This window comes from Sheuella amnicola (assembly GCF_010499255.1).
In the GTDB taxonomy this organism is placed as follows: domain Bacteria; phylum Pseudomonadota; class Gammaproteobacteria; order Burkholderiales; family Burkholderiaceae_B; genus Zwartia; species Zwartia amnicola.
The window spans coordinates 1-461,373 of record NZ_JAAGRN010000002.1; the positions used below are offsets into that span (position 1 = coordinate 1).

A 461,373-nucleotide genomic window follows, 5' to 3' on the forward strand; every position below is an offset into this window, starting at 1 on the left:
ATATCTTTCGCTAATTCAGCTGCAAGTGCCTGTAGTTTGGTACGATCCATTGTGGTGTTCAACATGTCATTTCCTCTGAGAGAGGTTAATAGACCGTCGGTACTTACACAAATTTATTTACAGGCTCTAATCCCACTTTAATTTTAAGCACCAGCATTCGACCACTCAATACGATTCCGACCGTTTTGTTTAGCGCGATACATAGCTAAATCGGCAGATCGAAGCAAAGCATCTCTGTCCATTCCATCTTCAGGAAAACAGGAAATGCCAATTGATGCGGTAGTTACAGGCAGTTGCTCACCTCTGTATGTAATCTTCATCTTCTCGATGTTGTGTTTTAAAGTGTTCATGCGATCTGAAAGATTTTGTGGCGACATGTCCGGAAGAATCAAAACAAATTCTTCGCCACCAAAACGGCACACGATATCACTACCACTTCTGAAATCTTTCATCAAATCTGCGACGTGCTTTAATACGATATCGCCTGCTTCATGACCATACTGATCGTTAATTTTTTTAAAATGATCAACATCCAATAGCACAACAGCAATACTTCGTCCGATTCGCCGAGCACGATCAATTTCGCGCTCTAATCCTTCCTCCATGTAACGTCGATTGTAAAGTCCGGTTAACGGATCACGTATCGAGAGGTCTTTCAACGAATCTTTCAAGCGCAAATTGGAAACAGTCAAACTAATTGTGTCGGCGACGGAAGTTAAAAGTTTCGTGTAGTGTTTAATCAAAGACTCCGAAAAATCTTCCTCACTAGCAGCCTCCAGATAAATACTTCCGATTCCTTGACCTCTATTGAGCAAGGGCATGCATATGTAGCTTTTTTGTGAACTGGCCGCATGATCACATCTAGCGTCAGACTTTGAAGAATGGCTTACACAACGCATTTGACATTCTTGTATAGCAAAACAAGAATGGGATTTAAACATTCCAGGTATTGAAAGTGGGCTGCCCCAGACGCCCATGCAGCTCAATTCAGTGCCTTGAGTGTTAAGCATGTAAAAGCCGCCATTTGTGCCGGGAAATAATTCTCCCATTATTTTTCTCAACAGCGTAAATATTTGCTTTTCCTCGTTGCAACCTTGTAATTGCTGCATAAGAGATGCAATGAGTCCAATTTCGCGGTTAGCATTTTCAAGTTCTTGCTTAGCTTTATGTTCGCGTCTACGGTATCTAGAATCAATAACAAATGCCATAAACAATAAGCATTCCATACCAACAACTGCCGAGTAACGAATCAGCTGATCATTCAAACGTTCTTTCAAATTTAGATTCGGACCACTCCAAAACCGCGCGGTCCATTCCGTACCACCGATTAAGACAGGTAAATCTATTTTGAAAATGGCCTGGCTATTTAGTGGTGCGGTTTCATATAGTAGATTTTCTTTTTGAGGCGATCCGGCAAACAACTGAAGCTCAAAAAGCCGGTTCGTATCTTGGAATAGCTTTCCCATCATGTCCCACGCACGAAAAGGGCTGTAGACATATCCGATCAATGCAGCTTCTCTTTCCTTGGTAGTAAGGATTGGTTTTTGATTTTCATAAATTGGTACATAGACCAAAAAGCCAGGTTGAGAATTTTTAACATCATCTTCCTGAACCAGTGTGACCTTACTCGTCCAGGCGGGTTTTCCAGTCGCCGCAGCGCGCCGCATAGCCGCTCTGCGTATAGGTTCAGAGTACATGTCATAACCAAATGCGCGAATATTTCGACCGCTAAATGGTTCAAGATATATGATGCTGCTGTAGATCTCCCTTTGACCGTCCGGTGTGATCTTGTATTCTGGGTAGCCCTCCTGCCGGATACTCTGCTCATGAGATTTCTTATCTTCTGGCAGAATCATTTTCGTAAATCCCACCCCTTGTATGCCCGGCAGGGTTTGATCCAAGTGCAGTGCGTCAATATATTTGCGCCACTCGGCACGACTTACGTGATCACTTGCCGCAAACAATCCCGACGCGCCCAGCAAGACTTGTTCATAGTCTTTCATCCTGTCTATAAGCATTCCGCGCTGGGTAAAAGCCAATTCTTCAAAAGAATTTTTGGTGCTTTCTTCTGTCGACTTTCTAAGATTCAGCCACAATACGACTGTAGTGACAACAATTGCGACAAAGGCCAGGCCAATCAAAATTTCCCGTAAATTTTCCTTTTGATCTTCTGACCTTTTTTTAATGCTCATTGATGGACCACCAATTATTACTAAAATTAAGTTTGGCTAACTCATTCCATCATTGTATTGAAAATACCTATCCGACAGAATCCAGTCAATAGAGTTTAGATATTTCGCCTTATATCCAGGAGCTGGGCGTGACTGGAGGATCAACACGTTCAATCAAAAAAGAAAAACACCCTTCCCACTGGTCTGTTTATCAAACAACTTATATGCCTCATCAGCCTGGTTGATAGACCAACGTTCAGTGAATAAATGATCAACGGCAATGTTGCGATCAGCAATAAAATCGGCGCATTGTTTTTGCCCCACCGTTGAAAACGTCCAAGATCCTATGAGTGTTACCTGTCTGCGCAACATATCGGGGCTGACATCCATGGTCATCTGACCGCCCTCACCCACCAGACAGGCCTTTCCCCATGTGCGTACACTTTGAACACATTGACGCCTTGCCTCTGCTGAAGATGAAGCATCAAGTGAAGCGTGCACACCCAAACCATGTGTCAATTGTTTAATAGCTGCTACTGCATCGGTTTCAGCTGGATTGATCACTACATCTGCGCCGAATTCTTTTGCACGCGCTAATCTTTCGGTACTCACATCCAAAGCGATCACTCGCGCCCCTAATGCCGAGGCAAGTTGAGTAGCCGATAATCCAACCGGCCCCTGCCCGAAAATTGCGATAGTCTGTTCGCCGGCTAATTCAAGTCGTTTCAACGCCCCCCACGCCGTGCCTGTTCCGCACGATATCGCGGCGCCAGTCTCAAAAGAAAGTGAGTCCGGTAAAGTCACCAAAGTATTGGCTGGACATTTCATGTACTGAGCATGTCCACCATGTCCGGTTAAGCCATAAACCTCTTTGACCCCTTCATCGCAAAGTTGTTGCCACCCGGTAAAGCAATGCGGACATGCGCCGCAACCACGATAATGGTGAACCATGACACGTTTGCCTATGTGCGCAACCTTTGGATTGACATTGGCACCAACAGCAACCACGATCCCGCAAGGCTCGTGCCCCGCGATCACAGCTTGGTCGGGTGAAAAGCCTAATGCTCTTAAAGCTTCTCCCTGGGCTGAGCGATATGGTTTGAGATCACTGCCGCACATACCGGACGCTTTAATTTCGAGCACAACCTCTCCAGGTCCAGGCGTGGGATCTTCGAATTCTCTGAGTTCGATTTGTCTATTGCCGGCAAAAACCACACCTTTCATGACTGCCCCTTTTGTCTCTGTTTTTGAAATCTCAGTTTTTAAGCGATGTGCGTATAGCAGAAAGCCTGCCAACTGAATTTTTAATTATTCGCTCAAGAATACAGCAATGCATGATTCAATACCATCGGTATCAGTACAATTACGCGAGGCGATGCAAGCAATTCCGGGAGTGTGTCCATGCCGAATAGAATTAATGAAGCCATCCAGACTCATTACGCGAGTCGGGATATTGGCAGTGTCATTCTGGCAGCGCTGGAACAAGCCGGAAAAGACCTGAATCATCTCACACCTGAAGATTTGGCCCCGATCGACGAGTTTCATATTCGTGGGCGGACGGCAACGCTTGAGCTCGCTCACGTCGCGGATCTAAATGCTCACATGCGGGTTCTCGATGTCGGTAGCGGCATAGGAGGCACTTCAAGATGTCTGGCCAAAGAATTCGGCTGCCGTGTGACCGGCATTGATCTAACGGATGAATATTGTCGCGCCGCAACAACTCTCACTGCGAAGGTTGGGCTTAGTGATCTTGTTGACTATCACCAAGGTGATGCAACAAGTTTGCCATTTAATGATGGGGTGTTTGACACAGTCTGGACAGAACACGTGTCCATGAACATACCGGATAAGCCTCGGCTCTACAAAGAAATGTACAGGGTTCTAAAGCCTGGTGGCACATTGGCTATCTACGACATACTTGCAGGTCCTTTCGGTCCGGTTCTGTTTCCTGTTCCTTGGGCACGCACCCCTGACACTAGTTTTCTTGTAACGCCAAACGAGTTGCGCGATCTGCTCGTCGACGCCGGATTCACAATTTCAAACTGGACTGACACTACTGAGATAGCGCGTACTTGGTTTGTGGCTCTAGCGGAGAAAATCCGTAAAAACGGATTTCCGCCACTTGGATTCCATATTCTGTTAGGCTCAGACTTTCAAGAAATGGCACAAAACCAAGGTCGCAACCTTCAAGAAGGACGAATCATGCTTGGACAAGTTGTCGCGACAAAATAAACATACTCATTTAATCCATCTTTTTATCAGTCTTGATAAATCAACATTATTTTATTCACTAAATGACGTTTATCTCCTTTCTCTTTGCCGCCTGTTTACTTGCCATAACTCCAGGCCCCGGTCTGGCATACGTGGTAGCAAGAACTGTCAATGGCGGTCGTCAGGAAGGATTGGCATCATGCCTTGGGACAAGCCTAGGCGGGATGGTTCATGTTCTTGCTTCATCACTCGGTTTATCTTTGATTATTGCTGAGTCCGCAATGGCATTTAACTTGCTTAAATATATTGGGGCGGCCTATCTTGTTTATTTAGGTATCCGCATATTGCGCAGAGACGAGCAACTTGATGTCACACCAACTAACGGCTCTCAAGGCTGTTCTCGTGCGTTTACTGAAGGAATTGTTGTAGAGAGCTTGAATGTAAAAACCGCCTTGTTTTTTTTGGCTTTTCTACCTCAATTCGTTTCACCCAATGAGCCTCTGATAGCACAACTTGTACTTCTTGGGTGCATTTGTGTCATGCTCAATACGCTTGTTGATATTGCAGCCGTTTTTGCGGCTCATCGTCTGATTAAGTCAGATCTGGCGCGTACCGCACGCGCCAGATTGTTGAATCGCTTGTCGGGTGTCACGATAATTGGCATTGGAACTTTTCTAGCGTTAACCCGACGCGAAACATAGCATTTAAAGACTGCGCTATTGAATTACAAAATACCTTGCGCAAGCATGGCATCAGCGACTTTCACAAAACCGGCAATATTCGCACCGTCAACATAGCTGACCGTTCCATCCGAGCGGGTGCCATATTTAAGGCATGATCTATGTATGTCCTGCATGATTTCCTTGAGGCGTCTATCGACCTCTTCTCTTGACCATGAAAGACGTAATGCATTCTGACTCATCTCTAGTCCCGAAGTGGCTACGCCACCAGCATTGCTTGCCTTGCCAGGCGCATAAAGAACACCGGCATGCTCAAAAGCTTTTACGGCATGAGCGGTTGAGGGCATATTTGCCCCCTCGGACACACACAGCAAGCCATTGCTGATCAAAGTCTTTGCGTCAGTTTCATGAAGTTCATTTTGCGTGGCGCAGGGCATTGCAACATCCGTCGGGATATGCCATGGATTTGCTTTGGGAATAAATTGCGCATCAACCAGCTTTGCGAAATCACAAACACGACCGTAATCGATGTTCTTGATTTTCATTAAGAGATCCAGTGACTCAGGTGTGAAACCTTTTTCAATGAAAACAGTTCCCTCCGAGTCCGAAGCAGTTAAGACTTTTGCACCGTACGCCATTGCTTTTTCAATCGCGTATTGAGCCACATTACCGGATCCGGAAACAGTCACGCGAAGCCCATTAAGGGACCGCCCCGAATGGTTGAGCATTTCCTCTGCAAAATAAACTGTGCCGTAACCGGTGGCCTCAGGACGGATAAGAGACCCTCCGAAAGATAAGCCCTTTCCTGTAAAAACGCAGTCTGATCTATTGGATAGCTTTTTCATCATCCCGGCCATATAGCCAACTTCCCGACCGCCTACGCCCATGTCACCCGCCGGGACATCAGTATCCGAACCAATATGTCGATAAAGTTCTGTGATGAATGCCTGGCAAAAACGCATGACCTCGTTGGAGCTTCGCCCTTTAGGATCAAAATCAGACCCACCTTTGGCGCCACCCATTGGAAGGGTTGTCAATGCATTTTTAAAGGTCTGTTCAAACCCTAAAAATTTCAGTATCGATAAATTGACTGACGGGTGAAATCTTATTCCACCTTTATAAGGGCCAATGGCAGAACTATGCTGAATACGAAAACCACGATTTACTTGAACTTGCCCAAGATCATCAAGCCAAGATACCCGGAACATGATGACCCTTTCAGGTTCAATTAATCGTTCTAGCAAGGATTGTTCACAATACTTAGGATTCGCCTGTATGAAAGGCCACAAGCTTTCCATCACTTCATCGACTGCCTGCAGATACTCGGGCTGACCGTGGTTACGATGCTCGACGTATTTCATGAACTCATTTGGGCTTGTGTATTTCATAATGTGAACTATATTTAGAATGACAATCTTCGATTATGCATTCATGCACATGATTGGTGCAATCTAAATACAAAGTTAAACTTTATAAATTGCCCATTACAGCGCCAATTCAATCCGGCGCAGCATATTTAATTAAACTTATCGGCGTAAGTTTTAAAATCGATGCCGGAGTCCGACTCCAATAACAGTGCTTTGTGCGGACTGAGCGGTAGCGTAATTGTTTGCATAAGACGCGTAGGCATAAAGGTTTGTGCGGCGAGTAAAACTATACAGATATCCAGCACTGTAAATTAACTGAGATCCTGTTACCCAGTCCGGCAATGTCTCACTAGATGACCGCATGCTTTGTAAAGACGCCAAAATGCTTCCTTGCCCGATAGGAACGGTCATCCCTACCAAAAACGAGCTCGTTGCTGCCCCTGTCAAAAATAGTGCTCCCGCTCCAAGCGTGGTGTTTTGAAGCTGACTATTTGGTCCGATCCCTGCGCCTGAAGGTTGACCAGCCCAAGTGCCATTTCTTGTCTGACCATAGACTAGTGATAGCTTGATTGTTCTAAAGTCGTACAGCCCACCTATTAACCAAGCTGTAGGATTTGGTTTAGGTGGTCCGTTCGGTATATTTGCAGGCCCCTGCAATTGATCATATGCCAGGGCTAACAGAAGTGGACCACTAGAGTATTGGGCTCCCAGCGTTAACGCGCGTAGGTTGTTTTCAGGTTGAAATAGATAACCTTCATTAGTAGCTTGGCAAGTACCGTGAATGCATGAGCCATTTAATGCATAGATACCAGAGAGATCAGTTGAAAATGAATAGCCGGCACCGACGGTCAAAGATTCAATAGGTTTAGCCTGAATCATCAACATATTGCTATAGCGAACGGTATTTGTTGAGCCGAATGAAGCACCAATATTTGCCTGTCCGAAGCCTTCGCCAAATGGATCCATTGGCAAAAAATAGTTGCTGGCCAAGTTAATCTGTCGTCCTAAATCAATCTGACCAATACTGTTGTTTTTTATACCGACCGTCGATTGTCGTCCAAATAATCTCCCACCTTGAGCAGCGTCCCCATTACCTGGATTAAATCCATTTTCCAGGGTAAACGTCGCTTGATAGCCATCACTTATGTCACTATTACCACGCATACCCCAGCGCGAACCACTTTGTACGCCGGTGACGAGCCCCAGAAATTGTCTATTGAAATTCGGTCCTTCTTCGCGCTGACTAACATTTGCGTATTGGAGGCCCATATCAATGATTCCATACAAGGTCACACTGTCCTGACTCTGAGCCGCAGTCGAAAGAAAAATCGAGAATAAGAAGATGTAATAATTTTTTTTCATATAAATTGAAAATTTATTCTGTCACGCGTCTAGCGAATTTATGGAATATTGATGACGCGAGGCGCTGCGCCAACATATACTCAAACAGTCAATGAAATCTACTGAAATTAAGAAAATTACTAGAAGCACTGGCATGTATTATCAACTTTTTTCTGACTATTTCAGAGTTTCTAGCCGCTACGACATTCATTGCTTTGAACAACTTCTAACTCAACCAACATGTTCAATTTCTCCAAACTAACTGTTCCATTGATTCAAGCCCCTATGGCCGGTGGAATCAATACCCCAGCACTGGCCTCAGAGGTAGCTAATGTTGGAGGTGTTGGCAGCTTTGGCTTTGCCTACAGCACGCCACAAAAGATCAGTGAAGATCTATTGGCGACCAAGGCGTTAACGAACGGTCCGATTAATGCTAATTTTTTTGTATTTAGTCCCGTCGACTTACCTACAATATCTATTCAAGAGCAAGCGATCACTTCATTGAAAAACTTGCCAATTGATGGTGAACCGTCAATTTCCATACCTCAGGCACCATTTTTTCCTAACATTGAAGATCAACTTCAGCCGATCTGGGAACATCGCCCGGCAATACTGACCTTTCATTTAGGACTTCCACCTCGAAGTGTGATGGAAAAAGCTCGTTCGTTAGGTATTGCCGTAGGTATTACTGCAACTAACCTAGAAGAGGCCATCTCAATTGAAAAGGCGGGTGCTGATTTTGTAATCGCTCAAGGTATAGAGGCTGGTGGACATAGGGGGATTTTTCATCCTGACCAATTTGATGAAAAGTTGACCACAATTGAATTAACAAAACGATTGGTTAAGGGGTGTTCCAGTCCAATTATTTCAGCAGGTGCGATCATGGATGGAGCTGATATTGCTAGGGCTCTTAAAGCCGGTGCCGTCGCAGCTCAATTGGGAACGGCCTTTTTATGTTGTGAAGAGTCCGGCGCATCACGCGCGCACAAAGACTACTTGCTCACCCAACAAAACAGACATTCCGTATTTACAAAAGGATTTTCAGGAAGACCCGCAAGAGGCATTGACAATCAATTTATCCAATTAATGGAAAACAAACCTGTCTTACCTTTTCCAATCCAAAATACGATGACAGCACCTATCCGGCAATTGGCTGGACAAACTAATTATGGAGAATATCAAAGCTTGTGGGCAGGACAAGATTTCAAAAGAGTCCGAAAACTGAAAGCTAAAGATTTAGTACTTGCCTTGAAAGAGGAATTATTAATCGCGCAATCGTAGCGATAAGGATTATCAATGTTCAAATTACTGAAGTCAAAATACAAATAAATGCGCCAGTTGCTCACCCCCGCGATGACGCGACCTAGGGAAAGCGCCACATTAAAGACAATGACATCAATTTATGCAATAGTGCATATGTCTCCTACCGAACTACTATGAAGTAAGCAAAAGAAATGATTGACTGGAAAAAATTTTCAATTGGTTTAGGCTGTGGAGTAAATAATGGAACAACTTATGATGCTCTAGACTATGCATTAAAAAGCGGCATTCGGTTTTTCGACACCTCCACTTACTACTCAAAAGGTGCGTTTAACCAATTTTCAGAATGTTTACAAAAAAACAATATCAATCGCAACGACGTACTTTTGTGTCTTAAGCTTTGGGTCTCTTCACTCGGCAACAACAGGCAATTCGACTACGATCCCATCAATTCGGTCATCGAAGATAACGTCAAAAATTATGTGCAGGAATTAGGGATAGGCTATCTTGATCTGTTAGTCATTCACTGGCCAGTCAAAATCGACTCCGATGGCATTCCCGATGAATTTATCATTGAAGAAATCTGGCCAAGACTTGAATTACTCGTTTCAAGCGGATTGGTCAAAGCGATTGGGGTTTCCAATTTCAATATTATCGAACTTCAGCGACTACTTAGCATTGCAAAAATCAAACCGGCTTGTAATCAAATCGAATTTAATCCTTTTGCATTTGATTTAGCCCTTAAGAATTTTTGCCAAAAAAATGATATTCATGTCGTAGCCCATTCGCCATTTAATTTTGGATGGAAGGGCACTAAATTAGCGATATTGGAGAATGAGCAGATCAAAAATATCGCTGCAAACCACCGGAAGAAACCTGCACAAATCGTATTGGCATGGGGCTGTGCGCATGGAGTGACCCCAATCCCTGGCAGTAACAATTTAGAGCATATTAATGAAATCGCAGAGGCATCATCTATTTTGCTCAGTGATGCTGAAATAATAAAAATCGATCAGTTAAATAAAAATGAATTCTGTTATGCCGATTTTGGTCAATATTTTAGGCAACAGAAATATTTAAGGCACCAAGTCCCAAACTTTGAAGCGAAAATACTAACTGATAACGGCGCATTTAAATCCGTTCATCTATACGACAATACATTTCTACAAGAGATTAAGCATGCCCTAACTGAAGGGCCTGGATTTGTCATTATTCCTGAATTGTTTCGCGATCTCACGGATCGTTTACTTCCCGCGCTTGATGCAAATAAAATGCAAAAAATAGGGCGCTGGGATGGTTTCGGTGCATTCACCAAAGACAGTATTTTCAATACAACACCCGAAATTATCGAGCTGATTGATGATCCTCTTATTTCATTGATTGTTCAATCACTACTTGGTTGGGACTGCAAGTTGGATAATCTTGCAGCAAGTACAAGCCGTATTGCTCCCAACAACAATTCATTGGGACCACATCAAGATTCTCCATTCGAACAGAATCCGGGCTGTCCTCTTCCGCCTGCAGAATACCCGCTTGTTTTACAAACCATCATTGCTTTTGATGCGTTTACTGAAAACAACGGTCCACTGTATGTCGTGCCACACTCACATAAGAAAAGGCAGCGTGTGAACCTACCATGGTCCGGGAATATGCCTGTTGGACCTGTTCCCGATCAAGCTTTGAAAGTTATTGTCCCCAAAGGTTCAGCGATTCTAGCGGTAGGCCATGTCTGGCATGGCGCGTGCTCTAACATGACGAATCAACCGCGTCGCGGATTTCTAGTGGAATTCGTCAGTTCGGTATGTGAGCCTCGGGAACGTTTCACGACCGACAACATAAGCGACGAAGTTCTGCGAAAATTTTCTAGACGATTATTGCGTTTACTCAGCAATGGAAAGCGATTCTTTTATGATCAACCCACGCTGTTGATGCAATATAAGAAGTTACTGAAAGATGAAATTCCAGATTTTTTAAAACCAGTGAAATCTGAAGCCAAACTGGATAATTTAATTTACTCAACAGTTATCCATACGACCGGAGGCGCCCAAGGACAATCCTTCAGTGATGATGGATTATTGAACCTAAAGCTAAGCCTGCCAGAAATCATGGGAGGCAAAAACAACGCGGCCAATCCCGAGCAATTATTTGCCTCGAGCTATTCTGCTTCATTCTTAAGGGCATTAGACTACGTTGCGAATCAGAAACTCGTTGAGATACCCAAGAATGCATCCGTACAAGCAAGAGTGTCTCTAGGATCATCTCAACAGGGGATTGCGATATCAGTGAAGCTGATGATCAATCTGCCTGGGGTGAATCAAACACTTGCCCAAGAACTCATTGATCAGGCAAATAAAGTTTGCCCGTATTCCAATGCGCTCAAGGACAATGTTCAAGTTGAACTAACGCTAGGCTAGCGTCGGCATCACCCATTCAGAATTAGAGATATAGAATTTCTCTGCGTTACTCTGCCCCAAGCGTTCAATCTGTTTGGCAAAATTCTGTATGGGGGTGATACCGCCCTCAGGATGAGGAAAGTCGCTGCTATAGCAATAACACTCACCAAAACCAAGCCGCTCTATCATGTCGCCCACAGGTTCGAAATGATAAGGAGTGATCCTGATGTTTCTGCGCATGTACTCGGAAGGAGTCATGCTCAACACGCCTTTTAATCGATGCCTGAAAATCCTGGCAACATGATCCAAATGCATGCCTAGCGGAGCAAACCAGACTGAACCCAGCTCCACGACAGCGAAACGCAATCGGGGGAATCTTTCAAAAACACCGCCTAGGATAATAGTGGCCAGAAAATTTTGTGGTGAGAAAATGAAGCTCGCCATCATGTAGGTATTGCCTGGCTCACCGTGATGACGGAATGAGGTTTCAAATCCAAGGTGCTCTACATCTTTTGACCAGGCTTCACTGGCAATAAACCCCTGCTCGCCACCTGCGTGCAAAATCGCCGTAGCATTGGCCTCTTGCAGCAATGCCCAAAACGGGTCAAAGTTGGGATGAGCAGGTGATCCGTTACCGGGGGGTACAGAACTAGCAATCACAAATGCGCGAATACCTTCTTTAAGCATGCGCTTGGTCTCGCTGAGGGCTACGTCGATGTTGTGAGTATCGATTAATGCAACAGGTAATAATCTTTTTGGTTCTGTCTTGCTAAATGCAACGGCATAATCGTTCCATCCCCGCATTGCCGAAAAGCCAAGTTCGGTATTTGAAAAGGCTCCCATCATCAAAGCGGGATCGGCAAAAACAAAAGCGCGATTCACGCCCATGTAATCCAAGGCTTTTAATCGTCCGACTGATGTATATGCCCCGGCGGCGCCTGATCCTTTTAAATTCCACACTGTGTGGTCATTAAACTGGCTGGCCTCCGCACCCATAAGTTCTGCAACGGTATCCGATTTGTGCTCGTCGTCAGGCAATCTGTCCAGAGCTTTACGGCACATTTCCGCGTAGAACCTACCTGCCTCTGTACCGGCAACATTTTCGTAAAAATCAGGGGCAGGAGTGATGTGAGTATCCAAATCATTTATCTTGCCTAAAAAAGGTGTCACATCAATCATGCTTAAGCCTCAACAAGTCAGTCAGAAATTTATAGGAATTAAATACGTATAGTTTTTATGTCAACGCAGGCAACACCCAATCGGCATTGGAGACGAAAAAGCTCTCGGCCTGTTTCTGGCCAAGTGGCTTAATCCAGTCTGCAAATTCCTGCACCGGATGAGTACCGCCCTCTGGATGCGGAAAATCACTGCTGTAACAGTAACATTCGGCCAGTCCATAATTTTTAATCATTCTATCGATAGGTTCGAAGCGGTATGGCGTGACGCGCACATTGCGTCTGATGTATTCGGATGGTTTGAGGCTTAACACCGACTTCAATCGATCTTGATAAATGTCAGCCATCTGATCAAGATAAATCGACAACGGTCCAAGCCATTGCGCACCTAATTCAATCGCGCCAAATCGTAATCTTGGAAATTTTTCGAACACTCCACCCAAGATCATTGTTGTCAACAAGTTCATGACCGGATAGTGAATCGTGGCAAGTGAATAGGTGTTGATCTGTTCACCCTCAGAGGCAATATCATCAGGTTGAAAACCCAAATGATCCACACCCGTAGCCCAATTAGGACTTGCCATGAATCCTTGCTCTCCTGCATGAACAAGTACAGTCGAATTGGACTCTTGCATCAACCCCCAGAAAGGGTCCATATTCGCGGACGCAGGAGATTGTTCATCCGGAACAACTGCGCTGGATATCACGAATGTTCTGCCGCCCATTTTCAAGACGCGTTGCGCTTCGGCAACCGCCACATCACGCTTGAACGTATTCAAAATAGCGGCAACACGCAGACGATCCAAATTTTCGCGACCATAATCCAACACAAAATCATTCCAGTGATGCATCGTCGGAATTGCGATTGGATCCGATGATGAAACTGCAATTTGCACGCCCGGATCAGAGAAAATAAATCCTCTTTTGACACCCATTTTGTCAAACACTTTCAAGCGTCCGGCGCTAGTAAATGCGCCAGGTGCCGCAGCACCTTTGATATGCCAAATGGAGTATTCATCAAATACGCTTGATTCATTACCCGTCATGGCTGCAATCTTTGCTGCATCTTCCTTATTTGCCTTCTCCATTGCTTGTCGAAGACCTTCGGAAAAATGTCTACCTAACTCTCCTGCCGCGATCTCGTATGTATCGCGACTTGGGCATAAATGCGTATCTAAATCAAGCATTTGACCATGAAAAACACTGGTATCAACCGTCACGCAAATTCTCCTTTAAAGGGGTGCGGATATGACTATATACTCTCATTTCAACCAATAAGCGAATAAAAATCCACAAAATTTAATTTAGTTTATATGACTTACGTATAAGTTGTAAATTGCCAGTTACAACATATGTAACAATGCTGTTATAAGAAATTATTAGTATTTTATCTGGGTAAACTTAACGTGGGTTTTTAAAACCATTCCATGAGTTCACTGTAATGCGGCATTACGTCAGGGATATGTCAAAGTAAGCCATGATCAAAAATTCTGAAAATCGACCTGAACTACCGCTCCAATCCGATGAAGAGTCAAAACTTAAGCACGCATTGCGTAAAGCAGCCGAGTCGATCAAAGAATTAATCGCCGAAAACGAAGAGCTCAAGCGCAAAAGTTCCATCGCCATTATTGGGATGGCATGCAGATTTCCGGGGGGGGCCAGTACGCCTGATAAATTCTGGAATGTCTTGAGTCAAGGTATAGATGCTGTAATACAGGCTCCAGCATCCCGTTGGAACGCCGAGGACTTTCTGGATAAGGACACCAAAAAGCCCGGAAAGATGTACACCGCTCAAGGCGGTTTTCTACAAGAAGATATCGAAGCATTTGATGCTCAATTTTTCGGCATCACTCCTAATGAAGCTCGATCAATGGATCCGCAGCACAGGCTGCTCCTGGAAGTCAGCTTGGAAGCGTTTGAAAATGCGTATCAGGTACCGGAAAAATTAAAATTCAGCAAAACTGGTGTTTACATTGGTATCTCCGGGGATGATTACGCTTTAAATCATCGCCACTCGGATCATCCTGAAAAAATTGACGCTTACTCGATTACAGGATCGACATTCAGTACCGCAGCGGGGCGCTTATCTTATATTTTTGGCTTGCAAGGTCCGTGCATGGCCCTTGATACCGCCTGCTCTTCCTCTCTGGTCGCTATTCATCAAGCAATTAGAAGCTTACAAACCAAAGAGTCTGATTTAGCGTTAGCCGGCGCAGTCAATTTAATTCTGCATCCTGCCATGCATATTGGATTTTCCAAGCTGCAAGCGATTTCACCAGATGGCCGCTGCAAAACTTTCGATGCATCGGCAAATGGCTATGTTCGCTCAGAAGGTTGCGCAATGGTTGTTTTAAAGCGTCTGGAGGATGCAGAAAGAGATGGTGATCGCATTCTTGGTGTCATAAAGGGATCTGCCATTAATCAGGATGGCAAAACCAATGGATTGGCGGCCCCTAATGGAAATGCACAAAAAGCAGTCATTCAGGAAGCTCTAGCCACTGCGAATTTAAGTGCGAATTCAGTTGACTATGTTGAAACGCACGGCACAGGCACTATTCTGGGTGATCCGATCGAGGTTGAAGCCCTAAGCGCAACCTATGGCAAACATCGTGACAAGCATTTATTACTAGGCTCAGTCAAAACAAACATTGGTCATCTGGAACCTGTCGCGGGAATGGCGGGATTAATCAAAATTCTACTTTCGCTCCAGCACGAACAGATACCAAAAAATTTGCATTTCAATGTTCCCAATCCCCACATTCCCTGGGATGCGTATCCCATTAAGGTCATTAACGAACCCGTTACCTGGAAAAAAGGCAAACAGTTACGCAGTGCTGGTTTGAGTTCATTCGGCTTCAGCGGAACCAATGCTCACTTACTGATTTCAGAATATGTAAAACCTCAAGAAAATTCAGCAAAAGCGATCGATCAATATGAAATGTTGAATATCTCTGCGCAAGATCCAAACGGTCTGCGCGAGTTAGCGCTCAGTTATATCAATCTGCTGAAATCAGAAAATACCTCCCTTCGGGATCTTTGCTATTCAGCTTCAGTTGGCAGACATCATTGGACTTACAGGCTCTCCATTGTTTGTAAAAACAAAGAAGAACTCACGAATGGACTGCAATCTTTTATTGATGGTGAAACCAATCCTAATGTTTTCTCGGGTCAAACTTCCGGCAATGAACCAAATATCGCCTTTCTCTTCACCGGACAAGGCTCTCAGTATTGGTCAATGGGCGCCAACCTATATGCCAGCGAACCTGTATTTCGACAGGCTTTCGACCATTGCGATGAAATCTTTAAAACCCTCAAACAAGTTTCAATCAAGAAAATCATTTTTGAAGATGAGTCCGAAACCATACATGACACCGGTATCACTCAACCTGCGCTTTTCAGCATTGCTTATGCACTGACGCAACTTTGGGCATCCTGGGGTATCAAGCCTAATGCAGTCATGGGCCATAGCGTGGGTGAATATGCTGCAGCATGTGCGGCCGGCATCTTTAGCCCGGAAGATGGCCTGAGGCTCATCACCAAACGCGCCTCTCTCATGCAAAGCCTGCCTGCGGGTGGCGGCATGGCGGCAGTATTCTGCTCAAGCGACACGATTAAGCCCTTCTTGGACAAATATCGTGGCAAGGTTGAATTAGCCGCAATCAATAGTCCAAAGCAGGTTCTGGCTTCAGGAGATAAAGAAACAGTCCTGAAACTGACTCAAGATCTGGCTAACGAAAATATAAGCAGTCATATTCTGAATGTTTCTCATGCATTCCACTCCTATCTCATGGATAGCATTCTGTCGGAATTCAAAGAAGAAGCGGGACGTCTCAATTACACGAAACCACACACCCCGATCATTTTGAATTTATCAGGAAGACAAGCGGACGAGTCAAACGTAACAAGCGATTATTGGATGCACCATATTCGCAAACCTGTCATGTTTGCCGAGGGAATGCAGGCAATTGAAAAAAAATCGATTGATGTCTTTGTTGAAATTGGTCCGGATCCCATCCTGTTAGGACTGGCCAGACAAAATATTGCTCGCGACTGTGTTTGGCTTGCAAGTCTGAAAAAGGCAGTCCCGGATCAAGCTCAAATGTATCGGTCGCTTGCAGGCTTATACATCCTGGGGGCAGAGATAGATTGGAAAAATGTATTCCAATCCAAACAGGGCAAATGGACATCCCTACCCAATTACCCCTTTCAGCGAAAGAAGCATTGGCAATCCATTCCGCGCAATAAAGGATCGATTAAGACTCAGACCGGCAATACCATTAGTCCATTTGGCCTGTCGCTTTCTCAGTCACCTTTACTTGATTGGGATATTGTCAGCTGCAATCTGAATAAAGAAAGTATTCCGATTCTCGATGATCATCATGTGGTTGGTAAAACCATTTTTGCAGCCGCAAGCTATATATCCCTAATTATAGAAAGCGCTAAATTTTTTCAAAATCAACCCGAAGTTCAATACGCATCGGTGGGAATCAATCACCTCTTGTTTGAGCTTCCGCTCGTCATTACCAATTCGGCTACGCAAACCCTACAGCTTGCATTAGAGAAGCAAAACCCGGATTCGAGAAAATTTAAGATCATTAGTCTGGATGGGACTGGGGACTCATCATATTTAACCCATTTGTCAGGCTTGATAAGTTTCCACAGCGACAATCAAATCATTCAATCAACATATTCATTACCTGAATTTGAAAAGAAGTGGTCCGAGCTATCCCATAGTCTGTCCAGATCACAAATTTATGACCGATTGGCCAATAGCCAAATATTGCTAGGTCATACCCATCAATGGCTTCAAGAAGCTCGCCTCGAAAAAAATACTGCATTCGGTAAGCTATTCGTGCCCTTAGGCATTACCAGCGAATCCATGGCGCACGATGGCTTTGTTCTGCACCCGGGACTTCTGGATTCTTGCTTTTGTTTATTCTCGACCCTGATCAACGAAGAGGGGAGAAAAACATATGTACCTTTTTCAATTGAATCATTTCGTTTGATTAAGCGCGTTAATGGCACTGATTTTTTTGCGATTGCAAGACTGCGCGATGAAGAAACGTCTTCGAATAAAAAAATCGGGGATATTGAAATCTTCGACTTTGAAGGCAACTTGATTGGCCAATGCCTAGGCATTGAGGGCCGTGAAGTTTCGCGAGAAAGCATCGAAAAGCTATTGCACAGCAAATCGACTGACTGTCTTTATGGATTACGCTGGCAAACTATCGATCCACCAAAGGATAGTCTGGCATCGCCTCAAAACATAATATTTTTTACGAATGGTCAGGATTTTGATCAACACTTTCACGATTTACTAATCAAAAACGGTCATCACGTCAAAACCATTTCGAAAGCTTTAGCTTTTACAGAAAAAAACAATGCATTCGGAATTGATGCGACATCAAAAGAACAATTTTCGCTGTTAGCGGAGTTATTTGCTAAACAAGCATTCCGAATTGATTCCGTCGTTTACGGCTGGGGTCTCGAAGAATCCAATACGCTGCAAGACTCAGTCAAAGGATCAACCGAACCTCTCATCTATTTATTGCAATCTTTTTTCAATCCGTCTGGCACTTCGAAACCTGCCAAGTTAGTGCTGCTTACTTCAGGGGATCAGTCAGTCAATCTTTCAGAACCTGCAGCACCATTTATTCCCGCCCAATCCATTCTATCGGGGCTTGGAAAAACTATTCCACTCGAATATCCCGAGATTGAGTGCTTAACGATTGATATAGATTCATCAGTCGAAACGCAGGAAAATTGCCTTTCCATCATTAAGTACGTTGAGAACACTTCAAATGCTCCTTCGCGCTTAACAATTCCTGCGTCAGGCAGTTTGGGCGACTTGGCATGGCAAGTCTGTGAGCGAGCCGAACCGCTTGCAGGGGAAGTCGAAATTGAAGTACATGCCACGGGACTGAATTTCAAAGATGTTCTATTAGCGCTACACCGCGTACCATCCCTGGATAAAGGACTTGGTGTCGAGTGCTCAGGTCGGGTTGTTAAATTAGGGCCTGGCGTGACAGAGTTCACCCTGGGGCAAAGGGTGCTAGCCATGGTGCCTGGCAGCCTGAGTCGTTTTATTTGCGCACCGGTTCAAACCACTGTTTCTCTCCCTGATTCTCTGGATGATCGCGCTGCCGCGACAATTCCGATTACCTTCCTGACTGCGGCCTACTCCCTTGAAAGTCTGGCAAATATACGGCCAGGCGAACGCGTTTTGATTCATGCGGCAACCGGCGGTGTCGGACAAGCGGCCATCCAGATTGCTCAGCAAGCAGGAGCCATCGTTTATGCAACAGCTAGCCAAGGTAAGTGGAGCATTCTGAAAGATCTTGGCGTCAAGCATATTTTCGACTCTCGTACCACTGATTTTGAAAAGGCAATAAATTCGATTACGAATGATGAGGGAGTCGATGTCGTTCTGAACAGTTTGCGCGGCGAGTTTACCGATGCCAGCTTAAGACTATTAAAACCGGGAGGCCGATTTCTTGAAATTGGCATTACAGACCTGCGCACTCCGGAGCAAGTTGCTCAATGGGCCAACCAGATTGAGTATTTCCCGATCGATCTGATGGTTTTATATCGCGAACAACGGAGCGTTTTACAGGCTTTACTCAAAAAATTGCTTCAGCGCTTTGCTGCCGGTGAGCTCAAACCACTCCCCTATCAAACCTATCCGGCCCAATCTGTCGAATCTGCATTTAGAACAATGCAACAAGCCAAACATATTGGCAAAGTTGTCATCGACATGCACCGACAAACACTTGTGGAGCAGCGCCAAGACCATAGGATCGTCTTGCGTAACGGAAAAAACTGGGGTCAACGGATATATCCGCTCGCCTCTCGTTCAGACAAACCATTCGAAATTCATCCCAACGGACATTATTTAATCGTTGGCGGACTGGGTGGTTTGGGATTATTGATGACAAAGAATTTGATTGATCGCGGCGCAAGACATCTGACCCTTTGCGGCCGAAGTGCGCCTTCGGTCGAAATAATTTCTCAGATTGAACAGTTGAGAACATCGGACATATCCATCACGGTCTCACAACTGGACATTCTTGATGGCCCATCGACACAAAATTGGATTGAAACAGCGAATCAAAAAGCACCAGTTAAAGGAATCTTATTTCTGGCGGGCCAACTTCACGACGGGCTGCTCGAAAATGTAAATTGGCCTAATTTCGAAAAAGCACTTAGCGCTAAAACCAAAGGACTCAGCAATGTCGACAAATCATCCCGACATTTAAATCTTGATTTTTTCATTGCATTCTCTTCACTGACATCAGTCACGGGCTCACCAGGTCAAGCCAATTATGTTGCAGCTAACAGTTTTGTGGACCAATTGATGATGCAGAGAGCCTCGCAAAGGCTTCCTGGAATCAGCATTAACTGGGGACCTTGGGAGGCGGCAGGAATGGCGCATAAACTCAGTCATGCCCATACGAAACGCCTCCTGGAAATGGGTATTGTGTCACTCACAACCGAAAGCGCGCTCTCTGCTTTCAATCAGGTCGGCAGCTCTACCCCGGCGCAAATTGTGATTGCAGAAATGAACTGGCATCAATTCTTGAGCCATTTTCCGAAAGCTCAACATGAGCCGTTCTATGACTTGATCAGATCCGAGGGATATCAATCTGAAATCAAGGCAACCACTAAAGTCGATTCTAAAAAAACCGACTGGCGTGAAAGATTAAGTAAATTCGAAACGTCCCAGCGTAGCCATCAATTAATCAAACTGCTGGAATCGTCCATCAACAAGGTCATTGGAGCCGACGAAAATGATGTGATCGGCTTGAGAAAACCGCTGTTCGATCTGGGACTGGACTCTCTCACTGCTGTAGAACTTAAAAATCGATTGGAATCAAATCTTTCTTGCAAACTCAACAGCACACTGCTATTTGATTACCCAACGATTGAAGCTTTGAGTGAATACTTGAAAAATTTGATGCCTGATCTTTTCAAGCCTGTTGATCAGCCGATTGAAGAAACGGTCGCCGACACCCTGGATTCGATCAATGATGAACTCGATGATATGTCCCAGGATGATTTAGAAATGCTCCTCGCTTCCAAGCTAAAAAGATAACGATTGCAAATCCACATGACTCAAGGTAACTCATCCAATCAACAAAGCTCTCGTGATCTGATCAAGGGTGCACTCGTTCGGATTAACGAACTGGAATCAGAACTTGAAACCCTCGAGTCGCAAAAAAATGAGCCGATCGCCATTGTGGGAATGGGCTGCAGACTCCCTGGTTCTGTTGTTGATTCAGAGTCTCTATGGAACTTACTGATCCAAGGTACGAGCGGCATTAGTGAAGTACCTGCCGATCGATGGGATATCAATGCACTTTATGATGCGGATATCGATGCTCCCGGAAAAATGAATACGCGTTATGGTGGGTTTGTTAAAAACGTTGCCGATTTTGATCCGGAATTTTTTGGAATATCCCCTCGCGAAGCCGCATCCATGGATCCCCAGCAGCGCCTCTTATTGGAGGTAACCTGGGAGGCGCTTGAAAACGCCAATATTGATCCGCGCAATCTTTATGGCACGTCTGCCGGTGTATTTATCGGAATCATTGCTTATGATTACGGACAAAGATTACTTGGCATTAACGGTTTGGAAAAAATTGATGCATATTCCGGAACCGGATCGTCGCTAGGCGTTGCCGCAGGTCGAATCTCATACACGCTAGGTCTAACAGGACCCAGCCTAAGTCTCGATACCGCTTGTTCTTCCTCTTTAGTTTCCATCCATCTTGCATGTGAAAGCCTGAGGCGACGCGAATGTAACCTTGCGATGGCAGGCGGCGTCAATCTAATGCTCGAACCGGGACTGAGCGTCAATTTTTCTAAGGCCCATATGCTGTCTTCCGACGGCAAATGTAAAACGTTTGATGCGTCGGCTAATGGCTACGTTAGAGGCGAAGGATGCGGAATAGTCGTTCTAAAAAGACTCGGCGATGCTATCAAGAATAATGACCCGATTCTTGCATTGATACGCGGATCAGCAGTCAATCAAGATGGTGCAAGCGGCGGACTCACCGTACCAAGCGGTCCATCCCAATCATCCGTCATCAGACAGGCGTTGAAAAATGCCAAAATCACTCCCAATGATGTCGGCTATATAGAGGCACACGGAACTGGAACATCACTTGGAGACCCGATTGAGTTAGGCTCAATGGCTGATGTATTCAGTCATGGAAGAGACATGACGGATCCGCTTTGGATCGGTTCCATAAAAACAAATATTGGCCATCTTGAGGCGGCAGCTGGCATCGCGGGGATCATGAAACTGATTCTTGCATTAAGAAACGAAAAAATTCCGGCTCATCTAAACTGCGAGACTCCCACTGCGCGATTTGCCTGGAGCGAGAATCCGATACGCGTCGCCCAGACAACAAAGTCATGGCCTCGCTCAGACAAGCCACGAATTGCCGGCATCAGTAGCTTTGGCTTTAGTGGCACAAACGCACATATTTTGCTCGAAGAAGCGCCAGTTTCTAACTCGTTGGACAATACAGGCCATCAATCGGATTCAGGAAATACTCAAATCCTGAATTTCAGCGCACAATCGCAACAAGCTCTGATCACTTTGGCAAAGTCGTATTCATCATTGCTCAAAGCGAATCAAAATCTGGATCTATATCAGTTATGTGCAAACGCATCCCAGAGTCGTGCACACCTTAAATATCGTTTATCGGTCTTGGGCAGTACACCTGGCGAAATTACAGAAAATCTAGATCAATTCACGCTTGGTGAATCTGGTCCGAACATCGTTCAATCTTCAGTCAATGAAGCTTCGATGAGCGATATCGCCTTTCTTTTTACAGGGCAAGGATCGCAATATCCCGGCATGGGAAAGCTGTTGTATGAAACTGAAGATGAATTTAAAAAATGGATCGATGCGTGTGCTTCCATATTGGAACTACATTGCGATATTTCATTAACTGATCTGCTCTTCGAGTCTGATGCGAGTATTCTCAATCAAAGCATCTACACACAACCCGCACTGTTTTGTCTGGAGTATTCACTTGCAAAACTCTGGCATTCATTCAACGTGCAGCCACATGTCTTGGTCGGTCACAGCCTGGGGGAATATGTAGCCGCGTGTATAGCTGGTGTTTTCACGCTTGAAGATGCCATAGGCATGGTCGCCACTCGGGCCAAACTTATGCACGCCTTGCCGAAAGATGGATCCATGGTTGCAGTCTCGATGCCATATGAAAAACTTTCGGTACTTTTACAACCCCATACTAAAGAGGTTGCAATAGCGGCGATCAATGGCAAAGAGCGTTGCGTGATTTCCGGCAAAAAAGATGCTATCGAATTGATTCTCAAGGAACTTCAATCCGAAAATATTGCCGTCAGCACTCTACCCGTATCCCACGCATTTCATTCGCCGTTGATGCAGCCGATGATTGCAGCGTTTGGTGAATACTTAAACAACATCACATTTAACACGCCGCGCATACCGATCATCAGCAACTTGACGGGTCAATATGCGGACGATTCCATCTGCACAAAGGAATATTGGCTGAATCACATACTTGAACCGGTTCAATTTTCCCGGTCGGTAAACTTGTTGAAAGATAAAAAGATTGGGGCCTGCATTGAGATCGGTCCAAGTCCCGTACTCTGCTCTTTGGCAAGAGAGGCTCTGTCAGATACCCTGCTTTTGCCAAGCTTAAAACAGAATCAGTCCGATACGTGGCAAATACTACAGTCCCTTGGCAAGCTTCATACGCATCACTATCCAATTGACTGGCAGCAAATATACCCACGGTCAAAAGTTCATCATTTGGCATTGCCAAATTATCCGTTTCAGCGCGATCGTTACTGGATTGAGCGCAAATCGTCAAACTATAAGAGCGTGCAGCACAGCAGTCGAAATCACCCTCTATTGGGCTCTGTTCTTCGCGTCCCAGGGCTGCCAGGGAATCAAAAAAGATATAGCCAATGTCTGGATCCTGATCTGACATATTTGTCGGAGCATCAAGTCTTTGGGCGTCCTATCCTACCGGCCACGGCTTATATTGAGCTAGCGATTGCCGCCATAATCAAACAGGATGGGCATTACCCCATCGAGATTACGAACTTTGAGCTGACTCAACCCATAGCGATTACGAATGATATGGAAAACCATATTCAAATCGTGATAAATCAAGATTCTGGAAAATCGGAATTCAATATCTACAGCTGCACTCAATCAGCCGGAGAAGAGTCTGTCGACTGGACAAACAATGCTCACGGTCACATCACTCAACACGCTCTAATTACGCCAGAAACATTAAATATTGCACAACTGCGTTCAAAATTAAATGAACCTGTACCTGTTCATGAATTCTATGAACAATGCGAACTTATCGGTATTAAATATGGTCCTTCATACCGACTCGTTCGGAACTTATGGAGATTAAATAATCAAGCTCTCGCCGAAATCGATTTATCGTGCGGACCGATCGTAGCTAATCTCGATCAGTATCATGTTTATCCATGTCAGCTTGATGCATGTTTTCAGATTTTATTTTCAGTTTTACCTTATCAAGAGAAAGATGAAATCTGGCTACCAATTGGCCTTGAAAAACTGACACTGTTCAAAAGCTTTCATTCAAAAGTATTTTGTTTTGTAGAGTTAAAAGGTAATGCTGACGATGCCATTCAGACAGCAGACGTGCAGGTTTTAAATGATACGGGTGAATTACTTTGCTCAATTGAAGGCTTAACAGCCAGAAAGACGTCGCTTTCAGCATGGCGTAAGGGCTCGATTGAACGCAAACAGATTGATTCATTACTTTATGACATTGAATGGCAAGCCAGTCCTTTGCCTGAAGAAATCCAAAATTCACAAGCAGTTCACTCGGCTAAGTCGTGGATCATTTTTGCCGATGAAGCCGGTCTAAGTCCTTATTTTCAAAACCTATGTGATGAAGCTCATATTGATTACCGGATTATTAAAAGAGGCAATCAATTTTCCAGCTCGGATGGGAATACATATACGATTAATCCGTTTAGTTCCGACAATTTTTTAGCACTTTTCAATCAATTATCCGAAATCGAGATTGATCGATGCTTATATTTTTGGACGCTCGATTTGCCAATTGGGTTAAATGCCGAGACCGCAGCGACTGAGCAAATGGAGCTGTCATGGAAATCACCTCTCTTTCTTGTTCAAGCGTTAAAAAAGCACAGACTTTCTAGTGAGTTTTCTCTAGATTTCATTACTCTAAGTTCTCTTCCTGTTACACAACAATCAAGTCTCAATTTACTAACAGCGCCGGTCATCGGTTTTGCTAAAAGCGTTCAGGCCGAAATGCCGGAATGGAAATGTCGTGTCATCGATCTGGAAGCCGAATCTCTCGAAGCTAACTACAAAGTAAACGCGGCTTTGATATTGTCCGAATGCTTGCAATCAAAAGAACGTTCTTTCGAAGACCAAGTTGCCTATCGAAATTTGCAGAGGTATGTATCGCGGCTGAAGAGATGTGCACCGCTAAAACCACTGCCGCAAGCGCCTGCCTATCATCTCACGATTCCTGCTTCTGGCAGCCTGGAGGATCTCGCATGGATACCATGCGAACGAGCAGAGCCTCAAGCCGGCGAGGTAGAAATCGAAGTTCACACTGCGGGGATGAACTTTAAGGATGTTCTCCTTGCCCTTCACCGCGTGCCTGCTATTGACAATGGGCTTGGTGTTGAATGCGCGGGTCGTGTTGTCAAATTGGGGCCCGGCGTCACCGAATTCACCATGGGTCAGCGTGTACTGGCTATGGTGCCCGGCTGTTTAAGTCGCTTTATATGCGCCCCCGCGCAAACCACAGTTGCATTACCTGACTCGCTTGAAGATCACGCAGCAGCGACCATTCCGATTACATTCCTTACTGCTGCCTATTCACTCGAAAATCTGGCCAAAATACGTCCGGGCGAGCGCGTTCTGATACATGCAGCAACTGGTGGAGTCGGTCAGGCGGCCATTCAGATTGCCCGGGCAGCAGGTGCGATCGTTTATGCAACCGCTAGTCGTGGAAAATGGCAAATCCTGAAAGATCTTGGCGTTCAATACATTTTCGACTCCCGAACAACCGAGTTTGAACAATCGATTAGAGAACTTACCAACAATGAAGGAGTTGATGTTGTTCTCAATAGCTTGCGTGGTGAGTTTACAGATGCAAGTCTGAGACTACTTAAATCAGGCGGCAGATTTCTAGAAATCGGCATCACGGATTTGCGTTCATCCGAAGAAATTGCGCGATGGTCCACTCAGATTGAATACTTCCCAATTGATCTGATGGTCATTTACCGTGAAAACCGCGAGATATTACAGACTTTATTACAAAAATTACTCCAGAGGTTTGCCGCTGGAGAGTTCAAGCCATTACCTTATCAGTCCTATCCTGCAAGCACGATAGAAAACGCATTCAGAACGATGCAACAAGCCAAACATGTCGGTAAAGTTGTCATCGACATGCATCAAGACAAATTAATTGATGATGGCGAAAATTCGCAATATATGATTCTTGGCGGTCTTGGCGACTTGGGCTTAAAGCTCACGGATTGGCTCATTGAAAACAATGCAAAAAATATTGTTTTGATCGGAAGAAATGCGCCCTCAATTGAAAAGCATAATCATTTAAATGCTCTGCAAGAATCAGGCATCAATATTGAAATTATCCAAGCCGACATGACATCTTCATCCGATGTCGAACATGCCTTCGAGAAACTACACAGATTCGGCAAGACTCTTAAAGGGATCTTCCACTGCGCCGCGGTATTGGATGATGGAACAATCGAATCTCAAAGCGAGGAGCAGTTCCGGCAAGTATTAAGCGCAAAAATTGATAGTGCCTGGCTCATACACGAGAAAACACAGAATATACCGCTGGATTTTCTTATGCTTTATTCCTCAGCCACTTCCATTCTGGGCGCACCCGGCCAGGCTAACTATGTAGCTGCTAACGCATTTTTTGATGCCTTAGCTCATTATCGTCATGCGATGAACCAAGCAACTTATTCGATTAACTGGGGAGCATGGGCTGAAGTTGGTATGGCGCATCGCATGTCTTCACAAGCTAATTTAGCCAAACAAGGCATTCGGGCGATTTCTCCCGAGCTTGCACTGGCCTCGATGGCGACATCTGTTCAATACCAAAAACCTCAGATCGGTATTTTTGACATTGATTGGCCTACTTATCTGAAAAATAAGAATCAGAGTGCATTCTTGACGGATTTTCAAGATGAGCGCCAGGGTTCGGATCACCAAGTTCGAATCTCTTCATTCTTGGATGATTTTTCCAAGTCTTCCGACAAGGAAAGAGAGGAGCTAATTCATCATTACGTTGAGCGTAATGTTGTCGCCGTTTTGAACTTATCAAAGTCGAAGAAAATTGACCGTACCCAAGGCTTTTTAGACATGGGAATGGATTCACTCACAGCAGTTGAGCTTAGAAATCGACTCACCCAAGAACTGATGGCTACGCTACCGGCAACCCTCATTTTTGACTATCCGAATATAAATAAATTATCAAAGTACATATTGCAGATTTTGAGTGATCGATATCCTCTCTCTGAGATGAGTTCGACAGTCGACACAGATTTGAAACATCAACTGGTGGATCAATTGAGCGAACAGGAAGCAGCTGAAGAACTCTTGAAAACACTAAAAGATATGGGGTTCTCGACATGACAGAAAACAATCTATCTGCAGTAAAACAAGCTTTGCTTGCATTACAAGCAGCGCAGAAAAAAATCGATTCATTAGAGAAACAAAAATCCGAACCAATCGCCATTATCGGCATGGCCTGTCGATTTCCAGGGAATATTCATTCGCCCGATGACTTTTGGAATCTACTGGTATCAGGCAAAGAAACCATTGCTGAAATTCCTGACAGTCGCTGGAATAGTCAGGACTATTACAGTTCGAATTACGATGAAGCCGGAAAAATTATCACCAGGCAAGGCTCTTTCTTTACCAATGTTCAGGAGTCAGATCCGGCCTTTTTTGATATTTCTCCAAAGGAAGCAAAAAGCATGGATCCCCAGCAGCATATGTTGCTGGAAGTATGTTGGGAGTCGCTTGAGCACGCAAATATTGTTCCGCAATCACTATCCGGAAGCAAAACCGGAGTATTCATAGGAATTTGCAATCAGGATTACAGCCATTTATCCATGGCCAGGGATAAGAAATCGATTGATTCCTATATGACAACCGGCATGGCGCATAGTGTTGCATCCGGTCGCTTATCCTACACATTAGGATTAGAAGGACCCTGCATCGCAATCGATACAGCCTGCTCATCCTCTCTGGTCGCGGTCCATCTAGCTTGCCAAAGCCTGAGAAATCAAGAGTGTGACCTTGCGATTACAGGCGGGGTCAATCTCACGCTTAGTCCTGAAACGAGCATAGACTTTTCACGCAACCGAATGCTGTCGCCCGATGGTAAATGTAAAGCTTTCTCCGCCGAAGCCAACGGCTTCGGGCGAGGAGAGGGCTGCGGTTTGATTGTGCTTAAGCGGCTGTCGGATGTCGATGTAGCGCGTGATCAAGTTTTAGCCATTGTTAGAGGCAGTGCAGTGAACCAGGATGGTGCGAGCAGTGGATTGACGGCTCCTAATGGCCCATCCCAACAACGTGTCATCAAAGATGCATTAAAAAATGCGCAATTACAGCCCGATCAAATCGATTATGTCGAGGCGCATGGCACTGGCACGAATCTTGGGGATCCGATTGAAATTGGCGCATTAGCTGAAGTATTTTCAAGAGGACGGTCCGTAGAACGTCCGCTTTATATTGGGTCTGTAAAGACAAATGTAGGCCATATGGAAGGCGCTGCCGGAATCAGCGGCCTGATGAAAGTTGTACTTGCACTCCAGCATAAAGTCTTACCTGCCCATCTCAACTGCCATAACCAGAATCCACAAATACCGTGGGATCAATTACCATTTGAAATTACCCATCAAAAAAAGGAATGGGGCGTTGTCAATAGGTCTCGTATTGCTGGGGTCAGTTCCTTCGGATTCAGCGGCACAAACAGCCATGTCATCCTGGAAGAAGCCCCTTCAGAAATCCACACACCTGAAGCACCCATAACCGGACTAAATCAAAAGTATCATTTGCTGAATATCAGTGCTCGTTCGCCTCAAGCCCTGAAGACTCAAGTCAAGCAATTCATCGAACGTATTGAACAACTCCCTGAGGACAATCTGCCGACCTTTTGTCTGGCAGCCAATGTAAATAGAACGCATTTTGAAAATAGACTATCTATTATCGCCAAGTCAAAGAATGAATTGCTTGAGAAGTTAAAGGCCTGCTTAAATAATCAAACGCCAAATCTAGTATTCGACAATAAGGTCAGCCTGAATACGCAAGCACCAAAAGTTGCATGGTTATTCACAGGACAAGGTTCTCAATATCCAGGGATGGGAAAAGAATTTTTTGATCTTGAGCCTGTATTCAAAGATTCGTTATTGAAGTGCTCGACAATCTTGGATCCGATCATTAAACGCTCACTGGTTGATTTAATTTTCGGAGATCATCCCGATGAGCTCAATCAAACGTTATATACCCAACCAGCCCTCTTCGCCCTAGAGTATTCATTGGCTCAACTATGGTTGTCCTGGGGAATCAAGCCGGATGTTGTTGCAGGCCATAGCGTAGGAGAATACGTAGCAGCTTGCATAGCCGGAGTCTTTTCGGTTGAGGATGGTTTAAAGCTTATTGCGGAACGCGCCCGTTTAATGCACCAGCTTAAAGAAGCTGGTGCAATGGTGGCAATATTTGCATCTGAAACTAAAGTAAGCGATCTTATTAAGGAACAATCTTCTCACGAAGTGCTTGATATCGCGGGCATCAACACATCGAATGAAACAGTGGTTTCCGGAAAACTTGATTCAATCAAAAAACTGATTGCCACACTCGAAACTAACAAGATCAACTACCGTGAACTAACTGTTTCGCATGCCTTTCACTCGGCTCTCATGGAACCCATGCTCGATGAGTTCATGGGTTTTGCTCAAAAAATAAAATTTAACCCACTGAGCATTCCGCTACTTTCGAACCTAAGCGGCGATTTTGCAGGCGAAGAGATACACACCCCCGAGTATTGGCGCAATCATATTCGTCAAGCTGTTCAATTTACAAAAATAACCGAACAGCTCGTGGCTGGTGATTTTGATCTAATCATGGAAATGGGACCTCAACCGATTCTACTGGGCATGATCGGTCAAAATGAACACTTACATCAGATTGGACTATTACCCAGTTTAAGAAAAAATAAAGCTGCAGGAGAAACCACAGTTGAAACTTTGGCAAGGCTTCACCTTGCAGGCGTACCAATTGATTGGAAACATGTCTATCCGTCAATGAGCGCAAAATCAATTGCTTTACCAACCTACCCTTTTCAAAGACAACGCTACTGGATCAACGCTCGTACAACCACAGAATCAGAAGACAATACGAATTCCTTCGCAATGCTTGATTTGATTAAAGAAGGTGATCTTCAAAAGATCAGCTCCCATCTTAAAAGCAAAATCCAGTTCGAAGAAAAGGAAAATGATTTAATCAAAAGAATTTGTCAGGCGCTGGTAGATGAGTACCAGGCAAGTCAACATCAAGATCAGCGGATATTTTATAGTCCTGTGTGGCAGAAAAAACTCATTCCGACAATGGTGACTGATGGCAAAGATCACGCTCATCGCCACCTTATCTTTGCACCAAATATAGATTCGATTCCGGAGCAAGCCTTAAATGGATCGCTATCATCGAACATCTACATTATGCTGGGGCAGAGCTACGACAAAAAATCAGAATCGCTCTGGATTATCAACGAAAACGAGCCAAATGATTATGTAAAAGTGATCAAAGAGCTCAGTCAAACGATCGAATTGGCATCAATATGTTTGTTGTGGTCCGAATGGTGGAATGAAAAGAATTTTAACTCCTCCTTTGGAGAACAGATTCTATTAAATGCGATCAACATCAACAGGGCGCTGACTAATTTACAGTTATCTTTAGCACTTTGGTTCTTAATAAAAACGCCATCATCTTCGGACATGGCAAATGTTGCACTCCCCTTCTCCAGTTTGTTGAACGGATTTTCACGCTCATTATTTTTGGAAAATCCGTCGATAAAAGGTGGAGTCATTGAGTATGACGATGCAGCATCACAATATGTATTTAGTGAAATCGTCAGTCAATCACAAGAAGAACATGTCAGACTAATCGGTGGCAATCGATTTGTCAGTCGCTTGGAGCGAACTGATTTCGTTCAGACCAATAAATTTAAACTGAATGAAAACGCCGCTTATGTCATTACTGGTGGCACGGGCTCGCTGGGGTTACACACTGCACGATTTTTAGCCTCCAAGCATGCAAAAGAGGTCATTCTTCTTGGAAGAAAAGGACCAACCGCAGAAGCACAACGCGCCATTCAAGAAATCGAAGAAATGGGCACGCAGGTGTTATTTATGCCGTGTGATATTGCACAGGCCGCGCAAGTTAAAAAAGTCTTCGATTACCTGTTGAAGAATAAACGTGAGGTAAAGGGAATCTTTCATGCTGCCGGCATTGCAAGCCCGTCACTCTGCAGGGATTTGGATTCGGCAACGCTGCATCAAATGTTCGAATCGAAAGTTCAAGGCACATGGAATTTACACGAGCAAACTAAACATTTAGCTTTGGACTTTTTCGTTCTTTACTCTTCCATTTCAAGCTTGATTGGATCGGTTGAACTGGCGCACTACTCAGCCGCCAATGCTTTTATGGATGGACTTGCAAGCTATCGCCGCTCCTTGGGATTGCCCGCACTGAGCATCAATTGGGGGCCTTGGGATAACGGTGGCATGGTTCAAAATACAGCCGGCTCGAATAAGGTATTTTCAAGTGGATTTACCCCGTTGAAATCGGTTGAAGCGCTGACTGCTTTGGAACAAGCACTGACATCCGATCGTCATCAGTTAGCAATCGTCAAAGTCGATTGGGATAAATTGAATGAGGTTTACTCCGCACGGATGCAACAGCATATATTCGACTTGCTGATTTCAAACCCTTCCGAATCAGAGACGATGGAAGTCCCTGCGCTTTTGCAAAGTCTCCAAGAGATGCCTGCCTGGAATCGTTCTGAGGCGCTAATCGAATTCCTGACACAACAGGTGTGCATGCTGCTTGAAATAGCCGACAGCACACTTGTTGACACTAAAAGAGGATTTTTTGATTATGGAATGGGATCATTGATGGCTGTTGAATTGCGTAGCCGTTTGGAAAAACAGCTTGGCTGCAAACTTCCGCCTTCAACGATTTTTGACTTCCCAACCATCGAACAACTCAGTAAATATTTACTTTCGCTATTGTTTGATGATTCCAAACAAGACAATCAGATGACAACGCGGCAACCTGCATCTGATTCCGGAATTACATCGAAAGAGATTGGCTCAGGCACTGCATTATCTGACAGCGAAATCGCGGCATTACTAGATGGTGAATTGTCATCCCTCATTGCTCCAAAGGATAAAAAATGAGCGACAACGCTTCAACTCCCCTCAGTCCACTACAGAAAGCATTTGCTGCAATTCAACTGCTTAAAAAAGAGCTTGATACTGCAAACAAACAATTGAATGAGCCAATTGCAATTATTGGAATGTCATGCAGAGCCCCTGGAGCGAAAAATTCGGATGAACTCTGGGACTTGATCAGAGCAGGTAAGGACGCCATTTCCGATATACCTTCTTCACGTTGGAATGCACAGGAATACTACGATCCTAGACCAGGCACGCCGGGGAAAGCCTACACATTACGTGGAGGTTTTATTGAAAATGTTGATAAATTTGACGCTAATTTTTTCAATATCTCCGCCAGGGAAGCGGAAGGTATGGATCCTCAGCAAAGGCTTCTGCTTGAAGTCTCGTGGGAATCTCTCGAAAATGCCGGAATCGTGCCTTCCTCCTTAAATGAAACTGCTACCGGTGTTTTTGTCGGAGTGACCTCCAGCGACTATGGCTTACTCCAGGCAGACTCTGATCGCCGCAACGAAAGCAACCCATACTTCAATACCGGGACCCCGCTGAACGCTTGCGCAGGACGCATTTCCTACGTACTAGGTCTTCAAGGACCAAGTATGGCCGTCGATACCGCGTGTTCATCTTCTTTAACTGCTATCCATCTGGCATGCACGTCTCTTCGAGCAAAAGATTGCGATATTGCGCTGACCGGCGGAGTCAATCTAATGCTCTCTCCGTTGCTAAACGTCACACTCTCCGAAGCCGGCATGATGTCACCACAAGGGATGTGTAAAACATTCAGTGAAGACGCGGATGGTTATGTACGCGGTGAGGGTTGTGGCATAGTTGTATTAAAAAGACTGTCGGATGCGATAGCCTGCAAAGACAATATTCTGGCAGTGATTCGTGCGACTGGCGTGAATCAAGACGGAGCAAGCAGCGGATTTACCGTGCCAAACGGCTTGGCGCAGCAAAAACTCATAAACAAAACACTTGAGAAAGCAGGTATCCAACCTCACGAAATTGATTACATTGAAGCCCATGGCACCGGCACGCCACTAGGTGATCCTATCGAGGCTCAATCACTGGGCATCACAATTGGCAAAGCCGATCAACGCGACAGACCGTTATTGGTAGGATCCGTCAAATCAAATATCGGGCACCTCGAATCAGCTGCCGGTGTACTTGGATTAATCAAATTAATCAAGGCACTGGAACATAAGGAGTTGCCTCCCACTCTTCATGTAAGTCACCCAAGCAGCCGCATTCCATGGGCTGATCTTAATTTGCAGCCAAACTCTGAATTGAAACCCTGGCTAAGTCGTAATGGATCAAGACGCGCAGGTTTAAGCGCATTTGGTGCAAGCGGCAGTAACGCGCACTTGATATTGGAAGAAGCGCCTCCACGCGACGAATCAATACAAAAGAATGATTCCGCACGCATACAAGTATTGGCATTATCCGCAAAGAGTGACGCGGCTTTGATTCAGACTGTTTCTGTTTATCGCAACCTCATCGAAAATAATGAGTTCGCGTTAAGCGATATCTGTCTGAGTGCCAATCGTTACAGAGATCACTTTAAACGACGTGCGGCATTCGTTGTTTCTTCCAAAACTCAAGCCCTTGATCTTCTCAGTAAGTTTTCGCCTGATATCACCCTACCCAATTTATTCATCAGTCCAAAGGAACTTAAAAAAACACCTCGTGTCGCCTTTGTATTTAGTGGACAGGGTTCAATTTATTCCGGCATGGCTAAAGAGCTGTATCAGCAACAACCACTGTTTAAAAATTCACTTGATGAATGTTGCAAAGTTCTGGATCCAATTCTAAAACAACCACTACTACAGCTCATTTTTTCCGATCTCCCGGATGAAAGTGCGCTGCTCAATCAGAAAGCACAATATGCGCAGCCTGCATTATTTTGCATTCAATACGCCTTAAGCAAAATGTGGATGGCTTTGGGTGTCACGCCGTGCGCCGTGGCAGGCCATAGCTTGGGGGAATATGCGGCGGCATGTATTGCCGGCGTGATCAGTCTGGATGATGCATTAAATATAGTTGCCGAACGCGGGCGTCTAACCGATCTGTTGGAAAACGACGGCACCATGATGGTGGCCTTTACTTCAACGGAAAAAATCAAGCCATTGATCGAAAACTACACATCGGAAGTCAGTATTGGCGTCATCAATGACAAGAACAATGTTGTATTGTCAGGCAATAAACAGGCTCTGGATAAAATCAGAACGCGTTGTAAAGATTTGGGCATTGATACTCACCCACTGAACGTGACGCATGCATTTCACTCCCCACTGATCGATCCTTTGCTTGATGACTTTGAAACCGTTGCTCGAACCTTGTCATATAAGCAGCCTACCTTGGCATTTTATTCAAGTTTAACGGGACAGATACTTGATCACGATACAAAAATTGACGCCCATTACTGGCGTCGTCACTACCGTGAGCCAGTCCGTTTTTCTGAGGCCTTATCGAGCCTTGAACATTCAAAGCCCGATCTCGTGATAGAGATCAGTCCGAATCCGATTTTAGCGGGCATTGGCAAACATCAGCTTAAATTGCTCGATTGGTTGCCAAGCCTTCAGAGAAATCAGTCGGACAATCTGATTATTGCCTCGACTATTGCAAAACTATATTCACTCGGTCTGTCAATAGATTGGTCAGAATGGAACTTTGATTCAAGCCACCGTATTACAAATCTTCCTACTTATCAATTTCAGCGGCAGCGTTATTGGATCTCATCTAAGGAACAAACAATTATGAATGCGCCAACGACTCAAAATCTTCAGGCACCTGTAACTGTTGCTGATAATTATCAGCCCATTCTGAACAAGCTTTTACAACTGTTTTCCGAATTATTCAGAGTAAGCCCTGAAGAAATTGATATTCACTCACCCTTTGTTGAGTTGGGCGCAGACTCCCTTGTGTTGTTGTCAGGCGCTCGCGTGATTGAGGATAATTTTGGCGTCAAAATAGACATTCGACAATTTTTCGAAGAAATCAGCTCCATTAGTGCGATTGCGCACTATCTGAATTCACATTCGGCGACAAAAGCTGCATCAGCAGTACAAGCCACAGTTTCCAGCGATACTTCAATTCCGACACCTGTCCAGGCTCCTGTCCAAGCTCCTATTCAAACTCCTGTTCAGGCGCTCGTTACACCGATGCCAACGCATCCTCCCGTTTCCATGCAGGCAGCCATCACGATCAATCCAGGCAACAGCACTGCACTTAATCAGTTGATTCTTGCGCAAACACAACTCATGTCGCAACAACTAGCGATTATGCAAGCCATGGGTAATAAACCCATTGTTGCGAAATCAGCCGGAGTTGTTGCGTCAACGACATCTTCAGCTTTGCCTATTCCAGTATCGGCACCGGTGTCTGCACCCGCCCCAATACCAGCATCATCAACCTCTCAGCAAAGCGAGGATAGATCCTCACCCTTACGCGCGCTCAATATACCTATTACTCCCACATCCGGAAATTTGACGGAACAGCAAAGCAACTACCTGAATAACCTCATTGATCGTTATCAAAAGAAAACCCCAAAATCAAAAGCTCTTGTTCAATCAAGTCGCAAGGGTTTGGCAGATAGCAGAGCCAGTATTGGATTTAGATTTTCAACTAAAGAAATCCTCTATCCCATTTCCGGGGTTGATTCCACTGGTTCCAGAATTTGGGATGTTGATGGTAATAACTACATTGATCTCACAATGGGTTTTGGTGTATTGCTTTTTGGCAGTAAACCCGAATTTCTAAATGGCGTCATTGAGCAGGAGTTACAGCATGGATTTCAGCTGGGGCCTCGTTCAATCTATATGCCTGAAATTACCGAACTTTTCACTGAACTGACCGGTCACGATCGCGTCGCATTTACAAATTCAGGGACCGAGGCTGTCATGATTGCCATGCGACTCGCCAGAGCGGGAACGGGTAAAAATAAAATCGTGATTTTCGACGGTGCTTACAACGGTCATTCTGATGGCACTTTGGTGAAGTCGATTGTTGTCAACGGCGAATTGATTTCAGAACCACTTGCACCTGGCGTCCCTCCAAGCATTGCTAAAGATGTATTCGTACTTGAATATGGTACGCAAAAGTCCCTGGAATTCATACGCGAGCATGCACATGAATTAGCCGCAGTCCTTGTCGAACCGGTTCAAAGCAGGCGCCTCGATTTTCAGCCGTTTGATTTCTTAAGACAATTACGGACCTTGACTACCGAAAAGGATGTTGCCCTGATTTTTGACGAAATGGTCAGCGGATTTAGGGTTCACCCTGCAGGCGTTCAGGGATTGCTCGGCATCAAGGCTGATCTTGCCACATACGGAAAAATAATCGGAGGAGGCTTGCCTATTGGCGCCGTGGCAGGATCGTCGCGCTTCATGGATGGAATCGACGGTGGATATTGGGAATATGGCGACTCGTCCTACCCTAAAGCAACCCGCACGTATTTTGGTGGAACATTCTGTCAACACCCACTTTCTATGGCGACATGTCTAGCCACACTCCGGAAGCTGAAGGCCGAAGGACCAGAACTACAAGACAAACTAAATAGCAGAACAACTGAGCTTGCCAACAGATTAAATCAATATTTTGAGTCGGAATCAGTTCCGATTAAAGTTCTCCACTTTGGATCAACATTCCAATTCAAGTTTTCCGGAAATCTCGAATTGTTCTATTACCAGTTACTTGAAAAGGGCGTCTATATATGGGAATGGCGAGCATGCTTCTTGTCAACCGCCCACACGGACCAGGATATTGAAGAATTAATACAGGCGGTTAAAGATTCAGTCGTTGCGCTGAGGGATGGCGGTTATATCAAGAACGTATCAATCTCCACTGTTAACTAAAGTCTGGACATTTAAACGTATGACGCATTTTATTGTCACATCGATCGGTACTTTTGGGGATATATACCCCTATGCCCAAGTTGCGCTGGGTCTAAAAAATCTTGGATATAAAACTACATTTATTACCAATCCATATTTTGAGGAATTCATTGCCCAGTGCGGGTTGGATTTTCATCCGCTCGGCACGAAAAATGAATATCTTGATGTCATTCAAAACGATAAATTATGGGATGACAAAAGCTTTCTTGAAGTTACACTGAATCTCTTTTTACCCAACATTAATGGTATCAGCGACTATATTAGTCAATGTCCAATTGATGAGAAATTCATTATTCTGGCTCATCAAAATTTATTGGTTAATTGCGAAATGGCTCGCATACAACATCAGAATAAAGTCACCGTAATATGTGGTGCACTTTATCCAAGTGTATTCGGTGAAGAAGAGAAATCAGAAAATGTTCAGTTACCGAATCAAAAGAAATTTTCCGACTCTCCATTGATTGCTCCTGTTAATTTTGCCCGTCAGAAAATTGGCCTGACTCCCATCAGTTCGTATAAGAATCTTTTTACTGATATCGCTTCTTTTAATGTTTTATTCTTTAGCGACTGGTTCGGGAACAAGGAGAAGCATTGGCCTGACAACTTGATCAATGGTGAATTTATTTATAACGAAAGTCTTCAACAGGAAGATTTTCCGGATAGTCTCAAACAATTTTTAAAGTCAAATAAGAAACCGATACTGTTTACTTTTGGTACTGGAAACCTTCACTGCCAGGATCAATTCAAGTACGCACAAGAAATCGCTGAAAAATTAAATTACCCTGCGATTTTTATATGTAAAGACAAAAACATTTTCCCCCAAAGTCTGCCTGATTCGGTTTTAACTTTAGAGTATTGCAAAAATTTCCAAGCACTACTTAAAGAATGCTCTCTCATCGTTCATCACGGGGGAATAGGTACATTAGCCGAGGCCGCAAGAGCAGGCACTCCCCAAATCATCATTCCATCTTTGGGTGACCAGTGGGATAACTCAGCACGAGTTGAAAGCCTGCAGTTAGGTCTAAGTATCCCAGGCAATGAATTAAACAGCTCAAAACTATTCGACGCGGTGAATACTATTTTCGAATCTGCAACCATTAGAAACAAATGTGCAGAATTATCCCTGGAAATTACGGAGCGTATCCACGCTGCGGACATTGCCAAGAATATAGTTAAATGTTTGTCCGACGCTAAGGTTCTTGACTAGCCTGTCGAATACGATTCATCAACTTGATGTTTTCAATCATATTATCTTTACCAGGTTGTGAGACGGTACCCGTCGCCACAGCTTGGGCAAAGGCTTCGAACATAATTGAATATGCATCCGTTGTTTCGAATGTAAACGTACATGCTTGCGCACCATGATGATGAATAAATTGAGACTCTCCCATTTCTGGTAGAACCCGCAAATGTGGAATCTCTAATGAACCTTTTTCTCCGACGATAAAAGTCTTGCACATAGACGGCCTACTAATACCGGACATGAAATTACAAATTACGCCGGAAGAAGTCACTAACTCTGCGTAGATATTGGCATCAACATCTCGTCGATTGTGTGAAAACGACTGCAAGTACTTCACATCGTCATTTTTAATATCCATCACGTAATTCAAGAAATCAACGTGATAGCAAAACATGTCGTTTAGCGCTCCACCACCTAACTCAGATTGCCATCTTGAATCCGATTGATCTGAATTGACATATGAGAAACTTGAGCTAATCAACTTGATTTGACCTAGCGCATTAGACAAAATCAGTTGACGTATCGATTCAACAAGTGGATGAAAGCGATACCACCAGGCTTCCATTACAACCAAGTTTTTGGACTTGGCTATAGCCGTCAATTCTTCTGCGTGAGCAACTTCCAGGACTGCTGGCTTCTCGATCAAAACACTCTTGCCTGCTTCTAGCGCTTTTTTGGCCCAAGTGAAATGTAAACCGGCAGGCAAGCATACATAAATAGCATCCAAATCTTTAGATGCTATCAGTTCATCATAACTGTCAAAAATCCTCTTTCCCGGATAGGTCATCGCCGCTTTTTCGGCCGACGATGTTGATCGCGTTCCAATACTTTCAATTTCAATCGAGGAGCTTATATTTGTGTCAGGTATGAATCTTTTTAGGATTCTTGCATTGCCTAAGGCGCCTACCCGAAGTTTGCTCATTGTAAATATCGAAAGCAATACGTCATTAGTACTGTTTGGGGAAAATACTATGGCCCAATATACCTTTGATATACGTTGGAATGAGTTGCAATGCACCCCATTCGGCTTTCAACTTTGATGTTGCACACCAAATATTGACCGAAATAATAGTGCTGTAACTGATAACTTGATGCCACCAATACGGAGGTGCATAAAGAATATTACCCGGATTAATTGTCACGTCATAAAACTTGACTTTGCGGGCCCGTGGAAATTTTTCAAAATCCGGACGAAGCGGGTTGAAGTCAGTGACTCTGGGATAATGAGAAAAAGCCGACCTTGGATAAAGATTCAAGAAACTATCGGGTTCAGACAAAATCCAGCGTTTTTGTCCATATAACTGCATAAAAAAATTATCCATCGTGTCGTAATGCAGTCCGGTCGTATTTCCGCCAGGACCGTACCATAAATACTTAAGCCCCAGTTTTTCGCTCGGCAACATCTGATCGAAATGTATGTCCGACTTTATCTCTGGAAACGACTGGTTGACTCCCTGCGCCCCCATGTACAACCTTCTTCCTGAAGTAGGTGTATCAAGACTAATTTCACGGGCATATTCATCCAACGTCATTTTGATTGGTTGATGATATTCCTGAAACACATCCGTTTTCGAGGTGTTGACCTCAATCACTTTATTACCCGCCTTTTCGCGCAAAAATTCTGGACTCCATTGCGCTAATTCAGGAAAAACTTCATAAACGTTGGTTATGAGTAATGGTTTTTTATTCTTTGAACAAAATTCGTAAATATCAATTTTTTTGTCAACAAATTCCTTTAATTTCATCTGTGGAATTTGATTCGGATACAAATTAATTGCGGCTTCGTTAATCATGTTCTTTAGAATTGAAGTTTTTATAAATATCGTGTGGCAGCCAACGCAAGGATCTTGTTACATAGCTAATATACTCCAAACGTATTATTTTTTTTGATATTTATTTTACTAATATATTCTTTATTTATGCTAAGCGATACATTTCAAAATCATATTAGAAGATTTTGCCTAACTCAGTCTTTTTAATGAATAAATCCCATTATCTCCACCTTTCGTACTACTCTGATTACATCTAATCTTCATTGATAAAAGAAATTGTTAAATGCTTGAAGTAATTAAAAAACTAAATTAAATTTATCAATGCTGGCGCATTAGAACAGTATCACCATTGCCCACAAGACTAGTAGAATCCTGTTACACATTCATCATTGATTTTCTCGCGCCATCCCAGTTGATCCAGTCGTTAAGAGGCAAAAAGCTGCCATCATCTTTTCCGATTTCGCGTTCGATCAAGGCGTTCAGTTTGAGATTCATCGCCCAAATCAAGTCTTTATTCTTTTCGAAATCGAACGCTAGGTTCACCAGCTCTTGCGGATCGGCCACAAGATCGTACAACTCAAGATCATTTTTAGACTTTAGCTCCTCAATCGTTTGAGGAGTATTGAATTCCTTAAACGAAAAATATCGACTGAATTTATAACGTTCGTCGACGACACTGCGAATCGATACGCGTAATGACCAGTCAATCGGAAATGTTTCGATTTTTTTAAACTCGTCCGCCCTTGCGACTTTGCCGCTTTCTATCATCGTGTACAAGGTCTTTGTGAATGCAGGGTCATGCACCATTAACTGGCTATAACAAAATAAAACGCCACCGCGTCGTCTAGTGAAGTCCGGATCGACCGGTTTTTTCAATAAAGGAGTTAGATCTTGGCCCTTCATCAACTTCATCATGTCATTTGCCGGGCTTGTATCTTTTCCGGTCATGGCCACAATAGTTGGCACAAGGTCAATGTGCGAAGTGACTTCTTTACAGCTTTGACCACCTTTTATCGCTGGATGAACAATAAGCATCGGCACATGATTCTGTTGTTTGTAAGTCGTCGTACCCTTGCTGGAAAGTCCACCATGACTACCCAACAAATCACCATGATCCGAGGTGAAAATCACTATCGTGTTTTTAGTTAAATTCAAATCATCTAATTGGTTTAATAAGGCTTCGATCTTTTTATCGACATCTTGAATCGCATTAAAGTAATAATTTTGGCGAGTTCTCAAACGACTTTCTTCATTGGGAATCATGCCTGTCAAATAAGCATTGGCCTCGTGATAAATGCGATGAGCGGGAATACGATCAGGACCATCTAGACTTTGTCTCCAGCTGCTTTGCAATGGGATATGGTCCCACCGCTTTTTGTATTGGACGTCATCCGGCGCAAACGCGATGGCCAGCTTAGCGTCTTTGCCTTGCACGACCGGTCCATCAGGGTGATCGGTATTGACCCACATCACATCGTGAGGATTCACTAGATTGACCGCCAAATACCAAGGCTGTTTTTTAGCGTTCATTGGCTGGCCTTTGGCCTTCAGCCATTGTGTTGCTTGCGCAACCGTGATTTCATCGTACTGGTAACCTCCTAGGGCACCTTCAATAAAATCACCTTCTCCCGTGTAATCATAAAAACCGTAATCTTTATCCATCATGGACTCGAACAGGCTTTTGATTTGATCGGGCTTGTTTTCAGACGCAATCGCACCATTCAAATGGACTTTGCCCTTATAAGCGGGGTAATAGCCGATCTTGCGCAAAATCTTGCCGATAGTGGGCAAACTTGGACTCAAGCTTTTCATGTACGGTATGCCCGCATTGTCGAAGATACCGTTAAGCGGCATATGTAACCCGGTATAAATCACAGCACGCGATGCCGAACACATATCCGCAGCGATTTGATGATTTTCGAAAAAAGTACCGGTCTTGCGTAAACGCTCGTGGCCCGGCAGCGGGATCGGCCAAGACGGTCCCATGTAATGCTCTTGATCGGTCAAGATGAACAGAATGTTGTATCCACCATCAGTGGAGCCTGGTGCGTCTTTAGATGGAAAACTCGATTCACTACCACCCTGAATTCGAGAAACGGCGGAGGACGTCACTGCCGTTTTACCCTGAGTAGCATGGCTGTTAGACGCAAGTATTGATCCGGCAGCAAGTGTCGTACCCGCTTTTAAAAAACTTCTTCTCGATTGATTATTTTTGCCTTCCATGCTCAATCCTATCTAAAAATTAAAGCTGGCACTTGCACCAAACGCCACATCGTTTCCGCTGCTTCGGGTCACTTGGAACTGCGAAAAAAGGGAAAATCTGATTTGAGAGGACCAGTTGTAATGTAGCGTCGCCCCAACTGTGTCCTGTATGACATCAAATCCCGCGATATTGTTCCGGTTAGCTGGATACCAGGTTAAAGCTAAAAAAGAGTATTCCGTAGGCTTGACTACACCAGTTAGCATGGCCCCACTCATGGTCTTGGGCTGATAGTACCCATTTGCCTGCTGGTTGGTCGATTTCCTGAAATTTCCAAACGAAAAACCCGCACTTATAAGGGGGAGATGATCAGACACATGCCAATTGACCTTTGGAGCTATTTGAGTGAATTCTCCAAGTTCGAAATTCTGATACGTCAACCCTGCCTCTATCGAAAGAATATTTTGGTTATTGTGAGTATAAGGAAGCGTGTATTGCGGAGATGCATAAAAACTGTAGCGGTATGTATTTTGCGTATTCGTGCCAACGCCAGTTGTGGCATTGACGCTCCAGTTGCTAGTCGGTTTATAACTGACACCCGCGACAATATTGGCCAGTTCGATATTGCCCTGCTTCTGATAAATTTCGTTGAATACAACTTTGAGCTTATCAGTCACCGGAGCATACCCTTGCGCAATCTGGGTATAAAGATTTGCTAATGGAGGCCCCGTCACCCATTTTTGAACACTACCGGTCACGCCAATCGGTAATGGGCCTTTGGCATTAGCCAAGGAAAACTGCTGATGCATTCCCTGAATATTGATATCTCCGCCAAAGATATGCGCATGACTTAAACCATCATCATTTCTCTGTCCGTTCGCTGATAGAGTTTGAGCATAAGCAGGAAATAAAATCGACGCTATCACGACAAAATGCCATCTCATTTGGACAAATCGCATGAATACTTCCCGATATCAAAAATACAGAACATGAATTATGCATGTCCTGAGAAGGATAAATCCATTTATTTTGCCGTTAAATTTAACTCATTCCATTCATTTAATAATCGTATGCGTTGAGTCTGCGCGCGAACCAGGGCAGCCTGCTTTACATGTCCAAATCCACGAATCTCCTGTGGAACTGAAGCAATTTGCAAAGCTTTGGAGATTGATTGCGGAGATAAATTCTCCAACAAAGATAAGATCGTTTCCCGATACTCGGCAATCAAAGCACGTTCCGTTTTGCGCTCATCTGCGTAACCGAACAGATCAAAGGGTGTTCCTCGCAATCCTTTAAGCTTTGCGAGGATTTTAAAAACCGACAACATATACGGACCCATCCGGGTTTTAATCAAATGCCCTTTTTCATCATGACGTGCGAACATAGGCGGAGCGAGATAGAAATTGATTTTCCACTCCCCTTCGAATTGATCATTCAAGCCATTTAAAAATTCAGGCATGGTATACAAACGCGCAACTTCATACTCGTCTTTGTAAGCCATGAGCTTGAACAAATTTCTAGCGACTTCCATTGCAAGCTTTTGAGATCCGCACTTGCTCATTTCAACTTCGGCAACTTGATTGACGAATGCCACATATCGCTTGGCATACTCTGCATTTTGATAGTCACATAAAAATGCTGCCCGACGATCACGCAAATGATCCAGCTCGGACCCGTTGAGCTTGAACTCAATCCCTTGCGCACAATCCGATTTCGAGGTGTTGAAATTCATTTCAGTGTGACCGGAAACGCCCCTTTCCAACAAAGCAGGATCATGTGCTACCTGACGGCCAATATCGAAGGCTTTCAGGTTATTTTGAACTTGCACGCCATTTAAAACAATCGCCTGCTCAATTGATTGATGATTTAATGGTATCCAACCTTTTTGATATGCAAAGCCCATCAGCAATGGATTGGCATACACCGCATCACTCAAGAATTTAATTGCAAGCTGAACAGCATCCACATTCGCTACGCGTCCTTCTCCACAAGCTTGCTCGATCTCTCTGCGTAAGGCACTTGTCGCCAGTGTCCAATTTGGATTCCCGATAAATGCCGCGGTTGGAGCCACATCCGTATTAAGCAATAGACGAGTGTGACCAGGGCGCATGCGAGCGATCGATTCGGTGCTCGAACCGACCACCAGATCCGCACCCAAAACCAAATCAGCTTGTCCCATCGCGATGCGAGAATTCAAAATTTGAGATGGTTTAGATGCAATGATGGCGTGCGAATAAACTGCGCCTCCTTTTTGCGCGAGCCCTGCCATATCAAGTACAGATCCTGCCTTACCTTCAATATGCGCAGCCATACCCAATAACTGTCCGATCGTAACGACACCGGTCCCACCCACTCCCGCGATAAAAATGCCATAAGAACTGTTGAGTTCTCGTCTGACAGGATCGGGCAAGGACTTCACATTTAATTCTTTCGAGTCGATCAATTCAGGCTTGCGCAATTTCCCGCCCTCAATCGTGACCATACTCGGACAAAATCCTTTCAAACATGAATAGTCTTTGTTGCAGCTCGACTGATTGATTGTTCTTTTGCGTCCAAACTCAGTCTCAATTGGCTCGATCGAAAGACAATTCGATTGAACCGAGCAATCTCCGCAACCTTCGCATACCTGCGAATGAATCACCACTCGACGAGCTGGATCGGGATAAGCGTCACGCTTGCGCCGTCTTCGTTTCTCGGTTGCACATGTCTGGTCATATATCAATGCCGTAGTGCCAGGGCATTCGCGCAACTCTTTTTGCACTTGATCGAGCTCATCGCGATGTGCGACACGTACATCGCCCGGTAAATCGATATGGCTGGCATACTTTTCCGGTTCATCGGTCACGACAATCAGACGCTTAACCCCTTCAGCAAGAACTTGGGCTGCGAGTTGCGGCACAGTCAATTGACCATCAACGGGTTGGCCTCCAGTCATCGCAACAGCATCATTGAACAAAATTTTGTAAGTCACATTAACTTTGGCTGCAACGGCCGCTCGGATCGCCAACAGCCCGGAATGGAAATATGTACCGTCCCCGAGATTAACAAAAACGTGCTTTTCCGAAGTGAACGGAGCTTGTCCAATCCAAGGTGCTCCTTCACCACCCATTTGCGTAAATACGTGGGTGCTGCGATCCATCCAAAGAGCCATGTAATGACAACCGATGCCGGCCATGGCGCGTGAACCTTCCGGCACACGCGTCGATGTATTGTGCGGACAGCCGGAACAAAACCAGGGCTTGCGCTCTTCAATAACACGAGGACGTGCGAGTTCGCGCTCACATGCATCAATGACATCCAATCTTGTCTGTATACCTGCACGCACATCATCCGGTAGATCCATCCGCAACAAGCGAGATGCTATTGCACGGGCCACAATAGAAGGAGAAAACTCATAATGAGCCGGCAACAACCAGGGACTTTGCGGGACGGCCCATTCGCCACCATCCTTATCATCGAACTTGCCGACAACCCGCGGTATTTTCTTACCTCGCCCGATCCAGCCGAACAACTCCTCTTTGACTTGATACTCCAACATTTGCCGCTTTTCTTCAACGACAAGAATTTCATCCAGATTTTCTGAAAACTTAAGCAATCCGGTCGACTCAAGTGGCCATACCATACCCACTTTGAACAAGCGCAAGCCAATTCTTCGGCAAACATCAGGCGTTAAGCCCAAATCGACCAATGCCTGGGTCGTATCGAGAAAGGCTTTTCCAGATGTAATGATGCCAAATCGTGCATCGCAATCAGGTATGGACCAAAGTTCTCGATTCAATCCATTTGCGCGGGCAAACGCCAAAGCGGCATACAGCTTTTGATCCAGCAGGCGAGCCTCCTGAGCCAAAGGTGTATCGTTCAAGCGTATATTCAGCCCACCTGGGGGCAATTCGAAATCCTTAGGGTAATGTACCGTGACGCGGTTCGCATCAACCTCGACTGACGCTGATGCCTCGACAATATCGGTGATGCATTTCATCCCGACCCAAACGCCAGCGTAACGGCTCATCGCCCAACCCAGAATGCCGTAATCAAGTATCTCCTGAACATTTGCCGGAAACAAAACCGGCATGCCGCAGGCCTTCAGAATATGATCGCTTTGGTGAGGCAGGGTCGATGACTTAGCGGGATGATCATCCCCGGCTATCACCAGCACGCCACCGTGAGGCGAGGTTCCAGCCGCATTTGCGTGCTTGAAAACATCTCCGCTACGATCAACGCCAGGCCCTTTGCCGTACCACATTCCGAATACGCCATCGTATTGCGCACCCTGGAAGAGATTAACCTGCTGCGAACCCCAAACCGACGTGGCGGCCAAATCCTCGTTCACGCCCGGCTGAAATACGATATGGTGCTTTTTAAGGTACGCGGCCGCCTTCCATAGATTTTGATCCAGACCTCCAAGCGGCGATCCGCGATAGCCAGAAATAAACCCCGCAGTGTTAAGCCCGGCATTCTGATCACGGATTTGCTGATTCAGGGCGAGCCTAACCAATGCATGGGTTCCACTCATCCACGCATATCCGGTGGCAAGCTTGTATTTATCATCCAGCGTGACGTGATCCTGTTCACGCACATGATCGGCTGAAATAGGGGTATTCATTGTCTCGACTCCTTTTGGGCAGCACGCTCCGGTATTTTGACATTTGCCTTTCTTTTGGATCAGCTAATTCATTTCCGGGTATTCGGATGGCCCGGCAATATAATGACCGGCATAAAGTACTGACCCATTTTTAACAGCATATCGACTCAACGGCAAGCATATGAAGTCTCGCAGATTCATTCAATGTGATGTATTCAGTCCCTTTCCCCTTCAAGGAAACGGATTGGCAGTGGTTGTAGACGCCGATGGCCTTAGCGACGAGCAAATGCAAAGATTTGCGGCATGGACGAATCTGGCTGAAACCACATTTCTGCTCCCGCCTACTGATCCCTGCGCAGATTACAAAGTACGAATTTTTACTCCCGCGCGTGAAATGCTTTTTGCAGGACATCCGACGCTAGGCAGTTGTGTTTCTTGGTTGCATACCGGAGGAATTCCCAAGACTTCTGGCATTGTTCGCCAGGAATGCGGGGTAGGCATTGTTGAAATCGACATTACCCAGGACCCGATTATTTATTTTGCCGCTCCGCAAACTACGATCAAAGAAATGGATCCTAGCCATCGACTTGAAATGATCAATGCTCTTGGCATTTCAAAAGATGCCATCGTTAACACTGCAGAACTCTGCAATGGACCAACTTGGCAGTTTTTCGAATTGAAATCCGTGACCGATGTGTTTGCAGCGGATGCATCGAAAGTAAAGTGGCCGACTTTTAAAGCTATCGGTTTATTTGCAGCCCATGAGCCAAACAGCCCTTGCGACTACGAAGTAAGGATGCTTGCACCGTCAAGCGGAATGAGTGAAGATCCCATTACGGGGTCATTGAATGCGGCCATCGCTAAATGGCTTCTGGCAAATGATCGCTTGCGCGATCCCTACGTTGCTGCTCAAGGAACGAGCATTGGTCGCATCGGGCGGGTTTCGGTTAAGCGAGGCAAGGGTGATGTCGCCTGGATTGGCGGTCAGGTACACATCATCATTGAAGGCAAAATGTCCAACTTTTGACTTCAATGACTGGTTATCACATTCGCAAGATAGGGAAATCAAAATACTAACGATGACTCTTGTAAACCAAGTCCGCGGCAATGAGATCTAGGGATGCGAATCCAACTGACTTGAATACGGTAATCGCCTCTTCGCTTTTTCGCCATGCATGCTGAGGACATTTAGAAATTTCAGAGAGCTGAGCCTCGATAGCTGATGAATGAATCAAGCCCCTTTGTATAGCTTGAAATACCTCGCCGCCTTTTTCCAATATTGCATCACGACTATCGACAAATACTTGCGCGTGAGGCATCAGTTCAGGGTCCGCTTCCGCCATCTGTGCAGTAAAGGCCCCCATGAGTCCTAAATGTGTACCGGGCTTCAACCATTCTCGACGAACAAATGGTGTTGTTGCGGTTGTTGCCACGGCAACAACGTCAGCTGCAGACAAGGTGTCCTTCAAATCGATACCTACCTGCGCAACTATCCCGATGGATGCAAGTCTATCCACAATCGATTGTGATTTTTTGCTATCACGCCCCCAAATCAACACTTTGGAAAACTGCATCACACTTGCATGTGCTTCAGCAAGTGGAAGACTCAGTGATCCCGTACCGAGGATAGCCAATGTTGAGGATGATTTTCTGGAAAGAATTTTCGCAGCCAAAGCTGCAGCCGATGCGGTACGCCGCAAAGTCAACTCCGTTCCGTCCATAACGGCGATTGGATTGCCATTTACGCAAGAAATCAATACGTATGCACCCGATACTGCGGACTGCCCAATCGCATTGTTACCGGGCCAAACGGATACCAATTTAACGCCCATGATTTCACGCACCTTCCAGGCAGGCATAATCAGCACGGTGCTGGCATCATGATTAGGTTCGTAATGACTTCGCAAGGGTGATTCAATCGGTTCTTGCAAACCGGTAGCCAAAGCATCTATCAATACAGGATAAGGTAACGCCTGTGCTACAGAGGATTGATCAAAAAATTGCATGTAGTAATTCCGTTATGAGTATCTACGACCTTTCCTCTGCGATCAATCCGAGCTCTCTTGCCTGAATTTGCAGTGCCAAGTATTTGGAATAAATCCGACACTGCGCAAGGGATCCGGCATGAAACCATAGTCCCTGAACAGGCGTGGGTTTCCACATATTATTTAATTCCTGGGTATCGGGATTCATCCCCCATATCGGGCCGAGTTGAGCAGAAACATCTTTTCCAAGCAGTTTTTCGGCGATCGCGGATTGGCCCAAATATCCTTTTGCCACAACAATCAGATCAGCCGGAACTAGAGATCCATCCTTCATCCTTAAACCGGTCGATTCGAAGTGATCCAAATTTTGCAGTTGAATGATTTTAATTTTTCCCTGACTGATCAACTCAGAACATCCAACATTAAAATAATATCCACCACCGCGAGTAAGATACATCATCTGCCAGCCAATCCCATCCTCGCCTTTGTTGAGTCGGAACCCAGCTTTTTCCAATCCTGTGTGTAAATCTTTATCGATTTCTCTTGCCTCATCATTTGCCCGTCGATTTGCGATTTTGAGCAACGGAAACGGGGTTCCAACTGCCAGCAGATCACAATATTGAAGAGGGTAGCCCTTTTCATAGATCGCATATGGCTTCTGAGCAGTAGGCACGACATTCTGAACCATTGTCGCACCACGCTGCACCATGGTGACATGTGCCCCGTGTTCGCATAAATCCTGTGCGACATCGTGTGCGCTGGTTCCTGTTCCCAAAACAATTACATTCTTACCGATCCATTGTGTGGCATTCTCATAATCTGCGGTATGCATAACTGAGCCGGAAAATTTTTCCAGTCCATCAATTGGACTTCGATCCGGCAACGCGCTGACTCCTGTGGTCATCACCACGTGACGTGGCTTGAGTGTCACGCGCTTTCCTCCTCTTTCCACATTTGCAACCCACTGCTTAGAACTCTTATCGTAGCGAGCATCGACTAGCTTTGCGTCACACCAAACATTCAACTCCATTGCGGTTGCATAATATTCAAGCCAACCAGCCAACATATCCTTGGGAACAAAGATTGGCCAAGTATCGGGAAAAGGCATATACGGCAAATGGTTCGCAAACGTCTGATTATGCAGAACAAGAGCTTTGTATCGCTCACGCCAATTGTCACCGATTCGTTCGTGTTGATCTATCAACAGCGCATTGATCCCTAACTGCTTTAGTCGGGCTGCGATAGTCAAGCCTGCTTGTCCGCCTCCCACAATCAACACAGTCGGATCTTCTCCATCATACTCAGCCTCTCTTGCTCGCTTCTCAAGCCAATTGGGACCAAGAAAACTACGCCCGAATTGAATACGATTTTCCAGAAACTTTTTGTACTTTTCTTCATGACCTTTAATCTCTACAAGAGCGGTCATCAGCACCCAGGCTTTAAGAGCATCGGAGTGGTCAGGATCACGAACCAATCGAAGCACGCCTTCCGCAGGACCGAAAATCGTCTCGAATTCGATTAGACAAACCAATGAGCCATCTTCAGAGTCAATAACTGCTAATTCTTCTAGCACCCCTTTTGAGAGTGACCAATTTCTTGGCCTAGCCTTCTGACTACGTGCCAACAGAGCATGACAGACATTCACTCTTCCTGAAATGGTGTCAATATCCCAATGCAGGCCTAAGACGTCCCTCCAATGACAGTCATCAAGCCACAGCTGTTCAAGCGCCTGTTGGTTGCCGGTAGCTAGCGCTTCTTCAAATGAATCGAGCCATTCTTGAATCCGATTTTCTTCCAAAATACTGGGGTTTATTTTTTTTGTCATATATTTCATTGATACAAGATGATGATCAGATCTTACTCTTTGGAAATTTTTTACGTTACCCGCTTTTTAGTTTTGAATAAATTCGTCGCTTACATGCTACGCTCATCATATTGGTTAGCACAGCAATTTCATGAAGTTTTATCATCACAAAATAATTAGAAGCACACAACTATTAAGTCTTTTGTTATGTTTCGCATGGATCATGCCAACATGGGCGGGTTCATACGATGACATGCTTCGGCAAAGACGTGTCAGGCTCGCGGTTGAATATGATCGAACGCTGTACTTCAGCAATGCGGGTAGGCCTTATGGTTTGGCGATTGAGATTGCCCGGGATTTATCTAAATGGCTCTCGTCTCGTCACGCGGATAAACTCCAACATCAATCTTTGAATGTTCAAATCGTTCCTGTCCCTAAAGGAAACACTCTTCTTGCGCTGTCAAACGATCAGGCTGATATAGCGCTAGGTCAATTCCACATTGAGCATCTTGAAAACGCGCCGACTGACTTAATTATTAAATCTAGCGCCATACTTTTAAAAGAAATTCTCGTTACCGGCAAAGACGATCGATTTACGCATCAAATAAGCAGTCTGGACGGGTTAGAAGTGCGTGCGGCGTACCCCGAAAGTTTTTACTCCGGCCTGAAGCATTGGAACAATCATCTTCTTGCTGAAGGCAAAAGTCCAATAAAACTCTCAACCTGGCCACAAGGCTTAGAAGATGAAGACATGCTGCAGATGGTAAATGCCGGTCTTATAAATGCAATATTCATTTCCGACTGGAAAGCAGTTCTGTGGCAATCAGTTCTACCGAACATCATGGTTCACAGGGATATCACGTTTCAAAATGCCGGCACAATCGGATGGGCTTTAAATAAGAGCAATGCCGATTTAGCCATCGATATCGAGTCATTTGTACAAGAGTGGGTTGCGAATGATGGCATGCGATCCTTTCGCACAGACTCATTCAAAAGCAAGCTGCGTGCATTAAAAAATCCGACAAATGAGCCGGATTGGTCTCGTTTTGAAAAACTTTGGCCTATTTTCGAAAAGTACGGAAAACAATTCAACCTCGATCCATTCATGCTGGCAGCTTTAGGTTATCAAGAGACTGGATTAATCCCCGTACAAACCGGCATGGGCGGCGCTGTGGGTGTGATGCAATTGATGCCTTCAACTGGAAGTTCAATGGGAGTTGGAGACATTCATCAGGTCGATGCAAACATTCACGCCGCGGCAAAACTGATGGACGTTATGTTGAAACAATATTTTTCGGATGCTGATTTCACCACGCAAAACAGAACTCTGTTTGCTATTGCATCATATAACGCAGGTCCAAATGCGATTGCCGGATTGCGTAAGTTTGCAAAAAATCAGGGATTTAATCCCGATGCATGGCTAGGAAACGTCGAAATCGTTGCTGCCGAAAAACTTGGTGTCAACGTGATGACATACGTTAGAAATGTCTTCAAGTATTTTGTCATTTATTCCTATGCGATGAATGATCTTTCAAGGAATAAATGACAAGAAAAGATAAGTGGCAAAAATTATCAAATGAATCAATCCTTGTAAAAGGGTAGTTTTTCCGAGTGCGAGCGTGATGAGCCCGACAAATAAGGTCAGCATGAGTAAAACCATACCAACCGGATGAATTCCTAAACTCAATGGCATATCAAAATATACCGAGATAATGGCCACAGTCGGAATAGTTAGGCCGATACTCGCCAATGCCGAGCCCAAAGCAAGGTTCAAACTTGTCTGCAATCTATTCGCTCTAGCAGCTCGAATTGCGGCGACTCCTTCGGGCATTAGTACCAAGGCTGCGATGACAATACCGACAACAGTTTGCGGGGCGTCCAGATAATTAACGGCCTTTTCGATCGAAGGACTTAAGGCTTTTGCCAACCCGACCACGCAGACTAATGCAATTAATAACAATATTGCGCTGATGATCGTTTTAGTGTTGGTTGGAGGTGTTGCGTGAACCATGTGATTCGTTTTCAATCGATCGATCTGGGGCAAAAAGTAGTCGCGATGCGAAACTGTCTGAAAAAATAAAAACACACCATACAGAACAAGCGATGAGATTCCAGCAAATGCAAGCTGGCTATTCGTAAACGTTGGTCCCGGTGAACTTGTCGCAAAAACAGGTAAAACCAAAGTAAACGTTGCTAATGCGGCCAAAACAGCAATAGCCGAGTTCGGTCCTTCAATACGAAAATCCAGTTCGCGATGGTTTAGCCCGCCGATGAATATGCACAAGCCCACCACCCCATTCATCACAATCATAATTGCGGCAAAAACGGCATCCCTGGCAATATAGGCTGCGCCCTCAGAGTCCGACAACATCATTGCGACAATCAGGGAGACCTCGATGATCGTAACGCTGATCGCCAATACAATTGTGCCGAAAGGCTCTCCAATTTTATGAGCGATGACTTCTGCATAGTGAACCGCAGCAACAACCGCAACAATCAATAGTCCAAGCAATAAATAAATCATGTCACAGTCTCGAGAAGCGGAATCTACAAGAAAAGCTGCTTGCGTACAAAAATCCTATCATATCCGTTGACGATACGCTGATCGAATTCAACATAACCAACATGGGCATACACTGCCTGACTTTCATGCATCAATCTATGTGTTGATAAATAAATTGATGAATACCCCTTTTGTTGCGCAATGATCTCAGAGAATTTCAACAATTTCGATCCAATTCCCTGTCCCTGCGCTTGCGGTGATACTGCGATCGTCTCGATGCAAAATCCTTCATCTGTTTCGAGCAGAACAACTGCACCAACCACCTCTTGCTGAGCGCAGGCTACGTACACTACGCCTTGTTCTACTAGATCCCTGTAATCATCCAGCATAGGACCAGGCTGCTTTCCGATACGGGGGATGTAATGGATAAAGGCCCGACATACACAGTAAGCAACCGAGGCTACATCATCAGATCCTGCAAGGCGAATGCTTATTGGCATGACAAACCTCACTCCATATGAAGACCACCATTAACTTGAATCGTCTCACCATTAACAAAACTTGCCCCATCGCCACACAGGAACTTGATGACTGAAGCAACCTCTTGCGGTTGTCCGACACGCTTCAAAGGTGTTTGCGTAATTGAAGCTTCCCCGCGCTGCCTAATGAGATCCGAGGCCATCGGTGTGTCGATAATACCCGGAGAAACTGCGTTGACTCGTGTTTCCGGACCCAATTCGCGCGCAAGGGACCGAGCCAGACTTAACAAAGCCCCCTTGGTGGCACTGTAATGAGCATTGTAAAACGCCCCTCTATGCGCGGCGAGTGAACTGATAAATACAATCGAACTATTAGGCTTGAGTGCCGAAATCACGCGACGTGTTAGAAAAAACACTCCATCAAGATTAATTGCGATAGTCTGACGCCACTGTTCATCTGTCATTTCCCTGACAGGATGGGCCATATAAATTCCTGCGGAAGGTACAAAAAAGTCGATACCTCCAAAATGCTCTTTTGCCAGCTTCACTGCTTCATCCGCATCAGTCGTGGAATTTGAATCCATCCTCATACAGATTATTTTTCCTGTCCCTTCTTTCAACGTCGCGGCAAACTCCTTAAGACCATCGATATCAAGATCAGTCAACAACAGATGAGCGCCCGCCTTATAAAATTGGCGGGCGACTTCTCGGCCAATTCCACCATTGGCTCCTGTCAACAACAACACTCTGTCTTTAAATTCACTCACGATTATTTGTCCTTGATTAAATCAACATCATGCTAGGTGATTCAATGTAGCGCCTGAATGCGGCCAACCATGTAGCAGCCAATGCACCATCTACGGCACGATGGTCAACGGAAAGTGTACAGCGCATAATCTGGCCGGCCTCAATCACGCCTGAAGAATTGACTACCGGCTGCGCTTTAACTGCGCCTACAGCAAGAATTGCCGCCTGGGGAGGATTAATGATAGCGGCAAACTCATCAACTCCATACATCCCGAGATTACTGATGGAAAAGGATCCACCTTGAAACTCGTCAGGACGCAGTTGTCCCTGTTTTGAGCGATCGGCCAATGCACGTATCTCGAAGCTGATCTGAGACAAACTCTTGCTGTTGACATTGCGCAAGATCGGGGTAATCAGCCCTGCCTGCGTCGAGACTGCAATCGAAATGTCCACTTGGTGATATTCGCGTATCGCCGCTTCGGTCCAAGACACATTCATCTTAGGAACATCTCGCAACGCTCTGGCCGCAGCCAGGACGATAAAATCATTGACTGAAATTTTTACTTGCGCCGTAGTATTGATCTCGGTTCTCAAGGCAATCAGATTGTCCATGCGACATTCGACTGTCAGATAAAAATGGGGCACAGTGGATTTGCTCTCCGACAAACGCCGGGCAATCGTGCGTCTCATATTGGTATGGGGCGTATCCGAAAAAGCCGCTTGAGCTGAATGCTCTAGAGTGTCTGATCCCTTAATTCTGGCAGGTACGGATGAAATGTTGCTTTCCCCGTCATTTTGAATCGCCCGCAACACATCGTATTTGACGATGCGTCCATTAGGCCCGCTGCCAACAATCAAATTCAAGTCGAGTCCGTGCTGTTTGGCTAGTAGCCGGGCAACAGGACTGGAGAAAACTCGCTGACTCGCTTGACTACCACGTGGCTCAGGATCCGAAACTAAAGTCGCAGAAGCGTTTTTCTCCGGTGTGGACTGTAATATCCGATCTGCATCTGCAACAGATTCGCCTGCATCGATTAAAACTGCAATTGGCACGCCAACTGCGACTTCGGTCCCATTGTTAACCAACAATCTTGCAACGGTGCCTTGTGCCTCAACATTGAGCTCAATGATTGCCTTTTCAGTTTCGACATCGGCAATGCTTTCCCCGCTGGAAATTTCATCCCCTTCTTTCTTGCTCCAAGAAACCAGAGTCGCGTGTGTCGCATTGGCCGCGACTTCAGGCATTCGAATAATGGTTGCCATGTTATGTATTCCTTATGCTCGACCTTGCTCGGATTTCACACGCCGTATCCCTTGTACGACCTCTTCTGTCCTTGCACAGGCGGCACGCTCCAACACCTTCGAAATACTTGGCGCTGCCTCTTTGCCGGTTACGCGCTGTACCGGCACGTCCAACCAATCGAAATAGCGACGCTGAATTTCGTCCGAGAGCCAGCCTCCATATGACGTACCCAACGCGCCCTGCTCAACAATCATGACTGCATTGGTCTTACGAATACTCGCTTCAATCGTGCCCCAATCGATCGAGGCGCGATCAAGCCATCGCAAATCAATCACATCGGCACTAGTTCCCGTTTGCTCGATTGCTTCAAGTGAATGGTTCACCATCGACAAATAAGAAATAATCGTCAAGTCGTTACCTTGCGCACGAAGTGCCGCCCTGCCCGGCGGAAATATAAAATCCAAATCCCCGACAGGAGCGGCAGCCGTGCTGTTATACAAATCGACGTGTTCAATAACCAATACAGGATCCTGACAGTGCAGCGCTGCATTCATCAATCCGACATAATCAATCGGACATGAAGGTGCGACAATTCGCCATCCTGGGCAGGTCGCAAAAATTCCCGCCGGATCCATTGAGTGCTGTGAACCGTATCCCGAACCCATTGCGACTTTGGTTCGCAACACAAACGGAACCGGATGGTCTCCCCCAAACATATGACGAGCCTTTCCGATCTGGTTAAAAACCTGATCGCCTGCCACCCACATGAAGTCGGGATACATAAACTCGACAACCGGCTTATAACGACGATCCATCGCCATTCCACCGCCCAAGCCCGCAAAGGCACATTCGCTGATTGGCGTACCTAGCACGCGATCCTGGAAACGATCCTTCAAGCCGCGAGTCGCACCATTTGTTCCGCCCTTGAGACGATGCACATCCTCTCCCATCACAACGATGGTTGGATCAAGCTCCATGCGTCGGTGCATGACATCAGCCACAATATCGATAAATTTGCGTGGTTGACTTGCATTGGCTATGGCTAGCTCATCTGGCTTGGTAAATTCATGGAACTCGGATAGATCGCCTCGTATACCTACGTCACAAAAATCGGGGCTCGGCCAAAGTTCCGGACGGATCCTTCTTTTTCCCGGCTTACCTTCTGGATCATCTTCGATCAAAGCCTGCACCGCTTGCTTCATCAATGCTTGAATTCCGCTTCGTAATGCATCGACTTGTTTTGCGGTGATGAGTTTGCGAGCCTGCATCTTACGCGCAACCAGTTCAAGCGGATCTCGCTTGCGCCATGCTGCCTCTTCTTCTTTCGTCCGATAACCGAATGCACTCCCCGGAAACGGTCCGTTTTGATGAAAGTAGCGATAGACCTGTGCATCGATGATTGTCGGCCCCTTGCCAGACCGCATATGCTCGAGCGCTTGTTGCATCGCCAGATGTACGGCCAAAGGATCCATCCCGTCCACACTCCAACTCGGGATATTGAAAGCTTGCCCGCGAGCGCCAAGTCTTGGCTCGCCTGTTGCCTCATCCACTGTAGTTGAAACTGCATAACCATTGTTTTCTACAAAGAAACACAATGGCAGCTTCCATGCTGATGCCAAATTCATGGTTTCCAGCACAGATCCGATATTGATCGCGCCGTCTCCAAAATACGAAACAGCCACCCCTCCGCTTTCGGATTGCTTGTCTGCCCAAGCAGATCCCGCCGCCAAAGGGACGCCCCCACCTACGATCGCATTCGTTCCTAAGGCTCCGGCTTCAAGCCATTGCAAATGCATCGAGCCTCCTCGTCCCTTGCAGTACCCGGGGGATAGGCCAAGAATTTCGGCCAATGTGCGTTGAAGCATCTCTTGAATCGGCGCGGATAGCGGCTTGAAGGGATCAAGTCCATCCGGAGCCAGATAGGACAAGCATTTCGCAACAAATTGATGATGGCCGCGATGCGAGCCGTTAACCTGATCCCGATCAGTCAATCCGACAATCGATCCGGCGGCGCCACCCTCTTGCCCAATGCTGGAGTGAGCTGGGCCGTGCACCAGGCCTTCGGCGGCCAACTCCAGAACTGTTTCCTCAAACACGCGAATGACATGCATTTGTGTAAGAATCGTACCCAGCAATTTAGGATCCGCTCGTTTCCAATCCTGTTCTGTTGTTGTCAACGCGACCCATTTAGCCGCGGATTTCAATTGCGTGGTTTCAGACATAAACGATCCTGAGTTCTATTTTTATGACGATTTGATTTTGAAGTGATCGATCAGTAGCCGTTGGCGGTCCAACCGCCATCAACCACCATCGCATGGCCGGTCACGAACCTGGCCAAATCTGACGACAAATAAAGTGCCGTCTGAGCAATTTCTTCGGGCGTTCCGAGTCGCCCCAAAGGAGTACGTTGACGAAGGGACTCTTCATCCAGAGCACCCCGATTTAGCAATTCGGCTACAAGGGAAGTCTGTATATAACCGGGACATATCGCATTGACACGAATGTTGTGCTGGGCCCATTCCACAGCAAGTGATTTGCAAAGCGATACGACTCCAGCTTTAGCGGCGCAATATGCAGCTCGGCGAGCCGAGGAAGCAACTCCCCACATCGACGCGGTGGCGAGAATGACACCGCCACCGTTTTTAATCATCTGACGGGCGGCCGACTGGCAACAAAAGAATGTTCCCGATAAATCTATATCGATCGTTCTACGCCATTCATCCGGTGTCACTTCCAATGAAGGTTTATTCATCGAAATGCCCGCATTATTGAGTAACACATCCAGACGTCCGAATCGGGCAACGGCACTCTGAACGGCGTCATCAATCGCGATCGGATCTCTAATTGATCCAACAAATGTATCCACGATGATGCCTGGGTATGCAATTTCAAATTCGGATTTAACGCTTGCCAGCCCTTGAGCATCAAGATCCAGAAGCATCAAGTTCGCCCCCTGGCTGGCAAACGCATGGGCCATCGCCAATCCAATACCACTGGCAGCCCCAGTGTTGAGCACGATTTTTCCGGAAAGTCCCGGAAACTGCGTGAATGCATTACTCATCGTCGCGCATCCTCTTGAATGAAATCGGCACCACGCTCGGCCACCATCATCACTGCAGCCTGAGTATTACCGGAAACCATTGCGGGGATCACCGATGCATCCACAATGCGCAAACCATCTATTCCTTTAAAGCGCAGCTTGACATCAACGACTGCTTCGCTGTCCGACCCCATTCGACAGGTGCCAATTGGGTGATATATGGTCTGACCATTTTCACGGGCGAACTTTAGCCATTCCTCATCGGTATTGACCTGCTCACCCGGACTCATTTCATGTTCGATGTATTGTGCAATTGCAGGGCGACCGGCAATCCGTCTAGCGACCTTCATTGCATCGACCAAGGTCTGTCGATCTTCATGCGTAGCAAGGAAATTGGGGCGTATAGCCGGTCCTTTAAAAGCATCGGCAGATTGGATATGAATGCTGCCCTGTGATGTGGGACGCAAACCGGTGACACCGATCGTCATACCAGGTGCATTATCCAGCTTACGAATCGCGGCATTTGCATAACTGGCGTGCATAAAAAAGTATTGCGCATCCGGAGTGGCGACATGGGGATTTGTTTTAACAAAGCCATGGACAAGCCCGGTGCCCAAGGTCAAGATGCCCTTATGAGTGAGGAAGTATTTCAAAGCGGCAAGTCCAACACGCCAGCCTTGCGCCAACTCGTTGAGCGTTTGGGTATTGCGCACCCTCCAGTTCATTCTGGTGGCGAAGTGGTCTATGTAATTTTCTCCGACACGCGCAGCAGGATGCACAACAGCAATACCATACTCTTGCAGCAACTTCGGGTTGCCTATCCCGGAAAGCTCAAGGATTTGAGGAGTCTGTATGGCCCCAGCCGCCATCACAACTTCACGATTAGCCTGAACTGATACATCCCTTCCATCTTTTCGGTATGTGACGCCCGTGCACTTGCCTTGGTGAACATTCACTTTCAATACATGAGCATTGGTACGAACTGTCAGATTGCGTCTTCCCAATGCCGGTTTAAGGTACCCCTCGTAAACGCTCCAGCGACGACCTTCTTTTTGTGCAACCTGGTAGTAACCAAACCCCTCCTGATCGCCCCCGTTGTAATCCTCGACTATGGGTTGCCCATCCTGTTTCGCCGCTTCAATGAGTGCAGACGCGATAGGGTAACGTTCGGCCACTTGATCAATATTCATTGGCCCCTTTTTGCCGCGCGCATTTCCTCCGGGCAAATATGTTTCCAATTTCTTGAAATATGGTGCGACGTCTTTTCCGGACCAACCGGTCGCACCCATTTGTGCCCATCCATCGTAGTCCTGCATCTGACCATGCACGTAGATCATTCCATTAATCAAACTGGATCCACCCAGGCCTTTGCCTCTTGGAATAGCGATGGTGCGGCCCATTACGCTATCTTCCGGTTTGGTTTCAAAGCGCCAGTTATAAACAGGATCATTCAACAACTTAGTGAATCCTGCTGGGATCGAAATCCACATGCTGCGAGGCTCGCCTCCAGCCTCCAGCATCAACACCGTGCTTCGACCATCTTCACTCAGACGATTGGCAAGAATGCAGGCAGCCGTTCCCCCGCCAACAATCACATAATCAAACTGTTCCATTTCAATTCCCCACTCGCATGAACTCCGCCATCAGATCAATCTGACTCTCGAGCATCGGTAGTCCATACTGAATCCTGCAACCCTTTGCTTGTGCTGCTGCCAAAAGTGGGGTTAATGCCGGGCGCATGATAATTTCGGCAACGATCTGGTCAGCCACTAGATCATCGACATTCAAGGGCAGCGAATCGGTTTCAGCCATACCAAGTGAAGTTGCGTTCACGACCAAGTCGTAACCCTTCGGACTTGCAGTGGCGACAGTCATTTTGATGTTTGGATAAACATTGGATAAGCGTGCGAACATATCCTCAACCTTTGGACTGGTTCGGTTATATACACCCAGTTCGCGAATACCCGCCTCGCACAACGAGAATGCAATTGCATTTGCCGCACCACCTGCACCGGCAAGAAAAACTTTCTTGTCTTTCACTTCTATACCGTGACGCGTAAGACCTGTGACAAATCCCTTCCCGTCAAGTATGTCTCCGTGAAGTTTGCCATCACTTTCTCGACGAATAATATTGACTGCGCCCACCATTTTGGCCGCTTGTGACACCTCGTCGCATAAATGGATGATTGTCGTTTTATGCGGAACCGTCACTACCAGTCCACCAAAGTTAATCATGCCTCGCAACCCCTCTACCAAGGCCTTTAATCCGGAGGCGGAAACATGCATAGGGACAAGAACACCATCTACATCGTGCTTTGAGATCCAGGCATTGATGGCCTGAGGAGTTTTAACTTGCAGAATTGGATCCGCAACAATTGCATAAAGCTTGGTCTTACCTGTGATTTCTTTCATGTCCTTTGTCCGCCTTTTAATTATTTATTTCATTTCTCAAATTGATTTAGGTGGTATTACCAGTATACATAGTGGACTTACCAGTTTAATCAGTATTTTCCCTATTAAGCGCTCAGATCACCATATTTCCGCGACAATTGCTTATCATTGCGTAATATGAATTTTGAATATGCAACGCCGAAGTCATGAGTGAACCAGCTACAGCAGCCCTGCATCTGCCTGATGAAATAGCCCTGCAACTCGGGCAATTGATCGACGCAAAAAAATTCTCTCCCGGCGATCGTTTGCCCAGCGAACGGGATCTCTGCGAACAATTCTCAGTCAGTCGCCCGGTTATTCGTGAAGCAATCTCTAGACTCAAATCGGAAGGCGTCGTGTCGATCAAAAGAGGCGTCGGCGTGTTTGTCACAGAAAGGGATCCGCGTGAAGGATTCAAAATCCAGAAGGTCGACATTGAGGAGAAAGTTGCCGTCACACAAATAATGGAGCTCATCGCAACCGTGGAGGTTTCAGCAACACGCCTTGCGGCGGCACGACGAACGAGTGAAGATCTAAAACAAATACGACGCTGCCTGCTTGGAATGGAGTACGCAATCGCCAGCGATCGCCTAGGCGATGAAGAAGACTTCGAGTTCCACCAGGCAATAGTTGTGGCCACTCACAATCCTTATTTCAAGACATTGAGTCAACATCTGGAGCACACTGCCCGCAAGATGATTCGCAGCTTGCGCAGCAATACTAAAACCAGACACACCAACCTGATTGAAGCCGTTCAAGCCGAGCATCAGGCTATTTACAACGCTATCGTGGCAGGCGATCCCATCGCTGCCGAACTCGCCGCACGCACCCATCTGGAAAATGCGGAAAAGCGATTTGTTAAATACCTCAAGTCCTGACTGTCAGGTCATCAGCCAGCCACCCGCCACATCGACAACCTGGCCTGTCACAAATCGACTCTCGGGCGCAGTTAAAAAACAGGCCATCTCTGCGACATCTTCGGGATCGCCCAATCTTCGCAAAGCGGTCTCCTGAATAATCGCGTCATTAGTCGCTTGGGATGCTGTTCGCATTAATGGCGTGTTGATGCGACCAGGCGCAATCGCATTGACCGTAATTCCATGCGGACCCAATTCGCCGGCCAGATCACGTGTCATGCCAATCAAAGCTGCTTTTGTTGTTCCATAATGCGCCGCAGTGAAAGACACGAAAAATTTGGCGGCAACAGAGGACATATTCACGATGCTGCCAAAACGTTGTTCCACCATTGATGGAGCAACGAGTCTTGACCAATTGAATGCGCCGTGCAGATTGACTCCCACAACCCGCATCCACTCCGAAGGATCCATCTCCCAGAAGTTTGCCGGCTTACCGTTCACCTTAGGAGATATGCCCGCATTGTTGATCAACGTGTCCATATCACTACTCAAAGCGCGACGCAGCTGCTCAAGCGCACTAGCACACTGTCCATAATCCGATACATCCGCTGTCGCCCAGGCCACATCCGCACCCAGTGCGCGCAGTGACTCCGAATGCGCTTCCAAAGCTTCGGCGTTGACATCTACAACCGCAAGTTTTGCGCCTTCCTGAGCATACTGCCGGGAAATACTGGCGCCTATTCCGCTCGCGGCGCCCGTGACAAGAACTGTACGACCCTGATGACGATTTGGCGTCATGTTAAATCCCCAAATAAGCTTTCTTGATGTGCGGATTCTCCAGCAATTCTTTGCCTGTACCGGTCATTGTGATTTCGCCGTTTTCAAGCACATAGCCTCGATCGGCGATTTTCAGCGTATGCACGATATTTTGTTCGACAATCAGCACGGTCATGCCCATATCGACGATACGATCTATCACGTCAAACACCTGCGATACCAGCAATGGAGACAGTCCAAGCGATGGCTCATCGAACATCAACAAAGAGGGATTAGCCATCATGCCGCGCGCAATCGCAACCATTTGCTGCTCTCCACCGGACAAGCTGCCGGCGAATTGACCAAGCCTTTCACGCACACGAGGGAAAATCTCGAGAACTTCTTCCATGCGTTGATCGACCACGCCACGAGCTGATTTTTTAAATGCGCCCATGAGCAAATTATCTTTTACCGATATGAATGGAAAAAGTTGCCGACCTTCCGGGATCATCGTGATTCCGGCATTCACAATCTGATCCGAGCCCAATCCATTGATCTGATGACCTTCGAATTCGATTTTTCCGGATGTGGGTTTGACGATGCCGCATATCGTGCGCAGCGTTGTTGTCTTGCCGGCTCCATTCGCGCCAACGATCGTAACAACCTCGCCCTTGTTCACTTCAAGCGAGATGTTACGAATAATTTCGGTGCCGCCATAACCGGCAGAAACCCCTTGCAACTTAAGCATGTGAATATTCCTTACCAAGATAGGCTTCGATCACTCGAGGATCGCTCACCACATCGCGCGGGGCACCTTCTTTCAATACGCTGCCTGAATTAATCACAACCACGCGATCCGACAACTGCATCACGGCTTGCATGATGTGCTCAATCATCAGGACGGACACTCCGGAATCGCGAACGCGACGGATGATTTCAATCGCTTTGGAAACATCGGCGGGATTTAACCCGGCCAACACTTCATCCAACAATAAAACACGCGGCTTGGTCGCAAGGGCACGTGCCATTTCGAGACGCTTCATGCCACCAACAGTCAGATTTTTGGCGCGAATCTCCAACAGAGGAGTCAGATCAGTCAATTGCGCCACCTGGCGGGCGATTGAGGCCGCCTCGGACGGAGAGCTTGTGTTCATGAACGCGCCCAACATGATATTTTCCATTACCGTCAGATCGGCAAATGGCTGGGCAATCTGGAATGTCCTGCCGATTCCGGCTTTTGCAAACTCCACTGGGTTTGTGGGCGATGTCCATTTGCCGTCCGGCAGACGCACCCTGATATCGCCACTATTGGGACGTAAAAATCCAGACAACTGGTTAAACACTGTCGTCTTACCGGCGCCATTTGGACCAATCACCCCAAGGATTTCCCCCTCATGCAACGACAAGGACACGTTGTTTGTTGCATGGAGACCGCCAAAGTAGAGATTCAGATTATCTGTTACCAGAATCGGTTCGCCAATGGTTTTGGAATCATTCTTTTTAGGCAATGCAAATTCTGTAGTAACCGCCGAAATTTGACGACGTCCTCCTGGTAGTGAGTCGACCCAACGTCCAAATGCCAGGCCAAAACGCCCCACCAAGCCTTTGGGTATTGTCAATACGACAATAACCAAAACAACGCCATACACAAGGCCATGAAAACCATTACCGAAGTCAGCCAACCATCCGCGCGCCAACTCGGCGATCGGCAATACCAGTACGGTACCGACCAAAGGACCAAATACAGTACCCAGTCCTCCAATCAACGCAAACATGGCAACTTGAATCGATAGCTCAAGAGAAAACGCCGATGATGGGTCAATAAAACCAAGATACATGGCATGAAAGCTACCAACCACACTGGTCAATGCGGCCGAGATCATGACAGCGATCAGCTTAACCTTAACCGGGTTAATGCCCACAGCCAATGCAGCATCTTCCCTTTCACGTACGGCGACTAGGTAATAGCCCAGACGCGAATTCTTGATCATCTGGGAGACCAGCATCGTCAGGACAAGAAAGCCGAACCCGATCAGTAAGTACACCCACTTTTCGCGAACCATCATCCATTCGAGTCCTCGCTTAAGAGGTGGCGCCAATCCGGCCGCGCCCCCAGTCAGGTCTTTCTGGTGGATGGCAACAAGTCTGATCACCTCCAGCACTGCGATCGTCGCCAATGCAAAGAATGGTCCCCGCAGGCGGAAGCAAGGGTAACTGATCAAAACAGAAACCACAACGGAAATCAGCGCCCCTAACAACATGCCAATCCATGGCGAAACGCCAAACTGCATCATCAACAATACGGCAGCATACGAACCAATGCCGTAAAAAACCGCATGCCCAAGCGAGAGTTGACCCGCAAACCCTCCGACGATGTTCCATGCTGTTGCAAGTGCCGCAAAAATAAACAGCAGCACAAAGATGTGATAAACGAAGGGTGAATTCGACGCGATTGGCACAACCAACAGCAAAGCCATCGCGATCAAGGTGACATACACCCTGGGATTAAAAATATTCATCACTATTGCACCTTTATTCGGAACCGCGACCCAGGCCAAGCAGGCCAGTGGGACGAATAATCAGGATCCCGATAAAAATCAGGAAGTACACCACTTCTTTCAAATCCGGAGCGATGTAATAACCAGCAAGACTATCGACCAACCCGATAATCATTGAACCAAGGAACGCACCACTCAGGCTACCAAGTCCGCCGAGCACAACCACGACAAACGCGGTCAGCACAAAAAAACTACCCACGGTTGGAAACACCGGATACTGGGGGAGCAATAAGCCCGATGCCAAACCAAGGCAGGCGCAGCCTAAACCGAAAGCGAAGATATAAATTCGTTCAACGTTTACGCCCATCAACTGTGCGGCATAACGATGCTGGGCCGTTGCACGCACCGCCCGACCCAGATATGTCGAGTGCAAGAACCAATGCAACAGGAGCATCAAGACAATCGAAACGCAAAATGTAATCAGCTGACCGGAAACGATCGTCAGCGATCCGAACTTCAGCGTACTGGAGCTCACGTCGTTAAGCTTGACTGAGAATACATCAGCTCCGAACATGAGCAATGCCAGATTCAACAAAGCGGTCGATATGCCGACTGTCGCAAAGATCTGAATATGAGGATCCGCGGAGAGCAAAGGCTGAATAATGAAGCGCTGCATCATCGCGCCACCAACAAACAGGATGACGATTACCGGCACGATTGCCGCGTAGGGATGCAACCCTAATTTTTGATACAACAGATAAACGGCATACATGCCGATCATCAGAAATTCACCGTGCGCGAAATTCACCACGCGAACGATACCGAAAATCAATGTCAACCCGACACTGATAATCGCCAATGTGCCGCCCAGCAGCAATCCATTGACAACAAGCTGAATAAAAATATCCATGACGATCCAATCAATCGGACAAAATAATGGAGGGACATCCGTCCCTCCATTGGTCTAGCAAAGATTACTTACCGACTTGACCGACAACAGGTGCAGCCACTGCAGCCTCTTTCGGGTAAACCGTGGTCAACTTGCCATCCAGCCATTGCATGACCGATGGCAAAGCGCGTGTGTTCTGACCGCTTTTATCAAACTTGGCACCCCAACCGGTCGATGTTTTACCTACCGGGACATCGACTGCCAGCACCGCAGTGCGAATCTTTTCTGGATCCATGGTGCCGGCTTTCTGAATCGCGTCAAAGAAAATCAGTGCGCCAGTGTAGTTTGCCAGGCTGTGACCCGAACGCGGAGGCGTGCCGTATTTTGCTTCATAAGCTTTGACGAATGCGCCCAAACCAGGGGCACCGGCCTCATTGGTCAGGTATTGCGTAAAGTCGATGTCAAATACGCCGTGCATGTTATTGGCACCTGCCGCATTTACGGTATCCTGAGTCGAATATCCGCCGCCAGCACCGATCACCGCGCGAGGCTTGAAGTCTGCTTCCTTCATTTGACGGAAGAACAGCACAGTATCGTTCTGATAAGAAGTCTGTAGAACGACATCAACCTTCGAACCCTTCAAACGCAGTATCATGGACGATAAATCAACTGCCTTAGCCGAGTAAGGCAACACTTCCACTACGTTCAAGCCTGCCTTTTTGGCAGCTTCAGTCTGATACTTGGCAACGGTCGTACCATACAACGCATCTTCATGCACGATCGCGACACGCAAATCTGATGGCTTGACTTTCAATCCTGGAGCAATAATTTCATTGATCACATCAATGGTGCGATCAGCGAAGTTCCTGGATGTCGGATTCGTACGGAATACATACTCGTATCCACGCTCAGTAATAGGATCGGAAATGGCACCCAACTCAAAGTAAGGTACACCCTCTTTTTCGCTTACTTGTGTCGCAGCAAAGGAAATGGGCGAGGCGTAGCTTCCGAAGATGGCCTGAACCTTATCTACCGAAATCAGACGACGAGCAGAGCCGACTGCCTGATTGGCATCCACCGCATCTGATTTGAATACTTGGATCTTTTTACCCAGCAAACCGCCCTCGGCATTACGCTTCTCTACAGCAAGTTCAAAACCACGGAAACTTTCATCACCCAATAAGGCCAGCCCCCCGCTTAGGGGGTACAGGGCTCCGAGGCGAACCGTATTTTGAGCGCTGGCGATACCGGTCACGCCCACAAGCGCAAGCGTCATTGCGCCAAGGATTTTTTTAAGCTTCATTTCGTCTCCAAATAGCATGTGAAGTGGTAAGACCAGTATAAATAGAAGTCTGACCAAAATTTATAGGTAATTACCCTTTACCCGGAAGGAGTTCATTGTTTCGAAACATCAACAGAGGAGAATGAGTCTGTAACGGCAATGAAGGTTAAACTACTCTTTATGTGAAGCAACTTCCGGATACCTCATGAATTCTTCAACTTCTCCAGAATCGAATGTTTCCGGGAATTCCAAACTGTCTCGGTTTTGCAATCTTGATCCCAATAATGCGCAACAACTCAAAATAGCAACACTCGCATACATCGGGTTCAATTTTTTACTGTGGACCGTACTGGCGATTCTTAGTCAAACGGCTCCCCACAAAGATAATGTGGAAGAGCTCTTCTGGATCCAGCACTTCGACTGGGGCTATCCGAAGTTCGGACCGATCTCTACCTGGTGGGTTTATGCCTGGGTGTCTCTTTTAGGAAGATCTTTCTGGGTGACTTATGTCGCGGGTCAGATCAATGTGGCCCTCATGCTACTGGTGGTCTGGCGCATTAGTCTCTTGATCATGAGCCCGGCACGCGCCTTGATGGCGGTTGTCCTGACATCCTTAATCACTTATCACAGCATTAACGGAATACAGGCCAGTTCAAACTTGCTGCAACTGTTTCCGACAGCTCTTTTTCTATGGTCGCTGCTTTTAGCGGTTAGGAACCAAAACTGGTGGCGCTGGGTATTGGTTGGCGTGACTGGCGCAATTTGCCTACTTACCAAATATAGTGCCGGAATCTGGTTTGCCGTCATGGGCATTTGGGTGCTCACCGACTCAAGAATGCATAGCCTGAAAGCAATGAAAGGCGTTTTTATCGCGATTGCCGCCGGGGTGATAGCAACGATCCCACATATTCTCTGGCTAATTCGGGAAAATGCGCCAACTATTCAATATATGCGCTTTCAAGTCAGTGGCGAAATCAACCACATGTCACAAGTCGCCAAATTCATTGCGAGCCAGATGGGAAAGCTTTCCCCCATCATCATTGCCCTTCTTGTCTTGAATTTCACATTCAGAAGGGGACCGCACGACATGATGGCTCCCGATGTGAAAATCGATCAACCCAAAGAAATGCGGTTTATCGCATTTGCAGCTATCGGCCCAATGTTGCTGACCTCGCTATTGGGTACTGCCTTTATCAGTTTGCATGCAAACTGGGCAACATCGTACTTCATCATGCTTGGTGCGTTTGCGTTGCGCTGGGTGCCTTTGGTTAACGAGCGTCGCGCCCTGAAACAGGTTCTGCGGATTGGTTTGGCGCTCAACATCACGATCGCCTGTGGCACTGCTCTTTATTACGGACTGGTCGCTGACTTGATGAGCAAAACCCCAAGGGCGAATTTTCCGGCTAAGCAACTAGGCTCTAAAGTCGACCAAATCTGGAAAGAGCATAGTGAAGGGCCATTCAAAATCGTGATTGGTGAAACCTGGATTGCCGGTGTTGCTTCGGTTATGTCCAAACATCAACCTCTTGTCGTTCCTTATGGCAACTATGCCGAAGCCGCAGCAGTCAATCCTGAGTTGGTCCGAAGATGCGGTGCGATGGTTCTTGTCGATCCAAGCGAAGGTAAACTTAATCCCAACATGCGGGCATTTCTGGAGCGCGCGGCGAAAAATGGATCATTTAATATTCCATGGAATCGCTTTAAACAAAAACCGCTATATGAAGTGAATTGGGCGATTATCGAACCCGAAATAAAAAATGCTTGTCCACAATGAATTTATTTAAAAAATCCGTTATTTCCGAAACACTGAGTCACTTCAGTGTGGTTGTTTCCACGCTGATTGTGATTTGGCTGAGCGTCATCCTTGTGCGCCTGATCGGTGAGGCGGCAGCTGGACGCATCGGGGTGGATATCGTTGTAGGTCTGGCGATTTTTACGACTCTCGCGGCTCTACCGACCATTCTGACCGTGTCGCTTTTCATTGGCGTATTAACGACCATCTCACGCAACTACCGTGAATCGGAAATGGTCGTATGGTTCGCAAGCGGGATGTCATTGCTTAATTTAATCAATCCAGTGCTTCGTGTCGCCGTGCCGATCATGATAGCGATTGCCGGTCTGACCTTATATGTCACGCCATGGGCGAATCGACAGATCGAAGACTATCGCGCGCGCTTTGAGATGCGATCCGATGTTTCAAAAATTACGCCAGGTCAATTTTTTGAAACCGAGGGGGGAAAACGCGTTGTTTTCACTGAAAGCTCTGAAACCGATGACACATCACTTGGTCAGGTTTTCATGCGCATCTTGGATCAACAATGGTTGATTGTTGTTACCGCCACCTCCGCCCATACTGAAATCATGCCCAATGGTGACCGATTTCTCGTGCTGGAAAAAGGGTATCGATATGATTTAAAACCCGGCACGGCGGAAATGAAACTCGCTGAATTCGATGCCTTTGGAGTACGCATCGAACGCAAAGATGGTGAAGAATCCATGAATCAGGCTCGCAACAAGGCCTTAGCAAACCGCCGCGCGAGACCCACCATGCTACTGATTGGAGACAGCGAAAACGGCTCATGGGGACAAATCATGTGGCGTATCGCCATTCCGCTTGCTGCGCTTAACCTTGCCTTGCTGGCAATACCTATCGGCGCTGTAAATCCGCGCATGGGGCGCTCGGGCAATCTGCTGATTGCAGGTCTGGTAGCCATGCTTTATTTAAATTTGATAAACATTTCCCAAGGCTGGATTATTCACGGCAAATTGCCATTTAGCATCGGTGTCTGGCTGGTTCACATACTATTTGCCATTGTGACTGCCATCCTGCTCTGGTGGCGCATGCGTGTGAAAAAACCTAAGCCACCGGTTGTGGACAATTTAAATCTGGTTTAGCGAAAGCGAACTTTTGCAAGAGATAGCCTCTTGTCCATGTTAGATGGGTGCCCTTGTTTTCAGATTTTCCTGGCAGGGCACTCAATAACTGCTGATGCCGATTTTTAAATAAACCTTGCTCACCGAACAGCAGTGCGTGCACATATGTCGCATTTGCGGCCTGAGCTTGAATAAATTCATTTGATTCGATGCCAGGAAACATATCCAATGACAGACTTTGATCAATCAGCATGGCCGCTAATTGAATTGGATTATGTTCGACCATCCAATATCTGGTCGCATGAAAAATGGCATCGGTTCCGACAAAATCTATCTTAATTTCGTCCACTGATGGCATCGGGTCATTCATAACGACATCTTTGATTATCTGTTCATAAATAGCGTGGCAGTCGGAGAAATGATATCTTCCATCCTCAGACAAACGATATTGTCCGACTCCGTCCAAGACATCTCCAAAATCGTTTTCAGCGCGAAATCCTTTGGGGAAACAACATGCCGAAGCCTCTCCAAGCTTTATTCGCATTGCTTTACGTGCATCGTCCTGTCCGAGACCCATATACGACTTGCAATACAGATTAAACGTTCGCCCGTTTATCGTCACAATTTGCACAGATTCTTTATGCGGATAGTCAGTATCAACTGGAAAACTGAGTTGCGCAGATGAGCCACCGACCTCCACAATTCCAAGCGGGCTAGCGTCAGTTCTGAAAACATCCCTTTCCAGATCATTCAAATTAATCCAAGTCCAAACGCCCTCTTCGCGCTGACCGTCAATCGTTCGTACCTCACCTAAAGCAAATCCAGCTTGATTAATTCCATGCCTGATTCGATCATAAAAATGTTCGATAGCTTGAACTCCAAACATTTTCGCTGAATAGCGCATGCCTGCGGTTGCAAAAAGATGGACGCTCACTTGGCTGGGCTCGACACCCAGACTGTACAATTGAGGTCTAATCGAATTCAGAAGTGGCCAGACAATCATTGGAACAACCTGCGCCTCCAGGTTGGGAGCGAGTGGATGCACAAAATTGTTAATGCCGTCTTCACGCTCGCCATTAGGCATCGTTGAATGTTCAACTTCGGCAATTTTTTTAACGATGGGATAGGCTCCAGGCTGAACATCAAATAAAAAAAGGCGCGTCCCGCTGCTACCGGCATCAATGACTGCAGTAATGAACTTCTCCATGCGTTTTTCTCTGAAATTTATCAACCGAATCGTGAACCGCAGTCCCGGCAGAATTTGTCTGTTAACTCATGGCCTTTACTTCCACAGGTCTGACATATACGTGTAGCAGCCTGCGTTCGCGCACGGGCTGCGCTCATTTCCGCCGTAACGATTCCTGTCGGAACAGCCAGAGTGCCCCAGCCCATCAACATCATGATCGATGAAATAAATCGCCCCAAATCGGTCTTGGGGGTCAAGTCGCCAAAGCCCACCGTCGTCATCGTCGTAATGGCCCAGTAAATTCCGACGGGGATACTGGTAAAACCGTGCTCGGCTCCTTCCACGACATACATAAACGTACCCATCACTAATACCACCATCAAAACGACAGACAAAAAGACGAGAATCTTATTGCGACTCGCGGCAAGTGCTCCGGCAAGATGGTTGTACTCGGAAAAGTATTCGGTTAATTTGAAAACCCTGAACACCCTGATGAGTCGCAGCACCCTGACATCAAGCAGTGAATGCAACTCGGGAAACAACCAGGTCAAGTAGGTTGGCGTAATGGCCAACAAATCAATTATTCCAAAAAAACTCAGCACATACGCCAGACGATTTGGAGCACAATACACACGGGCCAAATACTCCGCGGTAAACAAGATGGTCAATATCCACTCGAGCCCGAAGAAAATAGTGTGATATTTTTTTGAGATCGATTCGACGCTATCCAGCATAACAACGAGTAAAGATAGCAAAATAAGAACAATGATCGCTTTATCGAACAACCGTCCCGATTGCGTATCGCTTTCGAAAACGATCGAATGGATTTTTTCTTTTAGTGACGAGTTTTTCGTATTCATAATATGGTTTAAGAACTATTTGCCATATTTTAAATCGACATTTCCGCTCAACCTGTTAAATTTGAACGATTAATTCACAAGGATCAAGCATGTTGAGATGCCCATGGTGCGAAGGCTTTGATCTTTATCGCCACTATCACGATACGGAATGGGGTGTGCCATTACACGACAGTCGTGCTTTATTCGAACTATTAATTCTTGAAGGAGCACAAGCTGGACTATCCTGGTCCACTGTACTGAAAAAACGCGAAAATTACCGTCAAGCTTTTGATCGCTTCGATCCTGAAAAGATTTCACGATACGATGATCAAAAAATATTCGAACTGATGAATAATTCAGGCATTATTCGAAATAAACTCAAAATCGCTGCAACAATCAAAAACGCTAACGCATACCTGAATTTAAAAAATAATGGACATCAATTCAGCGATTTTGTGTGGCAATTCGTCAATCACAAACCGATACAGAATAAACGCTTGAATTTGAATGATGTTCCTGCGCGGACGGCCGAGTCCGACGCCATGAGCAAAGCACTACTGAAAGCGGGATTCAAATTTGTCGGGTCTACGATATGCTATGCCTTCATGCAAGCCTCAGGAATGGTAAATGATCACCTAGTATCATGTCATCGCTATCCGGCGGTGGTAAAAATGAAATAAGGCTTTATCTAAAATTCGATGCTTCAAAATGAATGTGTCATAGGTAATTTTACGAAACGGAGTTTTGCGATGGCGAAAAAAACAGTAACACCCACCAAAGTCGAAATCAGAAAAATTCTTGCAATTAAAGACAGAATTAATATCGATAAAAGCGATCTGGCAAAGTTGCTTGGAGTCAAAAAGATAAAACGTCTAAAGATGCAAGATGATTTTATTTACTGGCTTGAGTCGGCGATTCGCCACAAAGCCATCGTAGATGATGAGGCCGGCGAACACTATAAGTTCTATCTTGTATCCGATGAGGCGGTTTCTGCCAAATTAGCCAAAAAGCACAATGATTTTGGTTTCGCATTAACGTTTGATGAAGAGCTAATCGATGACTTTATCGATGCGGCAGTGATCTTCGACGAAATCATGGAAATCAGGGTTGCCCAGCATGATTGTTTTACAAAACACACTGAATTCATGAATACGCTGCAAGGTTGGGGACTGGATCCCAAAGCGCTCGAAAAATTCGGAACTTCGATGTCCAAAATCAGTCATGAGTATGGACAAAAGCTGATGGAAAAAAGCTATGACATCCTGAATGACGGACTGGTCAGCACATGGTAAACATGGAAAATATCTGGGGATGATATTGAAAAGTCACACTTTTAGTTTTGGCTCAAAAGATGCATTGATTGTGATCGATGTACAAAATGGTTTTCTGCCCGGCGGCAATTTAGCAGTTACTGACGGCGATCAAATTATTCCGATTATCAATCGACTTGCACCCAAATTTTCCAATGTCATACTGACGCAAGACTGGCATCCCGCCGACCATATTTCATTTGCAAATCAACACCCGGGTAAAAATCCATTTGACATGATTGAATTGCCTTATGGACAACAGACCTTATGGCCATCGCATTGTGTTCAGGGCTCGGATGATGCCGCATTTGCAACCGATCTTCACATTCCGCACGCACAGCTCATCATACGTAAAGGTTTTGATCCACAGGTCGACTCTTACTCGGCGTTTATCGAAGCTAATCGATCCACTCGCACCGGACTGGCCGGATACTTGAATGATCGCGGCATCGACACCCTATATTTGTGCGGTTTAGCAACTGACTTTTGCGTTGCTTTTTCGGCGATCGATGCCGTTAATCTTGGTTTCAAAACTACCGTCATTGAAGATGCGTCTAAAGCGATCGATTTAAACGGATCCCTTGCAACCGCCTGGCAAAACATGCACACAGCAGGAGTCCGGCGGATTCAATCGAGTGATCTTTCAACATGAACTTTTCGGGCTTTCAGGGTTCGATTACTTTCATCGGACTGTTGGTCTTATCAAACGTCTTCATGACATTTGCTTGGTATGCACATTTGCGCAATCTGTCTGAAAAGGCCTGGTGGATAGCAGCGTTAGCAAGCTGGGGGATTGCCTTTTTTGAGTATATGTTGCAAGTCCCTGCCAATAGGATTGGGTTTGAGCACTTTTCGCTGGGGCAACTCAAAATTGCTCAAGAAGTAATCACACTGGGCGTGTTCATACCTTTTGCCGTTTTCTATATGGGCGAACCTTTCAAAACCGATTATCTGTGGGCGGGGCTTTGCCTGATGGGCGCGGTTTACTTTATTTTCAGAAATTAAAAGCACAACTCGCCCTAAGTCTGACAGTTTAATCTTCGTCTATCGAATAAACGAGTGCGGCGGACTTAAGCTGCCCACTGAAAGAATAAAATCTTTCATTGTCATCTCTGGTGACAGGCTTGGGCATGTCTTTAGAGCTCAATACGACTTGATCGCCAAAAACTCCATTTAGTCTCACCCAGCAACGGCGGTACAACTCGACGAATGAACCGCCATCGTCAGTCTCGAAATCAAATAAGTCGCGATCCATCACTTTTGTCTTGCGCAGATCTATGCTCAAACTTTTATGAATCTCGACGCGGCTACTGCTGATATTCATTCCGTCTTCGACTGGCAATTTGATTTCAAGCCGATCCAGCCGAATGTGAGAATTCGTGACATCGAATGCATCATCGGCTGAATAATAGCAACGGACTTCGGAAATATTCCATTCATTTTTTCCAACCCCTAACACTGAAAAGCCATCGATATCATCATCGACATCCGCTTCTCCATCATCATTTTGCGTTGCGTCAGCTATTTGTGTCGGATCAAATCGCCCAAGGTAATAGGTCGCAACCATCTTCGCATTAAAACTCGACAATGGGTTCTTTCGGTTGACCTTTACCGATACGCCGTCTTTGCTTGCGTCGTTAAAATTCCCCAAAAACCACAGCCCACCATTATCTGCACACTTGACCGGCTTATATTCCGAATTGCATGCTTTTACATACATGCGCTGTGCAATAAGTGATGATCCTTGCTCAAAAATCAACGCAGACCTCCAGATACTGCTCTTTTTATTCACGCCATTTACGATCAAAATCGTCACTTTGTCTTGTACCGTCAACTTGACACTTTTAGCGACTCTGACTTCGCCTTGAATGACATAGGTCTTACCTGCCTTAAGCGTACGGCTTCTTTTGATGTCTTTATTGATGACTTCGATCAATTTCATGTTGACTCACTCCTATTGGGCGCAAAGCCAAGGATTTTTTCGAAAATGCTTGATTTCAAACTGCTCGACTTGCTGCATATACGATTGCGTCAATTCGATTTCATCGACGCCTTTCAATAAACATTCTCGCCAAAATGGATCGATTGGAAAAGTATGATTCTCCAATGTTCCATTGCCCACCGTCCATGCAACCATCTGATTCTCAAGATCTATTGTCACGCTTAATCCGGCATTCGATCGTTGCGCATTGTCCAACAACCCTGCCACAACATCTTCGGGCAGTTGAATCGGAAGCAAGCCATTCTTCAAACAATTACTAAAAAATATATCTCCAAAACTGGGCGCAATAATGGCCTGAAACCCCCGATCCACAAAGGCATAAACTGCCCCCTCCCTAGAGGATCCGCAGCCGAAATTTTGCTCTGCCACCAATATGGTCGCGGATTGAAAAACCGGCGAATTCAAAACAAAATCGTCACGCAAACAATCATCGTTGAGGTGACTTAAGTCATGAAACAGAAAATGCCCGTACCCACCCGGAGCTTGACGATTCATTTTTAAAAATCGATCTGGAATAATTTGATCAGTATCGATATTTCTTCCCCTCAATGGGGCGGCGATCGAATTAAATGCACGAATTGGCTTCATGACAAAGTAACCTCCACCGGATTCGTTAAGTACCCGGTCAATGCGGATGCTGCCGCAACAGCAGGACTTACCAAATGGGTTCGCACGCTCGGCCCTTGCCTACCAACAAAGTTTCGGTTACTTGTGGAAGCGACTCGTTCACCGGGGTGTGCAACATCTCCGTTAATCGCAACACACATCGAACACCCGGATTCGCGCCACTCCAGTCCGGCACTCATAAAAACCTGATCCAATCCCTCTGCCTCCGCTAGCATTTTGACAAGCGTTGACCCAGGGACAACGATTCCCGGCACTTCCGCACGACGCCCTTTAAGAACTTTTGCCGCTTCCCGTAAATCCGATAAACGAGCGTTCGTACAGGATCCGATAAAAACGCGGTTGATTTTGATCGAATTCATGGGCTGACCCGCAGAGAGCCCCATATAATCCAAAGCCGCAATGGCCGATGCGCGCTTTTGCGGATCAGCCATGATCGCAGGATCGGGAACGCAACCATCAATTGGCGCCGACATATCCGGACTGGTACCCCACGTAACCACGGGCATCATTCCGGAAATATCGATATCAAGCTCGCGATCGAATACAGCTAGCGGATCCGTCTTCAGGGTGCGCCACTCTCCTACCGCTTCATCCCATTGCGATCCCGTGGGACCGAAAGGCTTATTCTTCAGATACTCAAAAACCTTGTCATCTGGAGCGATGATGCCACAACGCCCGCCCGCTTCGATCGCCATATTACATAGCGTCAATCGCTCCTCGACGCTCATGTCGTCAACTACCTGGCCGGCAAACTCAATGGCATGGCCAACTGCCCCATCCGCACCGATTTTTCGAATAATCGCCAATACAATGTCCTTCGCGCTGAACCCAATGGAACGATCGCCGATGACATTGATCCTAAACGTCTTAGGCATGGCTTGCCATAGGGTTTGGGTTGCCATGACATGCGCACTCTCGGATTGACCAATGCCAAACGCAATCGCACCCAGCGCTCCATGCGTGGACGTATGACTGTCTGTGCATACGATCGTCATACCCGGAAGACTTATGCCCTGCTCTGGCCCTACGACATGAACGATCCCCTGGCCCGGATCACTCATCGAAAAATGCCGCACTCCTGCCCATTCCATGTTCCGATCGAATGACTGGAACATTTCTGCAGCCTCGGGGCTTCCCGCATCGCGCGCAAACCTGCTCTTTGTCGGAATATAGTGATCGGCCACGCCAAACACCTGCAAGGGCTTACGAACCGTCAGCCCTTTACTTCGCAATTGCCTGAAGGCATGGACCGAACCATCATGAACAATATGGCGGTCGATATAGATTAATGATGGGCCTTGCTCGCGGTTCAGCACGACGTGCCTTGCCCATATTTTTTCAAACAACGTCTGAGGCCGCGGTGTAGTTTGACTCACTTTTGACTCTGAATCCGAGGAATTGTTGTAAAAATCTTCCATTTATCCGTAAAGATACTGCATTGCGTGCTGATTGATGTGGTTTTTCAGGGATTTGAATTAATCTTTAATCCACATCGTTTAACCCGTTGCCCCCACACTTCAGAGAGACGCAATGTCTAATCGTTTATTCGCCATCATCGCCTTGGGCGTAGGCTTAATGTCCAGTGCGACTCATGGCTGGGCTCAGGAACCTACCGCTCAGGGATCAACGACGATAGAGACGATTAATGCCAATCAAAGGGCGGCACTCACTGTTCTGAAAGCCTATCACGACGCTCAACTCGACTATATCTCGGAAGATTATGACCGGGATGGCACGCTCGAATATGCCCAGAAAATCATCAGCACACCGGGGAAAAAAGACGGACTATATTGGCCGATCGGCCCACTTGATCCGATGAGCCCAATTGGTGAAATATTTTCGGAAGCGAGTGCGACAGGAGCGCTGGAGGGCAAGGGTTACTATGGTTATCACTACCGCATATTGACGGCCCAAGGCATACATGCGCAAGGCGGTTCAATGTCTTACATCGTCAAAGGACACATGACGAAGGGATTTGCATTGATCGCCTGGCCTGTTACATACGGAAAAACCGGAGTGATGACATTTATGATTAGTCAGGCAGGGCAGGCATTTCAAAAAAATTTGGGTCCTGGCACCTCCGCAACCGTTAAGCAAATCCACTCTTACAACCCTGACAAATCCTGGCAAAAAGTGGACTTCCCGGACGACTAGACCAATAGGCCATGTCGTAACATTCGAAACAAGTACCGGTCTCGACATGAAACTGCAATATAGATCAAGCAGAATATCGACATGATGATATTGATCAAGCTCTTCCGACATGTACGTTGTGTCTGCGCTTTTGCAACATTACTGTTAATTACCCTGCCCTCATCCGCAACCCGCTATGCTTGCGATTCCGGATCATCTGCCGATCAGAGTACGATCGAAATTCATTTCAGACATTTTTTCAAGCAGCCTGTCGGTCCGTCCGGCCTTGAATTCACCGACTCCATCCGACAAGCGAATGGAAAGTCTGTTTGCTTAACAGGTTATATGGTCAAACAAGAGACCTCTGTTGCCGGAAGATTTATTCTTGCTCCCCTCCCTATCGAAATGCACGAACACTCGGATGGTGAAGCGGATGACTTACCTGCTTCGGCCATCATCGTTTATTTGGATGAAAGTCAAAAAGATCTAGCGATTCCGCATGAAGCAGGGCTACTCGCTGTCCGAGGTATTCTGGCAGTGGGTCGTCATGAAGACGAAGACGGACGAGTTTCATGGGTACAACTCAAACTGTTTCCTGATCAGATAAAACTTCACGGTGATAAATGAAATCCCTATTTCCGAATCTTTGGCGTGATGTTCCAAACATTGGATTAAGCTTGCTGGCTGCGCTGACAACCTTGAGTGCAGAAGCTCAACCGACAGTATCGCGCCTGACACCTCCAAGCGAACTATTTGCAAATCAACGACCCGTGCCGATCATTGCGCGATTCTTGCCAGATCAACGCTTCGATCTTCAAGCAACTATTCGTCCCGATGACGCCAGCAAAACGATTCGAAGTGCCGTCTTTTCGATTGATGGCAAAACAATTGATGCGACGATTTCGCTGAAAAGCTGTGAAGAAGGCTGCAAGCCCTCAATCCCCAAAAACGCAGCCATTGCGACGATTCGCGCATTCTCTGTCGATAATCCCGGCGCTCACACTTTTAGCGTAACGGCCACGCAAAGTGATGGTCAAACAGTCACTGCAACCGGAAACTTCGAAATTGTGCCGTTCGAGACCGGCGGAAAGAAAATCAAGAATATTATTTTTATGCTGGGCGATGGCATGGGGGCGTCCCACCGCACAGCAGCGCGCATCATGGCGGGCGGTTATGCGCAGGGCAAAGCGATCAATGGTCTTGTTATGGACAGTTTTCCTGTTTCCGGTCAAGTCAAGACGGCATCGTTGAATTCGATCGTGACCGACTCCTCCCCAGGCATGACCGCTTATGTTCTCGGCAATAAAAACGACAATAACGAGCAAGGCGTTTTTCCTGACGACACAATAGCGTTTTTCGACAACCCTCGTATTGAATACCTCAGCGAATATCTTCATCGTAAACAAAACAAAGCTCTTGGAATTGTCACGACAGCCGATGTGTTCGACTCGACTCCGGCCGGCAATGCAGTACACACCAGCAGCCGTTCTGCAGGCACGGGGATTGTCGATCAGTTTCTCGATGATCGGAGCCTGACTGGCCTGACTGTTTTGATGGGTGGCGGACGAAAATGGTTTTTGACTGCAGAGACAGTAGGGTCCGCTCGTAGCGCAAAAAACGACTATGCATTTTCTGAAACTGATCCGCACACTGCCGAAATCATCAAGCGCTGGAAAACATCTCCAGGAAAAATCGACATCAATCGCGACTTGATCGCTGATTTCAAAAATTCGGGTTTTCAGTACGCTTCCGATAAATCATCAATGGATGCTATCGATATTTCGAAAGCTCAAGGCATGCTTGGTCTGTTCGCATTTTCAAACATGAACGTTGCTGTCGATAAAATCGATGGTCGTCGTGGAGTCAAAAACGGCATCACCGGCTCCGTTGTTTCCGATTATGGACTGCCTGATCAACCGATGCTGGATGAAATGGCAGCAAAAGCAATCGCCCTTCTGGATAAAAAGAAGGATGGATTTTTCTTGCTGATCGAAGGGGCATCAATCGACAAACAAGCGCACGAAATGGATTCGGATCGATGGATGGTTGATCTGATTGAATTTGACCGCGCTGTTAAAGTTGCACAGGATTATGCAAAAAGTCGGGACGACACAATTGTCATTGTCACCGCGGATCATGAGTGCTCAGGCGCCGCCGTCGTGGGCGCATCTAAAGTCACCGATAGTCGCTTGCAAGAACTTATTCAACTTGGCGGACAGGAAAATGTTCGTGACAAAGTGGTTGGCATATATGAACAAGCGGGATTTCCAAAATATTCGATCGAAAAAGACGGCTATCCGACAACAACCAATATAGATCGCAGACTGCTCATCACTTATGCTGCAAATGCAGATAGGCATGAAGATTGGCGCGCCAATCCTCTACCGAATCAGGACGTTCAGCAACCATTCGTCAAGTCAGCGCCTCTGAATGCCTACCCAAAAAACTCATTGGCTCGAGACATAGAAGGTAAATTCCTGGTGACCGGGCAAGTGCCCGGTTCACGGGCAGTGCATACAGGAACGGATGTACCATTGTCCGCGTTTGGTCCGGGAGCATGGTCATTTACCGGCGTCATGGATAATACCGATGTTTTTTTCAAGCTAGCCCAGGCTTCGATACGTGGCGTAGTTCAACCCACCTGGGACAAATAAAACCAAGAGGGCAAGGGGAACAAACTTGATTACAACTCGGTGAGATAACGCTTGAGCGTTTCCTCTTCGGTTTCGGACTGAAGTCCGGTTTGTTCTCCAACCATCTGATTCATGGTCGGCAACCTTTTACGATCGATCCGGGCATCAGGATTCCATAAACCGGAACGCATGAATGCTTTTGCGCAATGCAGATAGGCCTCTTGCACTGTAATCTTGATCACTAGCTTGGGACGCCTGACTTCTGTTTGGCATATATCCAGATAGTGGGTATCCATACGCAACTCTGCAGCGCCATTCACCCTTAAAGTTTCATCCACGCCTGGTATCAAAAACAACATTCCAATTCGACCCGTCTCAATGATATTTTCAAGCGTGTCGAGACGATTATTTCCGGGAGAGTCTGGGAGCAGTAGCGTATGCGAGTCAACGATTTTGACAAAACCAGGCGCGCCGCCACGAGGCGATGCGTCAAGTTTTTTGTCCAGCCCGCTGCTTGCCAAAACCACAAAGGGAGACAGTTCAATATATCGTCGACAATGCACATCGAGTTCACTTTGCTGCTTTTTTAATGCTCTTTCTTTGGCCGGACCGTAAAGCGTCCTAAGCTTCTCAAGCGAATCGATATGCATATGCCTTGCCTGATCAGTTCATAGTGACAACGATTTTGCCGAAATGCTGATTCGCTTTCATGCGAGCAAAGGCATCGCCAATTTTGTCGAATGTATAGACGCTATCGATCGGCAAAGACAGTGAGCCCGATTTAAGCGAATCCTTCAGTGCGGCATCGGCCAGTCGAACAATTTCACGCACCTCTTCTACTGAACGCGTACGAAATGTGACTCCCGTGTACTTAATGCGTTTCATCGCATGTAAATCAAAGTCGAACTCAGCAAAGCGTCCTGCAAGCCTGCCTACGTTAACGATTCGACCCAAAACTTTACACGCTTCGAGGTTCTGATTTGCCATCGCACCAGACAGTTGGTCGATGATCAGATCAACCCCGACGCCGCCATTTGCCTCAATCGCCTGCTTGGGCCAGTCCGGATCACTATTGTCCAAAGCAACGTCAGCACCATATTGCTTAAGTTGAGCGCGACGCTCCGGATTGGATGATGTGCCGATGACTTTTTTGGCGCCAAGTGCTTTGGCTATCTGCATCGCCATCAATCCAACCCCTGAGGATGCTCCCTGGATTAAAACCGTTTCACCGGGACGCATTTCACCAACTGTGATTAAGGCGTTGTGCATAGTCTGAATGGCAATCGGTAACGTGACTGCTTGCTCGTACGTCATGGATGCAGAAGGTATGTGCATTGTGCGCCCCCAATCGGACACGGCATATTGCGCATAAGCTCCGGAACCGGAGCACATCACCCGATCACCCACTTTGAAGCCTTTAACATTGGCCCCCACCTCAACCACATCGCCTGCCCATTCCAATCCGGGAATGGTGCCCGCACCTCCTTGACTACCATGCATGCCGCCCGCGATCACTCCAAGATCCGCACGATTCAAACCACATGCTTTAACCTGGACAAGAACCTGATCTGCCGTCGGAACAGGGCGCGCCGCCTCGGTCAAATCATAACCATGGCCATTCAGTACAAGTGCTTTCATTTTTTTCTGTCCTTTTTATATCTGAAGATAATCAACCACATTAGCGGGTAGCCGATGTCAGACCGCCATCCACTACAATAGTTTGACCGGTGATATAGCGACTCTCGTCACTTGCGAGAAACAAAACAGTGTTGGCGACATCCCAAGCTTCGCCCATATGCCCTGCAGGGACCTGTTTATGACGATGAGCCACAAAACCTTCGTAGTCACCCTTGGCATATTTCTGCGCTAGACGTTCAACCAGAGGTGTAAACATCAACCCTGGCGCAACGCAATTCAGTCGAACATGACGATCAGCATAGATGACAGCGGTCGTTTTCGTCAGCTGTTGCATCGCAGCTTTACTAGCGGCATATCCAACTTGCGGCTTCCCTACATAAGCAATGCCAGCGACAGATGAAATGCTGACGATCGATCCACCACCTTGCTTTTCCATGATGGGCAAAACCGCCTTGCAACACAGAAATGCTGATTTGACGTTGACATCCATCTGTTCGTCCCAGGTTTCTTCGCTCATCTCGACCGGACCGCCCGGCTCCGAGCGGCCAACGTTATTGATCAAAATATCAATGCGGCCATACTTTTGCATGCAAGCATCAACCATCTTCTTGACGTCCTCTGCTTTGGTGACGTTCGCCGTCATGACTTCAGCTTGCCCGCCCTCTTCTTCGATGATTCTTTGGGTGTTTTTTGCAATTTCAAGATTTAAATCCACCCCAAACACTTTTGCACCCTGTCGCGCCAGCAACACGGCGATAGCTTTACCATTACCCCAACCATCGCCATGCGTACCGCACCCTGTGACTAATGCAACTTTTCCATCCAGTCTTAACATCCGAATCCCCTTTTTTACTTTTGCTCAACACCGGCCTGCTTAATCAAAGCACCCCAAGTGTTGTAATTTTTAACGATCAACTCCGAAAATTCCTTTGGAGACTGACTCATCACAACCTGCGTACCCAACGCCTCTAATTTTTGGGCGATGTCCGGATCTTTTAAGGCCTTGTTAATTTCATCATGTAATTTCTGCACAATTTCAACCGGGGTGCCCTTAGGTGCGACAAAGCCCAACCAAGCCCCCATATTGAAATCCGGGACACCCATTTCCTGCAAGGTTGGGATTGAGGGATCCAATTTAGCGCGATCGCTTGTACTGACGCCCAAACCATTCAGTCGACCGGATTTAACGTGCGGCAACGTCGTCACCAGCGTGTCGAAAGTCATATCCACATTGCCACCGATCACATCCGCTTGAGACTGGGTGCTTCCGGTATAGGGAACATGAACCATTTTCAGGCCTGTCTTTTCGAGTAGCATCGCCATCAGCAAATGACTGGTTGTCCCCATCCCGATAGATGAGTAGTTCAACTTGTCCGGATTTGCTCGCGCATACGCAACCATTTTTTCGAACGTATCGAGGCCTTTAGTCTTGTTGATAACAAGTAAATAAGGAAGCCACGATGTCTGACCAATCGGTGCGAAGTCATTTAACGCATCGTAATTGATGTTTTTTAGCAAATGCGGATTGATCCCCAGGGGTCCGGAGGCCGTTAAAGCAATCGAATAGCCATCAGGCTTCATCTTGACCAGCTCTCCGACCGCCAAACTGCCGCCAACACCTGGGCGATTTTTAACGATCACCGGTTGTCCCAACTCTTTACTCAGTCGCTCTGCAATTAAGCGCGCGACAGAATCGGTTGAAGTCCCGGGAGGAAATCCAACCAGAATCGAAATCGGCTTATCCGGATAATCTGCCGCGCGGGCGTTGCTCGCCACAATGGACAACATCATGATTAACAACGTCGAGACAAACACAAAGTACGTCCCACCTCTTCTAAAGCATGATTTGAATGCTGCAAACATTAATATCTCCCTCAATATATTTATATGATTTTTTACCATCCCTGAGAGGGATGGGATAGTTGTTCATTTTGCCTGACCGCGCACCAAAAGTGCGAATGCCTTCAGTACTGAAGGGTCGGCAGAATAAAAAACTTGAAGGCCCATGCCCGCACGCACAATTAAACGCGGGGCAATCAACCAGCTTAAATAGGGGACATAAATCAATTTAGCTTGCGTTATGTCCTTGATTTGAACTCGTTTATGCCAAATCCAGGTCTGCTCTATCGTTTCATGACTAATCTGCGTACGGCTTTTCAGCATCCAAAGCCAGACAATGACGGTGATCAATAGCGCCGAGCCGAAAAGAACGGCGGCACCTAGCGAAAAGTCAGCCCAAACGACGTCCCGAAGCGCCCCCGCACCCCAGACAAGCACTGCGACAACCAGCGCCGTTGAAAGTGCTTTGATCAAATGAGGAAATGCCGGGCCTGAAACGCTAGCCGGACCAGGCGACGAGTCTTCCCTTACTGCATCCGCACGCATCTGGATTACTTGCCGCCTTTGGACATATTTTCGATCAGACTATTCATCTGATCATCGTTTTGTTCTTCGCCCTGATTCAGATCGTTAGTAGGCAATTCGATTTTGATCGTATTCACATCAATTTCGACTTTCTTATCCAAGAACACTGTCACGGTTTGGGGGAAGAAAATCACGATCAACACGAGCATTAATTGCAGTATTACCCAAGGGATCGAACCGAGATAAATGTCGCGTGACAATACCTTGGCAGGCAAAGACCCTGCTTTGAACAAAGAGTCTGCGGAGCTGCGCAGATAGAACAAAGCGAATCCAAAAGGAGGATGCATGAAGCTTGTCTGCATATTGACGCACAACAACACGCCAAACCAAATCATGTCGATACCGAGTTTGTTGGCAACCGGCGCGAGCATGGGAAGAATAATGAAGGCGATTTCAAAGAAATCCAAAAAGAATGCCAGAAAGAACACAAATATATTCACGACCAGCAAAAAGCCAATCTGGCCGCCTGGCAACCCGGAAAGCATATGCTCAATCCACAGCGCTCCGTCGACCCCTTGAAACACCAGGGAGAACGTTCTTGAACCAATCAGAATAAAGACAACCATCGCAGTAATGCGCATCGTGCCGGTCATGCCTTCACGAATAATCGCCATATTCAAGCGACCATGAATCGCAGCAAGAATCAGCGCCCCAACCGCCCCCATTGCGCCAGCCTCTGTTGGCGTCGCAATCGCAGTGTTCATGCCGGGCAAACCGCCCATGCTGCCCAATACGGCAAAAATCAGAAATGCGGACGGAATGATTCCACGCAAACATTTTTTCCAGAGTTGCCAGCCTTCGAGGGTGCGCGCTTCGCGCGGCAGTCCGGGCAAATACGATGGGTACAGGCGGGAAAGCAAGAAGGTGTAAATCAGAAAAATCAGAACCTGAAGAATGGACGGCCCCCAGGCCCCTTTATACATATCGCCAACCGAACGTCCAAGCTGATCCGCCATCACCACCAAAACAAGCGAAGGTGGCACCAACTGGGTAATCGTTCCGGATGCGGCCAGAACCCCTGTCGCGTAACGCATGTTGTAGCCATAGCGCATCATCACAGGCAAAGAAATCATCGCCATCGCAATGACTTGTCCGGCTACAGTTCCGGTGATCGCTCCCAGGATGAAACCAACCAGAATGACCGAGTACCCCAATCCACCACGAATTGGACCGAACAACTGTCCCATGGAATCAAGCATATCCTCGGCCAACCCGCATTTTTCCAATACCGCCCCCATCAGCGTGAAGAATGGAATCGCTAGGAGTAGATCATTCGAAAGAATGCTGAAAATATTCAGCGGCAGGTTGTACATGAAACTGACGGGAAACCAGTTCATCTGGATTGCTATGAAACCACACAGCAACCCAAGCGCCGACAAAGAAAATGCGACCGGGAAACCAATCAGCATGATGATGACTAGCCCCACAAACATCAGGGGGGCGAAATTTTCCATACTCATTGCAGCGGCCTCTCGTAATGCAGATCCATCTCATACTGATGAGTCAACCAACCAACGCGCTTGATAATTTCGGATACACCTTGAAGTGACATCAGGGTAAAACCCAGCGGCAACAACATCATGGCGGGCCATCTAATCAGCCCGCCAGTATTGGGAGAACCTTCCTGGGATATATACATTCCGACAAACAAGGGCCAAGACAAGTACAGAAACAACAACATCGCAGGCATCAGAAAAAGGACCAGACCGAACAAATCGATGTATGCACGGCTTCGACTTTTAAGGGTTCCATAAATCACATCCACACGCACGTGCTCATTGACTCGCAAAACCTGAGCCGCGCCCAGCATGACGCAACCTGCAAACAGATACCACTGGATTTCGAGCCAGGCATTAGAGCTGTAATCGAACGCGTACCGCATCACCGCGTTACCGGCGCTAATCAGACTACAAAGCAGTACAGCCCATTTAGCAATGGTTGCGAACACATCCGTCACTCCGTCGACCAGACGGGCGAATGCAAGTAATAATTTCATTTCTTCTCCAGTGTCGGGCCGATGAACAGGACTTATCCGACGTTGCAAGAAAGTGCGCAACGGAGATCATAACGAAAAACGGGGATCTAACCCCGTTTTAACTATGAAGGGGTGGGATTACCCTGACGACTTGAGCCATTTTTCGGTCAAGCGGACAAAATAGCTTGCTCCGACCGGAATAATCGCATCATTGAAATCGTATGAAGCATTGTGAAGAATGCATGCCCCTTCACCGTGGCCCTCGAGTCGATGATGACCGTCGCCGTTACCAATAAAAGCATAGCAACCGGGACGGGCCAATAGCATATGTGAGAAATCCTCTGCGGTCATGACTCCCGGAAACTGGTCATCGACCATTTCCGCTCCAACAATCTCACGCATGACTTCTGCGGCGAAATGGGCTTCCTTCGGGTGATTAATCACCGGGGGAGAGGCTCGCCTGAAGAAGACCTCAGCCTCACACTCATATGAATGGGCTATATGGTTTGCCAGCGTGCGCAAACGAGACTCGATACGATCAAGCGCAGTTACGGAAAAAGTACGCACTGTCCCGCCGAGCCATGCCTCATCCGGAATGATGTTGGGTGCAACCGATCCGCTTAACTGCGTTACCGCAAGCAATGCGCGCTCGGTACTGGGAATAATTTTTGCGACAAGCCCCTGCAACGCGGTTGCCAGCGCCAATACCGGAGCAATCGGATCGATTCCAGTATGCGGCATCGATGCATGAGTGCCTTTGCCTTTGATAGTGATCTTGAAGGTGTTGCTCGAGGCCATAAATGCGCCATCGTTTAATGCAAACCCACCCACGTGACCAAGGGTAAAGTTGTGCAACCCAAACACGGCGTCACAAGGGAATCGATCGAAAAGACCGTCTTCGATCATTTTTTTTGCACCCGCACGACCCATCTCTTCAGCCGGTTGGAAAATGAAATTCACCGTGCCATCGAAAGAGCGGGTCTTTGCCAGGTGCCAGGCCGCAGCGAGAAGCATCGTGGTGTGGCCGTCATGGCCGCAAGCGTGCATTTGTCCATCATGAGTCGATTTATGCGCGAACTGATTCAGTTCCTGCAACGGCAGGCAATCCATATCCGCCCGCAATCCGATCGTGCGCGGACTTGAGCCGGATCTTAAAACACCCACTACACCGGTGCCGGCAATGCCACGATGAACCTCAATGCCCCACGCTTTCAGTTTGTTCGCAACGATTTCAGAAGTGCGGTGTTCATCGAAACCGAGCTCGGGATGAGCGTGGATATCTCTCCTGATCTCCACAAACTGGGAGTAATCGTCAAATGCATCTACAAGCTTCACTTTACTGAACCTTCGCGCCGGATTTCTTGACAACTTCAGCCATCTGGACGTCAGACTGTTTCAAAATATCGGCGAACTGCGCATTGGTCAGAATTTCGCTTTCAATACCCTGCTTGGCCAAACGCTCCTGAACAGCGGGATTTTTCAGAACGGTAGCCATAGCATCCTGGATCGAATCCAATACAGGCTTTGGAGTGCCTGCCGGCGCGAGCAAGCCAAACCAGGATGTGAACTCATATCCGGGTAAGCCCGACTCTGCCACGGTAGGCAGGTCAGGGATGAACTTGGAGCGCTTGGGTGAGGTGACTGCAAGCAGTTTGACGCGCTTGTCATCCTTAAACCCCAATGCCCCAACGTTAGCGGCAATCACGGCCTGCGCCCTTCCGGAAAGCACCTCGGTCACGGCTTCGCCGGTGGACTTGGTCGGAATGTGTTCCATCTCCAGCCCGGCACTGGCGGCGAAATAAGCCATAGAAAGATGGGTCGCGCTACCATTGCCGGCCGAAGCGTAATTGAATTTGCCGGGCGATGCCTTGACCAACTTGATAAAGTCCGCAACACTTGAAACCGGCAAATCACCCGGAACCATCAGAATGTAGCTCGCATTACCCACGTAAGCGGCGGGCGCGAAACTGGTCATCGGGTCATAGGACAAGTTGCCATATAAATACTTGGCAATCAGATGGCTTGCCGCGGCCAAATCCAATACCGAACCATCCGGTGCAGCCTTGGCCACCAGTGCAGTACCGATCGTACCGCCAGCTCCAGCCTTGTTTTCGACAATGACAGTCTGTTTCAATGCCGCGCCCAGTTCGTTATTCAGGCTACGCGCGAGCGTATCCTGAACCGCGCCAGCGGCAAACGGTACAACTATACGAGTCGTCTTATCCTGCGCCTGGGCCATACCGCAAACAAGCAAGGCCCCAAGAGAAATGTTCAGAATTCGGTGGATCAGGCGGTATGCGGACATGGCAACTCTCTAATAATCGATCAAAATAAGATCATATTAGAAATTAACGTTTGCTGCGCCCTTCAAGCCCAAAATCTGGCGAGCCTCGTCCGGAGTGGCGATCTCAAGGTTAAGCGCCTCCAGAACGGTACGAATGCGCGACACCTGCTCCGCATTCGATGCGGCAAGCTTGCCGGGGCCGATCCACAATGAGTCCTCCAGTCCGACTCGCACATGAGATCCCATGGCCGCTCCAATTGAGGCCAAGGGGATTTGATTGCGACCGGCACCAAGAATCGACCACTGATATTGGTCGCCAAACAAACGGTCGGCAGTTCGACGCATGTGCATCAAGTCTTCCGGATGCGGGCCGATTCCTCCCAGAATGCCAAATACCGACTGAATAAAGATCGGTCCCTTCACAAGTCCCTTTTGAACGAAATGCGAAAGGTTGTAGAGATGGCTGATGTCATAGCATTCAAATTCGAAACGCGTACCATTTTCGGCACCACGACGCAAAATGGTTTCGATGTCGTTGTAGGTATTTTTGAAGATCAGATCTCGACTGTTTTCGAGATGTTGGCGCTCCCATTCGTGCTTGAACTCCTTGAAACGATCCAGCATTGGGAACAGGCCAAAGTTCATCGATCCCATATTGAGCGATGCAACTTCCGGCTTAAACGTCATAGCTGGACGCATACGTTCTTCAACAGTCATATGGGGGCTGCCGCCGGTTGTAATGTTGATGACTGCATCGGTTGCCGCGCGGATTTTTTCCAGAAACGGGCGAAATAGCTCGGGATCCTGCGAAGGGCGTCCATCTTTAGGATCGCGCGCATGCAAATGAAGGATCGCGGCGCCGGCTTTAGCAGCATCGATAGCGGACTTGGCGATCTCGTCGGCAGTCACCGGTAAATTGGGGGACATGCTGGGCGTATGAATCGCGCCAGTCGCTGCGCAAGTAATGATGACTTTACGTGTAATGGCCATGATGAATCTCTCGTTTCGTAGCTTGAATGATTTACTTCGTGTTTTTTTCTGCCGCTTTCTTATGCGCAGCCAGTCCCATGAGCCTGCGATCGCGCCAGAGCCTGCGCGCCAACAACTGATCCTTGGGCAGAATCTTACGCCGGGCGGACTCCAACTTCTGAATCACGTCTTCAGACCAATGCGCAGTATCGGTTTGTTCAGTCGAGATCGATTGATACATATTATTGAATCGATGCGCGTAATCAGCCAAACCATCGGGCGCGTTCAAATCTATCGTTTCAAACGGCCCCATGAAAGACCAGCGCAAGCCAAGCCCTTCACGCACGGTCACATCCAGTCCATCTGCATCCACATACCCCTGTTCAACGAGACGGAATGCTTCGCGCAGCAAAGCGCCTTGCAAACGATTCAATATGAATCCTTCAAGTTCTTTGTAAATCTTGACAGGCTTTTGACCAACGCTTTCCATGACATCCCAGGTCTTTTGTACAACCTTTGCATCTGTCCAGGGAGCACCGCAAATCTCGACTACGGGAACAAGATAAGGAGGATTGACAGGATGCGCGATCAGGCAACGCGAACGTCCAGGCAGGTCTTCTGTAAATGCGGAAGCCGGAATGCTGGATGTCGAACTAGCCAAAACGCAATGCGGTGCCGCAATCGCATCCATTCGCGTAAAGATTTCCTTCTTCATTTCGACGCGTTCAGGAAGATTTTCCTGAACATAGTCGGCATCCTTCAGGACTTCTTCAAGCGTTGCGGCGCCACTAATTCTGGCGAGCAACCCCTTGGGGTCGTCGATCAACCCCGCCTCTTTCAAGTCAGCCACCTGGGTAGAAATCAACTTGATGGCAGCAGGCACCGCATCCGGATTACCATCCCAAAGTTTGACCGAATGTCCGCCTCTTGCGAAAACTATTGCCCATGCCTGACCGATTAGACCGGAACCTACAACTGCGATATTCATGCCGTTTCCCCTATCTCGTTTGTTTTAGCTCAATGCTTGTGTATATCCGTCCACAACCAATTCCTGACCGTTAACATGCCTCGCATAATCCCCGCTGGCAAATAACACCATATTGGCGATATCTTCCACTGACACCAAAGAACCCATCGCAGATTGCTTTTCGTAATCGTAAGCCACCTCTTGAACCGGTTTACCGAGGGATGCTGCTTTCGCGGCAATCACGGCGCGGATTCGCGGCCCATCAACCGCTCCCGGCAAAATAGCATTGACGCGAATTCCTTCGGGGCCCAACTCCAGTGCCAGCGATTTCGTGAAACCAACTACCGCCCACTTGGATGCGGCATAAGCCGATCTCCCGGGAAACCCCAGATGCCCCGCGGCGGAAGACAGATTAATCATGCTAGCCTTCGTGCCTTTGCGCAAGCGTGGCACAGCCAAGCGGGCACAAAGAAACTGACCCGTAATATTGACCGCAAGCGTGCGATTCCAGTCAGCCAGACTAAGCTGCTCGACTGTACCCGTCGGCCCGGCGATACCGGCATTGTTAATCATGACGTCTAGTCCGCCGAGCTGAGCATCAACCTGGGCAAACAGTTGTTCGACACTTTGTTCGTCCGCGACATCCGCGACCGTTGTCATGACGCCCGGTAGATCTTGTTGGACACGCTTGAGACTGGCCTCGTCGACATCGCAAATCAGAACCTTCGCACCGGACTGAATGAACCCCCTTGTAATCGCTAATCCGATTCCATTGGCACCTGCGGTAACCAAAACGCGCTTTCCTGCCAGAGAGCTTTCTTTAAGCAACATATTCATACCCATAATTTTTGACGACGAAATTCAAGATCTTTCAATAGTGGCAAAGCTTGGCCCTGATGCGAAATCCGACCGCGATCAAGCACCAAAGCCGTATCGGACAAGGCAAGGGTCAAATCGAGATTGTGATCGACAATCAGAATCGTTACCTTACCCTTCAGCCTCAAAATAGCGTTAAATACTTCCTCGGTCATTGCAGGTGACAGCCCCTCGAAAGGCTCATCCAATAACAGCACGCGGACATGGCCGGCAAGGGCACGTGCAATCGCAACCATTTGCTGCTCTCCGCCGGACAAGAGTTCGGCATTGACATCGTAACGCTCCCGCAACCGCGGAAAAATCGTGAAAATTTGCTCATCCGACCATGCATTTGAGCCAGGTTTGCCGCGTTTGAGTCGACCCAGCATCAGATTGTCGCGTACTGTTAGCCCTGGGAATAAGCGTCGGCCTTGAGGAACAAATGCGATGCCTAGTCGCGCCATTGTCTCCGGAACCGGCGTCGAAATCGTTTGACCATCTATCTGCACCTGACCCGCACCCAATCGAGCCATACCAATCAAGCTTTTCAATAAGGTCGATTTACCGGCGCCGTTACGGCCCAAAACAGCCATCACTTCACCCTCATGGGCTGAAAATGAAATTCCGGAAAGAATATGGCTCTTACCGTAATAGGCCTCTATGCCCTGCACATGCAATGCAACTTTGGAAGACACCTCTGTTGCAATGACAGTCTGAGCCAAGGCTTCAGTACCAGATCCGATGTAAATCTCGCGAACGCGCTCGTCCTTTTGCACCAGTTCGGAATTCCCTTCCACGAGAACCTGCCCCTGATTCATAACGGTGATGCAGTCGGCGATCGCAAAGACCCGGTCCACGTCGTGCTCGACCAGCAGCACACCGATTCGATCTCCCAGCGCGCGGATCAATTTACCGATTCTGTCCCTTTCGGCCACGGCCAATCCAGCAAGCGGCTCATCCAATAAAAGCACTGCAGGCGCAGATCCAAGCGCCAGGCCCATATCGACAAGTCTTTGACCTCCATAAGACAGATCCTCGGCAATGGCGCCCTCCATCCCTTTAACACCAAGAAATGCCGCCAGTTCCTGAGTCTCACTTTGAACTTGCTCGACCTGCTCCACGCTTCTTAGCAGTGAAAACCTTGCAGGGTTTCTGGCCAGTACGGACAACATCAAGTTTTCTCGAACGCTTAGGCCTTTAAACAAGTTCGTAATCTGGAAGGATCTCGAAATCCCCGATGAACAAATAACGTTGGGCGGCTGCCCGGCGAGGTCATGCCCTTTGAATCGAACAGATCCGGAGTCAGGCGCAAACATTCCGGACAATAAATTGAAAAATGACGTCTTGCCCGCCCCATTCGGACCAATCAAAGCGTGGACACCGTGCGCTGAAATATGGGTGCTCACATTCGATACGGCAGCAATACCGCCAAATCGTTTACTGATCCCGACCACCTCAATGGACTCGTTAAGATGCTGCGGTAAAAATGAAGGGAATGCCCCAACTGTTGGCGGAGTATTTCGGGCCGACATCGCTGCTTCTGTTTCCTTGGGTGGACGCAACATATGCCAGACCCGTTGCCCGATGCCTGTCAGCCCCGAAGGCGAAAACAATATGAACAAAATAAAGACAAGACCGAAATACAGGAGCCAGTTCTCGGTAAACATCGAGAGGTATTCCCGGAACAGCACAAAAAACAACGCACCAAAAATCGGGCCCGCATAACTGCGCATACCGCCTATCAATACAATCGCCAACAACTCGCCCGAAAATGCAACCGACAAGCTTTCAGCGGATGCAATACGATGGTTCAACACTGACAATCCACCTGCCAAGCCTGTCACAGTTGCAGATACGACAAAAGCCAACAACTTGTAGGACATGACCGGATAACCCAGAAACCGGGTTCTGACTTCATTCTCGCGAATCGCAACCAGAACGTGCCCAAATGGAGAGTTTTTAAGCCTCAACAAAAAAGCTGCGATTATGAAGGCAATCATGGCAACAAAGGCATAAAACACCAACGGTTGGTCTAGCGATATTCCGGCGATCGATCGTCGTTCGATTCCGCCCAACCCGTTTTCCCCGCCAGTTAGGGCGGTCCACCGAAAAGCAACCGTAAAACACAAAGCACTAAAGGCAAGCGTCAGTAAAGAAAAGTACACGCCGCGTCTACGCAGGACAAGTGCCCCGATTAGGACCGCAGCCAACGCAACGAGCACTACACAAATCAGCAATGGCTCAACAATCGAGTTCGGAAAGAATCTGAGTTGAAAAATGGCTACCGCATAAGCACCAATACCGAACCATGCACCATGGCCGAAGGAAACCAACCCGGTATTTCCCAGCAAGACATTGAGTCCGAGCCCCACTACGGCAAGCAAGACGCACTCGATCGCCGAAGTCACCGTCAAGCCGCCGGCTTGCAGCAAAAACGGCAAAACCACCAAGCCTAGTAAAACAAATGTCAGAGTTTTTATTTCGTGTTTCAACATGATTTATTCAAGCCTTTCCATGCGTTCGCCCATCAAGCCTCGCGGTCGTATCAACAATATGACCAGCATCAGCAAGTAGAGCGAGGCCTCCGAGGCCGGTGGAAAGAAATAGGACGTCAGGCCGCGAATCACGCCAACTAACAGCGCGGCAATCACAACGCCCCAGAAACTACCCAAGCCACCGATTACAACCACGACGAAAGCGGCAGTCAGTATCTCCTGCCCCATCGCGGGATGCACTCCTGTTATAGGTGCGAGCAAGGCTCCGGCCAAGCCAGCCAGACCAATTCCAATTCCGCAAACCGCTGTCAAAACAGGCGCCAGCGAAATCCCGAGCGCACGCACCATGTCAGGGTCGTTAATCCCGGCACGCACAACCTTACCGAACGATGTTTTGCTCAACAGCCACCAAGTCGCTAACAATGCGATAGCGGCAACACTTAGCATACCGATACGGTAATAAGGGTAGATAAAATCGCCAACAATCAACTGTCCGCGACCAAATGAAGGGATTGAAAATTGAACCGGCGAGGCGCCATAAATCATTCGCAAACCCTGCTCGATCACCATGGCGAGTCCGAAGGTGAACAATAGGCTCAAAACGGGATCGGCACGATAAAAACGCCTCAAGAAAAGACGTTCGACGACCATGCCAAGTACTGCAACCAAAATCGGGGACGCGACATAGGACGCGCCATAGCCCAGATGCTGCGTCAACGTCACCATCAAATACGCGCCAATCGCGAAAAAAGCGCCATGCGCCAGATTCACGATTCCACCCAAACTAAAGATGATGGATAGACCGAGTGCGATCAACAGATAATAGAAGCCAAGCAAAAGTCCATTGACTACTTGCTCGGCGATGAAGACAAGCTCCATACCCAAGGGAATCTCCAGGCTTTAACAACAGCCGCGCACACCATGCGCACGGCTGTTCGAACTACGCAGATCAGGCAAACTTACAAGCGTTTTCCTGCTGGCTTGGCGCTAGAACCTCGAGACTTTCCGAAGGTTCGGGTACTGGAGCGCTCGTCTGCATGATGTCCCACTTGCCCGCCTTTTTGTCCGGATTGGGCGAGACGGTGTACATCTCGAACATCAGCTGATGGTCCCATGGTCGGAAATACCCCTCTCTGGCGCGCAGCACATCGAACTTGACTCCACTTTCGAGGTATTGGATGACCTTCATGGTGTCATCTGATTTGATCGCATTCATGGACTGGGCCAGGATCTTGATCGCAAGATAATCAGCCACCCCCTGATTGTCCGGAGGACGGTTAAAGCGCTTGGTGAAGGCTTGGACGAATTTCTGTGCCGAAGGCGCCTTGACCTGATGGGTCCAGATAATTGGCCAAGTGCCACTAAACCCCTCTGCGCCGGCACCCCAAATGCTGACGGAATTCAAGTCGGCCCCGGCAAGCGGGAAGGGAATCTTGAACTCGTTATATTGCTTCATGAAATTGGTCGTCTGGTTACCCGCCAGATTACTCATCACGAGGTCGGGTTTTTGCTGCCGAATCTTCAAGATCATTGCGCTGTATTCGGTCGCATCCGTCGGAATCATGTCGTTCGAGATAAAAATCCCGCCATTGGCATCCATGAACGCCTTGGTCTTTTCGAACAAATCATGTCCAAACGCGTAGTCAGCGGTGAACGCCATCCAACGCTTGCCTTTGACCATGTTTTCGCGCTGCAGGTAGCGACCGATGGTGCGAACATACATCGTGTTATTGGCTTCTGTGTGAAACAGATACCGGCTGCAGTTCTTTCCGCGTAGCTCATCGGAGTTGCAACCGGTTTGGAAAAACATTTTTTGCGCTCTGGTTGCCACCTGTGAAATCGCCAAACCAGACGCCGAGCTGATTTCTCCAACCAGCGCATACACATTGTCACGCTCAACCATGCGCTGCGCCTTGCTGGATGCAGTTTGAGGATTGACACTGTCTTCTGCAAGCAACTCGAAAGGACGTCCCAGCACTCCGCCGGCCGCGTTGACTTCTTCCACCGCCAGGGTCGCCCCCATAACAGCGTACTCACCCATCGGCCCCAAAAATCCCGTTCTGGGAGTCAGATGGCCAATTTTGAAAGAGGCCGGCTGAGCGCGGACGAATGCAGGCGCCACTACCCCCAGAGCCGCAGCCCCGGATGCACCCAATACGATCTGACGGCGGGATTTGGAAATTGGTTGTTGCTTGCTCACGGTTGTCTCCATCGCAAAGTTTATGAACAGGCTGTATTCGCCTGCTTCAAACCAGTATATCTCAAAGAGATGCTGGTAAAACCACGAGTTTCGATTGATCTTGCGGGTGGGCAAGCACGATCATTTCCGTGTCAAAAACTTGCCGTAAATTATCCGGATTCAATACGGCAGCAGGTGAACCTTTGGCGACCACGGCTTGATTGGCAATCAGTAGAATTTCATCGCAGTAGGAAGCCAGGCTCACATCATGCAAAACAATCAAAATGGTGAATTGGCGCTCGCGAGCAAGCTTCTGCAATGTTCGCATTAACCGAGTCTGATGCTTGGGATCCAAGTTGGCCAGAGGCTCGTCCAGAAAAAGGTGGACACGTCCCTCTATTTGTTCCATCGCCAAACATTGTGCAAGCACTCTTGCAAACTGGATGCGCCGTTGCTCCCCTCCGGACAACTGCTGATAAGGACGGTCGATCAGTTGATCGGCATCGACAAACGAAAGGGCTTCAGCGATCCAGGCATCAACCTGTTGCGTGCTCGCCTCCTCGAATGGGTAACCTCCCATAGCGACCACTTCCTTAACATTAAAGGGAAACTGCAACTCCGAATTCTGAAGCAATACTGCCCGGATTCTCGCCTGCCGCTTTACGCTTAAGCTCGTCAAGTCCGACGAATCGAAATGAATAGTCCCATGAGTGGGCTTGATTTCGCCAGCCAACGCACCCACAAGTGAAGATTTTCCAGCGCCATTTGCTCCAAGCACTGCGTATAGGCGCCCATGCTCTAAATCTAGCGATACGTTGTCTAAAACACGACGATTCCCGCGCTGAATACACAGATTTTTAAGTTGCAATGACATGGATTAATTTCGAATATCGAACTCTATCTAATTGATTTGTAAATATATTTTTAAATTCGAATCGTATTGGATATTAACCGTAGAGAGGATATTTTTTGTGCGATAAATCCCATAAATTGGGGGAGTTGACCGTGGCGGATGCCCAAGGAGCGCAACCTTGGCCTCAATCGTACCCAAATTTAAGCTCTTTGTTCCATGACCAATCAATCTTCGTCACGCACCCAGGGTGCCACAGAATTCAAGCAAATTGGCGAGATATTGCTGAAGACTCGAATCGAACGAGGTCTGGATTTACAATCCGTTGCTCGAGCACTGATCATGTCGGTGGCGCAAATCCGGGGCATAGAATCCGCTGAACAGGCAGCATTTCATAATTCTTCGTTCTTCTTGCGCGGGATCGAGAAATACGCTCATTACCTTTCAATTCCCGAAAATAACGAGTGTTGGAGCCTAATTTCGCAGATTCGTGAGGCCCCGATTCATCCCAAAAACGGGCGCGCGCAGCAAAGTGTCAAGGTTCTGGCCAAGTCCGGCTTATTTAAAAACCAAAGCTCGATCCTGACTTACTTCGCCCGACATCCTGTCTTCTGGATCTTGATGATTTCGCTTGCTGCCCTGGGCATTAATCTAAATTCACGTATCGAAACCGAAACCAATCGACAACATGAATTAGTGCGCCAAGAGCTCAGTGCGCAAAAAACAACGACTGAATCAACACTCTCTTTAAGCCCTCCCGATCAGGATAAAGGGGCCGCAAATCAAACGCTATCGGAATCCGTAACCAAAACTGAGGTTTCCGCACTCTCACCCAAAGCACTGTTAGATACACCTCAACCTACCCCAGGGATGGGAGATGAAAATAACCCCGTTCATCAATCTCAATTAACCGACGCTATGCCGGGCCAATCATTGGCGATGTCTTTACCCCTGATTCAAAATTCACAGCCTAACCCGAAAGAGACGAGAAAAATATCCCTCAAATTCAGTGCTCCTTCCTGGGTGAAGTATGTCGTTAAAGACGGCACGACCCAGGAAAAAATATACCAACCCGAAGACGTTCTTGAAATCGACCCCTCTTCGCTCGAGTCCATGACAATCGGCAACACCGGGGCCACCACGCTAAGCGCGGGCGAAACCCCAATCGACCTGAATCTTTACTCAAGTCAAAAAAATGGAGTCGCCCGTCTCAAGCTGGAAGATCTCAACCGACTGGCAAACTGAAACACTCAACCGGTTGTTAACCATTAGCCCGCAGGCATAGTTTTAGCCATCGGAGCAAGCTTGACCACCTCGTCGTACCACGCGGCAAGTTTCGGGTGCCCCGGGCGCCATGGTTCATTGGCAAAGCGGAAATCGAGATAACCCAAAGCGCATGCGACAGTGATATCGCCAATTGTTTTCAATTGACCCAAGCTGGCGATTTCTTTTTCAAGCAGATCGAGCGAGCGGCTGACTTTACCTTTTTGCAACTCGATGTAATCGATACGACCTTGATCCTGAGGTAAGGCGATTTCACGACGGCGGGGTTGACTGGCATCCATAATGCCATCACCCAAAGCCTGCAGGCGTAGCGCTGCCCAGCGTGCGGGACCAGCTGCGGGAAACAAGGGCGCGGCACTGCCGATACTATCCAGATACTCGCAAATGACCGGACTGTCGAACAAGGTCTGGCCCTCATCGGTAATCAATGTCGGAATTTTGGACAAAGGATTGGACAACGCAAGGCTCGCATCGGTCGTCTTGATGTCCCATTTTTCAACTTGACCATCAATACCGCGCGCAATGGCGCAGGCGAAAGCCTTGCGAACATAAGGACTGGCTGAGGAATATGAAAGCTTCACGTAGGTCTCCTTTTGTAAGATCTGAAGTCGTTTTGAAAACTGAATATATGGCTTTTAAATTTACATAGACCGATTCTACCGCCGACCTGCGATAATTTTCCGCTAATCCCCCAATCTGGACTGAAAAACTCATGATGACGACAGATCGCGAAGAAATCCGGCTGCTGGGCCGCATGCTCGGTGATGTGATCCGCGAAACCGAAGGCAAGCAAACGTTCGACATCATAGAGACCCTGCGCCGCACTGCGGTCAGGTATCGCCGACAGGGGCGCAGTCAGGATGGTCGCATATTGCAGGACCGCGTGAAGAAATTGCAACGCGATGATGCAAACCTTGTTGCGCGTGCCTTCAGTTACTTCTTGCATCTAGCCAACATTGCCGAAGACTTCACGCAAAAATCCGAAGCCCGAACCCGCCTGCTGCGCGACAATGAATCTGCTCGCGGCACGTTGTCAAATACACTCAATTTACTGCGTGACCGAGGCGTAACCAGATCACGAATACAAAAACTGCTTGAGCATGCGTGCATCATGCCGGTCTTGACTGCGCACCCGACTGAGGTGCAACGCAAAAGCACGCTTGACTTACATCACCAGATATCACAGGCTCTTTCGGACAGGTTTGGTCGCATTACCGAACAGGAACAACACCATATCGACCTTGAGCTAATCGGTCGCATCAATACACTATGGCAGACACGTATGCTACGTTACACGCGTCTGACTGTGGCCGATGAAATTGAAAATGCACTGTCGTACTATCGCAGCACTTTTTTAATTGCGATTCCCAAGTTGTATGCCGAGCTTTCGATGCAGCTTTCAGGTGGAGAGCCTCGATCTGCATTTAGCGCAATGCCTCCAGCCTTGCCCCCATTCCTACGAATGGGAAGTTGGATCGGCGGCGATCGCGACGGCAATCCAAACGTTGACGCGTCCACACTTGAACGTGCGTTGACTCGCGGCGCCAGTGTTGCATTCGAGTTTTATCTGAATGAAGTCCAATTGCTGGCAGCCGAACTTTCTCTCAGCACGCTATTAACAAGCGTCACTCCCGCACTCCAAAAGCTAGCTGATGAAGGACCGGATCGATCCGCACATCGTCATGACGAACCATATCGTCGCGCATTGATCGGCATTTATGCCCGCTTAGCCGCCACTGCGCGTCAACGCGTTGGTATCGATCTTGCACGCCGCGATACAGTAAGCATGGTTGCCTACGAAGGTCCTGAAGCATTCTGTGAAGATATCCAAATCCTAATTGACTCTCTCGAAAAAGATCGCGCCGCACCGGTCGCGCGCCTGAGACTTCAATCCCTGCGTCAGGCCGTCCTCGTGTTCGGCTTTCATCTCGCCAGCTTGGACCTGCGTCAAAGTTCCGATGTGCACGAGCGCACACTTTCAGAACTTTTCGAAAAAGCAGGCTTACGATTAAACAATGCTCCATTAAATTACGCATCCCTGTCCGAAGAAGACAAGGTTCAACTACTAAGGGCCGAGCTGAACCAAGCGCGCCCGCTTGCTTCACCTTGGATTCAATACTCCGATGAAACACAACGCGAACTGGGAATTCTGCAGGCAACCGCTCGAGGAAGAGCCCATTTCGGTTCATCAGCAGTGCGTCAATACATCGTATCGCACACCGAAACGCTAAGTGATTTGCTTGAGGCGCTTGTCTTGATCAAGGAAGCCGGACTTGCCTCTGCTGCGTATACGCCTTCCAATCAAAAGTTCGAGGCCGTGCGCCATGACGGCTTGATGGTGGTACCACTATTCGAAACGATCCCTGACCTTGAAAATGGCCCTGACATCATGGCCCGATTCATGGATCTACCTGAAGTACGTACGCGCATTATGGCTGAACAGGGTGGAATCCAAGAAGTCATGCTGGGATACTCAGACAGCAACAAGGATGGCGGGTTTCTGACATCAAACTGGTCGCTATTCCAAGCCGAACGAGCCTTGGTCGAAGTGTTTCATCAACGTCATATCGGACTGCGACTATTTCATGGCCGAGGTGGTAGCGTTGGTCGCGGAGGCGGTTCGACCTTCGATGCCATTATGGCCCAACCTTCCAGCTCCGTTGCAGGCCAAATCCGACTGACCGAGCAAGGTGAGGTCATTCAAAGCAAGTACAAGGATGCTGATGTCGGAAAGTGGCATCTAGAAAATCTTGTGTCGGCAACACTCGAAGCCAGCTTGGTCGATGAGCATGCCGCCCGTATGGAAGAAGATCATATCAAGCGCTATGGCGCAATCATGAACTTCCTGTCCGAAACCGCCCAAGCGAGCTATCGCGCACTGGTCTATAAAACACCGGGGTTTGCAAAATATTTTTTCGCCTCCACCCCTATCTCCGAAATCGCAGGACTCAATATCGGATCCAGGCCCTCTTCGCGCAAGGGTGGCGATCGAATTGAAGATTTGCGGGCTATTCCATGGGGGTTTTCATGGGCCCAGTGCCGTCTGATGCTTCCAGGCTGGTACGGGGTTGGGGCTGCACTCACTCGCTACCTGGATGAAGGATTCAAAGGAGCTCCGACCACGCGTCGCGCACGCCTTCAATCACTTCAGGACATGGCGCAGGACTGGCCGTTTTTTAAAACCATGCTGTCAAACATGGAAATGGTTCTGGCAAAAACCGACCTCAAGATTGCTGCACGCTATGCCCAGTTGGTTCCAGGCAAGGTACTACGCGAGAAGGTCTTTAATCAAATCACGGAAGAACACGCCCGCACCCTCGCCGCACTGAAGCTAGTCACTCGACGAGAATTATTATCCGACAACCCAAGGCTTGCTGCATCACTACGTGAACGCTTTGCCTACATTGACCCATTGAATTACCTGCAGATTGAACTATTGCATCGCCATCGCCAATCCAACAAACACAAATCCGCAGCCACCCTGGATGATCGAGTCGAGAGGGCGATTCATTTGACTATCAACGGCGTCGCAGCGGGTTTGCGTAACTCCGGTTGAGTCAGTCGTGCAAACAGTCAATGCAATCTCTCCCAATATCTTTGATGCCCATGCGGATACAAACATATTGTTGCCGCTTGTTCTTGGCAATCTCTTATCGCCCAAGCTCTGGGATTTAAGCGAAAAAATTCATACCAAGCTTATTGCTGCGAAGCAATTAACTACAGCCGACAACCACGAGGACCATAACGATTCGCTTGAGCTGATTCGAACGATACAACACCAGATTGATCGACACTTCAAGCATCTACATCCGGGAGAAGTATCGGCGATCTATGGCGAGCTGAACATCAGCGATGAACGAGCCAGGCTTGGCGCTCAAAGAGTTGATCATTCTCTTGGCTTGATTGAAAACACCTTTAAACAAAGGCTGGCAAATGGGGCCATTCCCGCCGGCGCACTCGATCCGCTTTTTACGCAGATAAAAAGCAATCGTTTTCCGGCTTTTTATTATTCGAATTTCGATATTGTCGTTGCCAATAAGGCGCTAACTGGCCGTCGCTCAAGTGCACCGATGGGGCTGACATCTTGTCTTGATGAAGTGGCGATCTTTGCGGCACTTGCAATGACTATGCCCAAAGATGAAATCACCAACGTTATTGCCTTAACGAGCGCATCGCATTACACCGCATTTGGCTGGATGCGCACAGGCGAACCATGGTGGTTTTACGGCAAAAACAAATTGTTCTCCAAACAGGACTGGACGCAATTTGTGAATGAAAAATTTAATGGCAACGCTCAATCCGCCTTCGATTCCATCTTCAAGGATATGGATCATATTGTTTCAGTAGCCGGCACATGGAACTTATCTGTCTCAACATCTAGTATTGCCGATGATCATGTTGCATCTATCATTGAGAAACTCGATGATTTTTTCGGCTGCCGGCTTGAACAGCTAACGATGGGCATGGCATGCCCCATCAATAGAATGGAGGAATCCCCCCTCGCCCCAGTATTAAGGAATTTACTCGGTTCGCAATCTATAGAGCAAGCTCGGCTAACCCTACGAAATGAAGGCAACCCAGAACTCTCGCAAGTCCTGTATTCATTCCGATCCCTTGATGTAACTAGTCTGACGCCATATCTGGAAGCGGCCAGACATCAACCCATGAGTAAAGCGCTGGGCACAAAATTAAACTCTACCGAAGAGGCGCTCACAATGATTCATGGCATAGCGGGCTGTCAATCCATCTTCAATGATCATAATCGAATCGCCATGCCGGATGAAACACTCAGATTAAAAACAGGTTCAGATCGTGACAAGGCGCTCTTGCTTCATGTATTACTCGAGCATATGTTTAATGCCCAATCATCTTCTGCACACATTTCGACTATTTTCACGTCGACTGATAGTTTTGTTTGCGTAGATGATTTTTGTATTGAGATCAACTCTCTTTCTCAAGTGTCGTGTCCGACTGAGGGCATCATTTGGAAATTACCGAATTAAATAAATTCATGCAAACTACAAAAGTTAGTATTTTTGATCGTGATCTATGGCGTGGTTTCTGGTCTATTGCTTACCCTTACTGGGTTTCTGGAGACAAAACACGAGCGCGTGCCTTATTGGCCGCGCTCACGCTATTACTGCTTGCGACCACTGCGCTCAGTGTCATCATTAGCTATGCGGTTCGGGATTTCATGACTGCTTTATCCGAGAAAGATGTTCAAGCTTTTGGCAACAGTATGCTGATAGGCTTGATTGTTTTCATTATTGCTACTCCGATCAGCACTCTTTTTGAATATACGCGTCGACTACTCGGAGTCTATTGGCGTAAATGGCTTACCGAAAAATTTCTGACTGACTATTTTTCTAATCGCGCGTATTTCAAAATCAGCCATAACGCCGATATTGACAATCCGGATCAACGTATTTCGCAGGACGTTTCGTCGTTCACCTCCACTAGTTTGGACTTTTTGACTGAAATCCTTTCGTCGATTATTCAATTAATCGTTTTTATTGGAGTGCTTTGGAGCATTTCCCGCCTACTCGTCTTTCTGCTTGTATGTTACGCAGTCATTGGTACTATCGTTGTCGTGCTGTTTGGAAAGAAACTGATTAACCTCAATTTTCTTCAGCTTAAACGCGAAGCAGACTTGCGCTACGGACTCGTTCATGTCCGAAACAATGCTGAATCGATCGCTTTTTTTGGCGGTGAAAAGCTTGAAGGCTTGCAAATTCGAAATCGGCTCACGCAAGCGATCGATAACTTTCTCAATCTGATTGCCTGGCAAAGAAATCTTGCATACTTCACCTTTGGCTATCAATATCTGATTCAAATTTTGCCTCTCGTGGTAATGGCGCCGCTATATTTCGAGGATCAAATTAAATTCGGTGTAGTGACTCAAGCAGGCGGTGTTTTCGCAACTGTTTTGGCATCCCTCACATTGATCGTATCCAGAATCGAAAGTTTGAGTCAATTTGCTGCAGGTATAAGTCGTCTGCAAACATTTAAAACCGCATTGAATCAAGATGTCTCTAACGCCACGCACCCTGAAGATATTGGGGCATCGACATCAAGCAATTCCCTGCCCCAAATTACACTTCTCGAGTCGCCTAAATTGGCGCTCGAAAACGTGACGTTATACACACCGAAACGTGAACGCGCATTGCTGGTGGACGCAAGCCTTGAAGTGTCCCCAGGCGGCGGCTTGATCATTCTGGGGCCAAGCGGCTCTGGAAAAAGCTCCATTCTTCGCGCATTTTCGGGCCTTTGGACGACCGGTGAAGGTCGCATCTATCGCCCACCGTTATCTGAGATCATTTTTTTACCTCAGCGCCCCTATATGATTTTGGGAACATTGCGCGATCAACTTCAATATCCAGCATTGGATCGCCAGAATAGTGAAGAAGAACTCCACGCTGTTCTCAAGACAGTAAATCTGGAAAATCTGCCTGATCGAGTAGGCGGGCTCGATACGGTTCGCCCCTGGATTGAATATTTATCTCTTGGTGAGCAGCAACGCCTGGCGTTTGCCAGACTGTTATTGATGAAATCCCGTTTTGCGATGCTGGATGAATCAACAAGTGCATTAGACGATGAGAACGAAGCCCGTCTGTATGAAATACTTAAAAGAACAGGTACAACTTTTGTTAGCGTGGGACACAGGAAGAACTTAATTCAGTACCACGAATCCACTTTGGAGTTGCACGGAGATGGGCATTGGTCACTGAGGGCTACCCAGTAACTACGTTCGCTATCTGATGCTAAATGGTCGGGGCGAGAGGATTCGAACCTCCGACTCCTACGTCCCGAACGTAGTACTCTACCAGGCTGAGCTACGCCCCGACTTGAAACTTAACTTATTGTTTTTATTAATGATTTCAGCACAATTTAAATATTTTTTTGCTTGCAATCTATAAAAAAACTATACCACAAACTGTACTACTTTCGCTCTTCAGATCACTATTTCGGTCGGTACCACTATCCACTTTAAGCTCGGGTATTGAATTATTTCCAATTTAAATTTAATTTTTTATGTCTTGCGGCGCAATCACGCAAGTAGAGATTAATTAAGCTTTGATATGGAATCCCGACATCTTCAGATATTGCCTTGAAATACATAATTGAATCTTCGTCGAGGCGAATCGTGATGGATTTTTTTAATTGCGAAGCGTAGGGATTCTTCTTGGCTTTTGAAAAATCATATTCTTTACGCATAAGTCACCTTTTATATGTCTTTGCCTCTTTGGAAGTGGCTTTTCTGGCTGAAATAATTCGGATGGTATTGCCCTGTGATCGATAGCAATGGCATACCAATACAACTCTTATCGAATGACTAAGCCCTAATAAAATAAATCGATCTTCGGCTTCCGAATGATCAGGATCATTGATCAATAGAGCTTGTTCGTCATAAAAAACCGACTTTGCCTCGTCAAATGATATACCGTGTTTTTTGAGATTAGAAATCGCTTTAGCGACATCCCATTCAAATTTAATTTCTTTCATACGTACATTGTACATATGAAACGATATTTTTGTTTAAATTGAATTTTTGATGTGGATATCTTTCGAGTGAATTTGCGTTCCCGAACGTAGTACTCTACCAGGCTGAGCTACGCCCCGACTTTCCCAGCCATTGCGACTCGGATGCACAACATTCTAGCAAAAAATCCGACTGAATTCTGGGCTGCTGGTTGCGGCTTTCTATACTACTTGTAGTACAGATGGTTTAGTGGAGGGAGGATGGTGATGTGCTGGGAAAAGTTATGGGGCTTAGCAGTGTCGTTTTAAATGACAGTTGATGCGACCGTCTATTTAAGGGATAGGCGTGGCATTCGATGATAAAAATGTCGTAAAGCTGCGCCAGCTAGACGTTTTGCTGGCACTGAGTCACGACATGGCTGACATGCGGCGGTTAAATTATTTAATCACTTGCAAATAAATCACCCACCTATTCCAAAACCTATGGAGTAGGTGGGTGAGAATGGAACAACTGCATTTTTGATTGAAACCAATACAAAACTAGCTTTCTTTTTTAAATAGTTAAATCAACGAAGGTGTTGATTAAGTTCTAAAAAACCACCACCAGCCCATAATATTCCCCTATAGATAGTGAACGTTTATTCTAAGTTCGAATTGACGGCGAAACAACCTGTTAGTTTTAAAGTTTATCAATCCACCAATGCCTGTAACTATCGAATAAACCAGCGCAAGCTCAACTTTTAACGGCTAGCGCCGTTTCACGATACAGCCGATATTGTTTTGAGTAGTTGCTGTTGTGCTTTCTGTACCTTCTGTCGATCACGCTCGGCTTTCAATGCATCTCTTGCGCGATCCACGCCAGTCTTTAGCGCAGTGACATAAGCTTGATCTGGTATCTAGTGGGTTTAATTGTCGCGATTTCAGCAATACGCATAGCCATCTACTTTTTTAGTATTTATTGAGTGACTATGCGGTACAAAACGATGCCAAGATTAACCTTGCTGTATCACCGCAAATACATTCAACACAATATAAATGTTCCAACGTTGTTCTTGCCAATATTGAATGTCATTTAAAGATTAAAAAATATTGATTTGGCAAAAACTCATTCTCTTTAATCAAAGAAAAACCCGCCTGCTTAAACTCTTCCACAACCTGACTTGAAGAAAAACGATCTTTTACTGGAGGTCCAATCGGGCTATCCTGTCTAAAGTCGATAACTGCGATGCGTCCTCCATCGTTCAGCGATGAGCGAACGGCTTTCAAATAGCCAATGCGTTTCTCAATATGATGATAAACATCTACGAACAAAATCAAATCGACCTTCTTAGGTAGTCTTGGTGATTCTGCGGAGCCTTGTATTGAATATAAATTTTTTAAACCTAGCTTCTCAGCTCGCTCTTTTAAAAAATTGACCATTTCGGGCTCAGCATCCACGCCATATATAGCACCCTGGGGCACCATATGCGCGAGACGGGTAGCAAAATAACCTGTGCCAGAACCAATATCCGCGACAATTGAATCTGGTTTAATTTCTAATGCCTGAATAACTTGATGTGGTTGTTGCCACTTATCGCGTTCAGGATCATCAAATACTTGTGCCCATTGGCTGGCATTGGAAAAGCTATGTTGATGCGTATGTGGAGTTTGCGCGCAAACCTTGCCAATGACCAAACTGAGCATTGCTAAGATTATGATGCGACAAAGCATGGTGGTAGTTTTATTAAACATAACTTTTCGCCTTAAGTATCCTAGAAAAATTATAGCGACAGACACTAACCCTGCTGCATTACGGTAAATACACTCCCCGCTCCATACAAGTGCTCCAGCATTGTCCTTGGCTGATAGTATCCCGATGCTTGTACTTGAACGACGTTTGACAACAAGCCCAAGTGATACGGAACTCGTTCTTGGGCTTGTTAGGGATACATAATATTCCCTGATGCTGAAGTGTCATTTAAAACGACACCATGTAAACTAACAGTTTATTTAGAACTGAAACCGCACACCTGCGTTGACCACACCTAGTGTCTGACCGCTACGGACTTCACCTGACAGCCCTATATACGCATAAGCGTTGCCTGCGATCTTCGCTGTACCGTAGAGACCTGCCTGTACAAAGGTTACGCCTGCGTTTGGTGTGGTGATATTTGTGCTCATACCAGCCAAGGAAGCATTCAGCGTTGGATTCAGTACACCCGACGAGTCTGCACCCACGCCCACATACGCACGATAGGTGAATTCTTCAGTCATCGGATTATTCGCTTTCGAGCCTGCTGCCACACCAAGCATACCGCGCACGCCATTACCCGTAAAACCCTTGACGCTCAGGGCTGATGCTGCATCGCCTTCGTTCACGCTTGACTGCGTGACCACCTGCCACGTCACACGGGCAAAGGGGGTGATACGGAAATTATCCACATCCACAGGACGGCTTAAGCCAAGGCTGACCATTGCGTCATTGCCCGTCACGGATTTGTTTCTAAAGCCGCTGCTTAGACCTGTCACATCACTACGCGAGATGTCACTTGAGTTCAAGCCAATGCTGGCCATGCCATCGACAACAAACTCTTGTACAGGCATCTTGCCGTAGGCAAAGATGGAGCCCTGTTGAATTGTGGCTGAGCCATAGGTTGGGTTCAGATTGGTATTGGACAATGCTAAACCGCCACCAACCGTCATGCCGTTCTCAGTGTAGAAATCCGAACCAAATACCAGTTGATACAGATTGCTGTTCCAGCCTCCCGAGTAACTATCGCTTGAGCGATTAGCCTTCTGATAAGCCAAATCACCCCAGACGTTGCCGTTGTTAAACGACTTGGCTTCTGCATTGGGGTTGGTGCTAACAGCGGAGGTAGGTACACCACCTGACATCGCGGCCTGCGTATTGGCCATCAATGCGGTGTTGCCTGTGGGATTAGTCATCAAACTGGGCAAACCGATACCCATCGTGTCGCCCAGACGATTCAAGACCGATTGCTGTACACGCTGCGTGGTTTGTGCGATGGTTGCCACTGATGCCGCATACACCTCACCTGATAAGCCTTGAGCATAGGATGGCAGTGCGGCTGCATTCTGACCTGTCACCGCATATAACAACTGGTCTTGTGCTGCGTTAGATGTTCCAGCTTGTGATGCCACAACCATCTTGTCTAAAGTACCGCCTATCGACTGTGCGTTTTTATTACCTGACAATGTGCCAATTGTTGTGTTGTATGAAGTCGGTATTAAAGCCAAATCAATGCTGTTGCTACCATTCACGTTGTAGAACGTCAGGAACTGCGTTCCAGCTGAGAGTTCTGCGGGCTGTGTCACGTTTGAGAACTTGCCCGAGATACCACCATCTGCGGTGACGATACGGAAGCGGTCACCCAGCACAGGCGTATAAGGGGTGCTGCCGTATCCTGACTCTGATTCGTTGAACAAGTTCGAAAGCGCGGGCTTTAAGGTTGCGCCTGAATTGATAATGAACTGACCACCCGTGATGTTGAGATACGAGTAATAACCTGTTGCACCCACAGGTGACGCCTGACTGGCTTGCGTGGTACCTGCAATATCTTGTTGATACGTTGAACCATTGTTCATCGTGACGTTTGCATTTGTGCCAATGTAACCTGGCGAATTACCTGGCTTAAACAAACCTGCTACCGTAATGGATCCTGCAATGCTGCCTGTACCCATAAGCTGTGCGCCCGATGCAACGTAGACATCGCCCGAACCTAAAGTGCCACCAAGTAATGAAAGCGTGCCAGAATCCACTACCGTGCCACCAGTATAAGTATTGGCACCTGAAAGTACAGTCATGCCACTGCCGCTGAACGTCAATCTGCCTGATCCAGACAACACACCAGAAAGTTGAGCCGCTCCCGTAGTTGGCGCCGCAATGGTCCCACCTGAACTCAGAACGGATAGTGCCTGACTGGAACGCTCACCTTTTGACAGGACGATCGTGCCGCCTGCCAAAACAGGATTAGCTGTCACTCCTATGCTACCTAAACCTACACTTGTGCCACTGGAAATATCAGGAATTGTGGAGGTTGAATTTGTATTGTTGTTACTGCCACTGCCACCGCCACCGCCACCGCCACCACCGCCTGTCACCACCAAATCCCAAATTGTTCCGCTCACATTATTTAGCGTCCAGTTGTAGGCACCATATGTACCTGTTCTGCTGCCTGCAATGTTACTTGTTGTTACACCGCTTAATACCGATGAGTATGTTCCTGATGCCAGCGTAGAGGCTGCAACTCCCGATACACCGCCAGAGTAAATCCCAAATGTTGTAGTGGATGTTAATGGGTTGGTGACAATCAATTGCCCATACTGCGTTGGCGAGGCGACAATGATGTTGTAATTTGTTGGTAATTTACCGTTGTAGGACAACGCTGTAGAAGTTGCTGCTGCACCATTGCCACCTTGACGGTTATTGAGTGTCGTGATCGTGCCATAGGTGCTGCTTACATTCACGCCATAACCACTTGCGCCACCAGTTATTGCTCCACTATTTGTGACTGTCGTTATATAGGCTGTCGATGAAGTGCCCACGCTTACGCCAGAGCCAACGCCATTTCCGCTCACAGTATTTGTGTTGATTAAATTTTCAAGTTCACCGCTTGCATTGTAAATACCATCGCCGTTAAGGTTATTACTTATTTGACCGCTATTGTTGATGGTATTGATCCCTCCCATAATATATATTCCTGCTATTTTCCCTGAAATTATGTTTGTGTTTGTCACTGAAGTGACTTGACCAAGGGAACCCAGTACTCCAACCGCGTACGAACCTGTCGACTGAATGGTCCCATAATTTACAACTGTTGTACCACTGTTGTTCAAATACATGCTCCTGCCTGATGTGGACAGTGACACACCGTTATTAATAGTGATAGCACAATTTAATACTCCCCCATCAGAGATTGCAGTGCTGCTGTTAGCGGCAAGTGTGATAGGACAACTTACTTGTGCTGGCGATTGTGTCGAATAGATCAAGGTACCAATGATCGCTGCGAATAAAACGATATGTTTTTTTAATTTTTTCATTTTGAAGTTTGAATAATGAAGACGTATGTCCCTCATCTATACAGGACATTTATATCGTGGCATACGTGATAAATATTCTGCGCGCCCTAAATTTAGAGGACTCTGAACATCATTTCAATGAACAAAATTAAAATGATTAACGATTTCATAATGAAATCGCTCGCTTAATAACTTCGTCTTTATTGCAGTAAATAATTAAGCATCCCGTAACTAGAGACGTTCGCAATATCAACTGTCGTTTAACACGACACCTTCAAACACTCGCCCTGCGCCTACTTCCTAAAATGGCTAAAAAGGTCAATGGATCTTGGGTATTAAATGACGATCCACCCGAGACATTTCATATTCAGGGGCGGGCAACGTTAATTGCTCCTGATGATAAGTGGATGTATGTTGATGAAAAAAAAGCCATTAATGTCCTCTTTAAAAAGTACCTTAAAACACTCACCCCAAGCCATCAGCTTTTGCTATCTCGATTTAACTTTCAGGATTTGGCCTTTAAAGTCGTAGGCGTCGGCAGCGTCGGCACCAGATGCCTGGCTTTATTAGTTACTGATTCGCTTGATAATCCGCTCTTCATTCAAATAAAGCAGGCTCTCCCATCTGTGCTTTCTCCTTATTTTCCACAAAAAAAGCACGACAAAATTCAACGCGGCCAAAAAATAGTCTATGGACAGCGTTTAATGCAATCGGCAAGCGACAGTTTTCTTGGATGGGCAAAAGGCTCATTGGGTTATGAATATTACTTTCGGCAACTCCGTGACATGAAAGTGGCTGCCCAAATTGAACTATTTAGTGAACTGATGTTTGGGCGTTACGCTTGGCTATGTTGTGACATTCTTTCTCATGCGCACGCAAGGGCTGGTGGCATGGCACCCCAAGTGACAGGCTATCTCGGAAATAATCAAGATTTTGCAGAAGCAGTCGTTCGTTATGCAAACAATTATGCTGATGTTGTGGAGAAGGATTATGAGGCGTTTCGAACCGCCTGTCGTAATGGGACACTGAAGGCACAATCCGACGAAGACTTTAGGGCCGATCTATCGATCTGATGACGCGAATCAAATTTTGTACGTATTCAGATCAATTGTATTTAGTTGCGTAGCTAAACAGAGCGAAAGTAGTTCAACGCCTATGCCCCTGGCGCCGCTGATGCCTTTATAAGAAAAGGCTACTCGAAATTGATTTTATTGAGATTTGCAAAAATTTATTTTGCGTCAGCAGTGACATCGATTGTTTCTAACTTTGTGGTCATCGGAATATGCTTGATAACGTTCCCGGTGAAGTCGATCCGCTTCAAATCGATCTTCTTGATTGCCAACGATCCGTAAGTGCGGAAGTAGGCCTCCTGATTATTCAGATCATAGACGGTAGACCACTGAGAGCGTTCATAAATGAATTCGTTGGGATCTTTAGGGGATCGTTCAGCAACGGTACCTAAAATAATGTCAACTGAGTTAAGAATGTGAAAAGCCAGATTGACCCCCTCATCGGCCGATTTGGGGGGGACGGCAGTATGTGAAAGTGCCACCGCCCGCAAAAAGCGACTTGGCGGAGTGTAGTCACCCGGTAACCCAACCATACCCGTACCCTGACCAATCGCCGGCACAGTAACTTTGCCCAGCTTCAATTCATCGACGTTGATGTTCGTTAAATTCACATGAGACCGCAAGTTAGACATGTGCCATTCAAAGTTCGGCGCGTTAGTCAGAACCCCAATAGGATTGTCATAGACATGTAATTGCCCGTTGATGTATTCGATGACAATGGAGCCCCCCTTGGCGTCATGCACTGCCCAATGTAATGGCTGAGGTCCGGCAGGAGGTAGCGCTAAGTCATAAACCTTGATGGTTTTTAGACTGGCTTTAACTTCATCAACATTGGTAAATTGACTGAGAACCCAGTTTGAAAGTTCTAGATTGGATATGGCTGGACTACCGTCACTTGGAAATGGCTCATATTTGACATAGCCAGGGATATACAAAGTGCCAATAGACAGGCCTTTTTCGTTCATTCCATCAGTAGAAATATCCACACCTAGGGTGTTGATCCCGACAAAACCATACTTAACTTCCCAGCGGGTCCCAGACTTTAGGTCTGGATTTGTTGCTGACATTTGAAACCCGCGCGGCACAATCATTACCTGACTATCAAGCGGCAGGGCCAACTCCATGGCTCGTCCAATAATTTGACCGCCTCCTTCAGTCTCGACGCGGAAGGTTGTACAAGCTGACGCAGTCTGCGCGATAGGCAGGGAAATGGAGAGAAAAACCACTGCCAAAAATCGCGAGATTGCGTAGAAACAGGTGGCTCGGCTAGTCTTTCTTGGCGTCATGGAGTCCCTCCCTCAATCTGTCAAATGGCTTTCATGTCTTTTAAAACGACACAGTGATAACCACGAATGCTTTCGCTTTGATAAAAATCATAACAACACTCGTGATGACACCAACGTGAATCCTAAATTCGTTTACTCGTCATGAGTATTATTTTTTTAACACTAAGTGCAAATGGGGTACAACAAAACAATTCCGGTGGTGTGCGCATTTCGCTAGCGTTTGACTAGAAAATGAAAATTGAGCCAACAAATTTAACAAACAGAAATATCGCAGGCACAATAGTTGGTAATTACGAACAGTTCGGTTCAAAACTTTGATGTTCTCATGTCAGTTGAGTCATCAAGGGCTACGCCTAAGCCTGTCTCAATGTATTAATCTGTCAATTGATTAACAACAGATAAACTATTTAGCTGCACCTAGAACTTGATTTTGAAAGAAGGCCATTATGTCGAATAAGTTTAAATCCAAAGTTTGCAAAGTGATTGAAGCGGTTGGACAACAAACTGGTAAACAAGGACTCAATTATTTCCAGGGTGTTTCGGCAGAAACCGTTGAGTCAAATCAAATTTGTATGCATCTAATTTCAGTTCCAGCCGGCGGGCGCGCCAAAGTTCACAAGCATCAACACCATGAAACGACAATTTATGTTTTAACTGGAGAGGCCTACACTCTATTTGGCGATCAATTGCAGCATGTCGTAAAGTCTGCCGCAGGCGACATGTTGTACATACCGGCGGACGTTCCGCATTTACCAATTAATCTAGGCAGTGAACCCGTCACTGGCGTTGTTGCTCGTACAGATCCTAATGAACAAGAAAGCCTGATTCTCTTACCTGAGCTTGAAGAGGCTGCAAATCTGGCGATTGAAAAATTAAAACAGAATCTTCAGAAATAAATCAGAAGAATGTGATGCATTAGTCATTGGGGCTTTCCGTTAGCGACAGGATTAAGCATGCCAGACGCGTCCTCGCCAATACCAACAATCACCATCGATTCTAATTATTTTGTGGCGATTTGCAGTGCATCCAGTATACGGCGCTCTACTCCGAATATTATTATCAAACTAGCAAATGATAGATAGGTAATAAAAATCACGCCTAGAAATTTTGGCAATCCCAATGCCTTAAATACCAAAAAGCTTTGATATATGTTTGCAAGACAGAGAAACATACCTGTCGCGATTAAAGACCAACCAAATACCAAGTTGATCCATTCGATATTTACAATGGTATCGAAGAGATGAAGCTTTTCAGTGCTGATATACATTACGCCGATTGCCATAAGCGTGGCTGAAGCAATGAAATTTCGCAACACCGTAAAAAAAAATTTGATGTTGACATCCGATGCGTTAATCTCAAAAAAACGACTAGCTCCAGATTGTTTTGGTGCACTTTGCATAAACGACCCTTTGTAAGTAGTAATAATTAAGAAGATATAAATCCTTATTTACTCGGGATATCTTCTGTAGAGCAATTCGAAATTTCGCAACTCTTTATCGACGTTGACTACGCACATCCTCATCGATAGTTCGTACAAGCCCAGGCGGTTGATGCGCCCAGCCATAACCCTTCATGGCCTGATCGTATGCATATTGATATAAAGCGCGCATATATTCTGTATCGAACTCCTCGCGATGCGTGGCTTTAAAATCAGGACCTATGAAAGCAAGATTAAACCCCACTTTATCCATCTGCGTAGTCTGATAAATCCGAAGAATGTCGCCGATCCCCTGCGCCTGAATCAACTGCGAAATCGAGCGGCCGACAATACTCATTGTCTTGCGTTCGATTTCCTGCCAATCATTATCCAATCGTGCGTTACGTATGATGTAGGCTTGCAATATCTTTCGACGCCTTATGCTTTCCTCTTTCATTCTATTGGCTGCTGCAGGCGGATACATAAACGCCTGCATGCTCACTCCGCCATCAACATGCATCTCATGGTAAGTATTGCCATTTAAAATTACATCAAACATAACCGGCGGAAATGCCCCCGGTACAGATGCTGATGCCAATAAAACGCGACGAAATAATTCAAGGGAATCGGGAGTACCAATTGATGCGATTTTTCCCATATTCCAAACTACCGGAACGCCCGCATCAATATTGGTTGTGGCAACGAGAAGCCATCGACCTCGCTGATACTCGTTTGCGACTTCTTTCAAGAAATCGGCATTGATGTATTCCGAAATCAAGTGATAGAGCGGCGTCGAATCTCCGAGGCTATCCTCAAACACAGCCGCCATCAATCCTCGATTTTTATAGATCATTTGTGGCGTAACTTGTGTATACACATACTTTAGAACGTTGTCGTACTTGGAGCCCAAAAATGCGAATGGCGCAATCAGCGCGCCTGTGCTCACTCCAGTCACCAGATTAAATTCGGGTCGGTCACCACGCACCGTCCAACCGGAAAGCAATCCTGCTCCGAAGGCGCCCTTGTCCCCTCCCCCTGATATCAATAAATAATTACCTGTTCCGGTTAAATCACTTGATTTAATGTGCTGTTGATTTTCTTGCAGTTCAGCCATCATGGCCGAAACACCTTCAGGTGAAGAGATCACATATCGCAAGCCCGGTGACACTGCAGCTTGAGCTTGAGTATGCTGGTTTTCAGGAACGGCGCTTTTTCGCAATAAACCACTGCCGCAGCCACTCAAGGAGACCGCCATAATAATTACCATCAACCAATCACTATGCCAGCGATATGTCTGGTTTTTATTCATAATCTCTCAAAAATCAGTAATGCTACTCACCCGCGATCGCGACTCACTAGGCGACCTTACGTTGCTCCAATGCGATTCGAATAGCCAGAGCTGCCAGCACGAATCCCATGACGTAACGCTGGACGGCTAACCATTTTTGATTACCGGCAAACCAGTTGGCTATCGTGGCCGCTGATAATGTAATCAGTAGATTGATCGTAAAGGCCATACAGATTTGCGTCGCTCCAAGCATCAACCCCTGAAGCACAACCGAACCACGCTCAGGCAAGATGAATTGTGGAAAAATCGAGAGATAAAAAATTGCGATTTTAGGGTTCAGTGCACTTGTAAAAAACCCCATGACAAACAATCTACTGGGCGAGTCCTCAGGCAGATCCCGCGCTTCGAACGGGGATCGCGCCCCGGGCTTTACGGCCTGCCATGCCAGATAAAACAAATAGATCGCGCCGGCCCATTTCAATGCCTCATAAGCTAACGGAACCGTAATAAATATTGCGGACAATCCAAGCGAAGCTGCAGTGACATGAAGAAATAACGCGGTCGTCACTCCAAAAAGGGATATGACCCCGGCCTTACGCCCTTGACATATTGAACGCGATATCAAGTAAATCATGTTGGGCCCTGGACTTAACACCAAAACGAGGGCCGCTCCGGCAAATAAGAGCCATTCGTTCCCAGGGATCATGAGACTTATCCTTAAAAATTCTTAACAAACTGCTAGCGATCCCGATTAACTGCAAACGCACAAAACGCCAATAAGGATTCCTTGCTGGCCGAGGCTGGAAAGACATCCAGGGCGCGCGCAGCCATTTCCGCCTCGGCAAGAGCGCTTTGTCGAGCATGATTTAACGCATCCGTATCGTGAATCGCCCGGGCCACCGCATCGAAATCCGCCTCGCCCTGCTCAATCGCCTGACGAATCAAATCCCTTTGGGCGGCGGTACCCACCTCCAATACCCTTATCAGAGGCAATGTCGGCTTACCCTCTCGCAGGTCATCACCGACATTTTTACCTAGCGCGGCTGCGTCTCCGCTGTAATCCAGCACGTCATCGACCAATTGAAACGCCGTGCCGATATGCCGCCCATAGGCCGCCGCGGCTTCCTGTTGAGCCGGATTCGCCGCCGCCAGCACTGCCCCCGCCTCGGCGGCAGCCTCGAACAACTTGGCTGTTTTAAATCGCACGACTTGCAAATATCGCTCTTGCGTGACGTCCGGGTCATGCACATTCAAGAGTTGCAACACCTCACCCTCGGCAATCACTGTGGTCGCACCACACATGATCTGCATAATGCGCATGCTGTCTACATCCACCATCATCTCGAAGGCTCGGGAATATAGATAATCGCCCACCAGCACACTGGCAGCGTTGCCAAAAACCGCATTCGCAGTGCTACGCCCCCGGCGAAGCGAGGATTCATCCACCACATCGTCATGCAGAAGTGTCGCCGTATGGATGAATTCGACCACAGCGGCCATCAAATGCTTATGGCTACCCTTGTAGCCCAAAGCTTGGGCTACAAGCAGCAACATGGCCGGACGCATGCGCTTGCCCCCGGCACCTATGATGTAGTCGCCGATAGTACGGATTAAAACGACATCCGAACTTAATCGGGTACGAATGACATCGTCGACGGCTTGCATGTCCGCAGCGACAGGGGCTAGAAGATCAGAGAGTTTCAGCACAGGACTTTCTTTTGACTTTCAAATAGTTACGAGTTAGAATCCTTGGTTCGGCTTTGGCAAAAAACCAATCCGATGGTATTTATACCCCAAGAAGTACACTCTTAATTGCTCTAAAACACGAGGTTAACCCATGTACGCGGTCGTAAAAACTGGTGGCAAGCAGTATCGCATTGCTTCCGGCGAAAAACTTAAAATAGAACAGATACCGGCAGACATTGGGCAAGAAATTACGCTGGATCAGGTGTTATCCGTCGGCGAAGGCGACCAATTGAAAATTGGTACCCCGCTGGTGGCTGGCGCTGTGGTCAAGGCAACGGTTCTTGCGCAAGGACGCCATGATAAGGTCACGATCTTCAAGATGCGTCGTCGCAAGCACTACCAGAAGCATCAAGGTCACCGTCAAAACTACACCGAGATCCTCATCGGCGATATCAAGGCTTGATTGCCTGTTATCAACGGATCACGGTAAGCACCAGGAGTAAAAAATGGCACAGAAAAAAGGCGGCGGCTCGACTCGCAACGGTCGCGACTCGGAATCGAAACGACTAGGCGTTAAGCGCTATGGCGGTGAATTGATTCCTGCAGGTTCGATCATCGTGCGTCAGCGCGGCACAACCTTCCACCCCGGCACAAACGTAGGTATTGGTAAAGACCACACGTTGTACGCGCTGGTTGACGGTCACGTTAAGTTCGCGGTGAAAGGCAAGCTCAACAAGTCGACCGTTTCGGTCCTCGCAGCTGAGTAATCTGCTCTTCAGCACTAAAAGCCCTGTCGCAAGCGGCAGGGCTTTTTATTTTCACGGTACCATTCGCACATGAAATTCGTCGACGAAGCAACCATAGATGTCATTGCCGGAAAAGGCGGTAACGGCGCGCACAGTTTTCGCCGTGAAAAATTCATCCCAAAGGGTGGACCTGATGGAGGTGATGGCGGCCGTGGCGGATCCGTTTATGCAATTGCGGACCGTAACATCAATACGTTGATCGATTTCCGTTATGCGCGTAAACATGTCGCAAGAAACGGGGAAAACGGCCGTGGCTCGGACATGTACGGCGCAGCAGCAGATGACATTACATTGCGCATGCCTGTGGGCACCATCATTTACGATGCCGATACCGGGGAAGAACTCTTCGATCTGAGCCACCATGGTCAAAAAGTCGTGCTGGCGGCAGGTGGTGAAGGTGGTTTGGGTAATGTCCATTTCAAATCCAGCGTAAACCGGGCTCCAAAACAATGGACTCCAGGCAAAGAGGGCGAAAGCCGTCGCCTACGGCTCGAACTCAAAATATTGGCTGACGTTGGATTGCTGGGCATGCCGAATGCGGGAAAGTCCACACTGATTAGCCGCATTTCCAACGCCCGCCCAAAAATTGCGGATTATCCTTTCACGACCTTGCATCCGAACCTTGGGGTTGTTCGCACGTCCGAATCGCGCAGTTTTGTCGTCGCCGATATCCCCGGCCTGATCGAAGGAGCATCCGAAGGCGCGGGCCTCGGACATTTATTTCTCCGCCACCTGACTCGCACACGAATTCTGCTACATCTGGTCGATGTATCGTCACATGATCCCGAAGAAGACGGCATCGCCCGTGCCGTTGGTGAAGCACAGGCAATCGTCGAGGAACTTCGCTTGTATGACGAAGCGCTCTATAAAAAGCCTCGCTGGCTGGTTTTGAATAAGCTTGATATGGTTGAAAATCCGGAGGCAACCAAAAAAGCCTTCATCAAGGCCTACAAATGGAAGGGCCCGGTATATGCCATATCTGCCTTATCGGGAGATGGCACTCAGCAATTAATCTGGGACTTGCAGGATGCCATCGATGCCTATCGACACGAAGACAACATCGCGGAAGATCGCGCATCCGGAACTCATATCGAAGACCCGCGCTTTGACCAGGCTCGCAACAATATCGATGATGCACCTTCATCCTGAAACATCCGATTAAACATGACAGCTCAATCAACCACCATCTCAGTTCTTGCGCATGCAAAGAAAATCGTAGCAAAAGTCGGCTCATCCCTTGTCACAAATGACGGGCAAGGGATTGATCGCGAAGCAGTTGCTCACTGGGCACAACAGATCGCGGCGTTACGTTCGCAAGATAAGCTGGTGGTGCTGGTTTCAAGCGGCGCAATCGCCGAAGGCATGGCTCGCCTGGGATGGTCCAAGCGCCCAACATCGATGCATGAACTCCAGGCCGCGGCTGCAGTAGGTCAAATGGGTCTCGCGCAAGCATACGAGCAAGCATTTGCTGCCCATCAATTACGTACAGCACAGATTTTGCTGACTCACGAAGATCTGGCAGATCGTCAACGCTACCTGAATGCGCGATCCACGCTACTTGCGTTACTGCGATTAGGCGTTGTGCCGATCGTTAACGAAAACGACACTGTCGCCACCGACGAAATCGCTGTGGGGGATAACGATACGCTTGGCGCACTCGTCACCAATCTGATTGATGCGGATGCATTGGTGATTTTGACCGATCAAAAAGGACTTTACGAAGCCGATCCGCGCAAAGATCCTCAGGCGCGCTTTGTCTCCCACGGTAAAGCCGGTGACCCATCCCTCGAGGTCATGGCGGGCGGCTCGGGCAGCGGCATCGGCAAGGGCGGGATGCTGACCAAGATCCTCGCCGCCAAACGAGCCGCACGCAGTGGGGCACACACCATCATTGCTTCCGGACGCGAAGAAAACGTCATGGTACGCCTCGCATCCGGCGAAAGCATCGGCTCGGAATTACGCGCCGACACACCTGTTTTATCCGCACGCAAACAGTGGATGGCCGATCATTTGCGACTACGCGGCAGACTTGTGCTTGATCCGGGAGCTGTCAACGCACTCAAGGGTGATGGCAAAAGCCTATTGCCAGTCGGCGTTCGTAACATTGAAGGTGAATTCGAGCCGGGTGATGTTGTGGCCTGTGTCGACTCTCAGGGAAAAGAGTGCGCACGCGGCTTGACTAATTACTCATCTGCAGATGCACGACGTATCATGGGTCAGCCGTCAAACAAAATCGAAGAAATTCTGGGACAAATCGGTGAACCGGAACTCATTCACCGCGACAATTTGATCACGCTCTAGAATCAGCCTTGAATCGGTAATTCGATATGAAAGGCTGCACCACCCTGAGGGCGGTTGTACGCATATATCGAACCGCCATGCGCCTGTAGAATTCTGCGGCATATCGCCAGGCCAAGTCCGGTTCCCCCCGAGCCGTCCTTGGTCAGCGAGGACTGTACAAAGGGATCAAAAATCTTTTCTAGTTCATCTTCGGGAATTCCGCATCCATTATCCATCACGGTCAGTCCGATCCGAGCCATATCCAGCAGCTCTAATTTAAGCTCTATTTTCGATCCCTGCGGGGAAAACTTGATTGCGTTGGCAAGAACATTTCGTATCGCCTGATGAAGTCTTTGAACATCGGCATGCACCACCACTGCACGCTCCAACCCTTTGACATCAAACGTCAAATGATTCACTAGCTTTTGCGGCTCCAGCTCTCTCATGACGGTATCAAGCAAATGACGCAAATCAACGTCGCTATATACAACCTGGTGAGTCGAACTTTCGATCTTGGCGATATCCAGCAAATCGTTCACAAGGGTGAGCATTCTCTGCCCGGAGCTGTGGATGTCGTGCAACATTCCGGCCACTTTGTCATTTTCTTTCAGCCGCATCAGACCGAGCTCGGAAAACCCAAGTATGGACTGTAGGGGCGTTCGGAGCTCATGACTCATATTCGAGATAAATTCCGACTTCGAGCGAGAGGCGTTTTCCGCTGCATCGCGAGCCTGCAATGTTGCCCGTTCGGCATCCCTGAATCTGGTCACGTCCATAATGACTGTCAAGACCCCTCTGGGCAATCCATCATCGTTAGAAACAACAACTTTGTTCAACAACACATCTCTTTGCGCGCCATCTGGCATCACGAGGCGACGCTCATAGCTAACGTGACCGCCTTTATTAAGAAGAAGTTGATTGTTCATTTCGAGCGATTGCTGATCAGCTTCGGACAAAAAGTGCGAAGTTGGTTGATTCAACAATTGCTCACGCTTTAACCCTATAAATGATTCAAGTGCTTGATTGACGATCATGATTACGCCTTGCTCATCAACCAGATAAATGGGCAACGGACTGATCTCAAGCAGCTTTTCCGTAAAGGACAACTGTTCGACGAGTCGGCTTTGAGCGCGATCCCTTGCGCGAATGCTTCGCATCGCCAGAATGGCCATAATGAAAATCACCAGGGAGGCGATTCCGGCCACGAGCGCGAACCAGATCAATACGCTCAGCCATTCATCCAGCACTCGAATCATTGGGCGCTCGACAATTGTTGTCACAGGCCAATTACGCGAGCTTCGCAAAGCGATCAACTGACCTTGGGATCCAAACTCAGTTTCAGTATAAGTGTAGGTTCCATACACGCGAGGCTGAGCATTACCTGGCAAGCCCACCCCCAAGTCGAGAGAATCTCCCGGTTTGCCGATACCGTTGTAACTTGCGACGATCTGGCTGGACTTTGTCAGGACAAGATAGGCCGAATAGCCAGTATCTCCCAGAGACAACGCCTGCATATTCGAGAGGTAATCCGGGTTTAGTAGTGTCACAAGATAGTATTGATTACCGGCATAACCTTCGATATATCGAATCATCGGTAATGAATAAACCACAACCTTGTCTTGAGCATGCGGCCAATCAAGCTCACCTAGAAATCGTACGGATAAAATCGGACCCAGCTCGACATAACCGGCTCGGGGCACAGGATCCATTTTTTTAATATCAACCCGTACGCCCTCATCGGGAAGATGGCTCGACAATACGATTCGTCCATCTTTATCAACAATACTCAGACTCCGAACCGCACTAACCGATGCAAGTGCTTTTTGCAGAAACGGCCTAAGCTTATCCAGATTCCCAGGCGCAACTAAGCTCAACTCGTCCACAAGCTCGGATGTAGCTTGTGACGATTGCTCCAGCGTTCTGGAAACCTGATCCTCCAATACGCGCGTAAAAAGTGCAGCCCGATCGCGCTCATTACGAACGATGACATTTTTTTCGTATAAGGCGACCCAGACAACCGTCAAGCAAGCAAGTAGCGCCAGCGCCAACGCGAGCAACCAGACTTTTTGCCTGGGAGACACGATAGCAGATGAAGTGAATCGATGAGGCATGGCGTTGCCCTATTCTTCCAGCATGGAAGTCAATCCATGGCGCTTCGCTGCAGCAGCCAGACGCCCATCCCGGCGAACGGTGTCAATGAACTGATTGACCCATTGCAGCCACTGATCATCATTTGCCTTGACCGCATATCCGAAAGGCAACTTAGGGCCATCAGGTCGCGGGGGCAAGACGCTGACCCAGTCGAACACCTCGACAACGCGCAATCCAAAAATTTGATCCGTCAAAAACAGATCGATGCGACCGGCCTGCAAATCCTTTTCCCGAGCAATCGGGCTACTGACCAAAACAGTCGTTGCCAGCTTGAAATGCTCGCGAATCCAAGATTGCGCAATCGATCTATCCAGAACACCAATCATCACCCCTTTCTGATCAACATCCTTCCAAGTACTGATTAACCGATTACCTTTCATAACTACGGCATAAACACTGCTATACAAATAGGGTCGGCTGTATGCGATTGGCCAGTCAGGTGAAACTGGGCGGATTGTTAGGCCAAACATGGCTATGTCACATCGACTTTGCTCTAGGTCGTCTTGCATTGAAGAGTAGGTCGAATCAATATACTCGACACGGACTCCAAGACTTTTCGCCAGCTCCTGAGAAAGCTCGAAATCCACACCACTTAAAGACTGTGTTCGCCAATCCCGCAGCAAAAGTCCCTTTCGCAAGGGCCAGATGCAAACTTTCAAAGAATGTTCGTCCCGAATACGGTCAAGCACTTCACCTGCGTAAGCACTCATCGAAGCGCAAACCAATACGGCACTGACCACGAGCCTTCGCGACCAGACCGGTACGGTGGCAGATGCACTCATTCGCAACAGGAAATGACAGAAGCTCCGAATGCTCATTCAGCCCTTTAGGGGAATTTTTCGTTAAATTCCGTGAATCTTTCGTTAAAAATTGAAACCTGTCAAAATCAGAATTACTATTTCGGTTACTTTAGTCAATTATTTCATTTTTTGAGTATTTTCGATCGACTTCCCTTTTTCTGCGACCGATGACCTCCTCCCAAGACCCTTCTAATCAAACGCCGGAATACCTCTCCACGATCGAAGTCGCTCAAATGCTCGGACTTGCAGTACGTTCCGTACAACTTATGGTTGATCGAGGCGAGCTGGAAGCTTGGCGCACATCGGGAGGACATCGTCGAATCGTGCATGAGTCAGTCATGCGCTGGTTGGCTTCGCGCCAAAGAGATCCCATGGGTAATAGCAGTCAAACATCCCATACGCATGCAGGCACCAAACCCAAAGAATGCAAGATTTTGCTGATTGAGGATTCTGCCCACTTTCAAAATCTGGTTGCACTGCTGATCAAGCAGCACTTTCCGAATGCCAGCCTGCATCTGGCAAGCGATGGCATATCGGGGCTCACAAAGTTCGGTCAGATTCAGCCTGACTTTCTGCTAGTCGACATTTTGCTTCCCGGCATCGATGGGGCAGCGTTGATTTCCACCCTGAAATCGGACCCCCAATTTGCTCGTTGCAAGCTCATTATCGTTACGGGCCTGAACAAAGGACAACTTCTTCCTTACGAGTTTGCCCTCAAGGGATTACCGGTGATACATAAAACCAATTTGGTCAACGAGTTGGTCCCTCTGCTTAATACCCAGATCGTTCAGCACCTGTCGACATAGGTGACTTGTTTGGCACAGTTGCCTGCTTACAAAATTCTCTTGCTTGAAGATGACCCGCTAATGCAGCGGTTCGTATCACTTGCACTGGATGAGACTGGGCATGAAATTGTCTGCTGTCAAAATGTGAGTCAAGCCTTATCTGCTCTCAAACTAAATCGGTTTGACTTCATCCTGACAGACCTCATGCTTCCGGGAGAGTCTGGATTGAGCTTTATCCGTAAGCTACGTCAAGATGACACCATATCCTATGGGGCTGAAGTGATTGCCCTGAGCGCAGGCATCAACGCAGCAATGATTGAAGAGCTTGAATTTCTTGGGGTAACAAAACGATTACTCAAACCGGTTTCGGTCGGTGATTTACAAGCGATCTTTGTCGAAACTCCACTTCAAGTTACACAACCTTCTCCGAGTGCGCGTGAAGCGATTGATCAATATTTTGGTGGTCAACGTACACTATTCGAGCAATTCAAGTCCCAGTCGCTTACCCTTCTTGCCGCTGATATCGATCTAGGAGATCGCCTGGTGGCGGCTGGAGCATTTCCCTCTCTGCACCAGCTTGCGCACAGCCTGAAATCTGTCCTTTTACTTCTTGGGGAGCAGCGCGCGCATGAGCTGTCACTCGCCCTGGAGCATGACCTTGCCCTCAACAATCCGGTCGCCATCCAAATCGCCCGCCAATGGGACAATCTGCGCGCAGAGCTTAAACAACTGATCGACTCTCGGCAGTAGTTTGAATCGCACTTCGCACGAGGGCCGCAAGATACCCTATACTTAGCAGGTCTTGCGGGGGTACTTGGCGCATAGGTTCTGCCAGGTTGAGAAATACCCTTCGTACCAGTACGGATAATGCCGATGCTGGGAGCGCATTCCGGCATCGCCGGAATCCATCCCGATTCGGCTCCAGCTAATTTGTTTGGAGCGTTTCAATGAATGCCAACCCTAAGTTTCTAGCAGCGACCGCTGAAGTGGATGCAGCAGCCGTCGCGCCACTGCCTCAATCACGCAAAATCTATCAGATCGGCTCTCGTCCCGACATCCGCGTCCCTTTTCGAGAAATTTCTCAAGATGACACGCCTACCTCTTTCGGGGGCGAAAAAAATCCTCCTTTGACGGTTTATGACTGCAGCGGCCCTTACACCGACCCTGCGGTCAAAATCGATATTCGCAAAGGTCTGCCTGAGCTGCGACGCGCATGGATTGAAGAGCGTGGTGACACCGAATTATTGAGCGGCCCGACAAGTGAATATGGCAAACAACGCTTGACCGATCCAAAACTGACTGCAATGCGTTTTGACCTGCGCCGCCATCCCCGGCGCGCGAAAGCCGGCGCAAATGTGTCTCAAATGCATTACGCTCGCCGCGGCATAGTCACGCCCGAGATGGAATTTGTCGCAATCCGCGAAAATCTTCGCCGCGAGCAATATATCGAATCCTTGCGCGCAAGTGGTCCCGAAGGCGAAAAGCTCGCTCGTCGCATGCTGCGTCAACACCCGGGCGAATCCTTCGGCGCTTCGATTCCGGCGTCGATCACACCGGAATTCGTCCGAGACGAGATTGCACGCGGACGTGCCATCATCCCCGCAAACATCAATCACCCTGAAGTTGAGCCCATGGCGATTGGCCGTAATTTCCTGGTCAAGATAAATGCCAACATTGGCAATTCGGCCGTGAGCTCGGGAATTGGTGAAGAAGTCGAGAAGATGACTTGGGCAATTCGCTGGGGTGGTGACACAGTCATGGACTTGTCCACCGGCAAACATATTCACGAAACGCGTGAATGGATCATCCGTAACTCTCCAGTACCGATCGGCACCGTGCCTATCTATCAGGCACTGGAGAAAGTGGATGGCAAGGCCGAAGATTTAACTTGGGAAATTTTCCGCGACACACTAATCGAGCAGGCCGAACAAGGTGTGGATTACTTCACTATCCACGCGGGTGTGCGTCTGCCCTATATTCCGATGACCGCGGATCGCATGACCGGCATAGTGTCTCGCGGTGGTTCCATCATGGCCAAATGGTGTCTGGCCCATCACAAAGAAAGCTTCCTGTATGAGCGTTTCGACGAAATCTGCGAAATCATGAAAGCCTACGATGTCAGCTTCTCATTGGGTGACGGCTTGCGTCCGGGCTCGGGATTTGACGCAAACGACGAAGCACAGTTTGCCGAACTCAAAACACTGGGCGAGTTGACCAAAGTTGCCTGGAAACACGATGTTCAGGTCATGATCGAAGGACCTGGCCATGTGCCGATGCAGATGATCAAAGAAAACATGGACATGCAGCTCAAGCATTGCGATGAAGCGCCTTTCTACACGCTCGGGCCGCTCACAACGGATATCGCTCCCGGCTACGATCACATTACTTCGGGCATTGGCGCGGCACTGATCGGCTGGTATGGATGTGCCATGCTTTGCTATGTCACTCCGAAAGAGCATCTTGGCTTGCCCAATAAAAAGGACGTCAAGGACGGCATCATCACATACAAGATTGCCGCTCACGCGGCCGATCTCGCCAAGGGACACCCGGGTGCGGCAATCCGTGACAATGCCCTATCCAAAGCGCGCTTCGAGTTCCGCTGGGATGATCAGTTCAATCTAGGCCTGGATCCCGATACCGCTAAAGACTTTCACGACGAGACCTTACCAAAAGACTCGATGAAGGTCGCGCACTTTTGCTCCATGTGCGGCCCTCATTTTTGCAGCATGAAGATCACGCAAGATGTACGCGATTATGCGCAAAAACAGGGTCTTGAATCCGGCGAGCAAGCTCTGGCGGCAGGCATGAAAGAAAAATCCATAGAGTTCGTCAAAAAAGGCGCTGAGATTTATCACAAGACTTGATCGACACACTCATCAATCGCCCCGCTAAGAGCGGGGTGTTTTTTTATGACTGATACTAAAAGCATTTACAAAACTAAATCTCGCCTGCCTTTGTTTGACGCGATGAAGGCTCTTGGTTGTCTGGCTATTGTGTTTCATCACTTAGCGATATACGGGCCCATGTCGGATGTTGTGCGCGAAGGTGCTCCCACCCTGATAGATGTTCTGGATATCTATGCGAAGCTGGCCGTGCAAATGTTTTTCGTATTAGCCGGTTTTCTAGTCGCCATGCAACTGACCCCGGATGGTCAAGCAGCGGCCCGATCTACAAAACAAAATCTGTCATTAATCATCAAGCGCTACAAACGCCTGGTGACACCTTTTCTGTTTGCTGTCGCTGTTGCAATTCTCATCACAGCGCTTGTACGTCCATGGTTTATCCATGAGTCGCTTTCGGCGGCACCAACAATACCTCAATTGCTTGCCCATGGCTTGCTTCTACACGACATACTGGGCTACGAAGCGCTTTCGGCTGGCGTTTGGTTTGTTGCCATCGACTTTCAGTTGTTTACCATCACTGTCTTATTGACTGCAGCGATGACGCAGGTCGCCCCTGCATGGAAATCCCTGTTTCCACTTTGCATGATCGGACTGGCCGCGCTGTCGCTATTCCTAATTAACCGATACAGCGAGTATGAAATCTATGCGCCGTATTTTTTTGGAGCTTACGGTTTAGGCATGTTGGCCTACTGGTCCACCCGCCCCAATCTATCTTCCATCGTATTTCCTTCTATGGCCATACTGGGCGCTATAGCGCTATGGATCGAATTTCGAACTCCGGTGGCAGTTGCTCTGGCAACGGCAGCCTTGGTGAGCGCCGCAGGGCAGACAGGCCTTCTTGAACGTTGGCCGCACTCTTCGTTGCTGTCCTGGATTGGTCAACGATCCTATTCGATTTTTGTCATTCACTACGGCATTTGTATTGGCTTTAACGCGCTCTGGAGCGTGTGGTTTCCGACAGGGGTCTGGATCAATGCAATTGGCATGCTTGCAGCGGGTGGCACATCGGTTTTCGCCGGCGCGCTGTTATATCGTCATATTGAAGCCCATGCCGAAGTGATTGGACTCAACCTCAAAACAGGAGTCTTGAGCACCATCATTGCAATTGCGTTGATCATCGAAGCGGTGACCTGGTAAGAGCGATCCGCTGTGAGGCATCACCCCAAGTTTGGTGCAAGTGTACGTTTGACGTCCTCTTCGGTTCGCCCGGATCGCATCGCATAATCTCGCACCTGATCCTCTCCGATTGTGCCGACATTAAAGTACTGCGACTGCGGATGGCTAAAGTAAAAGCCCGAAACACTTGCCGCGGGGTGCATCGCATAACTTTCAGTCAGCATCATTCCAATATCGGCGCCATCCAGAACATCGAACATGTCGCGTTTAACGACATGCTCGGGGCATGCGGGATAGCCCGGAGCCGGACGAATCCCTTGATATTTTTCCTTGATCATGTCTTCGTTCGACAAGTTCTCTTGCGGCGCATAGCCCCACAAATCCTGACGAACCCTGGCATGTAATGCTTCTGCAAACGCCTCGGCCATGCGATCCGCAAGAGATTTGAACATGATCGAGGAATAATCGTCGTTAGCCTTCTGAAACTCTTGTTCTTTTTTCTCGACACCTACGCCGGCCGTCACGGCGAACAAGCCAATGTAGTCAGTCTTGCCCGAAGACTTCGGCGCAATGAAGTCCGCCAGACATTTGTTATCGACGCCTTCGCGTTTGACACCTTGTTGCCGCAGACCACGCCAGGTGAATAACACCTTGTCTCGCGATTCATCCTGATAGACCTCGATATCATCATCATTGATCGTGTTGGCTGGATAAAACGCGACGACACCATTAGCAGTCAACCAGCGACCATCGATGATGCGTTTAAGCATCGCCTGACCATCTTCATACACTTTGCGAGCTTGCTCGCCAACAACCTTGTCATCCAGAATCGCGGGAAACTGTCCGAACAAACTCCATGTCTGGAAAAATGGGGTCCAGTCGACAAAACGGGCCAACTCGGACAGATCAAAATTCTTGAAGGTTCTGCGGCCGATGAACTTTGGACGCGGCGGCGTATAGGATGCCCAGTCGATCGAAGCTTTTGCGGCACGAGCCTGCTCAAGAGTAATCAACGGCGTGGCTTTACGACCGGCGTGACGGCGGCGGACCTCTTCGTAATCCGCTGCGAGCTCCTGAAGATAGGTATTGGCGGTTTCGGACACGAGATTCTGCGCAACCCCTACCGAGCGACTGGCATCGGGAACATAAATCACGGGTCCTTCATAATGCGGTGCAATCTTGACTGCAGTGTGAACGCGGCTTGTCGTTGCACCGCCGATCATCAAAGGCATTTTGCGTGAACGGAAATATTCGTCGCGCTGCATTTCGCTTGCGACATAGGCCATTTCCTCTAGGCTTGGCGTAATCAATCCCGATAATCCGATAATGTCGGCATTTTCGGCTTTGGCACAAGCCAAAATCTCAGATGCGGGCACCATGACGCCCATGTTGACAACTTCGAAGTTGTTGCACTGGAGTACAACAGTCACAATATTTTTGCCGATATCATGCACATCGCCTTTGACTGTCGCCATGACAATCTTGCCCTTGGCGCGCACATCGCCCCCGGCGGCGGCGATCTGTTTCTTTTCTTCCTCGATGAATGGCACAAGATGTCCGACGGCCTGTTTCATCACGCGAGCAGACTTCACAACCTGCGGCAAGAACATCTTGCCTTCGCCAAACAGGTCGCCGACGATATTCATGCCATCCATTAGCGGGCCTTCGATCACCTCGATCGGACGGCCGCCTCGCGATGCAATCTGCTGACGAATTTCTTCCGTATCTTCGATGATGAAATTCGTCAGTCCATGAACCATGGCATGCGCCAATCGTTTTTCAACCGACTGTTGACGCCATGTCAGATCCTCTTCACGCTTAATGCCACTGCCCTTAACTGTGTCTGCGAAAGTCACAAGGCGCTCAGTTGGCGTTCGCGTGTCATCAGGCTCTTTCAAGCCGACCGGCTCGGCACGGTCGAGAACGACATCTTCAACCAGATCCCGCAAAATGGGATCTATATCGGCGTAAACACCAAGCTGCCCTGCATTCACGATCCCCATACTCAGGCCTTCTCGTATCGCGTAATACAGGAAGACTGCGTGAATCGCCTCACGCATAGGTTCGTTGCCTCGGAAAGAAAAACTCACATTCGAAATTCCGCCGGATATGCGGGCGTGAGGCAGATTTTGGCGAATCCAGCGTGTCGAATCGATGAAATCGACGGCATAATGATTGTGCTCATCGATACCCGTGGCGATCGCAAAAACATTCGGATCAAAAATAATATCTTCCGGAGGGAATCCGACAACGTCGACCAACAACCGGTATGCGCGCGCGCAAATTTGCTGTCTGCGCTCATAAGTATCGGCTTGGCCTTTCTCGTCGAAGGCCATCACGACAGCGGCGGCACCGTAACGTCGACAAAGACGTGCTTGCGTCAGGAAGGGCTCTTCTCCCTCCTTCAGGGAGATCGAATTGACGATCGCCTTTCCCTGAACGCATTTCAGTCCGGTTTCGATGACAGACCATTTCGAGCTGTCAATCATGACCGGCACACGTGCGATATCAGGCTCTGACGCGATGAGATTCAAGAACCTGTGCATACACGCCTGCGAATCCAACATGGCTTCATCCATGTTGATATCGATAATCTGGGCTCCATTTTCGACTTGCTGACGAGCGACTGCGAGCGCCTCATCATACTTTTCTTCGCGAATCAGGCGCGCGAACATTTTGCTGCCTGTCACGTTGGTACGTTCGCCAACGTTGATGAAGAGTGACTCTTCATCGAAATTCAAAGCCTCCAAACCTGACAGCCGCGTGCGCACAGGAATGTCCGGCACAACGCGAACAGGCAGGCTCGAAACCTTTTCGGCGATGGCCCGAACATGATCCGGGGTTGTTCCGCAACAACCGCCAGCCATATTGACCAATCCCGATTGGGCAAACTCTTCCAGTAAAGCAGATGTGTCTGCGGGGCTTTCGTCAAAGCCGGTGTCACTCATCGGATTCGGAAGACCCGCATTGGGATAAACGCATACATAGGTATCGCAAATCTTGGAAAGTTCGGCGATGTAGGGGCGCATCAGCGCCGCACCTAACGCGCAGTTCAAACCAATCGTGACAGGACGAGCATGACGAACCGAATTCCAGAACGCCTCTACCGTCTGGCCTGACAGAATACGGCCGGACGCATCGGTCACCGTACCCGAAATCATCACCGGCAGACGCTCACCGCGCTTCTCGAATACCTCTTCAACCGCGAAGATGGCTGCCTTGGCATTCAAGGTATCGAAAATCGTTTCGATCAATACGATATCGATCTGGCCATCCATCAGTCCATTCAATTGCTCCGCGTAAGCGTGGCGCAGCTCGTCAAAAGTGACGTTGCGCGCCCCCGGGTCATTCACATCCGGAGAAATCGAAGCCGTTTTGGGTTGAGGGCCCAACGCTCCCGCAACAAATCGCGGACGATCGGGGGTGCTGAATTTATCGCATGCAGCCCTAGCGATCCGTGCCGACTCAAGATTCAACTCATATGCAAGCTCAGGCAAATCGTAATCGGATTGCGCGATCGACGTGGCACCAAAAGTGTTGGTCTCGATCACATCGGACCCGGCCTGAAGATACTGCTCGTGAATCTCGCGAATCACCTCCGGTCGCGTCAGCGACAAAATCTCGTTGTTTCCCTTGATATCCTTACCATGGTCAACGAAGCGCTCCCCACGAAAATCGGCTTCAGATAACTTGTAGCGCTGAATCATGGTTCCCATCGCACCATCCAGAATCATGATGCGCTTACCCAGCGATCGAGCAAACTCGGAGCCACGGGTAAAACTTTCGATCGGATAAGGCAGTTTAGGGTAGGACATGTCTAGGGGCTTGAAATGTAAAAAGGGCAGCCTGACATCGTACCAAAAATAGTCTTTCAAAGATGGGGATTCCGAGGTTAAGTCCCTGCCCGTGCTACATTGCAGGCAGAATTGGTGCTTTCGGTGCATCAGGTGTCCGGACTATCCGTCCGTTCGCTGCACTGGGAAAGTTAAACGGGAAACAGGGAAAGACATGGTTCATGTCTTGTGCCTGTGCTGCCCCCGCAACGGTCAGCGCCTGCGAATTCATTCGCGATCCACATTGGCGCCAGCCCGATACCGGCCAATTTAAGCGAGTCGGCACGAATTCAACAACCTGCCGACTTATTGAATAACAGTCGTGCGGGGACGCACGACCGCTAAAGGTCTTTAAATGTCCAATCCAATCTTCCGGCTATCGGCCGGCGCTGCCGCATTGGCAGCTTGTGCGCATGTATTTGCGCAAAACACACCCTCCGCCCCTCCCGTGCTTGAATCTGCCCCCCAAGGGCCATCTTCGCAGATGTCTACGATTGTCGTGACGCCAGCACGCACTGCCGAACCGCTATCCGAGACACTTGGCGACAACAGTGTCATTTCACGCGAAACACTTGACACCCTGCCAAACGGCACGCTTGGTGATGTCCTTGAACGCCAGCACGCGATCAGCTCGATCAACTATGGTGGTCCCCAGACCGTGAATACGATCAACATTCGCGGCACTAACAGTAATCAGTCCCTAGTGTTGATCGATGGCATTCGCGTCAACAACGGCACGACCGGCCTGCCATCGCTGAGTGCCATTGCCCTTAATAGTATCGAACGCGTCGAAATCGTTCGAGGCGCGAGTTCGAGTCTGTATGGAGCAGACGCGATTGGCGGTGTCGTGAACATCATTACCCGGGGCGAACAAGATCGTCCGTTTTCAGCGTATGTGAATGCCGGCGTAGGCACGTATGCGACCACGCAATACGACGCAGGTTTCTCAGGCGCTTCAAATGGTTGGGTATACAGCCTGTATGGCGGCTACGGTCAAAGCAGCGGTTTTAATACGACCACACCATCAAACTATTACTTCACTCCCGGAAACGATTCTTATTATCGAAGCAATGCGGGGGGCACGCTCGGCTACACATGGAAAGAGGGCCAAACCCTAACGTTTCAAACGTTCCAGTCGCGCGTCAACGGAGGCTACGACATCGGCCTACCCACTTTCAGCGACCGCAGCATCCAGACGCTGAGCACCAATATTCTGACCAGTCGCAACGTCATCAATGAGATGTGGACGAGCACGCTGAGTGCCGGACTCACCTCGGACAATTATCGAACCTATGGTGCGGCTTCGGACTCTTCTGCATGGGACCCTTCGCAGTACTTCAAGACTAATCAAGGTCAATACACCTGGCAAAACGATCTGAAATTTTCGTCAACGCAACAGTTCTCTCTTGCTTTCGAACGCCTGGATCAAAATGTGGACGGAAAACTTTCCGACGGCAGCTATCCAACTCCGAATATCGTCAATTATCAGCAAACAAGTCGCTACACGAATTCGGTAATGGGTGTTTATCGCGGCTCATGGGGCGATCAATCCGTTCAAGCTAGCGTGCGCGATGACAATAACTCCCAGTACGGCAATTTTGTAACAGGCAGCCTGGCTTATGGCTTGGCTCTGGATAAAGAGTGGAAAGCCACCGTAGGCGCAAATACCGGCTTTCGCGCACCTAACTTCAATGAGCTGTATTGGCCCGTCACCCCTTATTACATGGGAAATGCTCAGTTACAACCCGAAACCTCTCGCAATATTGAAGCGGGCTTAAAGTACGCAACCGAGCAATCACAATTCGGGCTGACAGCCTACCGTAACGAAATCACGAACCTGATCATCAGCCAACCCGTTTCACCTTACGACCCTTTCTCCGTCTACGCGCCTTACAACATCGGCAAAGCCGTTATTCAGGGCGTCACACTGACTGGCTCTCAGCGCTTCGGTAAAAACACAACTGTCCGTGGCAGCGTTGACTTCATGGATCCCCGCAACGCCGACACGGGTAAATTACTACCCCAACGGGCTCAGCAAGTCTTGAAAATGGCCGTCGACCAGTCGATCGGACAATTCAGGGTGACGGGTGAGTGGCTATTGACGAGCTATCGCATGGATTCCATGACAGGTCAGACACTTGGGGGATATGGTTTGCTCAATCTCTATGGCAGCTACCCGATCACCTCTAGTGCGGAAATTCAGGTCCGTTGGAACAATGTGTTGGGCAAGACCTACACTCTGGTGGAGGGATACAACACCCCTGGATCGAATGTGTTTGTCAACGTCGCCTGGCGGATGTAGCATCAAACCCTTCTGTTGAGCCTCTCAGGTCTCGTCATGTCCGCGCCGATGCGTTTTACGTCCCTCAAAAATAGTTTGATTCGTTTATCGCTAGGTGCGGCCGCTTGTTGCTTTCTGATTCCTCAAGCCCTCGCCGCCGACATCGAGATCATTGATGACAATGGCAGGGCTGTCTTGCTGAGCCAGCCTGCCAAGCGCGTCGTGACGCTCACGCCCCATGTGACCGAACTTGTTTTTGAGGCAGGCGCAGGAAGCAAAATAGTCGCAACCGTGAACGCAAGCGACTTTCCTCCCGAGGCTCGCACCCTGCCCCGTATTGGAGATGGTTTGACCCCGGACCCGGAAAAAATCGCCGCGCTCAAACCAGACCTGATCATTGGATGGCTTCCGGATCAAACCATTTCACTGGACTCCCTGAATATTCCTGTTTTCATCAGCTCACCCCAAACGCTTGCCGACATACCCGATAGTGTCGAAACCTTTGGCGTCCTGCTGGGAACATCCGGCACGGCTCGAAATCGGGCAGATGCACTGAGAAAGAAGCTGGATTCTCTCAGCAATCGCGCATCACAGCGCCCGTTGGTTCGGGTCTTTATCCAGGCAGGTGCCGAACCCGAATATTCTCTCGGTGGCGATCACATTCTTTCGGACGTCATTGGGTTGTGTGGTGGGGTCAATGTCTTTGGCGAGTCCTCCGCCCTCGCACCCAAAATCAGTATCGAAAGCGTGATCGCGGCAAAGCCGGACCTGATTCTGGTCGGCAAAGTGGGGGCTCCAGCGGCCCCAGCAGCCGACACGCAGTCTCTGGCATACTGGAAAGTCGCCGGATTGCCTGCTGCTCGACCCGGACATGTTTTCATGATCGATGCAGACGTGCTGTATCGACCGGGCCCTCGCCTGATCGATGCGGCCACCCGTATTTGCGACGTGATCGAACAGGTTCGTAGCAAATAATCGTTTTTAGTTTTTTGAGCAAAACATGACGCAACAAGACCCCCTGATCATTGCCGGCACCCAATACAGTTCAAGACTGTTGGTTGGCACAGGTAAATACAAAGACTTTCAGCAAACGCGCGAGGCGATTGAGCAAAGCGGTGCCGAAATCGTCACCGTGGCGATTCGTCGCACAAACATCGGGCAAAACGCCAATGAGCCGAGCTTGCTCGAGTTTCTGCCGCCGTCAAACTTCACGATGCTCCCAAATACTGCAGGTTGCTACACCGCAGATGACGCTGTGCGCACACTGCGGTTGGCACGTGAACTGCTCGACGGCCACAAACTGGTCAAACTGGAAGTGCTTGGCGACCCCCAAACGCTGTTTCCTAACATGCCCGAAACACTGGCTGCGGCAAAGACGCTTGTCGCCGAAGGCTTTGATGTCATGGTTTATTGCACGGATGATCCAATCCAGTGCCGGATGCTGGAAGATATCGGATGCGTTGCCGTTATGCCGCTTGCCTCGCTGATCGGCTCGGGCATGGGCATACTGAATCCATGGAACCTCAAACTCATCATTGATCAAGCGCGCGTGCCCGTTCTTGTCGATGCCGGAGTCGGCACGGCCTCCGATGCAGCGATAGCCATGGAGCTTGGATGCGACGGGGTGTTAATGAACACTGCGATTGCCGGCGCACAAAATCCTGTTCTGATGGCAAGCGCAATGAAAAAAGCTGTTCAAGCCGGGCGTGAAGCATTCCTTGCCGGACGCGTACCTCGCAAGACATATCAAGGCGCGCCGAGTTCGCCAACGAGTGGCCTGATCACGCCATCCAAACCTGCTTGAATTCCTGTATGACAAGTACCGATACTAAAAAAACTTCCATACCAAACACTCTGACCATCGCCGGCATGGATCCTTCCGGCGGGGCCGGGATTTTGGCGGATGTAAAAACGATGAGTGCGCTCGGTACCTATGCATGCGCGGTGGTCGCTGCACTGACTGCCCAAAATACGGTCGCGGTCACTGATATTGCACCTGTCAACCCTCAATTCGTTCGTCAGCAGATAGATACCCTCTTTGCCGATGTCATGATTGACGCAGTCAAAATCGGCATGCTTGGTCAGACCGGCGTCATTGAAGTCGTTGCTGATCGGCTCGGACACTACGCCCCACGACATATTGTCCTGGACCCGGTTATGGTCGCCAAAAGCGGTGACCTGCTGCTCGAACAGAAGGCAGTCGGCGCACTGCGTGATCAGCTTCTTGCTCAAGCAACATTGCTCACTCCAAACTTGCCTGAAGCCGGTGTCCTACTAGAAATGCGCCAAGTCGAAACAGTCAAGGAAATGCGCCGTGTCGCAGAGCGCCTTCGCGAGATGATGAGCCATCAAGGCCAGCGATGGGTACTGGTCAAAGGCGGCCATCTTCCGGGCAACGAAACTATCGATCTTTTGCACGATGGGGACAGAATGATCGAATTGCCCGGGCATAGAATTCAAACTCGCAATACGCACGGGACCGGCTGTACATTGTCGGCAGCACTTGCTGCCCTGCTGGTGCGCACTTCGGACGTACCTCATGCGGCAAAGTTAGCAAAAGAATATTTAGTCGGTGCTATCGCCCACGCAGATATGCTTGCAGTAGGCCGTGGGCACGGCCCTTTGCACCACTTCTTTCACTTGTGGAAGCAATCCCCCTTACAATAAGGGTTTGCCTCAATCCAAATCTTGTACCGGCTCATGAACGCATCAAACTTGCCCAAAATCGAAATCGCCCGCTTCAACATGATCGAGCAACAAATCCGACCTTGGGATGTTTATGACGCCAGGGTCCTTGAAGCGTTGACGCAAGTTCGTCGCGAACAGTTTGTTCCTTCCGCTTATCGGGCGCTGGCATTTGTAGATATGGAAATTCCGCTGATTGTTCAATCCGCGGACACGAATCAAACAATGCTTTCCCCCAAGATGGAAGCGCGTCTTGCGCAAATGTTGCTTCTCAAGCCTGATGACTGCGTACTGGAAGTTGGAACCGGCTCGGGTTACCAGGCAGCCATGCTTGCCTACCTTGCCCGGGAAGTGACATCAATCGAAATCGATCCCAGGCTGGTTGCCTTTGCTCAACAAAATTTGCATCAAGCACAGATCAAAAATGTACATATCGAGACTGGTGATGCCAGCAATGGTTGGGGCACCACTGAATACGATGCCATTTTGGTAACAGGTTCGGTACCAGCCATTCCTGATACCCTGAAGTATCAATTGCGTGTTGGTGGGCGCATGATCGTCATCGTCGGTCAAGCACCTGCCATGACTGTTTATCGCATTACGCGCACCACGGCAGCCAGCTTTGAAACCACTCCCTTGTTCGAAACGGTGATCAAACCATTAACGGGTCCGATTGTCTCACTCTTCAAGTTCTAAGAGGCTTGCCGGATCTTTGTCACCAATGCAGTCGTAGACCGCGCAAATTCGAACGGTATTGCAACCGCCCGACCGCCCCATGATTCGACAAGTCGCGTCTCGGGTAATTTGGTCATATCGTAATCACCACCCTTAACGATCAAATCGGGACGAAGTTGTGCGATCAACTCGTAGGGTGTGTCCTCTTCAAAAATCGTCACCGCAGTGACACACTCCAAGGCGGCTAGCAACGCGGCCCGATCCTGAGCTTGATTCAGGGGCCGATCAGGACCTTTACCCAGACGTTTTGCAGACGCATCAGAATTAACGGCAACAACCAGTGCACCTCCAAGCTGGGCGGCGCAATCAAGATAGGTCACATGGCCCCGGTGCAAAATGTCGAAAACACCGTTGGTGAAAACAATTGGTCCAGGCCACACTCGTGATGCGATTTTTGTCGCACACTCTTGCGGCGTCAGGATTTTGCTTTCGAATCTGGCTTTCATTTCTTCTTGTTGCCCGTGGAAAATCAGGCGCCAGGGACGATTAATGGACTTGGGGCGAGCACAACTCCGGTTGCAGAGCGAATCAAGTCTTTGCGATAGCGGTTTAGGTCCTGAACCGTTTTGAACGAATGGTCCAGCAATAACGACATATTGTGAAGAATACGCGTTGAAACTTTTCCCTCCCAAACCTTATCGAACAGAATCTGTGTATCCAGCCACCGCTCAAGCCAACCCGGCTCCGGCAATTTCGACTGGACGGTATCTTCTGGAAACATATCTTTGTTGACGTGAAGATTGGTCGGATGAAGGGCTTGCGGGGTGCGATGCGCCGAGGCCATCAACACACCGATTTTGGCGAAAGCGAGCCGGGCCTGCTCGCCAATCGCTTGACCGCGCTGAGTCAGCGCACGTTTCATATATCGTAAATATGCGCCAGCATGGCGCGCTTCGTCTTGAGAAATGATTTTATAAATTGCCTTGATCACCGGCTCGGTATGCCAATCCGCCGCGCAGCGATACCAATGATTCAAACGCACCTCACCACAGAAGTGCAGCATTAATGTTTCTAGTGGAGGGGCAGGATCAAAATCGAAACGCACCTTATGCAACTCTTCTTCCGTTGGCATAAGATCAGGCGCAAACCTTCTAAGGTATTCGATCAAAACAAGCGAGTGTTTTTGCTCTTCAAAAAACCAGACGGACATAAAGGCCGAAAAATCGCTGTCATCACGATTGTCTCGCAGAAACATCTCCGTTGCGGGTAACGCGGCCCATTCGGTGATCGCATTCATCTTAATTGTTTGAGCCTGTTCATCGCTAAGCTTGCTGCGATCGAAATCCTGCCATGGAATATCTGTATCCATATTCCAGCGCACCGACTCCATCGATTTGAACAATTCTGTGTAGAGCATAAATATTGACCTGAGAGATTGAGGCGGATTTAGCGTATCAAAGCCCAAATTGCGACCGCTAACGCTACGGCTGCCACGCCGGTTACTGCCATTAACAAACGATTACCCTGCTCCCGCGCGACACGCATGCGTTGCAGCTCGGAAAGCACTTGTCCTGATACATCGGGACGACTTAACTGCGAATGAATCAGTCTTGGCATCTCGGGCAACCATTGCGCCCATTGCCCGGCTTCTTGAGCAATCTTTTGACGAAGCCCCCTTAAACCTACCCGCTCATGCATCCAGTTTTCGAGGTAAGGCTTCGCAGTTTTCCACAAGTCTAACTGTGGATCAAGTTGCCGTCCTAATCCTTCGACATTCAGAAGGGTCTTTTGAAGCAATACCAATTGAGGCTGAATCTCGACATTAAAACGGCGAGATGTCTGAAACAATCTCAAAAGCACCTGTCCGAGTGAAATTTCTGCCAAAGGACGATCGAAATAGGGCTCACAGACAGATCTGACAGCGCCTTCAAGCTCCTCTTCCCGCGTAGTGGGAGGTACCCAACCGGACTCGATATGCAATCGCGCCACTCGACGATAGTCCCGCTGGAAAAATGCCAGAAAATTTTGTGCCAAGTAATTCTTGTCAAATTCGGACAACGAACCAACTATACCGAAATCAAGGGCGATATAGCGCCCAAGCGTCTGGGGTTGATCGGACACATAGATATTGCCCGGATGCATGTCCGCATGAAAAAACCCGTCAGTAAATACCTGAGTAAAGAAAATCTCGACACCCGTTCGAGCCAGTGTAGGAATGTCGACCCCCGCAGCACGCAAACGATCGATTTGTCCAACCGGGATGCCGTACATCCGCTCCATGGTGAAAACCGTGCGGGCGCAGTAATCCCACATCACTTCAGGAACAGCGAGCAAATGTTCTCGACCACTTGCAGCGTCGAAGTTGCGGCGTAATTGACTGCAATTTGCCGCTTCTCTCAATAAATCCAGTTCATCATGCAGATGCTTGTCGAATTCGCCCACGACTTCCCGCGGCTTAAGACGACGCCCGTCCGGAGCCAGTCGTTCAATGAGTGCCGCAAGCGCACGCATTAACGAAAGGTCCTTATCGATTACCTCCAGAATGGCCGGACGCAATACTTTGACAGCGACATGGCGACCATCATGAAGCACGGCAAAGTGAACCTGAGCGACAGAGGCCGATGCAACCGGCTTTGATTCAAATTCTGCGAACAACTCGGAAGGATGCCGACCGAGTGCCTCCTTTATGCAGGCTGCTGCGATTTCCGAAGGAAAAGGGGCAACGCGGTCCTGTAACAGCGTCAGTTCGTTGGCAATGTCAGGAGGTATGAGATCTCGCCGGGTTGAAAGCACTTGTCCGAACTTGACAAATATCGGCCCCAGGGATTCCAGGGCAAGTCGTAGTCTCTCCCCTCGTGGCGTAACGGGTCGCGAGCCCAAGCGAACCAGCCAGAGCAATCGAAAAGCGATAGGGTGATTGATGCCGGACAGCACAAGTTCATCCAGACGGTATTTCCAGACGACGCGAGCGATACGCCATAAGCGCGGCAGTGAAATCATGCCTTGAACCCCTTGCCCTTGCGTTGATTTAGTCGCTGAATTCTGGCGGCAAGCGTGGCCTGTTTTGCCTCAAGCGCATTGAGCAATTGGCTCATGCGCTCTTGACTCGAAATATGCATCAGCATCGCTGGGCGTCCCAATAAAGCATTGGTTTCCTCGGAAAGGTATTCGGCGGTATTGCGCGCCAGACTCTGAGATCCGCTAGCGAGTGTGCTGAACAATCCCTTTACGCCTCTGACGATGCGTCCTGCCGGCAAGTCACCCACCCAATGTGCGAGGGCATCTTCGGGATCGGGCCGCAAATCACGCGCAAGATCGGACACAACCTGCGCCAGAGCGGCTTGCCCGGAGATATGGACAAGCTCGGCGACATCCTGACGATCATGAGGATCAAACAGCCTTGAAATCGTTATTTTTGAAGGATCAATTTCTAGCACGACATCCGGCACAATGGCATCATCGGATTGCTCCAGTTGACCGTTTGCATCAATTGTCATTGACACTGCGAATCCGCTCAAACTGACTTTGACAGTTTTGCCGGCATGTCGCGCCAATCGCTGAGCCGCCCAAGGCTGCTGTGTTGTGAGCAGATTTAAACTTGCGGCGATCAACCGAACAGGATGTGGCACACCCGATGTCAAGGCTGGAAACTTAAAAGAGCGCACGTGGGAAAATTCGAATCGGAGATTAATAGGGCTAATACGGTAGTTTAACTGCGGAATGTGACGATTTTTAATTAAAACGAACCATCAGACACGGAAACGCCCGCTTTGTGCGGGCGTTTCCATTTGGCCATTAAAAATTATTTAACTAGCGTGTTCCACCGGAATCTGCTGGATACCAGCCAGCAACCATCCACCTTGCTCCGGTTTAAACAGATTCCAAACTTCTTCGAAGCGGAATGCTTCAGCACCAACCTGTTCGCGCAGCATGCCCGAGAATCGTACGCTAGCAAGATGACCATCCGTAACCTTCTCGATTCCCAGCAACTCGGCATTCAGCATCACCACTTCGGTGTGGTTTTCGCCGTTGCGACCCGCCAACTGAGGTTGAAGCTCTTTGGCCAAATCATCGGTCAGGAAGTTACGCAATTGGCTCACATCGCCGCTGTCCCAAATTTTTTGAATGGCAACAAACTGCTGCTTTGCCTCTTGCAGAAAACGCGGCGTATCGAAATCGGAAGGAATAAACCAGCTCGCCTCAGAATGGGCGAATGTGCCTGAACCGATCGGTGCTGCTGCCGACGAGGCCTGAGGCGCTGTGTAAGCAGGTGCTGCGGACTCACGCAACATACCCGTATCCTGAGGAGCGCCGGCTGAACCCGCTGCCTGATAAGCAGGACGCGAAGCACCGCCACGCAACATCCGAATCACGAACATTACGCCGAACACGACAACGGCAGCCAATAATGCCATCACGAGAAAATCGGCTACAGCACCCGACATGCCGAAGTGCGATAACAATGCAGCAATTCCCAAGCCGGCTGCTATACCGGCCAGAGGACCCAGCCAGCGGGAAGCGCCGGAAGGTTTGGGAGTCGCCGCAGCAGGCGCAGCAGCTGCAGGTGCTGCTGCTGGCTTAGCAGGCGTAGCCGTCGAGGTTGTAGCAGGCGCAGTCTTTTTCGTGACATTGGAAGACTGTCGCCCAGAGCTTGAACCACCTCCGACTCGGGCAGCATCGGCATCCAGCGGTATAACCGTCATGGCAGCGCCACCGGTCACTATCAGTGCGGCAACAAGAAAACGGGATAGATAACGAGACATGTCGTGCTCCTAAGCGAAAGTTCGCTTTGTGAATAAGAGGCCAGTACCACTCAATCTGACTGGAAGCTGAATCTTACTGAAAGCTGAACAAGATTGAAAGAAGTAGATTCAACTTATTTCAAATAGTTCAAAAAAACGACAGTCCCTAAAAATAACAGGGCAAATGACTGCTCAAGACAGTTTGACGCCTTCGTGCAGGGCCGTCAGCCCGGCAGAAAGATTGAAATATTGCACACGTTCAAGCCCAGCCTGAGTAAGCATGCCCTTCAAAGTCTCCTGATCCGGATGCATTCGGATGGATTCCGCCAAATATCTGTAGCTGTCGGCATCTCCAGCGACTTTTTTCCCAAGCCAGGGTAATACCTTAAACGAGTACCAGTCATACGCCGGCGCAAGGGGCTTGGCAATTTTGGAAAACTCCAGAACAAGTAATTTTCCGCCCGGCTTAAGGACTCGCGCCATTTCCGCTAGCGCTCGATCTTTATGAGTCATGTTTCTTAAGCCAAAGGCTACGGATACACGATCAAAATAATTGTCAGGAAAGGGCAAAAACTCGGCATCGCACACAGCGGCGGGAGTAAGCACACCTTCGTCCAGAAGGCGATCACGCCCCACGGTCAACATCGAACTATTGATGTCCGTCAGCCAAACCTCGCCCGTGGCGCCTGCCTGGCGGGCAAAAGCGCGCGCCAAATCCCCAGTTCCTCCGGCGATATCCAAAACCTTCATGCCGGGTCGCACAGCGGCACGCCCGATTGTGAAATGTTTCCAAACCCGGTGCAAACCGGCTGACATCAAATCATTCATGACGTCGTAACGTTCAGCCACGGAGTGAAATACCTGGGCCACTTTGCCGGCTTTTTCGGATTCGGCAACAGTCTGGTAGCCAAAATGTGTGTTTTTATCGGACATTGAACTTATCCAGAAACTTAACGTGTGTAATGCCCTCCATTATCGCAGTTAGTTTGCGATGCGGCTTTCAAGACCCTTGGATTTCAGCAAAGTGTCATAAACATGACACATTCGCGCCATATGATTCCTCTATATACACGCTTCCTAATTTCTTTAAGCCTCTCCACGTTCAGGCCATATTCACATGTCAAGCACCATTCTCGTCGTCGAAGATGAACCTGCCATCCAGGAGTTGATCGCGGTCAACTTATCATTTGCGGGTCACAAGGTATTGCGAGCCTTTGATGTTTCGCAGGCCGAGACCTTGATACGAGCGGAACTTCCCGACCTGATTCTGCTGGACTGGATGTTGCCTGGCGCATCTGGTCTGACATTGGCGCGCAAGTTACGCAGCGATGAGCGCACCCGCATGGTTCCGGTCATCATGCTGACAGCCAAGGGAGCCGAACAGGACAAGGTGGACGGATTGGAAGCAGGGGCGGATGACTACATTACCAAGCCCTTTTCGCCCAAGGAGCTCATGGCACGTATCAAGGCAGTGCTGCGCCGTCGCGCGCCCCAGCTGACAGACGATATGATCGAAGTCGAGGGGCTTCGGCTCGACCCCGTAGCGCATCGCCTCACTGGGCGCGGACAGCCTCTTGCCATCGGCCCGACTGAATTTCGCTTACTACATTTTTTTATGACTCATCTTGAGCGCGTTTTTTCACGCGGTCAATTGCTGGATCAAGTTTGGGGTGACCATGTATTCGTCGAAGAGCGCACAGTCGATGTCCACATTCGAAGGTTACGTAAAGCGCTTGAACCAACCGGGCACGATCTCCACGTCGAAACGGTCCGAGGCAGCGGATATCGTTTTACCGCACAAATACCGGCTCGCTGACAACTGATTTGGTTTAACTGAATCAAGTGCGAAAATACACTGCATGAGCTGGCAACGAACTCTTGTCTTCTTTCTGGTTTGCACATTCTGCGCCGTTGGCATCGAGTATGTATTCAATACCTCGATCGGATGGGTGCTGCTGGCCCTTGCCTGCGGAATCATCCTCGTCTACAGACGCCATCAAGCTGTTCGCGTTGGGGCATGGCTTACGAACATTGATCTCGACCCTCCCGCCGATGTGGGACCGTGGGACGATCTGACGGCGGCGCTATATCACCAAAACCGTCAGCAAAAGGCGTTGATTGCCGAACTGCGTCAAACCAATGAGGCATTCATGTCGGCCGCAATGGCATTGCCGATTGGTGCAGTTACCTTGAATAAAGATTTTCAGATTCGATGGTTCAACCCTGCGGCCGAAAGCCAGCTTCACCTCAAAGTTAACCAGGATATCGGTCAGAGTGTTTTGAATCTTTTACGTTCGCCCGAATTCATCGCCTATGCTAACCAGCCTAGCTGGCCGGATCCCATTGTTCTGACGCGGTCGAGTGGTGCCACAGAGCAGCGCATCATGCTTAGACTGATTCCCTACTCAACCGACATGCTTTTGCTGATTACACGCGATCTGACGCAAATCGAAAAGCTTGAGACAACCCGCCGGGACTTTGTCGCCAACGTTTCGCACGAGATGCGCACGCCGTTGACCGTGCTGGGCGGATTTCTGGAAACCTTGATGGATGCGCCTAAAGATGCTTTCACACGGGAACAAATCCATCACTATCTGAATTTGATGCATGAGCAGTCAAATCGCATGCAGGCGCTCGTTGCGGATCTTCTTACCTTGTCGGATTTAGAAACATCGACTAGCCGGGACCAGGAAGAAGTCGACATGCCGCTTTTGATCCAGAACGCGCGCCAGCAAATCGAAGCCCTTTCGGGTGGCAGACATCGCTTCGAGTGGAATATCGCTTCGAACCTGAACCTCTTCGGGCAAAGCACCGAACTCAGCTCCGCGATTACCAATCTGTTGACCAATGCAGTACGTTACACACCGGATGGCGGACTTATCAACGTCAAATGGTCAAGCGATCCTGAAGGAAGGGCAATTTACAGCGTCTCGGACACCGGAATAGGAATTGCATCCGAACACTTGCCCAGATTGAGCGAGCGTTTTTATCGCGTCGACCGTGGTCGTTCACGGGAAGTGGGCGGAACGGGTTTGGGGTTGGCCATCACGAAACATGTGGCCATGCGCCACGACGCAGACCTGAAGATACAAAGCAAGCTGGGACAAGGCAGTACCTTCTCGTTAGTCTTTCCCTCAAAGCGGGTACTGATACCAAATTAGCAACAGTGTGAACAGGGTGGCAAGTCGATACTCGGCCGCATGTGATAAACGTCTGTTTATCCGAAGAGAAAAGGCATACACTTTGGCAACTAAATTCGCTTAATTTTTTATTCTTGTGCCCGCTACGCCTAACTCAAAGAGAATTTCACGCCCACCCTTTAGCATCCGTGCCCAAGGCGATCGCTGCCTAAGCTTGGACTTCGGCGACGAAATCGATCAAAAAATCGGCTTGATATGCTTATCCGCCTCTGCCGCTATTCGAGAAGCGCGCCTACCGGGCGTCACGGATGTCGTTCCGTCCTACACCGCGGTGGCCGTGCATTACCAGCCATCGAGCGATGCGCCTGACTTGAGCTTCGATAGCCTATCTAAAATCATCACCGACTTGATCGACCAAGGCCTACCCGAAGTCAACACATCCAGCCGTGAAGTCGAGGTGCCGGTTTGTTATGGTGGCGAGCATGGGCCGGACCTTGCCGATGTGGCACGCAAAACCGGCCTGACCGAAGCCGAAGTCATTGCGCTGCACACTGCGCCTGGCAGCATGGTTTTCACGCTTGGTTTCGCTCCGGGATTGCCGTATATCGGCGTGCACGATCCTCGGTTTGCCATTCCGAGACGAGATGTTCCGCGCACGGCGGTTCCCCGTGGGTCCGTCGCTATCGCGAATCGACAAACCTCGATTTATCCCAATCTGCTTCCAGGCGGATGGCATATTCTTGGCGCAACCCCGATGCAAATGTTCGATATGCACCGCGACCCGCCAAGCCTGCTGATGCCGGGTGATCGCGTTCGTTTTGTGTCCATATCTAAAGAAGAGTTCGATCGAATCGCCGAGCAACAAGGGACTGCGGCGCACTCGGGATTAAAAGCATGAGCATTCGCGTTATTAAACCCGGCATGCAGTCGAGCTTTCAGGATCTGGGAAGGACCGGTCATCAGCACCTCGGCATGCCTGTAGCAGGAGTGATGGACGCCCGCTCTCATCAGCTGGCCAATATACTAGTCGGCAACGATGCGGACATGGCCAGCCTGGAAATTACATTGACAGGCCCCACTCTGCGATTTGATGAAGCCTGTTGCATCGCACTATGCGGTGCGGATTTAAGCGCCACACTCAATGCCGAGCCCCTTGTCATGAACAGGCCCCTGATCGTACGCCCGGGCGATGAAATCGCCTTCGGAGCGCGTCGATCCGGAACCCGTAGCTATCTCGCTGTGCATGGGGGCTTCGACATTGCGCCGGTACTGGGCTCGCAGAGCACCTTCATCCGTAGCGGCATCGGCGGATTTCAAGGCAGGGCCCTTAAGCGTGATGACGAAATCGATTTGCGGCGACCTTTAGCCAACAAAAATCTTGAAAATCTTGCGATGGACCTGTGGGACATTCGAGTCTATTTGCCTTCACCCGTCGCGCAAACAGTCAGGTCAAGCATTCGCATCATCACGAGCGCGCAATGGTTCGATTTCACACAAGCGAGTCGTGACTCGTTCGTGAATGAAACATTTCGGATCAGTCCCGAATCGGAGCGCATGGGATATCGCTTGCAAGGTCCGCACATATCCCTCACCACGCCGCGCCAGATGATTTCCGAAGCGGCTACATTCGGCACCATTCAAGTTCCTGCCGGAGGCGCACCGATTATCCTGATGGCAGACAGGCAAACAACCGGCGGCTACCCCAAAATCGCATATATTGCGAGCGTAGACCTGCCCTTGCTTGCCCAGATGGGCCCGGGCGACACAATACGATTTGAAATCATTTCTCTCGAGCAGGCACAAGAACTCGATCGCGCACGTGCGCGCGCGTTTGATGACTTGAAAGATACGCTTGCCCCCATCCGATCTCGTCTTCTTGCGCACTGAGGCTACCAATATGAAATTACGTATCGATCTGAACTGCGACATGGGTGAAAGTTTTGGCGCATGGAAAATGGGCAATGACGAAGCGATCATGCCGTATGTCACCTCCGCCAATATCGCTTGCGGATTCCACGCTGGCGACCCTGCGACAATGCGCAAAACCGTTGCGTTAGCGATTAAGCATGGCGTAGCACTGGGTGCGCATCCGGGACTGCCTGATCTGCAGGGGTTTGGCCGTCGCAATATGGCGATCACCGATCAGGAAGCCTATGACATGATGGTCGTACAGATTGGCGCGCTAGCTGGGGTGGCCGCATCGCAAGGCGCCAAGTTGAGGCATGTCAAAGCACATGGCCAGCTTTACAACATGTCGGTCAAAAACGAAGGATTGGCGCGCGCATTGGCTCAAGCAACTTACGATGTCGATCCCAACCTGGTGTTTTTCGGTCTGGCCGCCTCAAAAATGCTCGATATCGCCGCTTCGGTCGGTTGCAAGGTAGCAAGCGAGGTCTTTGGCGATCGCAGTTACATGCCCGATGGCACGTTATGTCCGCGCAACCTGCCGGGCGCCATGATCACGGACGTTGATGTGTCGATCAAACAGGTCCTGCAAATGGTGCAGACGGGAACCTTGACAGCCAATGACGGATCAATCGTCAAGCTACGGGCCGATACCCTTTGCGTTCACGGAGACCAACCGGGTGCAGTCGCCTTCGCCAAGGCAATACGCGAAGCCCTGCAACGCGAGGGAATCGAAGTAGGTGTTTAGGCAAATCGCTGGTTCAACCAGCGATTAAACCAGCACCCTTTCGATTCCGCCCTGATTGGCTTTGGCGACATACTCCTCAAGCCATTGTTCGCCCAGAACCCGGCGCGCCATTTCGACCACGATGTAGTCGGCCTTGGCCCCGGTATCCCCTTCATATCTGGACAAGCCTTGAAGACAAGATGGGCAAGAGGTCAACATCTTGATGTCGCCATTGAACCCATCCGCACGGATTGAGGATGTGTTCTTATCCAGCTCTTCTTCCTTGCGGAATCGGATTTGTGTCGAGATGTCGGGGCGTGTCACAGCTAAGGTACCCGACTCTCCGCAACAGCGATCCGTTTTGATCGTCGCCTCGCCCACCAGAGCGCGCACAGTCTTCATCGGATCCTGAAGCTTCATCGGACTATGACAAGGGTCGTGATACATATAACGCGTCCCTTCGATACCATCCAATGCAAGCCCTTTTTCGAGCAGATATTCGTGAATATCTATCAAGCGACAGCCGGGGAAGATTTTCTCGAACTCATAACCGGCAAGCTGGTCGTAACAAGTACCGCAACTGACCACAACCGTTTTGATATCCAGATAATTAAGCGTGTTGGCAACCCTGTGAAACAGCACGCGATTATCCGTCATGATCTGTTCGGCCTTGTCCTGCATGCCATTGCCGCGCTGGGGATAGCCGCAACACATTGCACCTGGCGGTAAAACAGTCTGCACACCGGCATGCCAGAGCATGGCCTGTGTCGCGAGTCCGACCTGAGAAAACAGTCGTTCCGAACCGCAGCCGGGAAAGTAGAACACCGCCTCGGTTTCGGCCGACATAGCCGGATTACGGATGATCGGCACGTAGTTTGCATCTTCGATATCAAGCAGTTTGCGAGCCGTCTGCTTGGGCAGGCCACCAGGCAATTTCTTGTTGACGAAGTGAACAACCTGCTCTCGAATCTTTGGCTTTCCGACCGTAGCCGGTGGACTTGCGGTCTGCTTGCGCGCGAACTTTGACAGCACGTCATGTGCCGCACGCTGTATCTTGTAGCCAACGCCGATCATTGCGGCTCGTGTCGCATTGATCGTGGCCGGATCCTTTGCGTTCAAAAAGAACATCGCAGCCGTCGTACCGGCGTTGAATGATTTATGTCCCATACGACGCAATAAAGCGCGCATATTCATCGAAACATCGCCAAAATCTATATCAACCGGACATGGGTTGTAGCATTTGTGGCAGACGGTGCAATGATCCGCGACATCCTCGAACTCCTCCCAGTGCTTCAGGCTGATGCCGCGACGGGTTTGCTCTTCGTACAAAAAGGCCTCGATCAGCAGCGAGGTCGCCAGAATCTTGTTACGAGGCGAATACAGAAGATTGGCTCTAGGTACATGTGTCGCGCAAACAGGCTTGCATTTACCGCATCGCAAACAATCCTTGATTGAGTTGCTAATCGCACCGATATCGCTTTGTTGCATGATGATGGACTCATGGCCCATCAGACCGAAACTGGGTGTCCACGCATGACGCAAGTCAGCACCAGGCATCAGCTTGCCGGCGTTGAAATGATCGTTCGGATCGATTTCGCGCTTGTAATTCTGAAAAGGCAATAGCTCGGCTTCAGTCAAAAATTCATACTTCGTCAAACCGATGCCGTGTTCCCCCGAAATGACTCCATCCAGATCGCGTGCGATCTTCATGATGCGCACAACGGCGTCATTCGCCTCCTGAAGCATTTCATAATCGTCGGAGTTGACCGGAATGTTCGTGTGAACATTGCCATCGCCCGCGTGCATATGAAGCGCGACAAAAACCCGGCTCTTGAGCACCTTGTCATGAATAGCTTGCAACTCTGTCAGGACAGGAGAAAAATCATTACCGCCAAACAAACCGTCCAGTTCGCACTTGACTTCCGCTTTCCAGGAAATCCGCAAAGTACGATCTTGAACCACATCAAACAATCGGGCATTTGGCTGAGCAATCAGGCGATCCGTCAAAACCGGCTCAAGAGGCTCGAGTCCGTGACTTATCAGTGCCGGCAGCGCCTCGGCCAACGGCAAATCCAGATGGTCCAGCACCCACTGCCAACGATCGCGCACACGATTCAACAATTCGATCGCATTACGACGTCTTTCATCCAGCGCTTCTTCGAGAGATACGCCCTCTTCGGTGCTGCGATCCAACTTGGCGATCGGCAAATGGCCGGCAAGCATCGTCTGCAGCGCATCAAGCAGCTTAAGCTTGTTGCGCGTCGAAAGTTCGATATTGATTCTCTCGATATGATCGGTATATTCACCCATGCGCCCCAGAGGGATCACTACGTCTTCATTGATCTTGAAGGCATTGGTATGGCGGGCGATTGCGGCGGTTCGCGACCTGTCGAGCCAGAATTTTTTACGGGCTTCAGCGCTGACGGCAATAAAACCCTCTCCATGACGCGTATTAGCCAGGCGCACGACTTCGCTTGTTGCCGCGGCAACAGCTGCCTCATCATCACCGACGATATCGCCGATCAGCACCATTTTGGGCAGGACGCCCCGCTTGCTCTTTGTCGAATAGCCAACCGCTCGCAAGTAACGCTCATCGAGATGCTCAAGTCCTGCAAGCAACGCGCCACGATCCCGGCCAGAAGTATCCAGATAATTCTTGATTTCGACAATCGAGGGAATCGAATCCCGTGCCTGACCAAAAAACTCTAGGCAGACCGTACGCGTATGCGATGGCATCCGATGCAGCACCCATCTCGCGGCTGTGATCAGCCCGTCGCAACCTTCCTTCTGAACACCGGGCAATCCAGCAAGAAATTTATCGGTCACATCCTTGCCAAGACCAACTTTGCGGAAGTGAGCTCCAGCAATCTCGATTGTTTTAGTGCGCAGGACACGTTCCCCGGCGGGGTAAGCGCCATCTGACCAGCTCAACTCGAAGCGAACAAGCTTTGCATCATGAATTTTGCCCAGATTGTGATCAAGACGCGTCACATCCAACCAGTTTCCATCTGGGTCAACCATCCGCCACCAGGCCAGATTGTCTAGCGCAGTACCCCACAAAACAGCCTTTTTACCGCCCGCGTTCATGGCAACGTTGCCACCAACACACGAAGCTTCCGAGGAGGTGGGATCGACGGCAAAAACAAACCCGGCATGCTCCGCCGCCTCGGACACACGCTTGGTCACCACGCCCGCGCCAGCTCGCACCGTTGCGACCTGGGCAGCAACGCCCGGCAACGATCCGATCTCTACCTTACCCAATGTGTCGAGCTTTTCCGTATTGATTACAACCGACTTCCAGGTCAGCGGAATCGCACCACCCGTGTAACCAGTACCGCCACCCCGTGGCACAATGGTCAAACCAAGTTCAATACACCCCCGCACCAGCGCCGCGATTTCTTCCTCGCGATCGGGGGTTAGGACAACAAAGGGATATTCGACACGCCAATCGGTCGCATCGGTTACATGCGAGACGCGCGACAAGCCGTCGAACTTGATATTGTCTTTTGCAGTCAATCGTCCAAGTACTTTGTTCACCTGACGTCGCAACTGCGCCGTGACCTCGAAACTGCTTTCGAATGCGCGTATTGCCGCATGAGCCCGATCAAGCAATCCGGCTACTTTTTCATCGCGACTGCGCTCGTCCTCACTGCGCCCGGTTGACCGTCTCTTGTCGATCTCGCCAAGCCTGTGCTCCAGCGCTTCGACAAGCAATTTGCGGCGCTTGGGATTGTCCAGCAAATCATCCTGCAGATAGGGATTGCGTTTGACAACCCAGATGTCACCCAATACTTCGTAAAGCATCCTGGCCGACCGGCCGGTCCGCCTTTCGCCACGCAAATCCGACAATAACGCCCAGGCATCATCTCCGAGTAGCCGGCAGACGATTTCACGATCCGAAAAGGATGTGTAGTTATATGGGATCTCACGCAAACGTGACTGGGGGTCAGTCGGCAAAGCCGCGCTCAAAAGATGGCTATCAAAGGGGGCATTCATGATTATGCGGTTGGGGTAAGCCCTTAAAGCACCATTTTATGCGATTGGAAAGAAAACCAGGTAATAACCCCATTGCGAACCAGATACGCATCACAAAGCAGGCATCATGGGCAGGATCAGGCCGGTCATCACTGCGTAGCGGGCGAATTTACCAAGGGCAATGAATAAAAGACAAGGCCAAAAGGGTAAGCGCATCCAACCCGCGACTGCACAAAGCGGGTCGCCTATCAACGGCAACCAGGACAGCAACAAGACAGGGGGGCCGTAATGCCTCGTCATGCGTAGCGCCCGGCTGCGCCAGCGATCGGGCTGCTGTGAGTCCGCAAAGCCATGGATTGCGGACTCTGGCGTGGGCGATTCGTGCCGCAGCCGCTCTAAAGCACGGTGAGCGCCAACCCCCATCCAGAATGTAATGACTCCGCCAAGTGTGTTGCCAATCGTTGCGATCACCAATGCCGGCCAGAACATATCGGGCTGAAGCATCAAATACCCCAGAAGAGCCGGCTCAGATCCCATCGGCAGCAAAGTGGCTGCCAACAGGCTAATGGCGAAAATCGCACCAAGCCCCAGATAGGGCAAGGCCAGCATGGCATTAAGGGACTGCAAGATATCTTCCAGATCTAATCCTTTTCATCTCTGATGGGCATGAGCCGACGCATGGGATAATGCCTTTTTCAGCATCAAGTCATTCGCCCGAACACAGGAACAACATGTCGACCGACTATCTAAAGCGTATTCTGACCTCCAAAGTGTATGACGTTGCTGTCGAAACACCACTGGAAATCGCGCCTCAGTTATCTGCACGAACCGGCAATACGATTCTACTCAAGCGTGAAGATACTCAGCCGGTTTTTAGTTTCAAATTACGGGGCGCCTACAACAAAATGGCGCATCTAAGCCCGCAGGCTTTGGCCAGAGGGGTCATAGCCGCGTCAGCAGGCAACCACGCCCAGGGCGTCGCCCTGTCAGCCCGTCGCCTGGGGTGCAAGGCCATGATCGTCATGCCCACCACCACCCCCCAAGTCAAAATCGATGCCGTTCGCGCATTGGGCGGTACCGTTGTGCTACATGGCGAAAGCTTTACAGATGCTTACGAGCATGCAACTGAACTGGAAAAGAAGCACAAACTAACTTTTGTCCACCCCTTTGACGACCCGGATGTCATCGCCGGTCAGGGCACCATAGGCATGGAAATCCTGCGACAGCACGCAGGTCCCATCGATGCTATTTTCGTTGCAATCGGAGGAGGCGGACTCATCAGCGGCATTGCGGCCTATGTCAAGCAATTACGTCCTGAAATCAAGGTCATTGGCGTGCAGACCATCGATTCGGACGCAATGGCGCGTAGCGTCAAATCAGGACGACGCATCACACTGGCCGAGGTCGGACTATTTTCTGACGGCACAGCCGTGAAACAAGTCGGAGTCGAAACATTTCGGCTGGCGCGAGAATACGTCGACGATTACGTTCTAGTGGATACCGACTCAATCTGCGCGGCGCTCAAGGATGTATTCCAGGATACCCGTAGCGTGCTGGAGCCAGCAGGTGCGCTAGCACTGGCCGGTGCCAAACAATACGCACTGGACAACAAACTTAAGGGCAAGACTCTGGTGGCGATCGCCTGCGGCGCAAACATGAACTTTGATCGGCTTAGATTCGTCGCGGAACGCGCCGAGGTCGGCGAAGATCGGGAGGCCGTATTCGCCGTCACCCTTCCCGAACAACGCGGCAGCTTCAAAGCGCTTTGCCAGCTCGTAGGCAACCGCAACGTCACCGAATTCAACTATCGCATTTCAGACTCGGCCCTAGCACACGTTTTTGTCGGAATCCAAGTTCAAAGCCCCTCGGAACAAGACAAAATCGCAGCCAATTTTCGCAAAAATGGTTTCGCCACGCTGGATCTGACTCATGACGAAATGGCCAAGACCCATCTGCGCCACATGGTGGGGGGGCGATCGAGTCTAGCCAACAACGAGCTACTCTATAGATTCGAGTTCCCTGAGCGGCCCGGGGCATTGATGCGCTTTTTGAACTCGATGAAACCGGACTGGAATATCAGCTTGTTTCACTACAGGAACCAGGGTGCCGATTACGGCCAGATCCTGATTGGGATTCAAGTTCCTGCGGGAGACAAAAAAGCATTCAAGGCATTTTTGGATGAACTCGGCTACCCGCATTGGAACGAGACCGACAATCCGGCTTACAAGTTATTTTTGTAAATCTACATTCGACAAATACTGAAAAACGGGGTCTCAGTCTTGGCGATTTCGGCAGAGCCTCCGAGTTCCGGCAAGTCGATAATCGCAGCTGCTTCAATCACGTTTCCGCCGAGTTTTTGAAGCAGCTTGATCGCTGCCAGCATTGTTCCTCCGGTCGCAACCAGATCATCAATAATGAGTACGCGCTGCCCCGGCTTGACCGAGTCGGCATGCAATTCAACTGATGCCTCGCCGTATTCGAGCGAATAGGATTGACCAACAGTTTGAGACGGCAGCTTGCCTTGCTTGCGCACCGGAACAAAGCCCACATTCAAGGCATAGGCGAGCGCGCTTCCGAAAATAAATCCGCGAGCGTCAATTCCCACAATCAGATCAAGACGCCGGCGCATATAACGGTAAACAAATAAATCGATCAGCGCCCTGAAAGCCAGCGGATCTTGAATCAGTGGCGTGATATCGCGAAACAATATGCCGGGCTTAGGCCAGTCGGGCACATCACGGATTAAGCCGCGCACCAAATTCACTGTTTCGATCGAGGGATTTTGTGCATTCATTTGACAATTACACCGGATGAAACACGTTTCGCTTTGGCGCGCGCGGCGTCCACAGAATCCGCGAGCGCCAATCCAACCCCCATACGACGCTTTACAAATGACTCAGGCTTGCCGAACAGACGTAAATCCGTCCCCGGTTCGTACAAAGCCTGCGCAACACCTTCAAATGAAACACTCTTGGCTTCTTTGCCACCATAAATCACGCTGCTTGCGGCAGGAGCGCGTAGCGTCGTATCGACAGGTAATCCCAACAGCGCCCGGGCATGCAGCTCGAATTCGTTTTGGAACTGGGAAATCAGCGTGACCAATCCGGTGTCATGCGGTCGCGGACTCACCTCGGAGAACCAAACATCATCTCCCGCGACGAAAAGCTCGACGCCAAAAACCCCTTGCCCACCCAACTCACCGGTCACTTTCAATGCGATCTCACGCGCCCGCAGAAGAGCCGTGGACGACATCGGCTGGGGTTGCCAACTTTCGACGTAATCGCCATCCACTTGCAAATGACCGATGGGCTCGCAAAATCTGGTTTCAATCCGGCCATCCGCCCCTACGGCACGAACCGTCAGCAGCGTAATTTCGTAATCAAAATCAATAAATCCCTCGACAATAACCTTTCCCGCGCCGACTCTTCCGCCCTCTTGAGCATACTTCCAGGCTTTTTCGATATCTTCCGGTCCGCGAAGCACGGACTGGCCTTTACCTGAAGAAGACATGACAGGCTTGACCAGGCATGGAAATTTCACCACAGCAGTTGCTTGCGCGAGCTCTTCGACAGACTCGGCAAAGCGGTATGGGGATGTAGGCAAGACCAATGTTTCTGCTGCCAGGCGCCGAATGCCCTCGCGGTTCATTGTCAATTGAGCGGCACGCGCAGTGGGGGTCACACGGGCCAATCCTGCGGCTTCGATTTCAGCAAGCACATCCGTTGCAATGGCTTCGATCTCGGGCACAATGATGTGCGGACGCTCTTGAGCGATCAATGCGCGCAACGCATCGCGATCCGTCATGGCAATCACATGTGCCCGATGTGCGACCTGTTGACCCGGAGCATCGGCATATCGATCGACCGCGATCACCTCTACACCCAATCGTTGCAAAGCGATGATGACTTCTTTGCCAAGTTCGCCAGAACCAAGCAGCATGACGCGCAAACCCTTGTCCGACAGGGGCGTACCCAGAGCTGCGACAAAAGGTTGAACGGGGGTAGGCAATACGGAAGTCGAACTTGCTGTCATATACACACGTCCTATGCAGGAACCGGATCAAAATCAAACGCTCAGAGTGCCACACAGGCGAAGCGCGTGCAACTACCCGCACTCCTCGCGAACAGATTAAAATGAACTTATGTCCTCCGCGCAACCTACCCTCAACCCATCTTCCCATCCAGCTCCGTTGGATGCGGATGAGCGTGCTCGAGCCGCCAAATCGGCGATGAATACCTTACAAGTTGAAGCGCAAGCAATCCTTGATCTTCAATTGCGCATAGGGGATGCCTTCGCCGACGCAGTCAATTTCATGCTCGGGTGCAAAGGCCGTGTTGTAGTCTGCGGTCTGGGCAAAACCGGGCATGTCGGCCGTAAAATTGCCGCTACGCTAGCATCCACGGGCACACCATCCTTTTTTCTACATGCCGCCGAAGCCGTTCATGGGGATATCGGCATGATAGGTTCGCAGGATTTACTGATTGCATTGTCTTATTCCGGTGCAGGTCAGGAACTGCTCACCATTCTTCCTGCCGCCCACAGGCTGGGGATTAAAGTCATCTCCATGACCGGCAACCCCCAATCCGAGCTTGCACGCCTATCGGACGTACACATTGATGTCAGTGTCGCGCATGAAGCCTGCCCGCTTAATCTTGCCCCCACTTCAAGCACAACGGCGTGTCTGGCCATGGGAGACGCGCTAGCGGTGGCTTGCTTGCAAGCCCGTGGCTTCGGAGCGGACGATTTCGCCAGATCCCACCCCGGAGGTGCGCTAGGACGCAAGTTGCTGACTCGGGTCTCGGACATCATGCGCCAGGGAGACGCACTGCCTCGCGTCACTGAGGACGCCACTATTTTTAACGCACTCGAAGAAATTTCCCGAAAGGGAATGGGCATGACCGCCGTTGTTGCCCCTTCCGGAAAAGCCGTTGGCATTTTTACCGACGGCGATTTACGCCGTCTGATTGAGCGGTGTGGCGATATTCGCCAGTTATCTATTCGTGATGGCATGCACCCGAACCCGCGACATATTTCCTCTGATGCGCTCGCAGTTGATGCGGCAGTGATCATGGATGAACACCGGTTAAATCAGATGCTGGTCGCCGATGGAGACGGCAGGTTGATTGGCGCTTTGCATATGCATGACCTGATGGCTGCAAAAGTTGTCTGAGTCGATTACGAAATGAACAAAATTCAACCTTTCCCCCACCCTGCCGAAGCGCTTGTTCTGGCGCGCATTGCCGAACCTTTGCGCAAACGCCTTTCGCACCTGCGCATGATGGTGTTCGACGTGGATGGAGTCCTGACCGATGGTAGCCTTTATTACGGTGACCAAGGTGAAGTGTTCAAGCGCTTTCATTCACTCGATGGTCACGGGCTAAAAATGTTGCAGATCAGCGGCATCAAAGTTGCACTCGTCACAGGCCGTGAAGGCCCCATCGTGGACCGACGCGCAGCCGAACTCGGCCTAGGCGATGTCATGCAAAACGTGCGAGACAAAGGGGCAGCACTACTCAGCCTGGCAGCCAAACACCGTATCGAGCTTGAGCACATCGGCTTCATGGGCGACGATCTGATTGACGTACCCGCAATGCAACGCGCCGGGTTTGCCGCTACGGTGCCCGATGCCCCTGCCTACATCGCTCAGGCGGCGCATTGGGTTGCCACCCGCAGCGGTGGCATGGGAGCGGCTCGCGAATGTTGCGACCTGATATTGGCTTCGCAACAAAAGCTCGGCGGTTTTTTTCAACCGGGCCGGCTTGGCACCGGTGCGGTTCAATAACAACGAACAATGAAAGAAAAATTCTCGATCTTCTTTACGTTCGCGATACTGATCATTCTTGTGATGGGAACATGGTGGGCGGCCGAATACGCGGAACGAGCCGTTGAAATCGATCCGCCGAGCAAGAACACACATGAAATGGATAACTGGGCTGTCAATCCCGTTATCCTGCGCACAAACATGCTCGGTCAAGTCATCACCAGACTTGAAGGAGACCGGATGGAGCATTTTCCGGACGATGATTCGTACGATGTAGATGCACCCCGCGCCTTTTCCCTTCGCCCGGAAAACCCCCTGACTGTCGGCACCGCCAAAGCTGCCACGATCTACGATGAAGGCGACAGAATCATCATGAAAGGCGATGCGGTACTGTTGCGACTCGGTGATGTGAATCATCAGCCATTGAATTTTCGTAGCGATATCATCACGATTCTGGTCAAGGAAGATATTAGCTACACCGATCTTCCAGGCATTGCCATCAATGGACGTTCCCGCTTAAACGGAATAGGAATGCTCTACAACAATGCCACCCGCGAGATTGACGTGTTTAAATCGTCAGATATGGATATCGCGCCCAAAGATAGAAAAGACTCTCAAGTAGGCGCTAAACCTGCAGCCGGCAAAACAGGAAAACCATGACCCAATATTTCACGCATCGCACGCTCGGACTTCTTTTCGCGACTGCAATTGCGCTGGGAGCTTTCGAGGCTTACGCTCAAAAAACTGGTTCCAAAACTCCCACAAGCCAGGAAGAGCCTAGTACGCAAATCCTTTCCGACACTTTGCACTATGACGATGTCAAACGTGAAAGCACCTTCACCGGAAATGTCGTCATGACACGAGGGCTGATGACACTAAACTCCGATAAATTGGTTCTGAATGAAGATGCTGAAGGCTTCCAGTTTGGTGTGGCAACCGTTGCTCCCGGCAAACGCGTCTTTATTCGCCAGGATCGCCCTGAAAACTTCGAAGTCATCGAGGGGATTGGGCAGGTAGGCGAATACAACGGCAAGGATGAAACCTTCGATCTCATCGGTCAGGCAGTAGTCACCCGGTTTATCTGCGGAAAAAAATTCGATAACGTGAGCGGGCAGAAAGTTCGGTACTACCAGAAAACGGATACTTATGAAGCCTATTCAGGTCCGGATTCGGTTAATCCCGGAGGTCGTGTCCGTTCCGTTGCACAACCTCGTGCCAGAGCTGAAGCGGCTGTTGCCGAATGCAAAGCCAGACAGGGTACTGCCCCAGCACCTGCCCCCACACGTTAAATCTTCAACCACCGCACAAACACAATACCTTCGCATGCAAACATCCAATTTCGCCGGTTTAACGTCTGATTTGCAAACAGCCTCGGGCAGCCTGGGCGCGACCGGCTTGCGCAAATCCTATGGCGGTCGTATGGTCGTGCAGGATGTCTCGTTATCGGTCAACAGCGGAGAAGTCGTAGGGCTGTTAGGTCCGAATGGTGCTGGTAAAACCACGAGTTTTTATATGATCGTAGGTTTGGTCGCAGCAGATGCCGGACGCATTGAAATCGACGGAGCATCCGTCAGCAGCATGCCGATACACCAACGGGCGCGCAAAGGATTATCTTATTTGCCGCAGGACGCCTCCGTCTTCAGGCGCCTGACGGTTGAAGAAAACATTCGAGCCGTACTTGAACTGCAAACCGATCAAAACGGCCGGAAATTTTCCAAGCCACAAATTGAAGAGCAACTTGATTCTCTGCTGGAAGAACTCCAGATCAATCATATTCGCCGCAATAGCGCTTTATCCCTCTCCGGAGGAGAGCGTCGTCGGGTTGAAATCTCGCGCGCTCTGGCCACACGACCGCGATTCATTCTTTTGGACGAACCGTTTGCAGGCGTCGATCCGATCGCAGTCATTGAAATTCAGCGCATTGTCCGGTTTCTCAAAAGTCGTGGCATTGGAGTATTGATCACGGATCACAATGTGCGCGAAACACTCGGCATATGCGATCGAGCTTATATCATCAGCGAAGGCAAGGTACTCACCTCCGGCCAACCTGATCAAATCGTCGACGATCCCGCCGTACGCAGAGTTTATCTAGGCGAGCATTTCAAAATGTAAACGATTGCCTGACCTCAATCCGAGGTCAGGCGTTTTGCTGCGCCGCACCTAAAGATGCGTCAAGTTTTTTTGTAATAAATCGTTATTTGGATTTATTGCCTCTTGCATTCTGCCAATAAGTCACTACACTTAAATCATGACAACAGAAATTGAGGAGTTTGCCTAACTGTCCGTACCGCGCATCCGCGCACCCCTTTCCTCTTTTATGGAGATTATTCATGAACCTGAGCATTACTGGTCACCATCTTGAGGTCACTCCCGCGATTCGGGAATATATCCAGACAAAAATGGCTCGCGTCCTGCGACATTTTGATCACGTCATCAACACACAGGTCATGCTATCGGTTGAGCCTCTCAAACACCGAGCTGAAATCACGTTACATCTAAGCGGCAAGGACATCCATTGCGAAGCCATGGAAGAAAACCTTTATGCCTCGATTGATCTGCTCGTCGACAAAATCGACCGCAAAGTCATCCAGCATAAAAACCGCACCCAAAACCACGCGCATATCGCCGTGAAACGACAGGTATTTGAGGCAGCCTGATCGTCAAAATCACCCGCCCACCGGCGGGTGTTTCAATTTGAATCCATTAAATTTCCCTGCAGTTCTATTGCGCCGCATCATATAATCGGGACATGAAACTCTTGTCGCGAATTTTGCCGGCGAGCAATATCGTGCTGGATCTATCCGTATCCAGCAAGAAGCGCGCTTTTGAACAAGCCGGTCTGCTCTTCGAAAACAACAACGGTCTTGAACGTGCCGCTGTGTTCGACAGTTTGTTTGCTCGTGAAAAACTCGGCTCAACCGGGTTGGGAGAGGGCGTGGCTGTCCCTCATGGGCGAGTCAAGGGCATTTCCCAAAGCGTGGCCGCATTTGTGCGTCTGGACCGCGCGGTCCCTTTCGACGCGCCCGATGGAAAACCGGTCAATTTGATGCTTTTTTTGATGGCGCCGGAAAACGCAGCGCAACAACATCTGGATATACTTGCCGAATTAGCCGAATTGCTTTCTGATGACGCTTTGCGTGCGCGACTTTTGCTCGAAACCGATCCTTTAGTCGTGCACAAACTCCTTACGAGCAGCCGCCCTTCAAACGACTGACGCGTCACCACCCCACCTTTCACGGAGTCTATATGCTGACGGTGCAGGACCTGGTCGATGACAATACGGACGACATCACCTTCGCATGGATTGCCGGGCAATCCGCGGCCGACCGGCTGATTCCCGACAATGGCATGGCCGCTGCCGATCTGATCGGGCACTTGAACCTGATACACCCCACGCGCATACAAGTCTTCGGTCGCGAGGAAATGGACTACTACACCCGGTTCGATTTGAAACGCCGGGTTAGGCAAGTGGATGAATTGCTAGCGGGCGGCGTACCGGCCATTCTCATTGCGGACGGCTTGCCTGCGACAGAGGATTTGATCGAGCATTGTGAACTCAATCACGTTCCACTACTGAGCACCACAAAGCCAGCTGCCGAATTAATCGACTTGCTTCGAATTTATCTTGGCCGACGGCTTGCGCCAACGACGACCGTGCATGGCGTTTTTATGGATGTTTTGGGATTGGGCGTACTCATCACAGGCGAATCAGGTTTGGGTAAAAGTGAGCTTGCACTCGAACTGATTTCACGCGGACACGGCTTGGTTGCGGACGATGCGGTCGAGCTTTCACGCACATCACCTAATGTCATCGACGGACATTGTCCGCCCTTGTTGCAAAATATGTTGGAAGTTCGCGGTCTGGGCTTACTGAATATCCGAACCATTTTCGGCGAGACATCTGTGCGGCGAAAAATGAAACTAAAACTCATCGTGCACCTAGTTCGCGCGACAGCACAGGACAAATTCGAACGACTGCCTTTACAGGACATGACTCAGGAGATGCTGGGATGTCCGATTCGAAAGGTCATGCTTCAGGTCGCTGCCGGACGCAATTTGGCCGTATTGGTTGAGGCTGCGGTACGCAATACGATTCTCCAACTACGCGGGATCGACACGTTGACTGAATTCATGGAAAGGCAAGCTCAGGCTATCGCGCAGGGGACGACCTGAAATGATCGAGCTCAACGTTGTCTTGTTAACAGGCATTTCGGGTTCCGGAAAATCCGTCGCTTTACGTATGCTTGAAGACTCCGGTTACACATGCGTCGATAATTTGCCGGTCAGGTTTTTGCATGAATTCATCGCATCGATGCGACATGATGGTACCGAGCGTGTGGCAGTTGCTATCGATGCGCGATCGCCCGGCGAACTAAATGAATTGCCTGACGTGCTGACCGCACTGCGCGCAATGGGGACGCATCTGCGGGTTGTATTTTTGGATGCGGACGATGCCACACTTTCGCAACGATACTCCGAATCCCGTCGCCGGCACCCTTTGTCGGACAGACTCAGCGCCTCGGGTACTGTGCCAAGCCTATTAGACTGCATTACTCATGAACGAGAGCTTCTCGACTCCCTGCGTAGCCAGTCTCACGTCGTTGACACATCCGGCTTGATGCCGGGGCAATTACGTGCATGGATTCGCGAACTGGTTCAAGCCGATCGTGGCCCGCTTACTCTGACATTCGAATCTTTCGCCTTTAAAAATGGTGTCCCGCGCGATGCCGATCTTGTGTTCGATGTTCGCTGCCTACCCAATCCTCATTACGACCCAACGCTTCGTCCTTTGACCGGACGCGACAAGCCGGTCGCCGACTGGTTATCAAGCTTTGACGATGTCAATGCCATGATTGATGATATCGAATCGTTTATTCGTAAATGGCTGCCTCGCTACATAGAGGATACGCGCAGCTACTTGACCGTTGCGATCGGCTGCACCGGCGGAAAGCATAGATCTGTTTACATTGTGCAAGCTTTGGGCGAGCGATTTACCGAACACCGCCCACTGCTCGTGCGTCACCGCAATCGACCAGAGTTTGAATGAGACAAGCATCTAACCGTGGATATGGGCGTGCGCTGATCGCTTGCCTGATTCTCGTTTTACTTGCAGCCTGTTCGAGCAAGCGCGGAGGCGGATACTACAAAGACGATGGCCCCGAGGCGAATCCTCCCCCGAATCTGCACCTTGTGCCCGATGCCGTTCCGAAAATAGAACCATTAGCTAGCGGCGCAAACAAACCATACACAGTATTCGGGCGCAGTTACACCCCTGATACCTCCGGCAAGCCCTATCGAGTTCAGGGGCGAGCGTCCTGGTACGGCAAGAAGTTTCACGGCAACTCGACTTCGAACGGGGAACGTTATGACATGTATGCCATGACCGCTGCACACCCCACATTGCCTATTCCCAGCTACGTACGAGTCACTCGTCTCGAGAACAATAAAACAGTTGTTTTACGCGTCAATGATCGCGGACCGTTTCACAGCGATCGGATCATCGACTTATCCTATGTGGCCGCATACAAGCTTGGCATGCTCGGACCGGGCAGCACCGAAGTTTTAGTTGAACGCATCATGCCTGAGCAAATCCGAAACTGGCAACCTGTCCCACCCCGGGATGATGTCGCGGCAACATCTACCACCCCCGTTGCGCTCGCGGCTCCCGTGATGGCTGAACCCATGCCACTTGGTCCGACATCGAATGTTCAACTGAAACCGGATGGATCACCTACGGCCAAGCCACCCGAAGATGTCTTGAAATCAACACCTCCGCCTGCCCCTTTACCCCGCGAGTTACCGCCAATCGCATCCTCACAAAACGCAGTCCCGCGCAACGCTACCGTTGTCGCTCCTAATGCCATGTTTTTACAACTAGGGGCATTTAGCGATCAAGCGAAAGCCCAATCACTCGCAGCGCGCGTTACAGAACAACTGCCTGCGCACGTGGATGCTCCCGTATTAATCGACCGAAGCGCAAACAATCTATACCGGGTACGGATTGGCCCATTCGCCAGTCGTGATGCAGCCATTCAGGCCCTGTCTCCGGTAGGCAATGCGACCGGAACGACACCAAGCCTTTCGCTTCCATAAGATCATTTAGGCTTGCGAGACAAAGCGCGCGCATAAAGTAAATCCCGCGACAAGCCAGTTGCACGCGCCGCGATACGGGCAGCATCACGAACCGAAACTGTTTCAAGCAATGCGTCCAGCCATGAATCGACAGAGGCTGTGTTTGTGGCTTGATCGACCGACTCATCGGACACACCATCACGATCTTGCGCATGCAATATCACCACGTACTCGCCCTGCTCCCGATGGGGGTCGCCCTTAATCCACAGGGGCGCCTGCGCAAGCGGCATGGTTGCCACCTCCTCGAACCTTTTAGTCAATTCTCTTGCGAACGAGACCTTTCGAAGCGGGCCGGCAACCGAAAGCAAATCCTGCAAGCTTGAGGCAATACGATGCGGAGCTTCATAATAAATCATAGCCGCCGGCAACCCCGAAAACTGCTTGAACCAACGCTGTCGCGCCATAGATTTGGTTGGCGCGAACCCGGCAAACAAAAAGCCCGGCATGGCATCCGTCGTGACACCTGTGGCCATTAAAGCCGTGATCACGGCACTAGGGCCAGGCAATGGAACAACTTTGAATCCTGCCTCATGGACAGACTGAACCACCCGTCCCCCAGGGTCGCTCACCGCAGGGGCGCCAGCATCGGACACCAGCGCGACACGCTGCCCTGTCCGAAGCCTCTCGACAATCGCCTGAGCGGCACTGACCTCGTTGTGACGGTGAGCGGACATAAGCGGGGTTGCAATACCCCACGCATCAAGCAACGTGCGTGTCGCGCGCGTATCTTCTGCGGCAATGATATCCGCCCGACTCAACGCTTGCCAGGCTCTTAACGTCAGATCGCCAAGATTGCCGATCGGCGTTGCCACCACGTATAAGGCGTGACTCGGCCAGGATTGCGCATCAACGCGCGACCCCACTCGCGCCCACGCCTCGGGCACATCCTCGGATAGGACATTTTCAGTCATAAGGGAACAATTCAAACCATCGTTATGGCAGTTTAGAGCATGTTTTTCACCAAGCATTCAACAATGACTCATTTTTTGGACCCCGATTTAGCTCTTTTTCATTTGGCACGCCAAGCACAGAGAAACGCAGAAAGATGTCATCGGCGCCGTAAAAATCAAATCCAGCAAAAGTCGGTAGCCTTTGGCGCCTCATCGGATTCGGGACGAAATGCTGTAAAACGATCCGCTCGCCAGGCCCGGGGCGATGAGTACGAGGCAAGAGCAAGCGCATTTTTGAGAAAGGCAAACCTCATCATTCTTGAGCATCAATTGCACAGCCCCTTCGGCGAGATTGATCTGATCGCCCGCGACGAAGTCAATTTAATCTTTATCGAAGTACGGTCGCGGTCAAGCGGACTCTACGGAGGCGCCGCAGCCAGTGTGACTCCGGCCAAACAGAGGAAAATGATTCTCACCGCCCAATGGTGGTTGCCGGCACTGACCAGACGCTACTTCAATGGGATATTGCCACCTTGCAGATTCGACGTAATCGCCTTTGAAGCAACGCGGGTATTCTGGTGTAAAGATGCCGTACGAATCCGGCAAGATAAGTGAGATAATGAAACTAATCTTTTTATACAAAATGCCATGGATCTCACCCCGAAACTCATCGCCCACTTCGAAGACAATATACAAGCCACCCGTCGCAGCATGGATGCCCTGTGCAACCCGCTGCGCCTGGCGATCGACTTGTGTTTTGGATCAGTGACCAATAATGCAAAAATCCTGGCCTGCGGTAATGGTGGATCGGCTGCGGATGCGCAACACTTTATTGCCGAACTTGTCGGTCGATTCGAGAGGGACAGATTGCCGCTTGCCGGTATCGCGCTCAATACCGACACATCAATCATGACTGCTGTCGGAAACGACTACAGCTTCGATCAGATTTTCAGCCGTCAGGTCAGCGCCCTGGGACAGCACGGGGACGTGCTCGTGGCGATTTCGACTAGCGGCAATTCTGCAAACGTCAAATTGGCGATCGAAGCCGCCCATGAGCGAGACATGCACGTAATCGCACTGACGGGAAAAGGCGGAGGAGCCATCGGCGAAATGCTGAATGACGGCGATATCCATTTATGCGTGCCTCACGACAGAACCATGAGAATCCAGGAAGTCCACATTCTCTTGTTGCATTTACTATGCGATGGCATTGACACTCTTTTGCTTGGAGAAGCAAATTGACATTTCTAAAGCGCCTTACCCGCCCGCTGGCTTGTATTGTTTTGCTAAGTGGCGTTGCAGTTTCAATGCAAGGTTGTGTTCCGCTTGTCGTGGGTGGTGCTGCAGCGGCAACTGCCGGAGTTGTCGTTGTCGACCGTAGATCAGCCATGCAACAAGCCGACGACCTCACGATCGAGCTGAAGGTCAACAATGAGATGCGCAACCGATACGGCGATGTGGCGCGCATCAATGCGACCGTATACAACGGTGTTGTTTTGCTTACCGGCGAATCGCTCAATCAGGAAATCAAGACTCAGGCTGCGGAAATCGCAAGCAAAATTGATAAGGTCAAATCTGTTGTCAACCAAATAGTGGTCGTAGAAGAAATCTCGCCCTTCTCGGTCATCACCAACGACACGTGGATCACATCCAAAGTCATCGCCACGCTTGCGACCACCAAGGAAGTCCCTTCGCGCACTATCGTCGTCACTACAGTACGTAGTGTCGTTTACCTGATGGGCATGGTGACGCAGCATGAAGGTGATGTTGCAGCAGCTGCTGCCGCGCAGGTCAGTGGAGTTCGTCGAGTCGAAAAACTATTTCAGATTATCACCCCGGCAGAAGCCAACAGGCTCGATAGCATGACCGGTACCCGCACTACACCGAAAGGTGAAGGCGCACCAATCGGCGAAGGTTCGACGGGAGGTGTTCAACAGGGCGGCGCCATGCAAGATGGCGGCGCAGTTGAAGTGCCCGCCGTACCTAGCGGCACTGTCCAGGCAATACCGATCCAATGAACGACGACCAACTGCTTCGGTACGCCCGGCACATATTGCTGGACGAATTGGGCATAGAGGGGCAAGAGAAACTTCTGGCTGCCAAGGTATTAGTGGTTGGAGCCGGAGGACTCGGATCCCCTACGGCGATGTATCTGGCCTCAGCAGGGATTGGCCATATCATTCTTGCCGATCATGATACTGTCGAGATCAGCAATCTGCAGCGACAGATTTTGCACACAACCGACCGGCTCGGACATTTCAAGGCCGAGTCCGGACGTCAAACCATGTTGGCACTCAATCCGAGCATCAAAGTTGAAACCAGAACTTTGCGTATGGATCAAACATCACTCGATGAAGAAATCCGTTCTGTAGACCTGGTTGTCGACTGTACGGACAACTTTGCGACGCGGCACGCGATCAATCGCAGTTGTGTCATGCATCAAAAGCCTCTTGTTTCCGGTGCGGCGATCCGCTTCGAGGGTCAGATCAGCGTATTCGATCCGCGATTGCCTGATGCGCCGTGTTATCACTGCCTGTTTCCGGAAGCTGAGGACGTAGAACCAGTCAGTTGCGCAACAACTGGAGTCTTTGCGCCATTAGTCGGCATTATCGGTAGCATGCAGGCCGCCGAGGCAATTAAAGTTCTGGCGGGCATCGGCACCCCACTTGCCGGACGCCTACTGATTCTGGACGCATTGGACATGCAGTGGCACAGCGTGCGGATTCGGCGCGATCCAGGATGTGGCGTTTGCCACAAACAAGTTGCCTAGCTTATTTGGTGAATTGATTCAGGCTCCACGAACCGGGCGTCGTTGCAGCAACAGATGTCCGATCGAATTCACGCGTAAATCAACAAAATCGGGGCGACCACTTTTACCGTGTGCAAAAGGTGTGCCGGGATGAAATACGTGAACGGTTCTCATGCCAGCCGCCCGGGCACCGCGAAGGTTTTCAAGCGTATCCTCGACCAAAATAGCCCGACGAGGGGAAACGCCCTCATGCGCAAGGATATAACGCATAATCGAGACGGATGGCTTTGGACGGTAGTGCCCATGCACCAGCATCTCTTCAACACCCCATAGACTATCGAAACAACGCAAAATTCGCAGATGCTTGAGAACAGCACGCGCGTAATGAAGAGGTGCATTGGTCACCAGGACTTTACGCCCGGGCAACCGGCTGAGCTTGGATGCCAATCCTGTTTCAGCACGAATGAGTGGGGCGACATCAAAACTATGACTGCGATGCAAAAATGATCGGGCACTTATTCCATGGTGCTTAACCATCCCGATCATCGTTGCGCCGTAACGTCTCCAATACTTGGTCCTGAGGACGTTAGCTGTTTGCTCATCGACATTCAGGCTTTCCATCACCGCGGCAGTCATGCCGATATTGATTTCCTTGAATATCCTGAATGAAGTGTCGTGAAGGGTGTTATCGAGGTCAAAAAACCAGACCGGCCCCTTGCCCTCGTTCTTAAGATGAACATGCCCTTGGTGCGTCAGGGATGCTGTGCCATGCACCCTCGCGCGCCTAGTGCGCACGGGAGGATGCTGTAATTGACGCCGGATCGTCACCGGCGAATTACTCGGAGGTAATCATTGTGCCCACACCCCGATCAGTCAGGATTTCGAGCAACAAGCAATGAGGAACGCGACCATCCACAACATGAACATATTTAACGCCATTGCGCGCCGCATCTAATGCCGAAGAAATTTTAGGCAGCATTCCACCGGAAATAGTGCCATCGGCAAAAAGTGCATCAATCGTCGTCGCAGACAACGTGCGCAACAAGTTGCCGTCTTTATCCAATACGCCGGGCGTGTTGGTCATCATCAACAACTTTTCGGCACCCAGCACATCGGCAATTTTGCCGGCCACGATATCCGCATTGATGTTGTACGCCAACCCATCCACGCCATATCCGATCGGAGAAATCACGGGAATAAACTGATCGTCTTGCAATGCTTTCACGACCGCAGGGTCAATCGCCTCAATCTCACCAACAAAACCGATATCGATTGGCTTGGACGGATCATCTTTATTAGCCATCATTTTCTTGGCAGCGCGAATCAAGCCGCCATCCTTGCCGGTCAAACCAACCGCCTTGCCGCCTGCCTCGTTGATCATCAACACAATATCCTGCTGCACCTGACCACCAAGCACCCACTCGACGACCTCCATCGTCTCGGCATCTGTAACCCGCATACCCTGAATGAATGTGCCTTGCTTGCCGATACGCTTCAGTGCTTCATCGATTTGCGGTCCTCCGCCATGCACAACGATAGGGTTCAGGCCGATCAACTTCAGCAATACGACATCATGCGCGAAACTGCGTTGCAAAACCTCTTCCGTCATGGCGTTGCCACCGTATTTGATGACGATTGTTTTGCCGTGATATTGCTTGATGTACGGCAAACTTTCGGAAAGCACATTAGCGACAACTGATGCGGGAGTCGTTGAATCGGTTTGACTGGTCATGGCGCAGATGAATGGGTTGGAGATAAATTAATCGGAATGTTTTGAGATCGAATGATTTAATCGGATGTGCATCAGCTCGCCAATGCTTTTTCGAGCGTAGCCCGAAACTCGGCCTTGTCGTAATCACCTACATAACGCTTGATGATCTGACCGTCCTTACCGATCAAAAACGCGGTAGGAGTCAATTTAACGTCTCCAAACGCTTTTGCAACCACACCGCGCGAATCAAGCGCGACGGTGAACGGGATATTGCGCGTTTCCACGAAATTAACCACGTAGTTAGCCGGATCGTATTGCATGGCGACGGCGATGACATCGAATCCCTGATCCTTGTATTTATTGAAGTTTTCGACATTATTCGGCATTTGCGCAACGCAGGTCACACAACTGGTTGCCCAGAACTTGACCAGAACGACCTTGCCGCGCAACTCGGAGGTCGTGATCTGCTTACCAGTAAGCGTCGAAAAGGTTACCTCGGGAGCCTGCTTGACGGGACGCGAAACAAACCAAAATGCTCCGCCACCCAAAGCAATGACAAGCGCCAGAATAAAAAGCTTTTTCATCACTTCTTCTTGCCCGTTTTACTCTCCGTAGCGGCTCCCTCTGCCGATGCGGTCTTAGGGCGCAAAGTCGCCTTCTGTACAGGCTTGCCTTCGAGATAATTCACGGCTTGCTGTAACTGAAAATCTTCAGGTGAACCAAACTGGAAGACTTTGCTTGTATCTGCAAGCTCGGCTTCAGGCGCGGTAGATTTACCCTCAGTTTCGGTTGCCTGACTATTCGTGAGATGCCGTTGTAAATCCGCTTCCCGTGAAGCACGGAACAAATCACCTTCGGCTGTATCGGCCACAACAACATCGGGCACAATTCCAGTAGCCTGAATCGACCGACCGCTAGGTGTGAAGTAACGTGAAGTGGTCAGCTTGATTGCCGTCGAATCCGAAATAGGCAAAACAACCTGCACGGATCCTTTACCGAACGTTCGGTTACCCATAATAGTCGCGCGCTTATGATCCTGCAGAGCGCCGGCAACAATTTCTGAAGCAGAGGCGGATCCAACGTTCACCAGCACAACCATCGGAACGGTTTTGACCCAACCCGGCAATCCGGTTAGATAATCCGAATCCCCTCGCGCATAGTCTGCTGAATTGGCCATGTACTTGTGTTTGGAATCGGGAGCACGACCATCGGTCGACACCACCAACACATCAGGCTTCAAGAAAGCAGCGGACACCCCAATCGCGCTATTGAGCAGACCACCGGGGTCATTGCGCATATCAAGAATAAGTCCGCGAGGCGCACCTTTGGCCCCCAACTCCTTTAGATGACGGACAAGATCGGCTCCGGTTTTTTCCTGAAACTGAGCGATTCTCACATACGCGATATTGTCATCGAGCATTTTGCTTCGAACGCTCCGCACGCGAATCGTATCGCGCACAATCTTGACTACGATAGGTTGGGTTTGGCCTTCGCGCACAATCGTCAAGGTGATAGGTGTCTTGACTTTTCCTCGCATCATTTTGACCGCTTCGGTCAAACTCATACCCTTGGTGGAAGTATTGTCGATCTTGACGATCAAATCACCCGCACGAATACCCGCTCTCGCAGCCGGAGTATCCTCGATCGGTGATATGACCTTGACAACACCATCTTCGGTTCCGACTTCAATTCCCAAGCCGCCGAATTCGCCTTGCGTGGCAGTCTGCATTTCCTTGAAGGCATCAGCATCCAGATAGGCGGAATGGGGATCCAGGTCGGACAACATGCCCGAAATAGCACCATCGATCAACTTCTTGTCGCCGACTGGCTCTACGTAGTTGTTCTTGATTGCGGCAAAAACACTCGAAAACTGCCTGAGTTCATCCAAAGGCAACGTTGAGCCACGTTGCGCAACCGCACTGATCCCCAGACTGAGAAGGATGCCGGCAACCACGCCGGCAGAAACCAGACCGAAACTGCGAAATTTTCTAGTGCCCATGCACGTTCCCGAATAAAACACTCACTATGCTGCCATTGGCAGAGATTTCTTTAGCGCGATAGATATGCTGCAGGATCTACCGGCGCACCACGATGGCGTACCTCGAAGTATAGGGCGGAATCAAGCTGTCCACCTGTATTGCCAACTAAACTGATTGTCTCTCCGGCCTTGACCGAATCCCCGACCTGCTTCAATAAACTTTGGTTATATGCGTAAACCGTAAGAAACTCTTGGCCATGGTCGACGATCATTAAATTACCAAATCCCCTCAACCAAGCCGAATAAACAACCGTACCTGCAGCAACCGAGTGGACTGGCGTACCATCCCCTGCCTTGATCAGAATGCCGCGCCACACTCCGCCCTCCGGACGATCGGTACCGAATCTCGCCATGACCGAACCTGCCACAGGCCAGCGCAATCCCGGCTTTAATCCGGCTCCCGAAGGCAGGGGCGTTGCCGCTGCGGTCTGGGCATCTCGGCTCGTTGTTTCCGCCTCGCGTGCCTGCTTCGCAGCCTCATTAGCCGCGCGTTTAGCTTGCGCGGCCTCCTGTTCTGCTCGCTTGGCACGCGCCTGCGCTAGCTCACGCTCCTCCGCCTCAGCCTGTTTGGCAGCGCGAGCGGTCGCTCGCGCCTCTTCTGCCGCACGGCTCGCCTCTTCCTGACGACGCTTTTCCTCGGCACGCCTTACTTCCGCCGCCTTTCGAGCCTGCTCGGCACGCTTGGCCTCTTCAGCCTTTCGGGCCGCTTCCGCCGCCTGTCGTGCAGCCTGAATCTGCTTGGCCAAATCATCGATCAATGTCGCCAACCGCTTTTCGTCCCGCTCAAGACGAGCCGCCTCGGATCGTTGCGCACTTAACTGCCCCTCGATTCGAGCCAAAATCGTACTGCGTTCGGATCGTTGGACCTGAAGTGCGTTTTTTTGTTCCGTGGTTTCACGCACTAATCGTGCAATTTCCTGTTTTCGGGAATCGGCTTGCGCCTCGAGCTGGGCAAGCGTTTCGATTTCTTTGCGCAGAGCCGTCACGGTTTCAGCCCGGGCACGCGAAACATAATCCAGATAAGCGAGGTTTCTGCCTAACTCATCAGGATTGTCACCGGACAATAGTGCTGACCAGGGGGACAACCCGCTCTGATATTGCTTGCGCAACTGAAGGGACAGCTCCTGACGGCGCAGCTCCATCACGCCTTGCTGACGCTTGATTTTGACCTGCAGTCCATCAAGTTCAGCCTGTGCCTTCACCATCTGAGCGTTCAGATCGGTGATTTTGCGATTAATGACCGAGATAGCGGTTTCGGTCGATTTCAAGGCATCGGCGGCCTCTTTGCGAGCAGCCTCGCGCTCGTCGATTTGCTTTTGCAGTGCTTGAATGCGTTCGCGTAGCGCCGCCTGCTCCTGCTCAGCCTGAGATTGACGAGTCTGATTATCGGGATCTTTTGCCGACGCAAGGGGTATAAGTGCCGGTAATCCCAGCACTATGCACGCCCCGTACGCGACCAAACGCCTCAAAATCAGCTCTTTTTTGCCTTGCCTTGTGCTGCGACCGCGGCCATTGCAGCCTCGATTTCGGCAGCATCGCCCAGATAGTAGTGGCGAATCGGGCGTAAATCGGCATCCAACTCATATACCAGAGGCTGACCTGTCGGAATATTCAAATTGACGATGTCATCATCCGATACGTTGTCCAGATGCTTGATAAGTGCGCGCAAGCTGTTGCCATGCGCAGCGATCAGCACACGACTGCCTGATTTGATGGCTGGCGCGATTGTCTCGTTCCAGTAAGGCAACACGCGCGATACCGTATCTTTCAAGCACTCTGTCGCCGGTAACTGATCGACCGGGATGCCTTGATAACGCGCATCGAACTTCGGGTGACGCTCATCGTCCAGAGCGAGCGGATTAGGCGCAATCGCATATGCGCGACGCCAGATCAGTACTTGCTCATCGCCGTATTGGGCGGCAGTTTCGGCCTTGTTTAGCCCTTGCAACGCACCATAATGGCGCTCATTCAGGCGCCAGCTGTTTTGCACCGGGGTGTACATGCGATCCATCGCATCCAGGGCGATCCAAAGCGTGCGTATGGCGCGCTTGAGTACCGAAGTGCACGCCAAATCAAACTCAAAACCTTTTTCTTTCAAGAGCTCGCCTGCGCGCCTGGCCTGCTCGCGACCGGTATCGGTCAGGTCGACGTCAGTCCACCCGGTAAAACGGTTTTCAAGGTTCCATTGGCTTTCGCCGTGACGCATCAGGACAAGTTTATACATGGCAGACACAGGTTAAAGTGTTGATGAAAACACCATTTTATAATTGTTCTTCATGATGGTAGCGTAAAGGCTGTCAAACGACCTTTTACAGCTTGGCTACGACCGTTTTTTAACCGCAGTTTTAAACAGGGTGCACGCCCTGATGGATATAACGTGGAATTCTTCGCCGACCCCGGAAATCTTCTCTTAATCGTCGTCGCTATCGGATCCGGCCTGATGCTGGCCTGGCCCATGCTTCAACGCGGCGGCGGTAGCGGGGCCGTATCGCCCTCTGCCGCCGTACAAATGATGAATCATCAACACGCCGTTCTGGTGGATATCCGCGGGGCGGATGCATTCAACGCCGGGCATATACCTCAGGCTCGCCACATCCCCCTTGCCGAACTCGACAAAAAAGTTGCAGGCTTGCCCAAAAACAAGCCCGTCATCGTCGTATGCGACCAAGGCCGCAGCGCGGTCGGCGCAGCAAAAAAACTACGTTCGCTCGGCTTGGCAGAAGTTACCGTCCTCGAAGGCGGAATGCGGGCCTGGTCTACCGCCGGCTTGCCTGTCACCGGCAACAAATAACTAGGAGCACAAATTGAATAAAGTCGTCATGTACACAACAGGCTATTGTCCTTATTGCTCACGTGCGGAAATGCTTCTGAATCAGCGCGGAGTGAAAGAAATCGAAAAAATCCGCATCGACGTTGATACTGATCAGCGAGCGATCATGATGGAGCGCACAGGCAGGCGCACAGTCCCTCAAATTTATATCGGCGACACGCATGTAGGTGGTTTCGACGATCTGTCTGCGCTTGATCGTGAAGGCAAACTGTTGCCTTTGCTTGGCCAATAACTCATAGACACCTATTACGACGGCTTGCGAATCAAGCGAGCCACTCTCTTTCTCACCTGAATAATCGGGATTCAAAATGTCAGATCAAAACGAACAAAACAACGCCCCCGCTTTCAACATGCAGCGCGTCTACCTCAAAGACCTCTCACTCGAGATGCCAAACGCGCCGGCCATCTTCCTCGAACAAGAAGCGCCAGGCGTTGACGTCTCCATAAACATCGGGGGCCAGGCCTTGGCCGAAACGGTGTTCGAATCCACGATCACAGTGACAGTCACGACTCGAATCAATGACAAAGTCTTGTATCTGGTCGAAGCCACACAGGCTGGTATTTTCCAGATCGCGAACATCCCCGCCGAACAAATCGATCCGCTGATGGGCATTGTTTGCCCAACTATGCTTTATCCGTATCTGCGCTCGAACATCGCCGATGCCATTACGCGCACATCCCTGCCCCCTATCCATCTGGCTGAAGTCAACTTCCAGGCTCTTTACGAACAGCGACTGGCCGAAGCGCAAGCCTCCGCCGGACAGAATGCAGCACCTGCCGCGTCACACAACGAAGAATCCGGCCTGATTTTGCCCCCCGGCATGACGCGCCAATAATTTTTCGCATGCAACTCAAGCCGGATCCCGTGAGCCCGACAACCCTTCAAATGCGGCACGTTGCCGTGCTGGGGGCGGGAGCATGGGGCAATGCGCTTGCAATTGCAGCCAGCGCCAATTCGTCGACAATGATGTGGGCCCGCAATGCCGGGTTGATTGGCGAAATTCAGAGCACGGGGTTGAACGCGCGCTACCTTCCGGGCATCAAACTTCCCGAATCGTTAGTCTGCACATCCGAGTTTGAGCACGCAATCAACCATGCGACAACCGGCCCTTGTCCCGGACTTTTGATCCTTGGTGTCCCACTAGCTGGCCTGAGACAAATTTGCCTGGAGATTTCGAAATCGCTAAAACAAAGCGGGCGCAAAATTGCAGGCATCATCTGGACCTGCAAAGGGCTGGATGCCGAATCCGGACAGTTACCCAGTGAAATCGCCAGGCAAGCATTGTCGGAGCTACCCGAGATTGCAATTGGCGTGCTGTCGGGACCTTCTTTTGCCCTGGAAGTCGCACAAAACCTACCGGTCGCATTGACTATAGCAAGTACGGACGCGGCCTTGCGCGAAGCTTGCATACAAACTTTTCATGGCGGAACGATCCGGGTCTACGCAAGCAGTGATGTTATCGGCGTGGAAATCGGCGGGGCATTGAAAAACATTATCGCGATTGCCTGCGGCATCAGTGACGGACTGGGTTTAGGCACCAACGCCCGGGCAGCGCTCATCACGCGCGGACTTGCCGAAATCAGACGGTTTGGCGAAGCATTGGGAGCACAAGCCTCCACATTTTTCGGATTGACCGGACTAGGTGATCTCGTCCTGACCGCGACAGGAGATCTGTCGCGTAATCGACAGGTGGGGCTCGCCATAGGCAAAGGCCAGTCTCTTGACGAAGTGCTGGCTCAAGGACTGACGGCCGAAGGTGCCCGCTGCGCCAAGGCGGTTCTGATTCGCGCCAATCAACTAGGCGTTGATCTGCCGATTACGCGCGCGGTATGCGACGTGCTTTATCACCATGTCACTCCTAGGCTAGCAGTCTCCCAATTGCTGGCTCGAGACGCAACATCGGAATAACTCTTTTACTTCAAACCTGATATGCCATTCCTGCATCACAAGAACATTCGCAACAAAATCTTCGCTGTTATCGGTTTGTTATTACTCCCTTTTGTTTCGCTCTTTTCCCCCGTTCAAGCCGCATGGCCCTCAGATCGTCCGATCCACCTGATTGTGCCGTTTCCGGCCGGATCCTCACCCGATCTTCTCGCGCGCGCAATCGCCGAACCACTGGGGAAAAAGCTGGCACAAAGTGTCATTGTCGAAAACAAACCCGGAGCGGGAGGCAATATTGGCACCAGATTTGTCGCCCAAGCTGCCCCTGACGGTTACACACTGCTCTACACCATCAATGGTCCGCTAGTGACAGCGCCGGCTCTCTACAAAAAGTCTCTTGGATACAACCCGCGCACAGATTTGTCACCAGTAACAATCGTTGCCACAAGCCCAAATATTCTTGTTGTCAATGAATCCTTTGCCGGCACGACTAAAGACTTTATCTCGCAAGCCAAAGCCCGTCCCGGAAAACTAAACTATGGTTCGGTCGGACCCGGTAGCGCATCTCAACTTGCGATGGAACTCTTCAAGCGTCAGGCAAATATCGATTTGTTACACATACCCTATCCGGGATTTCCACAGATTACGACCGCGATGCTGGCAGGCGATATTCATGCGGCCTTCATGGTGCCTGCGATTGCCATGCCACAAGTCAAGGAAGGGAAAATCAAAGCTTTGGGTTTGGCAAGTCTGACCACGATCGATACACTTCCCGGAATTCAGCCTTTGGCTGATCAAGGTTGGCCCGGATTCGAAGCCATCTCCTGGAATGCGATTCTGGCCCCGGCAAGCACGCCGAATGCCATCATCCAAACATTGCAAAAAAGTCTTGCCGACATCATTTCAAGCGATGACGTGAAAAAGAAATTGATCGCGCAATACTTCACGCCGATAGGTTCATCATCCGAAGACTTGCGCCAATTAATTGTTGCGGAACAGGCGCGCTGGGAAAAAGTGATCGAACAACTGCAGTTGTCGCTCGATTAGACACCGCCCTCATAACCCTGCTGCCGCCAAGCCTCGAACACAACGACCGCGACCGCATTGGATAAATTCAAGCTTCGCTGCAGCGGTTGCATGGGCAGCCTCAATCGCTGTGATGAGGCAAACAGGTCGATTTGCTCAGCCGTAAGTCCGGCCGTTTCACGACCAAAAACAAACACATCCCCTGGCTGGAATGACATCTCGCCAATCAACCGACTGCCCTTTGTTGTCATGGCAAAACAACGATTCGTCGCGGCACCGGTTGCCTCAAGCGCGAGGGATAATGAATCATGCACCTGCACAGGCTGCCACTCGTGGTAATCGAGTCCTGCACGTTTTAAACGTTTATCATCAATCTCGAAACCCAATGGGCGGACAAGATGCAATTGTGCTCCCGCATTCGCGCACAAGCGAATGACATTACCTGTGTTAGGGGGGATTTCAGGCTGAACCAGTATGACGTGAAACATAGCCGTCATTTTGCCAGACCTGCGGCGTACGCGCCACGACCAGTGCAACAACACCCTGAACACCCGCATCAATCAGTGCTTGTGCACAGGCATTCAAAGTGCTGCCGGTTGTCATGACATCATCCACCAATCCCACCCACACGGGCGGCAATCGTCTGTCGCAACGATAAAGGCCCTCGACACTTTGACGTCTTTGCGCAAGCGTCATGGTCTTTTGCGGCAATGCGTGACGGTCGCGAAACAGCCAGTTCCTCGAAAGCCGAATTCCGGTGAGACTGGCAAGCGCGCGGGCGATCTCTCCCGCAGGGTTGAAACCCCGACGCAACAGTGAACTCACGCCGGCAGGAACTGGAATCAAAAAATCCACATCAAACATTTCCCCGGAACTTTCTTTCATCGACCCGCAGAGCATGCTTGCGAACATCTCGGCATAGGCTAGTTTTCCCTGCTCCTTAAAGCCATTGATCAGCATATCCATAGGAAAACCGTAATCGAAAGCGCAAACCGCCCTGGCGAAAATGGGGGGATTGTCCATACACGTTTGACAGCGCATTGATTTGTCATGCTTCGCTAACCAACTAGCGCATTGCAAGCATCTTTCAATGCCCTTTCGATCTGCTGTGGCATCCGCCAGGCAACCAACGCATAAACGGCCTCCGCGAGCGTCAAGCAGGCACAAGGGGCACTGGGAATGCATGCGGTTTCGAATCGAGTTAAGGATAGAGTACATTGACGAATCTCCTGTCTGTCCATTCTGATGGAGATTCAATTCAAAACGACATGCCATGACTCAATCGTCCGCCCCCGCTCCATTACCAATCAACCCGCTTCACGTACAGCGCCAATTCTCGCGCCGCGGTGATTTATCCGAGGCTCAGTTTCTCTATGGGGAAATTGCCAGGCGCATGGACGAACGCCTTCGCCTCATTCGCTTGCAGCCCTCAAAAATGCTGGATGCCGGGTGTGGGGCAGGTCATCAATTTGCGCTATTACATCAACGTTATCCTCAGGCGACTTACACCGGTCAGGACTTCAACCCGGACCTGCTTGCCAAGGCAAAGAAACTGGTTCAAGCACAACAACCCGGCGGCTTGCGTCAATGGATTGATCGCTTCAAGGGTGATTTACCCAAGGTCGAATGGTTGCAGGCCGATTTAGCCCGCACAACTCTGACTCCCGAATCGCTCGAACTAGTTTGGTCCAACCTCGCATTACATTGGCATCCCTCACCGCATGATGTCCTTGCCGAGTGGGGACGAATACTCAAAATTAATGGCCTTGCTTTTTTTTCATGCTTCGGTCCCGCGACGATGAAAGAGTTACGTCTTGCGCTGGAACAGGCCGATTTAAAAACCGCCACGCCCGCATTTGTAGACATGCATGACTTTGGTGATCTGCTGGTGGAAAAAGGTTTTGCCGACCCGGTCATGGATCAGGAAATACTCACACTAACTTATTCGACGCCCGAAAAATTACTGCAAGACGTGCGGGCACTTGGTGGCAATCCGGCAATTGGTCGTCAAGCTGGACTACGCGGACGGCAATGGCGTCAGCGATTGCTCAATGCACTCGAAACACAGCGTAAATCCGACGGCAAAATCCACTTAACGGTCGAAGTCGCATACGGTCACGCCTGGCGAGCCGCCACGTTACGAACGGCACCCGGTGAAACACGAATTAGCGTCAATGCGATTAAACGAAAAAATTAATCAGCCATTCGAACCGACACTTCCTGGCGTTAGGAAAAGGCTACATAAGCCTTTGTTGCCATGTACGCGGCCAGACCAAACAACAAGAACGCGAAAACCCGCTTGAGCGTTTTAACTGGCAGGCTGTGCGCAACCTTTGCGCCAATAGGTGCGGTAAACACGCTAAACAACACCAATACGAGTAACGCTGGCCAATATACGTACCCGATCATCCCGGCCGGTAAATCCGGTTGCTTCAAGCCGGACCAGATATAGCCGATCGTATTAGCCAACGCGATCGGAAACCCCAGGGCTGCAGAAGTCCCAACGGCCTGGTGCAAAGGTACATTGCACCAAAGCATGAAAGGGACGGAAACAAATCCGCCGCCAGCGCCAACCAATCCTGACAAAAATCCTATCCCGGCGCCTGCTCCCGCCGTACCGACAGCCCCCGGCATCTGACGCGAAGGCTTTGGTTTTTTATCCCTGAGCATTTGATAGCCGGAATATGTGACGAAAATGGCAAAAAACAAGGCAAGCCAACCAGTTTTTAATGCCGCAAAAACTGTTCCGCCAGATAGCAATCCGCCAACAACTATGCCCGGAGTGAATGCCAACACCAGATCCCACCTGACAGCACCTTTTTTCTGATGCGCGCGCACGCTGGAAACAGAAGTGAATAAAATCGAAGCCATTGAGGTCGCAATCGCGGTGTGGACTACGATGTTGACCGGCAACCCTTGCCAAGTCAGCAGATACGTCAGAAAAGGGACCAATATCATCCCGCCACCGATGCCAAGCAGTCCGGCTGCAAAACCGGTGACGCAGCCAAGAATAGCCAAAAGAAAAATAAACAATGGATCCATTTGATTGCGCCCGCTCTGTACGTACGAAAAGTGGGTCAGTATACTGACTGAACAACCCTAGCAACAGAAGTTCAAGTCGAATAAGCAACTAAAGCATGGACTCACTCGATACAGAAGTTTTAAAAACAGCCCTTCATTGGTGTGATGGCGGACATCAAGTCCACTTGGCGACCGTGGTCAAAACTTGGGGATCAGCCCCGCGTCAGGCCGGAGCTATGCTGGCTGTTCGAGCTGATGGTTGCGTCGTGGGCTCGGTTTCGGGAGGCTGCATCGAAGACGATTTGATCGTACGCGCTCAAGAAAACCGTTTACCTTCCAGGCCCGAACTCGTGCTTTACGGGGTATCGCAAGAAGAAGCTGCAAGATTCGGCTTGCCTTGTGGTGGCACATTGAGACTAGTGGTGGAGCCGTTATCGCCTAGCAACTGGCTTGAACAGGTCGTCAAGCAAACTGAACAGCAACAATTAGTGGGACGTTGGCTGGATTTGAAATCCGGCGAATCCAAACTGACGGACGCGCGTCCCGGACAGCTTACTGAAGTCACCGAGGCGGGTTGTCATTTCGTTTACGGCCCACACTGGAGATTGCTCATTATTGGAGCAAATCAAACAGGGCTTGCGCTTGCCCAGATCGCTGCCATGCTCGAGTTTCAGGTAATTGTCTGTGATCCTCGGGAAGAATTCACGGCTGACTGGAATCTGCCGGGCGTCACTTTGCAGCCGGGAATGCCCGATGATGCGATCGAGGCTATCCACACCGACTCGAGAACAGCAGTAGTTGCCATCACGCACGACCCGAAACTGGACGACATGGCCTTGCTTGAAGCGTTGAAGTCAAAGGCTTTTTATGTCGGTGCGCTAGGTTCTGTTCGCAATCAGAGTAAACGTCGCGAACGCTTGTTAAGCTTTGACTTGACAGAGCAAGAGGTTGACAGACTGCATGGGCCGGTCGGTTTGCAAATCGGCAGCCGTACCCCGGCCGAGATAGCCGTTGCCGTGGCCGCCGAACTTGTTCAGATCAGAAGAAAATTCGAAGACGAGCGCATTGGCGGACTCAATCAGCCACCGACCATCAAGCCCTGAGAATAATCGTTAGGCACTTCCGCGCTTGCGGGACTCGATGCCCAGTTGCTTGAGCTTGCGATATAAGTGGGTACGCTCAAGCCCTGTTTTCTCGGACACTCTGGTCATGCTGTGATTTTCACGTGCGAGATGATATTCAAAATACACCCGCTCGAATTCGTCACGAGCCTCGCGCAGTGGCTGATCGAGTGAAATCCCACCGAGCAAGCTGTTATCCACATTTTCTGGAGCAGGAGCTTCCTCGGGTTGACTCGGGGGAGCTTCAACAACGGCCTGAGGCGCAGCGGCAACTGTCCCCGGCGGAATCCCAAGAGAAGATTTGATAATTGGCATGCGCGAGCGGGCCAATCCTGCCTGAACAGTCTTTAACAATCTCTGCAGCGTGATCGGTTTTTCAAGGAAATCGATGGCACCGATCCGAGTGGCTTCAACAGCGGTATCGATTGTTGCATGACCGCTCATCATGATCACCGGCATATCAAGCAACCCTTGCGATCCCCATTCTTTTAGAAGGGTGACGCCATCCGTATCCGGCATCCAGATATCGAGCAGTACCAGATCAGGCCTGATGCGCAATCGAGACGCACGAGCTTGCGAAGCGTTCTCGGCCAGCTCGACAGTATGTCCTTCGTCGTAGAGAATTTCGGATAGCAGTTCGCGTATTCCAATCTCGTCATCGACAACTAAAATTCGTGCCATAAATCACTTTTACCTGTTACACACCTGCATTATGCTCATCTTAGACGGTCTAGTCCACTTCTGTCGCTAGACGCGTCAGCAAAATCGAAATTCTCGCTCCACCATCCCGTCGATTCGACAGATCGATCCGGCCAGCATGCTCCTCAATGATCTTACGTACAATCGCCAGACCCAAACCGGTTCCCTGAGCCTTCGTAGTCACATAGGGTTCGAAAGCTCGTTGCAAAATCTGGGGGGAAAACCCCGGACCATTATCCGAAACAGTAAATCTGACCGCCAGAGGAAGGCCTTCATCCTTGTCCCCGCCTTGGGTTAACTGGGTCGATATCTCAATGACTCCAAGCTCCGGCCCATCCACCAACGCATCGCGTGCATTGGCAAGCAAATTGTGTACGACTTGTCGCAATTGGGTCGGATCACCCATGATCATCGGTAAGTCTTTCTGAAGAGACACTTCAAGCTGCCAGGGGTGTTGCGCATCTTTTACCATCCCCTCCACAGGATCCCAGCCGTAAAGGGTCAACACCTCCGCAACAAGCGCATTGAAATCAACCGGAACCATCACGACCGCCGGTTTACGCGCATATTCGCGGAAATCGTCCACCATGTGCTTCAAGGATCCCACCTGATTCACGATGGTGGTGGTGGCGCGCTCGAGCAATTGAGCATCGACAGGATCAAGCTTATGCGCCAATTTCATTGCCAATCGCTCTGCCGAAAGTTGAATAGGCGTGAGCGGATTCTTGATTTCATGGGCGAGTCTTCGTGCGACTTCACCCCAGGCCACGCTCCGATTGGCCGAAATCACTTCCGTAATGTCGTCGAAAACCACCATATATCCGTTACCGCGGCCGTGGATCCGTAAATGCGATCCTCGCGCCAGCAAAATCAGCGTATGCTCTTGCGCGTCCGGGGAGGCCGACTGCAAAGTGATCTCGAACTGTTGCTGCCAGTGGGTTCTTTCCGACCCGACTGCCGTATGGTCAAAAAATGCCTGCCGAATCATTCTGGCAAAATCCAGCATCCCGTCAATGGTCTCAAGCGGGCGACCGGTGGCCGCACGCAAATCTATCGCCAATATTTTTTGCGCACCCTTGTTAAATGTCGTGATACGGAATTGCTCATCGAAAACCAGCACCCCGGTCGACAGATTGGCCAGAACACTCTCGAGATAGACGTTCGATCGCTCCAATTGCTGCCGATTACTCTCGACCAGACGGCGAGCCTCTTCCAGCTGACGGGTCATCTCGTTGAAAGAACGCGTCAACTGCCCTACTTCATCGTTGGAGTAAGGCTCCGGCAACGCCCGATAATCGCCCACGCTCACAGCTTGAGTTCCGGATGCGAGCGCAAGCAACGGGCTCACCAATTTTTTTGAAATATACAGTGCGACCGTAATGGCGGCGAAAACCGCCAACAACAACGCCAGTGTCAACGTCACTTCAAACAGATGTCGCAGACTTTGCCGCGATTCAGCCAACTCCTGATAGTCCTTGTTGCCTTTTTGAACTTCACTGACATTGCGGGCTATTTTTTCCGATATGGGCTGTATCAACTGCAACCATCTCGATTCCGTATTCACGCCAAGCAGAATTTCGCTTCGCTCCGGAGATCCCAAAGGAACAATGACACGCAACTGCAAGCCGCTGTCGTATAAAGGCGAACTCGGATCATCGCTGTCCACAGCGGCATAGCTACGGGTCAGCCTAAGCTGATTCAAGACAGCATGGGGCGGCAATGCGGGAGAAAGCGAACCCAGTTTGTCGGTTGAAAACGCAATCATTCGACCGCTGCCGCTAAATACCATCGCATCGATCGAAACATTCGACTCCCGCAAACGCGTCAGAACGCTCGTGATATCCGCATCAGGAGTACTGTTTAGCTCGGGCGCCATGACCCTTGCACGTGCCTCAAGCTCGGCAAGTTGCGTGTCGACTGCCGCATGCCCGAGCGCAATTCCGGACTCGAGCGCTGTGTCCACCCTGACGTTGAACCAGGACTCGATCGACCGAGTCATGAATTGAATCGATACCGTATAAATCAATGCTCCGGGCAACACACCGATCAAGGCAAAAGCAAGCGCAAAACGACCGGTGAGTCGCGCGCCGAATTTACCGCGCCAACGTTCACTGATCAGCTTGGACGTCAACGCAACGACCCAGATGAACAAGGCGAGGGCTAACGCGCCGTTCAACCACAACAACAAGGTCTGATAACGGGCGACCCTTGAGGCATTTCCCGTAGACCACGCCAAAAGCACGAACAGACATACGCCGCTGGCCACACCAACGAACAATGCGATGCGCAAGAACCAATTCATTGCTTCACCATGTCCCGAAACGTCCTATCAAGCCGAAGCCGCGCATGGAAAATGTCATAAACAATTCGAAATTTATTACGGTCGGCGAACAAACAAGGCATAAAAGAACCCATCCCGACCCGCGGGATTCGTGTCGTCTGCCTGCATAGGCAACAGTTGTCCAGGCGCGGGCAACCTCTGCGCCTGGGCATGGCGCTGCAAAAACGCCTGCGCCTGCATCTCCCCTTCTTCGGGAAATATGGAACACGTCACAAGCAACAGCTTGCCACCTGGCGCAACGACACTCCACAGCGAATCCAGAATAGAGCGTTGCAGCTTAGCAGTCTGGGCGATATCCTGCGGGCGTCTGAGCCAGCGGATATCGGGATGGCGACGCACGATTCCCGATGCTGTGCACGGCACATCAGCCAACACCGCATCGAAAGCGACACCATCCCACCAAAGATGAGAACGCAGTGCGCTTTCGGCGACCAGGCGCACCCCCGATCTCATCAACTTCAATCGTTCCAGGTTGCTTTGAACCCGTTCAAGGCGTTTTGAATCGACATCAAGAGCGGTCAATTCGACATCAGCCAACTCAAGCATATGTGCCGTCTTGCCACCCGGTGCGGCGCACGCATCCAATACACGCATTCCCGGTTTCAGGCCAAGCAAAGGAGCCGCCAGTTGAGCACCCGCATCCTGCACTGACCACCAACCCTGATCGTAACCGGGCAAGGATGTGATTGGCCTGGGTTCTTGCAGAACCAGGCCTGCGTCACCAAAAGGAGTCGCTAATATACCGGCCTGATTAAATGCATCCTGCACCATTTCACGGGATGTCACGCTCACATTGACGCGAAGAGTCAATGGTGGATGTAAATTGGCTGTCTGTAATAACTGCTGCCACTGATCGGGATAGGCCTTCTGAAGGGCGCGTATCCACCACATCGGGTGATTCCAGCGCGCCTCCGGATCATTGGCAATGGCAGCATGAATTTGCGCACATTCACGCTGGAACCGACGCAATACAGCATTGACCAACCCTTTGTAATTAATCAATGCTCGCTGTAACTGCGTTGCCTGAACGCTCTGGTCTACCAGTGCATGCGGGGTGTAGACCGGCGCCATCGAGTCAAGCTTATTCCGATCCTCCTGCATCGCCACATCGAGCAAAAGCAAAGACAACCCGATCAAAGCCCCCACAACCGGACTAGAGGGCTCACGCTGGACAAGCAATCGGCGTATCGCAATCGCTTCACCCCAATGACGCATGGCATAAAAGGCCAGTGCCTGCGCTGAAGGCCGAAGATCGGCGGGAGTTTCACTCAAAGTCTCGGTCAGCGACTGACCGTTTTCAACAGCGGCAATGGCCCGGGCGGCGGCCAACAGGCTTTGGGATAGGGTAGGCGATACTTGATTCATACCCTGATTGTAGGGTCTTGGCGCTGGACGCGGGAAGGCAAATTGCGGGAATCCGGTTCAATATGGGCTCCAAGCTAAAATAGCGGTCTATTTTTCGCGGGTTTTATCCCCCAGGTGCCATCATGTCCTCCCCAAAAGTCGGTTTTGTCAGTCTCGGATGTCCCAAAGCTCTCGTAGATTCCGAACGCATCCTTACACAGCTACGCACTGAGGGTTACCAAATCGTGCCCGACTACGACAATGCGGACGTCGTTGTTGTCAATACCTGCGGCTTTATCGATAGCGCCAAAGCTGAATCGCTCGACGCAATCGGTGAAGCCATTGCAGAAAACGGCAAGGTCATTGTTACGGGTTGCATGGGCGTGGAAGAGTCCGCCATTCGCAATGTTCATCCGAGTGTACTGGCGGTCACAGGACCTCAACAGTATGAGCAGGTCGTACGCGCCGTCCACGAAGCCGCCCCGCCGAGCAAAGAACATAATCCTTTACTGGACCTGGTTCCTCCGCAAGGAATCAAACTCACTCCACGCCATTACGCCTATCTGAAAATCTCGGAAGGATGTAACCATCGTTGCAGTTTTTGCATTATTCCCTCCCTGCGCGGCGATCTGGTCAGCCGTCCTGTCGGAGATGTTCTTGACGAAGCGCAACGACTGGCGCGTGCCGGCGTCAAGGAATTACTGGTGATTTCGCAAGACACAAGCGCTTATGGCGTAGACGTCAAATTTCGCAGCGGTTTCTGGAACGGTCGCCCGGTCAAAACGCGCATGACCGAACTATGCGACGCATTGTCTGAACTGGGAATCTGGGTTCGTCTGCATTATGTTTATCCTTATCCTCATGTCGACGAAGTCATCCCCATGATGACTGAAGGAAAGATTCTTCCCTACCTGGACATCCCGTTTCAGCACGCCAGCCCCCGCATACTTAAGGCAATGAAACGTCCCGCCTTTGAAGATAAAACACTTGCGCGCATTCAGGCATGGCGTGCGCAGTGCCCGGACTTGACCTTGCGGTCAACTTTCATCGTCGGGTTTCCGGGCGAAACCGAAAGCGACTTTCAATATCTGCTGGACTGGATGACAGAAGCACAGCTTGATCGTGTCGGCTGTTTTCAATATTCCGCCGTCGAGGGCGCTGCGGCCAATGCTCTTGAAGGCGCCGTCCCCGAAGAGGTTAAGCAAGAGCGATGGGATCGCTTCATGGCTCACCAACAAGCCATTTCCACTGCCCGTCTTGCCCGTCGCGTCGGCAAAGAAATCGATGTATTGATCGACGAAGTCAACGAAGATGGCGCCATCGGCAGATCAAGCGCGGATGCCCCGGAAATCGACGGCAATGTTTACGTCGATAGCGAAGACTCGCTCAAGCCCGGCGACATGGTCCGAGTTCGCGTAACCGATTCGGACGAATACGACCTTTGGGCAGACAAAATCTAATTTTTCTATAGGCGCGTCACTTGAACCAGGATGCAACAGCTATGCGGGTCGGGTTTGCCGGCACGCCGGAATTTTCCCGTATTGCCCTGCGGGCGATTATCGATGCGGGCTATCACGTTCCGCTTGTACTGACTCAGCCGGATCGTCCGGCCGGCAGAGGCCTTAAGCTGACGCCAAGCCCCGTAAAACAATTAGCGATTGAACACAAAATACCGATCGCCCAGCCTCGCAGTCTGCGACTGGACGGAAAGTATCCCGAAGAGGCTCACGCGGGTCAGGAAGCACTGAAAATCGCCAATTTGGATGTGCTGGTCGTTGCGGCCTATGGCCTGATTCTGCCTCAATGGGTGCTTGAGACCCCGCGCTATGGTTGCCTGAATATTCATGCCAGCCTTTTGCCGCGTTGGCGAGGTGCGGCCCCGATTCAACGCGCAATCGAAGCCGGCGATGCCGCGACAGGCATCACCATTATGCAGATGGATATCGGCTTGGATACGGGCGACATGCTGCTTGTTGAATCACTGCCGATTACACAGACAGACACCGCTGCTACGCTGCACGACAAACTCGCGGCACAAGGCGCCCGATTGATTGTCGATGCGTTGAAGGCCCTGCCTCGCAACCTTTTGCAGCGGATCCCACAACCCGCAGAAGGCGTCACCTATGCTGCCAAGCTCGACAAAGCTGAGGCCGCGCTTGACTTGCTTCAGCCTGCCTCGATATTGGCCAGACGGATCCGGGCATTCAATCCGGCACCCGGAACAACCATCATGCTGCCCGGCATTGCAGACCCCGTCAAAGTCTGGCGTGCGGAGCTTTTGGATGAGAAGAGCTCGTCCACCGAACCCGGAAAAGTGCTATCGATTTCACAACAAGGAATCGACATCACGTGCAATCCGGGGACGCTTCGCTTGACCGAGCTTCAACGGGCGGGAGGTAAAAGACAATCTGTCGAAATCTTCGTGCAAGGATGGTCGCCTAACACTTGAGGGGAATCGCGCAACTAAATGCCGTCGATATCCTTGATTGTCGGCGGCAGATCACGACGCTCCCGAATCTTCATCAACATGATGATGCCCGACAAAACCACAGTAATGACATTGGCAATCACAACCGGAAACGAGCGGATCAGCAAACCATACGCCAGCCAAAAACAGACTCCCAGCGTAAATAATACGTACATGGCCAATGAAATCGACTGCGTATCGCGAGTCCTGATGACTTTGAAGGTTTGAGGAAAAAAGGCCACGGTCGTTAACGTAGCTCCAACGTAACCCACCACCTCGACAAGCAACGCAAAGTCCTGCTCAGACACGCTCATGCTCACGTTGCTCTTTACGCAACTTCGTTTTCAGGCGCGTCTGTTTCAGCATCGATAAATGCTGAACAAACACCAAACCATTCAGATGATCTATTTCGTGCTGCACGCAAACCGCCAACAGGCCGTCCGCATCGAACTCGAAAGGCTCGCCATCCAGATTCAAGGCGCGCACCCGCACTTCTGAAGGCCGCTTCACCTCATCGTATACGCCAGGGACGGACAAACAACCCTCTTCATAAGTTTTGACATCATCACTAAAGGAAATAATTTCGGGATTGATCAACACCATCAACCCTTCCTTGTCTTCGCTCACGTCAATCACAACGACTCTTTCGTGCACATCGACCTGGGTGGCGGCCAACCCTACGCCCGGAGCGTCGTACATGGTTTCGATCATGTCGGCCACCAATCGGCGGATACGATCATCTACCTTAGCCACGGGCTTGGCAACCTTGTGCAGTCGCTTATCGGGATAGTGAAGAATATTGAGTAATGCCATGAAATGAGTTCGCCAAAACCAAATACCGCACCGAACGCCGGCGCGAATCAAGAATAAATCACAGTTTAATTTAATAGTTCGCTGATTTCTAATCAGATTTTCAATTTGCACGGATTACCTATACTCACTCCCCCGCTCGAATGCGTGGATCGTTTCATCCCGACTCCAATCTTGGGATTGTTGTGCGTGGCACACTTCCGGCATGACAATCACCTCTGTTTACGACTCCATTCATGCCTGGATCCGATTCAATTTCGAGCCCGGCTTGGGACTCTCCAAAAAACACCACATACTGTCGCTATTTCACGATCCCCTTGCGATATATCGGGCAACGCACGACGAACTGCGCGCAAAACTGCCCCTATCGATTGCTGAGCAATTCATGCGACCACCGATGGTCAATCACGCAAAACTGATCCAGAGTGCGTTGCAGTGGGCGACACAATCCGGGCATCAACTTCTCACCCCTGATCACCAAAATTATCCCTGCCTGCTTAAGGAAATGCCTGATGCACCCCTTTTACTGTTCGCCCTGGGGGACCTGAGTCGCCTGGAAACTGACGCGATTGCAATCGTTGGATCGCGCAATGCCACGGTAGATGGCTGTGAAAACGCCAAAGATTTTGCGCGATTCCTTTCGAATCAAGGAATTTGCATCATCAGCGGGCTAGCGTACGGGATCGATGCCGCAGCGCACGAAGGTGCATTAACAGGCCAAATTGATTCAGGCGGGACGATTGCCGTCCTTGGAACAGGAATAGACATTATCTATCCCGCTTCCCACAAGGAGCTTGCCGCCAATATTCTGATGCAAAACGGATTGCTTTTATCCGAACTACCTCCCGGCGCGCCTCCCTTGCCCGCCCACTTTCCGCGCCGCAATCGGATCGTCGCAGGCTTATCAAGAGGCGTTCTTGTTGTCGAAGCCGCGCTAAAAAGCGGATCACTCATTACAGCCCGCCTAGCTAACGAAATGGGGAGGGAAGTTTTTGCCCTCCCCGGCTCGATTCATGCGCCACTCTCGCGCGGTCCACACTCACTCATCCAGCAAGGGGCCAAACTCGTAGAAACTGGTTCGGACATTTTGTCCGAATTCGGATTTACGAACCATACAACCTCGCCTAAAAAGGAAAAAAAACGTCAGCAGTCCGTTCAGCCTCCTTCATCCCCTCTTTGGCAGGCAATCGGCTACGATCCGATCACTGAAGAGACGCTTGCCATGCGTGTCAATATGCTTCCGGGATTGATGCAAACCGAATTGCTTACACTTGAGCTTGGTGGTCATATCATCAGAGGCGCGAACGGGACACTGCAACGTGCCCGAACAAAGGCTTAAGATAGAGATATCTCTAGTGCGTGTTAGTGCGCCATACCGATTTTCTGTGGAGTCTTCATCATGGCATTACCCAGTTTTGTGAAAATTGTCGAAGTTTCACCCCGCGACGGACTTCAAAACGAAAAAGAACTGATCTCGACCGACGTCAAGGTCGAGCTTGTCAACCGCTTGAGTGATGCGGGCTTTCTGAATGTCGAAGCCACTGCCTTTGTTTCGCCCAAATGGACGCCGCAAATGGCTGATGCAGCCGATGTCATGGCTCGCATCCGTCGCAGACCTGGGACGATTTATTCTGTGTTGACTCCGAACATGAAGGGTTTCGAAGCCGCACTCGCCGCTGGCGCAGATGAAGTTGTTATTTTCGGTGCCGCCAGTGAAGCTTTTTCACAGAAGAACATCAACTGCTCAATCGCGGAATCCATCGACCGGTTCGAACCTGTCGCGCAGGCGGCGCGTCAAGCAGGCATTCGATTGCGTGGCGCGCTCAGTTGCACGCTTGGCTGTCCTTATCAGGGCGAGGTGCCGATCTCATCCGTCGTGGACGTAGCCAAACGATTCGCCGCCATGGGGTGCGATGAAATCGACATCGCCGATACGATCGGTGTGGGCACCCCGCAACGCACACGTCAGGTTATGCAAGCCGTCGCCGAAATCATCGATATCAGTAAAATTTCAGGCCATTTCCATGACACATATGGGCAATCCCTCGCCAATATTCTGGCCGCCATGGAAGTCGGAGTCTCGATTTTTCACACATCCGTCGCAGGACTAGGCGGTTGCCCCTACGCAAAAGGCGCTTCGGGCAACGTTGCAACGGAAGATGTCCTGTTCATGCTGCGAGGGATGGGCATTGAAACCGGTATCGATTTCGATGCGGTCGTGGACATTGGACAATGGATCGCAGGCCACCTCAAGCGCCCCGGTGGTAGTCGCGCGGGCAATGCCATCGCCGCAAACAAAGCGAACCGTTAAAAGTGGCTTCGTTTTCATTTAATAGGAAGCAAACTGTGGCGCACCAATTAAAGAAATGGTTATTTGCCACCGGCATTGTTTTGGCCATTTGCGGTCCTACATGCAATGCCCTGGCGGCGGATTGCTTCGCAACAGTCGAAAGCGACGATGCGCTGCGATTCACCCCAAGCCATATTGAGGTGCCGGCAAGTTGTCAGGATTTCACCATCAAACTGACTCACGTCGGTCGGCTACCTAAAGCAGCGATGGGACACAACTGGGTATTAGTCAAATCCAGCGACCTGGAAGGGGTGGCACGAACAGGCATGCTTGCTGGAGCTGCCCATGAATACATCGATCCGACAGATCGTCGCGTCATTGCACATAGCGGACTGATCGGTAGCGGAGGGAGCACCTCAGTCACTTTTGCCGTCAATAAATTGCAGGTTGGTCAAAGCTATGCATTCCTATGCACCTTTGCCGGACACTCGCCAATCATGCAAGGCACCGTCAGCCTGAAACCTTGATTTACTGGAGATTTAGATGAAGCTTATTCGTACTTTCTTGACATCCGCCTTGTTGTTGGGCCTAGGGGCACAACAAGCCTGGTCAGCCGATTTCACGCTTGGTCCGATCGAAATGAATGACCCATGGATCCGGGCATCCGTACCCGGTCAGACGAATGGTGCAGGCTATATACAATTCAAATCTACCGGGGCTGCTGCGGATAAATTGATTTCCGCTCAATCCGAAGCCGCAACAACCGTTGAGCTTCATACGGTCATCACTGAAAATGGCGTTGCAAAAATGCAGCAAGTGCCTGAAATCATCATCCCGTCGAACGGAAGCGTCAATTTGGCACCCGGCGGGTATCACATTATGTTTTTAAAGTTGACGGCGCCCTTCAAGCAGGACAGCACCATTCCTGTCGTTCTTAAATTCGAAAAGGCAGGGGAAATCCGCGTGAACTTCACCGTCAAACCGTCAACCTACAATCCCGGCAAGTCGGGCAATAACGCGGATAGTCATATGGGTCACAGCGGTGGCATGAAGCACTAGCCTTACGATCTCAGGGGTTGGGGCGCGAACCAAAAATAGCCGACCCGACCCTGATTTCCGTCGACCCCTCTTCAATCGCCAGCTCGAAATCCGAACTCATCCCCATCGACAATCGATCAAGAGAAATTCCCTCAATCGCCTCTTCCCTGGCTTTATCCCTCAAGGCTCTAAGCTGAGCGAAACAACTTCTAACGGCGCGAGCATCGGAAGACAAAATTGCCAGTGTCATCAATCCCTGCACTCGCAATGTCTGAAACTGCTTCAATTCGCGTAAAAAAGGAATCAGCTCGGACATTTCCAGGCCGGACTTGGTTTCTTCGGGAGAGGTTTTAACCTGAACCAACACATCAATCGCTCGACCTTCCGACTGAAGCCGACGATCGAGTGCCTGTGCCAATTCCAGACGATCAAGGGACTGCAGTTCATGCGCAAGTCGAGCCACATCTTTCGCCTTATTCGTCTGCACCTGGCCGATCACAACCCATTGCAATCCGCAGTCGACAAGTAAAGGCGCTTTTTGGGCAATTTCCTGCGTGCGATTTTCGCCAAATCGCTTGTAACCTAGCGCAACAGCCTCGCGAATCGAGTGCTCACCAAAAGTCTTACTGACCGGCAATAAGGTCACTTCATCGGGTTGACGGCCAGCACGCACGCAAGCGGCCGCAATGCGGATACGGATGGCGGCAATACGATCTGCCATGGTGTCTTGATTTGAACTCATGCTTCGCTCCGAAAACTTCTCGATCTAACGTGATCTTACATCTTCTATCGGTCGGCGATCTGGCGTCAGGGCTGCATCTCCGCTATGATCGACGCAGTCTAATATTGAGGCATAGTCATGTGGGATGTAATCGTAGTCGGGGGCGGCAATGCGGCCTTGTGTGGCGCACTTATGGCAAGGGAAGCCGGTGCCAGCGTCTTGCTTTTGGAAGCATCGCCGAAGGAGTGGCGCGGCGGCAATTCGCAACACACTCGCAATCTACGATGCATGCACGACGCACCGCAAGATGTTCTGGTTGATGCTTACCCCGAAGAAGAATACTGGCAGGATCTATTGAAGGTCACTGGAGGACAAACCAACGAACAACTCGCACGCATGGTGATCCGCGAATCATCGACATGTCGCGACTGGATGCGCAAGCATGGTGTGCGGTTTCAACCCCCGCTATCGGGAACATTGCACGTGGCGCGTACCAACGCATTTTTCATGGGTGGCGGCAAAGCACTGATAAATGCGTACTATCAGAGCGCCGAGAAACTCGGTGTCGATATTCTTTATGACTCGCCTGTGGACAACCTTGAAATCAAGGATGGTAAGTTTATCGCAGCCCTTGTGGGAGACAAACGATACGCTGGTCGCGCCTGCATTCTAGGGTGTGGTGGTTTCGAATCCAATCGGGATTGGCTCAAAGAAGCATGGGGGCAGAACGAGCGCGGCGAATGGCCGGCTGAAAACTTCCTGATTCGCGGCACCCGTTACAACATGGGAACCGTACTCAAGGTCATGATGCGTGAAGGCGCGGATACCATGGGTGATCAAACCCAAGCACACTGCGTCGCGATCGATGCACGCGCTCCTCTCTATGACGGCGGAATTGCCACCCGCCTGGACTGTGTGTCGCTGGGTGTTGTGGTGAACTGCAACGCTGAGCGATTCTATGACGAAGGCGAAGACTTTTGGCCTAAACGCTACGCTTTGTGGGGTCGTCTGGTCGCACTGCAACCCAAACAAATCGCTTACACAATCATTGATGCCAAGTCGGTCGGACGCTTCATGCCACCCGTATTCAAGGGCGAAAAGGCGCAAACGCTTGAAGAGCTTGCTCGCAAACTCGGACTGGACGAGAACCAATTCGTTAAAACAATTTCCGACTTCAATGCGGCATGTCGCGTGGGCACTTTCGATCATACGATTCAAGACGATTGCCACACGGAAGGAGTCACGCCTGAAAAGACCCACTGGGCTCGTCCGATCGACACCGCGCCATTTTATGGTTATGCGTTGCGACCGGGCATTACCTTCACCTATTTTGGTTTGACGACCGACGAAAAGGCAAGCGTGTTTTTTGGAGGCAAGGCGAGTCCGAATATGTTCGCTGCCGGTGAAATCAGCGCCGGCAATGTCTTAGGAAAGGGATATACCGCCGGAGTCGGAATGTCGATCGGCACTGCTTTCGGTCGCATCGCCGGCACACAAGCCGCACGGGCAGCCAATAAAATCAAACACGAAGGAGCGCAGCATGCAGCCGCTTGAGTCACTCGCGCGTGAGGCGCAAAATCTGGTGGGTGCAACCGAACACTCGATCTCTTGGCATAAAAAAGGCATCACCGCGAACGAAGCAGAGGTAGCGCGTGAGCTTCAAATCTGTAATGCATGTCGATATTGTGAAGGATTTTGCGCAGTATTCCCCGCAATGGCGAGAAGACTTGAATTCGACAATAAGGCCGATCTCAACTATCTGGCTAATCTTTGTCACAACTGCGGCGCCTGTCTGCACGCATGTCAATACGCGCCCCCCCATGAGTTTGCCGTCAATATTCCGCAAGCCATGGCCAAGGTCCGGATGGAAACCTATACCGACTTTGCCTGGCCGGCATCGCTTGGCAAACTGTACAAGAACAATGGCCTGACCCTGTCGCTTGCGACAGCCTTTGGCTTGGTGCTGTTTCTAGTGTTAACGATTTTATCGACTGGCAACCTCTTATCCGAAGGCCAAGCCCAACCTCTGAACGGAAACTTCTACGCCATCTTTCCGCATAACACACTGGCCTTGATGTTTGGCGCAGTATTCGGTTTCGCAATTCTGGCTCTTGGAATCGGCGTGCGAAGATTCTGGAAAGAAATCACCCCCGGAAAAGCCACAGGCGAAACCATGAGTGAAGCTGCGCACGATGCACTCAAGCTCAAATATCTGGATGGTGGTCATGGCGAGGGTTGCAATGACGAAGATGACCGTTTCACGCTGCGTCGCCGTCGCTTTCATCACCTGACCTTCTATGGTTTCATGCTGTGTTTTGCAGCAACATCCGTCGCCACAATCTACCACTATATATTCGATTGGCAAGCGCCTTACGCCTACACAAGCTTGCCTGTCATTCTCGGGACAGTTGGCGGCATTGGCCTGCTGATCGGTCCTGCAGGCTTGCTTTGGTTGAATATGAATCGTGCACCGCTACATGGAGATGCTGCGCAAAAGCCGATGGATCGTGGCTTCATCGCTTTGCTCTTTTTAACTAGCCTGACCGGGTTGATCCTGATGATTTGGCGCTCTACGGGCATCATGCCACTGATGCTCGCCATTCACCTGGGCATCGTCATGGCTTTATTCCTCACGCTACCATACGGTAAGTTTGCGCACGGCATTTATCGTTGTGCCGCACTCTTAAAGTGGTCGATCGAAAAAAGACAGCCTAATAATTTGGGATTGGGTTCGGATTAATTTCACTTGGAGACTCGCATCATGCGTCAGTCATTTATTTGCCGCGTGATGTTCGCCGCGGCTTCGTTTTTCGCTGCAACGGCTCAAGGGCAAGACTTTCCGGCCCGACCAATCACGATCATCGTCCCCCACTCTGCTGGCGGCACTTCGGATATTCTTGCCCGCACCATTGCCGCGGAAGCTTCCAAATCCCTGAAGCAGCAAATCATCGTCGAAAACAAAGGCGGTGCCAACGGAACAATTGCCGCAAAGCAGGTGGTTGCAGCTGCACCGGATGGATACACCCTTTTACTGGCTACGGCGAGTACGCACGGCATTAATCCATCTCTTTACTCCAATCTGCCCTACAACGCCGTCAAGGATTTCAAACCCATCACTTTGCTTGCAACCGTTCCGAATGTGCTGGTTGTGGGTCGGGCACTCAAAGACAAAGTGAACAATCTTCAAGAGCTTTTGACCTACATTCGGTCGCAGGGCGACAAAGCCAACATGAGCTCGTCGGGTGCAGGAACTCCCGGACACCTTGCTGGCGAAATGATGAAATCTGCAACTAAAGTTCAATTTACCCATGTCCCATACAAGGGCGGCAATCCTGCACAAGCAGACTTGGTGGGAGGACAAGTTGATTTCATGTTCGCGACCATTCCCGGAGCAATCGGCTTGATACACGCAGGCACGCTAAAACCCCTTGCAGTGACGTCCCCGCAGCGATCGCCTGCGTTACCTGACGTGCCCACCATGGTGGAGCAAGGCCTACCCGGCTTTCAAGCCTTGTCCTGGCATGGCATTCTTGCGCCGGCAAATACCCCCGATGCCACGGTTGCAATTTTGAACAAAGCTTTTACTGACGCCTTGCAATCGCCAGAAGTTAAAACAAGACTTGCAAAAGAAGGTGCCGCAGCAGCAGATCTGAATACCGAAGCCTTTAGAGACTTCATCGCTAAAGAGGTTTCGAACTGGTCGCAAGCCGTTAAAAATTCCGGAGCGACAGCAAACTGATATTTCTTCAAGTCTTCTTCAGAATAAACAAAATCATAAAATAATCCACACTTAGGCAGCGCATGAAAACCGGACCTCTTACACATATCAAAGTTTTAGATCTAAGTCGCGTATTGGCCGGCCCCTGGGCAGGACAAATATTGGCTGATCTTGGCGCAACCGTGATCAAGGTCGAACGGCCTGGGGCGGGCGATGATACGCGTGTCTGGGGACCTCCGTTTTTAAAAGACGAACAAGGCAATGAAACGCGAGAAGCTTGTTATTTTTTAGCGGCAAATCGAGGAAAAGAATCCATCACCGTCGATATTAGCCAACCGCAAGGACAAGACATCATTCGCAAACTTGCCGCCCAAGCGGACATTGTCCTTGAAAACTATAAGGTCGGAACGCTCGAGCGCTACAACCTTAGTTATGAAGATCTGAAAACGGTGAATCCGGCGCTCATCTATTGTTCCGTTACAGGGTTTGGCCAGTCCGGACCTCTCGCTGAACTACCCGCATATGACTTCATGATTCAGGCGATGGGTGGTTTGATGAGCGTAACGGGCGAGCGGGACGGACAACCCGGAGCCGGCCCCCAAAAGGTTGGCATGCCCATCATGGATCTCATGACCGGCATGTGGGCGGCGGTAGGCGTACTTGCCGCACTTGCTAGACGAAACGAAACTGGTCAAGGTGAATACATCGACCTGGCCATGCTTGACGTCATGGTTGCCACCATTGCCAACCAAGGCATGAACTATCTGGTTTCCGGCAAAACCCCTCAGCGCATGGGCAACAAACATCCGAACATTCAACCTCAGGATGTATTTGACTGCACAGATGGAAAAATGGTGCTTGCAGTCGGTAACGATGGACAATTTGGTGGGTTTTGCAAAGCGATGGGACATCCCGAGGTTGCTCAGGACGAACGATTTGCGACTAATAGGGCCCGCGTAATCAACCTACCGGCACTAATGGAATTCGTATCGGGCGAAATCGGAAAACGCAGCCGCAAAGAGTGCATAGATGCTTTGCGCAGGCATGGCGTGCCTTGTGGTCCAATCAACACCATCCCCGAAATTCTTGCGGATCCGCAAATTGTTCATCGCAAAATGTTGCGCTACTTGCCTCATCCCACTGCGGGCAAGGTTCCGCAAATCGTTAGTCCACTCAACTTTCAGCAAGCGCCCCTTACTTTTGAGCAAGCTCCGCCCCTCTTAGGTGCGAGTACGGAAAAAGTCCTCAAAGAAATCGGCATCACACCACAACAATATGCAGCACTGCTGGCAAGCGGCGTAGTGTAGGCACTTCAATCACGCCCAAACATTCTCTTGACGCCCAGCACCTGCTGGGCGATAAAGCTCTGGCCGTAATCGTGCCCCCCTTTTTCGGGAACCTGATCATGAATCCCGGTTGGCGGATAATCGGTTTCAAACCGCGCTGTCTTGAAGAGAATGTCCCACAGCGGAAATAAAACCGCAAAATTGTGTCCGTGCGCAGGCCCAGCTGTCGATTCATCATAAGCGATCGAATGATGAAATCGATGGAACATGGGGCCAACAAGTAGGCGCGATCCAAGTCTGCCAAAACTGAAGCGAACGTTGGCATGGGAAAAGCTTTCCACTAGCTGAGTAAACAAGACAATCAAAACAAATTGTGCCGGTTGCACGCCAATTAATTGGGAAAGAACAATCAACAAAACATCCCGCAGGAGTCCGTCAAGCAAATGCACCCGACTATCGCTCCACATGGTCATCTGACGCTGACTGTGATGCACCGAATGCAATCCCCAGAACCATTTGTAACGATGCTGAGCGCGGTGGTAGGCATACTCGAACAAATCGAATGCCAAAAGATAAATCACCAGGCTAACCCAGGCAGTATCAGTGACACCCGGCCAAATACCATCCAGTTGAAAAGGCTCAAACCCCCATATTCTGGTCAGCCCGAAAAAACTTTCCAGAATAGGTCTCACCAGAAAGAACAAGGCTATGCGAAAGATTCCGAGTCGATAAATGACGGTATACAGGATATCAATTCGAACTTGGCGCCGATCGACAATCGGCTCAACCGGACGCCATCGTTGCAGGCTACCCACCACCACCACAAGCAGAATGATTTGCAACACACCGATCAAAAACCACATCGTACCCGTATAGGCATCCTCGATCACGCTGCTCAGGCCCGCGTGAAAAAGAAACGGCTGAACAATAGTTTCGAAAAGCCATTGCTGTACATCATCAAAAAGATCGATCAAGCTATTCATCGTTAAGGGTTGGATAGTGGGTTAAATCAGAATCTTGAGGAATCGAGTATTGCACTTGCCCGAAAGGTCTCTCGACAGTCGTCATACGCGCCTGAATCCAGTCGCGATAAGCAGGATGCGCTTCAAGCGTTGCGAAACAGAATCCCTTTTTCTTGAGACCCTCGATCAGCGGTTCGAGCACAGCCGGCGCCCACGGATCTTTGCGCGACCATATGCCCAGATGCGCCATCAAAATATCACCCGGGCGAATATCACGTAATGCTCGCTCCAGCAAAACAGCATTTGGGTAACGATCACTGGATAACTCATCGCCTAAAAAACCTGCAGGTGCCCATGCTGCGTGGGCATAACCGCAACTTGCCGCTGTTTGTAAAAGAGCGGAGGACGTCTTGCCTCCCGGCGCCCTGAATATCGGTAGCATTATGCGACCGGTCATTTCCTGAAATCGATCAGCCACGCGCGCAAGTTCGGCACAATACTCTTGAGATGTCCATTCCCGTACACGCTTGGCATCAGGACCACTCGTCGGTCTCATTTGAAAACGACCATTGCTCGAATCCGAGATCCAGTAAACATGATCATATGTGTGAGAGGCAAAAGCATGACCACCTTGAGCAAGTTCTTTCCACCAAGGTGCCCAAACATCATCCAGACTTGTACCGCCGCTAAGCGTCTGCTCATTGGCCAGAAAAAATGTCGCCGGCACCTGATGACGCATCAGGACTTCGGAAACTAGGGGCGCAACCCCCATGTGGCCGGTATCGAAGGTCAGATAAACAGGTTGAGTGCATTGGGCGAAAACATTTGCCGAAAATGCGGACAAACATGCCGCCCATAAGAATCTACTGGCGGTTCGCATGATCAAGTGACCATACCCCATGCGGCGACTTACCGACATTCACTTTCTTAACCATTTCTTTCGTATTGATGTCGATCGCCACGAGTTTGCCGGCCCAACGCGTAGTCACAAGCAACGTCTTGCCATCATTGAGCATTTCCATGCAATCAGGTCCGGCAAGTGTCTTGTACGTGTCGACGACTTTCATCGTCGTGTAGTCGATACGGCTGATCTTGTTCGAACCGCGATCACTTACGAAAACGTGTTTGCCGTCCCCCTGGGAGCGAAACGCATGCGCACCTGGATTTGTCAGAATGGTTTTGACCAGCTTGCCTTTTTCTCCGGTCACATCGAAAACCTGTACGCCGTTCTCTCCAGTCAGCCCGACAAGCAAATGCTTATCGTCCGGGGTGAGATAAACATCGGCAGGAGTCTTGCCCGTAGGAATCACCCATTTCACTGTCTGCGTCGGCAAATCAATCGCCATCAACTCATCGCTGTCCTGCACCGAGATATAAGCCGTTTTACTTTTAGTATCGATGTTGATATGGCTGGGCGTCTTGCCTGTTTGAATACGCTTGACCAACTTCAGGTCAATATCCATACCTTTACGCTCCCAGCGATAGATATCGACGTGATTCAAGCGGTTTGCCGCCGTCACAAACCATTTCATATCGGGAGAGAAACGCAAATGATAAGGATCGGCGATGTTGGGAATCGTCTTCTGAACCTCAGTTGTGCGAGGGTCGATCAGCGTAATTGAATTACTGGTCGCATTTGCAACCATGACGGATTGACCGTCAGGAGTGAGATACAAGTGATGCGGTTCTTTTCCGACCGGAATCCGCTTGATCTCCTTGAACGTTTTCGGATCAATGACACTGACATCGGCATTCAATGAATTCAAAACAAAAATCGGTGACGCCGCAAAAGCTGTGGTGATCGAGAATAAACCACAGACTGAAAGAATAGCGTGAACAGCGCGTTGGATGAACTGAGTTGATTTCAAGATTGCCTGCCTGAAGATATGAAAGCTGCAGCGAGCTTTTCGCACGCTCTGGAATAAGTCCTTATTTTCGCACAAACCCCTGAAAATTCCTTGATTTCGTGTTATGCGCTAACTTTAAGAGGATCGTTGCATTTTAAGGAGTGAATATCACTAAAATTAGGCAACTAAGCAGTAATTTCTTAGCATTATTCGATTAGGATTTGTCATGCGCACGCTGGACCGTACCGACCTGAAAATTCTTGATGTATTGCAACGAGAGGGTCGGCTATCGATGACGGAACTTGCCGAACGCGTCAATCTTTCTGCGACACCCTGCTCCGAACGCGTTAGACGTATGGAGCGCGAAGGCGTCATCATGGGGTATTACGCGCGCGTCAATCCGGCCGCTCTCGGAAAGAATTTGTTGGTGTTCCTTGAAATCAAACTATCTTCAAAAGATGGCGACGTGTTCGAAAAGGTCAAAAAAGAGCTCGAATATGTTCCTGAAGTGATGGAGTGTCATCTCGTTTCCGGAGATTTTGATTATCTGATCAAGGCTCGTCTGCCCGAAATGAATCGATACCGACAGTTGCTGGGGGAAATCCTCAAGCGCATGCCTGCTTCGGCAGAATCCCGCAGTTATATCGTGATGGAAGAAATCAAGGAAACGCTTTACCTTCCAGTTGACCGTTGATTAATTTCGCAACGTACGGACAAAATCCCATAATCGCGGATTGTCTGAAGTGCCTACATTGAAGCGGAACCAGCTCGACTCTTGATCATTCGGACGGAAGTATGATCCCGGTGCAAGCCAGATTCCGTGATTAAGTGCGCGCGTAGCGACATGAGCGCTCTGACTCGGCTCTATCGGCAGACGCCCCCACAGAAAAAGGCCAGCTCCCGGGGCGTGAAACAATTCGACTCCAGCTTCATGCATACTAGCCGATACACGCTGATGCGCATCAGCTAGCTTGCTTTTCAAAAATGTCGCGTGCTTGTCGTAATGCCCCTCAAGCAAAATATTGGACACGATGCGCTCGGCAACTTCAGAAGAGGTCAATCCAACAGCCATTTTTGTGCGCGCAAGTTCGGCAAGAATAATAGGGTTGGCAGCGATGTAGCCCACACGCAAAGTCGGGGCGATGGATTTTGAAAACCCCGAAATATAAATCACGCGATCAAGACTATCGAGCGAAGCCAGAATGGGGGCGCCTTCAGGAGCAAGCTCGCGATATATATCGTCTTCGATTACCCAGACTCCATATTTATGGGTCATTGAAAGCAATCGAAAAGCTGCTTCATAAGATAGCGAAGTACCGGAGGGATTTTGTAATGCCGTGTTCACAAACATCGCCTTGGGGCGTTCTTGCTTGATCACTTGCTCCAATTGATCAGGATCGTGCCCCTCGAGTGTTCGTGCAATACCGATCACTTTTAGACCCGCCAACCTCAAAATCTGGAGTAGATTACAGTAGCAGGGGTCTTCGACCAGCACAGTATCTCCGGGTCTAAGCAAAGTGCGCACGACCAAATCAAGTGCCTGCGTTGCGCCCTGGGTCAGAAGAATATTCGAATGCTCTGCCGGGATGATATTTCGTCTCAAAATTTGCGCAACTTGGTCGCGCAACGATCCCATTCCGAACGGATGCCCATAGCCTCCAAATCGCGACCCGGGTAAACGTCCAAGCGCACGCATGGCGTGCTTTAAATCGCTTTCATCGATCCATTCGCCCGGGATCCAGCCACAACCCGCTTTGATCGGAACCGAGTGGTCCGCGAAAACATCGGACAGTAGCCAGGCCGCATTCAACGCAGGGGCGATCCACCTGAGTGCCTGATTCGTACTGGCGTATCTGACATCGGCGACGCGGTAGCCAGAACCTGGTCGGGACACAATCCGACCCGAGGCCACAAGTCGCTGATACGCATCAGCCACAGTGTAAGGACTGAGCGCCTTCGCCCGGGCAAGCGCACGAACAGAAGGAAGAGGGTCTCCAGCGCGTAAAACACGATCCCTGATCGCCTGTTCGATTGCATGCATCACCTGCACCACCAAAGGCAGGCTTGCTTGACGATCACATTCGAAAGCCAGACGGGTAAGTGGCATCAAAATTTCCAGCTGCAGTACAGTTAATTAAAAACCCAATACAGTTTGCCACAAAACACCAGTACGGTTAATCATTTTCTAGCAAAACTGTACTGGCACATTCTTTTGGCATAGGGTTACATTGAGGCATCGACCCCTTACATTGGAGCCTCGTCATGAATGCCTTGACCGAAAAAGTCAGCTTGTCCACGGATTTGGACATGAGTAATTACTGGATGCCTTTCACTGCCAATAAACAGTTCAAGGCGGCTCCCCGCCTACTGACAGGGGCAAAGGGCATGTACTACACATCCCACGATAATCGTCAAATCATTGATGGTTGTGCCGGCCTTTGGTGTGTCAACGCCGGACACGGTCGCGAAGAAATTATCGAGGCTGTACACAAGCAAATGACCGAGATGGATTACGCGCCGTCGTTTCAGATGGGTCACCCAATGGCTTTCGAAGCAGCTAGCAAAGTAGCGGCTGTCATGCCTGCCGGTCTGGACCGCATATTCTTTGCGAACTCGGGTTCTGAGGCAGTCGACACGGCGTTAAAGATCGCGCTTGCATATCATCGTGCACGTGGCGAGGGTCAACGCACTCGTCTGATCGGTCGCGAGCGTGGATACAACGGTGTGGGCTTTGGCGGAATCTCAGTGGGGGGTATTTCTCCAAACCGCAAAGCGTTTTCCGGCAATCTGTTATCGAATGTCGACCACCTTCCTCACACTTTCAATCTCGAGCATGCCGCCTACAGCAAAGGTCAACCCGCATGGGGCGAGCATCTGGCCGACGAACTTGAGCGCATCGTCGCATTGCACGATGCTTCGACAATCGCTGCGGTCATTGTTGAACCGGTTGCCGGGTCCACGGGTGTTCTCATTCCTCCAAAAGGATATCTGCAGCGCTTGCGCAATATTTGCACCAAATACGGCATTTTGTTGATTTTTGACGAAGTGATCACTGGCTTCGGACGCTTGGGCAAAGCAACCGCCAGCGAATACTTTGGTGTCACTCCCGACATGATCACCATGGCTAAGGCAATCAACAATGCGGCCATTCCGATGTCGGCTGTTGCCGCCAATCACCAGATTCACGACACGATCATCAATGCCGGCCCCGGCAATGCAATCGAGTTGTTCCACGGCTATACCTACTCTGCACACCCGGCTGCGACCGCTGCTTGCGTTGCGACACAGGACATATACCGCAAGGAAGGTTTGTTCGAGCGCGCCAATAAATTGGCGCCAAAATTCGAGACCGAAATCCACAAATTGCGTGGTGAGCCGCATGTCAAAGATATTCGTAATCTGGGACTGATGGGTGCGGTTGAGTTGAATTCGCGCGATGGTGCACCGGGTGCTCGTGCATACGATGTGTTCGTGAAGTGCTACCAGAAAGGTTTAATGGCGCGCTTTACCGGCGACATTCTTGCTTTCTCGCCCCCATTGATCGTCAGCGAAGGACAAATCGAAGAAATCTTCGGGATCGTCAAGGCGGCCTTGCACGAAACAGCTTAATTGCGGCGTGATGCGTATTCAACGCATCACAAACCAGTTACGAAAGCGGCCCGGGGATTTTTAAATCCCCGGGCTTTTTTAATGATCACTGGATTTGAATGTTGGCATCCTTGATTAGTTTTTTCCACTTGTCCGACTCAGCCTGAATCATGTTTCCGAACGCTTGCGGCGTACTCGAAACAATATCAACACCTTGATCATTCAGCTTTTTTCGAATGACAGGATCCGCGAGTGATTGCTGCATCGCCAAGTTCAATTTTTGAACGATTTCACTGTCCATGCCGGCCGGACCAACAAAGCCGTACCACGTAGACATGTCATAGCCTGGCACACCCGATTCCGCGATAGTAGGAATATTGGGCGCGGCGGCCGAGCGTTTGGCCGTTGTCACACCTAAAGCACGTAATTTCCCGGCTTCGATCATCGGTATCAAACTCGGCAAATTCGGAAACATCAGCGAAACTGCTCCCGATAGCAAATCCGGTAATGCCGCACTGGTTCCTTTGTAGGGAATATGCGTGAACTTAACCCCCGTGTCTTGCATGAAAAGCTCGGCAGACAAATGGACCGAACTACCGAAGCCGGACGAACCCACATTCAATTTTCCTGGATGTGCGCGCGCATACGCAATTAATTCAGCAATCGTTTTGAATGGCGAATTCGGAGGAACCACTAAAACATTCGGAGCACTGAGCACTTGCCCGATTGGTGTGAAATCCCTCACTGGATCATATTTGGCAGACTGATATAAATACGGGTTAACGGCATGTCCGATTGATGTAAAAAAAATCGTATAACCATCAGGCAAGGATCGTGCAACGGATTCGGTTGCCAGGTTGCCATTGGCTCCTGTACGGTTTTCTACTACGATCGTCTGATGCAAGCGCTCTCCCATCGCTTGCGCCATGATGCGTCCCACGGTATCAGCTGTGCCACCTGCAGTAAAGCCGACAACCATTTTGATTGGCTTGTCCGGATAAGCGGCAAGAGCGCCCCGCAACGGCAACCCCGTACATAAAACCGTTAGCATAAGGATGGCCAGGGGTCGTAACAGTCGCGGCAGTGTTGATAGCATGATGGTCTCCGGTTCAAAGTTCATCTAATTCGACGAAATCGCTATTTTTATTGCTGCCGATCTTTACACACCTTCTTTTCCCTTGCAACAACGTCAAGGGATGCACGGATGGCCGCCGAGGTCTATGATAGTGCGTTCACAAATCGTAGGAAATTCCATTCAATGAACTGGCAACTCCCTTATCCTTCCGGCCGTCAACCCGTCTTGGGCCGCAATGTCGTTTCAACATCTCAACCCTTAGCCGCTCAAGCAGGCGCTGCGATCTTCGAGCGCGGCGGCAACGCTATTGACGCAGCGATTGCCACTGCCATCACCTTGACTGTTGTCGAACCCACCATGAACGGCATTGGCGGGGATGGATTTTCTTTGATCTGGGACGGCAAAAAACTGCACGGCTTGAATGCTTGCGGCCGTGCACCCGCTGCATGGTCTCCCGAGCGATTCAAAGGCATGGACAAAATGCCTGGTCGTGGATGGGAATCCGTCACGGTGCCCGGCGCGGTATCGCAGTGGGTGGCCTTATCTAAAAAATTCGGTAAATTACCATTCGCTGAATTGTTTAAAGACGCGATTCGTCATGCGCGCGAAGGCTTTCCGGTCAGCCCCGTCATTGCTCGCCAGTGGGCTAATGCTGCCGCAGAATTGTCTGCATATCCCGGATTTAGCGAGGCGTTTTTACCGAATGGTCGCGCTCCGGCGGTCGGCGAAATTTGGAAATTTCCCGAACAGGCTGACACGCTTGAAGCAATCGCCAATACAAACGGCGAAGCTTTCTATCGGGGCGCCTTAGCCAAAAAAATCGCCGCATTTGCAGCTGAACATGGTGCAGCCATGACAGAAGCGGATCTAGCTGCACATCAAGCCGATTGGGTGGAACCTATATCGACGAATTTCCGCGGTTATGACATTCACGAAATCCCCCCGAACGGTCAAGGCATCACCGCATTGCTCGCATTGAATATCATCAATGCTTTACCTTACGATCAGACCAAACCGGGTTCGGCCGAGCGAATGCATCTCGAGATTGAAGCCATGCGCTGCGCATTCGCAGATTTGTTTGCGCATGTTGCCGACCCTGCACATATGAAAGTCAGTGTTCAAGACATTCTCAGTCCGGCATACGCCAAAGAACGCGCAAAATTGATCAACCCTGCAAAAGCCGGACAGTACGGTCCGGGCCAACCGCCCTCGGGCGGCACAGTCTACTTGTGTGCCGCAGATGCGGAAGGAAACATGATTTCCTTCATTCAATCCAACTACCATGGCTTTGGTTCAGGAGTTGTTGTCCCCGGCACCGGCATTTCATTGCAGAACAGAGGTTCGGGTTTTGTAACGACGCCCGGACATCCCAATCTGGTTGGTGGCGGCAAACGCCCCATGCATACGATCATTCCCGCGTTCATGACACGCAATGGCAAAGCCGAAATGGCATTCGGTGTCATGGGTGGCAATATGCAAGCTCAAGGTCATATGCAAATGGTATTGCGCAATGTCGTCGAGCAGCACAACCCCCAAGCGTGCTCAGACGCACCCCGCTGGCGCGTGAACGACGCAGGAGAGCTGACACTGGAACATGCCGTCGATCAGGAAATCGTCAAGGGCCTGATCGCAATGGGCCACACACCCAAGATCATGCCCCCGGATAGTCTTGACTTTGGCAGCGCACAACTGATTCAACGACTGGATGCACAAGAGGCAAAAATCCCCTCGGCCTATGTTGCGGGATCCGATCATCGCCGCGATGGCAATGCAGTTGTACGCTGAACGTTGAATTTGCCCATGACTACACCATCCAATCCTTTCGCCTCGATGCCCTTAACCGGCCTGAAAGTTGTCGAAATGGGTCAGTTGATCGCCGGCCCTTTCGCTGCAAAAACCTTGGGCGACTTTGGTGCCGACATCATCAAAATCGAACCGCCCGGAGCAGGAGACCCTTTGCGTAAATGGCGCCTGCTTAAAGACGGCACATCGGTTTGGTGGCAAGTTCAGTCGCGCAATAAGCAATCTGTCGCGCTTGATCTGAAAGCCCCCGAAGCCCAGGAAATCGTGCGCAAGTTATGTGCCGAGGCGGATGTTCTGATAGAGAACTTTCGCCCTGGTGCGATGGAAGGCTGGGGGCTTGGGCCTGAGACGCTTCTTAAAATCAATCCAAAGCTGATCATGCTTAGGATTAGCGGATATGGCCAAACCGGACCGTATCGGGACAAGCCCGGTTTTGGAGTGGTGGCTGAAGCCATGGGTGGGTTGCGACATCTCACTGCAGAGCCTGGCCGCACTCCCGTGCGCGTCGGAATCAGTATCGGTGACACGCTAGCCTCTTTGCATGGCGTGATCGGCATCATGCTGGCACTACAGGAAAGGCAACGCAGCGGGCAAGGCCAAGTCATTGATGTTGCGCTACATGAAGCTGTTTTCAATTGCATGGAAAGTCTCTTGCCTGAATACAGCGCGTTTGATGTCGTGCGCGAGCCCGCAGGCAGTGCCCTGCCGGGCATCGCGCCGAGCAATGCCTATCGCTGTAAAGACGGCGCATATGCATTGATCGCCGGCAATGGCGATAGCATCTTCAAACGTCTTTGCAAGGCCATGAATCGGGATGATCTTGGCAATGACCCGACACTTGCGGACAACACGGGCCGTGTCGCACGAATCGAAGAAATCGATTCAGCCATTAACGCATGGACTATCCGACATAGTGTCGATGAAATCATGGCTGCACTCGATGAAGCAAAAGTCCCGGCCGGCAAAATCTACACCATTGCGGACATCGCTAAAGATCCTCATTACTTGGCACGCGATATGATTCAGCACGTCACGATGTCAGATGGCACTAAACTTGCCGTACCGGGAATTGTGCCCAAGCTATCTCGCACACCTGGACAGTTCCGACGCAACGCGCCAACGATCGGTCAGGATACCGATACCGTCTTGCGCGAAGCCGGTTTAACTGAAGAGCAAATCTCTATATTGCGCAGCAAGGGGGTTGTAGCTTAATCGCCTTTCAGAATCATCGCGGCCGCTTTTTCCGCGATCATCATTGTCGAAGCGTTTGTATTAGCCGAAACAATATTGGGCATGATGGATGCGTCAACAACGCGTAGCCCCTGTAACCCATGGACTCGCAGTTGCGCATCCACCACGTTTCGAGAATCGGATGCGGGCCCCATGCGCGCTGATCCATTCAAGTGATACGCCGAAACTCCATATTTTCTGATGTAATCCATCAGTTCATCCTCGCGTTCGACTTGCACGCCAGGCATGGACTCTCCTAGCGAGTATTTTGCAAGAGGTTGGGTTCTGAGTAGCTGTCGCGCCAACCTTACGCCATCAAGCAACACACGGCGATCATTTTCGTGGTCAAGGTAATTCGGTTGAATGATTGGAGCATCAAAAGGATCCCTGGATTGGGCATGAACGTAGCCCATGCTTTCGGGGCGATGCTGCCATACTCCGCAAGTCATTCCAGGATACTTGTCCAGCATGCCGACATAACCCTCACGATAACTGGCTGCAGTAAAGACACCCTGCAAATCCGGACGAGTCAATCCCGCCCTCGATTGCCAGAAAAAATGCACCACGGATGGACTCAACGCAAGAATGCTCGGCTTTTTGAATAACCATCGGCCGATCTGCCCCCAGAGTCTGGGGGCACGGGCCAATTCATTGATCGTAGTGATTCCTTTCACTTTGGCAACAACGCGAAGCGAAAAGTGATCCTTCAGATTGTTTCCGACCCCGGCCATATCTCGAAACACGGGAATGCCTAATTTATTCAAAACAGCAGCGGGTCCGACACCCGATAACTGTAAAAGTTTAGGCGTATTCAATGCGCCAGCCGATAAAATCACTTCGCGTCTTGCGCGAACCACATGAACCGGTCCGCCTCTGCCACCACGAACGTACTGAACACCCACGGCACGCGTGCCTTCAAACAAAATCTGTGAGGCATGCGATTTCGTGAATACGTTCAAATTGGGACGTGAACGCACAGGCTTGAGAAAACTGCGAGCCGCACTCATTCTGTATCCGCGGTAAATGTTTCTCTGAAAATAACCGACACCTGCCTGAGATGCCCCGTTATAGTCGGGATTGCGTGGAATACCCAACTCCTGAGCACCTTCTATGAATGCCTCATTGATCGGATGTATCCAATCCACATTGGTGATCGGCATCGGACCGCTACGTCCCCGATACGCATCGTCACCTTCTCCGATTTTTGTTTCAGTCGCCTTGAAATAAGGAAGCACATCCTTGTAACTCCAGCCGGGATTTCCGGCCGACGCCCAATCATCAAAATCCTCGGCTTGACCACGGTTATAGACCAAGCCGTTAATTGCGGTCGAACCCCCCAGCGTTCGGCCCTGGGGAACCGGAATCCTTCGCCCACCTGTATGTTCAGTGGGTTCTGTCGTAAATGGAAAGGTGAAATTCGGATCAAATACTTTTTTGATGTATCCAGCAGGCATATGCAAAAACGGATGCCAATCAGAAGGGCCAGCTTCAAGAAGACAAACCGTAACTGACGGATCGGCGCTTAATCGATTCGCGAGAATGGAACCCGCGGCGCCACTGCCAACAATTACATAATCAAATTGGCCTTGTTCAATGCCTGCTGCACTACTCATCCGTGATCCCCTAAATAAGCTGCGCGCACTTTTGGATTGCGTCGCAATTCCGAACCTTTACCTTCAAGCGTAATGCGTCCCGTCTCTAGCACGTAAGCACGATCGGATACAGCCAAGGCTTGATTGGCCATTTGCTCCACTAACAAAATTGTGACTCCGCGCTCTTTTAGCATTCTAATGACAGAGAAAATCTCTTTAACAATCAGCGGCGCTAAACCAAGAGATGGCTCGTCAAGCAATAACAAACGTGGCCGCGACATCAATGCCCGCGCAATGGCCAGCATCTGCTGCTCGCCACCCGACATTGTTCCGGCCATTTGATTCTGTCTTTCCCGCAGCCTCGGAAAAATCGTGAACTGTTCTTCAATATCCGAATCAATGTCCGTTTGAGTGTCTTTACGATGATAAGCACCCAGTAACAGGTTATCCAGAACAGATTGATCCGGAAATACCTGTCGCCCCTCCGGCGACTGTGCAATCCCCAAAGGCAAGCGCAAATGCCCGGGCATGGACGTGATGTCCCGCTCGTCGAACATCACGTGGCCGGCCGCTGCGGGCTCCAGGCCCGAGATGGTCTTCATCAATGTGCTTTTGCCGGCGCCATTGCCGCCGATAATCGTAACAATCTCACCCTGATCGACGTGCAACGAAATCCCTTTGATCGCGTCGATGGCACCGTAACGCACCTCCAATCGATCGACCTTCAGCAATGTACGATTACTCATGCTTTGCTCCTGCGCGCGCGGCATCAATTGCTTGTTCATCCATCGCATCAAGATCCGCCATATCTTCATCATCCCCAAGATAAGCGGCAATCACGCGTGGATTGTTCTGAACTTCGGTCGGAGTACCTTCGGCAATTTTTTCACCATAATCCAGAACGATGACATGATCGGAAATCGCCATGACCAGATCCATGTGATGCTCGATCAATAAAATCGTGATGCCTAGATCGCGAATGCGAGAAATCACTTCGATCAGATCCTGCGTTTCCTGAGGATTTAACCCGGCAGCCGGCTCATCAAGCAACAGCAATCGGGGATGTGTCGCAAGCGCACGAGCAATTTCCAGTCTTCGCTGCAGCCCGTAAGCAAGGCTACCAGCCAGTTCGTTCGCCTTTTCGCGCAACCCGACAAAATCCAGCACCTGTAGGGCCTCGGTTGTCGTCAAACGCTCCTCACGACGTGCGGCGGGAGTACCAAGCAGGCAACTTAAAAATCCCGAATCCAATCTGGAATGAAGGCCAACCTGAACGTTCTCAAGAACACTCATATTGCCGAACAGCTTCAGATTCTGAAACGTTCGTGCAAGACCCAAGCTGCAAATTTTATTTGCGGGTAATCCTGAAATTGTTCGCCCATTAAACTCGAACGATCCGCTATCTGGTGCAATGACGCCGGACAAAATATTCAGAAGCGTCGTCTTTCCGGCACCATTGGGTCCGATTAGCGAATGAATATGGCCTGTCTTGATATCAATGCTGACCCGATTTGTTGGAATCACGCCTCCATAGGCTTTATAAAGATTTTCGGCTTTCAACAAAGGGCGGTCAGGTGCCGCGACTTCGTCCGCACGCAAACGCCACGGCTGCGGATTTTGTTCAAACATCCTGGGGGCAAACAGCTTGGGCATGACTCTACGCGCAACTGTACGCAACATACCTGAGAGGCCATCCGGCATCACATACAGCGCAAACAAAAGCAGTGCGCCATAAGTAAAGTGCTGCAAATGCGGCCATCGTGCCAAAAATGCATCAAGCAAAGTCAGCACGATTGCACCCAGGATCGGTCCGTAGATCGAACTTCCTCCAAAAAGCACAATCAACAGAAAGAAAATCGACAAACCGAAGGTGATGAAATCCGAGCTGATATATTGGTTTTGCTGCGCAATCAGCGCACCGGCCAATCCGCACGTTACGGCACTGATAACAAAGGCCAATACTTTAAAGCGGTAAACACTGACGCCCACGCTCTCGGCTGCGACTTCGGCAGTGTTAACCGCCCTGAATGCGCGACCATACTTACCCATGACCAGTGCTCGAATGGATAAATGCGCAAGAATCCCCAACGTCGCGGCAAACCAAACCCATTCTTTCGGACCTAGACGCACCCCACCGAAAAGCATGGGTGGAACCACACCATATATACCGGCTTGTCCGCCAAAAACGTCTTGCCATTCGGATACGATTTTTTCAACCACGATGCCGAAGGCAATCGTCACCATTGCCAACGCGGGTCCTTTAACACGCAGCGCTGGCAAGGCAATCACCACACCAAAAAAACCGGCCACCACGCCACTTGCGATGAAAGCTGCCCATGGATTCCAACCTGCTTTCGTTGTCAGCAAAGCCACCGTATAGGCGCCTACCGCAAACAATCCTGCATGACCAAGAGACTTCTGTCCGGTGAATCCAACCAAAACATTCAATCCCGAAGCGGCAAGATAATTCACTCCGATCAGAAACATCACCTTGAGATAAAAGCCATTCGTCGTGGTCAATGGCAGCAATACAACTGCAGCAATGACGCACAACAGCCCGATGAAATGCGCTTTATTGTTTTTTTCAAGCATCACACTTTCTCCACATGACGCTGTCCCAGCAAGCCTTCCGGCTTTACAACCAACACGATAATGATCAGGATGAAAATGCTGATTTCACGCAACTCTGCCTGCCACAATCCGACAAGCGCCTCGAGAAGTCCAAGCAAAAACCCACCCAGCATGCACCCTCTCGGATTATTCAGTCCGCCGACAATCGCTGCCGAAAACGCCTTGAGTGCGATCGTCAAACCCATGAATACGGATGCAGTCGTGATCGGTGCAACAAGCATGCCGGCCATTCCTGCCAAACTGGAGCTGAGTACGAAAGCGAAAATCACGATCGCCATAACGTTGATCCCCATCAGGGTCGCCGCATTGCGGCTATGTGCAACTGCACGCACCGCCTTGCCCAATTTTGTTTTACGCAAAACAAGATCTAGACAAAACATCGTCAGAATACTTGCGATCAAAACTAGAATTTCCTGTGGGACGATGCCGGCTCCGCCAATGCGGATGACATCATTACCTAATGGTGAAGGCAATACAATCGGCGTAGGTCCCCAGATAGCCAACGCGGTATTTTGAATAATGATGCCAAAACCGATCGTACTCATCACCCACGCCATTCCGACCATGCCTACGAATGGTCGTACTGCAGTGAAATATAGCAACACCCCGAATATTCCCAGAATGACAATACTCGCGATCAATCCAATGCCATAACGCGCCAGGGTCACATCAGTGACACTAAGTGCTTCGGTGATATCCTTACCCGACAACAATAAAACGGCAGACACGCCAATCAGAGTACCAACTGCCAGAAACTCCCCTTGACCGAAATTGAATGTTTTAGTGGTCGTATGGGTAATATTGAATCCCAGCGCGACTAAAGCATAAATTCCACCCAAGGCCAAGCCACTGAAGACGGCCTGCAATATTGCAACCATTTCTTCTTTCCTTACATACAAAAAGCCTTCCTGCGGGCAGAAAGGCTTTTCAGACTTTGATGATTAACGCTTCAAATCAGCTGGCGTGATGGACTTGATGACATCATCCTGGAAACGAACGATCTTGCCGTCCTCTGTCCATTTGGCAAGATAAAAATCGTCCACACTCAAACCTTCATGTTTCTCTTTGGTGAATGGTTTGTTGTAGGTTTTGATGATCCCTTGAACTCCCGACAGATCCTCAAGCGCAGCCGCGACTTTTGCACCATCCGTAGACTTCGCTTTAGTGATGGCCGCCGCCATCAACATGACGGCATCATAGGATTGGGCCGCGCACGCGAACGTTGTCATGGTCGGAAAATTCTTGCGAACGCGTTCACCCAAGGCCTTGGCTCGTTCGTTGCTATCTTCGGTCGTCGAAGCGGCGATAATCAAGTTAGGCGCAAGCTTGGGACCCGTCATACGGTAATACAAAGAGCTCAGGTTGCCCCACGTTCCGAGAGTAATCGGGTTGTAATTAATTTTCTCCATACTCTTGACGACGTTTGCCGCACCATCAGCGATCGCATAAATAATCACAGCATCCGCACCGGCATTTTTAATCTTGGTCAACTGCGATGTGATGTCGGTATCTTTTGGCCCGAATTTTTCAACCAGAACCGGTTTAATACCGTGCAAGGCCAATACCTCGACTGCATCCTTGATTCCTGCCTGACCATAACCGGTCGAGTCGGCGATCACGGCGATCTTTTTATTCTTGGATGCCTTCACAGCATAAGCTGCCAACAAAGCAACCTGCTCCCGATCCACCATCGAAACACGGAACATGTAATTCTGCGGCTCTTTGGCGTAGCGTGTCGTGATCTCCGTCGCTGTCGCGGTTGAACCGATCACCGGGATTTTTGCAGCTTGCGGGATATGCAGCCAAGCCAAAGCATTACCGGAGTTTGCAGGCCCAACCACACCGACCACTTTCTCGTTATCGATTAGTTCGGTCATGTTCTGAATCGACTTGGGCGGCGTACCCAAATCGTCCCGAATAACCGGAACAACTTTACGTCCGAGCAGTCCGCCGTTTTTGTTGATATCCTCGATCGCTGCTTCAAAGCCCCAGCGTGCGGCTTGTCCCAGTTCTGCCACCGCAGTGCCGGACATATCCCCGTTATAAGCAATCTTGATATCCTGAGCCTTGGCGACGCCTGCCGTCAAAGCAGAACCGAGCGCAAGGGCAACGGCCATTCGTTTAAATAATTTCATGTACTTGTCTCCTGAAATGTGGTTTACCCACTGTAAATTTCCGACGGTTTAAACCGTTCTGGTGTATGAAAATATATTTACTTGTCCATCATACAGTTCAAAAATCCGCTTAAACAGATTCTGCAGCCAAAGGCGGGTTTCCCCTGATCATATCGGCCGCTTTTTCAGCAATCATCATCGTAGGCGCACCTGTATTGCCGGATGTCATCAGAGGAATGACAGAAGCATCCACTACACGCAACCCCTCCAATCCGTGAACCCGCAATTGCGCATCGACGACCGCCCCGTGAGCCGGACTTTTGCCCATCCTGCACGTCCCCATGAAATGCCAGGCTGTACCGCCTCGCTGTCGCGCGCAATCAAGCAGCTCTTCATCGCTGACTGCCGATGCCGGCGGAAAATCATCCACCTCGCAATAAGGTGCCAAGGGCGAAGCATGCAGCAATTTTCTAGCCATGCGCAGTCCATCAACGACAACCTGCCGATCAACCGGGTCGGACAAATAATTGGGCTGGATCAATGGCAAGTCGAAGGGATGGCTCGAGCGCAAACGGACATAACCGGAACTTTCAGGGCGCAATTGATAAAACCCTAGCGTCATTCCGGCAAAATCATCCAGCTTTCCAGCAATTCCTGCCGCATAACTTCCGGGTGAAAAGTGAAACTGCAAGTCTGGTCTTGTGATCTCGGGTCGCGAAGATGCAAATGCAAATGAAACAGACGGGCTAATTGCCATCAAGCTCGGCCTGCCTGTTGCCCATTTCAGAATTTGGCCCAGCAGCTTGATACCTCGAGCGGTTTGATTAAGCGTCTCAATCCCCTTAACCTTGACAACCGAGCGCACCATAAAGTGGTCATGAAAATTTTCACCCACGCCGGGTAGTTCGTGAAAAACCGCAATTCCGTTTTCCTTGAGCAAAGCCGACGGCCCGATTCCCGATAACTGAAGGAGTTTTGGCGTATTGGCCGCACCTGCGCAAAGTATCACTTCACGCCTTGCCTTCATGGCATGGATGGGGGAATCCGGAGAAGTCTGAAACCTTAAACCGACAGCTCGCTTGCCATCAAACTCTAGCTTTGTGACGTGCGCATTTGTTCGTATCTCAAGATTATTTATTGATCGAGCCGGCTTCAAAAACGCCTTAGCAGCGCTGTAACGACGACCGCGATAAATCCACCGCTGATAGTATCCAGCGCCATATTGGCTGCCTGCGTTGTAATCGATGTGCGAAGGCAATCCGATCTGCGCAGCGCTCTCGATAAACGCGTCACATAATGGATGTCGCCAATCGCAATCAGTGATAGGTAATAGACCGTCACTACCTCTATATTTGGGATCATGCGTGCCGACTCGCCTTTCTGTTCGCTTGAAGTAAGGCAATATTTCGGCATAAGACCAACCGGGATTGCCCAAAGCAGACCAGTCGTCATAGTCCTGAGCTTGGCCACGGGTATAGTTGAAGCCATTAATTGAACTAGACCCGCCAAGCGTGCGGCCGGTTCGTGTCACCACATTGCGGCCGTTCGTACCTTCACTTGGCTCGGTCTGAAAATCCCATGTATAGGCAGGATCATGCCCAACCTTGATGAACCCCGCGGGAATATGAATAAATGGGTTTCGGTCCGAGGGGCCCGCCTCAAGCAGGCAAACCGACACCTTCGGGTCTTCCGACAACCGATTTGCGAGCAAACAGCCGGCGGCACCTGCGCCGACGATAATATAGTCGTATGTCCCCATCATGCCTTTTATCTGTGTCGACCAGCCAGTTCCAGCTGCACACTTCGCACGTTATTAAAATCTGTTTAATTCAGTTTTTACTTTGAAGATGCCTGTAGCGCAAGAGACTTCAACAACGCATACCGGGAAATGACTCCGAATGGCCAAGAAACCCCATATTAGCGAGACGCCAGCAACAGCCCTACTCAAGGCCAACAAGATTATCTTTACCGAGCACCCCTATGAATATCTTGAGCGCGGGGGTGCACAGCATAGCGCCGAAGTTTTAGGACTCAATCCGTACGCTGTCATTAAGACACTGATAATGCAAGACGAAAAAACCATGCCGCTCATTGTGTTAATGCATGGCAACCGTAGCGTTTCGACCAAAAACCTTGCGCGACAAATTGGCGCAAAAAGTATTGAACCCTGTAAACCCGATGTCGCCAATCGACACAGTGGCTATCTGGTGGGCGGAACATCCCCCTTCGGCACTCGTAAAAAAATGCCCGTTTATATCGAAAGCGATATCCTTACGCTGGAACGGATTTGGATCAATGGCGGACGCAGAGGCTATCTCGTTGGAATTCATCCCGAGGTTTGCGTTCAGCTACTTCAGGCCACACCGGTAAGCTGCGCCCTGCCTCTCTAGTCAAAGCGGAATTTCGCAACTTGTTGAACCCTTGTCTTTACAATATTGCTTCGCATAAACAAAAGTCCTTCGACCTGAAAATTTTCCATGTCCAAATCAAATCTTACCCAATCCAAAATCAATTCAGAAGTGCAACGCTTGCTTGAAAAGTACGATTGCAACTACAAGTTTCATGAAGTCCGCGCGGCATTCATGGGCGCCATTGCCAGCCCATATGTCGTTGATCCGGTTTTCGAGTTGAATGCGCTATGGGACGGCGAATTTCCCGAACTGGACTCGACACAAGCAATCGACGAAGTTCGACAGATTTTTTTAGAAGATTTTTGGAATCTGCTGGCCGAGCACGCCGATGAAGCTGCTGATCGACCTTTTGAATTGACATCGCTTGCAGCCCCTGCAACCTTGACTGAACTCAAGGCTCAAGCTCAATTACGTGGTGAGGAGCTTGACGCATTCATGGATGCTTTTTATCAGGATCAGGAAAACGTCGAACTCAGCGATGAAGTCGCCGAAAGCGTCGACATCATTGAAGAATTGATCGGCATGTGCTCCGAACTCATGAATATGGATCCGGACACCTCCTTATCACCCGACGAACTTAAAGAACTCGCAGGCAACATGAACAAGATGCGTGACATGGCCGAGATTGAATTGAATAATATTATTTTGAGTTGTGCTTGATCTCAGGAGTTAATACCAGTGCTGCGTTTCATGTATTGGGTGCGAGCGCTTTTGTAGTATTGCGTCATGCTAACTAGCACGGATATAGACCAGCCAAAAGCCACCATTCCGCTTAAGGCGATGACTACCATCACCAAATCCCAACTTTGAGGCAAAGGATTGGTGCCAAAACCCACAGTTGTGTAGGCACTACCTGCGAAAACCATCGCATGATGCGAATTGCTGATCAACCCCGTCAGATTTAGTGCAATGCCCCAAATATAAATCTCAAGCAAATGCGAAAGTGTCAAAACAAATGACATGACATAAAACGCCGGGCGAGCCAAGGAAAAGCGACGTGCCTGAACAAGACTATCAATAATTTTTTCATACCAGTTTTCAGTGATGTACATGTAAAGAGCATGAACAACCAAAATCAGGAATAAAACCGCACCCGCGAATACGAGTGCCTCGAGATTAAAGACGGCTTCGGAAGAATTATTCGGCATTGATTTCGCTCGCTATCCAATGATCTACTGCTTGTATGCCGCCCAGGCGTTCACGTCAAACCCGGGTGTTGCGATCCATTGCGCTAACGCCTTGGATGCGAGTGGAAAGGTTAGCGGTGCTGCCAGATCCGCCCGACGACCGCCAATTAGTTTTGTCTGATTCATCCACCAAGCAGGATCACCTAACGTCTTAAAGGACAAAGCCACGATTTCAGGATTATCAACTGACGCGATAGCGGGAGTCTCAACAGCATCGATCGGATTGATCGTGAAAATACCGCTTGAGCCCATGAAGCCATTCCCGACCGGATTTGCAACCACCGTATAAGCTTGCGAGGTCTTAGCCACTGCATACCAGAAAACCATCGTATTAGAAGCGTAAGGATGTTTGAACAAACCAACGGCATCCTGTAATTGACCACCATACTGACCGGACCAACTTGAAGGGATTGCAATGATGTCTGCCCTTCTGACACTTAACACCCCGGAAGCTTCGGGATAACGTACGTCCTCGTTAAGTAGCAATCCGACTTTGCCGATGCCAGTATCGAACACTGGCAAATCATCCCCCGGCGTTAAAAATTCGAGTGTATTTTCATCGAGATGAGTCTGACGGTACTGACCAATCAACTTTCCATCCGGACCGATCAAGGATGCAGTGTGATAGTAATGATCACCGTCCTTTTCGATAAAACTCACCACCACATGGGCGGTCAAACGCCCTGCGAAATCTGTCGCGACTTGAGTGCTTCGGCCAAGCTTGTTTTCAGCAACGGCCTGATAATTTGATTGATCTACCGGTCCGCAAAATGAAAACGCCGGAAACACGACCAGATTCGTTCCTTTGGTGCTTGCCTGCAGGGATTGAACTTGAGTGTTGCTACGAGCCAGATTGCCTTCAAAATCATTTTTTTCGATCTGGTACTGAAGCGCGGCGGCATTCACGGCATGACTGATTTTTGAGGCCGCTCCATCTGTCGGCGCTCGATAAAAAGCCAGATCGCCATAAAGCTCGGGGCGTCGTCTTTGAAAAGTTTTTTTCTGGGCGTTATTGAATTTGGCAGGATCAAGTTCTGCATAAATGATCGCATTGCTGTTACCCATGGTGTAACTGGTATTGGTAGTCGACGCATGGGCAACGCGCTCTCCAGTTGCTTGCCATATCGAAGCCGCTCCGCCATATGTCACCGACACGCCTGTTGTCGGATTCGACTCCGCATTGCTTCTGTCGGCTGCGACCATGGCCAGGCCATTCCAGGCACATTGATGCTGTACCGCGGCGATTGTGGAATGATTTCCTGCCGATTCGGCTAGCTGCGGCAATACACGATCCGATGAACAAATGTAGGCGATGATATCGGCTTGCTTCAATGCCGCTACCCGGGCAGGTTCGTAATATGTATCGTCATAGCAGATAATCATCGTGATATTGCCAAGTTCGGTTTCAAACACCGGATAACCGGTATTGCCTGGAACGAACCACAAAATATCCGATGGATTCAATCCATTCTTGCGATACTTGCCGATGTACCCTTTGGGTCCGATCAGCGCGCCCGTGTTGTATGTCAATTGAGTATCGTGATCGATCTCAGCGATTCCAATGGCGATATAACAATTGAACTTCGCACAAACGTCTTCCAGGGCTGTAGTTGTCTTGCCTGGCACAGTATCCATAAATGGCAAAAACTGGTTGCGATCTTTATAGATGTACCCTGACACGGCAGCTTCGGGCAACACGATCAATTTTGCGCCATTGCTTGCGGCTTCAGTCGCGATCTTTACCGCTCCGACTATATTTTGATCAAGCTCCATGAAAACCGCATTGAATTCAATGGCCGCTACTTTAAAAGGTGTTGTTACACGGGTCATGCCAATCATCCTTAGCTATTTTTGCTTTCATTAGGCCAATAGGGCGAAGGCCAGTCTTTAGTCACGCTTAAAACTCGCAGCGATGTTGTCACGATGATCGACAACACTAAGCCTGCATAAAAATTAATGAATATGCTACCAATCAAATAACATATCGTACCGACTGTTAACGCAGCCCCGAACCAATGTGCTTGCTTACCGACCGTAGTTCGCTCTTGTGCGATCCAATCCGCAATCATGCCGCCAAAAGACGCAGTGACCACACCGCAAAAGAGCGCCGAAATAATTGGAGCATGGAAAACAAGTGCTTTTTGGGCGCCAATTGAAATGAGCAAACCAACGGCAAGTCCATGAAGCAACAAATTCGGAATCTGCTGTTTCACAAGCTTGTAAAAAAATAATGCGCCAATGACCGCCGCAAACAACATCGCCGGAAGGTAGTACCACGTGAATATGGCAACGGGCTTTAGATTAAGCATGATGTCCCGACATAAACCTCCACCAACGCCCACCATAATGCCGGACAGCATTGTTCCGTATATCGGGATGTTTCGCGAGCGTGCAACTGCCGCACCATAAAGCGCAGTTGTCATCATCGCCAACAATTCCAACCATACCGGCAAGGCTTCAGCTTGCGAAACAGCAAGGTTCAGAGAAAAATTCATGGGATATATTTAACTAAGTTTATCTATGTCACACCGATGGTGCTGTTAGCAGCAATGCGTAGTTTAATAGTTTGGCATTCAACTCGGCAAAATACATTATGCGTATTCAACTTCTCTCGGACCTGCACCTTGAGTGCGAGCCAGATCTTATGCCACAAGCAGCCGCCAATATCGATGTGCTGGTTCTCGCAGGCGACATCGGATCATATCAAGCCGGTTCATTGCTGAAAGGTGACGATTTCGGTTTAACAAGGTTTTCACCGCTTCGCTCCGATTCACCCTGGCCCCGTGTTCTTTATCTTCCGGGCAATCATGAATTCGATTCACTGGATTACGAAAAGACCTACGCACACCTTCGCGATACTTGTACTAGATTAGGAATTGATTGGCTTGAAAGCGAAATCATCACAATCGGCCCTATTCGCTTTATCGGCTCAACCTTATGGAGCGACTTCGAGTCGCTTGCCCGACAAGAGTCAACCATGACCCTTCAGATGCGCGCACTCGAAAAAGCCTATCGCGCAGCAAATTTCTATTTGCAAAAACACACAACCTATCGAAATGGCGAACCCATGCTAGCCGAGGACATTCGTCAACTAGGCCTTACGGCTCAGGCATGGCTTAAATCGGCACTGGAAACCCCTTTTAATGGCACAACCATTGCGGTGACTCATTTTGCACCGATCCTCGAAAGCGCCGATCCGCGTTACGGGCTCACTCCAGGTACGGCAGGATTTTGCAATGCACTCGATCATTTGCTACCTTTGGCCAAATTATGGCTGCATGGACATCTGCATTGCACTAATGATTACATCGTAAATGGCCATCATAATGGACGCGATTGGTCTTGTAGAGTGGCAGCAAATCCAAGAGGCTACGCGGACAAGCAGGAACAACGGTCTTTTCAGGAAGCCTTTGTCATAGAAGTGAACTAAGTGAATTTGAATCTGGTGAAACAATCAATTTTATTTTTTGGGTACGCTTTGGAAAATCGCAACGATCAGATCTGCCAATTGTTTTACCGGTTCGCTTAAGTGACGACTTGTACGATGTACCAATCCGACTTCGCGATAAAAAGTGTGCTCGCCTAAATTGATGGCCCGCACAGAAGCCGGCCATCGGCGATATGTTGCAGTTTGCGGCACTAACGCAACGCCGACTCCATTGGCGACCAGTTTCACGATAGCTTCAAGCTCATCGACTTCACACACCTCGTGAAGAGGAAAATGCATATTCCGCAAAAACCGATCAACCAATCGACCGCCAAAAGACGAACGGTCATAGCGGATAAATGGGAGTGTAGACAAGATCTCGGACCAATCATGTCCTTTTGTTTTTCCGGGAACAAGTAATCTGAAGGGTTCTCTTGTCAGAGTTGTCCATCGCAAATCGTTTTGTAAAGAGAATGGCGATCGCAATGTGATCGCAAGATCAAGCTCGCCCGCATCAACCTGATTAATCAAGTCGAGCGAAAGTCCAGGAACAACATGAGTTCGACACTTTGGACTTTGCCGATGAAACTTGGCCAGAGCATCAGGCAATAGCGATCTTTGCGCAGATGCGATGGAGCCGATTTTGACCAGGACAGGGGAAGCGAGATCGACCGATGCCGACCCTAGATTGTTATAAAGACGAATCAAGTCTCGGGCCTGCGCAAGTATCTGACGTCCGGCACTATTGAGTCTGGCGGTCCTGCCTTTGCGCTCGAAAATAACAAATCCGAGCTCTCCTTCAAGTCTTTGCATCTGTGCGCTGACAGCCGCCTGCGTCAAACCAATTTTCGCACCCGCGGCGGCAAACGTACCCTCTTGGGCAACAGCGATCAGCGTTTTAAGCTCGCGGATCATTGATAAATTCCTTTTATTAATATGACAAAAATATATTGATTATATTTTTCAATTGGCTGAGGTACGATAAGTGAACGTTAACTTAGGACACTCGACATGGCACTGCTCGGTCACATTCTTCAAGCTGTAAAACCATCTTCAACTATCGCTGTTACCAAACTAGCTGCAGATATGCGTCGAAACGGCGTGGACGTCATCGGACTCTCGCAAGGCGAACCCGACTTTCCCACCCCTGACCATATCAATGCAGCAGCCAAGGCAGCCATCGATAAGGGTCAAACAAAGTACACCGATGTGGATGGCACGCTCGAACTTAAAGAAGCCATCGTGCGCAAGTTTCAGCGTGAAAACAACCTCACCTACAAGACATCGGAGATCAGCGTAGGCACAGGCGGCAAGCAGGTACTCTTCAATGCATTGCTCGCTACGATGGATCCAGGTGATGAAGTCATTATTCCCGCCCCGTACTGGGTGTCATATCCTGATATGGTGCGCATGGCAGGCGGGACTCCAGTCGAAGTTGTCTGCTCCGAAGAGCAGAACTTTAAGATCACTGCCGAACAACTGAATCGCGCCATCACTCCACGCACAAAATGGCTCATTCTGAATTCACCCAGCAACCCAACAGGCGCGGGCTACACGACCGAAGAATTGCGTCAAATCGGTAACACATTGTTGGCACACCCTCATGTTTACGTCATGACGGACGACATGTATGAACATCTTCGTTACGATGGATGGGAGTTTTCAACAATCGCAGCCGTCGTCCCGGAGCTGAAAGACCGCACCCTGACCGTCAATGGCGTATCAAAAGCCTACTCGATGACAGGATGGCGGATAGGTTACGCCGGCGGCCCACAGCCTCTGATCGCTGCGATGGCGACGATTCAATCGCAAAGCACAAGCAACCCGTGTTCAATTGCCCAGGCCGCCGCGGTTGCCGCTCTGGATGGCCCTTTGGATTTTCTGGCATCACGCAACGAAGTATTCCTGCAACGCCGCAATCTTTGCCTGGAAGCATTCAACAGCACGCCCGGCCTCAAGTGCCAAACGCCTCAGGGCGCGTTTTACTTATTCCCTTCATGCTCGGGACTTTTCGGCAAAAAAACACCTGACGGTAAAACGCTGAACAATGACGCAGATGTTTGCCGCTTCCTGATCGAGCAAGCGCATGTCGCAGTCGTGCCCGGCAGTGCTTTCGGTCTTGAAGGCTATTTCCGCATTTCGTTTGCGACATCGACCGAGCGACTGACCGATGCCTGCCAGCGCATCAAGAAAGCTTGTAGCCAGTTAGTCTAAAGTCGTCTCAACCGATTCGTTTTCCTTGATTACATACGATTCACATTCATCGGAGATTTCACATGAGTTCAGCTCAACAGGACGCCGCAGCGTTCAAGGCTTTGGAAGGCGTCACAACGGCAACTTTGACAACCATTCTTTTGAAAAAGGGGTTACGCAACGTCTGGATTCGAGGTGCCCAGCCTATCACCCCAAGCGCAAACAAGCGCATTGTCGGGCGTGCGTTCACCGCTCGCTTTATTCCTGCGCGTGAAGATCTGGCAACACCGGAATCCTGGAGCTCGCCCAAATCCACGCGTGCCGCGATCGAAGACATGCCTGCCGGATGCATCGCTGTGGTTGATGCCAATGGTGTTAAAGACGCAGGATTCTGGGGCGATATTCTGTGCGCACGCATGGCAAAACGCGGCGTGGCTGCGCTCGTCAGTGATGGCGTCATTCGTGATCGCGCAGGTGTTCTGTCGACGGGATTGGCAATTTGGGCAAGTGGTGCTGCCGCTCCCCCATCCGTTGCCGGTCTGACTTTTGTCGATTGGCAGCAACCGATTGGCTGCGGTGGTGTTGCGATTTTTCCGAATGATGTGATTGTCGCGGATCAAGACGGTGCGGTCGTCATTCCTGCCAACCTGCTCAATGACGTGGTTGAGCTAGCTGTCGAACAAGAGCGCCTTGAAGGCTGGATCATGGACGAAGTGAATGCCGGTGCCGCCTTGCCGGGTCTATACCCTGCCAACGCCGAAAATAAAGCGCGTTATGAAGCTTTCAAGGCCGGTAAATAAATACAGCCTAACCGAAAAGCATCACAATCACTTCAGTGCCAACGCCTCCTGATGAATAATGTTGCCTCATAAGTTCGCATGATTGTCGAGGCGTTGGACACTTTACGTGATATTTCAGTTTACGGCGCAGTGGATGCAAATGACGGTCGCTTGGATAGCTCATCAAACCATTTTGCAAGCTTGGGATGACCGGCACGCCAATCGAAATCAGACAATAGTCCGGCAAATCCCAGCGTGCAAACCATCACGATCTGCACCATATTGAGCGGACCATTAAAAATCGGCTGACCAATCTCCGTTTCCCACAAATCCAGCATTCGTTTTGCGCGATCGGTCTCATGCAAAACAATAGTCGGAGATTGCTCATTAAGAGGCCGTCTTTTTTCGCGCACCAGCACGGCCAAACCATCAAGCATGCTCCTGACAAGCGCCTCTAATCGACGCGCTTCCCACACCTGGTCTGCAGGAAAAGCAAATACAGGATTGTTATCGAGTTGATCAAGGTAGGCACAGATCAGCGCAGAGTCCTCCAGGCCGACGCCATCATCACGAATCAGATAGGGAACCCTGCCTGATGGATTGATGTCGTAATAAGGACTGCCAGTCTGGCGCGTCTTGGCTTGCAGAATCTCAACGCGGTCCGTCAACCCCTTCTCCAATACGACAACTCGTACGATGCGAGCGTAAGGGGATCCTGTGGTTATGTAGAGTTGCATGGCTTGTACTCTTTAACAGTTAGGTTATGAAACAAAAAACCGCTTCTTGAACCACAATGCTACCGACACAAGCCCGACCATAATGGGCACCTCGACAAGAGGGCCGATGACAGCGGCGAAGGCGGCTCCCGAGTTGATACCAAATACACCAATGGCTACTGCAATCGCCAGTTCGAAATTATTGCTCGCAGCCGTGAAGGACAAGGTACAGCATCGCTTGTAATCAATTCCGAGCTTTCCCGTAAAAACAAAAGTAACAAGAAACATCAACAGAAAATAAATCAAAAGCGGGACAGCAATCGTCAACACATCCATGGGGATCGTGACTATCAGCTTCCCCTTCAAGCTGAACATCACCACAATTGTGAATAGCAACGCGATTAACGTGATCTTTCCGATCTTCGGTACAAACTGCTCGTGATACCACTGCTTCGTAACGAATTTGAGCATCACGAATCTTGTCATAAAACCCGCAATACAAGGTATTCCAAGGTAGATGAAAACACTTTGAGCAATCTGACCAATCGTTATTTCGACTGCCGATCCACTCAAGCCGAAATACGGCGGAAGAACCGTCAGGAAGAAATACGCATATATACTGAAAAATAGCACTTGAAATACTGCATTGAAGGCGACCAAACCAGCAGCATATTCTGTCGAGCCCTTCGCTATGTCATTCCAAACTATTACCATTGCGATACATGGCGCCAAGCCGATCAAGATCAGTCCGGCCATGTATTCAGGCTGATTGGGCACAAATATGATCGCAAGAAAGAACATCAAAGTCGGAGCCACGACCCAGTTCATCAGCATAGCCAACACAAAAACTCTCTTGTCCCGAAACACATCCGGAAGATCCTCGTATCTCACCTTGGCAAAAGGCGGATACATCATCAAGATCAAACCCAATGCGATTGGGAGATTCGTCGTTCCTGCCTGAAATGAATTGATGAATGCTTCAGACTCGGGAAGGAAATATCCCAGTCCGACACCCACTGCCATGGCCGAAAAAATCCATAGCGTTAGATATCGATCTAGAAAGGATAGCTTATTTGTTATTGCACTCATACCTTAACCAGTCCCATCACGAAACTACTCCACCGTAACGGAGTGGTCTGGCTGGGGGGTAATTCTGAACCCGTTCATTCTTTCACTCCTCCTCTGATTAGCTACGTCGTAAGGCTTAGACACAAGGGTCTAAGGCTCGGCTCGTACACAGAATACCAGACGACTCTCTCGGACGAAGTAATCAGGCTCAGAGACGTTGAAAAATTGACTTTTAAGGACATAGCTCAGCTCCTTATTTCCGAGGGCTGGAAGAGTCCAAGGGGGTTCTCTCTTGGACCTGAAAGCGTGTTCTCAATTTACAAAAAACGGAAGATCCGAGACGCCCGCCTGTTGTCATTACCAGAGATAGAAATCGCTGAAGTCACCGTCAAAGATAGATGATGACTTCAGTCGACTTGATGCTACGACTGGACTTGACCCAGCGCCAGCCTCACATCTGACGAACAACGATGACGATGTCTTTAGAGTTCGGGACTTGGGAAAACATGAACTCCTTGGACGGAGATTTCCTGATGATGTCCATCACCTTGTCCTTCACCATTCGTAATCCCGATTTCTCCGTTTGCTTCAGGGCTTCTTGACTCATCTTTTTTCTCCTTTTTTTTCTTAACAGGGTGGAGCTCTCTCCACTCCATGAACGACATTAGTTCTGGCTGTTCCATCAGAACATCTCCTTTCTGACACGGGTGAAGTTCTCGGGGTTATTGAAGTGCTCGTTGTAAAAGCGCTTCAGAACGTACCTGATGATCTCGGAACGGTTGTATCCCAAGCGATCACACAGTCCGTCGAACTTGTTGACGAAGTCCTGTGTGGTTCTGATTCCCAGCATTTGGTTACGGTGGGTTCTTGTTGTCATGTGCTCCCTTCGTGGTGGATAAATAAAACGACTCTCGTTTTCTATTTAGTAAACGGTGAAGTTAGTTAACTGGAGAACACGAATGACCAAAGCCCTTTATGTGACGGGAAAAATGTACGAAGCGAACACAGTCAGCATCACAGACTCTGAACTCGCAGCGCTTGTATCGGGTGAACAAAGTGATGATGACTTCTGGGAAAACCTACAGGAGCTACACGATCAACTTATGGGTGATTCCGAAGTGAACGGCTTCCGTGTGACCGATGGACTCCCAAGGTTCCGAGCTTCGGTCGATGACGAGGAGATCGCTTTCGATGACTTGGACGTCGACTACAGTGAATCAAAGAACACCCAAAGAGTGACTCCTAAACTCGGCGCCCATGTTCTGGTGTTTGAAAAGTGGAGCGAACGAGGAACGTTGACCTGTGAACTCAAACATGGGTTGGACAAAAAGAAGCTAGATCTATCAGCTACCGCTTTCACGCTTCCAACGGGTGAAGTCCGATACGTCGTAGAGCCCTACTACGAAGACCACGACTTCGTTTTCGGTGATAGCTGGACGGAAGTGACCCGAACCTACATCGTCACGACCGACAGCTTCATCATCGAGCTCAACCGAGCCTAGACACCGTAGCAAAAGGTCTAAGACCGATTGATGAACACACAAAACACTGTTTTAGGTAGCTATCGTGAAAGTCACGATTTTTTACGTTCGTAATTTTCAGGGCTTACATCAGCTCGCTCATCGTCTTTTCCTTCAACATGTAGTTGAACCAAGCTTCCTTGTGATCCAGTCTTAACGGTTCGATCAAGAACGTGGAAACCTTGGAAAGCGACTTCAAATCCTTCACCAGTCGTGGATCTAGCTCACCAGTTTCAACGTTGTAGAACTTGTGTAAAACCCGATTAGGGATTGGAAGAATTCCGTGAATGTGATGGGGAGACTGGTTGTTGGAGATCTTCTTGAAAAAGCTGGTTTGGTCGTACTCGTAGACGTAGAAGTCCGTGATCGGTAGAACCTTGTCCCAGTAATTAGTCAACCGACAGAGCCTTTTCCTAATCTTGGTCAGAACCTTCTTGTTGTATTCGTACTTGGTAGCCAGCTTCATTCCTTGACCAGTTTCTAGCGGGACTAGGTTCTTAAAGGCTACGGTTATCGTGAATACAGTCCAGTCAGGGTTAGATGTAATCCACTCCAGTTCTTGTAACTTCAGATTTCGATCAGTCGATAGGGACTTTCTAACAATCTCTTGTCCGTACCTTTGGTTATGGAACGTGTCTTTTAGTTGGTTAGTATTTGTAATCATTGTTTACTTTCTTTTAGACGTACTAAGGATTACCGACCTCTCTAAAAGTCGGTATTGAAATAGCGAGTAAGCTATCAACGGCTTTACATTCACCAAGAACGCTCTCGTATAGCGTTCGTAAAACTATTTATAAAAAACAAAAAACCACCCGAAGGTGGTTTGTAAAAACGTCCGTTTTAGGACTTAGAACTTGAATCCCGAAAAGGACGAAATATCAAATGATCTTTTTGTCCCGAATTCCAGATTCTCTAGCTCCAATGGTTCTCTACCCACAAGTTTTTCCAACTCGGTCTGTAACATTTCTCTAGCCAAATCCCTCTTGGTTACTTTCGGTAAAGAACATTGACTCTTGTAATTGCTGGTTGACCAAACGGGACGTGGGATACCTACGGGACAAAGTTCGACTTCAACCCCAAAGCCCACATCCCGATCAATCCATAATCTCAAGCTAGAGTCAGTGGTGACAACCTCCCTCAAATACTCAACAGCATTTTCAAGAATCGATTCAGCCTTGTGAAATGAATTTCTAGCTTTGTAGCCGTCTCCCTTGAGCGATTGCTTATCACCTAAAGCGTAATAAATCAGACCACGTCTAACTCGCTCTGAGTATTCAACAATCTCTTTGGGTTTGTAAGTTCTGGACTTCAGTTCAAGCCCCCACTGCTTATCTAAGCTCCGAATACCTACCTCACCCAATACTCGTGTAAGTGATCCACGGGTTACAGATTGGTTTTTCTCTAGCCGATCAATGAGCGTCTTAATTCGTTTGATTTTCTTCAAGTTGTTCACGCTTAGGCTCCCTATAAAAACCATCCAAGTCAATCCGCTCGCTCTCATTCCAACAGAAGCAGATTTCAAAATTCATGTTGCTAGGCTCTAACTCCAACCCTAAGCTCATAGCCATTACGGGGATCCCTGACGGCTTCATTAGCTCTAGCTGAGATTCAGTGGTTGGAGTCAATCTAAACACTGTCCTTAATTTTTCTTCCGTCATATTTACATCGAACGTACGAGACAATGAGTCGCTCATTTTTTCGAGGATGAAGTCATGGATTGGTATTTCGATATTTCGAGGAAACATGATCTGTTCGAAATAAAAACCTCGTACATCTCGAACCAAAGTCACCTTATAGCCTCGAAGAAAAGACTTCCAAGATTCAGCCTCGGTTTTCATAACCCCGAGATATTGTTTTAATTTGGAAATGATGTATCCGTCACGATACATATAGCCAGCTTCATCAAACTCAACTGGCTGTACGTGGTTCACAAACTGACTAACCAACAGTTTTTGATAATCCTCCAACTTCAGCTCTGACTCGTTGAGTTTTATGTTTAGTTCACGGTAAGCCGAAGTAAAGTTTTTGATTAGACGGTCCGAAGGACTCATGGCTGTTTTTTTCATAATAACTCCTTTAAGTAAATGAAAGATGAACTGTTAAGCAAATTGCTCGTTTTGTTCATGTTTCTATTAGACTCCTTTATCCAATAAACATCTCCACCGAGAATAAATGCGCCATTTGAATTGTTAAGCTATTAACGGGCTTTACGACAAAAATCCGACAAAACCAACAAAACAAACAGTCGAAAATCGTCTATTTCAAGTGTTAAGGAATTGTGTTACATTGAAGACATGAGTCTCACCAAGAATTCACGACCACGACACTTCCCCTACCAACACCCAACTTTTGGTCGTGGGAAGAACGTTAAGGACGAGTCGGCTTGGAAAAAGACGATCTACTACGTCTGGTGGTCGTACCTGAAGCGGAACGAGGACTACTTGAAGACCTGTGAGTCCAGCGGTAAAGGCTCCCTGTCGAAGCTCTACGAAGACTTTGGCGATGTAAGGGCTGACGACTTCAAGGCTTGGTGGACTGAAGACGGTCGTGGGGCTAAGTTGTTTTCGAACCCACCAGCCGAGGAAACGGTAAGACTTCTCTCCAAGAGCGAGGAAGCCCCTACAGACGGTGATCGTCTGTTAGTCAGCGTTCCCCTCAACCTTCCCAAAAAATTCATCCTCCAGCGCTTTAGAAGCCTTCTAGACCAGCATCACAAAGGTCAAAGAGGAAAGCGCTACGCTAAAACGAGTAAAGCCAAGTACCAATTCACGGGTCAACCGAACATCGAAGCTCTTACGACCGCTCTAAACGTGTGGGACAAGCGGATCGAACACCCAAAAATGAAGCTCTGGGAGCTAGGTCAATTCCTCCCTCTCAACAAGCATTTGTACGTTGACTACTTGAAGAGCGGGAAGCCGTTAGACACGGCTAGTAAAAAACTCATGGAAGCGACTGTTAGCCGATACCTAAAGAAAGCACGAGCTTCTGTAACGAACACATCTAAGGGGCTCTTCCCTTAACACCGTAAAAACAGACCAAACAAGATTAAAAATCAACTGAGAACTGACATGACAGCCCATTTCGACAAGCTACAAGCACTTAAAAACAACCCAAAATTACCTGAAGTCGACCGACCAAAGGTAATGGAGACATTTGATCGCTATCAAGACTGGCAAAAGCAAATGAATGAGGCTAGCGGAACGACATTCGAAATAATTTCAACCCTCATTAAAGCAACCAATGAATATAAGAAATTTATTGAAGTTGAATTAATATTTGACTCGAAGGAAGATTTTTTATATCGCCAGAAAGGTCAGTTAAAACTTGACAACACCATTTTAGAAGAGTTTATGCCAAGACTGGTAGATGTAAGATTAGTTCCCGGCTTAGGCTCGGTGGCAAATCTCATTACTGGACCTCAGCAATGTTTTGCTGGTTTTTATGTTGGACCTATAACAAGCCCGCTGAATGACGGCGGCATTTTCGTAAAAACAAAAGATCAAGACTTTACTGTTGGGCGTCAACTCTTTCTTAAGGCGTCCACCTCTGAAAAATATGAATCGAATACATATGAATCCAAACTAAATATTGGATATTTTGTTTCTGAAATCAAGACGAATTTAGATAAAACAATGTTCCAAGAAGCGGCAGCGACTGCTAGAGAGTTGAAGGCAACGGTAAAAGATTCTAGGTACGTTCTTTTGTGTGAGTGGTTGGACATGACTCCGATTGATACAAGAATGACAGATATTGACAATGTAATTCTATTAAGACAAGCCAAAAGACTTGCCTCAAATGTCAGATCTAATTTTTCATCTGTAGAAGGAAGAAAACAGTCAAGGTCAGAGTTCATTGACCATCTCGAGGCAAATCCACTAAGTCTCAAGTCCTTTGAGTTGATTGTTAATCTTTTGAATGAAGCGTTTCCAGTCATTACAGAGCTCAATGAGGACTCAGTTCTCCAGCAGGGCTATTTCTAATCATGTCTTTGTCATTCATTGATTTGTTTGCTGGCTGTGGCGGATTTTCGCTTGGGTTAGAAAAAGCAGGACTAAGAGGGGTTCTTCATCTTGAGTTGGATGAATGGGCTTGTGAAACTCTTACTGCCAACTTTGATAAAGAGACCGTTCTTTGTGCCGACATCCGAAATATTCCAGATTCGTTTATAGAAAAATATAAAGGAGTTGATGTAATTGTTGGCGGTCCACCTTGTCAAGGCTTTTCTGTCGCTGGCGGTAGTCAATTCGGAATACATGACCCAAGAAATGAGTTGGTGTTTTGGTATTTGAAGTGGGTTGAAATCATTCAGCCCAAAGTGGTTGTAATTGAAAACGTTCCGCAAATTTTCACAAAAAAAGATACTAGCGGCAAAACAGTTCTAGATATAGTCAAAGAGAAGTTGGTAAAATTTAACTATACAGTCACGCCTAAACTACTCACAGCTTCAGATTTCGGCGTTCCACAAAATAGGACTCGAGCATTTATATTTTGCTCCAAAGCTAATAGTGCCACGTTGGTTCCAGAGGTAACTCATTCCATTGAGAAGTCTTACAGCCTCTTTGAAGATAGGTCTACTCATCCTTATGTAACAGTTGGGGATGCTTTGCTCGATTTGCCAAATATTGAGTCAGGCATGGGTAGTGATGATTTGATTCCCTATGAAAGCACCCCTGAATCCAATTATCAGAAAAAAATGAGAGAGGGCAGCAAAGGCGTTACCAACCATATCGCTATGAAGCACACGTCAAGGTTAATAGAAAGATTTAAGAATATTAAATCGGAGCAGTCTCTTAAGGATGTTTCATCAGAGTTCGGGCAAGTCAAAAAGAATAGTGGAGAAATCAATGAAAAACCATTTAAGTACAACAACTACCGACTGTCTTTGGAGAAGCCGTCGCTAACCATCCCCGCCTCCTTTCAATCACTCTTTATTCACCCTACATTACACAGAAACTTAACAGCACGTGAAGCTGCTCGTTTGATGTCGTTCCCTGATGCTTATGTATTCAGGGGTAAAAGAACAACGATGAGCTGGGAAAAGAACCTTTCTCAATACAACCAGATCGGCAATGCCGTTTGTCCGTTGGTAGCTGAAGCAATTGGGCGACAAGTTCTATCAGAGGTTAAGCCCTCTAAGAATGGAAAGTTTCCTACAGTATCTGAAGCGCTTGGAGCCGAACTGGTAAGTAAAGGTCAAAAGCCAAGCACTTTTTCCGATGTAAATCGTGAAGTTCTTACCAAGATGAGCAAATCTTTTTCTAAGGCTCATCCCGAATTCGAGTTAAAAAAATTCGAATCCAAATCCATTCCTATCGAGGCAATCCCACTAGCGATATTAATCGCCACCGAAAAGCAATGCTTGATCTGTTCGAGAGTACACCCGCCGTATGGTGTTCATTCAAATGCTATTTCTTTTCTAATTGGAAAGGAAGATACGGAGAGTCTTTTAATCACGGAGAATGATCACGGCTTAGATTATCACTTACGTTCGTTATTGAATATAGAGCATCAAATTGGTCATTTTGTGGGTTCAGTATTGGGAGAGCTTGGGTATGGTGATCTTGGGCTTGTAGTTAATCCAAGAACGGGACGTATGGTTCGAGGCATCAGTAATGTAACTAGTCCCCGTTGGCTTGAAAAATTCAGGAAACAATTAGTTTTTCCCAGAAAATAGGAGTTCAGCCAATTACTTCGAACTACTCGACGGTAACAGCAACTAAACCACGTTACAGCGTGGTTTACGACCACTAAACATTAGCACGTAAAGATTTACTTTAATTCATGTTTCAAAGAGAATAGTTCTAAGAAATGAATGAATTAAGGAGTGTGAAATGGCTGTTTACGGTTACTTGAGGGTCTCGACGCTGACCCAAGCGAAAGAAGGTGAATCGCTCGAAGCCCAGCGCTTACAGGTCACTAGCTACGCTGTTTCTAAAGGGCTCCAGCTCCCCGAGGACAACGTTTACGTCGAAGCGGGTGTTAGCGGTGGCTCTGAGTTTCAAGAGCGTCCAGAGGGCTCTAAGCTCTTCCAAGTCCTAACCGAAGGGGACATGGTCGTGTTCCCTAAATTAGACCGAGCTTTCCGTAACACTCGTAACGCTTTGAACGTTCTTCACGAGTTAAAGGCTAGAGGGGTTTCCGTCCACTTCATCGACCTTGGTGGTGACGTTACGGGTAACGGTGTAGGGGCTATCGTCTTTACTATCTTGTCGGCTTTCGCTACGTTCGAACGGGAGCGTATAGCTGCTCGTATCCGTGAGGTGAAGCAACTCAAGAAGGCTCAAGGGAAGTTCACTGGTGGAAAGCGAGCCTTCGGCTATGACGTTGTAGACGGGATTAAGATCCCCCGAGAAGACGAACAACAGGTGATTCGTGAGATGGTAGCTATGAGAAAAGCGGGAGCTACCTATCGTGGGATCTCTGATTGGATGGCTCTTACCCAAGAGAGAAAAATGACGTTCATGGGGGTGAAGCGTGTGTTGGTTATGGAAGGTATGGCTTGATGGCTAAATCAAAAGCGAAGTCACCAGAGAACACGCTTCACATCTACACAAGGGTTTCCACAGTCACACAAGCTGACAAGGGTACTTCGCTCGATAGCCAACAACAGCTAGGGCTTAAGAAGGCTAAGGAACTCAAGTTTGACCACGAGATATGGAACGAGGGTGGAAAAAGCTCCCATCACGACGACATTCAAGGTCGACCCAAACTCTATGAGCTCTTCCAAGCTATCAAAGCGGGGGATGTAAAACACATTTGGGTTTACGACCAGTCCCGTCTCTCTCGTAACGATCAAGTAGCTTCGATTCTTCGTTACGAATTCAACAAGCAAGGCGTCACGCTCTACACGAAGGACGGAAAGTTTGACCTTTCTAGTCCGTCCGACAAGCTCTTGAAACAGATGTTGGACGCTGTCGCTGAGTTTGAAAACTCCGTGAGAGCCGAGCGATCACGTATCGGTAAGTTGATGAAGGTGAAAGCAGGTTTTTGGCATGGTGGTCCCCCCCCCTTCGGCTATGACCTTATTCACGGAAAGCTCGTCGAGAAGAAAGACGAAAGCAAGTGGGTCAAGCTCATCTTCAAACAAGCTCTAAAAGGTGTCCCTGTAGCCCAAATCAAAAGGGAGCTAGATTCGAACGGTGTACTCGCTAGACGTGGAGGGCTATGGACTCTCGGCTCGATCGAATCACTCATGACGAACACCCACTACCTTGGTAGATACGTTTTTACAGATAGCGTTTCGGGTGAATCTGTTGAGGTTAAGTGTCCCGTGATTGTTGACGAGGTCACGTGGAACTCCATCAACCTAGCCAGAAAGCGTAAAGCGAGCCGTAAAGATCAACAGAACGCTACGGTGAAGAACTTCTACCTCTTACGTGACTTCATGGTCTGTGGTCACTGTGGTCGGAAGATGGCTGGTCGAATCAAGCCCTCCAAGTCCGAGTACATGTACTACTGTCCCAACAAGGAACGGGTTTGGGCTAAAGATGGTGAAAGTAAAACTCACTACCAACGGGGTACTGGCTGTGGCTTCGATCGAGCCATGAACATTCAGATCACCGATAAGCTGGTGTTCGACACGGTTGTTCAACTTCACAAAGACTCAAGCATCCTCAAAGAAGAAGTAAGGAAGCGAATCTTCGCTGAAAAGGGAATCAAACAGATCTCATCCGAAGCCGAAATGAAAGGCTACGAAAAGCAACATCGAATCCTTCAGAGAGAACTATCCAACCTTCAAGAGTCCATTGGTCATCTTGAAGCAAACCGTATCCTGAAGCGAATGGACGACAAAGCGTTCAAGTCGGCTATGGATCGTCTGAACGAACAAGCCGACCTCTACAAAACCGACATCACGAACCTCCGTCTGAAGCTCCGTGGTGAAACAGAGAAGAAGGAATGGGTTGACTGGGTTGGTATGTTCGGTGAAGAGATCAAAGAGAAGGCTAAATTGACCGATGAACAGCGTCAGCTATACCTTCAGGGCTTGATCGAAAAGATCGAGTGTCGGTTCCTTCCTAAAACCCGAGATCACGAGCTAGAAATCCACTTCAAACACCCCATCGTCGGGGACAAGCTCAAGTGGAACGACCCCAAGGTGAAAGCCAAGGGTTACAAGCTCCTAGAAGGCTCTAAAACGACCCAAATACGGGTGGAAAAGAGGGACGGTAGGGGAAAGTAAATTACCCCCTAGCCACCTTACTCAACGGTAACACTCTTGGCCAGATTCCTTGGCTTATCCACATCCGTTCCCCTGGCGCATGCCGTGTGATATGCCAGTAATTGCAATGGCACCGTATGCAAAATGGGAGACAAATATCCGTAATGCTCCGGCATGCGTATGACGTGAACACCTTCGCTGCTGACGATTTTCGTATCGTCATCCGCAAAAACATACAACTCTCCGCCGCGCGCACGCACCTCTTGCATGTTGGACTTCAACTTTTCTAGTAACACGTCATTGGGTGCGATCGTAATGACAGGCATTTCCTCGGTCACAAGCGCCAACGGACCGTGTTTCAATTCGCCTGCAGGATATGCCTCGGCATGGATATAACTAATCTCTTTAAGCTTTAACGCCCCTTCCAGCGCGATCGGATAATGCATGCCACGTCCTAAAAACAAAGCATTCTCTTTAGTCGCAAAGCGATCCGCCCATGCAATGATCTGCGGCTCAAGCGCCAGCACGGCGCTGATAGCAGCAGGCAAATGACGCAGGGCTTTTACCTGCTCAGCTTCCTGCTCATCCGTAATCCTATCGTGTACTTGCGCCAACGCGAGTGTCAACATGTACAAAGCCGTCAGCTGTGTCGTAAAGGCTTTTGTGGATGCCACACCGATTTCAACCCCTGCTCGCGTAATGTATGCAAGCTTGCACTCGCGCACCATCGCACTGGTCGAGACATTGCAAATCGTTAAGGTTTGTTCCATTCCCAGTGAGCGCGCATGCTTTAATGCGGCAAGGGTATCCGCAGTTTCACCCGACTGCGATATCGTAACAACCAACGTATTGGGATTGGGTACGCTGTCGCGATACCTATACTCGCTGGCAATTTCTACCGATACGGGAATTTTCGCAATCGACTCAATCCAGTACTTTGCGGTCAATCCAGCGTAATAACTGGTGCCGCAAGCCAACACCAGCACGCGATCGATTTGCTTGAAGATTTTGTAAGCTGCGTCACCGAACAATTCTGGGGTAACTGACTCGACATCCTCAAGCGTATCCGCAACCGCGCGCGGTTGTTCGAAAATTTCTTTTTGCATGAAGTGACGATACGGACCAAGCTCGGCTGCACCCGTATGCACATGCACCGTATGAATCTGACGCTCGATCCTTTTGCCGCCCGAGTCCATGATCCAGACATTACCAAGCTGCAAATCGGCTACATCGCCATCCTCAAGGTAAATGATCTGATCTGTCGTTCCAGCCAAAGCCAGGGCATCGGATGCCAGAAAGTTTTCATTCTTTCCCCGTCCAATGACGAGTGGCGAACCTTGTCTTGCGGCCACGATGCGATGCGGTTCATCCCGACAAAACACTGCGATCGCATAGGCACCATGCAAGCGCTTGACGGCCTGCTGCACAGCGTCAAGCAAGTCGCCCTGATACAAATGGTGCACAAGATGGGCAATCACCTCTGTATCGGTCTGACTTTCGAATACGTAACCAACCCCCTGCAACTCACGCCGCAATTCTTCGTGATTCTCAATGATTCCATTGTGAACAAGCGCAATTGAAGGCTCGTTTCCGGTCAAGGAAGAAAAGTGAGGGTGTGCATTATGCGTAGCAGGCGCACCATGCGTTGCCCATCTCGTGTGGGCAATGCCCGTAAAGCCGGCAACACTGTCCTTTGCGATATGGTCAGCCAATTCGGCCACGCGCTCAGTGCTTCGCGCGCGACGTAAACTGCCATTGTCGTAGACAGCTACGCCGCATGAATCGTACCCGCGATACTCGAGCCGCTTGAGACCTTCCACGAGAATTGGGGTAATGTCCCGGGACGCCACCGCGCCGACGATGCCACACATAAGCAATCTCCTTATTTAGAAGACTATTTTGCACCGAACATCATGAAATATTATTTCTAGAATATTTAATATATGAAATAAATAATAAATTTATCTATAAAATGAAATAAAATTTCATTTTATTTGAGTTGCATCCATAAGCAATGCGTAGATTTCCATGACAGACAATCAACTAGACGATCTAGATCTGCGAATACTGGATCAACTTCAGATCGACGCCAGCGTGACCAATCAAGCATTGGCCGAACGCGTCCACGCATCGCCCCCTACGTGCATGCGCAGAGTGCGTCGCCTGAAAGCCATGGGCATCATAGAAAAACAGGTCGCCATCATCGCGCCCGCCAAAGTACGCAGTTCACTGACCGCCATCATTGAAGTCACGCTCGACATTCAAAGCGCGGAACAACTCGAACTATTCGAAAAGCGCGTCGATAACGAGTCGGCCGTCTTGCAATGCTATCGCGTATCAACCGGACCGGACTTCGTGCTCATTACTGAAGTCATGGACATGCCCGCTTACCATGCACTCGTTCATCGCGTGCTGACCGCCCAATCCAATGTTCGCAATGTCAGGACGTTTTTTTCGGTTCACCGCAGCAAATTCGAAACTCGCATTGTTCTTTAAATTAATACAGTTAGTCCTGTATGCAAATCATTCAATTTCTTGTGCTTGATAGTCCGGCATACACATCCAGATAGCGTTGTGTCATCCGTCCGACGTCATACTCCTGGATCACGTCCACATAAGCAGCTTCGGCCATCGCCGCGGCGCGAGCAGGCTGGTCCAGCAAGGTAATGATCTGCTCGGCCATCGCTCTGGCATCCCCGACGGGACACATCAATCCGCGATTGTTCGCTATTGTCTCTTTCAATCCACCAGCATCAGTGGCCACGACCGGGACTTTCTGCATCATCGCATCCAGCACGCTTGTTCCCAGCGCTTCAAAGCGGGAGGCCATCACAAACACGGACAAGGCAGGATAAAGCTGCTCGACTCCCGTCTCGAAACCAAGAAGGCGGTAGCGGCCGGCCAAGTTCAAATCACGCAAACACTGTTGCGCGGCTTCTGATGCTTGACCGGATGCACCCCAATGCACGAACACTACATCATCGAATCGCTCACAGACCAAAGAGGCGGCACGAATCAGCGTTACAGGATCTTTTTCGGGCGATAGGGCGGATGCAGTGCCCACGATGCGCACTCCCTGTAGCGATTGTTCTTCGATAAAAGCCTGAACACGCGCGTCATCTCCGACAACAGCGGGAACCGCGCTCGGGATGACCAAAGTATCAATACCCATTGCACGCGGAGCAACCGCAGCGGCCTCGCTGATCGCGACCATTCTATCGACACGAGACCATTTCTGACGGGTCACCCAGGGTTTGGAGCCTGAAGGAAAATTAGTTCTGCGCGTAAACACAACTGGACGGCGATGCGCCCATTTTGTTATGACTGCCCACGTTGCGGCTTGGGCAGTTTGCGCATGCACAATATCGTAATGACGGCCATTACGCGCAAGCCACATTGGAAATCCGGGCGTATTGCCAACGCAATGGACACGCAAACCCTGCTCGCGTGCGCGCACAGCTAATACGCCATCACCATGCAATAACAACTCGACATCGTGACCGGCGTCTCGCATGCCCAATGCTGTCAGCAAAGTCTGCCGTTCGCCGCCACGCCAAGTACGCTCCGTATTGATTTGCAAAACCCGCATGGTGATCAGCCCCCTGTTCTGGACACATCAGTCTGACGATGTCGGATCACATTCACCAACACAGCCAACGAGGCGAACGTCACGCCAACCGACAGGCCGAGCGTCGGCCCTGACGATACGCTCAAACTAAAAGCAGATGCAACCATCGCGGCGCCAAAAGTCTGACCGAATACACGCGTCGTTGCCTGCAACCCCCCCAAAGCGCCCGCCCGATGTTTAGGTGCCGAACCGATAATCACACGATTGTTAGGCGTCTGAAAAAAACCAAATCCCACTCCACCCAATACCATCGCCATCATCAGCCAGATGTCATTAATGCTTGCGGGAGCAAGCACGATCACCAAAAGTCCGATAGCCATTGCGCCGGCCCCTACACCACACAGCGCCGCCACTGGGAACATGTTCGACAATCGACCGGCCACCATGGCAATCAATGCAGCTCCCAATGGCCAGCCAGCCATCAACATACCCACGGACGAAAGCGGACGACTCATCTCTTGTTGCAAATAAAAAGGTAATGACACGAACGTTGCCATCTGGGCGGAAAACGTACACAACGAAGCCGCAATCGCGAATCGCATCGCGGGTATCTGCAGCAGATCAACGGGAACCAACGGCGCAGGCTGTTGGTAACTTCGACGCACCAGCACGATCCCGGTCAAAATGCCAAACACAATTAAACATGCGGACTGCCAGACATAGGTCGATGAATAGTCGATTCCGACAATCAGCAAACCGACTGTCACCATGCTTAACATCGCTGAATTCCAATCGAAACGACCTTTGACAGGACTGACGTCGGGAAGATATTTCACGCCCAACAAAATAATCGCCCCGATCGGCAAGTTGATAAGAAAGATCCAGTGCCAATTGGAAATCGACAAAATAAATGTCCCGATGGTCGGCCCGATAACCGACATCAGGCCAACCATCATGGCATTCATCCCAATGCCGCGCGCCATATGCTTAGGAGGGTAAATATGCCGAACAAGCGCCCCAAACAAGCACATGATCGCCGAGCCGCCCAGCCCTTGCAAAACACGACAGACTAGCAAGACAGGCAAAGAAGGCGCAAAAGAACTGGCCACCGAAGCGCAAATGAATAGGCTCAACCCATATCGGAATAAACGCTTGAAGCCGGTGCGCTCGCCAACCGCCGATAATGGTAACAACGTCATCACAAGCGTCAGGCCGTACGCATTGACGATCCAGACCACCGCTGCGGCGGAAACATCCATATCCTTTGCGATCGCAGGCAACGCAACGTTCGTCATCGACGAGTCCAGCACCGACATGCCGATACCAAAAAGCAATGTCAGCGATGCCCATAAGCGGCGACGCGAGTCCTGCAAACCTTCGGAATGTTCTGCAGATGGTTGATTAGTCTGTTCTGGTTGACTCAAGATTTTTTCACTGGTCGTTTCCAACCGGTAATCGTAATCTGTTTAGTTCTTGAAATTGTCAGTTGATCAGCCGGCGCATCCGCAGTCAAGGTCGTTCCGGCACCAAGCGTCGCACCTCGCCCAACACGCACGGGAGCAACCAACTGGGTATCCGATCCGATGAACGCATCATCTTCAATCACTGTTCTGAATTTATTTACACCATCGTAATTGCAGGTGATCGTACCTGCGCCGATATTCACGCGCGCTCCGACATCCGCATCACCCACATAGGCGAGATGATTGGCTTTACTCCCCTCGCCTAACATCGTGTTTTTCAGTTCAACGAAATTGCCCACATGAGTGCCGTTGCCAAGGCGCGCTCCGGGTCGCAACCGGGCATAAGGTCCAATCCTGGCCTGCTCCCCGACACTGGACTGCTCCAGATGGCTATAGGCCTCCACGTGGGTCCCGGCACCTAGTGTGACGTTTCGCAACACGCAGTGCGGCCCGATGCGCACACCATCGGCCAAAACGACCTTTCCTTCAAAAATGCAACCCACGTCAATCATGACATCCCGACCGCACTCCAATTGACCACGCAAATCGAAGCGAGCCGGATCAACAATTGTGACCCCCGCCTCAAGCTGACGGCGGGCCAGCTCTGCCTGCCACAACCGCTCAAGCTCAGCTTGCTGAGCTCTACTGTTCACACCCAACGTTTCGAATTGGGCGCTCGGGTGCGCGGTATTAACCACCAAGCCATCTGCGACCGCCATCCCAATGATATCCGTCAGATAGTACTCGCCTTGCGCATTATTGTTATCCAATCGAGATAACCAACCTTTTAGCGCAGCTGTAGGCGCCGCGATAATCCCCGTATTCACCTCGTTAATCGAACGTTGCGCTTCGGTGGCATCTTTATGTTCGACAATCGCGCATACCTTGCCTGCAGCGTCGCGAACAATCCGGCCATAGCCGCTTGGATCTGGCAAAAATTCAGTCAATACAGCCAACCCGCCATCTCGTGACAGCAAGAGCTTGCGCAAAGTATCGGGTTGAACCAAAGGTACATCGCCATACAGAACAACCGTCACATCGTCGCGGCCATCTTCCTGCAAGAGCCCAACAGTTTGCTGCACTGCATGTCCCGTGCCAAGTTGCGGCTGCTGTAATGCAAATTTCAAATCTTTTTCCTGTGCATAGGCAGTCTTGACCTGATCCGCACCATGACCCACTACGATGACCACGTTGGCAGCATCCAAAGCGCGCGCACTATCCAGAACATGCGACAGCATCGAACGTCCCGCAATCGGATGAAGCACTTTGGGTAAATTCGACTGCATCCGCTTACCCAACCCGGCGGCCAGAATAACAATGTTCAACATAATTTATTTAATGTAAAAATTCGAGAAATAACTTAGGCACGTGGTTTTTCTAGGTGCTTTTTTTAGACGATCGAGCACGTGGCGACGCGTTACCGGACTTGCCGGAAGTTTTGGCCGGAGTCTGGTCCGACTCGGTAGACACCCCTTTCGATATAGGCGCCATTGATGCCGCGGTTGCCGCCGCCACTTGGTTGAATTGTTGCTGCAACATGTCCCACCATGCTTGCGCAACGGGTGGAACATCTTGCTTGTCTTTTGCATCCGTTGCGCCCGCCACGAACGATTTCAGGGTTTGAATTGTCGCCAACTGAACCTCCATGCCTTGAATCGTACTCGTGAGCATGGAAAGATTAATTTTTAGCCAATTTTCTACCGTTTTGAGCTCCGCAATTCGCTTTTCAAGATCTTCCGGGTTTAAAGTCGGCGCCATCGGCGAGGCTGCGGATGCAGAGGTCCCTCCTGTCATGCCGGAAAAGGCCTGACGCATCATTTCCATGCTCGCAAGCAGGGGGTTCGCCGCCTGTTCGCCCGTCTGGCCAAATCCAGGCAATACAAAGGGATTAGAAGCGGATGTGCTCATAACGGTGGTCCTTTTTGCCAATGTTGCCTATGATATTACTAGGATCGGTGGGACAATACACGCATGCAGACTATTAGCTTAAACGAACTTGAAGCAGCCATTAATTACTGGCGCCAACACAATCCATCTGTCGGAGAGGAAATGCGCCTTTGCAAAGAGGCCTCTTCACTCGCGACACCCTATGCGCGAATGATTATCGAACATCTCACCGAATTACCCCTAAACGAGTTATCCGATCGAGCCCGCGAAGCCTTAAGTGTCTGGCAAAAATCGAGGGGTTAACGCAAGAGTTGCTCGATATCGTTCTTGATTGCCGCCACTCCGGCTTGATTACTCAGTAAGACTCGGGCTTCACCTCGAGTATCCAGCAGATAAAACATCGCGCTATGGTCCATGCTGTAGTCGCCGGATTTGCCTTTGGGAGACTTGGCGAAATAAGCCTTGAATGATGCGGCAGCTTTCTTGACCTGCTCAACTGTACCGGTCAATCCGATAAAACGGGAATCAAATCCGGTTACATAGGCTTTCATGACTTCCTGAGTATCGCGCTCAGGATCAACCGTGACCATAATGATCTGGACTCTATCCGCTTTCTCCCCAAGAAGTCGCATGACTTCCGTTAATTCGGCCAACGCGGAAGGACAAATATCGGGACATTGCGTGTATCCAAAAAAGATCAGCGTGACCTTGCCCTTGAAAATATCCGGGTTATAGGTTTTGCCATCCATGCCGACCAGGGTCCAACCTTGGCCAAGCTTAGTTCCCGTGATGTCGCTTCCTTTGAAATCAAGCTTCGAATCCTTGCACGAAGAAAGAAGCAACGTGACCGCCAGGGCTATACCACCCTTAAAAACCTTACGTCGGGCTAATTGCAATTCAAACATCCTTGTATCGATCAGCGACCAACAATAAGCCAATGATCCAGCAACAAGGCCAGAAACAGAAGCGAGAGATAAAGAATGGAAAAGCGGAATAATTTGCGTGCCAGCTCGTCGCTGTAATCCCTGTACAGTCGCCAAGCGTAGTAAACAAACATAAGTCCAAGCAGCAGTGCAGCCAGCAAATATAGCCAACCACTCATCTGAACGATATAAGGAAAAATCGTGGTGGCAAGCAAAGCAACGCTGTAAAGCAGGATATGCAACCGGGTGAACTGTTGGCCATGTGTGACCGGCAACATGGGTAAGCCAGCTCGCGCATAATCATGGCTACGGTAAAGCGCAAGCGCCCAGAAATGAGGCGGAGTCCAGATAAAAATAATTAACACCAAAAGCCACGCCTCGGCGGGAACGGAATCGGCGATCGCAGCCCAGCCAAGCGCCGGAGGCATCGCACCCGAAAGTCCACCGATCACAATGTTTTGCGGAGTGCGCGGCTTAAGAATCATGGTGTAAATCACGGCATATCCGACAAAAGTCGCAAAGGTCAGCCACATCGTCAGGGCGTTCACCCATCGATAGAGAATAACCATGCCCAATCCACCCAGCAAACCGGAAAGAATCATCACTTGCGCTGTTGAAATCGTGCCTTGCGCTGTTGCACGCCTGGCAGTACGCAACATCCGGGCATCGATCTGCTGTTCGATCAGACAATTCATCGCAAATGCGGCGGCTGCAAGCAACCAGATCCCTATCGTACCGGCCACCACTTTTTGTATGTCCGGCATGCCGGGGGTAGCCAAAAACATGCCGATCACCGCGCAAAACACCGCGAGCTGGGTGACGCGGGGCTTTGTCAGAACGAGATACTGACGAAACAAACCGGGAGTGGTGGATGCAATACTGGACATGGCTTTAATCTTGAAAATCTAACGTGATTGTACCGACAAGCCGGGCAGGGATGCTCGACCAATCCTGACCAGAAGTGTGACCAGCGTCAACACCAATCCGGCAGCTCCCCCGTTGTGCAAAACAGCAATCACTAGTGGCCACTGGAAAAAGATTGTCGTCAGCCCGGTCAACAATTGCGCACCAAGCAAAATAAGCAACAAATTGGATGGCCCCTGCAATCCACTCTGTGAACGCAATCGCACACCAAGGGTTACAAGATATGCGAATACAAGAAACGCGAAATTACGATGCACCCAATGTATCGCCGTCAGGGCTGACTGTGAAATCATTTCACCACCCGGAAGCTCGCCAAGACCCCGTACGATTGAAAATCCGTTCTTCATGTCCATTTCGGGCAGCCATTGTCCGTGGCACGTCGGAAAATCCATGCAAGCCAATGCCGCATAATTGGTACTCACCCAACCACCAAGGGCAATCTGTATAAATAACAAAACGAGCCCGAACGCCACCCATGGCTGCCAGCGTTTAGACACGAGCTGCACCTGTTGATGAACCTTCTCTCGTGCGGCTAGCCACGTCATCAGGCCCAACAGCAACATCCCGCCAAGCAAATGGCCTGTCACGACTGCAGGCATCAATTTATGTGTCACGGTCCAGGCGCCAAACGCACCTTGCACACAGACTGCAATCAGGGCAACAAAGGCCAACACCGGGGACTGGCCAAATTTCTCACGATATCGCCATGCCATCCAACTGATGCAGATAATGAGCAAGCCAAGCAATGCTCCGACATATCGGTGAATCATCTCAATCCATGCCTTAGGCAAAGTGACAGGCCCATCAGGCATCACTTTGACGGCTTCTCTGATATCTTGTAGAGCACCTACTGGCGTAATATTCCCGTAGCATCCCGGCCAATCGGGGCATCCCAGCCCCGAATCCGTCAGGCGCACAAAAGCGCCGAACATGATCAGATCAAGCGTCAAAAACCAGGTCAAGAACAGAATCTTGCGATAGCGCGCACGCACCTTGTCATCCATGGCCATTTACCCGACTCTGGAGTTGTAAACCAGCTTGCTGATATCTTTTCGCACTTTTTCCGGAATGGCATTCGCTGGATAATCCATGATCAAATTGCCAAGCGGATCGATAATCCACATTGGGTCTGCCAACGCTTGCCCTGCCGACACATCAGGTCCGGCATGTGTCGTTAAAAACTTGCGTAGCTGATCCGGATTCACCCGAACCATAACCGTACCTTTATAGGCATCAAGCACTTTTTCGGGGATTTGTGCATCATCGGTAATAAACCAGATCCGCATCAATCGCTCTACATTCTTACCCTGACTTGCATGCGAATTACGCAAAATGAACAATTTTCTCGCGCATGAATCCGGGCAAGCCCCTCCATCCGCGGTTGCAAGCAGCCATTTGCCTTTCAAAGTATTCAGGTCGAATGGTTGTCCATCCAGGGTCGTTAATTTGAGATCGTTGGCAGACGGCATCGGGCGCTGCGGCTCGATAAACTGTCCATAGGCCGCACTTCCGTCCGGTCGCCAATCGGGATTGAAATACATCAATACCGCTCCGATAACAGGCGCCAGACTCATCAGAAAGATCAACACCAGAGGAGTTCTGGATCTTGGTTTGTTGGTCATCTTGGGGTTCTGATTCATGGCAATTATCACTATTCAAACTTCTAAGAAAAATTATTTTGCGGTTTTTAGCTTACGCAAAGTCTTATAGATTAATCCCAGAAGGACCAACCCTGCTATCGCAGCAAAACCAAACCACTGTATTGCGTAACCGATGTTCTTGTCCGAGTCGACAGAAGGGCCGGGCCATACTCGAGTCAGACCATCATCGACCTCATCTAGTTGCATTAAAACTACCGGAAGGAACCTTAATCCGGTTCTATGACTTAATTCGTTCACATCCAGGTTTTGCACTCTGAGCAACGTTTCGGTCGTGGCGGGCGATTTCTCTTCACCGCCTATCGGCCAATTATCCGGCAAACCCTTTTCCGGTCGCGCAATGGGACTCCACAGCTCATAAAGTCTCGGCACCCTCAAAGATATCTCACCACTTACTTTTTGCATCCCGGGAGGTGCTTGAAAATTCTTCATCGGGGTTTGCATATTGCCGGGCAAGGTTGAAAGCGGTCTTGCCAACCAGCCTCGCAGTACGAGCAGCGCCCGACCATCCTCGAGTTTAAGCGGGGTTGCCAGCCATAAGCCGGGCTTACCCTCAAGATTACGGTTATCCAATAACAGACTGTACTTGTTTAACCAAATGCCTTCAGCTTTCGCAGGACGCCATGGCAATAAATCCTTGTCATCAGTAGTGGCATCTAAGTTGACCGCCTCCCGACTTCTTCCTCGTTCGATTGCTTCGGCAATCACACGTCTTTCATCTGCTCTGGATAACTGCCAGTTTCCCAGCGATATAAAGCCCGCTGTCAAAACGGCAAGCAAAATCATCGCAACTACATTGAGCATCTGCGTGTGCGATTTAGCCATGTCTGAGATAATTCCTTTTTTAGGCGGAGGGCCCGATGCGTATCATTGTAGGACTGGCTTTCATCATTATCTTAGGTAGTCTGGCGTCGGCGCTGTTTTATCTCATGCGCGACAAGGGCGCCAGCAATAAAACCGTCAATGCCTTAACAGTCAGGATCGGTTTATCGGTCGTGCTGTTTTTGTTTCTGCTCTTTGCCCATTGGATGGGATGGATCGAAACAACCGGTTTTAAATGATTGATGTTTGTTGCCAATTAAAAGAAAAGGCCGGCATTTGAAGCCGGCCTTTTTTTCTACGGTGCAAGACCGTCCGGCATTAGAACCAATAAACGAAAAGGTACAGTCCGAGCCAGACAACGTCCACAAAGTGCCAGTACCAAGCGGCACCTTCAAAACCAAAGTGGTTATCGGCGGTAAAGTGGCCTTTCATTAGACGGACCAAGATAACGGCCAGCATGGTTGCACCCAGCAACACGTGAAAACCGTGAAAGCCGGTGAGCAAGAAGAATAGCGAACCATATGCTCCTGAGCTGAACTTGAGGTTCAGTGCATGATAAGCATGGTAATACTCATATCCCTGACAAGCGACGAAGATGAAACCCAGAAGTATCGTGGCAAACAACCAGAACTTTGCTTTACCGCGGTGATCTTCACGCAAAGCGTGGTGCGAGATCGTCAGTGTTACGCCAGAGGTCAACAGCAACGCCGTATTGATCGTCGGTAGCCAGAACGGTCCCATCGTTTGAAAAACTTCAACAACGCCGGCAGGACCGGTATTGGGCCAGACGGCAACAAACGTTGGCCATAGCAGTTGCTTGTGATCAAGATCGCCAAGCCAAGGTGTGGTCACAGAACGCGTATACCAAAGCGCACCGAAAAAGGCTGCAAAAAACATCACTTCGGAGAAGATGAACCAACTCATGCTCCAGCGATAAGAGACATCGATGCGCTTGCTGTTCAAGCCCGTCTCTTCTTCATGAATCGCATCACCGAACCAGTGGTACAACACAACAATCAGACCGACCAGACCGGCATAGACCGCCCACTTGGCAGGATCAATACCGTTCACCCAGGCTGATGCGCCAAGCATCACTACCAGGAGCGCAAAACTGGCGCGAACCGGGTGGGCGGAATCATTGGGCACGTAATAGTACGGAGCCTCTTTGCCTTGGATAGAGTGGGATGCACTCATGTCATTCTCCATGCTGCAGATAGTTAATTACCGGTCTTAGCCGAAACTTGAGATCACCGCGCGGACGATCATGACAAGCCCGACCACAAAAATTACACCAAACAATAAGCCGGCAATCACCAGATGTACCGGATTAAGTTTGGACATATCCTCCTGATACCCAGAACCTTTACGCACGCCGAACATGGCCCACGCAATCGCCTTGAGTGTCTGAAAGAAATTCAGCTTTCGCTGACTCAACTCTTTAAGATCCTGACTCATTTTCACATCTAATCAAATGATCGGAACTCAACGTCCAATAAACTGCTTTGCAATGGTCCACCCGAACAACGCAAGAACAATCACCAGAAATACCAAACCTACGCGATTATTCTTACGCTTCTGTTCAGGAGTAGGGGCCATTTGATTACTTTACCTCTGGAGGTGTGACAAACGTGTGGAATGGAGCCGGTGAAGGCACAGTCCACTCCAAACCTTCTGCTCCTTCCCAAGGCTTGGCAGCAGCCGGCTGACCCTTGCCTGCATAACAACGCAACACCGCCGCCAGGAAAATCAACTGGGAGAAACCGAAAACAAAAGCACCAATCGTTGCAATCTGATGATAGTCGGTAAATTGAGCTGCATAGTCAACGTAACGACGTGGCATACCGGCCAGACCCAAAAAGTGCATCGGGAAGAAAGTCACGTTAAACGAAATAATGCTCAGCCAGAAGTGCCATTTGCCGAGTGTTTCGCTGTACATACGCCCAGTCCACTTGGGAAGCCAGTAGTAGGTGCCGGCGAATAAGGCAAACAACGAACCTGCCACAAGCACATAGTGGAAGTGAGCAACAACGTAGTATGTATCGTGAACCTGGATGTCGATCGGAGCCATCGAAAGGATGAGGCCCGTAAAGCCGCCAATCGTGAATACGAAAATAAAGCCGACAGCGAACAGCATGGGGGTTTCGAAAGTCATCGAGCCGCGCCACATCGTTGCAACCCAGTTAAACACCTTGACACCCGTAGGGATCGAAATCAGCATCGTTGCATACATGAAGTAAAGCTGACCGGTTACAGGCATTCCGGTTGCGAACATGTGGTGCGCCCACACGATAAACGACAAGATCGCAATCGAAGCAGTCGCATAGACCATCGAAGCGTAGCCGAACAGTCTTTTACGGGCGAAAGCCGGAACGATGGCTGAAACAATGCCAAACGCCGGCAGAATCATGATGTATACCTCGGGGTGACCGAAGAACCAGAAAATGTGCTGATAAAGGACTGGATCACCACCTGCGGCTGCGTTAAAAAAGCCGGTACCGAAATGACGGTCGGTCAACACCATGGTGATAGCTGCAGCCAAAACGGGCATGACTGCAATAAGCAGATAAGCGGTAATCAACCAGGTCCAGCAGAACAAGGGCATTTTCATCAGAGTCATGCCCGGAGCGCGCATATTCAGGATTGTGACCACGATATTGATCGCGCCCATGATCGAAGAAGCACCCATGATGTGGACAGCAAAAATAGCCAGATCCATGCCGGGACCCATTTGCAGCGTAAGCGGGGCGTAAAGTGTCCAGCCGGCTGCGGTTGCGCCACCGGGAACAAAGAACGAGGCACTAAGCAAAATACCTGCAACGGGCAACAACCAGAAACTGAAGTTGTTCATACGAGCGAAAGCCATATCCGATGCGCCGATTTGCAACGGAATCATCCAGTTAGCAAATCCGACAAAGGCGGGCATGATCGCACCGAAAACCATGATAAGACCATGCATGGTCGTAAACTGGTTAAACAGTTCGGGCCGGAAAAACTGCAAGCCCGGCTGGAACAGCTCGGTACGCAACAGCAATGCCAACACGCCGCCAACGAGCAGCATGACAAACGAAAATATCATGTACATCGTACCGATATCTTTGTGATTGGTTGCGAATAACCACCGGCGCCAACCGTGTAGCTGATGACCATGATCATCATGGTCGTGGTCGTGGCCGTGGCTGTGATCTGCTGTGACGCTACTCATGTTGAACTCCTATCCTGCTTTGGCTGCAATCCCGCGTTTGGCGGGACAGTCAGCGTATCTTTTCGAAAGTGTCGTTGATAGACTGAAGACAAATCAAATTTATCGTGCGGCCTTAACTTCAGCCGGCGTGACGACCGGATCCTTGCCTTTACCCTGATTACCCCAGGATGCGCGCGTGTAATTGATCACGGCGGCAAGTTCCACATCATTCAACTGTCCGGCGAAAGAGGCCATTGCGGTTCCGGGCTTGCCCTTGAGCATGATGTCAATTTGTGCCGCCTTGGGACCCATGACAATCGCACTGCCGTCAAGCGCAGGGAACGAACCAACGATACCCTTACCACTACCCTGGTGGCAGGCCACGCAATTCGCCGCGTAAACCTTTTCGCCGCGAGCAATCAATTCAGCTGCAGGCCATTCCTTGTTTGGATCGTCGTTAGCTGCATCGGCCAGTTTTTTCTGCTCTTCTGACCATTTTGCCCAATCCTGTTCGGAGACAACCTTGACAACGATCGGCATGAAAGCATGATCCTTTCCGCAAAGCTCGGCGCACTGACCACGATATTCACCAACTTTATCGGCACGGAACCAGGAATTACGAATGAAACCGGGAATCGCGTCTTGCTTCACAGCCAGGTCGGGCACCATCCAGGAGTGGATAACGTCACCGGCAGTCACTGCGACACGAATCTTTTTGCCTACCGGAACAACCAGCGGCTTATCGACTTCCATCAGATAAAAAGGACCCTTGGGCTCACGGTTCTCGATTTGCGCGGCGGGTGTAGACAGATTGGACAAGAATTTCACGCCCGCAGCGGGACCGTCTACATATTCGTAGCCCCACTTCCATTGATAGCCGGTCACTTTAACCGTCATGTCCGCACCACTCGTATCCTTCATGGCAACCACGGCGCGCGTTGCAGGCAATGCCATCGCGATCACGATCAGGAAAGGAATCACGGTCCAAGCGATTTCAACGCTAACGCTTTCATGAAATGTTGCAGGCTTGGCGCCACGCGACTTGCGATGCGCCCAGATCGAGTAGAACATCACGCCGAAAACAGCGATGAAAATCACCAGACAGATGATCAGCATCAACCAATGGAGCCAAACCACGTCGCGAGCGATCTGGTTGACACCCTCAGTCAAATTGAGCTGATTGACGCGCGGACCTCCCGGCATATCCACTACTTGTGCACCCACAATGCCGCTAAAAAGCATGGCACAGGCACTCAGTAACCCTCTCAACTTCTTCATGCTGACCTCGAAACACGTTGCAATTAGCGCTTGAATCCGTTGGAAAAAAGCACCGCTTGCAAAAGAAAATTATCGGACGGCTAATGTCAATGACCCAGACAAAACATGGGTTGATTTAGCGCAAATCATTAAGAAACGTGGGGGATTATAGCGGAGCTACGTACGAACTGCTGCTCTACAATCCATTCATTCCATTTTGAGCCTCGCTCCATATGCCCGCTGCGCTCCTGTCCACCGACCAGAATCGACTCCGATTGTTGCTCAATAGCCTCAAAAGCCGGGCTGATGAACCACCGCATGCCGGCTCGCTTCCCCTGTCAATCGCCGCAAAGCGTTGTGGGACGGTGTTTCCCGATGCGATAAAGGCATTGAGCGGACTTTACGGCGTCAAAATAACCCAGGATGCTGTCGATATTGGAAGCAACATGCATCCAGGCCCGGAATTAAACGGTTTGCTCGAAAATGTGGCAAAAACACTACGTTCTGCCGGATGCGCTCCGGGTTGGCGAGATGAATTGCTGGATATCTGGGCTGACCCGGAGTCCAAAGATGAACACTTAGGAGTCATAGAGCGAGGCGTGATGCGCCCCCTCGGTATCGTTACGCGAGCCGTTCACCTGAATGCCCGGTCAAGTCAAGGCAATATCTGGATCGCCAGAAGATCAATGACAAAAAAAACCGATCCGGGGCTATGGGACACATTAGTTGGTGGTCTGGTAGGCAGCCTGGAGCCTGACGACCTGGCTTTGATTCGTGAAACCGAAGAAGAAGCCGGTCTGGATGCCGGTCACATCAAAAGTCGTACACCCTTGCGCACAATTCATCGGATGCGCCGCAAAATTCCTGAAGGCTACCAAAACGAACAGGTACTGACCTGCGAGTGTGTGTTGCCCGATGCCGTGACACCGATAAACCGCGATGGCGAGGTCATGGAAATCCGCTGCCTGGCGCCAGATCAAATTCTGGAAATGATTCTCGCTGACACCGTCACCATAGAAGCATCCATCGTTTTCGTCGAAGATTTATTGCGCAGAACCGCCTGCGCCTGATTGTTGTCCCTGCCAAACCTCGAGCGCGCGCAAGCGTTGTTTCGCAACCAATTCGATACTTTGGCGCAAAGATGCATCCCGCGCCATCAAGTTTTCAAACTCGTTGACCGGCAAACAAAGCAACTTGCTATACCCCAAGGATCGAACCTCGAATCCTCGCAAAAGTTCCTTTTTCAACATATACAACTCGCCGAAAAACTCCCCTGAACCCAATTCGATGTGGGTGGAGTCCGGCAATCGAACCCTAACCGCGCCGGAAGCAACAACATATAGAGCGTATGACGGCATATTATTGGCCGACCAAACCAGTTGATCCGGCAAAAAGAGACGAGGTTTCATCATGCGGGCAACCGAGCGCTGCACTTCCGGAGATAGCCCATTTAACAATGGAACTCTGGCTACGAGCTCTTCGGGCTCCATCTCCATATCAAGCAATGGATCCTTATCGATGAAGCTCCAGCGCTGCCCGACGCGCGTGGACAAGTCTTCATAAACTTCGCCGCTAATCAAAGACTGTTCCAGCATTTCATCGTAACGCTCGCGTTCAATCCGACGAGCAATACGCCCCAGATAACACTCCTGTAGCCAAGTTGAATACTTTGGATACTGCAATTCGAGTGCCTGCAGACCCTGCTCGATCAAATCGAGGCGATTCTGATGTGCCTGCCTAACTTGCTCTGTTGCCTCATCCCCAATAATGTCGCGCAATTTTTGATCGGCAAACGTCAGCAACTGTCTAGAAACGGATCGCATACTCATCAGCGAGACGAACCGCTGACTCAGTTCGTAAGCCAACCAGCGCTGGATACCGAAAACCTCATAAATCCGCAACGCCTGGCGAAACCTGCGCGGATAGCGCAGCGCCCGTTTAGCAACTTTATTAAATCCATCCAGTCCTCCTACCCGGACTGCATCCTCATGCCGTTCAGCCTTACCAATCAAAATTTCGGCCATAGATCGATCGATGATCTGATGCTTCAGAATCTCGAAATAAATTTCAAATTCGCGGCGAGCAAGAATCGATAACCCAAGATCAATCCTATCCTGAACCGAGAACTGTTCAACTTCCGCATCGCTTGGCGCAATCAATAATCCATCGAACACTGAACGCACGCGCTCACGCACATCATCCGGAAGCAACTCCGACTTAGCGATATCATCTGTCTCATGCTGATTCAGAGTGGCCGCCACCACGACAGCCTGATCACGCAAGGCGCGTTGTTTACGTGTCAATTGATTCAAACCCAACAGCCGTATCAATGGCTGCAAGGTCATGCCATTAATAAACAGCGTCGCCAAAATAAAACCCGTCACCGTCACAGCGATAAATTCGCGCACTTCCTGAGGCAATCCGACCCTCTCGGTCACCGCTAAGGCCAGTGCAAAAGACACTGCACCACGAAGCCCACCCCACCAAATCACTGCCTGGAAACGCCTTCCAACCCTTGCCCCGACTCCCAGCTTAGTCAACAAGGGAACCAGCCCATATACGACAATCGCACGCGCCAAAAGTGTCGTCACGAAAACCAGCAGGATGTACAAAGCATGCATCCAGGTTATGTTCGCCATCATCTTGGGAATCAACATGGCCGCCAACAAAAAAACCAGTGAGTTTGCCCAGAACCCAAATTGATGCCATGAATGCGAAAGCGTTTCGAAAGCCGCCGGAGATATACGTGTGCGCCCCGTCGATCCAACCACTAGGCCGGCAACAACCGTTGCCACAACGCCCGACACATGCAAATAATGTTCTGAAATGAAATAAGAAAGATATGCAACGGCAACAGTGAGCGAAACCTCGGCTGCCGGCCAGCCTCGCAGCCACTTGAAGGCAACGCACGTAAATCGGCCGATCATGAACCCGGCTAGCCCTCCTCCCAAAAACAGGAAGAGGAAATCCTTTACGACAATAAATACTTCCCAGTTCCTGTCCTTCGTCAACACACCAAGCAGAACGGAATACAGTGCGATTGCAGCCGCATCGTTCAACAGACTTTCCCCTTCGACCAGAGTCGTCAACCGTTTCGGTGCCCCGACTTCCCTGAAAATACTGACCACTGCAGCAGGATCCGTTGTGGCCACAATCGCTCCAAGCAACAAACATGCAACGAGGCCCATTCCGGAAACGCTCGTCAACACAACACCAACAAGCAATGTACTCACGATCACGGCAACAATCGCCATCATCAAAATGGGACCGATATCGTCCATCAGTCGCCGAACGTTCATCGAAAGTGATGTTTCGAACAAAAGTACAGGCAAGAATACGATCAGGAAGGTTTCGGATGACATGTCAAACGTAGTGACAATATCCAGAAAATCTCCGATCACGGGAGGTGTCCAGTTGTAGGACAAGTACGCGAGCAAAGACCCGCTCAAGGCAAGGAAAACAGAATACGGGATTTTCATGTGTCCGGCCAATGGCGGCATGAAACAGATCAGCGCCAACAAGCCTGCCAAGCCGAACACAACTGAACTTATATCCATCTTCGTGCCTTCAAACAAAATCAAAGGCGCCTCGCAAGGCGCCTTTGATTGGTGTGAAACATACCGTTTCTTAAAACGGACTTACACAGTCAAAGCCTCACGCATTTTCTTCATGGCAGCAACCTCAATTTGACGAATCCGCTCTGCGGATACACCGAATTCATCTGCCAATTCATGTAAAGTCGCACCACCTTCGTCTTGCAACCATCGTGCCTCAACGATCTTGCGCGAACGCGCATCGAGTTTATCCAGGGCTTGCACCAGGCCCTCACCCTGCATCCGATCTACCGCCTGACGCTCAAGCACCTGCATCGGATCCGAGCGCCCTTCATCAGACAAATACGCTATAGGAGCATAAGCGTCCTCATCGTCATCCTGATTTTCAAGCGACATCTCGCGACCCGACATCCGAACTTCCATTTCGCGGACATCTTCGGATCGAACGCTTAATTTACTTGCAATCTCATCCACTTGGACTGGGTCAAGTGTATGTCCGTCCGGCCGCATGCTGCGCAAGTTAAAGAATAACTTACGTTGAGCCTTTGTGGTCGCAACCTTAACCATTCTCCAATTGCGCACAATGTACTCATGGATTTCAGCCTTGATCCAATGCACCGCGAATGAAACCAGGCGCACACCTCGCTCCGGATCGTAGCGCTTGACGGCTTTCATCAATCCGACGTTTCCTTCCTGTATCAGATCGGCGTGGGGCAATCCATATCCCAGATACTGCCTTGCGACTGAAACAACGAGGCGTAAATGAGACAACACCAGCTCTCTGGCTGCGCTGATATCCGCCTCGTCGCGCAGACGGCGGGCGAGAGCGGTTTCCTGCTCAGCGGTCAGCACGGGCAAATGGTTGACCGTAGATATATAGGCGTCGATCGTTCCCAGAGCACCTGGGTTCGAAATGGCCATTGCGAGTTGATTCTGTGGCAATGTCAAAGTAGTTACGCTTGTCATGATATTGTTGCTCCTGAACTCAGGTGCTACGACATGTTTTAATCTTAGCACTCTTGTGTGTCGAGTGCTAATCAGACGCGTTTTTCGCAGATAAGTTCCGCATTTCTTCTGACGGTGTTAATCTCAAGGGGCTCGGCGCAAACGGCATTTTGCCGTTTTTATGTGTCACCCTGGATCCGGGTATGTCCGATTTAGTTAAGTTTCTCTCGAAAATTCTGCTTGCCTGTGTCCTCATCATCATTGTGGGCTGGGCTGTTTACATCGGCGTGCGCTACTACCATGCCGAGCAGGTCGCTTACCGCTGGATATCAGGCCTGGCCGCCAAACAGGCTCAGTGGGAGAACAAAATTTCGGCCGCCGGGGGCAATACATTAACGGGATACGCAACCCCTGATAGCCCAACCACAATCGATGGCATTCAAGGCAGTCTGGTTGGGCTTACGTACGATCCATTACAAAAACGCCTCTGGGCTGTAGCCAACAAACCCGCAACGCTCATTTCGCTCTCTCTCGAGGGACAAGTTATTGGAACTTACCCCTTGAAAGGCATGTCGGAGGTCAACGGTATTGCCTGGATGGGTGGAAACCGAGTTGCGATGGTCAACGGACGAAGAAGTCGCCTGGTGATCACCGAGGTGCCCTCCGAGCCGCAAACGCTTGACGTCACACGCGCTTTCTCGCTTGTTCTGAAATTCGGTGAAAGCGAGGATAGCAATTACGGATTTGACGGTCTTGGTTATGATCTCAAGCGAGACCGTTTGTACATTGCCAAAGAGCACAGTCCCCGCGCCCTTTACAGAATCAGTGGCCTGAATAACCTTCAATCTCCCGATTCACGCGGCATGAGAATCGAAAATGTCAGCTACTGGCTTGATGAAATTCCTTTTGCAACCGATCTTTCATCCGTTGAAGTCGATCCGCTAACTGGTCGTGTCTTTCTCCTGAGCGAAGAGTCTCAGATGATTGTTCAGCTTGATGGTGACAGCGGTACCGGTCGCGGTATGCTCTCACTCAAGCCCAAGGGGGGCAAACCCATGCCACACCCCGACGGGGTCGCAACCGACGAAGCGGGTAACATTTATATCGTCAGTGAACCTAACCTGTTCTATCGTTTGCGCAAGCCTTGAATTGTTTAGCGGAGCTTCTTTATGGCCCGTTTACCTCGACTGTATGCGCCAGGCCTGACTCAGCTGGTTATTGCCGAACTGGTCAAAGATGCAAAAGGCCATGGCCCCGACCTTTCCCCCGCAACGATCAAGGATATGTTGCAATGGATTGGTGAAGCTTCCAGAACCCATCATGTTGCCATCAACGGCTGGGTAATTACTCCCGGATCCATTGCCTTGCTAGCCACGCCTGCCGATTCCCGGGGTATTTCCAAGCTCATCCAGACTATTGGGCGTAACTTGGCGTCCCGTCTAAAAGCCGGATCTGTCTTTTCCGGTCGCTACCATTCGACTTTGCTCGAATCTGCGTCATGGGTATTACCAGCACTCGTTTGGCTCGAATGGCTACCTGTACGAGAGGGCCTGACCCAAGATCCCGAAAACTGGATGTGGTCATCGGCGTGCGCCCACACTGGTTTAGGCGGCTTGAATCATTTTTGGCTCGAACAGCATGTCGATTACTGGGCGCTGGGCAACACCCCATTTGACAGGCAAGCGCGTTATCGTGCCATCCTGCAAGAGGGTAATTCTCTTAACAACGATCAAAAAATTTCATCTAGCCTTCGCGGTCAATGGGCTCTTGGCTCCGACTCTTTCCTTGCTAGCATTTCCGATTTTGCGAGCCGCCGCGTACGACCCGGTTTGCGCGGTCGCCCCAAAAAACTTGTCGAATCAGTGCACTAATGATCTGTCCCCATTAATTTAATTCGATTTGGCGAATTCGAATAAATTGGGGACGTACCCTATTTTAATTTTCTTGCACTGCCGCATTTTCAAGCGTATCGTTCTCACCCTCGCACCGCTTATCAGCCGTGGCGCCTCCGGAGCACGAAATGTCAACACATCCATTAAATTTTTATCCTGCGAAAAAATCTTCGCAGGTCGCCGAACCATCCGTCCCCACCACCGGTTTACCTGTTGCGCAGGGACTTTACTCGCCATCGCATGAACATGACGCATGCGGCGTTGGTTTCGTTGCGCACATCAAAGGCGAAAAAAGCCACGCAATCGTAGAGCAGGGCCTGAAGATTCTTGAAAATCTGGATCATCGGGGCGCAGTCGGCGCCGACAAATTGATGGGTGATGGTGCGGGCATTCTCATCCAGATTCCCGATGCGTTTTATCGCCAGGATATGGCAAAGCAAAATATCGAGCTACCCGCCCCGGGCGAATATGGCGTAGCCATGGTCTTTCTTCCCAAAGAGATCGCTTCGCGCCTTGCTTGCGAACAGGAGCTTGAGCGCGCAGTTCGCGCCGAAGGTCAGGTGGTTTTAGGCTGGCGCGACGTACCGGTCGACACTGAAATGCCCATGTCGCCCGCCGTACGTGCGTGCGAGCCCGTCATTCGCCAGCTATTCATCGGCCGTGGTGCGGATGTGATGGTACCGGATGCGCTTGAGCGAAAGCTTTACGTGATTCGCAAGGCAGCCAGCCACGCCATTCAGGCAATGGGTCTGGCTCACGGCAAAGAATATTTCGTGCCTTCCGCTTCGGTTCGCACCGTGGTCTACAAAGGCTTGCTGCTGGCTGATCAAGTTGGTCGGTACTACAAGGATCTCGCCGATCCACTCACCGTTTCCGCGGTCGCGCTGGTTCACCAGCGTTTCTCGACAAATACATTCCCTGCCTGGCCACTGGCTCACCCCTATCGCATGATTGCGCATAACGGCGAGATCAATACCGTCAAGGGTAACTTCAACTGGTTGCGCGCCCGCGAAGGCATGATGCAATCGGCCGTGCTGGGTGATGACCTCAAAAAGCTATATCCAATTGTTTACGAAGGCCAGTCCGACACGGCTACTTTCGATAATTGTCTGGAATTGCTCGTCATGTCCGGCTACTCGTTGGCACACGCCATGATGATGATGATCCCCGAAGCATGGGAACAGCATACGCATATGGACGCCAGCCGTCGCGCGTTTTATGAATATCATGCCGCGATGATGGAGCCCTGGGATGGCCCGGCAGCCGTTGCATTCACGGATGGTCGCCAGATCGGCGCCACGCTTGACCGAAACGGTTTGCGCCCGGCCCGCTACCTGATTACCGATGATGACATGGTCATCATGGCTTCCGAAGCCGGCACTTTGCCGATTCCCGAAAGCCGGATAGTCAAAAAATGGCGCTTACAGCCCGGCAAAATGTTCCTGATCGACCTCGAACAAGGTCGCATCATTGATGATGCCGAAATCAAGTCACAACTTTCCAACTCGCGTCCTTATCGCCAGTGGATCGACCGCCTGCGCGTCAAGCTCGATTCGCTGCCCGTCCCGCAAGCCAGCGCCGCCGAAAAATCTGCAACCACCTTGCTCGATCGACAACAGGCTTTTGGCTGGACGCAAGAAGACTACAAGTTCGTGCTCGAAATCATGGCAAGCACAGGCGAAGAAGCCATTGGCTCAATGGGCAACGATGCGCCGCTGGCGATTTTGTCGAGTCGCGCCAAACCTTTCTACAATTATTTCCGTCAGCTGTTTGCGCAAGTCACCAATCCTCCGATCGATCCGATCCGCGAACAACTCGTCATGTCGCTGGTGTCATTTATTGGTCCCAAACCAAATCTGCTGGACATCAACAACGTCAACCCGCCACTGCGTCTCGAAATCACTCAACCTGTTCTCGACGTTGAAGAAATGGAACGCATCCGCGGCATCGCCGCATTGACTGGGGACAAGTTCCGTAGCCTGACGCTTAACATCACTTATTCCGCCGCATGGGGACCCGATGGCATCGAAGCCCGCCTAGCCGCACTTTGCGCCAAGGCAGTCGATGCCGTCAGGAGCGGCTACAACGTGCTTATTCTTTCCGATCGTGCGGTCGATAGCCAAAACGTGGCCATTCCGGCGTTACTCGCAACCTCGGCGATTCACCAGCATCTTATTCGCGAAGGTCTGCGCACCAACACTGGTCTTGTAGTTGAAACCGGTTCGGCTCGAGAAGTCCATCACTTCGCATTGTTGGGTGGTTATGGTGCCGAAGCCATCCATCCCTTCCTCGCCCTCGAAAGCCTGGTCGATATGTGCAAGGACCCCGAAAAGGCGGACAAGGCGGTCAAAAACTTCATCAAGGCAATCGGCAAGGGCTTAAACAAAGTCATGTCCAAAATGGGCATTTCGACCTATATGTCCTACTGCGGCGCCCAGATCTTTGAAGCGGTTGGCCTGCGTTCGGCGCTGGTGAATAAATATTTCTCTGGCACTGCAAGCACCATCGAAGGAATCGGTATTTTCGAAGTCGCTGAAGAAGCGTTGCGCACGCATCGTGCCGCTTTCGGCAACGATCCGGTGTTGGCTCATGCGCTCGAAACCGGTGGCGAATACGCTTTCCGCGTTCGCGGCGAAGATCATATGTGGACTCCGGACTCGATCGCCAAACTGCAGCATGCCACGCGCGCCAACAACTATCGCACCTACAAGGAATACGCTCAGCTGATCAACGATCAGAGCAAGCGTCACCTGACGCTTCGCGGCCTGTTCGAATTCAAGATCGACCCTGCCCGAGCTATTTCGCTCGATGAAGTCGAACCGGCAAAAGAAATCGTGAAGCGTTTTGCGACCGGAGCCATGTCGCTCGGTTCGATTTCGACAGAAGCGCATTCAGTACTGGCCGTCGCAATGAACCGAATCGGTGGTAAATCTAATACGGGCGAAGGCGGTGAAGACGAGCTTCGTTATCGCAATGAATTGCGTACCGGTAAAAGCGGGATTCAAGCCGGAGCAACGCTTGCATCCGAACTTGGTGCGGACGTGATCGAAGCCGACATCCCTCTGCAAGCAGGCGACTCGATGCGTTCACGCATCAAGCAAGTTGCCTCTGGCCGGTTTGGAGTCAGTGCCGAATACCTTTCGAGCGCAGATCAGATTCAGATCAAGATGGCTCAAGGCGCCAAGCCTGGTGAGGGCGGTCAGCTACCCGGCCACAAAGTTTCCGAATACATCGCAAAATTGCGCTGCTCGGTTCCGGGTGTCGGACTGATTTCGCCACCACCTCACCACGACATCTACTCTATCGAAGATTTGGCCCAGCTCATTCACGATCTGAAAAACGTGAACGACAAAGCATCGATCTCCGTCAAACTGGTTTCCGAAGTCGGTGTGGGCACCGTGGCGGCGGGTGTTGCCAAGGCCAAGGCAGATCACGTCACGATTTCGGGCCATGATGGCGGTACCGGCGCTTCGCCAGTCTCGTCTATCAAACATGCCGGCACGCCATGGGAACTGGGTCTGGCCGAAACGCAGCAAACACTGGTGCTAAATCAGTTGCGTAGCAGAATTCGCGTTCAGGCTGATGGTCAGATGAAAACGGGTCGTGATGTTGTGATCGGGGCGCTGCTAGGTGCGGATGAATTTGGTTTTGCTACCGCACCCCTAGTAGTCGAGGGTTGCATCATGATGCGCAAATGCCACCTCAACACTTGCCCGGTTGGCGTCGCCACGCAAGATCCGGTTCTACGCAAAAAATTCCAGGGCAAGCCGGAACACGTCGTGAACTACTTCTTCTTCGTTGCGGAAGAAGTACGCGAAATCATGGCGCAACTTGGCGTTCGCACCTTCGACGAGCTTGTCGGCCGAGTCGATCTTGTAGACACCCGCGCAGGAATCGAGCACTGGAAAGCTCAAGGGCTTGACTTCACTCGTGTGTTCTATCAGCCTGCAATCGATGGTCCGCGCCGTCAGACTGAAGTGCAGGATCACGGGCTGGATGTTGCGCTCGATCATGAACTGATCAAGCGCAGCCTGCCTGCTATTGAGCGTGGCGAAAAAGTTTCTTTCATCACGCCTGTGCGCAACCGCAACCGTACGATTGGCACCATGCTATCTGGTCGGGTGGCAACCAAGTATGGTGATCACGGTCTGCCCGACGACACCATTCACATTCAGTGCAATGGCACAGCAGGACAAAGTTTTGGTGCATTCCTGGCTCGCGGCATCACGCTCGACCTGGTTGGCGAAGGCAATGACTATGTCGGCAAGGGATTGTCTGGTGGTCGCATCATCGTTCGCTCACCAAACGACTTCCGTGGCTTTGGTCCAGATCACATCATCATCGGCAACACCGTAATGTACGGAGCCACTGCAGGTGAAGCCTATTTCAACGGAGTGGCGGGCGAGCGTTTTGCCGTGCGCAACTCCGGCGCTGCGGCTGTTGTTGAAGGGACAGGCGATCATGGTTGCGAATACATGACCGGCGGCACCGTTGTAGTTTTGGGTCAAACCGGAAGAAACTTTGCCGCGGGAATGTCGGGTGGCGTAGCTTACGTATTCGATCCGGACAATACCTTCGCCGAAAGATGCAACACATCAATGGTTGCTATCGAACCTGTTCTGTCATCGGCCGAACAAGAAAAAACCCAGGGAATGGACATCTGGCACAGCATGGTTCGCGGTGGCCAGCGAGAAACTGACGAAGCAATCCTGCGTCGCCTGGTCGAAAACCATTTCCGTTACACAGGCAGTTTCCGCGCACGCGATCTGGTCAGCGACTGGGACTCCGCGCGAAGCAAATTCGTCAAAGTCATGCCTGTCGACTACAAGCGCGCGCTGGGCGAAATGTGGCGCGCTGCCAACCCACAGTCAAAAGCTGCTTAAGGAATCATCATGGGAAAAATTACTGGGTTTCTCGAACAAGAGCGCTTGCAGGAAGCTTCTGAAGCTCCCACAGCACGCCTGAAACACTGGCGCGAATTTGTGCTGCACCTCACCGACGAACAAGCGGGTAAGCAAGCATCCCGCTGCATGGACTGTGGCATTCCGTTTTGCAACAACGGATGTCCGGTGAATAACGTCATACCAGACTGGAACGATCTGGTTTATCGTCAGAACTGGCGTGGCGCCCTCGATGTACTGCATTCGACCAACAACTTCCCCGAGTTCACGGGTCGTATTTGTCCCGCTCCATGTGAAGCAGCTTGCACGCTGAACATCAACGATGATGCCGTCGGAATCAAATCGATCGAGCACGCCATCATCGACAAAGGCTGGTCCGAAGGTTGGGTCACGCCAGAATTACCCAGCCGCAAAACAGGCAAAAAAGTTGCCGTTGTCGGATCAGGCCCCGCAGGCTTGGCCGCAGCCCAGCAATTGGCGCGCGCCGGTCACGATGTGACTGTTTTTGAAAAAAATGATCGCATCGGCGGGCTTTTACGTTACGGCATTCCGGACTTCAAGCTCGAGAAGAAACTGATCGATCAGCGCATCCAACAAATGCAAGCCGAAGGTGTGACATTCAAAACCTCCCACTACATTGGCAATGCGACCGATGCGGCAAAAGGCCTCACTGTCATGACACCTGCTGATCTGGATAAAGCTTTTGACGCCATTATCCTGAGCGGCGGTTGCGAAACCCCGCGTGACTTGCCCGTTGAAGGTCGTGAACTTGACGGCGTCATGTATGCAATGGATTTCCTGCGTCCGCAGAACAAAGTTGTTGCCGGCGATAAGCTGACCGATCAGGTTCTGGCAAAAGGCAAGCATGTGGTTGTCATTGGTGGTGGAGACACCGGTTCGGATTGTGTAGGCACAAGCAATCGTCATGGCGCCAAAGCCGTCGTTCAGATCGAACTGATGCCACGCCCCCCGGAAAGCGAAAACAAAGCGTTGACCTGGCCTTATTGGCCGGCCAAGTTGCGCACTTCGTCTTCGCACGAAGAGGGCGCCGAACGTGATTGGGCAATCACGACCAAATCACTTGTCGGTAAAAATGGCAAGGTTGAAAAACTTATCGCCGCACGCGTCGAGTGGGTCAAGGACGAAACCACCGGTCAAATGAAAATGCAGGAAGTCAAAGGTTCCGAATTCGAAATCAAAGCGGATTTGGTTCTGCTTGCCATGGGCTTTGTTGCCCCGGTAAGCAAAGTCCTGACAGCATTTGGCGTAGACATGGATCCTCGCGGCAATGCCCGAGCCAACACAGATGATTATCGAAGCAACGTTGGCAAAGTGTTCGCTGCCGGTGATATGCGGCGCGGTCAATCCCTGGTTGTCTGGGCAATCCGTGAAGGTCGCCAGTGCGCGCGCGCAGTGGATGAATTCCTGATGGGTTCTACTGAACTGCCACGCTAATCGTCATAAGGAAAGCGCCATGAAGTATCTGAATCATCTGGTTAAAGCTGGTTTGGTCACGGTGATGGCGCTACTGTACGCATTGCCTGTTGCCGCTCAAGGACAAACCGCTTCCACTGCGTCGCAGACTTCTGACTGGCCAACCAAAGGCATCACTCTCATCTCTCCATACGCGGCAGGCGGATTCTCGGATACGAGAATGCGTCTGCTCGCTCGTAAGCTTTCAGAAAAACTCGGTCAGCCTGTTGTAGTTGAGAATAAAAGTGGCGCCGGTGGCGTCATCGGCACCGCAGTCATCGCAAAGGCGGCTCCGGACGGGTACACAATTGGATCCGGTAATCTGGCTCCTCTGGCAGTGAATCAATCGTTGATGAAAAAACTGCCTTACGATCCCGCCAAGGATATCGAGCCCGTCATTCTGGTTGAAAACAGTCCGCTCATATTGAGCGTTGCAAATAATCTACCCGTCAAAAACTTAGCCGAACTCATCGCTTTGGCTAAAAAAGAACCCGGCAAGTTAACGTTCGGATCATCCGGGATCGGTGGTGCTCACCATCTTTCTGGAGAGATGTTTCGAGAACTTTCGGGGATACAGATTGTGCATGTTCCATACAAAGGCGGCTCGCCAGCAGCGACCGACTTGATGGCCGGACACCTCAGCATGATGTTTGAAATGGGCTATGCGGCCTTGCCATCGATCCGAGCCGACAGAGTACGTCCTATCGCGGTCTCCTCCAATAAGCGTCTGGCGATTCTGCCCGATGTTCCCACCATGGCCGAAGCGGGTGTTCCCGGATTTGAGTCTTACAACTGGCAAGGGATCATCGTTCCGGCCGGCACACCCGTCGAGATCACGACCAAACTCAACAAGGTCCTAAACGAAGTATTGCTGGATCCTGAAGTCCAACGCGCCATTATCGAAAGTGGGGGTCAACCCGGTAGCGGCTCTGCCGAGGACTTTGGTCGCTTTATCACGGCGGAGCGGGCGAAATGGTCCAAAGTCATTCAGCAAGCTCAAATCAAGGCTGAATAAAACTTGGGCTACCGCTCACTTTTGATGATATTCATCCATTTCAATCAGTTTCCAGTTAATTCAAACTGAAAACTTGTTAGCGATACAATGGTAAACCCGTAAGCGTAAAGTCTTTCATATTGAACGATTCCAGCTTCGACCTAAAGAAAACCATGCCCTCGCGCTCCCTGCATTCGAGTGATCCCGTGATTCGCCTTGATAGCGTGACGCTTGCCTATGGCGACTTCACTGTATTGAGTGACATTTCCCTTGAGGTGGGAAAAGGTCAGGTGGTTGCGATAATGGGCGGATCTGGATCCGGAAAAACGACGCTATTACGCGCTACAACCGGTCAAATGAAGGCTCGATCCGGTAAAGTTGAAGTGTTTGGTCAAAATCTGACGGATATTTCGCGCAAGGATCTCATGACCTTGCGCCAGCGCATGGGAGTGCTTTTTCAGCAGGGCGCTTTATTTACCGATCTGAACGTTTTTGAAAATGTCGCTTTTCCTTTGCGCGAGCACCGACAACTTGCCTCAACCGAAATGTTGTCGCGCGTCCTAACCAAGCTGGATGCTGTCGGCTTAAAAGCCGCCGCGCATCTCAAAGTTTCCGAAATCTCAGGTGGAATGGCGCGGCGGGTCGCGCTTGCCCGAGCAGTGATACTCGAACCTGAGCTTGTTTTATACGATGAGCCCTTCGCAGGCCTGGATCCAATATCAATGGGTATTACCGCCAGGCTGATCAGGGAGTTATCCGACCGTCTCGGTTGCGCTTCGGTCGTGATCACTCACGATATCGCGGAATCATTCGCGATTGCGGATTATGTTTATCTGGTTGGTCAGGGACGACTTAAGGCTCACGGCACACCCGCCACGCTGCGCTCATCCTCCGACCCGTATGTGCAGCAGTTTCTACAGGCCGAGCCCGATGGTCCCGTCCCCTTCGACTATCCTGTCACTCCGGCATTCGAGTCTTGGTTGACTCATCAGAAACGAGTCAGGGGCTGAGAATGAGTGGTTCTCTTCAAAAACTGGGCTATTACACCCGAACCCGCCTTGCCATGCTCGGTTTTTTTGCGCGCTTTTTCACCACGTTATTAGCACGTTCGAGCATAGTGCTGCAAAGACCTCGGCTGGTTTCGCAGCAAATACACTTCATCGGCAACTATTCCCTACTGATCATTACGGTGTCCGGCCTTTTTGTCGGCTTTGTTCTCGGATTACAAGGTTATTACACCCTCAACCGATACGGATCTGAAGAGGCGCTTGGCCTGCTGGTCGCACTATCGCTCACACGCGAACTAGGACCGGTCATCACCGCACTTCTATTCGCCGGGCGAGCCGGCACTTCCCTCACCGCCGAAATCGGACTCATGAAGGCCGGAGAACAGCTTGCAGCCATGGAAGTGATGGCGGTCGACCCTATACGTCGGGTTCTGGTCCCCCGCTTCTGGGGTGGCATCATCGCGATGCCCGTATTAGCTGCGGTATTCTCCATGGTAGGCATATTGGGCGGCTGGGTGGTCGGCGTTTTGTTAATCGGTGTCGATACGGGATCGTTTTGGTCGCAAATGCAAGATGGCGTCGATATCTGGAAAGATGTCGCCAACGGTGTGTTGAAAAGCGTTGTATTCGGCGTAGCAGTCACCCTCATTGCGCTCTATGAAGGCTGGCAATCCCGCCCCACGCCGGAGGGCGTCGCCCGGGCGACCACCCGTACGGTCGTGGCTGGATCGCTATCCGTGCTTGGCCTTGATTTTCTGCTGACAGCGCTAATGTTCAGCAACTGATTTCGGAACCTGAATTATGTCCAATGAAAAAAATGACTTGTGGGTAGGATTATTCGTCCTGTTAGGAGCAATCGCGATTGTCTTTCTGGCATTACGTGCGGCCAATCTCAGTTCACTCTCTTTTACCGCCACCTACCCGGTGATGGCAAAATTCGACAACATCGGCGGACTCAAGATACGCGCCCCAGTCAAAAGCGCAGGCGTCGTAGTGGGTCGCGTGTCCGATATTCGACTGGACTCAAAATCTTTCCAGGCCGTAGTAACCATTCAGATGGAAAAGCCTTTTACGTTTCCGTCCGACTCTTCTGCCAAAATCCTGACCTCAGGATTACTGGGAGAACAGTACATAGGTTTAGTCGCCGGCAACGATGATGACAAGCCGCTGACTGCCGGTTCGACTATCCGCATGACGCAAAGCGCAATCGTTCTAGAAAGTCTGATCAGTCAATTTTTATACAGCAGCGCCGAAAAACAAGGCACTCAATCAACACCGAAACCCTGATCCTGCGCTAGGGTTGACACATATCATGCAAACACCTCGACTTCGCTCTTTACGATTGTTCGCCATTATTATCCTGCTCATCGGGATGGTCGGCTGCGCAACAACCGAGCAGCGCACGGGACCGCTTAACCCCGAAGATCCATGGGAAGATACCAACCGCAATATCTACGCTTTTAATGATGCATTGGATCGCAATGTTTTTATTCCCGTTGCCGAAGCCTATGCCTTTGTTGTCCCTCAGCCCGTTCGCACCTGTATCAACAACATTTTTTTAAATTTGGGCGAAGTCTGGTCCTTTATCAACAGCAATCTGCAAGGTCGCCACGAAGACGCAATCAACACTTTCGGCCGCTTCATGCTTAACACGACCATGGGATTAGGTGGTTGTTTCGATCTGGCAAGTTCAAATGGCGCCCCCCGCATTTCAAATGATTTCGGCACCACGCTGGGTGTATGGGGCGTCGAACCCGGTCCGTTCGTCGTACTCCCCATCATTGGCGCGAGCACTGTGCGCGATACAGGTGGCCGAGTGGTTGATCTATACGTCAACCAAGTCGGATGGGGTCAGCTTGTCACCAATATCGACCTGCGCAATTCAATGTATGGTTTAGAGCTCATTGATCGCCGCGAGTCTTTGCTGGATGTAACAAAAACAATCGACAAGAATGCGATTGACCGATACAGCTTTATCCGGGATGCGTATCTGCAGCGTCGCAAGGCATTGGTGCGAGGCACTCGAGGCGCTCAGGAATTACCTAGCTATGAAGATTTCCAGGATGCGCCCGCAGATGAGAAATCGCTTGGCATACAGAAGGCTAAATAGGATGCGACACAACATGATCGACATTTTCCGGAATTTGAATTATTCACTCGTAAATTCTTTGCGTTTCAAAATATTCGCGTCAATCCTGATCGGATTTTTAACAAGCGCTCAAGCTACTGCCCAACAACCCGATCCGATGGCTGCACCGACTGTGTTTGTTCAACAGGTGGCTGATCAGGTATTGAATGCGCTTAAAAAAGACGGTTCCGTGCGCTCGGGCGACACGGCTCGTGTCAACGAAATCGTCGATGAGCTGATTTTGCCCAACGTGAATCTAGAAAAAACTACGCGCTTGGCCGCAGGCAGATCCTGGAGGGATGCAACGCCCGAACAGCAAGCAGCCCTCGTCAAAGCTTTTCGAGGCACGCTCGGACGCACTTATAGCGGCGCACTCACCAAGATCGATGACGCCACCACGATGAAAGTCCTTCCGTTCAGAGGAGATGCCGAAGCAAACGATGTGGTTGTGCGCTCGCAAGTGACTCAATTCTCGAATAGCTCGCCGATACAGCTCGACTACCGCCTTGAAAAGACGCCTAAAGGGTGGCGAATTTATGACATCAACGTCGAAAACATCTGGCTAATTGAAAACTATCGCAATCAATTCGCTCAACAAATCAATCAGAATGGTATCGACGGACTGATTCAAGCACTGAACAAACCCAAACAATAATCATGTCTGCCATTTCAATCGAACACGTTTCGAAAATATATCCACCAAAATCATCCGGCTGGAAGTCTCTTTTCCAAACTCAAACAAGCCCGGGTTTTCAAGCGCTGGACGATGTTTCCCTCACCATAGAACATGGAGAATTTTTTGCACTGCTGGGTCCGAATGGTGCTGGAAAGACTTCTCTGATTTCGGTGCTGGCCGGTTTGTCGCGCCCAACCAGCGGGCGAGCGAGTGTCTGTGGTTACGATGTCACAACCGAATATCAAATGGCACGCCGCTCGCTTGGCGTGGTACCTCAGGAACTGGTCTACGACCCGTTTTTTACCGTCCGTGAAACCTTGCGGATTCAATCAGGTTATTTCGGTTTCAGGCACAACGATGACTGGATTGACGAGATTCTCGCCAATCTGGGTTTATCGGATAAAGCCGATGCAAATATGCGCGCACTTTCAGGTGGAATGAAGCGACGCGTTCTTGTTGCACAAGCACTCGTGCATCGTCCGCCCGTAATCGTGCTGGATGAGCCGACAGCAGGTGTCGATGTGGATTTGCGCCGTAGCCTGTGGGATTTCATCTCGCGCCTGAATCGAGAAGGGCATACTATTCTGCTCACCACACATTATCTCGAAGAAGCTGAATCTCTCTGCAACCGCATCGCCATGCTCAAGCGCGGACGAATCGTTGCTCTGGACACAACGGCCAATTTGCTGGCACAAGCCGGTGGCAATCTTGAAGACGCTTTCATCAAAATCATGCACAACAATGCCGACACACTGGAGGTCGTAGCATGAGCGCGCCTATTCTTAAGGCGCGTGCGGGCGCCGGTTCAGGTTTTCCTACATTATTGGGCAAAGAGCTGCTGCGCTTCTGGAAGGTCAGCTTTCAAACTATCGCAGCACCGGTCATTACCGCATTGCTTTATCTGATTGTTTTTGCACAAGTCCTGCAAGACCGGGTTCAAGTGTATGGGACGATACCCTACACCGAGTTTCTGATTCCAGGGCTCATGATGATGAGCATGCTCCAAAATGCCTTCGCCAACCCGTCTTCATCCTTAATACAAAGCAGGGTGACGGGCAACTTGGTCTTCATGCTATTGCCCCCTCTGACCCATCGCGAGATATTCAGTGCATACGTCCTTGCTGCGATCATCCGTGGCGCGGCGGTAGGCGGGTGCGTCTGGTTTGTGTCGCTTTATTTTGTAACTTTACCCATCAAAGCCCCAGTCTGGCTGTTTATTTTTACTGTATTGTCCTGTGGAATCATGGCAATCATGGGTTTGATTGCCGGTCTTGCCTCAGAAAAATTTGATCAACTCGCGGCTTTCCAGAATTTTTTGATCATGCCTGCTACATTTCTGTCTGGCGTGTTCTATTCCGTCACCTCTTTGCCCCCGTTTTGGCAACTGGTTACGCACTGGAATCCTCTTTTTTATACGATCGATGGCTTTCGCTATGGATTTTTCGGTGTCGCGGATGTATCGCCCTGGCACAGCCTAGCGGTAGTCGGTGGCGTTTTCGCCGCGTTATCACTTTTCACACTCAGATTGCTCGCTCGCGGCTACAAGCTCAGAACCTGATTTAAAGTCATCAAGGACCCTAAAGAATTATGTTGCCAACTTCCGAAGACATCCGTTCATACATTGCTGCGGGCTTGCCTTGCGAACATATCGTCGTCAACGGTGATGATGGCACGCACTTTGATGCCCTGATCGTCAGTGCCGCATTCGAAGGAAAACGTCCGATCGCACGGCATCAATTGGTTTATGCCGCTTTGGGCGACCGCATGAAACAAGAAATTCATGCGCTATCAATGCGGACGCTGACACCGGCCGAATTCAAGGCGCAAGGCTGATGGATAAGCTTCGCATCACCGGCGGCTCTCCTCTAAATGGCGAGATCAGCATATCGGGCGCAAAAAATGCCGCGCTACCTATCCTGTGCGCAGGGCTGCTGACAGCCGACACCATCTCGTTGTCGAATGTACCGAAACTCAACGACATTGCCACCACCCTCAAACTGTTAAGTCAAATGGGCGTTCGTTGCGATCGCTCCCAAGACAATGCTGTCAGCATTACCGCTGATCAGGTCACGACTCTTGAAGCTCCTTATGAGCTCGTCAAAACCATGCGTGCGTCAATTCTCGTGCTGGGGCCTTTACTTGCGCGCTTTGGGGAGGCGCGGGTCAGCCTACCGGGCGGTTGCGCGATCGGCCAGCGCCCCGTAGATCAACACATCCAGGGCCTGGCTGCGCTGGGCGCCGATATCAAAATCGAACATGGATTCGTCGTCGCACGCGCCAAGCGACTAAAAGGCGCCGTCGTTCGAACCGACATGGTCACGGTCACAGGCACAGAAAACCTCATGATGGCTGCCGTGCTGGCCGAAGGTCAAACTGTGCTCGAAAATGCCGCACGAGAGCCTGAAGTGGTAGATCTTGCTGAGTTGCTCATCAAAATGGGGGCAAAAATCAAAGGTCACGGCACCGATCGGATCGTCATCGAAGGCGTGGATAAACTACATGGCGCATCGCATCGTGTTTGCCCCGACCGAATCGAAGCCGGTAGTTTTTTGTGTGCCGTCGGCGCGGCTGGAGGCAGTATCGTTTTACGCGATGTCGCGCCCGACACTATGGGTGCCACGATTTCAAAATTGCAAGAGGCCGGAATTAAAATCGAATGCGGCTCGGACTGGATCAAAGCGGGCATGACGGGACGTCCTCGCGCCGTTGATGTCCGAACACAGGAATACCCCGGTTTTGCAACCGATATGCAAGCACAACTCATGGCGCTGGATGCGATCGCCGACGGAACCTCAGTTATCGTTGAAACGATTTTCGAAAACCGTTATATGCATGTGCAGGAATTAATTCGTCTTGGCGCAAATATCGACATCGATGGCCATACTGCTGTCGTACGGGGCGTGACCCGCTTATCGGGTGCCACCGTCATGGCCACAGATCTGCGCGCTTCCGCAAGCCTAGTCATCGCAGGCCTTGCCGCTGAAGGCGAAACCATTGTCGAACGCATCTATCATCTTGATCGCGGTTACGAAAAGATGGAGCACAAGCTTCGACTGCTCGGTGCCAACATTGAACGCATAACAAGCTGAAGGATTTTGCATGAGCACAGAAACGGGCGCACGCCCTCTGACCATGGCCTTGTCAAAGGGACGTATCTTCCAGGAAACATTGCCTTTACTGCAAGCTGCAGGCATCACTGTATCCGAAGACCCAGAAAAATCTCGCAAACTGATCATCGGCACCAGCAACCCTGGACTGCGTCTGATCATTGTGCGCGCATCTGACGTACCGACATATGTCGAATACGGGGCTGCAGATCTTGGAATCGCAGGCAAAGATGTATTAATCGAGCATGCGGCAAATCACCCGGGCGGTCTCTATCAACCCATCGATCTCAACATCGCCAAATGCCGATTGGCCGTTGCAGTCAAAAATGGCTTTGACTATGCTGCAGCCGTTCGACAGGGTGCTCGTTTAAGAGTCGCCACAAAGTACACCGCAGCTGCACGCGAACATTTTGCATCCAAAGGTGTATACGTCGATTTGATCAAGCTTTATGGATCAATGGAGCTCGCCCCGTTGGTTGGTCTGGCCGATGCAATTGTCGATTTGGTTTCAACGGGCAACACTTTGAAAGCAAACGATCTGGTTGCGGTAGAGGACATCATGCCGATTTCTTCGCGACTGGTTGTCAACCGCGCCGCGCTTAAAACCCGTCATGCTGATTTACAGCCTCTGCTTGATGCATTTGAGAGCGCCAGCCGCCTGAATGTGGCATGATTCACTAACCCCCGGATATTTCAGCCCTTTCACGAGAAGGGATTACACATCATGGCTATTATTTCCCGGCTGGACGTAACTGATCCGGCATTTGATACCAAACTGGCTGGATTGCTTGCGGTCGACGCTGCACAAGACGAAGCAATCGAGGCGGCAACTGCCCGCATTCTTGCCCATGTCCGGGATACCGGCGATGCCGCTTTGCTGGAATACACCAGACAGTTTGACAAAGTGCAGGCCGACAGTGTTGAAGCACTTGAAATTCCGCGTGGCGAATGGATAGCCGCTCTCGAAAGTTTGCCCGAATCGCAACGCCGAGCACTAGAAACCGCCGCAGAACGCGTGCGCAGTTATCACGCTCGTCAACGCCAGGATAGCTGGTCCTATACCGAGGCGGATGGTACGCGCCTTGGTCAGCAAATCACACCCCTAGATCGAGTGGGCTTGTATGTACCTGGTGGTAAAGCCGCCTATCCGTCATCTGTATTGATGAACGCCATCCCTGCCAAAGTCGCAGGAGTTGCTGAAGTCATCATGGTGACACCAACGCCTAGCGGACTTCGCAACCCAATGGTCCTCGCTGCAGCCGCAATAGCCGGCGTCGATCGGGTTTTTGCGATCGGAGGCGCCCAAGCCGTTGGCGCACTTGCATACGGCACTCATACCATTTCACCAGTAGACAAGATCGTAGGACCGGGCAATGCTTATGTCGCCGCCGCGAAGCGACGCGTCTTTGGCACGGTCGGCATCGACATGATCGCCGGCCCAAGCGAAATATTGATCATTTGCGATGGCAATACCCCGCCTGACTGGATCGCGATGGATCTATTCTCGCAAGCCGAGCATGACGAACTCGCACAGGCGATTCTTTTGTGCCCGAGCAGCGATTTTCTCGACCAAGTTGAAAAGTCGATTAGTAAACTCATGCCAACCATGCCGCGCGCCGAAATCATTGCGACTAGTTTGCGCGACCGTGGCGCTCTGATTCGCGTGGAAAGTCTCGAGCAAGCCTGCGAGATCAGCAATCGCATCGCTCCCGAGCACCTTGAAGTATCGACTGAACAACCTGAACAATTGCTCCCTCTACTTCGTCATGCCGGCGCCATTTTTATGGGACGATTTAGTTCTGAAGCACTTGGAGACTACTGTGCCGGCCCCAACCATGTGCTTCCAACTTCACGCACAGCACGGTTTTCGTCACCCCTGGGGGTGTACGACTTCCAGAAACGCTCGAGCTTGATCCAGGTTTCCGCCGCAGGCGCCCAAACACTGGGCCGCATCGCAGCAGAACTCGCCATTGGCGAAGGGCTGCAGGCTCACGCGTCTAGCGCAAGCTTCAGATTGGACAAATAGAGCCTGGATCGACCTAAAATAACCGCATACAAACTGAGCGCCATTCACATGCGAACCGCTGAAATTACACGCAATACTAACGAAACGCGTATTCGCGTTGCGATCAACCTTGACGGAACAGGCAAGCAAAAGCTTGACACCGGGGTGCCCTTTCTTGATCACATGCTGGATCAGATCGCTCGCCATGGCTTGATTGATCTGGATATCAAAGCCGAAGGCGATACGCATATCGATGCACACCACACTGTCGAAGACGTCGGCATCACGCTTGGAATGGCGATCGCCAAAGCGGTTGGAGACAAAGCAGGTATCCGCCGCTACGGCCATGCCTATGTGCCTCTCGATGAAGCCCTCTCGCGTGTCGTGATCGATTTTTCAGGGCGGCCCGGGCTACAGTTCCATGTCCCCTTCACGCGCGCACGGGTTGGTGATTTCGATGTCGATCTGACTATCGAATTTTTCCAGGGACTGGTCAACCACGCTCTGCTCACCATGCATATCGACAATCTTAGGGGTGTCAATGCGCATCACCAGTGCGAAACCGTTTTCAAAGCTACCGGACGGGCTTTACGCATGGCGCTTGAACCCGATCCTCGCGCAGTTGGAGTCGTACCCTCAACCAAAGGCGTTCTCTAAATCATGATCAAGATCGCCATTGTCGATTACGGCATGGGTAATTACCATTCGGTGCAAAGGGCACTGAGCCACGCAGCGCCCGAGGCAGATGTCCGGCTGTGCAAGCTTGCTTGCGAAATCGATGCCGCCGATCGGGTTGTATTCCCCGGACAAGGTGCCATGGCCGATTGCATCCGTACGCTTGATGAGGCAGGACTGCGCGACGCAGTGCTGCGAGCAGCTAAAAGCAAACCGCTTTTAGGTGTGTGCGTCGGCGAACAAATGCTGTTCGAACACAGTGAAGAAGGCGACACGACCAGCCTTGGAATTTTCAAGGGTGAAGTGGTGCGATTTGCCGGTCCCGCATATGCGGACCAACATGGCCACGGGGACCGCCTGAAGGTTCCGCACATGGGTTGGAATCCGGTCAAACACGTCAAAGACCATCCTCTGTGGACGGGTATTGCTGACAATGCCCCTTTTTATTTCGTACACAGCTACTATGCTGTTCCTGCCGATCCGTCGCTGACGGTCGGCACTAGCGACTACGGATTACCTTTTACCTGCGCCGTTGCTTTTGAAAATATTTTTGCCGTACAGTTTCACCCCGAGAAAAGCGCCGATGCCGGTTTGCGTCTCTGCCGTAATTTTGTAGACTGGAAACCCTGAATTATTAATTTGCCTTTGATCTCTAGATCTCAAACGACATGCTGCTGATCCCCGCTATAGATTTGAAAGATGGACGCTGTGTAAGACTGCGTCAAGGCGACCTCGACGATGCCACCATCTTTTCCGAAGACCCCACATCCGTTGCAACGCACTGGCTGGACCTTGGTGCAAGACGGCTTCATCTGGTTGACTTGAACGGGGCCGTTGCCGGCAAGCCTAAAAACGAAAGCCTGATCAAAGCAATCGTCAACGCAGTCGGTGACGATATACCCGTTCAGATTGGCGGCGGCATTCGGGATCTGGATACGATCGAACGCTATCTGGATTTTGGCATCTCATACGTCATCATCGGCACGGCCGCAGTGAAGGATCCCGGTTTCCTGCATGATGCGTGCGGCGCGTTCCCCGGCAACATCATCGTTGGACTGGATGCGCGTGACGGTAAGGTTGCCACAGACGGTTGGAGCAAACTCACCAAGCACGATGTGATCGATATGGCTAAAAAATTCGAAGACTACGGTTGCGAAGCCATCATTTACACTGATATCGGACGAGATGGCATGCTATCCGGTGTAAATATTGAAGCTACTGTACGCTTAGCCCAACACGTTCGTATCCCGGTCATCGCATCCGGTGGCGTCACCGACCTGCGAGATATCGAGGCTCTTTGCGATGTGGAAGAAGAGGGCGTCGAAGGCGTCATTCTTGGCCGTAGTATTTATGAAGGGACACTCGACTTCGCTGCAGCACAACAACTTGCCGATGATCGTGCCCCTTGAATACTGCAACGAATCCAGCCTTAAGCGGCCTAACCCGACGCATCATTCCCTGTCTGGACGTCACTGCCGGACGGGTCGTTAAGGGCGTGAATTTTGTATCGCTGGTTGATGCCGGCGACCCCGTCGAAATCGCCAGTCGCTACAACGAACAGGGCGCCGACGAACTGACATTTCTGGACATCACTGCAACCAGCGATGGTCGGGATTTGATTTTGCCGATCATCGAACAAGTTGCATCGCAAGTATTTATCCCCTTGACCGTGGGTGGTGGTGTCAGACAAGTCAGCGATGTCCAGCGCTTACTCAATGCAGGGGCGGATAAAATTTCGATGAATAGCGCGGCGGTTGCCAATCCCGAACTGGTTCGCGCTGCATCTGACTACCACGGTTCGCAGTGCATTGTCGTCGCTATCGACGCTCGACGCGTCCAAACGGCAACTGAAGAACCCAGATGGGAGGTATTCACCCATGGCGGTCGCAAAGGAACCGGGATCGATGCGGTTGCCTGGGCAGTCAAAATGGCCCAGTACGGCGCAGGTGAAATTTTACTCACCAGTATGGATCGGGATGGAACTAAATCCGGCTTCGATCTCGAGCTGACCCGACGAGTATCCGATGCCGTGCCGATTCCCGTAATCGCCTCAGGTGGCGTAGGCAATTTGCAACATCTCGCTGATGGGGTCACGCTAGGAGGCGCAAGCGCAGTATTGGCGGCAAGTATTTTTCATTATGGCGAATACACTATTCGCCAGGCCAAGGAATTTATGGCCAAGCAAGGCATCCCCGTCAGGTTGTGAGCCCGGAGACGAAATCGATGATCAATCCGACCACTAACAACGACACCGTCTCGAACCATCCGGCTTGGCTAGCCGAAATCAAGTTTGATGATCAAGGCCTGATTCCGGCAATCTCTCAGGATGCGACAACCAACCAAATTCTGATGGTTGCCTGGATGAACGCCGAATCCCTAATGGAAACAGCACAAACAGGACGCGCGGTATTTTGGTCGCGCTCCCGCAAAAAACTGTGGCGCAAAGGAGAGGAATCCGGGCATGTACAACGCGTGATTGAAATGCGTCTGGATTGTGATGCCGATGTTGTTTTGCTGAAGGTCGAACAAATTGGTGGGATTGCCTGCCACACCGGACGCGCAAGTTGTTTTTACCGCCGTCTTGACCAAACCGGCGGCACAAGCCAGTGGATCGCTACAGATCCTGTGCTCAAAGATCCTGAGTTGATATACAAATGAACACCAACATGACTGATGATGTTTTGGCTCGCGTAGCGAATTTGCTCACAACCCGACTTCCCGCCAATGGGGGTGACCCAACCACCTCTTATGTTGCCAAGCTGTTTTCCAAAGGGCCGGATGCCGCTTTGAAAAAAATCGGCGAAGAAGCCACCGAACTTGTCATGGCGGTCAAGGACAAACAATCAGATCGAATCATCGCAGAAACGGCAGATTTATGGTTTCATTGCCTAGTTGTACTGACGGAGCACGGTTTGAGGCCCGAGCAGGTTTTGGCAGAGCTAGCCAGGCGAGAGGGTGTCTCGGGCCTGCAGGAAAAAGCCGCCCGACCACAATCCTGACTATCCGCCCCGACTATCGGGTAAGCTAAGCATTAATTATCAGACCCAACCGGGATTCAACAGTCATCATGAGCGCCAACTGCATTTTCTGCAAAATCGTCAAAGGCGATATACCTGCAAAAATCGTCCACCAAGACGAAGACTGCATCGTTTTTCAAGACATCAACCCGTCAGCGCCTGTCCATTTGCTCATGATTCCCCGCCATCATGTGGTGTCCATGCAAGAAGTTGGTGCTGAAGATCATGGCTGGTTAGGTAGAATGATGGCAAAGGTACCGGCAATTGCCCTCGAAAACGGGTGCAATCCCGGTCCAAATGGCGGATTCCGGATCGTAACCAACTCGGGACATGATGGCGGTCAGGAAGTACATCATTTACATTTTCATATTCTTGGCGGCAAACGACCCTGGAAGGGTTCGATGGCTGCCATAGCCTAAAACGGAGAAACATCATGGGTCAATGGAGTATTGTTCACTGGTTGGTCGTGCTAGGTATCGTTGTTGTTATTTTCGGTACGAAAAAGTTGCGCAATATCGGCTCGGATCTCGGTGGCGCGATCAAAGGCTTCAAGGAAGGCATCAAAGAGCCGACCAAAGAAGGTGAAGCCGCCGCAACGACGACTAATGCCGAAGCTGCACCCCAGCGAGTCGCCAAGTCTGAAACGATCGATGTGCAGGCAAAAGAGAAATCCAGCACCCTTTAATCATTCGTATCGGTCGTTTCTTTCTGGTCGATCGAAACGATGCGGTTGGATTTCATTGGCAGTCTGATACATGTTCGACGTCAGCTTTACTGAACTACTCGTCATCGGTGTAGTCGCTCTGGTCGTGATCGGCCCCGAGCGATTGCCCAAGGTCGCGCGCACCCTAGGCCATTTGGTCGGGCGCGCGCAGCGCTACGTCAACGATGTCAAATCCGACATCCAGCGCGAGGTGGAGCTTGACGAGCTGCGAAAGCTCAAAGAGACAATGAAGGATGCGGCCAATTCAGTTCAATCAACTCTGCATAATGCGGAGGCCTCATTCAGGCAACCACTGGAATCGATTGAGCACGACACAATGTCCGCACTGAAGTCGGACACAGCTGCCGAAGTCATCGCAACACCTTCCGAATCTGTAGAAAGTAGCCCGCATGCCCAAGTAGCTTCTGAAACAAGTGCAGATTACGCATCAATTGATTCAAAGCCAGCTCCTGAGGTCACTATCAGTGACTCACCATCAGCTCTTGCTCATGTCCAGGCTGCCGAACCGACTATTCAGCCCACTCATTTAGAAATCGAAGGCGTATCAAAGAGCGCCGCTATCGCAACACCAACGCCCGGATCCAAAACTTGAGCACTGACGCACAACAACCCGAAGAAAGCGGCGAAAGCTTCATGTCGCACCTGATTGAGCTCAGGTCGCGTCTACTCAAAGCAGTTGGTACCGTTCTCGTGATTTTCATCATTTTGTTCAGCTGGCCGGGCGCATCATTCATTTACGATTTGCTTGCCGCCCCAATGCTTGCATCCTTGCCTCAAGGCACGCGCATGATCGCAACGGGCGTGGTCACCCCCTTCATGGTGCCTGTCAAGGTCACCATGATGGCAGCCTTTGTTGTGGCCTTGCCTGTCGTCTTGTATCAAATCTGGGCTTTTGTCGCGCCCGGCCTCTACCGCCACGAACAACGACTTGCATTGCCACTGATCATTTCGAGCACACTGCTATTTATCGCCGGAATGGCATTTTGCTACTTTGTCGTGTTTCAAACAGTTTTCAGCTTTATCGCTTCTTTCGCACCTCAATCCATTACACCGGCGCCAGATATCGAAGCCTATCTGGGATTTGTGATGACCATGTTTCTGGCCTTTGGCATCACTTTTGAAATCCCCGTAGCTGTGGTGCTGCTAGTTCGCATGGGAATTGTTTCCGTGGATAAGCTCAAAGAGTCCCGAGGTTACGTTGTTGTAGGCGCCTTCGTCATTGCCGCAGTCGTGACACCGCCCGACGTGGTCAGTCAATTCATGCTGGCCGTTCCGCTTTGCATACTTTACGAAATCGGATTGCTATGCGCCCGCTGGGTCAAGCCACGAGATAGTGATTCCGAAGAAGAGCAACCTGTCGTCTGAGCGAAACATCATGCAGTTATGATTCGCTCGATTCATGAACCAACCTATCATCTCGCAAGGACACTCTGATGACTGTCGAATCTATTCCCACAATTCTAAATTTACCTATTGGTCTTTCCGCTACCGGTTCCAGACAGGAGTTTGACAGCATCGGCAAAGTTGAAGTCCCTGCAAATCATTACTGGGGGGCGCAGACACAGCGCAGCCTGATGCACTTCAACATCGGGCATGACAAAATGCCACTTGAAGTCTATCGCGCTTATGGTTATGTCAAAAAGGCCGCAGCGATCGTCAACACCAAGGCAGGTCGACTGCCGGAATGGAAAGGCAAACTGATCGAACAAGTCGCCGACGAAGTCATTAACGGCAAGCTTGATAGCGAGTTTCCCCTCTACGTCTGGCAAACCGGTTCGGGCACGCAATCGAACATGAATATGAACGAGGTGATCTCCAACCGCTGCATACAGCTTGTTGGCGGCACTCTAGGCTCCCAGGAACCCGTGCATCCGAACGATCACGTCAATATGGGTCAATCCAGTAACGATACTTTTCCGACCGCGATGCATATCGCCGCATACAAAATGGCGGTCGAAAAAACCATTCCCGCGTTGATCAAACTACGCGATGCAATCGACAAGAAGTCGAAACAATGGATGACCATTGTCAAAATCGGACGCACCCATCTTGAGGATGCGACACCTCTTACTGTCGGACAAGAATGGTCGGGCTATGTCGGCGCTCTGGATGATGCAATCAGTGACGTCAAGCAAGCAACCGAAGGATTGCTGCGTGTTGCAATGGGCGGCACGGCCGTTGGCACAGGCCTGAACGCTCCTGTCGGATTCGGGGAAGAGGTTGCCGCCACACTATCCCAGTTGACCGGCTTTCAAATCAAGACAGCCGACAACAAATTTACTGCGCAAGGTACGCTTGATCGGATGGTTCGCGCGCATGCTTCGCTCAAATCGGCCGCCGTATCGTTATTTAAAATCGCTAACGACATGCGTTGGCTAGGTTCGGGTCCAAGAACAGGCTTAATGGAACTGATCTTCCCTTCTAACGAACCCGGTTCTTCAATCATGCCGGGCAAGGTTAATCCGACACAGGCCGAAGCCATGCTGATGGTTTGTATTCAGATCATGGGATCGGATGTCGCTGTTCAAATGGGTGGGGCTGAAGGCAATTTTGAACTCAATGCATTTCGTCCGGTCATCATCAGCAACTACCTGCATTCGGCATTGATCATGGCCGATATGTGCGATCACTTCAGAGAGTTCATGATCGAAGGCGCTGCATTGAACGAAGCCCAGATTAAATCAAATATCGATCGTTCGGTCATGATGGTCACCGCATTGTCGCCCGTTATCGGTTATGACCAGGCATCGGTGATCGCACATTACGCGATCGACAAAAATCTGACACTCAAACAGGCCGCACTGGCCAATGGAGTAACCGAAGAAATGTACGATCGCGTTGTCGTGCCGATCAACATGACGCAGCCAGGTTCTGCAGACATCAAGAATGCTTCCACTAAGTAAATACACTTGAGTCATGAATCAAAACAATACTGTTACCGAAAATGCCAGAGGGCGGGATGCACTGAAACTTGAGGTCGGCAATAGATTTTCAGCCGACTGGCAAAGTAATAACCATCGCGAACGCAGATTAGTTTCCGAATTTATCGGAACTGCCGGATTAACGTTCGTTCTGTCAGCTGGTGCGGCGGTGTTGGCGCGCTACGGTGGCGAGTCATTGCCGCCGTTCGCATATGCATTCATTTTATCGGCTGTCTCCGCATCATGGCTTGTTGCCGCTGTTTATTTTCTGGGCGGAATTTCGTGCCACTTTAATCCCGCAATGACGCTTGCCTTCACAATGCGCGGAGATATGGGTGTCAAGATGGCCTGCGCCTACATTATTGTTCAATACATCGCTGCGGCAGCCGGATCATCGCTTGCATTGTTTCTTGTCGGGATGGGGGGTAACCTCGCAGCCACCATCCCCCAGGAGGGGATGCTTTGGCAAGCGGTCGTATTTGAGGCTGTCCTCACGTTCGGAATGGTTCTATTGGTTTTAAGCATGGCCAACGGGCCAAAACTGACCGGTCCTTTCATACCTATTGCTGTTGGGGCCTATGTGATGGCTGCAGGCACAATGGGCGGACCATTCGAGGGGGCCGCCTTCAATCCCGCCCGTGCTTTTGGTCCCGATTTCGCCCGCAATGATTTCTCAACTTACTGGGTTTACCCATTGGGCTCGTTCATTGGTACGGTTATTGCTGTATTTGTTGCCAGATTTTTACGCGGACCGGCAAAAGCGGATGAGGCACGCGCAGCGATGGGCGAACCTCTCGATCGATAATTATCGATAAAATCCGCCTGCAATCCAATAAATTCGAAAAAATAACTAATTGTTGCGCCTAGTTGGGATCAAATAAGCTCAGTTACCAACATGGTAAGTTAAATTTAATTACAATAAAACCTAAGAAATCTCTTGTTGTCCTGCTACATAAGGTATATCTTTCAGCGACAGAATCACTTTTTTTGATTCTTTGAATTTCGTTCTTCTTTTCGCGCTGTTGTTTAACCAAATTTGGTCACAAGAACCATAAAGGGATCATCGTGCTTGCTCATCGACTCAAACAGGCTCGCTTACGCGCCGGACTATCACAAGAAAAACTCGGCAAACTTGCCGGAATCGATCCAATGTCAGCCAGCGCTCGAATGAATCAGTACGAGCGCGGAAAGCACTCGCCTGACTATTTGCTGATGTGTCGTGTGGCAGAAATTCTAAAGATGCCGGTTAGTTGGTTCTATACCGAAGACGAAGATCACGCACGACTTCAAGAAATTTATCACTTACTGTCGCCAGCGGCTCGGCAGGCGTTAATGACACAGGCGGAAATCGTGCTATCCACAAATCCTCCCGAGGCCAGTGAATCTTCAGCCACTAGCATTTAAAACCTTCGCTATACACGGCTGGCTCCGGTCTGCGACCCTATCTGGGCTGTACCGGACGCTGCCCGGCGGACACAATAAAAACTTGTGTCTTGCCATTGCGATAAACCTCCAGTTTTATTTTTTCTCCAGGCGCCTTCGCCGCAATACGAGCCATCAGTTTCGTTGTGTCATCGACTTTCTGATCATCCATGCTCAGAACAATATCGCCAACCTTCAATCCCGCTTTCGCCGCCGGACCATCACGCAACAGTCCTGCAATAATCACGCCTGTTGATTTATTCAATCCGAAAGCACGCGCAAGATCGGAAGTCATATCTTGCGGTTCAATTCCGAGCCAGCCGCGTTTTACATGGCCATGCTCTTCTATCTGACTCATCACCAATTGAACGGCAGAGGCGGGAATGGCAAATCCAATACCCAATGACCCGCCCGTTTTCGAATAAATAGCTGTATTCAATCCAATCAGTCGTCCTTGCGCATCGATAAGCGCACCGCCGGAGTTACCCGGATTAATTGCGGCATCGGTCTGAATGAAATTTTCGTAAGTGTTAATGCCAAGGCCATCGCGTCCCAAGGCAGAAACTATTCCCATGGTCACTGTTTGACCCACTCCGAATGGATTGCCAATCGCAAGCACCACATCGCCCACTCGTGGTTGTGCGCCGGCAAACAACGGTAGCTCCGGAAGATTCTTCAAATCAATCCGTAAAACTGCGAGATCCGAATCGCGATCCGATCCGAGAATTCTGGCCACAGCTTGCCTACCATCGCGCAAGCCGACCAGAATCTCGTCAGCGCCATCAATCACGTGCAAATTAGTCAATACGAGGCCCTTAGTCGAAACGATGACTCCCGAGCCCAGGCTCGTCGTTTTTTGCGACTGGCTCATTCCGGGAACTTGCTCGAAAAATTGTCGCAACGCCGGATCAACGGGAAAGGGAAAGCGCGAAACATTGACACGCTTGGTGGTATGGATATTGACAACAGCGGGGGCGGCTATCGCGACCGCACCCGCAAAGGATGTCATCTCGAAATTTGATGGGATCTGCGCCGCGTTTTGCGCATGGTTCTCATGCCCTGATGTGTTTTTTGCAAAGGGTCTCAACCATTCCGGGCGCAAAGTCACCAGCACGAATAAAATCGCCAGACAAACTGTCACGGTTTGGGCAAATAACAACCAGATTTTTCGCATTTTTCAACCGGGAAAATCATGAAATCCATTTCAAGGCAAGAGCTTGTATCCTGGCTGGACGCCACGCTGACCCCTGCATCTTTTAACGACTACTGTCCGAATGGCCTGCAAGTCGAGGGTAACCCATCCGTCTCGCATATTATCGCCGGTGTAACGGCTAGTCAGGATCTGATCGATAGAGCCATCTCGCAAGGAGCGGATACGTTGCTGGTGCACCACGGCTGGTTCTGGAAAGGGGAAGACCCTCGGGTGCGCGGAACGCGCAAAAATCGATTAGCCGCACTGCTCAAGCACGACATCAATTTGATCGCCTATCACCTACCTCTGGATGCGCATCCGGTATTGGGAAATAATGCGCAGCTGGCACGTGTACTTGGACTGACCCCCGCTACCCCACCAACACTTGCGCCGACCAGCCTGGTATGGCACGGAACGATGCCCGGGGCAACCACACTTGAACACATCTCTTTACGCACTGAAGAGCGGCTAAAACGCCAGCCACTCATAATCGGTGCGCCGGACATGCATGTTCATCGCATCGCCTGGTGCACGGGTGCTGCGCATAGCATGCTAGCTGAAGCAATTGATGCGGGCGCGCAAGCCTACATTACCGGAGAAATCTCTGAGCCCGCCGTGCATCTGGCGCGCGAAGCGGGCATTGGATTGATTAGCGCCGGCCACCATGCTACCGAACGCTATGGTGCACAAGCCCTTGGTGCCGCCATAGCGGATCGGTTTGGCATCCGAGTCGATTTTGTGGATATCGACAATCCGGTCTGATCGGACACCCCAAAAACAATAAGCTGTTCAGCAATCGCAGCTATTTTTTGAGGGAGTCACGAATTTCCCTTAACAGCAGGATGTCTTCTGGCACGGGGGCAGGTGGCTTTTCGGCTTCGATTTTGGCACGTGCGGTGTTGATCAATTTAACCATCCCGAAAATCACAAAGGCAAGCAATGTGAAATTAATGATGATCGTGAGGAAGTTACCCCATGCAAACAGGGTGGCTCCCGCCTTGGTCATTGCCTCATAAGTTTCAGGTCCGGAATAATTAGCAGGACGCGACAACACAAAGAATTTATTAGTAAAATCTACAGAGCCGCCAACTAAAAAGTTAACCAAAGGCATCGTAATGTCCTTAACAAGCGACTCGACAATCTTGCCGAATGCAGCACCGACAATTACACCGACCGCGAGATCTACAACATTACCCCTGACGGCAAAATCGCGAAATTCCTTTAAAAAACCCTTTGGTTTAATCATTTCAATCTCCCTCTGTTGATGCCTGCTGGCAGGCGCTATAATAAGGGGTTACGGAATCTGTAACAAATGTGTTCCATTAAAGGCACTCGCTTAGGCAATACTTAGGCAATACCTCTGCCGGGGCAACAACAAGGATAGGAAGATGAGTCAGGATTCGATTGTGCATGACGACGAAGGCGCGGTACCTCCCACGCTGCCGTCCGACCCCTCGCGCCGCTTCTGGATTGGCACAAGTTGTGCCATGGGTGGCGCAGTAGGCGTCGCAGCGGCGGTTCCCTTTGTCAGTACGTTTGCGCCATCCGAGCGCGCGCGCGCTGCCGGCGCCCCCGTTGAAGTTGATATCAGCACGATCGCTCCGGGCGAAATGCGTACGATTGAATGGCGTGGCAAGCCTGTCTGGCTGATCCACCGCACGAAAGAACAACTCGCATCCCTTAAGGATGACACGGCTGAACTGGCAGACCCCAACTCAAATCGTCCCGGCTATACGCCCCCATACGCCAAAAACGAATGGCGTTCGCGTAAGCCGGAAATGTTTGTTTGCGTGGGCATTTGCACCCACCTTGGTTGCTCGCCCACACCAAAGTTTCAAACGGGCCCACAGCCCAGCCTGCCCAACAACTGGGAAGGCGGGTTTCTCTGCCCGTGCCATGGTTCGACTTTCGATATGGCTGGACGCGTGTTCAAAAACAAACCCGCACCCGACAATCTCGAGGTCCCTCCATACCAGTATTTAAGCGACACCCGCATCATTGTCGGGGTTGATGAAGACAACAAGGCCTAATAGGCTGTTGACCAACACCGCACCACGCGACACTGAACAAGTTAAAGGAGCCATTTCATGGCTGGCGAGAAAAAAGTCGAAACGACCGGATTGCTTGGCTGGGTAGACCATCGCTTTCCGCTGACTGCGACGCTTAAAGCGCATGTCACCGAGTATTACGCACCAAAAAACTTCAATTTCTGGTACTTCTTTGGCTCACTAGCCACGTTGGTACTGGTTCTTCAAATCGTGACCGGAATTTTTCTGGTCATGCATTACAAACCTGATGCTGCACAGGCTTTTCAGTCCGTCGAATACATCATGCGTGAAGTACCGGGCGGATGGTTCATTCGCTACATGCACTCGACCGGCGCCTCGATGTTTTTTGTCGTGGTTTACCTGCACATGGTTCGCGCCCTGATTTATGGCTCATATCGCAAACCTCGCGAACTCGTCTGGATTTTCGGCGTCGGCATTTTCCTGTGCCTGATGGCCGAGGCGTTCTTTGGCTACCTCCTGCCTTGGGGTCAGATGTCTTTCTGGGGCGCTCAGGTTATCGTCAACCTGTTCTCAGCCATTCCTTTTATCGGTCCTGAACTGTCCATCTGGATTCGCGGTGACTACGTTGTTTCCGATGCCACTCTGAACCGTTTCTTCGCCTTCCACGTGATCGCGATCCCTCTGGTTCTGCTTGGTTTGGTTGCAGCACACTTGGTTGCCTTGCATGAAGTCGGCTCAAATAACCCTGATGGCATTGAAATCAAAGCCAAAAAGGACAAGTATGGTCGCCCCTTGGACGGAATTCCTTTCCATCCGTTCTACACGGTTCATGACATCCTCGGCGTAGCCGGCTTCCTGATCATTTTCATGGCGATTGTTTTCTTCGCGCCTGAAATGGGTGGCTACTTCCTTGAGTTCAACAACTTCATACCGGCCAACCCTCTCGTTACGCCACCGCACATTGCGCCAGTATGGTATTTCACGCCCTTCTACTCGATGCTGCGCGCGACAACCGATGACTTCACCTGGATTCTGGCCGGTGCCGCAGTCCTTGCTGCCATCATCATGTTCCTGCGTCACAAGGGGCTGGTCAAGGTTATCGTTCCCGCCGTTCTCATCGTTGTTGCCGTTCTTCTTCGCGTTATCGACGCCAAGTTTTGGGGCGTGGTTGCGATGGGTGGGGCGGTTGTTCTGCTGTTCTTCCTGCCCTGGCTCGATTACAGCCCGGTCAAGTCGATTCGCTATCGTCCGGGTTGGCACAAAGCGCTTTACGCCATTTTCTTTGTCAACTTCATTGTGTTGGGTTACCTCGGTACCCAGGCGCCAACAGACATCTTCAACCTCATCTCGCAAATCGGAACCTCCATTTATCTGGGCTTCTTTTTCCTGATGCCGGTCTGGAGCCGTCTCGGTACATTCAAACCGGTTCCTGACCGTGTCACGTACCACGCCCATTGAGCCTAACTTTACATACGGAATGAACATGATCAAGAAGCTGCTTTCCGCTCTTGCCCTGATGATCGCCAGCACCGCAGCTGTGGCTGCAGGCGGTGGCTACTCGCTCGACAAGGCTCCGGACCGTTCGACCAATTTGGCTTCACTGCAAAATGGCGCAAAACTGTTCGTTAACTACTGCCTGAACTGTCACGCTGCCGCATCGGTGCGTTACAACACCCTGAAAGAAATTGGCCTGACTGATGCTCAAATCAAAGAAAGCCTTCTTTTCACGGGTGACAAGGTAGGGGATTTGATGGTTGGATCCATCAATGCCAAGGATGGTAAGGCATGGTTTGGCGTACCGCCACCAGACCTTTCGGTTATGGCACGCGCAAAATCCCAAAGTGCCAACGTCACCGGTTCGGATTACATCTACACCTACTTGCGCACGTTCTACCGTGACACGTCCAAGCCAACAGGCTGGGACAACCTCGCATTCCCGAATGCCGGCATGCCGCATGCTCTCTGGGAGCGTCAAGGCCCTCGCTCAATGACCGCCGTTGTCACTCACAAGCATGGTTCAGATTGGGAGCGTGTCACTACGACATATGATCCACAGGGTTATGTATCGAGCAAGACGGAAAAGCTGAAGGATTACAACGGCAAAGCGTCGACCGAGTACACCTTTAAACCTGTTGATGCCGCTCTTGCAGCTGCATATGACGGTGATGCAGCCGACCTGACCGCTTTCATGACCTGGATGTCTGAGCCAATTCAACAAAAGCGCAAGCAAATTGGCGTATGGGTCATGTTATTCCTTGGCCTGTTCCTGATCGTTGCCTGGCGCCTGAACGCTTCGTTCTGGAAGCACGTCAAGTAATTTGGAATTGTGGGCCAGCGTCTGCATTTGCGGACGCTGGCCTTTCGTTTTTTATTCGCGCCACTTATCTGCGCAATTTTTTTAGGACGGAAAATCCATCATGATGGTCCTCTACTCCGGAACCACCTGCCCATTCTCGCATCGCTGCCGTTTTGTGTTGTTTGAAAAAGGCATGGATTTTGAAATCCGCGATATCGATCTATACAACAAACCGGAAGATATCTCGGTGATGAATCCCTACGGACAAGTGCCGATTCTTGTCGAACGCGATCTGATTCTTTACGAGTCGAATATCATCAACGAATACATCGACGAGCGCTTCCCGCACCCCCAGTTGATGCCGGCCGATCCGGTCATGCGCGCGCGCACTCGCCTCTTTTTGTACAACTTCGAAAAAGAACTTTTCATTCATGTCGCCGCGCTTGAAGATCGTACGGCGCGTCATGACGAAAAGCGCTTGGACGCCGCACGAGCAGCTATCCGTGACCGACTGTCACAACTGGCTCCCTTACTGCTTAAAAACAAATACATGCTTGGTGAAGAATTCACCATGCTCGACGTAGCTATGGCTCCACTGCTATGGCGCCTGGATCATTACGGAATCGAACTGCCAAAAACAGCGGCTCCTATCCAGAAATATGCAGAACGGATTTTCTCGCGCCCAGCTTACATCGAAGCGCTAACGCCTTCCGAAAAAGTCATGCGTCGTTAATCGCAAAGCATTCCATTTAAGACTATGGCTGAAACATCAACCAAACCGTACATGATTCGTGCTTTGCACGAATGGTGTACGGATAATGGCTACACACCACACATTGTTGTGCAGGTTGACCAGAACACGATGGTACCGCCCGCTCACATTCGTGACGGGCAAATTACCCTCAATATCGGCTCCTTGGCGACAAACAGGTTGGTGCTGGGCAACGATGCCATTGAGTTTCAGGCACGCTTTAATGGCGTGACAGAAAACCTTTATGTTCCTATAGGTGCGGTGACTGCAATATACGCACGTGAAACCGGCGCCGGCATGGGTTTCGAGGTGGAATCCACAGCATCGCCATCACAAACAGCAGCGGAAAAAACCAGTGCTCAGTCGATGGATGCTCCATCCGAAGACGGTCCCGTCGATCCGACGCCTAAACGGCCGAAACTTGCAATCGTCAAATAAACGACGAATCGCTTCAAGACTCCAGCCAGTTAATGAGTATCTGAAAAAACGCCTCCGTACGCGTAATCGGAAAGAAATGCGCGCCATGACTAAAGAGGTGTATCTCTGCGTGCGGTAATAATTTAGCCAATTGCTCCTGCAAAAACGCTGGCACTAATACATCATCACGCGAACCCAGGATCAACGTTGGCAACTTAATTTGATGCAAATCAGCCCCCCTATCGAAGTCAAGCAGGGCATCGATTCTTTCTTGAACGATGTGCTGCTCTGCCCCCGTTAATGGTGCATTGTCCAGCATGATTTCATATCGAGACCAATTTGCATTAAGCCAGCTCGGTTCAAAGGTTAGAAACGCTGAAGTCGATGCATACGCTCTCGGGTCACTTACCAGCATATTGCGCCGCAATGAAAACAACTCTCGCATGTAGCGGTTTTTCTTTCCCCAGGTGCCACTCAGCACAAGCCTTTTTACACGCTCCGGGGCAATCAACGCTATTTCCTGAGCAATGCAACCACCTGTCGAATGCCCAATCAAAACGGCAGAATCTACACCCCTAGCATCCATGACAGACAAGCAATCGCGAGCCAATTGGGCAATCGTGCATGGCGCTGTGCCGCGGGAACTTGCCGCAATCCCCCTTTGGTCTATACGTAGAACACGGTGGTGCGCTGATAAAACCTCCACACAGGGTTGCCAGAACCCTGCTGTCCCGCCAAGACCACTCATTAAAAAAATTGCCTCGCCTTCACCTTCATCCATTCCGGCAATGCTTGCCCCGTCTTCAAGAGGAGCGATAAAAGATTTATTCATGACCCGCAACCTTTGAAATTACCTATTCTTAAGTAGCATAATGAAATCTCGAAGAACAGAGTAAAAAATAAAATGTTTTTTCAAACTACATTTCAATATGAGCGAAGATAATCAGATCGTTATCCCGCCATCATTTATTGCGTTATTCATAGAGCCGGGACGAATAAAGCCAACCGCCAGCAAAGAACACATTCTCGAGCGTTATGATTTTTGCGAAGATCTGGCCAATATGTTGACGGAAACGGCAGCAACCAAGCTATGGGAGCTGGGCATCACGGAATCGGATGTATTGAACAGAATCCATCAAGGATTGTCGGTTTCGGGTATCGGCATCAGCGAGGACGAGGCCAAATGGGTCATGACCCGGCTGGCCGAGCTGATGGGGTGGCTCAATGCTGATTAATCCGCTCAACAATAAAATTTAGGTTCAGAGCGAATCAATACTATTGCACACGCAAACCACCACCCGCAGAACGCGGTGCGGTGACCGCCCCCGCAGATCCCGAGCCGTAACCGGAGTCGGTCGAGCCATACGCAGTAGAGCCGCTTGTGCCGGATCCGCCATAGCTACCGTACCCACTGTAATTTCCCGAGCCACCATAACTTCCTTGACTGCCGGATGAGCCTCCATAGCTTGCTCCCGACGAACCGCCGTGGCCAGAAGAAGTTGGGGGCGTGCCAGCCGCAGCGCCACCATATGGTGATGAATCAGTGCCGGTATTACCGCCGACTTGCCAGCCAGAACCGAAGCTGCCCTGATTGGTTCTAAGGCCTTGAGCAGATACGGGGGATGTGAACGTAAACGTTGCCACACCAACCAACACCATTACCGACAAAGTGTTTCGCAAAGTTTGTATCACACTGAATCTCCGGAAACCTAGGAATAGACTTATTGGGAATCGGACATTTTAACGATGACCGACTTTCTGTCGACTCAAACGCGTTGCATAAAACATGGTTTATGATGGTTTCAAAATAATTTTTAGGAGATATTGATGGCTTTGATCAATTACATCACGCAAATTCAGTTTGATTTTGGTGCGATCGCTTGCTTACAAGCTGAATGCGAGCGCCTAGGTATCAAGCGCCCAATGATTGTGACTGATGCCGGCGTGCGCGGTGCAGGTCTAGTCGACCGGGTTTTAGGACAGCTCAAAAATCGCGCAGATGTTGCTGTTTTTGATCAAACACCATCTAATCCCACAGAATCTGCCGCACGCGACGCCCTCAAAATATACATGGACGGTAAATATGATGGGCTGATCGCTATCGGCGGAGGTTCGTCTATGGATTTGGCAAAAGCAGTTGCAGTCATGTCCGCACACTCAGGGCCATTGAAGAATTTTGCCGCCGTAGAAGGCGGGGCTGCGCGCATCACCGCGGCAACCGCGCCGGTCATTGCTATTCCGACAACCGCCGGCACAGGCAGCGAAGTCGGTCGTGGCGCCGTTCTGATTCTTGACGATGGTCGCAAACTGGGTATTTTGTCTCCGCATATTGTTCCCAAAGTCGCCATTTGCGATCCTGAACTGACTCTGGATTTGCCTGCGATTTTGACCGCTGCCACCGGTATGGATGCCATTACGCATTGTTTCGAAACTTTCATGGCGCCTTCATATAACTTTCCTGCCGAAGGCATCGCTCTGGATGGATTATGGAGAGGTTGGCGCAATATTGAACAAGCCACCAACAATCCGCATGATCGAGAGGCGCGCTTTCACATGATGAGCGCTTCAACTCAGGGGGCCTTGGCATTTCAGAAAGGTCTTGGCGCAGTCCACAGCCTGAGTCATTCGCTCGGTGGATTAAATCCTCGCCTGCACCACGGCACACTGAATGCCATGTTTCTACCAGCGGTCATCATGTTTAACGCTAGCGCGGAATCGATGCAAAAAGCCAAAAAACTAGAGCGGCTTGCCCAAACGATTGGTGTGACCCATGCAAATGAAGTGGCGCCCGCTGTCAAAGCGTTGAATCAGCGTTTAGGTTTACCCTCCGGACTGGCCGCAATGGGTGTCACCGAGGACATGTTCCAGAAGGTGATCGAGTCCGCCATGGTCGATCATTGCCATTTTACAAACCCGCGCACACCAACCGCGGAGGACTATGTCAATTTATTAAAGCAGTCGATGTAGATCGCTTCGATTACAACCCCAAATAAAAAATCCTGCCTAAGCAGGATTTTTTATTTACTGAAACTGGTGCCCACTGAGAGGATTGAACTCCCGACCTTCGGTTTACAAAACCGCTGCACTACCGCTGTGCTAAGTGGGCAAAACTGCTTGGTTTGCAAACAGAAGCGCTATTGTAAATCAACATCGCTTCTGAACCAAATCGATTTACTTGACCAGCAGGACGGGTTGCTTAGCTGTTGACAGCACCCTCTGGGCAACCGAGCCAACCAGCAGATCAGCCAGAGAAGTACGTCCCTTGGAGCCCAGCACAATCATGTCGTACTTGCTGCCACTGGCCTCTTTAACAATCTCTTCGGCAACGTGACCGGTGCGAATCACCATATCATGCTTGATGCCGCTATCTTTCAGGAATTTGACGGCAGGCTTGAGCTCTTTGTCGCTTAATTCGCGCAGGTAATCAGCCACCGCATCCTTACCCACAAAGGCCTTGGCATGGCGCAAGCCGGCATCATCATGCACGCTGATCACGGTCAATGAAGATGTCTTCGAGTTCAACTGACTAACCAATGCCACTGCATATTTGAGTGCGCGCATCGAATTCTTCGAACCATCGGTAGCAACCAGGACTTTCATTATTCTCTCCAGTGAGAAAGCAAAACCATAAACATCGATCAGGGCTTGACTTACCTACCCAACATACCCCTAGTATAAAGAATTCGTAGCTCAGTCGCCCGCTAAAGGCTGAATATTGTGAATATTCTTTGTTAACATTTCGCTATACCACAATCAACCCCCCTCTTATCCGGAGTTTGCATGAGCCTCAACAAGGTCAGTCCCGGCAAAAATCTGCCCGAAGAATTTAACGTCATCATCGAGATTTCGATGAACGCCGACCCTATCAAATACGAAGTGGATAAAGATTCAGGCGCGATTTTCGTTGATCGCTTCATGGGCACAGCCATGCACTACCCATGCAACTACGGCTACATCCCCCAGACCATCGCAGGCGATGGCGATCCCGTCGATGTTCTAGTCATTACTCCGTTTCCTCTGCTGCCTGGCGTTGTTGTACGTTGCCGTGCCCTTGGCATGCTGAAAATGCAAGACGAAGGCGGTGAAGATGCCAAATTGATCGCCGTGCCTGTGACCAAGATTCTGCCGATCTACAGCGACTGGAAAGATACCAATGACATCAATCCGCTGAGCCTGAACCAGATCAAGCACTTTTTCGAGCACTACAAAGATCTGGAAGCCGGCAAGTGGGTCAAGGTTCAAGGCTGGGGCTCCGTTGCCGACGCCCACAAAGAAATCAGCGATGGTCTCGCAACCTACGCAAAAGAAAATAAAGCTTGAAGCCTTATTTTCTTTCGGCAAACTAAACAAGGTGGCGGTTTCCGGTTGGATTCGTAAATCGATCAGCATCTAAATTTAATTTCGGAGTAACGGATGATTGATAACTTTTCAAATTCGCAAACCGTTCGAAAACAAGTCATTGCGACCAAAGGCGGCGTTGTAGCCGCCCAGCATCGCAGAGCAGCTGAAGTTGGCGCTGCCGTCCTTGAAGCCGGTGGAGATGCTGTCGATGCCGCCATCGCAACCTCGTTTGCGATCGGTGTAGTCGAGCCCTGGATGAGTGGCCCGGCTGCAGGCGGGGCGATGGTCTTATGGCGTGCAGATGAATCGCGCGCCAGCGTCATCAATTTTGGCTGCCGCTCGCCTCGCGAACTAAATCCGGCAGACTATCCATTAAGTGGCGGTCCTAAATCTTCAGATTTATTTCCTTGGCCAGCAGTCGTAGATGATCGCAATGTCATGGGAGCGACAGCGGTTGCTGTGCCCGGCGTTGTGTCAGGTATGGATCTTGCGCACCAGCACTTCGGCAAATTACCCTGGGCCGACCTGGTCACCCCTGCCGCTAATCTGGCCGAGGAGGGATTGATCGTTGACTGGTATACCTCATTATTGATTGGCGCCAACGCCAAAGTGCTTTCCAGGGATCCGGATTGCGCGGCATTGTTTCTTGAAGACGGGCAATGGCCCATCGCCGGCGACTGGACTGCATTGAATGATCGCCATCTGAATCAAAAGACATTCGCTCGCACATTGCAGCGTATCGCAGAGTACGGAGCAAAAGACTTTTATTCCGGCGAAGTTGCGCAGGCATTGGTGCGGGACGTGCGCGCTAAGGGTGGCAGCCTAAGCTTGGCCGACTTGGCCGATTATCGAGCTGAAATGGTTGATCCGTTAACGATCAATTACCGCGGCGGCCGGGTCTTCGCAACACCGGGGCTGACAGGTGGTCCGACTTATGCCAAGGCGCTTGAGCTACTCGCGCGCGAACTTGATCCGAAAAAAGGAAAACCGGGTACCGCAACCTATACCGGTTTCGCGCGGGCGCTTGATGCCGCCTTTCGTCTGAGATTCGAAAACATGGGTGATCACGAGTCGCCCAAGGCTCCTGGCTCAACAACGCATTTCAGCGTGGTCGACCGACACGGCAATATGTGTTCAGTGACGCAAACCCTGTTGTCGATTTTTGGTTCGCGCGTCGTATCACCATCGACCGGCCTACTACTCAACAATGGCATCATGTGGTTTGATCCCGAACCCGGTAAGCCGAATTCGCTTGCGCCCGCAAAGCGATGCCTTGCCAATTACAACCCTGTGATCGGGGAAGACGCAGCCGGGCGTCGCTTTGCGATTGGCGCTTCAGGTGGCCGCAAAATTCTTGGCGCGGTGATGCAACTGAGCTCTTTCATTATGGATCATGGTCAAAGTCTGGAAGACGCGTTCCATCAACCTCGTATTGATGTGAGCGGAGGAAGCAACATCATTGCCGACAGGACCTTGCCTGCCGAAACCAAAGAAGCGCTTGAAGCGGTGATGCCGGTTGTCGAAACGCGCAGAAACGCTTATCCCTATGCGTTTGCCTGCCCGGCAGGCGTCATGCGCGATGGTGAAATGAACATGGGTTGCACTGAAATCATGACGCCATACGGGGATGCGGTGAACGAGAAAATGTAATTCGAATATCGCACGATTCCATCCCAGGCCCGGAATTAACTTCCGGGCTTTTTATTGCAATCGACCGTGGCACGCATCAACAACTTGCCTTTTTTTTCCTCTTCCGGATAAATCGAACTGGTCACAGCACAACCGGAAACAGTTTCGATTGCCTTGATCTGACGGGCTTTTTGTTTTTCGAGCGCAGCTGCGTCCGATCCACCTTGTTTTCCGCCATACGCCTCCCATTGATCTTTGCCGAGGGGCAAGACACTGATTTCCCGCTTGTCGAGCACCACGACATGACGCTGCACATCGCGGTGGTAATACGCGGGGCTACCCTGGCATCCGACCAAAAAAAAGACCGCGGTGGCGATAAACCAAACTTTCATTCGTTGCTCCGTGAGTCACCGCCATCTATGGCGATGGAAACATCAAAAATTCATGGCCGAACAACCTATTATTTTTGACGCTTTACGATACGATTGGATATTAGCGCATCATCAAAGATCTCACTACGCGCAAATTATTCGCATAAACAATCAGATTAATACGGACGGAGCAAAAATCATGGCTGAAGGCGTTCTGAAAATTTCATCCCTTAAAGGCAAAGTATCCGATGCCGAGTGGCAAGCGCGAGTTGATCTGGCGGCTTGCTACCGACTGGTTGAAATCTATGGCATGGCCGATATGATGGCCAACCACATTTCGGCGCGCGTACCTGGAGAAGAGGGAACTTATCTAATCAATCCCTACGGAATGATGTACGAAGAGATGACCGCTTCCTGCCTGCTCAAAGTCGATCATCAAGGCAATATCCTGACCAAGCCCGACTTTGGCGATCTGAACTATGGCATCAACAAGGCGGGTGCGGTTATTCATAGTGCAGTACATCATGCTCGGCCAGATGTGAACTGCGTGATTCATACGCATAGCTGGGCTTCGATGGCCGTATCCTCCCTCGAGTGCGGTTTGTTGCCCTTGACGCAAACCGCCATGCGGTTTCTCAAGATCGGTTATCACGACTATCAGGGCGTTGTTCTCGATGAAGCGGAGCAAGAATCGCTTGTGCGCGACCTGGGTCATGGTGAAGCGATGATTCTGCGCAACCACGGGGCACTGACAGTCGGTCGCAGCGTGGGGGAAGCTTTCAACTGGATGCATCGTCTGGAACTATCCTGCCGTGCCCAATTGGCAACCATGGCCTGCAATAGCCCGACCGCGCACGTATCAAAAGAAATTCTGGAAGAAACATGGAATAACTATCAACCCGGCACACGCCGTCCGTACGGATTGATGGAGTGGCCGGCCTTATTGCGCAAACTCGATCGCACCGACCCATCCTACAAAAATTAAACTCTCGCGCACCCATGAAGACAGATCAAAAATCCGGCATCATCAATGCTTCGCGCCGCCGTCTGACGACCTATGCGTGTTCCGTTTCTGCCTTGAGTCTGACGGGTATGCAATCCGCATTCGCTCAAAAATCCGATGACTATCCGACCAAAGCTGTCAAAGTCATTGTGTCATTTACGGCTGGCGGCACAACCGACGTCATCGCGCGCAGCGTAAGTCAAATTCTTGCCGAAGAATTCAAACAGCCCTTCGTGGTTGAGAACAAGCCTGGATCGGGAGGCAATATCGGCAATGAAATCGCCGCGCGCGCACCTGCAGATGGTTACACGTTAACCGTCGCATCGGTCGGACCGATCGCAATCAATCCCACGCTTTTCAAAAACCTGAAGTACGACCCTCTTACGGATCTTGTGCCGGTGATTTTAATTGCGGATGTACCTAACGTTTTAGTGGTCAATCCCTCGTCGCCGGTCAAAAACTTCGGAGAGTTTGTCGCTTATGTCAAAAGCAAGCCACCCGGTACGTTGAATTACGCCTCGACAGGGACAGGCACGTCAGCGCATCTGTCGAGTTTTATGTTGATGGACAGAATAGGCTGTGAAGCACAACACATCCCTTATAAAGGCGCCGAAGCATTGAATGACTTGCTCGCAGGCAGGATCGACTTCATGTTTGCGACGATTCCGTCGGTTATTGGTCAAATCAAGGGCGGCAAATTACGCGCACTCGCCGTGTCTAGCCCCAAACCCTCTCGTTCATTACCTGGCGTTCCGACCGTTGCGGCAAGCGGTTATCCGGGATTTACCGCCGGATCATGGTTTGGAATGCTTGCTCCTAAAGGAACTCCCGAACAGATCATCACCAAGCTAAACACCGCGGTCGGAAAAGCCATCATCAAACTAGAAGATCGATTTGTCGCCGAAGGTGCGGATCCGGTCGGAGGATCGCCAGAGGACTTTGGAGCGTTTATTCAACAAGAATATCTAAAGTGGAAAAAAGTCGTCATCGACTCAGGAGCAAGTATTAAATGAGCGAAGTTAGAAACGGTTCGACAGCACGCCCGCACTGTCCCCGCATTTTGATGTCCGATTCTACGGCTCAGGAACTGGCCTCGGAAATCCAGGCTATCTTTGGCGATGAAGGGTATAAGCACGTTACAGCGCAGCAAATCCATGACGGCACTGCCGATGCGGATCTCTGTTTCATCTCTCGAGAAATAACAGGCAATTCCACGAAACAAAACATCCTTCCCAACACACAATATTTTTACGATGCCTTGCGCAAATCCAAAACACTCCAATGGATTCAAGTTCATTCGGCAGGCGCAGATCGTCAAATATTTCTGGACCTGGTTGCGCGAGGCGTGACTGTCACGACATCTTCAGGCGCCAGCGCAAGCTTGGTCGCTCAATCTGCTTTAACCGGGTTGCTCTCGCTTGCGCGATATTTTCCTCAATTAGCCATTGCTCAAAAAGAGCATCAATGGGCACCATTTTTCAAAACCGGACTACCTCCCGACCTTGAAGGCCAAACCGCAACCATCGTTGGATGGGGACCGATCGGTCAACGGCTGGGTGCATGGTTAACCATGCTAGGCCTCAAAATCATCGTTGTCAGACAATCCGCTTCATCGACCGTGGAGGGTGCGCGTGTGATCGCGTTCGAGGACTTCACAAAAGTATTGCCTGAAACCGACTGGCTGGTTCTAGCCTGCCCATTAACTGCACAAACCACGAACCTGGTGGATGCGCATGCGCTGTCGGTGATGAAACCAACCGCTCACATCGTGAATGTGTCACGAGGCGCTGTGGTTGATGAGCCGGCCATGATTCATGCCCTTGAAACAAAACGCTTGAAGGGCGCCTATCTGGACGTGTTTGCTGTTGAACCTCTGGCCACCGACTCACCGCTTTGGGACATGCCCAACGTGATTGTTTCCCCGCATACCGCGGGCTTTTCCGACGGCATTCTGAAACGTATGTCACAGATGTTCTTGCAAAATCTGAGAAATTGGCAACGTGGTGAGCCTCTTTTCAATGTTGTGAAAAAAGATTAAGGAAAAAGCATTTCTTGAGATAAATCCTTGAACTGAGCTAAAATAGCGGTACGGCACAACGTTCCAGTCCTCGTGCCTCGCTAAGCCCCGTTTCAGTGGGCGTTCGCCATCAAGGCGTTTTCACTCCCTGTTCGTCTGCCCTGATTGGAGTCTGCTTAATTTGCAGACCGGCATGATGATGGAGCATTTCTCTTGTCTTCTTCGACTACTTTTGCCGACCTCGGGTTGGCCGAACCTCTTATGCGTGCGATTGCCGACTCCGGCTACACCGCACCCACCCCTATTCAAGCTCAAGCGATTCCACGCGTGCTGACAGGTGGCGACCTTCTGGCGGCCGCTCAAACCGGCACTGGAAAAACTGCAGGTTTTACGCTTCCTATTTTGCATATTCTTCTGAATAAACCTGCCGAATTACGCCAACCGGGTCGCCCGCGTGTTCTGATTCTTTCGCCTACACGCGAACTTTCCGCGCAAATTCAAGAGTCCGTCAAAACTTACGGCCAATACACCAAAATTTCATCGATGGTGATGTTTGGCGGCGTCAACATCAACCCTCAGATCAACGCATTACGCAAACCACTGGATATTCTGGTTGCCACGCCCGGTCGTTTACTTGATCACTGTCAACAAAAAACCGTAAACCTGTCCGGCGTTGAAATTCTGGTGCTCGATGAGGCCGATCGCATGCTGGACATGGGGTTCATTCGCGATATCCGCAAAATTCTGGCTCTTTTGCCACGTCAGCGTCAAAACTTGTTGTTCTCGGCGACTTTTTCAGACGAAATCCGCGAGCTTTCGAAAGGCGTTCTTCACAACGCCAGTGAGGTATCCGTGGCGGCGCGCAACACCACTGCGGAGCGCGTCGATCAGACGGTGCATATTGTTGATCAGGCGCACAAGCGTGACATCCTGAGCCATATCATCCGCGAAAGCGGGTGGCATCAAGTACTGGTGTTCACACGCACTAAACACGGTGCAAACCGCTTGGCTGAAAAACTGGTCAAGGACGGCCTGTCTGCCGCTGCAATCCATGGCAATAAGAGTCAGGCTGCCCGCACCAGAGCCCTTGAGGAGTTTAAAAACGGCAAAGTCGCTGTCTTAGTTGCGACTGATATCGCAGCGCGCGGCCTGGATATTGATCAGTTGCCACAAGTCGTGAACTTTGAGCTGCCAAACGTTCCGGAAGATTATGTTCATCGCATCGGCCGCACAGGCAGGGCAGGGGCGGCGGGTTCGGCTGTTTCCTTGGTTGATTCTTCCGAAATCAAATACCTCAAAGCGATTGAGCGATTAATTAAAAAACAGATCCCTCAGTTACCCGCCCCAACCGGCTGGACCCCTTCGCCGAACTCTTCACATGGCGCGGCGGATGATGCTCGTGCTGCCGGCCAGCGTAACGGACAACGCAGACATGGTGCATCGCGGTCAAGCAGTGGACGCACGCCCGGGTCAGCCAGTCCCGGATCAAGTCAGGCACGATCCCCCCGCTCAGGCCATCAGCACAGTGCCGGTCGCCCAAGTCAAGGGTCAGCCAGTCAAAATCAGGAAAAGCGAGCACACCCTCAGAGGCAAGGCGTACGCTCGGCAGATAACACCGGCAATGCGAGTCGCAATCGCCGCCCCGCACTTTTATCCAGGTAATTTTTGCTCACACAGGCTGGGTCATCCAGCCTGTAAAATTCGCCACCATGAGTATTTCAACCGAAGTCGCACGTCGAAGAACGTTCGCAATTATTTCCCACCCTGATGCGGGTAAAACCACATTGACGGAAAAGCTTTTGCTTTTCGCGGGTGCGATTCAAATCGCCGGTAGCGTTAAGGCTCGCAAGGCATCCCGTCACGCATCCTCCGACTGGATGGAAATCGAAAAGCAACGCGGCATTTCCGTTGCGTCTTCGGTTATGCAGATGGAATACCGTGACTGTGTCATCAACCTGCTTGATACCCCCGGTCACCAGGACTTTTCCGAAGATACCTACCGCGTACTGACCGCCGTAGATGCCGCGTTGATGGTGATCGACGCAGCAAACGGTGTCGAGCCGCAAACAATTCGACTTCTGCAGGTCTGCCGCGCGCGCAACACACCCATCATTACGTTCATCAACAAGATGGACAGAGAGGTTCGCGAGCCCCTCGAACTATTATCCGAGATCGAATCGCATATCGGAATGGATGCCGTCCCCTTCTCATGGCCAGTTGGAATGGGTAAGGCGTTTGGGGGGGTATTCGATATTCGTCGCGACAGAATGCGCCTGTTCCGTCCGGGTCAGGAGCGCAGGGATGACAGCAAAGACGACTTTATCGATGGACTGGGTAATCCTGAAATCGCCAAAAGATTTCCGGATGCGTTCAAACAGGCCAAAGGCGAAATCGAACTGATTCAAGCGGCCTCGCCCGAGTTCGATCGCGATCAATTCCTTGCCGGTAAACAAACGCCCGTCTTTTTTGGATCCGCCATTAATAACTTTGGCGTCCAGGAAGTACTGGATGCGCTCGTTGATCAGGCTCCGCCGCCTGGTTCGCGTCAAGCTCTGGAGCGCACCGTCAATCCCGAAGAACCTAAATTCACCGGCGTTGTGTTCAAGGTTCAGGCCAACATGGATCCGGCCCACCGTGACCGTGTTGCGTTTGTAAGAGTGAGCTCGGGACGATTCGAACGCGGCATGCGTCTGAAAGTATCGCGCAACGGAAAAGAGATTCGCCCCAACAACGTCGTTTCGTTCTTGTCCCAGCGGCGTGAACTCGTAGACGAGGCCTTTGCAGGCGATGTGATTGGCATTCCAAATCACGGTATTTTGCATCTTGGCGATGTGCTCACAGAAGGTGAAACACTTCACTTCACAGGTCTTCCCTTTTTTGCTCCGGAGCTGTTTCAGGCTGTGGAGGTTAAAGATCCTCTTCGCACAAAACAATTGCGCACCGGATTAATGCAACTTGGTGAGGAAGGTGCGATTCAGGTTTTCAGGCCAATCGCTGCGGGAGGCTCGCTTCTGCTTGGAGCCGTTGGTCAGCTTCAATTCGAAGTCGTCGCCCATCGCCTTCAGGCGGAATATGGAGCCGAAGCCCGTCTTATGCCATCCCGCTACAACATGGCACGCTGGATTACATCCGACGATCCGAAAGAATTAAGTAAATTCATTGATGCCAATGCTGCTCATATCGCCTATGATGTCGTCGAAGCACCTGCATTTCTGGTGACCTCGACCGCACAGTTGCGCGTAGCCGAAGAACGGTATCCTGCCATTCGGTTCCACGCGATGCGCGAGCATGGTGGTCAGGTATTTGCCGACAAAGTTTAAGTTTCCGTTATAGATCCTTTATGTCCTGGCGTGTTCTGATTATCTTTCTGTTGATTGCCGCCTTTGCTTCCTGGCAAGGCGGAATTCAGCTGGGCGAATGGCTTGTGTCACGCGCGCCCGAAACGGTTGCATCAACATCCAGACCAAAAGACAGCAACGAGCAAATGCTCGATGCGAATGGCAAACCCTTCACCGCACAACCTCCTCAGCCACGTATTGACGGCACCCTCGGCACTCCGCGCGAACGAACCTTGATCGATTGGCAAGTCACTAATACTCTCGCAACACAATTCAATGAAGATCCCGAGTCAATGAAAATTGACATCGATGGTCAATTGATCGGGTATGCAGGCGAGGGAGGCTACGAAAGAAGGGATCACGAACTCTCAGCCGGAGGCAAAGGATTGCCCCAGGGCCAAGACGACATCACAACCCTGGATGTCACAAGTACTCGCCAGAATGCAGACGCGAGCTCGACAAGATCAACTCCTGTTACAAACACAGCACCTGCTCGATCCACTCAGCCAGTTCAGCTAACTTGGCAGCAAAAGCTCAAAACTGATTTGGATCAATGTGCTACGCAGGGTTTTTTCCAGCGTCCAACTTGCATACAGAACGCACGCAATAGATACTGTGCTCCTAATAATGCCTGGGGTAAGCACCCTGACTGTCCGTCCCGAACACCCGATACCATTGTTGGCGGCTAATTCAAGCCGCTCCCGATTGCGATTTTCTTAAGGGTGCAGTAGGTATTCTCATTAAATCACGGTACTTGGCAACAGTTCTTCGGGCAATCGTAATTCCCTCCTTCTCAAGCAAAGTCACAAGCTGACTGTCCGACAATGGCCTGGTTCGATCTTCCGAACCAATCAGAGATTCGATCCGCTTTTGCACCGCCGTCGTTGAAGTCGCTTCGCCTCGCTCCGATGAAAGACCGGTACTGAAAAATCGCTTCATCTCCAATGTTCCGAAAGGAGTCAGCATGAATTTCTGCGTTGTGGCTCGGGAAATCGTAGATTCGTGCAGATCAAGTTCGACAGCTATATCCTTCAATGTCAACGGTCGGATCGCCTCCCAACCTTTAGAGAAAAAAAGCTGTTGATGCTTAACGATCGCTTGAGCAACACGCAAAATCGTATCGAATCGTTGTGCGACATTTCTAATCATCCAGCGGGCATCCTGTAGTTGCGCATGCAACGCAGCGTGCGAGCCCGACCTTGAACGACCTAACGCCTCTGCGTACATCGTATTGATGCGCAACCTCGGCACGATTGCTTCATTTAGCACCGCCTCCCATCCATGCCTGACTTTACGGACCAGAACATCAGGCACGGCAAAGTCCGCAGCAGGTTTGCTCCAAGCACTGCCCGGTCTGGGATTTAAACGCATCACCAATGCGTGTGCACGTCGCAGCATTTCGTTATCGCAACCGATCGCCTCACGAACACGATTCATATTACCTGTGGCAAGCAGGTTTAGATGGTGAAGACACAATGCGCGCGCCACCTTAAGCAGTGCAGGATCTTTCGTTTCCGGATATCGCATGGGATCGGCAAATTGCAATTGCAAATCAAGGCATTCAGCCAAATCGCGTGCACCGACGCCGGGTGGATCAAAAGATTGCAACAGTCTCAATGCCGCCTTGAAATCATCGGCCTCCAGACCTAACTCCGGATTCATCCAGCCAGCGATTTCTTCCAGGGAAGAGGCCAGAAAGCCATCCTCATTCAATTCTTCAATCAAGAGTTCAATCAGTGCGGCATCGCGAGGCGTGGCTCTGGTTGTTCCAAGCTGCTCAAATAAGTATTCATGCAAACTACTCTGACGCGCCGGCTCTTCCCGATCATCAAAATCATCTTCAGGGGTCGCACGCCTCAGATCGGCCGTGAACTCCTGATGATCATTTTGAAAATCATCGCCCGATACCTCATGATCAATACCTGAGTCAGGATTTTGAGCATCGAAGGATTCCGTTTTTTTATCTGGCGCATCCTGCTCTATGTCGCTTGTTCGAGACTCTATTACGGAATGCTCGCTTTCGGTATGCGAGTCGACTTCCTCCACCTCTTGTTCAAGCAATGGATTTTCAGTCAGGGCATTGGCAATCTCGAGCTCAAACTCGAGCGTCGACAACTGCAATAATCGTATTGATTGTTGCAGCGCAGGGGTCAGTGTCAAATGCTGACCATGCCGGAGTTCGAGATTATGACGACTCATGAGTACAATCGATTCATCTTGAAAAAAGTGGGCGCCTCTATCGTGAAAGAAGATACTCGTTTACTCGGAAACACCATTCTGCGACTGGCTCTGCCCCGCATCGCGATGAGGCTATCCATCATCGTGACTGCCGTACTGCTCTGGTATTGGCTGATCGGTCTAGTCTATCGTAGCGGTATGTCACTAAACTACAAATCCTATAAAGAGCTTGAGGCCTTTGGGCCCCATGCGGTCGAATTACTCACCAGTATGAACAAATACATCTGGATCACAGCCAATGTTGTGATCACATTGATAGCACTGTCCATGCTTAGAGGTTGGTTTGTCAAAAGTCTGGCGCGTGGAAAGTCATCGATCGTTCCTCTTCGTACTTTCCGTTCACTATGCTCTTCTCTCCATCCTGAAGCGCTAGAGGTTTTGCGTTGGGTCTGGAAGGACCCTCAAACTCCCGTCACCATCGGCATTCTGCAAACAACGCTCAAACAGATACTGAGCGGCCGGGTCCGAAAAATGGCACTTGCAAAGGCCCAGCGTGAAGAGCTTGAACAATCGATCAAACCACCAGCTAATCCCGGAGTAGTGCACCCCGATTCATCCGGATTTCGCGAACCAACCTTGATGGCATAAGTAATTTTAGCCTTTCGGTCTACATCCAAAGCGCACCACAACGGTGCGCTTTGTTTTTGTAATGCCAACAATTTTTGAATATTTTTAAAGATTTCCTTGTTTTTATGAGATGGGGACTTGCGATGTCATGATTTTTGTGTTTAATTAATGGCTTATGACTTCATTATCCGCAGCTGGCGCCAGCAACTCGATGGACATCACGATCTCTCAGGTTCGTGGCTTTGTCTCGTCCGGTGCTTCTGCTTCAAAACTGGATACGCTATCGCTACTACTAGCGATCGGTTGCCGGGCCTAGCGCCCCGTGGCAGTCCGGCAGCCATCCGCCACTAGTTTCATCCCTGAATTCCAAATAATTTAACCGGCTATGGGCCGACAGTCGGCAAAAAACCGACAAAAGACTCCGGATGCGTATTTTTCGTTCCGCTGTCACAGAAATTGACTCGAGGTAAATGATGCTTAAGAATCCCGCTACAAAATACGTTCCATTCAAACCCTTCGAACGTGATTTTTCCGAACGAACATGGCCAAGCAAGCGGATTACCCATCCGCCCATTTGGATGAGCACCGATCTGCGTGACGGCAATCAGTCCTTGATCGAACCCATGAGCGTGGAGCGCAAACTTCGCTTCTTTGACATGCTGATCAAAATCGGCTTTAAGGAAATCGAAGTGGGATTTCCGTCAGCTTCTCAAACCGATTACGACTTTGTTCGGGCATTGGTAGACGAAAAGCGCATACCCGATGATGTCACCATCATCGCCCTGACACAGGCTCGTCCTGAACTGATCGAACGTACAGTTGAAGCAGCGGCCGGTGCCAAACAGGCCATGATCCACTTGTACAACGCCTGTGCGCCCGGATTTCGTCGCATCGTTTTCAACATGAATCGCGAAGAAGTCAAACAAGTTGCGATCGAAGGTACCAAGTGCGTCATGGCGTGCATGGCAAAACATCCTGAAACCAATTGGTTTTACGAATACTCGCCTGAAGTCTTCAGCACCACGGAGCCCGACTTCGCGCTTGAAGTTTGCAATGCCGTGACCGAAGTCTGGAAACCAACTCCACAGAAAAAAATTATCTATAACTTGCCCGCCACGATCGAGGCGACGACTCCAAACATGTATGCCGATCAGATTGAATATATGCACAACAATCTGAACAAGCGCGACAGCATCATCATTAGCCTTCATCCGCACAACGATCGCGGTACTGCCGTTGCGGCGGCGGAACTGGGCATCATGGCCGGCGGTGACCGCGTTGAAGGCTGTCTCTTCGGTAATGGTGAACGCACCGGCAACGTCGATCTGGTCACATTGGCATTGAATCTCTACACGCAAGGCATTCACCCCGGCCTCGACTTCTCGGATATCGATGAAGTGCGCCGCTGCGTTGAAGACTGTAACCAACTGCCCGTCCATCCTCGTCATCCCTACGCGGGCGATCTGGTATTCACGGCGTTTTCCGGTTCACATCAGGACGCTATCAAAAAGGGCTTCGCCGTTCAGAAAGCAGATGCAATCTGGGAAGTTCCCTACCTGCCCATCGATCCGGCCGATCTCGGTCGCAGTTACGATGCTGTGATCCGGGTCAATAGCCAATCGGGCAAAGGTGGAGTGTCCTATCTGCTTGAACAGGAGCACGGTTTGGTCTTGCCTCGCCGCCTGCAAATCGAATTCAGTCGCGCCATACAACGCGTCACCGATGAGACAGGTCGCGAAGTCACGTCTGGCGATGTGTACGATATTTTCAGCAAAGAATACTTGTTGCAGACAACACCATGGAAGCTGATCAAACATCGCATTACCGGTGATCCGACCGCCGCTGAAGGACAACACTTCACTATCGAAGCAGAGTTCGAAGTGGACGGTAAGCGTCGCACGCTGTCAGGATCCGGAGACGGTGCGATTTCGGCATTCGTCGACTGCCTGGGTATTTCGGCACGCATCATGGATTATCATGAGCACGCAATCGGAACCGGCACCGATACGCGCGCCGCCTGCTACACGGAAGTCAGGATCGCGGATGCTCCAACCGGATTTGGTGTCGGTATCGATCGCGATATCGTAACTGCATCATTTAAAGCGGTTCTCAGCGCGTTCAACCGTCACATCGCGGCGAATGGCGCAGCTTCTGTCGTCAGCAAGCAATCGGCCGAGTCCGTTTCAGCCTAAGCCTGACGATCTACGATCGAAAACGCCCTTCGGGGCGTTTTTTTCTACCACTGTCCGTAAAATACTCCGGCCCGTTTATGGCCATTCGTTGCCCGCTCAACAGCATCATCGGTCATCGTTACGCGATGCTTACGCCTGGCCAACCAATCCAGTAATTGTGTTCGGAACTCTTCACGCAAAGTCAGATGTAAACCATCCTTGCCAAGATCATTCAGCTCCTCCGGGTCCGCCTGCAGATCAAACAATTGCTCAGGTTCATCCAACCAGTAAACATAACGCCAGCGATCTGTACGCATCGAATACGCACGACATTGATGCAACTCTTTACCTAATAAAACTCGCGCTTGTCGATAGCTGTAATCCAGCTCGGAAAATACCGCATGCCGCCAAGGGAGCGACAGATCGGCGGATCGAAGCAGCGGCAACAGACTACGTCCTTCGACACGCTCGGTGGCTATGGGCACATTAAGCGCATCCAGAAACGTAGGAACCATATCAACGGACTCGACAAAGCGGTCATCAATCATCCCTCGCGTCGCATCTGCCGCCGGATCGGGATCATAAATAATGCAGGGCACTTTCTGAACAGCGTCGTAAAACAACTCTTTTTCGCCGAGCCAATGATCACCCAACAAATCACCGTGATCGGATGTAAACACAATCATGGTGTTACGCATCAGGCCTGCACGCTCCATGTAGTCGAATACGCGTCCAAGATGATCATCGAGTTGGTGAATCAATCCCTGATACGCCGGCCGAACTAGTCTGACGCATTCGTCGCGACTAAAGTTCTGACTTTCCTCATGCTGTCGATAGGCGGCTACAACGGGATGTGCGTGTTGACGCTCCGCTTCGCTTCGATTGACAGGCAAGCACTGGTCCGCAGAATACATATTGTGATATGGCGCCGGTGCCATATATGGCCAATGCGGTTTAACGTAACTTAAATGCAGCACCCAGGGTCGCGAACCCATCTTCTTCATGAACCCAAGCGCCTGATCTGTCATGTACGCAGTTTCGGAATGTTGTTCGGCCACACGCGCGGGCAGATGCACATTACGCATATGCCATCCACTGACGATTTCGCCATTTGGAGCTTGCGCGGCAATGACGTAATCGGTCCAGGGATCGTCTGACACATAACCGTGACGCTTCAGATATGCGGGATATCCACTTTCGTCACCAGGTGAGTGATGTCCATCATAACGATCCAGCTCCTTGAAATACCCACGCCGAAGCAGATATGTCAACTCCGAATCACCCTCCATTCCCAAACGCTTTAAATTCATCAGATCTGAATTGACATGCGTTTTACCAGCAAGGACAAGCTCCCGACCGGCATGTTTCAGATACTCGCCAAAAGTGATTTCGCCAATCGATAAAGGCACGCGGTTCCATGTCGCTCCATGGCTCGATGGATAGCGGCCGGTGTAGTAACTCATTCTCGATGGACCGCAAATCCCGGAATTGACGAAAGCGCGACTGAAGGTCACGCCGCGCCTGGCAAGCGCGTCAAGATTGGCTGTTTTCAAGTACGGGTGACCGGCCATTCCAAGATGATCGAATCGCAACTGATCCGCCATGATGAACAGGATATTCTGCGTGTTGGACATATCTTTATTTATCGAGCCTGATAAGGCTGACCCAATTTAACGAGTTCATCTTCTCCGAATCCGGCCGCTCGACGCGCGTCAAGATTGAAAGGGCCTTTTAACACCGGGGCACGATACTTGATGGCTAACTCGGTGAATGTTTCCACGGGGTCGAGACTACGCTCGACGCACAACCATCTGTACCATTCATTGCCAAGCGCGACATGCCCGATTTCATCGCGCAAAATAATATCGATAATCGCGGCGCCTTTTGGATCTCCACCACTGGCTAGCTTATGCCGTACAGCAGGCGATGCATCCAGGCCGCGCGCCTCGAGCGTGCGCGGAACAAGGGCGATTCTTGCCAACACATCTTCCTGAGTGCGTTCGGACATTTCCCATAATCCATCATGCGCCGGAAAATCACCATATCGATAGCCGAGAGACAACAAATGTTGATTCAACAGTTCGAAATGAAACGCCTCTTCTTTGGCGACCTCAAACCACTGGCGATAAAACGATTCCGGCATGCCTGCAAACCGCCACACAATATCCAACGCCAGATTGATCGCATTAAACTCAATATGCGCCAGCGCATGGATCAAAACCGCACGACCTTCAACCGTATGAACACTGCGTTGTCGCAATTGTGCGGGTGGCACCAACTCAATATCAGGCCTACCGGGAATTCCAATCACTGTCGGAATAATACGAACCGTATCAACTGGCGCTGCTGTATCGACAAGGCGCATCAACCGGTTTTTTTCTTCCCAACCGGTGAGGCAAAGAGCAGTCTGCGCGGCAAGTCTCAGATCCATTCGAGTCGCCAAAAGACTTATTCGATTTTTTCGGATTTCTTTTCTTTTTTGTCTTTCTTTTTTGGCTTGGACTTTTTATCAGGCAAGGCAAGCATGGTGCCGCGACAAGTCGGCGCTCCACATCGGCACTGATATTGGAGCTTGAGTTTTTTGGTCGGTTTTTCGTCGTCGATCACCAGGCCATAATCGTAATTCAACTCTTCCCCGCGCTTGATATCGCGTTTAGCCATAATGTAAACACGCTTGCCACCCCTGCCTTCGGAGCTTTCGCAGTTTGGTTCGCAAGCATGATTAATCCACCGCGCATCATTACCGTGATCGTCCCCATCAATCACTTTGCCGGAGCTAAGAGAAAAGAAAAATGTATGAAACGGATCATCGGGATTGGTTGGGTGGCGACGATCGGCCTCTTTGGCGCTAATCGTTGTGCCTGCATACTCGATGATTTTGGTCCCGGCCGGTATTGCACGAGCGGCAAACACTCCGTTGCCATGTATTTTGGATGTTTTAACGATATGCCAAGGCTTTTCGGAGTTTGTCATCAGAATCGATCAAAAATTTAGCTGCGTTTTACGGCAAAACAATGCTGGGGTTCAGGGAATTTCGATGCACGCACTTCGTCTGCATAGCGCTGAACTGCACTTCGCATGGACTCTTCAAGATTTGCGTATCGTTTGACGAATTTCGGAACACGCTCGCCACTCAAGCCCAACATGTCTTCGGTGACAAGAATCTGTCCATCACATGAAACCGAAGCGCCAATGCCAATCGTAGGTATCGATAATTGTTCGGTGATTTCAGTACCTAACGCTTCGGCCACGCCCTCGAGCACAACGCCAAAGGCGCCAGCCTGTTCATGGGCCTTGGCATCACCCAAAATACGCGCAGCGGCATCCGGGGTTTTACCCTGCGCAAGATAGCCACCCATCGTATTCACATATTGAGGCATCAGGCCCACGTGGGCAAGCACGGGGATTCCGCGAGCGACCAGAAACTCGATCGTTGGGGCCATCACCGCTCCACCTTCAAGCTTGACGGCATCAGCTCCGTGACTGACCAGATAAGCCGCATTTCGGAATGCCTGTTCAAGCGACTCCTGATACGTGCCAAACGGCATATCGGCAACGATGCACGCATGCTTGGTTGCGCGAACTACTGCCGCCGTATGTTGTGCAATTTGCTCAAGCGTAATTGACAGAGTGTTCGGCAACCCATACGCCACCATCGCTGTTGAATCTCCGATCAAGATGAAGTCGAGATATTCGTCGATGATTCGAGCAGTAGAAAAATTATGCGCTGTCAGCGCTGCAATCTTGCGTTGACCTTTGCACGCGCGCAATTGCGGCACCGTCACTCTTTTTATTTCTGCATGGGTACTCATATCATCCCCCGACGATGCTTTTCGTTACTAGACTGCATCGGAATCATCCGTCTTCCTGGCGGTCTTTTTAACCGTCTTCTTTACTGCCGTTTTGGTTGCTCGCTTAGCGGCAGTCTTCGTAGCTGTCTTCGTCGCTTTCTTAACAGCAGTTTTCGAAGGCGTTTTCGCAGCGGTCTTAGTCGCAGCCTTGCTTGCCCTGGCAGTCGTTTTTCCACCCGGCTTTTCAGGGCGAGGTTCGAACTCGAATCCAACCTTTCCATCAGCTCCGCGCGACAAAAATGCCTTGAACTTGCGATTGGTCCGGCTTGAAACAAAACCTTCAAGCAAATCCGTTTTGCCTTGCGTAAGCAGTTTTGTCATTTGCTCGGCGCTGATCTCCTGTTGCAAGATCACTTTGCCCGAACGGAAGTCGCAGCTTCTTTCCGGTCCAACCGATTTCTCGCAAATGTAACTCATGCCATGTTCGAAAACCTGTCCCCCACACTTGGGGCAGGCACCTAAAGACACGTGACCAGAAAAATCGACGGGCTCGCTAGACTCTTCATCGCGCTGACCGAAATCGAATTCGAGCTTGCTGTCCTGATCCAATTTGAGAATCGCGGCAAACGGGCGTCCCATTTTGCTGATAAAGCCCTGCAACGGTCCGATTTGACGATCCGCCAGCAACTGCTCGACTTCAGATTGTTCAAACGTTCTGCCGCCAGGATGTTTGCCGATAGAAAAGTCACAACTGGTACAAGCATAGCGACGATAGTTTTCCTTCACCACGCTGCCGCATTTGGGACAAGGGGTCGTCAACGTCACATAGTCGCCGGGAACAGTATCGCGATCGTATTCTTTCGCGCGCTTTACGATGACCTGCGTCATCTGGGCAATTTCGCGCATGAAGGCGGTTCGCTCCAATCCTCCCTGTTCGATCTGCTTAAGCTTATGTTCCCACTCTCCCGTCAGTTCGGGCGATGTCAACTCTTTGACGTCCAGCCCGTTGAGCAAGGTCATCAATTGACGCGCTTTGGCTGTCGGAACCAAATCCCGCCCTTCACGGCGCAAATAGCTTTCGTTCAACAATCCTTCGATAATCGATGCGCGCGTTGCAGGCGTACCCAGTCCATTTTGCGACATAGCCTGACGCAACTCATCATCCTCGACGAGCTTGCCCGCACCTTCCATTGCTGATAGCAAGGTTGCCTCGTTATATCGGGCAGGCGGTCTGGTGGCCAAGCCTACCGTTTCAATATCTTCTGTGCGCACCTTTTCGTTCGGCTCGACCGGGACCAGCGTTGCATCTTCGCCCTGAGCCTCCCGGCCGTATACCGCAAGCCATCCCGGCGAAACCAGAACCTTGCCTTCCGTTTTGAACGTGTGCGATTGCACCGTTGTCGTGCGCGTCGTCATGCGATATTCGGCGGACGGAAAAAAGATCGCCAGAAAGCGCTTAACGACCAGATCGTATATTTTGGCTTCTGCCTCGCCAAGTTCTTTCGGCACCTGCAACGTCGGAATGATCGCGAAGTGGTCAGACACTTTCTTATCATCGAAAATCCGCTTATTAGGCTTGATCCATCCATTCTTCGTAATGGTGGCGGCATGAGTGGCCACGCCCTTCGATACACCCTGTCCCTCTGCCAATCCGGCAACCGTTTCTTTCACGGTGTTCAGATAGTCCTCGGGCAAATAACGTGAATCTGTTCGCGGATAGGTAAGTGCCTTGTAGCGCTCATACAAGCTTTGTGCCAAAGCAAGCGTAGTTTTGGCAGAAAATCCAAAACGTCCGTTTGCCTCGCGCTGCAAAGAAGTCAGATCGAACAATCCCGGCGATGCCTCTGTCTTGGGTTTCGATTCTTCCTTGACGGTACCGGGTTGATCGCGACAGGCGGCAACAATACTCTTGGCAGCCGCTTCAGACCACAGTCTGTTATCTTTCTGCTCCGCATCGGTGGGATGTTTGACAAACTTTTCATCAAACCACCGGCCTTCATAAATGCCCGCTGCAGCGACAAACGTTGCCCGCACTTCCCAATAATCACGAGGCTTGAAGTTGCGGATTTTCTCTTCACGCTCGGCAACAATTGCCAGTGTCGGTGTCTGCACACGACCTACTGGCGTTTTGAAAAATCCACCATCCTTACTGTTGAACGCCGTCATGGCACGCGTGCCATTAATACCCACCAACCAATCCGCTTCTGCACGCGATCTGGCCGCAGCTTCCAGCGGCTTCATTGAGTCATCCGATCTCAGATTCGCAAACGCCTGACGAATCGCATCCTGAGTCATGGATTGCAACCATAACCGTTGCACTGGTTTACTCTGTCCGGCGTACTGCTGGATGTATCTGAAAATCAATTCCCCTTCGCGACCCGCGTCGCATGCGTTGATCAACGCACTGACATCTTTGCGCTTGATTAGTCGCACCAACATCTTTAGACGCTCGGCGGCTTTTTTGTCGGAAGGATTGATCTCGAACGCGGGAGGAATCACCGGCAAATGGGTAAAGCTCCACTTGCCCTTCACAGGATCGTTCGGTGCGATCAAACTCAGCAAATGGCCGACACTGGATGAAAGTACGTATTTTTCGCTTTCAAAGTAGTCGCCTTCGCGCGTAAACCCACCCAATGCACGCGAGATATCGAGTGCAACCGAGGGTTTCTCAGCAATGATCAATGTCTTAGTCATTCTTTTCCAGGGATGGCTTTTATTCTTGCCAATATCAATAATCTGAACTCTTCAATGTCAGATCAGTCTAGCGGATAGGATCATAAAAGCACTAATTGATGACGTGCAAGTTAGCACGACTCAGCCGTTGCACCCAAACGCGGGTCGCTTCGACCCAAAAATCCTGAGTATTTTTAACATTCGGCTTTTCAAAACCCAATGCAACCCAGGCGTTTTGCAACGTTTCCAAAGGACGAGTCAAATCAACGGGATTCGCATGGTTTTGTTTGGAAAGTTTCAGCCCATTTGCATCCATCACCAAGGGAACATGCAAAACTTCAGGGACCTCGTACCCAAGCAAAGTCGCCAATTGTTGCTGCCGCGCCGTGCTGGACAACAAATCCTGCCCCCGGACAATATGCGTCACCCCTTGTGCCGCATCGTCCACCACGACCGCCAATTGGTACGCCCAGATCCCGTCGGCACGCTTCAGAACAAAATCACCTACCGCCCGTGCGACATCCTGCTCCATTGGACCTAACCAACGATCGCGAAAGCGCCAGATGCCCTCCGGTACCCGGAGGCGCCATGAAAGCGCCTGACGCCCCTCTGGCAGGCCCTGTCGGCATGTTCCGGGGTAGGGTCGTTCTCCTTCAGGAAGACTTCCCTGAAGTCTCAGCGCGGAGTCCGCGATTTCTCTTCGGGTACATCCGCACGGATAGACTGCATTTAGCGACAAAAGACGATCAAATGCCGACTGATAATGACATAATCGTTCAGATTGATACAAAATAGGATCTTGCGTTCGCATTCCGAGCGAATCAAGCTGGTTCAGTATGAACTCGGCGGCCCCTGGCATCATTCTGGGCGTATCGAGATCCTCCATCCGTATCAGCCAGCGACCACCATGCGCCTGCGCGTCAACATAACTGGCGCATGCGGCCACCACAGATCCAAGATGAAGCGGGCCACTCGGGCTCGGGGCAAACCGTCCGACGTACTTCAAAACTTACACCACTAGTCAGTGCAACAAGCGGTACTCGTCGTCACGAAGCAGCTCTTCCAGGATCAGATGGTCTACCTCCGCCTCCTGACTCCATAACACCATCAAGGCGATGATCTTGATTTTTTGCAATGTCATGGGCGAACCTGACGTTGCCATGGCGCGATCAATGACGATTTCACGCAGCACCGGAGATAATGCTCCGGTAGCCTCGAGGAATGTGATGAAACCAATCGGCTCGGCACCAAGAAATTGCTGCTCGCTCTCGGCATAGACTCGTGTACCGCGTCCCGGGGACCGGGACAATCCGACACACTGCTCGGTCGTTTCCGCGAGACCGACTAACCAACCCAGCGCTTCGTCGATATCGGTATGCTCAAACCCGGCTGCAGCCAACCGCTTTGCCAACACATCCGCCGACGGACAGGACTCAGGGGTGTAGTAGTTCTCGAACAGGTAAACCAGAATGTCAAACATAGCTCAGGCTCCTGTTTTAAATCAATGTAGCCTTACTCTACCTGTAAATCAGAAAACCGACAACTTTCGGGCTAGCACTATGATTTGGGCAGGTCGTTTTGCGTTCAGATCCACGTAATTTATGATGAGCCAGACAAAACCATCACATCCGGAGATCGAATCGCAATGAATCCTCAAGAACATCAGTTGCATTACCCTCACGGTGACGCCATGCCCGAGCCGGGCAGCACCATGGAGCTCGCTGAGGGAGTGCGCTGGATCAGGATGCCTTTGCCCTTTGCTCTGGATCACATTAATTTGTGGCTATTGCGAGATCGTATCGATGGCGTGGATGGCTGGACCATCGTCGATTGCGGAATATGTCGCGACGAGGTCAAAACCCTTTGGGAAAAAATCTTCGATACACAACTTGAAGGGCTTCCGGTGTTGCGCGTCATTGTCACGCACATGCACCCTGACCATGTTGGATTGGCACACTGGCTTTGCGAGCGCTGGAACGTAGCGCTCGAAATGAGCATGACCGATTACATGGCCGCAAAACTCTGGTCCTCGCAGAATAATGGAGGGGCTTCCGGGGGTGAAAGCGCCTTCTTGCATCTTGCCCGCCATGGGCTGGTGGACCCGGACTCACAGGAAAAAGTGCGCGCGCGCTCCAGTTATTACTCCGGCCTTGTTCCAGCTGTGCCCGAGACATTCGTTCGCATCTTCAACGGCTCGAAAATCACAATTGGCGGTCATGTCTGGCAAGCCATCACGGGCTACGGACACGCACCCGAACACATTTCCCTATACTGCGCCGACAAAAAGATCCTGATTTCAGGCGACATGCTTTTACCGCGCATCTCGACCAATATCAGCGTATTCGACCATGAGCCGATGGGTAATCCATTGCCTGCTTACCTTAGCTCTCTGGATGCCTATATGCCTCTGGCAACGGACACGCTAGTGCTGCCATCGCATGGCCGTCCGTTTAAAGGAATGCACGAACGAATCAGGCAACAACACGAGCACCACGCCGAACGCCTGCATGAGGTTCTTGAAGCCTGTGTCACACCAAAGTCCGCGACCGACATTTTGCCGATCATGTTTAAACGCAAGCTAGATCTGCATCAAACAACTTTTGCGATGGGAGAAGTGATCGCTCATCTGCATGCCCTTTACTTCGAAGGAAAGCTTTCACGCGCCATCGGCACCGACGGAATTATCCGTTTTACGAAAATTTAAGGACTTGCCCTAAATGACCACACATCACCTTGATACGAAATTAGTGCATATCGGCAGCGCGCCATTTGATCCGGAATCGGGAACCGCTCCAGTCAGTATCCCCTCCATTCGAACCAGTACGCTGCGTTTTAAAAATCTCGACCTTCTCGACAAAGCCATTGCCAAACGTATGGCCGGAGAACGCGTGGTGACCTACGGCATTTCCGGACTGGATACGCACCGTGCTCTTGAAGAGGTCATCATGGAGCTAGAAGGCGGTTCATATTGCGTTCTCGCCCCCTCCGGCCTGCTTGCCATCACCATCGCGATGTTTGCGCTTCTCAAGTCGGGTGACCATGTACTCGTTGCGGACTGCGTCTATGGCCCGGTTCGCAACCTTGACCGCACTCTGCTCAAGGATTTAGGCATTGAAGTGACCTACTTTGCGGCGGGTCGAGACAATGTTGCCGATCTTATCCAGCCCAACACCAGGATGATTTATGTCGAAGCGCCCGGTTCGCTTTTGTTCGAGATGTTCGACATGTCGGCCATCGCATCCGTCGCAAACGCAAACAACATCCCACTTGTTACCGACAACACGTGGGGCAACGGCTACATATATCGCCCCCTTGATCTTGGCGCGGATGTATCGGTGATTGCCGGCACTAAATACATAGGCGGCCATTCGGACATCATGCTGGGTGCGATCGTGGTCAAAGATCCTAAAATCGCCGCACGCATCCACGCGACTCAACATGCAATGGGCAACTCGATCAGTGCGGACGATGTCTGGCTTGCGCTGCGGGGCGTTAAAACCATGGCGGTCAGGATGCCGCACCACGGAAAAAGCGCACTTGAGGTTTGCGAATTCCTCGATTCACGCAAAGAGGTTGTGCGCATCTACCACCCAGCTTGGCACAAGGATCCGGGCTATGCGCTATGGCAACGCGACTGCAGCGGATCCAATGGTATGTTGGCGATAGAGTTGAACTGCACCCCCGAAGCCGCGAAAAAATTCGTCAATGCATTGACACTATTTGGTATCGGGTTTTCTTGGGGTGGCTTTGAAAGCCTGGTGCAGTGGGTTGATCCCGCCGCACTTAGCACCCATGCTTACTGGACAGGAAAGGGGCACGCCCTAATCCGTCTTCACATCGGCCTGGAGTCTGTTCAGGATCTGATCGAAGACTTGACCCAGGCCCTAGACAAGATTACTGCTTGATACCGAGTTGTTTAACCAACCCTGCCGCCACATCGATAGTTTCCTGGTAACCGCCCGCCTCGGACGGTGACGTGATGAACTTGCCGCCGACCGCCAGGGAAGGTGTGCCTTGTATGCGGTAGGCGTTGGTCAGTTGCTCTGCGCGAGTCGACTTCGATTGCACGCCAAATGAATCGAAGGTCGACTCGAATTTAGCCTTATCCAAGCCCTGCGACACTGCCCAGGTCACGATTTCCGGTTTCGTGAACAAACGCTTTTTTTCCTGGTGAATGGCTGCAAATACTTTTGGATGCAGATCCAGGCGATTCAAGGCCTCAAGTGCGTAATACAGATTCTGTAACGGCTTCATGCCGGCGTTAAAAGCAACCGGCACTTGCCTGACCACAACATCGGACGGCAGGGTCTTGGTCCACTTCGCAGTCATCGGCTCAAGCACGGCGCAATGAGGACAAGAATAGGCAAAAAACTCAAGCACCTCAATCTTGCCCGGTTCGGTCGGCTGGGCAGGATTGATTTCCGAAAATTTTGCCTTGGATGCGCCTTGCGTCATACCTGCAGGAGAAAAAAACAACGCCGCAGCTGCTGTCGCAATGCCAAACAATCGAGCAAGTGATAAAAGTCTCATGAAAATTCTGCCTTCAATAAATGAGAAACAAACTATTGTCGGACGACTGCCGTCACGATTTTTTCTTCTCCCAAGCGCGCACGAACTTTATTCATATCGTCGATTTTGGAGAACGGGCCAACTCGCACCCGATTGAACTGGATGCCATTGACTTCCGCGCGCTGGATCTCGACTTGCAAGCCCATCATAATCAGTCTGGCCCGCAACGCTTCTGCATCTTCAAGCACCTTGAATGAACCCGCCTGCAGATAATAAGTACTGCCAGCATTTTGTTGACCGGCTGCGGAAGATTCTTTTGCGGCATCTTTCGCCGTTTCCTTGCGCGGCTCTGTACGGGGTTTTTCAACTCGCGCCTGCGGCTCAGTCGGTGAAGTCGGCGAGAGTGTCGCTATCAGCGCACCCAACTCATCCTTACCTGCGGATGGTTTTTTATTCGTTGATTCCGCGCTTTTGTCGCCGGATGAATTAATTGGGGCCTCACCAATGGCTGAGGGAGGGATTGGTGTCGTATCACGAACACCTAGTGCCGCATTAGGATCCGGCGCATTTCGGGGGTCGGGTCTAGCAGTTGATTCCGGCTGTCTACTTGCCTTGTCCACAAAAGGGGAAGGAGCCTTCACCACATAATAGGCCACTGCCGCTGCAACCATTAATCCGATCAATAATCCGGCCAACACGCCATAGATCGTGCTACCACCACCTCCGGACGAGCTTCGCTTAGCCATCTGATTTCCTTACATCCGTTCAGGGGCACTGACACCCAACAATTCAAGACCATTGGCCAAAACCTGGCGCGTCGCATCGGCCAGGCGTAGACGCGCGAGCTTAAGATCTACATCATCGACCAACACTCTCTCTGCGTTGTACCAGGCATGAAAATCCGAAGCGCAGTCACGCAACCAGAAGGCGACTAAATGCGGAGACAACTCTTGTGCCGCTTCGGACACCAAAGTCGGAAACTCGGCAAGACGCTGCATTAAAGACAGCTCGGTCGGTGCAACCAACAGCTCGATTGAAGCTGAATCCAATGCGACTTGATCCAGCGCGGCCGTGGCCAGCATCGAGCAAATTCTTGCATGGGCATATTGAATGTAATAAACCGGGTTTTCTTCGCTTTTGGAGAGCGCCAGATCCAAATCAAACACGAACTCCGTGTCTGCACGGCGCTGAATCAAAAAGAAACGCACGGCATCTCGTCCGACCCAATCAATTAGATCACGCATCGTGACATAACTTCCGGCCCGCTTGGAGATCTTGACCTCTTCGCCTCCTCGCATGACCTTGACCATCTTGTGCAAAATGTAGGAAGGGTAATCGGCCGGAATGCCCATCGATAAAGCTTGGAGGCCTGCACGCACCCTTGCGACCGTGCCGTGATGATCACTGCCCTGAATATTGACGGCTTGCTTGAAACCACGTTGCCATTTGGTCACGTGGTATGCGATATCAGGTACAAAATACGTGTAACCACCCTCGGATTTACGCATGACACGATCCTTGTCATCGCCCGTACCCAGCTCGGTCGTGCGCAACCACAATGCGCCTTCGCTTTCGTAAGTATGGCCACTTGAAACAAGCTTGGTCACCGTATCTTCCACGCGGCCAGTCGTGTAAAGCGAACTTTCCAAGTAATAGTGATCAAACACCAGGCCAAAGGCCTGTAAATCCAGATCTTGTTCCCGGCGTAGATATGTCACCGCAAATCGACGGATATTTTCGAGGTCATCAATGTCGCCATTTGCCTGAACGGGCTCGCCATCGCTTGCGCTCACCGTCCGATTCTCGAGAAAGTCTTTTGCGATATCGGCAATGTAATCGCCTTTGTATCCATCCTCGGGATATTCGGGATGGTCGGTCGACATTCCTCGACCGCGCGCTTGCACGCTAATACTCAAGTTGTGGATTTGGTTGCCTGCATCGTTGTAATAAAACTCGCGACTCACATCGTGGCCGCTGGCATCGAAAAGACGGCATAACGCATCGCCAAGGGCTGCCTGCCTCGCATGGCCAACATGAAGCGGACCGGTCGGGTTGGCCGAAACGAATTCCACCAACACCTTCTGATCCTTGCGAGGCGACCGACCATAAGATTCGCGCATAGTCGATATCGCGGGCAATACAGCCTGATGCGTCGCTTGCGTCAATCTGAAATTAATGAACCCCGGACCGGCGAGTTCGGCTGCCGCGATTATTTTGCGTGCCGCGGGATCCGCAATTAATGCGTCCACAATCGCCTGAGCAAGCTCACGCGGATTGCGTTTGGCAGGCTTAGCTAATTGCATAGCCACATTGGTTGCCAGATCACCGTGGGCGGCCACTTTAGGACGCTCAAGCACGATATTGGGAGTCGCTTCGGGCAAAATGCTTGCCACGACAGCTTGTATACAGGAAATGAGAGTATGTTTTTGCTCGGGGAGCATGGGCTTGAAATGTACGATTTGAAGCCTCAAATCATAGCCTGAATTAGGGCAAACACGAATTAGCTTGTAAGCTACGACACGGTGGCGCATCCATTAGGCGCCTTTTACCCCTTAGGAAATCCGAAGATGCTCATCACTTTCAGTAGCAAGGCCGGGGCGGACATTCTGATGCTATCGCAACACGCCCAGCCCATCATGCGCATGATAGGCAAAATCTCCGATCAAAACATACCCGAGCGGGGCGTATTTACGCCGGAGCAGCTTGTCGACGCAATTTTTGCGCTGGAACAGGCGATTGCAGACGAAAAACCTCCACAAGAACCCGACGAGGACGATCCGGACACAATCAAGCCCGATGCGCTCTCTTTACCGGTCGCATTACGACAACGAGCCCAACCACTACTGGATCTGATGCGCCGTTCGCAAAAAGCCGGCGTCCCGCTATCCTGGGAGGCCGGCTCGGGCTGGTAACCTCATCAATACGCCAGATCAAACAGCGCCCTGAAATCCTCAGTCGTTGTTTGCCTTGGATTCCAGCGGTTGTAATTGGCCTGCGTGCACAACTCGGACATCTCATCAAACAGATCTTGCGTAGCCCCTACATCGCGTAGCCGCGCAGGGATCGAAAGATCCCGACACATTTGTTCGATTGCGTCCACCGCAGCCAGCGCAGCCTGCTCTTGCGTCAACTCCTGCGTACGAACGCCCATTGCTCTTGCGACGCGTGCATATTTGGCAACGGCCGCCGGTAAATTAAAGCGCGCCACATGAGGCAGGCAAACAGCGTTCGACAACCCATGAGACAAATGAAAATTCGCGCCGACGAAGCGCGCCATGCAATGCACATTTCCGAGCCCGGTCTGGCCAAACGTAATCCCCGCCAGAGCCGAGCCGCACAACATATTCAGACCAGCCTGCAAATCTTGGCGATTAGCGACAAATGCACGAATGTTGCCGGCTAGAAGCTCGATTGCCTGCAAATTGATGGCATCGGTCATCAGATTAGCTTGTCTCGATATGAACGACTCAAAGGCGTGTACGAAAGCATCTATGCCCGAATGCGCCGCCACATGGGCCGGCAGCGTGGTGAGCGCCAGCGGATCGAGTATCGCGTAGGCAGCGGGATTCAATGCCGCATGGCGAATAGACATCTTCAGATTTTTTTCGGTATCCGAAATTACGCAAGATCCCGACACCTCTGATCCTGTCCCGGCAGTAGTCGGAATTGCAATCAACGGCAACGGCGGAGTAGAAAATTTCTCGATTCCTTCGTAATCGTGTATCCGCCCACCACTCGTTGCCAAAATACCGACCGCCTTGGCGACATCAATCGTACTTCCACCCCCGATGGCCAAAGACGCCGTTGCCCCGAGCTTTTGGCAAACGGCGAAGGCTTTTTCTACAGTATGCGCACTCGGGTCAGGCTCTATGTCGGTATAAATGGCGAACTCGACACCGCTTTGATCCAGCAATTTCTTGATCTTGCCGTAAAACTCACTATCAAGCAGAGCCGCGTCAAGTGCAATGAACATTTTGGAGCAGCCGAGCTTTCTGACGATCTCTTCGATCTTCTCATATGCTCCCACACCCATATAAATGCGGGTTGGACAAAAGAAACTTGAAATGTTGTTCATAGTCATGACTCTAATTAATCCGGCTTGGCCCCGAGTTCGATAATGACCGGTCTCCAGCGCGCCACGTCTTTCTCCAGCAATGCTTTGGCTCCAGCCGGCGTTTGCTGTTCCGCAGTCGGCATTTCGATACCCGCCGCCTCGTATTTCGCACGCACTTCAGGTGATGCGATCGCCTGGCGTAACGCCTCGCTAAGCTGTGTCACGATTGGCGCCGGAGTGCCTTTAGGCACAAGCACCATATTCCAGATGTCATACTGTAAGTCGGGATAGCCGGACTCGCCGGCTGACGGCAGATCCGGTAATGCCTTGATACGATTCGGCCTCAACACGACAACGCCCTTAACCATGCCCGACTGCACATAACGAACCGCTGTTGCCGTGCTTTCGACCATGTAATCAAGATGGCCCGCCATCACATCCTGCACGGCCTGACCCGCACCTCGATAATTCACGGCATTGACCTTCACACCTAGTCGTGAATTGATCAACTGACCGCCAAGCCATGAGCCAGAACCCACTCCGGCTGCACCAAAATTCAACTTCGCCTCATTCTTTTTCAAATAAGCCGCAAACTCATTCAAGCCCATCGCAGGAAAATCCTTGCGTGCGGAGACAATTTGAGGCGCATCCCCAATAGAGGCCAACGGCACAAAATCCTTCAGCACGTCGTACGTCAGATTTTTATACAACGTAGCAGACACAGCAAGGGTGCCTCCGTTGCCGATCAGCATCGTGTAACCATCACCCTGCGCCTTTGATGCGCGCGTATTTCCGACGGTACCACCGGCACCTGGCGTATTTTCAACGATAACTGGCTGCTTCAGAATTTTTGCAAGACTTTCACCAACAACGCGCGCCAGTACATCGGTCGGACCGCCTGCGGCAAACGGTACGATCAGTGTTAACGGTTTTTCAGGATAAGCCGCATGTACTGCGGGTGCGGAAATCAGTCCGAACATCAGTCCGGCCACGATTGCATATGACTTCTTTTTTAGAGAATAAAACTTTCCCTGCTCCATGTCTTCCCCTCGGTTAGTTCATGTTCGCCGCGAAGGCGAACAGCTAGAATCATTAACGGGTACTTTATTCGCACCTTATACTTTTTAATGACGTATTGTCTGTGATACGACTGGACAATCCTATCATGCCATTGTAGAAAGAACATAAAGCAGGCATCAAGACCTTCATGACACACAAAACAACGGGAGAAAAAATTAAATGAATCAAACTCAAGGCCGGCTTCAAGGTAAAGTGGCCTTAATCACAGGTGCTGGTTGCGTCGGGCCAGGCTGGGGAAATGGACGGGCCATGGCGGTCCGTTTTGCGCAAGAAGGGGCAAAAGTTTTTGCTGTCGACAAAGATCTGCGCTCAATGGATGAAACGCTCGATCTGGTAAACGCCTTCAAGGGCGACATTACCCCATATACCTGCGATGTCACAGACAGCGCTCAGATCAAACAGCTTGTCGCTGCATGCTTGAAGCAATATGGCACAGTCGATATCCTTGTGAACAATGTTGGGGGTCCGGCCCCTGGTGGGCCCATCAATTTGTCTGAGGACGATTGGGATGCTCAAATCGACATCAACCTCAAAACCGTTTTTCTGATGTGCAAATACGTCATGCCCATAATGGAAGAAAAGGGTCATGGGGCAATTGTGAATATCGCCTCAACCTCGGGCATTCGCTTTACCGGCGCTCCGGCAGTCGGTTACGCATCGGCTAAAGCCGGTGTCATTCAGTTCGGCCGTGTCGTTGCGGTTGAATACGCCGCTAAAGGCATCAGAATCAATAGCGTTGTTCCCGGACAAATGCACACGCCTCTCGTAGACAAAACATTGGCTAAAAGCCAAAGTGGCGGCGATATCGAAACATTGCTTAAACGCCGCCAGGCAAGAATTCCGATGCCCTTTATGGGAGATGGACGCGATACGGCAAATGCCGCACTGTTTCTTGCCTCGGATGAAGCCCGATTCATCACGGGAACGGAAATCATTGTGGATGGTGGCATGAGTGCGCGATGTGATTAACCATTGATACGATAAATGACAACGCAGTCATGACCAAAATTAAATCGATCATCATTCAAGGAGACAAAATCATGAAAAATATTTCTTTTCGATACCTGACCCTCGCCACATTAGCGGGTGCAGTCTTTACTTTCGGATCGAATGCAGTACACGCTCAAACCCAAAGTTATCCGAATAAACCCATCCAATTAGTTATTCCTTTTGCTCCAGGCGATACAGATCGCATGGTTCGGCCGTTCAGCGACAAGATGGGCGAATTCCTCGGTCAAACAGTCGTCATGAACTTCAAGCCCGGTGCCGGCGGCGCCGTGGGGGCCGGTCAAGTGGCAAACAGCAAACCGGATGGTTACACGATTGTCGGCACATCGCCCGGATCGATCGTGGTCGTTCCTCTTGCCAACAAGGATGTCACATATTCGACAGAATCATTTGAACCCATTGCAGCCTTATCCGAAGGCGGCTTCATGTTAGTCGTGCCTTCCAGCTCGACCATTAAAGACATGAAAGACTTGGTGGCCGTTTCTAAACAATCTCCGGGGAAATTGACCTTTTCCACTTCCGGCAGCAAGGGCATCACACATATGCTTGCCGAAATCCTTGCGCAAGATATCAAAGTGAAATGGACGCATATCCCCTATCAGGGTAGTGGTCCCGCGATTACTGCATTGCTGGGCGGACATGTTGACATGGCGTCCACCGCCATCGGCCCCGCCCAAGCCCACATTGCCGCCGGCACATTGCGACCGCTTGCAGTATTCGGCGATACGAGATTGAATGCATTTCCGAACGTGCCGACTCTAAAAGAGCTTGGCTACAACATCGGCAGCCCTGTTTATTATGGAATTTTGGCTCCCAAAGGCACACCTAAAGAAATCATCAACGCGATTTACGATGCCGCTAAAAAATCCGTGGATAAATACAATGCCCAAATCTCGGAAAATCTGTCTACGCTAGGCGCGCAAATCGGCTTGCTTGGCCCGAAGGAATACAGCGAGTATCTTACAAAGCAAAAAGAGTTATTTGCTCAAGGCGTCAAGTTAGTCGAATAAACGCTTTTTTATATTTAATTCGATAAATCGATTAAATAGCGTAGGGAAAATAAAACCGTGTCTTTTCCGCAAGAGGCACGGTTTTTAAGCACCTGGTTCAACTGGTTTCTTTCAAGCGGTTCAGCTTTGAACGCTTGGTCATGTTGTGTTTGCCTGAAGATTTCGTACACAATCCCGTCAGCAACCGACATCTTGCAATCACCCAAAATACCAAGATAAAGATTGCGCTCACGCAAGGTCAACTTACCGGTTCCGGCACCGTCCTGAACAAGAATCCTGACATCGGCTTGCTTCTTTATTTGCTTAAGCATGCCTGCATATTGATCAGGATCGGTATGGCCCGCAAAAAACGAAGAGACGTATATGGGTTTGTCATTGATTTTTCTCAACTCGACGGACTCGGTCTGTAAGTGATCACTCAGCTCTCTAAATGCCGCTTCATCACGCCATCTGCGATCATCTATTTCCAGCGTGATATACCAACCTGAGATTTTCTCCACGGGTAAAACGCTCGACCAATGTTTCGCTAATTCGACATCGAGGTATCGCTGTCGTCTAAAATAATCTTCTAACACGCCGACGGGTTGTTCAAGACGGACAAACACCTCCGGATCTGCATTCAATCCGACAATAAGTTTCAATCCGGCGTTTAACGCATCCTCCAGCCTGTTTTTCAGCCATTTCTGACTCTGAGGATTGGAAAATGCATCGCCGTGGGCAGTCCACTGCACAATGACGGTATCCATTCCCCGAGCTCGAACCGATTGAAAGATCGCAGGCCAGCGATTGATATCAAGCGCTAAGTCCCGAACTTGAGGTTGATAAAAAATGGCCCTATCCGCATACGAATATGCGGGGACCAACAACATTAACCACATAATCATTCGCACGAGAAACATTACCAACGTCCCCCAAGTGTCAACATTGCAGTGGACTTATCGTTCAGATACGTCGACAACGCGTATTGGAATTCGATTCCAACCGTCACCTTGCTGGCATACGCGTTGTAGCGACTTTCATTTCCCCAGATATTCCAGCGAACACCGACTCCAGCACGAATATCGGCTTGCGTCTGTTGATTAAGCGAATTCCATTGAATATGCGTATAAGGCTCAATCGTCTGACTCTCGCCCATCTTGTTGTGATAACTCACTCGATAATCCGCAGTCAAAGAAGATAATCTGTTCGAAATGTAATAGGCTGCATCCAGATAAAGGTTTTGCGCAAGCCACCCATTTGATGACGGATGCCATTCGTCACTGTACTTGCCGCTATTGAAAAATGAGCCACTTGCTCTGATAAGCGTATTTGTGGACGGGCTGGATCCTTGATCAAGAGGAAACTGTTGCTCGACCGCGAAATTGATGACTTGGGTGCTGAAAGGCTTCCACCTGAAGCCTGCCGCTATGACCGGGGCATATATGGGCAAAGCCGAGCCGGAAGGCCCGTTTCCGGCAAAAACCCTCGAATATGCCGAAAAAGTTTTGCCATCATCGATTGCTGGATTGCCAAGTCGGTACGCTACTTCAGCCTGCGCATAACTCTTGTAGTTCAAGCCCGGTTGCGGAGCATTCGGAACGGAAGCCACCTGGTTACCGCTAATCGCATCTGCACTAAATGTCCAACGTCGCTGCAAATCTTCGTGCATTCGTCGCAATCCAAAACGCTTGTCCTCCAGCTCCGGAGTCATTTCGGTCTTTGTATATAAATCGATTTGATCAATGGCTCGTTCTGTGAATCGCGTCGCTTGTTCATTTTGACCTAAGCGCTGGTTTACATAAGCTAACTGCTCGACCAATCTGCTATCGTCGGGACGCATTTTTAATGCTTCGTCCAAATATGTCTCAGCGGTTTTCACATCGTTTTGATGATAATAGGCATAACCTAGTGCAGCCTGAACCGAACTGTTTTCAGTATTCAATGCCAGCGCTTTTTTCAAGGCTTCGAGTGCGGCTGCTTCATTTTTCTGCTTTCTTTCAAGTGCGGCCAGCAGTTCAAAATATTCCACTTTCGGCTTTTGTTTGATTGCGCGACGAATATCGATCAGAGCTTGCTTCGGATGTTCTTGCTGCTCGGTGATCGCCTTTAACCATAAATACTCATCATCCCGCCTTCCACCTCGTTTCGCATACTCAGCCAATATTCGATTAGCCCATTGCATATCGTCAACTGAAACGGCCGTATATGCTGCGGCTTTTAAATCCGCAGTGGTCGACTGCTTGCTCGCCAACACTTTTTTCCACATCTCAAGCGATGTTCTGTAATCCTTGGTTTCAAAAGCCTGATAGGCAAGTTCACGCGCAGATCCTATTGCTTGATCACGTTGGTACGCTTGCGTGTAGGCATACTGGGCAAGGCCGACTTTTTGCAATTTCTGATAACAGCGCCCAAGCCGTCGCCAATCCTCTGCGCTGTAATTCACCGAATAATCCTCGAGAACTTGTTCAACACCTTCGCAGTCATTCAATGAGTCAAGCAACTTGGCTTGGCTACTTCTGTCTTGTACATTTCCTAGTGGCCTTGCCAGCTTGACAAGGTCGAAATGCGTCAACATTTTCGGATTGTCATTCAGCAACCCATTTAGCCGATCGAATAATACTTTTCTGATCCCCGGATCTGCGTGTCCAAATGGATATGCATCCATCAGCAAGTTGAATGAAGTGGACTTGGCGCCTTCTTTATTTAATCGATAGCTAATTTGATCCAGTTGCGTGGGATGTAATGTTTCGACATGAGGCAAATACTTTGCCACTTGCGTTGCAGTGATCTTTCCTGGGTTCGACTCGTATGATTGCAGAACCAGCTCTGCCTGAAATGCTCTGTTTTCATCAAATTCGCATTTGTAATCAAGCAATAATTTCGACTGTTCGTGTGATACCGCGGCCAATAGCTCAAGCCACTGTCTTTCATACTGCGGTGAACTTAAATCCGGTTTGTGACTATGGATAAAGTCAATCAATTTGTTCTTATTTGTCGCAACGGTTTGAGCAAATGCCAATCGCTCTGTAAGCGTTTGGCGCAATTGATCATCGGCTTGAAGATACGGATAAGCATCAATCAATAGTTGTATGGCCTGATTTGGCGAATTGGCCTGAATCAGTTGATAGGTTATTGCGTCCAGCTCGTTAGGTTTGTTGCTGATCGTTCGACTGAGGGATTTTATATAGGTGCTTAATAACTCCCGGTTTTGAGTCGCAATTAAATATTTGATTGATTCTTCAAGATGAAAAATCTCGTTTACCTTGAATTTAGGTTGATACTCCAACAATAATTTTTTATTTTTATTGAATTCTCCCGCCAAAACTTCGATCCATTTGTGTTCATCATAGGGCTCTGTAAAGTCCGGCTTATTTCTGATCAAGATGCTTTGCAGCTGGACGGGCTCAATGGCTTTGTCCTGAATCTTCTGCAGCATTTGTTTGTTATGTTTTGTCTTTGCCTCAATCAACGCTTGTTCTATATCCTGCCGTTGAGGGTTTTCTTTTGATAGTTGATCCAGGACAGCAATCGCTTCATTGAGCTGATCATTTTTTTCATATGCATTGGCCAAATAGAGCGAGATTTGAGGTTGATTTTTCGACAACTTGCGTGCCTGATAAAACTCCGAAATCGCTACGTGCAGTTCATGGTCGTCCATCGCTCTGAAAGCACGTTCAAGATGGGGGTATACGATAAATTTTTCATATGACGAAAGCCCTTGCGACCAGTCCGGATTTTGTATCGATTTTGGAAAACCAATGACCGGAATCGATAGCATGACAAAAACCAGTAAATTGGCGGCAAACTTCTTAATTGTCATCGCGCAGCTTCACTTATTAATTTATGCATTGAAGGCTGAAGCTTCTTTTGCAAGGCAAGAGCCTCGTCCAGTGTCTCCTGACTCACAATATTGCGACTGACAAGAAATGAACCAAGCGTTTCATCCGTTTTCTCATGCTGAAGTAACACAGCTGCAAGCGAGGCATTATCTATACGACCAAGCGCGCAAAGCACTTCGGCAAATAGAAATTGTCTCGCCGTAAAATATGCCCATAGTTCAGCGGCCTTTTCCGCTGATATCCGTCCGGTATTTTTTGCAATTTCAAGCAATGTGCGCGGATCTTCCTGCTGTTTTTTTCGGGAATACCAATGGCGCAATCCAACGGTTACCTGCCCATGAGGCACAATCACATAGCTTATTTTTGACTTTAATTTTCGCGATAGCGCAGCAAGAGATATTGGATCCAGCACAGATTCGCTCGCTAACATCATTGCACCATCCTCGTTCTTTATTGGTAAGACGGCATACCGCAATGCAATGTTTTCAGGAAAGGCCTTAATCAACGATGGATCGATTTGATAGGCATCAATGTTCTGCATATCAACCTCACCCTGTTCTGCAAGCGCCCGAGCAAAATCTTCCGAAGTAATCATGCCTTGATGAACAAGCCATGTTCCAATTTTGATTCCATGCGTTTTATGAATCAATGCTTCATTTAGTTGCTCGGATGTCAGGAGATTTCGTTCGATCAAAATTTGTCCGATCATTTTTCTTGAGCGATTCTCTCCACCGATACTTGGAAAGTCATGCGTTGTTTTATCCCAAGCAACACGGTGGGGGTTTCCTTCCATCATGATCTGACGAATAGCTCTCCAGTTCGCCAGAAAATTAATGTAGTTACCCCAAAATAATCGCGGTATCGACAGCAACCCTTGAAAAATTCCGTAGTACGTAGTGACGAAATAAATTCGCTGCACCATTCGGTTTGCCATGAAAAAAAGATTAATCCAAAGCAAATCTTTCAGTAATGTGTTGCTCTCGAATATCGACATGAACTGATACGCATCTTGCCAGTAGTTTTGATAAAGCCACAAAAGCCCTAGTTGCAACAAAATGATCGTTGCGATGAAACTGACAAAATTCGTAATCACGCCCTTACGGTCGCGCCAGAGAAAATAGTTGATGATCCAGTTTTTCGACCAACGATGTGTGACATATCCTTGAAATACGATTCCGATAATCCAGCGGGATTTTTGTCGAACGGCTGTTTGCACCGTATCGGGAAAGAATTCTCTAACGCAAATAACCTGTGATGCGCGAAATGCTTTTCCAAGTACACGAGTAAGTTGCCAGGTTTTTTTACTTGTGTCGATGACAGGAAATCGCACAAATATTTCCTTCATTCCCTTTTCTTTCAAACGGAACCCGATATCGTAATCTTCCGTCAGGCTTTGTGTATCGAATGCAATGCCATCTCCGTCGGCGACAAGCGCAAGCACGGCCCGACGACTGAAACAGGTGCCCACTCCGGCACTCGGCACTTGTCCCGCAATCGCTTCCCTGACAACAATGTCCTTGCCATGAACCTCGGCAAATTCATCAAGATACGACATGCTGGTAAAGTTCGACCATTGTCTTTCAAATGGGTATACGGGTACCTGGATTAAGTCCTTTTTGTTTACGAGATGATTAAATAATCTGAGCTCCATGCTCGAAATGACATCTTCGGAATCATGCAAAATGAAGCCGGAGAACTCGAGATTTGCGCGCTGCTCAAACTGAAATATCGCGTCAAGCACATTATTCAGGCAATCAGCCTTACTGGTCGGGCCCGGACGCGCGCATACCACTTTATGAATATTCGGAAACCGGGCGCAAACCTCATCTACATCTTTTTGCGTATCCGGATCATTCGGATAGGTGCCTACAAAAATGTGATAGTTTTCATAATCAAGTGTCGAAGCCGCTAGTTGGGCCATATTACCGATGACACCTGTCTCTTTCCACGCGGGAATCATGATAGCGAGAGGCTGTTCGGGCGTTGCGTACAACGCTTTCGCATCCATGAATGGATGCCGCTTGAATATAACGAAATGACGCCACGTGTATCTTACCCAATACACTACATCGATGAGCAAATCATCGAGGCTACTGACAAATATGCAGATCGCTATAAATACGGCAACATATTTCAGGCCGTATAGATATGTCGAAAAATAATCGACTAACCACATTTTTTTCCTGTTTATCTGATTTTGACGCTTGGAAATGCAACAGCCAACTGATGGCATCCATCTAAGCGCTCAGCCAGATGCGTGGTTATTTTATTCGAATAGTTACCAAACTTATATGTAAGTTACTTTGTGATGAATGATTTTTATCAAAAAAAAGCCCGCTTCGAAAACTCGAAGCGGGCTAGCCTTTTTGACGAAAGAATCAAACGTCCAGATTGGCTGCCTGCAACGCATGCGTTTCTATAAAGACACGCCGGGGTTCAACTTGATCACCCATTAACGTTGTGAAGATTTCATCTGCGGCAATCGCATCTTCAATCTGAACACGCAATAAACGACGTACTTTTGGATCCATCGTTGTTTCCCAAAGTTGCTCAGGGTTCATTTCACCCAAACCCTTATAACGCTGCTTTGAAACACTGCGTTCGGCTTCGCTACGCAGCCATTGCATTGCCTCACGGAAGTCGGCGATCATCGATTCCTTACGTTTATCACCTTCACCGCGAGCAACCATCGCGCCCTTACCGATCAAGCCTTCGAAGGTTGCCGCAGCGCGAGCCAGCACAGCATAATCACCGCCTTTGATAAAATCCATATCCAGAACAGAAACCCGGACATTGCCATGATGCTTGCGTCGAACGATTAAACGATGCTGCTCTGATCCCTGATGATATTCAGCGGACACTTCCACCTGGCCGGGTAACAACGGATCCTGCAGCGAGTCGTGCAATCTCTTGGCTGATGCCTGAGCTGCTTCCATCGACTCGATGTCTAGCGTCACGCCACCAACAATCGCCGATAAAGTCAATTCGTCCATAAAACGGGACAATCTTGCAATCACAGCATCAGCCATCAGGTATTGCTTAGCCAGTTCAGTCAACGCATCGCCGGAAATCACCGAAGCACCTTCGTGAGGTGTCAGCTGCGCATCTTTTAACGCAAGCTGAAGCATGTATGCGGCCTCTTCAACTTCATCCTTCAGATAGCGCTCATCCTTACCAGCCTTAACCTTATAAAGCGGAGGTTGAGCAATATACACATAGCCTCGCTGAACCAGCTCAGGCATTTGACGATATAACAGCGTCAGCAAAAGCGTGCGAATATGCGCACCATCCACGTCGGCATCGGTCATGATGATGATGCGGTGATAGCGTAGTTTTTCAACGTTGAAGTCCGGACCGATACTCGTACCGAGCGCCGTGATTAGCGTAGTAATCTGCTCGCTTGCTATGAGCTTGTCGAATCGAGCTTTCTCGACATTCAACACCTTGCCGCGCAATGGCAAAATCGCCTGGAACTTGCGATCACGGCCTTGTTTTGCAGAGCCGCCCGCCGAATCGCCCTCAACGATATACAGTTCGCACAATGCCGGGTCTTTTTCCTGACAGTCAGCAAGCTTACCAGGCAGACCTGCGCCTTCGAGCACGCTCTTGCGACGCGTCATCTCGCGGGCCTTACGCGCCGCTTCACGCGCTCGGGCCGCCTCGACAACTTTTGAACACAAAGCCTTTGCGTCGATCGGGTTTTCAAGCAACCACGTTTCTAGCGTACGCGCCACAGCGTCTTCAACAGCCGGTCTGACCTCGCTCGATACAAGCTTGTCTTTTGTCTGGCTGCTGAACTTGGGTTCCGGCACTTTGACCGACAACACACAAGTCAACCCTTCACGCATGTCGTCACCCGTGGTGTCGACTTTTGCGCGTTTGGCTAGCTCGTTTTCGGCAATGTATTTGTTGATGATTCGCGTCATTGCGGCGCGCAAGCCGGTCATGTGCGTACCACCATCGCGCTGCGGAATATTGTTGGTAAAGCAAAGCACTTGCTCGCTATAACCGTCGTTCCACTGCATGGCCACGTCTACGCCAACCATCACTCCACCGGCGTTGGACTCGGTGCTGACGGAAAAAACATTGGGATGCAATACTGTCTTCTGTCGATTGATGTATTCGACAAAACCTTTGACGCCGCCGGAGAAGGCGAAGTTTTCCTCTTTGCCGTTACGCTGATCGACAAGACGAATCTTGACGCCATTGTTCAGGAAAGATAATTCTCGCAACCGCTTCGAAAGAATCTCATAGTGATATTCAACGTTGCTGAAAATTTCCGTATCGGCCAGAAAATGAACTTCAGTGCCCCGCAAATCGGTTGTGCCGGTCACCGCAAGAGGAGCAACGCGCTCACCCTGACGGAACTCCATTTCATGGACTTGGCCATTGCGACGAATTTTTAGTCTCAGCCAGGAAGACAAAGCATTCACGCAAGACACGCCCACGCCATGCAAGCCGCCCGATACCTTGTATGAGTTCTGATCAAACTTTCCGCCGGCATGAAGCTCGGTCAGTACGATTTCCGCAGCGCTGCGCTGAAATTCATCGTCTTTATGAATATCGGTCGGAATTCCACGACCGTTATCTGTGACAGAGATGGAGTTATCTGTATGGATCGTGACAACTATGTCATCGCAATGCCCGGCAAGAGACTCATCGATCGCGTTATCGACAACCTCAAAAACCATATGATGCAAGCCCGTGCCATCCGACGTATCTCCGATATACATACCGGGACGCTTTCGAACGGCTTCAAGGCCTTTGAGCATCTTGATCGAGTCGGCACCATAGCCATCCTGATCGTCACTGACTTGCTTGATTTCTTCTGACATTTCTAGATCCGCATTGGCATGACGACATATTTGAAGGCTTCGTCATCGGGCAAAGTTATTAGGGCGGACGCATTTGCATCCGGCATGATCGACCAGCGAACAGTTTCAGCTTTTACATTGGACAGGAAGTCCAGCAGATAGCTGACATTGAACCCGACATCGAGGGACTCATGCGAATAATCGATGTCTATTTCTTCCTGCGCCTCCTCCTGCTCGGCATTGGTGGAGGAGATTTTCAATAGATTCTGTCCCAGCTGCAAACGTACGCTACGGAACTTGTCTGTTGTCAAAATCGCTGCTCGCTGCAAGCTGCCTTGCAAAATTTCGCGAGAAACATCGAAATGTCGCGTGTAGTTAGTTGGGATAACCCGATTGAAATCGGGGAATTTCCCTTCAACTAATTTTGAGACCAATTCCACATGACCAAAAGAAAAGCGGATCTGCCCTGGTGCGACATCGATCGTGACTGGATCTTCACTATCGTCTAACAAGCGTTGCATTTCCAGAACCGTTTTGCGAGGAACAATCACCTCATGACGCGCCGCAATTCCATCAGCGGGTGTTGAACAATGCGCAAGTCGATGGCCATCGGTTGCCACGGCGCGCAGCATGCCAGGCTCAAACACCATCAACATTCCATTCAGGTAATAACGGATGTCCTGTTGCGCCATCGCAAAATGCGCCATATTGAACAAGTGCTTGAGCGTCTTGCGGGGCAAGGTCAACGACACATCCCAACGATCAGGTTGAGTCATTGTCGGAAATTCTGTTGCCGCCAATGTTTGCAAGCTGAATCGGCTCTTGCCTGCCTGAACCGCCAATTTTCCGCTGGCCGTAGACAAACGCACGTCTCCGGTATCCGGTAGTGCGCGCAAAATATCCACCAGCTTTTTAGCCGCCACTGTCAAGGATTCGCTATCTTGTCCAACCCCGAAATCGGCATGGGTCGTAATTTGGACTTCCAGATCGGTGGCAATGAAAGATACTCTGCCTGCTTCTTTGCGCAGAAGAATATTTGCCAGGATCGGCAGCGTATGGCGACGCTCGACTATTCCTGCCACCGTTGACAACGGTTTGAGCAAAGCTTCGCGGGGGGTCTGGACAAGTTGCATGGATTAGCCCTTTAGAGTTTGTTCGAGTACATGCAGCGTATGGTTAAGGTCTGTCTGCTTGGTGCGTAAATCGGAAATCTTGCGTACCGCGTGCAATACGGTCGTATGATCACGACCACCAAACAGATCACCAATTTCTGGCAAGCTTTTTTGCGTCAGTTCCTTCGCCAGATACATTGCTACCTGACGCGGCATAGCAATATTGGCAGGTCGACGTTTCGAATACATGTCGGCGACCTTGATTTTGTAGTAATCAGATACGGTTTTTTGAATGTTTTCCACCGTAATCTGACCGTTCGATACGGAAAGCAAATCTTTCAATGCGTCTTTACAAATATCCACACTGACGACATCGCGACCGTGAAATCTCGCGTATGCAAGCACCTTTCTCAAGGCGCCTTCAAGCTCTCTCACATTGCTTCGTAAATGCTTGGCTATAAAGAAGGCAACATCTTCCGGCATGGGTAAGCCTTCTTGCTCGGCTTTTCGCAACAAGATCGCGACCCGCATTTCCAGTTCAGGTGGCTCAATCGCCACCGTGAGACCCGAATCAAAGCGGGAAATCAATCGACTATCAATCCCTTCCAGCTCTTTCGGGTAGGTATCGCTTGTAATGATGATCTGCTTGCGTTGTGCGACCATCGCTTCGAACGCATAGAAAAATTCTTCTTGCGTGCGCTTCTTATCTGTAAAAAACTGAATATCGTCTATCAACAACAAATCAAGCGAATGGTAATAGCGTTTGAACTCATCAAATGCCTTACGCTGATACGCTTTCACCACGTCCGAAACATACTGATCGGCATGCACATAGCGAACCCGAACAGCCGAACCGTTTTTATTGCCGGCGGCCACCATTGCATTTCCGATTGCATGGATTAAGTGAGTTTTACCCAGACCCACGCCGCCATATAAAAATAGTGGGTTATAAGATGTACCAGGATTTTCTGCGACCTGAAACGCTGCCGCGCGAGCCAGCTGATTCGCCTTGCCCGTCACGAAATTATCAAAAGTCAGATCGGTGTTCAGTCTAGACCTTTCATCTACTGAAGACGCCGCGGAATTGTTTTCACTGGGTTGTTTATCGGTGGGGGGCGCTTTCTTTAAAACTTCCTGGGCTAGTTTTTCGATCGAGGAACCGGCAGTTTTTTTCGTGGCACTGCTTATTTGTTCTGCAGCAATGTCGATCTTCCCCACATTGGCTACGTGCTTGGTTTGGGCGACATTACCCGGCAATTCAAGCAACAAGTGAACCGGCTTTTTAAACCATTGTTCTGCATAGCTTTCAATTTGACTAGAGAAGTTTTTACGAACCCAGTCCAGTTTGAATCTATTGGGAGCAGACAGGCGCAAAACTGCCTCTGACTCGTCAAAAGCAACCGGTACCAGCGGGCGTATCCACGCGCTGATTTGCTGAGGGGGGAACTCCTGCTCAAGATGCTGAATACAGGACTGCCAAAACTCTTTCATGTGACTCGCTAATCAAACCTCGATTCTACCCTGTCCATCGACAAGTTATCCACAGGGCTTTCGGATCATATCCCGATAATATCAATCTAACCATTTGACTAATTTCAGTTTTTTTGCTGAAATGGAGGGCTTTTCTGGGTAACTTAGCCTGGATAACTGATTAAATCTTATTTTTTAATCATCTTTATTCACCACTTATTCGCTCTTTGTTGGGCCATTCATCATGAAACGTACATACCAGCCTTCCGTTACCCGTCGTAAACGCACACACGGTTTCCGCGTCCGTATGAAAACCCGTGGTGGCCGCGCCGTGATCAATGCTCGCCGCGCCAAGGGTCGCAAGCGTCTGGCCGTCTAAGTTTCTCGCGTCTAATCGCGCTTGCAGGTATTTTTTCATCCTGCATTCTTAGTACAGTCATGTCACGCGCCACGTTTCCTGCGGCGGCGCGCATGCACCGCCCCACAGAATTTGCTGCTGCCCTAGCAGGTAAGCGCATTGCCCGTGGGGCTTTTTTCATCGTAACGGCCAAATTCCATTCGGTCCTCGCATCGAATAGTTATGATCTTCCAAAGACGACCTCTGTCGACTTAAACAAATCGACTCTCGTCGTCCCTAAAATAGCTCGTCTCGGGTTGATTATGGCTAAGCGGTTTGCCGTTCATGCCTCCACCCGAAATGCCCTCAAAAGAGTGGTGCGTGAATCTTTTCGGGCACAACGCCACGATTTGCCTGTTGCAGACTTCGTTGTTCGCCTAAACATGAAAATCCATGACATGACTCTTTCCGAGCTTAAATACGCTGCCCGCCAAGAGGTTGATGCCCATTTTTTAAAGGCCCGAAGAAAATGAGCAATTTCTTCAAACTTTTGTTGATTGCCCCAATTCGGGCATATAAATTCTTTCTTAGTCCATGGATGGGGCAATCATGCCGTTTTACGCCAACATGTTCCTCTTATGCTATTGAGGCAATTGAAACGTGGGGCGTTTTAAAAGGTCTTTCATTGGCTTTGAGTCGAATTGGTCGATGTAATCCTTGGTGTGAAGGCGGACATGATCCAGTTCCGGAAAAAAACTGTCCCCACACTCAACACAAAGGTTTATCTTCCCGCTGTCATGCCGATTAACGCTAAACTGCGTTGCTTCACGTTATCTCTCTAGTTTTCTGTTTCGCTTTTTTTTTATTAGGCAAGAATGGACATCCGACGCACCGTATTACTAATGGTTTTTTCGTTTTCCCTACTGATGTTGTGGAACAACTGGCAAATCCATCACGGCAATGCACCTCTTTTTGCACCCGCTCCCGTAACGAATAAGGATACCGGCAAAGGTGATGCCAACGGGGCGACTCCTTCTGCCGGCGTACCTTCCGCACCTGTTGGATCAGCAGCTGTTGCCGGTTCGGGCTCAGCTGCAGTTGCAAACGCAACAACCCCACCTGCTGCTCTTTCGTCCGGATCACAAACAGTAGTTGTTACAACCGACGTCCTTAAACTTACTTTTGATCTTCAGGGCGCACAACTTGTTCGTTCCGATTTGCTCGCATTTCCGGCATCTGATGACAATTCGAAGCCAACTGTTTTGCTCGACAACACAAACGGTCACTACTACGTAGTGCAGTCAGGCGTATACGATGCCCCGGCCGGCCTAATTTACCCTAATCATCTTAGTCCTTTTACGATGATCAGCGATGCAAAGGAACTTTCGGGCGATACCTTGGTTGTTAAGTTCGCATCAGAGTCCGGTGGCGTAAAAGTTACGAAAACATATACGCTCAAACGTGGTCAATATGTGATCAATGTAGATCACCAAATTGAAAATACGACGTCTGCTCCAGTTACACCATCTCTTTATCTACAAATTACTCATGATGGCGTTGATCCGAATCAAAGCTCGGCGCCAAGTTTTTTAAGTGGCCCTGCCAACTTCATGGGCCTGGCCGTTTATTCGGATAAAGATAAATTCCAGAAAATTACCTTCCAGGAAATCGAAAAAAACAAAGCCTCTTATGCCAAACAAGCTGATAATGGCTGGTTTGCTTTAGTTCAGCACTACTTTGTTACAGCATGGATTCCTAACGAAGGTACGAATCGCCGTTACGAAATTACCGAGATTAAAGAACCACAGAAAAAAAATCTTTATGCAATTCGTAGCATGGAGTCTGTCGGAACAATCAATCCAAACTCCTCTGCAACAATTAAGGCTAAGTTGTGGGTTGGTCCTCAAGATCAATCCGAACTCGAAAAAGTCGCACCTGGCTTGGATCTTGTGATCGACTACGGTTTATTGACCATTATTGCCAAACCGGTTTTTTCTCTAATGACCTGGTTGTTCACAATTCTAGGTAACTGGGGTTGGACCATTGTTGCTTTGACCTTTTTAATCAAGGCCGCTTTTTATCCTCTATCTGCCGCAAGTTATCGATCAATGGCGAAAATGAAGCAAGTTTCGCCACGTCTACAAGCATTAAAAGAAAAGTTTGGTGACGATCGGCAAAAATTAAATGCTGCCATGATGGAGATGTATCGGACTGAAAAAATTAATCCTTTAGGGGGTTGCTTACCAATCGTCATTCAGATTCCAGTCTTTATTTCACTCTATTATGTTCTTGGTTCCAGCGTTGAACTACGTGGGGCTCCATGGATTCTTTGGGTTCATGATTTATCCCTGCGTGACCCCTATTTCATTTTGCCTGCCATCATGATGGCTACGATGTTTCTGCAAATGAAACTGAACCCGACGCCTCCGGATCCTATGCAAGCAAAAGTCATGATGTTCATGCCTCTTGTATTTGGTGGAATGATGTTCTTCTTCCCCGCAGGACTTGTTTTGTACTGGTGTGTTAATAACATTTTGTCTATTGCGCAACAGTGGTACATCACCAAATCAATCGAAAAACAAGCTGCAATTGCACATCGTTGATAATGCTTTTAAACAGTCAACCCATCGTTGCCATTGCCACCGCCCCGGGTCGGGGCGGTATCGGCGTAGTAAGAGTATCTGGCCCCCATCTGGGGCCTTTTATTTTTAAGTTGCTGGGAAAAAATTTAACGCCCCGCCATGCTCACTATCTGCCCTTTCACGATGAAAATGCAGTAGCGATTGATCATGGCATTGCGCTTTATTTTCAGAACCCAAATTCATACACCGGTGAAGACATTCTTGAATTACAAGGACATGGCGGCCCGGCAGTCATGCAGCAATTACTTCGTAGATGTTTAGCCGTTGGTACTGAATTTGACTTGCGTCTTGCCGATCCGGGGGAATTTACTCAACGCGCATTCTTGAATAACAAGATCGATCTTGCCCAAGCCGAGGCCGTGGCAGATCTGATTGATGCAACTTCCGAAGCGGCGGCTCGCGCAGCAGCTTCTTCATTGTCAGGTATTTTTTCAGAACGAATTAATCTGTTAGCCACATCCATCGTGCAATTAAGGCTACTGGTTGAGGCAACTCTTGATTTCCCGGAAGAAGAAATCGAATTCCTTGAAAAATACCAAGCTCGTTCTAAACTAAATTCAATCCGTCTGGATCTTGATCAAATCATTGCTCAGTCCAGGCAAGGGCTCGTTTTACGAGAAGGATTACATGTTGTACTTGCCGGTGAACCAAATGTTGGTAAATCAAGTTTACTTAATGCCTTGGCAGGGGAAGATCTTGCAATCGTTACCGATATTGCCGGCACAACTCGCGACAAAGTGACTCAGATCATTCATATCGAAGGTGTCCCCATCACCATCATCGATACTGCAGGATTGCGAGATACAAGCGATTTAATCGAATCCATTGGAATCAGCAGAAGCTGGAACGAAATCAAGAAAGCTGACGTGATCCTTCACTTAATGGATGCTACAAAACCTACTAGTCATCTAGACGATAAGATTGATTCGACTCGAAGTCGTCAAAGTATCGTTTTGTCAGTGATGAATAAAATTGATCTTCTAGATAAAACAGCAACCCTGCCTAAAGAAGCAATAGGCATATCTGCTCGAACTGGCCTCGGTTTGAATCACTTGAAAAAAAAGCTTCTTGAAATAGCAGGATGGAATCCTGGGCAAGAATCACCTTGGCTTGCTAGACAAAGACATGTTGATGCGCTTGAACAAGCACGCATGCATCTTTCTTTGGCTCACGAACATGCTGCAGAAAGTGATCGTGTATTGGACTTATTTGCTGAAGAACTAAGACTTGCCCATGATGCATTAGGCAATATCACCGGAAGAATGACTCCTGATGATTTACTGGGCGAAATATTTTCCCGGTTCTGTATCGGTAAATAATTAGACTCGTTCGAGACTACCTTTCACTTTTTTCTGTTGTTTTATTGCTGCTGTTACAATTTTTTTGTCTTTTTCTTTGTGTGGATAACAAGGCGGTTGTAGTTGTGTACAACTTGTGAAGAGTTGTTCAACAAGTTCGATATTTTTAAAGCCATAAAAACTTATTCAAGTTCATCCCCAATTGCGCACACAAGTTATACACTACAAAAAAAACGCGTAACTATATGATTTATATAGTATTTATATAGATGTTCCACTTATCCACAAAGCATCTTATCCATTAGTTTTTATATATATAAAAGATAAATAACTAAATACAACTGACCTCATTCAACAAAATTTTAAGATCAAACAAACTCTGTTTTTTTCATAACGACGTGTGTTTAAATTGATTTTCGGTATTCATCTTGAAAATAATTTCACAAAATTACTGCGTTGTTTGATCTTGCGTAATGACATTAACTTTTAAACTTTCTTTAATTTTTCAATTGCATTTGCTAGGGTTTCTTCTTTCTTTGCAAAACAAAATCGCACAAGATTGTGGTTTGAAGCCTCTGCGTTTGAATCTTTATAAAACGCAGAAACCGGTATCACGGTTACTCCGTATTCTTTTGTCAGCCAAATTGCAAAATCTGCCTCGGATATTTTCGCAATTTCACTGTAATCGGCTAACAAAAAAAATGTTCCCGGGCTGGGTAGTACCTTAAATCGAGTTTCTTGTAGCCCTGCTGTCAATTGGTCTCTTTTTTTCTGATAGAACGCCGGAAGATTCAAATAGGTAGATGCATCCTTTGTATATGCTGCAAGTGCATGTTGTAAATTGGACGGAACAGTAAATACAACAAATTGATGTACTTTTCTTAATTCAGATGTCATTTCTTTTGGAGCACAAACATACCCAACTTTCCATCCTGTTGTGTGTGTTGTTTTTCCAAAAGATGAAACAACAAAAGTTCTTTCAACTAGTGAGGGCCTGGTAGCCAAACTTAGGTGCTTGACCCCATCGAAAATAATGTGCTCGTAGACTTCGTCAGACAATATCAAAATGTTTGTATTTTGAACAATTTTTTCAAGTTCATCTAAATCATGCTCATGAATAACTGCACCAGTAGGATTGTGTGGAAAGTTCACAATCAACATTTTAGTTTTCGAAGTGATGTTTGCTCTGACGCGATCCCAGTCAACTTGAAAGGTTTTTCGTAGCTCTGTAGGAGGATCCATTGGTACGGAAACAGTTGAAGCACCTGAAAGTTTAATTGCCGGTAAATAACAATCGTATGATGGCTCAAGAACAATGACCTCATCCCCTGTTCCTACGGAAGCTAGCATAATTGACATGATCGCTTCTGTTGCACCAGAGGTTATCGTAATCTCAGTATCGATATCATATTGATGGCCATAAATAGTTTTAACTTTTTCACTAATAACTTCACGTAAACCTTGTACACCCGTCATGAAGGGATATTGATTAAAACCATCGGCCATTGCTTTAGTGACTAAAGCTTGCAATCGCTCATCAGTGTTGAAATCAGGAAATCCCTGTCCAAGATTGATTGCCTTGTAATCGACAGCCAACTTGCTCATTACGGTAAATATGTTTGTTCCTATCTCAGGAAGTTTCGAATTAATTTTCATATATAAACTTTTTAATATTTGAGATTTCCACAGCTTTTACACATGATATACAAAGTTATTAACTTAGTTATCCACAATTATTTTGTTTCACGTGGAACAAATGATTTTTAATTTAGATGGATAAAAACATCATACGTTTCACGTGAAACATATAATGATAAAAAATATCCCGTTTATAATTCGCCTCCCTACTGTGGTGGACTAATTAGATTTTTCATGAATCACCCTACTTTATTCGATGTAATTGTGATTGGTGGCGGTCATGCTGGGACAGAAGCAGCACTTGCTTCAGCTCGTAGTGGCGCAAAAACTTTGTTATTAACTCACAATATAGAAACTCTTGGGCAAATGTCCTGTAACCCATCAATTGGTGGGATTGGAAAAGGACATCTTGTAAAAGAAGTGGATGCACTTGGTGGAGCAATGGCCATTGCTACTGACGAGGCTGGAATTCAATTTAGAACATTAAATAGTTCTAAAGGACCGGCAGTTCGAGCAACAAGAGCGCAAGCTGACCGTGTGTTATATCGAAAGGCAATTAGAACAAGACTGGAAAATCAAAAAAATCTTTTGATATTTCAACAAGCCGTAGATGATTTGATTTTAGAAGGCGATAAGGTTGTAGGAGCGGTTACACAAATTGGTTTGAAATTTAATGCAAAATCAGTTGTATTAACAGCAGGCACCTTTTTAAATGGTTTAGTTCACATAGGATTACAAAACTATACAGCCGGACGGGCTGGGGATCCACCTGCCACAACGCTTGGCAATAGATTGCGTGAAATGAAACTACCTCAAGGGAGACTAAAAACAGGAACTCCCCCACGTATTGATGGCAGAAGCATTAATTATTCTGTTTTAGAAGAGCAGCCTGGGGATTTGGATCCCATACCAGTTTTTTCATATCTTGGATCAGTCGATATGCATCCAAGACAAGTGCCTTGCTGGATTACTCATACCAATACAAGAACTCATGACATTATTCGAGCTGGTTTGGACAGATCACCAATGTATAGCGGTGTTATTGAAGGTATTGGCCCAAGATATTGCCCTTCAATAGAAGATAAAGTACATCGCTTTGCAGGAAAGGATTCACATCAGGTATTTCTTGAGCCGGAAGGGTTGGATACTCATGAAATATATCCTAATGGTGTTTCTACAAGCCTACCTTATGACGTTCAGTTAGAGCTAATTCATTCATTACCAGGATTGGAAAATGCACATATTGTCAGACCTGGTTATGCGATTGAATATGATTATTTTGACCCAAGAGAATTAAAGGCATCTCTCGAAACAAAAGGATTAAAAGGATTATTTTTTGCCGGTCAAATAAATGGAACAACAGGCTATGAAGAAGCTGCAGCTCAGGGGTTAATGGCAGGCATAAATGCAGCTAGATATTCGAGAGAAGAAGATGCATTCGTTTTGAGGCGAGATCAAGCTTACTTGGGGGTGTTGGTTGATGATCTCGTCACAAAGGGTGTCACCGAACCCTATCGTATGTTTACATCTCGTGCCGAATATCGTTTGAGTTTAAGAGAAGATAATGCAGATTGGCGACTAACGGAAATTGGTCGCAAACTAGGCCTTGTCGACGATTTCAGATGGGATGCATTTAATCGTAAAAGAGATATTGTTGAAAAAGAAATTTCGCGTCTTCAATCTACTTGGGTTAATCCACGAATGCTGGCGGCCGAACAAATGATCGCGGTTCTTGGTAAAGAAATTGAAAGAGAATATCTTTTAGCAGATTTGTTAAGACGTCCAAATGTGACATATCAATCTTTGATGGCGATGCAATATGAAGAAGGTATAGCAATGGATCGTGGTTTACCACCAGGTGAAAATGCGGACCAGGTTGAAGTACAAGTCAAATATGAAGGCTATATTGCAAGACAAAGAGATGAAGTCATCAAACAGCAGACTTATGAGCAACAGATAATTCCATCGGAAATCCACTTTGATCAAGTCACAAGTTTATCGTTTGAGGTTAGACAAAAACTAAAACAACATCGACCCGAAACTGTTGGTCAGGCATCTAGAATTTCAGGAGTAACACCAGCCGCAATATCTTTGTTGTTAATTCATTTAAAACGACATTATTACGGTGATAATAAAAATAATGATAAAAATAAAAAAAATGATATTGAGAAGATATCATTATGAATTTTTCTAAAGAAGAGAAAGAAGAATTTGCAAAAAGACTAAGCATTGCTTGCAATCAATTGGCAATAAATCTATCGATTGAGCAAAAGACACGGTTGCTTGAATATCTGGAAAACCTTTTAAAGTGGAATAAAACCTACAACCTCACCGCAATAAGAAATCCCGAGCAAGGATTGATTCAACATATTTTTGATAGCCTTTCAATCATCCCGTCTTTAAAACTGTATTTCGATAAACATTTAATCACGACACCAGAGATATTAGACGTTGGTTCAGGCGCAGGGTTACCAGGGGCCGTCCTTGCAATCGCATGCCAGCAAACAAAAGTTACATGTATAGACACAGTAGAAAAAAAGACAAGTTTCATCAAACAAGTAGCGTCGGTATTGAAAATAGCGAATTTGAAAGCGATACACTCGCGAATAGAAAACTTGGATTCAATAGAAGCAGACCTTGTGATATCCCGAGCATTTGCCTCACTCGAAGATTTTGCAAAACTTGCCGGCAAACATGTTTCAGAAAAAGGAATCCTAGTCGGAATGAAAGGAAAGACCCCAAAAGAAGAAATCGATAAACTCGTAAATAAAGGGGAATGGATAATCGAAAAAATAGAACCATTGCAAGTTCCGGAGCTACAAGCCGAACGTTGTTTGGTTTGGATGCGAAGAAAGGAAAACGAATGAACACAGCCAATACGGCAAAACTGACAGCCCGAGTGTTTTGTATAGCAAATCAGAAAGGTGGCGTAGGAAAGACAACTACAGCAATAAATTTATCAGCAGGTTTAGCTAAACATGGTCAAAGAGTATTGCTAATCGATCTTGATCCGCAAGGCAATGCAACCATGGGTAGCGGCATAGATAAAAGTACGCTTGAACATAATCTTTATGATGTTCTGATTGGACAAGCAAATATTGAACAAGCACGAGTCCATTCGGAAAATGGGGGATACGATGTGCTTCCTGCAAATAGAGAATTGTCAGGAGCGGAAATCGATCTGGTTGGAATGGAGGAAAGGGAATCGCAACTTAAACAAGCGATAAAGCTTGTAGAAGATAAATATGATTTCGTATTAATAGATTGCCCGCCAACACTATCATTACTTACGTTAAATGGATTAGCAGCAGCACATGGGGTCATTATTCCGATGCAGTGTGAGTATTTCGCATTGGAAGGATTATCAGACCTTGTCAATACGATTAAAAGAGTGCACAGGAATATCAATCCTGAATTAAGTTTGATAGGGCTATTACGAGTAATGTTTGATCCACGAGTGACATTGCAGCAACAAGTATCAGCACAATTGGAAGCACATTTTGGAGATAAGGTATTCAAAACCGTAGTTCCCAGAAATGTCAGATTGGCAGAGGCCCCAAGCCATGGATTACCGGGCGTAACTTATGATCCGTCATCGCGCGGAGCACAAGCGTATATCGCATTCGGAAAAGAAGTTATTGAGCGCGTACGCTCTACATCGATGTAAAGATCAGGAAAAAAATGGTAACGAAAAAACCTAAAGGTTTAGGAAGAGGTCTGGAAGCATTGCTTGGTGCGGACTCCCAGGTGATAGGAAAACTCGGAGAAAAAGAAATTGATACGCAAATGCCAAGCGTATTGCCGGTATCCAAGATGCAAGCCGGAAAATATCAGCCACGCACAAGAATGGATGAAGGTGCATTAGCGGAATTAGCAGAATCGATTAAAAGCCAGGGAATCATGCAGCCTATCCTGGTTCGCCCAATTGATAAAGCCAAAGGACTGTATGAAATCATCGCCGGGGAACGCAGATTTCGTGCTGCACAGTTAGCCGGACTTACAGAAGTCCCGGTTCTGGTAAAAGAAGTCGCGGATGAAAATGCCGCGGCGATGGCTTTGATTGAAAACATTCAAAGAGAAGATTTAAATCCACTGGAAGAAGCGCATGGCGTGAGAAGATTGCTCGACGAATTCAATCTGACGCACGAGCAAGCCGCAACCGCGATCGGAAGATCAAGGTCGGCGACAAGCAATTTATTAAGACTATTGAATCTGGCAGCGCCTGTTCAAACCATGTTGCTTGCAGGTGATATCGACATGGGACATGCCCGAGCACTGCTAGGGGTAGATGCCGCAACGCAAATTCAAATGGCTAATTTAATTATCGCAAAAAGGCTCTCCGTACGCGAAACAGAAAAAATGGTTTCACGCGCAGAAAAGGAAAGCGTATCGGAAAGCGGAAATACATCCAAAACAAAATCGTCAGCCAACAGAGATGTGACGAGAATGGAAGAGGCTCTTTCAGATCAATTAGGCACCAAGGTGGCACTTAAAGTTGGTGCAAAAGATAAAGGTCAATTACTAATCGACTTCCATGGATGGGAACATTTTTCGTCATTGCTTGAAAAAATGAAGTTGCAATCCCCGCAGGATTAATCAAATATGCTTACGAGGAAGATATGACTACTAGCGCACATCCACATCAAAAAGAAATCCAGGCTCATTTAGGCAACATGAAAAAAATCGCGCAACGAGGCGAATTGACGAGAGCCGCGTTGGACGAGATCAAAGAAGAAGTCAGAGCGCTAGCATCGCATAAGGATTGGTGGTCAGAAGATCGGTATGCCGCACCTGAGGAGGGAGAAAATCAAGCACGCTATTTAATTAGCGAAGAACCTGATAAATCGTATGCCTTGTATCTGAATGTCATGCGACCGGGAAAAAAAATTGTCCCCCATAATCATACGACATGGGCATGTATTGCCGCAGTGGAAGGTATAGAACACAACTATTTGTATGAACGCCTGGATGATGGATCACAACCGGGCGTAGGTAAACTTAAACAGGTTGAAACGATCATTGTTGATCCAGGCAATGTGATCGCGCTAATGCCGGACGATATCCATGCTGTTCAGATACAAGGCAATGAAGTCATTAGACATTTGCATATGTACGGCCGCGCACTTGAAACCTTGGATAAAAGATTAGGTTTCGATCTTGAAAATGAAACATGCGCCATCATGCCAATTGGTGTTCAAACCCGCCGTTGATCCATGAAGGATTCAGACAAAAAAACGCGCCTCATGCGCTCAGGCAGATCGCATGAGGGTTGGGTCAATGTTCCACCCACACGCGCTAGTACATATGTTTTCCCGACAGTAGAAGCCTGGAGAGATACAAGAGCAAAAAGAGAAACAGAGCGGCTACGATCCTACGGTGCTCGAGGGACCGACTCGACGCATGCACTTGAAGATATTCTCATTGAACTTGAAGGTGGGTTTCGAGCCGCGCTCTTCCCAACAGGACAGGCTGCAATAGCCGTCACCCTGCTCGGATTTTTATCGCCAGGCGATCATCTTTTAATGACAGACGCGGCATATGAGCCGGTAAGAAGATTTTGCTCTGAACAGTTGAAACGACTTGGCATTGAAGTGACGTATTATTTGCCTGATGGGTCGGATCTTAAAAGCAAAATTCAGAAAAATACAAAAGTTATTTATGTTGAATGTCCTGGTTCATTGACTTATGACATGCTTGATTTGAAGGATGTCTCAACAATTGCCAGACAACACCACTGCGTTACGATTGCCGACAATACTTGGGGCTCCGGATGGTTATATCGACCACTGGAATTAGGCGCAGATGTATCAATTATTGCCGCGACAAAATATTTAAGTGGCCACTCCGATGTCATGATGGGTGTTGCAGTTTCCAATAAAGAGGCGTGGCCTCTTCTTCAAAAAGCGGCAATCAATTTCGGACAAACCGTGGGTGCCGATGATGCATATTTAGTCTCAAGAGGAATCCGCACGTTACCCGTGCGAATGTTAACTCATGAAAAAAATGCGCTGATCGTCGCGCAATGGCTTAAGAATCAAAAAGAAGTTAGTCATGTATTTTGCCCTGCACTGTCGACTGACGAGAATCATGAGATTTGGCAACGCGATTGCAAGGGTACAAATGGGCTGTTAACTGTAGAGTTTCACCCTGTTCATGCCATCAAGCAAATCGAACAAATGATCGATGCACTGACTCTTTTCGGTTTAGGAGCATCATGGGGTGGATTCGAAAGTCTGGTGATACCCGCCAACATGAACGCAGCCAGAAGCTTGACGGATTGGACATCGCGCGGTCAGGTTGTCCGGTTTCATATCGGTCTGGAAGATCCGGTCGATTTGATTAAAGACTTGGAGCAGGCATTCAAGCAGTTTCATCTTTAAATTCCATATGTCAGGTAAGTCATGCAAAAAAATATGATCAAGAAAGTAATCCCGACCGAATTAAAAAAATGGTTGCATGATGGACAAGAAATCGCACTGTTGGATGTGCGCGAGCATGGACAATATGGCGAAGCGCATTTGTTTTATGTTGTATCCGCACCGTACAGCAAATTGGAGTTTGACGTTGCTCGACTGGCTCCACGCAAGAATGTGAGGATGGTTCTTGTCGATGAGGACGGCACTGATTTAGCGGAATTGGCCGCTCATCGTTTGCGGGCATGTGGATACGAGAATATTCATATTCTTGATGGTGGCGTACAAGGCTGGAAGCGGGCGGGATATGAACTGTTTGCCGGCGTGAATTTGCCAAGCAAAACGTTTGGTGAACTAGCCGAGCATGCATTCAATACCCCGCGCATTACCGCGCAAGATTTAAATAAAAAGATCGAACAAGGCGAGGATATGATCATTCTGGATGGTCGACCGTTCACCGAATTCAAGAAAATGAGTATCCCAACGGCAACCTGCTGTCCAAACGGAGAACTACCGCTTCGCATAGACGACTTGATCAATAGCGAAAACACAACGATCGTGATCAACTGCGCAGGCAGAACTCGGAGCATTATCGGTGCACAAACACTTATTAATCTAGGTATTAAAAATAAAGTTCTGGCACTCGAAAATGGCACGCAGGGCTGGTATCTTGCCGACTTAAAACTGGATCACGGAAAGTCGAAAAGACATTCGCTCGAATTGAATCTTGATCGCATAGCTGACCGACAGACTCGCGCGCTTGAGCTTGCGCGCAAACACAATATTCGATTCGTGGATCACGATACGGTTTCGGCTTGGCTTAAGGATGAACACAGAACAACCTTCCTTTGTGACGTGCGTACGCCGGAGGAGTTTTCGAAAGGAAGTCTATCCGGTGCGCAAAACACACCGGGAGGTCAATTGGTCCAGGCGACCGATCAGTTCGTCGGCGTGAAAGGGGCAAGACTTGTATTGTTCGACAGTGAAGGCGTACGAGCACCAGCAATGGCTTCCTGGCTGGAGATGATGGGATGGGATGTTGCAGTATTGAAGGATGCTTTCGGCGTACCAGACAAACTGATTGATACACATCGAAAATATAAAGGTGTTTCAGTCGAGAAAATCTCTTCCGAAAAAATGAAGTCATCAGTGAATCTTGGCGCACAACTGTTTGATCTCAGGCCAAGCATGAAATACCGTGAGGGTCATATTGATGGCGCGCGCTGGTCGATTCGGAATCGATTGATTGATGATATTGCCGACAATAAATCAACACCCATTATTTTGATTGTCGATGACGAGGCAATTGCCCAAGCCGCCTGCTTGGATTTGCATGATCACGGGATGAGCGATATCACGATCAATATGGATACACCGGCGCAATGGATGGCTTCAGGATTAAATGTGGTTGCCACACCCGAAAACCCTGCCAATCATGAGTGCGTAGATTATTTATTTTTTGTGCATGATCGGCATGATGGTAACAAAGCCGCAGCCAGGCAATATCTGGCTTGGGAAATGAATTTGCTTGCGCAGATCGATGAGCAAGAAAAAAATAGCTTTAGATTGCCCCACTAAAAAGACTCTTACATATTGAGCATTCCCTTAACTGCAGCACGCTTTTGTGGAGAAAGCGATGAAAGCATTTTGGATTAAACAAATTGTTCCGCTGTTTTTGATTGCATGTGTTTGTTCCGCAAGTGTTGCACAACATATCAAACCGTTAGCTGACTTTCCGACGCAGGCAATCACGATTATTTCTCCGTTTCCGCCAGGTGGCGGTAACGATAGCGTCTCGAGACTGCTAGCTGCAGAGCTTGCGACGATCATTGGGCAACCGGTTGTGGTTGAAAATAAAGGAGGAGCCGGTGGTAATTTAGGCACTTCGCAAGCAGCGCGTGCCAAGCCTGATGGATATACGCTTGTCATGTCGCAAACAAGCATCATCGCAGTCAATCCGGTAATGTATTCGAATGCCGGCTTTGATCCGGCAGTTGATTTTCAGCCCATTAGTCAATTGACGGCTGCCCCCGTTGTTTTCGTTGTGCGTGAGCAAAGTCCGTATCGTGATTTAAATGATTATTTGAAAGATGCTCAAAATCGACCAGGATCAATAAATTTCGCCACTCCCGGAAACGGTACCTTGTCGCATCTGACAACCATGCGTTTGGCGAACAATGCCGGTGTGAAATTGACGCATGTACCTTACCGTGGTGCCGGACCAGCAGTGACTGATCTTCTTGGTGGTCAGGTTGATATGGTTGTAACCTCTCCTTCTTCTGTCGAGGGCCTTGTTTCATCGGGCAAGTTGCGCGTCATTGCCGCAACCAACGCAAATCTTATCGGTGTGTTTAAAAGCGTCCCGACGTTAGAGCGTCTCGGCATTAAAAACATGGAAGTAGTGGACTGGTATGGTGTGTTCGCGCCAAAGGCGACTCCACCTGATCGCATCGAATATTTATCCAGAGCCATCAGACAAGCCATGCGATCGCCCGCAGTCATTGCAAAAATAAATCAAGGCGGATCGGAAGTCGTTGCGAGTGAACAGAAAGCCTTTGTCAAAAAGGTCGAGCAAGAAATAGCAGAATGGAAGGATGTGGTGAGGAAGTCTGGAATACGAGCAGATTAATTCTCTATTTGTAAGCCGGTAGACTAAACTTGTCCCTACGTCGTGTGCAATATAAAAATGAAATTACTCAAAGGTAAAAATGAAGAAATCTAACCGCAAGGGCATTGTTTTAGCCGGCGGATCAGGAACAAGGTTGTATCCGGCAACACTATCCATATCGAAGCAGTTGCTACCGATATACGATAAGCCGATGATTTATTATCCGCTCACAAGCTTGATGATGGCGGGCATTCAAGATGTATTGATCATATCAACACCTCAAGATACGCCAAGATTCGAAAACTTATTGAAAGACGGGTCACAGTGGGGCATGAACATAACCTATTGCGTTCAGCCCTCGCCTGACGGCCTTGCCCAAGCGTTTATTCTTGGCGAACAACATGTGGGAAACCACCCCAGCGCACTGATTTTGGGTGATAACCTTTTTTATGGTCACGATTTCACAACATTATTAAGTCGCGCCGACACGCAAACATTTGGAGCAAGTGTTTTTGCTTACCACGTGAATGATCCTGAACGTTATGGTGTTGTTGAGTTTGATAAAAAAGGCAAGGCTTTATCGATTGAAGAAAAACCAAAAGCACCTAAAAGTCGTTACGCCGTAACAGGGCTTTATTTTTACGATAATCAGGTTGTAGACATAGCAAAAAATATCAAACCTTCAGCTCGAGGCGAGCTGGAAATTACGGATGTGAATCAAGCGTATTTATCAAAAGGCCAGCTCAACGTCGAAATGATGGGCCGGGGTTATGCCTGGCTGGATACAGGAACGCATGATTCGCTGATAGAAGCCGCACAATTCATTCAAACAATTGAAAACAGGCAAGGTCTGAAAGTGGCCTGTCCTGAAGAAATTGCTTTCCGTAATAAATGGATTACAGCGGATGCTCTTGAGATCATCGCGCAACCATACTTAAAGACAGGATACGGAAAATATCTGATTAGCTTATTGATAGGAGATATGCGTTGAAAGTAACGCAAACGCGATTTCCTGATGTTCTGATTTTAGAGCCTAGAGTTTTTCGGGATGAAAGAGGATTTTTTCTTGAAAGCTTTAATCAGAAGGTATTTTCAGCGGCTACCGGGGTAGATTGTTCATTTGTTCAAGATAATCATTCGAAGTCTTATAAAAATGTTCTTCGGGGCCTCCATTACCAATTGCCACCGAAAGATCAGGGAAAGTTGGTGCGTGTTGTACAAGGCGAGGTGTTCGATGTCATCGTTGATTTGCGAAAATCTTCACCTACATTTGGTCAGTGGGATGCCCATACTCTAAGCGCGGAAAATGCCAAACAATTATGGATTCCACCGGGTTTTGCTCATGGATTCTTAACGCTAACGGACACGGCTGAGTTTTTATATAAAACAAGCAATTTCTGGTCGGCAGAACATGAGCGGGGTTTGCTTTGGAATGATCCAGCCATTGGTATCCGATGGCCGCTTGAGGGAAAAAATCCAGTTCTTACTATAAAAGACGCCCAGGCCCCCAAATTGGCAGAAGCTGACACCTTTTAGTCAAGACTTCAGCATTGACTTGACAGCCCGTAAAAGTTCCCCCATAATCCATGGTTCTCTTGTGGAGAGGTGCCCGAGTGGTTAAAGGGGGCAGACTGTAAATCTGTTGGCCTTGCGCCTACGTTGGTTCGAATCCAACCTTCTCCACCAAGAGTCCGGATTCAAGCGTGCAATGTTGGGAAACCATCGGAAGCTCGATAAAGTAAAGCGGGTGTAGCTCAATGGTAGAGCAGAAGCCTTCCAAGCTTACGACGAGGGTTCGATTCCCTTCACCCGCTCCAGTAAGTCATGCAGTTCAGATAGTTAGTTTTTTGTATTACAGATTATGTAGTTCGTGGGGCTAGGCCCGGCGAATGCGCCCATGTGGCTCAGTGGTAGAGCACTCCCTTGGTAAGGGAGAGGTCACGCGTTCGATCCGCGTCATGGGCACCAAAAGATAAGTTTTATTTAACTTCAACAACTTCAATTCAGGTCGGGAGTTAGCCATGGCAAAAGGCAAGTTCGAACGTACCAAACCACACGTTAACGTAGGCACAATCGGCCACGTTGACCATGGCAAAACCACATTGACTGCAGCGATCACCACCGTGCTGTCGAAGAAATTCGGCGGCGAGGCGAAAGACTATTCGCAGATCGACGCAGCACCTGAAGAGCGTGCACGCGGTATTACGATTAACACCGCTCACGTTGAGTACGAAACACAAAACCGTCACTACGCACACGTTGACTGCCCCGGCCACGCCGACTACGTCAAGAACATGATTACCGGTGCTGCGCAGATGGACGGCGCGATTCTGGTGGTGTCGGCTGCTGACGGCCCAATGCCCCAGACCCGCGAGCACATCCTGTTGTCGCGTCAGGTTGGCGTTCCTTACATCATCGTCTTCCTGAACAAGGCAGACATGGTTGATGACGCAGAACTGCTCGAGCTGGTTGAAATGGAAGTGCGCGAGCTGCTCTCGAAGTACGACTTCCCCGGCGATGACACCCCGATCGTGAAGGGTTCGGCTAAGCTGGCACTCGAAGGCGACCAGGGCGAACTGGGCGAGCAGGCCATCATGAAGCTGGCTGAAGCACTGGACACCTACATCCCCACGCCTGAGCGCGCTGTGGACGGCACGTTCCTGATGCCTGTTGAAGACGTGTTCTCGATCTCGGGTCGCGGCACCGTTGTGACCGGTCGTATCGAGCGCGGCATCATCAAGGTCGGCGAAGAAATCGAAATCGTCGGTATCCACGACACAGTCAAGACCACTTGCACGGGCGTTGAAATGTTCCGCAAGTTGCTCGACCAGGGTCAGGCAGGCGATAACGTCGGTATTCTGTTGCGCGGTACCAAGCGTGAAGAAGTTGAGCGCGGTCAGGTTTTGGCCAAGCCAGGTTCGATCAAGCCACACACAGACTTCACCGCCGAGGTGTACATTCTGTCGAAAGACGAAGGTGGTCGTCACACGCCATTCTTCAACGGCTATCGTCCCCAGTTCTACTTCCGTACGACTGACGTGACCGGTACGATCGAATTGCCCGCAGACAAAGAAATGGTTCTGCCAGGCGATAACGTCGGTATGACCGTCAAGCTGTTGGCACCGATCGCCATGGAAGAAGGTCTGCGTTTTGCTATCCGCGAAGGTGGTCGTACCGTCGGCGCCGGCGTGGTTGCAAAAATTCTGAAGTAATTTTCATTAGTGCGGGCAGGTACCCAATAGGGTTCCTGCCTTTTTTAGCAGTGCAGGTATAGGGGCGTAGCTCAATTGGCAGAGCGTCGGTCTCCAAAACCGAAGGTCGGGGGTTCGAGGCCCTCCGCCCCTGCCACCACACTGCAAAAGTAATATTGCGAGTGCTGCCTTTTGCAGGCTTGCTTAAAAAATGTCGAACAACACGATCGAAACAGTCACAACAACAACAGACCGCTTAAAGCTCGGTCTGTCGGTGCTTGTAATCATTGCGGGTATTGTTGGCTTTTCTGTTCTTGAGCCGAAGTTGCCAATGGTTGCACGCATTGCAATCTTTGTCGGTAGCATTGTTTTAGCTGCGCTGATTGCGTGGACAAGCGAACCCGGTCGTCGAACGATTGCGTTCGCGCAAGAGTCATATAACGAGGTCAAGCGTGTTACTTGGCCAACCCGTAAAGAAACGGTGCAAATGACGGCGATTGTTTTTGCATTTGTAGCCATCATGGGATTGTTTCTCTGGGTGCTTGACAAGCTTGTCGAGTGGATGCTGTTTGGCGTGTTGCTAGGCTGGAAATAACAAGGACGATCCATGAGTAAACGTTGGTATGTCGTTCATGTCTATTCCGGCATGGAAAAAAGTGTACATAAGGCAATGCTCGAAAGAATCGAGCGCGCCGGATTGCAAAACTACTTCGGTAAGGTTTTAGTGCCGTCTGAAGAAGTGATTGAAATGAAAGGTGGTCAAAAGTCGATTTCTGAGCGGCGTATTTTCCCAGGTTATGTACTGGTTGAAATGGAGCTGACAGATGAGACTTGGCACGTGATTAAAAATACACCACGCGTGACTGGATTTCTTGGTGGATCGGGTAACCGCCCCACCCCCATTTCCGAAAAGGAAGTGGCGAAAATCATGTCGCAAATGGAAGAAGGTGTCGAGAAACCGCGGCCAAAGATTTTGTTCGAAGTTGGCGAAATGGTGCGAGTCAAAGAAGGTCCTTTTGCGGACTTCAATGGCAACGTCGAAGAAGTCAACTACGAAAAGAGCAAAGTGCGTGTATCGGTTGCGATTTTTGGTCGCTCAACACCTGTAGAACTGGATTTTGGCCAGGTCGAAAAGACCTGATATTTTTTAACCCCGGGGAGCATATGTTTAACCCACATGTGCGCTTGAACCCGTAAGGAGTAAAGCATGGCGAAGAAAATCGTCGGCTTCATCAAGCTGCAAGTACCAGCTGGTAAAGCCAACCCATCACCACCAATTGGCCCTGCATTGGGTCAACGCGGCTTGAACATCATGGAATTCTGTAAGGCCTTTAACGCCAAGACCCAGGGTCTTGAGCCAGGTCTGCCAATTCCCGTAGTGATTACCGCATTTGCCGACAAGAGCTTCACTTTCATCATGAAGACGCCTCCAGCGTCGATTCTGATCAAGAAAGCAGCCGGCATTCAAAAAGGCTCGCCACGTCCTCATACCGACAAAGTAGGTAAGTTGACACGTGCACAAGCAGAAGAAATCGCTAAAACCAAAACGCCTGACCTGACGGCAGCCGATTTGGACGCAGCTGTGCGCACCATCGCCGGTAGCGCACGCAGCATGGGCATTACGGTAGAGGGGCTCTGATCATGGCAAAGACAACTAAGCGCATGGCAGCGGTCGCAAAAAAAATCGATCGTACAAAGCTCTATCCCATTACTGAAGCCCTCTCACTCGTAAAAGAGTGTGCAACTGCCAAATTTGATGAGTCCATCGATATTGCAGTGCAGCTTGGTATTGATCCAAAAAAATCAGACCAATTGGTTCGCGGAGCAGTCGTTTTGCCGGCTGGTACAGGCAAGTCGGTTCGTGTGGCAGTGTTTGCACAGGGCGACAAGGCTGAGCAAGCAAAAGCTGCAGGTGCAGACATTGTTGGCATGGAAGATTTGGCTGAACAGATCAAAGGTGGCAACTTCAATTTTGACGTCGTCATTGCATCGCCCGACACCATGCGTATCGTTGGTACGCTCGGTCAGGTTTTGGGCCCACGCGGACTGATGCCAAACCCGAAAGTGGGTACGGTTACACCTGATGTAGCTCAAGCTGTGAAAAACGCTAAAGCTGGTCAAGTTCAATACCGTACAGACAAGGCTGGCATTATTCATGCCACGATTGGTCGTGCTTCTTTCGGTGTTGAGCAACTGCAAATCAACTTGGCAGCACTGGTTGATGCGTTGAACAAAGCACGTCCTGCAAGTTCGAAGGGTGTTTATCTTCGCAAGCTCGCTGTTTCATCCACGATGGGTGGCGGTGCGCGCGTTGAATTGGCTTCACTGACCGCTGCCTAATAGCAGCAGTCGGATTTACAAGACTTTGGGCCGCACCCGGTTAATCCGGGTGTTGCTGTCAAAGACCGCTGGAGCAAAGACGGATTAAGTGGAATCCTTCCATTTAATTATCGGAGCTTAATCCCAGGATTTTTCTGGATCCAGCGCAGACGGCGCCCTTGGAAGATTTCTAGTACAGAACTCATCCAGGTTCGCCGCATTCGGTTGATGCAAGGGGATTTTCCCCAAGCATCTTATGATGGAGTGTTCAAACCGTGAGTCTCAATCGTCAAGAGAAAGCGATCGTAATCGAGGAAGTCACGACGCAAGTCGCGAAGGCCCAATCGATTGTGGTTGCAGAGTACCGTGGTCTGGACGTCGCCTCTGTCACCGTACTGCGCAAAACTGCGCGTGAACAGGGCGTGTACCTGCGAGTCCTTAAAAACTCGCTGGCACGCCGGGCTGTTGCAGGCACGCCTTTCGAGGCATTGTCCACAAAGCTCACCGGACCACTGATCTATGGCATCAGTGCTGATCCGGTCAACGCTGCAAAAGTTCTTTCCGCATTTGCGAAAGACAACGACAAGCTGATCATCAAGGCAGGTTCATTGCCGAACAGCGTTCTTGATGCCAACGGTATCAAGGCACTGGCCACGATGCCTTCACGCGAAGAGTTGTTGTCCAAGTTGCTCGGAACAATGCAAGCACCGATCGCACAGTTCGTACGTACCCTCAACGAAGTTCCAACCAAGTTCGTGCGTGGCCTCGCGGCTGTTCGCGATCAGAAACAAGCTGCTTAACACGCAATTTGCGGAATTTTATTGAAAGACACGCGATACCAACCCCTGGTTAATTAATTATTCTGGAGTTCTACAAATGGCTACAAAAGCTGAAATCCTCGATGCAATTGCAAGCATGACCGTGCTGGAATTGTCCGAGCTGATCAAAGAAATGGAAGAGAAGTTTGGCGTGTCCGCTGCGGCCGCTGCTGTTGCTGTTGCCGCTGCTCCTGCAGCTGGTGGCGGTGCTGCTGCTGAAGAGCAGACTGAGTTCACCGTTGTGTTGGCTGAGGCCGGCGCAAACAAAGTGAGCGTCATTAAAGCTGTTCGCGAAATCACCGGTCTGGGCTTGAAAGAAGCCAAAGACCTGGTTGATGGCGCACCGAAGCCAGTGAAGGAAGGCATTGCTAAGGCTGACGCTGAAGCTGCCAAGAAGAAGCTTGAAGAAGCTGGTGCTAAGGTCGAACTGAAGTAAGACTTGCCAGTGATCGCCCGGGGAAGCGGATTTGCGACCCCGGGCTTTTGCGCTTTCAGAAAACCCCTCTTTGAACGGGGTCAACACGCAGTAAAACTGACGTGGATTACCGAGAAGTCGTGTTTTCTGAAGTCGTTAGAAGTACCTAGTATCTAGTACCCAAATTTTTAAAACCCTGTGGCCGTGGTTGACGGCCTATGACACCTCGAGTCGGAGTGCTCATGCCTTACTCGTTTACCGAAAAAAAGCGCATCCGCAAAAGCTTCGCGAAGCGTGAGGACGTGCAAGACGTTCCTTTTTTGCTTGCGACACAGCTTCAATCTTACCTAACCTTCTTGCAAGCCGATACGCAACCTTCTGCCAGAAATGATCAGGGGTTACAGGCAGCCTTTAATTCAATTTTCCCGATCGTCAGCCACAACAATATGGCTCGACTCGAGTTCGTTAGCTACACGCTTGGCGAACCCGTATTCGATGTCAAAGAGTGTCAGTTGCGCGGTCTGAACTACGCTTCGCCTTTGCGCGCCAAGGTGCGTCTGGTTCTGCTTGACCGCGAAGTCAGCAAGCCAACCGTCAAGGAAGTCAAAGAGCAGGAAGTTTACATGGGCGAGATTCCGCTCATGACAAATACCGGCTCTTTTGTCATCAACGGTACGGAGCGTGTGATCGTATCGCAGTTGCATCGCTCGCCCGGCGTGTTCTTTGAACATGACCGTGGTAAGACACACAGCTCGGGTAAATTATTGTTCTCGGCACGCGTTATTCCTTACCGCGGATCGTGGCTCGATTTCGAATTCGACCCGAAAGATATCCTATTCTTCCGCGTCGACCGTCGTCGCAAAATGCCAGTTTCGATTTTGCTCAAAGCAATCGGAATGACGCCCGAGTCTATTCTTGCGCACTTCTTCAAGTTTGATCAGTTTGAAATCAAACCTGAAGGCGGCATGATGGAGTTTGTCGGTGATCGCTGGAAAGGCGAAGTTGCGAGATTTGACATTACCGACAAGAGCGGCAAGGTGCTGGTCGAAAAGGACAAGCGCGTTAATGCAAAACACTTGCGCGACATCGCAGCAGCAAAAATCGAACGTATTTCGGTACCGGAAGATTTCTTGATCGGACGTGTATTGGCTACGAATATTGTTGATGCCGAAACCGGTGAATTGATCGCTTCCGCAAACGACGAGATCACCGAGTCGACACTGAATGCATTGCGCGTTGCCGGTGTTAAAAAGATCCAGACGCTCTATACCAATGACTTGGATTGCGGTCCGTATATTTCGCAAACATTGCGTACGGATGAAACCGCCGATCAGATGGCAGCACGTGTAGCCATCTATCGGATGATGCGTCCTGGCGAACCCCCAACAGAAGACGCGGTCGAAGCATTGTTCCAGCGCTTGTTCTACAGCGAAGAAACATACGATCTGTCGCGTGTCGGTCGAATGAAAGTCAACAGCCGTTTGGGTCGTGGTGACGACATCACAGGCCCGATGACATTGACCGATGATGACATTCTCAAAACCATTCAGGTGCTTGTTGAGTTGCGTAACGGCCGTGGACAGATCGATGACATTGATCACCTCGGAAATCGCCGCGTACGCTGCGTGGGCGAATTGGCGGAGAATCAGTTCCGTGCAGGATTGGTGCGTGTCGAGCGTGCAGTAAAAGAGCGCTTGGGTCAGGCTGAAACAGAAAACCTGATGCCGCACGATTTGATCAACTCTAAGCCGATTTCGGCTGCTATCAAAGAGTTCTTCGGATCAAGCCAGTTGTCGCAGTTCATGGATCAAACCAACCCATTGTCCGAAATCACGCACAAGCGTCGCGTTTCGGCTCTTGGACCAGGCGGCTTGACCCGTGAACGAGCAGGCTTCGAAGTGCGCGACGTGCACCCGACGCATTATGGACGCGTATGTCCGATCGAAACACCAGAAGGCCCGAACATTGGCCTGATCAATTCGATGGCGCTTTATGCTCGCTTAAACGAGTATGGTTTCCTCGAAACGCCCTATCGTAAGGTTGTCGATAGCTGCGTGACCGATCAGATTGAATATTTGTCTGCTATCGAAGAAAGCAATTATGTGATTGCTCAGGCTAACGCGGAACTCAGCGAATCCGGTAAATTTACCGACGAACTGGTTGCTTGCCGTCAGGCCGGTGAAACGCTGTTAACGGCGCCTGCAAACGTACATTACATGGACGTTGCGCCTTCCCAGATCGTTTCCGTTGCAGCTTCTTTGATCCCCTTCCTTGAACACGATGACGCGAACCGCGCGCTGATGGGTGCAAACATGCAACGTCAGGCTGTTCCATGTCTGCGCCCTGAAAAGCCGGTTGTTGGTACCGGCGTTGAACGCACTGTTGCGGTTGACTCGGGCACGACGGTTCAGGCGCTGCGTGGTGGTATCGTCGATCACGTCGATGCCGATCGCGTTGTGATTCGTGTCAATGATGAAGAGAACGTTGCCGGTGAAGTCGGTGTCGATATCTACAATTTGATCAAGTACACGCGTTCAAACCAGAACACCAACATCAACCAGCGCCCGATCGTGCGTCGTGGTGATCGTGTTGCCGCTGGTGACGTGTTGGCTGATGGCGCATCGACCGATCTGGGCGAACTCGCCTTGGGTCAGAACATGTTGATCGCGTTCATGCCCTGGAACGGCTATAACTTCGAAGACTCGATTCTGATCTCCGAAAAAGTCGTTGCGGATGATCGTTACACATCGATTCACATTGAAGAATTGACCGTTGTTGCGCGTGATACCAAGCTCGGACCTGAAGAAATTACACGCGATATCAGCAATCTGGCCGAAACACAATTGAATCGTCTGGATGATTCGGGCATTGTTCATATTGGTGCAGAAGTGCGTGCCGATGACGTGCTGGTCGGTAAAGTGACACCCAAGGGTGAAACTCAGCTGACGCCGGAAGAAAAACTGCTGCGCGCGATTTTTGGTGAAAAAGCATCTGACGTGAAAGACACGTCGCTGCGCGTGCCTTCGGGCATGATCGGAACCGTGATCGACGTTCAGGTTTTCACGCGTGAAGGTATTGTGCGCGATAAGCGTGCCCAGTCGATTATTGATGACGAATTGCGCCGCTATCGTCAGGACTTGAATGACCAGCTGCGTATCGTAGAAAACGATACATTCGATCGTATCGAGAAAATGCTGGTCAATAAGACCGTCAATGGTGGCCCGCGCAAGCTTGCAAAAGGTAGCGTGATCACCAAAGAGTATCTCGTTGATTTGGATCGTTGGCAGTGGTTTGATATCCGCCTGTCGGATGAGGCGCACGCCATTGTTCTCGAACAGGCTAAGGAGTCGCTTGAGCAAAAGCGTCACCAGTTCGATCTGGCCTTTGAAGAGAAGCGTAAGAAATTGACGCAAGGCGACGAGTTGCCACCAGGCGTACTCAAGATGATCAAGGTTTACCTAGCCGTTAAACGTCGCTTGCAACCTGGCGACAAGATGGCAGGTCGCCATGGTAACAAAGGCGTTGTTTCGCGCATCACTCCTGTCGAAGATATGCCACACATGGCTGACGGTACACCGGCCGATATCGTTTTGAACCCGTTGGGCGTGCCCTCGCGGATGAACGTAGGTCAGGTGCTCGAAGTCCATTTGGGCTGGGCGGCGAAAGGTCTTGGAAATCGTATCGGCGATATGCTGCGCGATCAGCAAAAGATTGAAGTCAAGAAGATTCGTGCCTATCTGGACAAGGTCTACAACGGTGAAGGTACCGGAGCGCGTCTGGAAGAGTTGAGCGATGACGATGTCATCGAGCTTGCACAGAACCTCAAAAACGGCTTGCCGTTTGCCACACCTGTGTTTGACGGTGCAACCGAAAGCGAAATCACCAAGATGTTGGAGCTCGCTTATCCGGAAGACGTCGCCAAGCAAATGGGCCTGACAGAAAGCCGTACACAAGCATGGCTGTATGACGGCCGCACTGGTGAACAGTTCGAACGTCCAGTCACGATGGGTTATATGCACTATCTCAAGCTGCATCACTTGGTGGATGACAAGATGCACGCTCGTTCGACCGGACCATACTCGCTTGTAACTCAGCAGCCGCTGGGTGGTAAGGCGCAGTTTGGTGGACAGCGTTTTGGTGAGATGGAAGTGTGGGCTCTCGAGGCTTACGGTGCGTCCTATACGCTGCAGGAGATGTTGACGGTCAAGTCCGACGACATCACCGGCCGTACCAAGGTATATGAAAACATCGTCAAGGGTGATCATACGATCGATGCGGGCATGCCCGAATCGTTCAATGTGCTCGTCAAGGAAATTCGTTCCTTGGCCCTCGACATGGATCTGGAGCGTAAATAATGAAAGCGCTACTCGACCTTTTCAAACAGGTTTCACAAGACGAACAGTTCGATGCCATCAAAATTGGCATCGCATCCCCCGAAAAGATCCGTTCGTGGTCTTACGGGGAAGTTCGTAAACCCGAAACGATTAACTATCGTACATTCAAGCCAGAGCGTGATGGTTTGTTTTGCTCGAAGATTTTTGGTCCGATCAAGGACTACGAATGTTTGTGCGGCAAATACAAGCGACTCAAGCATCGTGGCGTTATTTGCGAGAAGTGCGGTGTTGAAGTTACTGTGGCTAAAGTGCGCCGTGAGCGCATGGGTCATATCGAACTCGCAAGTCCGGTTGCGCACATCTGGTTCTTGAAGAGTTTGCCATCCCGTCTGGGTATGGTGCTCGACATGACTTTGCGCGACATTGAACGCGTTCTGTACTTCGAAGCATGGTGCGTGATTGAAGAGGGCATGACACCTCTGAAGCGCGGTCAGATCATGTCTGATGATGACTACCTTGCTAAGACCGAAGAGTACGGCGATGACTTCCGCGCGCTGATGGGCGCCGAAGCGGTTCGCGAGCTATTACGCACGATCGACATTGATCGTGAAGTTGAAAAGCTGCGCGGTGAATTGACAGCGACCAGTTCTGAAGCCAAGATCAAGAAAATCTCCAAGCGCCTGAAAGTGCTTGAGGGTTTCCAGAAGTCGGGTATCAAAGCCGAGTGGATGGTGATGGAAGTGCTGCCGGTGTTGCCACCGGATTTGCGCCCTCTCGTTCCTCTGGACGGCGGTCGTTTTGCAACATCGGATCTGAACGATCTGTATCGTCGCGTGATTAACCGTAACAACCGCTTGAAGCGTTTGCTTGAGTTGAAGGCACCTGAAATCATTCTGCGTAACGAAAAGCGCATGCTTCAGGAATCAGTAGACTCGTTGCTTGATAACGGTCGACGCGGCAAGGCCATGACGGGCGCTAACAAGCGTCAGCTCAAGTCTCTGGCCGATATGATCAAAGGTAAGAGCGGTCGTTTCCGTCAGAACCTGCTCGGTAAGCGTGTTGACTACTCCGGTCGTTCGGTGATCGTGGTGGGCCCACAGCTCAAACTTCATCAGTGCGGTTTGCCCAAACTGATGGCGCTCGAGTTGTTCAAGCCATTCATTTTCAATCGACTTGAGATGATGGGCTTGGCGACAACGATCAAGGCTGCCAAGAAGTTGGTAGAAAGTCAGGAGCCGGTAGTTTGGGATATCCTGGAAGATGTCATTCGCGAACATCCTGTGATGCTGAACCGTGCGCCCACGCTGCACCGTTTGGGCATTCAGGCGTTCGAGCCGGTGCTGATCGAAGGCAAGGCTATCCAGTTACACCCACTGGTTTGTGCTGCGTTTAACGCCGACTTCGACGGCGACCAAATGGCTGTGCACGTGCCGTTGTCGCTTGAAGCGCAACTTGAAGCGCGCACCCTGATGCTTGCATCGAACAACGTTCTGTTTCCCGCTAACGGTGAACCATCGATTGTTCCGTCGCAGGATATCGTGTTGGGTCTGTACTATGCGACGCGTGAGCGCACCAACGGCAAAGGCGAAGGTATGTTCCTCGCCGATGTTGCAGAAGTGCAGCGTGCTTATGACAATAAAGAAGTCACTTTGCAGACGCGTATTACAGTGCGTTTGCCGGAGTGGTCGAAGAATGCGGACGGAGAATGGGTAGCCGGTGTCCAGCGCGTTGAAACAACGGTTGGCCGAGCCCTGCTTTCCGAAATTCTGCCGAAAGGTTTGCCTTTCTCGGTATTGAATCGCGCTCTTAAAAAGAAAGAAATTTCACGTTTGATCAATCAATCGTTCCGACGTTGTGGATTGCGTGATACGGTCATCTTTGCCGATAAGCTCATGCAATCAGGCTTTAAGCTTGCAACGCGTGGCGGTATCTCAATCGCCATGGGCGATATGCTGATACCGAAAGCCAAGGTTGAGATTCTGGCAGAAGCTAGCCGTGAAGTGAAAGAAATCGATAAGCAGTATTCATCGGGTCTTGTAACTGCTCAAGAGCGTTACAACAACGTGGTGGATATCTGGGGCAAGGCTGGCGATAAAGTCGGCAAGGCCATGATGGAGCAATTGGCAACCGAACCGGTCGTTGATCGTCACGGTGAAAATGTCCGTCAGGAATCATTCAACTCGATTTATATGATGGCCGACTCCGGTGCTCGCGGTTCCGCAGCTCAGATCCGCCAGCTCGCAGGTATGCGCGGACTGATGGCCAAGCCTGACGGCTCGATCATCGAGACGCCGATTACGGCGAACTTCCGTGAAGGTCTGAACGTACTTCAGTACTTTATTTCGACACACGGCGCACGTAAAGGTCTTGCCGATACAGCGCTGAAAACAGCGAACTCGGGTTACCTGACTCGTCGTCTGGTTGATGTGACGCAAGACTTAGTCATTACCGAAAACGATTGCGGCACATCTCATGGTTACAACATGAAAGCCCTGGTCGAAGGCGGTGAGGTCATCGAGCCATTGCGTGAACGCATTCTCGGTCGCGTGGCAGCTGTCGACATCATTAATCCTGACACACAAGAAACAGCGATTGCGAAAGGCACACTGCTCGACGAAGACCTCGTTGATTACATCGACAAGCTCGGTGTTGACGAAGTTCGTGTCCGCACCCCGTTGACTTGCGAAACACGTTACGGACTTTGCGCACACTGCTACGGTCGCGATTTAGGCCGCGGTTATCTGGTCAACGTCGGTGAAGCAGTTGGTGTGATTGCAGCTCAGTCGATCGGTGAACCCGGCACACAGTTGACGATGCGTACATTCCACATCGGTGGTGCTGCTTCGCGTAACGCCATGGCAAGTGCCGTTGAAACCAAGTCGAATGGTACGGTGCGCTTTGCCAGCTCGATGCGCTACGTCACGAATCCCAAGAATGAACGCATTGCAATTTCGCGTTCGGGTGAAATCGTGATCATGGGTGAAAACGAGCGTGAACGCGAACGCCATAAAGTGCCTTACGGCGCAACGTTGCAGGTTAACGATGGCGATGTGCTCAAGGCCGGTTCGCGTCTTGCTACATGGGACCCACTGACTCGTCCGATCGTGTCCGAGTATGCCGGTGCTGTTCGTTTCGAAAACATCGAAGAAGGTGCGACGGTTGCCAAGCAGGTCGATGAAGTCACTGGCTTGTCGACGCTGGTCGTAATTACGCCGAAGACGCGTGGCGGAAAAGCTGCAATGCGTCCGCAGATCAAGCTCATCGGCGAAAATGGCGATGAAGTGAAGATTGCCGGAACCGACCACTCCGTGAACATTTCGTTCCCGGTTGGCGCACTGATTACCGTGCGTGACGGTCAACAGGTTCAAGTCGGTGAGGTCTTGGCGCGTATTCCGCAAGAATCACAAAAGACACGCGATATTACCGGCGGTCTGCCACGCGTGGCCGAACTGTTCGAAGCACGTTCACCCAAAGATGCCGGCATGCTTGCCGACGTCACGGGTACGGTCTCGTTCGGCAAGGACACCAAGGGCAAGCAGCGTCTGGTGATTACCGACCTTGAAGGTGTGGCGAACGAGTTCCTGATTCCGAAGGAAAAACAGGTTCTGGTGCACGATGGCCAGGTAGTCAACAAAGGCGAAATGATTGTGGACGGTCCGGCTGATCCGCATGACATTTTGCGCCTGCAAGGTATTGAGCGCTTGGCAACTTATGTGGTTGACGAGGTGCAGGACGTTTACCGTCTCCAAGGCGTGAAGATTAACGACAAACACATTGAGGTGATTGTTCGCCAGATGTTGCGTCGTATCAACATTGTCGATGCCGGCGATACGTCCTTTATCCCCGGAGAGCAAGTCGAGCGTGCTGAGCTACTCAACGAGAATGATCGCATGATTGCAGAAGGTAAGATTCCTGCTACTTATGACAACATTCTGTTGGGTATTACGAAAGCCTCGCTTTCGACCGATTCGTTCATTTCGGCGGCTTCCTTCCAGGAAACCACCCGCGTACTCACCGAGGCTGCCATCATGGGCAAGCGCGACGATTTGCGCGGACTGAAAGAAAACGTCATTGTTGGTCGCTTGATTCCGGCCGGTACTGGAATGGCTTACCACCAAGCACGCAAAGAGAAGGAAATTCTGGAGGCGGCCGAACGCGAAGCCGCACGCCAGCAAGCCAACCCGTTCGAGGAACCCGCTGTAGTCGCCCCGACTCCTGAGGCAACCGAAGAATAAGTTGGAGATCAACTACGGTGTGTCGGATGAGAAATCATCTCGACACACTTAGGGTTGACACTGAGATTGTATTTACGTTAAGCTGTCAGGCTTAGCGTATTTTTTGCGTGATAACTAGGGCATTTGTCGATAAAACAAAGGCAATAGTGATTTCGCAGGGGTTTCAATAGCTCTGGGCTTATTGATAACTCTAGTAGATAAGCAATACCCGCTCTTTTACGGATTTCCGTTTGATGGTGGGTTTGCGCGAGCTGCCCAGGAACGGGAATGCTGAGAACGCGTGTAGACAACGCAAGTATCAGAGATAAAAGGGAATTAGAGGTTATGCCAACCATTAGCCAACTCGTGCGTAAACCGCGCGAAGTCAGCGTCAGCAAGAGCAAGAGCCCCGCGCTCGAAAACTGCCCCCAGAGACGCGGTGTTTGTACACGTGTGTACACCACCACTCCAAAAAAGCCTAACTCAGCGTTGCGTAAAGTCGCCAAAGTGCGTCTGACCAACGGTTTTGAGATCATCTCCTACATTGGTGGTGAAGGCCACAACCTGCAAGAACACTCGGTCGTGCTCGTGCGCGGCGGTCGTGTAAAAGACTTGCCAGGTGTGCGTTACCACATCGTTCGCGGTTCACTGGACTTGCAAGGCGTTAAAGACCGTAAACAGTCGCGCTCCAAGTATGGTGCCAAGCGTCCTAAGCAGGCCAAGTAATACAAGTACAAGCAGTAAACACAGCGAAAGCTGTTACGTGCAACCGACACATGAAAACATGTGAAGGCAATGTAAGTGGTCAGCCAGATGGTTGACTGTGACTGTGGTGAAAGCCGCAGTTCAACTGAAAAGACACAAAGGAATCAATATGCCCCGTCGTCGCGAAGTACCCAAACGTGACATTCTGCCCGACCCGAAATTCGGCAGCGTCGAGCTCGCAAAATTTATGAACGTCGTCATGCTTTCCGGAAAGAAAGCCGTGGCTGAACGCATTGTCTACGGTGCGTTGGATCAGGTTGCCGCTAAAACCGGCAAAGATGCGATTGAGGTTTTCAACCTTGCAATCAACAACATCAAACCGATCGTTGAAGTAAAAAGCCGCCGCGTTGGCGGTGCCAACTACCAGGTGCCTGTTGAAGTGCGTCCGGTACGTCGTTTGGCACTCTCTATGCGCTGGTTGCGTGAAGCCGCTAAAAAGCGCGGTGAAAAATCCATGGATCTTCGTCTTGCCGGTGAGTTGCTTGATGCAGCAGAAGGTCGCGGCGCTGCCATGAAAAAACGTGAAGATACGCACAAGATGGCCGAGGCTAACAAAGCCTTCAGTCATTTCCGCTGGTAATTTAAGGATCAACCATGGCCCGCAAAACCCCGATCGAGCGCTACCGCAACATCGGTATCTCTGCCCACATTGATGCAGGGAAGACCACAACGACCGAACGTATTCTGTTTTACACAGGCGTCAATCACAAGATTGGCGAAGTGCATGATGGCGCAGCCACCATGGACTGGATGGAGCAGGAACAAGAGCGCGGTATCACCATTACGTCCGCTGCGACAACTGCCTTCTGGAAAGGCATGGGTAATAACTACCCTGAGCATCGCATCAACGTGATTGATACACCCGGACACGTTGACTTTACAATTGAAGTTGAGCGCTCAATGCGCGTGCTTGACGGTGCATGTATGGTTTATTGCGCTGTGGGTGGTGTTCAGCCCCAGTCCGAAACCGTATGGCGTCAAGCAAACAAGTATCGTGTTCCACGCTTGTCCTTCGTAAACAAGATGGACCGTACTGGTGCAAACTTCTTCAAAGTCTACGACCAACTGAAGACCCGCCTGAAGGCAAATCCCGTACCAGTGGTGATCCCGATCGGTGCGGAAGAAAACTTCAAAGGCGTGATTGACCTCGTCAAAATGAAAGCAATCATTTGGGACGAAGCCAGCCAGGGCATTAAGTTCGACTACGTCGACATCCCGGCTGAGTTGCAGGCACAAGCTGATGAATGGCGTGAAAAGCTGGTCGAGGCTGCCGCAGAATCATCAGAAGACTTGATGAATAAGTATCTAGAGGGCGAACAGCTGACTGAAGCTGAAATTCAGCAAGCACTTCGCACTCGCACAATCGCAGGCGAAATTCAGCCAATGTTGTGCGGTACCGCGTTCAAAAACAAAGGTGTTCAGCGCATGCTTGACGCTGTAATCGAGTACTTGCCCTCCCCGGTTGATATTCCGGCTGTGAAGGGTGAACTTGATGATGGCACTGAAACTAGCCGCGAAGCAGACGATAACGAGAAGTTCTCGGCACTTGCATTCAAGTTGATGACCGACCCCTATGTTGGTCAGTTGACTTTCGTGCGCGTGTACTCGGGCATTCTGAAATCCGGTGATACCATTTTCAACCCGGTTAAGGGTAAGAAAGAGCGTATCGGTCGTATTCTTCAGATGCATGCGAACAATCGCGAAGAAATCAAGGAAGTGGTTGCAGGTGACATCGCTGCGGTGGTCGGTCTTAAGGACGTGACAACCGGCGAAACCTTGTGTGATGTCGATTCCCACATCATGCTCGAGCGCATGGTTTTCCCAGAGCCTGTGATTTCTCAGGCCGTGGAACCAAAAACCAAGGCCGACCAAGAGAAAATGGGTATGGCGCTATCGCGACTGGCACAGGAAGATCCATCTTTCCGTGTTCGTACCGATGAAGAATCAGGCCAGACCATTATTTCCGGTATGGGCGAGCTGCACCTTGAAATTATTGTCGACCGCATGAAGCGTGAATTCGGCGTTGAAGCAAACGTGGGTAAACCGCAGGTTGCTTATCGCGAAACGATTCGTAAGGTTTGCGAAGAAATTGAAGGTAAATTCGTTAAGCAGTCGGGCGGTCGCGGTCAGTATGGCCACGTTGTTCTGAAGCTTGAGCCCCTGCCACCCGGTGGTGGTTACGAATTCGTTGACGCCATCAAGGGTGGTGTGGTTCCTCGCGAATACATCCCTGCAGTGGATAAAGGTATCCAGGAAACACTGCCAGCCGGTATTTTGGCCGGATACCCTGTTGTCGACGTTAAGGCGACATTGTTCTTCGGTTCGTACCACGATGTAGACTCGAACGAAAACGCCTTCCGTATGGCTGCCTCAATGGCATTCAAGGATGGTATGCGCAAGGCAAGTCCTGTGCTGCTCGAACCGATGATGGCCGTTGAAGTCGAAACACCTGAAGACTATGCAGGTACCGTGATGGGCGATTTGTCATCACGTCGCGGCATGTTGCAAGGTATGGATGACATGGTCGGCGGTGGCAAAATCATCAAAGCTGAAGTTCCTTTGGCAGAGATGTTCGGTTACGCAACCAACCTGCGTTCTTTGACGCAAGGTCGCGCAACCTACACGATGGAATTCAAGCACTATTCCGAAGCTCCCAAAAACGTTGCCGACGAAATTATCGCGGCACGCAGCAAGTAATCAGTTAGAGGATAAAAAATCATGGCAAAAGGTAAATTCGAACGTACCAAACCACACGTTAACGTAGGCACAATCGGCCACGTTGACCATGGCAAAACCACATTGACTGCAGCGATCACCACCGTGCTGTCGAAGAAATTCGGCGGCGAGGCGAAAGACTATTCGCAGATCGACGCAGCACCTGAAGAGCGTGCACGCGGTATTACGATTAACACCGCTCACGTTGAGTACGAAACACAAAACCGTCACTACGCACACGTTGACTGCCCCGGCCACGCCGACTACGTCAAGAACATGATTACCGGTGCTGCGCAGATGGACGGCGCGATTCTGGTGGTGTCGGCTGCTGACGGCCCAATGCCCCAGACCCGCGAGCACATCCTGTTGTCGCGTCAGGTTGGCGTTCCTTACATCATCGTCTTCCTGAACAAGGCAGACATGGTTGATGACGCAGAACTGCTCGAGCTGGTTGAAATGGAAGTGCGCGAGCTGCTCTCGAAGTACGACTTCCCCGGCGATGACACCCCGATCGTGAAGGGTTCGGCTAAGCTGGCACTCGAAGGCGACCAGGGCGAACTGGGCGAGCAGGCCATCATGAAGCTGGCTGAAGCACTGGACACCTACATCCCCACGCCTGAGCGCGCTGTGGACGGCACGTTCCTGATGCCTGTTGAAGACGTGTTCTCGATCTCGGGTCGCGGCACCGTTGTGACCGGTCGTATCGAGCGCGGCATCATCAAGGTCGGCGAAGAAATCGAAATCGTCGGTATCCACGACACAGTCAAGACCACTTGCACGGGCGTTGAAATGTTCCGCAAGTTGCTCGACCAGGGTCAGGCAGGCGATAACGTCGGTATTCTGTTGCGCGGTACCAAGCGTGAAGAAGTTGAGCGCGGTCAGGTTTTGGCCAAGCCAGGTTCGATCAAGCCACACACAGACTTCACCGCCGAGGTGTACATTCTGTCGAAAGACGAAGGTGGTCGTCACACGCCATTCTTCAACGGCTATCGTCCCCAGTTCTACTTCCGTACGACTGACGTGACCGGTACGATCGAATTGCCCGCAGACAAAGAAATGGTTCTGCCAGGCGATAACGTCGGTATGACCGTCAAGCTGTTGGCACCGATCGCCATGGAAGAAGGTCTGCGTTTTGCTATCCGCGAAGGTGGTCGTACCGTCGGCGCCGGCGTGGTTGCAAAAATTCTGAAGTAATTTTACTTTGCCGCAGGTCGAACTGATCTGCGGCATTTCGTTCTTTTCGTTCTTTGGGAATCGTCATGAAAAATCAAAAAATCCGCATCCGTCTAAAAGCGTTTGACTACAAACTCATCGACCAGTCGGCTGCAGAGATCGTTGATACGGCAAAGCGCACCGGAGCAGTGGTTCGCGGCCCGGTTCCACTGCCCACACGTATTCGTCGTTATGACGTGTTGCGTTCGCCGCACGTCAACAAGGCTTCGCGTGATCAGTTTGAGATCCGTACTCATCAGCGCCTGATGGATATCGTTGATCCTACAGACAAGACAGTTGACGCATTGATGCGCCTCGACTTGCCTGCAGGTGTAGACGTCGAAATCGCGCTGCAGTAAAAAAATATATACAAACCCGTAGGTTAGGTCTTGCGGGTTTGTACGTATTGGTGCTAGAATCCAAGACTTGCCTGAAATTTTGGGCAAAATAGGGTCGGAAGTACATTAAGGCCCATGTAGTAAATGAGCGCCCGAAAATATTTCGGGTTTTATCAGCCCCGACCAATCGCAGTCGGGAATCGGGTTTTTACCCCGGAGAAAACGATGTCGAAATCGACACCCACGCCTGCCGCACATCGGCTAGGGCTGGTGGGCCGCAAGGTCGGCATGACCCGTATTTTTACGGAAGATGGCGAGTCCATCCCCGTGACAGTGCTGGACGTGTCGAACAATCGCGTCACCCAGGTAAAGTCGCTTGAAACTGACGGCTACGCCGCCATTCAGGTTGCTTATGGAACGCGCCGCGCCTCCCGTGTAGCCAAGCCGCAAACCGGACATTACGCCAAAGCTGGTGTAGAAGCCGGTAGCATCCTTAAAGAATTCCGTCTCGATCCTGCTCGCGCAGCCGAATTCACGCCAGGTAGCGTGGTCGCTGTTGAAAGCGTATTCGAAGCCGGCCAGCAAGTCGACGTAACCGGTACCACGATTGGTAAGGGTTTTGCCGGCACGATCAAGCGTCACCATTTCGGTTCGCAACGCGCATCGCACGGTAACAGCCGTTCGCACCGCGTTCCTGGCTCGATCGGTCAAGCCCAAGATCCTGGCCGTATTTTCCCCGGTAAGCGCATGTCGGGTCACCTCGGTGATGATACGCGCACCGTGCAAAACCTTGACGTTGTGCGAGTTGACGCCGAACGTGGTCTGCTTTTAGTTAAGGGCGCAGTCCCTGGCTATGCTGGTGCAGATATCGTCGTGCGCCCTGCCGTCAAAGCCCCTGCAAAGAAAGGAGCCTAATCCATGGATATCAAGCTCCTGAATGACAATGGTCAGTCGTCGGCAACATTTGCTGCACCTGATACTGTCTTTGGTCGTGACTTCAACGAAGCGTTGGTGCATCAGATCGTCGTCGCCTTTCAGGCAAACGCACGCTCGGGCAATCGCGCACAAAAAGATCGTTCAGAAGTTCGCCATTCGACGAAGAAGCCTTTCCGTCAGAAAGGTACGGGCCGTGCTCGTGCCGGTATGACTTCCTCGCCCTTGTGGCGTGGGGGTGGTCGAATTTTCCCAAATTCGCCCGAAGAAAACTTCAGCCAGAAAGTCAACAAGAAAATGTATCGCGCGGGTATCCGTTCGATCTTGTCACAGTTGGCTCGTGAAGATCGCATCTCGATCGTGGATTCGTTCACACTCGAGTCGCCTAAAACCAAGCTCGCAGCTGACAAGCTGAAAAACCTTGGAATGAACGAATCGGTTCTGATCATCACTGATACGGTTGACGAAAATGTTTATCTCGCCTGCCGCAACCTGAAACATGTTGCAGTAGTCGAACCGCGTTACGCCGATCCGCTTTCACTGATTCACTACAAGAAAGTGATCATCACCAAGCCGGCCGTCGCTCAACTCGAGGAGATGCTGGCATGAACAATCAACGTTTAATGCAAATCATCTTGGCACCGATCGTGACCGAAAAGGCTACGTTTGTTGCAGAGAAGAACAATCAGGTCGCTTTCCGTGTGATCGCGGATGCAACGAAACCAGAAATTAAAGCTGCAGTTGAGCTTCTCTTCAAAGTTGAAGTTGACGCAGTTCAGGTTCTGAATCGTAAAGGCAAAGAAAAGCGCTTTGGACGTTTCATTGGTCGTCGTCGTAACGAACGTAAAGCATATGTTTCGCTCAAAGACGGTCAAGAAATCAACCTGGCGGAGGTGAACTAAATGGCCCTCTTAAAAGTTAAGCCAACCTCGCCCGGACGTCGCGGCATGCTCAAAGTGGTTACACCCACTTTGCATAAAGGCACACCATTCGCGGCATTGGTCGAAAAGAAAGTACGTGGTTCAGGTCGTAATAACAACGGTCACATCACGGTTCGCCATCGTGGTGGTGGTCATAAGCAGCATTACCGCCTTGTTGATTTCCGTCGTAACAAAGATGGAATTCCTGCAAAGGTTGAGCGTCTGGAATACGACCCCAACCGTACAGCGCACATTGCATTGCTTTGTTACGCAGACGGCGAACGTCGTTACATCATCGCTCCTCGTGGCCTTGAAGTGGGTGCAACATTGGTATCGGGCGTAGAAGCTCCGATCCGTGCAGGCAATACATTGCCGATCCGCAACATTCCCGTTGGTACGACGATTCACTGTATCGAAATGCTTCCCGGCAAAGGCGCACAAATGGCGCGCTCGGCTGGTGCATCGGCTGTTCTCCTGGCTCGCGAAGGTACCTACGCTCAGGTTCGCCTGCGCTCGGGTGAAGTTCGTCGCGTGCACATCGAGTGCCGTGCAACCATTGGTGAAGTCGGCAACGAAGAGCACAGCTTGCGCCAGATTGGTAAGGCTGGTGCAGTGCGTTGGCGCGGTATTCGTCCCACGGTGCGTGGTGTCGCAATGAACCCGGTTGATCACCCACATGGTGGTGGTGAAGGTCGTACCGGCGAAGGCGGCGAGCCAGTCAGCCCATGGGGTACCCCGGCTAAGGGTTATAAAACCCGTAGCAACAAGCGGACGAACAATATGATCGTCCAGCGCCGCAAGCGTAAATAAGAGGGCGAATCATGTCACGTTCAGTCAAGAAAGGCCCATTCGTCGATGCACACTTGATCAAAAAGGTCGAGGCTGCTGTCGCCGAGAAAGGCAAAAAACCGATCAAAACCTGGTCGCGTCGTTCAACAATTCTGCCCGAATTCATCGGGTTGACGATTGCTGTTCACAACGGTCGCCAGCACGTTCCCGTTTATATCAACGAGAACATGGTCGGACATAAACTCGGCGAGTTTGCGCTGACCCGTACGTTCAAGGGCCATGCTGCAGACAAAAAGGCCAAGAGGTAAGAAATGGAAACTCAAGCCATTATCCGTGGGGTGCACATCTCTGCCCAGAAGACCAGACTTGTTGCGGATTTGATCCGTGGCAAATCGGTTGCTCAGGCATTGAACATCCTGACCTTCACTAACAAGAAGGCCGCAGGCATTTTGAAGAAAGCTGTTGAATCAGCGATCGCCAATGCCGAACACAACGACGGTGCAGATATCGACGAACTCAAGGTCACCACAATTTATGTGGACAAGGCCGAGTCGATGAAGCGCTTCTCCGCACGAGCCAAAGGGCGCGGTAACCAGATCGAAAAGCAGACTTGTCACATTACTGTGAAAGTCGGCGCTTAAGGAGCAACGATGGGTCAGAAAATCCACCCGATTGGGTTCCGTCTCGCGGTTACACGCAACTGGGGCTCAAAGTGGTACGCACAGGACAAAGATTTTGGTGGCATGCTTGCCTCTGATATTCGTGTTCGCGAGTACCTCAAGAAAAAATTGAAAAGCGCATCTGTAGGTCGCATCGTCATCGAGCGTCCAGCCAAGAATGCACGTATCACTGTTTACTCGGCACGCCCGGGTGTTGTGATCGGCAAGCGCGGCGAAGACATCGAAGGCCTGAAGTCAGACTTGCAGCGTTTGATGGGCGTACCTGTACACGTCAATATCGAAGAAATTCGTAAACCTGAAACTGATGCACAGCTTATTGCGGATTCGATTTCGCAACAGCTGGAAAAGCGGATCATGTTCCGTCGTGCCATGAAGCGCGCCATGCAAAATGCAATGCGCATGGGTGCTCAGGGCATCAAGATCATGAGTTCAGGTCGCCTGAATGGAATCGAAATTGCACGTACTGAATGGTATCGCGAAGGTCGTGTACCGCTTCACACATTGCGTGCGAATATTGACTACGGCACCTCTGAAGCCCACACCACATACGGTGTGATCGGTATCAAGGTCTGGGTATACAAGGGCGATATGTTGGCCAACGGCGAATTGCCAGTTGAGACAGCAGCCCCCCGTGAGGAAGAGCGTCGTCCGCGTCGCGCACCTCGTGGTGATAAGCCAGAAGGTGCTCGTGCTGCCCGTCCAGCAGGACGTGGTCGTGCGCCCCGCAAAGCTGACGCAGCTGCGCCAGCTGAAGGAGAATAATCACCATGTTGCAACCATCGCGCAGAAAATACCGCAAAGAGCAGAAAGGCCGTAATACGGGCCTGGCAACTCGCGGTGCGAACGTTTCGTTTGGCGAATTTGGTCTTAAGGCTACCGGTCGCGGTCGTCTGACGGCTCGCCAAATTGAGGCGGCTCGTCGTGCCATTAACCGTCACATCAAGCGTGGCGGACGTATCTGGATCCGTATCTTCCCCGATAAGCCAATTTCACAGAAACCTGCTGAAGTTCGTATGGGTAACGGTAAAGGTAACCCTGAGTACTGGGTTGCTGAAATTCAGCCCGGTAAAGTGTTGTACGAAATGGAAGGTGTGAGTGAAGAGTTGGCACGTGAGGCGTTTCGCCTGGCCGCTGCTAAACTGCCAATCTCCACTACATTCGTCGCGCGTCACATCGGTGCTTAAGGAATCGACATGAAAGCAAGCGAACTTCGTGCAAAAACTGCCGCAGAGCTCGGTCAAGAGCTCGAAAGCCTACTGAAGGCGCAATTCAATTTGCGTATGCAGCGGGCAACTCAGCAACTTTCCAACACCAGTCAGATCGGTAAAGTCCGTCGCGATATCGCACGCGTCCGTACTTTGTTGACTGAAAAGGCGGGAAAATAAAATGACCACAGCTCAAACCACAAAAATCAAGCGTCAACGTACGCTGACTGGCAAAGTCGTTAGCAACAAAATGGATAAAACCATTGTTGTGCTGGTAGAACGCCGTGTTAAGCACCCTGTGCTTGGCAAAATTATTATGCGTTCAGCCAAGTACAAAGCACACGACGAAAACAATCAGTACAACGAAGGCGATACCGTTGAGATTGCTGAAGGCCGTCCTATTTCACGTTCAAAGTCATGGACTGCGACACGTTTGATTGAGGCTGCCCGCGTAATTTAAACGCAACGCAGGAATGGTCTGTATCTTGCTAGCAGGAAGCAGATAAAAAAGAGCGACGAATTTTCGTCGCTCTTTTGTTTTGGTCAAGCGTAATTAGATGTGGGTGACAAATTTAGTGACGAGGTAGCCATCAAATGTCTCGCTTCCCCCCTCACTTCCGATACCGCTATCCTTGATGCCCCCAAAAGGTGTTTCGGGCAAGGCACTGCCAAAGTGATTAATATTCACCATGCCAGCTTCGAGCGAGTTCGAAACCTTCGTGGCAGTTTGCAGTGAATTGGTAAAGACATAAGAAGACAAGCCAAAAGGCAAACTATTTGAACGGGCAATGACTTCGTCTACATCAGTAAAAGGAACGACGGGAGCGATAGGTCCAAATGGTTCCTCGGTCATCAACATAGAGTCGTCCTTCAAACCAGTGATCACGGTTGGCGGGAAGAAGAAGCCTTTGCCTTGAAGTGGGTCGCCACCAATTTCAACCGTTGCACCACGCTTTCTTGCGTCCTCAACGAAGCGTGAAATCGCAGGAACGCGGCGTTCGTGTGCGAGCGGTCCCATTTCGACACCATCATCAAGTCCGTTGCCGACTTTGATTGTCTTTAATACATCGATGAATTTGGCAAGGAATTTATCGTATGCATTTTTTTGAACATAAAAGCGGGTGGGAGAAACGCAGACTTGACCAGCGTTACGAATTTTGAACTTAGCCAACATGGTTGCAGCACGTTCGATATCCGCATCATCGAACACCAAAACAGGCGAGTGCCCACCAAGTTCCATGGTCGTGCGTTTCATGTGTTCGCCGGCCAATGCAGCAAGTTGTTTACCTACTGCTACAGAGCCGGTGAAAGAAACTTTGCGCGAGATAGGTGAACGAATCAAATAGTCTGAAACCTTTCCAGGCTGACCCCAGACGATATTCAAAACACCCGGCGGCAAACCGGCGTCGTGGAACATTTGGGCAATAGCCATAACAGCACTAGGTGAATCTTCAGGACCCTTAAGAATGATGGTACAGCCTGAACCAATCGCAGCGCAGATTTTTCTAATTGCTTGGTTGTATGGAAAGTTCCAAGGAGTGAAGGCAACACAAACTCCGATTGGCTCTTTGAGAACCAACTGACGTACATCAGGGTTGCGCGGCAAAATAACACGACCATAAATCCGACGACATTCTTCTGCGTGCCAATCGCAGTGATCTGCGCAGCTAATTAATTCACCCATCGACTCAGCCAAAGGTTTGCCCTGATCCATGGTCATATTTCGAGCTATATCCTTTGCGCGATCACGTGTCAGTTGACCCACTTTACGCAAAATCGCCGAGCGATCCATCGGAGAAGATTTTTTCCAGGTTGCAAAAGCATTTTCTGCAGACTGAAGAGCCATATCCAAATCTGCCTCGGTGGCATGGGGAAGCGTTCCGATCACTTCTTGAGTGGCCGGGTTGAAGACTTCTTGAGTCTTTCGACCATCGCCGGAAAGAAATTCACCGTTGATATAAAGCGACAATTTTTGGTACATGATTTATCCGATTCAACAAAAAATGGAAAAAATATAAAAAAGACTTAAAAATCAGTGTGTTATATTGATGAAGTTGTTAAACAAAAATAAAAAAGACAAGTCAAAAGCTTACAGAAAGCATAAAAAAGAGAAGATAGGTCGTAATATGACACAAGTTATGTGTACATGCACATGTAACGCTTGCATAAAATAAAATAGCGGTATATACTAGAAATCTTTCCTCACTCGGGCTAGGTTTTCAGGCTTAAATGAAAACTAAAAAGATGCCATAAAAGGTGTCAGTACCAAGAGAAGAAAGAAAAAAATTTAGCAGATTTCAACCCAGGGTGCCCTGTGGCGCCTTACGGGACCAAAACTGACTGAAAAGTTTGTCGGCGAGCCGAAAGTGAACCGACAAGTAAATTAGTTAAGTTGGAACAGGAAAAATCATGATCCAAATGCAGACCACGCTAGACGTGGCCGACAACACTGGTGCACGCTCTGTGATGTGTATCAAGGTGCTCGGCGGTTCTAAGCGCCGTTATGCCGCCATCGGCGATGTCATTAAGGTTACCGTCAAGGATGCAGCCCCGCGCGGCCGTGTCAAAAAAGGCGAAATCTACAACGCAGTCGTCGTGCGCACGGCAAAAGGCGTCCGTCGTAAAGACGGTTCGCTTATCCGTTTCGGTGGTAATGCCGCCGTTTTGCTCAACGCCAAACTCGAGCCCATTGGCACTCGTATTTTCGGACCCGTCACGCGTGAACTGCGTGGTGAGAAGTTCATGAAGATCGTGTCGTTGGCGCCAGAAGTGCTGTAAGGAGCCAAGATGAACAAGATTCGTAAAGGCGACGAAGTCGTCGTGCTCACGGGACGCGATAAAAAGCGCCGTGGTACCGTAATTGACCGAGTTGATGCTGACCATGTACTGGTTGAAGGTATCAACATGGTTAAAAAGCACGTGCGTCCAAATCCGATGCAAGGTACGGCGGGCGGCATTATCGAAAAATCAATGCCGATTCACATTTCGAACGTTGCTCTTTTTAATCCAGCCACCGGCAAAGGTGATCGCGTTGGTATTAAAGAAGTTGATGGTCGTAAAGTTCGCGTTTATCGTTCCAGCGGTGAGCCCGTTGGCGCTAAAGCGTAAGGGGCGATGAACATGGCTCGTTTTCAAGACCTATATCAAAACAAAATCGCCGGACAGCTCCGTGAGCAGTTCGGATACAAAAGTGCGATGCAAGTGCCACGCATCACAAAGATCACGCTGAATATGGGCGTGTCAGAAGCGGTGGCCGACAAAAAAGTCATCGAGCACGCTGTATCGGATTTGACAAAAATTGCTGGTCAAAAGCCAGTGATCACCAAAACCAAGAAGGCTATCGCAGGTTTCAAAATCCGCGAAGACTATCCGATTGGTTGCATGGTGACGCTACGTGGTCAGCGCATGTACGAATTCCTAGATCGTCTCGTTTCGGTGGCTTTGCCCCGTGTTCGTGACTTCCGTGGTATTTCGGGTCGTGCGTTTGATGGTCGTGGCAACTACAACATCGGTGTGAAAGAGCAGATCATTTTCCCCGAAATCGAATACGACAAAATCGACGTGTTGCGTGGGATGAATATCAGCATCACCACCACCGCCAAGACTGACGAAGAAGCCAAAGCGCTGTTGACAGCGTTTAGCTTCCCGTTCCGCAACTAAGGGGCGAAGACGTGGCTAAACTTTCAATGATCAATCGCGATGTAAAGCGCGCAAAAACAGCAGAAAAATTTGCTGCCAAGCGAGCCGCTCTCAAGGCAATCATCGACGATCAATCCAAGTCGGACGAAGAGCGTTACGAAGCGCGACTGAAGATTCAGCAGTTGCCTCGCAATGCAAGCCCAATCCGCCAGCGTAATCGCTGTGCAATTACGGGACGTCCACGTGGCGTGTTCCGCAAGTTCGGACTTGGCCGTATTAAACTGCGCGAATTGGCCATGAAGGGTGAGATTCCCGGCATGACCAAGGCTAGCTGGTAGGAGAATAGAACATGAGCATGAGCGATCCAATCGCCGATATGCTGACTCGCATTCGTAATGCGCAGCAGGTAGACAAACCATCGGTAACCATGCCCTCCTCCAAGCTGAAAGCAGCAATTGCTGCTGTGCTCAAGGATGAAGGTTACGTAGATGGTTTCCAGATTAAAGGTTCGGCTGAAAAGCCTGAGCTTGAAATCACACTCAAGTATTACGCAGGACGTCCGGTTATCGAGCGCATCGAACGCGTTTCGCGCCCTGGCTTGCGTATTTACAAAGGTCGTACAAGCATTCCTCAGGTCATGAACGGTCTGGGTGTGGCCATTGTCTCCACCTCGCGTGGCGTGATGACCGACCGCAAAGCTCGCGCCAATGGCGTGGGTGGCGAAGTCTTGTGCTACGTGGCTTAAGGAGAACCGAATGTCACGTATCGCTAAATATCCAGTCGAGTTGCCTAAGGGCGTTGAGGCAACAATCAAGGCCGACATGATTTCGGTCAAGGGCCCGTTGGGAACCTTGAACCAGCCGTTGACCGGCGATGTCATCATCAACGAAGACGGCGGAAAGTTGTCATTTATCGTTGCAAATGATTCCCGTCTGGCAAAAGCCATGTCAGGTACATTGCGTGCTCTGGTTGCAAATATGGTGGTTGGCGTCAGCAAAGGTTTTGAGCGCAAGCTGACCTTGGTTGGTGTGGGTTACCGTGCTGCAGTTCAAGGCAATGCAATCAAATTGCAACTTGGTTTTTCGCATGATGTCGTTCATGCGATGCCAGAAGGCGTGAAAGCTGAATGTCCCTCACAGACTGAAATCATTCTGAAGGGTTCAAACAAGCAGGTTGTTGGTCAGGTGGCTGCAGAAATTCGTGCCTACCGTCCGCCGGAGCCATACAAAGGCAAAGGCGTTCGTTATCACGACGAGCACGTCACGATCAAAGAAACCAAGAAGAAATAATCGCGCAAACAAGGAATCATCATGGACAAAAAAGTTTCCCGTTTGCGTCGTGCAGTACCGACGCGCAAGAAAATCGCCGAGTTGCGAGTTAATCGCCTCCAGGTTTTCCGTTCGAACCTGCACATCTATGCAAACATTATTTCGCCCGAAGGTAATACCGTTCTGGTTTCGGCCTCAACGGTTGAGCCTGAAGTTCGTCAACAACTGGCAGGTCAGTCAGGCAAGGGTGGCAATACCGCCGCTGCCTCATTGATCGGCAAGCGCGTCGCTGAAAAAGCGAAAGCCGCTGGCATTGAACTGGTTGCTTTCGACCGCTCGGGATTCCGTTACCACGGCCGTATCAAAGCCTTGGCCGATGCCGCGCGTGAAGCCGGTCTGAAGTTTTAAGCGAGGAATAGTCAAATGGCTAAAGAACAACGCAAGAGCGCTCCTGAAGAGCGAGATGACGGTCTTCGCGAAAAAATGATCGCGGTTAACCGCGTCAGCAAAGTCGTTAAAGGTGGTCGCACCATGAGCTTTGCTGCTTTAACCGTAGTTGGCGATGGCGATGGTCGCGTCGGTATGGGTAAAGGTAAAGCACGTGAAGTGCCAGTTGCAGTTCAGAAGGCAATGGAGCAGGCGCGTCGCGATCTGTTCAAAGTTGCACTTAAGAACGGCACGTTGCACCACACTGTGGTCGGTAAGCACGGCGCAGCAACAGTACTGATTTCGCCCGCAGCGGAAGGTACTGGCGTTATCGCTGGTGGTCCGATGCGCGCAATTTTTGATGTGCTGGGCGTGCGCAACGTCGTTGCAAAAAGCCTCGGCTCAAGCAACCCTTACAACATGGTTCGTGCCACGCTGAATGGTTTGCGCGCCTCCCTCACCCCGTCGGAAGTTGCTGCTAAGCGCGGCAAGACCGTCGAAGAGATTTTGGGATAAATCATGGCTCAAAAACAAGTCAAAGTGACCCTGGTCCGTTCGACCATCGGTACAAAGCAAGATCACCGCGACACGGTTCGTGGTTTGGGTCTGCGTCGTATCAACAGCAGCAAAGTGCTGATTGATACACCCGAAGTACGTGGGATGATCAACAAAGTCGATTATCTCGTGTCGGTTTCGGAAGTCTGAAAGGAATCACGATGTCGATTACTCAACTTAATACGATCAAGCCTGCCGAAGGCTCAACCCATGCCAAGCGTCGTGTAGGCCGTGGCATTGGTTCGGGACTCGGTAAAACAGCCGGTCGCGGCCACAAAGGTCAAAAATCACGTTCGGGCGGCTTCCATAAAGTCGGTTTCGAAGGTGGTCAGATGCCTTTGCAGCGTCGTTTGCCGAAGCGTGGCTTTACTACCCTGGACAACCACCTGTTCGCACAGATTCGTCTGTCGGACCTTCAGGCATTGCCTGTCGACGAAGTCGACGTGCAAGTACTGAAGCAAGCTGGTGTGGTCGGTCAGCAAGTGCGTTACGTAAAAGTTTTCAAGTCTGGCGAATTGTCACGCAAGGTTACCCTCAAAGGTATCACTGCAACGGCCGGTGCGCGCGCTTCTGTTGAAGCCGCCGGTGGCTCAATCGCTTAAGACGGATTAGAAAAGTATGGCAACAGCACAAACCGCAGGAAAAACAGGTGCACGTTACGGCGATTTAAAACGCCGTCTAGTGTTCCTGGTGCTTGCCTTAGTGGTTTACCGTATTGGCACGCATATTCCCGTACCTGGTATCAATCCAGGCGCATTAGCGGACTTGTTCAAGCAGAACAAAGATGGAATTCTTGGTCTGTTCAACATGTTTTCCGGTGGTGCGTTGTCACGCTTTTCGATTTTCGCCTTAGGGATCATGCCCTACATTTCTGCATCGATCATCATGCAATTAATGTCGGTTGTTGTCCCTTCGCTGGAAGCAATTAAGAAAGATGGTGAAGCCGGTCGCCGCAAGATTACACAGTACACCCGCTATGGGACTGTTTTACTTGCGTTAGTTCAGGCGGTAGGTATCTCGGTTGCCCTCGAGTCTCAACCCGGTCTCGTTATTGAGTCAGGTATGTTGTTTCGAGTGACAACAGTAGTAACTCTGGTTACAGGCACCATGTTTGTCATGTGGCTGGGTGAGCAAATCACCGAACGTGGTTTAGGCAATGGTATTTCGATCCTGATTTTCGCTGGTATTGTTGCTGGGTTGCCTGGCGGACTGGCTGGACTTCTGGATTTAGTGCGCACCAATGCAATGTCGGCCTTGTCTGCATTGTTTATCATCGCGCTAGTTATTTTGGTTACGGCATTTGTTGTTCTTGTTGAGCGTGGTCAACGAAAGATTACGGTCAATTATGCAAAGCGTCAGGTTGGCAATAAGGTTTATGGTGGTCAAACATCCCATTTGCCACTCAAGCTCAACATGGCCGGTGTAATCCCCCCGATTTTTGCATCGTCGATCATTCTGTTCCCTGCAACGATTACAAGCTGGTTTTCAAGCAGTGAAAACATGCGTTGGTTAAGCGATCTGGCAGCTGCACTGGCACCACGTCAGCCGCTCTATATCACCTTGTATGCAACTGCAATTATTTTCTTCTGTTTCTTCTACACGGCTTTGGTTTTCAATAGCCGCGAAACGGCAGATAACCTCAAGAAAAGTGGTGCTTTTGTTCCGGGGATTCGTCCTGGTGAGCAAACTGCAAAGTTTATTGACAAGATTTTGATGCGTTTAACCTTGGCTGGTGCCATATACATCACACTGGTGTGTTTGTTGCCCGAGTTCTTGGTGATGCGTTGGAATGTACCGTTTTACTTTGGCGGCACCTCTTTATTGATTATTGTTGTAGTTACGATGGACTTCATGGCACAGGTGCAAGCCTACATGATGTCTCACCAGTACGATTCTTTGCTCAAGAAGTCCAACTTCAAGGGCGCGAATCTGCCAATGAGATAAGCGATAACAATGTCAAAGGACGACGTCATTCAAATGCAAGGCGAGATTCTTGAGAATCTCCCTAATGCAACGTTCCGCGTTAAGTTGGAAAACGGCCATGTAGTTCTTGGTCACATTTCCGGCAAGATGCGTATGCACTACATCCGGATTTTGCCGGGCGATAAAGTCACTGTGGAGCTCACGCCCTATGACTTGACGCGCGCCAGAATCGTATTCCGCTCTAAATAAGCGGATGGGTTACGAATAAACAGGAGTCAACCATGAAAGTAATGGCATCGGTTAAGCGGATTTGCCGCAACTGTAAGATTATTAAACGTCACGGTGTGGTGCGAGTAATTTGCACTGACCCGCGTCACAAACAGCGCCAGGGTTAATTTTGGTTAACCTCATCGCAACGTATTAAATCAAGGAACAGTCATGGCCCGTATTGCTGGCATCAACATTCCGCCGCATCAGCACGCAGAGATCGGCCTGACCGCCATTTTTGGCATTGGTCGCACTCGCTCACGCAAAATTTGCGAAGCCGCTGGTGTGCCCTTTACCAAGAAGGTCAAAGATCTCACTGACGCAGAACTCGAGCGCATTCGCGAACACGTAGGCGTGTTCTCGGTTGAGGGCGATCTGCGACGCGAAGTTCAGCTTTCGATCAAGCGATTGATCGATCTTGGTACGTATCGTGGTATGCGCCATAAACGTGGCCTGCCCGTTCGCGGTCAACGCACTCGCACCAACGCACGCACCCGTAAGGGACCGCGTCGCGCTGCTGCAAGCCTGAAGAAATAAAGAGGATTAGAAGATGGCTAAAGCTTCTGGCGCAGGCGCAACTCGCGTCCGCAAAAAAGTCAAAAAGAATGTATCGGACGGCATTGCGCACGTTCATGCTTCTTTTAACAACACTATCATCACCATCACCGATCGTCAGGGCAATGCTCTGTCATGGGCGACATCAGGTGGTGCCGGCTTCAAAGGTTCGCGTAAATCAACTCCGTTTGCAGCTCAGGTTGCAGCAGAGACGGCTGGTCGCGTAGCGATTGAATACGGTATCAAGACGTTGGAAGTCCGCATCAAGGGTCCCGGCCCAGGTCGCGAATCTTCCGTGCGTGCCTTGAATGCGTTGGGTATCAAGATTTCGAGCATTGCCGATATCACACCCGTACCGCATAACGGCTGCCGTCCGCCTAAGCGTCGTCGTATTTAAGGGAAACCCAAATGGCACGTTACACTGGTCCCAAATGCAAACTTTCGCGTCGCGAAGGTATTGACCTGTTCCTCAAGAGCGCTCGTCGCTCACTCGAATCCAAGTGCAAGCTGGATTCGAAGCCTGGTCAACACGGCCGCACTTCAGGCGCCCGTACATCAGACTACGGTCTGCAATTGCGTGAAAAGCAAAAGCTCAAGCGCATGTATGGCGTCATGGAAAAGCAATTTCGTAAATATTTCGCTGAAGCAGAGCGTCGCAAGGGTAATACCGGCGAACAGCTGATTCAGTTGCTCGAATCGCGTCTCGACAACGTTGTGTACCGCATGGGCTTCGGCTCGACCCGCGCTGAAGCGCGTCAGCTGGTTTCACACCGCGCTATCGAACTCAACGGTCATGCAGCCAACATCCCCTCGATGCTGGTTAAGTCCGGTGATGTGATTGCCGTCCGTGAAAAGTCAAAGAGCCAGGCTCGCATTCGCGAATCAATGGATCTGGCGACTGGTCAAGGCCTGCCACAGTGGGTTGAAGTTGATGCAACTAAATTGACCGGTACGTTCAAACAAGTTCCTGACCGCGTTGACGTCGCTCGCGATATCAACGAATCCATGGTCGTTGAATTGTATTCGCGTTAATTTTAAGCAGTATTCCCCGCTTGACCGGATAGATCATCTTTTAAAAGATGGTTGTCCGGTCAAATGGGTTTGTAAGCAGTCACATATATCGCCGGATTTCCGGTTTCCCTCAGCCTTATCGGTGTAACGAACCGAGGGTATTGAAAAGGAATCATCGAAATGTCACAAGGTTTTCTCAAACCACGCTCCATAGAAGTCGAACCAGTCGGTATGCATCATGCGCGTATCATCATGGAGCCGTTCGAACGTGGTTATGGTCACACGCTTGGCAATGCTCTGCGCCGTATTCTTCTTTCTTCAATGACCGGCTACGCGCCGACAGAAGTACAGATCACAGGTGTTGTGCACGAATACTCAACGATTGCAGGTGTTCGTGAAGACGTAGTCGATATTCTTTTGAATCTCAAAGGCGTGGTTTTCAAGCTGCACAGCCGTGACGAAGTCACCCTCGTTTTGCGCAAGCAAGGCGCAGGTCCTGTATTGGCTTCGGATATTGAATTGCCTCATGATGTTGAAATCGTGAACCCCAATCAGGTGATCGCGACGCTGACCGAATCCGGCAAGCTCGAAATGCAGGTTAAAGTTGAAAAAGGTCGCGGTTATGTTCCTGGTAACGTTCGCGCCCTGATCGATGATCGTGCACACACGATCGGCCGTATCGTATTGGATGCGTCTTTTAGCCCGGTTCGCCGTGTCAGCTACGCAGTCGAGAACGCTCGCGTTGAGCAGCGTACCGATTTGGACAAACTGATTCTCGATGTCGAAACCAATGGCGTGATTTCTCCTGAAGAAGCAGTGCGTCAATCGGCACGCATTTTGATGGATCAGATTTCGGTATTTGCCGCTCTGGAAGGTGCAGGCGATTCATACGAAGCGCCTTCACGTGGTACGCCTCAAATCGATCCAGTGTTGTTGCGTCCTGTTGACGATCTCGAACTGACAGTTCGTTCGGCAAACTGCCTCAAAGCAGAAAATATTTATTACATCGGCGATTTGATCCAGCGTACTGAGAACGAACTTCTCAAGACGCCAAATCTGGGTCGCAAGTCGTTGAACGAAATCAAAGAAGTTTTGGCCGCGCGCGGCTTGACTTTGGGTATGAAGTTGGACAACTGGCCACCAATGGGCCTTGAGCGTCCGTAATTCATATAATTTTTGTAGCATCACACAACCGGCCCGCAGCCCTGCTGATAGAAGAGCCGGTTTAATCCGAGTGGAAACACTCATTTAGATTCATAAGGAAATATCATGCGTCACGGTAATGGTTTGCGTAAGCTCAACCGCACAAGTAGCCATCGTTTGGCTATGTTCCGCAACATGGCAGTTGCACTTCTCCAGCACGAAGCAATCAAAACGACGTTGCCCAAAGCGAAAGAATTGCGCCGTATCGTCGAGCCTTTGATCACGATGGGCAAAAGCCCAACGCTGGCTAACAAACGCTTGGCGTTTGCACGTTTGCGTGATCGCGAGATCGTTGTGAAACTGTTTGCTGAAATCGGTCCTCGCTATGCCGCACGTAACGGCGGCTATACCCGCATCCTCAAGATGGGTTTCCGTCAGGGCGACAACGCACCAATGGCTTATATGGAATTGGTCGATCGTCCGGTTGTTGAAGAAACTACCGAAGCGGCTGAATAAGCACAGAGTTAACCGGAAACGGTCAGGTTTAAGCCCCGGATATATCCGGGGCTTTTTCTTTTGGTGTCCCAATCGAAGAGGTAGAGGGATACAATGATTCGCACATCAGGCTTGTGATGTTTAACAGTGCCTTGGAATCAAGCGGGACTCAATCTATGCAACCAGATGATGTTGTGTTGGTGATCACCAATGCTCCGGATCAATTATTAGCCAAAAGAATTGCGCATCTTCTGATAGAAGAAGGCTTGGCTGCTTGCGTCAATATCGGACAGCAACCTGTTTTGTCCATTTATGGATGGAAGGGCGAGGTCGAAGGTGCAGAAGAGATTCCGATGACGATTAAAACCACCTGGGATAAACAGGCACTACTGGTTCAAAGATTGAAAGAACTGCATCCATACGAAATTCCTGAGGCCCTTGTCTTACCCACTGTGGCAGGTTATCAGCCGTATATTGATTGGGTACGAAGCCTGACATCGGTGTCAAAGGCATGATGCAGCAAAAGAAAACATTTCTGCAGACGTGCGTTTTACTCTTTGGCGCACTGCTACTGGTTTTATCCGGCATACAGGCAAAGGCGGATCAAGATGGATTTTTGGATCCAGAAAAAGCATTTGTACTAAAAGCTAATATCGAATCGCCGAATCTAATTCACCTGGATTTCAAGATTGCCGATGGTTATTACATGTATAGGGAGCGATTCAGTTTTCATTCCGATACAGAAAGCTTCAAGCTTGGCGAAGCAAAATTTCCGAAAGGAAAAATAAAGTTTGATCCCACCTTCAATAAGGATATGGAACTTTATTTCAATGAAGTAAAAATAGAGTTGCCATTTGTTTTCGAAGAAAATCAGAACACAGAAGCATCAAAAATTGCTGCAGAGAATGGCACGCAAAAAAAACAGATCATCATCACGGTCAACGGGCAGGGATGCGCCGAGGCGGGACTGTGTTACCCACCAATGGACTTTGTCCTTAAAGTAGAAAGAACGGACGACGGAAAAGGATGGAAAGTAGCATCGAATAAAACGGGATTGTTGGCGCATCTAATGGAAGGTGGCTGGCGAGATGTTTTATTCGGTGGTGATGATCAAAATTTGGCGGGAATACTTTCGTCGACTGATTTGATCGAGATTGCACTGCTGTTCTTTATCTTGGGCACTTTGTTGGCGCTGACACCATGCGTATTACCCATGGTGCCCATACTTTCAGTATTGCTAGTGGGAGAACAGCATCACGTATCGAGAGGGCGTGGCCTTATTCTTTCGGCCGCCTATGTTGCCGGCATGTCGGTCGTTTATACGATCCTGGGTGTTGCAGCGGGATTGAGCGGCGCCGGCTTGGCTGCGTGGCTACAAACGCCTTGGGTTTTGGGATTATTCGCGGTGATGTTGTCGGCGCTCGCACTTGCCATGTTCGATGTGTATCAATTTCAAATGCCCGCCAGCATTCAAACAAAGTTGATTGTCAAAAACTCGCACATCCTGGGTGGTCGGGTGGTCGCATCCTTAATGATGGGAGCCATATCCGCATTGATTGTGGGCCCATGCGTTGCCGCACCGCTTGCGGGTGCCCTGCTCTATATCTCCCAGACCGGCGACGTTATGTTGGGCGGACTGGCGTTATTTGCGATGGCCTGGGGGATGGGCGTGCCGCTACTGCTGATGGGTGCATCTGCAGGTAAGCTGATGCCACGCACAGGACCATGGATGGAGGGTGTCAAAAAATTCTTCGGTCTTCTGCTTTTTGCGACGGCGTGGTGGATGGTGATGCCGGTTTTGCCGACATGGATGCAAATTCTGGGATGGGCGATTTTGGCTATGTTTGGTGCCATGCTGATGCGCACATTCGAACCCATGCCGCCAGAGTCCGGTTTTGGTGGAATCGTCCGTAAGACAGTCGGCATGATGCTTGTACTGTTGTGTGCAATCTGGTTGGTGGGGATTGCAAGTGGAGGACGTTCTTTATTTCAACCCTTGTCGCATCTAGCGGTGTTTGCACAACCAGTTGAAACGCAGATGGCTGGAGCGATAGGCGCGACCGCAAAACAGCAATTGCTGGGCCAATCATCCCAATCATCCCAATCACTACAGCCTGTCGAACGATCTCAGCCTACTCAGCCATTTCAATCGTTGCTAGCCAATCAACAGACCTTATCAATAACATCAGCGTTGCCTGTGGTCAAAGTGGGTCCGCTTCAGTTTTACCGGATTAAAACAATCGCACAACTGGAAGCGTTGCTTGCAACTGCCAAGCAGCCCGTCATGCTGGATTTTTACGCTGACTGGTGTGTTTCATGTAAAGAGATGGAGGCATTTACCTTTGTAGATTCTCGCGTTGCCTCGCGCATGAATCAAATGCTTTTACTGCAGGCTGACGTCACGGCAAATGATCAAGAGGACCGTGCCTTATTAAAGCGTTTTAGATTGTTCGGTCCTCCCGGCATTATCTTTTTTTCCAAGGATGGCAATGAACGACGCGATATTCGAGTGGTTGGTTTTCAGGATGCCAGCCGCTTTGCCGCAACTCTTGATCGTGTCTTGAAGTAGAGCGGAACATGTCACCAGATACGATAAAAGATTCGGCAAAATCGACCGGTCCGGTCATTATGTTGTTGGCACTGGCGGCTTTTGCGAGTTCAAGCTCCTTCAGAATTTGCGATGCATTGTTGAGCGTGCTTGCTACTGAGTTTGAAGTCAGAACCGCGCAGGCCTCCACCACGGTTATGTATTTTGCGATCGCTTATGGCGTGATGCAGTTTTTTTACGGACAGATGGGTGATCGATTCGGCAAGTTCAAGGTGCTGTCATTTGCAACCGTTGGTTGCGCAATGGGAAGTCTGCTCGTGGCTTTATCCCCGACTCTGAAATGGATAGAGCTCGGCAGACTGTTGTCGGGCGCAACGGCAGCCGGAATCATTCCCTTGTCGATGGCATGGATAGGTGATCATGTCCCTTATGAGCAGCGGCAGGCGACTTTGGCTAAATTTATGCTGGGATCCATCACGGGGCTGGCAGCCGGCCAATTGATGGGAGGTTTTTTTGCCGATACCATTGGATGGCGTTGGGCATTTGTCTGCTTGTCGATCGTTTATTTGTTAGTGGGGACGTTGTTGATCTCCAAGCGTCATACCGTTGCGGAGCATGCGACAGGTGGCAGGCAGAAATTCAGCTTGATCGCACCGATGAAGCAGGTGATGTCTATTGGCTGGGCGCGGTTTGTTTTATTGACGGTGATGCTCGAAGGTGCGCTCGTTTTTGGACCTCTGGCATTTGTGCCCGCATATTTACACGAGCACCATGGAATCCCTGTTTCTTGGGCGGGGATGATTAGCGGAACCTTCGCGCTTGGTGCGGCCACCTATGCGTTGCGTGCCAATATGCTGGTCAGCCGATTGGGCGAACGCAGACTGGCCTTATACGGTGGTGCGACACTTGGGTTGGCTTCCGCGTTGTATTGGCTGACGTCGTCATGGCACTGGGGTGTGCTGGCGAGTGTTCTTTCGGGTTTTGGTTATTACTTGTTGCACGCCGTTTTGCAAACCAACGCAACGCAAATGGCGCCCGCGGTTAGAGGTACGGCTGTGTCATTGTTTGCATCGTGTCTTTTTCTGGGACAGTCGCTGGGTGTAATTGGCGCCGCCTGGCTTGTGGACACGTTCGGCCTGTGGTCGGTGTTTCCGGTTAGTCTCGCGACTTTGCCGGTGCTAGGTTGGTGGTTTGCCTGGCGATTAAGGAATCGCCAGGCAAACCACCAGACTTCATCAAGCTAACGTTATTTTTGTCCCTTGAGCAGCTTAGCTGCTGCTATTGCGAAATAAGTCAGAATCCCATCCGCACCCGCGCGTTTGAAGCCAAGAAGGGACTCCATCATGACTTTGTCGTGATCCAGCCAGCCATTGATTGCCGCGGCCTTAAGCATGGCATATTCGCCACTGACCTGGTAGGCGAATGTCGGCACTCTGAAGGCGTCCTTGACCCGGCGCAATACGTCCAGATAAGGCATGCCGGGTTTGACCATCACCATGTCCGCACCCTCTTTCAGGTCGGCGGCGACTTCACGTAACGCTTCGTCGATATTGCCCGGATCCATTTGATAGACCAGTTTGTTCGATTTGCCCAGGTTGGCTGCCGATCCCACCGCATCGCGGAAGGGGCCATAAAATGCGCTCGCGTATTTAGCCGAATAGGCCATGATGCGAGTATGAATCTGATTGTTGGCTTCCAAAGCCTGTCGAATGGCACCGATGCGTCCATCCATCATGTCGCTTGGGGCGACGATGTCAACGCCGGCTTCGGCTTGCACCAGGGCTTGCTTGACCAGAATCTCAAGGGTGATGTCGTTGATGACGTAGCCGTTTTCATCGATCACGCCGTCCTGGCCATGACTGGTATAAGGGTCAAGAGCAACGTCGGTCAGAACACCCAGATCGGGAAAGCACTTTTTAAGTTCACGAACCACACGCGGAACCAGGCCATTTGGATTGGTCGCCTCTTTGCCATCCAGGGCCTTGAGGGAAGGATCAATGACCGGAAACAAGGCCATGACCGGAATGCCCAAGTCGACGCATTCTTGTGCGACAGGCAACAGCGTGTCCAGAGAATAGCGATTGACCCCGGGCATGGATGGAATCGGCTCGATGATGCCCTGGCCCTCAATGATGAAAACGGGATAAATCAGATCATCAACCGAAAGAGAGTGCTCACGAACCAGGCGGCGTGAAAAATCATCCCGACGCAAACGACGTGGGCGATTGTCGGGATAATCGGCTAATACCAAGTGAGGTGTTGTCATTGTGGTCTCCGTATAGGGTGTAGGTCGGGAAGTCGCGCAGGCGTCAGGGGACAACCTTGGGCGAAATCCAGTTTTCGATCTGGTGGGTGGCCTCTTCGAGGCCGATTCGGGCTGTGGCGGAGAATGGAACCGCATTCAGGGCGCCAATATCAGCAAGTTCTTTTTTGACCGCAAAGACGGCTTTGATACGCTGTCCGTATGGAAATTTGTCCGCTTTGGTCAGTAGCGCCAAAACCGGTCGACCGGTCGGGGCGATCCAGTTGGCCAGTCTGCGGTCGAGTTCTGTGACGCCACGGCGAATATCAATTAGCAGCACAATGCCGGCCAGTGAAGGACGGTTTTGAAGGTATCCGCCCAGCACATCGGCCCATTCCTCCTTGGCACGGTGGGCAACAGAGGCATAGCCATATCCGGGCAAATCCACTAAAAATCCGAGATGGCCTTCAGGATCTATAGGGTCTGGGAGGCCAAACATATTGATTAGCCTTGTTCTTCCTGGCGTTTTGCTTGAAAATGCAAGCCTGCGCTGGTTTGTCAGTACATTAATGGCGGATGACTTGCCCGCATTCGATCTGCCGACAAAGCAAACTTCGGGCGCGCCGGGGTCGGGTAACTGGTCCAGCCGGGCGGCTGAAGTGAAAAAAGAGGCACGATGCAATATGGACACGGCAAGCCAATACAAATGAGGTCAGACCCTATTGTATAATCAGGGGTTTGGAAGTGGTTGAAATTCAACGTCGAGGTCTTCAATGAAGCGTGTGTTGTCTCGGGTAGTGCTTGCGAGCGGTTTGGTGCTCGGTATGTCCGCCATGTCGCCCGTGCTGGCTGCGGATGCAGCGGGTCCGGCTAAACCTGATGCCGCCAAAGGCGCCCAACTGTACGATCAGGGCGATAACGCCCGCGGCGTGGTCGCTTGCGCGTCCTGTCATGGTGCGGCCGGTAATAGCACGGTTCCCGCCAACCCCAACCTTTCTGCCCAGTCGCATGAGTACATCTACAAGCAACTGGTCGAATTCAAGCCCAAAGACGGTGCCAAAGAAGCCTTGCGCAAAGGTGCGGATGGCGCACCGTCAGTGATGGCAGCCATGGCTGGCCCCTTGACCGATGCCGATATGCGCAACGTCGCGCTTTATCTGTCGCAACAAAAGCTGACTGCACCCGCCACCTCAACAAACGAAAAGCTGGTTGATCGCGGCCAGAAGATCTGGCGTGCCGGCATCCCCGAGCGCAACGTACCGGCCTGTGCAGGTTGCCACTCGCCTAACGGCGCAGGCATTCCGGCCCAGTTCCCGCGACTTGGCGGCCAGTTCCCCTCCTACATTGAAGATCAGCTCAAGCTGTTCCGTGCCGGTCATCGCGCTAATGGTCCCATGATGAGTCAGATTGCCGATCGCATGAATGACGCTGATATCAAAGCGGTTTCCGATTACGCGGCCGGGTTGCGTTAATACAGTTGTCATGACCGCAGTCAATACTGCGGAATGATCAAAGAAGAAGGGGGGCGTCGTTTACGACACCCCTTTTTTTTCACGATTTAATTTAGTGACTAACGATCCTCCGCTTCAGAGTTCCCTGTTTACGTGAATACAACAGATACATTGCCTCTATCCGACGATCAGTCGCCCGGAACACCGACAGGTAAAAAGCCTCGCGCATTGCGCGCCAGCGTGTACGAACTGTTAGGGTCGATGCGTTTTGCCATTAGTCTTCTGGTTTTTATCTGTTTGGCTAGCTTGATCGGTACGGTTCTACCGCAAAATCGCTCGGAAGGTTCGTACATCGATCAATTCGGACCTTTCTGGTTTGAGGTGTTCGACAAGTTTTCGTTGTGGCATATCTATAACAGTTGGTGGTTCCTGGTCACGATGAGTTTTCTTGTTGTATCGACCAGTCTGTGTCTGATACGCAATGCCCCCAAAATGCTGATCGACGTGAAGTCGTTTCGCGAAAATATTCGCGTAACGAGTCTGCGATCGTTTCATCACAAGGTGGAGCTCGATACCCGTCGAGATATGACTAACACCGGTCGCTCGATTCAGGCCTGGCTCAAGGCTCAAGGTTATGCGGCTCGCACCAGAGACGAGGGTGATGGAATGTTGATCGCCGCAAAAAAAGGCAGTGGCAATCGATTTGGATACATTTTTGCGCACGCGGCGATTGTGGTTGTATGCGTAGGCGGATTGCTTGATAGCGAATTGCCGAATCGCCTTCAAGTCTGGTTTGGAGGAAAACACCCCATCCGTGAAAACATGCTGATCGCGGATGTACCGCAATCGGGTAGATTCTCCGTCAACAATCCAAGTTTTCGCGCAAGCGTTCTGATTCCTGAGGGCGGGGATCGCAATACCGCTGTCGTGAATATCGATGACGGTGCGATTGTTCAGCCGTTACCGTTCACGATCGCGCTAAAAAAATTCATCGTTGATTACTACTCCACAGGCATGCCCAGCAGATTTGCCAGTCTGGTCGAAGTAACCGATTCCGAAACGAATAAAAAATTTGATGCCACCATCGAGGTGAATGAACCCTTGCATTACAAAGGCGTCACTGTTTACCAGTCAAGCTTTGACGATGGTGGTAGCACGGTGGCGTTAACGGGATATCCTTTGTCCGGAACCAACCCGATCAATTTTGAAGTGAAGGGTCAGGTTGGCCAAACATCCGATGTGGCGTTGGGTGATTCAGGCAAAAGCATCAAACTTGAAGTCACTAAATTACGGGCTATCAACGTAGAGGATTTTTCGGCAGGCGAACCCTCGTCGCCTAAGGCGCTGAACGAGCACGTTGCGTCCGTCACAGGAAGTGCCGCAGGCAAGAAAAACAAGAATTTGCGCAACATCGGCCCAAGTATTGAATACAGGCTGATCGATCAAAGCGGTCAGGCTACGTTGTTTCATAACTACATGGTGCCAATTGAGCTCGAAGGTATGCAAGTCATGCTGGTGGGCGTGCAAGAGCCGGGTGTAGGGTTCAAATATTTGCGCCTGCCGGTGGATGATCAAGGCACCTTGGACGAGTTCATGCGCTTGCGTGCCGCTTTGGCCGATCCCAAGGCTCGTAGCGAAGCGGTGCAAAGGTTCGCGCAAGCATTCGCAACAACAGCCGATGACAGACAGGCGCTCAAGGTGTCGGCTGAGCGTGCGCTCGATACATTTGCCGCCGGTGGTTTGCAGGCCATATCGACCTTTCTCGAAACGAATGTTCCGCAACCCGAGCAGCAGCGCGCCGCAGACATCGTGATCAGATTGCTTGGGTCGTCGATATCCGAGCTGCGCAACGTTGCACGCGAACGTGCCGGATTGCCTGCCCTGGTCGGAGCAACTAAAGATCAGGATCGCGAGGTCAGCTGGGCACGGGTCGCAGTGGCTGCGCTATCCGATCTGAATTTCTATCCGGCGCCGGTGCTGCTCAAGCTGACTTCGTTCGAGCAAGTACAGGCTAGCGTGTTTCAGGTGAGCCGCACACCCGGAAAGATGCTGGTTTATCTGGGATGCCTGTTCCTGGTGCTGGGTGTGTTCGCGATGTTCTATGTGCGCGATCGCCGGATATGGATTTGGCTTCGACCTACAGAACACACACAAGGCACTCATGTATTAGCTGCCATGACATCACAAAAGCGTACACTCGACTTCAATCGCGAGTTCGACAGATTCAAACAATCGCTAGGTCGTCTGAATCAGGATGTCGATTCGAAAGATGCCGGCAAGCAAGCCGTCTGAAGCCGACTATCCGAATATCTGCATTAAAGAGAAAGCCATGACTAATCCAGCCACTGTTACAGAAAATGATTGGGTTGACCTATCCGAGTCGGGTGATTCGCGCATTCAGCGTGGCGGCTTGAATTGGACTGACGCATTATTTTTTGTTCTGCTCTCTGTAGGTGCAGCCTATGCACTGATGAATTACAGCGGCGCAATGGATATTTACGAGAAAGCAATCCTGTGCGCCACGGTTCCTTTCCTGACCTGGCTAGGCTGGCTATGGCGTCCTTTGCGCAATCTGATGTTGCTAGTCGCTGCGTCAACCGGTTTGTCGCTCTGGCTGTATCAAGGCGATATTGCCCGTGCCGAAAAAGTATTTTTGCTGAAGTATCTGTTCTCATCCCAGTCGGCCATACTGTGGATGTGCGCACTGTTTACTCTGGCGATGGTGTCTTATTGGCTGGGTCTTTTTAGCGCAACAGCCTCCTGGCTGGGTACGGCCCTGACCTGGGGCGCGGTTTTCGCCGGAACCACCGGCTTGATGGTGCGCTGGCGCGAAGGGCATTTGATGGGGCCTGATATCGGTCACATTCCCGTTAGCAACCTTTATGAAGTTTTCGTCCTTTTTTCGCTGATCACCGCCCTTTTCTATCTGTATTACGAGCGCCGCTATGCTACGCGCGCGCTAGGTGGCTTTGTGATGCTGGTGATCACCTCGGCCGTGGTGTTTTTGTTGTGGTATTCGTTCACGCGCGACGCGTTTCAGATACAACCACTTGTGCCGGCACTTAAGAGCTGGTGGATGAAGTTGCATGTGCCCGCGAACTTCATCGGATACGGTACATTCTCCCTGGCCGCCATGGTCGGCTTCGCCTACCTGGTCAAGCAACACGCCGAAACGCGTTCATGGATCAAGTTGATACCGCTTTTTGTGATTGGCGTATTGATGGCCGGCGAGCCTATGGTGTTTCGTACCCAAGGACTGTCCGCAACCTGGATGATTTATTTCGGCATTGGTGCGGTTCTGGTCGCTACGATTCTATTGTTTCGCAAACCGATTGCCGCCAGTTTACCGTCGCTTGAGGTGCTGGATGACATCATGTATCGCGCGATCGCGATCGGCTTTGCTTTTTTTACCGTTGCAACTATTCTGGGCGCATTCTGGGCGGCCGATGCCTGGGGTGCCTATTGGCAATGGGATCCCAAAGAGACCTGGGCATTGATCGTATGGCTGAATTACGCCGCCTGGCTGCATTTACGCTTGATGAAAGGTTTACGCGGCACGATGGCCGCCTATTGGGCTCTGATCGGATTGCTGGTTACAAGCTTCGCCTTTCTTGGCGTTAATATGTTCCTATCGGGCCTGCATTCCTACGGGGCACTTTAAAAATCCGTAAAAATCCATAAAAACAAAACTAAAAAGCAGCAGCAAATATCGTGAGACAAGCAAGACCTTGGGTAGTACTAGTTGCCACATTAACCGTGCAGGCGCTAGTCGCCATGGCGTTACTGACCTTGCCCGTCGTGGCGCCGGTTGTGGCCAAACATCTTGAGATGTCGACAGCCTATCTGGGCGCGTATGTCGCACTGGTTTATTTTGCTGCCATGTTCTCAAGCCTGCTGGGTGGTGCGGCGGTCAAGCGCTGGGGAGCGATCAGGCTCAGTCAGGCAGGCTTGATCTTTACCGGCATAGGGCTATTTTTGTGTGCGGTACCTCATCCCGCTGTGATCGCCTTAGGCGCACTGTGCATAGGCGCCGGCTATGGTCCCATCACACCCGCAAGCTCTCATCTCCTCATCAAAACAACCCCGCCCAGTCAGTTATCACTAGTGTTTTCGATCAAGCAAACCGGTGTGCCGCTTGGTGGCATGATTGCCGGTGCGTTAATTCCCTCGTTGGATTTATTGATCGGCTGGCAATGGGCTTTTGTTTCGGCAGGCCTGGCTTGCGTTCTTTGTGCTGTTTCGGTGCAACCGTTGCAGGCAAATCTTGATGATGATCGGAATCCGGCCGCGCGACCTTCTCTTGTTGCCAGTATTGTGATGCCCTTGCGGCTGATTTTCGGGCACAAGAGTTTGCGTAATCTATCGATGATGTCATTCTTGTTTGCAATGTGCCAGATGGCGCTGACGGCGTATCTGGTGACTTTTCTGTTCGAGGATCTGAACTGGACGCTTGTGGCCGCTGGTGTCGCGCTGACCGTAGCGCAAGCTGCCGGTGTCGGGGGGCGCATCATCTGGGGCTTTATCTCCGATCGCTGGCTCGGGCCCGTCAGAATGCTGATCGTGCTGGTATTCCTGTTGATTGTCGGTGCGATCGGAACGTCAATGTTGACGGTCGACACATCCCCATGGATTTTGTATCCGCTATTGATCCTTTTTGGCGGATCAGTGATCGGCTGGAACGGAGTGTATCTGGCTGAAGTTGCGCGTCAAGCCCCTCCCGGACAGGCAGGGATCGCCACGGGGGGTACGCTTTGCATCACTTTTCTCGGTGTCATGATGGGGCCGCCCTTCTTTGGCCTGACCGCCAGTACGTTCAATAGTTATGGCGTCAGTTATGCATTTTTGACGATTCCCGCCGTCTTGATGCTGTTGCTTTTGGTTCCCCTGCTTCGTAAAAAATCGTCATAACTGGTTTGGGACAAGGGTTTTTCCCGATTCTTGAATTTTGTCATCAGCGTAAAACACTAAGTTTGCATCTACGATCAAAACGACCATAACGAGGACCTCTATGCATCAAACTATCAGCAGACGCCTGGCGCGTGTCGGCATTGCCGCAGCGTTTACCACTTTGGTGGCCTTCGGAAACATTGCCGGCGCGCAAACGCGTGGCGGCACGCTGAACGCGATCGTTCAGCCCGAGCCGCCGATTCTGATGCTAGGTTTGAACCAGCAGGCCCCGACGCAATATGTCGCCGGCAAGATTTATCAGGGTCTTTTAACCTATGACGAAAAGCTCAAGCCGCTGCCATCGCTTGCCAAAGCCTGGAAAATTTCGGATGACGGACTGATCTATTCGTTCGAGCTCCAGCAAGGTGTCAAATGGCATGACGGCAAACCTTTCAGCTCAGCGGACGTGGTTTTCAGTATCGACCAGTTTTTGCGCAAAGTGCATCCGCGTGCACGCGTGATCATCAACAAGTATGTTGAAACCATCACCGCTGCTGATGCCAACAACGTTGTCATCAAACTGAAAGAGCCGTTTGCGCCTTTCATCTCGACCTTCGTTGTTGACAATATGCCGATGGTGCCCAAGCATCTTTATGACGGCACAGATTATGCAACGAACCCGGCCAACCAGACACCTATCGGCACCGGGCCATTCAAGTTCAAGGAGTGGAAGAAAGGTTCATTCATTACGCTGGTGCGTAACAATGAATACTGGAAACCTAACATGCCCTATCTGGATGAGATCGTCTTCCGTGTCGTGCCCGATGCCGCATCGCGCGCCGTAGCCTTCGAGAAGGGTGATGTCCAGGTCTTGCGCGGTGGCGATGTGGACAACGTTGAAGTCAAGCGCCTAAAGGCACTGCCTAATGTCGAGATGACAACCAAGGGTTGGGAAATGTATGCGCCCTTGTCATTCATGGTGATGAATGAGCGCAGCGCGCCATTTAATAACGTCAAGGTGCGTCAGGCCGTGATGCATGCGGTTAATCGCAAGTTTGTCGTCGACAATATTTTCTTCGGACTCGGCAAAATCGCGATTAGCCCCTTGGCTTCGTCCACGATGTTCTTCGAACCCAAAGTCACACAATATGACTACAACCTGAAAAAAGCGCGCGATCTAATCAAGGAGTCCGGAGTGAATGTTGCCGCCCGTCCGATCAAGATCTTGAGCTTTCCGTATGGTTCGGCCTGGGATCGACTGGCCGAGTACACCAAGCAAAGCCTCGAGCAGATCGGCTTCAAGGTCGACATCGAAGCAGCCGATGCCGGCGCATGGGCTAAGCGCACCGGTGAATTCGACTTTGATCTGACCTTCAACTACACCTATCAGTATGGCGATCCTGCCATCGGTGTGGCACGTCACTATCTTGGCAGCAACATCGTCAAGGGTTCGCCATTCGTGAACAACCAGGGTTACAACAATCCTAAAGTCGATGAGTTGTTCAACAAGGCTGCCACCACCATCAAAGCCGAAGAGCGTCAGAAACTGTATACCGAAGTCCAGAACATTCTGGTCAACGATGTCGCCAACGGTTATCTCTTCGAACTCGAGTTTCCGACCTTTTATCGTAAGAACATCAAGAACCTTGTGACGACCGCTATTGGTCTGAACGAAACGTTCGATAACGTCTGGATCGAAAAATAATCGACGGACCTCGGCTCGGGCACCCTTAGGGTGCTCGAGTTTTTTTGATCTAAAGCGTTTGTATTGTTTCGGCAGTAGCTATCTTGAAATTTCTCTCTTTTCTAGTATCACGGCTATGGAAAGCGCTTGGCGTCATTCTGGGTGTGGTCGTATTCAATTTTTTTCTGATTCGACTGGCCCCGGGCGATCCGGCAAGCATCATGGCTGGCGAAGCCGCATCTTCCGATCCGGGTTATGTCGAGCAATTGCGTCAGCAATTCGGTCTTGATCTGCCGTTGTATCAACAATTATTCGTTTATCTGAAGGGCATCTTCCAACTGGATCTGGGCTATTCGTACCGCAATAAGTTGCCAGTGCTGGACCTGATTCTGGATCGCCTGCCCGCCACATTGCTGCTGATGGGCTGCGCGTTCATCTTTTCTTTAATCATTGGCGTGCTGCTCGGTGTGCTCGCCTCGCGCAGCCGTTATACCAGCCGTCATCAATGGCTCGATAGCGCCATCATGACAGGCGCACTTGTCTTGTACGCAACCCCATTGTTCTGGTTGTCGTTGCTGATGATTATTTTCTTTTCCGTCACATTGGGTTGGTTGCCTGCTTTCGGCATGGAGTCGATCGGCGCCCATTACACGGGCTGGGCACGCGTGGGCGATATTGCGACGCATCTGATATTGCCGGTTATTTCGCTGGGTTGTTTTTTCATGGCGGTGTATGCCCGGCTCACACGCGCATCCATGCTTGAGGTCATGGGGATGGATTTCATCAAGACCGCACGCGCCAAGGGTGTGCCTGCAGGTCAAGTCATCCGTAAACATGTATTACGCAATGCCTTGCTGCCTGTGGTGACCTTTGCGGGGATACAGCTTGGCCAGATGGCCGGTGGCGCAGTCTTGACCGAGACCGTATTTGCCTGGCCAGGCATCGGACGCCTCATGTTCGATGCGCTATTGCAGCGTGATTATCAGCTGTTGCTGGGCGTGTTTCTGGTTACCGCAACAATGGTGGTGTTGTTTAACCTGCTCACGGATCTGATCTATCGATTCATTGATCCACGTATCGAGTTTGGAAGTTGATATGAAGCAGTTTTTAAAGCATTTCGCAAAAAACCGTGGCGCCCTTTTTGGCTCTGCCATTTTGTTGATTGTGATTCTGACCGGGATTTTCTGTTCGTCACTGTTTGAAGAGTCGCCTTGGATGATGGTGGGGCAGCCACTGTTATTGCCCTTTCAGGATAGTGCCTTTCCTTTGGGTACGGACATGCTTGGTCGAGATGTTGCCGCGGGCCTGGCATATGGCGCGCGTGTATCGTTGATGGTGGGCGTGATTTCAACGCTGGTTGCAGTGTTTGTGGGAGTGATGATTGGTGCCGCAGCCGGTTACTACGGTGGCTGGATTGATGATGCCATGATGCGGTTTACCGAGTTTTTTCAAACCATCCCTCAGTTGGCGATGGCGGTCGTACTGGTCGCGATTCTTAGTCCTTCGATCTATTCGATCGTGGGGGCGATTGCCGTTGTGTCCTGGCCGCCGGTCGCCCGTCTGGTGCGCGGTGAATTTCTCTCCCTCAAGCAGCGCGAGTTTGTGCAGGCGGCAGTCGTAATCGGTCAGCGACCCAGCCAGATCATTTTCACCCAGATTTTGCCCAATGCAATCTCGCCCATCATCGTGACCGCTTCGCTGATGATTGCGACCGCGATTTTGACCGAATCCGCTTTGTCTTTTCTGGGCTTGGGTGATCGCAATATGATGAGCTGGGGGTTCATGATTGGCGCATCGCGCACCATGCTGCGTGAAGCGCCCTGGATGAGCGTGATGCCGGGTATTGCGATTCTGTTGACCGTACTGGCGATCAACCTGATTGGCGAGGGGTTGAATGATGCCATGAACCCACAATTGCGCAAGCGCGGAGAATAGCCATGCGTGATCAAACATCCAGCCGATCCGATGCATTGCTGCAAGTTCAGAACTTGACCGTTGCGTTGCCTGCGGGGGGCGATCGTCCGTATGCGGTGCGAGACGTCAGCTTTACCCTCAACAAAAACGAAATCTTGTGCATCGTCGGTGAATCCGGTTCGGGCAAATCCATCAGCGCCAATGCAATTATGGGTCTACTTCCGACGTATCTGAAGCCGGAATCCGGCCGCATTCTGTTTCGCGATCAGGATTTGTTGCAACAGTCAGAAGAGACGTTGTTGGGGTTGCGCGGCAAAGATATCGGCATGATTTTTCAGGAACCGATGTCCGCACTGAATCCGGTGATGAAGGTCGGCGACCAGATCGCCGAAGTGATGGCGGTGCATCAGCTTTATTCCGGTGCGGCGAGAACCGCCCGCGTGCTGGAATTATTGCGCCTGGTCGGATTGCCAGATCCTGAGACTCTGCAGCATGCCTATCCTTTCAGGTTATCAGGCGGGCAGCGCCAGCGCGTCATGATCGCAATGGCGCTGGCGCTTGAACCTGCAATCCTGATTGCGGACGAGCCGACTACTGCTTTGGATGTCACGACACAAGCGCAGATTCTGAAACTGATCAAGGATATCCAGAGCGCGATGCATATGGCGGTGATGTTCATCACGCACGACTTTGGTGTCGTGGCCGATATCGCAGATCGAGTCCTTGTGATGGAAAAGGGGCTGGTCGTCGAGCAAGGTGCTGCCAAGGAGATTCTCAATCGACCGCAGCACCCCTACACTAAACGATTGATCGCCGCCGTTCCGCATGGTTCGAACAAAGAGACGCAGCAGGACCTGCAGGCGGAGCTGTTGCAACAAAGTGGTCTTGCGAATACACCAGTTCTAGAAGTCAAAAATCTGCGCAAAACCTATGTCACTGCGCGCGGCCTATTTGTGCAAAAGCGAGTGGTCAAGGCGGTCGATGACGTCAGCTTGACGGTTCGACGTGGCCAAACCCTGGGGATTGTGGGCGAATCGGGCTCGGGTAAATCGACCATCGGTAAATGTTTGCTGAAATTGATCGATATCGATAGCGGCCAGATGTTGTTTGACGGCAAAGATATCGCGCCGCTTGATCCTGCCCAATTCAGACCGCTGCGTCACAAAATCCAGATGATTTTTCAGGATCCGTTCGCTTCCCTGAATCCGAGACATACCGTGGGACGTATCCTGACGGATGGACCGATCGCCAATGGTGTGCCGCGTGCGCAGGCCGAGCTGCGAGCCCGCGAGCTGCTTAAACTGGTCGAGCTGGAAGAATCCGCCTTCGATCGTTATCCCAATGCTTTTTCTGGAGGACAGCGCCAGCGAATCGGAATTGCGCGCGCCTTAGCGCTGAATCCTGAATTGCTGGTGGCAGACGAGTCAGTGTCGGCGCTAGACGTGTCCGTTCAGGCACAGGTACTTAAGTTGTTGCAGGATATACAGCAACGGCTCAATGTGGCGATGATTTTTATCACCCATGATTTGAGAGTCGCCGCCCAGATTTGCGATCAGATCGTTGTCATGCACAAGGGTCGCATCGTCGAGCGCGGCGCGCCGACCGAGGTCTTCGATCAACCGAAGGATCCCTACACCAAAAAACTGATTGCCGCGATCCCGGGGCAGGACTGGAAGCCCATGGCGAATCGGGCATGAGTCAAATGAAGCAGCAAGCGGTCGGGATGCATCAACAGCAAGGTCAGTTTTTAAAAGGATGCGCATTCTTCCTGTGCGCCCTATCAACGTTGGCCGCGCTTGATGCGCTTGCCAAAGATCTTGTTTCGCGCAATCCCGCTCCGCTGGTCAATATGGTTCGCTATAGTGTCGTGGTGTTGATGGCGATCACCATGATGCTAGTCAAGCGCGTGCCATTTAGAGTCGAAGTCGCCGAGCGGCGCTTGTTGATCCTCAGAGGTTTTTGTTTGGGTATCGTCGGCATTTGTTTCATGCCCGCCCTGATTTACTTGCCTCTTGGTGAAGCGACCGCTTTGTATTTTCTGGCCCCCCTGATCGTTGTCATTCTTGCCCCCATGGTGTTGGGAGAGCATGTCACGATCAAGCAGTATCTGGCCGTGCTGACAGGCCTGATCGGCATGTTGCTGATCGTTAATCCCGGAGGCGAAATCTCGCTCATCGGTAGCGGATTGATGCTGATTGCAGCGACATCATTTGCCATGGTTCAGTTATTGACTCGCAAACTCACGCATCGCGTGATCAGCGAACAGCAGTTTTTTTACGCTGCGATTATTTGTTGGCCGATGGGGTTGTTCGTTCTGTTTTTTTACTGGCCTGATGCCTTGCCTCCCGCATCCGAAATCGTAGAGTTGGGGTTGATGGGCTTTTGTGGTGCGTTGGGACAGTATTTATTAATATTTGCGTTCAAGTTCGTCCCGGCATCGACTCTTGCGCCGATCAATTACTTTCAGTTGATTGTCGCAGTCATCTTAAGCAAAATATTTTTTGATCAATCCCCTAGTTTGATGTCATTTGCGGGGATGGCACTTATTGTCGGCGCAGGGTTGTCACTGACCCTGCCGATGTTGATTAGGACAGGAGTTGTTAAGCGATGAGCCAGGAATTGATTCAGGCATTCGAACAAGCGATCGGTAAAGCCTATGTTTTGTCCGGCGATGCGATCGAACCCCGATATAAAACTGATTGGCAAAAATCGGCCGAGCGCGAGCCGTTAGCGGTAGTGCGTCCGGCCAATACTGAAGAAGTTTCGGCCGTGATGAAATTGTGTCACCAGCATAATCAGCCCGTTACGGTGCAAGGCGGTATGACTGGATTGGTATCGGGCGGGTTGCCCGAAGATGGAGAAGTCGTCGTTTCGATGGAGCGGTTGAGCGGAATTGAAGAAATCGATCCGGCTGCATCCACCATGACGGTTCGTGCCGGTACGCCTTTGCAGGTTGTACAAGAATCGGCCGTAAAGGCAGGCCTGTATTTTGCAGTCGACTTGGGCGCGCGTGGCTCGTGTCAGGTGGGTGGGAATATTTCCACCAACGCTGGCGGCAATCGCGTCATCCGCTACGGCATGATGCGTGAACAAATCCTGGGCTTGGAAGTGGTGTTGGCCGATGGCACCATCGTCAATAGCCTGAATAAAATGCTCAAGAACAATGCTGGTTACGACTTGAAGCAATTGTTTATAGGATCCGAGGGTACGTTGGGTATCGTGACGCGCGCCGTGCTGAGATTGCATGCGTTGACGCCGGGATACTTCACCGCGTTTTGCGGACTGGCATCGCCCGAAGCCGCTGTGACGTTTTTAGCCCATCTTAAACAAATTGGTGGCGCCTTGATGTCGTACGAAGTCATGTGGCCCGATTTTTATGATTTCATGACAGAACGCGTCCCGGGCGTGCGCACCCCGCTGCCGACCAAATCGCCCGCATATGTGCTGATCGAACTAGCCAGCGACTTAAGCGATTACGACCAGCAGCGCTATTCGACGCTGCTTGAGGACGCGATGGAACAAGGCACGGTGATCGATGCCGCGATCGCGCAGTCGGGCAAGGAGGCAGCCGATTTCTGGCGTCTGCGCGACGCCGTATCCGAGTTTCCGGTCATTTGGTCGCCATATCGAGGATACGATGTCAGTTTGCCCATAGGCGATATGGCCACCTTTGTCGCTAAACTGCAAAATCGCCTGAGCCGTGAGATTCCGACATGTGAATACGCGCATTTTGGTCATATCGGCGACAGCAATATCCATGTGGTTGTTCATGTGCCGGGTACGCGCGAAGCATATCCGGCCGCAATCGTGGATGAATGCATTTACGATACGGTACGTGAATTCGGCGGATCAATTTCGGCCGAACACGGCATCGGCCTTAAAAAGAAAAAGTATTTGCACTACTCCAGAACCGAGTCCGAGTTAGCTTTGATGAAGCTGCTCAAAAATACACTCGACCCGAAAAATATCCTCAATCCAGGCAAGGTGATCTGATGAAATCCTTTTTCCATCCCAAACAAAAATTGCATCATCCAAAAAGTTATTTTTCGCGCGGCCAGATGCGCGTGCCGCAAGAAATCCCCGAGCGCGCAGTGCAGATCCTGAAAGGGCTGCAGCAACTGAATCTGCCCGTGACCGAACCGGCCGATTTCGGAATGGCGCCGCTACAAGCCGTTCATGATCCAAAATATTTAACCTATCTTGAAACCGCACACAAACGCTGGACGGATAATGGCCCGGAATGGGGTGCCGAAGTGATGTCCAACGTGTATGTTCGATCCCCCAATGCCATGCGCGGCATTCTGGGTGAGACCGGTCGCTATCTTGCCGACGGCAGCTGCCCGATCGGCCCGGATACCTGGACATCGTCCTATTGGGGCGCACAGTCGGCTATCGCGGCAACCAAGGCGGTGCTCGATGGCGATCAAAAAGCCTACGCACTTTGCCGTCCGCCCGGACACCACACCCGCAAAGACGCGGCAGGCGGATTCTGCTACATCAACAACGCAGCGATTAGTGCTGAGTTGCTGCGCCAGAAATACAAGCGCGTGGTGATTCTGGACACCGACATGCATCATGGACAAGGCGTGCAGGAAATTTTCTACAACCGGGATGATGTGTATTACATCTCGGTGCATGGCGACCCCACCAATTTCTATCCTGCCACTGCGGGCTTTGATGATGAGGGCGGAGAAGCAGGCGGCAAGGGTTACAACCTGAATCTGCCGATGCCGCACGGATCATCCGAGGCGGTGTTTTTCGAGCGCGTTAAACAGGCACTTGATGCGCTGCGGGGGTACAAGCCCGATGCGGTCGTACTGGCGCTAGGCTTTGATATTTACAAGGATGATCCTCAGTCCAAAGTAGCAGTGACTACTGAAGGCTTTGGCCGTCTGGGTCGCGAAATTGCCGCATTGAACCTGCCGACAGTTGTCGTGCAAGAGGGCGGTTATCACATCGACACGCTTGCTGCGAATACCGTGAGCTTTTTCAACGGGTTTTTGTATAACAAATAAATGGATTTATAAATAAGACAAAGCCTCGAACATCACGGGATGATCGAGGCTTTTTTTATTATTTCGAAATTTCAAGGCAAGCAGCTTTCCCCGCGGATCAGATCCTCGAAAGTTTCGCGCTGACGAATCACATGAAAGCGATCGCCATCGACCATCACTTCGGCGGGACGCGGGCGGCTGTTGTAGTTCCCCGCCATCACAAAACCGTAGGCACCGGCCGATTCGATGGCCAGCACATCGCCTTGTTCAAGCGACAAGGTGCGCGCGCGCGCTAGCCAGTCGGCGCTTTCACAGACAGGTCCGACCACGTCGTACAGCACGCCCTCGGTTGTTCGTGGGGCAACCGGCAATACGCCATGCCACGCTTCGTACAGTGCGGGGCGCATCAAGTCGTTCATCGCGGCATCAACAATCGCGAAATTACGCGCTTCGGTCAGCTTGAGATATTGAACGGTTGTCAGCATCACGCCGGCATTGCCGACAAGCGAACGACCCGGCTCGAGCACGAGCTCGAGGTGACCGAACCCGCGCGTTTGCAGTTGGGTGAAGACACGATCCAGCAATACTTTTGGGGCCAGGGGCGTTTCGTCGTCATAACGGATGCCCAAGCCACCCCCCAGATCCAGGTGCTTGAGCTTGATTCCCATGCTATCAAGCTGCGCGATGAGCTTGAGCAATTTGTCCAACGCATCCAGATAGGGATCGACCTCGGTGATTTGGGATCCGATGTGGCAATCGACACCAACCACGGCGATGCCCGGCAGCGTGGACGCAAGCTTGTAGGCCTCGGCCGCTTCTTCGATCGCGATGCCGAATTTGTTTTCTTTAAGCCCGGTCGAAATATAGGGATGCGTTTTGGCGTCCACATCGGGATTGACGCGTAATGAAACAGGCGCAGTTTTACCCATTTGAGTAGCGACTGAGGACAAACGCTTGAGCTCAGGCACTGACTCGACGTTAAAGCATTTGACTCCGGCATTCAGTGCCGCCTGCATTTCCCAGACTTGCTTGCCTACGCCCGAAAACACCACTTTGCCCGGATTGGCGCCTGCGGCCAGCACGCGGGCCAGCTCTCCACCCGAAACAATGTCAAAGCCGCTGCCTAGGCGCGCGAACTCTTTGAGCACGGCCAGGTTTGAATTGGCTTTCATGCCATAACAAATTAGTACGCTATGCGAACCCGCCGCCTGCTGATAAGCGGTAAACGCTGTGGCCAACGCGGCGCGAGAATAAACGTAGAGCGGCGTGCCTAAGTCATTTGCCAGTGCAGCCAGACTGACCCCTTCGGCATGTAATACGCCGTTTTTGTAGTGAAAATTCGGCGAACCGGCGGGCGTGGCTGTTGTTTTTGCGGATTGAGCAGTCATGTTGTTGCTATGGGTATTCAAGTAATTAATTGTTATTCGATGACAATAGGCATCGGTGCAAGCATCAGATCTTCATCCAGGAACGGGATGGTGGTCGTGCCTTCATCGGGTGTGATGCCATACATGGAGTCGGGTGAAGAATCCGGTTTGAATGGGGTGGGCTTAGCCGGCATATAGAGCGGGCCCTTGTAGCCGCACGCGGTTATCCACGATGCTAGCGCGAGCATCGCTACAATGCGAACAACACTGCGGTGGCGGATTCTGCTGATCACTGCAAACTCCCTCGAACGTGAGGATAAGGATTATGAACGATACTGAATTTCATGCACGTGCTACGGCCATTCTGGATGCGATCGAAGCCCAGGCGGACCACTGGTTCGAAGATCTGGACCTCGACGTGGAAACCGCGCGTCAGGGTAATGTGCTGAACCTGATCTTCGAAAACGGCCACCAGGTCGTTATCAACAGCCAAGCCCCGTTGCAGGAGATGTGGCTGGCAGCGCGCAGCGGCGGGTTTCATTACCGGTTTGATGGCCAGCATTGGAAGGACACCCGCGGCGGCGCAGACTTGCACGACGCGCTTTCGAAAATCTGTTCTGACGCAACCGGTCAGGCACTACAGGTCAAGCTCTGATCCCCAAACTCGTCGGTTTACCTTTTACTGCCACCGATATTGTTCAGAAAGTCGCCCAGCGAGTCCTTTTCCGGCAAACCGATTTTTGTCACCGATTGACCGGGCGGGAACTCGCTGAAATAAAAGTTGCCGCCCTCGACAATCAGGCCATCGGGCGGGCCAGGACGTTTTTCTTCCGGGAAGGCTTTGAGCGCATTTTGCATATAGCCCATCCAGACCGGCAATGCGGCACCACCACCCGTCTCTCTTGATCCAAGAGACTTGGGTTGATCGTAACCTAGCCAGGCCACGCCAACCAATTGAGGGGTGTAGCCAGCAAACCATGCGTCCACGGATTCATTTGTCGTGCCGGTCTTGCCGGCCAGATCGTTGCGCTTAAGCACTTGCTTGGCGCGCGCGGCCGTACCGGAGGTTGCGACGCCACGCAGCATATCGTCCATAACATAGGCTGTGCGCGGATCGATCGCGCGCGCCGATGCGTCGCCTGCGATGACTGGCTTGGCCTGCATGATGACCTGGTCATTGGCATCGGTCACTTTGTCGATCAGATAAGGCGTGATCCGGTAGCCGCCATTTGCGAATACGGCAAAGCCGGTCGCCAGTTGCATGGGGGTAACCGATCCTGCGCCCAACGCCATCGGCAACACAGCGGCGTGACGCGATTTATCGAAACCGAAACGCGTAATGTATTCCTGCGCATATTTAGGGCCGATGGATTGCAGGATGCGGATCGACACCATGTTTTTCGACTTGGCGATGGCCTCGCGCATGGTCAGCATCGGTTCGTACTGGCCGCCATAGTTTTTAGGCGACCAGGCTTTTGATCCGGTCTGCTCGGCCGACAACTCGAACGGCATGTCGGAGATCATCGTATTCGGTGTCAGACCGCGCTCAAGCGATGCAGCGTAGATGAACGGCTTGAACGAAGAACCAGGTTGGCGCCAGGCTTGCGTCACTCGGTTGAAGTTGCCATGGTAGAAGTCGAATCCGCCCACCATTGCGCGCAAAGCGCCATCCTGCGGCGTCAGGGCCACAAAGGCGGACTGCACCGTCGGCATGTTCAGGATTTCCCAGTAGTCCGGACTTTTGTGCAGATAGACCACAGAGCCCCGTTGCAAACGTAATTCGGGCGGCGCTTTCGGATTCAATGCGCGGGCAATCACGCCCAGAGCCTTCTTATCCTTGATCGAGATGATTTCGGAGGCACTGCGCGCCACGCGGATTTCATCGGGCTTGACGGACAGAACGACACCGATCAGCATCTCGGTGCGATCGTGATACTTGTCGAATACCCCGTCCAGAAACTCGTCGAGCTTGGCCGGATCGTTTTCGATGCCAGCGGGCATGGTCAATTGCGCTTCGGGGCCGGGATAAGGCGCGCGACGCGTGTAATCAAGCACGCCTTCGCGCAAGGACTGATAGGCCCATTCCTGATCCTTGGACTGGATTGTTGTGTAGACATTCAGGCCACGTGAGTAGACATTATCGGGATAGACACTGATCATCAGCTGGCGTGCCAGTTCGGCCGCGTATTCGCCATGCACGGCATATCCGCCTGCTGGCGTGCCCTCGGCCGACTTGATCACCACGGGTTGCGCAAGCGCGGCTTTGTATTCAGCATCCGTCAGATAACCCAGCGAGTGCATGCGTCCCAGCACATAGCGTTGGCGCACAACCGCGCGCGGCTTGTTGGCGATCGGGTTAAAGCGCGAGGGCGCCTTGGGAATGCCTGCCAGCAATGCGGCATCGGCAGCGGTGAGGTCGGATAAAGGCTTGCCCAGATAGGTACGCGATGCCGCGGCAAAGCCATAGGCACGGTTGCCCAGATAGATCTGGTTCAGGTAAAGCTCGAGGATCTGGTCTTTTGTGAGGCTGGCCTCTATCTTGAATGTCAGAAGCAGCTCATAGAATTTACGAGAAAATGTTTTTTCGGACGACAGATAGAAATTGCGCGCAACCTGCATGGTGATGGTGCTGGCGCCCTGGGCTTTCTGCATCGACATCAGGTTGGTCAAGCCGGCGCGCACTACGCCGAACCAGTCGATGCCGCCATGCTGGTAGAAGCGGTCATCTTCGGCCGACAGTACCGCCGACTTCATCACATCGGGGATTTCATTAAAGCGCAAAACGTTTCGACGCTCTTCGCCAAATTCACCGATCAAGACCTTGTCCGCGGTGTAGATGCGCAGGGGCACGCGTGGCCGATAGTCGGTCATCGCATTCAGATCCGGCAGGTTTGGCCAAGCCAGAGCCAGAGCCATGCCGCCCAGAAGCGCTCCGCACGCCAACAGGCCTGCGCCCAGAATGGTCAGTTTGAGAAAAAACCGGAGAATGCGCGAGCCCTGAGGCTTGTCGCTATCGTCCCGATCGTCGTCGTAGTGTTCGGAAGATTTGCTCATTGGGCGTCATTTTAAAGGTTTTATGGGTATTTGCTGAGCTCTTTAGAGGTACAACCCCGGTAAATGGTTTCATCGGATTTCAAGGCCCTGTCCCCATAGAGTGCTTGTCAATGGGATAATGACGGCATGAATAACGAGTTCACACCCGCGACGCAGCCTGCCTGCGACCAGATTTCGCCTCCGGATGCCCAGGTTCAGCCTGACGCCGCCGTCGCTCTGCCTCATACCTTGCCTATTTTTCTTGTTGGCATGATGGGGGCCGGCAAAACCACGATTGGCAAGGGGTTGGCTCGTGTCCTGCAGCGCGATTTCGTTGATCTGGACCATGAACTCGAGGCGCGCTGCGGGGTCCGGATTCCGGTGATCTTCGAGATCGAAGGCGAAGCCGGGTTTCGCAAGCGCGAATGCCAGGTCCTTGAAGATTGCACCATCCGCCAGAACATCGTGATGGCAACAGGGGGTGGTGCTGTTTTATCGGAGCAGAACCGGGCTTCATTGCGTGCAAGAGGCATCGTCGTGTACCTGCGCGCCAGTGTCGACGAGCTGTTTCGTCGCACCAGTCGCGACCGCAATCGCCCCTTGCTGGCCACGCCCGATCCAAAAGGCACCTTGCGCAAACTGCTCGAGATGCGCGAACCGCTATACAACGAGGTGGCCGATGTGATCATCGATACCGGCACGACCCCGGTGTCCCAACTGGTCGCACGACTGGTCGATCGACTCAAAACCATTGAAAAAACCATTGATCCTCTTGCCAAGCCTTATCAAGCACAGGCATTTCAGCCTTTCGTGCATCCTGCGCCCGGTGAGGATCCCGCAACAGAGAATCAAGCATGCAAACAGTAAATGTCGCCACCCCGGGCGGCGAATATCCGATTCGTATCGCCCCCGGACGCCTGGACACACTTGCAGCGACCATACCGGACGATGCCACATCGATTGCGCTGGTGACCAATCCTGTCGTGCATGCGCTGATGGGGGATCGGGTGACGCGCGAGCTTGCCAAAACCGGTCGCAAAATCATTACAGTGATGTTGCCTGATGGCGAGGCGTATAAAAGCCTGGATACCCTGAATCAGATTTTCGATGCCATGCTGGGCGCCAAGCTGGATCGCCGTAGCGTCATCGTGGCGTTGGGCGGTGGAGTCATTGGCGACATGGCGGGCTTTGCCGCGGCGGTCTATATGCGTGGCGTGCGTTTTGTGCAGGTTCCGACAACGCTCCTGTCTCAAGTGGATTCTTCGGTTGGCGGCAAAACCGCTGTGAACCATCCAATGGGCAAAAACATGATTGGCGCTTTTTACCAACCCATCGCCGTCGAAATCGATACCGAAGTGTTGAATACCCTGCCCGATCGCGAAATGTCCGCCGGCCTTGCCGAGGTCATCAAGTACGGCCTGATTCTCGATTCGGAGTTTTTTGCCTGGTGTGAGCAACATGCGGCTGCCTTGCGTGCCCGCGATCCCGAATTGCTGGCCATCGCCATCCGTAAATCTTGTGAATACAAGGCCTGGGTGGTGTCTAAAGACGAGCGCGAAACCGGCATGCGCGCCATTCTGAATCTGGGGCATACCTTCGGCCACGCCATCGAGGCGGGCATGGGATATGGCCAATGGTTGCATGGTGAAGCCGTCGGCTGCGGGCTGGTCATGGCGGCCGATCTGTCGGCCGAGTTGCTGGGATTTCCGACTGCCGATGTCGAGCGCGTGCGCAACCTGGTCGCTGCCATCGGTTGTCCAGTGCAAGGACCCCGTCTGGAAGGTGTCGATCAATGGGTGTCGTTGATGATGGGCGACAAAAAAACCGAAGGCGGCCAGATCACCTTCGTGCTGTTGCCCCGCATAGGCGAGTCGATTCGTCGCAGCGCTCCGGCTGACATGGTTGCGCGCGTGATCCTGCGCAATACTGCTTGAAAGGATAGCGAGCATGACCGAGTTGGCGGCATACGCACTTCGTTCCGAATTGAGTCGAGGCCGTCGCCATGCCGAGCCGGCACCGGTTAATCGCAGCGAGTTTCAGCGCGATCGGGATCGGATTATTCATGCGACCGCTTTTAGACGGCTTGAATACAAAACACAGGTCTTCATTAACCATGAAGGCGATCTGTTCAGAACGCGTCTGACGCATTCGCTCGAAGTCGCGCAAATCGCCCGCGTGCTGGCGCGTAGCCTGAAACTGAACGAGGATCTGACCGAGGCCATCGCCTTGGCGCATGATCTGGGGCACACTCCGTTTGGTCACGCGGGTCAGGATGAGCTCAACGCCTGCATGCGCGAATTTGCTCCGCAAGCCGGAGGTTTCGAGCACAATTTGCAAAGCTTGCGCGTTTGCGACGAGCTCGAAGAGCGCTATCCCTCGTTCAACGGTCTGAACCTGTGCTTCGAGACACGTGAAGGAATTCTCAAGCACTGTTCCGTCGCCCACGCCAAGTTGCTCGGAGATGTGGGCAAGCGGTTTCTGGATCGCACTCAGCCCTCGCTGGAGGCGCAGTTGGCGAATCTGGCCGATGAAATCGCCTATAACAATCATGACATCGATGACGGTCTGCGCTCCGGCTTATTGACGGTCGAGCAAATGCAGTCGGTGCCGATTTTCGCGCGGCATTTCGCGCAAGTGCACCTGGCCTGGCCGGATCTGCCCGAGCGTCGCGTGATCTCCGAAACCATCAGGCGCATGATCAATACGCTGATCGTCGATGTGACACAGACAAGTTCGGCCAAACTGCTTCAGGCGCAACCGGCAGATGCCGAGGCTGCGCGGCATTGCGGACCATTGATCGCGTTTTCCGACCATGTGCGTCAAGAAGCGGACACGCTTAAAAAGTTTTTATTTGAAAACCTTTATCGACACTACAAAGTGGTGCGCATGACCACCAAAGCGCGCCGAATCGTACGTGAACTTTTTTCGGCTTTTTTCGGCGATCCCCGTCTTTTGCCTCCGGACTATCGCCATGACGACGATATCCGGCAAGCCCGCGCGATTTCGGATTACATCGCCGGCATGACGGATCGATTCGCGATTCGCGAGCATCATCGCTTGTTCGAGATGAGCGATCAAATGTGATGTTGTTCGAACTGTTTCCGTTCTAATCTCAACAGGAGATTGTGATGAGTACACAACGTATTTTCAAAGAATCAACAAGCGGCGTGTTGCGCTATTTGTCGATGACCGTGGCCACAGCAGGCTTGGTGATGTTGGCAGCCTGTGCGCCTACGCAGACGGCCAGAACCACGCCGGCACCGATCGACAACTTATCTGCGCCCACACCTCCCAAGGCAAGTCTGACGCTCGTGCAGCTATGCGCGCCCAATGGACGCAAGTGCGAGATGGCATTCGTGCAGATCAAGCAGGGTGCCGATCCGGTTGCGCTAGTGCGTGACTATTACAGACGCACCACCGGTGGGGCGTTGCCGGCGGTTTCGATCGAATCGAGCTGTTCGACAGGCTGGGCGGCCGCGGTTGAGTCCGAGCAAGGTTCGGTTCGTGCCGGTGGCGTGTTGCACGCGCAAGCAGCCGTTTGCGGTTATCCCACGGCCGAGAGCGCAATCAACAAGGCATTGGACATTTGCGACGCCAAGACATCGGGTGGTTGCAGAAAATCGAATCGCATCAAAGCGGACTGGGGACGCTGGGATTCAGCGACCGTGAACGCTCAAAGTCTGGATACCGGCCGCCCTGAAAAAGCCTGGTCATTTTCCGGCGGACAAATGTGCAACTCGACCGTGCCGCTTGTTGTTTCAGCGGCTTGCCCGGCTGAACCCGCCGCCTTGTTGCGTGCGGCGGGCGTGAAGTTTCCCTGATCTATCGCTTTTTGGCAGCCTTTAATACCCGGGCCAGATAGTGCCCGGTGTGGCTTGCCTTGCTGGCGGCAATTTCTTCCGGCGTGCCTTGCGCGATGATTTTGCCGCCGCCATCACCACCTTCGGGACCCATGTCAATGACCCAGTCGGCAGTCTTGATCACATCCAGATTGTGTTCGATCACCACCACCGTATTGCCTGCGACAACAAGCTGATTCAGTACATCGAGCAACAAGGCGATATCCTGAAAGTGCAATCCTGTTGTCGGCTCGTCCAGAATGTACAGCGTGCGTCCGGTGCTGCGCTTGGATAGTTCGAGCGACAGCTTGACGCGTTGCGCTTCACCTCCTGATAAGGTGGTGGCGCTTTGCCCCAGACGCAAATACGATAAACCCACATCCATCAACGTTTGCAGCTTGCGCGCGATGACCGGAACCGCCTCGAAATAGCCCAGCGCCTGTTCCACCGTCAGATCAAGCACTTCACTGATATTGCGACCGCGATATCTGATTTCGAGTGTTTCGCGGTTATAGCGCTTGCCCGCACAGGCATCGCATGGCACATACATGTCCGGCAGGAAATGCATCTCGACCTTGACCACGCCATCTCCCTGGCATGCCTCGCAGCGACCGCCCTTGACATTGAAGCTGAATCGGCCGGGATCGTAGCCGCGCACGCGCGCATCGGGAACGCCCGCGAATAATTCGCGAATTGGCGTGAACAAGCCCGTATACGTTGCCGGATTGCTGCGCGGCGTGCGCCCGATCGGACTTTGATCCACGCTGATGATTTTGTCGAAATGTTCGAGGCCCGTCAGATTGTCGTAGGGGGCGGGTTCGGATTGCGCATGATGCAACGCGCGGGAAACCGCTATGGCCAGCGTATCGTTGATCAATGTCGACTTGCCCGACCCAGACACGCCCGTCATGCAAACGAACTTTCCGGCGGGAATCCGCAAGTGAACCGATTTCAGGTTATTGCCCCGACAGCCCGTCAGCTCGAGCCATTTCTGATCCGCGTCAATCGCGCGGCGTTTGGGTACGGCAATCGACTTGGCGCCGCTCATGTATTGCCCGGTCATTGAGTTCGCGTTGGCCTCGACCTGCGCAGGCGTGCCTTGCGCAACAATCTGACCGCCATGCTCACCCGCGCCCGGCCCCATGTCAACCACCCAATCGGCCTGGCGGATCATGTCTTCATCATGCTCGACCACGATGACGCTGTTGCCCAAATCGCGCAAGTGATGCAAGGTTGCGATCAGCCTGTCGTTGTCGCGCTGATGCAAACCGATCGATGGTTCGTCCAGCACATACATCACACCGGTCAGGCCCGACCCGATTTGACTGGCCAGCCGGATGCGTTGAGCCTCGCCGCCCGAGATGGTGTCGGCGCTTCGATCAAGAGACAGGTAATTCAGTCCGACATTATTTAAAAAGGTCAGTCGCGCTTCGATTTCTTTAATGATGCGCTGTGCGATTTCCTGTTTGGATCCGGTGAGTGCTAGTTGTTGAAACCAGCTTAGACAGTCAGATAAGGGTTTGGCTTCGACCTCGTAAATGGCTAACCCCCGCTCTTGCCATTGCTCCGCCACTGGAGTGCCTGTCAGCGTTTCGGGTGGCGCGATTTTTTCATGGCCGATTCTGACGTGACGCGCTTCGGCCCGAAGGCGTGAACCGTGACACACCGGACAGGTTCGCACGGCTCTGTATTTGCCCAACTCTTCGCGCACTGCCGAAGAATCGGTCTCTTTCCAGCGTCGTTCGAGATTAGGGATCACACCCTCGAAGGGGTGACGCTTAACCGTGCTGCGGCCTTTTTCGTTCAGATAAAAAAACTGTATTTCGGTTTCGCCCGAACCGAACAGCACGATTTGCCGCATCTCTCCAGACAGATTGTTCCATGGGGTTTCGATATCGAATCCATAGTGAGTCGCCAGACTCGATAGCATGGTGAAGGTGAACGCGTTGCGTTTATCCCAGCCGCGAATCGCACCCGATCCCAAACTAAGTTCGGGGAAAGCCACCACGCGCTTAGGATCGAAAAAACCGACATGCCCGATGCCGTCGCAGCTTTGGCAAGCGCCAACGGGATTGTTAAAGCTAAATAGCCTCGGTTCGAGTTCCGGCAGACTGTGACTGCAAACCGGACAAGCGTATCGGCTGGAGAACAGATGTTCCTCATCGCTGTCCATGTCAAGCGCAATCACGCGTCCGTGAGCAAGGGTGAGCGCAGTCTCGAAGCTTTCGGCCAGTCGCTGTTTGCTTTCGGGTTTGACGCGCAGACGATCGATGACAACATCGATGTTGTGCTTTTCGTTTTTGTTGAGCTCCGGCATGCTGTCCAGATCAACCATGCGCCCGTCGACGCGTACGCGGACAAAACCTTGCGCCTGCAGGCTGGCGCATTCCTCGTCAAAGCTGCCCTTGCGGTTGTTGGCGATGGGCGCCAGAATCGCCAGTTTGCGCTCAGCTGGCCAGGCCAGGACGCTGTCGACCATTTGGCTCACGCTTTGAGCCGCCAGCGGCAGGCCGTGAGACGGGCAATAAGGTGTCCCAACCCGGGCAAACAGCAGGCGCAGGTAATCATGGATTTCGGTAATTGTGCCGACAGTGGATCGCGGGTTATGGCCGGCAGCTTTCTGTTCGATCGAAATCGCGGGCGACAGGCCTTCGATCAGGTCAACGTCAGGCTTGTCCATCAATTGCAGAAATTGGCGCGCGTAGGCTGACAGGCTTTCGACGTAGCGGCGCTGGCCTTCGGCATAGAGCGTGTCGAACGCAAGGGATGACTTGCCGGAGCCCGAAAGCCCGGTGACGACCACCAGCTTGTGGCGAGGCAGGTCGATCGACACATTTTTCAGGTTATGGGTGCGGGCACCCCGAATGCGGATTTCGTCCATGGCACGATTCTGATAGGCAACTTGGTACTATAACGCGGTGACGCTTCACGCGTTAGACTGCTTTTCGAATTAGATTCAGCCACAAGTTAGCCTCAAATTAAGCCTGTAGATGTCCAGATCTCCGACCCTAGCCTTAACCCCGACCGAGCGTCGCGCCAGCATCGCACTGGCCGGACTGTTTGCCGCCCGCATGCTGGGCCTGTTTTTGCTGTTGCCTGTTTTTGCCGTTGCGGCAGTCGGATTGCCCGGTGGGCAAGACCCGGCCAAGGTCGGTTTGGCCATGGGGATGTATGGGCTGACGCAGGCCTTCATGCAGATCCCCTTCGGGTTGGCGTCCGATCGCTTCGGCCGACGTCCTGTGGTGTTGACCGGGTTGCTACTGTTTGTCGCCGGTAGCGTGCTGTGCGCTGTTTCGGATGATTTGTTCTGGATTACGGTGGGCCGCGCGATTCAGGGTTCGGGCGCGATTTCAGCCGCGGTCACGGCCTGGTTGGCGGATGCCACGCGCCCCGAAGTGCGTACCCGCGCCATGGCAATGGTGGGCGGCTCGATTGGCTTGTCGTTCGCCGTTTCTTTGGTTGCTGCCCCGCTGATCGTAGGCGCAGGCGGCTTGGCGGGATTATTCTGGACAATTGCGCTTTTGGGCGTGGTGTGTCTGGTGGTGGCGCGCTGGGTGGTCCCGGTTGTGCCCGCAGCGCCCAAAACCGGAGCTGCCGCAAAGCCAAGCCAGGTGTTGACGCATATCGATCTGTTGCGCTTGAACTTTGGTGTGTTTTGCCTGCACCTGATCCAGGTCGCGATGTTTGTGGTTGTGCCTCCGCTATTCATCCGTGAGGGCGGGCTGACCTCGGCCGAACTGTGGAAGGTTTATCTGCCTGTCATTTTCGGGTCTTTTATTTTCATGGTGCCCGCTATTTTTGTTGCCGAAAAGCACCGAGCCCATCGCGGCATGTTGCGCACGGCAGTGGCCGGCCTGGTTCTGGTGTGCGCCTTGCTTCCCGCTGCCAGTCACGGGTTTTACACGCTGGCCTTTGCGCTGACAGGATTTTTCGTCATGTTCAACATTCTGGAAGCGTTGCAACCCTCCCTGGTGTCACGCGTGGCGCCTGCCGAGCTTAAAGGGCTGGCGCTTGGTTTTTACAATACCTCGCAGGCTGCAGGCCTGTTTCTGGGTGGAGCATTGGGGGGATCACTCGTGGCTTACGGCGGTCCCGCCGCTGTGTTTTGGGCGGCATGCGCCTTATCCGCATTGTGGCTTGTAGTGACGTGGGGGTTGCGCCCCCTGAACTTGGAGCATTGAAGTTCAAAGCAATTTAGTGCGTCGAGAAGATCAGGTCCCGATCAATTTCGGTCATATTGGCGACACCACTTAATTGCATCGTTCTGCTGAGCTCGTCCCGCAGGATTTCGATTGCACGCGTTGCACCGGGATAGCCGGCCGCGATCGCGCCGAATAGAGTGGCACGGCCGATCAGCACGCCTTGCGCACCCATCGCGCGCGCTTTAAGAATGTCGGATCCGCGTCGCACGCCCCCATCGACCAGCACGGGTACCTTCCCGCCTACCGCGCGGATAATTGCCGGCATGGCATCCAGCGTGGCGGGCGAGCTATCCAGTTGGCGGCCTCCGTGGTTGGACACGACGATGGCGTCGATCCCCATCTCCGCCAGACGAGCGGCATCCGCAGGTTGCATCACGCCCTTGACGATCATTTTGCGCTTCCAGTTGTCGCGCATGATTTGCAACTGAGTCCAGTCAAACGCCGGGTCGTAGTTTTTGCCGACAGATGAAGCCAGCTTTTTGCCGCCGGGGTTGTCGCGCTTAATCTCTTTGATGTTCTCCATCTCCGGCACGCCTTTGAGCAACATGCCAAGCGACCAAAATGGTTTGGTCGCGAAGTCCAGCACATTTTTAGGCGTGTACTTGAAAGGGAACACCAGCTGGTTTCTGAAATCGCGTTCGCGCTTTCCACCTACTGGCAGATCAACCGTGATCATCAAGCCTTCATAGTCGGCCTCATGGGCGCGCGCAATCAATGCCGCGAGCTTTTCCTTGTTGGCCAGGATGTAAGCCTGAAACCACAGCCTGCCCGGTGCGGCATCCGCAAGCGCTTCGATCGTTGTCGTGGCCGAGGTCGATAACGTGTACGGAATGCCCGCAGCGGCAGCGGCCTGAGCGATGGCGATGTCTGCGCCATGTCGACCGAAGTTCGCCGCGCCTGTTGGGGCAATCGCAAGCGGCATCGCCGATTTCGCGCCGACGAAGTCGCAAGATAAATCAACCCTGGACACATCGTTGAGCGCTTTGGGCAGAACGCGTACACGCTGAAACGCTGCGAGATTGTCGCGCAACGCGATCTCGTCTTCTGCACCACCGTCGAAAAAATCGAAAATCGCGCGCGGCAACCGCCTGCGCGACATTTCTCTCAAGTCGGCAATGCTAAATGCACGCGATGCTTTTTCGGCAAGACTCATTTCGACTGATTATTCCGCAGTGATTCCCGAGGCTTCGATCACTTTGGCCCAGCGAGCCTGATCCTTGACCAGAAACTCCCTGAATTGTTCTGGTGTATCCCCCACCGGTATTGCGCCTAACTCCTTGAGTCGTTTTTGAACTTCAGGAAGATTCAATGCTTGCACCATGGCGACATTCAACTTGTCTACGATTGGTTTGGGCGTGTTGGCCGGCGCCAGCATGCCGACCCATGGGGCGGTTTGTTCAAAGCCTGGAAATCCGGACGAATCCATCGTCGGCACTCCCGGGAAGTCTTCCATTGGTTTGGCCGAACCCACCGCCAGCACCCGAATCCGTTTGTCGTTGACATGATTGGCAATGCCGATGCTCGGGTAGAACATGAACGACACGCGACCGGCCATCACTTCGGTCAAAGCAGGCGCATTGCCGCGAAACGGCACGTGCAGCATTTTGGTGCCGGATTGCGTTGCCATCATCGCGGCGGCCAGATGGGCGGATCCACCATTGCCGGCTGAGCCGTAGCTCACGTTGTCAGGCGTGCTCTTGGCTTTGGCAACCAGTTCCTGCAAAGTTTTAAACGGCGAGTCATAGGAAGTGACCAGTACCAATGGCAGATTGGCCGCAAGCGAGATGGGGGCGAAATCTTTCAGAGGATCGTAATCGGCTTTTTCGTTGAGCAACAAGCGGTTCACGTTGTGCGACAAGGAGGCGAACAGCACTGTGTAGCCATCCGGTTTTGCTTTGGCGACTTCTTTCGTTGCGATAAGCGAGTTCGCTCCGGTACGGTTTTCGACGACCACGGTTTGACCGAGTGATGCCGACATGTGCTGCGCCAGAATGCGGCCGATGACATCGGTTGGTCCGCCGGCGGCAAAGCCGATGACCATCTTGATGTTCTGGGTAGGGTAGTTTGGTGCCTGGGCGAAGGAGGCCGTAGCCGTTACGCCCAATATGGATGCGCCAAGCGCGATATTGCGACAAAGTTTTTTTGTCGCAATCAAAAAAGATGCGTTCATGGATGATTTCTCCAGTTTGAATTCGTACGCAAGATTAGCAGGGTGACTGCCATCCTGGTCTGCAGACTTTCCCTGATCAGGCCGCCTGTGGAAAGTAGCGGTCCGCCATGACCTGACAGCGTTTGATGTAGCGAGGCTCGTCAGGCTTATAGTCGGCGATCGCGTTGTGGATCGTACCCATGTTGTCCCACATCAGGACATCGCCCTCTGTCCAGCGGTGACGGTAGCGAAACTGGGGCTGCAACTGATGCTCGAACAAAAACGCCAGAATGCGGTCGCTTTCTTCCTCGGGCAGCTCATTGATCCGGATTGAATAGCCCGGGTTGGCGTAAAGCACCTTCTCGCCGGTGATCGGGTGGGTCAGAAAGATCGGGTGCGACACGGGGGGTTTGGCTTTACGCTGTTCTTCGGTTAGCGGTGCCCGCGTGCTTCCGGGTTGTTTGCGCATGTTTTCCCAGAACTTGTTGAAGTCATGCAAAACAGTCATGCCATCGAGTTTTGTTTTCAGGTCTTCGGGCAAGGCCAGGTAGGCGGCCCGCATGTTGGAAAACTCCGTGCTGCCCAAAGGCTCGCCGTTGCGACGTGGAATCTCGATGCCGTACAGAACGTTCGTGAAAGCGATCATCTTGCTGTAAGACATATCCGTGTGCCAGTCCTGACCTGCATCCCCCAAGCCGATCGGCTTGCCGTCGACTTTCTTGTTGGACAAAATCATCACCTCGGGCAGGCCCGGCTCCTGATAGACGTTGGCCACATTGATTTCGAGGCTACCGAAATTCGAGCTGTAATCCTTGAGCTGTTGGCTACTGAGCTGCTGTTTCGGAAAACACAGCACACCATATTTGCCGAGCAAACCTTCGATGGTTTTATAGTTTTCGGCGCTCAGTGGCTGGGACAAGTCGATGTTTTCGACACGGGCGCCCAGGCCCTGTCCGCTAGGTGTCACGTTGATCATGTTTATCTCCTCGCAGCAGGTGACTGGGTGGCGGGCAGGCCTGCAATGATTTCAGAAGTATTGTTTTCAAAAGATCACGGAGTCTATCGAGTTCTGGATCTTTAGAATAGAATCAAATCGTGAAATCAATGTTTCCATATTAGAAACAATTCAGGCTAAAAATGGACAAACTCAAGGCAATCGAGATTTTTATCGAAGTGGCCCAGGGACTCAGTTTTTCGGGGGCGGCCCAGCGTCTGGGGATGGCCAAAGGCAACGTGACCAAACACATCGCCTGGCTGGAGCAAAATCTGGGTGTGCAATTACTCACGCGCACCACCAAAAGCGTCAGCTTGACCGAGTCCGGCCTGTCTTTGCTGGAAAACGGCCGCGAGTTATTGGATCGGGCTGAAAAAGTGGACAATGCGGTCCGCCAGTCCGTCAAACAAACTAAAGGTATTTTGCGCCTGGGCGCCCCGCCCTCGTTTGGCGCGTTTCACCTGGTCCCCATCATCACCGCCTTTTCGTCCGCGCATCCCGACATTCAGGTCGTGTTGTATCTGGATGATGGCCGCACCGACCTGGTCGCCGAAGGTCTGGATATGTCAGTGCGAATCGCTTCGTCGCTCAAAGACACCAGCCAGGTTGCGCACAAGCTGGCAGTTGTTCCGCAGTTGCTGGTCGCATCGCCCGAGTATCTGAAGCGACGCGGGATGCCTGCTGATGTGGCCGATTTGGCCAATCATGATTGCATGGTTCATGCATTGAAATCGCCGACCAACATTTGGAATTTTGACGGACCGGCACCGCTCAATGCAAAACACTCGGTGCGAGTGCGGGGCACGATTCGGGCCAATTACGGCGACCCCCTGCGCCATGCCGCGATACTCGGACACGGGATATCCATGCACCCAACCTACATGGTGATGCAGGATATCCAGGCAGGGCGGCTACAGACGGTTTTGCCCGAATTTCGGCCCAGCGGGGTGGATATTTATGCCGTTTTCCCGAGCCGCAAGAACCTGCCAGTCAGGGTTCGGACGTTTCTGGACTTTTTGAGGCAATGGTTTCGCGAACCGGGTTGGGATGTTTACAAAAATCTGCCTTACACTGCTCCCTAATGCGTAGTTTTGCGTCTGGCAGGATTTTGCCAACCGGACAATGATGGCGCCTCGTACGGCCCGGTATCGGGCTATTGTTAAACATATGGATATTTGATACGGAGATCGGCATGGCATCGGTCAATAAAGTAATTCTGGTTGGCAACCTTGGGCGCGATCCTGAAGTGCGTTACGGCGCGGATGGCGGTTCGGCGATTTGCAACGTGTCCATCGCGACCACCAGCAACTGGAAGGATAAAAACACCGGCGAGCGCCGCGAAGAAACCGAATGGCATCGCGTGGTGTTCTACAACCGCTTGGCTGAAATTGCCGGTGAATACCTCAAAAAGGGCCGTCCAGTCTATATCGAGGGTCGCCTGAAGACCCGCAAGTGGCAAAACAAGGAAGGCGTCGATCAGTACACCACCGAAATCATTGCCGACCAGATGCAGATGCTAGGTGGACGTGATGGAGCTGAAGGTGGCATGGGCGGCGGCGAAAGTCAGGCCCCCCGCCAGGTACGCGTACCTCAGGCCCAGCGCCCTGCCGCACCTGCTGCGCCTGCCGCCAATCTGGCTGATATGGATGATGACATTCCCTTCTGACCAATCCGGCGCATCCTAGCGATCGAACAGGTCAACTTGCCAGATGCAATGATTTTGAAACCCGATGTAACGAACGTTCATCGGGTTTTTTCATGGTTGATGCCATAAACCTTTATAGTTCAGAATTCGAACAATAAAAATTATAAAAATCCTCACGGAGACTTCTTGAATGCTTAAAAGACCCTATGGCTTGGCTGTCGCCCAACTTGGTCCGATACAGCCTCAGGATACGCGTGCCCAATGCGTTGCGCGCTTGCTCGAAATGATGCGTGAAGCGGCCTCGCGCGGTGCAAAGCTGGTGGTGTTCCCCGAGCTGGCGCTGACGACTTTTTTTCCGCGCTATTGGATGAACGAACAGGAGGCGGAGCAGCGCTATTTCGAGGCCAGCATGCCCGGGCCTGAAACTGCGATTCTGTTCGAGACGGCGCGTAAGCTGGGTATTGGCTTCTATCTTGGTTATGCTGAACTGACTAAAGATGGTCGCCGCTTCAACACCGCAGTGTTGGTGGATGCGCAGGCCAACATCGTTGGACGCTACCGCAAGATTCATTTGCCGGGCCACAGCGATCACAAACCTAAAGCGCCTTTTCAGCACCTGGAAAAAAAGTACTTCGAAGTTGGTAACGAGGGTTTCAAGGTGTGGGACACCAAAGAAGCCAAGATTGGCATGTGTATTTGCAACGACCGTCGGTGGCCGGAGACTTGGCGCGTGATGGGGTTGCAGGGGGCCGAAATCGTCGCACTCGGTTACAACACGCCTTCAGTCAATATCCACTGGCCGGAACCTCCGCATTTGCGTATGTTCCATCATTTGCTGACTTTGCAGGCCGCAGCCTATCAGAATGCGGTCTGGGTAGCCGCCTCAGCGAAAGCAGGCGTCGAGGATGGCAGCCACCTGATTGGTGGATCGGCGATCGTCGCACCAAGTGGAGAAATTGTCGCGCAAGCGCAAGGCGAGGGTGACGAGGTGATTTTCTGTCAGGCCGATCTGGCGATGGGAGACACTTTTAAACAGCACGTCTTTAACTTCGCCGCACATCGCCGTCCGGAGCACTATCGCCTGATCATTGATCGCGTAGGTGCCGGCTCGACAATGGGTGCGCCGCCAACAGACTGATGCACAGTAACCTGGCGCGTGACGCTATTTCAGACTAACCAAGACAAAACTCAGAGCAGATCAAGGCAAGCACAAAATGTCGGACTCAGATAAATCAGTACAAGGCCACGATATCAATCCGGCCGCAAACCAGGATGGCATGTCCAAAGGGCTGACCAATTATGGCGATCGCGGCTTTTCATTATTTTTGCGTAAAGCATTCATCAAGGGCGCAGGCTATACCGATCGCGCGCTCGATCGTCCCGTCATCGGCATCACCAATACCGGCAGCGCCTACAACCCCTGCCATGGCAATATGCCCCAATTGATGGAAGCGGTTAAACGCGGCATCATGATGGCGGGTGGTTTGCCGATGGATTTTCCGACCATTTCGATTCACGAAAGCTTTTCGCAACCGAACAGCATGTTCATGCGCAACTTGATGTCGATGGACACGGAAGAAATGCTGCGTGCTGCGCCCATGGATGCAGTGGTATTGATAGGCGGTTGCGACAAGACCGTACCGGCGCAGCTGATGGGGGCTGCCTCGGCAGGCCTGCCGGCCGTGCAATTGATTACCGGATCCATGCTGACCGGCTCGCATCGCAGCGAGCGCGTCGGCGCTTGCACCGATTGCCGTCGATATTGGGGCAAATTCCGTGCTGAAGAGATTGATGCCGAAGAAATTGCCGAGGTGAATAGTCAGCTGGTCGCAAGCGTCGGTACCTGCTCGGTCATGGGAACCGCCAGCACGATGGCATGTATCGCCGAAGCGCTCGGCATGACAGTGCCGGGCGGCGCATCGCCACCGGCAGTGACGGCTGACCGCATGCGCGTAGCCGAGCAAAGCGGCGCGCTAGCGGTCGAGATTGCACGCAAGCGACTGGGTATCGATCAGATCCTGACCGCCAAAGCGTTCGAAAACGCCATGCGCGTGTTGCTGTCTATTGGTGGATCGACCAATGGCATCGTCCATTTGACTGCGATCGCCGGGCGCATGGGCTTTGAAATCGACCTGAAGGCACTGGACCGCATGGGACGTGAAACGCCCGTGCTGCTGGATCTGAAACCATCGGGCGATCATTACATGGAAGACTTCCACGCAGCTGGTGGCATGGCGACCCTGTTGCGCGAGCTCAAGCCCTTGTTGCATCTGGATGCGATGACTGTGACTGGTCGCACGCTGGGTGAAGAGATCGAACGCGCCGGCCCGGGGTTTAAACAAGACGTGATTCGCAGTGCGAGCAACCCGATTTATCCGCAAGGCGGCATTGCCGTGCTTGAGGGCAACCTTGCACCTGGGGGTGCGATCATCAAGCAATCGGCTGCGCATCCAAAACTGATGGAGCATGAAGGCCGCGCAGTCGTGTTCGAAAACCTCGAAGACATGGCCAACCGTATTGATTCGCCGGATCTCGATGTGAATGCGGAAGATATTCTGGTTCTTAAAAACATCGGCCCCAAGGGCGCGGCCATGCCCGAAGCCGGATACATGCCGATCCCCAGAAAGCTGGCTAAAGCGGGCGTCAAAGATATTGTCCGCATTTCCGACGGCCGCATGAGTGGCACCGCGTTTGGCACAATCGTTCTGCATGTGACCCCCGAGTCGGCAGTCGGTGGCCCGCTTGCCTACGTTCAAAATGGCGACAGAATTCGCTTAAGCGTGGCCAATCGCGAACTATCGTTGCTGGTTAGTGCCGAGGAGCTTGCACGCAGGGCTAGTCAGAAGAAAGTTGAAACCCCCACTGCGCAGCGCGGTTACCGCAAACTATTTTTGGAAAGCGTGACACAGGCGGATCAAGGCGTGGATTTCGACTTTTTGATGCCTCCCATGACGGGCGGCAAGATTCCGAAAAAATGAGACCTTATTCAGATGACCCAGATATTTAAAAACACTTCCATGCAAATGATTGCAATGTTCAAACGTTTTGCTGCTGCAGCTCTATTAATGGCCACGGCAGTACCGCTTGCCGCGCACGCGCAACAAGCGACGAACTCGTATCCCGATCGCCCGATTAAACTCATCGTGCCGTTTGCCGCAGGCGGTCCGACCGACCTCGTAGCCCGCATCATGGCTAATGCGATGGAAAAGGATCTCAAGCAAGTCATCATCGTTGAGAACAAGCCCGGCGGTGGTTCGAACATCGGCACTGAAATCGTCGCACGAGCCAAGCCCGATGGCTATACCTTGCTGCTCGGCACGATCGCCAACACCACCAACATGTCGATCTATAACAATTTGAACTACGACACCGAACGCGACTTTGTGCACATCACACAATTCATGTCTTCGCCAAGTGTGTTGGTCGTCAATCCATCGCTGCCGATCAAGAACCTTAAAGAATTGATCGCATATGCAAAGGCGAATCCGGGCAAATTGAGTTATGCCACGTCCGGTGCGGGTGGATCAACGCACTTCGCCGCCGAAATGCTGAGGTTGCGAACCGGTATCGATATCCTGCATGTGCCTTACAAAGGGGCGGCTCCCGCGCTGAACGATGTTCTGGGCGGCAATGTGTCCATGGGCTTCATGACAACCGCAGGCGCATTGCCGAGTATTGCCGCAGGCAGATTGCGTCCCATCGCCGTGGCAGGGTTGACCAGGTTGCCGCAATTGCCGGATGTACCCACCATGGCTGAAGCAGGCATACCTGATTTCGAGGTCAGTTCATGGAATGGGTTGTTTGCCCCTGCCGGCACGCCACCCGCGATCGTTGCCAAATTATCGGCTGCCGCGCAAAAGGCATTGGCGCTGCCCGATGTTCAAAAGCAATTCGAACAGCATGCTGCGCAAGTGGTTGGCGGCTCACCCGAGCAGTTCAAGCAATACGTCAAAGCTGAAATCGAAAAGTGGCGCAGAGTAGCTGCTGCGGCCAATATCAAGATCAACTGATCAGGTTTGTAAAGATTCGTAACGATATCGACATCACATCGCTACGAATCAAGCCTGAAGTGACATCAGCAATTAGCGAGCTCGATCACGGCGTCCGCAGCATAGGCGCCCTGACCCTCAGGCATAGCAAAAACCGGATTTAAATCGATCGACTGAAGACCCGGTCCCGCAGCGGCGGCAAAGGCGGACAAGCGTGACAACATGTTCGCTAGCGCCTTGATGTCGGCTGGTGCTCGACCACGAGCACCGAGCAGCAAAGGCGCCCCGCGAATCGATCGAATCATTTGTTCGGCCACATCCTCGCCAAACGGGCAGCGATGCAAGACAACGTCCTGAAGAATTTCGACAAAAATTCCGCCCAGGCCAAACATTGCAACGGGACCGAACACCGGATCACGGGTGATGCCCATGATGCATTCAACGCCACCACTTAATTGTTTTGCGACTAAGACTCCATCCAGACGCGTTTCGCCCTTGATCTTTGCCAGCGCATCGTGACCGCGTTGCATCAGCAAGCTGAAATTCTGGCGTACCTCGGCATCGTTGCCCACATTCAGTATGACGCCACCGATTTCGGACTTATGCAGGATGTCCGGCGAAACGATTTTCATGACAACCGGATATCCCAATTCGTTCGCAGCGGCGAGTGCTGCATCGATACTGTTGCAAACGCGCTCAGGCGCGGACGCGATTCCGGCCTGCGCGAGCAAGTCTTTAGCTTCGGCTTCGCTCGGCGTGACGTCAGGCAGCTTGAAGGCAGGCAAGGAAGGCGCAGGAAGATTCGGCGCTTTTGCAAATGCTTGACCAAAGCGTCCCATGGCTTCAATGGCGATCACGGCGCGATTGGGGTCTTCGAATACCGTGAATCCGTCTTTTTCATATTCGCGTTTTTGTTCGCGCGATGCGATCAGAGACAACGCGAAGATGCAGTCAGGATGATTCGCGCGCACCAGCTTGAGTTGCTCGCGCAGTCGCGGTGCAATAGTGGGCGCACCAGCCGTATAGGTAAAAAATCCCAGAATCGAGGTGTATTTACCCTCTTTGATCAAAGTGTCGGTAAACGTGTTGAGCAACGACATTTCGTTTAGGTATTGCGCGGTCACATCGACCGGGTTGCGTGGCGCCGCATAAGGCAACAGTTTGAGCAGTTTCGCTTGCGACTCTGCAGGCATTTCGGGCATGGGCAATCCGATCGCGTCGGCAGCATCCGAGATAATGACGCCTGCGCCGCCACTGACGGTGATCACGCCAAGCGTATTGTTTTCGGGATAAACCCCGCGTATCGCCAATCTGGCGATATCCATCATCTGCTCGGTCGACTCGACACGCACGACTCCGAGTTCGGCCAACACGGCATCGGTCACTTTGTCGTCGCCGGCAATCGAGGCAGTATGCGATTGCGCCGCCGCGCTACCGACCGCGCTGCGACCCACCTTCATCATCATGACCGGTTTGCGCGCGCGCCGCGCCGCTTCCAGTCCTGCAATCAGGTGAGGCGCTTCTTTGATGCCTTCCGAATACATCATGATGACTTTAGTCATCGGATCATCCACCACCATTTGCAGCATGTCGCCTACGGTCAAGTCCGCTTCGTTGCCGGTCATGATGACGGCCGACAGTCCAATGTCGTTAGACGTGGCGACTGTCATCAAATGCGCGCCATAGGCGCCTGACTGACTGATGATGGCGACATTGCCCGGTTGTGGAAAGCCCAGCTCCACGCCTGTTGCAAACGATCCATAAAAACTGGTGACCGGATTGATCAACCCGAGAGAATTGGGTCCAATCAGTCGCATCCCGTATTCATGCGCCGCATCCACCAGTTTCTGTTGCTCGATTGCGCCCTCCGGGCCGATTTCGGCAAACCCGGCACTAAAGAGAATGGCTGCGGCCGTGCCTCGCTTGGCCAAGGCTTGCACGTTTTCGAGAGCGGCCGATGCCGGAACGATTACCACCGCCACGTCCGGGGTTTCAGGCAACGCATCGACGCTTGGGTAGCTTTTAATGCCTTGCACCGTTTCACGGTTAGGGTTGACCGGATAAATCTTCCCTTTGTATCCCTGGCCCAGCATGTAGGAAATCGGCCTGCCTCCGATTCTGACTGGATCATCCGATGCGCCGATGATGGCGACCGATCGGGGATTAAGTAGTTTGGCTAACCTGCTTGTGTCCGAAGGACGTGTTCGCTGCGTTGTCATCGTTATTTTTCGAGTAGTTGTTAAGGGTGTAGGGTTTTGAAGAAAATTTCGATTAATCATACCTGTTAGGTGAAGCTTGGATATACACTCGATCCACCTTTCAAGGAGGACCGTCTCATGAATAAACCTAGTCCAGAGTTTGATAGTTTGTTGCCGCCATTGACGCTTAATCGCCGAGGCTTTTTAACGACTTCGCTTGCCACCGGATTTACGCTTGCCGCAGGTCCCGTCATGGCCAGTACCGTTGTCACCACCGATACCAACGGATTGACCGCAGGCGAAGTGAAGATCCCGGTTGCAGATGGCAGTATCCCCGCCTATCGTGCCGCTCCCGCCGGCAAGACTAATCTCGGCACCATACTCGTTGTGCAAGAAATTTTCGGCGTGCACGAATACATGAAGGATGTCTGCCGACGTTTTGCCAAACTGGGTTACCTCGCAATCGCGCCTGAGCTGTATGCGCGCCAGGGCGATCCTTCCAAGTACACCGAAAACGCCAAGCTGTTTGCTGAGATCGTCAATAAAGTTCCTGATGCTCAAGTCATGGGTGACCTGGATGCGACGGCCAAATGGGCTGCCGCTAATGGTGGCGATCCCAAGCGACTCGGCATCACCGGATTTTGCTGGGGTGGCCGGATTGTCTGGCTGTATTCGGCACATAATCCGGCACTGAAGGCAGGCGTGGCCTGGTATGGCCGCTTGGTTGGCGATAAAGATGCCATGAAGCCAGCCCATCCTGTCGATATCGCAGCCAAAATGCATGCGCCAGTTCTAGGTCTGTATGGTGGAGAGGACGCTGGCATTCCAGTCAGTACGGTCGACACAATGAAGGCTGCATTGGCTAACGGATCTGCCGCGGCCAAAGCATCCAGCTTTGTCGTGTATCCCAAAGCGCCGCACGCATTCCATGCGGACTATCGACCAAGCTATCGTGAGCAAGAGGCCAAGGACGGATGGGCCAAGGCGCAGGACTGGTTCAAGAAATATCTTTAACCCGGTAATCAGCCTTAATTGTTTTGAGGCGCATCGAACTTAAGCGACATCGAATATTTCATTTTCTTGTACGGAAATGTCGTGATCGTGACAAGCATCAGCGCCTCTTTTTCGCCGTAGTATTTTCGCGTGATCACTAAGCCCGGCGTGCCGGGCTTGAGTTTCAGGGCGCTTGCCGTGTCGCCAGAGATGGCTGTGGCTGAAAACTCCTGTTTAACCTCGATGATGCGGCGGCTGAATTTCTGTTCGATCAAAAGCGATAGCGGCAGCTTGATTTTGCCGACATCACTGCTGACGGCCGAGTAGTCGGGATGAACGAACACGTCCGAATAGGCCACCGGAGCCCGCTGTCCTTCGAGCAGCTTGACGGCGATGATGCGTAACCACTGATCGTTTGGCTGGCATTCGAGCAGTTCTGCGTTTTGCGCACCAACGCGCTGCATCTGTACAAGCTTGACTTGTAGAACCGCATGCTTGATGTACTGAAATAGATCAGACAGCTGGGAAATCTGCTGGGTGTAACGCGTGGTGGCTTTGGTTGTTTCGACTCGCGTGCCGACACCCGCGCGACGCGAGACGATTCCGCCTTCGGTCAACAGCCGAACCGCCTCGCGCACCGTATGGCGGCTGGCATCGAATTTTTCGCAAAGCTCGATCTCGGGTGGAAGCAGTGAACCGACAGGATAGACACCGTCTTTGATCTGCTTCATTAGCGCGGTGTAAATCGTTTTGTAGCGAGGCGTGATGGCGTCTTCACCCTCTTGGTGATTCCGGTTTTGTTTCTTGTGCGTGATACTCAAGAAGGTCTCCGAGTTGACGTGTTCATCTTTCATGTTCGTCGCCATCTTCTCATATCCAGCCGCTTATCTAAAAATCCAACAGTCTGAAAATTTATATTGACAACGTCCGGCAGTGGAGTAAAGTAAATGTACGGACATTATATGTCCGTACATTTACTGTGACAATCGCAGTGACAAACTTTTCTGAATCGGAGAAAACATGAGCAAGCTTGTTGCACTGATCGCTACCGCCGCCATCGCGGCCGGTGTCGCCACCAATGCCTCGGCTCAGCAAAAGCTGGTCGTTGCGGGTTACGGTGGATCGTTCGAAGACATTATGCGCAAGGATATCTTCCCGCCTTTCGAAAAAAAGCACGGGGTGAAAATCGATTTTGTCGCAGGCAACTCGACCAACACGGTCGCACGCTTGCAGGCGCAAAAGGGTAATCAGGAAATCGACGTCGCCATTGTCGATGACGGTCCGATGTATCAGGCGATTGCGCTGGGCTTCTGCGCCCCGATCAAAGGCATGCCTGCGGATGATATTTATTCGACGGCACGCTACAAGGACGACAAGGCTGTCGGCCTGGGCATTGTCGCCACCGGCATCATGTATAACAAAAAAATGTTTGCCGACAAGGGGTGGGCTGCGCCAACCTCATGGAAAGATCTCGCTGACCCCAAGTTCAAGAAACTGGTTGTGATTCCTCCGTTGAACAACACCTATGGCCTGCACGCCGTCGTTGAGTTCGCGCGTCAAGGTGGTGGTGGCGAGAAAAACATCGACCCTGGCTTCAAGGCATTCAAAGACAAAATTGGCCCTAACGTACTGGTGTATGAACCATCGCCCGGCAAAATGACCGAGCTCTTCCAGAGCGGTCAGGCGGCCATCGGCGTGTGGGGTACGGGACGCGTGAAGTCGTTTGCCGATACAGGTTTCCCCGTCGGGTTTGTCTATCCTGCTGAAGGCGCTTACGCTTTGTTGTCCTCGGTTTGCCCGATCGCCAAGCCCAACGCCAACCCACTGGCTCAGGAGTTCGTGAACTATCTGCTGACGCCCGAAGTGCAGGCGCTGATGGGAACCGCCTATGGTTATGGTCCCGTGAATAAAAAGGCTGTGGTCAAGGATGATCCGAACGTACCGTTGCCAACCGGCAAGCGCGCTGCGGATTTGATTGTGGTTGACTGGGATACCATTAACAACAATCGTGACGCATGGAACAAGCGCTGGACGCGTGAAATCGAGCGTTGATCAGTATTGAATGATTTGCTGCAAGTTTTTTGCTGGAGTTTGAATGTCTTATCTCGTCCTCAACGGCCTGACTAAGCGATACGGCAATGTTGCCGCCGTAGACAACCTTAATCTGTCTATCAAGCAAGGGGAGTTCGTATCCTTGCTCGGGCCGTCGGGATGCGGCAAGACGACCACCCTGCAAATGATTGCAGGGTTTATCGAACCATCCGCAGGCAGCATCGTTCTGAATGGACGCGATCTAAACCACATCCCCGCCAACAAGCGGGGCCTGGGGATTGTGTTTCAGAACTATGCATTGTTTCCGCACATGACCGCCGCGCAAAACGTGGCGTTTGGTCTTGAAATGCAAGGCGTATCCAAAGCCGAATGCGCCGAACGCGTATCGGACACGCTCAAGCTCGTCGGCCTTGGCCATCTTGCGGATCGTTATCCCGCCAGAATGTCCGGTGGGCAGCAGCAAAGGGTTGCACTGGCGCGCGCACTGGTCATCAAGCCGGGCGTACTGCTGCTGGATGAGCCCTTATCGAACCTGGATGCGAAACTGCGCGAAGAAATGCAGCTCGAGCTACGCAGTATCCAGAGAACTGTCGGAACGACAACGATTCTGGTCACCCATGATCAGTCCGAGGCGCTGGCGCTCTCCGATCGGATCGTGGTGATGAATCAGGGACGGGTCGAACAAATTTCCGAGCCGTTTACCGCATACGAGGAACCCAGTTCCGAATTTGTCGGGGGATTTCTCGGTAAGGCGAACGTATTCCGCGTGCAGATCGAAACCATCAATGGAGTCGGTCACGCCAAAGTGGCGCAGGCGCAGATTCCGCTTGATGGGCTTACGATTGCGGCCGGTAGCGTCATTGTCCGTCCCGAAAAATTATTATTCTCCGAGCCTTCGCCCAACGCTTTGCCCGGAAAGATGAAAACACGCGTCTTTCAGGGTAATCACTGGCTATGTCAAGTCGAAACATCCGTGGGCGATGTGCTTGTGATCAGGCAAAACGATGGTGTTCCGGTTCCGGTCGAAGGCACCACAGTGCATTTGCGTTGGCGTGCCCAAGACATGCGATCTGTTGCTGCGTCGAATTAATACGGGCGAGACAATATGATCAAGCCAACACAAGTTCCCTGGTTGCTTAGCGCACCAGCACTGGTTTTGTATTCGACCTTTTTGATCGCGCCGATTGCCAGCGTGTTTCTCATCAGCTTTTTCGATTTCGAGTTTTATGGCGGCATACAAGTTTCATTTACCCTCAAAAACTACATCGAGATTCTGACCGACGGCTATTACTACGAGGTGTTCGCACGCACATTCGGCGTTGCCCTGGCCGTGACTGTGGCCTGCGTGATTCTGGGCACGGCTGAAGCCTATGTGTTGTCGCGCATGGGCGTGCGCTGGAAAGGCATTTTTCTGATGGTGGTGCTCGGACCGCTTCTGATTTCGGTTGTGGTCAGAACTCTCGGATGGGCTTTGTTGTTCGGTTCCACCGGATTGATCAGTCGCGGGCTTCAAGCGCTTGGACTGGTGTCAGGTCCCGTTAATCTGATGTACACCAATCTGGGTGTCGGCATTGCGCTTACGCATGTGATGGTGCCGTTTATGGTCATCGCCGTGTGGGCATCACTGCAAAAGATCAATCCGTCCACCGAAGCGGCTGCTTTGTCACTCGGGGCCAGTCAGTTCACAGTGATCCGTCGCGTCATCGTGCCACAGGTCATGCCTGGCATCCTGTCCGGATCGATCATGGTGTTCGCCATGTCGGCCAGTGCCTTCGCAACGCCGGCAATTGTGGGTGGTCGTCGCCTGAAGACAGTCGCAACCGCGGCTTATGACGAGTTTTTGAATACCCTGAACTGGCCGCTTGGCGCAGCGCTTGCCGCCCTGTTGCTTGTTGCCACGATTGTCGTCCTGGTTGCGACCAACAGGTTGATCGAAAAGCGTTACGGCGCGGTATTTAATTAAAGGAGCGGATCATGTATTTGAAAAACGGTCCGATCGGGTTGATCTTTCATACGATATTCATTCTGTTTATCCTAGCGCCGATTGTGATGGTGTGCGCCGTGGCTTTCACAGGTGATGGTTTTATTTCACTACCGTCCAACGGGTTGTCGTTGCGTTGGTTCAAGGCCATTCTAAATAACCCACGATTTGTCGATGCTTTCATATTCAGCCTCGGACTTGGGTTTCTATCGGCTAGCTTTGCAATCGTGATGGCGATACCTGCAGCCTTGGCGTTGGCTCGGTTCCGATTCCCGGGCCGTGAAGCACTGATGGCCTTTTTCCTGTCGCCCTTGATGATTCCGCACATTGTTCTGGGTCTGGCCTTCCTGAAATTCTTCACCACAATCGGTGTCGCTGGCACATATTTCGGCCTGGTCGTTGCTCACATCATCGTCGTGATTCCTTATGCACTCAGATTGGTGCTGGCGTCCGCCACGGGCCTGGACCCATCAATCGAACGTGCCGCACTGTCGCTGGGAGCGTCGCCATGGATCACGTTTCGCCGCATTGTCCTGCCGCTAATCATGCCCGGCGTGGTCAGTGGCTGGGTGATTGCCTTCATTACAAGTTTTGACGAATTGACCATGTCAATTTTCATTGCTTCGCCATCGACCACGACACTTCCCGTCAGGATTTTCCTGCACATCGAAGATACGATCGATCCGTTAGTGACGGCAGTGTCGGCGGCCTTGATCTATATGACTGTTATCGCAATCTTCATTCTGGATCGGGCAGTGGGACTCGAAAAATTATTTGTCGGTAAGGGACGCGCATGAGCGGAACATCAAACAACGCAAACACAACAGAAGGGTTGCCGGCACCCCGCCCGCGACATCACAAAGGCATTTATGACGCGCTTGTGATCGGTGGCGGACTGGTTGGTTCGGCTATCGCTTATGGACTCAGGCAAAAGGTCGAGCATGTTGCAGTGCTAGATGAGGGTGACACCTCGTTTCGCGCATCGCGCGGAAATTTTGGATTAGTCTGGGTACAAAGCAAAGGCATGGGCATGCCCGCTTATGGACATTGGACCATGTCGTCACAGCAGCTGTGGAAAACGCTCGCTGGTATGTTGCATGATCTAACCGGACTTGAAGTCGGGTTGGAGCAAAATGGCGGCCTGCATCCGGTACTGACCGATGAAGAATACGAAGAGCGCATTAAGTTTATGAAGGGATTGCTGTCGCAACCCGGCATGGTTCAGTACGATTGGAAGATGCTTGATCGCAAGGAGCTGGCTGATATGGTGCCGGGCATCGGCCCGGAAGTCCGTGGCGCGACCTGGACGCCGGTCGACGGTATCGCCAATCCTCTTAAGTTGCTCAGAGCGCTTCACACGGCTTTCGACAAGCAAAAACTTGACTACTTACCGTTGCATCCCGTTGGCGATATCGAAAAGAAGAATGGCGTTTTCGAGTTGATGACACCCTACGGCATCATTCGCGCCAACAAAATCGTTCTGGCCTCCGGACTGAATAACCAGAAGCTTGGCGAAAAAATCGGTCTCGCGATCCCTGTTCGTCCGCAGCGCGGACAAATCGTCGTGCTTGAACGCACGCGCAGGATTTTGAATACACCCTTCAGTACGTTAAGACAAATGGACGAGGGCACATGGCTGATTGGCGATTCGCAGGAAGAGGCTGGTTACGCCGATGGTGTCATCGGCTTGCCGGTGCTGGCCACGCTTGCGGATCGTGCCGTGCGTACGATCCCGGCGCTTAAAGAGGTTCGCGTGGTGCGATCCTGGTCGGCTTTGCGCGTCATGTCCAAGGACGGATTCCCGATTTACGAACAGTCTGCTTCGCATCCGGGCGCCTTTGTCGCCACGTGCCACAGTGGCGTGACACTAGCTGCCGCTCATGCTTTGCGTATCGCTCCCATGGTCATCGAAGGCGCGTTGCCCGATGCCATGTCCCCATTCTCTACCCGGAGGTTCCATGTTCAACAGGCTGCCTGAAGCCCAGCAAGCCGTCGCCAAGCGGTCGGTCGAAGTCACGATCAACGGCAAAGCCGTTCAATGTCGCGAGGGCGATAGCGTTGCGGCAGCGTTGATCGCTGCAGGATTTTCCGATTGTCGGGACACGGCTGTCAAAGAAGTGCCTCGTGGCCCCTTTTGCATGATGGGTGTTTGTTACGACTGCCTAGTGATGATCGACGATCGGCCTAATCAGCAAGGATGCATGACTCCGGTGCGCGCAGGCATGAAAATCGAACGCCAGCATGGTGCGCGGGAGGTGCAGTCATGATTCAGGTTAAACAATGCGAACTGCTTGTGGTTGGTGCAGGCCCTGCGGGCTTGGCCGCGGCAACTACGGCGGCATCACTGGGAATTCAAACCATTCTGCTTGACGAGCAGGCCGCACCCGGAGGCCAGATCTATCGGGCCATTACAACGACTCCTGTACAAAACCGGACGATCCTTGGTCAGGATTATTGGCATGGAGAATCACTCATTGAGCCGTTCAAAAAATCCGGCGCGCAGTACGAGCCCGGTGCAACCGTTTGGGCGGTAGCTGAAAAAACCGCACCGCATCCGGAGCAAGGTTTCGAAGTCGCCTATTCAGTGGCCGGTGAAGCGCGCATGCTGCACGCCAAGCATGTCCTGCTTGCTACAGGCGCGCAAGAGCGCCCTTTTCCGATTCCCGGCTGGACGTTGCCCGGAGTCATGACCGCAGGCGCTGCCCAGATTTTGCTCAAGACCTCAGGCCTAGTTGGCGGACAGCGTACCGTGCTCGCCGGAAGCGGTCCCTTGCTTTATCTGGTCGCCTGGCAATATCTGAATGCGGGTATTGTTGTCGACGCCATTCTGGACACCACGCCTTCGGGACGACTGGCTAAGGCCTTGCCTCACGCCTGGGGTTTTTTGCGATCGCCGTATTTGGCCAAAGGCTTGAAACTTTTGCGAGAGGTTAAAGCCAAGGTTCGAATCGTCAAGGATGTGACCGCCCTGGAGGCTCTGGGCGAGGGCAATCTTTCCCAGGTCCGCTACACCGCTGCAGGCAAAACCGAAACCATTGCTTGTGATCAATTACTGTTGCATCAAGGCGTGATTCCAAACATCAATCTCGCACAAGCCATCGGTGTCGATTTGCACTGGAACGACCTGATGCATTGTTGGGAACCGAAGGTGGATGATTGGGGCAACACCAGCGTGTCTCGTGTCGGTATTGCCGGTGATGGCGGCGGGATTGCAGGTGCATTGGCCGCCGAACATCGTGGCCGTATCGCTGCATTTGAAGCAGCCATGCAGTTGCAAAAAATCACGCAAGCCCAGCGCGATCAGAAAAGTGTGGATGCGCGTGCACAATTGGCCCGTGCGGTCCGTGGCCGTGAATTTTTCGATACCCTTTACCAGGCACCGGATCAGTTCCGCCTGCCGGTGGGTGACACGATCGTATGTCGTTGCGAAGAGGTCACCGCGAAGCAGATTCGCGATACCGTCAAGCTAGGATGTCCGGGTCCCAACCAGATGAAGTCGTTCTTGCGTTGCGGGATGGGGCCTTGTCAGGGACGCTTTTGCAGCGTGACTGTCACCGAGATGATTGCGCAAGAACGAGGTGTTTCACCCACCGAGGTTGGTCATTACCGGTTACGTTTCCCGACCAAACCGCTCACGCTTGGCGAACTCGCTGCTTTGCCGCAAACGGATGATTCACGCAAAGCCGTGATCAGAATGAAAAAACCCGTATGAGCGATCATTCGGCGCCCGTCATCATCATTGGCGGCGGACTGCATGGCAGTTCGACCGCTTTGCATCTGGCTCGCGCCGGTGTTGCCGCACTGGTGCTGGAGAAAAACTACATCGGCCGGCATGCATCCGGAGTCAATGCGGGTGGTGTGCGCACATTAAGCCGCCATATCGCCGAGGTGCCGTTATCGCTAGCCTCGCGCGAGATCTGGTTGCGAATTCGCGATTGGGTTGATGATGATTGTGGTTTCGATCAGAACGGCCAGATGCGTGTCGCCGAAAACGAAACTGACGTCAATACATTGCGCACGCGTCTTAAACTGATGCACGATCATGGCTATACGCATGAAGAGTGGATCGAAGCCGATGAGATTCGCAGCATCGTTCCTGCGATTACTCCAACGATCCGGGGCGGATTAATTGTTCGGGGTGATGGTTCGGCCGATCCCTATCAGACAACGCGAGCATTCAGATTAAAAGCGCAAAGTCTGGGTGCGCGCGTGATCGAAGGCATCCGGGTCGAATCGATCGCTCGTCATGGTAATGACTGGCGCGTCACCACCAATCAGGGTGTATTCACTTCGCCTGTTCTGGTCAATTGCGCGGGGGCCTGGGCGGATCGCATTGCCGCGCAGATGGGCGAACCTGTTCCGTTGACACCCGTAGGCCCCATGATGCTGGTGACCACACGTATGCCGCATTTTCTGGATCCGGTCGTGCTGGGGACGGGGCGTCCGTTGTCTTTCAAGCAGCGCGCCAATGGCACGGTATTGATCGGTGGTGGCCGACCCGCCTGGGTGGACCGCGATCGCGAATGGACCGAACTGGATTTTCATCAGATTGCCGAAGGTGCGCGCACGGTGTGCGATTTGTTTCCGCATATGAAGGATGCGATCGTGAATCGGGGCTGGGCGGGGATAGAAGCCAGCATGCCAGATGCAATACCGGTTATTGGCCCAAGCAGTACGCAAAGCAATCTTTATCACGCGTTCGGATTTTCAGCCCACGGATTCCAGCTTGGGCCGATTGTCGGCAAGATCACGTCCGATCTGATCACGACAGGCCGGACCGATTTACCCATTGAACCGTTTTCGATTACCCGATTTAGCAACAGGTCGAATCAATCCAGCCTCACTCAAGGAGAAGCAATATGAGCAAAATCATCAGACAAGATTCCAACGCACGATTGAGCAGAATCGTGACCCATGGCGATACCGTTTACGTTGCCGGCGTGACCTCCAATGCCCCGGGCGGGATCGTTGAGCAAACTCGCGACGTGTTCGCCAAGATCGATGGCTATCTCGCAAGCGCAGGCACGGACAAGCGCCACCTGTTGTCGGTCCAGATTTGGCTCAAGGATATCGATGCGGACTTCGCCGGCATGAATAGCGTCTGGGCTGAATGGGCGCCTGCCGATGCCTTGCCCACCCGTGCAACCTGCGAAGCCAAACTCGCTGCTCCAGAACTACTGGTTGAAGTGATTGTGACAGCGGCTAAGAAATAATTCGAACGTACTGACCTCAGGCAGTCCTGGTCGCAACCAGGTCAACCAAAGCCGACATACCCTGATGACGCGGTCCTTCGTTAATGGCTGCGTCATACTCTTCGATCAATTCGATTTGCATAGACCCGAAAGCCTCGCGCAACATCGGGACGGTATATAAGTTGTCCGGATCGCTTGGACCTCCAGTCTTGAATTCCAGCTGTTTCAGACCATAGCCTTCAAGAATCAGCACGCCCCCCGGCTTGGTAGCTTCACGCATGCCGGCAAAAATTACATTGCGCATTTTGGGGTTGGCAAACTGAAAGAAAATTCCAACCACCGCGTCGTACTGTCTGGCGGACCAGTCAAACTCCATAATGTCTTGCGTGATCACGTGCATGTTTACACCACGCTCGGCAGCAAGCTTGCGTGCTTTTTCAGATGCGGCCGGGGCCGCGTCGACGGACCAGACCTCGCAGCCCTGCTCTGCCATCCAGACACCGTTACGCCCCTCGCCATCGCTGACGGCTAGTACCGTCATGCCCGGCTTGAAGCGCCCCTTCTGTCGTTCAAGAAATGCATTTGGCGCCTTGCCAAACAGATAATCGTCCGTTTCGGAAAAGCGTTCATTCCAGTGCGCGATTGAAGGTTTCATATTCGTGGTTCTCAAAGGGTGTGTTTCAATACCATCATAGATTAGCTGATCTTTAGATGATGTTTGCTGACCAAAATCAAGGAATCCCAGTGCCGACAGTTGCTGTCATTGGAGCCGGCCCGGCGGGGTTGATGGCTGCCGGAGTTCTTGCCGGGCATGGCGTGATGGTTGATGTCTATGAAGCCAAGCCTTCAGCCGGACGCAAGTTTTTGATGGCCGGTCGCGGCGGATTGAATATCACACATTCCGAGCCTTCAGAAAGATTTCACGCCCGGTATCGCGCTCGCACGAATGAGATGGCGGCCATGCTTGAAACATTCGACGCAAACGCATTGCGCAATTGGGTGCATGGCTTGGGTATCGATACCTTTGTCGGCACTTCGGGTCGCGTGTTTCCCCAGGAAATGAAAGCAGCGCCGTTGTTGCGCGCCTGGCTGCATCGTTTGCGTCAGCAGGGCGTTCGGTTTCACATGCGCCATCGCTGGTTAGGCTGGAATGAAGCTGGCTATTTACGGTTTACCAACCCAGAGGGAGAAATCACCGTTGAACCAGATGCTGTTCTGTTGGCCCTTGGCGGCGGCAGTTGGGCCAGCCTGGGGTCCGATGGTGCCTGGTGGTCTTTGCTAAACGACAAGGCAATCGGACTAGCCCCTTTTTTGCCAAGCAATGGCGGGTTCGAAACAAAGTGGTCAGCGCACTTCATCGAAAAGTTTGCCGGACAACCTCTTAAAACTGTTACGTTTCAGGTTGATTCTTCCACGCCGTTGCGTGGCGAGTGCATGTTGACAGAGCATGGCCTTGAAGGTGGGGCGATATACAGCCTGTCTGCTGATTTGCGCGCGCAGATTCTTCGGGATGGCCACGCAACGCTCGTGATCGATTTATTGCCCGATCATGATGCACATCGTGTGCTTGCCGAGGTGTCGCGACCCCGTGGAGCCAAATCATTGTCGTCTCATTTGCGCAGCAGATTAGGGTTGCAGGGCGTTAAAGCCGGATTGTTGCGTGAATGCGTGTCTGCTGAAATGTTCAATGATCCGGTGCAACTTGCATCTGCAATCAAAGCTTGCCCGATTGTTTTGCATGCTTGCCGACCCATAGACGAGGCTATTAGCACTGCCGGTGGCGTCAAATTCGAAAGCATGGATGCCAGGTTAATGCTCGAGAAGTTACCCGGAGTGTTTTGTGCCGGTGAAATGCTCGATTGGGAGGCTCCGACAGGTGGCTATTTACTGAATGGCGCCATGGCCAGCGGCAACACGGCGGCTTTGGGTGTGTTGGACTGGCTCAAGCATCATCCTCCAGCAGAATCAGCTTAGACTGAATCTGTTCGACTGCGCTTGATAAGTCGTTGAGCAAGGTCTCAGTGCGACTGCGATCCATGCGCTGCACCACAGTCGACAAGCTGATTGCTGCAATTGGTTGCCGATGGCTATCGAAAATCGGCATGGCAATCGATCGTACTCCCGGCAGGTCAATCACATCGGTCAGCACAAAGCCTTTGGTTCGCGCGCGCGCAATGGTTTTTCTGACATTAGCCTCCGAATAATTCGGATATTTTTCAAGGCTGCGTTCCATATTCACGCTGAGGATACGATTGATCTCGTCGTCGTTCAGAAAGCTTAATATCGCCATCGCTCCGCTGCCGATATTCAACGGCCTGCGCATTCCGACATCCAGCACAAAAACTTTGATCGGAAACGCACCCTCCGCGCGATCGATGCAAACCCCATCAAAGCCGCTTCGCATCGTCAGAAACACCATGTCACCAGTGCGCTGCGCGATCTGTTGCAGATACGAATGGCAGACATCCCTCAGATTGGTTTTAGGGCTTGCTGCCAAGCCCATTTCATACATGGCATTGCCCAGAAAATATCGTTTGCTCGCCTCATCCTGCCGAACCAGGCCTTCGGATACCAATCCTTGCAAAATCCGGTGAGCGGTCGGGCGCTCGATCCCGACTTCTTCGCACAGGTCGATTAACCGCGCACCCACTCGGTTGCGTGCGGAAATGCCCCGCAGCAAAGCTGCTACCCGCTGCACAACCTGTGTGCCCGATTTACTTGCCGTAGAACTTAAAGTCATGTTTTCCATTATCGACGCGGGACGAATCCGGTGATCAATGCGTGCGCACCTTGTTAAACTTGGTTTTATCACAAAAGCCCTGAATCACCCGATCCATGTTTATTACCGGTTCACTTGCTTCTTTGCCCAAGCCCGAACAATATCGCGACTTGCTTTCCCAGGCGCGCGGCTTATTCGAGGGTGAAAGCAATCCGATTGCTAACGCAGCTAATTTATCTGCCCTGGTGATGCAGTCGTTGCCCGACTTGAACTGGTCGGGATTTTATTTTTTTGATGGCGAAGAGCTTGTGCTCGGACCTTTTCAGGGCAAGCCGGCCTGTTTACGCATACCGCTGGACAAAGGTGTTTGCGGCGCTGCGGCAAGAACGCAAACGATACAGCTAGTGCCTGATGTGCACGCTTTTCCGGGGCACATCGCCTGCGATGCAGCTTCACGCTCCGAAATTGTCGTGCCCCTGCTGCACCAAGGTCGTCTTTTAGGTGTATGGGATGTCGACAGCCCCGTTGCCGATCGGTTCGATGAAGACGATCGTGCTGGCATGCAGGCGCTTTGTGCGTTATTTTTAGAAACTATTCATGTTCCGGTTCCTTTGGCCCAATATAAAAAATCATGACAACATCAAGCGCAATGGATTTTGATTACATCGTCGTCGGTGCCGGTACTGCGGGCTGTCTCTTGGCCAATCGTTTATCTGCCAATCCCGCCAATCGTGTTCTGTTGCTCGAGGCCGGTGGCGAGGATAACTATCACTGGATTCATATCCCGGTCGGCTATCTTTATTGCATCGGCAATCCTCGCACAGACTGGTGCTACAAAACCAAAGCCGATCCCGGCCTCAATGGCCGCGAGCTCGGTTATCCTCGCGGTCGGGTACTGGGTGGATGTTCATCAATCAACGGCATGATTTACATGCGCGGACAAAGCGCCGACTACGACAGTTGGATGGCCGAAGGCAATCCGGGTTGGGGTTGGAACGATGTGTTGCCATTGTTCAAAGGGATGGAAGATCATCATGCCGGCGCAAACGAGTTTCATGGCGCAGGAGGAGAGTGGCGTGTCGAGCGTGCTCGCTTATCTTGGGAAATACTGGATTCTTTCCGCGACGCCGCAGAACAAGCCGGTATTGCTCCGGTCAATGATTTCAACAAGGGCGATAACGAAGGCAGTGACTATTTCGAAGTGAACCAACGATCAGGCTGGCGCTGGAACGCCTCCAAAGCATTCCTGCGTCCGATCAAGCATCGTCGCAATCTAACGGTCATGACAGGCGCACGCACGACGCATCTGGAGTTTTCCGGACGTCGCGTAACAGGCGTTGCTTTCATCAAGGATGGTCATAAACATATCGCAACCGCCCACAAAGAAGTCGTCATGGCCTGCGGCGCGATCGGATCAGCCCAGATTTTGCAGGCTTCGGGTATCGGAGCGGCAAGCTTGTTGAATCCTTTGGGGATTCCTGTTGTGCATGATCTTCCGGGTGTTGGACAGAACTTGCAGGATCACCTCCAGTTGCGCATGGTTTATCGGATTGAAGGCGCCAAAACCCTTAACATGATGGCCAATTCATTGTGGGGCAAGGCCATGATCGGCCTGCAGTACGCATTGACCCGTAGCGGCCCGATGAGCATGGCGCCTTCGCAGCTTGGTGTCTTTGCCAAGTCCAGTCCCGCTCAGTCGCGCGCTAATGTCGAATACCACGTGCAGCCTTTGTCGCTAGAAAAATTCGGCGAGCCTTTGCACGATTTCCCTGCATTTACGGCATCGGTGTGTAATTTGCGACCCACCAGTCGGGGGCATGTTCGCATCACCTCGCCCGATACCAATCAGGCACCTGAAATTTTATGCAACTACCTGTCGACTGCAGAAGACCGTCAGGTAGCGGCCGACAGCATCCGACTCACGCGTCGAATCGTCGGTCAATCGGCGCTAGCCAAATACAAGCCCCATGAGATCAAGCCGGGCATGGTCGGCGATACGGATGAGGCGCTTGCAAACGCGGCGGGCAACATTGGTACAACGATCTTTCATCCTGTTGGTACATGCAAGATGGGGCACGATGACATGTCGGTGGTCGATTCCAGTTTGCGCGTTCATGGCATTGAAGGACTGCGCGTGGCGGATGCGTCCATCATGCCCACCATCACGTCCGGCAATACCAACTCCCCTACGTTGATGATTGCAGAGAAAGCTGCCCAGATGATTCTGGCGGGTTGAACTATTGACGCTTGCTATGGTGATTCGATCAAGACCGGCTGAATCAGTTTCCTGATTTCGCAATCCACGCTTGCGCCTTGACGTTCGAGTACGACAAAATCACCGGCCTGCTGCGCAAGTAACGGATGATGCCAGGTACCCGGCTTGAAGCTCACCCCGCAAGACCCATCCACCAGAAAAGCTGCGAGAGTGGATTCCTGCGGAGCCGCACCGACGATACCCTGAGCGTTGACCGAATCATCCCCAAGCGCGACGATCACCACGAAGGGTACGCCCGACAGCGGAATAAATGACTGGCTACCAAGGCAGTGCCGTTCCAGTTCAAATGCGGTGAAGGGTAATGGATTCGCCTTTGCGCGATATAGATTCAGGGCTGGCTTGCCGCCGGATTGTGTCAGGTCGGGTGCGCCTAAGGCGAATTTCTCAGTGGTGCCGGCATTGATCATGGTGCCGGCTCCGGCTTTAATGCCATGGGGTCCACTGAAGGATCCGCCCAGCACATGGCCATAGGGTGCAAATGCTTCGGGCGTGAGGTTTTGAAGTGGTAAATGACGCATGCCGCATAGCTTCAATCAGAACGAGATGCCTGTCAATTCAAATCGAATGCATCCTGGATCAATCCGTCGGATTGTCACAAGTTTTGTCACAAGAATTTCCAACGGTAAATTTCGGGTTATTCGGTCTGTCCGTTTAGTGATGCCTCAGTTATAGTCAACCATGTTATTCAACCAGGTACCACATGGGCATGCCACATTACATCGAGATTACCGCAACCGTTTTATTTGCGATCGCGATCGCACACACATTTTCAGTTCCGGTTTTTGCGAGGCTTGCACATAAAAACGGACTCCATTCGGGCTTGTGGCACTTCATGTCCGAGGTTGAGGCGGTTTTCGGAATCTGGGCTTTTTTCCTGCTTGTTCTGATGGCGATGGCGGCCGGTGTGCACAACATGGTTGATTATGTCGACTCGCGCAATTTCATCGAGCCGCTTTTTGTATTCGCCATCATGGTGATCGCCGCCAGCCGGCCGATTATCGAACTGGTTAGCATGCTGGTGCGCATGATCGCCCGCGCATTGCCGTTCAATCGCCAGGTGGCCACTTATTTTGTGGTGATGACGTTTGTGCCGCTGGCAGGCTCACTGATCACAGAACCCGCCGCCATGACACTTGCCGCTTTATTGCTCAGAGACGGTTATTTCAAGCGTCCGGGTCACAAGGTATTTAAGTACACCACGGTTGGCGTGTTGTTCGTCAACGTGTCGATCGGTGGCGTATTAAGCGCGTATGCCGCCCCGCCTGTCTTGATGGTGGCCAATACATTCGGCTGGGATTCGGCTTTCATGCTGTCAAACTATGGCTTCAAGGCGATTGCAGCGGTCACGATCAATGCGCTGGGCCTGACGATCATGCATTACAAGCTTCTGGCCGACAAGCAGGTTGAAACAAAAGAAGGCGTCACGAAAAACGTAAGTTCGATCAAAATCCCTAAGCTAGTGATTGTGATTCATTTGTTGTTTTTGGTGGGTGTCGTTGTATTCGCCCACCACACAGCGATTTTTATCGGATTACTGTTGCTGTTCATCGGGTTTTGCGAAGCCTATAAACGTTATCAATCTCCGTTGATGATCAAAGAAGGGTTGATGGTCGGTTTTTTTCTGGCTGGCCTTGTCGTGCTTGGCGGATTGCAGAAGTGGTGGTTGCAGGACCTTCTTGGCAGCCTATCGCCCATCGTGCTGTTCTGGGGAGCGACTGCACTCACAGCCTTGACAGATAACGCGGCATTGACTTATCTGGGTTCCATGGTTGATGGCACGTCGGATGCCTGGCGATACATGCTTGTTGCCGGCGCGGTGACAGGGGGTGGTTTAACCGTGATTGCCAACGCACCGAATCCGGCTGGATTCGCCATTCTCAAAGGCGACTTTCCAGACGAAACGATTTCACCTGGGCCTTTGTTTTTATCTGCGCTGATGCCCACCATGGTTGCTGCTGTCCTCTTTCTGATTTGAGGGTGATCGATGAAATCCATTCTGCATGGCATTAAAGTGTTGGACCTCACCCGCATCATTGCAGGCCCGTTAAGTACACAAACGCTTGCCGACATGGGGGCAACCGTTTACAAGATCGAAAAGCCCGGCGAAGGTGATGATTCGCGTCGCATGGGACCATTCATGCGCGATGGTGGTGTGACGGCCGAAATCAATCCCGTCGCAAGTCAGGAGTCGGCTACCTTTATGGCCTATAACCGCGGCAAACATTCCGTCACGGTCGATATCGCCACTGAAGAGGGTGCGACACTGATACGGCAGCTTGCAATGCACTGCGACATCGTGATCGAAAACTACAAAGCAGGTGGGCTTAAAAAATACGGTCTCGATTACGACTCGCTTTGCAAAGTTAAACCGGATCTGATTTATTGTTCGATCACCGGCTTCGGTCAGACCGGCCCCTATGCCGCCCGTCCGGCTTACGACTTCATTTTGCAAGGCATGGCCGGGCCGATGAGTACCTGCGGTCAGCCCGATGGCGTGTCGGGCGCAACCCCGATGCGTACTTCCATCCCGATGACCGATATCACTACCGGCTTGTATGCCACGATCGCCATGCTCGGTGCGCTGTACCATCGTCGCGAGACTGGAGAGGGTCAATACATTGATACATCGCTGCTTGATGCCGCCGTATCATTTAACGGTCACCTAGCAGTTGGCTATCTGATGACCGGCAAAAGTCCCACGCGTGCCGGCAATACCAACCCGATCGCTGCCCCTGCCGATGTTTACCCATGCAAAGACGGTTATCTGATTATTGCGGCCGGCAACAACAGTCAGTTCAAATCCCTATGTCAGGCGATTGGCGTGCCGCAGCTTGCAGACGATCCGAGCTTTGCGACCAACTCGATGCGCATCGCCAATCGCGGGTTGATGCAAGATATTCTGTTGCCCAACATCTTGAAGTTCACCAAAGCCGAACTGCTGCAAAAGTTCGAAGCGGCAGGTGTGCCATCCGGTCCCATCAACAATATGGAAGAGGTCTTTGCCGATCCTCAGACCAAACATCGCAATATCCAGATCGAAGTGCCGCACTCCAGTGGCGTCGATGTCAAGCTTGTTCGCAATCCTTTGCTTTTTTCACGCACGCCGATTCAACACAAGGCGCCACCTATTCTGGGCGAGCACACCGATTGCGTCATGATGGAAGAGCTCGGCCTGACGCGCGAACAAATCGAGGGATTGCGTGCCAGAAATATTGTTTGATATTTATATTTGATATCCCCGTTTTCAGTGCTAGATTAGTCAATAAAACTTCTCTTAAAGACTTGCATCAGATTGTTTTCAACTATTTAAACCAATAACCTGTCACGGAGTCCATATGTCAGATCTTGCTTATTCGACCCTTACCGACCTTGCACACGGCTTGCGCACCAAAAAATACAGCTCAGTCGAAGTCACCCAAGAGTATTTGAATCGGATTAAAAAAGCGGACGGCAAGCTCCATTCGTATGTATTGGTGAATGAGGATAGCGCGCTAGAACAAGCTCGCGCAGCCGACCAGCGTCGCGCCTCCGGCTACAGCTTAAGTGCCGTTGATGGCCTGCCGATCGCAGTTAAGGATTTATGCGAAATCGAAGGACAGATCACGACCGCCGGATCAAAAGAATGGACCGATCGTCGCAGCACGACCACATCAACCGCTGTCGAAAGACTGCTGCGCGGTGGCATGGTCATGCTTGGCAAGGTGCATATGGTCGAATTCGCTTTCGGTGGCTTTGGCACCAATCCCGAAATGGGCACGCCCTGGAACCCCTGGGACCTCAAAACACACCGTACACCGGGTGGTTCTTCAAGCGGATCGGGCGTAGCGGTCGCTGCAGGCCTGGCTCCGGCTGCACTCGGTTCGGATACCGGCGGATCAGTGCGTATCCCTTCATCCTTGAATGGCATTACAGGTCTTAAAACAACATGCGGCCTGATCAGCCTGCATGGAGCATTCCCGTTGTCAGGCACTCTTGATTCGATCGGGCCGATGACTCGTGACATGCATGACGCCGCATTACTCACCGAATTAATGGCCGGAGTCGATCCTCGCGATCCCACTACGTTCAATCGTCCGTTATTTCAATGGAAGTCACCCGATAACAGCGCCAAGCCTCTGGCAGGCGTGCGCATCGCCATGATTCCGCCCGCGCAATATCCGATTGCGATGGGTGCTGATGTATTACGCATGCTTGAAGACACGCGTCGCGTGCTGGTTGATCTGGGCGCAACGATTGTCGACAAAACGTTCCCGTTCGATTTCAAGGACATGATGGTGCGCAACGGTTACATCATTGCTGCCGAAGCCTACGCGATTCATCGTGCCTACATTGACGACACCAGCAAAAAATTCGGACCCTTCGTGCGCAAGCGCGTTCAAAGCGGTGCTGCGATTTCGGGTGCCGACTATATCGACGCCATGGCCGCCCATCGCGCCGCGATTGCGCAATGGAAAGACTGGATGAGCAACGTGGATGCCTTGTTGAGTCCTTGCACGCCTTTTGGCGCGATACCGCTGACTGAAGTCGACGAGGCGCAAACACCCATGGCCTCGTTTACGCGCGCCGGCAACTATCTGGGCGCATGCGGCATGTCATTGCCCGCAGGCTTGGCCGACAACGGCATGCCGATCGGGATGCAGTTTTTGGGCAAACCGTTTGACGATGCGACCATGGTCAAAATCGGGATCGCCTTTCAGCGTGCCACCAAATGGCACCTGGCACGCCCCGACTTGTCATTATTAGGAATTTAAATTGCTGGGGCTTTAAAGCGCCAGGTTTTTAAATCGTCGGACCCTTAAAACTTCCAGTCCGCGCAAAGTTGCAGCATCTGTTTTAAAACAGGCTGCACCTTTGCCGCGCGTTCGGGTGCATATGCATAGGGCGGTTCTTCATGCATGTAGCTGCACCAGGTCATCTCCAGTTGAATCGCATGGATGTTGTTGGCCGGCTGACCATAGCTGCGCGTAATCGTGCCGCCGGTAAAGCGGCCATTGAGTACCGAGGTAAAGGGCGTTGCCGTTTTTGCGCAGGCAAGCACCCGATCTGCCAGTTTAGGATCGCAACTTGATCCGCCGCCCGTACCCAGATTCAAGTCAGTGAGCTTGCCCTCGAAGAATCTTGGCAGCACCGAACGTATTGAATGCGCGTCCCATAAAACAGCATGACCGTGCGTTGCCTTAATGCGCGCCAACTCGGCACTGAGGGCATCGTGGTAGGGCTGCCAATAGAGTTGGCGACGACGATTGATTTCATCCTGCGAGGGTGTTTTACCTTCCGGATAAAGCGGCTGACGGTCGAAGTTGTCGATCGGACATAGCAGGGTTGTATCCTGACCTGGATACAAGTTGGTTTGATCGATCGGGCGATTCAAATCGATCACATAGCGCGACATATTGGCCTGTAAAACCGATGCACCCATTTCTTTGGCAAACGCATAAAGAATCGGCAAATGCCAGTCCGTGTCCCGCACGTCCAAAGCCAGTGGCAACAACTGCTGTTTGATATCTTCGGGAATAAATGTGCCACAGTGGGGAATCGATACCAGTAAAGGAATCGACCCTTTGTGCAGATTGAAAACCGGTAGATCAGACATATGCAACACCTCAAAATCTGGAAGATGTGGATTGATGAATCAAGTTGGATAGAATGCGGAAGTTTTTAACTTCATGACGTAATCGACCCGCTACGATGGCCGGATGCACTCCGATCTCATCGGCAAATGCAACAGCATCTTTGGCCATGAGTGTTTGCCTGACTTGGGCTGTTTTCCAGAGATCTGCAGGAATCAACGCTTCTTGCGCCATTTCATCAGCTTCTGTTTCCAAAGCCTCAGAGTGACCCCGATCTAAATCATCGATAAAAACCGGATTTTCAGCATTTAGATGTTTTGCAACATGGGCCAGTTCGTGCAACAAGGCAAACCAGAAATTATCGATTCGATCGTGTCGTAGAGTCAGTGCGACGATTGGACGATCACTATCCAGCATGGCAGCACCATCGAGAAAAGTCCGTTTGAAATGTTTCTCTATGACGAGCGTAATCCCGTGCCGAGCAAGGTATTCCCTCGCAAGTTTCGGACCTTCATCGAAGGCGGACAGCTTTGTCAGTTCACGTAACCAGTTCGAAGTAATAACCCCATGCTTGTATTTTCTGGAGGGTGCGATCTCTCGCGCCTTGCGCAAAACGCACATACGCCAAGCCAGAATTGCCATTTCGTCAGCTTGCCGATCGCCGCGCTGATGCATAGGCGCACGCAAAAAAGTCGGCTCCATACGCTTGGGAAGTAGATCGTGCATGAATTTACGAATCAAGTCCTCGGCATAGTCTTTGAAATATTGGGCATTGCCTTCAATATCGCCAAAACAACCCCTTTCATACATCTCTTTGATAGGGAATCGGCTAAAGTCTATTTCCTCATCCTGTTCAATGATTGAATAATCGTGTCCCGGTTCTTCAATAAGAATATCGGCTTGGATACCCAAGCCTTGATGAAGCTTCCTAATCATTGAAAGGGACAGAGGACGTTTACGCGAAAGCACTTCCGATACTTTGGAAATTGATCCGATAAATGGAATAAGATCCTTTCTCGAAAGTCGCATCTGATCCATGCGAAAGAGAATGCTTTCAATCGGGTCAACTTTAACCGCAGGCACGGTGCGGCGTTCGAAGTCCTGAATAACCAAGGCTAATAGTTCGAGTTCGTTTTCTTCTTCGGAGCCAGCTTCGAGATCAAGCGACATGAGCGTGCTCAGGCGATTCATTGCCACTCTGTAGTCCATTTCGCTCTTGATGATCTTAATGTTCATCATCTTCTCCATTTATTCACATTACATGCTGTCCGGAACAATCTAGAATTTTTGTTTGCTGTAATCCGCATGTGTACCGACCCACTCTACGACAACCAATCCGTTTTGGTATCGCACTTTGACCACGAGCCGATAGGCGTTGCCCTTGATGTTAAAGATGACACGGTTATCAGCTAGAAAGTCTGCACTTCTATATCTGCATTTGATGTCGTGAGGGGTTTTCCAGTCCTCGCACTCCACATCCGTTTGCCAGGCATTTAATGGTCCTTGAGCGCTTGCGTGAGTTATTTTGAATGCTTCGAGGATAGGTAAACCCAGAATTCGCATGTAAAAGAGATGTTAGAAAAGCAAGCTAGCATTGTATTTCCCAAATTGGGAAAAATCAATAATTTACTATTATTCAAAAAGGGAAAATTGCCGAACAATGACGAAATCACCCTAAGCACGCAGAAATACGGGGGATTTCTCAAAAAAAAGTTAAAATCTAGGGCTTTCCCTTGATTCTGCGCTTTGTTTCGTTCTAAAGCCGCAGCACATATTGTCAGAGAGTTACATCGTGCCAATCTATGCTTACAAATGCACAGCTTGCGGCCATGCCCAAGACGTGCTGCAAAAAATTTCGGACAAGCCGTTGACCGAGTGTCCGGCTTGCAAGCAGTCCACCTATGCAAAGCAAGTCACCGCAGCCGGTTTTCAACTGAAGGGATCGGGCTGGTACGTGACGGATTTCCGCAATAACGCAGGCGGCACCAGCAAGACCAGCGAAGCAGCTGTCGGTAAAACCGCAGCTGAAACCTCTGCTGACGCGGGTCAATCCGGGGCCGGCGCATCAGGCACTTCGGGCGCAAGTTCATCCGATTCAAGTCAGTCCGGTGCATCCGGCGCAACGTCTGCAAGCACTGCCGCACCGGCATCGTCAGGACCCTCAGCCGGTTCATCGACATCAAGCCCGGCAGCGACAAGTTCGGCCTCCTGATCAGGCTGACGATTCGAGAATGCATGTGTTGAAAAAATACTTCATCACCGGTCTGGTTATCTGGGTACCTCTGGTCATCACGATCTGGGTGCTGAGTTTGCTTGTCACTACGCTCGAAAGCGTGGTGCCCGGATTCCTGTCGCCCCAGGCGTTGTTCGGGTTTGAAATCCCGGGCTTTCGCGTGCTGGTGGTGGCTGTGGTGTTGTTTGTCACCGGCCTGCTTGCCGCTAATTTTCTGGGCCGCGGCATTCTCAATATCTACGAAAAAATCCTCGGCCGCATTCCGCTGGTTCGCAACATCTACCAGTCGGTCAAGCAAGTCAGCGATACGGTGCTCTCGCCAAATGGCCAGGCATTTCGTCAAGCTGTGCTCGTTCCCTATCCCAGCAAAGGGTTGTGGACGATGGCTCTGCTGACGGGATCGCCGGCAGGCGAGATTGCCGAACATCTGCAAGCCGAGCATGTCAGCGTTTATGTACCATCGACACCCAATCCGACCTCGGGCGTGTTCATCATGGTGCCGCGCAGTGAAATCATTCCGCTGAGTATGTCCGTCGACTCGGCATTGAAGTACATCGTATCGATGGGGGTTGTCGCCCCGATCGAAAGTAAAACCGGCAAGACCAGCAAGATCAACAAGTAATTTTTTGGAGTCAGTCCCATGCGTACCTGCTACACCGGCCAGGTTTGTCGTGACCATCTAGGTCAAACCGTTACCCTTTTTGGCTGGGTACATCGCCGCCGCGATCATGGTGGCGTGATCTTCATCGATATGCGCGACCGTGCAGGCCTGGCGCAAATCGTGTTCGATCCGGACAACGCACCTGCATTCTCGACCGCAGAGCGACTGCGCAACGAGTTTTGTATCCGCATCACCGGACTGGTGCGCGAGCGTCCCGCCGGCACCACCAATGCCGATCTGGCCTCCGGTGAAGTCGAAATCCTGTGCCGCGAAGTTGAGATTCTCAACGCCTCGGTTACGCCACCCTTCCAGCTCGATGACGAGAACCTGTCGGAGACCACGCGCCTGACGCACCGCGTCCTTGACCTGCGCCGTGGCCAGATGCAAAAGAACATGATGCTGCGCTATCGCGTGTCGATCGAGGTTCGCAAGTTTCTGGATAATCTGGGCTTCATCGATATCGAAACCCCCATGCTCACCAAGAGCACGCCTGAAGGCGCGCGCGACTATCTCGTGCCATCGCGCGTGAATGCCGGCGAATTTTTCGCTCTGCCGCAGTCGCCCCAGTTGTTCAAGCAGATGTTGATGGTGGCCGGTTTTGATCGTTACTACCAGATCACCAAGTGTTTCCGCGACGAAGACTTGCGCGCCGACCGTCAGCCCGAATTCACCCAGATCGATTGCGAAACATCCTTTCTTAACGAAACCGAAATCCGCGCCATTTTCGAAGGCATGATTCGTCACGTTTTCAAGGTTGTGCAAAACGTCGACCTGGCCGAAACATTCCCCATCATGCCCTACAGCGAAGCCATGCGCCTGTACGGTTCGGACAAGCCCGATCTGCGCGTCAAGCTCGAGTTCACCGATCTGACCGATGTCATGAAAGACGTCGACTTCCAGGTGTTCAAGGCAGCCGCCACAACCGAAGGTAGCCGTGTTGTCGCCCTGCGCGTACCGGGTGGTGCCGCCATTTCGCGCAGCGAGATCGACAACTACACCAAGTTTGTCGCCATCTACGGCGCCAAAGGCTTGGCATGGATCAAAGTCAATGAAGCCGCAAAGGGTCGAGATGGTTTGCAGTCGCCTATCGTCAAAAACTTGCACGACGCTGCCCTGGCCGAAATGGTCAAGCGCACCGGCGCACAGGACGGCGACCTGATTTTCTTCGGTGCGGATCGCGCCAAGATTGTCAATGATGCCATCGGCGCATTGCGTGTCAAAATCGGCCACAGCGAATTCGGCAAAGCCAACGGGTTGTTCGAAAACGCCTGGAAACCATTGTGGGTGGTCGACTTCCCGATGTTCGAATACGACGAAGAAGCCGATCGCTACGTTGCCGCGCATCACCCCTTCACCAGCCCCAAAGAGGGTCACGAAGATCTGCTCAGCACCGATCCGTCCAAAGCCATCGCCAAAGCCTACGACATGGTGCTCAACGGCTGGGAAATCGGTGGCGGTTCGGTCCGTATCCACCGCGAGGAAGTTCAAAGCAAGGTGTTCCGCGCACTGAAGATCGATGCTGATGAAGCCAAGCTCAAGTTCGGCTTCCTGCTCGATGCGTTGCAGTACGGTGCGCCTCCGCACGGTGGTATCGCCTTCGGCCTGGATCGTATCGTCACGATGATGACTGGTGCCGAATCGATTCGCGATGTGATCGCCTTCCCCAAGACCCAGCGCGCGCAGTGCCTGTTGACGCAAGCTCCATCGCCCGTCGATGAAAAGCAATTACGTGAACTGCACATTCGTCTGCGTCAGGCTGAAGTGAAGTAAAACGATGCACCAGGCGGATGCGCAACGTATCCGCCTCGTACGACGGCAAATTCCAACATGTCTCTGATTCGTGTCGTCAGTTACAACATACACAAGGGTCGTTCGCTTGGCGGACGCGACTCTTTAAGTGACTTGCGACTCGGACTGCATGGCCTGCGACCCGACCTGATGTTTTTGCAAGAGGTGCAAGGACGCAACGAAAAGCACGGTTCGCTGCACATGCAGCATGAATTCCTCGCCGCAGCACTGCACATGGATTGCGCCTACGGGTGCAATGCGGTTAGAGACCGTACCGATCACGGCAATGCACTGTTGTCCAGGCATCCCATTCTTTCATTCGAAAACCAGGACATCTCCGATCATCGACTCGAGCAACGCGGTTTGTTGCATGGCGTGATCAATGTTGGTGGTCGAGAAGTGCATTGCTTTGTTGTGCATCTGGGGTTGTTTGCTGCCAGTCGTATCCGTCAGATCGAAGTGATGATCGAGCGCATCCGCCGCATGGTGCCAGATGGCGCCCCCATGCTGATTGCCGGTGACTTCAACGACTGGAAAGATCGTCTCGCTCCATTGTTTGTCCAGCAGCTAGGCGTCTATGAAGTGTTCGCCCACGCCCCTCGCACACACGGCACTATGCCGAAGCTGCGCGAGTCGATCCAGCAATTGCGTGGCGTACTACGCGGCGAAAGCCAGCAGCAAATTCGTGAAGCCATGTTCAGGCGACAGAGTTATCACATCAACCAATTGGGCATGGAAGGCACAAACAATCTGATGCCCGCTCCAAGGACTTTTCCGTCGGCGTTTCCGTGGCTAAGACTGGATCGTATTTACCAGCGCGGTTTTGCCGTGCGTAGCGCACGTGTCCTGCGTGGTCGACCCTGGACTCAGCTGTCCGATCACGCGCCTATTCTGGCCGAGCTTGAGTTGCCCTAATATTCGTTGTCGTTACCCTTGCCTGATAACGACACGCCAAACCGCAATAATTTATACGCCGCAGCATCCAATAAGCGCCTTATCCAGCCACGTTGATCGTACAAGCGATGCTCGACGATACGACTGCCGTGTGTCATTGCGGTTTCGAGCGACATCCTGAGCTTGCGCGCAAAGCTTGCGTCATCCATCACCAGATTCGCTTCGCGGGCAAGAAACAGGCTGAAAGGATCCAGATTGGATGATCCGACAATCGCCGTGTTATCGATAACCGCGACCTTGGCGTGCAAATAGCTTGGCATGTATTCGTAGATCTCGATGCCATTCTGTAAAAAATAATCGTAGATCCAGCGTGTCGCGTGATACTGCAAGTGATATTCGATTTTGCCTTGTAGTAGCAGTCGTACGCGAATGCCACGTTTGGTTGCGTCGCTCAACGCAAGTCGAAGTGAATAGCCCGGCAAGAAATATGCATTGGCAATGATGATGTCGCTGCGTGCGGTATTGATTGCGTTCAAGTAACTGGCTTCGATCGTTTTGCGATAGCGCAGATTGTCGCGAAGCGCGAGCGCGACGATTGAGTTACCGGTATGCGGTACATGGTCGGCACGATGCAGTGGTCGCCTGAAATGAAGATGCCGCCACAACCGCTTGCCATTGACGCGGCCGTTCAAACGATCCTCGTCCGAGTCGGTGATCATTTCCGTTAAAGATCTACTTGTGGATCCCGATACCGGAGCGATCCATGACAGTCTCAACCACAACATATCCAGCGCATAGACAATGTCCGAGACTACGGGGCCTGTGGCACGCACCGCATAATCAAAGCGGGGGTCGCCCTTGAATGTCTGGCTTTCGGCGCGATTGAATTCATGAGCGTGAAGCGCACCTCGGGATTTCGCACGATCAATAAAATCATCCTCGATATTGATGCCACCTACAAACGCGATACGAGAATCAACCACACACAATTTGCGATGCAAGCGCCGCAAACGCAACAAATTGAAGATAAATAGTCCAAACCGCCTGGGCTCAGGACGATAGATTCTGCATTTGACGCCAATCGCATCCATGCGTGCCTGAATCTCAAGATCGCTATCGACACAGCCGAACCCGTCGATCACCACACGCACCTTGACCCCGCGTTCTACAGCCAGGGCAAGATGTCGCAGAATCTTGATGCCGGTTTCATCCAGACGATAGATGTACGTTTCAAGATGGATGCTGGTGGTGGCCGCATCGAATGCATCGCACATTGCGGGAAACAGCTCTACGCCGTTTTCGAGCAAGGTGAGGTGATTGCCTTGTTTCCAGCGCAGGCGGGGGTGTCGCAATTTCAAGATCGAATCCCACCGACCCGGCGAAGGTCTTTAGCGAACGCAAACATATCAAAAGGCAACATGGGTATCGACTCAACTTAGAACAATGATGACAAGTCTGAATCAAGTGGCATCACGCTACAACAAGTTGCGCACTTCGCCACCATAAAAACCACAACGACTAAATTGCAACCAAACCTTTCCTGCCTATTGACTATCGATATTTGATGCGAGCTACTTCCTCTTGCCACCAAGCAGTCCAGTGGCTAGGGCCGTGCCGATCAAAATCACCGCACCACCGATCACCACATACCGGTTGATCGTTTCCGACAAAAACAACCAACCCCAAAACACCCCAAAGACCGGCACCAGAAACGTTACCGTCATCGACTTTGCCGGACCGATACTGAGCAGTAGTTTGTAATACAAAAGATATGCGATCGAAGTACAAATCACCGTCAACGATAGCGCAGCGCCCCATGCACCCAGACTCACCGGCTCAGTCGGCCATTGCCACCAGGCAAAAGGCATCAACACCAGGCCTGCAGACATCAATGACCCGGAGGCGGTCGCAAGCGGATCTGCCTTCATCAGGTATTTTTTAGTGAAACTGGCCGCTACCCCATAAAAAATCGGTGCGGACACCCCGGCAAGCACGGCAAGTACGGACCCGGATCCTTGCAGCGTCAGCTTGTCCCAGACCAGAATCACAATGCCTGTTAGGCCGACAAACAGGCCCAGAATGCGTAGCGGCGGCAAGCGGTCTTTCAGCCACAGCCAGGCAATCATCGCACCCCATAGCGGTGTGACGGCGTTGATCACCGACATCGTGCCAGACGGGATGGTTTTGGTCGCATAGGCGAACAACACGAATGGAAGCGCCGAATTAAACAAGCCGACAATCGCGATCTGGCGCCAATAGGCAAGCAACAAAGGCAGTTTTTTATGCCAGATCAATAGCGGCAGCAACAACAGCCCTGCAAGAAACGTCCGAACGCCCATTAGAGGCAAGGCACCCAGTTCGTGCACGGACATGCGCATGAATAGAAACGACCCGCCCCAGATGGCAGCGAGGATGAGCATGTTGTACAGGTCTTTGCGTTGCATGATCCGGCTTTGAAAGCGCCCAAGGCAGGCAATCCCGCTCAAGCAATAGCCACTATAAACCACCAGCAATTACAATGTCGTTTAATTCATGCTAAACCGTAATCGATGACGTCTTCGAACATACAAAACATTCTGCTGACAGGTGGCGCGGGTTATATCGGCAGCCATACCGCGGTCGCGCTTTCGCAGACCGGTCATCGCATCTTCATTTTCGATAATTTCTGCAATAGCGATCGCGGCGCAGTCAAGCGGATCGAAGCCATCATCGGACGTCCGATTGTCGTGATCGAAGGTGATCTGCGCGATACGGCATTGCTGACCCAAACCTTGCAGACGCACCAGATCAATGCAGTAGTGCATTTTGCGGGCCTGAAGGCCGTGGGCGAGTCGAACCGTATTCCGGTCGAGTATTACGCCAACAATGTACAGGGTACGATCAGCCTCTTGCAGGCTATGCAAAAGGCCGACAATCATCCCAAAACCTTCGTGTTTAGCT

At 50.4% G+C, this 461,373-nt stretch carries 422 protein-coding genes, 6 tRNA genes, 1 pseudogene and 1 riboswitch (1 of these 430 only partly in view); of the genes and pseudogenes, 256 read left to right on the top strand and 173 right to left on the bottom strand.

Features of this window, described 5'->3' with window-relative positions; all coding sequences use genetic code 11:
- Positions 1-143 precede the first annotated feature (143 nt).
- Both G3I67_RS02680 and G3I67_RS02685 read right to left on the bottom strand, forming a co-directional pair.
- On the bottom strand, positions 144-2,192 hold the full coding sequence (locus tag G3I67_RS02680) for a CHASE domain-containing protein (RefSeq protein ID WP_163651453.1): 2,049 nt from the start codon (positions 2,190-2,192) through the stop codon (positions 144-146).
- A 153-nt stretch (positions 2,193-2,345) separates the two neighbouring features.
- Complete coding sequence (locus G3I67_RS02685) at positions 2,346-3,395, bottom strand: zinc-dependent alcohol dehydrogenase family protein (RefSeq protein WP_163651454.1); 1,050 nt, start codon at positions 3,393-3,395, stop codon at positions 2,346-2,348.
- 177 nt (positions 3,396-3,572) lie between these two features.
- Here G3I67_RS02685 and G3I67_RS02690 point away from each other — a divergent pair, with 177 nt between their 5' ends.
- Both G3I67_RS02690 and G3I67_RS02695 read left to right on the top strand, forming a co-directional pair.
- Positions 3,573-4,403 (top strand): class I SAM-dependent methyltransferase, encoded by an 831-nt coding sequence (locus tag G3I67_RS02690; RefSeq protein ID WP_163651455.1) that lies wholly within the window; start codon positions 3,573-3,575, stop codon positions 4,401-4,403.
- Between the two features lie 62 nt (positions 4,404-4,465).
- Positions 4,466-5,083, top strand: coding sequence for a LysE family translocator (locus tag G3I67_RS02695; protein WP_163651456.1), 618 nt, complete (start codon positions 4,466-4,468; stop codon positions 5,081-5,083).
- A 23-nt stretch (positions 5,084-5,106) separates the two neighbouring features.
- Here G3I67_RS02695 and gdhA read toward each other — a convergent pair whose 3' ends face one another.
- Together gdhA and G3I67_RS02705 are read right to left on the bottom strand one after the other, a co-directional pair.
- Positions 5,107-6,450, bottom strand: a complete 1,344-nt coding sequence (gene gdhA / locus G3I67_RS02700) for an NADP-specific glutamate dehydrogenase (RefSeq protein ID WP_163651457.1) — start codon at positions 6,448-6,450, stop codon at positions 5,107-5,109.
- A 153-nt stretch (positions 6,451-6,603) separates the two neighbouring features.
- Positions 6,604-7,791, bottom strand: a complete 1,188-nt coding sequence (locus G3I67_RS02705) for a porin (RefSeq protein WP_163651458.1) — start codon at positions 7,789-7,791, stop codon at positions 6,604-6,606.
- Positions 7,792-8,010: 219 nt separating this feature from the next.
- Here G3I67_RS02705 and G3I67_RS02710 point away from each other — a divergent pair, with 219 nt between their 5' ends.
- Together G3I67_RS02710 and G3I67_RS02715 are read left to right on the top strand one after the other, a co-directional pair.
- Complete coding sequence (locus tag G3I67_RS02710; RefSeq protein WP_163651459.1) at positions 8,011-9,051, top strand: NAD(P)H-dependent flavin oxidoreductase; 1,041 nt, start codon at positions 8,011-8,013, stop codon at positions 9,049-9,051.
- A gap of 173 nt (positions 9,052-9,224) precedes the next feature.
- The gene (locus G3I67_RS02715; RefSeq protein ID WP_163651460.1) at positions 9,225-11,444 is read left to right on the top strand and encodes an aldo/keto reductase; all 2,220 of its coding nucleotides are present in this window, start codon (positions 9,225-9,227) and stop codon (positions 11,442-11,444) included.
- On the opposite strand, the gene G3I67_RS02720 is transcribed toward G3I67_RS02715, so the two are convergent.
- The gene (locus tag G3I67_RS02720; protein ID WP_163651461.1) at positions 11,436-12,602 is read right to left on the bottom strand and encodes an amidohydrolase family protein; all 1,167 of its coding nucleotides are present in this window, start codon (positions 12,600-12,602) and stop codon (positions 11,436-11,438) included. The two genes, G3I67_RS02715 and G3I67_RS02720, sit on opposite strands and share 9 nt — an antisense overlap.
- Positions 12,603-12,657: 55 nt before the next feature.
- Positions 12,658-13,818 carry an amidohydrolase family protein gene (locus G3I67_RS02725; protein ID WP_163651462.1) on the bottom strand — a complete coding sequence of 387 codons (1,161 nt, stop codon included), beginning with the start codon at positions 13,816-13,818 and terminating at the stop codon, positions 12,658-12,660.
- 257 nt (positions 13,819-14,075) lie between these two features.
- Here G3I67_RS02725 and G3I67_RS02730 point away from each other — a divergent pair, with 257 nt between their 5' ends.
- From G3I67_RS02730 to G3I67_RS02750, 5 genes are read left to right on the top strand one after another with little or no spacing between them, the layout of a single operon-like run.
- A complete protein-coding gene (locus G3I67_RS02730) occupies positions 14,076-20,690 on the top strand; it encodes a type I polyketide synthase (protein WP_163651463.1) in 6,615 nt (2,204 codons plus the stop codon).
- A 3-nt stretch (positions 20,691-20,693) separates the two neighbouring features.
- Complete coding sequence (locus tag G3I67_RS02735; RefSeq protein ID WP_163651464.1) at positions 20,694-27,290, top strand: type I polyketide synthase; 6,597 nt, start codon at positions 20,694-20,696, stop codon at positions 27,288-27,290.
- Entirely contained in the window at positions 27,287-32,119 is a 4,833-nt protein-coding gene (locus tag G3I67_RS02740) for a type I polyketide synthase (protein WP_163651465.1), read from the top strand. The genes G3I67_RS02735 and G3I67_RS02740 overlap by 4 nt, the downstream gene beginning before the upstream one ends.
- A complete protein-coding gene (locus G3I67_RS02745; RefSeq protein ID WP_163651466.1) occupies positions 32,116-36,969 on the top strand; it encodes a type I polyketide synthase in 4,854 nt (1,617 codons plus the stop codon). The genes G3I67_RS02740 and G3I67_RS02745 overlap by 4 nt, the downstream gene beginning before the upstream one ends.
- A gap of 19 nt (positions 36,970-36,988) precedes the next feature.
- The gene (locus G3I67_RS02750; protein ID WP_163651467.1) at positions 36,989-38,215 is read left to right on the top strand and encodes a glycosyltransferase; all 1,227 of its coding nucleotides are present in this window, start codon (positions 36,989-36,991) and stop codon (positions 38,213-38,215) included.
- Here the strand turns inward: G3I67_RS02750 and G3I67_RS02755 are convergent.
- From G3I67_RS02755 to G3I67_RS02775, 5 genes are all read right to left on the bottom strand, one after another.
- Complete coding sequence (locus G3I67_RS02755; RefSeq protein ID WP_163651468.1) at positions 38,199-39,173, bottom strand: Gfo/Idh/MocA family protein; 975 nt, start codon at positions 39,171-39,173, stop codon at positions 38,199-38,201. The two genes, G3I67_RS02750 and G3I67_RS02755, sit on opposite strands and share 17 nt — an antisense overlap.
- 25 nt (positions 39,174-39,198) lie before the next feature.
- Complete coding sequence (locus G3I67_RS02760) at positions 39,199-40,044, bottom strand: cupin-like domain-containing protein (protein ID WP_163651469.1); 846 nt, start codon at positions 40,042-40,044, stop codon at positions 39,199-39,201.
- A 354-nt stretch (positions 40,045-40,398) separates the two neighbouring features.
- On the bottom strand, positions 40,399-42,246 hold the full coding sequence (locus G3I67_RS02765) for a sulfatase family protein (protein WP_163651470.1): 1,848 nt from the start codon (positions 42,244-42,246) through the stop codon (positions 40,399-40,401).
- A gap of 12 nt (positions 42,247-42,258) precedes the next feature.
- Positions 42,259-43,167 carry a hypothetical protein gene (locus G3I67_RS02770; RefSeq protein ID WP_163651471.1) on the bottom strand — a complete coding sequence of 303 codons (909 nt, stop codon included), beginning with the start codon at positions 43,165-43,167 and terminating at the stop codon, positions 42,259-42,261.
- A gap of 80 nt (positions 43,168-43,247) precedes the next feature.
- Positions 43,248-46,826, bottom strand: coding sequence for an indolepyruvate ferredoxin oxidoreductase family protein (locus tag G3I67_RS02775; RefSeq protein WP_163651472.1), 3,579 nt, complete (start codon positions 46,824-46,826; stop codon positions 43,248-43,250).
- 160 nt (positions 46,827-46,986) lie between these two features.
- On the opposite strand from G3I67_RS02775, the gene G3I67_RS02780 reads away from it, so the two are divergent.
- Positions 46,987-47,832, top strand: a complete 846-nt coding sequence (locus G3I67_RS02780; protein ID WP_163651473.1) for a PhzF family protein — start codon at positions 46,987-46,989, stop codon at positions 47,830-47,832.
- Positions 47,833-47,878: 46 nt separating this feature from the next.
- On the opposite strand, the gene G3I67_RS02785 is transcribed toward G3I67_RS02780, so the two are convergent.
- Positions 47,879-48,811 (bottom strand): ornithine cyclodeaminase family protein, encoded by a 933-nt coding sequence (locus G3I67_RS02785; RefSeq protein WP_163651474.1) that lies wholly within the window; start codon positions 48,809-48,811, stop codon positions 47,879-47,881.
- Between the two features lie 22 nt (positions 48,812-48,833).
- A complete protein-coding gene (locus G3I67_RS02790; protein WP_163651475.1) occupies positions 48,834-50,615 on the bottom strand; it encodes a flavin-containing monooxygenase in 1,782 nt (593 codons plus the stop codon).
- 313 nt (positions 50,616-50,928) lie between these two features.
- On the opposite strand from G3I67_RS02790, the gene G3I67_RS02795 reads away from it, so the two are divergent.
- Positions 50,929-52,140 (top strand): transglycosylase SLT domain-containing protein, encoded by a 1,212-nt coding sequence (locus tag G3I67_RS02795; protein ID WP_163651476.1) that lies wholly within the window; start codon positions 50,929-50,931, stop codon positions 52,138-52,140.
- Here G3I67_RS02795 and G3I67_RS02800 read toward each other — a convergent pair.
- Genes G3I67_RS02800 through G3I67_RS02835 form a run of 8 tightly spaced genes read right to left on the bottom strand, consistent with a single transcriptional unit; the run spans position 52,126 to position 61,018 of the window.
- Positions 52,126-53,118, bottom strand: a complete 993-nt coding sequence (locus G3I67_RS02800; RefSeq protein WP_163651477.1) for a calcium:cation antiporter — start codon at positions 53,116-53,118, stop codon at positions 52,126-52,128. The two genes, G3I67_RS02795 and G3I67_RS02800, sit on opposite strands and share 15 nt — an antisense overlap.
- 23 nt (positions 53,119-53,141) lie before the next feature.
- On the bottom strand, positions 53,142-53,597 hold the full coding sequence (locus G3I67_RS02805; protein WP_163651478.1) for a GNAT family N-acetyltransferase: 456 nt from the start codon (positions 53,595-53,597) through the stop codon (positions 53,142-53,144).
- An 8-nt stretch (positions 53,598-53,605) separates the two neighbouring features.
- On the bottom strand, positions 53,606-54,343 hold the full coding sequence (locus G3I67_RS02810; protein ID WP_311197037.1) for an SDR family NAD(P)-dependent oxidoreductase: 738 nt from the start codon (positions 54,341-54,343) through the stop codon (positions 53,606-53,608).
- A gap of 16 nt (positions 54,344-54,359) precedes the next feature.
- Entirely contained in the window at positions 54,360-55,586 is a 1,227-nt protein-coding gene (locus G3I67_RS02815) for a 2-oxo acid dehydrogenase subunit E2 (RefSeq protein ID WP_163651479.1), read from the bottom strand.
- A 12-nt stretch (positions 55,587-55,598) separates the two neighbouring features.
- Positions 55,599-57,788: an alpha-ketoacid dehydrogenase subunit alpha/beta gene (locus G3I67_RS02820; RefSeq protein ID WP_163651480.1), complete on the bottom strand. Its 2,190-nt coding sequence runs from the start codon at positions 57,786-57,788 to the stop codon at positions 55,599-55,601.
- Positions 57,789-57,838: 50 nt separating this feature from the next.
- The gene (locus G3I67_RS02825) at positions 57,839-58,627 is read right to left on the bottom strand and encodes an SDR family NAD(P)-dependent oxidoreductase (protein ID WP_163651481.1); all 789 of its coding nucleotides are present in this window, start codon (positions 58,625-58,627) and stop codon (positions 57,839-57,841) included.
- On the bottom strand, positions 58,624-60,219 hold the full coding sequence (locus G3I67_RS02830; protein WP_163651482.1) for a GMC family oxidoreductase: 1,596 nt from the start codon (positions 60,217-60,219) through the stop codon (positions 58,624-58,626). The genes G3I67_RS02825 and G3I67_RS02830 overlap by 4 nt, the downstream gene beginning before the upstream one ends.
- Position 60,220: 1 nt before the next feature.
- Complete coding sequence (locus tag G3I67_RS02835) at positions 60,221-61,018, bottom strand: shikimate dehydrogenase family protein (RefSeq protein ID WP_163651483.1); 798 nt, start codon at positions 61,016-61,018, stop codon at positions 60,221-60,223.
- Between the two features lie 185 nt (positions 61,019-61,203).
- On the opposite strand from G3I67_RS02835, the gene G3I67_RS02840 reads away from it, so the two are divergent.
- The gene (locus G3I67_RS02840) at positions 61,204-61,914 is read left to right on the top strand and encodes a FadR/GntR family transcriptional regulator (RefSeq protein WP_163651484.1); all 711 of its coding nucleotides are present in this window, start codon (positions 61,204-61,206) and stop codon (positions 61,912-61,914) included.
- A 3-nt stretch (positions 61,915-61,917) separates the two neighbouring features.
- Here the strand turns inward: G3I67_RS02840 and G3I67_RS02845 are convergent, their stop codons facing one another.
- The 5 genes from G3I67_RS02845 to G3I67_RS02865 all read right to left on the bottom strand — a co-directional run bounded on the left by G3I67_RS02845 (position 61,918) and on the right by G3I67_RS02865 (position 67,339).
- Positions 61,918-62,691 (bottom strand): SDR family oxidoreductase, encoded by a 774-nt coding sequence (locus G3I67_RS02845; RefSeq protein WP_163651485.1) that lies wholly within the window; start codon positions 62,689-62,691, stop codon positions 61,918-61,920.
- 1 nt (position 62,692) lies between these two features.
- On the bottom strand, positions 62,693-63,397 hold the full coding sequence (locus G3I67_RS02850) for an ABC transporter ATP-binding protein (protein WP_163651486.1): 705 nt from the start codon (positions 63,395-63,397) through the stop codon (positions 62,693-62,695).
- On the bottom strand, positions 63,390-65,168 hold the full coding sequence (locus tag G3I67_RS02855; protein WP_203583530.1) for a branched-chain amino acid ABC transporter ATP-binding protein/permease: 1,779 nt from the start codon (positions 65,166-65,168) through the stop codon (positions 63,390-63,392). The genes G3I67_RS02850 and G3I67_RS02855 overlap by 8 nt, the downstream gene beginning before the upstream one ends.
- Positions 65,169-65,181: 13 nt before the next feature.
- Complete coding sequence (locus G3I67_RS02860; protein ID WP_163651487.1) at positions 65,182-66,057, bottom strand: branched-chain amino acid ABC transporter permease; 876 nt, start codon at positions 66,055-66,057, stop codon at positions 65,182-65,184.
- 64 nt (positions 66,058-66,121) lie between these two features.
- A complete protein-coding gene (locus G3I67_RS02865) occupies positions 66,122-67,339 on the bottom strand; it encodes an ABC transporter substrate-binding protein (protein WP_163651488.1) in 1,218 nt (405 codons plus the stop codon).
- Between the two features lie 184 nt (positions 67,340-67,523).
- On the opposite strand from G3I67_RS02865, the gene G3I67_RS02870 reads away from it, so the two are divergent.
- Positions 67,524-69,092, top strand: a complete 1,569-nt coding sequence (locus G3I67_RS02870) for a glycosyltransferase family 39 protein (RefSeq protein WP_163651489.1) — start codon at positions 67,524-67,526, stop codon at positions 69,090-69,092.
- Positions 69,089-70,213 carry an LPS export ABC transporter permease LptF gene (gene lptF, locus G3I67_RS02875; RefSeq protein ID WP_163651490.1) on the top strand — a complete coding sequence of 375 codons (1,125 nt, stop codon included), beginning with the start codon at positions 69,089-69,091 and terminating at the stop codon, positions 70,211-70,213. The genes G3I67_RS02870 and lptF overlap by 4 nt, the downstream gene beginning before the upstream one ends.
- Here lptF and G3I67_RS02880 read toward each other — a convergent pair.
- Both G3I67_RS02880 and G3I67_RS02885 read right to left on the bottom strand, forming a co-directional pair.
- Positions 70,176-71,399 (bottom strand): acetate and sugar kinases/Hsc70/actin family protein, encoded by a 1,224-nt coding sequence (locus tag G3I67_RS02880; protein WP_163651491.1) that lies wholly within the window; start codon positions 71,397-71,399, stop codon positions 70,176-70,178. The two genes, lptF and G3I67_RS02880, sit on opposite strands and share 38 nt — an antisense overlap.
- Positions 71,400-71,419: 20 nt before the next feature.
- The gene (locus tag G3I67_RS02885) at positions 71,420-72,238 is read right to left on the bottom strand and encodes an ion transporter (protein WP_163651492.1); all 819 of its coding nucleotides are present in this window, start codon (positions 72,236-72,238) and stop codon (positions 71,420-71,422) included.
- Positions 72,239-72,327: 89 nt separating this feature from the next.
- On the opposite strand from G3I67_RS02885, the gene G3I67_RS02890 reads away from it, so the two are divergent.
- The 4 genes from G3I67_RS02890 to G3I67_RS02905 all read left to right on the top strand — a co-directional run bounded on the left by G3I67_RS02890 (position 72,328) and on the right by G3I67_RS02905 (position 74,532).
- Positions 72,328-72,897, top strand: coding sequence for a DNA-3-methyladenine glycosylase I (locus tag G3I67_RS02890; protein WP_163651493.1), 570 nt, complete (start codon positions 72,328-72,330; stop codon positions 72,895-72,897).
- Between the two features lie 69 nt (positions 72,898-72,966).
- The gene (locus tag G3I67_RS02895; protein WP_163651494.1) at positions 72,967-73,509 is read left to right on the top strand and encodes a hypothetical protein; all 543 of its coding nucleotides are present in this window, start codon (positions 72,967-72,969) and stop codon (positions 73,507-73,509) included.
- A gap of 25 nt (positions 73,510-73,534) precedes the next feature.
- Positions 73,535-74,179 carry a bifunctional nicotinamidase/pyrazinamidase gene (gene pncA, locus G3I67_RS02900; RefSeq protein WP_235931647.1) on the top strand — a complete coding sequence of 215 codons (645 nt, stop codon included), beginning with the start codon at positions 73,535-73,537 and terminating at the stop codon, positions 74,177-74,179.
- The gene (locus G3I67_RS02905; RefSeq protein WP_163651495.1) at positions 74,176-74,532 is read left to right on the top strand and encodes a DMT family protein; all 357 of its coding nucleotides are present in this window, start codon (positions 74,176-74,178) and stop codon (positions 74,530-74,532) included. Before pncA ends, G3I67_RS02905 begins: the two co-directional genes overlap by 4 nt.
- Before the next feature lie 28 nt (positions 74,533-74,560).
- Here G3I67_RS02905 and G3I67_RS02910 read toward each other — a convergent pair whose 3' ends face one another.
- From G3I67_RS02910 to leuC, 3 genes are read right to left on the bottom strand one after another with little or no spacing between them, the layout of a single operon-like run.
- Positions 74,561-75,469: a hypothetical protein gene (locus G3I67_RS02910; protein ID WP_163651496.1), complete on the bottom strand. Its 909-nt coding sequence runs from the start codon at positions 75,467-75,469 to the stop codon at positions 74,561-74,563.
- 12 nt (positions 75,470-75,481) lie between these two features.
- Positions 75,482-76,117, bottom strand: a complete 636-nt coding sequence (leuD, locus tag G3I67_RS02915) for a 3-isopropylmalate dehydratase small subunit (protein WP_163651497.1) — start codon at positions 76,115-76,117, stop codon at positions 75,482-75,484.
- Positions 76,114-77,532, bottom strand: coding sequence for a 3-isopropylmalate dehydratase large subunit (leuC, locus tag G3I67_RS02920; RefSeq protein ID WP_311197038.1), 1,419 nt, complete (start codon positions 77,530-77,532; stop codon positions 76,114-76,116). Before leuC ends, leuD begins: the two co-directional genes overlap by 4 nt.
- A gap of 154 nt (positions 77,533-77,686) precedes the next feature.
- Between leuC and G3I67_RS02925 the strand changes: the two genes are divergently transcribed.
- From G3I67_RS02925 to G3I67_RS02935, 3 genes are all read left to right on the top strand, one after another.
- Positions 77,687-78,310, top strand: coding sequence for a DUF2950 family protein (locus G3I67_RS02925; protein ID WP_163651499.1), 624 nt, complete (start codon positions 77,687-77,689; stop codon positions 78,308-78,310).
- 81 nt (positions 78,311-78,391) lie between these two features.
- A complete protein-coding gene (locus G3I67_RS02930; protein WP_163651500.1) occupies positions 78,392-78,916 on the top strand; it encodes a hypothetical protein in 525 nt (174 codons plus the stop codon).
- Positions 78,913-80,943, top strand: a complete 2,031-nt coding sequence (locus G3I67_RS02935) for an alkaline phosphatase (protein WP_163651501.1) — start codon at positions 78,913-78,915, stop codon at positions 80,941-80,943. Before G3I67_RS02930 ends, G3I67_RS02935 begins: the two co-directional genes overlap by 4 nt.
- Before the next feature lie 29 nt (positions 80,944-80,972).
- Here the strand turns inward: G3I67_RS02935 and G3I67_RS02940 are convergent, their stop codons facing one another.
- The 16 genes from G3I67_RS02940 to G3I67_RS03015 all read right to left on the bottom strand — a co-directional run bounded on the left by G3I67_RS02940 (position 80,973) and on the right by G3I67_RS03015 (position 97,582).
- The gene (locus G3I67_RS02940) at positions 80,973-81,572 is read right to left on the bottom strand and encodes a pyridoxamine 5'-phosphate oxidase family protein (RefSeq protein ID WP_163651502.1); all 600 of its coding nucleotides are present in this window, start codon (positions 81,570-81,572) and stop codon (positions 80,973-80,975) included.
- 13 nt (positions 81,573-81,585) lie between these two features.
- A complete protein-coding gene (locus G3I67_RS02945; RefSeq protein WP_163651503.1) occupies positions 81,586-82,560 on the bottom strand; it encodes a quinone oxidoreductase family protein in 975 nt (324 codons plus the stop codon).
- Between the two features lie 40 nt (positions 82,561-82,600).
- Positions 82,601-83,395, bottom strand: a complete 795-nt coding sequence (locus tag G3I67_RS02950; protein ID WP_163651504.1) for an SDR family NAD(P)-dependent oxidoreductase — start codon at positions 83,393-83,395, stop codon at positions 82,601-82,603.
- 14 nt (positions 83,396-83,409) lie between these two features.
- On the bottom strand, positions 83,410-84,423 hold the full coding sequence (locus G3I67_RS02955; protein WP_235931649.1) for a Bug family tripartite tricarboxylate transporter substrate binding protein: 1,014 nt from the start codon (positions 84,421-84,423) through the stop codon (positions 83,410-83,412).
- A 63-nt stretch (positions 84,424-84,486) separates the two neighbouring features.
- A complete protein-coding gene (locus G3I67_RS02960) occupies positions 84,487-84,945 on the bottom strand; it encodes a hypothetical protein (protein WP_163651505.1) in 459 nt (152 codons plus the stop codon).
- A 5-nt stretch (positions 84,946-84,950) separates the two neighbouring features.
- Positions 84,951-86,444, bottom strand: coding sequence for a TRAP transporter large permease (locus tag G3I67_RS02965; protein ID WP_163651506.1), 1,494 nt, complete (start codon positions 86,442-86,444; stop codon positions 84,951-84,953).
- Entirely contained in the window at positions 86,441-86,980 is a 540-nt protein-coding gene (locus G3I67_RS02970; RefSeq protein ID WP_163651507.1) for a TRAP transporter small permease subunit, read from the bottom strand. Before G3I67_RS02970 ends, G3I67_RS02965 begins: the two co-directional genes overlap by 4 nt.
- Before the next feature lie 117 nt (positions 86,981-87,097).
- Positions 87,098-88,294, bottom strand: a complete 1,197-nt coding sequence (locus G3I67_RS02975; RefSeq protein ID WP_163651508.1) for a M20 aminoacylase family protein — start codon at positions 88,292-88,294, stop codon at positions 87,098-87,100.
- Between the two features lies 1 nt (position 88,295).
- Positions 88,296-89,264: a tripartite tricarboxylate transporter substrate binding protein gene (locus tag G3I67_RS02980; protein ID WP_163651509.1), complete on the bottom strand. Its 969-nt coding sequence runs from the start codon at positions 89,262-89,264 to the stop codon at positions 88,296-88,298.
- 36 nt (positions 89,265-89,300) lie between these two features.
- Positions 89,301-90,233: a 3,5-dioxohexanoate:acetyl-CoA acetone transferase gene (gene kce / locus G3I67_RS02985; RefSeq protein WP_163651510.1), complete on the bottom strand. Its 933-nt coding sequence runs from the start codon at positions 90,231-90,233 to the stop codon at positions 89,301-89,303.
- Positions 90,234-90,264: 31 nt separating this feature from the next.
- Positions 90,265-91,200, bottom strand: a complete 936-nt coding sequence (locus tag G3I67_RS02990) for a 3-hydroxyacyl-CoA dehydrogenase (RefSeq protein WP_163651511.1) — start codon at positions 91,198-91,200, stop codon at positions 90,265-90,267.
- A gap of 24 nt (positions 91,201-91,224) precedes the next feature.
- Positions 91,225-92,007: an SDR family oxidoreductase gene (locus tag G3I67_RS02995; RefSeq protein WP_375539296.1), complete on the bottom strand. Its 783-nt coding sequence runs from the start codon at positions 92,005-92,007 to the stop codon at positions 91,225-91,227.
- A 5-nt stretch (positions 92,008-92,012) separates the two neighbouring features.
- Positions 92,013-94,529: a branched-chain amino acid ABC transporter ATP-binding protein/permease gene (locus tag G3I67_RS03000; protein ID WP_163651513.1), complete on the bottom strand. Its 2,517-nt coding sequence runs from the start codon at positions 94,527-94,529 to the stop codon at positions 92,013-92,015.
- Between the two features lie 3 nt (positions 94,530-94,532).
- The gene (locus G3I67_RS03005) at positions 94,533-95,408 is read right to left on the bottom strand and encodes a branched-chain amino acid ABC transporter permease (RefSeq protein ID WP_163651514.1); all 876 of its coding nucleotides are present in this window, start codon (positions 95,406-95,408) and stop codon (positions 94,533-94,535) included.
- A 70-nt stretch (positions 95,409-95,478) separates the two neighbouring features.
- Positions 95,479-96,729, bottom strand: coding sequence for an ABC transporter substrate-binding protein (locus G3I67_RS03010; RefSeq protein WP_311197039.1), 1,251 nt, complete (start codon positions 96,727-96,729; stop codon positions 95,479-95,481).
- Between the two features lie 61 nt (positions 96,730-96,790).
- Positions 96,791-97,582, bottom strand: a complete 792-nt coding sequence (locus tag G3I67_RS03015) for a heme ABC transporter ATP-binding protein (protein WP_163651516.1) — start codon at positions 97,580-97,582, stop codon at positions 96,791-96,793.
- 195 nt (positions 97,583-97,777) lie between these two features.
- Between G3I67_RS03015 and G3I67_RS03020 the strand changes: the two genes are divergently transcribed.
- Positions 97,778-98,803 (top strand): helix-turn-helix domain-containing protein, encoded by a 1,026-nt coding sequence (locus G3I67_RS03020; protein ID WP_163651517.1) that lies wholly within the window; start codon positions 97,778-97,780, stop codon positions 98,801-98,803.
- 23 nt (positions 98,804-98,826) lie between these two features.
- Here G3I67_RS03020 and G3I67_RS15125 read toward each other — a convergent pair whose 3' ends face one another.
- A complete protein-coding gene (locus G3I67_RS15125; protein WP_163651518.1) occupies positions 98,827-99,423 on the bottom strand; it encodes a glutathione S-transferase C-terminal domain-containing protein in 597 nt (198 codons plus the stop codon).
- Between the two features lie 131 nt (positions 99,424-99,554).
- On the opposite strand from G3I67_RS15125, the gene ppc reads away from it, so the two are divergent.
- From ppc to G3I67_RS03040, 3 genes are read left to right on the top strand one after another with little or no spacing between them, the layout of a single operon-like run.
- A complete protein-coding gene (gene ppc, locus G3I67_RS03030) occupies positions 99,555-102,398 on the top strand; it encodes a phosphoenolpyruvate carboxylase (RefSeq protein WP_163651519.1) in 2,844 nt (947 codons plus the stop codon).
- Between the two features lie 7 nt (positions 102,399-102,405).
- Positions 102,406-103,845, top strand: a complete 1,440-nt coding sequence (locus G3I67_RS03035; RefSeq protein WP_163651520.1) for a hypothetical protein — start codon at positions 102,406-102,408, stop codon at positions 103,843-103,845.
- Between the two features lie 8 nt (positions 103,846-103,853).
- Positions 103,854-105,584 carry an ABC transporter ATP-binding protein/permease gene (locus G3I67_RS03040; protein ID WP_163651521.1) on the top strand — a complete coding sequence of 577 codons (1,731 nt, stop codon included), beginning with the start codon at positions 103,854-103,856 and terminating at the stop codon, positions 105,582-105,584.
- Positions 105,585-105,608: 24 nt separating this feature from the next.
- Here G3I67_RS03040 and G3I67_RS03045 read toward each other — a convergent pair.
- The 5 genes from G3I67_RS03045 to G3I67_RS03065 form a co-directional block, all read right to left on the bottom strand.
- Positions 105,609-105,685: transfer RNA gene (locus G3I67_RS03045), tRNA-Pro, on the bottom strand.
- Positions 105,686-105,847: 162 nt separating this feature from the next.
- Positions 105,848-106,057 (bottom strand): BrnA antitoxin family protein, encoded by a 210-nt coding sequence (locus G3I67_RS03050; RefSeq protein WP_163651522.1) that lies wholly within the window; start codon positions 106,055-106,057, stop codon positions 105,848-105,850.
- Between the two features lie 3 nt (positions 106,058-106,060).
- The gene (locus G3I67_RS03055) at positions 106,061-106,345 is read right to left on the bottom strand and encodes a BrnT family toxin (RefSeq protein WP_163651523.1); all 285 of its coding nucleotides are present in this window, start codon (positions 106,343-106,345) and stop codon (positions 106,061-106,063) included.
- A 1,044-nt stretch (positions 106,346-107,389) separates the two neighbouring features.
- Complete coding sequence (locus G3I67_RS03060; RefSeq protein WP_163651524.1) at positions 107,390-108,052, bottom strand: class I SAM-dependent methyltransferase; 663 nt, start codon at positions 108,050-108,052, stop codon at positions 107,390-107,392.
- Positions 108,053-108,310: 258 nt separating this feature from the next.
- On the bottom strand, positions 108,311-111,010 hold the full coding sequence (locus G3I67_RS03065; protein WP_163651525.1) for an autotransporter outer membrane beta-barrel domain-containing protein: 2,700 nt from the start codon (positions 111,008-111,010) through the stop codon (positions 108,311-108,313).
- A gap of 617 nt (positions 111,011-111,627) precedes the next feature.
- On the opposite strand from G3I67_RS03065, the gene G3I67_RS03070 reads away from it, so the two are divergent.
- A complete protein-coding gene (locus G3I67_RS03070) occupies positions 111,628-112,413 on the top strand; it encodes a DUF2252 family protein (RefSeq protein WP_260074181.1) in 786 nt (261 codons plus the stop codon).
- A gap of 155 nt (positions 112,414-112,568) precedes the next feature.
- On the opposite strand, the gene G3I67_RS03075 is transcribed toward G3I67_RS03070, so the two are convergent.
- The gene (locus G3I67_RS03075; protein ID WP_163651527.1) at positions 112,569-113,696 is read right to left on the bottom strand and encodes a linear amide C-N hydrolase; all 1,128 of its coding nucleotides are present in this window, start codon (positions 113,694-113,696) and stop codon (positions 112,569-112,571) included.
- A 446-nt stretch (positions 113,697-114,142) separates the two neighbouring features.
- On the opposite strand from G3I67_RS03075, the gene G3I67_RS03080 reads away from it, so the two are divergent.
- On the top strand, positions 114,143-114,592 hold the full coding sequence (locus tag G3I67_RS03080) for a cupin domain-containing protein (protein ID WP_163651528.1): 450 nt from the start codon (positions 114,143-114,145) through the stop codon (positions 114,590-114,592).
- A 104-nt stretch (positions 114,593-114,696) separates the two neighbouring features.
- Here the strand turns inward: G3I67_RS03080 and G3I67_RS03085 are convergent, their stop codons facing one another.
- The 4 genes from G3I67_RS03085 to G3I67_RS03100 all read right to left on the bottom strand — a co-directional run bounded on the left by G3I67_RS03085 (position 114,697) and on the right by G3I67_RS03100 (position 118,066).
- The gene (locus G3I67_RS03085) at positions 114,697-115,095 is read right to left on the bottom strand and encodes a hypothetical protein (RefSeq protein WP_163651529.1); all 399 of its coding nucleotides are present in this window, start codon (positions 115,093-115,095) and stop codon (positions 114,697-114,699) included.
- Between the two features lie 94 nt (positions 115,096-115,189).
- Positions 115,190-116,422, bottom strand: a complete 1,233-nt coding sequence (locus tag G3I67_RS03090; protein ID WP_235931651.1) for a patatin-like phospholipase family protein — start codon at positions 116,420-116,422, stop codon at positions 115,190-115,192.
- A 46-nt stretch (positions 116,423-116,468) separates the two neighbouring features.
- Positions 116,469-117,107, bottom strand: coding sequence for a LysE family translocator (locus tag G3I67_RS03095; protein WP_163651530.1), 639 nt, complete (start codon positions 117,105-117,107; stop codon positions 116,469-116,471).
- A 32-nt stretch (positions 117,108-117,139) separates the two neighbouring features.
- A complete protein-coding gene (locus tag G3I67_RS03100; RefSeq protein WP_163652076.1) occupies positions 117,140-118,066 on the bottom strand; it encodes a polyprenyl synthetase family protein in 927 nt (308 codons plus the stop codon).
- 172 nt (positions 118,067-118,238) lie between these two features.
- Between G3I67_RS03100 and rplU the strand changes: the two genes are divergently transcribed.
- From rplU to proB, 4 genes are all read left to right on the top strand, one after another.
- Positions 118,239-118,550 (top strand): 50S ribosomal protein L21, encoded by a 312-nt coding sequence (rplU, locus tag G3I67_RS03105; RefSeq protein WP_163651531.1) that lies wholly within the window; start codon positions 118,239-118,241, stop codon positions 118,548-118,550.
- 43 nt (positions 118,551-118,593) lie between these two features.
- Complete coding sequence (rpmA, locus tag G3I67_RS03110) at positions 118,594-118,854, top strand: 50S ribosomal protein L27 (RefSeq protein WP_163651532.1); 261 nt, start codon at positions 118,594-118,596, stop codon at positions 118,852-118,854.
- A gap of 69 nt (positions 118,855-118,923) precedes the next feature.
- Positions 118,924-120,042 carry a GTPase ObgE gene (gene obgE, locus G3I67_RS03115; protein ID WP_163651533.1) on the top strand — a complete coding sequence of 373 codons (1,119 nt, stop codon included), beginning with the start codon at positions 118,924-118,926 and terminating at the stop codon, positions 120,040-120,042.
- A gap of 15 nt (positions 120,043-120,057) precedes the next feature.
- Complete coding sequence (proB, locus tag G3I67_RS03120) at positions 120,058-121,194, top strand: glutamate 5-kinase (RefSeq protein ID WP_163651534.1); 1,137 nt, start codon at positions 120,058-120,060, stop codon at positions 121,192-121,194.
- Between the two features lie 2 nt (positions 121,195-121,196).
- On the opposite strand, the gene G3I67_RS03125 is transcribed toward proB, so the two are convergent.
- Positions 121,197-123,284 carry a sensor histidine kinase gene (locus G3I67_RS03125; RefSeq protein WP_163651535.1) on the bottom strand — a complete coding sequence of 696 codons (2,088 nt, stop codon included), beginning with the start codon at positions 123,282-123,284 and terminating at the stop codon, positions 121,197-121,199.
- 9 nt (positions 123,285-123,293) lie between these two features.
- Positions 123,294-124,106 (bottom strand): ABC transporter substrate-binding protein, encoded by an 813-nt coding sequence (locus tag G3I67_RS03130; RefSeq protein WP_163651536.1) that lies wholly within the window; start codon positions 124,104-124,106, stop codon positions 123,294-123,296.
- Between the two features lie 185 nt (positions 124,107-124,291).
- On the opposite strand from G3I67_RS03130, the gene G3I67_RS03135 reads away from it, so the two are divergent.
- The 4 genes from G3I67_RS03135 (at position 124,292) to G3I67_RS03150 (ending at position 128,949) form a co-directional block, all read left to right on the top strand.
- Positions 124,292-124,930: an excisionase family DNA-binding protein gene (locus G3I67_RS03135; RefSeq protein WP_163651537.1), complete on the top strand. Its 639-nt coding sequence runs from the start codon at positions 124,292-124,294 to the stop codon at positions 124,928-124,930.
- A 9-nt stretch (positions 124,931-124,939) separates the two neighbouring features.
- On the top strand, positions 124,940-125,659 hold the full coding sequence (locus G3I67_RS03140; RefSeq protein WP_163651538.1) for a response regulator: 720 nt from the start codon (positions 124,940-124,942) through the stop codon (positions 125,657-125,659).
- A gap of 197 nt (positions 125,660-125,856) precedes the next feature.
- Positions 125,857-127,773: a phosphomethylpyrimidine synthase ThiC gene (gene thiC / locus G3I67_RS03145; RefSeq protein WP_163651539.1), complete on the top strand. Its 1,917-nt coding sequence runs from the start codon at positions 125,857-125,859 to the stop codon at positions 127,771-127,773.
- 45 nt (positions 127,774-127,818) lie between these two features.
- Positions 127,819-128,949 carry an acyltransferase family protein gene (locus G3I67_RS03150; protein WP_163651540.1) on the top strand — a complete coding sequence of 377 codons (1,131 nt, stop codon included), beginning with the start codon at positions 127,819-127,821 and terminating at the stop codon, positions 128,947-128,949.
- A gap of 20 nt (positions 128,950-128,969) precedes the next feature.
- On the opposite strand, the gene metH is transcribed toward G3I67_RS03150, so the two are convergent.
- Complete coding sequence (gene metH / locus G3I67_RS03155) at positions 128,970-132,743, bottom strand: methionine synthase (protein ID WP_163652078.1); 3,774 nt, start codon at positions 132,741-132,743, stop codon at positions 128,970-128,972.
- 109 nt (positions 132,744-132,852) lie between these two features.
- Positions 132,853-133,032: riboswitch (cobalamin riboswitch) on the top strand.
- Between the two features lie 84 nt (positions 133,033-133,116).
- Here metH and G3I67_RS03160 point away from each other — a divergent pair.
- The 5 genes from G3I67_RS03160 to G3I67_RS03180 are packed head-to-tail and all read left to right on the top strand — an operon-like array spanning position 133,117 to position 138,423.
- Positions 133,117-135,063: a TonB-dependent receptor plug domain-containing protein gene (locus G3I67_RS03160; protein WP_163651541.1), complete on the top strand. Its 1,947-nt coding sequence runs from the start codon at positions 133,117-133,119 to the stop codon at positions 135,061-135,063.
- A gap of 36 nt (positions 135,064-135,099) precedes the next feature.
- Entirely contained in the window at positions 135,100-136,017 is a 918-nt protein-coding gene (locus G3I67_RS03165; protein ID WP_235931652.1) for a cobalamin-binding protein, read from the top strand.
- 25 nt (positions 136,018-136,042) lie between these two features.
- A complete protein-coding gene (locus G3I67_RS03170; RefSeq protein WP_163651542.1) occupies positions 136,043-136,846 on the top strand; it encodes a thiazole synthase in 804 nt (267 codons plus the stop codon).
- Positions 136,847-136,854: 8 nt separating this feature from the next.
- Positions 136,855-137,709 (top strand): bifunctional hydroxymethylpyrimidine kinase/phosphomethylpyrimidine kinase, encoded by an 855-nt coding sequence (gene thiD / locus G3I67_RS03175; RefSeq protein WP_163651543.1) that lies wholly within the window; start codon positions 136,855-136,857, stop codon positions 137,707-137,709.
- A gap of 33 nt (positions 137,710-137,742) precedes the next feature.
- Complete coding sequence (locus G3I67_RS03180) at positions 137,743-138,423, top strand: protein-L-isoaspartate O-methyltransferase family protein (protein WP_163651544.1); 681 nt, start codon at positions 137,743-137,745, stop codon at positions 138,421-138,423.
- Here G3I67_RS03180 and rfaE2 read toward each other — a convergent pair.
- The 6 genes from rfaE2 to ubiE all read right to left on the bottom strand — a co-directional run bounded on the left by rfaE2 (position 138,420) and on the right by ubiE (position 144,077).
- Entirely contained in the window at positions 138,420-138,908 is a 489-nt protein-coding gene (gene rfaE2, locus G3I67_RS03185; protein ID WP_163651545.1) for a D-glycero-beta-D-manno-heptose 1-phosphate adenylyltransferase, read from the bottom strand. The genes G3I67_RS03180 and rfaE2 overlap by 4 nt on opposite strands.
- A gap of 23 nt (positions 138,909-138,931) precedes the next feature.
- Positions 138,932-139,819 (bottom strand): ferritin-like domain-containing protein, encoded by an 888-nt coding sequence (locus G3I67_RS03190; protein WP_163651546.1) that lies wholly within the window; start codon positions 139,817-139,819, stop codon positions 138,932-138,934.
- A gap of 29 nt (positions 139,820-139,848) precedes the next feature.
- Positions 139,849-141,402 (bottom strand): ubiquinone biosynthesis regulatory protein kinase UbiB, encoded by a 1,554-nt coding sequence (gene ubiB / locus G3I67_RS03195; protein ID WP_163651547.1) that lies wholly within the window; start codon positions 141,400-141,402, stop codon positions 139,849-139,851.
- Complete coding sequence (locus tag G3I67_RS03200; protein WP_163651548.1) at positions 141,399-142,067, bottom strand: ubiquinone biosynthesis accessory factor UbiJ; 669 nt, start codon at positions 142,065-142,067, stop codon at positions 141,399-141,401. Before G3I67_RS03200 ends, ubiB begins: the two co-directional genes overlap by 4 nt.
- A gap of 141 nt (positions 142,068-142,208) precedes the next feature.
- On the bottom strand, positions 142,209-143,165 hold the full coding sequence (locus G3I67_RS03205) for a Tim44 domain-containing protein (protein WP_163651549.1): 957 nt from the start codon (positions 143,163-143,165) through the stop codon (positions 142,209-142,211).
- Positions 143,166-143,336: 171 nt separating this feature from the next.
- Entirely contained in the window at positions 143,337-144,077 is a 741-nt protein-coding gene (ubiE, locus tag G3I67_RS03210) for a bifunctional demethylmenaquinone methyltransferase/2-methoxy-6-polyprenyl-1,4-benzoquinol methylase UbiE (RefSeq protein ID WP_163651550.1), read from the bottom strand.
- Positions 144,078-144,261: 184 nt separating this feature from the next.
- Between ubiE and phoB the strand changes: the two genes are divergently transcribed.
- From phoB to G3I67_RS03235, 5 genes are all read left to right on the top strand, one after another.
- A complete protein-coding gene (gene phoB, locus G3I67_RS03215; protein WP_163651551.1) occupies positions 144,262-144,960 on the top strand; it encodes a phosphate regulon transcriptional regulator PhoB in 699 nt (232 codons plus the stop codon).
- A gap of 43 nt (positions 144,961-145,003) precedes the next feature.
- Positions 145,004-146,305, top strand: a complete 1,302-nt coding sequence (gene phoR, locus G3I67_RS03220; RefSeq protein ID WP_163651552.1) for a phosphate regulon sensor histidine kinase PhoR — start codon at positions 145,004-145,006, stop codon at positions 146,303-146,305.
- A 115-nt stretch (positions 146,306-146,420) separates the two neighbouring features.
- Positions 146,421-147,182, top strand: coding sequence for a 5-oxoprolinase subunit PxpB (pxpB, locus tag G3I67_RS03225; protein WP_163651553.1), 762 nt, complete (start codon positions 146,421-146,423; stop codon positions 147,180-147,182).
- Positions 147,179-148,171, top strand: a complete 993-nt coding sequence (locus G3I67_RS03230; RefSeq protein ID WP_163651554.1) for a 5-oxoprolinase subunit C family protein — start codon at positions 147,179-147,181, stop codon at positions 148,169-148,171. The genes pxpB and G3I67_RS03230 overlap by 4 nt, the downstream gene beginning before the upstream one ends.
- 10 nt (positions 148,172-148,181) lie before the next feature.
- Positions 148,182-148,937, top strand: coding sequence for a LamB/YcsF family protein (locus tag G3I67_RS03235; RefSeq protein ID WP_163651555.1), 756 nt, complete (start codon positions 148,182-148,184; stop codon positions 148,935-148,937).
- A 24-nt stretch (positions 148,938-148,961) separates the two neighbouring features.
- On the opposite strand, the gene G3I67_RS03240 is transcribed toward G3I67_RS03235, so the two are convergent.
- Positions 148,962-152,912, bottom strand: a complete 3,951-nt coding sequence (locus G3I67_RS03240; protein ID WP_163651556.1) for a DUF3683 domain-containing protein — start codon at positions 152,910-152,912, stop codon at positions 148,962-148,964.
- A 90-nt stretch (positions 152,913-153,002) separates the two neighbouring features.
- Positions 153,003-153,500: a YqaA family protein gene (locus tag G3I67_RS03245; protein ID WP_163652082.1), complete on the bottom strand. Its 498-nt coding sequence runs from the start codon at positions 153,498-153,500 to the stop codon at positions 153,003-153,005.
- Positions 153,501-153,577: 77 nt separating this feature from the next.
- Here G3I67_RS03245 and ilvA point away from each other — a divergent pair, with 77 nt between their 5' ends.
- Positions 153,578-155,131 (top strand): threonine ammonia-lyase, biosynthetic, encoded by a 1,554-nt coding sequence (gene ilvA, locus G3I67_RS03250; protein WP_163651557.1) that lies wholly within the window; start codon positions 153,578-153,580, stop codon positions 155,129-155,131.
- Positions 155,132-155,133: 2 nt separating this feature from the next.
- Here the strand turns inward: ilvA and G3I67_RS03255 are convergent, their stop codons facing one another.
- Both G3I67_RS03255 and purT read right to left on the bottom strand, forming a co-directional pair.
- Positions 155,134-155,685 carry an adenine phosphoribosyltransferase gene (locus tag G3I67_RS03255; RefSeq protein ID WP_163651558.1) on the bottom strand — a complete coding sequence of 184 codons (552 nt, stop codon included), beginning with the start codon at positions 155,683-155,685 and terminating at the stop codon, positions 155,134-155,136.
- The gene (gene purT / locus G3I67_RS03260; protein ID WP_163651559.1) at positions 155,682-156,923 is read right to left on the bottom strand and encodes a formate-dependent phosphoribosylglycinamide formyltransferase; all 1,242 of its coding nucleotides are present in this window, start codon (positions 156,921-156,923) and stop codon (positions 155,682-155,684) included. The genes G3I67_RS03255 and purT overlap by 4 nt, the downstream gene beginning before the upstream one ends.
- A gap of 196 nt (positions 156,924-157,119) precedes the next feature.
- Here purT and G3I67_RS03265 point away from each other — a divergent pair, with 196 nt between their 5' ends.
- The 10 genes from G3I67_RS03265 (at position 157,120) to G3I67_RS03310 (ending at position 164,745) form a co-directional block, all read left to right on the top strand.
- Positions 157,120-158,061: a KpsF/GutQ family sugar-phosphate isomerase gene (locus G3I67_RS03265; protein WP_235931686.1), complete on the top strand. Its 942-nt coding sequence runs from the start codon at positions 157,120-157,122 to the stop codon at positions 158,059-158,061.
- A 12-nt stretch (positions 158,062-158,073) separates the two neighbouring features.
- Entirely contained in the window at positions 158,074-158,673 is a 600-nt protein-coding gene (locus G3I67_RS03270) for a KdsC family phosphatase (RefSeq protein WP_163651561.1), read from the top strand.
- Between the two features lie 9 nt (positions 158,674-158,682).
- Entirely contained in the window at positions 158,683-159,312 is a 630-nt protein-coding gene (lptC, locus tag G3I67_RS03275; RefSeq protein WP_163651562.1) for an LPS export ABC transporter periplasmic protein LptC, read from the top strand.
- Entirely contained in the window at positions 159,309-159,941 is a 633-nt protein-coding gene (gene lptA, locus G3I67_RS03280; RefSeq protein ID WP_163651563.1) for a lipopolysaccharide transport periplasmic protein LptA, read from the top strand. The genes lptC and lptA overlap by 4 nt, the downstream gene beginning before the upstream one ends.
- Before the next feature lie 34 nt (positions 159,942-159,975).
- Complete coding sequence (lptB, locus tag G3I67_RS03285) at positions 159,976-160,764, top strand: LPS export ABC transporter ATP-binding protein (RefSeq protein ID WP_163651564.1); 789 nt, start codon at positions 159,976-159,978, stop codon at positions 160,762-160,764.
- A gap of 218 nt (positions 160,765-160,982) precedes the next feature.
- Positions 160,983-161,309: a ribosome hibernation-promoting factor, HPF/YfiA family gene (gene hpf, locus G3I67_RS03290; protein ID WP_163651565.1), complete on the top strand. Its 327-nt coding sequence runs from the start codon at positions 160,983-160,985 to the stop codon at positions 161,307-161,309.
- Between the two features lie 92 nt (positions 161,310-161,401).
- A complete protein-coding gene (locus G3I67_RS03295) occupies positions 161,402-161,866 on the top strand; it encodes a PTS sugar transporter subunit IIA (protein WP_163651566.1) in 465 nt (154 codons plus the stop codon).
- A gap of 32 nt (positions 161,867-161,898) precedes the next feature.
- Positions 161,899-162,825: an HPr(Ser) kinase/phosphatase gene (hprK, locus tag G3I67_RS03300; protein WP_163651567.1), complete on the top strand. Its 927-nt coding sequence runs from the start codon at positions 161,899-161,901 to the stop codon at positions 162,823-162,825.
- Between the two features lies 1 nt (position 162,826).
- Entirely contained in the window at positions 162,827-163,699 is an 873-nt protein-coding gene (gene rapZ / locus G3I67_RS03305; RefSeq protein ID WP_163651568.1) for an RNase adapter RapZ, read from the top strand.
- A complete protein-coding gene (locus G3I67_RS03310; protein ID WP_163651569.1) occupies positions 163,696-164,745 on the top strand; it encodes a septal ring lytic transglycosylase RlpA family protein in 1,050 nt (349 codons plus the stop codon). Before rapZ ends, G3I67_RS03310 begins: the two co-directional genes overlap by 4 nt.
- A gap of 2 nt (positions 164,746-164,747) precedes the next feature.
- Here G3I67_RS03310 and rsmI read toward each other — a convergent pair whose 3' ends face one another.
- On the bottom strand, positions 164,748-165,695 hold the full coding sequence (rsmI, locus tag G3I67_RS03315; protein WP_163651570.1) for a 16S rRNA (cytidine(1402)-2'-O)-methyltransferase: 948 nt from the start codon (positions 165,693-165,695) through the stop codon (positions 164,748-164,750).
- A gap of 63 nt (positions 165,696-165,758) precedes the next feature.
- Here rsmI and G3I67_RS03320 point away from each other — a divergent pair, with 63 nt between their 5' ends.
- From G3I67_RS03320 to G3I67_RS03335, 4 genes are read left to right on the top strand one after another with little or no spacing between them, the layout of a single operon-like run.
- Entirely contained in the window at positions 165,759-166,289 is a 531-nt protein-coding gene (locus G3I67_RS03320) for a YraN family protein (RefSeq protein WP_163651571.1), read from the top strand.
- Positions 166,290-166,322: 33 nt separating this feature from the next.
- On the top strand, positions 166,323-166,916 hold the full coding sequence (locus G3I67_RS03325; protein ID WP_163651572.1) for a phosphoheptose isomerase: 594 nt from the start codon (positions 166,323-166,325) through the stop codon (positions 166,914-166,916).
- Positions 166,913-167,692: a BON domain-containing protein gene (locus G3I67_RS03330; protein WP_163651573.1), complete on the top strand. Its 780-nt coding sequence runs from the start codon at positions 166,913-166,915 to the stop codon at positions 167,690-167,692. Before G3I67_RS03325 ends, G3I67_RS03330 begins: the two co-directional genes overlap by 4 nt.
- Positions 167,689-168,444, top strand: a complete 756-nt coding sequence (locus tag G3I67_RS03335; RefSeq protein WP_163651574.1) for a HesA/MoeB/ThiF family protein — start codon at positions 167,689-167,691, stop codon at positions 168,442-168,444. The genes G3I67_RS03330 and G3I67_RS03335 overlap by 4 nt, the downstream gene beginning before the upstream one ends.
- 18 nt (positions 168,445-168,462) lie before the next feature.
- On the opposite strand, the gene G3I67_RS03340 is transcribed toward G3I67_RS03335, so the two are convergent.
- From G3I67_RS03340 to gpmA, 6 genes are all read right to left on the bottom strand, one after another.
- Positions 168,463-169,251 (bottom strand): pyrimidine 5'-nucleotidase, encoded by a 789-nt coding sequence (locus tag G3I67_RS03340; RefSeq protein WP_163651575.1) that lies wholly within the window; start codon positions 169,249-169,251, stop codon positions 168,463-168,465.
- 7 nt (positions 169,252-169,258) lie between these two features.
- Positions 169,259-170,155, bottom strand: a complete 897-nt coding sequence (gene argB / locus G3I67_RS03345) for an acetylglutamate kinase (RefSeq protein ID WP_163651576.1) — start codon at positions 170,153-170,155, stop codon at positions 169,259-169,261.
- Positions 170,156-170,226: 71 nt separating this feature from the next.
- On the bottom strand, positions 170,227-170,718 hold the full coding sequence (locus tag G3I67_RS03350) for a peroxiredoxin family protein (RefSeq protein ID WP_163651577.1): 492 nt from the start codon (positions 170,716-170,718) through the stop codon (positions 170,227-170,229).
- On the bottom strand, positions 170,718-172,133 hold the full coding sequence (locus G3I67_RS03355) for a S41 family peptidase (RefSeq protein ID WP_163651578.1): 1,416 nt from the start codon (positions 172,131-172,133) through the stop codon (positions 170,718-170,720). Before G3I67_RS03355 ends, G3I67_RS03350 begins: the two co-directional genes overlap by 1 nt.
- 50 nt (positions 172,134-172,183) lie before the next feature.
- Positions 172,184-173,632 carry a murein hydrolase activator EnvC family protein gene (locus tag G3I67_RS03360; RefSeq protein WP_163652084.1) on the bottom strand — a complete coding sequence of 483 codons (1,449 nt, stop codon included), beginning with the start codon at positions 173,630-173,632 and terminating at the stop codon, positions 172,184-172,186.
- Between the two features lie 11 nt (positions 173,633-173,643).
- Positions 173,644-174,396, bottom strand: coding sequence for a 2,3-diphosphoglycerate-dependent phosphoglycerate mutase (gene gpmA, locus G3I67_RS03365; protein ID WP_163651579.1), 753 nt, complete (start codon positions 174,394-174,396; stop codon positions 173,644-173,646).
- A gap of 153 nt (positions 174,397-174,549) precedes the next feature.
- Here gpmA and G3I67_RS03370 point away from each other — a divergent pair, with 153 nt between their 5' ends.
- From G3I67_RS03370 to G3I67_RS03390, 5 genes are all read left to right on the top strand, one after another.
- Positions 174,550-174,963 carry a rhodanese-like domain-containing protein gene (locus G3I67_RS03370; RefSeq protein ID WP_311197041.1) on the top strand — a complete coding sequence of 138 codons (414 nt, stop codon included), beginning with the start codon at positions 174,550-174,552 and terminating at the stop codon, positions 174,961-174,963.
- 13 nt (positions 174,964-174,976) lie between these two features.
- Positions 174,977-175,234, top strand: a complete 258-nt coding sequence (gene grxC, locus G3I67_RS03375) for a glutaredoxin 3 (RefSeq protein WP_163651580.1) — start codon at positions 174,977-174,979, stop codon at positions 175,232-175,234.
- A gap of 76 nt (positions 175,235-175,310) precedes the next feature.
- A complete protein-coding gene (gene secB / locus G3I67_RS03380; protein WP_163651581.1) occupies positions 175,311-175,838 on the top strand; it encodes a protein-export chaperone SecB in 528 nt (175 codons plus the stop codon).
- Positions 175,839-175,846: 8 nt separating this feature from the next.
- Positions 175,847-176,911: an NAD(P)H-dependent glycerol-3-phosphate dehydrogenase gene (locus G3I67_RS03385; RefSeq protein ID WP_235931659.1), complete on the top strand. Its 1,065-nt coding sequence runs from the start codon at positions 175,847-175,849 to the stop codon at positions 176,909-176,911.
- A 21-nt stretch (positions 176,912-176,932) separates the two neighbouring features.
- Positions 176,933-177,934 carry a Bug family tripartite tricarboxylate transporter substrate binding protein gene (locus G3I67_RS03390; RefSeq protein ID WP_163651582.1) on the top strand — a complete coding sequence of 334 codons (1,002 nt, stop codon included), beginning with the start codon at positions 176,933-176,935 and terminating at the stop codon, positions 177,932-177,934.
- Here the strand turns inward: G3I67_RS03390 and G3I67_RS03395 are convergent.
- Together G3I67_RS03395 and G3I67_RS03400 are read right to left on the bottom strand one after the other, a co-directional pair.
- Complete coding sequence (locus G3I67_RS03395) at positions 177,931-178,401, bottom strand: tRNA (cytidine(34)-2'-O)-methyltransferase (RefSeq protein ID WP_163652089.1); 471 nt, start codon at positions 178,399-178,401, stop codon at positions 177,931-177,933. The genes G3I67_RS03390 and G3I67_RS03395 overlap by 4 nt on opposite strands.
- A complete protein-coding gene (locus G3I67_RS03400; RefSeq protein ID WP_163651583.1) occupies positions 178,373-178,936 on the bottom strand; it encodes a ComF family protein in 564 nt (187 codons plus the stop codon). Before G3I67_RS03400 ends, G3I67_RS03395 begins: the two co-directional genes overlap by 29 nt.
- Before the next feature lie 250 nt (positions 178,937-179,186).
- Here G3I67_RS03400 and G3I67_RS03405 point away from each other — a divergent pair, with 250 nt between their 5' ends.
- Entirely contained in the window at positions 179,187-180,110 is a 924-nt protein-coding gene (locus G3I67_RS03405; protein ID WP_163651584.1) for a methyltransferase domain-containing protein, read from the top strand.
- Positions 180,111-180,139: 29 nt separating this feature from the next.
- Here G3I67_RS03405 and G3I67_RS03410 read toward each other — a convergent pair whose 3' ends face one another.
- Entirely contained in the window at positions 180,140-180,955 is an 816-nt protein-coding gene (locus G3I67_RS03410) for a sulfite exporter TauE/SafE family protein (protein ID WP_163651585.1), read from the bottom strand.
- Positions 180,956-181,050: 95 nt separating this feature from the next.
- Here G3I67_RS03410 and G3I67_RS03415 point away from each other — a divergent pair, with 95 nt between their 5' ends.
- Complete coding sequence (locus G3I67_RS03415; RefSeq protein WP_163651586.1) at positions 181,051-182,037, top strand: XdhC family protein; 987 nt, start codon at positions 181,051-181,053, stop codon at positions 182,035-182,037.
- 9 nt (positions 182,038-182,046) lie between these two features.
- Here the strand turns inward: G3I67_RS03415 and G3I67_RS03420 are convergent, their stop codons facing one another.
- The 3 genes from G3I67_RS03420 to rsmB form a co-directional block, all read right to left on the bottom strand.
- Positions 182,047-182,736: a response regulator gene (locus G3I67_RS03420; protein ID WP_163651587.1), complete on the bottom strand. Its 690-nt coding sequence runs from the start codon at positions 182,734-182,736 to the stop codon at positions 182,047-182,049.
- A gap of 49 nt (positions 182,737-182,785) precedes the next feature.
- A complete protein-coding gene (locus tag G3I67_RS03425; RefSeq protein ID WP_163651588.1) occupies positions 182,786-185,056 on the bottom strand; it encodes a sensor histidine kinase in 2,271 nt (756 codons plus the stop codon).
- Between the two features lie 75 nt (positions 185,057-185,131).
- The gene (gene rsmB / locus G3I67_RS03430; protein ID WP_163651589.1) at positions 185,132-186,460 is read right to left on the bottom strand and encodes a 16S rRNA (cytosine(967)-C(5))-methyltransferase RsmB; all 1,329 of its coding nucleotides are present in this window, start codon (positions 186,458-186,460) and stop codon (positions 185,132-185,134) included.
- 122 nt (positions 186,461-186,582) lie between these two features.
- Here rsmB and rimO point away from each other — a divergent pair, with 122 nt between their 5' ends.
- Both rimO and fmt read left to right on the top strand, forming a co-directional pair.
- Positions 186,583-187,899 (top strand): 30S ribosomal protein S12 methylthiotransferase RimO, encoded by a 1,317-nt coding sequence (rimO, locus tag G3I67_RS03435; RefSeq protein WP_163651590.1) that lies wholly within the window; start codon positions 186,583-186,585, stop codon positions 187,897-187,899.
- A 41-nt stretch (positions 187,900-187,940) separates the two neighbouring features.
- Complete coding sequence (fmt, locus tag G3I67_RS03440; protein WP_163652091.1) at positions 187,941-188,888, top strand: methionyl-tRNA formyltransferase; 948 nt, start codon at positions 187,941-187,943, stop codon at positions 188,886-188,888.
- 14 nt (positions 188,889-188,902) lie between these two features.
- Here the strand turns inward: fmt and G3I67_RS03445 are convergent, their stop codons facing one another.
- Both G3I67_RS03445 and def read right to left on the bottom strand, forming a co-directional pair.
- Complete coding sequence (locus G3I67_RS03445) at positions 188,903-189,220, bottom strand: SWEET family sugar transporter (RefSeq protein ID WP_163651591.1); 318 nt, start codon at positions 189,218-189,220, stop codon at positions 188,903-188,905.
- Positions 189,207-189,719: a peptide deformylase gene (def, locus tag G3I67_RS03450; RefSeq protein ID WP_163651592.1), complete on the bottom strand. Its 513-nt coding sequence runs from the start codon at positions 189,717-189,719 to the stop codon at positions 189,207-189,209. Before def ends, G3I67_RS03445 begins: the two co-directional genes overlap by 14 nt.
- Before the next feature lie 202 nt (positions 189,720-189,921).
- On the opposite strand from def, the gene dprA reads away from it, so the two are divergent.
- The 4 genes from dprA to G3I67_RS03470 are packed head-to-tail and all read left to right on the top strand — an operon-like array spanning position 189,922 to position 193,065.
- Complete coding sequence (dprA, locus tag G3I67_RS03455) at positions 189,922-191,055, top strand: DNA-processing protein DprA (protein WP_163651593.1); 1,134 nt, start codon at positions 189,922-189,924, stop codon at positions 191,053-191,055.
- A 60-nt stretch (positions 191,056-191,115) separates the two neighbouring features.
- Complete coding sequence (locus G3I67_RS03460; protein WP_163651594.1) at positions 191,116-192,027, top strand: hydroxymethylglutaryl-CoA lyase; 912 nt, start codon at positions 191,116-191,118, stop codon at positions 192,025-192,027.
- Positions 192,028-192,062: 35 nt separating this feature from the next.
- A complete protein-coding gene (azu, locus tag G3I67_RS03465; protein ID WP_311197042.1) occupies positions 192,063-192,533 on the top strand; it encodes an azurin in 471 nt (156 codons plus the stop codon).
- A 16-nt stretch (positions 192,534-192,549) separates the two neighbouring features.
- A complete protein-coding gene (locus G3I67_RS03470) occupies positions 192,550-193,065 on the top strand; it encodes a copper chaperone PCu(A)C (protein ID WP_163651595.1) in 516 nt (171 codons plus the stop codon).
- 10 nt (positions 193,066-193,075) lie between these two features.
- Here G3I67_RS03470 and G3I67_RS03475 read toward each other — a convergent pair whose 3' ends face one another.
- Positions 193,076-193,786: a YggS family pyridoxal phosphate-dependent enzyme gene (locus G3I67_RS03475; protein ID WP_163651596.1), complete on the bottom strand. Its 711-nt coding sequence runs from the start codon at positions 193,784-193,786 to the stop codon at positions 193,076-193,078.
- A gap of 117 nt (positions 193,787-193,903) precedes the next feature.
- Here G3I67_RS03475 and tcuA point away from each other — a divergent pair, with 117 nt between their 5' ends.
- The 4 genes from tcuA to G3I67_RS03495 all read left to right on the top strand — a co-directional run bounded on the left by tcuA (position 193,904) and on the right by G3I67_RS03495 (position 198,790).
- On the top strand, positions 193,904-195,319 hold the full coding sequence (tcuA, locus tag G3I67_RS03480; protein WP_163651597.1) for an FAD-dependent tricarballylate dehydrogenase TcuA: 1,416 nt from the start codon (positions 193,904-193,906) through the stop codon (positions 195,317-195,319).
- Positions 195,306-196,505: a tricarballylate utilization 4Fe-4S protein TcuB gene (gene tcuB / locus G3I67_RS03485; RefSeq protein ID WP_163651598.1), complete on the top strand. Its 1,200-nt coding sequence runs from the start codon at positions 195,306-195,308 to the stop codon at positions 196,503-196,505. The genes tcuA and tcuB overlap by 14 nt, the downstream gene beginning before the upstream one ends.
- A gap of 21 nt (positions 196,506-196,526) precedes the next feature.
- Positions 196,527-197,504 (top strand): Bug family tripartite tricarboxylate transporter substrate binding protein, encoded by a 978-nt coding sequence (locus G3I67_RS03490; protein ID WP_163651599.1) that lies wholly within the window; start codon positions 196,527-196,529, stop codon positions 197,502-197,504.
- Between the two features lie 62 nt (positions 197,505-197,566).
- Positions 197,567-198,790 carry a CaiB/BaiF CoA transferase family protein gene (locus G3I67_RS03495; RefSeq protein ID WP_163651600.1) on the top strand — a complete coding sequence of 408 codons (1,224 nt, stop codon included), beginning with the start codon at positions 197,567-197,569 and terminating at the stop codon, positions 198,788-198,790.
- A gap of 5 nt (positions 198,791-198,795) precedes the next feature.
- On the opposite strand, the gene G3I67_RS03500 is transcribed toward G3I67_RS03495, so the two are convergent.
- From G3I67_RS03500 to G3I67_RS03510, 3 genes are read right to left on the bottom strand one after another with little or no spacing between them, the layout of a single operon-like run.
- Positions 198,796-199,752, bottom strand: a complete 957-nt coding sequence (locus G3I67_RS03500; protein ID WP_163651601.1) for a sterol desaturase family protein — start codon at positions 199,750-199,752, stop codon at positions 198,796-198,798.
- Complete coding sequence (locus G3I67_RS03505) at positions 199,745-200,632, bottom strand: polysaccharide deacetylase family protein (protein WP_163652094.1); 888 nt, start codon at positions 200,630-200,632, stop codon at positions 199,745-199,747. Before G3I67_RS03505 ends, G3I67_RS03500 begins: the two co-directional genes overlap by 8 nt.
- Positions 200,595-201,581 (bottom strand): YVTN family beta-propeller repeat protein, encoded by a 987-nt coding sequence (locus G3I67_RS03510; protein WP_375539297.1) that lies wholly within the window; start codon positions 201,579-201,581, stop codon positions 200,595-200,597. The genes G3I67_RS03505 and G3I67_RS03510 overlap by 38 nt, the downstream gene beginning before the upstream one ends.
- A gap of 223 nt (positions 201,582-201,804) precedes the next feature.
- On the opposite strand from G3I67_RS03510, the gene G3I67_RS03515 reads away from it, so the two are divergent.
- Positions 201,805-202,272, top strand: coding sequence for an Lrp/AsnC ligand binding domain-containing protein (locus tag G3I67_RS03515; RefSeq protein WP_163651602.1), 468 nt, complete (start codon positions 201,805-201,807; stop codon positions 202,270-202,272).
- Here the strand turns inward: G3I67_RS03515 and G3I67_RS03520 are convergent, their stop codons facing one another.
- Entirely contained in the window at positions 202,273-203,685 is a 1,413-nt protein-coding gene (locus tag G3I67_RS03520; protein WP_163651603.1) for an aminotransferase-like domain-containing protein, read from the bottom strand.
- A 155-nt stretch (positions 203,686-203,840) separates the two neighbouring features.
- Here G3I67_RS03520 and aptA point away from each other — a divergent pair, with 155 nt between their 5' ends.
- Complete coding sequence (gene aptA / locus G3I67_RS03525; RefSeq protein WP_163651604.1) at positions 203,841-205,187, top strand: omega-aminotransferase AptA; 1,347 nt, start codon at positions 203,841-203,843, stop codon at positions 205,185-205,187.
- Positions 205,188-205,272: 85 nt separating this feature from the next.
- Here aptA and G3I67_RS03530 read toward each other — a convergent pair whose 3' ends face one another.
- Positions 205,273-206,262, bottom strand: a complete 990-nt coding sequence (locus G3I67_RS03530; protein WP_163651605.1) for a Bug family tripartite tricarboxylate transporter substrate binding protein — start codon at positions 206,260-206,262, stop codon at positions 205,273-205,275.
- Between the two features lie 162 nt (positions 206,263-206,424).
- Between G3I67_RS03530 and G3I67_RS03535 the strand changes: the two genes are divergently transcribed.
- A complete protein-coding gene (locus tag G3I67_RS03535) occupies positions 206,425-208,026 on the top strand; it encodes a gamma-glutamyltransferase family protein (protein WP_163651606.1) in 1,602 nt (533 codons plus the stop codon).
- A gap of 15 nt (positions 208,027-208,041) precedes the next feature.
- Positions 208,042-209,256 (top strand): CaiB/BaiF CoA transferase family protein, encoded by a 1,215-nt coding sequence (locus G3I67_RS03540; RefSeq protein WP_163651607.1) that lies wholly within the window; start codon positions 208,042-208,044, stop codon positions 209,254-209,256.
- Here G3I67_RS03540 and G3I67_RS03545 read toward each other — a convergent pair.
- The 6 genes from G3I67_RS03545 to G3I67_RS03570 all read right to left on the bottom strand — a co-directional run bounded on the left by G3I67_RS03545 (position 209,253) and on the right by G3I67_RS03570 (position 217,373).
- Entirely contained in the window at positions 209,253-210,887 is a 1,635-nt protein-coding gene (locus tag G3I67_RS03545; protein WP_163651608.1) for a GMC family oxidoreductase, read from the bottom strand. The two genes, G3I67_RS03540 and G3I67_RS03545, sit on opposite strands and share 4 nt — an antisense overlap.
- Positions 210,884-211,612, bottom strand: coding sequence for an ABC transporter ATP-binding protein (locus G3I67_RS03550; RefSeq protein ID WP_163651609.1), 729 nt, complete (start codon positions 211,610-211,612; stop codon positions 210,884-210,886). Before G3I67_RS03550 ends, G3I67_RS03545 begins: the two co-directional genes overlap by 4 nt.
- On the bottom strand, positions 211,605-213,458 hold the full coding sequence (locus G3I67_RS03555) for a branched-chain amino acid ABC transporter ATP-binding protein/permease (RefSeq protein ID WP_163651610.1): 1,854 nt from the start codon (positions 213,456-213,458) through the stop codon (positions 211,605-211,607). The genes G3I67_RS03550 and G3I67_RS03555 overlap by 8 nt, the downstream gene beginning before the upstream one ends.
- Positions 213,458-214,375 carry a branched-chain amino acid ABC transporter permease gene (locus G3I67_RS03560; RefSeq protein ID WP_163651611.1) on the bottom strand — a complete coding sequence of 306 codons (918 nt, stop codon included), beginning with the start codon at positions 214,373-214,375 and terminating at the stop codon, positions 213,458-213,460. Before G3I67_RS03560 ends, G3I67_RS03555 begins: the two co-directional genes overlap by 1 nt.
- A 63-nt stretch (positions 214,376-214,438) precedes the next feature.
- Positions 214,439-215,632 carry an ABC transporter substrate-binding protein gene (locus tag G3I67_RS03565; RefSeq protein WP_163651612.1) on the bottom strand — a complete coding sequence of 398 codons (1,194 nt, stop codon included), beginning with the start codon at positions 215,630-215,632 and terminating at the stop codon, positions 214,439-214,441.
- Positions 215,633-215,741: 109 nt separating this feature from the next.
- A complete protein-coding gene (locus G3I67_RS03570) occupies positions 215,742-217,373 on the bottom strand; it encodes a GMC family oxidoreductase (RefSeq protein ID WP_203583534.1) in 1,632 nt (543 codons plus the stop codon).
- A gap of 136 nt (positions 217,374-217,509) precedes the next feature.
- Between G3I67_RS03570 and G3I67_RS03575 the strand changes: the two genes are divergently transcribed.
- Both G3I67_RS03575 and G3I67_RS03580 read left to right on the top strand, forming a co-directional pair.
- A complete protein-coding gene (locus G3I67_RS03575; RefSeq protein WP_163651613.1) occupies positions 217,510-218,001 on the top strand; it encodes an aminoacyl-tRNA deacylase in 492 nt (163 codons plus the stop codon).
- An 87-nt stretch (positions 218,002-218,088) separates the two neighbouring features.
- Complete coding sequence (locus tag G3I67_RS03580) at positions 218,089-218,682, top strand: hypothetical protein (RefSeq protein WP_163651614.1); 594 nt, start codon at positions 218,089-218,091, stop codon at positions 218,680-218,682.
- Between the two features lie 2 nt (positions 218,683-218,684).
- On the opposite strand, the gene G3I67_RS03585 is transcribed toward G3I67_RS03580, so the two are convergent.
- From G3I67_RS03585 to G3I67_RS03595, 3 genes are read right to left on the bottom strand one after another with little or no spacing between them, the layout of a single operon-like run.
- Positions 218,685-219,170, bottom strand: a complete 486-nt coding sequence (locus tag G3I67_RS03585; RefSeq protein WP_163651615.1) for an ion channel — start codon at positions 219,168-219,170, stop codon at positions 218,685-218,687.
- Positions 219,171-219,194: 24 nt separating this feature from the next.
- Positions 219,195-221,039, bottom strand: a complete 1,845-nt coding sequence (locus G3I67_RS03590) for a carbon-nitrogen hydrolase family protein (RefSeq protein ID WP_163651616.1) — start codon at positions 221,037-221,039, stop codon at positions 219,195-219,197.
- An 11-nt stretch (positions 221,040-221,050) separates the two neighbouring features.
- Positions 221,051-221,704, bottom strand: coding sequence for a trimeric intracellular cation channel family protein (locus G3I67_RS03595; RefSeq protein ID WP_163651617.1), 654 nt, complete (start codon positions 221,702-221,704; stop codon positions 221,051-221,053).
- Positions 221,705-221,802: 98 nt separating this feature from the next.
- Between G3I67_RS03595 and G3I67_RS03600 the strand changes: the two genes are divergently transcribed.
- Entirely contained in the window at positions 221,803-222,639 is an 837-nt protein-coding gene (locus G3I67_RS03600; protein WP_163651618.1) for a metallophosphoesterase, read from the top strand.
- A gap of 30 nt (positions 222,640-222,669) precedes the next feature.
- On the opposite strand, the gene G3I67_RS03605 is transcribed toward G3I67_RS03600, so the two are convergent.
- Positions 222,670-223,551: a LysR family transcriptional regulator gene (locus G3I67_RS03605; RefSeq protein ID WP_163651619.1), complete on the bottom strand. Its 882-nt coding sequence runs from the start codon at positions 223,549-223,551 to the stop codon at positions 222,670-222,672.
- Positions 223,552-223,647: 96 nt separating this feature from the next.
- Between G3I67_RS03605 and G3I67_RS03610 the strand changes: the two genes are divergently transcribed.
- On the top strand, positions 223,648-224,850 hold the full coding sequence (locus tag G3I67_RS03610; protein WP_163651620.1) for a pyridoxal phosphate-dependent aminotransferase: 1,203 nt from the start codon (positions 223,648-223,650) through the stop codon (positions 224,848-224,850).
- A gap of 62 nt (positions 224,851-224,912) precedes the next feature.
- Positions 224,913-225,629 carry a ribonuclease activity regulator RraA gene (locus tag G3I67_RS03615; protein WP_163651621.1) on the top strand — a complete coding sequence of 239 codons (717 nt, stop codon included), beginning with the start codon at positions 224,913-224,915 and terminating at the stop codon, positions 225,627-225,629.
- Positions 225,630-225,748: 119 nt separating this feature from the next.
- Here the strand turns inward: G3I67_RS03615 and G3I67_RS03620 are convergent, their stop codons facing one another.
- The 4 genes from G3I67_RS03620 to G3I67_RS03635 all read right to left on the bottom strand — a co-directional run bounded on the left by G3I67_RS03620 (position 225,749) and on the right by G3I67_RS03635 (position 228,269).
- On the bottom strand, positions 225,749-226,345 hold the full coding sequence (locus G3I67_RS03620; RefSeq protein WP_163651622.1) for a glutathione S-transferase N-terminal domain-containing protein: 597 nt from the start codon (positions 226,343-226,345) through the stop codon (positions 225,749-225,751).
- 24 nt (positions 226,346-226,369) lie between these two features.
- Positions 226,370-227,413: an ACR3 family arsenite efflux transporter gene (gene arsB, locus G3I67_RS03625; protein ID WP_163651623.1), complete on the bottom strand. Its 1,044-nt coding sequence runs from the start codon at positions 227,411-227,413 to the stop codon at positions 226,370-226,372.
- A 430-nt stretch (positions 227,414-227,843) separates the two neighbouring features.
- Positions 227,844-227,999 (bottom strand): hypothetical protein, encoded by a 156-nt coding sequence (locus G3I67_RS03630; protein ID WP_163651624.1) that lies wholly within the window; start codon positions 227,997-227,999, stop codon positions 227,844-227,846.
- A 75-nt stretch (positions 228,000-228,074) separates the two neighbouring features.
- Positions 228,075-228,269 carry a ribbon-helix-helix domain-containing protein gene (locus G3I67_RS03635; protein WP_163651625.1) on the bottom strand — a complete coding sequence of 65 codons (195 nt, stop codon included), beginning with the start codon at positions 228,267-228,269 and terminating at the stop codon, positions 228,075-228,077.
- A gap of 112 nt (positions 228,270-228,381) precedes the next feature.
- Between G3I67_RS03635 and G3I67_RS03640 the strand changes: the two genes are divergently transcribed.
- Positions 228,382-228,894 (top strand): hypothetical protein, encoded by a 513-nt coding sequence (locus G3I67_RS03640; RefSeq protein ID WP_163651626.1) that lies wholly within the window; start codon positions 228,382-228,384, stop codon positions 228,892-228,894.
- Positions 228,895-228,997: 103 nt separating this feature from the next.
- On the opposite strand, the gene G3I67_RS03645 is transcribed toward G3I67_RS03640, so the two are convergent.
- From G3I67_RS03645 to G3I67_RS03655, 3 genes are all read right to left on the bottom strand, one after another.
- Positions 228,998-229,378, bottom strand: a complete 381-nt coding sequence (locus G3I67_RS03645; RefSeq protein WP_163651627.1) for a hypothetical protein — start codon at positions 229,376-229,378, stop codon at positions 228,998-229,000.
- Between the two features lie 381 nt (positions 229,379-229,759).
- Positions 229,760-230,365: a hypothetical protein gene (locus G3I67_RS03650; RefSeq protein WP_163651628.1), complete on the bottom strand. Its 606-nt coding sequence runs from the start codon at positions 230,363-230,365 to the stop codon at positions 229,760-229,762.
- Complete coding sequence (locus tag G3I67_RS03655; protein ID WP_163651629.1) at positions 230,334-230,978, bottom strand: hypothetical protein; 645 nt, start codon at positions 230,976-230,978, stop codon at positions 230,334-230,336. The genes G3I67_RS03650 and G3I67_RS03655 overlap by 32 nt, the downstream gene beginning before the upstream one ends.
- A gap of 228 nt (positions 230,979-231,206) precedes the next feature.
- On the opposite strand from G3I67_RS03655, the gene G3I67_RS03660 reads away from it, so the two are divergent.
- From G3I67_RS03660 to G3I67_RS03680, 5 genes are all read left to right on the top strand, one after another.
- Positions 231,207-231,932 (top strand): hypothetical protein, encoded by a 726-nt coding sequence (locus G3I67_RS03660; RefSeq protein ID WP_163651630.1) that lies wholly within the window; start codon positions 231,207-231,209, stop codon positions 231,930-231,932.
- 48 nt (positions 231,933-231,980) lie between these two features.
- Positions 231,981-232,892, top strand: a complete 912-nt coding sequence (locus G3I67_RS03665) for a Bpu10I family restriction endonuclease (RefSeq protein ID WP_163651631.1) — start codon at positions 231,981-231,983, stop codon at positions 232,890-232,892.
- Positions 232,893-232,894: 2 nt separating this feature from the next.
- The gene (locus tag G3I67_RS03670) at positions 232,895-234,586 is read left to right on the top strand and encodes a DNA cytosine methyltransferase (RefSeq protein ID WP_163651632.1); all 1,692 of its coding nucleotides are present in this window, start codon (positions 232,895-232,897) and stop codon (positions 234,584-234,586) included.
- A gap of 157 nt (positions 234,587-234,743) precedes the next feature.
- Complete coding sequence (locus G3I67_RS03675; RefSeq protein WP_163651633.1) at positions 234,744-235,415, top strand: recombinase family protein; 672 nt, start codon at positions 234,744-234,746, stop codon at positions 235,413-235,415.
- Positions 235,415-237,091 (top strand): recombinase family protein, encoded by a 1,677-nt coding sequence (locus G3I67_RS03680; RefSeq protein ID WP_163651634.1) that lies wholly within the window; start codon positions 235,415-235,417, stop codon positions 237,089-237,091. The genes G3I67_RS03675 and G3I67_RS03680 overlap by 1 nt, the downstream gene beginning before the upstream one ends.
- A 17-nt stretch (positions 237,092-237,108) precedes the next feature.
- Here G3I67_RS03680 and glmS read toward each other — a convergent pair whose 3' ends face one another.
- A complete protein-coding gene (glmS, locus tag G3I67_RS03685) occupies positions 237,109-238,941 on the bottom strand; it encodes a glutamine--fructose-6-phosphate transaminase (isomerizing) (RefSeq protein ID WP_163651635.1) in 1,833 nt (610 codons plus the stop codon).
- A 157-nt stretch (positions 238,942-239,098) separates the two neighbouring features.
- Here glmS and G3I67_RS03690 point away from each other — a divergent pair, with 157 nt between their 5' ends.
- Positions 239,099-239,566, top strand: coding sequence for an Lrp/AsnC family transcriptional regulator (locus G3I67_RS03690; RefSeq protein ID WP_163651636.1), 468 nt, complete (start codon positions 239,099-239,101; stop codon positions 239,564-239,566).
- Between the two features lie 31 nt (positions 239,567-239,597).
- Here G3I67_RS03690 and G3I67_RS03695 read toward each other — a convergent pair whose 3' ends face one another.
- Genes G3I67_RS03695 through G3I67_RS03710 form a run of 4 tightly spaced genes read right to left on the bottom strand, consistent with a single transcriptional unit; the run spans position 239,598 to position 244,009 of the window.
- Positions 239,598-240,659: a glycosyltransferase family 4 protein gene (locus G3I67_RS03695; RefSeq protein ID WP_163651637.1), complete on the bottom strand. Its 1,062-nt coding sequence runs from the start codon at positions 240,657-240,659 to the stop codon at positions 239,598-239,600.
- A gap of 5 nt (positions 240,660-240,664) precedes the next feature.
- Positions 240,665-242,062, bottom strand: a complete 1,398-nt coding sequence (locus G3I67_RS03700; protein WP_203583535.1) for an MFS transporter — start codon at positions 242,060-242,062, stop codon at positions 240,665-240,667.
- Positions 242,059-243,429, bottom strand: a complete 1,371-nt coding sequence (gene glmU, locus G3I67_RS03705) for a bifunctional UDP-N-acetylglucosamine diphosphorylase/glucosamine-1-phosphate N-acetyltransferase GlmU (RefSeq protein ID WP_163651638.1) — start codon at positions 243,427-243,429, stop codon at positions 242,059-242,061. Before glmU ends, G3I67_RS03700 begins: the two co-directional genes overlap by 4 nt.
- A 49-nt stretch (positions 243,430-243,478) precedes the next feature.
- On the bottom strand, positions 243,479-244,009 hold the full coding sequence (locus G3I67_RS03710; protein ID WP_163651639.1) for a PhaM family polyhydroxyalkanoate granule multifunctional regulatory protein: 531 nt from the start codon (positions 244,007-244,009) through the stop codon (positions 243,479-243,481).
- Between the two features lie 63 nt (positions 244,010-244,072).
- On the opposite strand from G3I67_RS03710, the gene G3I67_RS03715 reads away from it, so the two are divergent.
- On the top strand, positions 244,073-244,291 hold the full coding sequence (locus G3I67_RS03715) for a DUF3717 domain-containing protein (protein ID WP_163651640.1): 219 nt from the start codon (positions 244,073-244,075) through the stop codon (positions 244,289-244,291).
- Here G3I67_RS03715 and G3I67_RS03720 read toward each other — a convergent pair.
- From G3I67_RS03720 to G3I67_RS03740, 5 genes are read right to left on the bottom strand one after another with little or no spacing between them, the layout of a single operon-like run.
- On the bottom strand, positions 244,288-244,893 hold the full coding sequence (locus G3I67_RS03720; protein WP_163651641.1) for an SCO family protein: 606 nt from the start codon (positions 244,891-244,893) through the stop codon (positions 244,288-244,290). The two genes, G3I67_RS03715 and G3I67_RS03720, sit on opposite strands and share 4 nt — an antisense overlap.
- Positions 244,894-244,904: 11 nt before the next feature.
- Positions 244,905-245,798 (bottom strand): heme o synthase, encoded by an 894-nt coding sequence (gene cyoE, locus G3I67_RS03725; RefSeq protein ID WP_163651642.1) that lies wholly within the window; start codon positions 245,796-245,798, stop codon positions 244,905-244,907.
- Between the two features lie 18 nt (positions 245,799-245,816).
- A complete protein-coding gene (locus tag G3I67_RS03730; RefSeq protein WP_163651643.1) occupies positions 245,817-246,839 on the bottom strand; it encodes a COX15/CtaA family protein in 1,023 nt (340 codons plus the stop codon).
- A 6-nt stretch (positions 246,840-246,845) separates the two neighbouring features.
- Complete coding sequence (locus tag G3I67_RS03735; RefSeq protein ID WP_163651644.1) at positions 246,846-247,475, bottom strand: SCO family protein; 630 nt, start codon at positions 247,473-247,475, stop codon at positions 246,846-246,848.
- Positions 247,476-247,508: 33 nt separating this feature from the next.
- Entirely contained in the window at positions 247,509-248,318 is an 810-nt protein-coding gene (locus G3I67_RS03740; protein WP_163651645.1) for an SURF1 family protein, read from the bottom strand.
- 35 nt (positions 248,319-248,353) lie between these two features.
- Between G3I67_RS03740 and G3I67_RS03745 the strand changes: the two genes are divergently transcribed.
- The gene (locus tag G3I67_RS03745) at positions 248,354-248,554 is read left to right on the top strand and encodes a twin transmembrane helix small protein (protein ID WP_163651646.1); all 201 of its coding nucleotides are present in this window, start codon (positions 248,354-248,356) and stop codon (positions 248,552-248,554) included.
- 79 nt (positions 248,555-248,633) lie between these two features.
- Here G3I67_RS03745 and G3I67_RS03750 read toward each other — a convergent pair whose 3' ends face one another.
- The 4 genes from G3I67_RS03750 to coxB all read right to left on the bottom strand — a co-directional run bounded on the left by G3I67_RS03750 (position 248,634) and on the right by coxB (position 252,774).
- A complete protein-coding gene (locus G3I67_RS03750) occupies positions 248,634-249,509 on the bottom strand; it encodes a cytochrome c oxidase subunit 3 (protein WP_163651648.1) in 876 nt (291 codons plus the stop codon).
- A 36-nt stretch (positions 249,510-249,545) separates the two neighbouring features.
- Positions 249,546-249,770 carry a DUF2970 domain-containing protein gene (locus G3I67_RS03755; RefSeq protein WP_163651650.1) on the bottom strand — a complete coding sequence of 75 codons (225 nt, stop codon included), beginning with the start codon at positions 249,768-249,770 and terminating at the stop codon, positions 249,546-249,548.
- 145 nt (positions 249,771-249,915) lie between these two features.
- Positions 249,916-251,517 (bottom strand): cytochrome c oxidase subunit I, encoded by a 1,602-nt coding sequence (gene ctaD / locus G3I67_RS03760; RefSeq protein WP_163651652.1) that lies wholly within the window; start codon positions 251,515-251,517, stop codon positions 249,916-249,918.
- A 99-nt stretch (positions 251,518-251,616) separates the two neighbouring features.
- Positions 251,617-252,774 carry a cytochrome c oxidase subunit II gene (coxB, locus tag G3I67_RS03765; protein WP_163651654.1) on the bottom strand — a complete coding sequence of 386 codons (1,158 nt, stop codon included), beginning with the start codon at positions 252,772-252,774 and terminating at the stop codon, positions 251,617-251,619.
- 212 nt (positions 252,775-252,986) lie between these two features.
- Here coxB and G3I67_RS03770 point away from each other — a divergent pair, with 212 nt between their 5' ends.
- Entirely contained in the window at positions 252,987-253,823 is an 837-nt protein-coding gene (locus tag G3I67_RS03770) for an NUDIX hydrolase (protein ID WP_203583536.1), read from the top strand.
- Here the strand turns inward: G3I67_RS03770 and G3I67_RS03775 are convergent.
- Both G3I67_RS03775 and rpoH read right to left on the bottom strand, forming a co-directional pair.
- Entirely contained in the window at positions 253,797-256,310 is a 2,514-nt protein-coding gene (locus G3I67_RS03775) for a cation:proton antiporter (protein ID WP_163651671.1), read from the bottom strand. The two genes, G3I67_RS03770 and G3I67_RS03775, sit on opposite strands and share 27 nt — an antisense overlap.
- 81 nt (positions 256,311-256,391) lie before the next feature.
- Positions 256,392-257,273, bottom strand: a complete 882-nt coding sequence (gene rpoH / locus G3I67_RS03780; protein WP_163651673.1) for an RNA polymerase sigma factor RpoH — start codon at positions 257,271-257,273, stop codon at positions 256,392-256,394.
- A 182-nt stretch (positions 257,274-257,455) separates the two neighbouring features.
- Between rpoH and G3I67_RS03785 the strand changes: the two genes are divergently transcribed.
- The 29 genes from G3I67_RS03785 (at position 257,456) to G3I67_RS03925 (ending at position 284,176) form a co-directional block, all read left to right on the top strand.
- Positions 257,456-258,400, top strand: coding sequence for an SdiA-regulated domain-containing protein (locus G3I67_RS03785; protein WP_163651674.1), 945 nt, complete (start codon positions 257,456-257,458; stop codon positions 258,398-258,400).
- Between the two features lie 21 nt (positions 258,401-258,421).
- Positions 258,422-259,123 (top strand): hypothetical protein, encoded by a 702-nt coding sequence (locus G3I67_RS03790; protein WP_163651676.1) that lies wholly within the window; start codon positions 258,422-258,424, stop codon positions 259,121-259,123.
- A 149-nt stretch (positions 259,124-259,272) separates the two neighbouring features.
- Positions 259,273-264,027 (top strand): glutamate synthase-related protein, encoded by a 4,755-nt coding sequence (locus G3I67_RS03795; RefSeq protein WP_163651678.1) that lies wholly within the window; start codon positions 259,273-259,275, stop codon positions 264,025-264,027.
- A gap of 9 nt (positions 264,028-264,036) precedes the next feature.
- Positions 264,037-265,500 carry a glutamate synthase subunit beta gene (locus tag G3I67_RS03800; protein WP_163651680.1) on the top strand — a complete coding sequence of 488 codons (1,464 nt, stop codon included), beginning with the start codon at positions 264,037-264,039 and terminating at the stop codon, positions 265,498-265,500.
- A 19-nt stretch (positions 265,501-265,519) separates the two neighbouring features.
- Positions 265,520-266,533, top strand: a complete 1,014-nt coding sequence (locus tag G3I67_RS03805; protein WP_163651682.1) for a Bug family tripartite tricarboxylate transporter substrate binding protein — start codon at positions 265,520-265,522, stop codon at positions 266,531-266,533.
- A gap of 152 nt (positions 266,534-266,685) precedes the next feature.
- Positions 266,686-267,522: an ABC transporter ATP-binding protein gene (locus tag G3I67_RS03810; protein ID WP_163651684.1), complete on the top strand. Its 837-nt coding sequence runs from the start codon at positions 266,686-266,688 to the stop codon at positions 267,520-267,522.
- Positions 267,523-267,524: 2 nt separating this feature from the next.
- Entirely contained in the window at positions 267,525-268,304 is a 780-nt protein-coding gene (gene mlaE, locus G3I67_RS03815; RefSeq protein ID WP_163651686.1) for a lipid asymmetry maintenance ABC transporter permease subunit MlaE, read from the top strand.
- Positions 268,305-268,320: 16 nt separating this feature from the next.
- Positions 268,321-268,806, top strand: a complete 486-nt coding sequence (gene mlaD, locus G3I67_RS03820) for an outer membrane lipid asymmetry maintenance protein MlaD (protein ID WP_163651688.1) — start codon at positions 268,321-268,323, stop codon at positions 268,804-268,806.
- Positions 268,807-268,831: 25 nt separating this feature from the next.
- Positions 268,832-269,629, top strand: a complete 798-nt coding sequence (locus G3I67_RS03825) for an MlaA family lipoprotein (protein ID WP_235931665.1) — start codon at positions 268,832-268,834, stop codon at positions 269,627-269,629.
- Positions 269,630-269,687: 58 nt separating this feature from the next.
- Complete coding sequence (locus G3I67_RS03830) at positions 269,688-270,302, top strand: MlaC/ttg2D family ABC transporter substrate-binding protein (RefSeq protein ID WP_375539298.1); 615 nt, start codon at positions 269,688-269,690, stop codon at positions 270,300-270,302.
- A 2-nt stretch (positions 270,303-270,304) separates the two neighbouring features.
- Positions 270,305-271,093, top strand: a complete 789-nt coding sequence (locus tag G3I67_RS03835; RefSeq protein WP_163651692.1) for an ABC transporter ATP-binding protein — start codon at positions 270,305-270,307, stop codon at positions 271,091-271,093.
- Entirely contained in the window at positions 271,090-271,881 is a 792-nt protein-coding gene (locus G3I67_RS03840) for an ABC transporter permease (RefSeq protein WP_163651694.1), read from the top strand. The genes G3I67_RS03835 and G3I67_RS03840 overlap by 4 nt, the downstream gene beginning before the upstream one ends.
- Positions 271,882-271,910: 29 nt before the next feature.
- On the top strand, positions 271,911-272,156 hold the full coding sequence (locus G3I67_RS03845) for a BolA family protein (RefSeq protein ID WP_163651696.1): 246 nt from the start codon (positions 271,911-271,913) through the stop codon (positions 272,154-272,156).
- On the top strand, positions 272,156-273,412 hold the full coding sequence (gene murA / locus G3I67_RS03850) for a UDP-N-acetylglucosamine 1-carboxyvinyltransferase (RefSeq protein ID WP_163651698.1): 1,257 nt from the start codon (positions 272,156-272,158) through the stop codon (positions 273,410-273,412). Before G3I67_RS03845 ends, murA begins: the two co-directional genes overlap by 1 nt.
- Before the next feature lie 10 nt (positions 273,413-273,422).
- The gene (gene hisG / locus G3I67_RS03855) at positions 273,423-274,103 is read left to right on the top strand and encodes an ATP phosphoribosyltransferase (protein WP_163651709.1); all 681 of its coding nucleotides are present in this window, start codon (positions 273,423-273,425) and stop codon (positions 274,101-274,103) included.
- A 51-nt stretch (positions 274,104-274,154) separates the two neighbouring features.
- Complete coding sequence (gene hisD / locus G3I67_RS03860; RefSeq protein ID WP_163651711.1) at positions 274,155-275,456, top strand: histidinol dehydrogenase; 1,302 nt, start codon at positions 274,155-274,157, stop codon at positions 275,454-275,456.
- 48 nt (positions 275,457-275,504) lie between these two features.
- A complete protein-coding gene (gene hisB / locus G3I67_RS03865) occupies positions 275,505-276,092 on the top strand; it encodes an imidazoleglycerol-phosphate dehydratase HisB (protein ID WP_163651713.1) in 588 nt (195 codons plus the stop codon).
- Between the two features lie 3 nt (positions 276,093-276,095).
- Positions 276,096-276,740 (top strand): imidazole glycerol phosphate synthase subunit HisH, encoded by a 645-nt coding sequence (gene hisH / locus G3I67_RS03870; RefSeq protein ID WP_163651715.1) that lies wholly within the window; start codon positions 276,096-276,098, stop codon positions 276,738-276,740.
- A gap of 38 nt (positions 276,741-276,778) precedes the next feature.
- Complete coding sequence (gene hisA, locus G3I67_RS03875) at positions 276,779-277,519, top strand: 1-(5-phosphoribosyl)-5-[(5-phosphoribosylamino)methylideneamino]imidazole-4-carboxamide isomerase (RefSeq protein ID WP_163651717.1); 741 nt, start codon at positions 276,779-276,781, stop codon at positions 277,517-277,519.
- Positions 277,516-278,316 (top strand): imidazole glycerol phosphate synthase subunit HisF, encoded by an 801-nt coding sequence (gene hisF / locus G3I67_RS03880; protein WP_163651719.1) that lies wholly within the window; start codon positions 277,516-277,518, stop codon positions 278,314-278,316. Before hisA ends, hisF begins: the two co-directional genes overlap by 4 nt.
- 17 nt (positions 278,317-278,333) lie before the next feature.
- Positions 278,334-278,768, top strand: coding sequence for a phosphoribosyl-AMP cyclohydrolase (gene hisI, locus G3I67_RS03885; RefSeq protein ID WP_163651721.1), 435 nt, complete (start codon positions 278,334-278,336; stop codon positions 278,766-278,768).
- Positions 278,769-278,776: 8 nt separating this feature from the next.
- Positions 278,777-279,109 (top strand): phosphoribosyl-ATP diphosphatase, encoded by a 333-nt coding sequence (locus G3I67_RS03890; RefSeq protein ID WP_163651723.1) that lies wholly within the window; start codon positions 278,777-278,779, stop codon positions 279,107-279,109.
- 68 nt (positions 279,110-279,177) lie between these two features.
- Positions 279,178-279,546 (top strand): histidine triad nucleotide-binding protein, encoded by a 369-nt coding sequence (locus tag G3I67_RS03895; protein ID WP_163651724.1) that lies wholly within the window; start codon positions 279,178-279,180, stop codon positions 279,544-279,546.
- 14 nt (positions 279,547-279,560) lie between these two features.
- A complete protein-coding gene (gene tatA / locus G3I67_RS03900; protein ID WP_163651726.1) occupies positions 279,561-279,812 on the top strand; it encodes a Sec-independent protein translocase subunit TatA in 252 nt (83 codons plus the stop codon).
- A gap of 70 nt (positions 279,813-279,882) precedes the next feature.
- A complete protein-coding gene (tatB, locus tag G3I67_RS03905; protein WP_163651728.1) occupies positions 279,883-280,443 on the top strand; it encodes a Sec-independent protein translocase protein TatB in 561 nt (186 codons plus the stop codon).
- 41 nt (positions 280,444-280,484) lie between these two features.
- Positions 280,485-281,216 carry a twin-arginine translocase subunit TatC gene (gene tatC / locus G3I67_RS03910; RefSeq protein ID WP_163652106.1) on the top strand — a complete coding sequence of 244 codons (732 nt, stop codon included), beginning with the start codon at positions 280,485-280,487 and terminating at the stop codon, positions 281,214-281,216.
- A 68-nt stretch (positions 281,217-281,284) separates the two neighbouring features.
- Entirely contained in the window at positions 281,285-282,754 is a 1,470-nt protein-coding gene (locus G3I67_RS03915) for a class II fumarate hydratase (protein WP_163651730.1), read from the top strand.
- 13 nt (positions 282,755-282,767) lie between these two features.
- Entirely contained in the window at positions 282,768-283,577 is an 810-nt protein-coding gene (locus G3I67_RS03920; protein ID WP_163651732.1) for an MIP/aquaporin family protein, read from the top strand.
- 260 nt (positions 283,578-283,837) lie between these two features.
- A complete protein-coding gene (locus G3I67_RS03925; RefSeq protein WP_163651735.1) occupies positions 283,838-284,176 on the top strand; it encodes a helix-turn-helix transcriptional regulator in 339 nt (112 codons plus the stop codon).
- 37 nt (positions 284,177-284,213) lie between these two features.
- Here the strand turns inward: G3I67_RS03925 and G3I67_RS03930 are convergent, their stop codons facing one another.
- Positions 284,214-285,368: a S1C family serine protease gene (locus tag G3I67_RS03930; protein WP_163651737.1), complete on the bottom strand. Its 1,155-nt coding sequence runs from the start codon at positions 285,366-285,368 to the stop codon at positions 284,214-284,216.
- Positions 285,369-285,386: 18 nt separating this feature from the next.
- On the opposite strand from G3I67_RS03930, the gene G3I67_RS03935 reads away from it, so the two are divergent.
- Positions 285,387-286,148: a Nif3-like dinuclear metal center hexameric protein gene (locus G3I67_RS03935; protein WP_163651746.1), complete on the top strand. Its 762-nt coding sequence runs from the start codon at positions 285,387-285,389 to the stop codon at positions 286,146-286,148.
- 40 nt (positions 286,149-286,188) lie between these two features.
- Here the strand turns inward: G3I67_RS03935 and mscL are convergent, their stop codons facing one another.
- A complete protein-coding gene (mscL, locus tag G3I67_RS03940; RefSeq protein WP_163651748.1) occupies positions 286,189-286,632 on the bottom strand; it encodes a large conductance mechanosensitive channel protein MscL in 444 nt (147 codons plus the stop codon).
- A gap of 142 nt (positions 286,633-286,774) precedes the next feature.
- Here mscL and petA point away from each other — a divergent pair, with 142 nt between their 5' ends.
- The 5 genes from petA to G3I67_RS03965 all read left to right on the top strand — a co-directional run bounded on the left by petA (position 286,775) and on the right by G3I67_RS03965 (position 290,880).
- On the top strand, positions 286,775-287,416 hold the full coding sequence (petA, locus tag G3I67_RS03945) for a ubiquinol-cytochrome c reductase iron-sulfur subunit (protein ID WP_163651751.1): 642 nt from the start codon (positions 286,775-286,777) through the stop codon (positions 287,414-287,416).
- 57 nt (positions 287,417-287,473) lie between these two features.
- Positions 287,474-288,853 (top strand): cytochrome b, encoded by a 1,380-nt coding sequence (locus tag G3I67_RS03950; RefSeq protein WP_163651753.1) that lies wholly within the window; start codon positions 287,474-287,476, stop codon positions 288,851-288,853.
- Between the two features lie 19 nt (positions 288,854-288,872).
- Positions 288,873-289,712, top strand: a complete 840-nt coding sequence (locus tag G3I67_RS03955; RefSeq protein WP_203583546.1) for a cytochrome c1 — start codon at positions 288,873-288,875, stop codon at positions 289,710-289,712.
- 100 nt (positions 289,713-289,812) lie between these two features.
- Positions 289,813-290,424 carry a glutathione S-transferase N-terminal domain-containing protein gene (locus G3I67_RS03960; protein ID WP_163651757.1) on the top strand — a complete coding sequence of 204 codons (612 nt, stop codon included), beginning with the start codon at positions 289,813-289,815 and terminating at the stop codon, positions 290,422-290,424.
- Between the two features lie 24 nt (positions 290,425-290,448).
- Positions 290,449-290,880, top strand: coding sequence for a ClpXP protease specificity-enhancing factor (locus tag G3I67_RS03965; protein WP_163651760.1), 432 nt, complete (start codon positions 290,449-290,451; stop codon positions 290,878-290,880).
- 13 nt (positions 290,881-290,893) lie between these two features.
- Here G3I67_RS03965 and G3I67_RS03970 read toward each other — a convergent pair whose 3' ends face one another.
- Positions 290,894-291,691 carry an alpha/beta fold hydrolase gene (locus tag G3I67_RS03970; protein WP_203583537.1) on the bottom strand — a complete coding sequence of 266 codons (798 nt, stop codon included), beginning with the start codon at positions 291,689-291,691 and terminating at the stop codon, positions 290,894-290,896.
- Between the two features lie 97 nt (positions 291,692-291,788).
- Between G3I67_RS03970 and G3I67_RS03975 the strand changes: the two genes are divergently transcribed.
- Entirely contained in the window at positions 291,789-292,094 is a 306-nt protein-coding gene (locus G3I67_RS03975; RefSeq protein WP_163651762.1) for an ATPase with chaperone activity, read from the top strand.
- A gap of 40 nt (positions 292,095-292,134) precedes the next feature.
- Here the strand turns inward: G3I67_RS03975 and G3I67_RS03980 are convergent, their stop codons facing one another.
- Positions 292,135-292,551: a hypothetical protein gene (locus G3I67_RS03980; RefSeq protein WP_163651764.1), complete on the bottom strand. Its 417-nt coding sequence runs from the start codon at positions 292,549-292,551 to the stop codon at positions 292,135-292,137.
- A 135-nt stretch (positions 292,552-292,686) separates the two neighbouring features.
- On the opposite strand from G3I67_RS03980, the gene gbd reads away from it, so the two are divergent.
- Positions 292,687-293,826 (top strand): 4-hydroxybutyrate dehydrogenase, encoded by a 1,140-nt coding sequence (gbd, locus tag G3I67_RS03985; RefSeq protein WP_163651766.1) that lies wholly within the window; start codon positions 292,687-292,689, stop codon positions 293,824-293,826.
- Between the two features lie 64 nt (positions 293,827-293,890).
- Here gbd and G3I67_RS03990 read toward each other — a convergent pair.
- Both G3I67_RS03990 and G3I67_RS03995 read right to left on the bottom strand, forming a co-directional pair.
- Positions 293,891-293,965 (bottom strand) — tRNA-Thr (locus G3I67_RS03990).
- A gap of 65 nt (positions 293,966-294,030) precedes the next feature.
- Positions 294,031-294,459, bottom strand: a complete 429-nt coding sequence (locus tag G3I67_RS03995) for a universal stress protein (protein WP_163651768.1) — start codon at positions 294,457-294,459, stop codon at positions 294,031-294,033.
- A gap of 180 nt (positions 294,460-294,639) precedes the next feature.
- On the opposite strand from G3I67_RS03995, the gene ppa reads away from it, so the two are divergent.
- Positions 294,640-295,179, top strand: coding sequence for an inorganic diphosphatase (ppa, locus tag G3I67_RS04000; RefSeq protein ID WP_163651770.1), 540 nt, complete (start codon positions 294,640-294,642; stop codon positions 295,177-295,179).
- A 93-nt stretch (positions 295,180-295,272) separates the two neighbouring features.
- Complete coding sequence (locus G3I67_RS04005) at positions 295,273-296,850, top strand: gamma-glutamyltransferase family protein (protein ID WP_163651772.1); 1,578 nt, start codon at positions 295,273-295,275, stop codon at positions 296,848-296,850.
- A gap of 35 nt (positions 296,851-296,885) precedes the next feature.
- Here G3I67_RS04005 and G3I67_RS04010 read toward each other — a convergent pair whose 3' ends face one another.
- Complete coding sequence (locus G3I67_RS04010; protein WP_163651774.1) at positions 296,886-297,221, bottom strand: hypothetical protein; 336 nt, start codon at positions 297,219-297,221, stop codon at positions 296,886-296,888.
- Between the two features lie 178 nt (positions 297,222-297,399).
- Between G3I67_RS04010 and G3I67_RS04015 the strand changes: the two genes are divergently transcribed.
- The 6 genes from G3I67_RS04015 (at position 297,400) to G3I67_RS04040 (ending at position 304,247) form a co-directional block, all read left to right on the top strand.
- Complete coding sequence (locus G3I67_RS04015; protein WP_203583538.1) at positions 297,400-298,185, top strand: class II aldolase/adducin family protein; 786 nt, start codon at positions 297,400-297,402, stop codon at positions 298,183-298,185.
- Between the two features lie 14 nt (positions 298,186-298,199).
- Complete coding sequence (locus G3I67_RS04020) at positions 298,200-299,216, top strand: Bug family tripartite tricarboxylate transporter substrate binding protein (RefSeq protein WP_375539294.1); 1,017 nt, start codon at positions 298,200-298,202, stop codon at positions 299,214-299,216.
- On the top strand, positions 299,213-300,241 hold the full coding sequence (locus tag G3I67_RS04025) for a D-2-hydroxyacid dehydrogenase (RefSeq protein WP_163651776.1): 1,029 nt from the start codon (positions 299,213-299,215) through the stop codon (positions 300,239-300,241). The genes G3I67_RS04020 and G3I67_RS04025 overlap by 4 nt, the downstream gene beginning before the upstream one ends.
- A 240-nt stretch (positions 300,242-300,481) precedes the next feature.
- Complete coding sequence (locus tag G3I67_RS04030; RefSeq protein WP_163652114.1) at positions 300,482-301,882, top strand: DEAD/DEAH box helicase; 1,401 nt, start codon at positions 300,482-300,484, stop codon at positions 301,880-301,882.
- 47 nt (positions 301,883-301,929) lie between these two features.
- The gene (locus G3I67_RS04035) at positions 301,930-303,540 is read left to right on the top strand and encodes a peptide chain release factor 3 (RefSeq protein WP_163651778.1); all 1,611 of its coding nucleotides are present in this window, start codon (positions 301,930-301,932) and stop codon (positions 303,538-303,540) included.
- A gap of 20 nt (positions 303,541-303,560) precedes the next feature.
- Positions 303,561-304,247: a hypothetical protein gene (locus G3I67_RS04040; protein ID WP_163651780.1), complete on the top strand. Its 687-nt coding sequence runs from the start codon at positions 303,561-303,563 to the stop codon at positions 304,245-304,247.
- A 1-nt stretch (position 304,248) separates the two neighbouring features.
- On the opposite strand, the gene rpoN is transcribed toward G3I67_RS04040, so the two are convergent.
- Positions 304,249-305,757, bottom strand: a complete 1,509-nt coding sequence (rpoN, locus tag G3I67_RS04045; protein WP_163651782.1) for an RNA polymerase factor sigma-54 — start codon at positions 305,755-305,757, stop codon at positions 304,249-304,251.
- Between the two features lie 42 nt (positions 305,758-305,799).
- Between rpoN and G3I67_RS04050 the strand changes: the two genes are divergently transcribed.
- The 3 genes from G3I67_RS04050 to leuA all read left to right on the top strand — a co-directional run bounded on the left by G3I67_RS04050 (position 305,800) and on the right by leuA (position 308,555).
- Positions 305,800-306,384, top strand: coding sequence for a hypothetical protein (locus G3I67_RS04050; protein WP_163651784.1), 585 nt, complete (start codon positions 305,800-305,802; stop codon positions 306,382-306,384).
- A gap of 154 nt (positions 306,385-306,538) precedes the next feature.
- Positions 306,539-306,679, top strand: a complete 141-nt coding sequence (locus G3I67_RS04055) for a hypothetical protein (RefSeq protein WP_163651786.1) — start codon at positions 306,539-306,541, stop codon at positions 306,677-306,679.
- A 154-nt stretch (positions 306,680-306,833) separates the two neighbouring features.
- A complete protein-coding gene (gene leuA / locus G3I67_RS04060) occupies positions 306,834-308,555 on the top strand; it encodes a 2-isopropylmalate synthase (protein WP_163651788.1) in 1,722 nt (573 codons plus the stop codon).
- Between the two features lie 44 nt (positions 308,556-308,599).
- Here the strand turns inward: leuA and G3I67_RS04065 are convergent, their stop codons facing one another.
- The 7 genes from G3I67_RS04065 to G3I67_RS04095 form a co-directional block, all read right to left on the bottom strand.
- The gene (locus G3I67_RS04065) at positions 308,600-310,168 is read right to left on the bottom strand and encodes a sulfatase-like hydrolase/transferase (RefSeq protein ID WP_163651789.1); all 1,569 of its coding nucleotides are present in this window, start codon (positions 310,166-310,168) and stop codon (positions 308,600-308,602) included.
- Positions 310,169-310,176: 8 nt separating this feature from the next.
- On the bottom strand, positions 310,177-310,965 hold the full coding sequence (locus G3I67_RS04070) for a ferritin-like domain-containing protein (RefSeq protein ID WP_163651791.1): 789 nt from the start codon (positions 310,963-310,965) through the stop codon (positions 310,177-310,179).
- Positions 310,966-310,982: 17 nt separating this feature from the next.
- Positions 310,983-311,507, bottom strand: coding sequence for an SET domain-containing protein (locus tag G3I67_RS04075; RefSeq protein ID WP_163651793.1), 525 nt, complete (start codon positions 311,505-311,507; stop codon positions 310,983-310,985).
- 17 nt (positions 311,508-311,524) lie between these two features.
- Entirely contained in the window at positions 311,525-312,346 is an 822-nt protein-coding gene (panB, locus tag G3I67_RS04080; protein ID WP_163651795.1) for a 3-methyl-2-oxobutanoate hydroxymethyltransferase, read from the bottom strand.
- A 27-nt stretch (positions 312,347-312,373) separates the two neighbouring features.
- Complete coding sequence (locus G3I67_RS04085; RefSeq protein ID WP_163651797.1) at positions 312,374-315,019, bottom strand: DNA topoisomerase III; 2,646 nt, start codon at positions 315,017-315,019, stop codon at positions 312,374-312,376.
- A 91-nt stretch (positions 315,020-315,110) separates the two neighbouring features.
- Entirely contained in the window at positions 315,111-316,004 is an 894-nt protein-coding gene (gluQRS, locus tag G3I67_RS04090) for a tRNA glutamyl-Q(34) synthetase GluQRS (RefSeq protein ID WP_163651799.1), read from the bottom strand.
- 15 nt (positions 316,005-316,019) lie between these two features.
- A complete protein-coding gene (locus G3I67_RS04095; protein WP_163651801.1) occupies positions 316,020-316,478 on the bottom strand; it encodes a Smg family protein in 459 nt (152 codons plus the stop codon).
- 165 nt (positions 316,479-316,643) lie between these two features.
- Here G3I67_RS04095 and G3I67_RS04100 point away from each other — a divergent pair, with 165 nt between their 5' ends.
- Together G3I67_RS04100 and metC (G3I67_RS04105) are read left to right on the top strand one after the other, a co-directional pair.
- Positions 316,644-317,702 carry an MBL fold metallo-hydrolase gene (locus G3I67_RS04100; protein ID WP_163651803.1) on the top strand — a complete coding sequence of 353 codons (1,059 nt, stop codon included), beginning with the start codon at positions 316,644-316,646 and terminating at the stop codon, positions 317,700-317,702.
- Positions 317,703-317,715: 13 nt separating this feature from the next.
- Entirely contained in the window at positions 317,716-318,903 is a 1,188-nt protein-coding gene (gene metC, locus G3I67_RS04105) for a cystathionine beta-lyase (RefSeq protein WP_163651805.1), read from the top strand.
- On the opposite strand, the gene G3I67_RS04110 is transcribed toward metC (G3I67_RS04105), so the two are convergent.
- Genes G3I67_RS04110 through argS form a run of 3 tightly spaced genes read right to left on the bottom strand, consistent with a single transcriptional unit; the run spans position 318,893 to position 321,948 of the window.
- Positions 318,893-319,528 (bottom strand): thiol:disulfide interchange protein DsbA/DsbL, encoded by a 636-nt coding sequence (locus G3I67_RS04110; RefSeq protein ID WP_163651807.1) that lies wholly within the window; start codon positions 319,526-319,528, stop codon positions 318,893-318,895. The genes metC (G3I67_RS04105) and G3I67_RS04110 overlap by 11 nt on opposite strands.
- 32 nt (positions 319,529-319,560) lie before the next feature.
- A complete protein-coding gene (locus G3I67_RS04115) occupies positions 319,561-320,253 on the bottom strand; it encodes an SPOR domain-containing protein (protein WP_163651809.1) in 693 nt (230 codons plus the stop codon).
- 9 nt (positions 320,254-320,262) lie between these two features.
- Complete coding sequence (gene argS, locus G3I67_RS04120; protein ID WP_163652116.1) at positions 320,263-321,948, bottom strand: arginine--tRNA ligase; 1,686 nt, start codon at positions 321,946-321,948, stop codon at positions 320,263-320,265.
- Positions 321,949-322,074: 126 nt separating this feature from the next.
- On the opposite strand from argS, the gene G3I67_RS04125 reads away from it, so the two are divergent.
- Positions 322,075-322,419 (top strand): DUF1840 domain-containing protein, encoded by a 345-nt coding sequence (locus tag G3I67_RS04125; protein WP_163651811.1) that lies wholly within the window; start codon positions 322,075-322,077, stop codon positions 322,417-322,419.
- Positions 322,420-322,424: 5 nt separating this feature from the next.
- Here G3I67_RS04125 and G3I67_RS04130 read toward each other — a convergent pair whose 3' ends face one another.
- Together G3I67_RS04130 and G3I67_RS04135 are read right to left on the bottom strand one after the other, a co-directional pair.
- On the bottom strand, positions 322,425-323,588 hold the full coding sequence (locus tag G3I67_RS04130; protein WP_235931668.1) for an iron-containing alcohol dehydrogenase: 1,164 nt from the start codon (positions 323,586-323,588) through the stop codon (positions 322,425-322,427).
- An 8-nt stretch (positions 323,589-323,596) separates the two neighbouring features.
- Positions 323,597-324,601, bottom strand: a complete 1,005-nt coding sequence (locus G3I67_RS04135) for a Bug family tripartite tricarboxylate transporter substrate binding protein (protein ID WP_235931669.1) — start codon at positions 324,599-324,601, stop codon at positions 323,597-323,599.
- A 199-nt stretch (positions 324,602-324,800) separates the two neighbouring features.
- Between G3I67_RS04135 and G3I67_RS04140 the strand changes: the two genes are divergently transcribed.
- A complete protein-coding gene (locus G3I67_RS04140; protein WP_163651813.1) occupies positions 324,801-325,610 on the top strand; it encodes an SDR family NAD(P)-dependent oxidoreductase in 810 nt (269 codons plus the stop codon).
- 71 nt (positions 325,611-325,681) lie between these two features.
- On the top strand, positions 325,682-326,659 hold the full coding sequence (locus G3I67_RS04145) for a tripartite tricarboxylate transporter substrate binding protein (protein ID WP_163651815.1): 978 nt from the start codon (positions 325,682-325,684) through the stop codon (positions 326,657-326,659).
- Positions 326,660-326,673: 14 nt separating this feature from the next.
- Here G3I67_RS04145 and G3I67_RS04150 read toward each other — a convergent pair whose 3' ends face one another.
- The 6 genes from G3I67_RS04150 to dnaA all read right to left on the bottom strand — a co-directional run bounded on the left by G3I67_RS04150 (position 326,674) and on the right by dnaA (position 337,894).
- Positions 326,674-327,558: a DUF4434 domain-containing protein gene (locus tag G3I67_RS04150; RefSeq protein ID WP_311197043.1), complete on the bottom strand. Its 885-nt coding sequence runs from the start codon at positions 327,556-327,558 to the stop codon at positions 326,674-326,676.
- A complete protein-coding gene (locus G3I67_RS04155) occupies positions 327,558-330,458 on the bottom strand; it encodes an NfrA family protein (RefSeq protein WP_163651819.1) in 2,901 nt (966 codons plus the stop codon). Before G3I67_RS04155 ends, G3I67_RS04150 begins: the two co-directional genes overlap by 1 nt.
- A complete protein-coding gene (gene nfrB / locus G3I67_RS04160; RefSeq protein ID WP_163651821.1) occupies positions 330,455-332,653 on the bottom strand; it encodes a cyclic di-3',5'-guanylate-activated glycosyltransferase NfrB in 2,199 nt (732 codons plus the stop codon). Before nfrB ends, G3I67_RS04155 begins: the two co-directional genes overlap by 4 nt.
- Before the next feature lie 202 nt (positions 332,654-332,855).
- Positions 332,856-335,312 (bottom strand): DNA topoisomerase (ATP-hydrolyzing) subunit B, encoded by a 2,457-nt coding sequence (gyrB, locus tag G3I67_RS04165; protein WP_163651823.1) that lies wholly within the window; start codon positions 335,310-335,312, stop codon positions 332,856-332,858.
- A gap of 2 nt (positions 335,313-335,314) precedes the next feature.
- Complete coding sequence (gene dnaN / locus G3I67_RS04170; protein ID WP_163651825.1) at positions 335,315-336,424, bottom strand: DNA polymerase III subunit beta; 1,110 nt, start codon at positions 336,422-336,424, stop codon at positions 335,315-335,317.
- Between the two features lie 3 nt (positions 336,425-336,427).
- A complete protein-coding gene (gene dnaA, locus G3I67_RS04175) occupies positions 336,428-337,894 on the bottom strand; it encodes a chromosomal replication initiator protein DnaA (protein WP_163651827.1) in 1,467 nt (488 codons plus the stop codon).
- Between the two features lie 223 nt (positions 337,895-338,117).
- On the opposite strand from dnaA, the gene rpmH reads away from it, so the two are divergent.
- On the top strand, positions 338,118-338,252 hold the full coding sequence (gene rpmH, locus G3I67_RS04180; protein WP_006578231.1) for a 50S ribosomal protein L34: 135 nt from the start codon (positions 338,118-338,120) through the stop codon (positions 338,250-338,252).
- Here the strand turns inward: rpmH and G3I67_RS04185 are convergent.
- Entirely contained in the window at positions 338,209-338,346 is a 138-nt protein-coding gene (locus tag G3I67_RS04185; RefSeq protein ID WP_163651452.1) for a hypothetical protein, read from the bottom strand. The two genes, rpmH and G3I67_RS04185, sit on opposite strands and share 44 nt — an antisense overlap.
- Between G3I67_RS04185 and G3I67_RS04190 the strand changes: the two genes are divergently transcribed.
- The 4 genes from G3I67_RS04190 to mnmE all read left to right on the top strand — a co-directional run bounded on the left by G3I67_RS04190 (position 338,312) and on the right by mnmE (position 342,171).
- A complete protein-coding gene (locus G3I67_RS04190; RefSeq protein WP_163651829.1) occupies positions 338,312-338,743 on the top strand; it encodes a ribonuclease P protein component in 432 nt (143 codons plus the stop codon). The genes G3I67_RS04185 and G3I67_RS04190 overlap by 35 nt on opposite strands.
- Positions 338,740-339,018, top strand: a complete 279-nt coding sequence (yidD, locus tag G3I67_RS04195; protein ID WP_163651831.1) for a membrane protein insertion efficiency factor YidD — start codon at positions 338,740-338,742, stop codon at positions 339,016-339,018. The genes G3I67_RS04190 and yidD overlap by 4 nt, the downstream gene beginning before the upstream one ends.
- A 67-nt stretch (positions 339,019-339,085) precedes the next feature.
- Positions 339,086-340,813: a membrane protein insertase YidC gene (gene yidC / locus G3I67_RS04200; protein ID WP_163651833.1), complete on the top strand. Its 1,728-nt coding sequence runs from the start codon at positions 339,086-339,088 to the stop codon at positions 340,811-340,813.
- Between the two features lie 2 nt (positions 340,814-340,815).
- Entirely contained in the window at positions 340,816-342,171 is a 1,356-nt protein-coding gene (gene mnmE, locus G3I67_RS04205) for a tRNA uridine-5-carboxymethylaminomethyl(34) synthesis GTPase MnmE (RefSeq protein WP_163651835.1), read from the top strand.
- 465 nt (positions 342,172-342,636) lie between these two features.
- Here mnmE and G3I67_RS04210 read toward each other — a convergent pair whose 3' ends face one another.
- Positions 342,637-343,806: a methionine aminotransferase gene (locus tag G3I67_RS04210; protein WP_163651837.1), complete on the bottom strand. Its 1,170-nt coding sequence runs from the start codon at positions 343,804-343,806 to the stop codon at positions 342,637-342,639.
- 216 nt (positions 343,807-344,022) lie between these two features.
- Between G3I67_RS04210 and mnmG the strand changes: the two genes are divergently transcribed.
- From mnmG to rpsQ, 38 genes are all read left to right on the top strand, one after another.
- Positions 344,023-345,972 (top strand): tRNA uridine-5-carboxymethylaminomethyl(34) synthesis enzyme MnmG, encoded by a 1,950-nt coding sequence (gene mnmG / locus G3I67_RS04215; protein ID WP_163651839.1) that lies wholly within the window; start codon positions 344,023-344,025, stop codon positions 345,970-345,972.
- Positions 345,969-346,655, top strand: coding sequence for a 16S rRNA (guanine(527)-N(7))-methyltransferase RsmG (rsmG, locus tag G3I67_RS04220; RefSeq protein ID WP_163651842.1), 687 nt, complete (start codon positions 345,969-345,971; stop codon positions 346,653-346,655). Before mnmG ends, rsmG begins: the two co-directional genes overlap by 4 nt.
- A complete protein-coding gene (locus tag G3I67_RS04225; protein WP_163651843.1) occupies positions 346,652-347,455 on the top strand; it encodes a ParA family protein in 804 nt (267 codons plus the stop codon). The genes rsmG and G3I67_RS04225 overlap by 4 nt, the downstream gene beginning before the upstream one ends.
- A gap of 14 nt (positions 347,456-347,469) precedes the next feature.
- A complete protein-coding gene (locus G3I67_RS04230; RefSeq protein WP_163651846.1) occupies positions 347,470-348,384 on the top strand; it encodes a ParB/RepB/Spo0J family partition protein in 915 nt (304 codons plus the stop codon).
- A gap of 23 nt (positions 348,385-348,407) precedes the next feature.
- Complete coding sequence (locus tag G3I67_RS04235) at positions 348,408-348,998, top strand: cysteine dioxygenase family protein (protein WP_163651848.1); 591 nt, start codon at positions 348,408-348,410, stop codon at positions 348,996-348,998.
- Between the two features lie 3 nt (positions 348,999-349,001).
- Positions 349,002-350,168 (top strand): cystathionine beta-lyase, encoded by a 1,167-nt coding sequence (gene metC / locus G3I67_RS04240; protein WP_163651850.1) that lies wholly within the window; start codon positions 349,002-349,004, stop codon positions 350,166-350,168.
- Between the two features lie 33 nt (positions 350,169-350,201).
- On the top strand, positions 350,202-351,779 hold the full coding sequence (locus tag G3I67_RS04245; protein WP_163651852.1) for a rhodanese-like domain-containing protein: 1,578 nt from the start codon (positions 350,202-350,204) through the stop codon (positions 351,777-351,779).
- Between the two features lie 58 nt (positions 351,780-351,837).
- A complete protein-coding gene (locus G3I67_RS04250) occupies positions 351,838-352,830 on the top strand; it encodes a Bug family tripartite tricarboxylate transporter substrate binding protein (RefSeq protein ID WP_163651854.1) in 993 nt (330 codons plus the stop codon).
- A gap of 79 nt (positions 352,831-352,909) precedes the next feature.
- A complete protein-coding gene (rfbA, locus tag G3I67_RS04255) occupies positions 352,910-353,800 on the top strand; it encodes a glucose-1-phosphate thymidylyltransferase RfbA (RefSeq protein ID WP_163651856.1) in 891 nt (296 codons plus the stop codon).
- Positions 353,797-354,345: a dTDP-4-dehydrorhamnose 3,5-epimerase gene (rfbC, locus tag G3I67_RS04260; protein ID WP_163651859.1), complete on the top strand. Its 549-nt coding sequence runs from the start codon at positions 353,797-353,799 to the stop codon at positions 354,343-354,345. The genes rfbA and rfbC overlap by 4 nt, the downstream gene beginning before the upstream one ends.
- A gap of 63 nt (positions 354,346-354,408) precedes the next feature.
- Positions 354,409-354,495: transfer RNA gene (locus G3I67_RS04265), tRNA-Tyr, on the top strand.
- A gap of 57 nt (positions 354,496-354,552) precedes the next feature.
- Positions 354,553-354,626, top strand: a tRNA-Gly gene (locus G3I67_RS04270).
- Positions 354,627-354,702: 76 nt separating this feature from the next.
- Positions 354,703-354,777, top strand: a tRNA-Thr gene (locus G3I67_RS04275).
- A gap of 53 nt (positions 354,778-354,830) precedes the next feature.
- A complete protein-coding gene (gene tuf, locus G3I67_RS04280; RefSeq protein WP_163651860.1) occupies positions 354,831-356,021 on the top strand; it encodes an elongation factor Tu in 1,191 nt (396 codons plus the stop codon).
- 60 nt (positions 356,022-356,081) lie between these two features.
- Positions 356,082-356,157 (top strand) — tRNA-Trp (locus G3I67_RS04285).
- Between the two features lie 54 nt (positions 356,158-356,211).
- Positions 356,212-356,595, top strand: a complete 384-nt coding sequence (gene secE, locus G3I67_RS04290; RefSeq protein WP_163651862.1) for a preprotein translocase subunit SecE — start codon at positions 356,212-356,214, stop codon at positions 356,593-356,595.
- Positions 356,596-356,607: 12 nt separating this feature from the next.
- Positions 356,608-357,141, top strand: a complete 534-nt coding sequence (gene nusG, locus G3I67_RS04295) for a transcription termination/antitermination protein NusG (protein WP_163651864.1) — start codon at positions 356,608-356,610, stop codon at positions 357,139-357,141.
- Between the two features lie 66 nt (positions 357,142-357,207).
- Entirely contained in the window at positions 357,208-357,639 is a 432-nt protein-coding gene (rplK, locus tag G3I67_RS04300; protein ID WP_163651866.1) for a 50S ribosomal protein L11, read from the top strand.
- 2 nt (positions 357,640-357,641) lie between these two features.
- Positions 357,642-358,340: a 50S ribosomal protein L1 gene (gene rplA / locus G3I67_RS04305; protein ID WP_163651868.1), complete on the top strand. Its 699-nt coding sequence runs from the start codon at positions 357,642-357,644 to the stop codon at positions 358,338-358,340.
- Between the two features lie 254 nt (positions 358,341-358,594).
- The gene (gene rplJ, locus G3I67_RS04310) at positions 358,595-359,119 is read left to right on the top strand and encodes a 50S ribosomal protein L10 (protein ID WP_163651870.1); all 525 of its coding nucleotides are present in this window, start codon (positions 358,595-358,597) and stop codon (positions 359,117-359,119) included.
- A 76-nt stretch (positions 359,120-359,195) separates the two neighbouring features.
- Positions 359,196-359,573: a 50S ribosomal protein L7/L12 gene (gene rplL, locus G3I67_RS04315; RefSeq protein ID WP_163651871.1), complete on the top strand. Its 378-nt coding sequence runs from the start codon at positions 359,196-359,198 to the stop codon at positions 359,571-359,573.
- A gap of 221 nt (positions 359,574-359,794) precedes the next feature.
- Positions 359,795-363,907: a DNA-directed RNA polymerase subunit beta gene (gene rpoB / locus G3I67_RS04320; protein ID WP_163651873.1), complete on the top strand. Its 4,113-nt coding sequence runs from the start codon at positions 359,795-359,797 to the stop codon at positions 363,905-363,907.
- The gene (gene rpoC, locus G3I67_RS04325) at positions 363,907-368,121 is read left to right on the top strand and encodes a DNA-directed RNA polymerase subunit beta' (RefSeq protein WP_163651875.1); all 4,215 of its coding nucleotides are present in this window, start codon (positions 363,907-363,909) and stop codon (positions 368,119-368,121) included. The genes rpoB and rpoC overlap by 1 nt, the downstream gene beginning before the upstream one ends.
- Before the next feature lie 324 nt (positions 368,122-368,445).
- Positions 368,446-368,826, top strand: a complete 381-nt coding sequence (gene rpsL, locus G3I67_RS04330) for a 30S ribosomal protein S12 (protein WP_028816413.1) — start codon at positions 368,446-368,448, stop codon at positions 368,824-368,826.
- Positions 368,827-368,974: 148 nt separating this feature from the next.
- Positions 368,975-369,445, top strand: a complete 471-nt coding sequence (gene rpsG, locus G3I67_RS04335) for a 30S ribosomal protein S7 (RefSeq protein WP_163651877.1) — start codon at positions 368,975-368,977, stop codon at positions 369,443-369,445.
- 14 nt (positions 369,446-369,459) lie between these two features.
- Positions 369,460-371,562 (top strand): elongation factor G, encoded by a 2,103-nt coding sequence (gene fusA / locus G3I67_RS04340; RefSeq protein WP_163651879.1) that lies wholly within the window; start codon positions 369,460-369,462, stop codon positions 371,560-371,562.
- A 21-nt stretch (positions 371,563-371,583) separates the two neighbouring features.
- Positions 371,584-372,774 (top strand): elongation factor Tu, encoded by a 1,191-nt coding sequence (tuf, locus tag G3I67_RS04345; RefSeq protein ID WP_163651860.1) that lies wholly within the window; start codon positions 371,584-371,586, stop codon positions 372,772-372,774.
- A gap of 65 nt (positions 372,775-372,839) precedes the next feature.
- Complete coding sequence (gene rpsJ, locus G3I67_RS04350) at positions 372,840-373,151, top strand: 30S ribosomal protein S10 (protein WP_163651881.1); 312 nt, start codon at positions 372,840-372,842, stop codon at positions 373,149-373,151.
- Between the two features lie 204 nt (positions 373,152-373,355).
- Positions 373,356-374,045, top strand: coding sequence for a 50S ribosomal protein L3 (rplC, locus tag G3I67_RS04355; protein WP_163651883.1), 690 nt, complete (start codon positions 373,356-373,358; stop codon positions 374,043-374,045).
- Positions 374,046-374,048: 3 nt separating this feature from the next.
- The gene (gene rplD / locus G3I67_RS04360) at positions 374,049-374,672 is read left to right on the top strand and encodes a 50S ribosomal protein L4 (protein ID WP_163651885.1); all 624 of its coding nucleotides are present in this window, start codon (positions 374,049-374,051) and stop codon (positions 374,670-374,672) included.
- The gene (rplW, locus tag G3I67_RS04365) at positions 374,669-374,965 is read left to right on the top strand and encodes a 50S ribosomal protein L23 (protein ID WP_163651887.1); all 297 of its coding nucleotides are present in this window, start codon (positions 374,669-374,671) and stop codon (positions 374,963-374,965) included. Before rplD ends, rplW begins: the two co-directional genes overlap by 4 nt.
- On the top strand, positions 374,966-375,793 hold the full coding sequence (gene rplB / locus G3I67_RS04370; RefSeq protein ID WP_163651889.1) for a 50S ribosomal protein L2: 828 nt from the start codon (positions 374,966-374,968) through the stop codon (positions 375,791-375,793).
- 11 nt (positions 375,794-375,804) lie between these two features.
- Positions 375,805-376,080: a 30S ribosomal protein S19 gene (gene rpsS, locus G3I67_RS04375; protein WP_163651891.1), complete on the top strand. Its 276-nt coding sequence runs from the start codon at positions 375,805-375,807 to the stop codon at positions 376,078-376,080.
- A gap of 3 nt (positions 376,081-376,083) precedes the next feature.
- Positions 376,084-376,413, top strand: coding sequence for a 50S ribosomal protein L22 (gene rplV, locus G3I67_RS04380; protein ID WP_163651893.1), 330 nt, complete (start codon positions 376,084-376,086; stop codon positions 376,411-376,413).
- Between the two features lie 9 nt (positions 376,414-376,422).
- Positions 376,423-377,214 (top strand): 30S ribosomal protein S3, encoded by a 792-nt coding sequence (gene rpsC / locus G3I67_RS04385; protein ID WP_163651895.1) that lies wholly within the window; start codon positions 376,423-376,425, stop codon positions 377,212-377,214.
- 5 nt (positions 377,215-377,219) lie between these two features.
- Positions 377,220-377,636, top strand: coding sequence for a 50S ribosomal protein L16 (gene rplP / locus G3I67_RS04390; protein ID WP_005017288.1), 417 nt, complete (start codon positions 377,220-377,222; stop codon positions 377,634-377,636).
- A 9-nt stretch (positions 377,637-377,645) separates the two neighbouring features.
- The gene (rpmC, locus tag G3I67_RS04395; RefSeq protein ID WP_163651898.1) at positions 377,646-377,837 is read left to right on the top strand and encodes a 50S ribosomal protein L29; all 192 of its coding nucleotides are present in this window, start codon (positions 377,646-377,648) and stop codon (positions 377,835-377,837) included.
- A 1-nt stretch (position 377,838) separates the two neighbouring features.
- Positions 377,839-378,117 (top strand): 30S ribosomal protein S17, encoded by a 279-nt coding sequence (gene rpsQ, locus G3I67_RS04400; protein WP_163651900.1) that lies wholly within the window; start codon positions 377,839-377,841, stop codon positions 378,115-378,117.
- 93 nt (positions 378,118-378,210) lie between these two features.
- Here the strand turns inward: rpsQ and G3I67_RS04405 are convergent, their stop codons facing one another.
- Entirely contained in the window at positions 378,211-379,638 is a 1,428-nt protein-coding gene (locus tag G3I67_RS04405) for an NAD-dependent succinate-semialdehyde dehydrogenase (protein ID WP_163651901.1), read from the bottom strand.
- 428 nt (positions 379,639-380,066) lie between these two features.
- Here G3I67_RS04405 and rplN point away from each other — a divergent pair, with 428 nt between their 5' ends.
- The 21 genes from rplN to G3I67_RS04510 all read left to right on the top strand — a co-directional run bounded on the left by rplN (position 380,067) and on the right by G3I67_RS04510 (position 392,731).
- A complete protein-coding gene (gene rplN / locus G3I67_RS04410; protein ID WP_163651903.1) occupies positions 380,067-380,435 on the top strand; it encodes a 50S ribosomal protein L14 in 369 nt (122 codons plus the stop codon).
- Between the two features lie 9 nt (positions 380,436-380,444).
- A complete protein-coding gene (rplX, locus tag G3I67_RS04415) occupies positions 380,445-380,765 on the top strand; it encodes a 50S ribosomal protein L24 (protein WP_163651905.1) in 321 nt (106 codons plus the stop codon).
- A 12-nt stretch (positions 380,766-380,777) separates the two neighbouring features.
- Positions 380,778-381,317, top strand: a complete 540-nt coding sequence (gene rplE, locus G3I67_RS04420; protein ID WP_163651907.1) for a 50S ribosomal protein L5 — start codon at positions 380,778-380,780, stop codon at positions 381,315-381,317.
- Between the two features lie 11 nt (positions 381,318-381,328).
- Positions 381,329-381,634 (top strand): 30S ribosomal protein S14, encoded by a 306-nt coding sequence (rpsN, locus tag G3I67_RS04425; RefSeq protein ID WP_163651909.1) that lies wholly within the window; start codon positions 381,329-381,331, stop codon positions 381,632-381,634.
- Positions 381,635-381,645: 11 nt separating this feature from the next.
- The gene (rpsH, locus tag G3I67_RS04430) at positions 381,646-382,041 is read left to right on the top strand and encodes a 30S ribosomal protein S8 (RefSeq protein WP_163651911.1); all 396 of its coding nucleotides are present in this window, start codon (positions 381,646-381,648) and stop codon (positions 382,039-382,041) included.
- Between the two features lie 10 nt (positions 382,042-382,051).
- A complete protein-coding gene (gene rplF, locus G3I67_RS04435; protein WP_163651913.1) occupies positions 382,052-382,585 on the top strand; it encodes a 50S ribosomal protein L6 in 534 nt (177 codons plus the stop codon).
- A gap of 21 nt (positions 382,586-382,606) precedes the next feature.
- On the top strand, positions 382,607-382,972 hold the full coding sequence (rplR, locus tag G3I67_RS04440) for a 50S ribosomal protein L18 (RefSeq protein WP_163651915.1): 366 nt from the start codon (positions 382,607-382,609) through the stop codon (positions 382,970-382,972).
- A gap of 15 nt (positions 382,973-382,987) precedes the next feature.
- On the top strand, positions 382,988-383,506 hold the full coding sequence (gene rpsE / locus G3I67_RS04445; protein ID WP_163651917.1) for a 30S ribosomal protein S5: 519 nt from the start codon (positions 382,988-382,990) through the stop codon (positions 383,504-383,506).
- A gap of 3 nt (positions 383,507-383,509) precedes the next feature.
- A complete protein-coding gene (rpmD, locus tag G3I67_RS04450) occupies positions 383,510-383,695 on the top strand; it encodes a 50S ribosomal protein L30 (RefSeq protein WP_163651919.1) in 186 nt (61 codons plus the stop codon).
- 11 nt (positions 383,696-383,706) lie between these two features.
- The gene (gene rplO, locus G3I67_RS04455) at positions 383,707-384,147 is read left to right on the top strand and encodes a 50S ribosomal protein L15 (RefSeq protein WP_163651921.1); all 441 of its coding nucleotides are present in this window, start codon (positions 383,707-383,709) and stop codon (positions 384,145-384,147) included.
- A gap of 16 nt (positions 384,148-384,163) precedes the next feature.
- Positions 384,164-385,489 carry a preprotein translocase subunit SecY gene (secY, locus tag G3I67_RS04460; RefSeq protein ID WP_163651923.1) on the top strand — a complete coding sequence of 442 codons (1,326 nt, stop codon included), beginning with the start codon at positions 384,164-384,166 and terminating at the stop codon, positions 385,487-385,489.
- 9 nt (positions 385,490-385,498) lie between these two features.
- Positions 385,499-385,717 (top strand): translation initiation factor IF-1, encoded by a 219-nt coding sequence (gene infA, locus G3I67_RS04465; protein WP_028816445.1) that lies wholly within the window; start codon positions 385,499-385,501, stop codon positions 385,715-385,717.
- A 32-nt stretch (positions 385,718-385,749) separates the two neighbouring features.
- Entirely contained in the window at positions 385,750-385,863 is a 114-nt protein-coding gene (rpmJ, locus tag G3I67_RS04470; protein WP_003805360.1) for a 50S ribosomal protein L36, read from the top strand.
- Between the two features lie 43 nt (positions 385,864-385,906).
- The gene (rpsM, locus tag G3I67_RS04475; protein WP_163651926.1) at positions 385,907-386,272 is read left to right on the top strand and encodes a 30S ribosomal protein S13; all 366 of its coding nucleotides are present in this window, start codon (positions 385,907-385,909) and stop codon (positions 386,270-386,272) included.
- A 13-nt stretch (positions 386,273-386,285) separates the two neighbouring features.
- A complete protein-coding gene (gene rpsK / locus G3I67_RS04480; RefSeq protein WP_163651928.1) occupies positions 386,286-386,687 on the top strand; it encodes a 30S ribosomal protein S11 in 402 nt (133 codons plus the stop codon).
- Positions 386,688-386,698: 11 nt separating this feature from the next.
- The gene (gene rpsD / locus G3I67_RS04485) at positions 386,699-387,322 is read left to right on the top strand and encodes a 30S ribosomal protein S4 (RefSeq protein ID WP_163651930.1); all 624 of its coding nucleotides are present in this window, start codon (positions 386,699-386,701) and stop codon (positions 387,320-387,322) included.
- A 159-nt stretch (positions 387,323-387,481) separates the two neighbouring features.
- Positions 387,482-388,465, top strand: a complete 984-nt coding sequence (locus tag G3I67_RS04490; RefSeq protein ID WP_163651931.1) for a DNA-directed RNA polymerase subunit alpha — start codon at positions 387,482-387,484, stop codon at positions 388,463-388,465.
- Positions 388,466-388,570: 105 nt separating this feature from the next.
- On the top strand, positions 388,571-388,960 hold the full coding sequence (rplQ, locus tag G3I67_RS04495) for a 50S ribosomal protein L17 (protein ID WP_163651933.1): 390 nt from the start codon (positions 388,571-388,573) through the stop codon (positions 388,958-388,960).
- Between the two features lie 155 nt (positions 388,961-389,115).
- A complete protein-coding gene (gene cutA / locus G3I67_RS04500) occupies positions 389,116-389,454 on the top strand; it encodes a divalent-cation tolerance protein CutA (RefSeq protein ID WP_163651935.1) in 339 nt (112 codons plus the stop codon).
- Positions 389,451-391,508, top strand: coding sequence for a protein-disulfide reductase DsbD (gene dsbD / locus G3I67_RS04505; RefSeq protein ID WP_163651937.1), 2,058 nt, complete (start codon positions 389,451-389,453; stop codon positions 391,506-391,508). The genes cutA and dsbD overlap by 4 nt, the downstream gene beginning before the upstream one ends.
- An 8-nt stretch (positions 391,509-391,516) precedes the next feature.
- Entirely contained in the window at positions 391,517-392,731 is a 1,215-nt protein-coding gene (locus G3I67_RS04510; RefSeq protein WP_163651939.1) for an MFS transporter, read from the top strand.
- 2 nt (positions 392,732-392,733) lie between these two features.
- Here the strand turns inward: G3I67_RS04510 and hemB are convergent, their stop codons facing one another.
- Positions 392,734-393,753, bottom strand: coding sequence for a porphobilinogen synthase (hemB, locus tag G3I67_RS04515; RefSeq protein WP_163651941.1), 1,020 nt, complete (start codon positions 393,751-393,753; stop codon positions 392,734-392,736).
- Positions 393,754-393,796: 43 nt separating this feature from the next.
- Positions 393,797-394,420 carry a ribosome biogenesis GTP-binding protein YihA/YsxC gene (gene yihA, locus G3I67_RS04520; protein ID WP_163651943.1) on the bottom strand — a complete coding sequence of 208 codons (624 nt, stop codon included), beginning with the start codon at positions 394,418-394,420 and terminating at the stop codon, positions 393,797-393,799.
- An 82-nt stretch (positions 394,421-394,502) separates the two neighbouring features.
- Here yihA and G3I67_RS04525 point away from each other — a divergent pair, with 82 nt between their 5' ends.
- The 11 genes from G3I67_RS04525 to G3I67_RS04575 all read left to right on the top strand — a co-directional run bounded on the left by G3I67_RS04525 (position 394,503) and on the right by G3I67_RS04575 (position 408,680).
- Entirely contained in the window at positions 394,503-395,201 is a 699-nt protein-coding gene (locus G3I67_RS04525) for a c-type cytochrome (protein WP_163651945.1), read from the top strand.
- Between the two features lie 132 nt (positions 395,202-395,333).
- On the top strand, positions 395,334-397,472 hold the full coding sequence (locus tag G3I67_RS04530) for a cytochrome c biogenesis protein ResB (protein ID WP_375539295.1): 2,139 nt from the start codon (positions 395,334-395,336) through the stop codon (positions 397,470-397,472).
- Positions 397,473-397,509: 37 nt separating this feature from the next.
- Positions 397,510-398,841, top strand: coding sequence for a c-type cytochrome biogenesis protein CcsB (gene ccsB / locus G3I67_RS04535; RefSeq protein WP_163651947.1), 1,332 nt, complete (start codon positions 397,510-397,512; stop codon positions 398,839-398,841).
- 50 nt (positions 398,842-398,891) lie between these two features.
- A complete protein-coding gene (locus G3I67_RS04540; RefSeq protein ID WP_311197044.1) occupies positions 398,892-400,088 on the top strand; it encodes an MFS transporter in 1,197 nt (398 codons plus the stop codon).
- A gap of 100 nt (positions 400,089-400,188) precedes the next feature.
- Positions 400,189-401,772, top strand: a complete 1,584-nt coding sequence (locus tag G3I67_RS04545) for an ABC transporter substrate-binding protein (RefSeq protein WP_163651949.1) — start codon at positions 400,189-400,191, stop codon at positions 401,770-401,772.
- An 83-nt stretch (positions 401,773-401,855) separates the two neighbouring features.
- Positions 401,856-402,845 (top strand): ABC transporter permease, encoded by a 990-nt coding sequence (locus G3I67_RS04550; protein ID WP_163651951.1) that lies wholly within the window; start codon positions 401,856-401,858, stop codon positions 402,843-402,845.
- Between the two features lies 1 nt (position 402,846).
- A complete protein-coding gene (locus G3I67_RS04555) occupies positions 402,847-403,686 on the top strand; it encodes an ABC transporter permease (RefSeq protein WP_163651953.1) in 840 nt (279 codons plus the stop codon).
- Positions 403,687-403,688: 2 nt separating this feature from the next.
- The gene (locus G3I67_RS04560; RefSeq protein ID WP_163651955.1) at positions 403,689-405,362 is read left to right on the top strand and encodes an ABC transporter ATP-binding protein; all 1,674 of its coding nucleotides are present in this window, start codon (positions 403,689-403,691) and stop codon (positions 405,360-405,362) included.
- On the top strand, positions 405,359-406,276 hold the full coding sequence (locus G3I67_RS04565) for a DMT family transporter (protein ID WP_163651957.1): 918 nt from the start codon (positions 405,359-405,361) through the stop codon (positions 406,274-406,276). Before G3I67_RS04560 ends, G3I67_RS04565 begins: the two co-directional genes overlap by 4 nt.
- Complete coding sequence (locus tag G3I67_RS04570; RefSeq protein ID WP_163651959.1) at positions 406,273-407,658, top strand: FAD-binding oxidoreductase; 1,386 nt, start codon at positions 406,273-406,275, stop codon at positions 407,656-407,658. The genes G3I67_RS04565 and G3I67_RS04570 overlap by 4 nt, the downstream gene beginning before the upstream one ends.
- Positions 407,658-408,680 carry a histone deacetylase family protein gene (locus G3I67_RS04575; protein WP_163651961.1) on the top strand — a complete coding sequence of 341 codons (1,023 nt, stop codon included), beginning with the start codon at positions 407,658-407,660 and terminating at the stop codon, positions 408,678-408,680. The genes G3I67_RS04570 and G3I67_RS04575 overlap by 1 nt, the downstream gene beginning before the upstream one ends.
- A 71-nt stretch (positions 408,681-408,751) precedes the next feature.
- On the opposite strand, the gene lysA is transcribed toward G3I67_RS04575, so the two are convergent.
- Both lysA and lptM read right to left on the bottom strand, forming a co-directional pair.
- Positions 408,752-410,047, bottom strand: coding sequence for a diaminopimelate decarboxylase (lysA, locus tag G3I67_RS04580; protein ID WP_163651963.1), 1,296 nt, complete (start codon positions 410,045-410,047; stop codon positions 408,752-408,754).
- Between the two features lie 32 nt (positions 410,048-410,079).
- Positions 410,080-410,319 (bottom strand): LPS translocon maturation chaperone LptM, encoded by a 240-nt coding sequence (gene lptM / locus G3I67_RS04585; protein WP_311197045.1) that lies wholly within the window; start codon positions 410,317-410,319, stop codon positions 410,080-410,082.
- A gap of 32 nt (positions 410,320-410,351) precedes the next feature.
- On the opposite strand from lptM, the gene cyaY reads away from it, so the two are divergent.
- Positions 410,352-410,681 (top strand): iron donor protein CyaY, encoded by a 330-nt coding sequence (gene cyaY, locus G3I67_RS04590; protein WP_163651965.1) that lies wholly within the window; start codon positions 410,352-410,354, stop codon positions 410,679-410,681.
- 17 nt (positions 410,682-410,698) lie between these two features.
- Here cyaY and G3I67_RS04595 read toward each other — a convergent pair whose 3' ends face one another.
- Positions 410,699-413,080 carry a penicillin-binding protein 1A gene (locus G3I67_RS04595; RefSeq protein ID WP_163651967.1) on the bottom strand — a complete coding sequence of 794 codons (2,382 nt, stop codon included), beginning with the start codon at positions 413,078-413,080 and terminating at the stop codon, positions 410,699-410,701.
- Positions 413,081-413,206: 126 nt separating this feature from the next.
- Between G3I67_RS04595 and G3I67_RS04600 the strand changes: the two are divergent.
- The 4 genes and pseudogenes from G3I67_RS04600 to G3I67_RS04615 all read left to right on the top strand — a co-directional run.
- Positions 413,207-413,818, top strand: a pseudogene (locus G3I67_RS04600) (shikimate kinase); the annotation flags it as partial.
- A 95-nt stretch (positions 413,819-413,913) separates the two neighbouring features.
- Entirely contained in the window at positions 413,914-414,993 is a 1,080-nt protein-coding gene (gene aroB, locus G3I67_RS04605; RefSeq protein WP_163651971.1) for a 3-dehydroquinate synthase, read from the top strand.
- Between the two features lie 13 nt (positions 414,994-415,006).
- A complete protein-coding gene (locus G3I67_RS04610; protein ID WP_163651973.1) occupies positions 415,007-416,143 on the top strand; it encodes a deoxyguanosinetriphosphate triphosphohydrolase in 1,137 nt (378 codons plus the stop codon).
- Between the two features lie 44 nt (positions 416,144-416,187).
- Complete coding sequence (locus G3I67_RS04615) at positions 416,188-416,880, top strand: hypothetical protein (RefSeq protein ID WP_163651975.1); 693 nt, start codon at positions 416,188-416,190, stop codon at positions 416,878-416,880.
- 1 nt (position 416,881) lies between these two features.
- Here the strand turns inward: G3I67_RS04615 and uvrA are convergent, their stop codons facing one another.
- Positions 416,882-419,779, bottom strand: a complete 2,898-nt coding sequence (uvrA, locus tag G3I67_RS04620) for an excinuclease ABC subunit UvrA (RefSeq protein WP_163651977.1) — start codon at positions 419,777-419,779, stop codon at positions 416,882-416,884.
- A gap of 109 nt (positions 419,780-419,888) precedes the next feature.
- On the opposite strand from uvrA, the gene G3I67_RS04625 reads away from it, so the two are divergent.
- Positions 419,889-421,079, top strand: a complete 1,191-nt coding sequence (locus G3I67_RS04625; RefSeq protein WP_163651978.1) for an MFS transporter — start codon at positions 419,889-419,891, stop codon at positions 421,077-421,079.
- Between the two features lie 13 nt (positions 421,080-421,092).
- On the opposite strand, the gene G3I67_RS04630 is transcribed toward G3I67_RS04625, so the two are convergent.
- The 3 genes from G3I67_RS04630 to G3I67_RS04640 all read right to left on the bottom strand — a co-directional run bounded on the left by G3I67_RS04630 (position 421,093) and on the right by G3I67_RS04640 (position 424,225).
- Positions 421,093-422,253 carry an alpha-hydroxy acid oxidase gene (locus G3I67_RS04630; RefSeq protein ID WP_163651980.1) on the bottom strand — a complete coding sequence of 387 codons (1,161 nt, stop codon included), beginning with the start codon at positions 422,251-422,253 and terminating at the stop codon, positions 421,093-421,095.
- Between the two features lie 9 nt (positions 422,254-422,262).
- Complete coding sequence (locus G3I67_RS04635) at positions 422,263-423,270, bottom strand: Bug family tripartite tricarboxylate transporter substrate binding protein (RefSeq protein WP_163651982.1); 1,008 nt, start codon at positions 423,268-423,270, stop codon at positions 422,263-422,265.
- Positions 423,271-423,346: 76 nt separating this feature from the next.
- Entirely contained in the window at positions 423,347-424,225 is an 879-nt protein-coding gene (locus G3I67_RS04640; protein ID WP_163651984.1) for a TauD/TfdA dioxygenase family protein, read from the bottom strand.
- 161 nt (positions 424,226-424,386) lie between these two features.
- On the opposite strand from G3I67_RS04640, the gene G3I67_RS04645 reads away from it, so the two are divergent.
- From G3I67_RS04645 to G3I67_RS04665, 5 genes are all read left to right on the top strand, one after another.
- A complete protein-coding gene (locus G3I67_RS04645; protein ID WP_163651986.1) occupies positions 424,387-425,325 on the top strand; it encodes a LysR family transcriptional regulator in 939 nt (312 codons plus the stop codon).
- A 110-nt stretch (positions 425,326-425,435) separates the two neighbouring features.
- Complete coding sequence (gene ssb, locus G3I67_RS04650; protein ID WP_163651988.1) at positions 425,436-425,909, top strand: single-stranded DNA-binding protein; 474 nt, start codon at positions 425,436-425,438, stop codon at positions 425,907-425,909.
- A 169-nt stretch (positions 425,910-426,078) separates the two neighbouring features.
- Positions 426,079-427,026: an N-carbamoyl-D-amino-acid hydrolase gene (locus tag G3I67_RS04655; RefSeq protein ID WP_163651990.1), complete on the top strand. Its 948-nt coding sequence runs from the start codon at positions 426,079-426,081 to the stop codon at positions 427,024-427,026.
- 76 nt (positions 427,027-427,102) lie between these two features.
- On the top strand, positions 427,103-428,866 hold the full coding sequence (locus G3I67_RS04660; protein ID WP_163651992.1) for an IlvD/Edd family dehydratase: 1,764 nt from the start codon (positions 427,103-427,105) through the stop codon (positions 428,864-428,866).
- A gap of 12 nt (positions 428,867-428,878) precedes the next feature.
- Complete coding sequence (locus tag G3I67_RS04665; RefSeq protein WP_235931671.1) at positions 428,879-429,898, top strand: Bug family tripartite tricarboxylate transporter substrate binding protein; 1,020 nt, start codon at positions 428,879-428,881, stop codon at positions 429,896-429,898.
- A 65-nt stretch (positions 429,899-429,963) separates the two neighbouring features.
- Here G3I67_RS04665 and G3I67_RS04670 read toward each other — a convergent pair whose 3' ends face one another.
- A complete protein-coding gene (locus G3I67_RS04670) occupies positions 429,964-432,096 on the bottom strand; it encodes an acetate--CoA ligase family protein (protein WP_163651994.1) in 2,133 nt (710 codons plus the stop codon).
- A gap of 117 nt (positions 432,097-432,213) precedes the next feature.
- Between G3I67_RS04670 and G3I67_RS04675 the strand changes: the two genes are divergently transcribed.
- Positions 432,214-433,089, top strand: coding sequence for a dienelactone hydrolase family protein (locus G3I67_RS04675; RefSeq protein WP_163651996.1), 876 nt, complete (start codon positions 432,214-432,216; stop codon positions 433,087-433,089).
- Positions 433,090-433,103: 14 nt separating this feature from the next.
- Here G3I67_RS04675 and G3I67_RS04680 read toward each other — a convergent pair whose 3' ends face one another.
- Complete coding sequence (locus G3I67_RS04680; RefSeq protein ID WP_163651998.1) at positions 433,104-433,922, bottom strand: GntR family transcriptional regulator; 819 nt, start codon at positions 433,920-433,922, stop codon at positions 433,104-433,106.
- 166 nt (positions 433,923-434,088) lie between these two features.
- Here G3I67_RS04680 and G3I67_RS04685 point away from each other — a divergent pair, with 166 nt between their 5' ends.
- The 9 genes from G3I67_RS04685 to G3I67_RS04725 are packed head-to-tail and all read left to right on the top strand — an operon-like array spanning position 434,089 to position 442,314.
- The gene (locus tag G3I67_RS04685; protein ID WP_163652000.1) at positions 434,089-435,120 is read left to right on the top strand and encodes an ABC transporter substrate-binding protein; all 1,032 of its coding nucleotides are present in this window, start codon (positions 434,089-434,091) and stop codon (positions 435,118-435,120) included.
- A 43-nt stretch (positions 435,121-435,163) separates the two neighbouring features.
- Entirely contained in the window at positions 435,164-436,210 is a 1,047-nt protein-coding gene (locus G3I67_RS04690) for an ABC transporter ATP-binding protein (protein ID WP_163652002.1), read from the top strand.
- A gap of 15 nt (positions 436,211-436,225) precedes the next feature.
- Positions 436,226-437,083, top strand: coding sequence for an ABC transporter permease (locus G3I67_RS04695; RefSeq protein ID WP_163652004.1), 858 nt, complete (start codon positions 436,226-436,228; stop codon positions 437,081-437,083).
- Between the two features lie 11 nt (positions 437,084-437,094).
- A complete protein-coding gene (locus G3I67_RS04700; RefSeq protein ID WP_163652006.1) occupies positions 437,095-437,898 on the top strand; it encodes an ABC transporter permease in 804 nt (267 codons plus the stop codon).
- Positions 437,895-439,079 carry an NAD(P)/FAD-dependent oxidoreductase gene (locus tag G3I67_RS04705; protein WP_163652008.1) on the top strand — a complete coding sequence of 395 codons (1,185 nt, stop codon included), beginning with the start codon at positions 437,895-437,897 and terminating at the stop codon, positions 439,077-439,079. Before G3I67_RS04700 ends, G3I67_RS04705 begins: the two co-directional genes overlap by 4 nt.
- Complete coding sequence (locus G3I67_RS04710; RefSeq protein ID WP_163652010.1) at positions 439,060-439,368, top strand: (2Fe-2S)-binding protein; 309 nt, start codon at positions 439,060-439,062, stop codon at positions 439,366-439,368. Before G3I67_RS04705 ends, G3I67_RS04710 begins: the two co-directional genes overlap by 20 nt.
- A complete protein-coding gene (locus G3I67_RS04715) occupies positions 439,365-440,813 on the top strand; it encodes an FAD/NAD(P)-dependent oxidoreductase (RefSeq protein ID WP_163652012.1) in 1,449 nt (482 codons plus the stop codon). Before G3I67_RS04710 ends, G3I67_RS04715 begins: the two co-directional genes overlap by 4 nt.
- Positions 440,810-441,964, top strand: a complete 1,155-nt coding sequence (locus G3I67_RS04720) for an NAD(P)/FAD-dependent oxidoreductase (RefSeq protein ID WP_163652014.1) — start codon at positions 440,810-440,812, stop codon at positions 441,962-441,964. Before G3I67_RS04715 ends, G3I67_RS04720 begins: the two co-directional genes overlap by 4 nt.
- A complete protein-coding gene (locus tag G3I67_RS04725; protein WP_163652016.1) occupies positions 441,961-442,314 on the top strand; it encodes a RidA family protein in 354 nt (117 codons plus the stop codon). Before G3I67_RS04720 ends, G3I67_RS04725 begins: the two co-directional genes overlap by 4 nt.
- A 16-nt stretch (positions 442,315-442,330) precedes the next feature.
- On the opposite strand, the gene G3I67_RS04730 is transcribed toward G3I67_RS04725, so the two are convergent.
- A complete protein-coding gene (locus tag G3I67_RS04730; RefSeq protein WP_163652018.1) occupies positions 442,331-442,948 on the bottom strand; it encodes an SAM-dependent methyltransferase in 618 nt (205 codons plus the stop codon).
- Positions 442,949-443,007: 59 nt separating this feature from the next.
- Between G3I67_RS04730 and G3I67_RS04735 the strand changes: the two genes are divergently transcribed.
- Entirely contained in the window at positions 443,008-444,267 is a 1,260-nt protein-coding gene (locus G3I67_RS04735) for a TIGR03862 family flavoprotein (RefSeq protein WP_163652130.1), read from the top strand.
- On the opposite strand, the gene G3I67_RS04740 is transcribed toward G3I67_RS04735, so the two are convergent.
- Complete coding sequence (locus tag G3I67_RS04740) at positions 444,236-445,033, bottom strand: IclR family transcriptional regulator (protein WP_235931673.1); 798 nt, start codon at positions 445,031-445,033, stop codon at positions 444,236-444,238. The genes G3I67_RS04735 and G3I67_RS04740 overlap by 32 nt on opposite strands.
- A gap of 95 nt (positions 445,034-445,128) precedes the next feature.
- Between G3I67_RS04740 and msrC the strand changes: the two genes are divergently transcribed.
- Together msrC and G3I67_RS04750 are read left to right on the top strand one after the other, a co-directional pair.
- Positions 445,129-445,647, top strand: a complete 519-nt coding sequence (msrC, locus tag G3I67_RS04745; protein WP_163652022.1) for a free L-methionine (R)-S-oxide reductase MsrC — start codon at positions 445,129-445,131, stop codon at positions 445,645-445,647.
- A complete protein-coding gene (locus G3I67_RS04750; RefSeq protein WP_163652024.1) occupies positions 445,644-447,248 on the top strand; it encodes a GMC family oxidoreductase in 1,605 nt (534 codons plus the stop codon). Before msrC ends, G3I67_RS04750 begins: the two co-directional genes overlap by 4 nt.
- 14 nt (positions 447,249-447,262) lie before the next feature.
- Here the strand turns inward: G3I67_RS04750 and G3I67_RS04755 are convergent, their stop codons facing one another.
- Positions 447,263-447,805 (bottom strand): ureidoglycolate lyase, encoded by a 543-nt coding sequence (locus G3I67_RS04755; RefSeq protein ID WP_163652026.1) that lies wholly within the window; start codon positions 447,803-447,805, stop codon positions 447,263-447,265.
- 188 nt (positions 447,806-447,993) lie between these two features.
- Here G3I67_RS04755 and G3I67_RS04760 point away from each other — a divergent pair, with 188 nt between their 5' ends.
- The 3 genes from G3I67_RS04760 to G3I67_RS04770 all read left to right on the top strand — a co-directional run bounded on the left by G3I67_RS04760 (position 447,994) and on the right by G3I67_RS04770 (position 452,038).
- On the top strand, positions 447,994-449,262 hold the full coding sequence (locus tag G3I67_RS04760) for a putative Na+/H+ antiporter (protein WP_163652028.1): 1,269 nt from the start codon (positions 447,994-447,996) through the stop codon (positions 449,260-449,262).
- Positions 449,263-449,271: 9 nt separating this feature from the next.
- Entirely contained in the window at positions 449,272-450,507 is a 1,236-nt protein-coding gene (locus G3I67_RS04765; RefSeq protein ID WP_163652030.1) for a CaiB/BaiF CoA transferase family protein, read from the top strand.
- A 115-nt stretch (positions 450,508-450,622) separates the two neighbouring features.
- Positions 450,623-452,038: an amidase gene (locus G3I67_RS04770; protein WP_163652032.1), complete on the top strand. Its 1,416-nt coding sequence runs from the start codon at positions 450,623-450,625 to the stop codon at positions 452,036-452,038.
- Positions 452,039-452,082: 44 nt separating this feature from the next.
- Here G3I67_RS04770 and hutG read toward each other — a convergent pair whose 3' ends face one another.
- The 3 genes from hutG to G3I67_RS04785 are packed head-to-tail and all read right to left on the bottom strand — an operon-like array spanning position 452,083 to position 454,420.
- Positions 452,083-452,880: an N-formylglutamate deformylase gene (gene hutG, locus G3I67_RS04775; protein WP_163652034.1), complete on the bottom strand. Its 798-nt coding sequence runs from the start codon at positions 452,878-452,880 to the stop codon at positions 452,083-452,085.
- A 10-nt stretch (positions 452,881-452,890) separates the two neighbouring features.
- Positions 452,891-454,096: an ImmA/IrrE family metallo-endopeptidase gene (locus G3I67_RS04780; protein ID WP_235931675.1), complete on the bottom strand. Its 1,206-nt coding sequence runs from the start codon at positions 454,094-454,096 to the stop codon at positions 452,891-452,893.
- A 39-nt stretch (positions 454,097-454,135) separates the two neighbouring features.
- Complete coding sequence (locus G3I67_RS04785; RefSeq protein WP_163652035.1) at positions 454,136-454,420, bottom strand: type II toxin-antitoxin system HigB family toxin; 285 nt, start codon at positions 454,418-454,420, stop codon at positions 454,136-454,138.
- A gap of 229 nt (positions 454,421-454,649) precedes the next feature.
- Here G3I67_RS04785 and G3I67_RS04790 point away from each other — a divergent pair, with 229 nt between their 5' ends.
- The 4 genes from G3I67_RS04790 to G3I67_RS04805 are packed head-to-tail and all read left to right on the top strand — an operon-like array spanning position 454,650 to position 458,454.
- Positions 454,650-455,069 (top strand): FmdB family zinc ribbon protein, encoded by a 420-nt coding sequence (locus tag G3I67_RS04790; protein WP_163652036.1) that lies wholly within the window; start codon positions 454,650-454,652, stop codon positions 455,067-455,069.
- Between the two features lie 19 nt (positions 455,070-455,088).
- Positions 455,089-455,712, top strand: a complete 624-nt coding sequence (locus G3I67_RS04795; protein WP_163652038.1) for a DUF502 domain-containing protein — start codon at positions 455,089-455,091, stop codon at positions 455,710-455,712.
- Positions 455,713-455,730: 18 nt separating this feature from the next.
- On the top strand, positions 455,731-457,521 hold the full coding sequence (aspS, locus tag G3I67_RS04800) for an aspartate--tRNA ligase (protein ID WP_163652040.1): 1,791 nt from the start codon (positions 455,731-455,733) through the stop codon (positions 457,519-457,521).
- A 57-nt stretch (positions 457,522-457,578) separates the two neighbouring features.
- Positions 457,579-458,454 (top strand): endonuclease/exonuclease/phosphatase family protein, encoded by an 876-nt coding sequence (locus G3I67_RS04805; protein WP_163652042.1) that lies wholly within the window; start codon positions 457,579-457,581, stop codon positions 458,452-458,454.
- Here G3I67_RS04805 and clsB read toward each other — a convergent pair.
- Positions 458,451-459,791, bottom strand: a complete 1,341-nt coding sequence (gene clsB, locus G3I67_RS04810) for a cardiolipin synthase ClsB (protein WP_163652044.1) — start codon at positions 459,789-459,791, stop codon at positions 458,451-458,453. The two genes, G3I67_RS04805 and clsB, sit on opposite strands and share 4 nt — an antisense overlap.
- Before the next feature lie 213 nt (positions 459,792-460,004).
- Complete coding sequence (locus G3I67_RS04815) at positions 460,005-460,877, bottom strand: DMT family transporter (protein WP_163652046.1); 873 nt, start codon at positions 460,875-460,877, stop codon at positions 460,005-460,007.
- Positions 460,878-460,982: 105 nt separating this feature from the next.
- Here G3I67_RS04815 and galE point away from each other — a divergent pair, with 105 nt between their 5' ends.
- Positions 460,983-461,373, top strand: partial view of a UDP-glucose 4-epimerase GalE gene (gene galE / locus G3I67_RS04820; RefSeq protein WP_163652048.1) — the 5' portion only. It continues 641 nt past the right edge of the window; 391 of the gene's 1,032 nt are visible here — the first part of the coding sequence; its start codon is at positions 460,983-460,985; its stop codon lies beyond the right edge, outside the window.

Coding starts and splice junctions, on each gene's coding strand:
- cutA (WP_163651935.1), top strand. CDS start 389,116: ATGCAACCAGATGATGTTGTGTTGGTGATCACCAATGCTCCGGATCAA.
- G3I67_RS03015 (WP_163651516.1), bottom strand. CDS start 97,582: ATGTCATTGCAACTTAAAAATCTGTGTATTCAGCGCGGGAATCGTCGT.
- G3I67_RS03970 (WP_203583537.1), bottom strand. CDS start 291,691: ATGAATAAATCTTTTATCGCTCCTCTTGAAGACGGGGCAAGCATTGCC.
- G3I67_RS02885 (WP_163651492.1), bottom strand. CDS start 72,238: ATGAATACGAAAAACTCGTCACTAAAAGAAAAAATCCATTCGATCGTT.
- G3I67_RS02820 (WP_163651480.1), bottom strand. CDS start 57,788: ATGTCTGAAACCACGCAATTGAAATCCGCGGCTAAATGGGTCGCGTTG.
- rpmA (WP_163651532.1), top strand. CDS start 118,594: ATGGCACAGAAAAAAGGCGGCGGCTCGACTCGCAACGGTCGCGACTCG.
- G3I67_RS03385 (WP_235931659.1), top strand. CDS start 175,847: ATGCAACTCAAGCCGGATCCCGTGAGCCCGACAACCCTTCAAATGCGG.
- G3I67_RS03975 (WP_163651762.1), top strand. CDS start 291,789: ATGAGCGAAGATAATCAGATCGTTATCCCGCCATCATTTATTGCGTTA.
- G3I67_RS03180 (WP_163651544.1), top strand. CDS start 137,743: ATGAACGCATCAAACTTGCCCAAAATCGAAATCGCCCGCTTCAACATG.
- G3I67_RS03390 (WP_163651582.1), top strand. CDS start 176,933: ATGCCATTCCTGCATCACAAGAACATTCGCAACAAAATCTTCGCTGTT.
- G3I67_RS02785 (WP_163651474.1), bottom strand. CDS start 48,811: ATGCAATTTTTTGATCAATCCTCTGTAGCACAGGCGTTACCTTATCCT.
- lptA (WP_163651563.1), top strand. CDS start 159,309: ATGACCCAATATTTCACGCATCGCACGCTCGGACTTCTTTTCGCGACT.
- rsmG (WP_163651842.1), top strand. CDS start 345,969: ATGAATTTTTCTAAAGAAGAGAAAGAAGAATTTGCAAAAAGACTAAGC.
- G3I67_RS04680 (WP_163651998.1), bottom strand. CDS start 433,922: ATGAAAGATGAACACGTCAACTCGGAGACCTTCTTGAGTATCACGCAC.
- G3I67_RS04750 (WP_163652024.1), top strand. CDS start 445,644: ATGACAACATCAAGCGCAATGGATTTTGATTACATCGTCGTCGGTGCC.
- rpmC (WP_163651898.1), top strand. CDS start 377,646: ATGAAAGCAAGCGAACTTCGTGCAAAAACTGCCGCAGAGCTCGGTCAA.
- rfbA (WP_163651856.1), top strand. CDS start 352,910: ATGAAGAAATCTAACCGCAAGGGCATTGTTTTAGCCGGCGGATCAGGA.
- hprK (WP_163651567.1), top strand. CDS start 161,899: ATGCTGACGGTGCAGGACCTGGTCGATGACAATACGGACGACATCACC.
- lptC (WP_163651562.1), top strand. CDS start 158,683: ATGAAAGAAAAATTCTCGATCTTCTTTACGTTCGCGATACTGATCATT.
- G3I67_RS04785 (WP_163652035.1), bottom strand. CDS start 454,420: ATGCGAATTCTGGGTTTACCTATCCTCGAAGCATTCAAAATAACTCAC.
- dsbD (WP_163651937.1), top strand. CDS start 389,451: ATGATGCAGCAAAAGAAAACATTTCTGCAGACGTGCGTTTTACTCTTT.
- ilvA (WP_163651557.1), top strand. CDS start 153,578: ATGCCTTTTTCAGCATCAAGTCATTCGCCCGAACACAGGAACAACATG.
- G3I67_RS03775 (WP_163651671.1), bottom strand. CDS start 256,310: ATGGATATAAGTTCAGTTGTGTTCGGCTTGGCAGGCTTGTTGGCGCTG.
- G3I67_RS04670 (WP_163651994.1), bottom strand. CDS start 432,096: ATGACAACGCAGCGAACACGTCCTTCGGACACAAGCAGGTTAGCCAAA.
- G3I67_RS03400 (WP_163651583.1), bottom strand. CDS start 178,936: ATGGACAATCCCCCCATTTTCGCCAGGGCGGTTTGCGCTTTCGATTAC.
- G3I67_RS02730 (WP_163651463.1), top strand. CDS start 14,076: ATGATCAAAAATTCTGAAAATCGACCTGAACTACCGCTCCAATCCGAT.
- G3I67_RS03245 (WP_163652082.1), bottom strand. CDS start 153,500: ATGCTGGCCTTGCCCTATCTGGGGCTTGGTGCGATTTTCGCCATTAGC.
- G3I67_RS03170 (WP_163651542.1), top strand. CDS start 136,043: ATGACGCAACAAGACCCCCTGATCATTGCCGGCACCCAATACAGTTCA.
- G3I67_RS03530 (WP_163651605.1), bottom strand. CDS start 206,262: ATGCTATCAACACTGCCGCGACTGTTACGACCCCTGGCCATCCTTATG.
- G3I67_RS03205 (WP_163651549.1), bottom strand. CDS start 143,165: ATGTCTCGTTATCTATCCCGTTTTCTTGTTGCCGCACTGATAGTGACC.
- rplL (WP_163651871.1), top strand. CDS start 359,196: ATGGCTACAAAAGCTGAAATCCTCGATGCAATTGCAAGCATGACCGTG.
- G3I67_RS03755 (WP_163651650.1), bottom strand. CDS start 249,770: ATGAGTCAGGATCTTAAAGAGTTGAGTCAGCGAAAGCTGAATTTCTTT.
- G3I67_RS04095 (WP_163651801.1), bottom strand. CDS start 316,478: ATGTTTGACATTCTGGTTTACCTGTTCGAGAACTACTACACCCCTGAG.
- G3I67_RS04815 (WP_163652046.1), bottom strand. CDS start 460,877: ATGCAACGCAAAGACCTGTACAACATGCTCATCCTCGCTGCCATCTGG.
- lptB (WP_163651564.1), top strand. CDS start 159,976: ATGCAAACATCCAATTTCGCCGGTTTAACGTCTGATTTGCAAACAGCC.
- hisI (WP_163651721.1), top strand. CDS start 278,334: ATGATCAATCCGACCACTAACAACGACACCGTCTCGAACCATCCGGCT.
- G3I67_RS02815 (WP_163651479.1), bottom strand. CDS start 55,586: ATGGCAACCATTATTCGAATGCCTGAAGTCGCGGCCAATGCGACACAC.
- G3I67_RS02905 (WP_163651495.1), top strand. CDS start 74,176: ATGAACTTTTCGGGCTTTCAGGGTTCGATTACTTTCATCGGACTGTTG.
- G3I67_RS04225 (WP_163651843.1), top strand. CDS start 346,652: ATGAACACAGCCAATACGGCAAAACTGACAGCCCGAGTGTTTTGTATA.
- G3I67_RS02800 (WP_163651477.1), bottom strand. CDS start 53,118: ATGATTTATTTATTGCTTGGACTATTGATTGTTGCGGTTGTTGCTGCG.
- rpoN (WP_163651782.1), bottom strand. CDS start 305,757: ATGAGTCGTCATAATCTCGAACTCCGGCATGGTCAGCATTTGACACTG.
- G3I67_RS03090 (WP_235931651.1), bottom strand. CDS start 116,422: ATGAATAAAAACCAGACATATCGCTGGCATAGTGATTGGTTGATGGTA.
- G3I67_RS04655 (WP_163651990.1), top strand. CDS start 426,079: ATGCTTAAAAGACCCTATGGCTTGGCTGTCGCCCAACTTGGTCCGATA.
- G3I67_RS03505 (WP_163652094.1), bottom strand. CDS start 200,632: ATGGGGTATGGTCACTTGATCATGCGAACCGCCAGTAGATTCTTATGG.
- G3I67_RS02685 (WP_163651454.1), bottom strand. CDS start 3,395: ATGAAAGGTGTGGTTTTTGCCGGCAATAGACAAATCGAACTCAGAGAA.
- G3I67_RS04130 (WP_235931668.1), bottom strand. CDS start 323,588: ATGACTATGAACAACATTTCAAGTTTCTTTTGTCCAACCCGCATTTAT.
- G3I67_RS03295 (WP_163651566.1), top strand. CDS start 161,402: ATGAAACTCTTGTCGCGAATTTTGCCGGCGAGCAATATCGTGCTGGAT.
- G3I67_RS03020 (WP_163651517.1), top strand. CDS start 97,778: ATGACCAATCAATCTTCGTCACGCACCCAGGGTGCCACAGAATTCAAG.
- G3I67_RS04085 (WP_163651797.1), bottom strand. CDS start 315,019: ATGACTAAGACATTGATCATTGCTGAGAAACCCTCGGTTGCACTCGAT.
- G3I67_RS04630 (WP_163651980.1), bottom strand. CDS start 422,253: ATGAGTCTTGCCGAAAAAGCATCGCGTGCATTTAGCATTGCCGACTTG.
- G3I67_RS04030 (WP_163652114.1), top strand. CDS start 300,482: ATGCGTGCGATTGCCGACTCCGGCTACACCGCACCCACCCCTATTCAA.
- G3I67_RS04635 (WP_163651982.1), bottom strand. CDS start 423,270: ATGAACGCATCTTTTTTGATTGCGACAAAAAAACTTTGTCGCAATATC.
- rpsD (WP_163651930.1), top strand. CDS start 386,699: ATGGCACGTTACACTGGTCCCAAATGCAAACTTTCGCGTCGCGAAGGT.
- G3I67_RS03470 (WP_163651595.1), top strand. CDS start 192,550: ATGAAGCTTATTCGTACTTTCTTGACATCCGCCTTGTTGTTGGGCCTA.
- G3I67_RS02695 (WP_163651456.1), top strand. CDS start 4,466: ATGACGTTTATCTCCTTTCTCTTTGCCGCCTGTTTACTTGCCATAACT.
- G3I67_RS02950 (WP_163651504.1), bottom strand. CDS start 83,395: ATGTTAAGACTGGATGGAAAAGTTGCATTAGTCACAGGGTGCGGTACG.
- nusG (WP_163651864.1), top strand. CDS start 356,608: ATGAGTAAACGTTGGTATGTCGTTCATGTCTATTCCGGCATGGAAAAA.
- G3I67_RS04695 (WP_163652004.1), top strand. CDS start 436,226: ATGATCAAGCCAACACAAGTTCCCTGGTTGCTTAGCGCACCAGCACTG.
- hisH (WP_163651715.1), top strand. CDS start 276,096: ATGATCAAGATCGCCATTGTCGATTACGGCATGGGTAATTACCATTCG.
- G3I67_RS02750 (WP_163651467.1), top strand. CDS start 36,989: ATGACGCATTTTATTGTCACATCGATCGGTACTTTTGGGGATATATAC.
- G3I67_RS04760 (WP_163652028.1), top strand. CDS start 447,994: ATGCCACATTACATCGAGATTACCGCAACCGTTTTATTTGCGATCGCG.
- tcuB (WP_163651598.1), top strand. CDS start 195,306: ATGCAGCCGCTTGAGTCACTCGCGCGTGAGGCGCAAAATCTGGTGGGT.
- G3I67_RS04525 (WP_163651945.1), top strand. CDS start 394,503: ATGAAGCGTGTGTTGTCTCGGGTAGTGCTTGCGAGCGGTTTGGTGCTC.
- gdhA (WP_163651457.1), bottom strand. CDS start 6,450: ATGAAATACACAAGCCCAAATGAGTTCATGAAATACGTCGAGCATCGT.
- argS (WP_163652116.1), bottom strand. CDS start 321,948: ATGCTCCCCGAGCAAAAACATACTCTCATTTCCTGTATACAAGCTGTC.
- hpf (WP_163651565.1), top strand. CDS start 160,983: ATGAACCTGAGCATTACTGGTCACCATCTTGAGGTCACTCCCGCGATT.
- aptA (WP_163651604.1), top strand. CDS start 203,841: ATGAATGCCTTGACCGAAAAAGTCAGCTTGTCCACGGATTTGGACATG.
- mnmG (WP_163651839.1), top strand. CDS start 344,023: ATGAATCACCCTACTTTATTCGATGTAATTGTGATTGGTGGCGGTCAT.
- G3I67_RS02780 (WP_163651473.1), top strand. CDS start 46,987: ATGAAGTCTCGCAGATTCATTCAATGTGATGTATTCAGTCCCTTTCCC.
- G3I67_RS03500 (WP_163651601.1), bottom strand. CDS start 199,752: ATGAATAGCTTGATCGATCTTTTTGATGATGTACAGCAATGGCTTTTC.
- G3I67_RS04665 (WP_235931671.1), top strand. CDS start 428,879: ATGACCCAGATATTTAAAAACACTTCCATGCAAATGATTGCAATGTTC.
- metC (WP_163651805.1), top strand. CDS start 317,716: ATGACCACACATCACCTTGATACGAAATTAGTGCATATCGGCAGCGCG.
- mscL (WP_163651748.1), bottom strand. CDS start 286,632: ATGATTAAACCAAAGGGTTTTTTAAAGGAATTTCGCGATTTTGCCGTC.
- G3I67_RS02680 (WP_163651453.1), bottom strand. CDS start 2,192: ATGAGCATTAAAAAAAGGTCAGAAGATCAAAAGGAAAATTTACGGGAA.
- G3I67_RS02710 (WP_163651459.1), top strand. CDS start 8,011: ATGTTCAATTTCTCCAAACTAACTGTTCCATTGATTCAAGCCCCTATG.
- leuD (WP_163651497.1), bottom strand. CDS start 76,117: ATGAAGCCAATTCGTGCATTTAATTCGATCGCCGCCCCATTGAGGGGA.
- G3I67_RS02805 (WP_163651478.1), bottom strand. CDS start 53,597: ATGCCAATAAGCATTCGCCTTGCAGGATCTGATGATGTAGCCTCGGTT.
- G3I67_RS04730 (WP_163652018.1), bottom strand. CDS start 442,948: ATGAAACCTTCAATCGCGCACTGGAATGAACGCTTTTCCGAAACGGAC.
- phoR (WP_163651552.1), top strand. CDS start 145,004: ATGAGCTGGCAACGAACTCTTGTCTTCTTTCTGGTTTGCACATTCTGC.
- G3I67_RS02945 (WP_163651503.1), bottom strand. CDS start 82,560: ATGAAAGCACTTGTACTGAATGGCCATGGTTATGATTTGACCGAGGCG.
- rpoC (WP_163651875.1), top strand. CDS start 363,907: ATGAAAGCGCTACTCGACCTTTTCAAACAGGTTTCACAAGACGAACAG.
- G3I67_RS03785 (WP_163651674.1), top strand. CDS start 257,456: ATGTCCGATTTAGTTAAGTTTCTCTCGAAAATTCTGCTTGCCTGTGTC.
- G3I67_RS04675 (WP_163651996.1), top strand. CDS start 432,214: ATGAATAAACCTAGTCCAGAGTTTGATAGTTTGTTGCCGCCATTGACG.
- G3I67_RS03255 (WP_163651558.1), bottom strand. CDS start 155,685: ATGAATGCACAAAATCCCTCGATCGAAACAGTGAATTTGGTGCGCGGC.
- petA (WP_163651751.1), top strand. CDS start 286,775: ATGAGTCAGGATTCGATTGTGCATGACGACGAAGGCGCGGTACCTCCC.
- rplK (WP_163651866.1), top strand. CDS start 357,208: ATGGCGAAGAAAATCGTCGGCTTCATCAAGCTGCAAGTACCAGCTGGT.
- G3I67_RS03620 (WP_163651622.1), bottom strand. CDS start 226,345: ATGCAACTCTACATAACCACAGGATCCCCTTACGCTCGCATCGTACGA.
- ctaD (WP_163651652.1), bottom strand. CDS start 251,517: ATGAGTAGCGTCACAGCAGATCACAGCCACGGCCACGACCACGACCAT.
- phoB (WP_163651551.1), top strand. CDS start 144,262: ATGTCAAGCACCATTCTCGTCGTCGAAGATGAACCTGCCATCCAGGAG.
- hisA (WP_163651717.1), top strand. CDS start 276,779: ATGCTGCTGATCCCCGCTATAGATTTGAAAGATGGACGCTGTGTAAGA.
- G3I67_RS04405 (WP_163651901.1), bottom strand. CDS start 379,638: ATGTACCAAAAATTGTCGCTTTATATCAACGGTGAATTTCTTTCCGGC.
- G3I67_RS03100 (WP_163652076.1), bottom strand. CDS start 118,066: ATGCAAGCCGTCGACGATGTCATTCGTACCCGATTAAGTTCGGATGTC.
- G3I67_RS04150 (WP_311197043.1), bottom strand. CDS start 327,558: ATGTTTCTCGTGCGAATGATTATGTGGTTAATGTTGTTGGTCCCCGCA.
- G3I67_RS03080 (WP_163651528.1), top strand. CDS start 114,143: ATGTCGAATAAGTTTAAATCCAAAGTTTGCAAAGTGATTGAAGCGGTT.
- G3I67_RS04575 (WP_163651961.1), top strand. CDS start 407,658: ATGAAATCCTTTTTCCATCCCAAACAAAAATTGCATCATCCAAAAAGT.
- def (WP_163651592.1), bottom strand. CDS start 189,719: ATGGCATTACTCAATATTCTTCACTATCCCGATAAGCGACTGCACAAG.
- G3I67_RS02990 (WP_163651511.1), bottom strand. CDS start 91,200: ATGAATATCGCAGTTGTAGGTTCCGGTCTAATCGGTCAGGCATGGGCA.
- G3I67_RS04625 (WP_163651978.1), top strand. CDS start 419,889: ATGTCCAGATCTCCGACCCTAGCCTTAACCCCGACCGAGCGTCGCGCC.
- rpmD (WP_163651919.1), top strand. CDS start 383,510: ATGGCTCAAAAACAAGTCAAAGTGACCCTGGTCCGTTCGACCATCGGT.
- G3I67_RS04115 (WP_163651809.1), bottom strand. CDS start 320,253: ATGGCTAAGCGAAGCTCGTCCGGAGGTGGTGGTAGCACGATCTATGGC.
- G3I67_RS02770 (WP_163651471.1), bottom strand. CDS start 43,167: ATGAGATGGCATTTTGTCGTGATAGCGTCGATTTTATTTCCTGCTTAT.
- G3I67_RS03355 (WP_163651578.1), bottom strand. CDS start 172,133: ATGGGCACTAGAAAATTTCGCAGTTTCGGTCTGGTTTCTGCCGGCGTG.
- G3I67_RS04140 (WP_163651813.1), top strand. CDS start 324,801: ATGAATCAAACTCAAGGCCGGCTTCAAGGTAAAGTGGCCTTAATCACA.
- thiD (WP_163651543.1), top strand. CDS start 136,855: ATGACAAGTACCGATACTAAAAAAACTTCCATACCAAACACTCTGACC.
- G3I67_RS03895 (WP_163651724.1), top strand. CDS start 279,178: ATGAGCGCCAACTGCATTTTCTGCAAAATCGTCAAAGGCGATATACCT.
- rpoH (WP_163651673.1), bottom strand. CDS start 257,273: ATGACAAGCGTAACTACTTTGACATTGCCACAGAATCAACTCGCAATG.
- rpsK (WP_163651928.1), top strand. CDS start 386,286: ATGGCTAAAGCTTCTGGCGCAGGCGCAACTCGCGTCCGCAAAAAAGTC.
- coxB (WP_163651654.1), bottom strand. CDS start 252,774: ATGAAGAAGTTGAGAGGGTTACTGAGTGCCTGTGCCATGCTTTTTAGC.
- lptF (WP_163651490.1), top strand. CDS start 69,089: ATGAATTTATTTAAAAAATCCGTTATTTCCGAAACACTGAGTCACTTC.
- G3I67_RS03335 (WP_163651574.1), top strand. CDS start 167,689: ATGAACGACGACCAACTGCTTCGGTACGCCCGGCACATATTGCTGGAC.
- rplX (WP_163651905.1), top strand. CDS start 380,445: ATGAACAAGATTCGTAAAGGCGACGAAGTCGTCGTGCTCACGGGACGC.
- G3I67_RS03545 (WP_163651608.1), bottom strand. CDS start 210,887: ATGAGTAGTGCAGCAGGCATTGAACAAGGCCAATTTGATTATGTAATT.
- G3I67_RS03610 (WP_163651620.1), top strand. CDS start 223,648: ATGGCACTGCTCGGTCACATTCTTCAAGCTGTAAAACCATCTTCAACT.
- G3I67_RS02870 (WP_163651489.1), top strand. CDS start 67,524: ATGAATTCTTCAACTTCTCCAGAATCGAATGTTTCCGGGAATTCCAAA.
- G3I67_RS04715 (WP_163652012.1), top strand. CDS start 439,365: ATGATTCAGGTTAAACAATGCGAACTGCTTGTGGTTGGTGCAGGCCCT.
- G3I67_RS03550 (WP_163651609.1), bottom strand. CDS start 211,612: ATGAGTAATCGTACATTGCTGAAGGTCGATCGATTGGAGGTGCGTTAC.
- G3I67_RS04660 (WP_163651992.1), top strand. CDS start 427,103: ATGTCGGACTCAGATAAATCAGTACAAGGCCACGATATCAATCCGGCC.
- G3I67_RS03000 (WP_163651513.1), bottom strand. CDS start 94,529: ATGTTGAAACACGAAATAAAAACTCTGACATTTGTTTTACTAGGCTTG.
- G3I67_RS04490 (WP_163651931.1), top strand. CDS start 387,482: ATGTCACAAGGTTTTCTCAAACCACGCTCCATAGAAGTCGAACCAGTC.
- G3I67_RS03715 (WP_163651640.1), top strand. CDS start 244,073: ATGCAGACTATTAGCTTAAACGAACTTGAAGCAGCCATTAATTACTGG.
- cyoE (WP_163651642.1), bottom strand. CDS start 245,798: ATGTCCAGTATTGCATCCACCACTCCCGGTTTGTTTCGTCAGTATCTC.
- lysA (WP_163651963.1), bottom strand. CDS start 410,047: ATGACTGCTCAATCCGCAAAAACAACAGCCACGCCCGCCGGTTCGCCG.
- G3I67_RS03630 (WP_163651624.1), bottom strand. CDS start 227,999: ATGAGTCAAGAAGCCCTGAAGCAAACGGAGAAATCGGGATTACGAATG.
- tatA (WP_163651726.1), top strand. CDS start 279,561: ATGGGTCAATGGAGTATTGTTCACTGGTTGGTCGTGCTAGGTATCGTT.
- G3I67_RS03995 (WP_163651768.1), bottom strand. CDS start 294,459: ATGAAAGTCCTGGTTGCTACCGATGGTTCGAAGAATTCGATGCGCGCA.
- G3I67_RS04250 (WP_163651854.1), top strand. CDS start 351,838: ATGAAAGCATTTTGGATTAAACAAATTGTTCCGCTGTTTTTGATTGCA.
- rplA (WP_163651868.1), top strand. CDS start 357,642: ATGGCAAAGACAACTAAGCGCATGGCAGCGGTCGCAAAAAAAATCGAT.
- G3I67_RS04740 (WP_235931673.1), bottom strand. CDS start 445,033: ATGACTTTAAGTTCTACGGCAAGTAAATCGGGCACACAGGTTGTGCAG.
- G3I67_RS02755 (WP_163651468.1), bottom strand. CDS start 39,173: ATGAGCAAACTTCGGGTAGGCGCCTTAGGCAATGCAAGAATCCTAAAA.
- G3I67_RS04560 (WP_163651955.1), top strand. CDS start 403,689: ATGCGTGATCAAACATCCAGCCGATCCGATGCATTGCTGCAAGTTCAG.
- G3I67_RS04510 (WP_163651939.1), top strand. CDS start 391,517: ATGTCACCAGATACGATAAAAGATTCGGCAAAATCGACCGGTCCGGTC.
- G3I67_RS02705 (WP_163651458.1), bottom strand. CDS start 7,791: ATGAAAAAAAATTATTACATCTTCTTATTCTCGATTTTTCTTTCGACT.
- G3I67_RS03720 (WP_163651641.1), bottom strand. CDS start 244,893: ATGTTTGAATTGCAATTAGCCCGACGTAAGGTTTTTAAGGGTGGTATA.
- panB (WP_163651795.1), bottom strand. CDS start 312,346: ATGAGTACCCATGCAGAAATAAAAAGAGTGACGGTGCCGCAATTGCGC.
- G3I67_RS04135 (WP_235931669.1), bottom strand. CDS start 324,601: ATGGAGCAGGGAAAGTTTTATTCTCTAAAAAAGAAGTCATATGCAATC.
- G3I67_RS03490 (WP_163651599.1), top strand. CDS start 196,527: ATGCGTCAGTCATTTATTTGCCGCGTGATGTTCGCCGCGGCTTCGTTT.
- G3I67_RS04230 (WP_163651846.1), top strand. CDS start 347,470: ATGGTAACGAAAAAACCTAAAGGTTTAGGAAGAGGTCTGGAAGCATTG.
- metC (WP_163651850.1), top strand. CDS start 349,002: ATGAAGGATTCAGACAAAAAAACGCGCCTCATGCGCTCAGGCAGATCG.
- kce (WP_163651510.1), bottom strand. CDS start 90,233: ATGGCCATTACACGTAAAGTCATCATTACTTGCGCAGCGACTGGCGCG.
- G3I67_RS02715 (WP_163651460.1), top strand. CDS start 9,225: ATGATTGACTGGAAAAAATTTTCAATTGGTTTAGGCTGTGGAGTAAAT.
- rplB (WP_163651889.1), top strand. CDS start 374,966: ATGGCCCTCTTAAAAGTTAAGCCAACCTCGCCCGGACGTCGCGGCATG.
- fmt (WP_163652091.1), top strand. CDS start 187,941: ATGCGGGTCGGGTTTGCCGGCACGCCGGAATTTTCCCGTATTGCCCTG.
- G3I67_RS03675 (WP_163651633.1), top strand. CDS start 234,744: ATGGCTGTTTACGGTTACTTGAGGGTCTCGACGCTGACCCAAGCGAAA.
- G3I67_RS04780 (WP_235931675.1), bottom strand. CDS start 454,096: ATGATGAACATTAAGATCATCAAGAGCGAAATGGACTACAGAGTGGCA.
- G3I67_RS02910 (WP_163651496.1), bottom strand. CDS start 75,469: ATGAAATTGATCGAAGTCATCAATAAAGACATCAAAAGAAGCCGTACG.
- G3I67_RS02845 (WP_163651485.1), bottom strand. CDS start 62,691: ATGACGCCAAATCGTCATCAGGGTCGTACAGTTCTTGTCACGGGCGCC.
- G3I67_RS02980 (WP_163651509.1), bottom strand. CDS start 89,264: ATGTCCGCATACCGCCTGATCCACCGAATTCTGAACATTTCTCTTGGG.
- G3I67_RS03915 (WP_163651730.1), top strand. CDS start 281,285: ATGACTGTCGAATCTATTCCCACAATTCTAAATTTACCTATTGGTCTT.
- G3I67_RS03555 (WP_163651610.1), bottom strand. CDS start 213,458: ATGCTTGAAAAAAACAATAAAGCGCATTTCATCGGGCTGTTGTGCGTC.
- G3I67_RS03590 (WP_163651616.1), bottom strand. CDS start 221,039: ATGACCCGTGTAACAACACCTTTTAAAGTAGCGGCCATTGAATTCAAT.
- G3I67_RS02895 (WP_163651494.1), top strand. CDS start 72,967: ATGGCGAAAAAAACAGTAACACCCACCAAAGTCGAAATCAGAAAAATT.
- G3I67_RS03730 (WP_163651643.1), bottom strand. CDS start 246,839: ATGGATGACAAGGTGCGTGCGCGCTATCGCAAGATTCTGTTCTTGACC.
- gyrB (WP_163651823.1), bottom strand. CDS start 335,312: ATGTCAGAAGAAATCAAGCAAGTCAGTGACGATCAGGATGGCTATGGT.
- G3I67_RS03515 (WP_163651602.1), top strand. CDS start 201,805: ATGCGCACGCTGGACCGTACCGACCTGAAAATTCTTGATGTATTGCAA.
- G3I67_RS03920 (WP_163651732.1), top strand. CDS start 282,768: ATGAATCAAAACAATACTGTTACCGAAAATGCCAGAGGGCGGGATGCA.
- G3I67_RS03410 (WP_163651585.1), bottom strand. CDS start 180,955: ATGGATCCATTGTTTATTTTTCTTTTGGCTATTCTTGGCTGCGTCACC.
- rpsM (WP_163651926.1), top strand. CDS start 385,907: ATGGCCCGTATTGCTGGCATCAACATTCCGCCGCATCAGCACGCAGAG.
- rplV (WP_163651893.1), top strand. CDS start 376,084: ATGGAAACTCAAGCCATTATCCGTGGGGTGCACATCTCTGCCCAGAAG.
- rpsE (WP_163651917.1), top strand. CDS start 382,988: ATGGCTAAAGAACAACGCAAGAGCGCTCCTGAAGAGCGAGATGACGGT.
- G3I67_RS03690 (WP_163651636.1), top strand. CDS start 239,099: ATGACAGACAATCAACTAGACGATCTAGATCTGCGAATACTGGATCAA.
- yidD (WP_163651831.1), top strand. CDS start 338,740: ATGAGCAATTTCTTCAAACTTTTGTTGATTGCCCCAATTCGGGCATAT.
- G3I67_RS03065 (WP_163651525.1), bottom strand. CDS start 111,010: ATGGGAGGGATCAATACCATCAACAATAGCGGTCAAATAAGTAATAAC.
- rpsS (WP_163651891.1), top strand. CDS start 375,805: ATGTCACGTTCAGTCAAGAAAGGCCCATTCGTCGATGCACACTTGATC.
- G3I67_RS02925 (WP_163651499.1), top strand. CDS start 77,687: ATGTCTAATCGTTTATTCGCCATCATCGCCTTGGGCGTAGGCTTAATG.
- G3I67_RS03640 (WP_163651626.1), top strand. CDS start 228,382: ATGTACGAAGCGAACACAGTCAGCATCACAGACTCTGAACTCGCAGCG.
- rplO (WP_163651921.1), top strand. CDS start 383,707: ATGTCGATTACTCAACTTAATACGATCAAGCCTGCCGAAGGCTCAACC.
- tatB (WP_163651728.1), top strand. CDS start 279,883: ATGTTCGACGTCAGCTTTACTGAACTACTCGTCATCGGTGTAGTCGCT.
- G3I67_RS04570 (WP_163651959.1), top strand. CDS start 406,273: ATGAGCCAGGAATTGATTCAGGCATTCGAACAAGCGATCGGTAAAGCC.
- rplR (WP_163651915.1), top strand. CDS start 382,607: ATGGACAAAAAAGTTTCCCGTTTGCGTCGTGCAGTACCGACGCGCAAG.
- G3I67_RS03965 (WP_163651760.1), top strand. CDS start 290,449: ATGGCTGAAACATCAACCAAACCGTACATGATTCGTGCTTTGCACGAA.
- G3I67_RS04805 (WP_163652042.1), top strand. CDS start 457,579: ATGTCTCTGATTCGTGTCGTCAGTTACAACATACACAAGGGTCGTTCG.
- rfaE2 (WP_163651545.1), bottom strand. CDS start 138,908: ATGAAAGCCAGATTCGAAAGCAAAATCCTGACGCCGCAAGAGTGTGCG.
- purT (WP_163651559.1), bottom strand. CDS start 156,923: ATGACAGCAAGTTCGACTTCCGTATTGCCTACCCCCGTTCAACCTTTT.
- rpsQ (WP_163651900.1), top strand. CDS start 377,839: ATGACCACAGCTCAAACCACAAAAATCAAGCGTCAACGTACGCTGACT.
- G3I67_RS04705 (WP_163652008.1), top strand. CDS start 437,895: ATGAGCGGAACATCAAACAACGCAAACACAACAGAAGGGTTGCCGGCA.
- G3I67_RS03570 (WP_203583534.1), bottom strand. CDS start 217,373: ATGATGGGGACATACGACTATATTATCGTCGGCGCAGGTGCCGCCGGC.
- G3I67_RS03745 (WP_163651646.1), top strand. CDS start 248,354: ATGCGTATCATTGTAGGACTGGCTTTCATCATTATCTTAGGTAGTCTG.
- rplP (WP_005017288.1), top strand. CDS start 377,220: ATGTTGCAACCATCGCGCAGAAAATACCGCAAAGAGCAGAAAGGCCGT.
- G3I67_RS03950 (WP_163651753.1), top strand. CDS start 287,474: ATGGCTGGCGAGAAAAAAGTCGAAACGACCGGATTGCTTGGCTGGGTA.
- G3I67_RS04770 (WP_163652032.1), top strand. CDS start 450,623: ATGTCAGATCTTGCTTATTCGACCCTTACCGACCTTGCACACGGCTTG.
- G3I67_RS03270 (WP_163651561.1), top strand. CDS start 158,074: ATGAACAAAATTCAACCTTTCCCCCACCCTGCCGAAGCGCTTGTTCTG.
- G3I67_RS04640 (WP_163651984.1), bottom strand. CDS start 424,225: ATGATCAACGTGACACCTAGCGGACAGGGCCTGGGCGCCCGTGTCGAA.
- G3I67_RS03710 (WP_163651639.1), bottom strand. CDS start 244,009: ATGAGCACATCCGCTTCTAATCCCTTTGTATTGCCTGGATTTGGCCAG.
- G3I67_RS03325 (WP_163651572.1), top strand. CDS start 166,323: ATGGATCTCACCCCGAAACTCATCGCCCACTTCGAAGACAATATACAA.
- ppc (WP_163651519.1), top strand. CDS start 99,555: ATGATGACGACAGATCGCGAAGAAATCCGGCTGCTGGGCCGCATGCTC.
- G3I67_RS04190 (WP_163651829.1), top strand. CDS start 338,312: ATGTCACGCGCCACGTTTCCTGCGGCGGCGCGCATGCACCGCCCCACA.
- G3I67_RS03050 (WP_163651522.1), bottom strand. CDS start 106,057: ATGCGTAAAGAATATGATTTTTCAAAAGCCAAGAAGAATCCCTACGCT.
- G3I67_RS04565 (WP_163651957.1), top strand. CDS start 405,359: ATGAGTCAAATGAAGCAGCAAGCGGTCGGGATGCATCAACAGCAAGGT.
- dnaA (WP_163651827.1), bottom strand. CDS start 337,894: ATGAAAGAGTTTTGGCAGTCCTGTATTCAGCATCTTGAGCAGGAGTTC.
- G3I67_RS04615 (WP_163651975.1), top strand. CDS start 416,188: ATGAGTACACAACGTATTTTCAAAGAATCAACAAGCGGCGTGTTGCGC.
- G3I67_RS03615 (WP_163651621.1), top strand. CDS start 224,913: ATGAGTTCAGCTCAACAGGACGCCGCAGCGTTCAAGGCTTTGGAAGGC.
- G3I67_RS02720 (WP_163651461.1), bottom strand. CDS start 12,602: ATGATTGATGTGACACCTTTTTTAGGCAAGATAAATGATTTGGATACT.
- rpsG (WP_163651877.1), top strand. CDS start 368,975: ATGCCCCGTCGTCGCGAAGTACCCAAACGTGACATTCTGCCCGACCCG.
- G3I67_RS04720 (WP_163652014.1), top strand. CDS start 440,810: ATGAGCGATCATTCGGCGCCCGTCATCATCATTGGCGGCGGACTGCAT.
- G3I67_RS03520 (WP_163651603.1), bottom strand. CDS start 203,685: ATGCCACTTACCCGTCTGGCTTTCGAATGTGATCGTCAAGCAAGCCTG.
- rpsH (WP_163651911.1), top strand. CDS start 381,646: ATGAGCATGAGCGATCCAATCGCCGATATGCTGACTCGCATTCGTAAT.
- G3I67_RS02890 (WP_163651493.1), top strand. CDS start 72,328: ATGTTGAGATGCCCATGGTGCGAAGGCTTTGATCTTTATCGCCACTAT.
- arsB (WP_163651623.1), bottom strand. CDS start 227,413: ATGAGTGCAATAACAAATAAGCTATCCTTTCTAGATCGATATCTAACG.
- G3I67_RS02935 (WP_163651501.1), top strand. CDS start 78,913: ATGAAATCCCTATTTCCGAATCTTTGGCGTGATGTTCCAAACATTGGA.
- rplC (WP_163651883.1), top strand. CDS start 373,356: ATGTCGAAATCGACACCCACGCCTGCCGCACATCGGCTAGGGCTGGTG.
- murA (WP_163651698.1), top strand. CDS start 272,156: ATGGATAAGCTTCGCATCACCGGCGGCTCTCCTCTAAATGGCGAGATC.
- G3I67_RS03320 (WP_163651571.1), top strand. CDS start 165,759: ATGACTCATTTTTTGGACCCCGATTTAGCTCTTTTTCATTTGGCACGC.
- leuA (WP_163651788.1), top strand. CDS start 306,834: ATGATGCTTAAGAATCCCGCTACAAAATACGTTCCATTCAAACCCTTC.
- rplE (WP_163651907.1), top strand. CDS start 380,778: ATGGCTCGTTTTCAAGACCTATATCAAAACAAAATCGCCGGACAGCTC.
- G3I67_RS03395 (WP_163652089.1), bottom strand. CDS start 178,401: ATGTTTCACGTCATACTGGTTCAGCCTGAAATCCCCCCTAACACAGGT.
- G3I67_RS03580 (WP_163651614.1), top strand. CDS start 218,089: ATGTCCAAATCAAATCTTACCCAATCCAAAATCAATTCAGAAGTGCAA.
- G3I67_RS02930 (WP_163651500.1), top strand. CDS start 78,392: ATGATGATATTGATCAAGCTCTTCCGACATGTACGTTGTGTCTGCGCT.
- G3I67_RS04020 (WP_375539294.1), top strand. CDS start 298,200: ATGAAGACAGATCAAAAATCCGGCATCATCAATGCTTCGCGCCGCCGT.
- G3I67_RS02790 (WP_163651475.1), bottom strand. CDS start 50,615: ATGACAAAAAAAATAAACCCCAGTATTTTGGAAGAAAATCGGATTCAA.
- G3I67_RS03635 (WP_163651625.1), bottom strand. CDS start 228,269: ATGACAACAAGAACCCACCGTAACCAAATGCTGGGAATCAGAACCACA.
- rpmJ (WP_003805360.1), top strand. CDS start 385,750: ATGAAAGTAATGGCATCGGTTAAGCGGATTTGCCGCAACTGTAAGATT.
- glmS (WP_163651635.1), bottom strand. CDS start 238,941: ATGTGTGGCATCGTCGGCGCGGTGGCGTCCCGGGACATTACCCCAATT.
- rpmH (WP_006578231.1), top strand. CDS start 338,118: ATGAAACGTACATACCAGCCTTCCGTTACCCGTCGTAAACGCACACAC.
- msrC (WP_163652022.1), top strand. CDS start 445,129: ATGTTTATTACCGGTTCACTTGCTTCTTTGCCCAAGCCCGAACAATAT.
- G3I67_RS03230 (WP_163651554.1), top strand. CDS start 147,179: ATGAGCATTCGCGTTATTAAACCCGGCATGCAGTCGAGCTTTCAGGAT.
- G3I67_RS04725 (WP_163652016.1), top strand. CDS start 441,961: ATGAGCAAAATCATCAGACAAGATTCCAACGCACGATTGAGCAGAATC.
- G3I67_RS04065 (WP_163651789.1), bottom strand. CDS start 310,168: ATGTCCAACACGCAGAATATCCTGTTCATCATGGCGGATCAGTTGCGA.
- secE (WP_163651862.1), top strand. CDS start 356,212: ATGTCGAACAACACGATCGAAACAGTCACAACAACAACAGACCGCTTA.
- G3I67_RS04125 (WP_163651811.1), top strand. CDS start 322,075: ATGCTCATCACTTTCAGTAGCAAGGCCGGGGCGGACATTCTGATGCTA.
- tuf (WP_163651860.1), top strand. CDS start 371,584: ATGGCAAAAGGTAAATTCGAACGTACCAAACCACACGTTAACGTAGGC.
- G3I67_RS04005 (WP_163651772.1), top strand. CDS start 295,273: ATGATTGATAACTTTTCAAATTCGCAAACCGTTCGAAAACAAGTCATT.
- G3I67_RS03460 (WP_163651594.1), top strand. CDS start 191,116: ATGGCATTACCCAGTTTTGTGAAAATTGTCGAAGTTTCACCCCGCGAC.
- G3I67_RS02840 (WP_163651484.1), top strand. CDS start 61,204: ATGAGTGAACCAGCTACAGCAGCCCTGCATCTGCCTGATGAAATAGCC.
- G3I67_RS03605 (WP_163651619.1), bottom strand. CDS start 223,551: ATGATCCGCGAGCTTAAAACGCTGATCGCTGTTGCCCAAGAGGGTACG.
- G3I67_RS04040 (WP_163651780.1), top strand. CDS start 303,561: ATGTCCTGGCGTGTTCTGATTATCTTTCTGTTGATTGCCGCCTTTGCT.
- G3I67_RS02760 (WP_163651469.1), bottom strand. CDS start 40,044: ATGATTAACGAAGCCGCAATTAATTTGTATCCGAATCAAATTCCACAG.
- G3I67_RS03585 (WP_163651615.1), bottom strand. CDS start 219,170: ATGCCGAATAATTCTTCCGAAGCCGTCTTTAATCTCGAGGCACTCGTA.
- G3I67_RS03595 (WP_163651617.1), bottom strand. CDS start 221,704: ATGAATTTTTCTCTGAACCTTGCTGTTTCGCAAGCTGAAGCCTTGCCG.
- G3I67_RS03135 (WP_163651537.1), top strand. CDS start 124,292: ATGACCTCCTCCCAAGACCCTTCTAATCAAACGCCGGAATACCTCTCC.
- G3I67_RS02955 (WP_235931649.1), bottom strand. CDS start 84,423: ATGTTTGCAGCATTCAAATCATGCTTTAGAAGAGGTGGGACGTACTTT.
- G3I67_RS03770 (WP_203583536.1), top strand. CDS start 252,987: ATGCCCGCTGCGCTCCTGTCCACCGACCAGAATCGACTCCGATTGTTG.
- rplF (WP_163651913.1), top strand. CDS start 382,052: ATGTCACGTATCGCTAAATATCCAGTCGAGTTGCCTAAGGGCGTTGAG.
- ccsB (WP_163651947.1), top strand. CDS start 397,510: ATGACTAATCCAGCCACTGTTACAGAAAATGATTGGGTTGACCTATCC.
- G3I67_RS03930 (WP_163651737.1), bottom strand. CDS start 285,368: ATGCGAAAAATCTGGTTGTTATTTGCCCAAACCGTGACAGTTTGTCTG.
- ubiB (WP_163651547.1), bottom strand. CDS start 141,402: ATGATTTCACTGCCGCGCTTATGGCGTATCGCTCGCGTCGTCTGGAAA.
- G3I67_RS04555 (WP_163651953.1), top strand. CDS start 402,847: ATGAAGCAGTTTTTAAAGCATTTCGCAAAAAACCGTGGCGCCCTTTTT.
- argB (WP_163651576.1), bottom strand. CDS start 170,155: ATGACCAGTCAAACCGATTCAACGACTCCCGCATCAGTTGTCGCTAAT.
- G3I67_RS04185 (WP_163651452.1), bottom strand. CDS start 338,346: ATGCGCGCCGCCGCAGGAAACGTGGCGCGTGACATGACTGTACTAAGA.
- G3I67_RS03415 (WP_163651586.1), top strand. CDS start 181,051: ATGGACTCACTCGATACAGAAGTTTTAAAAACAGCCCTTCATTGGTGT.
- rimO (WP_163651590.1), top strand. CDS start 186,583: ATGTCCTCCCCAAAAGTCGGTTTTGTCAGTCTCGGATGTCCCAAAGCT.
- gpmA (WP_163651579.1), bottom strand. CDS start 174,396: ATGTATAAACTTGTCCTGATGCGTCACGGCGAAAGCCAATGGAACCTT.
- hisG (WP_163651709.1), top strand. CDS start 273,423: ATGAGCACAGAAACGGGCGCACGCCCTCTGACCATGGCCTTGTCAAAG.
- G3I67_RS03805 (WP_163651682.1), top strand. CDS start 265,520: ATGAAGTATCTGAATCATCTGGTTAAAGCTGGTTTGGTCACGGTGATG.
- G3I67_RS03420 (WP_163651587.1), bottom strand. CDS start 182,736: ATGGCACGAATTTTAGTTGTCGATGACGAGATTGGAATACGCGAACTG.
- G3I67_RS03835 (WP_163651692.1), top strand. CDS start 270,305: ATGTCTGCCATTTCAATCGAACACGTTTCGAAAATATATCCACCAAAA.
- G3I67_RS04155 (WP_163651819.1), bottom strand. CDS start 330,458: ATGACAATTAAGAAGTTTGCCGCCAATTTACTGGTTTTTGTCATGCTA.
- G3I67_RS03240 (WP_163651556.1), bottom strand. CDS start 152,912: ATGAATGCCCCCTTTGATAGCCATCTTTTGAGCGCGGCTTTGCCGACT.
- G3I67_RS02775 (WP_163651472.1), bottom strand. CDS start 46,826: ATGAATACCCCTATTTCAGCCGATCATGTGCGTGAACAGGATCACGTC.
- G3I67_RS02960 (WP_163651505.1), bottom strand. CDS start 84,945: ATGCGTGCGGATGCAGTAAGGGAAGACTCGTCGCCTGGTCCGGCTAGC.
- G3I67_RS03560 (WP_163651611.1), bottom strand. CDS start 214,375: ATGGTTGCAATATTGCAGGCCGTCTTCAGTGGCTTGGCCTTGGGTGGA.
- metH (WP_163652078.1), bottom strand. CDS start 132,743: ATGTCCTACCCTAAACTGCCTTATCCGATCGAAAGTTTTACCCGTGGC.
- G3I67_RS02970 (WP_163651507.1), bottom strand. CDS start 86,980: ATGAAATTATTACTTGCATTCGCCCGTCTGGTCGACGGAGTGACGGAT.
- G3I67_RS03165 (WP_235931652.1), top strand. CDS start 135,100: ATGTCCGCGCCGATGCGTTTTACGTCCCTCAAAAATAGTTTGATTCGT.
- G3I67_RS04610 (WP_163651973.1), top strand. CDS start 415,007: ATGACCGAGTTGGCGGCATACGCACTTCGTTCCGAATTGAGTCGAGGC.
- dprA (WP_163651593.1), top strand. CDS start 189,922: ATGACAATCACCTCTGTTTACGACTCCATTCATGCCTGGATCCGATTC.
- infA (WP_028816445.1), top strand. CDS start 385,499: ATGTCAAAGGACGACGTCATTCAAATGCAAGGCGAGATTCTTGAGAAT.
- G3I67_RS02690 (WP_163651455.1), top strand. CDS start 3,573: ATGCCGAATAGAATTAATGAAGCCATCCAGACTCATTACGCGAGTCGG.
- G3I67_RS03795 (WP_163651678.1), top strand. CDS start 259,273: ATGTCAACACATCCATTAAATTTTTATCCTGCGAAAAAATCTTCGCAG.
- rsmI (WP_163651570.1), bottom strand. CDS start 165,695: ATGACTGAAAATGTCCTATCCGAGGATGTGCCCGAGGCGTGGGCGCGA.
- G3I67_RS03935 (WP_163651746.1), top strand. CDS start 285,387: ATGAAATCCATTTCAAGGCAAGAGCTTGTATCCTGGCTGGACGCCACG.
- cyaY (WP_163651965.1), top strand. CDS start 410,352: ATGAACGATACTGAATTTCATGCACGTGCTACGGCCATTCTGGATGCG.
- G3I67_RS03445 (WP_163651591.1), bottom strand. CDS start 189,220: ATGAGCGTGTCTGAGCAGGACTTTGCGTTGCTTGTCGAGGTGGTGGGT.
- G3I67_RS04235 (WP_163651848.1), top strand. CDS start 348,408: ATGACTACTAGCGCACATCCACATCAAAAAGAAATCCAGGCTCATTTA.
- rplW (WP_163651887.1), top strand. CDS start 374,669: ATGAACAATCAACGTTTAATGCAAATCATCTTGGCACCGATCGTGACC.
- G3I67_RS03960 (WP_163651757.1), top strand. CDS start 289,813: ATGATGGTCCTCTACTCCGGAACCACCTGCCCATTCTCGCATCGCTGC.
- G3I67_RS03735 (WP_163651644.1), bottom strand. CDS start 247,475: ATGAATCAGAACCCCAAGATGACCAACAAACCAAGATCCAGAACTCCT.
- ssb (WP_163651988.1), top strand. CDS start 425,436: ATGGCATCGGTCAATAAAGTAATTCTGGTTGGCAACCTTGGGCGCGAT.
- rpoB (WP_163651873.1), top strand. CDS start 359,795: ATGCCTTACTCGTTTACCGAAAAAAAGCGCATCCGCAAAAGCTTCGCG.
- G3I67_RS03600 (WP_163651618.1), top strand. CDS start 221,803: ATGCGTATTCAACTTCTCTCGGACCTGCACCTTGAGTGCGAGCCAGAT.
- G3I67_RS02835 (WP_163651483.1), bottom strand. CDS start 61,018: ATGAAAGAAATCACAGGTAAGACCAAGCTTTATGCAATTGTTGCGGAT.
- G3I67_RS03535 (WP_163651606.1), top strand. CDS start 206,425: ATGAACTGGCAACTCCCTTATCCTTCCGGCCGTCAACCCGTCTTGGGC.
- mlaD (WP_163651688.1), top strand. CDS start 268,321: ATGTCCAATGAAAAAAATGACTTGTGGGTAGGATTATTCGTCCTGTTA.
- ppa (WP_163651770.1), top strand. CDS start 294,640: ATGAGCCTCAACAAGGTCAGTCCCGGCAAAAATCTGCCCGAAGAATTT.
- hemB (WP_163651941.1), bottom strand. CDS start 393,753: ATGACAACACCTCACTTGGTATTAGCCGATTATCCCGACAATCGCCCA.
- G3I67_RS03890 (WP_163651723.1), top strand. CDS start 278,777: ATGACTGATGATGTTTTGGCTCGCGTAGCGAATTTGCTCACAACCCGA.
- G3I67_RS04055 (WP_163651786.1), top strand. CDS start 306,539: ATGACTTCATTATCCGCAGCTGGCGCCAGCAACTCGATGGACATCACG.
- G3I67_RS04035 (WP_163651778.1), top strand. CDS start 301,930: ATGAGTATTTCAACCGAAGTCGCACGTCGAAGAACGTTCGCAATTATT.
- G3I67_RS04755 (WP_163652026.1), bottom strand. CDS start 447,805: ATGCGTCATTTACCACTTCAAAACCTCACGCCCGAAGCATTTGCACCC.
- G3I67_RS03740 (WP_163651645.1), bottom strand. CDS start 248,318: ATGGCTAAATCGCACACGCAGATGCTCAATGTAGTTGCGATGATTTTG.
- G3I67_RS04100 (WP_163651803.1), top strand. CDS start 316,644: ATGAATCCTCAAGAACATCAGTTGCATTACCCTCACGGTGACGCCATG.
- G3I67_RS04070 (WP_163651791.1), bottom strand. CDS start 310,965: ATGGATCTGAGACTTGCCGCGCAGACTGCTCTTTGCCTCACCGGTTGG.
- G3I67_RS04735 (WP_163652130.1), top strand. CDS start 443,008: ATGTTTGCTGACCAAAATCAAGGAATCCCAGTGCCGACAGTTGCTGTC.
- G3I67_RS03955 (WP_203583546.1), top strand. CDS start 288,873: ATGAACATGATCAAGAAGCTGCTTTCCGCTCTTGCCCTGATGATCGCC.
- proB (WP_163651534.1), top strand. CDS start 120,058: ATGACAGCTCAATCAACCACCATCTCAGTTCTTGCGCATGCAAAGAAA.
- uvrA (WP_163651977.1), bottom strand. CDS start 419,779: ATGGACGAAATCCGCATTCGGGGTGCCCGCACCCATAACCTGAAAAAT.
- G3I67_RS02940 (WP_163651502.1), bottom strand. CDS start 81,572: ATGCATATCGATTCGCTTGAGAAGCTTAGGACGCTTTACGGTCCGGCC.
- G3I67_RS02830 (WP_163651482.1), bottom strand. CDS start 60,219: ATGGAACAGTTTGATTATGTGATTGTTGGCGGGGGAACGGCTGCCTGC.
- G3I67_RS03075 (WP_163651527.1), bottom strand. CDS start 113,696: ATGACGCCAAGAAAGACTAGCCGAGCCACCTGTTTCTACGCAATCTCG.
- G3I67_RS02880 (WP_163651491.1), bottom strand. CDS start 71,399: ATGGAGAAGTTCATTACTGCAGTCATTGATGCCGGTAGCAGCGGGACG.
- tcuA (WP_163651597.1), top strand. CDS start 193,904: ATGTGGGATGTAATCGTAGTCGGGGGCGGCAATGCGGCCTTGTGTGGC.
- G3I67_RS02865 (WP_163651488.1), bottom strand. CDS start 67,339: ATGAAGCTTAAAAAAATCCTTGGCGCAATGACGCTTGCGCTTGTGGGC.
- tatC (WP_163652106.1), top strand. CDS start 280,485: ATGTCGCACCTGATTGAGCTCAGGTCGCGTCTACTCAAAGCAGTTGGT.
- G3I67_RS04710 (WP_163652010.1), top strand. CDS start 439,060: ATGTTCAACAGGCTGCCTGAAGCCCAGCAAGCCGTCGCCAAGCGGTCG.
- G3I67_RS03160 (WP_163651541.1), top strand. CDS start 133,117: ATGTCCAATCCAATCTTCCGGCTATCGGCCGGCGCTGCCGCATTGGCA.
- G3I67_RS02825 (WP_163651481.1), bottom strand. CDS start 58,627: ATGAGTAATGCATTCACGCAGTTTCCGGGACTTTCCGGAAAAATCGTG.
- rplU (WP_163651531.1), top strand. CDS start 118,239: ATGTACGCGGTCGTAAAAACTGGTGGCAAGCAGTATCGCATTGCTTCC.
- G3I67_RS03405 (WP_163651584.1), top strand. CDS start 179,187: ATGACTCAATCGTCCGCCCCCGCTCCATTACCAATCAACCCGCTTCAC.
- G3I67_RS03235 (WP_163651555.1), top strand. CDS start 148,182: ATGAAATTACGTATCGATCTGAACTGCGACATGGGTGAAAGTTTTGGC.
- G3I67_RS03005 (WP_163651514.1), bottom strand. CDS start 95,408: ATGGAGCTTGTCTTCATCGCCGAGCAAGTAGTCAATGGACTTTTGCTT.
- G3I67_RS04145 (WP_163651815.1), top strand. CDS start 325,682: ATGAAAAATATTTCTTTTCGATACCTGACCCTCGCCACATTAGCGGGT.
- G3I67_RS03350 (WP_163651577.1), bottom strand. CDS start 170,718: ATGAAAAAGCTTTTTATTCTGGCGCTTGTCATTGCTTTGGGTGGCGGA.
- G3I67_RS03085 (WP_163651529.1), bottom strand. CDS start 115,095: ATGCAAAGTGCACCAAAACAATCTGGAGCTAGTCGTTTTTTTGAGATT.
- G3I67_RS04700 (WP_163652006.1), top strand. CDS start 437,095: ATGTATTTGAAAAACGGTCCGATCGGGTTGATCTTTCATACGATATTC.
- rsmB (WP_163651589.1), bottom strand. CDS start 186,460: ATGAATCAAGTATCGCCTACCCTATCCCAAAGCCTGTTGGCCGCCGCC.
- hutG (WP_163652034.1), bottom strand. CDS start 452,880: ATGTCTGATCTACCGGTTTTCAATCTGCACAAAGGGTCGATTCCTTTA.
- tuf (WP_163651860.1), top strand. CDS start 354,831: ATGGCAAAAGGCAAGTTCGAACGTACCAAACCACACGTTAACGTAGGC.
- G3I67_RS03495 (WP_163651600.1), top strand. CDS start 197,567: ATGAAAACCGGACCTCTTACACATATCAAAGTTTTAGATCTAAGTCGC.
- G3I67_RS04795 (WP_163652038.1), top strand. CDS start 455,089: ATGCATGTGTTGAAAAAATACTTCATCACCGGTCTGGTTATCTGGGTA.
- fusA (WP_163651879.1), top strand. CDS start 369,460: ATGGCCCGCAAAACCCCGATCGAGCGCTACCGCAACATCGGTATCTCT.
- rplN (WP_163651903.1), top strand. CDS start 380,067: ATGATCCAAATGCAGACCACGCTAGACGTGGCCGACAACACTGGTGCA.
- hisD (WP_163651711.1), top strand. CDS start 274,155: ATGGCTATTATTTCCCGGCTGGACGTAACTGATCCGGCATTTGATACC.
- thiC (WP_163651539.1), top strand. CDS start 125,857: ATGAATGCCAACCCTAAGTTTCTAGCAGCGACCGCTGAAGTGGATGCA.
- G3I67_RS04245 (WP_163651852.1), top strand. CDS start 350,202: ATGATCAAGAAAGTAATCCCGACCGAATTAAAAAAATGGTTGCATGAT.
- G3I67_RS04110 (WP_163651807.1), bottom strand. CDS start 319,528: ATGAGACTTTTATCACTTGCTCGATTGTTTGGCATTGCGACAGCAGCT.
- G3I67_RS03565 (WP_163651612.1), bottom strand. CDS start 215,632: ATGAAATTATTTAAACGAATGGCCGTTGCCCTTGCGCTCGGTTCTGCT.
- G3I67_RS03130 (WP_163651536.1), bottom strand. CDS start 124,106: ATGAGTGCATCTGCCACCGTACCGGTCTGGTCGCGAAGGCTCGTGGTC.
- G3I67_RS03750 (WP_163651648.1), bottom strand. CDS start 249,509: ATGAGTGCATCCCACTCTATCCAAGGCAAAGAGGCTCCGTACTATTAC.
- rapZ (WP_163651568.1), top strand. CDS start 162,827: ATGATCGAGCTCAACGTTGTCTTGTTAACAGGCATTTCGGGTTCCGGA.
- G3I67_RS03265 (WP_235931686.1), top strand. CDS start 157,120: ATGAATACCTTACAAGTTGAAGCGCAAGCAATCCTTGATCTTCAATTG.
- G3I67_RS03060 (WP_163651524.1), bottom strand. CDS start 108,052: ATGTTTAATAAAACTACCACCATGCTTTGTCGCATCATAATCTTAGCA.
- G3I67_RS03575 (WP_163651613.1), top strand. CDS start 217,510: ATGGCCAAGAAACCCCATATTAGCGAGACGCCAGCAACAGCCCTACTC.
- G3I67_RS04545 (WP_163651949.1), top strand. CDS start 400,189: ATGCATCAAACTATCAGCAGACGCCTGGCGCGTGTCGGCATTGCCGCA.
- G3I67_RS03695 (WP_163651637.1), bottom strand. CDS start 240,659: ATGCGGGTTTTGCAAATCAATACGGAGCGTACTTGGCGTGGCGGCGAA.
- G3I67_RS03825 (WP_235931665.1), top strand. CDS start 268,832: ATGCAAACACCTCGACTTCGCTCTTTACGATTGTTCGCCATTATTATC.
- G3I67_RS03055 (WP_163651523.1), bottom strand. CDS start 106,345: ATGAAAGAAATTAAATTTGAATGGGATGTCGCTAAAGCGATTTCTAAT.
- G3I67_RS04010 (WP_163651774.1), bottom strand. CDS start 297,221: ATGAAAGTTTGGTTTATCGCCACCGCGGTCTTTTTTTTGGTCGGATGC.
- G3I67_RS03660 (WP_163651630.1), top strand. CDS start 231,207: ATGAGTCTCACCAAGAATTCACGACCACGACACTTCCCCTACCAACAC.
- G3I67_RS03150 (WP_163651540.1), top strand. CDS start 127,819: ATGACTGATACTAAAAGCATTTACAAAACTAAATCTCGCCTGCCTTTG.
- G3I67_RS03040 (WP_163651521.1), top strand. CDS start 103,854: ATGCAAACTACAAAAGTTAGTATTTTTGATCGTGATCTATGGCGTGGT.
- G3I67_RS03310 (WP_163651569.1), top strand. CDS start 163,696: ATGAGACAAGCATCTAACCGTGGATATGGGCGTGCGCTGATCGCTTGC.
- G3I67_RS02965 (WP_163651506.1), bottom strand. CDS start 86,444: ATGAGTATGGAAAATTTCGCCCCCCTGATGTTTGTGGGGCTAGTCATC.
- G3I67_RS03190 (WP_163651546.1), bottom strand. CDS start 139,819: ATGCTCTACACAGAATTGTTCAAATCGATGGAGTCGGTGCGCTGGAAT.
- ubiE (WP_163651550.1), bottom strand. CDS start 144,077: ATGTCCGATAAAAACACACATTTTGGCTACCAGACTGTTGCCGAATCC.
- G3I67_RS03540 (WP_163651607.1), top strand. CDS start 208,042: ATGACTACACCATCCAATCCTTTCGCCTCGATGCCCTTAACCGGCCTG.
- G3I67_RS03680 (WP_163651634.1), top strand. CDS start 235,415: ATGGCTAAATCAAAAGCGAAGTCACCAGAGAACACGCTTCACATCTAC.
- G3I67_RS02765 (WP_163651470.1), bottom strand. CDS start 42,246: ATGGAAGGCAAAAATAATCAATCGAGAAGAAGTTTTTTAAAAGCGGGT.
- rpsC (WP_163651895.1), top strand. CDS start 376,423: ATGGGTCAGAAAATCCACCCGATTGGGTTCCGTCTCGCGGTTACACGC.
- G3I67_RS04075 (WP_163651793.1), bottom strand. CDS start 311,507: ATGACAAACTCCGAAAAGCCTTGGCATATCGTTAAAACATCCAAAATA.
- G3I67_RS04015 (WP_203583538.1), top strand. CDS start 297,400: ATGGCTGAAGGCGTTCTGAAAATTTCATCCCTTAAAGGCAAAGTATCC.
- G3I67_RS02850 (WP_163651486.1), bottom strand. CDS start 63,397: ATGCTTAAGTTGCAAGGGGTTTCTGCCGGTTATGGCGGCACCGAAATT.
- G3I67_RS03670 (WP_163651632.1), top strand. CDS start 232,895: ATGTCTTTGTCATTCATTGATTTGTTTGCTGGCTGTGGCGGATTTTCG.
- G3I67_RS03475 (WP_163651596.1), bottom strand. CDS start 193,786: ATGAGTTCAAATCAAGACACCATGGCAGATCGTATTGCCGCCATCCGT.
- aspS (WP_163652040.1), top strand. CDS start 455,731: ATGCGTACCTGCTACACCGGCCAGGTTTGTCGTGACCATCTAGGTCAA.
- G3I67_RS03645 (WP_163651627.1), bottom strand. CDS start 229,378: ATGAAGCTGGCTACCAAGTACGAATACAACAAGAAGGTTCTGACCAAG.
- G3I67_RS04210 (WP_163651837.1), bottom strand. CDS start 343,806: ATGAAAATTAATTCGAAACTTCCTGAGATAGGAACAAACATATTTACC.
- G3I67_RS02860 (WP_163651487.1), bottom strand. CDS start 66,057: ATGGATATTTTTATTCAGCTTGTTGTCAATGGATTGCTGCTGGGCGGC.
- G3I67_RS03665 (WP_163651631.1), top strand. CDS start 231,981: ATGACAGCCCATTTCGACAAGCTACAAGCACTTAAAAACAACCCAAAA.
- G3I67_RS03845 (WP_163651696.1), top strand. CDS start 271,911: ATGTTGCCAACTTCCGAAGACATCCGTTCATACATTGCTGCGGGCTTG.
- G3I67_RS03125 (WP_163651535.1), bottom strand. CDS start 123,284: ATGCCTCATCGATTCACTTCATCTGCTATCGTGTCTCCCAGGCAAAAA.
- G3I67_RS03425 (WP_163651588.1), bottom strand. CDS start 185,056: ATGAATTGGTTCTTGCGCATCGCATTGTTCGTTGGTGTGGCCAGCGGC.
- G3I67_RS04645 (WP_163651986.1), top strand. CDS start 424,387: ATGGACAAACTCAAGGCAATCGAGATTTTTATCGAAGTGGCCCAGGGA.
- rplD (WP_163651885.1), top strand. CDS start 374,049: ATGGATATCAAGCTCCTGAATGACAATGGTCAGTCGTCGGCAACATTT.
- G3I67_RS03840 (WP_163651694.1), top strand. CDS start 271,090: ATGAGCGCGCCTATTCTTAAGGCGCGTGCGGGCGCCGGTTCAGGTTTT.
- secB (WP_163651581.1), top strand. CDS start 175,311: ATGTCAGATCAAAACGAACAAAACAACGCCCCCGCTTTCAACATGCAG.
- secY (WP_163651923.1), top strand. CDS start 384,164: ATGGCAACAGCACAAACCGCAGGAAAAACAGGTGCACGTTACGGCGAT.
- G3I67_RS04685 (WP_163652000.1), top strand. CDS start 434,089: ATGAGCAAGCTTGTTGCACTGATCGCTACCGCCGCCATCGCGGCCGGT.
- glmU (WP_163651638.1), bottom strand. CDS start 243,429: ATGTTGAACATTGTTATTCTGGCCGCCGGGTTGGGTAAGCGGATGCAG.
- G3I67_RS03790 (WP_163651676.1), top strand. CDS start 258,422: ATGGCCCGTTTACCTCGACTGTATGCGCCAGGCCTGACTCAGCTGGTT.
- nfrB (WP_163651821.1), bottom strand. CDS start 332,653: ATGTGGTTAGTCGATTATTTTTCGACATATCTATACGGCCTGAAATAT.
- rplQ (WP_163651933.1), top strand. CDS start 388,571: ATGCGTCACGGTAATGGTTTGCGTAAGCTCAACCGCACAAGTAGCCAT.
- G3I67_RS03810 (WP_163651684.1), top strand. CDS start 266,686: ATGCCCTCGCGCTCCCTGCATTCGAGTGATCCCGTGATTCGCCTTGAT.
- G3I67_RS03095 (WP_163651530.1), bottom strand. CDS start 117,107: ATGATCCCTGGGAACGAATGGCTCTTATTTGCCGGAGCGGCCCTCGTT.
- rpsJ (WP_163651881.1), top strand. CDS start 372,840: ATGAAAAATCAAAAAATCCGCATCCGTCTAAAAGCGTTTGACTACAAA.
- G3I67_RS02745 (WP_163651466.1), top strand. CDS start 32,116: ATGAGCGACAACGCTTCAACTCCCCTCAGTCCACTACAGAAAGCATTT.
- G3I67_RS04025 (WP_163651776.1), top strand. CDS start 299,213: ATGAGCGAAGTTAGAAACGGTTCGACAGCACGCCCGCACTGTCCCCGC.
- mlaE (WP_163651686.1), top strand. CDS start 267,525: ATGAGTGGTTCTCTTCAAAAACTGGGCTATTACACCCGAACCCGCCTT.
- dnaN (WP_163651825.1), bottom strand. CDS start 336,424: ATGCAACTTGTCCAGACCCCCCGCGAAGCTTTGCTCAAACCGTTGTCA.
- G3I67_RS04595 (WP_163651967.1), bottom strand. CDS start 413,080: ATGAGCAAATCTTCCGAACACTACGACGACGATCGGGACGATAGCGAC.
- G3I67_RS02855 (WP_203583530.1), bottom strand. CDS start 65,168: ATGAATATTTTTAATCCCAGGGTGTATGTCACCTTGATCGCGATGGCT.
- G3I67_RS03800 (WP_163651680.1), top strand. CDS start 264,037: ATGGGAAAAATTACTGGGTTTCTCGAACAAGAGCGCTTGCAGGAAGCT.
- hisB (WP_163651713.1), top strand. CDS start 275,505: ATGCGAACCGCTGAAATTACACGCAATACTAACGAAACGCGTATTCGC.
- G3I67_RS04765 (WP_163652030.1), top strand. CDS start 449,272: ATGAAATCCATTCTGCATGGCATTAAAGTGTTGGACCTCACCCGCATC.
- G3I67_RS03655 (WP_163651629.1), bottom strand. CDS start 230,978: ATGAAAAAAACAGCCATGAGTCCTTCGGACCGTCTAATCAAAAACTTT.
- gbd (WP_163651766.1), top strand. CDS start 292,687: ATGGCTTTGATCAATTACATCACGCAAATTCAGTTTGATTTTGGTGCG.
- yidC (WP_163651833.1), top strand. CDS start 339,086: ATGGACATCCGACGCACCGTATTACTAATGGTTTTTTCGTTTTCCCTA.
- G3I67_RS02740 (WP_163651465.1), top strand. CDS start 27,287: ATGACAGAAAACAATCTATCTGCAGTAAAACAAGCTTTGCTTGCATTA.
- obgE (WP_163651533.1), top strand. CDS start 118,924: ATGAAATTCGTCGACGAAGCAACCATAGATGTCATTGCCGGAAAAGGC.
- G3I67_RS04690 (WP_163652002.1), top strand. CDS start 435,164: ATGTCTTATCTCGTCCTCAACGGCCTGACTAAGCGATACGGCAATGTT.
- rpsL (WP_028816413.1), top strand. CDS start 368,446: ATGCCAACCATTAGCCAACTCGTGCGTAAACCGCGCGAAGTCAGCGTC.
- mnmE (WP_163651835.1), top strand. CDS start 340,816: ATGCTTTTAAACAGTCAACCCATCGTTGCCATTGCCACCGCCCCGGGT.
- aroB (WP_163651971.1), top strand. CDS start 413,914: ATGCAAACAGTAAATGTCGCCACCCCGGGCGGCGAATATCCGATTCGT.